This is a genomic window from Variovorax sp. TLI9-5A (assembly GCF_056867935.1).
On record NZ_CP200310.1, the window covers coordinates 3,517,482 to 3,971,223 of the forward strand.

At 67.6% G+C, this 453,742-nt stretch carries 405 protein-coding genes, 2 tRNA genes and 4 pseudogenes (2 of these 411 only partly in view); 194 read left to right on the forward strand and 217 right to left on the reverse strand.

All coding sequences use genetic code 11. The annotated features are described in order from the left end of the window. From ligA to def, 3 genes are all read left to right on the forward strand, one after another. Positions 1–345: the 3' end of an NAD-dependent DNA ligase LigA gene (gene ligA, locus AC1VNX_RS16665; RefSeq protein WP_483157685.1), read on the forward strand. 1,743 nt of this gene lie to the left of the window's left edge; only the last 345 of its 2,088 coding nucleotides appear in the window; the start codon falls outside the window, past its left edge; the stop codon is at positions 343–345. A 131-nt stretch (positions 346–476) separates the two neighbouring features. After that, entirely contained in the window at positions 477–893 is a 417-nt protein-coding gene (locus AC1VNX_RS16670; protein ID WP_483157686.1) for a hypothetical protein, read from the forward strand. Between the two features lie 45 nt (positions 894–938). Next, positions 939–1,478, forward strand: a complete 540-nt coding sequence (gene def / locus AC1VNX_RS16675) for a peptide deformylase (RefSeq protein WP_483157687.1) — start codon at positions 939–941, stop codon at positions 1,476–1,478. Between the two features lie 19 nt (positions 1,479–1,497). On the opposite strand, the gene AC1VNX_RS16680 is transcribed toward def, so the two are convergent. Continuing rightward, entirely contained in the window at positions 1,498–1,893 is a 396-nt protein-coding gene (locus tag AC1VNX_RS16680) for a DoxX family protein (protein WP_093073981.1), read from the reverse strand. A 170-nt stretch (positions 1,894–2,063) separates the two neighbouring features. Between AC1VNX_RS16680 and AC1VNX_RS16685 the strand changes: the two genes are divergently transcribed. From AC1VNX_RS16685 to AC1VNX_RS16700, 4 genes are all read left to right on the forward strand, one after another. After that, the gene (locus AC1VNX_RS16685) at positions 2,064–3,098 is read left to right on the forward strand and encodes an amino acid ABC transporter substrate-binding protein (protein WP_483157688.1); all 1,035 of its coding nucleotides are present in this window, start codon (positions 2,064–2,066) and stop codon (positions 3,096–3,098) included. Then, entirely contained in the window at positions 3,095–4,084 is a 990-nt protein-coding gene (locus AC1VNX_RS16690; protein ID WP_483157689.1) for an amino acid ABC transporter permease, read from the forward strand. The genes AC1VNX_RS16685 and AC1VNX_RS16690 overlap by 4 nt, the downstream gene beginning before the upstream one ends. Then, positions 4,081–5,136 carry an amino acid ABC transporter permease gene (locus tag AC1VNX_RS16695; protein WP_483157690.1) on the forward strand — a complete coding sequence of 352 codons (1,056 nt, stop codon included), beginning with the start codon at positions 4,081–4,083 and terminating at the stop codon, positions 5,134–5,136. Before AC1VNX_RS16690 ends, AC1VNX_RS16695 begins: the two co-directional genes overlap by 4 nt. 271 nt (positions 5,137–5,407) lie before the next feature. Continuing rightward, complete coding sequence (locus tag AC1VNX_RS16700; RefSeq protein ID WP_483157691.1) at positions 5,408–6,769, forward strand: homoserine dehydrogenase; 1,362 nt, start codon at positions 5,408–5,410, stop codon at positions 6,767–6,769. Here the strand turns inward: AC1VNX_RS16700 and AC1VNX_RS16705 are convergent. From AC1VNX_RS16705 to AC1VNX_RS16715, 3 genes are read right to left on the reverse strand one after another with little or no spacing between them, the layout of a single operon-like run. Next, a complete protein-coding gene (locus tag AC1VNX_RS16705) occupies positions 6,735–7,154 on the reverse strand; it encodes a PPC domain-containing DNA-binding protein (RefSeq protein ID WP_483157692.1) in 420 nt (139 codons plus the stop codon). The two genes, AC1VNX_RS16700 and AC1VNX_RS16705, sit on opposite strands and share 35 nt — an antisense overlap. Positions 7,155–7,160: 6 nt before the next feature. Continuing rightward, complete coding sequence (gene pgm / locus AC1VNX_RS16710) at positions 7,161–8,816, reverse strand: phosphoglucomutase (alpha-D-glucose-1,6-bisphosphate-dependent) (RefSeq protein ID WP_483157693.1); 1,656 nt, start codon at positions 8,814–8,816, stop codon at positions 7,161–7,163. Further along, positions 8,813–9,490, reverse strand: coding sequence for an HAD family hydrolase (locus tag AC1VNX_RS16715; protein ID WP_483157694.1), 678 nt, complete (start codon positions 9,488–9,490; stop codon positions 8,813–8,815). Before AC1VNX_RS16715 ends, pgm begins: the two co-directional genes overlap by 4 nt. Before the next feature lie 202 nt (positions 9,491–9,692). On the opposite strand from AC1VNX_RS16715, the gene AC1VNX_RS16720 reads away from it, so the two are divergent. After that, a complete protein-coding gene (locus AC1VNX_RS16720; protein WP_483157695.1) occupies positions 9,693–10,037 on the forward strand; it encodes a hypothetical protein in 345 nt (114 codons plus the stop codon). 145 nt (positions 10,038–10,182) lie between these two features. Further along, positions 10,183–11,553 carry a putative bifunctional diguanylate cyclase/phosphodiesterase gene (locus AC1VNX_RS16725; protein WP_483157696.1) on the forward strand — a complete coding sequence of 457 codons (1,371 nt, stop codon included), beginning with the start codon at positions 10,183–10,185 and terminating at the stop codon, positions 11,551–11,553. On the opposite strand, the gene AC1VNX_RS16730 is transcribed toward AC1VNX_RS16725, so the two are convergent. The 10 genes from AC1VNX_RS16730 to map all read right to left on the reverse strand — a co-directional run bounded on the left by AC1VNX_RS16730 (position 11,535) and on the right by map (position 28,147). Next, complete coding sequence (locus AC1VNX_RS16730; protein ID WP_483157697.1) at positions 11,535–15,923, reverse strand: cellulose biosynthesis protein BcsC; 4,389 nt, start codon at positions 15,921–15,923, stop codon at positions 11,535–11,537. The genes AC1VNX_RS16725 and AC1VNX_RS16730 overlap by 19 nt on opposite strands. Continuing rightward, complete coding sequence (gene bcsZ / locus AC1VNX_RS16735) at positions 15,899–17,161, reverse strand: cellulose synthase complex periplasmic endoglucanase BcsZ (protein ID WP_483157698.1); 1,263 nt, start codon at positions 17,159–17,161, stop codon at positions 15,899–15,901. Before bcsZ ends, AC1VNX_RS16730 begins: the two co-directional genes overlap by 25 nt. 7 nt (positions 17,162–17,168) lie before the next feature. Beyond that, complete coding sequence (bcsB, locus tag AC1VNX_RS16740; protein WP_483157699.1) at positions 17,169–19,514, reverse strand: cellulose biosynthesis cyclic di-GMP-binding regulatory protein BcsB; 2,346 nt, start codon at positions 19,512–19,514, stop codon at positions 17,169–17,171. Continuing rightward, positions 19,511–21,691, reverse strand: a complete 2,181-nt coding sequence (gene bcsA / locus AC1VNX_RS16745) for a UDP-forming cellulose synthase catalytic subunit (protein ID WP_483157700.1) — start codon at positions 21,689–21,691, stop codon at positions 19,511–19,513. The genes bcsB and bcsA overlap by 4 nt, the downstream gene beginning before the upstream one ends. Further along, a complete protein-coding gene (gene bcsQ / locus AC1VNX_RS16750) occupies positions 21,688–22,500 on the reverse strand; it encodes a cellulose biosynthesis protein BcsQ (RefSeq protein WP_483157701.1) in 813 nt (270 codons plus the stop codon). Before bcsQ ends, bcsA begins: the two co-directional genes overlap by 4 nt. A gap of 2 nt (positions 22,501–22,502) precedes the next feature. Continuing rightward, positions 22,503–22,925 (reverse strand): hypothetical protein, encoded by a 423-nt coding sequence (locus AC1VNX_RS16755; protein WP_483157702.1) that lies wholly within the window; start codon positions 22,923–22,925, stop codon positions 22,503–22,505. Continuing rightward, positions 22,922–23,395 (reverse strand): cellulose biosynthesis protein BcsD, encoded by a 474-nt coding sequence (gene bcsD / locus AC1VNX_RS16760; RefSeq protein ID WP_483157703.1) that lies wholly within the window; start codon positions 23,393–23,395, stop codon positions 22,922–22,924. The genes AC1VNX_RS16755 and bcsD overlap by 4 nt, the downstream gene beginning before the upstream one ends. Positions 23,396–23,627: 232 nt before the next feature. Beyond that, the gene (locus AC1VNX_RS16765; RefSeq protein WP_483157704.1) at positions 23,628–24,665 is read right to left on the reverse strand and encodes a sensor domain-containing diguanylate cyclase; all 1,038 of its coding nucleotides are present in this window, start codon (positions 24,663–24,665) and stop codon (positions 23,628–23,630) included. Positions 24,666–24,693: 28 nt separating this feature from the next. Next, positions 24,694–27,300 (reverse strand): [protein-PII] uridylyltransferase, encoded by a 2,607-nt coding sequence (locus tag AC1VNX_RS16770; RefSeq protein WP_483157705.1) that lies wholly within the window; start codon positions 27,298–27,300, stop codon positions 24,694–24,696. Positions 27,301–27,322: 22 nt separating this feature from the next. Continuing rightward, positions 27,323–28,147 (reverse strand): type I methionyl aminopeptidase, encoded by an 825-nt coding sequence (gene map, locus AC1VNX_RS16775; RefSeq protein WP_483157706.1) that lies wholly within the window; start codon positions 28,145–28,147, stop codon positions 27,323–27,325. Positions 28,148–28,302: 155 nt separating this feature from the next. Between map and purL the strand changes: the two genes are divergently transcribed. Further along, positions 28,303–32,271 (forward strand): phosphoribosylformylglycinamidine synthase, encoded by a 3,969-nt coding sequence (gene purL, locus AC1VNX_RS16780; protein WP_483161968.1) that lies wholly within the window; start codon positions 28,303–28,305, stop codon positions 32,269–32,271. Between the two features lie 74 nt (positions 32,272–32,345). Here purL and AC1VNX_RS16785 read toward each other — a convergent pair whose 3' ends face one another. The 6 genes from AC1VNX_RS16785 to AC1VNX_RS16810 form a co-directional block, all read right to left on the reverse strand. Then, a complete protein-coding gene (locus AC1VNX_RS16785) occupies positions 32,346–33,131 on the reverse strand; it encodes a peptidylprolyl isomerase (protein WP_483157707.1) in 786 nt (261 codons plus the stop codon). A gap of 134 nt (positions 33,132–33,265) precedes the next feature. Continuing rightward, positions 33,266–33,544, reverse strand: coding sequence for a BolA family protein (locus AC1VNX_RS16790; RefSeq protein ID WP_483161969.1), 279 nt, complete (start codon positions 33,542–33,544; stop codon positions 33,266–33,268). A gap of 2 nt (positions 33,545–33,546) precedes the next feature. Then, entirely contained in the window at positions 33,547–34,092 is a 546-nt protein-coding gene (locus AC1VNX_RS16795; protein ID WP_483157708.1) for a septation protein A, read from the reverse strand. 21 nt (positions 34,093–34,113) lie between these two features. Next, entirely contained in the window at positions 34,114–34,524 is a 411-nt protein-coding gene (gene msrB, locus AC1VNX_RS16800) for a peptide-methionine (R)-S-oxide reductase MsrB (RefSeq protein ID WP_483157709.1), read from the reverse strand. Continuing rightward, positions 34,521–36,002 (reverse strand): protein adenylyltransferase SelO, encoded by a 1,482-nt coding sequence (locus AC1VNX_RS16805; protein WP_483157710.1) that lies wholly within the window; start codon positions 36,000–36,002, stop codon positions 34,521–34,523. The genes msrB and AC1VNX_RS16805 overlap by 4 nt, the downstream gene beginning before the upstream one ends. Before the next feature lie 63 nt (positions 36,003–36,065). Next, positions 36,066–37,145, reverse strand: a complete 1,080-nt coding sequence (locus tag AC1VNX_RS16810) for an AraC family transcriptional regulator (protein ID WP_301509314.1) — start codon at positions 37,143–37,145, stop codon at positions 36,066–36,068. 235 nt (positions 37,146–37,380) lie between these two features. On the opposite strand from AC1VNX_RS16810, the gene AC1VNX_RS16815 reads away from it, so the two are divergent. From AC1VNX_RS16815 to AC1VNX_RS16910, 20 genes are all read left to right on the forward strand, one after another. Continuing rightward, a complete protein-coding gene (locus AC1VNX_RS16815; RefSeq protein ID WP_483161970.1) occupies positions 37,381–39,138 on the forward strand; it encodes a carboxylesterase/lipase family protein in 1,758 nt (585 codons plus the stop codon). A gap of 114 nt (positions 39,139–39,252) precedes the next feature. Next, the gene (locus tag AC1VNX_RS16820) at positions 39,253–40,896 is read left to right on the forward strand and encodes a 3-(methylthio)propionyl-CoA ligase (protein ID WP_483157711.1); all 1,644 of its coding nucleotides are present in this window, start codon (positions 39,253–39,255) and stop codon (positions 40,894–40,896) included. A gap of 143 nt (positions 40,897–41,039) precedes the next feature. Next, positions 41,040–42,269, forward strand: coding sequence for a branched-chain amino acid ABC transporter substrate-binding protein (locus tag AC1VNX_RS16825; protein WP_483157712.1), 1,230 nt, complete (start codon positions 41,040–41,042; stop codon positions 42,267–42,269). A gap of 199 nt (positions 42,270–42,468) precedes the next feature. Further along, complete coding sequence (locus AC1VNX_RS16830) at positions 42,469–43,710, forward strand: branched-chain amino acid ABC transporter substrate-binding protein (protein ID WP_483157713.1); 1,242 nt, start codon at positions 42,469–42,471, stop codon at positions 43,708–43,710. A 78-nt stretch (positions 43,711–43,788) separates the two neighbouring features. Continuing rightward, the gene (locus AC1VNX_RS16835; RefSeq protein ID WP_483157714.1) at positions 43,789–44,742 is read left to right on the forward strand and encodes a branched-chain amino acid ABC transporter permease; all 954 of its coding nucleotides are present in this window, start codon (positions 43,789–43,791) and stop codon (positions 44,740–44,742) included. A gap of 4 nt (positions 44,743–44,746) precedes the next feature. Continuing rightward, positions 44,747–46,075: a branched-chain amino acid ABC transporter permease gene (locus AC1VNX_RS16840; RefSeq protein ID WP_483157715.1), complete on the forward strand. Its 1,329-nt coding sequence runs from the start codon at positions 44,747–44,749 to the stop codon at positions 46,073–46,075. Continuing rightward, entirely contained in the window at positions 46,072–46,842 is a 771-nt protein-coding gene (locus tag AC1VNX_RS16845; protein ID WP_483157716.1) for an ABC transporter ATP-binding protein, read from the forward strand. The genes AC1VNX_RS16840 and AC1VNX_RS16845 overlap by 4 nt, the downstream gene beginning before the upstream one ends. A 1-nt stretch (position 46,843) precedes the next feature. After that, positions 46,844–47,539 carry an ABC transporter ATP-binding protein gene (locus AC1VNX_RS16850; RefSeq protein ID WP_093056893.1) on the forward strand — a complete coding sequence of 232 codons (696 nt, stop codon included), beginning with the start codon at positions 46,844–46,846 and terminating at the stop codon, positions 47,537–47,539. 149 nt (positions 47,540–47,688) lie between these two features. Continuing rightward, on the forward strand, positions 47,689–49,794 hold the full coding sequence (locus tag AC1VNX_RS16855) for a 3-hydroxyacyl-CoA dehydrogenase NAD-binding domain-containing protein (protein WP_483157717.1): 2,106 nt from the start codon (positions 47,689–47,691) through the stop codon (positions 49,792–49,794). Positions 49,795–49,823: 29 nt separating this feature from the next. After that, the gene (locus AC1VNX_RS16860; protein ID WP_483157718.1) at positions 49,824–51,299 is read left to right on the forward strand and encodes a M20 family peptidase; all 1,476 of its coding nucleotides are present in this window, start codon (positions 49,824–49,826) and stop codon (positions 51,297–51,299) included. A 55-nt stretch (positions 51,300–51,354) separates the two neighbouring features. Beyond that, positions 51,355–52,530, forward strand: a complete 1,176-nt coding sequence (locus AC1VNX_RS16865; RefSeq protein ID WP_483157719.1) for an acetyl-CoA C-acyltransferase — start codon at positions 51,355–51,357, stop codon at positions 52,528–52,530. 170 nt (positions 52,531–52,700) lie between these two features. Beyond that, entirely contained in the window at positions 52,701–54,554 is a 1,854-nt protein-coding gene (locus AC1VNX_RS16870; protein WP_483157720.1) for an acyl-CoA dehydrogenase, read from the forward strand. Then, the gene (locus AC1VNX_RS16875; RefSeq protein ID WP_301509271.1) at positions 54,554–54,817 is read left to right on the forward strand and encodes a hypothetical protein; all 264 of its coding nucleotides are present in this window, start codon (positions 54,554–54,556) and stop codon (positions 54,815–54,817) included. Before AC1VNX_RS16870 ends, AC1VNX_RS16875 begins: the two co-directional genes overlap by 1 nt. An 11-nt stretch (positions 54,818–54,828) precedes the next feature. Then, positions 54,829–55,131, forward strand: a complete 303-nt coding sequence (locus AC1VNX_RS16880) for a Dabb family protein (RefSeq protein ID WP_093306839.1) — start codon at positions 54,829–54,831, stop codon at positions 55,129–55,131. Positions 55,132–55,159: 28 nt separating this feature from the next. Continuing rightward, positions 55,160–55,957 (forward strand): SDR family oxidoreductase, encoded by a 798-nt coding sequence (locus AC1VNX_RS16885; RefSeq protein WP_483157721.1) that lies wholly within the window; start codon positions 55,160–55,162, stop codon positions 55,955–55,957. 1 nt (position 55,958) lies between these two features. Beyond that, complete coding sequence (locus tag AC1VNX_RS16890) at positions 55,959–56,423, forward strand: PaaI family thioesterase (RefSeq protein ID WP_483157722.1); 465 nt, start codon at positions 55,959–55,961, stop codon at positions 56,421–56,423. 20 nt (positions 56,424–56,443) lie between these two features. After that, positions 56,444–57,460 carry an NADP-dependent oxidoreductase gene (locus AC1VNX_RS16895; protein ID WP_483157723.1) on the forward strand — a complete coding sequence of 339 codons (1,017 nt, stop codon included), beginning with the start codon at positions 56,444–56,446 and terminating at the stop codon, positions 57,458–57,460. 31 nt (positions 57,461–57,491) lie between these two features. Next, complete coding sequence (locus AC1VNX_RS16900) at positions 57,492–59,135, forward strand: isovaleryl-CoA dehydrogenase (RefSeq protein ID WP_483157724.1); 1,644 nt, start codon at positions 57,492–57,494, stop codon at positions 59,133–59,135. Between the two features lie 49 nt (positions 59,136–59,184). After that, complete coding sequence (locus AC1VNX_RS16905) at positions 59,185–60,123, forward strand: glutathione S-transferase family protein (protein ID WP_483157725.1); 939 nt, start codon at positions 59,185–59,187, stop codon at positions 60,121–60,123. Between the two features lie 81 nt (positions 60,124–60,204). Then, positions 60,205–61,110 (forward strand): SDR family oxidoreductase, encoded by a 906-nt coding sequence (locus AC1VNX_RS16910; RefSeq protein WP_483157726.1) that lies wholly within the window; start codon positions 60,205–60,207, stop codon positions 61,108–61,110. A gap of 30 nt (positions 61,111–61,140) precedes the next feature. Here AC1VNX_RS16910 and AC1VNX_RS16915 read toward each other — a convergent pair whose 3' ends face one another. Beyond that, positions 61,141–61,809, reverse strand: a complete 669-nt coding sequence (locus AC1VNX_RS16915; protein WP_483157727.1) for an FMN-dependent NADH-azoreductase — start codon at positions 61,807–61,809, stop codon at positions 61,141–61,143. 135 nt (positions 61,810–61,944) lie between these two features. Between AC1VNX_RS16915 and AC1VNX_RS16920 the strand changes: the two genes are divergently transcribed. The 3 genes from AC1VNX_RS16920 (at position 61,945) to AC1VNX_RS16930 (ending at position 63,718) form a co-directional block, all read left to right on the forward strand. Continuing rightward, positions 61,945–62,847, forward strand: coding sequence for a LysR substrate-binding domain-containing protein (locus AC1VNX_RS16920; protein WP_483157728.1), 903 nt, complete (start codon positions 61,945–61,947; stop codon positions 62,845–62,847). A 334-nt stretch (positions 62,848–63,181) separates the two neighbouring features. Next, positions 63,182–63,430 carry a hypothetical protein gene (locus AC1VNX_RS16925; RefSeq protein WP_483157729.1) on the forward strand — a complete coding sequence of 83 codons (249 nt, stop codon included), beginning with the start codon at positions 63,182–63,184 and terminating at the stop codon, positions 63,428–63,430. Between the two features lie 21 nt (positions 63,431–63,451). Beyond that, positions 63,452–63,718: a hypothetical protein gene (locus AC1VNX_RS16930; protein ID WP_483157730.1), complete on the forward strand. Its 267-nt coding sequence runs from the start codon at positions 63,452–63,454 to the stop codon at positions 63,716–63,718. Positions 63,719–63,724: 6 nt separating this feature from the next. Here the strand turns inward: AC1VNX_RS16930 and AC1VNX_RS16935 are convergent, their stop codons facing one another. Next, the gene (locus AC1VNX_RS16935; RefSeq protein ID WP_483157731.1) at positions 63,725–64,438 is read right to left on the reverse strand and encodes a hypothetical protein; all 714 of its coding nucleotides are present in this window, start codon (positions 64,436–64,438) and stop codon (positions 63,725–63,727) included. A 205-nt stretch (positions 64,439–64,643) separates the two neighbouring features. Between AC1VNX_RS16935 and AC1VNX_RS16940 the strand changes: the two genes are divergently transcribed. Further along, positions 64,644–64,808 carry a hypothetical protein gene (locus AC1VNX_RS16940; RefSeq protein WP_483157732.1) on the forward strand — a complete coding sequence of 55 codons (165 nt, stop codon included), beginning with the start codon at positions 64,644–64,646 and terminating at the stop codon, positions 64,806–64,808. A gap of 53 nt (positions 64,809–64,861) precedes the next feature. On the opposite strand, the gene AC1VNX_RS16945 is transcribed toward AC1VNX_RS16940, so the two are convergent. Further along, positions 64,862–66,385, reverse strand: a complete 1,524-nt coding sequence (locus tag AC1VNX_RS16945; protein ID WP_483157733.1) for a serine hydrolase domain-containing protein — start codon at positions 66,383–66,385, stop codon at positions 64,862–64,864. Between the two features lie 132 nt (positions 66,386–66,517). Then, positions 66,518–67,447 carry a LysR substrate-binding domain-containing protein gene (locus tag AC1VNX_RS16950; protein ID WP_483157734.1) on the reverse strand — a complete coding sequence of 310 codons (930 nt, stop codon included), beginning with the start codon at positions 67,445–67,447 and terminating at the stop codon, positions 66,518–66,520. Between the two features lie 99 nt (positions 67,448–67,546). Here AC1VNX_RS16950 and AC1VNX_RS16955 point away from each other — a divergent pair, with 99 nt between their 5' ends. Both AC1VNX_RS16955 and AC1VNX_RS16960 read left to right on the forward strand, forming a co-directional pair. Continuing rightward, positions 67,547–68,260, forward strand: coding sequence for an FMN-dependent NADH-azoreductase (locus AC1VNX_RS16955; RefSeq protein ID WP_483157735.1), 714 nt, complete (start codon positions 67,547–67,549; stop codon positions 68,258–68,260). Between the two features lie 33 nt (positions 68,261–68,293). After that, positions 68,294–68,704, forward strand: coding sequence for a PaaI family thioesterase (locus AC1VNX_RS16960; protein ID WP_483157736.1), 411 nt, complete (start codon positions 68,294–68,296; stop codon positions 68,702–68,704). 9 nt (positions 68,705–68,713) lie between these two features. On the opposite strand, the gene AC1VNX_RS16965 is transcribed toward AC1VNX_RS16960, so the two are convergent. Then, entirely contained in the window at positions 68,714–69,154 is a 441-nt protein-coding gene (locus AC1VNX_RS16965; protein WP_483157737.1) for a carboxymuconolactone decarboxylase family protein, read from the reverse strand. Between the two features lie 109 nt (positions 69,155–69,263). Between AC1VNX_RS16965 and pdxR the strand changes: the two genes are divergently transcribed. Both pdxR and AC1VNX_RS16975 read left to right on the forward strand, forming a co-directional pair. Beyond that, the gene (pdxR, locus tag AC1VNX_RS16970) at positions 69,264–70,697 is read left to right on the forward strand and encodes a MocR-like pyridoxine biosynthesis transcription factor PdxR (RefSeq protein ID WP_483157738.1); all 1,434 of its coding nucleotides are present in this window, start codon (positions 69,264–69,266) and stop codon (positions 70,695–70,697) included. Positions 70,698–70,845: 148 nt separating this feature from the next. Then, positions 70,846–73,608, forward strand: coding sequence for a sensor domain-containing diguanylate cyclase (locus AC1VNX_RS16975; protein ID WP_483157739.1), 2,763 nt, complete (start codon positions 70,846–70,848; stop codon positions 73,606–73,608). Positions 73,609–73,626: 18 nt separating this feature from the next. On the opposite strand, the gene AC1VNX_RS16980 is transcribed toward AC1VNX_RS16975, so the two are convergent. Next, a complete protein-coding gene (locus AC1VNX_RS16980; protein WP_483157740.1) occupies positions 73,627–74,151 on the reverse strand; it encodes a GNAT family N-acetyltransferase in 525 nt (174 codons plus the stop codon). A gap of 42 nt (positions 74,152–74,193) precedes the next feature. Beyond that, complete coding sequence (locus tag AC1VNX_RS16985) at positions 74,194–75,384, reverse strand: MFS transporter (protein ID WP_483157741.1); 1,191 nt, start codon at positions 75,382–75,384, stop codon at positions 74,194–74,196. Positions 75,385–75,478: 94 nt separating this feature from the next. On the opposite strand from AC1VNX_RS16985, the gene AC1VNX_RS16990 reads away from it, so the two are divergent. Then, on the forward strand, positions 75,479–76,441 hold the full coding sequence (locus tag AC1VNX_RS16990) for a LysR family transcriptional regulator (protein ID WP_483157742.1): 963 nt from the start codon (positions 75,479–75,481) through the stop codon (positions 76,439–76,441). Here AC1VNX_RS16990 and AC1VNX_RS16995 read toward each other — a convergent pair. From AC1VNX_RS16995 to AC1VNX_RS17005, 3 genes are read right to left on the reverse strand one after another with little or no spacing between them, the layout of a single operon-like run. After that, entirely contained in the window at positions 76,390–77,160 is a 771-nt protein-coding gene (locus tag AC1VNX_RS16995; RefSeq protein WP_483157743.1) for a fumarylacetoacetate hydrolase family protein, read from the reverse strand. The two genes, AC1VNX_RS16990 and AC1VNX_RS16995, sit on opposite strands and share 52 nt — an antisense overlap. Positions 77,161–77,190: 30 nt before the next feature. Beyond that, positions 77,191–78,168, reverse strand: coding sequence for a Bug family tripartite tricarboxylate transporter substrate binding protein (locus AC1VNX_RS17000; protein WP_483157744.1), 978 nt, complete (start codon positions 78,166–78,168; stop codon positions 77,191–77,193). Positions 78,169–78,226: 58 nt separating this feature from the next. Further along, complete coding sequence (locus tag AC1VNX_RS17005) at positions 78,227–79,468, reverse strand: pyridoxal-phosphate-dependent aminotransferase family protein (RefSeq protein ID WP_483157745.1); 1,242 nt, start codon at positions 79,466–79,468, stop codon at positions 78,227–78,229. 120 nt (positions 79,469–79,588) lie between these two features. On the opposite strand from AC1VNX_RS17005, the gene AC1VNX_RS17010 reads away from it, so the two are divergent. The 4 genes from AC1VNX_RS17010 (at position 79,589) to AC1VNX_RS17025 (ending at position 85,243) form a co-directional block, all read left to right on the forward strand. Next, positions 79,589–80,281, forward strand: coding sequence for a GntR family transcriptional regulator (locus AC1VNX_RS17010; RefSeq protein WP_483157746.1), 693 nt, complete (start codon positions 79,589–79,591; stop codon positions 80,279–80,281). A gap of 35 nt (positions 80,282–80,316) precedes the next feature. After that, complete coding sequence (locus AC1VNX_RS17015) at positions 80,317–83,394, forward strand: FAD-binding and (Fe-S)-binding domain-containing protein (RefSeq protein WP_483157747.1); 3,078 nt, start codon at positions 80,317–80,319, stop codon at positions 83,392–83,394. Between the two features lie 77 nt (positions 83,395–83,471). Beyond that, the gene (locus tag AC1VNX_RS17020; protein WP_483161971.1) at positions 83,472–84,710 is read left to right on the forward strand and encodes a YbfB/YjiJ family MFS transporter; all 1,239 of its coding nucleotides are present in this window, start codon (positions 83,472–83,474) and stop codon (positions 84,708–84,710) included. Beyond that, complete coding sequence (locus AC1VNX_RS17025; RefSeq protein WP_483157748.1) at positions 84,707–85,243, forward strand: methylated-DNA--[protein]-cysteine S-methyltransferase; 537 nt, start codon at positions 84,707–84,709, stop codon at positions 85,241–85,243. The genes AC1VNX_RS17020 and AC1VNX_RS17025 overlap by 4 nt, the downstream gene beginning before the upstream one ends. Here AC1VNX_RS17025 and AC1VNX_RS17030 read toward each other — a convergent pair. Together AC1VNX_RS17030 and AC1VNX_RS17035 are read right to left on the reverse strand one after the other, a co-directional pair. After that, positions 85,240–86,469 carry an MFS transporter gene (locus AC1VNX_RS17030; protein WP_483157749.1) on the reverse strand — a complete coding sequence of 410 codons (1,230 nt, stop codon included), beginning with the start codon at positions 86,467–86,469 and terminating at the stop codon, positions 85,240–85,242. The genes AC1VNX_RS17025 and AC1VNX_RS17030 overlap by 4 nt on opposite strands. Before the next feature lie 57 nt (positions 86,470–86,526). Then, positions 86,527–87,465 carry a LysR family transcriptional regulator gene (locus AC1VNX_RS17035; RefSeq protein WP_483157750.1) on the reverse strand — a complete coding sequence of 313 codons (939 nt, stop codon included), beginning with the start codon at positions 87,463–87,465 and terminating at the stop codon, positions 86,527–86,529. 129 nt (positions 87,466–87,594) lie between these two features. Between AC1VNX_RS17035 and AC1VNX_RS17040 the strand changes: the two genes are divergently transcribed. Then, a complete protein-coding gene (locus AC1VNX_RS17040) occupies positions 87,595–88,461 on the forward strand; it encodes an NmrA family NAD(P)-binding protein (protein WP_483157751.1) in 867 nt (288 codons plus the stop codon). Here AC1VNX_RS17040 and AC1VNX_RS17045 read toward each other — a convergent pair. Further along, the gene (locus AC1VNX_RS17045; protein ID WP_483157752.1) at positions 88,458–89,345 is read right to left on the reverse strand and encodes a LysR substrate-binding domain-containing protein; all 888 of its coding nucleotides are present in this window, start codon (positions 89,343–89,345) and stop codon (positions 88,458–88,460) included. The genes AC1VNX_RS17040 and AC1VNX_RS17045 overlap by 4 nt on opposite strands. A 141-nt stretch (positions 89,346–89,486) precedes the next feature. On the opposite strand from AC1VNX_RS17045, the gene AC1VNX_RS17050 reads away from it, so the two are divergent. Together AC1VNX_RS17050 and AC1VNX_RS17055 are read left to right on the forward strand one after the other, a co-directional pair. Continuing rightward, positions 89,487–90,590: an MFS transporter gene (locus AC1VNX_RS17050; RefSeq protein ID WP_483157753.1), complete on the forward strand. Its 1,104-nt coding sequence runs from the start codon at positions 89,487–89,489 to the stop codon at positions 90,588–90,590. Next, positions 90,587–91,207: a pyridoxamine 5'-phosphate oxidase family protein gene (locus tag AC1VNX_RS17055; RefSeq protein WP_483157754.1), complete on the forward strand. Its 621-nt coding sequence runs from the start codon at positions 90,587–90,589 to the stop codon at positions 91,205–91,207. Before AC1VNX_RS17050 ends, AC1VNX_RS17055 begins: the two co-directional genes overlap by 4 nt. A 69-nt stretch (positions 91,208–91,276) precedes the next feature. Here AC1VNX_RS17055 and AC1VNX_RS17060 read toward each other — a convergent pair whose 3' ends face one another. After that, on the reverse strand, positions 91,277–91,438 hold the full coding sequence (locus AC1VNX_RS17060) for an HHHH-motif protein (RefSeq protein WP_483157755.1): 162 nt from the start codon (positions 91,436–91,438) through the stop codon (positions 91,277–91,279). Positions 91,439–91,642: 204 nt separating this feature from the next. Continuing rightward, positions 91,643–93,490, reverse strand: a complete 1,848-nt coding sequence (locus tag AC1VNX_RS17065; RefSeq protein ID WP_483157756.1) for a M48 family metallopeptidase — start codon at positions 93,488–93,490, stop codon at positions 91,643–91,645. Positions 93,491–93,719: 229 nt separating this feature from the next. On the opposite strand from AC1VNX_RS17065, the gene AC1VNX_RS17070 reads away from it, so the two are divergent. From AC1VNX_RS17070 to AC1VNX_RS17110, 9 genes are all read left to right on the forward strand, one after another. Next, on the forward strand, positions 93,720–94,595 hold the full coding sequence (locus AC1VNX_RS17070) for a CmcJ/NvfI family oxidoreductase (RefSeq protein WP_483157757.1): 876 nt from the start codon (positions 93,720–93,722) through the stop codon (positions 94,593–94,595). Positions 94,596–94,736: 141 nt separating this feature from the next. After that, positions 94,737–95,969: a multidrug effflux MFS transporter gene (locus AC1VNX_RS17075; RefSeq protein ID WP_483157758.1), complete on the forward strand. Its 1,233-nt coding sequence runs from the start codon at positions 94,737–94,739 to the stop codon at positions 95,967–95,969. After that, the gene (locus AC1VNX_RS17080) at positions 95,969–97,438 is read left to right on the forward strand and encodes an MFS transporter (protein WP_483157759.1); all 1,470 of its coding nucleotides are present in this window, start codon (positions 95,969–95,971) and stop codon (positions 97,436–97,438) included. Before AC1VNX_RS17075 ends, AC1VNX_RS17080 begins: the two co-directional genes overlap by 1 nt. A 20-nt stretch (positions 97,439–97,458) precedes the next feature. Beyond that, entirely contained in the window at positions 97,459–98,121 is a 663-nt protein-coding gene (locus AC1VNX_RS17085) for a paraquat-inducible protein A (RefSeq protein ID WP_483157760.1), read from the forward strand. Continuing rightward, a complete protein-coding gene (locus AC1VNX_RS17090) occupies positions 98,118–98,915 on the forward strand; it encodes a paraquat-inducible protein A (protein ID WP_483157761.1) in 798 nt (265 codons plus the stop codon). The genes AC1VNX_RS17085 and AC1VNX_RS17090 overlap by 4 nt, the downstream gene beginning before the upstream one ends. Next, the gene (locus tag AC1VNX_RS17095; RefSeq protein ID WP_483157762.1) at positions 98,912–100,564 is read left to right on the forward strand and encodes a PqiB family protein; all 1,653 of its coding nucleotides are present in this window, start codon (positions 98,912–98,914) and stop codon (positions 100,562–100,564) included. Before AC1VNX_RS17090 ends, AC1VNX_RS17095 begins: the two co-directional genes overlap by 4 nt. Then, positions 100,561–101,202 carry a PqiC family protein gene (locus tag AC1VNX_RS17100; RefSeq protein WP_483157763.1) on the forward strand — a complete coding sequence of 214 codons (642 nt, stop codon included), beginning with the start codon at positions 100,561–100,563 and terminating at the stop codon, positions 101,200–101,202. The genes AC1VNX_RS17095 and AC1VNX_RS17100 overlap by 4 nt, the downstream gene beginning before the upstream one ends. Positions 101,203–101,260: 58 nt before the next feature. After that, positions 101,261–102,886, forward strand: coding sequence for an MFS transporter (locus AC1VNX_RS17105; protein WP_483157764.1), 1,626 nt, complete (start codon positions 101,261–101,263; stop codon positions 102,884–102,886). Between the two features lie 13 nt (positions 102,887–102,899). After that, complete coding sequence (locus AC1VNX_RS17110) at positions 102,900–104,381, forward strand: flavin-containing monooxygenase (protein WP_483157765.1); 1,482 nt, start codon at positions 102,900–102,902, stop codon at positions 104,379–104,381. On the opposite strand, the gene AC1VNX_RS17115 is transcribed toward AC1VNX_RS17110, so the two are convergent. Together AC1VNX_RS17115 and soxR are read right to left on the reverse strand one after the other, a co-directional pair. Continuing rightward, complete coding sequence (locus AC1VNX_RS17115; RefSeq protein WP_483157766.1) at positions 104,378–104,905, reverse strand: HD domain-containing protein; 528 nt, start codon at positions 104,903–104,905, stop codon at positions 104,378–104,380. The two genes, AC1VNX_RS17110 and AC1VNX_RS17115, sit on opposite strands and share 4 nt — an antisense overlap. A gap of 135 nt (positions 104,906–105,040) precedes the next feature. Continuing rightward, entirely contained in the window at positions 105,041–105,514 is a 474-nt protein-coding gene (gene soxR / locus AC1VNX_RS17120; RefSeq protein WP_483157767.1) for a redox-sensitive transcriptional activator SoxR, read from the reverse strand. Positions 105,515–105,614: 100 nt separating this feature from the next. On the opposite strand from soxR, the gene AC1VNX_RS17125 reads away from it, so the two are divergent. Next, a complete protein-coding gene (locus AC1VNX_RS17125) occupies positions 105,615–105,977 on the forward strand; it encodes an antibiotic biosynthesis monooxygenase family protein (RefSeq protein WP_483157768.1) in 363 nt (120 codons plus the stop codon). A 96-nt stretch (positions 105,978–106,073) separates the two neighbouring features. After that, positions 106,074–106,550 (forward strand): VOC family protein, encoded by a 477-nt coding sequence (locus AC1VNX_RS17130; protein ID WP_483157769.1) that lies wholly within the window; start codon positions 106,074–106,076, stop codon positions 106,548–106,550. 19 nt (positions 106,551–106,569) lie between these two features. Here AC1VNX_RS17130 and AC1VNX_RS17135 read toward each other — a convergent pair whose 3' ends face one another. From AC1VNX_RS17135 to AC1VNX_RS17150, 4 genes are all read right to left on the reverse strand, one after another. Next, positions 106,570–108,012 carry an MATE family efflux transporter gene (locus tag AC1VNX_RS17135; protein ID WP_483157770.1) on the reverse strand — a complete coding sequence of 481 codons (1,443 nt, stop codon included), beginning with the start codon at positions 108,010–108,012 and terminating at the stop codon, positions 106,570–106,572. After that, positions 108,009–108,581, reverse strand: coding sequence for a DUF2239 family protein (locus AC1VNX_RS17140; RefSeq protein ID WP_483157771.1), 573 nt, complete (start codon positions 108,579–108,581; stop codon positions 108,009–108,011). Before AC1VNX_RS17140 ends, AC1VNX_RS17135 begins: the two co-directional genes overlap by 4 nt. 108 nt (positions 108,582–108,689) lie before the next feature. Further along, a complete protein-coding gene (locus AC1VNX_RS17145; protein WP_483157772.1) occupies positions 108,690–109,052 on the reverse strand; it encodes a GIY-YIG nuclease family protein in 363 nt (120 codons plus the stop codon). 58 nt (positions 109,053–109,110) lie between these two features. After that, a complete protein-coding gene (locus AC1VNX_RS17150) occupies positions 109,111–109,626 on the reverse strand; it encodes a hypothetical protein (RefSeq protein WP_483157773.1) in 516 nt (171 codons plus the stop codon). A gap of 362 nt (positions 109,627–109,988) precedes the next feature. On the opposite strand from AC1VNX_RS17150, the gene AC1VNX_RS17155 reads away from it, so the two are divergent. The 6 genes from AC1VNX_RS17155 (at position 109,989) to AC1VNX_RS17180 (ending at position 116,018) form a co-directional block, all read left to right on the forward strand. Further along, positions 109,989–110,783: a LuxR C-terminal-related transcriptional regulator gene (locus AC1VNX_RS17155; protein ID WP_483157774.1), complete on the forward strand. Its 795-nt coding sequence runs from the start codon at positions 109,989–109,991 to the stop codon at positions 110,781–110,783. 8 nt (positions 110,784–110,791) lie between these two features. Further along, complete coding sequence (locus AC1VNX_RS17160; protein WP_483157775.1) at positions 110,792–111,748, forward strand: sensor histidine kinase; 957 nt, start codon at positions 110,792–110,794, stop codon at positions 111,746–111,748. 81 nt (positions 111,749–111,829) lie between these two features. Continuing rightward, the gene (locus AC1VNX_RS17165) at positions 111,830–114,205 is read left to right on the forward strand and encodes a Tex family protein (protein ID WP_483157776.1); all 2,376 of its coding nucleotides are present in this window, start codon (positions 111,830–111,832) and stop codon (positions 114,203–114,205) included. A gap of 64 nt (positions 114,206–114,269) precedes the next feature. Further along, on the forward strand, positions 114,270–114,527 hold the full coding sequence (locus AC1VNX_RS17170) for a type II toxin-antitoxin system Phd/YefM family antitoxin (RefSeq protein WP_301511294.1): 258 nt from the start codon (positions 114,270–114,272) through the stop codon (positions 114,525–114,527). Positions 114,528–114,534: 7 nt separating this feature from the next. Then, entirely contained in the window at positions 114,535–114,948 is a 414-nt protein-coding gene (locus tag AC1VNX_RS17175) for a PIN domain-containing protein (protein ID WP_483157777.1), read from the forward strand. Beyond that, the gene (locus tag AC1VNX_RS17180) at positions 114,945–116,018 is read left to right on the forward strand and encodes a phospholipase (protein ID WP_483157778.1); all 1,074 of its coding nucleotides are present in this window, start codon (positions 114,945–114,947) and stop codon (positions 116,016–116,018) included. The genes AC1VNX_RS17175 and AC1VNX_RS17180 overlap by 4 nt, the downstream gene beginning before the upstream one ends. Here AC1VNX_RS17180 and AC1VNX_RS17185 read toward each other — a convergent pair. From AC1VNX_RS17185 to AC1VNX_RS17205, 5 genes are read right to left on the reverse strand one after another with little or no spacing between them, the layout of a single operon-like run. Next, entirely contained in the window at positions 115,982–116,347 is a 366-nt protein-coding gene (locus AC1VNX_RS17185) for a hypothetical protein (protein ID WP_483157779.1), read from the reverse strand. The two genes, AC1VNX_RS17180 and AC1VNX_RS17185, sit on opposite strands and share 37 nt — an antisense overlap. Continuing rightward, positions 116,347–116,727, reverse strand: coding sequence for a RidA family protein (locus AC1VNX_RS17190; protein ID WP_483157780.1), 381 nt, complete (start codon positions 116,725–116,727; stop codon positions 116,347–116,349). The genes AC1VNX_RS17185 and AC1VNX_RS17190 overlap by 1 nt, the downstream gene beginning before the upstream one ends. Then, a complete protein-coding gene (locus AC1VNX_RS17195) occupies positions 116,724–118,229 on the reverse strand; it encodes an efflux transporter outer membrane subunit (RefSeq protein WP_483157781.1) in 1,506 nt (501 codons plus the stop codon). Before AC1VNX_RS17195 ends, AC1VNX_RS17190 begins: the two co-directional genes overlap by 4 nt. 16 nt (positions 118,230–118,245) lie before the next feature. Further along, entirely contained in the window at positions 118,246–121,341 is a 3,096-nt protein-coding gene (locus AC1VNX_RS17200) for an efflux RND transporter permease subunit (protein ID WP_483157782.1), read from the reverse strand. Then, on the reverse strand, positions 121,334–122,488 hold the full coding sequence (locus AC1VNX_RS17205; protein ID WP_483157783.1) for an efflux RND transporter periplasmic adaptor subunit: 1,155 nt from the start codon (positions 122,486–122,488) through the stop codon (positions 121,334–121,336). Before AC1VNX_RS17205 ends, AC1VNX_RS17200 begins: the two co-directional genes overlap by 8 nt. A 197-nt stretch (positions 122,489–122,685) precedes the next feature. Between AC1VNX_RS17205 and AC1VNX_RS17210 the strand changes: the two genes are divergently transcribed. The 4 genes and pseudogenes from AC1VNX_RS17210 to AC1VNX_RS17225 all read left to right on the forward strand — a co-directional run bounded on the left by AC1VNX_RS17210 (position 122,686) and on the right by AC1VNX_RS17225 (position 127,573). Further along, positions 122,686–123,399 carry a response regulator transcription factor gene (locus tag AC1VNX_RS17210; RefSeq protein ID WP_483157784.1) on the forward strand — a complete coding sequence of 238 codons (714 nt, stop codon included), beginning with the start codon at positions 122,686–122,688 and terminating at the stop codon, positions 123,397–123,399. Beyond that, positions 123,392–124,813, forward strand: coding sequence for a sensor histidine kinase (locus AC1VNX_RS17215; RefSeq protein WP_483157785.1), 1,422 nt, complete (start codon positions 123,392–123,394; stop codon positions 124,811–124,813). The genes AC1VNX_RS17210 and AC1VNX_RS17215 overlap by 8 nt, the downstream gene beginning before the upstream one ends. Positions 124,814–124,888: 75 nt before the next feature. Continuing rightward, positions 124,889–125,862: pseudogene (locus AC1VNX_RS17220) on the forward strand (tripartite tricarboxylate transporter substrate binding protein). Between the two features lie 220 nt (positions 125,863–126,082). Further along, positions 126,083–127,573 carry a tannase/feruloyl esterase family alpha/beta hydrolase gene (locus AC1VNX_RS17225; protein WP_483157786.1) on the forward strand — a complete coding sequence of 497 codons (1,491 nt, stop codon included), beginning with the start codon at positions 126,083–126,085 and terminating at the stop codon, positions 127,571–127,573. Between the two features lie 27 nt (positions 127,574–127,600). On the opposite strand, the gene AC1VNX_RS17230 is transcribed toward AC1VNX_RS17225, so the two are convergent. The 7 genes from AC1VNX_RS17230 to AC1VNX_RS17260 form a co-directional block, all read right to left on the reverse strand. Next, positions 127,601–127,987: a DUF4150 domain-containing protein gene (locus AC1VNX_RS17230; protein WP_483157787.1), complete on the reverse strand. Its 387-nt coding sequence runs from the start codon at positions 127,985–127,987 to the stop codon at positions 127,601–127,603. 18 nt (positions 127,988–128,005) lie between these two features. After that, positions 128,006–128,740: a DUF3540 domain-containing protein gene (locus AC1VNX_RS17235; RefSeq protein WP_483157788.1), complete on the reverse strand. Its 735-nt coding sequence runs from the start codon at positions 128,738–128,740 to the stop codon at positions 128,006–128,008. Next, positions 128,737–129,849: a pentapeptide repeat-containing protein gene (locus AC1VNX_RS17240; protein WP_483157789.1), complete on the reverse strand. Its 1,113-nt coding sequence runs from the start codon at positions 129,847–129,849 to the stop codon at positions 128,737–128,739. The genes AC1VNX_RS17235 and AC1VNX_RS17240 overlap by 4 nt, the downstream gene beginning before the upstream one ends. Then, the gene (locus tag AC1VNX_RS17245) at positions 129,846–132,491 is read right to left on the reverse strand and encodes a DUF2169 family type VI secretion system accessory protein (RefSeq protein ID WP_483157790.1); all 2,646 of its coding nucleotides are present in this window, start codon (positions 132,489–132,491) and stop codon (positions 129,846–129,848) included. The genes AC1VNX_RS17240 and AC1VNX_RS17245 overlap by 4 nt, the downstream gene beginning before the upstream one ends. Positions 132,492–132,498: 7 nt before the next feature. Further along, positions 132,499–132,933: a hypothetical protein gene (locus AC1VNX_RS17250; RefSeq protein ID WP_483157791.1), complete on the reverse strand. Its 435-nt coding sequence runs from the start codon at positions 132,931–132,933 to the stop codon at positions 132,499–132,501. Between the two features lie 12 nt (positions 132,934–132,945). Then, on the reverse strand, positions 132,946–135,288 hold the full coding sequence (locus AC1VNX_RS17255) for a type VI secretion system Vgr family protein (protein WP_483157792.1): 2,343 nt from the start codon (positions 135,286–135,288) through the stop codon (positions 132,946–132,948). Between the two features lie 185 nt (positions 135,289–135,473). After that, on the reverse strand, positions 135,474–136,610 hold the full coding sequence (locus tag AC1VNX_RS17260) for an iron-containing alcohol dehydrogenase (RefSeq protein ID WP_483157793.1): 1,137 nt from the start codon (positions 136,608–136,610) through the stop codon (positions 135,474–135,476). Between the two features lie 143 nt (positions 136,611–136,753). On the opposite strand from AC1VNX_RS17260, the gene AC1VNX_RS17265 reads away from it, so the two are divergent. Next, positions 136,754–137,671 carry an alpha/beta hydrolase gene (locus tag AC1VNX_RS17265; RefSeq protein WP_483161972.1) on the forward strand — a complete coding sequence of 306 codons (918 nt, stop codon included), beginning with the start codon at positions 136,754–136,756 and terminating at the stop codon, positions 137,669–137,671. Next, entirely contained in the window at positions 137,668–138,567 is a 900-nt protein-coding gene (locus tag AC1VNX_RS17270) for a YbgC/FadM family acyl-CoA thioesterase (RefSeq protein ID WP_483157794.1), read from the forward strand. The genes AC1VNX_RS17265 and AC1VNX_RS17270 overlap by 4 nt, the downstream gene beginning before the upstream one ends. Here the strand turns inward: AC1VNX_RS17270 and AC1VNX_RS17275 are convergent. Further along, a complete protein-coding gene (locus tag AC1VNX_RS17275) occupies positions 138,561–139,508 on the reverse strand; it encodes a hypothetical protein (RefSeq protein ID WP_483157795.1) in 948 nt (315 codons plus the stop codon). The two genes, AC1VNX_RS17270 and AC1VNX_RS17275, sit on opposite strands and share 7 nt — an antisense overlap. 151 nt (positions 139,509–139,659) lie before the next feature. Next, entirely contained in the window at positions 139,660–140,586 is a 927-nt protein-coding gene (ygfZ, locus tag AC1VNX_RS17280; RefSeq protein WP_483157796.1) for a CAF17-like 4Fe-4S cluster assembly/insertion protein YgfZ, read from the reverse strand. A gap of 137 nt (positions 140,587–140,723) precedes the next feature. Between ygfZ and mltG the strand changes: the two genes are divergently transcribed. From mltG to AC1VNX_RS17310, 6 genes are all read left to right on the forward strand, one after another. Continuing rightward, a complete protein-coding gene (mltG, locus tag AC1VNX_RS17285; protein ID WP_483157797.1) occupies positions 140,724–141,749 on the forward strand; it encodes an endolytic transglycosylase MltG in 1,026 nt (341 codons plus the stop codon). Then, positions 141,746–142,399: a dTMP kinase gene (gene tmk / locus AC1VNX_RS17290; protein ID WP_483157798.1), complete on the forward strand. Its 654-nt coding sequence runs from the start codon at positions 141,746–141,748 to the stop codon at positions 142,397–142,399. The genes mltG and tmk overlap by 4 nt, the downstream gene beginning before the upstream one ends. Further along, entirely contained in the window at positions 142,399–143,415 is a 1,017-nt protein-coding gene (locus AC1VNX_RS17295) for a DNA polymerase III subunit delta' (RefSeq protein ID WP_483157799.1), read from the forward strand. Before tmk ends, AC1VNX_RS17295 begins: the two co-directional genes overlap by 1 nt. Beyond that, entirely contained in the window at positions 143,412–143,798 is a 387-nt protein-coding gene (locus AC1VNX_RS17300) for a PilZ domain-containing protein (protein ID WP_483157800.1), read from the forward strand. The genes AC1VNX_RS17295 and AC1VNX_RS17300 overlap by 4 nt, the downstream gene beginning before the upstream one ends. Positions 143,799–143,895: 97 nt before the next feature. Further along, positions 143,896–144,702, forward strand: coding sequence for a TatD family hydrolase (locus AC1VNX_RS17305; protein ID WP_483157801.1), 807 nt, complete (start codon positions 143,896–143,898; stop codon positions 144,700–144,702). Then, complete coding sequence (locus AC1VNX_RS17310) at positions 144,699–145,379, forward strand: ankyrin repeat domain-containing protein (protein ID WP_483157802.1); 681 nt, start codon at positions 144,699–144,701, stop codon at positions 145,377–145,379. The genes AC1VNX_RS17305 and AC1VNX_RS17310 overlap by 4 nt, the downstream gene beginning before the upstream one ends. A 13-nt stretch (positions 145,380–145,392) precedes the next feature. Here AC1VNX_RS17310 and AC1VNX_RS17315 read toward each other — a convergent pair whose 3' ends face one another. The 10 genes and pseudogenes from AC1VNX_RS17315 to glgB form a co-directional block, all read right to left on the reverse strand. Further along, positions 145,393–145,680 (reverse strand): agmatine deiminase family protein, encoded by a 288-nt coding sequence (locus AC1VNX_RS17315; protein WP_483157803.1) that lies wholly within the window; start codon positions 145,678–145,680, stop codon positions 145,393–145,395. Between the two features lie 756 nt (positions 145,681–146,436). Beyond that, positions 146,437–146,883, reverse strand: coding sequence for a hypothetical protein (locus tag AC1VNX_RS17320; protein ID WP_483157804.1), 447 nt, complete (start codon positions 146,881–146,883; stop codon positions 146,437–146,439). Further along, a complete protein-coding gene (locus tag AC1VNX_RS17325) occupies positions 146,876–147,304 on the reverse strand; it encodes a VC1465 family Xer recombination activation factor (protein WP_483157805.1) in 429 nt (142 codons plus the stop codon). The genes AC1VNX_RS17320 and AC1VNX_RS17325 overlap by 8 nt, the downstream gene beginning before the upstream one ends. 91 nt (positions 147,305–147,395) lie before the next feature. Continuing rightward, entirely contained in the window at positions 147,396–152,507 is a 5,112-nt protein-coding gene (locus AC1VNX_RS17330) for a malto-oligosyltrehalose synthase (protein WP_483157806.1), read from the reverse strand. Next, positions 152,497–154,347: a malto-oligosyltrehalose trehalohydrolase gene (treZ, locus tag AC1VNX_RS17335; protein WP_483157807.1), complete on the reverse strand. Its 1,851-nt coding sequence runs from the start codon at positions 154,345–154,347 to the stop codon at positions 152,497–152,499. The genes AC1VNX_RS17330 and treZ overlap by 11 nt, the downstream gene beginning before the upstream one ends. A 37-nt stretch (positions 154,348–154,384) precedes the next feature. Then, positions 154,385–156,549, reverse strand: a pseudogene (gene glgX / locus AC1VNX_RS17340) (glycogen debranching protein GlgX). Positions 156,550–156,582: 33 nt separating this feature from the next. After that, positions 156,583–157,371, reverse strand: coding sequence for a mechanosensitive ion channel family protein (locus AC1VNX_RS17345; protein WP_483157808.1), 789 nt, complete (start codon positions 157,369–157,371; stop codon positions 156,583–156,585). Between the two features lie 38 nt (positions 157,372–157,409). Next, a complete protein-coding gene (gene treS, locus AC1VNX_RS17350) occupies positions 157,410–160,712 on the reverse strand; it encodes a maltose alpha-D-glucosyltransferase (RefSeq protein WP_483157809.1) in 3,303 nt (1,100 codons plus the stop codon). A 12-nt stretch (positions 160,713–160,724) separates the two neighbouring features. Beyond that, positions 160,725–162,794, reverse strand: a complete 2,070-nt coding sequence (locus AC1VNX_RS17355; RefSeq protein WP_483157810.1) for an alpha-1,4-glucan--maltose-1-phosphate maltosyltransferase — start codon at positions 162,792–162,794, stop codon at positions 160,725–160,727. Then, a complete protein-coding gene (glgB, locus tag AC1VNX_RS17360; protein ID WP_483157811.1) occupies positions 162,791–164,683 on the reverse strand; it encodes a 1,4-alpha-glucan branching protein GlgB in 1,893 nt (630 codons plus the stop codon). Before glgB ends, AC1VNX_RS17355 begins: the two co-directional genes overlap by 4 nt. Positions 164,684–165,072: 389 nt before the next feature. On the opposite strand from glgB, the gene AC1VNX_RS17365 reads away from it, so the two are divergent. The 7 genes from AC1VNX_RS17365 (at position 165,073) to AC1VNX_RS17395 (ending at position 174,792) form a co-directional block, all read left to right on the forward strand. Next, the gene (locus AC1VNX_RS17365; RefSeq protein WP_483157812.1) at positions 165,073–166,281 is read left to right on the forward strand and encodes a glycoside hydrolase 100 family protein; all 1,209 of its coding nucleotides are present in this window, start codon (positions 165,073–165,075) and stop codon (positions 166,279–166,281) included. Between the two features lie 193 nt (positions 166,282–166,474). Further along, a complete protein-coding gene (locus AC1VNX_RS17370; RefSeq protein WP_483161973.1) occupies positions 166,475–168,790 on the forward strand; it encodes a hypothetical protein in 2,316 nt (771 codons plus the stop codon). Between the two features lie 199 nt (positions 168,791–168,989). Next, the gene (locus AC1VNX_RS17375; RefSeq protein WP_483157813.1) at positions 168,990–169,847 is read left to right on the forward strand and encodes a DUF6502 family protein; all 858 of its coding nucleotides are present in this window, start codon (positions 168,990–168,992) and stop codon (positions 169,845–169,847) included. Continuing rightward, positions 169,844–171,256 carry a DUF5666 domain-containing protein gene (locus AC1VNX_RS17380; protein ID WP_483157814.1) on the forward strand — a complete coding sequence of 471 codons (1,413 nt, stop codon included), beginning with the start codon at positions 169,844–169,846 and terminating at the stop codon, positions 171,254–171,256. Before AC1VNX_RS17375 ends, AC1VNX_RS17380 begins: the two co-directional genes overlap by 4 nt. Positions 171,257–171,527: 271 nt before the next feature. Continuing rightward, positions 171,528–172,007 (forward strand): hypothetical protein, encoded by a 480-nt coding sequence (locus AC1VNX_RS17385; protein ID WP_483157815.1) that lies wholly within the window; start codon positions 171,528–171,530, stop codon positions 172,005–172,007. Positions 172,008–172,334: 327 nt separating this feature from the next. Beyond that, positions 172,335–174,023 (forward strand): sensor histidine kinase, encoded by a 1,689-nt coding sequence (locus AC1VNX_RS17390; protein ID WP_483157816.1) that lies wholly within the window; start codon positions 172,335–172,337, stop codon positions 174,021–174,023. Between the two features lie 76 nt (positions 174,024–174,099). Continuing rightward, the gene (locus tag AC1VNX_RS17395) at positions 174,100–174,792 is read left to right on the forward strand and encodes a response regulator (RefSeq protein WP_483157817.1); all 693 of its coding nucleotides are present in this window, start codon (positions 174,100–174,102) and stop codon (positions 174,790–174,792) included. Between the two features lie 83 nt (positions 174,793–174,875). Here AC1VNX_RS17395 and AC1VNX_RS17400 read toward each other — a convergent pair whose 3' ends face one another. The 14 genes from AC1VNX_RS17400 to AC1VNX_RS17465 form a co-directional block, all read right to left on the reverse strand. Further along, positions 174,876–175,790: a type II secretion system F family protein gene (locus tag AC1VNX_RS17400; protein WP_483157818.1), complete on the reverse strand. Its 915-nt coding sequence runs from the start codon at positions 175,788–175,790 to the stop codon at positions 174,876–174,878. A gap of 12 nt (positions 175,791–175,802) precedes the next feature. Next, positions 175,803–176,795, reverse strand: coding sequence for a type II secretion system F family protein (locus tag AC1VNX_RS17405; RefSeq protein ID WP_483157819.1), 993 nt, complete (start codon positions 176,793–176,795; stop codon positions 175,803–175,805). Between the two features lie 29 nt (positions 176,796–176,824). Continuing rightward, the gene (locus AC1VNX_RS17410; RefSeq protein WP_483157820.1) at positions 176,825–178,201 is read right to left on the reverse strand and encodes a TadA family conjugal transfer-associated ATPase; all 1,377 of its coding nucleotides are present in this window, start codon (positions 178,199–178,201) and stop codon (positions 176,825–176,827) included. A gap of 48 nt (positions 178,202–178,249) precedes the next feature. Next, positions 178,250–179,401, reverse strand: coding sequence for a CpaE/TadZ family protein (locus AC1VNX_RS17415; protein ID WP_483157821.1), 1,152 nt, complete (start codon positions 179,399–179,401; stop codon positions 178,250–178,252). Positions 179,402–179,425: 24 nt separating this feature from the next. Next, the gene (locus tag AC1VNX_RS17420; protein ID WP_483157822.1) at positions 179,426–179,860 is read right to left on the reverse strand and encodes a TadE family protein; all 435 of its coding nucleotides are present in this window, start codon (positions 179,858–179,860) and stop codon (positions 179,426–179,428) included. Then, complete coding sequence (locus AC1VNX_RS17425) at positions 179,857–180,318, reverse strand: TadE/TadG family type IV pilus assembly protein (RefSeq protein WP_483157823.1); 462 nt, start codon at positions 180,316–180,318, stop codon at positions 179,857–179,859. Before AC1VNX_RS17425 ends, AC1VNX_RS17420 begins: the two co-directional genes overlap by 4 nt. 29 nt (positions 180,319–180,347) lie before the next feature. Continuing rightward, on the reverse strand, positions 180,348–181,619 hold the full coding sequence (locus AC1VNX_RS17430) for a pilus assembly protein TadG-related protein (RefSeq protein WP_483157824.1): 1,272 nt from the start codon (positions 181,617–181,619) through the stop codon (positions 180,348–180,350). Between the two features lie 41 nt (positions 181,620–181,660). Then, positions 181,661–181,837, reverse strand: a complete 177-nt coding sequence (locus tag AC1VNX_RS17435; RefSeq protein ID WP_483157825.1) for a Flp family type IVb pilin — start codon at positions 181,835–181,837, stop codon at positions 181,661–181,663. Between the two features lie 107 nt (positions 181,838–181,944). Beyond that, complete coding sequence (locus tag AC1VNX_RS17440) at positions 181,945–182,154, reverse strand: Flp family type IVb pilin (RefSeq protein ID WP_483157826.1); 210 nt, start codon at positions 182,152–182,154, stop codon at positions 181,945–181,947. 147 nt (positions 182,155–182,301) lie between these two features. Beyond that, on the reverse strand, positions 182,302–182,598 hold the full coding sequence (locus AC1VNX_RS17445; protein ID WP_483157827.1) for a hypothetical protein: 297 nt from the start codon (positions 182,596–182,598) through the stop codon (positions 182,302–182,304). Positions 182,599–182,609: 11 nt separating this feature from the next. Next, the gene (locus AC1VNX_RS17450) at positions 182,610–184,103 is read right to left on the reverse strand and encodes a type II and III secretion system protein family protein (RefSeq protein WP_483161974.1); all 1,494 of its coding nucleotides are present in this window, start codon (positions 184,101–184,103) and stop codon (positions 182,610–182,612) included. A 98-nt stretch (positions 184,104–184,201) separates the two neighbouring features. Beyond that, a complete protein-coding gene (gene cpaB, locus AC1VNX_RS17455) occupies positions 184,202–185,047 on the reverse strand; it encodes a Flp pilus assembly protein CpaB (protein WP_483157828.1) in 846 nt (281 codons plus the stop codon). A 49-nt stretch (positions 185,048–185,096) separates the two neighbouring features. Continuing rightward, positions 185,097–185,681, reverse strand: coding sequence for an A24 family peptidase (locus AC1VNX_RS17460; RefSeq protein WP_483157829.1), 585 nt, complete (start codon positions 185,679–185,681; stop codon positions 185,097–185,099). Positions 185,682–185,697: 16 nt separating this feature from the next. Then, entirely contained in the window at positions 185,698–185,844 is a 147-nt protein-coding gene (locus AC1VNX_RS17465) for a hypothetical protein (RefSeq protein ID WP_165909544.1), read from the reverse strand. A 615-nt stretch (positions 185,845–186,459) separates the two neighbouring features. On the opposite strand from AC1VNX_RS17465, the gene AC1VNX_RS17470 reads away from it, so the two are divergent. The 3 genes from AC1VNX_RS17470 (at position 186,460) to AC1VNX_RS17480 (ending at position 188,471) form a co-directional block, all read left to right on the forward strand. Next, positions 186,460–187,152, forward strand: coding sequence for a hypothetical protein (locus AC1VNX_RS17470; RefSeq protein ID WP_483157830.1), 693 nt, complete (start codon positions 186,460–186,462; stop codon positions 187,150–187,152). A gap of 84 nt (positions 187,153–187,236) precedes the next feature. Further along, a complete protein-coding gene (locus AC1VNX_RS17475; protein WP_483157831.1) occupies positions 187,237–188,127 on the forward strand; it encodes a hypothetical protein in 891 nt (296 codons plus the stop codon). Between the two features lie 17 nt (positions 188,128–188,144). Continuing rightward, a complete protein-coding gene (locus AC1VNX_RS17480; RefSeq protein ID WP_483157832.1) occupies positions 188,145–188,471 on the forward strand; it encodes a hypothetical protein in 327 nt (108 codons plus the stop codon). 13 nt (positions 188,472–188,484) lie between these two features. On the opposite strand, the gene AC1VNX_RS17485 is transcribed toward AC1VNX_RS17480, so the two are convergent. The 3 genes from AC1VNX_RS17485 to AC1VNX_RS17495 form a co-directional block, all read right to left on the reverse strand. After that, positions 188,485–188,799 carry a hypothetical protein gene (locus AC1VNX_RS17485; RefSeq protein WP_483157833.1) on the reverse strand — a complete coding sequence of 105 codons (315 nt, stop codon included), beginning with the start codon at positions 188,797–188,799 and terminating at the stop codon, positions 188,485–188,487. A 366-nt stretch (positions 188,800–189,165) separates the two neighbouring features. Beyond that, positions 189,166–191,793 carry an AAA family ATPase gene (locus AC1VNX_RS17490; RefSeq protein WP_483157834.1) on the reverse strand — a complete coding sequence of 876 codons (2,628 nt, stop codon included), beginning with the start codon at positions 191,791–191,793 and terminating at the stop codon, positions 189,166–189,168. Then, positions 191,790–192,908 carry a metallophosphoesterase family protein gene (locus AC1VNX_RS17495; protein ID WP_483157835.1) on the reverse strand — a complete coding sequence of 373 codons (1,119 nt, stop codon included), beginning with the start codon at positions 192,906–192,908 and terminating at the stop codon, positions 191,790–191,792. The genes AC1VNX_RS17490 and AC1VNX_RS17495 overlap by 4 nt, the downstream gene beginning before the upstream one ends. 281 nt (positions 192,909–193,189) lie before the next feature. Between AC1VNX_RS17495 and AC1VNX_RS17500 the strand changes: the two genes are divergently transcribed. After that, a complete protein-coding gene (locus tag AC1VNX_RS17500; RefSeq protein ID WP_483157836.1) occupies positions 193,190–193,855 on the forward strand; it encodes a CC0125/CC1285 family lipoprotein in 666 nt (221 codons plus the stop codon). A 34-nt stretch (positions 193,856–193,889) separates the two neighbouring features. Then, positions 193,890–194,906 carry a S1C family serine protease gene (locus AC1VNX_RS17505; RefSeq protein WP_483157837.1) on the forward strand — a complete coding sequence of 339 codons (1,017 nt, stop codon included), beginning with the start codon at positions 193,890–193,892 and terminating at the stop codon, positions 194,904–194,906. A 65-nt stretch (positions 194,907–194,971) separates the two neighbouring features. On the opposite strand, the gene AC1VNX_RS17510 is transcribed toward AC1VNX_RS17505, so the two are convergent. Then, on the reverse strand, positions 194,972–195,154 hold the full coding sequence (locus AC1VNX_RS17510) for a hypothetical protein (protein WP_483157838.1): 183 nt from the start codon (positions 195,152–195,154) through the stop codon (positions 194,972–194,974). 127 nt (positions 195,155–195,281) lie between these two features. Continuing rightward, positions 195,282–196,016, reverse strand: coding sequence for a peptidoglycan DD-metalloendopeptidase family protein (locus tag AC1VNX_RS17515; RefSeq protein ID WP_483157840.1), 735 nt, complete (start codon positions 196,014–196,016; stop codon positions 195,282–195,284). Positions 196,017–196,760: 744 nt separating this feature from the next. Between AC1VNX_RS17515 and AC1VNX_RS17520 the strand changes: the two genes are divergently transcribed. From AC1VNX_RS17520 to AC1VNX_RS17615, 20 genes are all read left to right on the forward strand, one after another. Then, on the forward strand, positions 196,761–197,849 hold the full coding sequence (locus tag AC1VNX_RS17520; RefSeq protein ID WP_483157842.1) for an AMP-binding protein: 1,089 nt from the start codon (positions 196,761–196,763) through the stop codon (positions 197,847–197,849). Then, positions 197,837–204,094, forward strand: coding sequence for an aminotransferase class III-fold pyridoxal phosphate-dependent enzyme (locus AC1VNX_RS17525; protein ID WP_483157843.1), 6,258 nt, complete (start codon positions 197,837–197,839; stop codon positions 204,092–204,094). The genes AC1VNX_RS17520 and AC1VNX_RS17525 overlap by 13 nt, the downstream gene beginning before the upstream one ends. Then, the gene (locus AC1VNX_RS17530) at positions 204,091–209,100 is read left to right on the forward strand and encodes an amino acid adenylation domain-containing protein (protein WP_483157845.1); all 5,010 of its coding nucleotides are present in this window, start codon (positions 204,091–204,093) and stop codon (positions 209,098–209,100) included. The genes AC1VNX_RS17525 and AC1VNX_RS17530 overlap by 4 nt, the downstream gene beginning before the upstream one ends. Positions 209,101–209,105: 5 nt before the next feature. Continuing rightward, on the forward strand, positions 209,106–209,831 hold the full coding sequence (locus tag AC1VNX_RS17535) for a 4'-phosphopantetheinyl transferase family protein (RefSeq protein WP_483157847.1): 726 nt from the start codon (positions 209,106–209,108) through the stop codon (positions 209,829–209,831). Positions 209,832–209,892: 61 nt separating this feature from the next. Continuing rightward, a complete protein-coding gene (locus tag AC1VNX_RS17540; RefSeq protein ID WP_483157848.1) occupies positions 209,893–210,717 on the forward strand; it encodes a serine aminopeptidase domain-containing protein in 825 nt (274 codons plus the stop codon). Further along, positions 210,710–211,663: an alpha/beta hydrolase family protein gene (locus tag AC1VNX_RS17545; RefSeq protein WP_483157849.1), complete on the forward strand. Its 954-nt coding sequence runs from the start codon at positions 210,710–210,712 to the stop codon at positions 211,661–211,663. The genes AC1VNX_RS17540 and AC1VNX_RS17545 overlap by 8 nt, the downstream gene beginning before the upstream one ends. An 80-nt stretch (positions 211,664–211,743) precedes the next feature. Beyond that, positions 211,744–212,964: a polysaccharide biosynthesis/export family protein gene (locus AC1VNX_RS17550; protein ID WP_483157850.1), complete on the forward strand. Its 1,221-nt coding sequence runs from the start codon at positions 211,744–211,746 to the stop codon at positions 212,962–212,964. A gap of 48 nt (positions 212,965–213,012) precedes the next feature. Then, a complete protein-coding gene (locus AC1VNX_RS17555) occupies positions 213,013–215,346 on the forward strand; it encodes a polysaccharide biosynthesis tyrosine autokinase (RefSeq protein WP_483157852.1) in 2,334 nt (777 codons plus the stop codon). Continuing rightward, positions 215,343–216,059, forward strand: coding sequence for a sugar transferase (locus AC1VNX_RS17560; protein WP_483157854.1), 717 nt, complete (start codon positions 215,343–215,345; stop codon positions 216,057–216,059). Before AC1VNX_RS17555 ends, AC1VNX_RS17560 begins: the two co-directional genes overlap by 4 nt. A gap of 29 nt (positions 216,060–216,088) precedes the next feature. Beyond that, on the forward strand, positions 216,089–217,066 hold the full coding sequence (locus AC1VNX_RS17565; protein WP_483157856.1) for a GDP-L-fucose synthase family protein: 978 nt from the start codon (positions 216,089–216,091) through the stop codon (positions 217,064–217,066). After that, positions 217,059–218,183 carry a GDP-mannose 4,6-dehydratase gene (gene gmd, locus AC1VNX_RS17570; RefSeq protein ID WP_483157858.1) on the forward strand — a complete coding sequence of 375 codons (1,125 nt, stop codon included), beginning with the start codon at positions 217,059–217,061 and terminating at the stop codon, positions 218,181–218,183. The genes AC1VNX_RS17565 and gmd overlap by 8 nt, the downstream gene beginning before the upstream one ends. A 39-nt stretch (positions 218,184–218,222) precedes the next feature. Next, positions 218,223–219,548 (forward strand): hypothetical protein, encoded by a 1,326-nt coding sequence (locus tag AC1VNX_RS17575; RefSeq protein ID WP_483157860.1) that lies wholly within the window; start codon positions 218,223–218,225, stop codon positions 219,546–219,548. A 23-nt stretch (positions 219,549–219,571) separates the two neighbouring features. Then, positions 219,572–220,660 (forward strand): glycosyltransferase, encoded by a 1,089-nt coding sequence (locus AC1VNX_RS17580; protein WP_483157862.1) that lies wholly within the window; start codon positions 219,572–219,574, stop codon positions 220,658–220,660. Continuing rightward, positions 220,657–221,604: a hypothetical protein gene (locus AC1VNX_RS17585; protein WP_483157864.1), complete on the forward strand. Its 948-nt coding sequence runs from the start codon at positions 220,657–220,659 to the stop codon at positions 221,602–221,604. The genes AC1VNX_RS17580 and AC1VNX_RS17585 overlap by 4 nt, the downstream gene beginning before the upstream one ends. Positions 221,605–221,648: 44 nt before the next feature. Further along, positions 221,649–222,581, forward strand: a complete 933-nt coding sequence (locus AC1VNX_RS17590; RefSeq protein WP_483157866.1) for a hypothetical protein — start codon at positions 221,649–221,651, stop codon at positions 222,579–222,581. 19 nt (positions 222,582–222,600) lie between these two features. Further along, positions 222,601–223,860 (forward strand): MATE family efflux transporter, encoded by a 1,260-nt coding sequence (locus AC1VNX_RS17595; RefSeq protein ID WP_483157868.1) that lies wholly within the window; start codon positions 222,601–222,603, stop codon positions 223,858–223,860. Continuing rightward, positions 223,857–225,104, forward strand: coding sequence for a WcaI family glycosyltransferase (locus AC1VNX_RS17600; protein ID WP_483157870.1), 1,248 nt, complete (start codon positions 223,857–223,859; stop codon positions 225,102–225,104). Before AC1VNX_RS17595 ends, AC1VNX_RS17600 begins: the two co-directional genes overlap by 4 nt. A gap of 31 nt (positions 225,105–225,135) precedes the next feature. After that, the gene (gene galE, locus AC1VNX_RS17605; protein WP_483157872.1) at positions 225,136–226,248 is read left to right on the forward strand and encodes a UDP-glucose 4-epimerase GalE; all 1,113 of its coding nucleotides are present in this window, start codon (positions 225,136–225,138) and stop codon (positions 226,246–226,248) included. After that, positions 226,241–227,020 carry a LuxR C-terminal-related transcriptional regulator gene (locus tag AC1VNX_RS17610; protein ID WP_483157874.1) on the forward strand — a complete coding sequence of 260 codons (780 nt, stop codon included), beginning with the start codon at positions 226,241–226,243 and terminating at the stop codon, positions 227,018–227,020. Before galE ends, AC1VNX_RS17610 begins: the two co-directional genes overlap by 8 nt. Before the next feature lie 58 nt (positions 227,021–227,078). Next, positions 227,079–228,563 carry a mannose-1-phosphate guanylyltransferase/mannose-6-phosphate isomerase gene (locus AC1VNX_RS17615; protein WP_483157876.1) on the forward strand — a complete coding sequence of 495 codons (1,485 nt, stop codon included), beginning with the start codon at positions 227,079–227,081 and terminating at the stop codon, positions 228,561–228,563. On the opposite strand, the gene AC1VNX_RS17620 is transcribed toward AC1VNX_RS17615, so the two are convergent. After that, positions 228,541–229,143, reverse strand: coding sequence for a DJ-1/PfpI family protein (locus AC1VNX_RS17620; RefSeq protein WP_483157878.1), 603 nt, complete (start codon positions 229,141–229,143; stop codon positions 228,541–228,543). The two genes, AC1VNX_RS17615 and AC1VNX_RS17620, sit on opposite strands and share 23 nt — an antisense overlap. A gap of 92 nt (positions 229,144–229,235) precedes the next feature. On the opposite strand from AC1VNX_RS17620, the gene AC1VNX_RS17625 reads away from it, so the two are divergent. Next, positions 229,236–230,570 carry an aminotransferase-like domain-containing protein gene (locus AC1VNX_RS17625; protein WP_483157880.1) on the forward strand — a complete coding sequence of 445 codons (1,335 nt, stop codon included), beginning with the start codon at positions 229,236–229,238 and terminating at the stop codon, positions 230,568–230,570. A 139-nt stretch (positions 230,571–230,709) separates the two neighbouring features. Here AC1VNX_RS17625 and AC1VNX_RS17630 read toward each other — a convergent pair whose 3' ends face one another. The 5 genes from AC1VNX_RS17630 to AC1VNX_RS17650 form a co-directional block, all read right to left on the reverse strand. Next, complete coding sequence (locus tag AC1VNX_RS17630; RefSeq protein WP_483157882.1) at positions 230,710–231,414, reverse strand: SDR family oxidoreductase; 705 nt, start codon at positions 231,412–231,414, stop codon at positions 230,710–230,712. A gap of 43 nt (positions 231,415–231,457) precedes the next feature. Then, positions 231,458–232,459 (reverse strand): NADP-dependent oxidoreductase, encoded by a 1,002-nt coding sequence (locus AC1VNX_RS17635; protein ID WP_483157884.1) that lies wholly within the window; start codon positions 232,457–232,459, stop codon positions 231,458–231,460. A gap of 97 nt (positions 232,460–232,556) precedes the next feature. Then, the gene (locus AC1VNX_RS17640) at positions 232,557–233,162 is read right to left on the reverse strand and encodes a TetR/AcrR family transcriptional regulator (RefSeq protein WP_483157886.1); all 606 of its coding nucleotides are present in this window, start codon (positions 233,160–233,162) and stop codon (positions 232,557–232,559) included. A gap of 76 nt (positions 233,163–233,238) precedes the next feature. Further along, on the reverse strand, positions 233,239–234,375 hold the full coding sequence (locus AC1VNX_RS17645) for a DSD1 family PLP-dependent enzyme (RefSeq protein ID WP_483157888.1): 1,137 nt from the start codon (positions 234,373–234,375) through the stop codon (positions 233,239–233,241). Between the two features lie 22 nt (positions 234,376–234,397). Further along, positions 234,398–235,042, reverse strand: coding sequence for an HAD family hydrolase (locus tag AC1VNX_RS17650; protein ID WP_483157890.1), 645 nt, complete (start codon positions 235,040–235,042; stop codon positions 234,398–234,400). Between the two features lie 72 nt (positions 235,043–235,114). Here AC1VNX_RS17650 and AC1VNX_RS17655 point away from each other — a divergent pair, with 72 nt between their 5' ends. The 6 genes from AC1VNX_RS17655 to AC1VNX_RS17680 all read left to right on the forward strand — a co-directional run bounded on the left by AC1VNX_RS17655 (position 235,115) and on the right by AC1VNX_RS17680 (position 240,514). Continuing rightward, entirely contained in the window at positions 235,115–236,050 is a 936-nt protein-coding gene (locus tag AC1VNX_RS17655) for a LysR family transcriptional regulator (protein ID WP_483157892.1), read from the forward strand. 99 nt (positions 236,051–236,149) lie between these two features. After that, the gene (locus AC1VNX_RS17660; protein WP_483157894.1) at positions 236,150–237,166 is read left to right on the forward strand and encodes an ABC transporter substrate-binding protein; all 1,017 of its coding nucleotides are present in this window, start codon (positions 236,150–236,152) and stop codon (positions 237,164–237,166) included. Next, positions 237,163–238,227: an ABC transporter permease gene (locus tag AC1VNX_RS17665; protein WP_483157896.1), complete on the forward strand. Its 1,065-nt coding sequence runs from the start codon at positions 237,163–237,165 to the stop codon at positions 238,225–238,227. The genes AC1VNX_RS17660 and AC1VNX_RS17665 overlap by 4 nt, the downstream gene beginning before the upstream one ends. Further along, complete coding sequence (locus AC1VNX_RS17670) at positions 238,221–239,036, forward strand: ABC transporter ATP-binding protein (protein ID WP_483157898.1); 816 nt, start codon at positions 238,221–238,223, stop codon at positions 239,034–239,036. The genes AC1VNX_RS17665 and AC1VNX_RS17670 overlap by 7 nt, the downstream gene beginning before the upstream one ends. 9 nt (positions 239,037–239,045) lie before the next feature. Beyond that, on the forward strand, positions 239,046–240,221 hold the full coding sequence (locus AC1VNX_RS17675) for a c-type cytochrome (RefSeq protein WP_483157900.1): 1,176 nt from the start codon (positions 239,046–239,048) through the stop codon (positions 240,219–240,221). 86 nt (positions 240,222–240,307) lie between these two features. Further along, positions 240,308–240,514 carry a dodecin gene (locus AC1VNX_RS17680; RefSeq protein WP_432731829.1) on the forward strand — a complete coding sequence of 69 codons (207 nt, stop codon included), beginning with the start codon at positions 240,308–240,310 and terminating at the stop codon, positions 240,512–240,514. Between the two features lie 28 nt (positions 240,515–240,542). Here AC1VNX_RS17680 and AC1VNX_RS17685 read toward each other — a convergent pair whose 3' ends face one another. Beyond that, positions 240,543–241,037 (reverse strand): arsenate-mycothiol transferase ArsC, encoded by a 495-nt coding sequence (locus tag AC1VNX_RS17685; RefSeq protein WP_483157902.1) that lies wholly within the window; start codon positions 241,035–241,037, stop codon positions 240,543–240,545. Between the two features lie 102 nt (positions 241,038–241,139). Between AC1VNX_RS17685 and AC1VNX_RS17690 the strand changes: the two genes are divergently transcribed. From AC1VNX_RS17690 to AC1VNX_RS17700, 3 genes are read left to right on the forward strand one after another with little or no spacing between them, the layout of a single operon-like run. Further along, a complete protein-coding gene (locus AC1VNX_RS17690; protein ID WP_483157904.1) occupies positions 241,140–243,848 on the forward strand; it encodes a bifunctional acetate--CoA ligase family protein/GNAT family N-acetyltransferase in 2,709 nt (902 codons plus the stop codon). A 53-nt stretch (positions 243,849–243,901) separates the two neighbouring features. After that, positions 243,902–244,936 (forward strand): Lnb N-terminal periplasmic domain-containing protein, encoded by a 1,035-nt coding sequence (locus tag AC1VNX_RS17695; protein ID WP_483157906.1) that lies wholly within the window; start codon positions 243,902–243,904, stop codon positions 244,934–244,936. Continuing rightward, positions 244,933–246,921, forward strand: a complete 1,989-nt coding sequence (locus AC1VNX_RS17700) for an esterase/lipase family protein (RefSeq protein ID WP_483157908.1) — start codon at positions 244,933–244,935, stop codon at positions 246,919–246,921. The genes AC1VNX_RS17695 and AC1VNX_RS17700 overlap by 4 nt, the downstream gene beginning before the upstream one ends. Before the next feature lie 15 nt (positions 246,922–246,936). Here the strand turns inward: AC1VNX_RS17700 and AC1VNX_RS17705 are convergent, their stop codons facing one another. Continuing rightward, on the reverse strand, positions 246,937–247,737 hold the full coding sequence (locus AC1VNX_RS17705) for a tetratricopeptide repeat protein (RefSeq protein WP_483157910.1): 801 nt from the start codon (positions 247,735–247,737) through the stop codon (positions 246,937–246,939). Between the two features lie 247 nt (positions 247,738–247,984). Between AC1VNX_RS17705 and AC1VNX_RS17710 the strand changes: the two genes are divergently transcribed. Next, on the forward strand, positions 247,985–249,637 hold the full coding sequence (locus AC1VNX_RS17710; RefSeq protein WP_483157912.1) for an ankyrin repeat domain-containing protein: 1,653 nt from the start codon (positions 247,985–247,987) through the stop codon (positions 249,635–249,637). A gap of 125 nt (positions 249,638–249,762) precedes the next feature. On the opposite strand, the gene AC1VNX_RS17715 is transcribed toward AC1VNX_RS17710, so the two are convergent. The 10 genes from AC1VNX_RS17715 to mgrA form a co-directional block, all read right to left on the reverse strand. Beyond that, positions 249,763–250,773, reverse strand: a complete 1,011-nt coding sequence (locus tag AC1VNX_RS17715; RefSeq protein WP_483157914.1) for an LLM class flavin-dependent oxidoreductase — start codon at positions 250,771–250,773, stop codon at positions 249,763–249,765. Then, on the reverse strand, positions 250,770–251,717 hold the full coding sequence (locus AC1VNX_RS17720) for an ABC transporter substrate-binding protein (protein WP_483157916.1): 948 nt from the start codon (positions 251,715–251,717) through the stop codon (positions 250,770–250,772). Before AC1VNX_RS17720 ends, AC1VNX_RS17715 begins: the two co-directional genes overlap by 4 nt. Before the next feature lie 4 nt (positions 251,718–251,721). After that, positions 251,722–252,642, reverse strand: a complete 921-nt coding sequence (locus AC1VNX_RS17725) for an ABC transporter substrate-binding protein (RefSeq protein ID WP_483157918.1) — start codon at positions 252,640–252,642, stop codon at positions 251,722–251,724. Between the two features lie 36 nt (positions 252,643–252,678). Continuing rightward, the gene (locus AC1VNX_RS17730) at positions 252,679–254,508 is read right to left on the reverse strand and encodes an amino acid ABC transporter permease/ATP-binding protein (RefSeq protein WP_483157920.1); all 1,830 of its coding nucleotides are present in this window, start codon (positions 254,506–254,508) and stop codon (positions 252,679–252,681) included. Further along, entirely contained in the window at positions 254,505–255,047 is a 543-nt protein-coding gene (locus tag AC1VNX_RS17735; RefSeq protein ID WP_483157922.1) for a GNAT family N-acetyltransferase, read from the reverse strand. The genes AC1VNX_RS17730 and AC1VNX_RS17735 overlap by 4 nt, the downstream gene beginning before the upstream one ends. Then, positions 255,047–256,384, reverse strand: a complete 1,338-nt coding sequence (locus AC1VNX_RS17740) for an LLM class flavin-dependent oxidoreductase (RefSeq protein ID WP_483157924.1) — start codon at positions 256,382–256,384, stop codon at positions 255,047–255,049. The genes AC1VNX_RS17735 and AC1VNX_RS17740 overlap by 1 nt, the downstream gene beginning before the upstream one ends. A 51-nt stretch (positions 256,385–256,435) precedes the next feature. After that, positions 256,436–257,461, reverse strand: coding sequence for an LLM class flavin-dependent oxidoreductase (locus AC1VNX_RS17745; RefSeq protein ID WP_483157926.1), 1,026 nt, complete (start codon positions 257,459–257,461; stop codon positions 256,436–256,438). Between the two features lie 104 nt (positions 257,462–257,565). Then, positions 257,566–258,066: a P-loop nucleotide/nucleoside kinase family protein gene (locus AC1VNX_RS17750; protein WP_483157928.1), complete on the reverse strand. Its 501-nt coding sequence runs from the start codon at positions 258,064–258,066 to the stop codon at positions 257,566–257,568. A gap of 38 nt (positions 258,067–258,104) precedes the next feature. Beyond that, on the reverse strand, positions 258,105–258,311 hold the full coding sequence (locus AC1VNX_RS17755) for a hypothetical protein (RefSeq protein ID WP_483157930.1): 207 nt from the start codon (positions 258,309–258,311) through the stop codon (positions 258,105–258,107). A 116-nt stretch (positions 258,312–258,427) separates the two neighbouring features. Further along, a complete protein-coding gene (gene mgrA, locus AC1VNX_RS17760; RefSeq protein WP_483157932.1) occupies positions 258,428–259,468 on the reverse strand; it encodes an L-glyceraldehyde 3-phosphate reductase in 1,041 nt (346 codons plus the stop codon). 220 nt (positions 259,469–259,688) lie between these two features. Between mgrA and AC1VNX_RS17765 the strand changes: the two genes are divergently transcribed. Genes AC1VNX_RS17765 through AC1VNX_RS17780 form a run of 4 tightly spaced genes read left to right on the forward strand, consistent with a single transcriptional unit; the run spans position 259,689 to position 263,262 of the window. Then, positions 259,689–260,744, forward strand: a complete 1,056-nt coding sequence (locus AC1VNX_RS17765; protein WP_483157934.1) for an ABC transporter substrate-binding protein — start codon at positions 259,689–259,691, stop codon at positions 260,742–260,744. A 16-nt stretch (positions 260,745–260,760) separates the two neighbouring features. Beyond that, positions 260,761–261,570, forward strand: coding sequence for an ABC transporter ATP-binding protein (locus AC1VNX_RS17770; protein ID WP_483157936.1), 810 nt, complete (start codon positions 260,761–260,763; stop codon positions 261,568–261,570). Then, the gene (locus AC1VNX_RS17775) at positions 261,567–262,394 is read left to right on the forward strand and encodes an ABC transporter permease (RefSeq protein ID WP_483157938.1); all 828 of its coding nucleotides are present in this window, start codon (positions 261,567–261,569) and stop codon (positions 262,392–262,394) included. Before AC1VNX_RS17770 ends, AC1VNX_RS17775 begins: the two co-directional genes overlap by 4 nt. Next, entirely contained in the window at positions 262,387–263,262 is an 876-nt protein-coding gene (locus AC1VNX_RS17780) for a substrate-binding periplasmic protein (protein WP_483157940.1), read from the forward strand. The genes AC1VNX_RS17775 and AC1VNX_RS17780 overlap by 8 nt, the downstream gene beginning before the upstream one ends. A gap of 16 nt (positions 263,263–263,278) precedes the next feature. On the opposite strand, the gene AC1VNX_RS17785 is transcribed toward AC1VNX_RS17780, so the two are convergent. From AC1VNX_RS17785 to AC1VNX_RS17795, 3 genes are read right to left on the reverse strand one after another with little or no spacing between them, the layout of a single operon-like run. Next, positions 263,279–264,271 carry an ABC transporter substrate-binding protein gene (locus AC1VNX_RS17785; protein WP_483157942.1) on the reverse strand — a complete coding sequence of 331 codons (993 nt, stop codon included), beginning with the start codon at positions 264,269–264,271 and terminating at the stop codon, positions 263,279–263,281. A gap of 34 nt (positions 264,272–264,305) precedes the next feature. Then, positions 264,306–264,635: a 4Fe-4S binding protein gene (locus AC1VNX_RS17790; protein WP_483157943.1), complete on the reverse strand. Its 330-nt coding sequence runs from the start codon at positions 264,633–264,635 to the stop codon at positions 264,306–264,308. Then, positions 264,632–266,251, reverse strand: a complete 1,620-nt coding sequence (locus AC1VNX_RS17795; protein ID WP_483157945.1) for an FAD-dependent oxidoreductase — start codon at positions 266,249–266,251, stop codon at positions 264,632–264,634. The genes AC1VNX_RS17790 and AC1VNX_RS17795 overlap by 4 nt, the downstream gene beginning before the upstream one ends. Positions 266,252–266,388: 137 nt before the next feature. Here AC1VNX_RS17795 and AC1VNX_RS17800 point away from each other — a divergent pair, with 137 nt between their 5' ends. Then, entirely contained in the window at positions 266,389–266,946 is a 558-nt protein-coding gene (locus tag AC1VNX_RS17800) for a GNAT family N-acetyltransferase (protein ID WP_483157947.1), read from the forward strand. On the opposite strand, the gene AC1VNX_RS17805 is transcribed toward AC1VNX_RS17800, so the two are convergent. The 3 genes from AC1VNX_RS17805 to AC1VNX_RS17815 all read right to left on the reverse strand — a co-directional run bounded on the left by AC1VNX_RS17805 (position 266,828) and on the right by AC1VNX_RS17815 (position 270,771). Next, positions 266,828–268,321, reverse strand: coding sequence for an MFS transporter (locus tag AC1VNX_RS17805; RefSeq protein ID WP_483157949.1), 1,494 nt, complete (start codon positions 268,319–268,321; stop codon positions 266,828–266,830). The genes AC1VNX_RS17800 and AC1VNX_RS17805 overlap by 119 nt on opposite strands. 74 nt (positions 268,322–268,395) lie before the next feature. Continuing rightward, positions 268,396–269,628 carry a class I SAM-dependent methyltransferase gene (locus AC1VNX_RS17810; protein ID WP_483157951.1) on the reverse strand — a complete coding sequence of 411 codons (1,233 nt, stop codon included), beginning with the start codon at positions 269,626–269,628 and terminating at the stop codon, positions 268,396–268,398. 150 nt (positions 269,629–269,778) lie between these two features. Then, the gene (locus tag AC1VNX_RS17815) at positions 269,779–270,771 is read right to left on the reverse strand and encodes an AraC family transcriptional regulator (RefSeq protein ID WP_483157953.1); all 993 of its coding nucleotides are present in this window, start codon (positions 270,769–270,771) and stop codon (positions 269,779–269,781) included. A 281-nt stretch (positions 270,772–271,052) separates the two neighbouring features. Between AC1VNX_RS17815 and AC1VNX_RS17820 the strand changes: the two genes are divergently transcribed. Next, on the forward strand, positions 271,053–272,105 hold the full coding sequence (locus AC1VNX_RS17820) for an aldo/keto reductase (protein ID WP_483157955.1): 1,053 nt from the start codon (positions 271,053–271,055) through the stop codon (positions 272,103–272,105). Here AC1VNX_RS17820 and bioD read toward each other — a convergent pair. From bioD to AC1VNX_RS17860, 8 genes are all read right to left on the reverse strand, one after another. Next, positions 272,088–272,834 carry a dethiobiotin synthase gene (bioD, locus tag AC1VNX_RS17825; RefSeq protein WP_483157957.1) on the reverse strand — a complete coding sequence of 249 codons (747 nt, stop codon included), beginning with the start codon at positions 272,832–272,834 and terminating at the stop codon, positions 272,088–272,090. The two genes, AC1VNX_RS17820 and bioD, sit on opposite strands and share 18 nt — an antisense overlap. Then, positions 272,831–274,066, reverse strand: coding sequence for an 8-amino-7-oxononanoate synthase (gene bioF, locus AC1VNX_RS17830; protein ID WP_483157959.1), 1,236 nt, complete (start codon positions 274,064–274,066; stop codon positions 272,831–272,833). The genes bioD and bioF overlap by 4 nt, the downstream gene beginning before the upstream one ends. Beyond that, positions 274,050–275,453, reverse strand: coding sequence for an adenosylmethionine--8-amino-7-oxononanoate transaminase (locus AC1VNX_RS17835; RefSeq protein ID WP_483157961.1), 1,404 nt, complete (start codon positions 275,451–275,453; stop codon positions 274,050–274,052). Before AC1VNX_RS17835 ends, bioF begins: the two co-directional genes overlap by 17 nt. Before the next feature lie 306 nt (positions 275,454–275,759). Then, positions 275,760–276,626, reverse strand: a complete 867-nt coding sequence (locus tag AC1VNX_RS17840; protein WP_483157963.1) for an NmrA family NAD(P)-binding protein — start codon at positions 276,624–276,626, stop codon at positions 275,760–275,762. A gap of 17 nt (positions 276,627–276,643) precedes the next feature. Next, the gene (locus AC1VNX_RS17845) at positions 276,644–276,955 is read right to left on the reverse strand and encodes a plasmid stabilization protein (RefSeq protein WP_301508232.1); all 312 of its coding nucleotides are present in this window, start codon (positions 276,953–276,955) and stop codon (positions 276,644–276,646) included. Positions 276,956–277,187: 232 nt separating this feature from the next. After that, positions 277,188–277,823, reverse strand: a complete 636-nt coding sequence (locus tag AC1VNX_RS17850) for an alpha-ketoglutarate-dependent dioxygenase AlkB (RefSeq protein ID WP_483157965.1) — start codon at positions 277,821–277,823, stop codon at positions 277,188–277,190. Position 277,824: 1 nt separating this feature from the next. Next, positions 277,825–278,712: a glycoside hydrolase family 16 protein gene (locus AC1VNX_RS17855; RefSeq protein ID WP_483157967.1), complete on the reverse strand. Its 888-nt coding sequence runs from the start codon at positions 278,710–278,712 to the stop codon at positions 277,825–277,827. A 547-nt stretch (positions 278,713–279,259) separates the two neighbouring features. After that, entirely contained in the window at positions 279,260–281,560 is a 2,301-nt protein-coding gene (locus tag AC1VNX_RS17860; RefSeq protein WP_483157969.1) for an ATP-dependent DNA helicase, read from the reverse strand. 189 nt (positions 281,561–281,749) lie between these two features. Here AC1VNX_RS17860 and AC1VNX_RS17865 point away from each other — a divergent pair, with 189 nt between their 5' ends. Genes AC1VNX_RS17865 through AC1VNX_RS17885 form a run of 5 tightly spaced genes read left to right on the forward strand, consistent with a single transcriptional unit; the run spans position 281,750 to position 288,326 of the window. Then, a complete protein-coding gene (locus AC1VNX_RS17865; protein WP_483157971.1) occupies positions 281,750–285,238 on the forward strand; it encodes a response regulator in 3,489 nt (1,162 codons plus the stop codon). A 35-nt stretch (positions 285,239–285,273) separates the two neighbouring features. Beyond that, a complete protein-coding gene (locus AC1VNX_RS17870; RefSeq protein WP_483161975.1) occupies positions 285,274–286,119 on the forward strand; it encodes a CheR family methyltransferase in 846 nt (281 codons plus the stop codon). Continuing rightward, positions 286,116–286,733 (forward strand): chemotaxis protein CheB, encoded by a 618-nt coding sequence (locus AC1VNX_RS17875; RefSeq protein ID WP_483157972.1) that lies wholly within the window; start codon positions 286,116–286,118, stop codon positions 286,731–286,733. The genes AC1VNX_RS17870 and AC1VNX_RS17875 overlap by 4 nt, the downstream gene beginning before the upstream one ends. Then, positions 286,723–287,970 carry a hybrid sensor histidine kinase/response regulator gene (locus AC1VNX_RS17880; RefSeq protein WP_483157974.1) on the forward strand — a complete coding sequence of 416 codons (1,248 nt, stop codon included), beginning with the start codon at positions 286,723–286,725 and terminating at the stop codon, positions 287,968–287,970. The genes AC1VNX_RS17875 and AC1VNX_RS17880 overlap by 11 nt, the downstream gene beginning before the upstream one ends. Next, positions 287,967–288,326: a response regulator gene (locus tag AC1VNX_RS17885; protein ID WP_483157976.1), complete on the forward strand. Its 360-nt coding sequence runs from the start codon at positions 287,967–287,969 to the stop codon at positions 288,324–288,326. The genes AC1VNX_RS17880 and AC1VNX_RS17885 overlap by 4 nt, the downstream gene beginning before the upstream one ends. Here the strand turns inward: AC1VNX_RS17885 and AC1VNX_RS17890 are convergent. The 5 genes from AC1VNX_RS17890 to AC1VNX_RS17910 form a co-directional block, all read right to left on the reverse strand. Next, positions 288,323–288,712, reverse strand: coding sequence for a hypothetical protein (locus AC1VNX_RS17890; protein ID WP_483157978.1), 390 nt, complete (start codon positions 288,710–288,712; stop codon positions 288,323–288,325). The two genes, AC1VNX_RS17885 and AC1VNX_RS17890, sit on opposite strands and share 4 nt — an antisense overlap. Then, complete coding sequence (locus AC1VNX_RS17895; protein WP_483157980.1) at positions 288,709–290,172, reverse strand: DUF1501 domain-containing protein; 1,464 nt, start codon at positions 290,170–290,172, stop codon at positions 288,709–288,711. The genes AC1VNX_RS17890 and AC1VNX_RS17895 overlap by 4 nt, the downstream gene beginning before the upstream one ends. Before the next feature lie 28 nt (positions 290,173–290,200). Next, positions 290,201–292,033, reverse strand: coding sequence for a DUF1800 domain-containing protein (locus tag AC1VNX_RS17900; protein ID WP_483157982.1), 1,833 nt, complete (start codon positions 292,031–292,033; stop codon positions 290,201–290,203). 204 nt (positions 292,034–292,237) lie between these two features. Continuing rightward, a complete protein-coding gene (locus AC1VNX_RS17905) occupies positions 292,238–292,588 on the reverse strand; it encodes a hypothetical protein (protein WP_483157984.1) in 351 nt (116 codons plus the stop codon). A gap of 129 nt (positions 292,589–292,717) precedes the next feature. Then, positions 292,718–293,665, reverse strand: coding sequence for an adenylate/guanylate cyclase domain-containing protein (locus tag AC1VNX_RS17910; RefSeq protein ID WP_483157986.1), 948 nt, complete (start codon positions 293,663–293,665; stop codon positions 292,718–292,720). Positions 293,666–294,011: 346 nt separating this feature from the next. On the opposite strand from AC1VNX_RS17910, the gene AC1VNX_RS17915 reads away from it, so the two are divergent. After that, positions 294,012–294,347: a hypothetical protein gene (locus AC1VNX_RS17915; protein WP_483157988.1), complete on the forward strand. Its 336-nt coding sequence runs from the start codon at positions 294,012–294,014 to the stop codon at positions 294,345–294,347. Between the two features lie 61 nt (positions 294,348–294,408). Here AC1VNX_RS17915 and AC1VNX_RS17920 read toward each other — a convergent pair whose 3' ends face one another. The 8 genes from AC1VNX_RS17920 to AC1VNX_RS17955 all read right to left on the reverse strand — a co-directional run bounded on the left by AC1VNX_RS17920 (position 294,409) and on the right by AC1VNX_RS17955 (position 300,853). Beyond that, positions 294,409–295,377: an LD-carboxypeptidase gene (locus AC1VNX_RS17920; protein WP_483157990.1), complete on the reverse strand. Its 969-nt coding sequence runs from the start codon at positions 295,375–295,377 to the stop codon at positions 294,409–294,411. Then, positions 295,374–296,483: a tRNA adenosine(34) deaminase TadA gene (gene tadA / locus AC1VNX_RS17925; protein ID WP_483157992.1), complete on the reverse strand. Its 1,110-nt coding sequence runs from the start codon at positions 296,481–296,483 to the stop codon at positions 295,374–295,376. The genes AC1VNX_RS17920 and tadA overlap by 4 nt, the downstream gene beginning before the upstream one ends. Further along, positions 296,473–296,697, reverse strand: coding sequence for a hypothetical protein (locus AC1VNX_RS17930; RefSeq protein WP_483157994.1), 225 nt, complete (start codon positions 296,695–296,697; stop codon positions 296,473–296,475). Before AC1VNX_RS17930 ends, tadA begins: the two co-directional genes overlap by 11 nt. A gap of 1 nt (position 296,698) precedes the next feature. Further along, complete coding sequence (locus AC1VNX_RS17935) at positions 296,699–297,343, reverse strand: FMN-binding negative transcriptional regulator (protein ID WP_483157996.1); 645 nt, start codon at positions 297,341–297,343, stop codon at positions 296,699–296,701. Positions 297,344–297,395: 52 nt separating this feature from the next. Beyond that, positions 297,396–298,094: an ankyrin repeat domain-containing protein gene (locus tag AC1VNX_RS17940; RefSeq protein WP_483157998.1), complete on the reverse strand. Its 699-nt coding sequence runs from the start codon at positions 298,092–298,094 to the stop codon at positions 297,396–297,398. Beyond that, entirely contained in the window at positions 298,094–298,606 is a 513-nt protein-coding gene (locus AC1VNX_RS17945) for a GlcG/HbpS family heme-binding protein (RefSeq protein ID WP_483158000.1), read from the reverse strand. The genes AC1VNX_RS17940 and AC1VNX_RS17945 overlap by 1 nt, the downstream gene beginning before the upstream one ends. 118 nt (positions 298,607–298,724) lie before the next feature. Further along, positions 298,725–299,369, reverse strand: a complete 645-nt coding sequence (locus tag AC1VNX_RS17950) for a response regulator transcription factor (RefSeq protein ID WP_483158002.1) — start codon at positions 299,367–299,369, stop codon at positions 298,725–298,727. Beyond that, entirely contained in the window at positions 299,366–300,853 is a 1,488-nt protein-coding gene (locus tag AC1VNX_RS17955) for a sensor histidine kinase (RefSeq protein ID WP_483158004.1), read from the reverse strand. Before AC1VNX_RS17955 ends, AC1VNX_RS17950 begins: the two co-directional genes overlap by 4 nt. Before the next feature lie 60 nt (positions 300,854–300,913). Here AC1VNX_RS17955 and AC1VNX_RS17960 point away from each other — a divergent pair, with 60 nt between their 5' ends. Continuing rightward, the gene (locus tag AC1VNX_RS17960) at positions 300,914–301,984 is read left to right on the forward strand and encodes a DUF72 domain-containing protein (RefSeq protein ID WP_483158006.1); all 1,071 of its coding nucleotides are present in this window, start codon (positions 300,914–300,916) and stop codon (positions 301,982–301,984) included. On the opposite strand, the gene AC1VNX_RS17965 is transcribed toward AC1VNX_RS17960, so the two are convergent. The 3 genes from AC1VNX_RS17965 to AC1VNX_RS17975 form a co-directional block, all read right to left on the reverse strand. Next, entirely contained in the window at positions 301,981–302,475 is a 495-nt protein-coding gene (locus tag AC1VNX_RS17965; RefSeq protein ID WP_483158008.1) for a RidA family protein, read from the reverse strand. The two genes, AC1VNX_RS17960 and AC1VNX_RS17965, sit on opposite strands and share 4 nt — an antisense overlap. 100 nt (positions 302,476–302,575) lie before the next feature. Continuing rightward, the gene (locus AC1VNX_RS17970) at positions 302,576–303,055 is read right to left on the reverse strand and encodes a 2'-5' RNA ligase family protein (protein ID WP_483158010.1); all 480 of its coding nucleotides are present in this window, start codon (positions 303,053–303,055) and stop codon (positions 302,576–302,578) included. 434 nt (positions 303,056–303,489) lie between these two features. Then, positions 303,490–304,506, reverse strand: coding sequence for an IS110 family RNA-guided transposase (locus AC1VNX_RS17975; protein ID WP_483158012.1), 1,017 nt, complete (start codon positions 304,504–304,506; stop codon positions 303,490–303,492). 199 nt (positions 304,507–304,705) lie between these two features. Here AC1VNX_RS17975 and AC1VNX_RS17980 point away from each other — a divergent pair, with 199 nt between their 5' ends. Next, on the forward strand, positions 304,706–305,317 hold the full coding sequence (locus tag AC1VNX_RS17980; protein ID WP_483158014.1) for a porin family protein: 612 nt from the start codon (positions 304,706–304,708) through the stop codon (positions 305,315–305,317). Positions 305,318–305,374: 57 nt separating this feature from the next. On the opposite strand, the gene AC1VNX_RS17985 is transcribed toward AC1VNX_RS17980, so the two are convergent. Then, a complete protein-coding gene (locus tag AC1VNX_RS17985) occupies positions 305,375–307,357 on the reverse strand; it encodes a YadA family autotransporter adhesin (RefSeq protein WP_483158016.1) in 1,983 nt (660 codons plus the stop codon). Between the two features lie 151 nt (positions 307,358–307,508). On the opposite strand from AC1VNX_RS17985, the gene AC1VNX_RS17990 reads away from it, so the two are divergent. The 4 genes from AC1VNX_RS17990 to AC1VNX_RS18005 all read left to right on the forward strand — a co-directional run bounded on the left by AC1VNX_RS17990 (position 307,509) and on the right by AC1VNX_RS18005 (position 312,028). Continuing rightward, a complete protein-coding gene (locus tag AC1VNX_RS17990) occupies positions 307,509–308,519 on the forward strand; it encodes a helix-turn-helix transcriptional regulator (protein ID WP_483158018.1) in 1,011 nt (336 codons plus the stop codon). A 167-nt stretch (positions 308,520–308,686) separates the two neighbouring features. Next, positions 308,687–309,601 carry a LysR family transcriptional regulator gene (locus AC1VNX_RS17995; protein ID WP_483158020.1) on the forward strand — a complete coding sequence of 305 codons (915 nt, stop codon included), beginning with the start codon at positions 308,687–308,689 and terminating at the stop codon, positions 309,599–309,601. A 78-nt stretch (positions 309,602–309,679) separates the two neighbouring features. Further along, positions 309,680–311,002, forward strand: a complete 1,323-nt coding sequence (locus tag AC1VNX_RS18000) for an arylsulfatase (RefSeq protein ID WP_483158022.1) — start codon at positions 309,680–309,682, stop codon at positions 311,000–311,002. Between the two features lie 114 nt (positions 311,003–311,116). Then, positions 311,117–312,028: a Bug family tripartite tricarboxylate transporter substrate binding protein gene (locus AC1VNX_RS18005; RefSeq protein WP_483158024.1), complete on the forward strand. Its 912-nt coding sequence runs from the start codon at positions 311,117–311,119 to the stop codon at positions 312,026–312,028. A 56-nt stretch (positions 312,029–312,084) separates the two neighbouring features. Here the strand turns inward: AC1VNX_RS18005 and guaA are convergent, their stop codons facing one another. The 4 genes from guaA to guaB form a co-directional block, all read right to left on the reverse strand. Continuing rightward, positions 312,085–313,704: a glutamine-hydrolyzing GMP synthase gene (guaA, locus tag AC1VNX_RS18010; protein WP_483158026.1), complete on the reverse strand. Its 1,620-nt coding sequence runs from the start codon at positions 313,702–313,704 to the stop codon at positions 312,085–312,087. Between the two features lie 11 nt (positions 313,705–313,715). Continuing rightward, a complete protein-coding gene (locus AC1VNX_RS18015; RefSeq protein WP_301510834.1) occupies positions 313,716–314,150 on the reverse strand; it encodes a type II toxin-antitoxin system VapC family toxin in 435 nt (144 codons plus the stop codon). Then, positions 314,147–314,395, reverse strand: coding sequence for a type II toxin-antitoxin system Phd/YefM family antitoxin (locus AC1VNX_RS18020; protein ID WP_483158029.1), 249 nt, complete (start codon positions 314,393–314,395; stop codon positions 314,147–314,149). The genes AC1VNX_RS18015 and AC1VNX_RS18020 overlap by 4 nt, the downstream gene beginning before the upstream one ends. A 77-nt stretch (positions 314,396–314,472) precedes the next feature. Next, complete coding sequence (gene guaB / locus AC1VNX_RS18025; protein WP_483158031.1) at positions 314,473–315,942, reverse strand: IMP dehydrogenase; 1,470 nt, start codon at positions 315,940–315,942, stop codon at positions 314,473–314,475. Positions 315,943–316,070: 128 nt separating this feature from the next. On the opposite strand from guaB, the gene AC1VNX_RS18030 reads away from it, so the two are divergent. Continuing rightward, positions 316,071–316,604, forward strand: coding sequence for a DUF4124 domain-containing protein (locus AC1VNX_RS18030; protein ID WP_483158033.1), 534 nt, complete (start codon positions 316,071–316,073; stop codon positions 316,602–316,604). A gap of 14 nt (positions 316,605–316,618) precedes the next feature. On the opposite strand, the gene AC1VNX_RS18035 is transcribed toward AC1VNX_RS18030, so the two are convergent. Together AC1VNX_RS18035 and AC1VNX_RS18040 are read right to left on the reverse strand one after the other, a co-directional pair. Further along, positions 316,619–316,957, reverse strand: coding sequence for an RnfH family protein (locus tag AC1VNX_RS18035; RefSeq protein WP_483158035.1), 339 nt, complete (start codon positions 316,955–316,957; stop codon positions 316,619–316,621). Between the two features lie 8 nt (positions 316,958–316,965). Continuing rightward, on the reverse strand, positions 316,966–317,412 hold the full coding sequence (locus tag AC1VNX_RS18040) for a type II toxin-antitoxin system RatA family toxin (RefSeq protein WP_483158037.1): 447 nt from the start codon (positions 317,410–317,412) through the stop codon (positions 316,966–316,968). 63 nt (positions 317,413–317,475) lie between these two features. On the opposite strand from AC1VNX_RS18040, the gene smpB reads away from it, so the two are divergent. The 6 genes from smpB (at position 317,476) to AC1VNX_RS18070 (ending at position 321,801) form a co-directional block, all read left to right on the forward strand. Continuing rightward, on the forward strand, positions 317,476–317,952 hold the full coding sequence (smpB, locus tag AC1VNX_RS18045; RefSeq protein ID WP_176663953.1) for an SsrA-binding protein SmpB: 477 nt from the start codon (positions 317,476–317,478) through the stop codon (positions 317,950–317,952). Between the two features lie 96 nt (positions 317,953–318,048). Further along, positions 318,049–318,417: a COG4315 family predicted lipoprotein gene (locus AC1VNX_RS18050; protein ID WP_483158039.1), complete on the forward strand. Its 369-nt coding sequence runs from the start codon at positions 318,049–318,051 to the stop codon at positions 318,415–318,417. A 15-nt stretch (positions 318,418–318,432) separates the two neighbouring features. Further along, positions 318,433–318,948 carry an RNA polymerase sigma factor gene (locus tag AC1VNX_RS18055; protein ID WP_483158041.1) on the forward strand — a complete coding sequence of 172 codons (516 nt, stop codon included), beginning with the start codon at positions 318,433–318,435 and terminating at the stop codon, positions 318,946–318,948. Positions 318,949–318,970: 22 nt separating this feature from the next. Further along, positions 318,971–319,783: an anti-sigma factor family protein gene (locus tag AC1VNX_RS18060; protein ID WP_483158043.1), complete on the forward strand. Its 813-nt coding sequence runs from the start codon at positions 318,971–318,973 to the stop codon at positions 319,781–319,783. A 92-nt stretch (positions 319,784–319,875) separates the two neighbouring features. Further along, the gene (locus tag AC1VNX_RS18065; protein WP_483158045.1) at positions 319,876–320,271 is read left to right on the forward strand and encodes a COG4315 family predicted lipoprotein; all 396 of its coding nucleotides are present in this window, start codon (positions 319,876–319,878) and stop codon (positions 320,269–320,271) included. A gap of 102 nt (positions 320,272–320,373) precedes the next feature. Then, positions 320,374–321,801, forward strand: a complete 1,428-nt coding sequence (locus AC1VNX_RS18070; protein WP_483158047.1) for a hypothetical protein — start codon at positions 320,374–320,376, stop codon at positions 321,799–321,801. Between the two features lie 12 nt (positions 321,802–321,813). Here the strand turns inward: AC1VNX_RS18070 and AC1VNX_RS18075 are convergent, their stop codons facing one another. From AC1VNX_RS18075 to AC1VNX_RS18130, 12 genes are all read right to left on the reverse strand, one after another. Continuing rightward, positions 321,814–322,731: a DMT family transporter gene (locus tag AC1VNX_RS18075; RefSeq protein ID WP_483158049.1), complete on the reverse strand. Its 918-nt coding sequence runs from the start codon at positions 322,729–322,731 to the stop codon at positions 321,814–321,816. A gap of 46 nt (positions 322,732–322,777) precedes the next feature. Further along, entirely contained in the window at positions 322,778–324,616 is a 1,839-nt protein-coding gene (gene typA, locus AC1VNX_RS18080) for a translational GTPase TypA (RefSeq protein ID WP_483158051.1), read from the reverse strand. Continuing rightward, a complete protein-coding gene (truB, locus tag AC1VNX_RS18085; RefSeq protein WP_483158053.1) occupies positions 324,613–325,569 on the reverse strand; it encodes a tRNA pseudouridine(55) synthase TruB in 957 nt (318 codons plus the stop codon). The genes typA and truB overlap by 4 nt, the downstream gene beginning before the upstream one ends. Before the next feature lie 2 nt (positions 325,570–325,571). Continuing rightward, a complete protein-coding gene (rbfA, locus tag AC1VNX_RS18090; RefSeq protein WP_019652808.1) occupies positions 325,572–325,943 on the reverse strand; it encodes a 30S ribosome-binding factor RbfA in 372 nt (123 codons plus the stop codon). A gap of 117 nt (positions 325,944–326,060) precedes the next feature. Continuing rightward, on the reverse strand, positions 326,061–329,036 hold the full coding sequence (gene infB / locus AC1VNX_RS18095; RefSeq protein ID WP_483158055.1) for a translation initiation factor IF-2: 2,976 nt from the start codon (positions 329,034–329,036) through the stop codon (positions 326,061–326,063). Positions 329,037–329,060: 24 nt separating this feature from the next. Then, positions 329,061–330,554 carry a transcription termination factor NusA gene (gene nusA / locus AC1VNX_RS18100; protein WP_483158057.1) on the reverse strand — a complete coding sequence of 498 codons (1,494 nt, stop codon included), beginning with the start codon at positions 330,552–330,554 and terminating at the stop codon, positions 329,061–329,063. A 16-nt stretch (positions 330,555–330,570) separates the two neighbouring features. Then, a complete protein-coding gene (gene rimP, locus AC1VNX_RS18105) occupies positions 330,571–331,215 on the reverse strand; it encodes a ribosome maturation factor RimP (RefSeq protein ID WP_483161976.1) in 645 nt (214 codons plus the stop codon). A 190-nt stretch (positions 331,216–331,405) separates the two neighbouring features. Next, the gene (locus AC1VNX_RS18110) at positions 331,406–332,614 is read right to left on the reverse strand and encodes a YbfB/YjiJ family MFS transporter (protein ID WP_483158060.1); all 1,209 of its coding nucleotides are present in this window, start codon (positions 332,612–332,614) and stop codon (positions 331,406–331,408) included. A 19-nt stretch (positions 332,615–332,633) separates the two neighbouring features. Continuing rightward, positions 332,634–334,292 (reverse strand): ABC transporter ATP-binding protein, encoded by a 1,659-nt coding sequence (locus AC1VNX_RS18115; RefSeq protein ID WP_483158062.1) that lies wholly within the window; start codon positions 334,290–334,292, stop codon positions 332,634–332,636. Beyond that, entirely contained in the window at positions 334,292–335,350 is a 1,059-nt protein-coding gene (locus AC1VNX_RS18120) for an ABC transporter permease (protein ID WP_483158064.1), read from the reverse strand. Before AC1VNX_RS18120 ends, AC1VNX_RS18115 begins: the two co-directional genes overlap by 1 nt. Beyond that, positions 335,343–336,356, reverse strand: a complete 1,014-nt coding sequence (locus AC1VNX_RS18125; RefSeq protein ID WP_483158066.1) for a microcin C ABC transporter permease YejB — start codon at positions 336,354–336,356, stop codon at positions 335,343–335,345. Before AC1VNX_RS18125 ends, AC1VNX_RS18120 begins: the two co-directional genes overlap by 8 nt. Before the next feature lie 46 nt (positions 336,357–336,402). Further along, positions 336,403–338,202, reverse strand: coding sequence for an extracellular solute-binding protein (locus AC1VNX_RS18130; RefSeq protein WP_483158068.1), 1,800 nt, complete (start codon positions 338,200–338,202; stop codon positions 336,403–336,405). Between the two features lie 70 nt (positions 338,203–338,272). Here AC1VNX_RS18130 and fabI point away from each other — a divergent pair, with 70 nt between their 5' ends. Both fabI and AC1VNX_RS18140 read left to right on the forward strand, forming a co-directional pair. Continuing rightward, positions 338,273–339,055 carry an enoyl-ACP reductase FabI gene (gene fabI, locus AC1VNX_RS18135; protein ID WP_483158070.1) on the forward strand — a complete coding sequence of 261 codons (783 nt, stop codon included), beginning with the start codon at positions 338,273–338,275 and terminating at the stop codon, positions 339,053–339,055. A gap of 66 nt (positions 339,056–339,121) precedes the next feature. After that, complete coding sequence (locus tag AC1VNX_RS18140) at positions 339,122–339,964, forward strand: DNA ligase (protein ID WP_483158072.1); 843 nt, start codon at positions 339,122–339,124, stop codon at positions 339,962–339,964. Positions 339,965–339,998: 34 nt separating this feature from the next. Here the strand turns inward: AC1VNX_RS18140 and AC1VNX_RS18145 are convergent, their stop codons facing one another. Then, positions 339,999–342,305, reverse strand: coding sequence for an Orn/Lys/Arg family decarboxylase (locus AC1VNX_RS18145; RefSeq protein WP_483158074.1), 2,307 nt, complete (start codon positions 342,303–342,305; stop codon positions 339,999–340,001). 227 nt (positions 342,306–342,532) lie between these two features. Between AC1VNX_RS18145 and AC1VNX_RS18150 the strand changes: the two genes are divergently transcribed. From AC1VNX_RS18150 to AC1VNX_RS18170, 5 genes are all read left to right on the forward strand, one after another. Then, complete coding sequence (locus AC1VNX_RS18150; RefSeq protein WP_483158076.1) at positions 342,533–342,958, forward strand: NfeD family protein; 426 nt, start codon at positions 342,533–342,535, stop codon at positions 342,956–342,958. A 44-nt stretch (positions 342,959–343,002) separates the two neighbouring features. Continuing rightward, complete coding sequence (locus tag AC1VNX_RS18155; protein ID WP_483158078.1) at positions 343,003–343,947, forward strand: SPFH domain-containing protein; 945 nt, start codon at positions 343,003–343,005, stop codon at positions 343,945–343,947. A 25-nt stretch (positions 343,948–343,972) separates the two neighbouring features. After that, positions 343,973–344,063 (forward strand) — tRNA-Ser (locus AC1VNX_RS18160). A 188-nt stretch (positions 344,064–344,251) separates the two neighbouring features. After that, a complete protein-coding gene (locus tag AC1VNX_RS18165; RefSeq protein WP_483158080.1) occupies positions 344,252–344,608 on the forward strand; it encodes a hypothetical protein in 357 nt (118 codons plus the stop codon). A 90-nt stretch (positions 344,609–344,698) separates the two neighbouring features. Further along, the gene (locus AC1VNX_RS18170) at positions 344,699–345,088 is read left to right on the forward strand and encodes a response regulator (protein WP_483158082.1); all 390 of its coding nucleotides are present in this window, start codon (positions 344,699–344,701) and stop codon (positions 345,086–345,088) included. Between the two features lie 65 nt (positions 345,089–345,153). Here the strand turns inward: AC1VNX_RS18170 and AC1VNX_RS18175 are convergent, their stop codons facing one another. The 4 genes from AC1VNX_RS18175 to AC1VNX_RS18190 all read right to left on the reverse strand — a co-directional run bounded on the left by AC1VNX_RS18175 (position 345,154) and on the right by AC1VNX_RS18190 (position 348,862). Beyond that, positions 345,154–346,368: a branched-chain amino acid ABC transporter substrate-binding protein gene (locus AC1VNX_RS18175; RefSeq protein WP_483158084.1), complete on the reverse strand. Its 1,215-nt coding sequence runs from the start codon at positions 346,366–346,368 to the stop codon at positions 345,154–345,156. A 136-nt stretch (positions 346,369–346,504) separates the two neighbouring features. Continuing rightward, positions 346,505–346,900 carry a hypothetical protein gene (locus tag AC1VNX_RS18180; RefSeq protein WP_483158086.1) on the reverse strand — a complete coding sequence of 132 codons (396 nt, stop codon included), beginning with the start codon at positions 346,898–346,900 and terminating at the stop codon, positions 346,505–346,507. 1 nt (position 346,901) lies between these two features. Beyond that, positions 346,902–347,342, reverse strand: a complete 441-nt coding sequence (locus AC1VNX_RS18185; protein ID WP_483158088.1) for a DNA polymerase III subunit chi — start codon at positions 347,340–347,342, stop codon at positions 346,902–346,904. After that, positions 347,339–348,862 (reverse strand): leucyl aminopeptidase, encoded by a 1,524-nt coding sequence (locus tag AC1VNX_RS18190; protein ID WP_483158090.1) that lies wholly within the window; start codon positions 348,860–348,862, stop codon positions 347,339–347,341. The genes AC1VNX_RS18185 and AC1VNX_RS18190 overlap by 4 nt, the downstream gene beginning before the upstream one ends. A gap of 21 nt (positions 348,863–348,883) precedes the next feature. Here AC1VNX_RS18190 and lptF point away from each other — a divergent pair, with 21 nt between their 5' ends. The 8 genes from lptF to AC1VNX_RS18230 all read left to right on the forward strand — a co-directional run bounded on the left by lptF (position 348,884) and on the right by AC1VNX_RS18230 (position 354,959). Next, positions 348,884–350,014, forward strand: coding sequence for an LPS export ABC transporter permease LptF (gene lptF / locus AC1VNX_RS18195; RefSeq protein WP_483158092.1), 1,131 nt, complete (start codon positions 348,884–348,886; stop codon positions 350,012–350,014). After that, on the forward strand, positions 350,011–351,123 hold the full coding sequence (lptG, locus tag AC1VNX_RS18200) for an LPS export ABC transporter permease LptG (RefSeq protein ID WP_483158094.1): 1,113 nt from the start codon (positions 350,011–350,013) through the stop codon (positions 351,121–351,123). Before lptF ends, lptG begins: the two co-directional genes overlap by 4 nt. Continuing rightward, on the forward strand, positions 351,120–351,488 hold the full coding sequence (locus tag AC1VNX_RS18205) for a sirohydrochlorin chelatase (protein WP_483158096.1): 369 nt from the start codon (positions 351,120–351,122) through the stop codon (positions 351,486–351,488). The genes lptG and AC1VNX_RS18205 overlap by 4 nt, the downstream gene beginning before the upstream one ends. A 63-nt stretch (positions 351,489–351,551) precedes the next feature. Next, positions 351,552–352,493: a CysB family HTH-type transcriptional regulator gene (locus AC1VNX_RS18210; RefSeq protein ID WP_125950822.1), complete on the forward strand. Its 942-nt coding sequence runs from the start codon at positions 351,552–351,554 to the stop codon at positions 352,491–352,493. 160 nt (positions 352,494–352,653) lie between these two features. Continuing rightward, complete coding sequence (locus AC1VNX_RS18215; protein ID WP_483158098.1) at positions 352,654–353,820, forward strand: pyridoxal phosphate-dependent aminotransferase; 1,167 nt, start codon at positions 352,654–352,656, stop codon at positions 353,818–353,820. A gap of 46 nt (positions 353,821–353,866) precedes the next feature. Next, a complete protein-coding gene (locus AC1VNX_RS18220; protein WP_483158100.1) occupies positions 353,867–354,250 on the forward strand; it encodes a rard protein in 384 nt (127 codons plus the stop codon). Next, positions 354,247–354,702 (forward strand): DUF3592 domain-containing protein, encoded by a 456-nt coding sequence (locus tag AC1VNX_RS18225; protein WP_483158102.1) that lies wholly within the window; start codon positions 354,247–354,249, stop codon positions 354,700–354,702. Before AC1VNX_RS18220 ends, AC1VNX_RS18225 begins: the two co-directional genes overlap by 4 nt. 98 nt (positions 354,703–354,800) lie before the next feature. Beyond that, positions 354,801–354,959, forward strand: a complete 159-nt coding sequence (locus AC1VNX_RS18230; protein ID WP_019652835.1) for a DUF3309 family protein — start codon at positions 354,801–354,803, stop codon at positions 354,957–354,959. Between the two features lie 68 nt (positions 354,960–355,027). On the opposite strand, the gene hrpA is transcribed toward AC1VNX_RS18230, so the two are convergent. Further along, positions 355,028–358,810 (reverse strand): ATP-dependent RNA helicase HrpA, encoded by a 3,783-nt coding sequence (gene hrpA / locus AC1VNX_RS18235; RefSeq protein ID WP_483161977.1) that lies wholly within the window; start codon positions 358,808–358,810, stop codon positions 355,028–355,030. 467 nt (positions 358,811–359,277) lie between these two features. Between hrpA and AC1VNX_RS18240 the strand changes: the two genes are divergently transcribed. The 10 genes from AC1VNX_RS18240 (at position 359,278) to AC1VNX_RS18285 (ending at position 371,698) form a co-directional block, all read left to right on the forward strand. Further along, complete coding sequence (locus AC1VNX_RS18240) at positions 359,278–361,287, forward strand: AAA family ATPase (protein WP_483158105.1); 2,010 nt, start codon at positions 359,278–359,280, stop codon at positions 361,285–361,287. A 79-nt stretch (positions 361,288–361,366) separates the two neighbouring features. Next, positions 361,367–362,713 carry an amino-acid N-acetyltransferase gene (gene argA / locus AC1VNX_RS18245; protein WP_483158107.1) on the forward strand — a complete coding sequence of 449 codons (1,347 nt, stop codon included), beginning with the start codon at positions 361,367–361,369 and terminating at the stop codon, positions 362,711–362,713. Positions 362,714–362,749: 36 nt separating this feature from the next. Continuing rightward, entirely contained in the window at positions 362,750–363,388 is a 639-nt protein-coding gene (locus AC1VNX_RS18250; protein ID WP_483158109.1) for a LysE family translocator, read from the forward strand. Between the two features lie 99 nt (positions 363,389–363,487). Then, positions 363,488–364,708: a succinyldiaminopimelate transaminase gene (gene dapC, locus AC1VNX_RS18255; protein WP_483158110.1), complete on the forward strand. Its 1,221-nt coding sequence runs from the start codon at positions 363,488–363,490 to the stop codon at positions 364,706–364,708. Positions 364,709–364,754: 46 nt separating this feature from the next. Further along, entirely contained in the window at positions 364,755–365,588 is an 834-nt protein-coding gene (dapD, locus tag AC1VNX_RS18260; protein WP_483158112.1) for a 2,3,4,5-tetrahydropyridine-2,6-dicarboxylate N-succinyltransferase, read from the forward strand. Positions 365,589–365,666: 78 nt separating this feature from the next. After that, positions 365,667–366,815, forward strand: coding sequence for a PilT/PilU family type 4a pilus ATPase (locus tag AC1VNX_RS18265; RefSeq protein WP_483158114.1), 1,149 nt, complete (start codon positions 365,667–365,669; stop codon positions 366,813–366,815). Positions 366,816–366,937: 122 nt separating this feature from the next. Further along, the gene (gene dapE, locus AC1VNX_RS18270; RefSeq protein ID WP_483158116.1) at positions 366,938–368,116 is read left to right on the forward strand and encodes a succinyl-diaminopimelate desuccinylase; all 1,179 of its coding nucleotides are present in this window, start codon (positions 366,938–366,940) and stop codon (positions 368,114–368,116) included. Next, entirely contained in the window at positions 368,113–368,988 is an 876-nt protein-coding gene (prmB, locus tag AC1VNX_RS18275; RefSeq protein ID WP_483158118.1) for a 50S ribosomal protein L3 N(5)-glutamine methyltransferase, read from the forward strand. Before dapE ends, prmB begins: the two co-directional genes overlap by 4 nt. 171 nt (positions 368,989–369,159) lie before the next feature. Continuing rightward, positions 369,160–371,157 (forward strand): ABC-F family ATP-binding cassette domain-containing protein, encoded by a 1,998-nt coding sequence (locus AC1VNX_RS18280; RefSeq protein ID WP_483158120.1) that lies wholly within the window; start codon positions 369,160–369,162, stop codon positions 371,155–371,157. 37 nt (positions 371,158–371,194) lie between these two features. After that, a complete protein-coding gene (locus AC1VNX_RS18285; RefSeq protein ID WP_483158122.1) occupies positions 371,195–371,698 on the forward strand; it encodes a hypothetical protein in 504 nt (167 codons plus the stop codon). On the opposite strand, the gene AC1VNX_RS18290 is transcribed toward AC1VNX_RS18285, so the two are convergent. Next, positions 371,649–371,882, reverse strand: coding sequence for a hypothetical protein (locus AC1VNX_RS18290; protein WP_483158124.1), 234 nt, complete (start codon positions 371,880–371,882; stop codon positions 371,649–371,651). The two genes, AC1VNX_RS18285 and AC1VNX_RS18290, sit on opposite strands and share 50 nt — an antisense overlap. Positions 371,883–371,889: 7 nt before the next feature. Continuing rightward, positions 371,890–372,135, reverse strand: a complete 246-nt coding sequence (locus tag AC1VNX_RS18295) for a helix-turn-helix domain-containing protein (protein WP_483158126.1) — start codon at positions 372,133–372,135, stop codon at positions 371,890–371,892. A 70-nt stretch (positions 372,136–372,205) separates the two neighbouring features. Between AC1VNX_RS18295 and AC1VNX_RS18300 the strand changes: the two genes are divergently transcribed. Further along, positions 372,206–372,922 carry a helix-turn-helix domain-containing protein gene (locus AC1VNX_RS18300; RefSeq protein WP_483158128.1) on the forward strand — a complete coding sequence of 239 codons (717 nt, stop codon included), beginning with the start codon at positions 372,206–372,208 and terminating at the stop codon, positions 372,920–372,922. A 329-nt stretch (positions 372,923–373,251) separates the two neighbouring features. Here the strand turns inward: AC1VNX_RS18300 and AC1VNX_RS18305 are convergent, their stop codons facing one another. Next, positions 373,252–373,812, reverse strand: coding sequence for a fasciclin domain-containing protein (locus AC1VNX_RS18305; RefSeq protein ID WP_483158130.1), 561 nt, complete (start codon positions 373,810–373,812; stop codon positions 373,252–373,254). A 358-nt stretch (positions 373,813–374,170) separates the two neighbouring features. On the opposite strand from AC1VNX_RS18305, the gene AC1VNX_RS18310 reads away from it, so the two are divergent. The 3 genes from AC1VNX_RS18310 (at position 374,171) to AC1VNX_RS18320 (ending at position 379,975) form a co-directional block, all read left to right on the forward strand. Then, the gene (locus AC1VNX_RS18310) at positions 374,171–375,673 is read left to right on the forward strand and encodes an efflux transporter outer membrane subunit (protein ID WP_483158132.1); all 1,503 of its coding nucleotides are present in this window, start codon (positions 374,171–374,173) and stop codon (positions 375,671–375,673) included. Positions 375,674–375,711: 38 nt separating this feature from the next. Continuing rightward, positions 375,712–376,785, forward strand: a complete 1,074-nt coding sequence (locus tag AC1VNX_RS18315; protein ID WP_483158134.1) for an efflux RND transporter periplasmic adaptor subunit — start codon at positions 375,712–375,714, stop codon at positions 376,783–376,785. A 109-nt stretch (positions 376,786–376,894) separates the two neighbouring features. Beyond that, positions 376,895–379,975, forward strand: coding sequence for an efflux RND transporter permease subunit (locus tag AC1VNX_RS18320; protein ID WP_483158136.1), 3,081 nt, complete (start codon positions 376,895–376,897; stop codon positions 379,973–379,975). Between the two features lie 150 nt (positions 379,976–380,125). Here the strand turns inward: AC1VNX_RS18320 and AC1VNX_RS18325 are convergent. From AC1VNX_RS18325 to tolB, 5 genes are all read right to left on the reverse strand, one after another. Beyond that, positions 380,126–380,201, reverse strand: a tRNA-Lys gene (locus AC1VNX_RS18325). Between the two features lie 49 nt (positions 380,202–380,250). Further along, a complete protein-coding gene (locus AC1VNX_RS18330; protein ID WP_483161978.1) occupies positions 380,251–380,982 on the reverse strand; it encodes a tRNA threonylcarbamoyladenosine dehydratase in 732 nt (243 codons plus the stop codon). 139 nt (positions 380,983–381,121) lie between these two features. Continuing rightward, positions 381,122–381,871 carry a tol-pal system protein YbgF gene (gene ybgF, locus AC1VNX_RS18335; RefSeq protein WP_126019439.1) on the reverse strand — a complete coding sequence of 250 codons (750 nt, stop codon included), beginning with the start codon at positions 381,869–381,871 and terminating at the stop codon, positions 381,122–381,124. After that, positions 381,871–382,386, reverse strand: coding sequence for a peptidoglycan-associated lipoprotein Pal (gene pal / locus AC1VNX_RS18340; protein WP_126019437.1), 516 nt, complete (start codon positions 382,384–382,386; stop codon positions 381,871–381,873). Before pal ends, ybgF begins: the two co-directional genes overlap by 1 nt. Before the next feature lie 28 nt (positions 382,387–382,414). Next, complete coding sequence (gene tolB, locus AC1VNX_RS18345) at positions 382,415–383,641, reverse strand: Tol-Pal system beta propeller repeat protein TolB (RefSeq protein WP_483158139.1); 1,227 nt, start codon at positions 383,639–383,641, stop codon at positions 382,415–382,417. A 253-nt stretch (positions 383,642–383,894) separates the two neighbouring features. Between tolB and msbA the strand changes: the two genes are divergently transcribed. Further along, on the forward strand, positions 383,895–385,679 hold the full coding sequence (gene msbA, locus AC1VNX_RS18350) for a lipid A export permease/ATP-binding protein MsbA (RefSeq protein WP_483158141.1): 1,785 nt from the start codon (positions 383,895–383,897) through the stop codon (positions 385,677–385,679). A gap of 24 nt (positions 385,680–385,703) precedes the next feature. Here the strand turns inward: msbA and rng are convergent, their stop codons facing one another. From rng to AC1VNX_RS18395, 9 genes are all read right to left on the reverse strand, one after another. Next, entirely contained in the window at positions 385,704–387,230 is a 1,527-nt protein-coding gene (gene rng / locus AC1VNX_RS18355; protein WP_483158143.1) for a ribonuclease G, read from the reverse strand. Positions 387,231–387,237: 7 nt separating this feature from the next. Then, positions 387,238–387,840, reverse strand: a complete 603-nt coding sequence (locus AC1VNX_RS18360) for a Maf family protein (protein WP_483158145.1) — start codon at positions 387,838–387,840, stop codon at positions 387,238–387,240. Between the two features lie 23 nt (positions 387,841–387,863). After that, the gene (locus AC1VNX_RS18365; protein ID WP_483158147.1) at positions 387,864–388,547 is read right to left on the reverse strand and encodes a phytanoyl-CoA dioxygenase family protein; all 684 of its coding nucleotides are present in this window, start codon (positions 388,545–388,547) and stop codon (positions 387,864–387,866) included. Then, positions 388,544–389,011 (reverse strand): 23S rRNA (pseudouridine(1915)-N(3))-methyltransferase RlmH, encoded by a 468-nt coding sequence (rlmH, locus tag AC1VNX_RS18370; RefSeq protein WP_070060813.1) that lies wholly within the window; start codon positions 389,009–389,011, stop codon positions 388,544–388,546. Before rlmH ends, AC1VNX_RS18365 begins: the two co-directional genes overlap by 4 nt. Continuing rightward, positions 389,008–389,670 (reverse strand): ribosome silencing factor, encoded by a 663-nt coding sequence (gene rsfS, locus AC1VNX_RS18375; protein WP_483158150.1) that lies wholly within the window; start codon positions 389,668–389,670, stop codon positions 389,008–389,010. The genes rlmH and rsfS overlap by 4 nt, the downstream gene beginning before the upstream one ends. Next, positions 389,670–390,317, reverse strand: coding sequence for a nicotinate-nucleotide adenylyltransferase (nadD, locus tag AC1VNX_RS18380; RefSeq protein WP_483158152.1), 648 nt, complete (start codon positions 390,315–390,317; stop codon positions 389,670–389,672). The genes rsfS and nadD overlap by 1 nt, the downstream gene beginning before the upstream one ends. A gap of 133 nt (positions 390,318–390,450) precedes the next feature. Further along, entirely contained in the window at positions 390,451–391,368 is a 918-nt protein-coding gene (gene hemF / locus AC1VNX_RS18385; RefSeq protein WP_483158154.1) for an oxygen-dependent coproporphyrinogen oxidase, read from the reverse strand. After that, complete coding sequence (gene purD, locus AC1VNX_RS18390) at positions 391,368–392,666, reverse strand: phosphoribosylamine--glycine ligase (protein WP_483158156.1); 1,299 nt, start codon at positions 392,664–392,666, stop codon at positions 391,368–391,370. The genes hemF and purD overlap by 1 nt, the downstream gene beginning before the upstream one ends. Before the next feature lie 55 nt (positions 392,667–392,721). Continuing rightward, positions 392,722–393,447, reverse strand: a complete 726-nt coding sequence (locus tag AC1VNX_RS18395) for a YebC/PmpR family DNA-binding transcriptional regulator (RefSeq protein ID WP_295979864.1) — start codon at positions 393,445–393,447, stop codon at positions 392,722–392,724. A gap of 126 nt (positions 393,448–393,573) precedes the next feature. Here AC1VNX_RS18395 and AC1VNX_RS18400 point away from each other — a divergent pair, with 126 nt between their 5' ends. Genes AC1VNX_RS18400 through AC1VNX_RS18415 form a run of 4 tightly spaced genes read left to right on the forward strand, consistent with a single transcriptional unit; the run spans position 393,574 to position 396,978 of the window. Further along, positions 393,574–394,362: a class I SAM-dependent methyltransferase gene (locus AC1VNX_RS18400; RefSeq protein WP_483158159.1), complete on the forward strand. Its 789-nt coding sequence runs from the start codon at positions 393,574–393,576 to the stop codon at positions 394,360–394,362. 2 nt (positions 394,363–394,364) lie between these two features. Continuing rightward, a complete protein-coding gene (locus tag AC1VNX_RS18405; RefSeq protein WP_483161979.1) occupies positions 394,365–395,399 on the forward strand; it encodes a chorismate transformation FkbO/Hyg5 family protein in 1,035 nt (344 codons plus the stop codon). Positions 395,400–395,437: 38 nt separating this feature from the next. Further along, positions 395,438–396,235, forward strand: a complete 798-nt coding sequence (locus AC1VNX_RS18410; protein WP_483158161.1) for a lysophospholipid acyltransferase family protein — start codon at positions 395,438–395,440, stop codon at positions 396,233–396,235. After that, positions 396,202–396,978, forward strand: a complete 777-nt coding sequence (locus AC1VNX_RS18415; RefSeq protein ID WP_483158163.1) for a glycosyltransferase family 2 protein — start codon at positions 396,202–396,204, stop codon at positions 396,976–396,978. The genes AC1VNX_RS18410 and AC1VNX_RS18415 overlap by 34 nt, the downstream gene beginning before the upstream one ends. 13 nt (positions 396,979–396,991) lie before the next feature. Here the strand turns inward: AC1VNX_RS18415 and AC1VNX_RS18420 are convergent, their stop codons facing one another. The 3 genes from AC1VNX_RS18420 to macA are packed head-to-tail and all read right to left on the reverse strand — an operon-like array spanning position 396,992 to position 401,551. After that, on the reverse strand, positions 396,992–398,389 hold the full coding sequence (locus tag AC1VNX_RS18420) for an efflux transporter outer membrane subunit (RefSeq protein ID WP_483158165.1): 1,398 nt from the start codon (positions 398,387–398,389) through the stop codon (positions 396,992–396,994). Continuing rightward, positions 398,382–400,379 carry a macrolide ABC transporter ATP-binding protein/permease MacB gene (macB, locus tag AC1VNX_RS18425; RefSeq protein WP_483158167.1) on the reverse strand — a complete coding sequence of 666 codons (1,998 nt, stop codon included), beginning with the start codon at positions 400,377–400,379 and terminating at the stop codon, positions 398,382–398,384. Before macB ends, AC1VNX_RS18420 begins: the two co-directional genes overlap by 8 nt. Then, entirely contained in the window at positions 400,376–401,551 is a 1,176-nt protein-coding gene (gene macA / locus AC1VNX_RS18430; RefSeq protein ID WP_483158168.1) for a macrolide transporter subunit MacA, read from the reverse strand. The genes macB and macA overlap by 4 nt, the downstream gene beginning before the upstream one ends. Before the next feature lie 350 nt (positions 401,552–401,901). Here macA and AC1VNX_RS18435 point away from each other — a divergent pair, with 350 nt between their 5' ends. Next, entirely contained in the window at positions 401,902–402,255 is a 354-nt protein-coding gene (locus AC1VNX_RS18435) for a hypothetical protein (protein WP_483158170.1), read from the forward strand. A gap of 80 nt (positions 402,256–402,335) precedes the next feature. On the opposite strand, the gene AC1VNX_RS18440 is transcribed toward AC1VNX_RS18435, so the two are convergent. From AC1VNX_RS18440 to AC1VNX_RS18475, 8 genes and pseudogenes are all read right to left on the reverse strand, one after another. Further along, positions 402,336–402,839 carry a disulfide bond formation protein B gene (locus tag AC1VNX_RS18440; protein WP_483158172.1) on the reverse strand — a complete coding sequence of 168 codons (504 nt, stop codon included), beginning with the start codon at positions 402,837–402,839 and terminating at the stop codon, positions 402,336–402,338. Beyond that, positions 402,836–403,933 (reverse strand): sulfate/molybdate ABC transporter ATP-binding protein, encoded by a 1,098-nt coding sequence (locus AC1VNX_RS18445; protein WP_483161981.1) that lies wholly within the window; start codon positions 403,931–403,933, stop codon positions 402,836–402,838. The genes AC1VNX_RS18440 and AC1VNX_RS18445 overlap by 4 nt, the downstream gene beginning before the upstream one ends. A gap of 15 nt (positions 403,934–403,948) precedes the next feature. Then, positions 403,949–404,854, reverse strand: a pseudogene (cysW, locus tag AC1VNX_RS18450) (sulfate ABC transporter permease subunit CysW); the annotation flags it as partial. A 1-nt stretch (position 404,855) separates the two neighbouring features. Continuing rightward, on the reverse strand, positions 404,856–405,743 hold the full coding sequence (cysT, locus tag AC1VNX_RS18455) for a sulfate ABC transporter permease subunit CysT (protein WP_483158174.1): 888 nt from the start codon (positions 405,741–405,743) through the stop codon (positions 404,856–404,858). Then, positions 405,744–406,760 carry a sulfate ABC transporter substrate-binding protein gene (locus tag AC1VNX_RS18460; RefSeq protein ID WP_483158177.1) on the reverse strand — a complete coding sequence of 339 codons (1,017 nt, stop codon included), beginning with the start codon at positions 406,758–406,760 and terminating at the stop codon, positions 405,744–405,746. After that, the gene (locus AC1VNX_RS18465) at positions 406,757–407,332 is read right to left on the reverse strand and encodes an RBBP9/YdeN family alpha/beta hydrolase (RefSeq protein WP_483158179.1); all 576 of its coding nucleotides are present in this window, start codon (positions 407,330–407,332) and stop codon (positions 406,757–406,759) included. Before AC1VNX_RS18465 ends, AC1VNX_RS18460 begins: the two co-directional genes overlap by 4 nt. 20 nt (positions 407,333–407,352) lie before the next feature. Beyond that, entirely contained in the window at positions 407,353–407,994 is a 642-nt protein-coding gene (locus AC1VNX_RS18470; RefSeq protein WP_483158181.1) for a peroxiredoxin, read from the reverse strand. Positions 407,995–408,125: 131 nt separating this feature from the next. Then, positions 408,126–409,040 carry a LysR family transcriptional regulator gene (locus AC1VNX_RS18475; RefSeq protein ID WP_483158183.1) on the reverse strand — a complete coding sequence of 305 codons (915 nt, stop codon included), beginning with the start codon at positions 409,038–409,040 and terminating at the stop codon, positions 408,126–408,128. A gap of 135 nt (positions 409,041–409,175) precedes the next feature. Here AC1VNX_RS18475 and AC1VNX_RS18480 point away from each other — a divergent pair, with 135 nt between their 5' ends. Continuing rightward, positions 409,176–409,823 (forward strand): FMN-dependent NADH-azoreductase, encoded by a 648-nt coding sequence (locus AC1VNX_RS18480; RefSeq protein ID WP_483158185.1) that lies wholly within the window; start codon positions 409,176–409,178, stop codon positions 409,821–409,823. Positions 409,824–409,893: 70 nt separating this feature from the next. On the opposite strand, the gene AC1VNX_RS18485 is transcribed toward AC1VNX_RS18480, so the two are convergent. Next, a complete protein-coding gene (locus AC1VNX_RS18485; protein WP_483158188.1) occupies positions 409,894–410,448 on the reverse strand; it encodes an NADPH-dependent FMN reductase in 555 nt (184 codons plus the stop codon). 151 nt (positions 410,449–410,599) lie between these two features. Between AC1VNX_RS18485 and solA the strand changes: the two genes are divergently transcribed. From solA to AC1VNX_RS18500, 3 genes are all read left to right on the forward strand, one after another. After that, positions 410,600–411,817: an N-methyl-L-tryptophan oxidase gene (gene solA / locus AC1VNX_RS18490; RefSeq protein ID WP_483158190.1), complete on the forward strand. Its 1,218-nt coding sequence runs from the start codon at positions 410,600–410,602 to the stop codon at positions 411,815–411,817. A 71-nt stretch (positions 411,818–411,888) separates the two neighbouring features. Beyond that, positions 411,889–412,830, forward strand: a complete 942-nt coding sequence (gene panE / locus AC1VNX_RS18495) for a 2-dehydropantoate 2-reductase (protein WP_483158192.1) — start codon at positions 411,889–411,891, stop codon at positions 412,828–412,830. Between the two features lie 7 nt (positions 412,831–412,837). Next, complete coding sequence (locus AC1VNX_RS18500) at positions 412,838–413,506, forward strand: Asp/Glu/hydantoin racemase (protein WP_483158194.1); 669 nt, start codon at positions 412,838–412,840, stop codon at positions 413,504–413,506. On the opposite strand, the gene AC1VNX_RS18505 is transcribed toward AC1VNX_RS18500, so the two are convergent. After that, positions 413,493–414,851: an NAD(P)/FAD-dependent oxidoreductase gene (locus AC1VNX_RS18505; RefSeq protein WP_483158196.1), complete on the reverse strand. Its 1,359-nt coding sequence runs from the start codon at positions 414,849–414,851 to the stop codon at positions 413,493–413,495. The genes AC1VNX_RS18500 and AC1VNX_RS18505 overlap by 14 nt on opposite strands. A gap of 108 nt (positions 414,852–414,959) precedes the next feature. Between AC1VNX_RS18505 and AC1VNX_RS18510 the strand changes: the two genes are divergently transcribed. Further along, positions 414,960–415,772 carry an alpha/beta hydrolase family protein gene (locus AC1VNX_RS18510; protein WP_483158198.1) on the forward strand — a complete coding sequence of 271 codons (813 nt, stop codon included), beginning with the start codon at positions 414,960–414,962 and terminating at the stop codon, positions 415,770–415,772. A gap of 7 nt (positions 415,773–415,779) precedes the next feature. Here the strand turns inward: AC1VNX_RS18510 and AC1VNX_RS18515 are convergent, their stop codons facing one another. From AC1VNX_RS18515 to AC1VNX_RS18610, 20 genes are all read right to left on the reverse strand, one after another. Beyond that, positions 415,780–417,678: a family 2A encapsulin nanocompartment cargo protein cysteine desulfurase gene (locus tag AC1VNX_RS18515; protein WP_483161982.1), complete on the reverse strand. Its 1,899-nt coding sequence runs from the start codon at positions 417,676–417,678 to the stop codon at positions 415,780–415,782. Between the two features lie 66 nt (positions 417,679–417,744). Further along, positions 417,745–418,677, reverse strand: a complete 933-nt coding sequence (locus AC1VNX_RS18520; protein ID WP_106934382.1) for a family 2A encapsulin nanocompartment shell protein — start codon at positions 418,675–418,677, stop codon at positions 417,745–417,747. 64 nt (positions 418,678–418,741) lie between these two features. Next, entirely contained in the window at positions 418,742–419,011 is a 270-nt protein-coding gene (locus tag AC1VNX_RS18525; RefSeq protein WP_418131785.1) for a helix-turn-helix domain-containing protein, read from the reverse strand. Continuing rightward, the gene (gene epsC, locus AC1VNX_RS18530) at positions 419,008–419,922 is read right to left on the reverse strand and encodes a serine O-acetyltransferase EpsC (protein WP_483158201.1); all 915 of its coding nucleotides are present in this window, start codon (positions 419,920–419,922) and stop codon (positions 419,008–419,010) included. Before epsC ends, AC1VNX_RS18525 begins: the two co-directional genes overlap by 4 nt. Before the next feature lie 40 nt (positions 419,923–419,962). Next, the gene (locus AC1VNX_RS18535; protein WP_483158203.1) at positions 419,963–420,448 is read right to left on the reverse strand and encodes a rhodanese-like domain-containing protein; all 486 of its coding nucleotides are present in this window, start codon (positions 420,446–420,448) and stop codon (positions 419,963–419,965) included. A 127-nt stretch (positions 420,449–420,575) separates the two neighbouring features. Beyond that, the gene (locus AC1VNX_RS18540) at positions 420,576–421,538 is read right to left on the reverse strand and encodes a TauD/TfdA dioxygenase family protein (protein WP_483158205.1); all 963 of its coding nucleotides are present in this window, start codon (positions 421,536–421,538) and stop codon (positions 420,576–420,578) included. 174 nt (positions 421,539–421,712) lie between these two features. Continuing rightward, complete coding sequence (locus tag AC1VNX_RS18545) at positions 421,713–422,279, reverse strand: hypothetical protein (RefSeq protein ID WP_483158206.1); 567 nt, start codon at positions 422,277–422,279, stop codon at positions 421,713–421,715. 59 nt (positions 422,280–422,338) lie between these two features. After that, a complete protein-coding gene (locus AC1VNX_RS18550) occupies positions 422,339–422,902 on the reverse strand; it encodes a hypothetical protein (protein ID WP_483158208.1) in 564 nt (187 codons plus the stop codon). Then, the gene (locus tag AC1VNX_RS18555) at positions 422,899–423,564 is read right to left on the reverse strand and encodes a peptidoglycan recognition protein family protein (RefSeq protein ID WP_483158210.1); all 666 of its coding nucleotides are present in this window, start codon (positions 423,562–423,564) and stop codon (positions 422,899–422,901) included. Before AC1VNX_RS18555 ends, AC1VNX_RS18550 begins: the two co-directional genes overlap by 4 nt. Positions 423,565–423,834: 270 nt before the next feature. Then, a complete protein-coding gene (locus AC1VNX_RS18560; protein ID WP_007829250.1) occupies positions 423,835–424,050 on the reverse strand; it encodes a TOBE domain-containing protein in 216 nt (71 codons plus the stop codon). Between the two features lie 64 nt (positions 424,051–424,114). Beyond that, positions 424,115–424,711 carry a malonic semialdehyde reductase gene (locus tag AC1VNX_RS18565; protein ID WP_483158215.1) on the reverse strand — a complete coding sequence of 199 codons (597 nt, stop codon included), beginning with the start codon at positions 424,709–424,711 and terminating at the stop codon, positions 424,115–424,117. Between the two features lie 20 nt (positions 424,712–424,731). After that, on the reverse strand, positions 424,732–426,021 hold the full coding sequence (locus AC1VNX_RS18570) for an O-acetylhomoserine aminocarboxypropyltransferase/cysteine synthase family protein (RefSeq protein ID WP_483158217.1): 1,290 nt from the start codon (positions 426,019–426,021) through the stop codon (positions 424,732–424,734). Positions 426,022–426,061: 40 nt separating this feature from the next. Further along, positions 426,062–426,916: an ATP-binding cassette domain-containing protein gene (locus tag AC1VNX_RS18575; RefSeq protein WP_483158219.1), complete on the reverse strand. Its 855-nt coding sequence runs from the start codon at positions 426,914–426,916 to the stop codon at positions 426,062–426,064. A 7-nt stretch (positions 426,917–426,923) separates the two neighbouring features. Further along, positions 426,924–427,898 (reverse strand): aliphatic sulfonate ABC transporter substrate-binding protein, encoded by a 975-nt coding sequence (locus AC1VNX_RS18580; protein WP_483158221.1) that lies wholly within the window; start codon positions 427,896–427,898, stop codon positions 426,924–426,926. Positions 427,899–427,908: 10 nt separating this feature from the next. Further along, entirely contained in the window at positions 427,909–428,757 is an 849-nt protein-coding gene (gene ssuC, locus AC1VNX_RS18585) for an aliphatic sulfonate ABC transporter permease SsuC (RefSeq protein WP_483158223.1), read from the reverse strand. 9 nt (positions 428,758–428,766) lie between these two features. Further along, positions 428,767–429,936 carry an FMNH2-dependent alkanesulfonate monooxygenase gene (ssuD, locus tag AC1VNX_RS18590; protein WP_483158225.1) on the reverse strand — a complete coding sequence of 390 codons (1,170 nt, stop codon included), beginning with the start codon at positions 429,934–429,936 and terminating at the stop codon, positions 428,767–428,769. Continuing rightward, entirely contained in the window at positions 429,936–430,898 is a 963-nt protein-coding gene (locus tag AC1VNX_RS18595) for a sulfonate ABC transporter substrate-binding protein (RefSeq protein WP_483158227.1), read from the reverse strand. The genes ssuD and AC1VNX_RS18595 overlap by 1 nt, the downstream gene beginning before the upstream one ends. Before the next feature lie 23 nt (positions 430,899–430,921). Beyond that, positions 430,922–431,950 carry a sulfonate ABC transporter substrate-binding protein gene (locus AC1VNX_RS18600; protein WP_483158229.1) on the reverse strand — a complete coding sequence of 343 codons (1,029 nt, stop codon included), beginning with the start codon at positions 431,948–431,950 and terminating at the stop codon, positions 430,922–430,924. A gap of 124 nt (positions 431,951–432,074) precedes the next feature. After that, complete coding sequence (ssuE, locus tag AC1VNX_RS18605) at positions 432,075–432,659, reverse strand: NADPH-dependent FMN reductase (RefSeq protein ID WP_019652906.1); 585 nt, start codon at positions 432,657–432,659, stop codon at positions 432,075–432,077. 129 nt (positions 432,660–432,788) lie between these two features. Next, complete coding sequence (locus tag AC1VNX_RS18610) at positions 432,789–433,838, reverse strand: sulfate ABC transporter substrate-binding protein (protein WP_483158232.1); 1,050 nt, start codon at positions 433,836–433,838, stop codon at positions 432,789–432,791. Positions 433,839–434,023: 185 nt separating this feature from the next. Between AC1VNX_RS18610 and AC1VNX_RS18615 the strand changes: the two are divergent. Together AC1VNX_RS18615 and mnmC are read left to right on the forward strand one after the other, a co-directional pair. Beyond that, positions 434,024–434,287 (forward strand): annotated as a pseudogene (locus tag AC1VNX_RS18615) (oxidative damage protection protein); the annotation flags it as partial. Positions 434,288–434,355: 68 nt separating this feature from the next. After that, positions 434,356–436,245 (forward strand): bifunctional tRNA (5-methylaminomethyl-2-thiouridine)(34)-methyltransferase MnmC2/FAD-dependent 5-carboxymethylaminomethyl-2-thiouridine(34) oxidoreductase MnmC1, encoded by a 1,890-nt coding sequence (gene mnmC, locus AC1VNX_RS18620; protein WP_483158234.1) that lies wholly within the window; start codon positions 434,356–434,358, stop codon positions 436,243–436,245. Between the two features lies 1 nt (position 436,246). Here the strand turns inward: mnmC and AC1VNX_RS18625 are convergent, their stop codons facing one another. After that, a complete protein-coding gene (locus tag AC1VNX_RS18625; protein WP_483158236.1) occupies positions 436,247–437,050 on the reverse strand; it encodes a sulfite exporter TauE/SafE family protein in 804 nt (267 codons plus the stop codon). A gap of 7 nt (positions 437,051–437,057) precedes the next feature. After that, the gene (locus tag AC1VNX_RS18630) at positions 437,058–437,393 is read right to left on the reverse strand and encodes an antibiotic biosynthesis monooxygenase family protein (RefSeq protein WP_483158238.1); all 336 of its coding nucleotides are present in this window, start codon (positions 437,391–437,393) and stop codon (positions 437,058–437,060) included. 112 nt (positions 437,394–437,505) lie between these two features. Here AC1VNX_RS18630 and AC1VNX_RS18635 point away from each other — a divergent pair, with 112 nt between their 5' ends. After that, positions 437,506–438,414 (forward strand): transglutaminase family protein, encoded by a 909-nt coding sequence (locus AC1VNX_RS18635; RefSeq protein ID WP_483158240.1) that lies wholly within the window; start codon positions 437,506–437,508, stop codon positions 438,412–438,414. Between the two features lie 19 nt (positions 438,415–438,433). Here AC1VNX_RS18635 and AC1VNX_RS18640 read toward each other — a convergent pair whose 3' ends face one another. The 4 genes from AC1VNX_RS18640 to AC1VNX_RS18655 form a co-directional block, all read right to left on the reverse strand. Next, positions 438,434–439,654 (reverse strand): glycerophosphodiester phosphodiesterase, encoded by a 1,221-nt coding sequence (locus AC1VNX_RS18640; RefSeq protein ID WP_483158242.1) that lies wholly within the window; start codon positions 439,652–439,654, stop codon positions 438,434–438,436. Between the two features lie 149 nt (positions 439,655–439,803). Then, a complete protein-coding gene (locus AC1VNX_RS18645; RefSeq protein ID WP_483158244.1) occupies positions 439,804–440,736 on the reverse strand; it encodes a crotonase/enoyl-CoA hydratase family protein in 933 nt (310 codons plus the stop codon). A gap of 85 nt (positions 440,737–440,821) precedes the next feature. Further along, complete coding sequence (locus tag AC1VNX_RS18650; RefSeq protein WP_483158246.1) at positions 440,822–442,318, reverse strand: sensor histidine kinase; 1,497 nt, start codon at positions 442,316–442,318, stop codon at positions 440,822–440,824. Then, positions 442,315–443,040, reverse strand: coding sequence for a response regulator transcription factor (locus AC1VNX_RS18655; RefSeq protein ID WP_483158247.1), 726 nt, complete (start codon positions 443,038–443,040; stop codon positions 442,315–442,317). Before AC1VNX_RS18655 ends, AC1VNX_RS18650 begins: the two co-directional genes overlap by 4 nt. Before the next feature lie 99 nt (positions 443,041–443,139). Between AC1VNX_RS18655 and AC1VNX_RS18660 the strand changes: the two genes are divergently transcribed. From AC1VNX_RS18660 to msrA, 4 genes are all read left to right on the forward strand, one after another. Beyond that, positions 443,140–443,784: a cytochrome b/b6 domain-containing protein gene (locus AC1VNX_RS18660; protein WP_483158250.1), complete on the forward strand. Its 645-nt coding sequence runs from the start codon at positions 443,140–443,142 to the stop codon at positions 443,782–443,784. Next, positions 443,781–444,533: a molybdopterin-dependent oxidoreductase gene (locus AC1VNX_RS18665; RefSeq protein WP_483158252.1), complete on the forward strand. Its 753-nt coding sequence runs from the start codon at positions 443,781–443,783 to the stop codon at positions 444,531–444,533. Before AC1VNX_RS18660 ends, AC1VNX_RS18665 begins: the two co-directional genes overlap by 4 nt. Positions 444,534–444,685: 152 nt before the next feature. Further along, positions 444,686–444,937, forward strand: coding sequence for a pentapeptide MXKDX repeat protein (locus AC1VNX_RS18670; RefSeq protein WP_184638273.1), 252 nt, complete (start codon positions 444,686–444,688; stop codon positions 444,935–444,937). A gap of 80 nt (positions 444,938–445,017) precedes the next feature. Next, complete coding sequence (gene msrA / locus AC1VNX_RS18675; protein ID WP_483158254.1) at positions 445,018–445,722, forward strand: peptide-methionine (S)-S-oxide reductase MsrA; 705 nt, start codon at positions 445,018–445,020, stop codon at positions 445,720–445,722. A 16-nt stretch (positions 445,723–445,738) separates the two neighbouring features. Here msrA and AC1VNX_RS18680 read toward each other — a convergent pair whose 3' ends face one another. Both AC1VNX_RS18680 and AC1VNX_RS18685 read right to left on the reverse strand, forming a co-directional pair. Further along, on the reverse strand, positions 445,739–447,037 hold the full coding sequence (locus AC1VNX_RS18680; RefSeq protein WP_483158256.1) for an acetyl-CoA hydrolase/transferase family protein: 1,299 nt from the start codon (positions 447,035–447,037) through the stop codon (positions 445,739–445,741). Then, the gene (locus tag AC1VNX_RS18685; protein WP_483158258.1) at positions 447,034–448,059 is read right to left on the reverse strand and encodes a class I fructose-bisphosphate aldolase; all 1,026 of its coding nucleotides are present in this window, start codon (positions 448,057–448,059) and stop codon (positions 447,034–447,036) included. Before AC1VNX_RS18685 ends, AC1VNX_RS18680 begins: the two co-directional genes overlap by 4 nt. Before the next feature lie 170 nt (positions 448,060–448,229). Between AC1VNX_RS18685 and AC1VNX_RS18690 the strand changes: the two genes are divergently transcribed. Continuing rightward, entirely contained in the window at positions 448,230–448,784 is a 555-nt protein-coding gene (locus tag AC1VNX_RS18690) for a DUF2844 domain-containing protein (RefSeq protein ID WP_483158260.1), read from the forward strand. Between the two features lie 73 nt (positions 448,785–448,857). Then, a complete protein-coding gene (locus tag AC1VNX_RS18695) occupies positions 448,858–450,165 on the forward strand; it encodes a DUF3443 family protein (RefSeq protein ID WP_483158262.1) in 1,308 nt (435 codons plus the stop codon). Between the two features lie 13 nt (positions 450,166–450,178). On the opposite strand, the gene AC1VNX_RS18700 is transcribed toward AC1VNX_RS18695, so the two are convergent. Then, positions 450,179–451,351 carry an NAD(P)/FAD-dependent oxidoreductase gene (locus tag AC1VNX_RS18700; protein WP_483158264.1) on the reverse strand — a complete coding sequence of 391 codons (1,173 nt, stop codon included), beginning with the start codon at positions 451,349–451,351 and terminating at the stop codon, positions 450,179–450,181. A 48-nt stretch (positions 451,352–451,399) separates the two neighbouring features. On the opposite strand from AC1VNX_RS18700, the gene AC1VNX_RS18705 reads away from it, so the two are divergent. Beyond that, complete coding sequence (locus AC1VNX_RS18705) at positions 451,400–452,305, forward strand: LysR substrate-binding domain-containing protein (RefSeq protein WP_483158266.1); 906 nt, start codon at positions 451,400–451,402, stop codon at positions 452,303–452,305. Here AC1VNX_RS18705 and AC1VNX_RS18710 read toward each other — a convergent pair. Next, positions 452,302–453,330 carry an aldo/keto reductase gene (locus AC1VNX_RS18710; RefSeq protein WP_483158268.1) on the reverse strand — a complete coding sequence of 343 codons (1,029 nt, stop codon included), beginning with the start codon at positions 453,328–453,330 and terminating at the stop codon, positions 452,302–452,304. The two genes, AC1VNX_RS18705 and AC1VNX_RS18710, sit on opposite strands and share 4 nt — an antisense overlap. A 270-nt stretch (positions 453,331–453,600) precedes the next feature. On the opposite strand from AC1VNX_RS18710, the gene AC1VNX_RS18715 reads away from it, so the two are divergent. Continuing rightward, positions 453,601–453,742: the start of a peptidoglycan recognition protein family protein gene (locus tag AC1VNX_RS18715; protein ID WP_483158270.1), read on the forward strand. 524 nt of this gene lie beyond the right edge of the window; 142 of the gene's 666 nt are visible here — the first part of the coding sequence; the start codon lies at positions 453,601–453,603; its stop codon lies off the right edge, out of view.

Sequence of the window (453,742 nt, forward strand, 5' to 3'; positions counted from 1 at the left end):
CGCACCTTCTTCGACCAGCCGCACAACCGCGAGGTGGTCGAACAGCTGCGCGCCTGCGGCCTGACCTGGGAAGAGGGCGAGCCGGCAGCCAGGGCGCCGAAGCCGTTGGCGGGGCTGACCTTCGTCATCACCGGCACCCTTCCTACGCTGAGCCGCGACGAAGCGAAGGATAAATTGGAGGCGGCCGGCGCGAAGGTGTCCGGCTCGGTCAGTAAGAAGACCCACTACCTCGTGGCCGGCGAAGAGGCCGGGAGCAAGCTCGACAAGGCGCGCGAGAACGGCGTCGAGATCATCGACGAGGCGCGTATGCTGGAGATCCTCGCCAACGGCGTTCCGGCGGGTTAAGCGGATCGAGGCCAGGCAGAGGCGGTGGCCGGGCCTCTTTACCGGCCGTTACGCTGCTTCATCGCAGCGCAGTCAACAGGGTCTACAACCTGGCGTTGAAAGCTAATTGAAGGCCACAAGGAGAGTCCCTCATGAACAAAATTCGAATTCTCGGTGCCTGTGCTGCAGTCGGCGGCGTCGTGCTGCTGTCGGGCTGCGTGGGCGTGCCCGCCGATCCCTACTACGGCGGAGGCTATGGCGGGGGTTATTCGTCGGGGCCTTACTACAGCGAGCCCGCGCCGGTGGTCGTGCCCGCGCCGGTTTACATCAACGGTGGCGGCTATTACGAGCGGCGTCCGCGCTACTACGACAGGCCCTACTATGACCGGCCGAACTACCCGGCCCGCCCGCCGGTCTGGGGTGGCGGTGGTGGCCGGCCGGTGCCGCCGGTCGTGGTGCCTCCCCGTCCGCCCGTCACGGGTGGTGGCCCGGGCTCCATCCCGACGCCGCCGCGCGGCAATGCCCGCCTGTGGACATCGCCCGACTCCAAAAACCAGACACCTCCCTGATTCCCCTCGGGAGTGGAGATCGGAGGCCATCGCGATAATCCCGCCATGGCCATCCGCGAAATCCTGAAAATGGGCGACCCTCGGCTGCTGCGCATCGCGCAGCCGGTCGCCGCCTTCGATACCGACGAGCTGCACATGCTGGTGCGCGACATGTTCGAGACCATGCATGCTGTCAATGGCGCCGGCCTTGCCGCGCCGCAGATCGGCGTCGACCAGCAGCTCGTGATCTTCGGTACCGACGTCGTGAACCCGCGCTATCCCGACGCGCCTCCGGTGCCGCGCACCGTGCTGCTGAACCCCGTCATCACGCCCTTGGGCGACGAGGAGGAAGAGGGCTGGGAAGGGTGCCTGTCGGTGCCGGGCCTGCGCGGCGTGGTGCCGCGCTTCGCCAGCATCCGCTACACCGGCTTCGATCCGTACGGCGACCCGATCGACCGGGTCGCCACCGGCTTTCATGCGCGCGTGGTGCAGCATGAAGTCGATCACCTGCTGGGCAAGCTGTACCCGATGCGGGTGCGCGATTTCTCGCGATTCGGCTACACCGAGGTCCTGTTTCCGGGCCTCGATGCGGCCGACGACGATTGAGCCAGCCGGCTCAGCTGTCTCAGTTGTATTTGCTGCTGAGAGCGAATCGGCCGCCGCCCATGAAGGCGAGGGCCAGTGCCGCGAACAGGAACATGCCCTGCAGTTCCAGCGCCCAGCCGCCTTGCTTGCCGAGCGAGGTCAGGTCCTTCATATGGACCAGCGCGAATGCCACCAGCATGTTGATGACCACGATCCACGCGGCCGGCCGCGTATAGAGCCCGATGATCAGCAGCACGGGCGCCACCACCTCTCCGATGTAGACCAGGTACGCCAGCGCGCCCGGCAGCCCGTGCTGGGCCAGCATGCCCGAGATGAAGCCGACGCCGCCTTGCAGCTTGGCGATGCCATGCAGGAGGATCAGCACGCCGAGAGAAACGCGCAGGATGAACTTGCCGGTGTCGTCGGATTTGACCATTGTGTGGGTTCCCAGTGAGTGGTTGTTGAAGGGCCGTATGGTAGTGAACCCCGGGCCTGTCGATCCAGTCTTGCGCGGCACATATGCATCCAACCCGGAGTTCTTTGGCAGAGTCAGGCGTCGGCCCGTACACTGCCTTTTGCTTACCGTTGTTGAGGAGAACACCAATGATGAACAAACCATTCCGGCCGGCACTGCTCGCGGGCGCCTGCCTCGCAGCCCTGGCCTTCACCGCTCCGGCTTTCGCCGGCAAGACGCTCGACGCAGTCAAGCAGCGCGGCACCGTCAAGTGCGGTGTGACCAACGGCGTGGCCGGTTTCTCGGCACCCGACACGCAGGGCAACTGGTCGGGCCTGGATGTCGACACCTGCCGCGCCATCGCGGCGGCCGTGCTCGGCGACGGCAAGAAGGTCGACTTCGTGCCCCTCAACTCGCAGCAGCGCTTCTCGGCCCTGCAGGCAGGCGAAATCGACATCCTCGCGCGCAATACCACTTGGACGCTCACGCGCGACGCCTCGCTGGGCTTCAACTTCACCACCATCACCTACTACGACGGCCAGGGCTTCCTGGTGCCCAAGAAGCTCAAGGTGACGAGCGCCAAGCAGCTCAAGAACGCGACCATCTGCACGCAGTCGGGCACCACCAACGAGAAGAACGTTTCCGACTACTTCCGTGCCCAGAACATCCCGGTGAAGACGGTCGTCTTCGAAAGCTTCGAAGCCTCGTTCAAGGCCTTCTTCTCGGGTCGCTGCCAGGCCTTCACGACCGACGCCTCTGCGTTGGCCGGCCTGCGCAACAAGGAAGCGACCAACCCCGACGACTACGTCATCCTGCCCGAGCTGATCTCCAAGGAACCGCTGGCGCCCCTGGTGCGCCGTGGCGACGACGAGTGGTTCGCCATCGCCAAGTGGGTGCCCAACGCGCTCATCGAGGCCGAGGAGTTCGGTGTCACCCAGGCCAACGCCGACGAGCTCAAGGCCAACAGCAAGGACCCGGCGCAGCAGCGCCTGCTTGGCAGCGGTGAAGACCTCGGCAAGCTGCTTGGCCTGGACAAGGATTGGTCGTTCCGAGCCATCAAGGCCGTGGGCAACTACGGCGAGATCTTCGAGCGCAACGTCGGGCCCAAGTCGGTCCTGAAGCTGCCCCGTGGCTCCAACAATCTGTGGAGCAAGGGCGGCCTGATCTACGCACCTCCAGTTCGATGAACGACCGGGCCTCGCGCCGCGGGGTCTGGCTGGCCTGGGCCGTCCAGGCCCTGCTGGTGCTGGCCGTAGTGGCCGGCGCTGTCTGGGTGGTGCATCACGCGCTCGAAGTGCTGCGCGCCAGGGGCGTGCGCTCGGGCTTCGACTTCCTGACCGAGCCCACGGGCTTCTCCATCAGCGAAGGCTGGCTCGACTTCGATGCCAGCCAGCCGTTCTGGCGCGCCTTTCTCGCGGGGCTGATCAACACGGTGCGCGCGGCGGTGCCGGCAGCGATCTTCTCTGTGGTGCTGGGCACGCTGATCGGCATCGGCCGGCTCGCGCCGCATGTGCTGCTGCGCGGCATCTGCACCGCGTATGTCGAGCTGGTGCGTAACGTGCCGCTGCTGGTCCAGCTGCTGATGCTGGCCTTCGCTATGGCCAACCTGCTGCCCGATCCGACCGAGCCCGTGCGGCTGCTGCCGGGCGTGTGGCTGAGCAAGGGCGGGCTCAGCGTTCCGTGGCCGATGATGGGCGAGGGCGGCCTGCACTTCGAGCTTCCCGAGCGCGGTGATTTCGGCGTGAGCGGCGGCGCGGCGCTGAGCCCGGAGTACGTGACCATCGTCGCCGGCCTGAGCCTCTATTCGGCCGCCTTCGTGGCGGAGATCGTGCGCGCGGGCATCCTGTCGGTGCCGCAGGGGCAGGTGCTGGCGGGGCAGGCGCTGGGGCTGTCGCCGGTGCAGCAGTTGCGCATCGTCGTGCTGCCGCAGGCGCTCCGGGTGATCGTGCCTTCGCTCACCAACCAGATCCTGAGCCTGACGAAGAACTCGTCGCTGGCGGTGGCGGTGGGTTATCCGGAACTGGTGTCGGTGGCCAACACCACCATCGGCTCGAACGGCCGGGCCTTCGAGTGCATCGCGATCATCATGGCGGTCTACCTGATGCTGTCGTTGCTGATCTCCTTCGGCATGAACCGCTACAACGCGCGCGTCGCATTGCGAGGCTGGCGATGAGGAGCGTCGCGCAGGGGCCCATCGCATGGCGTAGCGAGCTCTGGGGTTCGCCGTTGCGCGCGCTGGCGACGCTGCTTCTGCTGGCGCTGCTCGCGTGGATCGGCTTCCACGCCGTCGAGTGGGGCATCGTGCATGCGGTGTTCAGGCCCGACGCCGAGGCCTGCCGCGCGGTGCGGCATGGCGCCTGCTGGGGCGTGGTGGCCGAGAAGTGGCGGCCGATGCTGTTCGGGCGCTTTCCGTACGAGGAGCAATGGCGCCCGGCCATCGCGGTGGTCGTGCTGTCGGCGGTGACGATGCTGAGCGCCTGGCCTCGCAGCTGGCGCTGGTGGCTGGTGCCGTTGTGGATCGTCGCGCTGCTGCTCTTCGTGCTGCTGATGCGCGGTGGCGTGCTGGGTTTGAGTTCGGTGCCGACCAGCCGATGGGGCGGCCTGCCGCTGACCATCGGGCTCGCGGTGGTGGGACTGGCGCTGGCATTTCCGCTGGCGCTGCTGCTGGCGCTGGGGCGGCGTTCCGGCTGGCCCGTGGCGCGCACGCTGAGTGCGAGCTACATCGAGCTGGTGCGCGGCGTGCCGCTGATCTCGGTACTGTTCATGGCTTCGTTCCTGCTGCCGCTGCTGTGGCCGGCCGGATGGCAGCCCGACGTGCTGGTGCGGGTGCTCGCGGGGTTAGCTCTCTTCGTGGCCGCCTATCTCGCGGAAATCATCCGCGGCGGCCTGCAGGCCGTGCCGCGCGGGCAGACCGAGGTGGCGATGGCGCTGGGCTTCGGCCGCTGGCCGGTGCAGCGCGACATCGTGCTGCCGCAGGCACTGCGGCTCGTCGTACCCGCGCTGACCAACAACGTGGTCGGCACGCTGAAGGACACCTCGCTGGTCACCGTGGTCGGCCTCTTCGAGCTGACCGGCGCGCTGGGGCTGGCGCTGGGCGGTGACCCGACGTGGCGGCCGTTCTACCTCGAGGGCTATCTCTTCGTCGCGGCGGTGTACTGGGTGCTGTGCTTCGGGCTCTCGCGCTACAGCGTGTGGCTCGAAAAGCGGCTGTCGGCCGCGCCCTGACCGGCGCGCCGCCCGGCTCCTGTACACTCCGGGGCTTCATGTCGAGCCAACGCTTCCCCTTCGTATCCCCCGCAGTCCTCATGGGCCGGATGATGCCGCCTGCCTCCGCGCAGGCGATGGTCGTTGCCCGAATGATTACCACCATTACCACCGCGGCCACCTGAGCACGCGCAGGTGGCCGTTCCGGCAGCCACCTGGTGTATCGCTCTCTCCCCGAACGAATGAACCCAGCTCTGGCAGCTGGGTTTTGTTTTTTCGTCAGGAGTTGTCCATGTACCGCGATCCCGTTGAATCCCTAGAGCCCTTGCACCACCGCCAGGCGGCCATTCGTACCCTGCGCGTGGGGATGATCGGCATCGGCACCGTGGGTTCGGGCACCTTCCGCGTGCTGGCGCGCAACCGCGCCGACATCGCCGCACGGGCGGGCCGGTCCATCGAGCTGGTGATGGTCGCCGCGCGCAACCTGGAGCGCGCCGCCGGCATCGTGGGAGACGGCGTCGCGCTGACGGCCGACGCGATGCAGGTCGCCACGCATCCCGATGTCGACGTGGTGGTCGAAGTGGCCGGCGGCACCGGCCCGGCGCGCGACTGGGTGCTGGCCGCCATAGCGCACGGCAAGCACGTGGTCACGGCCAACAAGGCGCTGCTGGCCGTGCACGGCGCGGAGATCTTCGCGGCCGCGCGCGAGAAGGGCGTGATCGTGGCCTACGAGGGCGCCGTGGCCGTCAGCATCCCCATCATCAAGGCGTTGCGCGAGGGCCTCGCGGCCAACCGCATCGAATGGGTGGCCGGCATCATCAACGGCACCACCAACTTCATCCTGAGCAAGATGCGCGACGAAAGCCTGGACTTCGCCGCCGCGCTCGCGCAGGCGCAGGCGCTGGGCTATGCCGAAGCCGACCCCAGCTTCGACATCGAGGGCATCGACGCCGCCCACAAGCTGACCCTGCTGGCCGCCAACGCCTTCGGCATGCCGCTTCGCTTCGCCGACGCGCAGGTGGAGGGCATCACCGCACTGCAGGGCGTGGACGTGGCCTGCGCCGAGCAGCTCGGCTACCGCATCAAGCTGCTGGGCGTGGCGCGCCGGCAGGTGGCCGGCGTCGAGCTGCGCGTGCAGACTGTGCTCGTGCCAGCCACGCACCTGATGGCGCAGGTGAACGGCTCGATGAACGCCGTCATGGTCAAGAGCGACGCGGCCGGCCTCACGATGTACTACGGCGCCGGAGCGGGCTCGGAGCAGACCGCCTCCGCCGTGATCGCCGACCTGGTCGACGTGGCGCGGCTCGACGGCGTGCATGCCGCGCAGCATGTGCCGCATCTTGGCGTGCATGCGCATGCGACGAACGCGCTCGCCGTGCTGCCTCGCGCAGCCGTCCATACCTCGCACTACCTGCGCGTGCCGGTGCATGCGGTCAACCAGATCCAGGCGGTCGCTGCCAGTCTCTCGGAACAGAAAGTGCCCGTGCGCCAAGTCGCGCTGGCGGCTGAGCGGCCCGGCCTGGGGCCGCAGGTGCTGGTGCTAACCGGACCGGTGGAGCAGGGCACGCTCGACCTCGCCGTGCATGCCTTGCAGGCGCGCGCCGAGGCGGCGGGCGCGGTCACGACCCTGCGCGTGGAGTCGCTGGAAGGCTGAGCGGGCTCAGTTCGGCATAGCCGGTGAGCGGATCGTGCGTTCGCGCGAACTGCCAGTCGGGCAGCACGGCGACGAGGATCTCCGCCGTGGTCCGCACGGCGCACCCCGGCGCAGCATGTCCGCCGAAGACACGGCCCTCGGCGTCCGACACGCTGATGTGCAGATGCGAGCCGTCCGGCGACAGGCTGCCCGCCAGGGTGAGGATTTCCAGGTCGCCCTCGATGCGTGCCGCCGTCGGCGCACCCGCGAACCGGATGTTCGCGCCGCTCAGGCTGCCGATGCCGGCCACGACGAAAGCCGCTTCACTGCCGCTTCGGCCCAGCGCCGAATCGAGCGATGCCCGCAGGTCGTCGCCCGGGTTCAGCCGCAGCACCAGCGTCCGCATGCGGCTTCAGCCCCCGGCGAGCGCGCCGTCCACCACCTGCTGCGCCTCCTCGAGGATGCGCGCGAGATGCTCCTCGCCCTTGAAGCTCTCGCCGTAGATCTTGTAGATGTTCTCCGTGCCCGAGGGCCGCGCGGCGAACCAGCCGTTCGCGGTCACCACCTTCACGCCGCCGATGGCCGCGCCGTTGCCCGGTGCGTGGCTCAGCACCTCGACGATCTTGTCGCCCGCGAGCTCGGTCGAGTGGATCTGCTGCGGCGACAGGCTGGACAGCCGCTTCTTCTGCTCGACCGTGGCCGGCGCGTCCACCCGGTTAGACACCGGCCTGCCCAGCGCCTGCGTCAGCTCGGCATAACGTTCGCCCGGGTCGCGTCCGGTACGGGCGGCGATCTCGGCGGAGAGCAGTGCGGGCACCATGCCGTCCTTGTCGGTGGTCCATACCGAGCCGTCCTTGCGCAGGAAGGTCGCGCCCGCGCTTTCCTCGCCGCCGAAAGCCAGCGAGGCGTCGACCAGCCCGTCGACGAACCACTTGAAGCCCACCGGCACCTCGTGCAGCCTGCGGCCGAGCCGGTTGGCGACGCGGTCGATCATCTGGCTGCTCACCACCGTCTTGCCGATGGCCGCCTGCGCGGGCCAGTTCGGTCTGTGCGTGTAGAGGTAGTCGATCATCACCGCGAGATAGCTGTTGGGCTGCATCAGCCCGGTGCTGCCGGCAACGACGCCATGGCGGTCGTGGTCGGTGTCGCAGGCGAAGGCGATGCCGAAGCGGTCCTTCAGCTCGATCAGCTTGTGCATCGCGTCGGGCGAGGACGGGTCCATGCGGATGCGGCCATCCCAGTCGAGCGACATGAAGCGGAAGGTCGGGTCGACCTCGCGGCTGAGCACGTTCAGGCGCTTGAGCTTGTAGCGCTCGGCGATCGCGGGCCAGTAGCGCACGCCGGCGCCGCCCAAAGGGTCGACGCCTAGGTCGAGGTTCACGTCGCGTATCGCGTCCATGTCGAGCACCTGCGAGAGGTCTTCGACGTAGGTGTTGAGGTAGTCATGGCGGTGCGTGGTGGATGCGCGCAGCGCCTGCGCGAGCGGCATGCGCTTCACGCCCTCGAGCCTGTTCGCCAGCATCCTGTTGGCGGCGGCCTCGACGGCGGAAGTGATGTCGGTGCCGGCCGGTCCGCCGTTGGGCGGGTTGTACTTGAAGCCGCCGCTCTCGGGCGGGTTGTGCGAGGGCGTGATGACGATGCCGTCGGCCAGACCCGTGGTGCGGCCGCGGTTGTAGACCAGGATCGCGTGCGACACGGCTGGGGTCGGCGTGTACTCGTCGTCCTTGGAGATCATCAGCTCCACGCCGTTGGCCGCCAACACCTCGACCGCACTGCCGAAGGCCGGCGTCGAAAGCGCGTGCGTGTCGATGCCCAGGAAGAGCGGCCCGTCGATGCCTTTCTGCCTGCGGTAGTCGCAGATGGCCTGGCTGATCGCGAGCACGTGCCATTCGTTGAAGGCGTCGTCGAAGGAGGAACCCCGGTGCCCCGAGGTGCCGAAGGCCACGCGTTGCGAAGGCATCGCCGGATCGGGCCGGCCGGTGTAGTAGGCCGAGACGAGGCGCGGCACGTCGACCAGCAGTTCGATGGGTGCGGGCTTGCCCGCGAGAGGGTTGCTTGCTTGGCTCATGTGGATGGGAAGTCGAAGTTGATGAGATCCGAGATGCGCTCGACGGTGATGTCGGCGGGTGCGTAGGCCGCGTTGGCCCCGGCGTCGAGCGCATAGTGCCCTTGCCGCACGAAGACGGTTGTAAGACGCGGTCCCCAGATGGCTTTCATGGCCGAGAGGATGCGCAGCTTGTCGTCGACCATCACGTAGTGCCGCGCGGGGTGTTGCTGTTCGACGAGGTCGAGCATCTCCTCCTTGTGCACGTAGATCAGCACTCGGCTTTCGGTGGCCTCCCACAGGCCCGAGCGCTGCACCTTGCGCGGCTGGAAGACCACGTCGCCGTCCGACAGGATCACCGTGGGGCCGTGGCGGCGCAGGTGCTTCAGCGTTTCGAGCGCGCCGGGGTAGAGCCTGTCGGCGAAGGGGTAGTCGATCAGGAATTCCGACATCCGCAGCAGTCGCGGATCGCTCATGCCGCCGCGGCTTGCGCCGGCGCGAAAGCGCTGCAGCGCGCCGAGGTAGTCGACATAGCCAAGCTCGTCGCGCAGCTGCTCGAAGCCCGTCCAGTAGCGGCTGGCTATTTCGGCGCCGAGGGCCTGGTCGAGGCGCTCGTGGAGATCTGCGATGACGCGGTCGTTGTCGAGCAGGGTGTTGTCGACATCGATCAGGAAAACCGTGGCAGGGGTTTGTGTCATGGATATGCGCCCGAAGGGCCTTGACTGCAATGAACCGCGCGCGTTGCTTTCAGCATACCCCTCGGATGCGACGCCGGGCCGCACCCTCGTGATTTAGTTGATGCTTCGCCGCCCGCTGGCTTAACCTGCGCCACAGGACCGTCCCCGGAGTTGAATAAGCTTCCGCACAGCTTGAAGAATGAAGAAAGAAGGAGCAAGAAAGATGCGCATCACGAACGGTCGACACCTGCCCGGCATGGCGGCCCTGGGCCTTTGCCTCGCGCTGGCCGGCTGCCAGTCGCCTCCCGCTGACCGCCCCTTGACCTCCGAAGTGCCCGAACCCCCGAGCTTCGTCACGCCGCCCGAAACCTGCCAAGCACCATCCGTTCGCTTCGGGCTGGGGTTGCGCATTACCCCGCAGCTGCTGGAGGAAATGCGCCAGCGCGCCGGCGCGCGGATGGCGCGCACCGTGCTGGCCACCGAGCCCGCCGATCAGGCGCAGGACATGATGCGGCTCAACGTGCAGGTCGAGCCCACTGGCCGGGTGGTCGGTGCGTACTGTGGCTAGCGAATCCTCGCCGGGCGGCACGTCGCCACGATGTATACGAAGGTGTTGTTACGTAAACACGTACCGGTAACAAATGTTCGCCGCAAAGGGTGCATCGGTATGAATTGGGAGAACAATAGCCCGCGACCTCCGGAGCTCCAGTCTTTTGTCGAACCAGCAACCCATAGTCTCGTTGCCGTCGTACTACGACGGATCGGCCCGCCTCCCGCCGGATGAGGTGCTGCGCCCGCTGATGGCCGACTGGGCGCGCTCCGGCAAGCGGCTGGCTGCCGTCTGCTTCATCGACGTCGACCGCTTTGCCGAGCTGAACGCGCGCCTCGGCATGGTCGCGGGCAACGCGGCCCTGGAGGAAGTGGCCCGCCGCATCAAGGCCGAGCTGCCGCGCGAAAGCGTGATGGCGCGCGTGGGCGGCGACGAGTTCGCGGCCCTGTTCGCCGGCCTCGGAACCTCTCAGTGCGCGCAGGTGCTGGAACGCATCCAGGCAGTGCTCGCCGAACCCTGGGACTGGCGCGGTCAGGTGGTCAGCATCGAAGCGAGCATCGGCGCCATGCTGCTCGACAGCAACGGCCCGCCTCCTGAAACGGCGCTGCGCCAGGCGCAGCACGCCGCCTTCTTCGCCAAGCGCGCCGCCGACGGCAAGGTTCATTACTTCGACGCTCCGCAGGCGCGTGCCGACGAGCAGGTGGTGCGCGAGCGCCAGCGCATACAGGAAGGCCTGCTGCAGGGCGAGTTCTTCCTCGTCTACCAGCCCAAGGTCGACATGCTGCGCGGCGTGGTGGTCGGCGTCGAGGCGCTGATCCGCTGGCAGCACCCCGAACGCGGCCTGATGCCGCCCTCGCAGTTCGTGCCGCTGATCGAAGACGACGCGCTGGTCGAGCAGGTCGGCGACTGGGCCATTGCCACCGCGCTGTGGCAGGCGCACCAGTGGCGCCTCGCGGGCCTGCAGATTTCGGTAAGCGTGAACGTGGCCCCGCGCCACATGATGCGCTGGGACTTCGTCGAGCGCCTCGCACGGCACCTCGCGCAGTTTCCGAAGCAGGGCGAGGGCATGCTGGAACTCGAGATCCTCGAGACCACCGCGATCAGCCAGTTCGCGAACGTCGCCTTGTTCGTCGAAGCCTGCAAGATGCTCGGCGTGGGCGTCACCATCGACGACTTCGGCACCGGGTATTCGTCGCTGACCTACCTGCGCCAGCTGCCGGTGTCGACGGTGAAGATCGACCAGTCCTTCGTTCGCGGCATGCTCGACAACAGCCAGGACCGGGCCATCGTGCAGGGCATCATCGCGCTGCTGCACGCGCTGGGCCTCACGGCCGTGGCCGAGGGCGTCGAGACGGTGAAGCAGGGCGAGGCGCTGCTGGCCATGGGCTGCACGCTGGGCCAGGGCTTCGGCATCAGCAAGCCGATGGCGGCCAAGGACGTTGCCCACTGGGTGGCCCAGTACGAGCGCGCCCCGCTGTGGGGCCGCGACGGGTGGCCCACTTTGGGCCTCCCGGATCAGAGCAGCGGCGTGTAGGGCGAGGTCATCGGGTTCAGCGTGGTGCCGCTTCCGGTGCCATAGCTAGGCACGCCGATGCTGCTGGAGCCGCCGAACACGTAGCGCAGATAGACGCTGCCGGTGAACTGCCGGTAGTTCTGCGCGTTGTTGAAGCCCAGCGCTCCGCCCAGGAACATCTTCGGCGCCAGCTGGTACTCCATCACCGCGGCCAGGTTGTAGGCCAGGCCGGTCTTGGAGCTGCTGGCGTAGGTGTTGTTGTAGGCCGAGCTGCTCAGCCCCAATGCCAGCGCCTGGTAGGCCGCGCTCGACGCGGCCGCATTGCGCGACGGGTCCGTCGGGAAGTACGGCGACGACTTCTGGGTGAACGACTGCACGCCCAGCGAGGCGTTCAGCCGCCACGAGAGCCGGTCGCTGCGACCGCTCCAGTCGACCGGGAAGGCCACGCTCACGAAGCTCTGCGGGCTGAAGTAGCCGCCTTGCCCGTAGGTGTAGTAGCTCAGGTTCTTCTCGTAGCCCATCAGCCCGATGTTCATGCCCAGCGTGAGCTTGGAGTTCGGGCTGTTCAGCAGGTGCAGGTAGGCGCCGCCGCCGGTCTCGACGCGCGAGTTGCTCTGCACGTTTCTGCCGGTGATGCCGTGCGCCGCGAGATAGCTGTACACGCCGTAGGTGCCGTCGTCATAGCCGATGTCGCCGCGCACGCCGGTGGCGACCACGCCGCCCCAGCGTTCGTTGGTGCGCTCGTCCTTGGCGCCCGCGAACGACAGCACGCTGTCGGTCACGGCGCGGCGGGAGATGTCGGCCTTGTAGTTCCACGAGTCGCCGATGCTGCCCTTGAAGGTCACGTTGCCGACCACGTTGGTGGTGGGAAAGCCCAGCGGCGTGGTGCCGATGCCGGCATCGATGTTCTTGCCCTCGTAGCCCACGTTGAGCCCGACGCCGGCCGCGTTCTGCTGGCCGGGGGTGGCGCCGGTGCGCAGCGAGTTCAGCGCGGCGCTGGGGCCGCCGCCGAAGCGGCTGCCGGTGGCGTAGTCGCTGGCGGGCGTGCCGGCATCGAGCACCGTGGGCGTCACGCCCACGACGATCTTGCCTTCGCCCACGGGGAAGCGCGCCTGGATTGGCAGCTGGAAGTCGGAGAGCCGGCTCAGCCCCGCCTCGCCGGCGCGGTTGCGGTAGACGGTGCCCGCCGTAAGGCTTACGGCGCGTTGGGATTCGAGCTCCTGCAGCTCGGCGGCTACCGAACTCGTCGCAGGTGCGGTGCGCGGCGGCGCGTTCCAGCCGGTTTCCGCGCGCGGCGTGTTGGCCTGCGCATAGGCGGCATTCGGCTGCGGATAGCCGGGTGCCGGATAGCCGCCCGGCTGCTGCGCCGGCGGAATGTAGACCGGCGCGACCTGCTGCGTGCCGGGCACCGGGTACTGAGGCAGGGGCTGCTGCATCGGCTGCGCAATGTAGGCCGAGGCCTGCGGTACGTTGTTCGGGTTCGCGGCGGCATTGCGCGCGGTGCGCGTCGATGACCTGGCTGCCGTCGTCGGGCGGCCCTTGGCGTTCGATGCGGGAGCGCCGGCGTTCCAGGGCAGCGCGCCGGTCGGATAAGCGTTCGGCGCACCGGCCACCGGGTAGGCCTGGTTCGCCGCCGGGTAAGCCTGCGCGACCGGATAACCCGCCGGCGCCGGATACGCCTGATAGGAAGCCGGCTGCATGCGCGCCTGTGCGAACGGGTTGCCGCCGGCCTGCGGATAGCTGGCGGGCATGGCCGCACTTGCCGCGCCGCCCGTCATGCCGGCAAAAGGATTGGCCTGGGGCATTGGCGCGGCCACGCCGCCGGGCGCAAAGCCACCCGACGCCACCTGCCGCTCGGCCTCGACCGCCGCGCGCAGGTATTGCTCCGCCTTGCGGCTCTCGCCCGCGTTGCGATAGACGCGGCCGGCCGCCGCGAGCACGCGCGACTGGTCGGGGGCCTGCTTGAGCGCTGCCATCACGTAGTTCTCGGCCGAGCTGTGGTCGCGCTGCGCGCTGGCGCTTGCGGCGGCGGCGAGCAGGGTGTCGAGATCGGTCGGGTTGCGCTGCAGCACGCGCTGGTAGAGCGCCAGCGCCTGGCCTTCGTCGCGCGCCGCCGAGTACAGGCGGGCCAGCGCGGCCAGCGCCTGCGGATCTTCCGGGCGCTCGGCGAGCACGGGCGCCATCGCGTTGTAGGCGGCTTCGAGGTTGCCCGCTTCGCGCAGCGAATCCGTCTGGCGCAGCGCGAAGGCTATGCGCAGGTTGTCGAAGTCGGCGCGCTGGCCGGCCGTCATGTTGGTGGCGGCCAGTTGGCGCAGCACGGCCGACAGCTCGATGTCCTGCTTGGTCTTCAGCAGCACCGACGCGTACAGCAGCCGGTCGCCGGTGCTCGGCGTGGGCGAGCGCGCGAGCAGCTGGCGGCTCATGGCCAGTGCGCGGGGCGCATCGCCGATCTCGGCATAGGCGCCCGCGAGCTGTCCCCAGAGCTCGGCCGGCATGTCGGCGCTGAGCGCCGACTCTGCCTGCGCGAGCACGCCGCGCGCTGCGTCCACCTGGCCCTGGCGGGCCAGCGCCTGGGCGCGCGCCGCCTGCTGCTGCGCCCAGAGGCGGCGCTGCAGTGCCGCCATGTCGCGCGTGCGCGAGCCGGCGGGAATGCGTTCGAGGTACTGGATGCCCACGGCCGAGTCGCCGGTCTCGGAGGCGAGCAGGGCGCTGGCGTAGAGCGCGTCGGGCATGTCGGGCTGCGACATCAGCAGCCCTTCCATCACGCCGCGTGCTTCGGACACCATGCCGCGCTTGCGGTAGAGGTTGGCGAGGTCAAGCCGCACCCAGGGGCTGTCGGGCGCGGCGAGCATCGCGTCTTCGAGCGTGCGCTGCGCGCCGGCCGTGTCGCCGGCATCGGCCTGCTGGCGGGCGCGGTTGCGCGCCTGCTCGACCTGGATGTCGCGCAGTCCGCCCAGCTGCGTGGCCTGCTCGGGCGTGAGGCGGCGCGACAGGGCCAGCGCCTCGTCGGGGCGGCCAGTCTGCCCGTAAACCGAGATCAGCCCGCGCAGCGCCTGCGTGTTCTGCGGACGGCCTTCGAGCACGCGCTTGTAGCCCTGTTCGGCCTGCGCGTAGTCGCCCGCGGCGGCGCGCAGGTCGGCCAGCGCGTTCTGGCCCACGGGCTCGCGCGGATCGATGCGTACTGCGCGCTCGTAGAGCGACTGCGCGCCGCGCAGGTCGTTCTTGCCCTGGGCGGCGCGGGCCTGCCCGACCAGCACCCAGTAGTTGGCGCTCTGCAGCGCCGAATTCCATTTGCTGCCGCCACCGCGCATCGCGCGCTCCAGCAGCTCCTGCGCCTCGCCGAAGCGCTCCTGGCGCAGGCGCACCAGGCCCAGTCCGCCCAGCGCCTCGGTGTCGTCGGCCTTGGTGCGCAGCGCCTGCTGGAAGCGCTGCTCGGCGGTGCTGGCGTCGCCGCGGTCCAGCGCCTTGAAACCTTCGCCCACTGGAACACCGGGCGAGTTGGCGGCGGCGGTCTTGGCGGTGGTGAGGCTTTCCAGCCGCGCGGCCACGGCGGCGTCGGTCTGGTTGTTGCTCAGGTACTCCTGGTAGAGCGGAACGTCGGGCTGGCGCGCGTCCAGCCAGATGAGTGCCTGGCGCCACGCGGCGCGCGCGGCACCGGCCACGGCGGGCTGCTTCGTCAGCTCGACCAGTTCGCGGATGCCCGCGCGTCGCGTCGATTCGCTGTACGTCTTCTGCTGCGCCAGCGCGAGCTTGTAGCTGGTGTTTTCCGGATGGTCCTTCACCAGCTGTTCGAGTCCGCGGCGGCCTTCGTCGGCGCCCTGGGGCGTGCTGGCCAGCACCTGGTAGTACTCCAGCGCCAGCGCCTCGGGCGGCGGGCGATTGTCGAACTGGCTGCGGTACAGCTCCACTGCCTCGGCGGCACGGCCGGCACGCGCGGCGGCGCGGGCGCGCTGCAGCGTGCTCTGCGCGCCGGCGGGCTGCTGCGACTGCTGCTGCAGGCGCGCGAGGCGGCTGTCGTTCGGATTCGCTGTGCGCAGGCGGGCGATCCAGCCGCGCGCGGCCTCGGAGTTGCCGCGCGAGAGCTCGACCTGCGCCATGCCATACATCGCGTCGGTCGACTGGGGCTGCACGCTCAGCAGCTTCTTCCAGCTTTCCTCGGCGAGGTCGGCACGGCCCTGGGCCTGCCAGTAGTTGCCTTGCTCGATCAGCGCCGCGCTGGCGTCGGCCTGCGCATGGGCGGGGTTGGCGGCGCACAGTGCCACGAGCATGCCGAGGCAGGCCGTCCATTGGCGGGATTGCGGCGAAAGCGAAAAAGGGCTCGGGAAAAGACGCGAGCCGGTGGCGACGCCGGGCGAGCGCCGCGGCTTCAGGCCGGTCGATTGGGACGGCATAGCGTTCTCCATGAGGTTTGCAGCTGGCCGTTGAGGCCGAATTCATATCGGCCGTCGAGCCACGCCTGTCCGAAAAGCAACAGGCACTGTTCGTAGTACGGCAAGGGCGCCACGGGCGGCGTGGTCGCGCCGGCGGCAGGGGGCGCCGCACGGCCGCCGGGCACGCGGGCGACCTGGTCGGCCAGCGCGTCGGTGGCGCCTAGCGCCTTGAGGTAGGGCAGCATCGCGCCCGAGAAACCCAGCGGCGCCATGCCGCGGCCCTGGCCAGTGACGGTGTCGACGTACTCGGGCACCGTGTGGGTTTCCGCGATCGACTGGCGCGGGCCGCGCAGGCTCAGCAGCAGCATCTTGCGCGCCGGGTCCCGCTCGGAAAGCATGCCTGCCCAGAGGTAGACGCGGATCGCGTCGTAGCTGCCGGTGACGCCCTTCTGCGGATCGGCCACGAAAGAGCGCGAGTCCTGCGACCAGGCGCACCAGTCGGGCGCGAAGCCCTTGGGCGTGACGGCGCCGAACATGCGCAGCGTGTTGTCGATGACCTCGTTCCACGGAACCGCCGGATCGGCCTGCTGGAAGTAGCGCAGCAGCTGCAGTGGCGCGTAGCTCGGGTTGAGGCGCCAGAGCGGTCCGCTGGCCACCGACTTGGGCCAGGGCAGCAGCATGCGGCCGAGGCCGGGCACGTTGATGATCTCCTCGCGCACCGCCAGCGCCAGCACCTCGCGCCCGAGCGTGCGATAGCCCGCGTCGTTCCAGAGCCGGCCTGCTTCCATCAGCGAATAGGCGATCCACAGGTCGGCGTCCGAGGCAGCGTTGGCGTCGAGCACGCCCCAGCCGCCCTCCGGTTTGCGCCCCCATTGCCAGGCCGGCAGCTGTTTCGAGAGGCTGCCGCCCGCGAGATTGGCCTGGGTCCAGGCCAGCACGCGCGAGAAGGTGGCGCGGTCGTTGTGGATCAGCGAGAAGAACAGGCCGTACGACTGGCCTTCGGATGTCGATTGCTGCTGCTGCGTGTTGAAGTCGATCACCCGGCCGTCGGGCTGGATGTGGCGCGCGGCGAAGGCGGCCCAGTCGGTGGTCGGGTGGCAGGCAGGCGCAGCTGCGGCAGGAGCGGCAGGCGCCGGGGGCGCGGCGGCCGGCGCGGCAGCGGCCAGCCGGGGCAGCGCCAGCGCCAGCCCGGCCGCGCCCAGCAGGGCACGCCGGCTCGCGAGCCGGTCGGATGGGGGCGCCGTGTTCGAGCGTCGCATGAGTTCCTTACTTCCCCTTGGCCTTCACCGCCAGCCGGCGGCGTGCGCGCAGCTGCAGGCCCGCGTACGACACGGCCGCGCCCAGCAGCGCCAGCACGATCACCAGCCCGGCCAGCATCAGCGGGCTGCGCGAGAGATACCACTGCACCCAGGCGATGGGAGGCAGGCGGCCGACGTAGTAGGTGTCCTGGCCCAGCACGCTGTTGACCTGCGTGTCGCGCACGATGGTCATGCTGCCCTGCACGCTCTTGAGCAGGTCGGGCGTCATCAGCGCGTTGAGCAGCGCGTCCTTCGACTCTGCGTTGGCGATGGCGGCGACCACGCTGCGGCCGCTGCGCAGCGGCGACTGGAAGCCTGCCAGCACCCCGTCGCGGCCGTCGGCGCTCACCGAGATCTGCATCGAGCCCGGCAGGTCCTCGCGGGTGCGCGCGCCGATCACGAAGTCGATGGCGTTGTCGATCCAGCTGTTGAGCTTGAGTTCGGGCGCGTTGCCGTTGCGCTTGAGCGGCATCCGGTCGGCCCACTGGGTGAAAAGCGGCTGGTTCTGCAGGTTGCCGATCACCAGCAGGTCCTTGTCGGCCCACTGCGGCGCCTCGCCCGAGCGGCCCACCTTCACGCGCAGCGCGGGGTAGCCGGTGGAGCGGCCGATCTGGCCGAGCAGGCCGAGGAACATTTCGATGTCGCTGCTGCCGGGCTGGTCGGGCAGGATGACGGCGGTGTCCGACAGGTCGGCCATGCGCGAGAACGGGAAGCCGCCGTTGGCGTAGGCGGCCAGCTCGGGCATCGCGATGAAGTGCGGGAAGCCCGAGACGTCGATCGTCGAGGTCGGGTCGATGGCGCCGCGTACGTTGTCCAGCTGCGGCACGCAGCGCCCGCCCACCGGCTCGAAGTAGTAGTGCAGCCGAAGCTGGCTGCGCGGGCCCATGGCCAGCGGCGGCAGGATGATTTCCTTGCGCTCGGCGAGCGTGCCGTCGGGCATCAGCTTGACGGCCAGCGGGTTCCACCAGCGGTCGCCGGCCGGGTTGGCCGAGCGCAGCGGCAGGCCGCCCACGAAGTTCTCGTTGACGTTGACGTTCAGCGTGGACTGGTCGGGCCGCACGCGCGGCGTGTAGCGGTATTGCAGGTCGAGCGGAATGCCGCGGCTGCGCCAGGTGAAGAGGTCGGGCGGCAGCTGCAGGTTCACGCGGACCACGTCGGGGTTGTAGCCAGTCACCGAGAGGTCGGCCGCCGTCGCCAGCTCGCCCAGCTGCAGCGGACGGTCGCTGGGCACCCAGCGCGGCGCGTCGTAGGGCTTGCGCGCGGGCGGCTCCTGGAAGGCGGTGATCGAGGCCGTGGCGCCCGCGAAGGCCTTGGCGTTGAGCGCCAGCGCGGCGGCGGCGGTGCGCAGGTCGGCGGGCGTGCTGCCCATCACCAGCAGCAGCTTCCCGTTGGCGTCGCGCGGGTTGTCCACGATCGCCAGGCCCGGCCCGCGAATCGCCGGCAGCGTGAGGCCCGGAATGCTCGAATCGGGCGTGACGAACACCACCGCGTGGCCCGTGGGCAGGTCGCCGCCGGACACCGGGAAGGTCGCTCCGCGGTAATCGGCCAGCGCGCCGAACCACGACGACACCACGCCCGCGGCCTCCAGCACCGGGCCCGAGGCGGCCGTGCCGAACACGAAGGGAATGCGCGCGCGGCGCACGTCGCGGCGGTCGAAGAAGGGCTGCGGCAGGGCCGCCAGGTCGTTGACCAGCTTCAGCGGGGCCACCGTCAGCTTCAGCGAACTGGAGGCGTCGATGCGCGCCCAGAGGCTGGTGTGCGAAGGGTCTTCGCACTCGCGGGTGTAGTGGCCGATCAGCTCGACGTTGATGCGGTTGAATTCGGTGATCAGGCGCCGGTCGATCGGGATGTCGGCCGTCTGCGGACGGCCCGCGCCGGCGGTGGGCACCGGCAGCGTGGCCACCAGCACGTCGTTCACCGTCACCTTCAGGTGCGAGAGCTCCGGGATCAGCGAGGGCGAATAGGCGTAGTTCAGCCTGAATGACGCGGCCGTCACCAGCTCGTCGGCGCGCACGTTGAACGGAATGCCCACAGTGCCGCTGATGCCGCGCAGCTGCACCGCGTAGTCGATGCCCAGCTGCGTGAGGTTGAGTTCGCGCACCGCGCCGCCGGCGGGTGCCACGGCAGCGATGGGTGCCTGCGGGGCGATTGCCGGGGCCGGCGCGTCGATCGGCGGCCTGGGCTGGGGCTGGGCGAAGGTCGTGCCGGCCGCGGCAAATGCCACCGCAAGCGCCGCGGCGCGTGAAACGAACAAGGGCGAGGCCGCGCGGACAGCGGGCTCGGCGCGGCGATGCGCGCGCTGGGTGGTCGTCACGTGGATTCCTTCGCTTTGACGGGACGCAGCCGCGAGGCGGCCGCACGGTAGTAGTGGCTGAACATGTCTCGGAAACCGGTGCCGCTGATGCTGATGATGTGGCCGAGCACGCGGTGGATCGGCACGCGCGGGTGGTTGCCCCAGCGTGCGGCCCAGATGTCGGCGCGGGCGGTGGTGCACTGGACCAGCGCGCGTTCCTGCGCGAAGCTCATCGGCACGAAGCTCAGGCCCAGGCGCTTGCCGCTGCTGAAGCGCACGGTGGAGGCGAAGCGCGATTCCTGGTCGTTGCGGTACAGCGCCACCTCGACGGGCGTTTCGAGGTCGAGCTTCAGGTCGTGCGGCAGTTCGAGGCCCAGGCCGCCGCTGGAGAAGTCGAAGGTGTTGCAGCGCAGGGAGCGGCCGTCGGCGAAGTACAGCGTGGCCGGCAGGTTGAGTTCCACGCGGTGCGATCCGCGCAGCTGGCGCGACTCGTTGGCCGCAGCCACGCAGGCGCCCAGGATCATCAGGTTGTAGACCGTCCAGGCCAGGTTCAGCCACACGGTGGCGATGTGCTGCGAGTCGACCCAGGTCAGCCGCCATGCCCCCAGGCACACGCCCACGAAGTTCAGCGCGAGCAGCACCAGGCTGGCCTTGGCGATGGTGCTGTCGAAATACTCTTCCTGGATCAGGCCGCCCTTGGCAGTCACGTTGAAGCTGCCGAGCTTCGGGTTGATGAGCGCCACCAGTGTCGGGCGGAAGATGTACCAGGCCAGCACCGCCTCGTAGACCTCGTTCCACAGCAGGTAGCGGAATCGCCCCTGTATGCGGCTGTTGGTCAGGTTGGCGTGCAGGATGTGCGGCAGCGCGAAGGCGAAGATCATCGACGCCGAGGCGTGGATCACGCTCGCGCCGAAGTACAGATACGCCAGCGGCGCCGTCAGGTAGATGAGCCGCGGCAGCCCGTACAGGAAGTGCAGCATCGCGTTCACGTAGCAAAGGCGCTGCGCCCAGTGCAGCCCGCGCCCGAAGAGCGGGTTGTCGATGCGGAAGATCTGCGCCATGCCGCGCGCCCAGCGGATGCGCTGGCCCACGTGGCCCGAAAGGCTTTCGGTGGCCAGGCCCGCGGCCTGAGGCAGCGCGAGATAGGCGGTGTTGTAGCCCAGGCGGTGCATCTTCAGCGCGGTGTGGGCGTCTTCGGTGACGGTCTCGACCGCGATGCCGCCCACTTCTTCCACGATGGTCCGGCGCAGCACCGCGCAGGAGCCGCAGAAGAAGGTGGCGTTCCAGAGATCGTTGCCGTCCTGGATCAGGCCGTAGAAAAGCTCGCCTTCATTGGGCACCGTGCCGAAGGTGTCGAGGTTGCGCTCGAAGGGGTCGGCCGAGAAGAAGTAGTGGGGCAGCTGGACCATGCCCAGCTTGGGGTCGCGCCCGAACCAGCCCATGGCGATCTGCATGAACGAACGCGTGGGGATGTGGTCGCAGTCGAAGATCGCGACGAACTCGCCGGTGGTGTTCTTCAGCGCGGCGTTGATGTTGCCGGCCTTGGCGTGGCGGTTGTTGTCGCGGATGACGTGGGTCACACCGACCTGCTCGCAGAAAACGCGGAATTCCTCGCGCCGGCCGTCGTCGAGCACGAAGATCTTGATCTTGTCGCGCGGCCAGTCGATCAGCTGCGCGGCCAGCACGGTGGAGCGCACCACCGACAGCGACTCGTTGTAGGTCGGAATGAACAGGTCGATGGTCGGCCACTCGGCCGGGTCCTCGGGCAGCGGCACCGGCTTGCGCTCCAGCGGCCAGGCGGTCTGCACGTAGCCCAGCAGCAGAACCACGAAAGCGTAGAGCTCGGCCATCAGCAGGCCCACGCCCAGCACCAGGTCGACCAGGTTGTCCATGAACATGGTCTCGGTCACGCGCCAGTAGGTGTAGCGCGAGGACACGACCACCGACAGGAAGATCAGCACCAGGCTGGCGAAGCGCCCGCGAAAGCGGTTGGCGATGAGCGCGGCCGCGAAGATGCCCACCGACAACACGATCTGCTGCTCGAAGGTCATGGGCGCGATGATCAGCGCGGGCAGCATCGTGAGCGCCACGATCCAGCCGAGGATGCGCACCGGCAGCAGCCGCAGGATGGCGGGGGCGGGCTTGGGCTCCGGTTGCGGCGCCGGCTGTGGCGGGGTGGCGGACTGGGCGTGTTTCATCGGTTCGTTTCCGTGGTCCGCAAGGACGGGAAGGACGCCGCCTCGCGCGCGGTGTCGATGCGTTCGAGCAGGCGCTCGGCACATGAGGCGATGTCCTGCGTCGCCTGGCTCATGGGTGCGTAGCTCTGCACCGGCGCGGCCGAGGCCAGCGCCTCGGGCACCGCCTGATCCATGTGCAGCATGCCCAGCAGTTCGGGGCGCAGCCGCTGGCGCAGCAGCTCGAAGACGTCGTGGTTGAGCCGCTTGCCCGGGTCGATCTGGTTCACCACGTAGCCGGTGCCCAGGTAGGCGGCGCGCGGGCGGGCGTACTTGTCGAGCATGCGCTCGACGATGGGCAGGGTGGCGAAGGAGCCGGCGTCGGCCAGCACCGCGACCACGCCGAAGTCGGCCGCGCGCAGCGCCTGCTGCATGTAGACCGATGGGCCGGGCGGGGTGTCGAGAACCACCAGCGTATCGGCGGGCAGGCCGAAGCGCACCAGCGTGTCGCCGAGCCAGCCTGGAGCACGGGCCAGCTGCTGCTCGAATGCGATCTGGCGCTCGTCGTCGACGTCGCCGAAGGGCAGCAGCATCACGCCGCCGTGCGCGGGGCGGATCGCACGCGCCCACGGCATCAGGCCGGTGGCGGCTTCGACCAGGCCGCTGTCGCAGGCCTGCGGTTCATTTGCGATGTGGAAGCGCAGCGCATTCTGCGGATCGAGATCGATGGCAAGCACCTGCCGGCCACGCTGAGCGAGCGCGGTGCAGAGGTTGGCGGCAATGGTCGTCTTGCCTACGCCGCCCTTGGAGGAAATGATGGGGATGACAACCATCGTCACGTCGGCCTTCGCCAGCGTGACATGGGACCCGGCGCCACGGCCTGCCTCTGCGGCGCGGCCAGACGTGCAAAAAGTTGCTCAAGAGGGGTCGCAGCGGAGGCCGGGTCGACGGCGGTCGACGGCATCGCGGGAGCGACCGGAGCCGGCGAAGGCACGGGCGCGAACGCGGCGGCAGGCTTCGGCGAGGGCGCAAAGACCGGAGCGAGTGAGGGAGCAGGCGCAGGTGAGGGCACAGGTGCGCCGCCGACCGGAACGGATGCCTGCGCGGGCGGATGGGCGATCTTCTCGCCCGACAGCAGCGGCCACACGCGCGGTGCTTCGGCGTCGGGCGCCGCGAATTCCTTGTAGCCATTGCCGTTGCCGCCGAACTTGCCGAACAGGCCGGCGATGTCCTCGGGCAGGTGTTCCTCTGAGCTCATGCGTCCACCTTCGACAGCCGCAGGTCGATGCGCGGCCCCGCCTGGACCTCGGGCAGCAGGGCCTGCACGCGCAGCGAGGAGGGCATGTGCTGCGCCTCGAACCAGGTCTGGTAGGCGCCCTCGAAGAAGCCGACGCTCCAGTCGGTCGACTCGGGTCCGAAGGCGGCGGCGACCGGGCTGCAGGCGTGGGTGATGGCGACGCCGTCGGCCTCTTCGTTCAATTCGGTGAAGCCCCAGTCGATGCCGTCCCAGCGGGCATTGAACTGTTCCTGAAGCTCGCCGAGCGTGCGGCAGGGAGGGATCGGCAGGGCATGCGCAAGACGCTGGCCGATGCGAAAGAAAAGCTGCCGCAGGTCCTCGGGAGGCAATCCGGCGCTCAACTCGGCGGCCATGCCGCGGTTGAATTCCAGCCATTGCGCGCTGCAGGATTTCTTTTCGTAATAGTCAATAAACGTCGCACCGGTTTCCATGCCAAGGCATTCTCTTGGATCAGTTAACCATTGACAATAAATGTGAACTAATTAGTACGAAAGCACTGGGTTTGGGTTGGCCAACTGTCTGAATTCGGTGACGAGTCCATCCCCGAGCCTTCGTCGGGCAACGGGCCAGTACGGCGCGCAGGGGCGACCGGATTCAGTTTTTTGAGAAGGGCGACTTCAGCCCCGGGGCGGCGCCGCCGCTACGGGCGCCCCACGCGAAAGCTCAGTCCGAAACGGCTTCGCCCGCGTGATGGGTCATGTTGCGGCGGTTGTGCTTGACCGCGTACATGGCGGCGTCGGCCTGACGCAGGGCTTCCTCGGCGGAGGTGGTGCGCGGATCAACCGCCACCACGCCGACGCTGGCACCGGCGTAGTCGATCGTCATGTTCCTGAGCCGCAGTTCGCCCTTGGTGTTTTCCGCCAGCCGGTCGCCCAGCGCCATCGCACCGGTGCGCGGCGATTCGCCCAGGCCGGGCCCCAGGCCGATCACCACGAACTCGTCGGAGCCGAAGCGCGCCAGCATGTCGCTCGCGCGTACGCAGTTCGACAACTGCTTCGCCATGGCCGCCAGGAACTCGTCGCCGACCCCGTGGCCGTGCGCGTCGTTGATCTTCTTGAAGTCGTCCATGTCGATGAAGCCGACCAGCACGCTCTGGGCGCTGCGCGCGCCTTGCGCCAGCATGCGCTGCAGCGCGTCGACGAGGGCGCGGCGGTTCGGCAGGCCGGTGAGCACGTCGGTCGCGGCGTTGGCCGAGAGTTCGATGCCGGCCTTGTCGAGCTTGGCGATCATCTGCTCGCGCTCTACCTGCTGGCCGATCAGCTTGGCGAAGAGGTGCAGTACCGGCTCCGTGATGGCCGGCAGCGGCATCTGTTCCGCGCTGGCGGCGCACAGCGCGCCATGGAGGCCGCCGCCGTCGACCCAGACCGGCGCACTCGCGCAGGTCTGAATGCCCAGTTCGCGGGCGGCATCGGCGTCGCCCCAGCAGCCGCCGGCATCGTCGGCATAGATGCGATCTTCTTCCAGCGCATGGCGGCACAGCGTGTCGCCCCAGGGAACGTAGGCCCCTTCGGGGATGGTCAGCTCGCCCGTGTTGTGGGCGAAGAGGATGTGCTGGCGGGCCTTGTCGGGCTCGATGATCGCGAGATAGGCCGACTCCAGGCCGGTTGCCGCCTCGAGCATTTCGAGCATCGGGCGCGCCAGGTCTTCCAGCGTCTTGGCCGAGGAGACGGTTTCGGATAGCTGTTCGATCAAAAATTCCATGGCCGACATTCTGAGGGCTCCCGAGGCTTCAGGATGCCAGTGCTTCCATCAATTCTGTTTCGATGGCCAGCTGTGTTTTCTGGCCCTGGAGTTCGGGGCCGCTGATGAGGAAGGTGTCTTCCACCCGCTCGCCCAGCGTCGTGACCTTGGCGAGCTGCAGGTTCAGGTGATGGCGCGCCAGCACCCGGGCCACCGAGTACAGCAGGCCCGCGCGGTCGCTGGCCGAGATGCTGAGCAGCCAGCGCTGCGCCTTGTCGTCCGGCAGCAGGCTGATGCGCGGCTTGATCGGAAAGCTGCGCACCCGGCGCGACACCCGGCCCATGCTGGGCGGCGGCAGGGCGCCAGCCTCGGTGAGCGTCTGCGCCAGGCCCGACTCGACCATGCTGATCAGGTCGCGGTAGTGGTCCGGCAGGAAGGTGGTCACCACCTGGAAGGTGTCGAGCGCGTAGCCGTTGCTCGTGGTGTGCACCTTGGCGTCCAGGATGCTGAAGGAAGCCTGGTCGAAGTAGCCGCAGATGCGCGCGAACAAATCGGGCTGGTCGGGCGTGTAGACCACCACCTGCAGGCCTTCGCCCACCGGCGACAGGTGTGCGCGCACGATGGGCGGCGCCTTCGGGTCGATCGGCACGTTGGGCGGCGGCACGAAGCGCGAAAGCTGCTTGGCGTGCCAGGCGATCTCGGCGGCGTCGTGGCGCATGAAATAGCCCACATCCAGCGTGTCCCACAGGGCCTTGTGCGCCTCGAAGCGCTGGGCGTGCAGGGCGAGCTGCACCAGCGCCTCGCGCTTGCGCGACTCGACCTCGGCGTCCGGGTCGGGCATGCGGCCGCCCAGCGCGCGCAGGGTGTAGCGGTACAGGTCCTCGAGCAGCTTGCCCTTCCAGGCGTTCCACACGCGCGGCGAGGTGCCCCGGATGTCGGCCACCGTCAGCAGGTAGAGCGCGGTCAGGTAGCGCTCGTTGCCCACGCGCCTGGCGAAGGCGCCGATGACTTCGGGGTCGCTCAGGTCCTGCTTCTGGGCGACCTGGCTCATCACCAGGTGCTCGGCCACCAGGAATTCGATGAGCCTGGCGTCCTCGCGGGCGATGCCGTGCTGCTTGCAGAAGCGCTGCACGTCGCGCGCGCCCAGCGTGGAGTGGTCGCCGCCGCGGCCCTTGGCAATGTCGTGGAACAGGGCGGCCACGTACAGGATCCAGGGCTTGTCCCAGCCGGCCGCGAGTTGCGAGCAGAAGGGGTACTCGTGCGCGTGCTCGGCGATGAAGAAGCGCCGCACGTTGCGCAGCACCATCAGGATGTGCTGGTCCACCGTGTACACGTGGAACAGGTCGTGCTGCATCTGCCCCACGATGCTGCGGAACACCCGCAGGTAGCGCCCCAGCACCGAGGTCTGGTTCATCAGCCTGAAGGCGTGCGTGATGCCGTAGGGCTGCAGCAGGATCCGCATGAAGGTCTGGTGGTTGACCGGGTCGTTGCGGAACTTGCTGTCCATCACGTGGCGCGCGTTGTAGAGCGCGCGCAGCGTGCGCGCCGACAGGCCCTTCACGCCGATGGTCTTCTGGTAGAGCAGGAAGGTCTCGAGCACCGCGTGCGGCTCGCGCTCGTAGAGGTCGTCGCTGGCGATCTCGATCAGCCCGGCGCGCTCGTAGAAGCGCTCGTTGATCGGCGTGTGCTGTTCGTCGCTGGGCTGCAGGCGCTCTGAAATATTGAGCAGCAGGATCTGGTTGAGCTGCGACACCGCCTTGGCGGCCCAGTAGTAACGCCGCATCAGCGCCTCGCTCGACTTGCGCTGCGATTCGCTTTCGTAGCCGAAGCTGGCTGCCACGGCGGTCTGCAGGTCGAACACCAGGCGGTCTTCGCGGCGGTTGGCGATCACGTGCAGCCGGGCGCGGATCAGCGAGAGTAGCGCCTCGTTGCGCTTGATCTGCTGCGCCTCGAAGGAGGTGGCCAGGCCGTTCTTGGCCAGGTCGTCCCAGCGGCTGCCGTAGCCGGCGGCCTTGGTCATCCAGAGAATGGTCTGCAGGTCGCGCAGCCCACCGGGCGATTCCTTGCAGTTGGGCTCGAGCGCGTAGGGCGTGTTGTCGAACTTCTGGTGGCGGTGCCGCATTTCCTGCGACTTGGCCACGAAGAAGGCCTGCGGGTCGATGGCGCGGGTGAAGCGGCGGCGGAAGGCCGTGAAGAGCTTCTTGTCGCCCGCGATCAGGCGGGCCTCGAGCAGCGAGGTCTGGACGGTGACGTCCTTCTCGGCCTCGGCCAGGCATTCTTCGACGGTGCGCACGCTGGAGCCGATCTCCAGGCCGGCGTCCCAGCACTGGCCGATGAAGGCCTCGATGCGCGCCGGCTCGATGTCGCCCGCTTCACCCTCGGGCGGCAGTAACAGCAGCACGTCGACGTCGGAATACGGGAACAGCTCGCCGCGCCCGAAGCCGCCTACGGCCGCCAGCGTGAGCGAGTCGCCGAAGCCGGCTTCGCGCCACAGGGTGCACAGCGTTTCGTCGGCCAGCGCCGAGAGCTGGCGCAGCACCGTGTGGACGCTGCGGGTCGGGGCGCGCGCGAAGCGCAGGGTGTCGAACAGTGCGAGCTTCTTCGCGCGATAGGCTTCGCGCAGCGTCGCCACGTCGATGTTGGCTGCTTCGATCACGGGCGGGGAACGCGTTGCCGCGTCAGGTCTTGGTGGCGGTGACGAAGGAGGGCAGCGGCGGGCTGCCGGCAGACAGCGTCAGCACTTCGTAGCCGGTCTCGGTGACGAGCACGGTGTGCTCCCACTGCGCCGACAGCGAATGGTCGCGCGTGACGATGGTCCAGCCGTCGTACTGGCCGCCCTTGAAGTCTTCCTTCACGTCGCGCTTGCCGGCGTTGATCATCGGCTCGATCGTGAAGATCATGCCGGGCTTGAGCTCTTCCATGGTGCCCGGGCGGCCGTAGTGCAGCACCTGGGGTTCCTCGTGGAAGCGCTGGCCCACGCCGTGGCCGCAGAACTCGCGCACCACCGAGAAGCCCTGGCCTTCGGCGAACTTCTGGATCGCGTGGCCCACGTCGCCCAGGTGGGCGCCGGGGCGCACCTGCAGGATGCCGTGCCACATGGCCTCGAAGGTGATGCTGCACAGCCGCTTGGCGGCGATGGAGGCGTCGCCGATCACGTACATGCGGCTGTTGTCGCCGAACCAGCCGTCCTTGATGACGGTCACGTCGACATTCATGATGTCGCCCTTCTTCAGGGGCTTGTCGTTCGGGATGCCGTGGCACACCACGTGGTTCACCGAGGTGCACAGCGACTTCGGGAACGGGACGCTGCTCGCGCCCATGTAGCCCACCGTGGCGGAGGTGGTGCCCTGCTTGACCATGTATTCGGCGGCCAGCCGGTCGACATCGTTGGTCGTGATGCCGGGCTTGATGAAGGGCGTGAGGTAGTCCAGCACCTCGGAGGCCAGGCGGCAGGCGACCCGCATGGCTTCGATGCCCGCAGCGTCTTTGTAGTTAATGCTCATCCCCGAATTATCCCATCGGCCCGGCTAAAATCCCGGGTTAACGCGGATGACCCCAGTCAGCGGTCATTCGCCTTTATTCCTTGATTCCCAACGCGGCCCCCGAGGCCCCATCGACCGTGACGCAGCCCGCACCTCAAGCCCTTCCTGTCGTAACCATGTTCGAGGGCGGCAGCGCGCTCAGCGACTTCCGCGCACGCCAGCTTCTTCCGAAGCTGCAGGCCATCGAGCCGCGCATCGAGGGCATCTCGGCCCGCTTCGTGCACCTGGTGGTGACCGACTCGGCGCTCGATCCGGCGGGCCATGAGCGCTTCGCCGCGCTGCTGACCTACGGCGAACCGTTCGAGGCGCCGGCCAAGGCGGGCACCTCGGTGGTGGTCACGCCGCGCCTGGGCACCGTGTCGCCCTGGGCTTCCAAGGCCACCGACATCGCCCACAACTGCGGCCTGGCGCTGCGCCGCGTCGAGCGGGTCACCCAATATCACCTGAAGCTCAAGGCGCCGTTGATCGGCAAGGCCCCCGTGCTCGAGGGCGACGCGCTGGCCGCCGTGGCCGGTCCGCTGCACGACCGCATGACCGAATCGGTGCTGGCCTCCGTCGAGCAGGCCGCCAGCCTCTTCAGCGAACTGCCGGCCCAGCCGATGGCACAGGTCGACGTGCAGGGCGGCGGCCGCGCCGCGCTGGTGGCGGCCAACACCGGCTTCGGCCTGGCACTGGCCGAGGACGAGATCGACTACCTGGTCGACGCCTTCACCCGCCTGGGCCGCAACCCCAGCGACGTCGAGCTGATGATGTTCGCGCAGGCCAACAGCGAACACTGCCGCCACAAGATCTTCAACGCGAACTTCACCATCGACGGGCAGGCCCAGCCGCAGAGCCTGTTCTCGATGATCCGCCACACCGAGAAGCAGAACCCGCAGCACACGGTCATCGCTTACGCCGACAACGCCTCGGTGATGGAAGGCGCGACCATCGAGCGCTTCATCCCCGCCAATGGCTCGCAGAGCTATCAAAAAGATAGCGCCCTGAGCCACGTGCTGATGAAGGTCGAGACGCACAACCACCCGACCGCCATTTCGCCTTTCCCGGGCGCTTCCACCGGCGCCGGCGGCGAGATCCGCGACGAGGGCGCCACCGGCCGCGGCTCCAAACCCAAGGCCGGCCTGACCGGCTTCACCGTCTCGAAGCTCTGGCCGGAAGAGGGCAGCTACGGCAAGCCCGAACACATCGCCAGCCCGCTGCAGATCATGACCGAGGGCCCGCTGGGCGGCGCTGCGTTCAACAACGAGTTCGGCCGTCCCAACCTGCTGGGCTACTTCCGCGAGTACGAGCAGACCGTGGCGAGCGACGTCGACACCGTGCAGCGCGGCTATCACAAGCCCATCATGATCGCGGGCGGCCTCGGCAGCATCGACGCGGCGCAGACGAAGAAGATCCAGTTCCCCGCCGGCTCGCTGCTGATCCAGCTCGGCGGCCCCGGCATGCGCATCGGCATGGGCGGCAGCGCCGCCAGCTCGATGGCCACCGGCGCCAACGCGGCCGAGCTCGACTTCGACTCGGTGCAGCGCGGCAACCCCGAAATCGAGCGCCGCGCGCAGGAGGTCATCAACCACTGCTGGCAGCAGGGCGCGGCCAACCCCATCCTCGCGATCCACGACGTGGGCGCGGGCGGCCTGAGCAACGCCTTCCCCGAGCTGACCAACGACGCCGGCCGCGGCGCGCGCTTCGACCTGCGCGCGGTGCCGCTCGAAGAGTCGGGCATGGCGCCCAAGGAAATCTGGTGCAACGAAAGCCAGGAGCGCTACGTGCTGGCAATCGCGCCGGAGTCACTCGACCAGTTCAAGGCCTTCTGCGAGCGCGAGCGCTGCCCTTTCTCCGTGGTCGGCGTGGCGACCGAAGAACGCCAGCTGCTGGTGGCCGACGAGGGCGCACAGGTGCAGCCGGTCGACATGCCGATGGACGTGCTGCTCGGCAAGCCGCCGAAGATGCACCGCGACGTGAAGACCGTGACGCGCAGCTTCAAGCCGCTCGACCTCACGGGCGTCGACCTGCAGAAGGCCGCCATCGACGTGCTCGCGAATCCGACCGTGGCTTCGAAGCGTTTCCTCGTCACCATCGGCGACCGCACCGTGGGCGGCCTGAGTCATCGCGACCAGATGGTCGGACCGTGGCAGGTGCCCGTGGCCGACTGCGCCGTGACGCTGGCCGACTACAAGGGTTTTGCCGGCGAAGCCATGAGCATGGGCGAGCGCACGCCGCTGGCCGCGCTCGACGCGCCGGCCTCGGGCCGAATGGCCGTGGCCGAGGCCATCACCAACCTGCTGGCCGCGCCCATCGAGCTCTCGCGCGTCAAGCTGTCGGCCAACTGGATGGCCGCCTGCGGCGAGCCCGGCGAAGACGCCGCGCTGTACGAGACCGTCAAGGCCGTGGGCTTGGAGCTGTGCCCGGCGCTGGGCGTGTCGATTCCGGTCGGCAAGGATTCCCTGTCGATGCGCACGCAGTGGAAGGACGACGGTGAAGCGAAGAAGGTCACCTCGCCCGTGAGCCTGATCGTGAGCGCCTTCGCCACGCTGGCCGACGTGCGCGGCACGCTCACGCCGCAGCTCGACGCCGAAGAAGCCGACACCACGCTGGTGCTGATCGACCTGGGCCAGGGCAAGCACCGCATGGCCGGCAGCATCCTGGCGCAGACGCTCAACCAGAGCGGCGACGCCGTGCCCGACCTCGACGACCCGGCGCAACTGGTGGCGCTGGTCAATGCGGTGAACGCGCTGCGCGCCGACGGCAAGATCCTCGCGATGCATGACCGCAGCGACGGCGGCCTGTTCGCCACAGCCTGCGAAATGGCCTTTGCCGGCCACGTCGGCGTGGCGCTGAACGTCGACATGCTGGTCACCGAAGGCGACGGCATTTCCGACAGCCGCATGGAAACCGGCGACGCCAAGAACTGGGCGCAGCAGGTCAGCGCGCGGCGCGAGGAGCTCACGCTCAAGGCGCTGTTCAACGAAGAGCTGGGCATGGTGCTGCAGGTGCGCACCGCCGAGCGCAACGACGTCATGCAGGTGCTGCGCGCCCACGGCCTCAGCACGCACAGCCACTTCGTGGGCAAGACCCGCCCCGCCAGCTCGCCCATGGACGCGGGCAAGGGCAAGGTCGAAGTCTGGCGCGATGCCAAGTCGGTGTTCAGCGCGAGCCTGCACGACCTGCAGCAGGTGTGGGACTCGGTCAGCTGGAAGATCGCCCGCGAGCGCGACAACCCCGCCTGCGCCGATGCCGAGCACGCAGCGGCCGGCGATCCTGCCGACCCGGGCATGCACGTGTTCCTGCCGAATGCGCAGCCTGCCGCCCCCGCCATCCTGCAGTCGCGCCCCAAGGTCGCGATCCTGCGCGAGCAGGGCGTCAACTCGCACGTCGAGATGGCCTACGCCTTCACCGAAGCCGGCTTCGAAGCCTTCGACGTCCACATGACCGACCTGCAGACGGGCAGGGCGGACCTCGCCAACTTCAAGGGCGTGGTCGCGTGCGGCGGCTTCAGCTATGGCGACACGCTGGGCGCCGGCATCGGTTGGGCGCGCAGCATCACCTTCAACCCGAAGCTGGCCGAGCAGTTCAAGACCTTCTTCGGCCGTGCCGACACCTTCGGCCTGGGCGTGTGCAACGGCTGCCAGATGTTCGCCGAGCTGGCCGACATCATCCCGGGCGCCGAAGCCTGGCCGCGCTTCACCACCAATCAGAGCGAACGCTTCGAGGCGCGCCTGTCGATGGTCGAAGTGCTCGAGTCGCCCAGCATCTTCTTCGCGGGCATGGCCGGCAGCCGCCTGCCGATCGCGGTGGCGCACGGCGAGGGTTATGCGAACTTCAAGTACCGTGGTGACGCCGACAAGGCCATCGCGGCCATGCGCTTCGTCGACAACCACGGCAAGCCCACCGAGCAGTACCCGTTCAACCCGAACGGCAGCGCCGGCGGCCTGACCTCGGTGACCACGCTCGACGGCCGCTTCACCGCCGTGATGCCGCACCCGGAGCGCGTGTTCCGCAACATCCAGATGAGCTGGACCTCGGGCGACAAGAGCGAGCTGAGCCCCTGGATGCAGATCTGGCGCAACGCGCGCCGGTGGGTGGGCTGAAGCCCGGCTTCGATCGAAGAAGAGACGGCAAAAAAAAGCGGCCTCGAAGGCCGCTTTCTTTTTGCCGATATCGATTACTCGACCTTGGCCTTGGCGCGCAGATCTTCCTGGTACTTCTGCAGGCGCTGCTGCTGCAGCTGCTGCGTGATCTGCGGCTTCACTTCTTCCAGCTTCGGCAGTTGAGCCTGGCGGATGTCGTCGACGCGGATGATGTGCCAGCCGAACTGGGTCTTCACCGGGGCAGGGGTGGTCTCGCCCTTCTTGAGTTTGATCATCGCTTCCGAGAACTCGGGCACGAAGCTCGCGGGATTGGCCCAGTCGAGGTCGCCGCCGTTGGCGCCCGATCCCGGGTCCTTGCTCTGCTTCTTGGCGATGTCCTCGAACTTGGCGCCCTTCTTCAGGTCGGCCATGATCTTCTTGGCCTGGTCCTCGGTCTCGACCAGGATGTGGCGGGCCTTGTATTCCTTGCCGCCATTGGCCGCCACGAACTTGTCGTACTCGGCCTTCACGTCGGCGTCCGAGACCGGGCTGGTCTTGCGGTAGTTCTCGAACAGGGCGCGGATCAGGATGGCCTGGCGGGCGAGTTCGAGCTGGTTCTTGTAGTCCTCGGTGGCGTCCAGGCCCTGCTTCTGGGCTTCCTGCATGAACACTTCGCGAGCCACGATTTCCTCGCGCAGCTGGCCTTGCATCTCCGGCGTCACCGGGCGGCCGGCGGCTGCAAGCTGCTGGGCCAGGACGTCCATGCGGGCCTTGGGCACCGGCTTGCCGTTCACGATGGCTGCGTTCTGCGCCAGGGCCGCCATGGGGATGGCACCGAGCAGCGCTGCGGCCGCGACGGCCTGCAAGATTTGTTTTTTCATGGAATGAATGGTCGAGCTGGGAAGTAAATGCGCGTGTAGGAGTTGCGCGGTAATGAAAGCAGGGGATGGGGAAGAAAGGGAAGGGGCAACGGCCGGTGCGAGACGCGGTACTCGCGATGCGTTGGACGACTGACTCAGAGCACCTCGATGGCGATGGCGTGCAGACCCTGTGCGATAAAAATCTGGAGGGCATCATACACAAGCCGATGCCGCGCCACCCGGGGCTTCCCGTCGAACAGCGGGGACGCGATGCGCACCCGGAAATGCGTGCCCCGGCCCTCGGCGTTGGCGCCCGCGTGGCCCGCATGGGCCGCGCTCTCGTCGACCACTTCGAGCGCGGTGGGCGCAAGCGCCTTGCGCAGTGCCGCCTCGAGGTCGGCGGCGGTGGGCAGCAGTGCAGCGGTGGTGCTCATCGTCATGCCGCCGGCTTGTCTTCTTCGTTCTTCAGGTGCGGCGCGATGTACAGGCCTTGCGCCACCAGGAAGACGATGGGGAACACATAGCCCCAGAGCTTGAAGTTGACCCAGGCTTCGGTCGTGAAGTAGGCCGCCACGTAGCCGTTGATGACGGCCATGAAGACGCAATAGCCGATCCACGCCACGTTGAGCCTGCCCCAGATGCGATCGGGCAGCTCCAGCTGCGAGCCCAGCAGCATCTTCAGGAAGTTCTTCTTCAGCGCCCACAGCGCCACCGCGAGCGCGACGGCCATGGCGCCGTACAGCACCGTCGGCTTCCACTTGATGAAGCGGTCGTCGTGCAGCGCCAGCGTGAGCGTGCCGAACAGCAGGATCAGCACCAGCGTGGCCTTCTGCATCGCCTGCAGCTTGCGCTCCGTGGCGTAGATGATCGCCATCTGCACCACCGTGGCGGCCATCAGCACGCCGGTGGCGGTGTAGATGTTGCCCATCTTGTAGGCAACGAAGAAAAGCAGGATCGGGAAGAAGTCGAGGAGCAGTTTCATTGAGCTGGGTGCCTGTTTCGCTTATTTCTTCTGAAAGTCGAGCGACGCCGAGTTCATGCAGTAGCGCAGGCCGGTTTCGGTGGGGCCGTCGGGGAACACGTGGCCCAGGTGGGCGCCGCAATTGGCGCAGACGTTCTCGGTGCGCACCATGCCGTGCGAGCGGTCGATGATGTTGCGGATGGCGCCGGGCACGGCCTCCTGCGAGAAGCTGGGCCAGCCGCAGCCGGCGTCGAACTTGGTGGCCGACTCGAAGAGCTTGGCGCCGCAGCAGACGCAGTGGTAGGTGCCGTCTTCCCAGTGCGCCTCGTACTTGCCGGTGAAGGGGCGTTCGGTGGCCGCGTGGCGCGTCACCTCGAAGGCCGCGGGCTCGGCGCCTCTCTCAGCGAGCAGGGCTTTCCATTCGGCGTCGGTTTTCTGTACGGGAGTGGTCATGATGAGCAGCTGATTTCGATCGTGGAAGCCCAGTCGGGCGGGAAACCGGCGAATGCGTCGGCGTCGGGATGTTCTTCAAATGGGGTCTCGAGCACGGCCAGCAAGGTTGCCACAGCCGCGTGGTCCTTTTTCCGGCTTGCTTCGATGGCTTGCTGGCCCAGGTGGTTCCGCAGCACGAACTTCGGGTTGGACCGGCGCATCAGTTCGGCGGCCTCGGCGCGGCCGGTGCCGGCATGGCGCTCCGAAAACGATAGCAGCCAGGCGTCGAAGCCCGCGCGGTCCAGGAACAGGTCGCGCACCGGTTCCACGTTGCCGTCGGCCATGTGGTCAGAGAGCCGGCGCCAGAAGATGGTGTAGTCGACCTTGCCCGCGGCCAGCAGCTTGAGCACGCCTTCGATCAGCGCGCGGTCGCCTTCGCCCGCTTCGGACAGGCCCAGCTTGGCGCGCATGCGGCCCTCGAACTCGTTCGGGAACACAGTCTTGTACGACTCCAGCGCGGCCACGGCGATTTCCTGGTCGCCGATCAGCGGCAGCAGCGCCTGCGCCAGGCAGAACAGGTTCCAGTAGGCCACGTTGGGCTGCTGGTTGAAGGCGTAGCGCCCGCTGGTGTCGCTGTGGTTGCAGATGTGGCGCGGGTCGAAGCCGTCGAGGAACTGGAACGGGCCGTAGTCGATGGTGAGCCCGAGGATGCTCATGTTGTCGGTGTTCATCACCCCGTGGCAGAAGCCCACGGCCTGCCATTGGGCGAGCAGGGCTGCGGTGCGCTCGCTCACGGCCTCCAGGAAGGCGGCGTAGGCGTTGCCGTTGAAGCGCTCGGTGGTGCGGCAGGCAGGGTAGTAGCGGTCGATGACGTAGTCGGCCAGTACGCGCAACTCGTCGTCACGCCGGTTGGCCGCAAAGTGCTCGAAGTGGCCGAAGCGCACGAAGCTGGGCGCCACGCGGGCGACGACGGCGGCGCTTTCGATTTCCTCACGGTACACGGGGGCATCGGAGCCGGTCACGCACAGCGCCCGGGTGGTCGGGATGCCAAGGCCGTGCATGGCCTCGCTGCAGAGAAATTCGCGGATGCTGGAGCGCAGCACCGCGCGGCCGTCGCCGCCGCGCGAGTAGGGCGTGCGCCCCGCGCCTTTCAGCTGCACTTCGAGCCCGCCCTCGGTCTCGCCGAGCATGATGGCGCGCCCGTCGCCGAGCTGGCCGGCCCACACGCCGAACTGGTGGCCGCTGTAGACGGTGGCGAAGGGGCTGGTGCCGGCAATCGGCAGGCTGCCGGTCAGCGCCGCCAGGGTGGTGTCCGACTCGTACCAGCCGGCCGGTAGCCCCAGCTCGCGGGCGACTGCTTCGCTTCGGCAGACCCAGTAGGGATCGGGCAGGGGTGTCGGCCGCAGGTCGGTGAGAAACGCCGGGCCCAGGGTGTGGAAACCAGGTTTCCAGTGCAGCCCCAGGTCCGCGGCCTCGGTGTCTTCAGCAAGCAAGCTCATGCCCGGATTGTCCGGCACCGCGCGTAACCCCTGGCCAAGCGGGCCATCGGGACCTGGGTGGGGTCAGGCCGCGAGGGCGGCCGGCGCGTCCCAGATGCGAGCCCGATACTGCGCCGGCGGCACGCCGAACCAGCGCTTGCAGGCGCGAAAGAAGTTGCTGGTGTCGACGAAGCCCAGCATGTCGGCCACGTCGGTCAGCGTATGGCGGTCTTCGGCCAGGTACTGCCTGGCCAGCTCGCGGCGGGTGCGGTCGAGCAGCGACTGGAAAGACACCGACTCCTCCTGCAGCCGCCGCTGCAGCGTGCGTTCGGCCAGCCCGAGGCCCGAGGCCACGTCCTGCCGGCGCGGTTCGCCGTGCTGCAGACGGCGCGCGATCTCGGCGCACACCAGCGTGCTGGTGGTGGTCTGGCCCAGCAGGTCGAGCTGGTCGTCCAGCAGGTGCTCCTGCATTTCGCCGAGCACCTCGTGGAAGGTGGGCAGCGGCGTCGCCATGTCGGCTGAAGACAGCAGCAGGCGGTTGGCCTCGGCGTTGAAGCGCACCTCGCAGCCGAAAGCCTCGCGGTGCAGCCGGTCGTCGGCCGGCGCGGGGTAGATGAACTCCATGGCCAGCGGCTGCAGCTCGCGCCGCGTGAGCCACTGGCACTGCATGAGCACGGTCAGCAGGGCGTACTCGACGCGTTGTCGCGGAATGGGCAGGCTGCCGCCGGTGTGCTTCATCACCATCCAGCAGCCGCGCGGATCGGGGTGCAGCGAGAAGGCGGTCGCATCCGAGATCACGGCCATGTAGCGGGTCAGCCGCACGAGAGCCGACTCGAGGCTGGAGCTGCACGACATCGCATGCCCCACCGTGCCCAGCTTGCTGTGGGTGGAGGCCAGGTCGCGGTGCAGGCCCAGCGTGGGCCGGCCGGCACGGGCCACGGCGAGCTGCCAGAGCACCGAGATCTCGTCGACCGGGATGCGCGTGTTCTGCCGGTGCAGCGAATCGGGGTCGAAGCCGGCCTCGCGCAGCAGCGAGGGCACGTCCAGCCCCTCGGCCTCGAACATCGACAGGACGCCTTCGAGCCACGCGGCCGAGCTGGTGCGCAACTCCGGCTGCGGCATGCAGCCCGCCCGGCGCTGGGTGCCGCGCTGGCGCTGCGGCATGGAGGCTCCTGAAGTCATTCGTTTGGCTTTGTTGCGATAGCGATGAAAACCGTGCCGGTTTCTAGAATTTTTTACGCGTTCGGCGGCCCCGGAGTATGGGCGCGGCGCGTCAGACCAGGAATTCCGATTAACCCGGTGTGGAGACAAAAACATGAAGACAGAGACAAACGCACGAGACCGGCAAGGTCCGGCGGCAGCAAAGAAGACGGGAACGGCCAGGGCCGTCGCCCTGGCGATGGCCGCGGCCGCCCTGGCGGCTCTTTCGGCCTGCGGCGGTGGCGGCTCCGGCTCGTCCGGCTTCGCCTTCCTTCCGAGCCCGCCGCCCGCACCGGCTCCGGCGCCGGCCCCGCCCGCGGCGGATGGTCCCATGGTCCGCCAGACGGTTGCCGGCAAGGTCGAGGGCGTGGACGACAGCGCCAGGACCGGCACCTGGTTCTGGAAAGGCATTCCGTTCGCCAAGCCGCCGGTCGGCGCGCTGCGCTGGCGTGCACCGGCGGCGCTCGAGCCCTGGAGCGGCATCCGCCAGGCCACCAAGTTCGGCAACGCCTGCCTGCAGATCGGCCGCATCTTCAGCCCCGGCGCCAACAACACCTACGACGAGACCATCGGCACCATGCTGGGCAAGCCCAGCGGCAGCGAGGATTGCCTGTTCGTCAACATCTGGCGCCCGGCCACGGACGAGAAGAACCTGCCGGTGCTGCTCTTCATCCACGGCGGCAGCAACATCTCGGGCTACACGGCCGACCCGCTGTACGACGGCGCCGCGCTGGCCAAGGCCGCCAACGCGGTGGTCATCACCGCCAGCTACCGGCTGGGCATCCTGGGCTTCCTGAATGTGCCGCAGCTGCGCCCGGGCGGCAGCGAAGGCGACGATTCGGGCAACTTCGCGCTGCTCGACAACATGGCGGCGCTGCGCTTCATCCGTGACAACGTGGCCAGTTTCGGGGGCGACCCGGGCAATGTCACGCTCTCGGGCGAGTCGGCCGGTGCCACCAACCTGCTGTCGGTGATGACCTCGCCGATGGCCAAGGGCCTGTTCCACAAGGCCTTCGAGATGAGCGGCGGCATCTCGCTGGCGAGCAACCTGCCGCCGGGCACGCTGCCCTCGCTGTCCCCGGCCTCGGCCTCGCTGGCGCAGGGCGAATCCATCCTCGAGAAGCTGCTCGTCGCCGACGGCACCGCAGCCGATGCGACGGCCGCCAAGAACTACATCGCCGGGCGCACGCCGGCACAGATCGCCGAGTACCTGCGCGCGCAGGACGGCGGCAAGATGCTGACCACCGTGGTCGCGGCCGGCCTCGGCGCGGTCGGGCCCATTCCGGATGGCACGGTGCTCCCGACCGACCCCATCGGCGCCATTGCCGCCGACCAGTACGTGAAGGTGCCGATGCTCTCGGGCAACACGCGCGACGAAGGCAAGCTCTTCGCGTCGTTGCTGGGCACCATCGGCTTTCCCAAGCCGGGCTGGATCGTCAACGACGCCCAGCGCTTCTCGATGATGTTCAACTTCGACCCCGACGCGCCGTCCACGCTCACAGTCGCCGACATCATCGACCCGTTCTACCTTCCGGTAGACAAGGCCGGCACCGGCTACAACTCGGCCACCGCGCTCATCACCAAGGGGCTGTTCGAAGCCAACCGCGACAACCTGCTCAACACGATGAAGACTCGCCAGTCGAACATCTGGCACTACCGCCTCGACTGGGCACAGGAGGCCGCTCCCTGGAACGACGTCTACGGCGCCGCGCACGCCTTCGACCTGCCGTTCGTCTTCGGCAATTTCGGCCCCTCGGTGCTGTCGAACGTGATCCGCGGCAAGGCCAACGAGAAGGGGAGGCTGGCGCTGTCGAACGCGGTCATGGCGAGCGTAGGCGCCTTCATGCGCACGGGCGACCCGAACACGCCCGAACTTGGTGCAACCTGGGCGGCATGGCCGTCGCAGCTGCTGCTCGACGCCACCCCCACGGCCACAAAGATCACGCTCATGCAATGAGCCGCTTCGTTCAATCGTGCAGTGCGGGTTTGTGTCATTGTGGAAATGGCTGAAGCTTGCGTGAATCCGTTGTCCCCAAGCTTTCAAGAAGTCATTTCACATAGGAGTCCGTAGATGCTGGGTTTGATGCAAGACCAACCGCTTTTGATCTCGTCGCTGATCGAGTTCGCCGAGCGCCACAACGGTGACGGCGAGATCGTCTCGCGCCGTGTCGAAGGCGATATCCACCGCTGCACATGGGGCGACATCGCATCGCGCGCCAGGCAGGTGGCCAACGCGCTGGACGGCGAGCAGCTGCTGTTCAGCGACCGCATCGCAACCCTGGCCTGGAACGGCTATCGCCACCTGGAGCTGTACTACGGCGTGAGCGGCAGCGGCCGCGTGCTGCACACCATCAACCCGCGCCTGCACCCCGACCAGATCGCGTGGATCGCCAACCATGCCGAAGACCAGATCCTGTGCTTCGACCTCACCTTCCTGCCGCTGGTGCAGGCCGTGCATGCGCGTTGTCCCACGATCCGGAAATGGGTTGCACTGTGTGATGCCGACAAGCTCCCGGCCGACAGCGGCGTGCCCAACCTCGTGAGCTACGAAAGCTGGATGGGCACGCAGTCCACCGAGTACGAGTGGCCCACCTTCGACGAGAACTCCGCTTCGAGCATGTGCTACACGAGCGGCACCACGGGCAACCCCAAGGCTGCGCTCTACAGCCACCGCTCGACGCTGCTGCACGCATACGCGGCGGCGCTGCCCGACGTGATGCACCTGTCGGCGCGCGACTCGGTGTTGCCGGTGGTGCCGATGTTCCACGTCAACGCCTGGGGTATTCCGTATTCGGCGGCGCTGGTGGGCTGCAAGCTGGTGTTCCCGGGCCCGGCGCTCGACGGCAAGTTGGTGTACGAGCTGATCGAGGCCGAAGGCGTGACCTTCGCCGCCGGTGTGCCCACCGTCTGGCAGATGCTGCTGGGCCACATGCAGGCGGGCGGCCTGAAGTTCAGCAAGCTCAACCGCACCGTGATCGGCGGCTCGGCCTGCCCGCCGGCCATGATCAAGGCGTTCCAGGAGCTCTACAACGTAGAGGTGCTGCACGCCTGGGGCATGACCGAGATGAGCCCGCTGGGCACGCTGTGCACGCTGAAGAACAAGCACCTGTCGCTGCCGGCCGACGCGCAGCTGCAGATCCGCATGAAGCAGGGCCGCGCCATCTTCGGCGTCGACATGAAGATCGTCGACGGCGACGGCAAGGAGCTGCCTTGGGACGGCAAGGCCTACGGCGACCTGCTGGTCAAGGGGCCGTGGATCGTCAAGGAGTACTTCAAGGGAGAGGGTGGCGATCCGCTCATTCCGGATGAACGCAACCGCGGCTGGTTCCCCACCGGCGACGTGGCCACCATCGACGCCGAGGGCTACCTGCAGATCACCGACCGCAGCAAGGACGTGATCAAGTCCGGCGGCGAGTGGATCAGCTCCATCGACATCGAGAACATCGCCGTCGCGCACCCGGCGGTGGCCATGGCCGCGTGCATCGGCGTGTTCCACCCGAAGTGGGACGAGCGGCCGATCATCGCGGTGGTGAAGAAGCCCGGCGCCGAGGTCACGCGCGAGGAGCTGCTGAAGTTCTACGAGGGCAAGACCGCCAAGTGGCAGATCCCCGACGACGTGGTGTTCGTCGAGGCCATTCCGATCGGCGCCACCGGAAAGATCCTCAAGACCAGGCTGCGCGAACTGCTAAAGGACTACAAGCTGCCCACGGCATGACCGCCAGGGCCCGCCCGGGCGCCGCGCTGTCGCGTACGCGATAGCAAAGCCACCCCGGCGGCCATCCTTGCGGGCAATCCCTGTGCGGCGGAAAAAGGGCCGCTTGTACGCTGGCGGTCCGCCTTTCACACTGGAGACTCTTCATGCAATTTGCCATCAAGTCTGTAGCTGCCTGTGCAATGTTGGTGAGTGCCACGGCCGTGTTCGCCCAGAAGGGCGAGACCGTCAAGATCGCCTGGCTGGACCCGCTGTCGGGCCTGATGGCGGCGGTGGGCACCAATCAGCTGAAGACCACGCAGTTCCTTGCGGAAGAGTTCAACAAGAAGAACCAGTCGGGCGTGAAGTTCGAGATCATCGCGATCGACAACAAGCTCAGCACGCAGGAGACCACCGCGGCCCTGCGTTCCGCGCAGGACCAGGGCGCGCGCTACATCATGCAGGGCAACGGCTCGGGCCCCGCGCTTGCGATCATCGACGCCATCGAGAAGAACAACGCGCGCAATCCGGGCAAGGAGCTGCTGTACATGAACTACGCGGCCGTCGACCCCGACCTGACCAACAGCAAGTGCAGCTACTGGCACTTCCGGCTCGACGCCGACACCTCCATGAAGATGGAGGCGCTGACCACCTGGATGAAGGACCAGCCCGACATCAAGAAGGTGTACATCCTCGGGCAGAACTACGCGCACGGCGTGCAGGTGTCGAAGTTCGCCAAGGAAGACCTGAAGGTGAAGCGCCCCGACATCCAGATCGTCGGCGACGACCTGCATCCGCTCGCGCAGGTGCGCGATTTCTCTCCCTACATCGCGAAGATCAAGGCATCGGGCGCCGACACTGTCATCACCGGCAACTGGGGTTCCGACCTGTCGCTGCTCATCAAGGCGGCCAACGACTCGGGCCTGAACGTCAAGTTCCTGACCTACTACGCGCCGGGCGCGGGCACGCCCACCGCGATGGGCGCCACCTCCGAAGGCAAGGTCTACACCGTGGCTTATGCCCACTACAACATGGGCGGCGAGATCCAGCAGCTGCTCGCGGGCTACAAGAAGCGCATGAACGACGACCTCACGCAGTCGTCGATCTATCACGTGTTCGCGCTGCTCGACGCCGCCTTCGTCAAGACCAGGTCGACCGACCCGGTGAAGGTGGCGGCGGCCCTGGAGGGCATGAAGATCAAGAGCTTCAACGGCGAGGTCGAGATGCGCAAGTCCGACCACCAGTTGCAGCAGGGCCTTTACATCGCGAGGTGGGAGAAGGCGAGTGCGAAGTACCCGTACGACGCGGAGAACACCGGCTACACCAACGTTCCCGTGAAGTACTTCGAATCGTACGTGGCGAGCACGCCCACGTCGTGCCAGATGAAGCGCCCCTAGGCGTCTTTGTGAACGCGTTTCCTACCCATCGGTAGCAGCTGTCTACCGGCGGGTAGCAAATTGGAGAAACGCGGTGTCGCATGCGCGATAGGAACGGGCCTTTGCGGCACCCCTCTTACGGGCATTCCCTGAGGGGAGGGGCTGCAAACGCTTGTACTCTCGTGCGGCGTTTTGAATCGGTTTGACCAGGAGATATAGATTGAAGTTCGCTCTGAAAATCGCCGCCGCAGCCGTCATCGCTGCCACCGCCACCGGTGCCTTTGCCCAGAAGGGTGAAACCGTCAAGATCGCATGGCTCGACCCGCTGTCGGGCCTCATGGCCGCGGTCGGGACGAACCAGCTGAAGACCTTCCAGTTCTTCGCCGAAGAGTTCAACAAGAAGAACGCGGCGGGCGTGAAGTTCGAGATCATCGGAATCGACAACAAGCTCAGCCCGCAGGAGACCACCAGCGCGCTGCGCTCGGCCCTCGACCAGGGCGCGCGCTACATCGTGCAGGGCAACGGCTCCGGCCCTGCGCTGGCCATCATCGACGCGCTCGAGAAGAACAACGCGCGCAATCCGGGCAAGGAAGCGCTCTACCTGAACTACGCCGCCGTCGACCCCGACCTGACCAACAGCAAGTGCAGCTACTGGCAGTACCGCTTCGACGCCGACACGTCGATGAAGATGGAGGCGCTGACCACCTACATGAAGGACCAGCCGGAGATCAAGAAGGTCTACCTGCTCAACCAGAACTACGCGCACGGCCAGCAGGTTTCCAAGTTCGCCAAGGAAAACCTGAAGAACAAGCGCCCCGACGTGCAGATCGTGGGCGACGACCTGCATCCGCTCGCCCAGGTGCGCGACTTCGCGCCGTACATCGCCAAGATCAAGGCCTCGGGCGCGGACACCGTCATCACCGGCAACTGGGGTTCCGACCTCGCGCTGCTCATCAAGGCGGCCAACGATTCGGGCCTGAACGTCAAGTTCTACACCTACTACGCCGTGACCACCGGCACGCCGACCGCCATGGGCGCGGCTTCCGACGGCAAGGTCTACCAAGTCGGCTACGCCCACTACAACATGGGCGGCGACATGCAGAAGTACGCCGAAGAGTTCAAGAAGAAGTTCAACGACGACCTCTACACCACCGACATCTACACGGTGTTCCAGGCGCTGACCGAGGCCTTCGTGAAGACCAAGTCGACCGACCCCGTGAAGGTGGCGGCCGCCATGGAGGGCATGAAGTTCAAGAGCTTCAATGGCGATATCGAGCTGCGCAAGACCGACCACCAGGCACAGCAGGGCCTGTATATCGCCAAGTGGGAGAAGGCCAGCGCCAAGTACCCGTACAGCCCGGAGAACACCGGCTACACGCTGGCCCCGGTGAAGTACTACGACGCCTACGTGGCGAGCACGCCGACGTCCTGCCAGATGAAGCGGCCCGGCGGCGCCTCCTGATCGCGCTCGCTGCCTGACAGGTCGAGGCCCGACTTCAACACTCGGGCCTTTTTCTTTTTCAACTGACACGAAAGACCGATGAACGTCGAATTCTTCGTCATCTCGCTGCTCAACGGCGTGAGCTACGGCTTGCTGTTGTTCATGCTGAGCTCAGGCCTCACGCTGATTTTCAGCATGATGGGCGTGCTCAACTTCGCGCACGCGAGCTTCTACATGCTGGGCGCCTACTTCGCCTACACGCTGTCGGGCATCGTCGGCTTCTGGCCGGCGCTTTTCATCGCGCCCGTGCTGGTGTTCGCGCTGGGCGCGGCCTTCGAGCGCTACTGCCTGCGCCGCGTCCACAAGTTCGGCCACGTGCCCGAGCTGCTGGTGACCTTCGGTCTTTCGTACCTGATCCTCGAAGTCGTGCAGCTTGTGTGGGGCCGCTCCACGGTGCCCTACGGCCTGCCGGCGGCGCTGCAGGGCCCGCTCTTCACGCTCTACGGCACGCAGTTCCCCAAGTCGCGCTCCTTCATCATGCTGGTGGCGGTGCTGATGCTGGTGTCGGTGTGGCTGCTGCTCACGCGCACGCGCATCGGCCTGGTGATCCAGGCGGCGCTGAAGCATCCCGAGATGGTCGAGGCGCTGGGCCACAACGTGCCGCGCGTCTTCATGCTGGTGTTCGGCGGCGGTGCCGCGCTGGCGGGCCTGGCCGGCGTGGTCGGCGGCAACACCTACGTCACCGAGCCGGCCATGGCTGCCTCGGTGGGCTCCATCATCTTCGTGGTGGTGGTGGTCGGCGGCATGGGCTCGCTGGCGGGGGCCTTCCTGGCCTCGCTGATCATCGGCGTGGTGCAGACCTTCGCCGTGGCCATGGACCAGTCGCTCGCCACCGGCCTGCAGGCCTTCGGCGTGGCGGTGACCGACCAGACCTTCGGCTACGAGCTGCTCAAGCTGACGATCTCGCAGGTCGCGCCGATCCTTCCGTACCTCTTCCTGGTGCTGATCCTCATCTTCAGGCCCAAGGGTCTTCTCGGAACCCGGGAGGACTGACGCGATGAATACCGCAACGACAACCGTTTCGACCTCCACGCCGGTGCGCTACTACCGGTTCAAGCCGCTGAACATCGGCCGCATCCTGATCTGGTCCTTCTTCGCGCTGCTGCTGATCGTGGCGCCGATGATCTTCACCAGCAGCCTGGCACTGACCATGCTGTCGCAGATCGGCTATCTCATCATCATCTGCCTGAGCTACAACATGCTGCTGGGGCAGGGCGGCATGCTCAGCTTCGGGCATGCGGTGTACGTGGGCATGGGCTCTTTCATCGCCATCCACGCGATGAACCTGGCCAGCGCGGGCAAGCTGCCGGTGCCGCTGGTGCTCATTCCGCTGGTGGGCGGGCTGGGCGGCATGTTCTTTGCCGCGCTCTTCGGCTACGTGTCGACCAAGAAGTCGGGCACCACCTTCGCGATGATCACGCTGGGCCTGGGCGAACTGGTCGCCGCCATGGCGCTGATGTTCCCCAGCTTCTTCGGCGGCGAGGGCGGCATCACCACCAACCGCGTGTACGGCGCCTCGTTCTTCGGGCTCAACTTCGGCCCGCAGAACCAGGTGTATTACCTGATCGCCGTCTACTGCTTCATCTGCACCGGGCTGATGTTCGCCTTCACCGGCACGCCGCTCGGGCGCATGCTGAACGCGGTGCGCGACAACCCGGAGCGCGTGGAGTTCATCGGCTACAACACGCAGCGCGTGCGCTACTACGCCTTCATCATCGCGGGCTTCTTCGCGGGAATCGGCGGCGGGCTGGCGGCCATCAACTTCGAGATCGTGAACGCGGCCGACAGCCTCAACGGGCTGCGCTCGGGCAGCTACCTGCTGTTCACCTTCCTCGGTGGCGCGACCTTCTTCTTCGGGCCGATCATCGGCGCGGCGCTGCTGGTGTTCGCGCTGGTGTTGCTGTCGGAGCTCAGCAAGGCCTGGCTGCTGTACGTGGGCCTGGTGTTCCTGCTGATGGTGATGTTCGCGCCCGGCGGCGTGGCCAGCCTGATCATGATGAACGTGCGCGTGGCGCTGTTCGGCAAGATCAAGCGCTTCTACCTGCTGTACGTGGGCCTCTTCGTCGGCGCGGCCATCATGCTCGCGGGCGCGGCGGCCATCGTCGAGATGATCTACCACATGCAGCTCAACGCAGCGCTCGGGCCGGTGGTGCCGTTCGCGGGCCTGCAGCTCGACACCTCCTCGGCGACGAGCTGGGTCGTCGCGGTGGCGCTGTTCGCCGTCGGCCTGGGCGTGTTCGAGGTGGTGCGCCGGCGCTTCGCGAAGGTCTGGGGCCATGCGCAGGAAGAAATCGAAGCCGAGATCAAGCGGCGGGAGACGGCATGACCTATTCACTCGAACTCAAGAACCTGCGCAAGAGCTTCGGCAAGACCGACATCATCCGCGGCGTCGACCTGGCCGTGACGGCCGGCGAGCGCATCGCCATCATCGGGCCGAACGGCGCGGGCAAGTCCACGCTGTTCAACCTGATCAGCGGGCGGCTCACGCCCACCAGCGGCGAGGTGCTGCTCAACGGCCAGCGCATCGACGGCATGAAGCCGTACGAGATCAACCGCATGGGCCTGTCGCGCAGCTTCCAGATCACCAACATCTTTCCGAAGCTCACCGTCTTCGAGAACCTGCGCTGCGGCGTGCTGTGGAGCCTGGGCTACAAGTACACCTTCCTGCGCTTCCTCTCGAACCTCGACGACGCCAACGAGCGCACGGAAGAGCTCATCAAGCAGATCGGCCTGGAGAAGAAGCGCGACGTGCACGCGGTGAACCTCACCTACGCCGAGCAGCGCGCGCTCGAGATCGGCGTGACCATCGCTGGCGGCGCCAGCGTGATCCTGCTGGACGAACCCACGGCCGGCATGAGCAAGACCGAGACTTCGCACTTCATCTCGCTCATCAAGCAGGTCACCGTCGGCAAGACGCTGCTGACGGTGGAGCACGACATGGGCGTGGTCTTCGGGCTGGCCGACAAGATCGCGGTGGTGGTCTATGGCGAGGTCATCGCCTTCGACACGCCCGCCGCCGTTCGCGCCAACGCGCGCGTGCAGGAGGCCTACCTCGGCTCGTCGGTCGCGGATGCACAAGGGGCGGGACACTGACATGCTGAAGCTCAAAGACATCCACGCCTACTACGGCAAGAGCCATGTGCTGCATGGCGTTTCGTTCGACGTGAACCCCGGCGAAATCGTCGCGCTGCTGGGCCGCAACGGCTCTGGCCGCTCGACCACCGCCAAGGCCATCATGGGCCTGGTGCATGCCGAGGGCGGCCTGCACTGGAAGGGGCAGGACATCCTGCGTCGCAAGGCCTACGAGATCGCGCACTTCGGCATCGGTTACGTGCCCGAGAACCGCGACATCTTCCCCAAGCTCACGGTGCACCAGAACCTGCTGCTGGGGCAGAAGGGCTCGGGCAAGGGCAGCCGCTGGTCCTTCGACGACATGTATGGCATGTTCCCGCGCCTGAAGGAGCGCCAGCACACCGAGGCCGGCGTGCTCTCGGGCGGCGAGCAGCAGATGCTCACGCTGTGCCGCACGCTGATGGGCGACCCCGACCTCATCATCATCGACGAGCCCACCGAGGGCCTCGCGCCCAAGATCGTCGAGCTGGTGGGGCAGTACCTGCGCACGCTCAAGGACAAGGGCATCTCGGTGCTGCTGATCGAGCAGAAGCTCACCATTGCCATGCAGATCTCCGACCGCGCGCTCGTCATGGGCCACGGCAGCATCGTGTTCGACGGCACCCCCGACAGTCTCCGCGCGGATGCCACCACTCGCAAAGAGTGGCTGGAGGTTTGATACCCCCAGGGGATCCGGGCCCAGCCCCGGATCCCCTTGTCTCTACAGCGACTGCGTGCCATTGTTTGGCCTCGCGAAACGCCTAGAATCTCTCGAAAAAGAACACTCGTGCTTTTTCTTCTTTTTCTTCACACACCAAGGAACGCAGCATGACGGCTGAATACAAAGTGCTCGGCGATATCGCCGTGATCACAATGACCAACCCTCCGGTCAACGGTCTCGGTTTCTCGACGCGCATCGGCATCACCGATGGCCTGTCGAAGGCCAATGCCGACGACGCCGTCAAGGCCATCGTCATCACCGGCGCCGGCAAGGCGTTCTCGGGTGGCGCGGACATCAAGGAATTCGGCACGCCCAAGGCGCTGCAGGAGCCCAACCTGCTGAGCGTGATCCTCGCGCTCGAAGCCTCTTCCAAGCCCATCGTCGCTGCGATCCATTCGGTGTGCATGGGCGGCGGCCTCGAGCTGGCCCTGGGCTGCCACTACCGCGTGGCTGCTCCCGGCACCAACGTCGCGCTGCCCGAAGTCAAGCTGGGCCTGATCCCCGGCGCGGGTGGCACGCAGCGCCTGCCGCGCGTGATCGGCGTCGAAACCGCGCTGAACATGATCGTCAGCGGCGAGCCGGTCAAGAGCGAACTGCTCGCGAGCCTGCCCGGCCAGAAACTGTTCGACAAGCTGGCCGCCTCGGCCGAGTCCGTGTTCGACGAGGCCGTCGCCTTCGCCAAGAGCGTGGCTGGAAAGACGGGCGAGGATCTGCCCCTCGTGCGCAATCTCCCGTGCAAGCACCCGCAGGGCGATGCCTACTTCCAGTTCGCGAAGAACATGGTTGGCGGCATGTCGAAGAACTATCCCGCGCCGCTGCAGTGTGTCGATGCCGTGCAGGCCGCCACCAAGATGAAGTTCGACGCGGGCATGGCCGAAGAGCGCCGCATCTTCACCTCGCTGATGTTCACGCCGGAATCGCTGGCGCTGCGCCACCTGTTCATGGCCGAGCGCGCCGCCAGCAAGATCCCCGACGTGCCCGAAGACACGCCCAAGCGCGAGATCAAGTCGATCGGCGTGATCGGCGCCGGCACCATGGGTGGCGGCATCTCGATGAACTTCCTGAACGCGGGCATCCCCGTGACCATCCTCGAGATGAAACAGGAGGCGCTCGACCGCGGCATCGCCACCATCAAGAAGAACTATGAAGCCCAAGTCAAGAAGGGCAAGCTCAAGCAGGACAAGTACGAGCAGCGCATGGCGCTGCTGAGCACCACGCTGAGCTACGACGAGCTGAAGAACGCCGACCTCATCATCGAGGCCGTGTTCGAGGAAATCGGCGTGAAAGAAAAAGTGTTCAAGGAACTCGACCGCGTCGCCAAGAAGGGCGCGATCCTGGCATCGAACACCTCCACGCTCGACGTCGACAAGATCGCATCGTTCACCGAGCGTCCGCAGGACGTGGTCGGCATGCACTTCTTCAGCCCCGCCAACGTGATGAAGCTGCTGGAAGTGGTGCGCGGCAAGGCCACCGCCAAGGACGTGCTGGCCACCGTCATGGCCATTGGCAAGAAGATCAAGAAGACGGCCGTTGTCTCGGGCGTGTGCGACGGCTTCATCGGCAACCGCATGATCGAGCAGTACAGCCGCCAGGCCGGCTTCCTGCTGGACGAAGGCGCCACGCCGCAGCAGGTCGACAAGGCCATCGAGAAGTTCGGCTTCGCCATGGGTCCGTTCCGCATGGGCGACCTGGCCGGCAACGACATCGGCTGGGCGATCCGCAAGCGCCGCGCCGTCGAGCGTGCCGACATGAAGTACAGCCGCACGGCCGACAAGCTCTGCGAACTGGGCCGCTTCGGCCAGAAGACCGGGGCAGGGTGGTACGACTACCAGGCCGGCAAGCGCGACGCCATTCCGTCGGAGCTGGTCAACAAGATGATCGAGGACCACCGCAAGGAACTGGGCATCACGCCGCGCAAGATCTCCGACGAGGAGATCGTGCAGCGCCTGGTGTACGCGCTGGTCAACGAAGGCGCGCACATCCTGGAAGATGGCATCGCTTCCAAGTCGGGCGACATCGACATGGTGTACCTGACCGGCTACGGCTTCCCGATCTGGCGCGGCGGCCCGATGCACTATGCGTCGCAGGTCGGCCTGTACAACGTGGCCGAGACGATGAAGCGCTTCGCCAAGAACCCGCGCGACGACGCCGAGTTCTGGCAGCCCGCGCCGCTGATCCAGAAGCTGGTGGCCGAAGGCAAGCAGTTCAGCTGATACGGGCATAGACAGGACACCGACCGCCAATGTTGAAACGCATCTTCCTCGGGCTGCTGCTGGCCATCGTGCTGCTGGTGGCCGCAGTGGCGGTCAAGACCTGGACCACGCCGTCGCAGCAGCTGTCGGTGGCGCCCGCGCCCAAGCTGGACATCGATCTGCAGGCGGCCGCCAAGCGGCTGTCCACCGCGATCACGTTCCGCACGGTGTCGGGCCTCGACGACCCGGCCGCCAACGCGGCCGAGTTCGACAAGCTGCATGCCTACCTGGAGCAGCAGTTCCCGAAGGTGCACGCCACCCTGAAGAAGGAAGTGGTGGGCAACAAGGCGCTGCTCTACACCTGGACCGGTACCGACCCGCAGGCCAAGCCCGTCGCGCTGATGGCGCACCAGGACATGGTGCCCATCGCGCCGGGCACTGAAAAAGCCTGGACGGTCGATCCCTTCTCGGGCGAGATCAAGGACGGCTTCATCTGGGGCCGCGGCACGCTCGACAACAAGAGCAACCTGTTCGCGCAGATGGAAGCCATCGAGCTGCTGATCGGCAGCGGCTTCAAGCCGAGGCAGACCGTGTACCTCGTGATGGGTGACGACGAGGAGGTGAGCGGCCTGCGCGGCGCGCTGCCCATCGCCGAGCTGCTCAAGTCGCGCAACGTGCGCCTGGACTGGGTGCTCGACGAGGGCCTGCTGGTGCTCGACGGCGTGCTGCCGAGCCTCAAGCAGCCGGCGGCGCTCATCGGCCTGGCGGAGAAGGGCTATGCCACTTTCTTCCTGTCGCTCGACACGGTTCCCGGCCATTCGTCGATGCCGCCGCAGCACAGCGCCATCGGCAGCATGAGCGCGGCGCTGGCGCGGCTCGAAGCCAACCCGATGCCCGGCGGCATCAAGGGCGTGGCCGGCCAGATGTTCGGCACGCTCGCGCCCGAAATGAGCGGCGTCAACCGCGTGATGCTGTCGAACCTGTGGCTCACCGAGCCGCTGGTGCGCGGCATCCTCGAGAAGAGCCCGAGCAGCAACGCGATGCTGCGCTCCACCACCGCGCTGACCATCGTGCGCGCGGGCAACAAGGACAACGTGCTGCCCGGCCGCGCCGAGGCCGCTGTCAACTTCCGCATCCTGCCGGGCGACACCATCGCCAGCACCGAGGCGCACCTGCGTAAGGCGCTGGGCAACGACGACATCAAGATCAAGGCCTACCCGGGCAACTCCGAGCCCTCGCCGGTGTCGCCGACCGACAGCACCGGCTACCGCGCGATCCAGCAGGCCGTGCGCCAGAGCTTCCCCGATGCGGTGGTGGCCCCCGGCCTCATGACCGCCGCCACCGACTCGCGCCACTTCAGCATCGTGAGCGACGCCGTCTTTCGCTTCTCGCCGTTTCGCATGAAGAACGAAGACCTGGCGCGCTTCCACGGCAACAACGAACGCCTGGCCATCTCGAACTACGGCGAGATGATCGGCTTCTACCGCCAGCTCCTGAGCAACGCCAACGCTGCTCCGGCGCAATGACGACAACCGCCACAGCAATCTCTTTTTCCTTCCATCTGCTTCAAAGGACCTCACCATGACCAGCGCCGTCATCGTTTCCACTGCCCGCACGCCGCTCGCGAAGAGCTGGAAGGGTGCCTTCAACATGACGCACGGCGCCACGCTCGGCGGCCACGCGGTGCAGCACGCCGTGCAGCGCGCCGGCATCGACCCCGCCACGGTCGATGACGTCATCATGGGCTGCGCCACGCCCGAAGGCGCCACCGGCTCGAACATCGCTCGCCAGATCGCGCTGCGCGCCGGCCTGCCCATCACCACCTCGGGCATGACCATCAACCGCTTCTGCTCCTCGGGACTGCAGACCATCGCCACCGCCGCCCAGCGCATCATCGCGGGCGAGGGCGAGGTGTACGTGGCCGGCGGCGTAGAGAGCATCTCGTGCGTGCAGAACGAAGCCAACAAGCACATGCTGACCGACCCGTGGCTCGTGAAGCACAAGCCCGAGATCTACTGGAACATGCTGCAGACGGCCGAGCAGGTCGCCAAGCGCTACAACATCGGCCGCGACGCCATGGACGAATACGGCGCGCAGAGCCAGCAGCGTGCCACCGCCGCGCTGGAAGCCGGTCTCTTCAAGGCCGAGATCGCTCCCATCACCGTGCTGGCCGGCGTGGCCGACCCCGTGATGGGCCTGCGCACCAAGGAAGTCACCGTCGAGAACGACGAAGGCATCCGTCCCGGCACCACCAAGGAAGGCATTAGCGGCATCCGCCCGGCCATCCCCGGCGGCGTGATCTCGGCCGGCAATGCCAGCCAGTTCTCCGACGGCGGCGGCGCCTGCGTGGTGGTCGACGAAAAGTATGCCGAGCAGAAGGGCCTGAAGCCGCTGGGCCGCTTCCTCGGTTTCGCCGTGGCAGGCTGCGAGCCCGACGAGATGGGCATCGGCCCGGTCTTCGCCATTCCGAAGGTGCTCAAGCGCCTGGGCCTCACGGTCAACGACATCGACCTGTGGGAGCTGAACGAAGCCTTCGCCGTGCAGGTCATCTATTGCCGCGACAAGCTGGGCATTCCGGGCGACCGCCTGAACGTGAACGGCGGCGCCATCGCCGTGGGCCACCCCTACGGCGTGAGCGGCCAGCGCCTCACGGGCCACGCGCTCATCGAAGGCAAGCGCCGCGGCGCGAAGAAGGTCGTGGTCACCATGTGCATCGGCGGCGGCATGGGCGCCGCTGGCGTCTTCGAAGTTCTCTGACTCTCCCCCAGTCTGCGGCGCACTGCGTGTCGCCTTCGCCAACCCCCTTCCGGGGGCAACACCAGCGGCCCGGCTGAGCCGGTTCCGCGGTGTTCCACGAATGGGCCCGGCTTCGCCGGCCGACGAGCGCTGCCGGTGGAAGTCGGCAGTCTCAACATCAAGACCCGACCATGAGCCTGCGTTCCACCCTCGACTTCCTGCTCTACGACTGGCTCGACGCCGAATCGCTCAACCAGCGCGAGCGCTTCGCCGACCATTCGCGCGAGACCTTCGACGCGGTGCTCGACACCTGCGAGCGCATCGCGCGCGAGAAGTACGCGCCGTTCAACCGCACGGTGGACACGCAGGAGCCGCATTTCGACGGCGAGAAGGTCGTGCTGCCGCAGGCCACGCACGATGCGCACAAGGCCTTCGTCGAGTCGGGAATGATGAGCGCGGCGCAGGACTACGACATCGGCGGCATGCAGTTGCCCTACACGTTGCAGGCGGCGGCCAACAGCTTCTTCGCGATGGCCTCGGTGAGCATCGGCTCGAACATGCTCACCAGCGGCAACGCCAACCTGCTGATGGTGCACGGCACCGAGATGCAGAAGGAAGTGTTCGCCAAAAACGAGTTCTCGGGCCGCTGGGCGGGCACCATGTGCCTGTCGGAGCCGCAGGCAGGCTCCTCGCTGAGCGACGTGGCCACGCGCGCCGTGCCTGATGGCGACGACTTCCAGAACGATCCGCTGGGCCCGCGCTACCGCCTCACGGGCAACAAGATGTGGATCTCGTCGGGCGACCACGAGCTGACCGAGAACATCGTGCACATCGTGCTGGCCAAGATTCCCGACGAGAACGGCAAGCTGGTTCCGGGCACGCGCGGCATATCGCTGTTCATCGTGCCCAAGCGCATGGTCGATACGAAAGGGCAGCTCACCGGCCAGCGCAACGACGTGGCGCTCGCGGGCCTCAACCACAAGCTGGGCTGGCGCGGCACCACCAACACGCTGCTGAACTTCGGCGAGGGCAAGTACCCGGTCGACGGCAAGGCCGGCGCGGTGGGCTACCTGGTGGGCGCGCCCGGCAAGGGCCTGCACTGCATGTTCCACATGATGAACGAGGCGCGCATCGGCGTCGGCACGGCCGCCACCATGCTCGGCATGGCCGGCTACCACGCCTCGCTCGAATACGCCAAGAGCCGCCCGCAGGGCCGGCTGGTGAAGAAGCCCGAGGCCGCCGGCACGGCCGTCGCCAAGGATTCGGCCGCGCCGCAGGTGCGCATCATCGAACACGCCGACGTGCGCCGCATGCTGCTGGCCCAGAAGGCGTACTGCGAGGGCGCGCTGGCGCTGGAGCTGTACTGCGCCCGCCTGGTCGACGAGCAGAAGACCGGCGACGCCCAGGCCGCCGACGACGCGCGCCTGCTGCTGGAGGTGCTCACGCCCATCGCCAAGAGCTGGCCGAGCGAGTGGTGCCTGGAGGCGAATTCGCTGGCCATCCAGGTGCACGGCGGCTACGGCTACACGCGCGACTTCCCGGTGGAGCAGTACTGGCGCGACAACCGCCTGAACATGATCCACGAAGGCACCCACGGCATCCAGGCGGCCGACCTGCTGGGACGCAAGGTGCTGATGGAAAAGGGCCGCGGCCTGCAGCTGCTGGCCGCGCGCATGACCGGCACCATCGGCCGTGCCGCCAAGGTGCCGGCGCTGGCGGCCCACGCCAAGGCGCTGGGCGCCGCGCTGCAGCGCATCGGCAGCGCCACCGAGGCCGCCTGGTCCACGGGCGACCCGGCTGACGCGCTGGCCAATGCGGTGCCTTACATGCAGGCCTTCGGCCACACGGTGCTGGCCTGGATCTGGCTGGACGTGGCGGCGCGGGCCCTGGAAACCGATGCGGAAAAGGCGAGGGCGGTAACAGCTGGCAAGATCGGCGCCACGGACTACTTCTTCCACTACGAGCTGCCGAAAATCGGCGCATGGCTCAACGTGGTCGAAACCCGTGATCCGACCTGTACAGCTTTGCCCGAGGACGCCTTTTGATGGCCACTACCGATTCGCCGAACCCCACCCCCAGCAGCAACACCCCCGCCGCCAAGCCGCCGAAGCCGCATGCGCGGCTCGAAAAATGGATCTGGATCCTGATCTACGGCGGCCTGTTCGTCGTGATCCTGGGCATCGCCACCGGCCGCACCGACGCGGCGCTGGGCTGGTCCATCTCTGTGCCCGGCGGCATCGTGGCGCTGGTCGGCTTCGTGCTGATCTACGTGCGCTCGCGCCTTCCCAACACTCCTCCAGGCAAGTAACGAGGCCCGCCATGCTCAAGCACATCGTGATGTGGAAGTTCAAGGAGCACGCCGAGGGCGCCGACAAGGCGACCAACCTGCTCAAGGCCAAGGCGCTGCTCGATGCCTGCGCGAAGCTGTCGCCCGGCACGCTGCGCTTCGAGGTGGCCATCGCCCAGCCCGGGCTGGAAGCCACCTACGACCTGGTCCTGTACTCGGAATTCACCGACGCCGCAGCGCTCGCGGCCTATGCGGACCATCCGCAGCACGTGGCCCTGAAGCCGTTCATCGGCGCAGTCAGAGAAGCCCGTCAATGCATGGACTACGAGATCTGATCCAAAACCCGAACCCCGGAGACAACCCATGACCGCCCGCACCGTCCAGAAACTCTTCGACCTCACCGGCAAGACCGCCCTCATCACTGGCGGCTCGCGCGGCCTGGGCCTGCAGATGGCCCATGCGCTGGGCGAGGCCGGCGCGAAGATCATGCTGAGTTCGCGCAAGGCCGACGACCTGGAGCAGGCAGCCGCCGAGCTGCAGGCCGCCGGCATCGACGCGCGCTGGATTGCCGCCGACTGCTCGAAGGAGGAAGACACCCGCCGCCTGGCCGACGAGACGCTGCAGCGCATGGGCGCGGTCGACATCCTCATCAACAACGCAGGCGCCAGCTGGGGCGCGCCGGCCGAAAGCCACCCGGTCGAGGCCTGGGACAAGGTGATGAACCTCAACGTGCGCGGGTACTTCATCCTGTCGCAGCAGATCGCCAACGGCTACATGATCCCGAAGAAGTCGGGCCGCATCATCAACATCGCCTCCATCGCCGGCCTCAACGGCAACCCGCCCGAGATGCAGACGCTGGCCTACAACACTTCCAAGACCGCGGTCATCGGCTTCACCCGCACGCTGGCTGCCGAATGGGGCAAGTACAACATCAACGTGAACGCCATCTGCCCGGGCTTCTTCATGACGAAGATGGCCGCCGGCCTCATCAAGTCGCTGGGCGAGGAGAAGATGGCCGCGCAGGCGCCGCTGGGCCGCCTGGGCGACGAGGAAGACCTGAAGGGCCTGACGCTGCTGTTCGCGAGCGACGCTGGCAAGCACGTCACCGGCCAGTGGCTGGCGGTGGACGGCGGCGTGAGCGTGGTGCTGGGTGCGGCCTGACATGTCTTCTTCAGACTCCAGCGACATCAACATCCGCTCGTACACGAGCCAGATCCCGTTCGCGCGCCACCTCGGCTTCGAACTGACGAAGTTCGAGGGCGGCGAGTCGGAGATCATCTACACGGCGAAGCCCGAGCACCTGAACACCTTCGACGTGACGCACGGCGGCGCCTGCATGACGCTGCTCGACATCACCATGGCAGCAGCCGCGCGCAGCGTGGCGCCCGAGACGGGCGTGGTCACCATCGAGATGAAGACCAGCTTCATGCAACCTTCGGTCGGCCCGCTGCACGCGCGCGGCACGCTCATTCACAGGACGGCGACGCTGGCTTTCACAGAGGCCAGAATCTACGACGAGCAGGAACGCGTGTGCGCCCACGCCACCGGCACCTTCAAGTACGTGAAGCGCCGGCTGCCGACCGGCCCGGCCAGCGCCAACGAGATGCGTCCGCCGTCGACCGACTGATACTTTTTCCGGAGATATTCATGCCCGCCAACAAACAGATCCACCTCGACAACCGTCCCGACGGCGAGGCGGTGGCCAGCAACTTCAAGCTCGTGTCCGCCGAGACTCCCGAGCTCAAGGACAACCAGGTCCTGGTGCGCCACCACTACATGAGCCTCGACCCGTACATGCGCGGGCGCATGAACGACTCCAAGAGCTACGCGCAGCCGCAACCCCTGGGCCAGACCATGCAGGGCGGCACCGTCGGTGAAGTGGTCGAGAGCAGGCATCCCAAGTACGCCGTGGGCGACAAGGTGGTCGGCTTCGGCGGCTGGCAGGAATACAGCGTGGTCGATGCCTCGCAGCCCGGCGCGCTGAAGAAGGTCGACACCACGCACGTGCCGCTGTCGCACTACCTGGGCGCGGTCGGCATGCCGGGCGTGACGGCCTGGTACGGGCTGGTGAAGATCATTGCGCCCAAGGCCGGTGAAACTGTGGTCATCACCGCAGCCAGCGGCGCGGTGGGCAGCGCCTTCGGGGCGCTGGCCAAGGCGCGCGGCTGCCGTGTGGTCGGCATTGCCGGTGGCCCCGACAAGTGCAAGTATGTGACCGACGAGCTTGGCTTCGACGCCTGCATCGATTACCGCATGCACACCGACGTCAAGTCGATGAGCGCGGCGCTGAAGGAAGCCTGCCCGAACGGCATCGACGGCTACTTCGAGAACGTCGGCGGCTACATCTTCGACGCGGTGCTGCTGCGCGCCAACGCCTTCGCCCGCGTGGCGCTGTGCGGAATGATCGCGGGCTACGACGGCCAGCCGCTGCCGCTGGCGAACCCGGCGTTGATCCTCATCAACCGCATGAAGATCGAAGGTTTCATCGTCAGCGAGCACATGGAAGTGTGGCCCGAGGCGCTGACCGAGCTGGGCACGCTGGTGGCCACGGGCAAGCTCAAGCCGCGCGAGTCGATCGCGCAAGGTATCGAATCGGCGCCCGAGGCTTTCCTCGGCCTGCTCAAGGGCAGGAACTTCGGCAAGCAACTCGTCAAGCTGATCTGAATGAACTGAACGCACGGCAAGGAGGCCGGTAATGGAAACGACGCACGAGGTCTTCAACCAGCCCACGCCGCTGGTGGACTACAACCTCTTCGAGACCAACCGGCCCCTGCGCGATGCGCTGAAATTCAATGCGCCAGCGCTGCAGACCGCGCAGCTGCACGAACTGGGCGCCACCCTCGGCACGGCCGGCATGCAGGCGCATGCGCGGCTGGCCAACATCCACACACCCGAGCTGCACACGCACGACCGCTTCGGGCGGCGCATCGACGAGGTGGAGTTCCATCCGAGCTACCACGCGCTGATGAGCGCCGCCGTGGGCGCCGGGCTGCACGGCACGCCTTGGACGGGCACCTCGGCCTCGCCGCATGTGCTGCGCGCGGCGGGCTTCATGCTCTTCACCGAGCTGGAGCCGTCGATCCTCTGCCCCGTCTCCATGACATACGCCGTCGCGCCCGCGCTGCGCGGCAACGCGGCGGTGCATGCCGACTGGGCGCCGAAGCTCGGCAGCCTCTGGTACGACCCGGCGCTCAAGCCCTTCAGCGACAAGCCCGGCGTGACCATGGGCATGGGCATGACCGAGAAGCAGGGCGGCTCCGACGTGCGGGCCAACACCACCCAGGCCGTGCGCGAGGGCTCCAGCGACGCCTGGGGCGAGCGCTACGCCATCACCGGCCACAAGTGGTTCTTCTCCGCGCCAATGTGCGACGCCTTCCTGGTGCTGGCGCAGGCGCCCGCCGGGCTCTCGTGCTTCTTCCTGCCGCGAGTTCTGCCTGACGGCTCGCGCAACGCCATCCGCATCCAGCGGCTGAAGGACAAGCTGGGCAACAAGGCCAATGCGAGCTCAGAGGTCGAGTTCCACGGGGCCAGCGCATGGCTGGTGGGCGAAGAGGGACGGGGCATCCCGCAGATCCTCGAGATGGGCACGATGACGCGGCTCGACTGCGCGCTGGGTACCAGCGGGCTGATGCGCCAGTCGCTGGCCATCGCGCTCAACCACGCGACCCAGCGCATGGCCTTCGGCAAGGCGCTGATCGACCAGCCGCTGATGAAGAACGTGCTGGCCGACCTTGCGCTGGAAAGCGAGGCCGCCACCGCGCTCGCCATCCGCCTCGCGAGGGCCTTCGACAACCAGGCCGACGAGCACGAGCGCCTGATGGCCCGGCTGCTCACGCCGGTCGCCAAGTTCTGGGTCTGCAAGCGCGGCAGCGCCTTCGCGCAGGAGGCCATGGAATGCCTGGGCGGCAACGGCTACGTGGAAGAGGGCGGTGAAGGCATCATGGCCCGCATCTACCGCGAGATGCCGCTCAACTCCATCTGGGAGGGCGCGGGCAACATCATGGCGCTCGACCTGCTGCGCGGCCTGCGCAAGGGCGATGCGGTGGCTGCGCTGGCGAAGGAACTGGCACCGGCGCGCGGCCAGCACGCCGCGCTCGACCGGCTGGCCGATGCGCTGCCGGCGCGCATCGAGGCGATGGCCTCCGAAGCCGAGGCCCGCCGCCTTGCGCAAGATGTCGCGCTATCCGTGCAGGCCGCGCTGCTGGTGCAGACCGCGCCGCCTGCGGTTGCCGGCGCGTTCTGCGCCTCACGCCTGGGCGGCGACTGGGGCAATGCCTTCGGTACGCTGGGCGCAGGCACCGATTTCGCTTCGATCATCCAGCGCGCGCAACCCCGTTGAAGCGCGCCGGGCCTATCAAACAAGACTCACAAGAAAGAAGATTCCCACCATGGCCGACCTGATCCTCCATCACTACCTCACCTCGCCGTTCTCGGAGAAGGTGCGCCTGATCCTCGGCGCCAAGAAGCTGCCGTGGAAATCGGTGCTGATCCCGCCGATCATGCCCAAGCCCGACGTGGAGGTGCTCACCGGCGGCTATCGCAAGACGCCGTTCCTGCAGATCGGCGCCGACATCTACTGCGACAGCGCGCTCATCGCCGACGTGCTCGAGCACCTGCGGCCCCAGCCCACGCTCTACCCCGAGCCCGAGAAGGGCATGTCGCGCATCCTCGCGCAATGGGCCGACACCACGCTGTTCTGGGCCGCCATGGCCTGGAACCTGCAGCCAAGGGGCGCGGCCGAGGTGTTCGCCAAGGCCCCGCCGGAAGCGGCCAAGGCCTTCGGCGAGGACCGCGGCAAGATGAGCGCCGGCAACATGACCCGCCTGCGCCCCGCCGATGCCACCAGCGCCTACAAGTCGTACCTGCGCCGGCTCTCCGACATGCTCGACGAGAAGCCCTACCTGCTCGGCGAGGTGCCCAGCATCGCCGACTTCTCGACCTACCACCCGCTCTGGTACACGCGGCGCATCGAGTCGGTCCGCACCATCCTCGACCTCACGCCCGCGGTGGTCGACTGGATGGACCGCATGGCCGCCATCGGCCACGACGTACCCGAGAAGTTCACGAGCGCAGAAGCCATCGCCGTGGCCAAGGCCTCGACACCGCACTCGTTGCTGACCGACAGCACCTTCCAGGACGACCATGGCATCCCTCTGGGCAGCGCCGTCACCATCCGCGCCGAGAGCTTCGGCCTCGAGGAGACGCCCGGCACGCTGATCGCCGCCACGCGCACGCACTACACGCTGGAGCGCAGCAACGAGCGCGTGGGGACGGTGCATGTGCACTTTCCGAGGATCGGGTATGTGTTGAAGAAGGCCGAGGGCTGACTCGCGTCACGCGAACGACAGCCGTTCTCCGCCTGAAGCGGTCCAATAGACGGCACAGAGTCAACCAAAGGAAAGCACCCAATGATTCAGGACTTCAAGGGCAAGACCGCCGTTCTCACCGGCGCGGGTTCGGGCTTCGGCCTGGAGTGCGCGCGCATCGGCGCCGCCCGCGGCATGAACCTCGTGCTGGTCGACGTGCAGCAGGATGCGCTCGACAAGGCCCAGGCGGAGATGGAAGCGGCCGGCGTGCAGGTGCTGGCGCGCAAGGTCGACGTGTCGGACGCGGCGCAGATGGAGGCGCTGGCCGCTGCCGTGAAGGAACGCTTCGGTGCGCCGCACTTCGTGTTCAACAACGCGGGCGTGGGCGCCGGCGGCCTGGTGTGGGAGAACACAGTTGCCGACTGGGAGTGGGTGCTGGGCGTGGACCTGTGGGGCGTGATCCATGGCGTGCGCCTGTTCGTGCCGATGATGCTGGAGGCTGCGGCCAAGGACCCCTCCTACCGAGGCCACGTGACCAACACGGCCAGCATGGCCGGCCTGCTCACGCCGCCCAACATGGGCATCTACAACGCCGCAAAGGCTGCGGTGGTGAGCCTCACCGAGACGATGTACCAGGACTTGAACCTCGTCACCGACCAGATCGGCGCGAGCCTGCTGTGCCCGTACTTCGTGCCCACCGGCATCACCAGCAGCGAGCGCAACCGCCCGGACGCGCCGAAGGAAAGCGAGCTCACCAAGAGCCAGATCATCGGCCAGGCCATGAGCAACAAGGCGGTGAGCAGCGGCAAGATCACGGCGGCCGAGGTGGCGGCCAAGGTGTTCGAAGCCATCAGCGACAACCAGTTCTACGTGTTCAGCCATCCGAAGGCGCTGGGCAACGTGCGCAGCCGCATGGAGAACATCGTCTCCATCACCAATCCGGCGGACCCGTTCCTCGAGCGGCCCGAAATCGGGCAGAAGCTGCGCGAGCAGCTTCGCTCGGCCTGAAGAAGCACTGAAGAAAGGCGGGCCGCCGGATCACGCGGCCTGCAGTTCGGCCACGAGCGCTTCGACACGGGCGAGCGCGCTGGCAATGGAGCGGTCGAGCAGATCGCCGTGATCTTCCGCATGTTCGATGGCGACGCTGTGCACTTCGCTCAATCCGAGCAGCGCCAGCGGGCTCGTGATGCCGGGCGTGAGCAGGTCCATGTGCGCCTGGAGTCCACCCGGCCCGTAGCCGCTGCTGCCGCATGAGGTGAGCAGCACCGTGCGGCGGTTGCGCTCGGCCAGCAGCGGCACATACGGGTTCTCGCGAGCGCGATCGAAGTCGAAGGTGGAGCCGATGCGCACGATGTTGTCGATCCACGACTTCAGCGGCGCAGGCATGCCGAAGTTGTACATGGGCACACCGATCACCAGCACGTCGGCGCGGCGGAGCTCGGCGATCAGCGCATCGCTCTCGGCAAGGACCGCGTGCATCCACGGCTCGCGCTGTTCGGCCGGTGTGTAGCCCGACGCGATCCATTCGCCGGTGACATTGCTCGGCGGCGTGGCGCCGATGTCGCGATAGATCACTTCGTCGTCGGGCCGGGCTGCGCGCCAGGTCGACACGAAGTGATGGCTGAGGCGGCGCGAATGCGAGCCGTGAACGTGCGTGCCCGAACGGCCGGGGCGGGCACTGGCGTCGATGTGGAGCAGTGTGGTCATGGTGCGGTCCTCTTTGACATGAAGGGTTGGATGAAGAGAATTCAGCTGTCTGCCTGGCATGGAGAGAAATTTATCGACGCACCGTCAAGGCGACAAACGACGATTTCTTTGCGTTGCTGAAAAATAGATTCATCCATGGCCAACCTTCGCCAACTCCCTCCGCTGGCGGCGCTGCGCGCCTTCGAGGCCGCCGCGCGGCATTGCAGCGCCAAGCTCGCGGCCAACGAGTTGTCGGTGACGCCCACGGCCATCAGTCACCAGGTGCGTCAACTCGAGGATTCGCTGGGCGTGCCACTCTTCATTCGCCAGCCGAGGCAACTGGTGCTCACGCCGCAGGGCAGGGAACTGCAGGCGGTGCTCGGCGAGTCCTTCAATGCGATGGCGAACGCGGTCGCGCGGCTGCGCGCGCCGCCTGAGCGGACCGCCATCACGCTGTCGACCACGCCAGCCGTCGCGGCGCGCTGGCTGCTGCCGCGCGTGAGCACGCTGCGCGCGCTGCATCCGCGGCTCGACTTGCGCATTCATGCATCGCACGACGCTGTGGCGTTGGACGGCGTCACGGCCGACATCGCGATCCGCTACGGGCGTGGGCAGTGGCCGGGCATGGTGTCGGAGAAGCTGTTCGACAACGTCTTCGCACCGGCGTGCAGCCCCGTGCTCAAGCTGCGCCGCCGCAGCGACCTGGCGCGGCACACGCTGCTGCACTTCGCCGTGCCCGGCAGCAAGGGCCAGCCGGGCACATGGGCCGCATGGCAGCAGGAGGCGCAGGTACCGGGACTCGACGTGTCGGCGGGGCCGGTGTTCTCCGACGAGACGCACACCGTTTCCGCCGCGCTGCAGGGGCAGGGCGTCGCGCTGATGAGCCTCGCGCTGATCGCGGACGAACTGCGCGCGGGCAATCTCGTGCAGCCCTTCGGGCCGGAACTGCCGGGGCTGCCGTTCCATCTCGTCTGCCCGGAGGCCCGGCGCGCGGAGCCGGCCGTGGCGGCGGTGTTCGAGTGGGTGAGCTCGTTGCATCCGCCAGGCGCGAGCACCTGACTTCGCGTGCAGTGACTTTCGACACTGGCGGCCATCGGATCGTGTTCCTAGAGTCCGGGCTGTGAGTCGGGCCGTGCTACGCCGGGAATACGAAAGGCGTAGTCGCATTCCGACGCGTTATTTATAGGTCGTTAACTATTGCTCAGGCTCGCGAGCTTTGTTGGCCCGCCCCCTTCTCATGCGCAATGTCCGCGCAGTAATCCCTTAGCCCGGCCGGATGTTTTTCATAACCTTAGGTCACTTTCTTTGATGAAGGTCAGGGAAGGTTTCCAACGCCGCCCGCCTTCCTCAGTCACCCACAGACATGCGACATCTTGCGAAGAGGAGGCCATTCATGCGCACCCCGTTCCTGCGCGAAAGCAGCCCCGACGAACAATCTTCCGCGCCCGGGCGCGGCGCGGCCTTCAGGGCCCTGTTGCCGGTAGTGCTGTGCTTCGTGGCGGCCGTGGGTTTCGTGCTGATGGCAGTCTTCGTCCAGAGCATCGTCGCGGCATCGATGTTCACGACGGCGGCCATCGTGTTCCTGGGAATCGGCCTGATCCTCGGCCTGAGCATGTGGGTCTTTCCGGACCTGCCCCGATAAATGGCTTATCAGGAAGAACAGATGGCCGGCAAGCCCGGCGCCGCCTCGTTCCTTCGCATCGGGAACTGGCGCGTGACCTTCATCGCCGCATCGATCGGGCTGCTGATCGTGCTGGCCATGCTCATGAAGTGGATCGTCGAACTGCAGGTCGAGGCCGCGCGGGAGCGGCGCCTGAGCGAAGCCGTTGCGCGCGAGGCCGTGGCGCGCTGCCACGAGAAGACGCCGCTGCAAGCGGTCAGGGATTGCCTGGGAGAACTCGCCGCAGGCACTCCCTCAACGGGCCGCTGAGCGCGATCAGCCGGCGCTGAGCCACAGGCCGAAGTCCGGGTGCACGACAGCGGGCTTGCCGTTCAACACGAGCGACTCTTCACCGGGCCAGGCCTCGACCGGCGAGACGATGTCGAAATCGATCCGCAGTGCCTTTGCCACGTCGGCATCCTCGATGGGAAGCTCCCAGGTCAGGAAGATCTGGCTGCAATCCTTGCCGTCCGCGAAGCCGGCCGCGTCGAAGCCGCTGCTGCCACGGCGGATCACCGCGTGAGGCTGGCCGGTGTCGAAGATCACCACCGTGCCGCGCCTCAGCGGAATGCGGCGGTCCGCGAAGGGAAAGTGCAGGTCCAGCCCCTTGTCCTCGCTCAAGAACAGATTGCAGAAGGCCGCGAAGCCGTACTGCATGCCGTCGTGGTGGTACTTCGCGCCACGGCAGGCCATGAGGGCGATATCGCTGGAGCCGAGCACGCCGGGCAGGCCCTGCGCATGCGTCCAGTCGGTCGCGGCCTGTACGCATTGCCTGCAATCCGGCCAGCGTGTACGGGCCCGCGCAAGGGGCAGGGCCTCGACGTCTCCGGCTTCCAGGGCGAGCTGCGACGAGATTTCGCGGTCCCAGTCCGCGAGCAGGCGCGCGGGAGGCTGGGGCACGTCCACCGTGCCTGTCAGCACCACCTTGCTCACGCTTCGGCTGCGGAGCTGGTCGCCGCTGCGGAAGAAGGAGATCAGCGTGTCGTTCATCGTGAGGCAGTGTAGTAAGCGCGCTGCACCTCACCGGGCTGTCCGTTTCCTCAAGAAGACGGTCTGAGGAAAATCCGCGCTGTTGGCGCTCGGAAAATACCCTTAGGAATATTTGAGTACCAAAGAGTTAACATTTGAGGCGATATCAAGCAGACGAGGAGGCGCCCCCATGGAGACATATCCGACCCTAAGGCAGGCCACAGGCGTGGCCCGAACCCTGAGCAAGCACTCGTCCTGCACGATGGTGGTCTATCGCGTGACGGAGGAAAAATTCGTGACCGCGCATGCCGCCGACCAGGTCAATGGAATCATCGAGGCCGTCTACCGCGACGGCTACGTGGTGCCGACCCTGCTGAGCAAGACGCGCTGAAGCAGGGCGAGCGCCCGGTAGTGCAGGCCTCCCTCGGGAGGCCTTTCTTCATTTCACGACGATGCCGGCACCGCCTGCATCAGCAGCGTCAGCGCCTTGCGCAGGCTTGCGGCCGAAGAGCTTTCGCCCTTGTCGAAGCCCAGGCGCACCACCACGAGGTCGTGCGAGGGAACGATCAGCACCACCTGCCCGCCGGCTCCCAGCATGTAGTAGGCCGAAGTCGGCACCGGCCATGTGCTCGTTCCGTTGAGCCAGAAGAAGCCGCCGTAGATCGGGCGCTTGTCGGCCGCCCACGTCGGTGCGAGCGTGCTCACGAACTTGACGAAGCCCTCGGGCAGGATGCGCTCGCCGTTCCATACGCCGTCCTGCAGGTACAGGTTGGCCAGGCGCGACCAGTCGCGCGCCGACATGAAGTCGTAGCCCTGTCCCATGAAGTTGCCGTAGGGATCGGTCTCCAGCGTCATCGTGCGGATGCCGATCTTGTCGAACAGGTTTCTCTGCGGGAACGACAGGTATTCCTCGCCGCGCTTTTCCACGGCCAGCCGGATCAGGTAGTTCGCCAGCACGGGGTCGGTGTTGCGATAGCGGCCGATGGTGTTGGGCGGCCATTGCTGCGGCCGCGTGGCCGCATAGTTGAAGATGTTGATGCGGCCCGTGTAGAAGTAGACGTGGTCGGGGTAGGTGCCGTTGGGGTCGAAGTCCGGGTCATCCGGCGCCTTGATGCGCAGGCCGCTCGACATGTGGAGGATGTCGGAGATCCTGATTTCCTTGCGCTTGTCGTCCGCGCCTTGCCATTCAGGAATGGGGGCGCGCTGGTCGAGCTGGTATTCGCCCTGTCTCATCAGCACGCCCATCATGGTCGCGGTCACGCTCTTGCCCATCGACCACGACTCCAGCGGCGTGCTCGGGCTGATGCCGTTCATGTAGCGCTCGCCGACGATGCGCCCCTTGTGCGTGACCACGAAAGCCGCCGTGTAGGCCTCGGGCAGCTCGAAGGCCGCGTCGACCGCCTGGCTCACCTTCGCGGTGTCGATGCCGGGCGGGGTGCCGCCGGGCATGACGTCGCCCATGGGCCATGCCTGGGTCGAGGGATCGGGCAGGGCGCTCTTGATGGCCACCGGCGTGAAGAACACGTCGTCCCGGCCAGGCGGCAGCGTGATGCAGCCCTGCGAGCCGTAATAGCGGGCCGTCAGCGTCGGGCCGTTGGGAATGGTGATGCGGACTTCCTTCTTCGTGCGGTCGACCACCGGCGTGCCGACCTTCTTGCGCTGGGCGTAAGGGCCGGTGAAATAGCCCACGCTCTCGGCCGCGACGGCGGGGTCGAGCCCGGTGATGAAGGCCGCCGAGCACATCGTCTTCGCGAAGCCCGAGGTGTTGTGCTCCAGCGGATCGCCTGGCGGCGGCACGTACGGCGTGTTGAGTTCGTAGCTCCTGGCACGGGCGATGAGGGCTTCGCGCGCCGGCAGTTCGGGTGTGTTCGTGGTCGGCGGCGTGGTGCCGCCGGTGCCCAGTCCTATGCCAATTCCTCCGCCTCCGCCGCCGCCCCCACCGCCGCCTCCGCATGAGGTCAAAACCATTACAAGAAGCGCGCCTGTCGCAATGGCAACGGGCACGCCGGAAAACCTATTCATAGGGGGCTCCTCGCTTGGTTGTTGCCGGAGTCTCCGCGAAACCGGTAACAGGTTGCAAGCCCGGTCTTCAGATTCCGCTCAGCCTGCTGCCGGTGCCTGCGATGCGATCCACTCCCACACCGCGCGTATCGCCGGCTCGTCCTCCCTGCCGTTCGCAACGGCCAGAAAGTAGCTGCCCGTATCCAGCGCGGGCCCGAAGGGCTGCACCAGCGCGCCGCTGCGAAGCTCCTCGGCAGAAAGGGTGAGGCTCAGCAGTGCCACGCCGTGCCCGGCGAGCGCTGCGAGCATGGCGTGCGTCTCGTCGGAGAACGACAGGCCCGATGCCTTCATCGCGCGTCCCCTCGGCGGCGCGATGCCGGCTTCGCGGAACCAGCGCGGCCATACGGCGGGGGCGAGCGCCTGCGGCTGCCAGTCGCAGTGGATGAGACGGTGCTTCGGCAGATCCGCCGCGTCCTTCAGGCCGAGCATGGGGCTGCACAACGGCGCGTAGCGCTCGGGCATCAGCGCGCGCGACACCAGCCCGGGCCAGTTGCCGTTGCCGGAGCGAACGGCGATGTCGGCCTCGCCGCGCGCGAGGTCGACCAGCGCGTCGCTCGCATGCAGCCGCAGTTCCACACCGGGGCAAGCCTTGCGGAAGGCATCCATGCGCGGAAGCACCCACCGCGCGGCGAAGGCGGTGTTGGTGCTCAGGGTCACGGCCTGCGAGGCGGAAGGGCGGCGCAGCCTGTCGACGCCGACCTCCAGCAGGTCGAAGCCCGTGCGCAGGTCGTCGAAAAGCCGCTGGCCCGCGGGCGTCAGCGCGAGCTGGCGCGTGAGCCGGCGAAAGAGCGGCTGGCCCAGCGACTCCTCGAGCGCGCGCACCTGGTGGCTGATGGCCGATGGCGTCACCGAAAGCTCCTGCGCGGCCCGCTGGAAGCTCAGGTGTGCGGCCGCGGCTTCGAAGGCGCGCAGCGAGAGCAGCGGCGGCAGCCGGCGCGGCATGCGTACAGATGAGCTAATCTCGTTCATGCGTGGAGAAATGATCGTTTGTGAAGCCGGCCTGTGAATCCTAGATTCAAGGCCTGCGCTCCATTCTGGCAGTGCAACACGAAAGAAGGAAACTCATCCATGACGAATGCGACCATGAACATCCTCCACATCGACGCCAGCGCCCGGCCGGGCCGTTCCGACACCGACCTGCACGGCTCGCACACCCGCCGCCTTTCCGCGCGCTTCGTCGAGCGCTGGCTCGGGGCGCGGCCCGGCGACCGCGTCGACTACCTCGACGTGGGCCAGCAGCCACCCGCGCACGTCAACGGGCGATGGATTCACGCGGCCTTCACGCCCCCGGCCGCGCGCGAGCCGTGGATGGCCGAGGTGCTCGCCGAGAGCGACCGGCTGGTCGACCAGCTTGTCGCGGCCGACCTGATCGTGGTCGGGCTGCCGATGTACAACTTCAGCGTGCCCGCGCAGTTCAAGGCGTGGATCGACAACATCGTGCGCGTGGGCCGCACCTTCGGCTTCGACCGCTCGCGCGGCGCGGTGCCGTACTGGCCGATGCTGGCGGACGCGGGCAAGCGCGTGGTGCTGCTGGGCGCGCGCGGCGACCACGGCTACGACGCGGGCGGCCGCATCGCGCACCTCAACCACACCGAGAACAGCGTGCGCTCGGCCCTCGGCTACATCGGCGTCACGGAGGTGTACGAGGCGGCGGTGGAGTCCGACGAGTTCGGCGGCGAGCAGCTCGCGCAGTCGATCCGGCGCGCGGAGCAGCGGGTGGATGCGTTGGTGGATGAACTCCTGGAGCCTGCTGACACCACGCTGTCAGCAGCCACTGCCTAGGATTTTTCGCTCCACTTCCGGAGCGAAAGAAAAATGACGATCGACGACCCCTGGCTGGAGCGGTTCCCCCGTCCACCCACCGCCGAACTCTTCAGCCAGCGCGTGCTGGCGTTCGACAGAGCCAAGGGCTCGATCCGCCTGAGCTTCGTCGCCACCGATGCCTTCCTCAACCCCGCGGGCGCGGTGCAGGGCGGCATCCTGGTCGCGATGCTCGACGACACGATGGGGCCGGCGCTGTGGGTGCTGAACGGCGAGGAGACTTACTCCGTCACCATCGACCTCAGCGTTTCCTTCCTGGCCGCCGCGAAGCCCGGCCTGCTGTATGGCGAGGGCCGCGTCGTGCAGCGGGGCAGGACGATCGCTTTTCTCGAAGCACAGCTGAGCGATGCCGATGGCCGCATCGTGGCGCGCTCCACGGCCAGTGCGCGCATCGTCAGGGCCTGATCCGTCCGATCAGTCCGCCAGCTGCTTGCGGAAGCCGATCGACAGCCGGTTCCAGCTGTTGATGGCGTTGATCGCCATCGTCAGGTTGACCCGTTCCGCCTCGCTGAACTCGGCGGCGAGCGCTTCGTAGGCCTCGTCGGGCGCGTGCGTGAGCGACACCTGCGTCAGCGCTTCGGCCCAGGCCAGCGCGGCGCGCTCGCGTTCGGTGAACAAGGGCGTTTCGTGCCACACGCTCAGCGTGGCCAGCCGGCGTTCGGTTTCGCCGGCCTTGCGCAGGTCGGCCGAGTGCAGGTCGATGCAGTACGCGCAGCCGTTGATCTGCGAGGCGCGCAGCTTGACCAGGTCGAGCAGCTTCGGCTCCAGGCCGAGTTTGCCGATGGCCGCTTCGAAGCCGATCATCGCCTTGAGTGCGTCGGGAGAAGCCTTGTAGAAGTCGAGGCGGGATTGCATGGCGCGGGTTCCTTCGTCGGTGTTGAGTGGTTCAATGCAGCCTCGATGCTAGGAGCGAGGGGTGTCGCCGCAGGCGGCCAATCCGGGGCATTCGCAGGAGACCAATCCCATGGAGTTGCACGTCGTCATCGAAGGCGACAAGGACCTGGCCGGCCAGCTGTACCGGCAGTTGAAGGAGGCCATCCGCAGCGGCCGGCTCGCCGCGGGCGAGAAGCTGCCGCCGTCGCGGCTGTTCGCCCTGCAGCTGGGGCTGTCGCGCAAGACGGTGTCGCAGGCATATGCCCGCCTGAGCTTCGAAAAGCTGCTCACGGGCCGTGTCGGCAGCGGCACCTTCGTGGCCGAGGACGCCGCGCGCAAGCCGGGCGCTGCAGCCACGCGGGCGCTTGCCGGGGGCGCCATGGTCGAGCACTGGCGCGGCATGAGCACGCCTCTGCGGCATCCCGCGCCGGCCGGGAGCGCACGCTACGAATACATCGGCGGGGCGCCGGCACGCGATCTCTTCCCGCATGCGGACTGGCGCCGCTGCATGCTTCATGCACTACGCCAGGGCGCCCGCTCGCGCGGGCTGTACGGCCAGGCCGAGGGCTTGCCGGAGCTGCGCGACGCCATCGCGCGGCACGCGAGCTTTGCCAGGGGCGTGCGCTGCACCGCGGCCGACGTCCTGGTGACCAACGGCGCGCAGCAGGCGCTGGACCTGATCGCGCGGGTGCTGGTCGAGCCGGGGAGCACGGTCGCGATGGAGGAGCCGGGCTATCCGCCGGCACGGCTGCTGCTGGCCGGGCAGGGCGCGAAGGTGGTGGGCGTGCCGGTCGACGGCGAAGGACTGGTGGTCGAGCGCATTCCCGACGGCACGCGGCTGATCTACGTGACGCCCGCGCACCAGTTCCCGCTGGGCATGCCGATGAGCGAGCGGCGCCGCAAGGCCCTGCTGAAGCGGGCCGACGAGCTGGGCGCCATCGTGATCGAGGACGACTACGACAGCGAATTCCGCTATGAAGGCCGCCCGGCCGATTCGCTGCAGAGCATGGACGGCAACGGCCGCGTGGTCTTCGCCGGCACTTTTTCGAAGACGCTGGCGCCCGACTTGCGGCTGGGCTACCTGATCGCGCCGCCCGACGTGCTGGAGGCCGCCGCCACGGCCAGGTACCTGAGCGACTGCCACACCGCGACGCCGGCGCAATGGGCGCTGGCGAAATTCATTGCCGACGGCGAGCTCAACAGGCACATCCGCCGCTGCCACGCGGCCTACGCTCAGCGGCGCGAACGCATCGTGCGGCGCTTCGCGGAGGATCTTTCCCCCTGGTTCGAGCTGGTGCCGATCACGGCCGGAATCCACATGGCGGCGCTTTGCAGGCGAGAAACCGACATCGACCAGCTCGTGCGGCTGGCGCGCCGCGTCGACGTGGGGCTGTATCCGTTGTCGCCGTTTTTCCACTTTTCGCCCCCCCGCCAGGGGCTGATGCTGGGTTTCGGCGCCATCGACGAGGCGGACATCGACCCCTCGCTGGACCGGGTACGGGATGTGCTGGTGCAGCTGGACTGAATCCGGCGGCGCCCGCGCTGCGTAAACCCGGCATCTTCCGCCGCAACCCGAACGCACCGATACTCAGGTGGGGAAAAATCCCGCCGGCAACGTACCGGCTCGAGCAAGTTCAATGAATCAAACAGGTCCCTCGAAATTCCGGTTCGGATTGCACACGCGCCTGAGCCTGGGCGTGGCGGCGGTGGTTCTGATGGCCACCTTCGCGATCGCCACCTTTGCCCTCCACCTGGTCAAGAGCAACATGCGCGCCTCGATCGCGGCCGAGGAATTCGCGCGCGTGGACGCCATCGCCGACGCGATCGACCAGAAATTCGGCAGCCGCCGCATCCTGCTGCAGACCTTCAGCGGCAGCGTGGAGGCGCAGGACTTGCAGGGTTCCGCGGCGCTGCAGGCCTTCGTCGAGCGCCACGCCTCGCTGCGCCAGGCCTTCGACAACGTCGCCTTCCTCGACATGGAAGGCAACCTGGTGGCCAACCTGAACGGCGCGCAGGCGATCGGCAAGGTGAACGTCAAGGACCGGCCCTATTTCCAGCAGACGGTCGCCTCCAGGACCGGCCTGGTGTCCGAGCCGTACCGCAACCGGCTCAACGGGCTGGCGCAGGTGGCCATCACCGAGCCGGTGTTCGACAGCGCCGGGCAGGTGCGCTTCGTGATATCCGGCGCCATCAACCTGAAGGACCGCAGCGTGCTGGGCACGCTTGCGGACGTGAAGTTCGGCAAGACCGGCTACCTGTTCGTGACCACGGTGGATGGCATCGTGGTCGACCATCCGAACGCCTCGCGCATCCTGAACCACGTTCAGGCGAACGGCAGCGGTGGCGACGCCCAGATCCTTCGCGCGATGGCCGGCTTCCAGGGCTCCAGCGAGGGCGTCAACGAAGCCGGCGTGCCCAGCCTCTACGCCTTCGACCGCATGGTGCAGGCGAACTGGATCGTCGGCGCCATGTATCCGCGCAGCGAGGCCTTCGCGAGCATCAATGCCATCGAGCGCGGAGCGTGGTTCGGAGCCTTCGCACTCGCGCTGTGCGCCGGCGCGCTGACGCTCGCCGTGTTGCGCCGTCAGCTGACCCCGCTGGCGGAGCTGCACCGGCACATGCAGTTCACCCAGCAGGCGCCCTCCGAGGTCGACGAGGAGGCCCCCGTGGCGCAGCGCCGCTACGCCGCCGACGAGATCGGCGATCTCGCGCGCACCTTCGACGAGCTGATGGAGCAGCGGCGCGCCATCGAGCGCAGCCTGGCGCACAGCGAGGCGCAGGTGCGCATCATCGCGGACAGCATTCCGGCGATGGTGTCGCATGTCGACGCGTCGCTGCGCTACACCTTCGTCAATGCGCATGTGCGGGCGCTGCACAGCAGCGGCCAGCTCGTCGGCCGGCTGATGCCGGAAGTGCGCGGCCCGGCCGATTTCGCGTTCGTGGAGCCGCACTTCATGCGCGCGCTGGCCGGCGAGACGGTGATCCTCGAGAAATCCGGCGACCCGGCGCTGGGCATCGGCGACCGCACCTTCAAGGCGCACTACATCCCCGACCTCGACGCCGAGGGCAAGGTGTGCGGCGTGTTCTCGATGACTTTCGACATCACGGAGGAAGTCAACATCCGCCGCGCCCTGAGCGAACAGGAAACGCGCCTGCGCGACGTGACCGACAGCATTCCGGCGCTGGTCGGCTACTTCGACCGCCAGCAGAACTGCCTGTTCGCCAACATTCGGGCGCGGCAGATGGCGGGCCTCGGCGAGCAGGCGCCGCTGCTGGGCACGACGCTGCGCTCGGCCCTCGGCCGGACGATCTATTCCCAGCTCAAACCGTACCTTCCGGTCATGTTCTCGGGCAAGAAGGTGCGCTTTCCGGTGCGCTCGCCTCTGCACGGCCGCCAGGGCTACTTCCAGGTCAACCTGATTCCCGACAAGAACCTGCGCGGCGAGGTGGTGGGCTTCTACCTGATGTCCTTCAACATCACCGCGCTGAAGGAAGCCGAGCTGCGCCAGGCCGAGAGCGAGCTGCGCCTGCGCGCCATCACCGACAACATGCCGGCGCTCATCACCTACATCGACCGCGACGAGAAGATCACCTTCGCCAACGCCACCAGCCGCGAATGGCTCGGGCTCGACCCGGCCCAGGTGCTGGGGCGCCACGTGCAGGAGGTGTCGGGCCGCGAGGTGTACGTGTCGCGCCAGCCGATGCTCGCGCGCGCACTGGCCGGCGAGCGCGTGGAGTTCGAGGCGCGCATGCAGCGCGCGGGCGGCGAGCGCGTCACCCAGGTCATCTACGTGCCCGACGTGCGCACCGACGGCCTGACACACGGCATCTTCTCGCTGGCGCTGGACATCACGGCGCTGAAGGTGGTGGAGCACAAGCTCATCGAGCTGGCGCGGCTGGACACGCTCACCGGCCTGCCCAACCGGCTGGCCTTCAACGAATACCTGCCCGACGCGGTGCTGCGCAGCCAGCTCACCGGCCACGCGATGGCGCTGATGTTCCTCGACATCGACCACTTCAAGGCGATCAACGACACCATGGGCCACGCGGTGGGCGACGCGGTGCTCTCCGAATACGCGCAGCGGCTGCGGGGCTGCGTTCGCGGTACCGACATGGTCGCGCGGCTGGCCGGCGACGAATTCGTGCTGGTGCTGGAAGGGCTGGGCACGCCGGAGGCGGCGGCCGTGGTCGCGGAAAAGATCGTGGACCGCGTCCACACGCCGCCCTTCGTGGTGGACGGCCAGCGTGTCGACGTCACGACCAGCATCGGCATCACCTTCCATCGCGCGACCGGCTCGTCGGCCACGGCCGAGGAGCTGCTGGCGCGCGCGGACGTCGCGCTCTACAACGCCAAGGCGGCGGGGCGCGACAGGTTCGCGTTCTTCATGCAGTCGGGCGACTCGCACAGCGGTTCGCCGACGCGGCTGGAGCACTGATCCGGCAGGCCCGGGTATTCAGCAGACGCCCAGCACGTGGTTCTCGTGGCGGCCGTCTCCCAGCGCGAACCAGGCCGTGCCCTTGCGGGTGAAGCCGTGCTTTTCGTAGAAGGCGCATGCGCGCCGGTTCCGGACGTTGACGGTGAGCCAGAGGGCGTCGTTGCCCGTGCGGGCATGTACCGTGGCTCGGGCTTCGTGCAAGAGGGCGGAGCCCACGCCCGATCGGGTGAAGGGCTCCTGCACGTAGAGCGTGCGCAGCTCGGTGCTGGCGGCGGGAAACAGCTCCTGCGGAGCACCGAAGTGCAGGCGGGCGTAGCCGGCGAGATGGCCATCGGTCTCGGCGACGAGCAGGGCGGTGGCCGAGTCATTCATCAACGAAACGAACGCGGCGGGCGTGAACTCGTCTAGCACGTAGCGCGCGAGCAGCTCGTTGACGCCTTCGGTCGCATAGGTGCCTAGCCAGACCTGGATGGACAACGCCGCCAGCGCGGGAGCGTCGGCGGCGATGGCGGGGCGGATCTGAAGGGAAGTGCTGCGGGGCATGGGGCCGCGCGATTGTGCTCTCGCGCTCCCCAAAAGAAGAACTCAGGCCTGGGCCGAGGCGCAATCGGCCAGCGCGTTGCGCGGCTCGCGCCTGTCGAGCGCGCGGCTCCACAGCGCGATGGCCAGCCCCACCAGCGTGAGCAGCGCGGCCACCCAGCCCAGTGCGCGCAGGCCGGGGCCGTGGTCGATCACCACGCCGCCGACCCAGGCGCCGAGCGCGTTGCCCAGGTTGAACGCCGCGATGTTCAGGCTCGAAGCCAGGTTCTGGCCGGCTCCGGACGCCTTCTCCAACACCCGCAGCTGCATCGGCGCAACGGTGGCGAAGGAAGCCACGCCCAGCAGGCCGACGAACACCACTGCGGTGAAGGGCGTGCCGATGGTGAACTGCATCGCGCCGAGCACCACCGCCAGCGCCACCAGCGTGCCGAACACGGCCGCCATCGGCGCGCGGTCGGCCAGCTTGCCGCCGAGCAGGTTGCCGACCGCGAGGCCGCCGCCGAACACCAGCAGGATCGGCGACACCGCCGATTCCGACAGGCCGGTGACTTGGGTGAGCAGCGGCTGGATGTAGGTGTAGACCACGAACACGCCGGCAAAGCCGAGCACCGTCATCGCCAGGCCGAGCAGCACCTGCGGACGCGCCAGCACGCCCAGTTCCTCGCGCAGCGGCACGGCCTTGGCCACGTCCTTGACGCGGGGAACGAACACCGAGAGCACCGCGAAGGCCAGCACGCCGATCGCCGTCACGGCCCAGAAGGTCGAGCGCCAGCCGAAATGCAGGCCCAGCCATGCGCCGGCCGGCACGCCGAGCAGCGTGGCGGCGGTCAGGCCGGTGAACATGATCGCGATGGCCGAGGCGCGGCGTTCCGGTGGCACCAGCCCGGTGGCGACCACCGAGCCGACGCCGAAGAAGGTGCCGTGCGCCAGCGAGGTGACGACGCGCGCGGCCATCAGCATTTCGTAGTTGGGCGCGAGGGCACAGGCGAGATTGCCGAGCGTGAAGATCGCCATCAGCGCGAGCAGCACCGTCTTGCGCGGCAGTTTGCGGGTGGCGATGGTGAGCACCGGCGCGCCCACCGCCACCCCGAGCGCATAGCCCGAGATCAGCAGGCCGGCGGCCGTGATGGAGACGTGAAGATCCGTCGAGACCTGCATCAGCAGGCCCATGATGACGAACTCGGTGGTGCCTATTCCGAAGGCACCGGCGGTGAGGGCGAGTAGAGCGATTGGCATGATGCCCTGTACTGTGAGGACGAATGCCATCGATGACTAGAATGCCACGGCTACATAGACTTGTGATTTGAAGTCACAGAACGGAGAAGGAGCCATGCCACGCATCGAGGTCAACCGCTCCGGCGAAATGGAAGCCTTCGTGCAGGTGGTGGAGTCGGGCGGTTTCTCGTCCGCCGCGCGCCTGCTGGGCATGACACCCTCGGCCGTGAGCAAGCTTGTGGCGCGGCTGGAGCTGCGCCTGGGCATCCAGCTGGTCCACCGCTCGACACGCAAGCTGCAACTCACGCCCGAGGGCACCGAGTTCTACGAGCGCAGCCTGCGCGTGCTGGCCGACATGGACGAGGCCGAGCGCTGCGCCGCCGCCGGCGCCGCGCCGCGCGGGCGGGTGGGCATCAACGCCAGCGTCTCGTTCGGCCACCACAAGCTGGTGCCTCTGGTGCCGCGCCTGCTGGAGATGCATCCGGAGATCACGCTGGACATCGCGCTGACCGACCGCATCGTCGACCTGATGGACGAGCGCGCCGATATCGCGATCCGCTGGGGGCAACTGCCGGCCTCCGATCTCGTGGCGCGCCGGCTGGGCGAGACCAGCCAGTCCATCGTCGCCGCGCCGGACTACCTCGCCAAGTACGGCACGCCGCGCACGCCGCAGGAGCTCGAGGCCCACAACCGTCTCGGCTGGAGCTACCGCCGCAACACGCCCGACTGGCCGCTGCGCGTGGACGGCCGCATGCAGTGGCTGCCCGTTGCCGGGCCGGTGCGCGCGGGCGATGGCGAAACGCTGCGGCAGCTGGCCATCGCAGGGGCGGGCGTGGCGCGGCTGTCGCTGTATCACATACAGCACGACATCGATGCTGGCCGGCTGGTGCCGCTGCTGGAGGAATTCAATCCGGCCGAGGTGGAGCCGATCCACGCGGTCTACATCGGCAAGGCTGGCACGCTGCCCGCGCGGGTGCGGGCGGTGCTCGACTTCCTGGTGGCTTGTTCAGGCGTGGGAGGCGGACGCTACACGCTCAAGCGCACGGCGCCGATGCCGGGAAACTCGGCCGTCACCTGATCGCCGCGCCGGCAGGGCAGCACACCCACCCATGAGCCGGTGGTGACGACGGTGCCGGCCGGCGCCGTCTGCCCGTTGCGCGTGATGTGGCGCAGCCAGATCGGCAGCAGCCATGCCGGATCGGCCAGCGGATGCGTGCCTTCGCGCACCACGACCTCGCCATTGCCGATCTTCGTTTCGCAGCGTTGCGAGGCCCAGTCGACGGCGGCAAAAGGCTTCCACTCGCCGATCACGAGCGCGCCGTGCACCTGCGAGTCGGCCAGGCGCAGCAGGGCGGGCGTGGAGGGGAGGTCCTGCCAGCGTGCATCGACGATTTCCACGGAGACGGCCATGGCGTCGATCAGCGCCGCCGAGTTCTCATGATCGAGCTTCGCGGCTTGCGCGGGCGTCACGTCCTGACCGAGCCGCAGCGCGATCTCGGCCTCGATGCCGGGCGTGTGGAAAGCCAGATCGCCGAAATCCGCCGGGCTCTGCCGCACACCGGCCGGCGGCAGCGGCGCATGCGTGAGCGTCGCGCTGCGCGATCCGCCGCCGGACTTCCATGCGCGGGGCACGGGCTGGCTGTCGAACCAGCCGAGCGCTGCCGCGACGGCGTCCTGCACTTCATAGGCCTGCGCAGCGGTTTCGAGGGTGTCGAGCCAGGGCGTGGCGTCGAGGGTGCGGTTGCCGCGGCGCGCTGCCACGAGCGCGTCGGTGAGGGCGGTCTGGGATGAATTCATCTTCCGGATCTTCTCAGCAAAGCAGGCTCTTCAGGTCTCGACGTGCACGTTGCCGTCCTTCACCACCTTCGCCCACTTTGCGATCTCCGTGCTGATGAACTGCCTGAACTTGTCCTGCGAGCCGCCGCCGTCTTCCGCTCCGTAGGTGTCCAGCCGCTCCTGCACGTCGGGCATCGCCAGCACGGTGTTCACGTCGCGGTTCACCTTCTGCGCGATGGAGGCGGGCAGCTTGCCCGGGCCGGCCAGGCCGTACCAGGTGGTGGCCTCGAAGCCCTGGAAGCCTTGTTCCTGCATGGTCGGCACGTTGGGATGGCCCTTGGCGCGCTTGGTGCGCGTTTGCGCCACCGCGAGCACGCGGCCGTTCTTCACGTGCGGCGTGGCGGCCGTCATGGTTTCGAAGCTGTACTGGATCTGCCCGCCCATCAGGTCGGCCAGCAGCGGGCCGCTGCCCTTGTAGGGCACGTGCAGCGCATCGACGCCGCCCTGAAGCTTGAACATTTCCAGCGCCAGGTGCTGCGCCGAGCCCGCGCCGGCCGAGCCGAAGCTCAGCGTGCCGGGCGCGGCCTTGCAGGCGGCGACGATGTCCTTCACCGTGAGCGCCTTCTGCGCCGGGTTGGCGATCAGCAGGTTGGGCGTGACGCCCACCAGCACGATCGGCACGAAGTCGCGCTCGACGTTGTAGCGCAGCTTGGGCTGCAGGCTGGGCGCTAGCGCGTGGCTGTTGATGTGCGCCATCAGCAGCGTGCTGCCGTCGCTGGGCTGCTGCGCCACGTAGTCGGCCGCGAGCACGCCGGCCACGCCGCCCTTGTTCTCGACGATCACCTGCTGGCCCCACATGGTGGTGAGCTTCTGCGCGACCACGCGGGCCAGCGCGTCGGTGCCGCCGCCAGGCGGGAAGCCGACCACGATGCGCACCGGCCCGGTGGGCCATTCCTGCGCGAAGAGCCGGGGCACGCCCAGCGTGGCGGCCGCGGCGCCCGCGGCCTGGATCAACGAACGTCTCTGCATCTTCTCTGTCTCCGTCGTGGTGGAAATCCGATGCGCGCCGTCCGCGCTGCAAGCCTGTCTAAGCGGCTTTGCGCAGCGCGGCCGGGGCCGTGTGGCTCGAGAAATGGTCCATGGCGGCCTGCACGCCGCTGCCTGCCAGCTTGATGCCCGCGAGCTTCATGCCCATCTCGACGCCGGCGACCATGGCCACCAGCGTCAGGTCGTTGCTGTCGCCCAGGTGGCCCATGCGGAACATGCGGCCCTTGAGCTTGCCCAGGCCGGTGCCCAGCGAGAGGTCGAAGCGCTGGTGGATCAGGCGGCGCAGCGCGTCGGCGTCCACGCCCTCGGGCGTGATCACGCCGGTGAGCACCGGCGAGTACACCGCCGGGTCGGCGCACTGGATCGGCAAGCCCCAGGCGTTGACCGCGGCGCGCACGCCGGCGGCCCAGCGCTGGTGGCGCGCGAAGACGTTGTCCAGCCCTTCGCCGAGGATCATGTCCAGCGACTCCGAGAGGCCATAGAGCAGGTTGGTGTTGGGCGTATAGGGCCAGTAGCCGTCCTTGTTCATCTCGACGATCTCGTCCCAGGCCCAGAAGGCCTTGGGCAGCTTCGCGGTCTTCGAGACTTCGAGGGCGCGCGGCGAGAGCGCGTTGAAGCTGATGCCCGGCGGCAGCATCAGGCCCTTCTGCGAGCCGCTGACGCACACGTCCACGCCCCATTCGTCATGGCGGTAGTCGGCGCTGGCCAGGCCCGAGATGCTGTCGACCATCAGCAGGGCGGGGTGGCCCGCCGCGTCGATGGCCTTGCGCACCGAGGCGATGTCGGAGGTGACGCCGGTGGAGGTCTCGTTGTGCACCACGCACACGGCCTTGATCTTCCTCTCGGTGTCCTTGCGCAGGCGTGCCTCGATGAGATCGGCCTGCACGCCGCGGCGCCAGCTGGGCGCGTTCGGCAGTTGCGCGTCGGGGCCTTGCCAGGCGAGGAATTCGGTGGAAAGGCCCAGGCGCGTGGCCATCTTCTGCCACAGCGAGGCGAAGTGGCCGGTCTCGTACATCAGCACGTGATCGCCCGGGCTCAGCGTGTTGGCGAGCGCGGCTTCCCAGGCACCGGTGCCCGAGGCAGGGTAGATCGCGACCGGGTGCTTCGTCTTGAAGATCTGCCGGATGCCGCCCAGCACCTTCAGACCCAGTGTGCCGAACTCGGGCCCGCGATGGTCGATGGTGGGGAGGCTCATGGCCCGCAGGATGCGGTCGGGCACAGGGCTGGGACCGGGAATCTGGAGAAAGTGGCGGCCGGTGGGGTGGATGTCGAGTTGCAGCATGAACTCTCCTTTCGCATTCAGTTTTGCATTCAAAATTCATTTTTGCTTGATGGTTTACCCTGATATTCCAAGGTTGTGAGTCTTGTTTTTTGCATTCAAAATGCATTCAAGGGAAAAATCATGACAGCCGAAATCATCGAGATCTCCAGGCTCGCGCTGCACGACCAGGTGGCCGCGCGCCTGCGCACCATGCTGGTCGAAGGGCTCATCGCGCCCGGCGCCAAGCTCAACGAACGCGAGCTTTGCCTGCAGCTGAACGTGTCGCGCACGCCGCTGCGCGAAGCCATCAAGCTGCTCGCGGCCGAAGGGCTGGTCGACCTGCTGCCCAACCGCGGCGCGGTGGCGGTGAAGCTCACCGAGGCAGACGTGCTCGACACCTTCGAGGTGCTGTCCATGCTCGAGGGCATGTCGGGCGAGTTGGCCGCAAGGCGCATCACCGACGAGGAACTGTCCGAGGTGCGCGCGCTGCACTACGAGATGCTGGCCTGCTTCGCGCGGCGCGATCTCTCGGGCTACTACAGGCTCAATGCGCGCATCCACACCGCGATCAACGAGGCGGCGGCGAACCCGGTGCTGTCGAACACCTACCGCTCCATCAATGCCCGTGTGCAGTCGCTGCGCTTTCGCACCAACCAGAACGAGGCGAAGTGGAAGCACGCCGTCGAGGAGCACGAGCAGATGATCGACGCGCTCGCAAGGCGCGACGCCGAGGCCATGCGCAAGGTGCTCGTGTCGCACGTGCTGCGCAAGCGCGACACCGTGCTGGAGCTGCTTCGCGCCGGCGAGATCTATCCATCGGCCAAATCGAACTGAATCGAGCTCAGCCGGGCTTCACCCACGAAAACACCATGCGCATCGATCCCGCCAGCCACATGCAGCCAGCCGGAACAGTTCTTCCACCCAACGAGACCTGCGAGCTGCTTGCGCGCCGCCTGCGCGCCGAGACGCAAGGCGAGGTGCTCTTCGACGACGCCTCGCGCGGCCGCTACGCCACCGACGCGTCGATCTACCAGATCACGCCCGTCGGCGCCTTCGTGCCCACGAACGAGCGCGACATCGCCACCGCCATCGACGTCGCCCGCGACCTGAAGGTGCCCGTGCTCGCGCGCGGCGGCGGCACCAGCCAGTGCGGCCAGACCACCGGTGCGGCGCTTGTGATCGACAACAGCAAGCACTTTCGCCGCGTGCTCGACGTGAACGTGGAGCAGGGCACGGCCACCGTCGAACCCGGCCTGGTGCTCGACCACCTCAACGCGCAACTGAAGCAACATGGGCTGTGGTACCCGGTGGACGTGTCGACCAGCGCGCAGGCCACGCTGGGCGGCATGGCGGGCAACAACTCCTGCGGCTCGCGATCTATCGCCTACGGAAACATGGTGCACAACGTGCTCGGCGCGAGCGCGTGGCTGTCGAACGGCGAGCTGGTCGACTTCGGCCCGGTCGGCTCGCTGGGCGTGCGCGCGGCGGGCATCGCACAGTTCGTGCGCAGCCTCGCGCGGCAGCACCGCGAGGCGATGGCGGAGAACTGGCCCAAGGTCATGCGCCGCGTGGCGGGCTACAACCTCGACATCTTCGACAACCAGAGCGAGCGGCCCTACACGGCCGACGGCAGCGTGAACCTGGCGCACCTGCTGATCGGCTCCGAAGGCACGCTGGCCTACACCCGGAGCCTGAAGCTCAAGCTCGCGCCGCTGCCGCGCGCCAAGGTGCTGGGCATCGTCAACTTCCCGACCTTCCATGCCGCGATGGATTCGGCCCAGCACATCGTCAAGCTCGGCCCCACGGCGGTGGAGCTGGTCGACCGCACGATGATCGAGCTGAGCCTGACCAATCCGGCCTTCAAGCCGACGGTCGAGACCGCGCTGATCGGCAAGCCGGCGGCCATCCTGCTGGTGGAGTTCTCCGGTGCCGACAAGGCCTCGCTGCTGCCGCAGCTGAAGCAGCTCGTCGAGCTGATGGGCGACCTGGGCCTGCCCGGCAGCGTGGTCGAGATGCCCGACGAGGCGCGGCAGAAGAACCTGTGGGAGGTGCGCAAGGCCGGCCTCAACATCATGATGAGCCTCAAGGGCGACGGAAAGCCCGTGAGCTTCATCGAAGACTGCGCCGTGCCGCTGGAGCACCTCGCCGAATACACCGACGCGCTGACCGAGGTTTTCGCGAAGCATGGCAGCCGCGGCACCTGGTACGCCCATGCTTCGGTCGGCACGCTGCACGTGCGGCCGATCCTCGACATGCGCACCGACGGCGCCGCCAAGATGCGCGCCATCGCCGAAGAGGCGAGCGAGCTGGTGCGCAAGTACAAGGGCGCGTTCAGCGGCGAGCACGGCGACGGCCTGTGCCGCGGCGAATGGATCGAATGGCAGTTCGGCCCGGCCATCAACGAGGCCTTCCGCGCGATCAAGCGCAAGCTCGACCCCATCGACCTTTTCAACCCCGGCAAGATCATCGACCCGCCGCGCATGGACGACGGCGCGCTGTTCCGCTTCGCGCCGCCCACCGCGCCCAAGCCCTATCGCCGCATCGAGCTCAAGCCCGTGCTCGACTGGTCGGCCTGGAACGTCAACGCCGACCCGGTGACCGAAGTGACCACCGCTCCCGGCACTGGCGGCGACAGCACCGGCGGCCTCGCCAAGGCCGTGGAGATGTGCAACAACAACGGCCACTGCCGAAAGTTCGACGCCGGCACCATGTGCCCCAGCTACCGCGTGACGCGCGACGAGCAGCACCTCACGCGAGGCCGCGCCAACACGCTGCGGCTGGCGCTGTCGGGCCAGCTCGGCCCCGACGCCTTCACGAGCGAGGCCATGCACGAGACCATGGACCTGTGCGTGGGCTGCAAGGGCTGCAAGCGCGACTGCCCGACCGGCGTGGACATGGCGAAGATGAAGGTCGAGTTTCTCGATCACTACAAGAAGCGTCACGGCCACACGCTGAAAGACAGGCTGGTGGCGAACCTGCCCGACTACGCACACAAGGCCAGCCGCTTTCCGTGGCTGCTGAACCTGCGCAACAGCGTGCCCGGCGCCGCATGGCTGGGCGAGAAGCTGCTGGGCTTCTCGGCGAAGCGCTCGCTGCCCGAGTGGCGCGGCGACACCTTCTGGCGCGGCAAGGCGAACGAGCCGGGCCTGTTCGTCGAACGCGACGTGGCGCTGTCGATCGCGCGGCGCGGCGGCAAGGCTGCGGTGCTATTCGTCGACACCTTCAACGGCACCTTCGAGAGCGAGAACGCCTTCGCCGCCGCGCGCGTGCTGCAGGCTGCGGGCTACGTGCTGCACACGGTCGAGAAGAGCGGAGGGCATCACTGCTGCGGCCGCACCTTCCTGGCCAGCGGCATGGTCGAGGAGGCGAAGAAGAAGGCAGAGGCGCTGATCGACGCGCTGGTGCCGCTGGCGCGCGCGGGCGTGCCCATCGTCGGACTGGAGCCCTCGTGCCTGCTCACGCTGCGCGACGAGGCGCTGGTGATGGGCTTCGGCGAGAAGGCCGAGCTGGTGGCCAGGCATGCGCTGCTGTTCGAGGAATTCATCGCCCGCGAGCTGAAGCAGAACCGCTTCGAGCTGCCGCTGAAGCCCGCCGAGGCGCCCATCCTGCTGCACGGCCATTGCCACCAGAAAGCCTTCGGCGCGGTGAGCCCGGTGATGGAAGTGCTCAAGCTCATTCCCGGCGCACAGCCCGAGCTCATCGAAAGCTCCTGCTGCGGCATGGCCGGCAGCTTCGGCTACGAGGCCAGCCATTTCGAGGTGTCGATGAAGATGGCCGAGGCCAGCCTGCTGCCCGCCATCCGCGCGAAGCCCGGCGCCATCGTGGTGGCCGATGGCACCAGCTGCCGCCACCAGATCGGCGACGGCGCGCAGCGCGAGGCGGTGCACGTGGCGGTGCTGCTGGAGCGCCACCTGCTGCATACAGACCCGGTGCCCGAAGCGGGTTGAGCGGCCGGCGCCTGCAGGCCTGCGGCGGCTGCCGCAGAATGATCGGCAAACAGGCCCGCCTGCCGCCCGCCACAGCAATGCCGACGACGCTCGCTTCTCCACCCCCCATCTCCGTGCAGCCCACGCTGCGGCTCGCGTTCGCGCTCTCGATGGGCGCGGCTGTGTCGCTCGGCATCACGCGTTTCGCGTACGCGCTGCTGCTGCCGCCGATGCGCGCGGACCTGGGCTGGAGCTATGCGCTGGCTGGCGGCATGAACACGGCCAACGCGGTCGGCTATCTGGTGGGCGCACTCGGCACACCGGCGCTGATGCGGCGCTTCGGCGCGACTCGGCTTCTTGTATTCGGCGCGGTGCTGGCCAGCGTGTTCATGGCGGGCAGCGGTTTCGTCACCGATGCGTCGGCCTTGCTGCTGCAACGCCTGCTGGCGGGAGTGGCCAGCGCATGGGTGTTCGTGGCGGGCGGGCTGCTCGCGGCCCGGCTCAGCGAGGCGGGGTCCGCGCGTGGCGGCCTGTTGCTCGGCATCTACTACGGCGGCACCGGCTTCGGCATCCTGCTGTCGGCGCTGCTCGTGCCGCAGGTGCTGCGCGCGGCGGCCGGCGTGCCTCATGGCTGGGCCTGGGCGTGGTGGGCGCTGGCGGTGGCGAGCGCGGCTGCCACCTGCCTGCTGGCCTGGGCGGGACGCGCGATGCCGGATCGGCAAGCTGCGGCGCCCGCAGCGTCTGCCGCCTCATCGAGTTCGGCGCCGCCCGTCGCGCTGCACCGCTTCGGCTGGGCGCTCGCCGGCTATGCCTTGTTCGGCATGGGCTACATCGGCTACATGACCTTCGTGATCGCGCTGCTGCGCGAGCAGGGTGCCAGCGCCGGCTTCGTCACGCTGTTCTATGCCTTGCTGGGCATTGCCTGCGTGGCTTCCTCCAGGCTGTGGGCCGGGCTGCTCGACCGGTACCACGGCGGGCAGCCGCAGGCGCTGCTCAACGGGCTGCTGGGTGTGGCGACGCTGCTGCCGGTGCTGAGCTCGTCGGCGCCGGTAGCGCTGATCTCTGGCGTGCTCTTCGGCGCGGTGTTCCTGTCGGTGGTGGCCTCGACCACCGCGCTGGTGCGCCACAACCTGCCGCCATCGCACTGGGCTCATGGCATCAGCGCGTTCACCATCATCTTCGCGCTGGGGCAGATCGTCGGGCCCACGGTGACCGGCTGGATTTCCGATGGCCCGGGTGGTCTGGCGCGCGGGCTCGTGGCTTCGGCAACGGCCCTGTGGCTCGGCGCAGTGCTCGCATCGCGCCAGCATTCGCTGCAACGGGAGACATCGCGATGAGCGGCTTTGCCTTGTTCGAAACTTCCATCGGCATGTGCGCGCTGGCATGGGGCCCGCACGGGCTGGTCGGCGTGCAGCTGCCCGCCGACAACGGCGAGCCCGCCACGCGTGCGCGCATGCGGCAGCGCTTTCCCGATCTGCAGGAATGCCCGCCGAACGAGATGGCGCAGCGCGCCATCGAGGCCATCCAGGGCCTGCTGCGCGGCGTGCATGACGACCTGAGCCACATCGAGCTGGACATGAGCGGCGTGTCCGAATTCCACCAGCGCATCTACGCGATCGCGCGGCGCATTCCGCCAGGCCAGACGCGCACCTACGGCGAGATCGCCGAGGAATTGGGTGACAAGGGCCTGTCGCGCGCTGTGGGCCAGGCCATGGGCCACAACCCCTTCGCGCCCGTGGTGCCGTGCCATCGCGTGCTGGCGGCGGGCAACAAGCCGGGCGGCTTCTCGGCCGGCGGCGGCGCGTTGACCAAGCTGCGCATGCTCGACATCGAGGATGCGCGGCCGAACGGGATGGCTTCGCTCTTCTAGACAGCAGGCACCGGCAGCCGGTGCAGCGTCGCGATGCGTGACGCGAAGATGATCGCCGCCTGCAGCCCGAAGCCCGCGAGCGCCAGCAGCAGGCAGGCCGGCTCGCCCCATACGGCACCGACCATGCCGCCCAGCGCCGCGCCGATCGGCCGCGCGCCCGCATTGATGGTGAGGAACACGGCAGACACCCGGCCCAGCATCGTGGCCGCCGTCACGCTCTGGCGCAGCGTGGTCGACGTGATGACCCAGACCATCGGACCCGCGCCGAAGAGGAAGAACGAAAGCGCCGCGAGCGTTGCAGTCGGCACGACGAGCGTGGCTGCCATTGCCGCTGCGGCCAGCACCGCGACCGAGGGGCCGACCTGTATCGCGCGGCCGAAGGGCAGGCGCGCCACCACGCGAGGCGTCAACAGCGCACCGACGACCATGCCCGCGCCATACATGGCCAGCGTGAAGCCCACCGCCTGCGCGCCGAGGCCGAGCACCCGCACGGCGTAGGGCACGTAGCCCGCCTGCAGCACGAACCACGAGATGTTGAAGACCGCGCCGGTCAGCAGCATCGGGCGCAGCATCTCGTGCTGCCAGACGAAACGAGCGCCGTCGCGTACTTCGAGCAGCGGATGCCGGCCGGCGGAGGGCTCGCGCGGCGCTTCGCTCAATCGAAGCAGCAGGGCGACAGCTGCCGCCGACAGCACAGCGGCAAGCACGAACGCGGCTGATGCTCCGGCCCAAGCCACGAGGGCGCCCGCAAGCGCGGGCCCGGCGGTGAAGGCCGCGCTGCGCGCCAGCTCCAGCCGCCCGTTGGCCGTGGCCAGCGCTTCGCGCGGCACGAGCGCGGGCACCAACGCAGGCGCCGCGACGCTGAAGCCCACGGTGCCGACAGCGCCCAGAAACCCCAGCACTGCCAGCCACCCGATGCTCAGCTTCGACGCGAACACCATCGCCAGCAGCACGATCAGCGACACCGCCCGCAGCCCCTCGGCCCAGACCATCAGCCGTCGCCGCGACATGCGGTCCGCGAGCAGGCCCATGGGCATCGAGACCAGCAGGAAGGGCAGCGTCTGCACGGCCGCGAGAAAGCCGATCTCGCCGGGCCCGGCGCCGAGCGCCAGTACCGCAACCAGCGGAACGGCTGCGAGGCTCAGCTGCTCGGCGGACTGCGCGGCGAGGTTGGACCAGGCGAGATTCCGGAAGGAACGGGGGAGGAGGGGTGTTATTCGAGTCATGCCCTCATCGTGCGGGCGGCGGGCCTTTGCGGCTGGCCGTTTCCGGACGCGCGAGCGTCAGCGCCGTGGCTTTGGCTTCGGCATCGGTTTCGCTTCCGGCGAAACCACCTCCAGCACGAAGTCGATGAAGGCGCGCACCTTCGCCGCCGGCAGGTGGCGCGACGGATAGAGCGCGTGAAGCGGGAGCCGCTCGTCGGGCCAGTCGGGAAACAGGTCGACCAGTTCGCCGCTGTCGAGCTGCGGCTGGATGCCCACCGCCTTGATCTGCGCCACGCAGATGCCGGAAAGGACTGTCTCCAGCACGGTGCCTGGATCGGTGAGCAGCAGCCGCCCCGTGGTCGGCACTTCGACGAGCTTGCGTCCGCGATGGAACTCCCACGTGTACGGCTGCCCCGTGGCCGGGTTGCGCACCTGAAGGCAGGCGTGGCCGGCGAGGTCGACAGGCTTCGCTGGACGGCCGTGCCGCGCGATGTAAGCCGGCGTGGCCACGGTGACCACGCGCGAATCCATCAGCTTGCGGGAAACGAGCGACGACGAAGGCGGTTCGCCGAAGCGCACCGCGATGTCGAAGCCCTCGACCACCAGGTCGCCGAGCTGGTCGCGTGCGATGAGTTCCAGCGTGAGTTCGGGGTACTGCGCGAGAAAGCGCGGAAGGTGCCGCGCCAGCAGCAGTCGCGAAGTGAAGGCGTCGGTATTGACGCGCAGGCGCCCGCGCACCGCGCCCGATGCGCCAGCGGCGATCGTCACCGCGTCCTCGATGCCGATCACCAGCGGATTGATGTTGGCGTAGAGCTGGCGGCCCTCGTCGGTGAGGCTCAGCGAGCGGGTCGTGCGGTCGAACAGCCGTATGCCTATGCGGCCCTCGAGGCGGGCGATGGCTCGGCTGACGCCGGATGGGGTGAGGCCCAGTGCGTTGGCGGCGCTGGCGAAGCTGCCGCCTTCGACCACGGCGGCAAGCACGCTGACGTTGGAGAGGAGGCGTCCGTCGAGGGGCATTTTCTATTCGTGATCAGGTGTCATGAATGATATGCCGTGCGGTCGCTTTACTCAAAGATGAGCCGTTCCTACGATTCGTCCCGTCGCATGCGTCACCTCATCGAATCAACTCAGGAACAAGGAACTCTCATGTACGCAATCACCGGAATCACGGGGCAGGTCGGCGGCGCAGTCGCGCGTGCCTTGCTAGCCGGAGGGCAGCCGGTTCGCGCGGTCGTCCGCGATGAAGGCAAGGGCCGCCCCTGGGCCGCACTCGGCTGCGAGGTCGCCGTCGCCGAGATGGACGATGCAGAGGCGCTGACGCGTGCTTTCTCGGACGCGGCCGGCGTATTCGTCTTGCCGCCGCCCAACTTCGACCCCGAGCCCGGCTTTCCCGAAGTGAAGGCGGAGAACGCCGCGCTGCGCCAGGCGCTGGATGCAGCTCGGCCGGCGCGGGTGGTGTGCCTGTCTACGGTCGGCGCGCAGGCGGCCCAGCCCAATCTGCTGAGCCAGCGCACGTTGATGGAAGAGGCGCTGCGCACGTTGCCTTTCGCGATCACGTTCCTGCGGCCCGCCTGGTTCCTGGAGAACCTGCGCTGGGACATCGCGCAGGCCCGCGAACATGGCGTGTTGTCCAGCTATCTCCAGCCGCTCGACCGCGCGGTGCCGATGGTGGCCACGGCGGACGTGGGCCGCCTCGCCGCCGAGCTCCTGCTGCACGAGGGCGAACTGCCGCGCGTCGTCGAGCTCGAAGGACCGCAGCGGCTGACGCAGCACGACATTGCCGCGGCGCTCTCGCAAGTGTTGGGCCGCGCAGTGCGGGCCGAGGCGGTCCCGCGCGAGAACTGGGGCGCGATCTTCCGCGCGCAGGGTATGCGCGACCCGGTGCCGCGCATCCAGATGCTCGACGGCTTCAATGAAGGATGGATCCACTTCGAGGCCGACGATGCGAGCGTACGCAAGGGCAGTGTGGGCGTCGCGGAGGTGATCCGCTCGCTGATCGGCCAAGCCTGCTAGGCGCCTCGGGCCTGCATCTGCTCGAACCACTCGGCCACGTAGGAAGCCTCAGGTGCGGCATCGGGCGCCAGACCGTAGTAGTAGCGCTCCAGCGTCATGCGCAGGGCAGGCAGCGGCGACTGCAGGCGGCCCGAGGCGAGGTCGTGCGACACCAGCGAGGTTGGCGCCAGCGCGATGCCCAGTCCGTCGACCGCCGCCTGCAGCACGAAGTGCAGATGGTCGAACTGCAGCCGGCCCGCCGGCCTGGCGCGCGGCGCGCCGACCTGCTTCTTCCAGGCGTCCCAGTCGTCCTTGCGGGTGCGGGCCGAGAGCAGCACGTGCGAGGCGAGTGCGCGCAGGTCGGGCAGCGGGTGGGTCTTGAAGAGCGCGGGCGCGCCGACCACCATCACCTCGTCTTCGAGAAAGGGCTGCACCTCCATCGACGAGGGCCAGCCTTCGAGGCCCCGCCGCACGGCGATGTCGAAGCTGCCGACGGCTTCCTCGGGCATGACGGTGCTGGTGACCACCTGCGGCTCGATCTCCGGAAAGCGCTCGACGAAGGATGGCAGGCGCGGAATGAGCCAGCGCACCGCGAAGGAGGGCCGCACGTTGATGCGCACCGCGCGCGCCGGCCCCTGCGACTGCAGCGCCCGCGCGGCGGCGTTGATCTGCGCGAGCGCGGGCTGTACTTCGGCGAAGAACTGCTGGCCCTCGGCGGTGAGCGCGACCTGCCGGATGCGCCGCTCGAACAACGCGACGCCGAGGAATTCCTCGAGGCTCTTGATCTGCCGGCTCACCGCGCTGTGCGTGACGTGCAGTTCGAGCGCCGCGCGCGTGAAGCTGAGGTGGCGTGCCGCGGCGGCGAAGGCGCGCACGGCGTTCAAGGGAGGCTCTCGAAGCGGCATGCGTGCGATTTTCTCACGCATGACGGTCGTTAATGTCGTTTGTCGGCAAGGCGGGTGCCGTCGCACCATCGAGGCTCGATGCCACGCCCTTCACCCGATCCCCAAACATCCCCCACCGACCTGAATTCCCGCCATGCGGCGATGGCCCTCGGCCTTTCGCTGCCGGCCGACGTGGTGCTCTACCTGCTGCTGCCGATGTACGCGAGCCAGTTCGGCGTGACGCTCGCCGAGGCCGGCATGCTGCTCGCGGCCAACCGGCTGGTGCGCATTGCCGGTTACGGCTTCGTGGCCCGCTTCTACGCCCGCAGCGGCGACCGGCTGACCTGCACCATCGCGGTCGTGGCGGCTGCGGTGTGCGGGCTGGGCTACGCGACGCTCTCGGGCTTCTGGGCGCTGCTGCCGCTGCGGCTGATGTGGGGCCTGTGCTTCGCGGCGCTGAACCTGTCGACGCAGGCACTGGCCACGGCCGACCCGGTGGGCGCGGCGCGGCGCAACGGGCGTTCGCGTGCCTTCATCGCGCTGGGGCCTGTGCTCGCGCTGCCGCTGGGTGCGCTGCTGGCGCACTGGACAGGGCCGCGCGCGATCTTCGGCATCCTCGCGGTGTTCTCGCTGCTCGCATGGTTCGTCACGCGGCGGCTTCCGGCAGCGCCGCATCCCGTGAGCAAGCCGGCGAGGCGCTTCAAGCTGCCCAACAACCTGGACAGCTGGTCGTTCATGGAAGGGCTGGCGCTCGACGGGCTCTTCATCGTCGGCCTCTCCTATCTGGGCAAGGACCTGCTGCCCGGCGGCGCCGTGATCGTGGCCGGCGTGTTGATGGCACTGCGCTATCTCGCGGAGATCTTGCTGAGCCCAGTCGGCGGGCGCATGGCCGAGCACTTCGGCGCCGAGCGCCTGCTGGTGAGCCTGTCGCTCGTCACCGCCATCGCGCTCGTGGGCTTCGGCTTCGGCTGGCTGTGGAGCTGCGCGGCGCTGATCGTGGTGCTGCGCGCACTGCAACTGCCGCTGTTGCCGCCCATTGTGGCCCGCCGCACACCTGGGCCGGAACGCGTGCAGGCGCTGGCGGCGCGCTCGGTATGGCGCGACATCGGCGCCGGTGCCGGACCTCTGATCGCGGGCCTGCTGCTGCCGGTCGCGTCGCCGCCGTGGATCTACGGCGTGGCCGCCTTGCTGCTCGCGATGGCGGCACTGGCCTGCGGCTGGAGCGCGTCGCCACAATCCACCAACATCCAGCAGGAAAGCACATGACGACCTCTCACACGATCGAAACCGTTGCCCAGCTCGAAGCCCTTTTCGGAGTGCCCGGCGAGGCCTCGCTGAAGAAGGAGGTGCCTTACCTGCACCCGAGCTACCAGGCGCTGATCGCCGCCTCGCCCTTCGCGGTGCTGGCCACCATCGGCCCGGGCGGGCTGGACGCTTCTCCGCGCGGCGACCCGCCGGGCTTTGTCGCGGTGCAGGACGAGAAGACGCTGCTCATGCCCGAGCGGCGAGGCAACAACCGCATCGACAGCCTGCGCAACATCGTGGCCGATCCGCGCGTGGCGCTGCTGTTCCTGATTCCGGGTGTGGGCGAGACGCTGCGGGTGAACGGCAGGGCGCAGCTCACGGTCGAGCCGGCGCTGCTGGAGCGCTTCGCCATGGAGGGCAAGCAGCCGCAATGCGTGATCCGCGTGACGGTGGAGACGGTGTTCTTCCAGTGCGCCCGGGCGATCCAGCGTTCGAAGCTGTGGGCGCCGCTGCCGGCGGATGCGAAGCGCGAGGTGCCGACGCCCGGGGCCATCCTGTCGGCGATGACCGAAGCGGCCTTCGATGGCGAGGCCTACGACCGGGAGCTGCCGGCGCGGCAGCGGGCGACGCTGTACTGAGCTGGTCCAAAACGTAGAAAGCCCGCGTAAGCGGGCTTTCTACTGCGGTCCGTGGACCGAGAGGCCGGATCAGCGCACCCAGTGGCAGACGCGGTGGTGATGGCGCGCATCCCACTTGCACACCTTGTGCTTCTTGGGATGGTGGTAGGGCGCGGCCGAGGCGGCCGGTGCCAGCACGGCGAGGCCGGCGAAAGCGAGGATGCTGGAGATGATGAAATGCTTGGTCTTCATGGCGTTCTTTCTAGGCAATGACATCGATGGACTGGAATGCGTCGTTGAATGGGCGCCCTTCCAGAACGGCTGTGGGCAACATTCAGATGACGTTTGTGACCGCGAGGAACGTGAAAAACCGCACCAATCGCGGCACATGGAATGGCGCCCGGACGGCCCCGATCGCACCCGCCGAAGACCGAAAAGCGGCCGTGGTCACCGATTTCACGGCTGTTGCCGAGCCCTCATGATCTGGTGGCGCCGCCAGTAGTGGCCGACGACGCCCTTGAAGTTTTCCTTCTGCTTGCCGAGGCCCGCGAGCTTCACCTTGGTGGTTCGCGCGCCCAGCATGCCCTTGTCGTGGTGGGTGACGATGAGGGTGTCGCCGAAGCTGCTGTCCTTGTAGGTCAGGCTCTTGACCTCGTCCCACGGGATGGTCGAAGCCCCGTCGGCACTGGGGTGCATGCCCTCGTAGCTGATGTCGATGCGCTCGCCGTTCTTCAGCGCGAAGCCCACCGGCGGAAAATGGCGCAGCACCACGATGCGCTCTTCCTCGGTCGCCGGCTCGTAGCGGTAGGCCAGGCTCAGCTCGTGGTTCTGCACGAAGCGCTGCTCGTATTCGCTCCACAGGCGCTGCTCGATGGCGCCGGCGGTCTCGATCTCGTCGGCCCACGAGGCCTGGGGTGCGGTCGCGACGATGCCGCCGTAGGCGTTCTCGGGCACGTGGTGGCCGACGTTGCGCATGCGATCAAGCAGCGGCGGGTGGCTGTCGTAGGGGTGCGGCACGCCGGCCGTCTTCATCGCCTCGATGAAGGCTTCGGAGTTGGCGTAGGGCGGCAGCCCGTCGGCCACGAAGCGGGCGATGCCCAGCGCACCGTCATGCTCGCGGTCCTGCTCGAAGAGCTTCCGCTCCACGTCGTTGCGGTAGCTCGCGTAGGCCGAGATCTTGATGAGCGACTGCACGATGGCGTGCGGCGCCGTGAGGCCGGCGGCCACGCGGTCGGCCTTGTATTCGCGCTCGCGGCTGTCGCGGGCCAGCGCGAAGGCGAAGATCATGCGGTACAGCCGCAGCAGGTAGTGCGCCACGATGGTGAGGCCGCCGCTTCGCATCTTCCAGGTGTACTGGTCGAACTGCAGCAGCTTGGGGCCCAGCGCTGCGCTGCTGCGGGTGTCGCCGCCGCCCAGGTGGGCGAGTTCGTGCGCGAGCACAGCGTCGGCTTCGGTCTGGTCGAGCACGCGCAACAGCGGCAGGCTCACGAAGAGCGTGCGGCCCTGCAGGGGGCGCCCCTTGACCTCGCAAGGGGCCTCGGTCACGAAGAAGTTGGTGTCGATGCCGGCCACGACCTGGTCTGGCGGCGCCGTCTTCACGCGGCCGGCGAGCTGGCGGATGCGCTCCCACAGGCGCGGCGCGTCGGCCTGCGACACCAGCTCGCCCTCGATCTCGTTGCCCGAGGGCAGTTTCTTGAACAGGGTGTAGATCGCATAGAACACCGCCGCGCCGGCCGCGATGCCCGCCAGCGCGATGAGCTTGACGTAGTAGCTGTGCCAGAAATACGCGGTGAGCCAGAACGACAGCCACACCAGCATCGCGCTCTGCAGCACGACTTCGACCGCGCTCGACACCGTCATGAGCCGCCAGCCCGCGACGAAGCTGGCGTAGCGCAGGCCCCGGTTGGCGAAGGCCAGCGCGCCGAGCACCAGCGCCGCGGCGAGCAGCGCGGCACCGAGCACGATGGTCCAGATGGCGGCGCGGTCGGCCCAGTGGAACTGCCACTGCATCGAATAGGGGCTGCACACCTTGTCATGGAAATTCCGGTCTTCGGGCGCGGTCGCGTCGCAGGCCCTGGAGAGCTGGTGGCTGCGGTAGAAGCCGGTTGCCTCGGCCTTGTCGGCGGGTGTGAGGCGGCTGTCGTTGGCGATGCGCTTTTCCATCGCCTGCAGGAATTCGGCGTCCTGCGAACGCAGCGCGTATTCGGTGAAGGCAAGCGTGGCCGCCGGAATGGCGAACAGCGATACGAGCGTGAGAACGAACACGCGCAAGAGGTCGGCGTGAACCGTGCGGGCGAGGGCCATGGGCGATCTTCTCCTGGATGACGAATGCTGCGAGTTGTTATGAACGGTCCTGGAAGCCGATAGCGTAGCGGGCACGGCGCATGCAGTGAAGCCGGGTGCTGCGTCAAGCGCGGCAGGGCACCACCTGCCGCTGAATATGGTTATCGCCTTTGCGTCGTTCCGCGCGCCGGGGCGCGGGTATAGCCTCTGTGCCCATTCGTCGAGGAACCGTTTCGAGGAGTCACATCGCATGAGCGCTGGGTCCAATGGACAGATGCTGGCCGCCAACCTGCCTTCGGTGGAGGCCGAGCTCAACTACCTGAAGGCGGGCCAGGGCCGGCCCGTGAGCTACACATTCGAGCCGCCGCCCGGCACGCCCTGGGTGACCGGTGAACTGGAGCCGCGCCGCGTGACCATCCGCGACGGCCGGCCACTGGTGGCGCTGAACGAGCTGACGCTCGACCGCAGCGGCTTCACGCAGATCTCGCACCGCAGTGCGCTCGCCGACTTCTCGCATGACGCGACGATCCGCGACGTCTACTACCGCGAGTCCGAAGCGCTGCTGCGCGACGTGACCGGCGCTGAGAAGGTCGTCGTGTTCGACCACACGCTGCGCGACAGCGCGCAGGGCTCGCGCCGCACGGCCGAGCTGCGCGAGCCGGTGCGCCGCGTGCACAACGACCAGACCTTCGTTTCCGCGCCGCGCCGCGTGCACGCGCACCTGCCGCCGGAAGAGGCCGAGGAGCGCCTGAAGAGCCGCTTCGCGATCATCAACCTGTGGCGACCGCTGGCCACGGTGGAGCGCCTGCCGCTCGCGCTGTGCGATGCGCGCTCCATTTCGCCGAAGGACCTGGTGCCCAGCGATCTGGTCTATCCCGACAAGGTGGGCGAGACTTACTCCTTCACCTGGAATCCGGAGCACCAGTGGTACTGGTTCCCGAGGCTTCGGCCCGACGAGGCGCTGCTGCTGAAGATCTACGACTCGCTCGAGCAGGGTGTGGCGCGCTACACCGCGCACACCGCCTTCGAGAACCCGACGGGCTCGCAGGAGGCGCCGCCGCGGCGCAGCATCGAGCTGCGCGCGCTGGTGTTCTGGCCCGCGAGCAAGTCGCCGCAGGGCAAGTAGTAAGACGAAACAGCTCATCCGGGCGCAGTTCCACAGCGCCGCACCCGCGCGATTCTTTGCCAGGAATTAGCGAGGGGAGGGCACCGAGGGTCGCAGACCCCACGCCAGCAGCGAGTGCCGCGCTTCGCGACAATCGCTGGAATGCGTTCTTCTCCGTTCTTCAAGATGGCCCTTCTGCTGGGCCTGCTCTCGGCCATCGGGCCATTCGCCATCGACATGTACCTGCCGGCGCTGCCCGCCATCGGACAGAGCCTGCATGCCGACATCGGCGCGGTGCAGATGAGCCTCACGGCCTTCTTCCTTTCGCTCGGCGCGGGTCAGTTGATCTACGGGCCTATCTCCGACATGGTGGGCCGCAAGCCGCCGCTGTACGCGGGGCTGCTGCTGTTCGCACTCGCCAGCATCGGCTGCGCGCTGGCGACCGACATCCAGACGCTGATCGTGCTGCGTTTCATCCAGGGCCTGGGCGCCGCCGCCGGCATGGCGATTCCGCGCGCGGTGGTGCGCGACCTGCACACGGGCACCGACGCCGCGCGGCTGATGTCGCTGCTGATGCTGGTGTTCAGCGTGTCGCCGATCCTCGCGCCGCTCGCGGGCAGCGCCGTCATCGCTTTTTCCGGCTGGCGCGGCGTGTTCTGGGCCGTGACCGTCGCAGCCGTGGCGGGCCTCGCCATGATGGTGAAGCTGCTCGGCGAAACGCGTCCGGCATCGGAGCGCGTCGAAAGCAGCCTGGGCAGTGCGCTCTCGGCCTACTGGCTGCTGCTGCGCGACTCGCACTACCTTGGGCTGGTGTTCATCGGCAGCTTCGCGATGGCGGGCTTCTTCACCTACCTCGCGAACTCCTCGTTCGTGATGATCGACCACTACGGCCTTTCGCCCGCGCTCTACAGCGTGGCCTTCGGCGTGAACGCGGCCGCCTTCATCGGCGCCTCGCAGTTCACCGGCGTGCTGGGCGAGCGCTACGGGCTGGTCAACCTCGTGAAGTTCGGCGTGGTGTGTTGCGGCGCCGCGATGATCGCGATGTTCGTCTACTTCGCGATGGGCGGCGACAGCATCTGGGTGCTCATCGTCCTGTACTTCATCGCCTCGGGCTTCATGGGCCTGGTGATTCCGACCACCGGCGTGCTCGCGCTCGAGATGCACGGCGCGATCGCAGGCACCGCCTCGGCGCTGCTGGGCACGCTGCAGATGCTCACGGGTGCGCTGGCGATGGCGGTGGTGGGCCTCTTCACCGATGGCAGGCCGCTGCCGATGGTGGCCGGCATGGCCGGCGGCGCGCTCATCGCGCTGGTGCTGACCTGGCTCACGCTGGGCGGCGTGCGATCCGAACCCACGGGTAAGGCAGGAAAGACAGGAAGGACACAGCAAGCCTGATGAACACGGTACGCGCAGGCGCCGCGCTCCCGGCCGCCGAAGACAACGACAACGGCGGCAACGCTGGGCCCCGGCCCATCGACGGGCTGGCACAGCCGGAGCGCGGCTGGGCGATGCTGGTCATCATCCTCGGGCTGATCGTGGCGGTGCTCGACGGCACCATCGTCAACCTGGCGCTGCCGGGCATCGCGCACAAGCTCAATGCCAGTCCCTCGCAGTCGATCTGGGTGGTCAACGCGTACCAGATCGCCACGCTGGTGATGCTGCTGCCGCTGGCCTCGCTGGGCGACCTCGTGGGCTACCGCCGCGTGTACCTGGTGGGCATGGCGGTGTTCACGCTGTCATCGCTGGCCGCAACCTTCGCCAACTCGCTGGGCACGCTGATCGCGGCACGCGCGTTCCAGGGCCTGGGCGCGGCGGGCATCATGAGCGTGAACGCGGCGCTGGTGCGACTCACGTACCCGTCGTCGCAACTGGGCAAGGGCATGGCGATCAACTCGCTGGTGGTGGCCACCTCGTCGGTGGCGGGGCCATCGGTGGCGGCGGCCATCCTGTCGGTGGCTTCCTGGCCCTGGCTCTTCGCCATCAACGTGCCGCTGGGCCTCGTCACCTTCGCGCTGGGCATGAAGGCGCTGCCTTTCAACCGCGTGCCGCCGGCCGCGGGCCTGCGCTTCTCGCCGGTGGATGTGGCGCTCAACGTACTGATGTTCTCGCTGGTGTTCCTGGGCGTGGACCGGCTCGGCGTGCGCGAGGGCTCGGTGCAGGACGGCGGCTCGCAGGCTTCGGCATGGGCGATCCTGCTGGCCGGGCTGGTGGTCGGCTTCGTCTACCTGCGTCGCCAGCGCAAGGAAGCGGTGCCGCTCTTTCCCATCGACCTGCTGCGCATTCCGGTGTTCGCGCTGTCGATGAGCACGTCGGTGGCGGCGTTCTGCGCGCAGATGCTGGCCTACATCGCGCTGCCTTTCCTGCTGCTGGATGTGTACGGCCGCAGCCACATCGAGGCAGGCTTGCTCATCACGGCGTGGCCGCTGGCCATCGTGGTGATGGCACCCATCGCGGGGCGGCTGATCGGCCGCTACCCCGACGGGCTGCTGGGCGGCATCGGGCTGGGCCTGCTGGCCGCGGGCCTGGCGCTGCTGGCGGCGCTGCCGGCGCATCCGGGCAATGCCGACATCGCCTGGCGCATGGCGCTGTGCGGGCTGGGCTTCGGCCTGTTCCAGTCGCCGAACAACCACACCATCGTGACCTCGCCGCCGGCGCACCGCAGTGGTGCGGCCAGCGGCATGCTGGGCACGGCCCGGCTTACCGGACAGACGCTGGGCGCCGTGGTGCTGGCGGGCGTCTTCAGCATCTGGAGCCCGCACGGGGGCCACGGGCCGGTGGTGGCGCTGGTGCTGGCGGCCAGTTTTGCCGCGGTGGCGGCGGTTTTCAGCAGCCTGCGGCTCAAGACGACAAGCCACGGCGGCTGAATGAGTTAGGGTACTCACCCATGACGGAAGTACCTGAAACCGTGGTTTGCCCGGGTTGCGATGCGGTCTACGGCCGCACGCCCCTGCGCCCTCGAGACGTGGCGCACTGTCCGCGCTGTGGCACCGAGCTCGACCGGCATCCGGGCCAGCAGGAGCGCCGGATCCTCCCGCTGACGGTGGCCTGCCTCATCATGTTCGCCATCGCGAACCTGTTTCCCATCGTCGAGATCGAGCTGCAGGGCCTGCGCAGCCAGACCACGCTGGCCGGCGCGGTGGTGGCGCTGAGCGCCGAGGGCATGTCGGTGGTGGCACTGCTGGTGCTGGCCACGACCATCCTCTTTCCCTTTCTTCAGCTGTGCATCCTGGCGTACCTGCTGGTTCCGTTGAGCCGCGAGCATCGGCCCGTGGGTTTCGCGCTGCTGGTGCGGGCGATGCAGTCGCTGCGGCCCTGGGGAATGATCGAAGTCTTCCTGCTCGGCGTGCTGGTCGCCATCGTCAAGCTCTCCAGCATGGCGACCGTGGTGCCGGGGCCGGCGCTGTGGGCCTTCGTGGCGCTCACGGTGATGCTGACGGCGGTGCTGTCCTTCGACCCGGGCGCGTTCTGGGAGATGGCGTTCCGGCCGAAGGGCGCAGATGTTGGTGAAGGGGCCGCTGAAGAAGAGAAGGGCGGGGCATCTGCATGAAGCCGCAGGGCCGCCTCCGGCAGCGCCTCGGGAGCCTCGCGGCTTACGGCGAGCGCTACCACCACGAACATGAAGCGGATGCGCGGGTTCCCACCGCCGCCTCGATGGGCTACATGGCCTGCCGCCATTGCGGCGCCGTCTGGAAAGATGCCGAGGAGGGCGACGCCTGCGGCCGCTGCGGCACGCACCTGCACACGCGCAAGCCGCAGAGCCTGAAGCTCACCTGGGCCTTCCTGATCGCGGCCTGCATGATGTATATCCCGGCCAACCTGCTGCCGGTGATGATCACGCGCACGCTGTTCGGCACGCAGAACGACACCATCCTGAGCGGGGTGATCTACTTCTGGGTGTCCGGTGCCTACGGGCTGGCGGCCATCGTCTTCATCGCGAGCTTCCTGGTGCCACTGTTCAAGCTGGCGGTGCTGCTGCTGCTCGTGGTGCTGGCGCAGCGCGGCAGCACCTGGCGGCGGCGCGAGCGGGCGAAGCTCTATCACATCATCGAGATCATCGGCCGCTGGTCGATGCTCGACGTGTTCGTGGTGTCGCTGCTGACGGGGCTGGTGCAGATCCAGGGCTTCGCGGTCATCACCGCGGGCGTGGGCATTGCGGCTTTCGGCTCGGTGGTGGTGCTGACGATGCTGGCCTCGCTGAGCTTCGACCCGAAGCTCACCTGGGACAGCAGGGAAGATCAGGCCATCCTGCAGGACAACGAAGAAGGCGCGCTGCGCGAGGAGCGTGAGCACCGTGAGCACTGTGTACAGGGACATGAAAACAGGGACGAGAAACCAGCATGAGTGAAGAAGACCGACCCCAGGACAAACCAGAGCCATCCGGCCAGCCTCCGCTGCCTAGGCCGCGCGTGGTGCGCCGGCGCGAATGGCTGCCGTCGCTGATCTGGCTGATTCCCATCGTGGCCGCGCTGGTGGGCATCACGCTGGTGGCCCGCATCATCATGGAGCGCGGCCCGGAGGTGGTGCTGACCTTCAAGACCGCCGAGGGCCTGGAGGCCGGCAAGACCGCCGTGAAGTACAAGGACGTGCAGATCGGCCTGGTCACCAGCCTGCGGCTGGCGCGCGACCGCTCTCATGTGCGCGTGCTGGTGCAGTTCAACAAGGATGCGCAGAGCTTCACCGCCTCCGACTCGCGCTTCTGGGTGGTGCGCCCACGGCTGGACACCTCGGGCATCTCGGGTCTGAACACGCTGCTGTCGGGGGCCTACATCGGCGCCGACGCGGGTGTGTCGCAGGAAACGGCGGGCGAGTTCACCGGCCTCGAAACCCCGCCCACCGTCACGCGCGACGACTCGGGCAAGCAGTTTCTTCTGCGCGCCAACGACGTGGGCTCACTCGACGTGGGCTCGCCCGTGTACTTCCGGCGCATCAAGGTCGGTCAGGTGGCGGCCTACGAGCTCGACGGCGACGGCCGCGGCGTGACGCTGCGTGTCTTCGTCAATGCACCGTACGACAAGTTCGTGGGCATGAACACGCGCTTCTGGCAGGCCAGCGGCATCGACGCACAGCTCAGCGCCAGCGGCTTCACGCTGCGCACGCAGTCGCTCGCGACCATCCTGCTCGGCGGCATCGCCTTCCAGGCGCCCGACGACGCGATGGGGCCGGTAGCCAAGGAGAACGCCTCCTTCACGCTGGCGCAGGACGAGTCCGCGGCCATGAAGGAGCCCGACGGGCCTTCGCAGACGCTGCTGATGTACTTCAACCAGTCGCTGCGCGGCCTGACGCCGGGTGCGCCGGTCGACTTCCGCGGCGTGGTGATCGGCGAGGTGAAGTCGATCGGCGTGGAGTTCGACCGCGCCGAGCGCGAGTTCCGCATGCCGGTGCTGGTGCAGGTCTACCCCGATCGCCTGCGCCGCCGCGCGGGCGAGAGCGGCACCGAGTCCCGCTCCACGCAGCAGGAGCGGCTGCGTTTCCTGGCGGAGAAGGGCCTGCGCGCCCAGCTGCGCAACGGCAACCTGCTGACCGGGCAGGTCTACGTGGCGCTCGACTTCTTCCCGAAGGCGCTGCCCGCGAAGATCGACCTGGCGAAGAACCCGATCGAGCTGCCCACGGTGCCCAACAGCCTCGACGAGATCCAGTCGCAGGTGCAGGAGATCGCGACCAAGCTCAACAAGGTGCCGTACGAGCAGATCGCGGGCGACCTGCGCACCACGCTCGCCTCGCTCAACAAGACGCTCACGGCCACCGAGGAAACGGTCAAGCGCATCAACAACGACGTCACGCCCGAACTGGCCGCGGCCATGAAGGACGTGCGCAAAACCGTGAACACGGCCGAACGCACCCTGGCCGACGACTCGCCGCTGCAGCAGGACATGCGCCAGACGCTGCAGGAGCTCACGCGCGCCGCCGGCTCGGTGCGCGTGCTGACCGACTACCTCGAGCGCCATCCCGAATCGCTGCTGCGCGGCAAACCGGACGACAACAAAAAATGAAAAAGAACCACCTCTCATCCGTGGCCGCGATGGCGACGGCCGCAGCAGCGCTGGCGGTGCTCGCGGGCTGCGCGAGCAAGCCCGACAACTACTACACGCTGGCAAGCCCGGTGGCCGTGGCCGATGCCGCGCCTTCGACGCTCGGCAGCGCCGCGCCGCTCTACATCGAGCTCGCGCCCGTGGCCGTGCCCGAGCGCTTCGCGCGGCCGCAGATGGTCGTGCGCCAGCCCAACGGCAGCGTGCAGGTCGAGGTGCTGGAGCAGCACCGCTGGGCCTCGTCCTTCGAGAACGAACTGCGCGACGCGCTGGCCAGCGGCATCGCTGGCCGGCTCGGCGCGCTCGACGTGACCAAGGGCGGGCGACAGAGTTCTCAGCCGGTATGGCGCATCGCGGTGCAGCTGCGGCAGTTCGATGCGGTCGACGGCGGCCGCGTGGACGCGAATTTCAGCTGGACGCTGCGGCGCTCGGACGAGGCGCGCACTATCGTTTGCCAACTGAGCCTGGGCGAGGCGGTAGGCAACGGAATGGATGCGGTGGCGCAAGGTGCACAGCGCGTGACCTCGGCGGCCGCTGCCGCGATGGCACGCAGCGTGAGCGCGGCACGGGCGAATCCGTCGGCGACCGCCTGCGCGACCTGAGTTTTCTTTTCCCCTGAGGGGACAGTGCGAGACCGGAATCCCATGAAAAGGAGACCCCATGGCACAGATCGGCAAGGCGCCCTGCGACGAGACGCTGATTCTTCATGGCCTTCATGGCTCCCACGCGGGAGAGGGCGACGGGACCGGCTGTCCTGAAGCCGCCAGGCCGTGGGTGCTGGCGGCGGCCATCGTGGGGTCGAGCATGGCCTTCATCGACGGCACGGTGGTCAACGTGGCGCTTCCGGCCATCCAGGCCGACCTGCACGCCACGGCCTTCCAAGCGCAATGGGTGGTCGAGTCGTACGCCTTGCTGCTGGCGGCGCTGCTGCTGGTAGGCGGTGCGCTGGGCGATCACTACGGCCGGCGGCGCATCTTCGCGATAGGCGTGGGCATCTTCGCGCTGTCGTCGGTGGCCTGCGCGCTCGCGGCCAACGTGCAGCAGCTCATCGCGGCGCGGGCAGTGCAGGGCGTCGGCGGCGCGCTGCTCGTGCCGGGCAGCCTGGCGCTCATCAGCGCGGCCTATCCGGAGAAGGAACGCGGCAAGGCCATCGGCACCTGGTCGGGCTTCAGCGGCATCACGGCGGCGGTGGGGCCCGTGCTGGGCGGCTTCCTGGTCGATCATTTCTCGTGGACCTGGGCCTTTCTCATCAATGTGCCGATGGCGCTGCTGGTGCTGTGGATCGTGTGGCGCCATGTGCCCGAAAGCCGCGGCGCCTCCGCCAGCGGCGGCCTCGACCTGTGGGGCGCGCTGCTGGCGACAGCCGGGCTCGGCGGCATCGTCTACGCCTTCATCGAGGCACCGACGCAGGGCTGGGGTTCGGCGGCGGTGCTTTCGGCGCTGGCCATCGGCGTGCTGGGAAGCGTCGCCTTCTTCGTCGCCGAGCGCAAGGCGCGCACGCCGATGCTGCCGCTGGAGCTGCTGCGCATCGGCAACTTCAGCGGCGCCAACCTGCTGACGCTGCTGCTCTACGCGGCGCTGGGCGGGGGGCTGTATTTCTTTCCGCTCAACCTGATCCAGGTGCAGGGCTACTCGGCCACCGTGGCGGGCGCGGCGCTGCTGCCATTCATCTTCATCATGTTCGCGCTCTCGGGCTGGGCCGGGCAACTGGTCGACCGCTTCGGGCCGCGCATGCCGCTGGTGATCGGACCAGCCATCGCCGCCGTGGGTTTCGCGTTGTTCGCGCTGCCGGGCGTGGGTGCGAGCTACTGGAGCGGCTTCCTGCCGGCCGTGGTGGTGCTTGGCTTCGGCATGACGGTGACGGTCGCGCCGCTGACGACCACGGTGATGAACGCGGTCGGCGCCGAGCTGGCGGGCGTGGCCTCGGGCGTGAACAACGCGGTGTCGCGCGCGGCGGCGGTGTTGGCGATCGCGGTGTTCGGCGCGATCATGGCCTGGGCCTTCGACACGGCGCTGGCCGGCCATCTGCGCGAGATGGGCGCGTCGGCGCAACTGGCGGCGTTTCTCGAAGGCGAGCGCAGCAAGCTGGCGGGCGCGGCGATTCCTCCGGGGGCGGACGCGGCCACCGCTGCGGCGGTGAAGCGGGCGGTGGCCGAATCCTTCGTCGCGGGCTTTCGCTGGGTGATGCTGTCGAGCGCGGCGCTGGCCGTGCTCAGTGCATTGAGCGCGTGGCTGATGATCCAGAGCACTCCACCGGCGGCAGGAGGCACGGACGGCAAGAAATGAAAGGAGACAACCGATGCGGGAAGAGAGCGAGGAACAGCAGCACTTCGACGTGCTGGTCGTCGGCGCCGGGCTCTCCGGCATCGGTGCCGGCTACCACCTGCAGAAGCACTGCCCGGGCCGCAGCTACGCGATCCTCGAAGGGCGCGAGCGCAGCGGCGGCACCTGGGACCTGTTCCGTTATCCGGGCGTGCGTTCGGACTCCGACATGTACACGCTGGGCTACTCGTTCCGGCCGTGGACGCAGGCGAAATCCATCGCGGACGGGCCGTCGATCCTGAACTACCTGCGTGAGACGGCGGCGCAGCACGGCATCGACCGCAAGATCCGCTTCAACCACCGCGTGGTGCGCGCCTCGTGGTCGACGCCCGATGCCTGCTGGAGCGTGGACGTGGAGCGCGGACCCGAGCGCCTTCCGCTGCGCCTGCGCTGCAACTTTCTCTTCCTGTGCAGCGGCTACTACAGATACGACGCGGGCTACACGCCCGACTTCGCGGGCATCGCCGACTACACGGGCCGCGTCGTTCATCCGCAGCACTGGCCCGAGGACCTGGACTACAGCGGAAAGCGCGTGGTCGTCATCGGCAGCGGCGCGACGGCGATGACGCTGGTGCCCGCGATGGCGAAGACCGCCGGCCACGTGACGCTGCTGCAGCGCTCGCCCACGTACGTCGTCGCGCGCCCGGCGCAGGACCCGATCGCCCGCAGGCTGCGCCGCATCTTCCCGGCCGGGCTGGCCTATGGGCTCACGCGCTGGAAGAACGTGCTGCTGTCGATGTACTTCTTCCGCCTCGCGCGGCGCAAGCCCGACTACGCGAAGAAGATGATCCTCGGCGGCGTGCGGCAGGCGCTGGGCCCCGACTACGACGTCGCCACCCATTTCACGCCGCGCTACAACCCGTGGGACCAGCGCCTGTGCCTGGTGCCCGACGGCGACCTGTTTGCGGCCATCAACGCGGGGCGGGCCTCGATGGTCACTGATCATGTCGAAAGCTTCACGCCGCGCGGCATCAGGCTGAAGTCGGGCACGGAGCTGGAGGCCGACATCGTCGTCACCGCCACCGGGCTCGAGCTGGAAGTGCTCGGCGGCGTGCAGGTGGAGGTGGACGGCCGCCGCCTTGAGCCGGCCGCAACCTTCAACTACAAGGGCCTGATGTTCAGCGACGTGCCCAACCTGGCTTCGTCCTTCGGCTACACGAACGCCTCGTGGACGCTCCGGAGCGACCTGACCTGCGCCTACGTCTGCCGCGTGCTCAACCACATGGAGAAGCACGGCTGGAGCCAATGCACGCCGCGCAACGCCGACCCGGCGCTGGCGCCCGAGCCCTGGCTCGATTTCTCCTCGGGCTACGTGCAGCGCTCGATCGGCAAGTTTCCGAAGCAGGGCTCGCACGCGCCGTGGCGGGTGTACCAGAACTACGCGCGCGATCTGCTGAGCCTGCGCTTCGGCTCGGTGGCGGACGGGGTAATGGAGTTCTCGAACCGGCGTGCCCGCTAGCTGGCGAGAGGCGCGTGCGCGGGAGAGAGCAGGGTGTCGAGCTCCGCCCACAGCGGATCGCATTGCCCGGCCCTGAACGCGGCGGCCCTGAAGGTCGGATGCTCGCCGTGGTACGTGTCCCAAAGCGCGCGATGGCCGTCGGCCACGCAGGCGCGCACGTTGGCCAGCCGGTCGGCGGCCTTCACCAGCAGGGCCAGTTCCTCGTCTCCCTTGACCTGCGCGAGCGCGGCGTAGGTCTTGGCCTTGCGCTCCTTGCGGTTGGCGCCGGGCGCGTCGGTCAGCAGCACGACACAGGCGGCGACGAGTTCGCCGAAGCGCGAGCGCACGTCGGCCACGGTGGCGGCCGTGTCCTCGACCACGTCGTGCAGGTAGCCGACCACGCGTGCCCGGTCGCCGTAGGGCTGGAGCAGGGCGGCGACGGCGTCCAGGTGGTGCACGTAGGGATGCGTGCCGTATTTCTGGTCGCCATGCATCTCGACGGCGTAGGCGCGGGCGGCCTCGGGTGTGGATGAAGTACTCGTCATTCGGTGTCCTTTGTTTTTCCATTCTGCCTTCGTGGCGGCGCGCCATCATTGGCACCGGCGGCCGCCGGAAAGCGCGGTCAATGCGCCCGAGGCCCGTCGATGGCGGAATGTTTTCGGCGCGGGCGCCTGAGCTTCTCAGGCGCGTCGTTTCACCAGCAGCCGCTGCGGCCCCTGGCCTTCGGCGCCAAGCCGGTCGAGCGGGTTGCGCAACTTGCAGCGGTCGATCGACAGGCAGCCGCAGCCGATGCAGTCGTCGAGGGTGTCGCGCAGCTTCTGCAACTGCGTCATGCGTTCGTCCAGCTCTGCGCGCCACGAGGCCGAGAGCCGGGCCCAGTCCTCGCGGCTCGGCGCGGCGGATTCGGGGAGGGTCGCCAGGGCAGCGCCTATCTCGGCAAGCGAGATACCCACCCTCTGGGCTACCCGCACGAAGGCCACGCGCCGCAGCACCGTGCGCGGATAGCGTCGCTGGTTGCCCGCGGTGCGGGTACTGGCGATCAGGCCCTGCGCCTCGTAGAAATGCAGCGTGGACACGGTCACGCCGCTGCGGCGGGCGACCTCGCCGACCGTGAGCGTGGGGGAGATGCCGGCTCGTTGAAGTGCGTCGTTCATGGAAGAGAAAAACCTCTTGACCTCAGCTTTACTTGAGGTTTGAGAATAACTTCCAGCGCGCGGGTCCCGTGCGCATCTTTTTCCACAAGGAATCCGCTTCATGTCGCACGACACCATCGCTCCATCCTCGCCTTCGTCCTCGCTCTCCGCTTCCGGTCCTGTTTTCCGGGTCGACAAGTTCGCGGTGCCAGCCGAAGCACGGCCGGCTTTCATCGCGCAGATGCAGCGTATCCAGCAGACGCTGCGCAACCTGCCGGGCTGCCTGCGCGCGCATGTGCTGGACCAGACCGGCGGAGCCAGCGAGTTCAACGTCCTGACGCTGGTCGAATGGACCAGCGAGCAGGCCGTGGGCTCGGCCACCGAGTTCGTCAAGAAGAAGTTCGCGCAAGAGGGCTTCGATCCGGTCGAGTTCACGAAGAAGGCGGGCGTGCGCTCCGAACAGGGCTTCTATCGCATCGCCTGACAACTTCCCACTGACAGGCATCGCACGGGTTGACAGGCACCCGCGCACGCTTCGATACTGAACCTCAAGGTTCATCATCACATCAAGGAGACCCCTATGCAGAAGATCGTTCCCTGTCTCTGGTTCGACACCAACGGAGAAGAGGCGCTGAATTTCTACAGCGGCATCTTTCCGAACTCGCGCGTCACCGACACGCTGCTGTGGGGCGACGCCAACCCCGAGCGCAAGGGCTCGCTGCTGACCGCGACCTTCGAGCTCGACGGGCAGGAGTTCATGATTCTCAACGGCGGCCCGCAGTACAAGTTCAACCCGGCCATCTCGATGTTCGTGCCCTGCGAGACGCAGGCCGACGTCGACTACTACTGGGACAGGCTGCTCGAAGGCGGCGGCGAGCCGGTGCAGTGCGGCTGGCTCACCGACCGCTACGGCGTGTCGTGGCAGGTTGCGCCCAAGGCCATGATCCGCATGTTCCAGGACAAGGACCAGGCCAAGGCCAACCGCGCGATGCAGGCCATGATGAAGATGGTCAAGCTCGACCTCGCCGAGGTGCAGCGGGCCTTCGACGGCAAGTAGAAGGCCGAACGCACAGCGGCTACACCAGCCGGTGGATCGCCTTCTTGCGCCACACCAGCTGGTAGTACGCGGTCTGCAGCAGCAGCATCGCGCCGAAGGTCACGGGGTAGGCCACCCAGATCCCGTCGAGCCCGATGCGGTGGCTCATGGCCCAGGCCACCGGCACTTCCACGCCCAGGATGCAGAAGATGGAGATCAGCGTGGGCACCAGCACCGAGCCGCTGGCGCGCATGATCCCCGACAGCGCCGAAGCCATGCCGAAGACCACGAGGCTCCACAGCATGATGTGCAGCAGCGTCTGGGCGATCTCGATCACCGGCGCGCTGGTGATGAAGAAGCCCATCAGCGGACGCGAGAACAGGTAGCCCAGCAGCACCAGCCCGCCGGTCAGCACCAGGTTCATCAGCAGCGCCGTCTTCGCGATGGCGCCGAGCCGGTTGGCGCGGCCCGCGCCGATGGCCTGCGCGCCGAGGATCGACGTGGTGATCGCGATCGAGATGGCGGGGAATTGCACGTAGGCCACCACCTGGTTCACCGCGCCGTAGGCCGCCGTGGCGTTGGAGCCGAAGCCGTTGACCATCGACAGCAGCACCACTTCGGCCAGCGCCACCACGATCATCTGCACGCCCGTGGGCACGCCGATGCGCAGCACGGCCTTCAGCAGGTGCGGCTGGATGCGCAGGCTGCGCAAGAACGCCGCATCGGGCGCAAGCGGACTCTTCTGCTGGCGCAGCCGAAAGCCGAGCCAGGTGGTCGCCACGATGAAAGACAGCACCGACGCCCACGCGCCGCTCGCCACGCCGAGTTGTGGAAAGCCGCCCCAGCCACGGATGAGCGCGGGCGTGACCACCAGGCCGATCAGCGTGGAGATCAGCAGCGTGAAGAGCGGCGTGACGGTATCGCCCACGCCGCGCAGCATCGCGGTGGCCAACAGGAACAGGAACACGCCGGGCATCGCGATCAGCATGATGCGGGCATAGCGCGTGGAGTCGGCCAGCACGTCGGGCGGCGTGCCCAGCGCGGCCAGCATCGGCGTGGTGAACGCGCCGCCGAACACGGCGATCACCAGTCCCATCAGCACGCCGACGGTGAGCGTGGTACCCGCCACTGCCTTGGCCTTGGCGACGTCGCGCGCGCCCCATGCCTGGCCGATGAGCACCGAGGCGCCGGCGCCCAGGCCGATGATGAAGGCGATGAAGAAGAACATCACCGGGAAGAAGCTCGACACCGCCGCGAGCGCGCCGACACCGAGCATCTGGCCCACGTACACGTTGTTGAGCGTGCCGGAGAGCGACTGGAGGATGTTGCTGAGCAACATCGGCGCGAGGAAGAAGAGAAAGACCTTCCACAGGGGCCGCGGCGCGTTCACCGGTGCCACGGGCACGCCCTGCAGGCCGCTTTGGCCGCCACCGGGGCTGCTGCTGCCGGTGCCGGTGGCGGTCGTCTCTGTTGTCGTTCTCATTGACGGTTCCAGCCGGCGGCCGCGAGTTTCTGCAGATGGGCGCGCACGTCGGCGGGCCAGGGTTCGGTCAGGTTGGCAAAGCGCTGCTCCTCGCCGGCGAAGAGCGCGCGGGTGGCTTCCTCGAAGCCGGGCAGGTTGCCCGCGATGGCGGTCATGAAACGGTAGGCGGCTTCTTGCGCGGCGCGCACGGTGTCGCGCTCGGCGTTCACGCGGCGCGCGTCTTCCACCAGCTTGCGCAGCGCGACCGATGCGCCGCCGGGCTGGCGTCCCAGCCAGTCCCAGTGACGCGGCAGCAGCGTGACTTCGCGCGCGACCACGCCGAGCTTGGGGCGGCCCACGCCGCGCGGCGCATCGTCGCGATGCGGCTCAGCCTCGGGGTAGCGCAACTCGGGCGGAAGCTCGCGCATGTCGAGATCGAGCTGCGTGCCGGTCTGGTCGTCGAACACGAGATACGGACCGGGGTCGTCGCGGCGACGCAGTTGCTCGAGCACTTCGGCCTTGCTGCCCTGTGCGACGCGCTGGAAGCCGAAGAACACGGTCAGGGTGGTTGTCGGGGTGTCGGAAGACATTCGGATGTTTGTTTGTTCCTGGGGGGTACCAAGCGAAACGAGGTGCGTAATCTACTCGCTGCCGCGCTTCGGTGCGCGTCATCTCGTCGCCATGTGTCGCGCATGCGCTCAGGGTGTGTTGTAGCCGTTCGCGCCGAAGCATTGAAGCTCTTCCTGCCATAGCGAAAGAAGCTTCTCGAGTTCGGCCTTGCGATCGAAGCCGGGGTCCTCGCGCTCCTTGACGCGGTCGACCACCTCGAAGCTGAAATACTCGGCGCCGTGCGCGATCCAGTCCTGCCCGAGCGTCTTGCTGCGGTGGGAGCGCATGTTCAGCTCGAAGCGTGCGCGGTTCATGGCGCCTTCGACGTCGAGGCTGCCGGCCACGTAGACGCGGCCGCTGATCTTGTTGCGGATCGCGTAAACGCCGGCGGGGCGCGGGGTTTCCTTGTATTGCCGGATGAGGGCGCGGCGGTTTTCCGTGGACAGGTTCATGTTTCAAATATTACCCGGGTTAAATTAAAGCAGCAATACATCCGGGTAAAAACAAGACTCAGCCTTCCCTTAACCGCCGCCAGCCGCGAACCACACGCCGGTTCAGTGCCCGCACTACGCGCCAGGGACGGCTTTGTCGAACGAAGTCAAGCACGCGGTCCTTCCAGGCCTTCCAACGCGGATACCAGCGGGCGAACCACGGAATGCGCATCAGCGGCCCTTCGACCAGCTGGAAGATCCGCGCCACGATGGCCGTGCCCACCAGCTTGGCCAGCACCAGCACCGCAAGGGCGGTCGCTGCATGACCACGGCTGAAGAGAAAGAGCGCCAGCACCTTCACCGGCAGCAGCAACAGCACAGGAATGAAGAAGGCCAGCAGCGCGCCCCACGGTGGAAGCCGGCGCAGCCTTGCCTCGAGCGCGGCCCAGAGGGGAAGGCGGGACAGCCGCGCGGCAAGTGCCGCCAGCGGTTCCCAGCCCCACTCCTCGAAGAGCAGCAGGGGAACGATGAGCGCGGTGCCGACGGCGCGGAGCAGGGCACGCAGTACGCGCAACAGGCGCGCGAGGATTGTCATCGCGCAAGGGTAAGGCAAGGCGAGCACCCGGCCATCAGCTGACGGGCAGTGGCGCGGATTCGAATGGCCGCGTGCCCCCCCGGAAACACTGTTCCAGCGCGCAGGAAGCCAGTGGAAAAGGCCCCGACTGGGTAGAGCGAGGCTATGGCAAAAGACATGTCAAGCGGTGTCCTCGAGGCTCCTGCGCGCGGGCATTACATGCGATGCTCAAAGGGAGAATTACTACTTTTGCTTGACACGAATAGTCAATCGCAACAGGATGCAACCAAAGTAATCAAAAAAGTTGAAGCTCAAAATCTGAGTAGAAATGAATTAACTTTTGGAAACGAACAAGATGAGCTAGTTGTCAAAAAGGGGCTGAAATGGAAAGCGATCTCGACATTTCGTTGACAGATTCAAACAACTCCGCTAGGAAATACAACAACCCTGGCCAGTTCGGCGGACTACTTTCACCGTCCGCGGATACCCTCCCGTGGCCCGATTTTCTGACCGGGCAACAGACCAAGCCCGTGCGCGTTCTTCTGGTCGATGACGACCCCTTCGTGCGTCGCGTCATCGCTCAGGAATTGCTTGGCGATCTGCGCATCCAGCTCGAAGGGCAGGCCGGCACGCTGCGCGAAGGACGGCGGCTTCTGATGCAGCACGAGTTCGACGTGCTCATGGTCGACATCCGCCTCGGAGACGGCAGCGGTTTCGAGCTGATCGAGGAGGCCAAGCGCCATCGCAGCGCGGCCGAGATCATCGTCATTTCCGCCCTCGAAGACGAGCCCCAGGTGCTGCACGCCTTCGAGCTCGGCGCCTCCGGCTACCTGGTCAAGAACGCGTGGTTCCAGAGCTATGCGCAGGCCGTGCTGCAGGTGGTCAATGGCGGTGCCGCCATCACCCCGCGGCTGGCCCGCAGGCTGCTCGTGCACCTCGACCACAAGCGCTCCAACGTGAACCCGGTGCGCCCGCCGGACAGCAAGGCGACGTTATCCGCCAGGGAGCGCGAAGTGTTGCGACTTGTAGCGACGGGCTATGTAACCGAAGAGATCGCATTGCAGCTGACCATCAGTGCCCAGACGGTTAACGCACACGTCAAGAACATCTACCGCAAGCTGCACGCCCACACCCGCGCGCAGGCCGTGAGCTTCGCCTCCCACCGGGGACTTCTGTAGGCCATGCCATGCTCGCGCCGCAGGTCCTTCAGCTTCCGCATCTTCTGGAAGACCAGTTCGTGTGGTTGTCGATCGGCTCCTGGTGCGTGCTGCTCGTCTGGCTGCGCCAATATGTCTCGCGCCGGCGGCTGCTGGCATGGGCCGCGCTAGCAGGCGCGCTGCACCTGACGCCGGTCGCCGCGCAGGCCATCAGGGCAGGTTCCGCCGTCACCGTCATGGCCGGCGACGTGCCATTCGCCTTCTGGGCACTGCAGGCGGTCAACGTGCTGGTGCTGGGAATGATCCTGGGCATCTGGTACGTCTCGCAGCGGCGCGCCGTGCGGTTTCGCCAGGCCGAGGCCGTGATGGCCGAGCGCCGCCGCATCGCTAATGACCTGCACGACGGCGTTGGCTCGAGGCTGGTGGCGTTGCTCGCCAGCCAGGACCCGAAATCGGGCGGCCCCGACAGCCTCTCGATGGCGCTGCAGGCCTGCCTGCTCGAACTGCAGATGACGGTGGACGACCTCGACGACCAGGGCGACAGCACCGTCGTCGAGCGCCTGGGCCACCTGCGCTACCGGCTGCGGCCCGCGTTCGAGCGCATGGGCGTCGCATTCGAATGGAGCGTCTCCGCCGAATCCGAGACTTTCCCGATGCCGGCGGAAACCGCGTCGCAGGTCTGCCGCGTGGCGCAGGAAGCCTTGTCGAACGCCTTGCGCCACTCCCGCGCGAGCCGCGTCGAGCTGCGCGTCGCGCCGCACGCCCATGGTCGCGCGATGGTGCTGGAAGTGCGCGACAACGGCAGGGGGCTGGGCGCGCCGCCCGTGTCCGGCAGCCTGGGCAAGGGACTGCGCAGCATGCATTCACGAGCCGGGGCAATCGGCGCCGAGCTCGACATCAGCCCCGTCGCGCCGCACGGCCTGTGCGTGCGCCTCGTGGTGCCGTGCGAGGCGGAGGCAAGGCTGGAATTCGAAAGCAAGCTGTAACACGCCCGCCGGGTTACCCGGACCTGATGCCGCCTTCGCCTATGGCAAACTCCCGCGCTTTGCCAGGGACGCGCTCAAGACATGCAGAAAATCATTCGCCAGCTCGCCGTCGAGATCAAGGTCGGCGAGAACCAGGTGAAGGCCGCCGTCGAACTGCTCGACGGGGGCGCCACGGTTCCATTCATCGCCCGCTACCGCAAGGAAGCCACCGATGGCCTCGACGACACCCAGCTGCGCGAACTTGAAGCGCGTCTTTCCTACCTGCGCGAGCTCGAGGACCGCCGCGTTGCCGTGCTCAAGGCCATCGACGAGCAGGGCAAGCTGACCCCCGAGTTGCGCGCCGCCATCGAGCTGGCGCCCACCAAGCAGGAGCTGGAAGACCTCTACCTGCCGTTCAAGCAGAAGCGCCGCACCAAGGGCCAGATCGCCCGCGAGTTCGGCATCGAGCCGCTGGCCGACAAGCTGCTGGCCGACCCCACGCTCGACCCCGCCGCCGAAGCCAAGGCCTTCCTGCAGCCCGCCACCACGCTGGACGACGGCAAGCCGGGCCCCGATTTCTCCACCGTGCCGCTCGTGCTCGACGGCGTGCGCGACATCCTCTCCGAGCGCTGGGCCGAAGACGCCGCGCTGGTGCAGAGCCTGCGCGAATGGCTCTGGAGCGAAGGCCTGCTGCGTTCCAGCCTCATGGCCGGCAAGGACGAGAACAACGCCGACGTCGCCAAGTTCCGCGACTACTTCGAGTACGACGAGCCCATCGGCCGCGTGCCCTCGCACCGCGCGCTGGCCGTGTTCCGCGGTCGCGCGCTCGAGATCCTGGACGCCAAGCTGGTGCTGCCCGTGGAGCCCGAGCCGGGCAAGCCCAGCATCGCCGAAGGCCGCATCGCGCTTCACCTGGGCTGGAGCCATTCGGGCCGCCCGGCCGACGACCTGATCCGCAAGTGCGTGGCCTGGACCTGGCGCGTGAAGCTGGCGCTGTCCACCGAGCGCGACCTGTTCACCCGCCTGCGCGAAGACGCCGAGAAGGTCGCCATCAAGGTCTTCGCCGACAACCTGCGCGACCTGCTGCTGGCCGCGCCCGCCGGCCCGCGCGTGGTGATGGGCCTGGACCCCGGCATCCGCACCGGCGTGAAGGTGGCCGTGGTCGACTCCACCGGCAAGCTGGTCGAGACCGCCACCGTGTTCCCGCACGAGCCGCGCAAGGACTGGGAAGGCTCCCTGCACACGCTGGGCAAGCTGTGCGCCAAGCACGGCGTGAACCTGATCGCCATCGGCAACGGCACCGCCAGCCGCGAAACCGACAAGCTGGCCGCCGACCTCATCAAGCTGCTGGCCAAGATGGCCGCGCAGGCTGGCGCGCCCGAGCTGAAGGTCGACAAGGTGGTTGTGAGCGAGGCCGGTGCCTCGGTGTACTCCGCCAGCGAATTCGCCTCGCAGGAAATGCCCGACGTGGACGTGAGCCTGCGCGGCGCAGCCTCCATCGCGCGCCGCCTGCAGGACCCGCTGGCCGAGCTCGTGAAGATCGACCCCAAGAGCATCGGCGTGGGCCAGTACCAGCACGACGTGAACCAGAGCGAGCTCGCCCGCACCCTGCAGGCCGTGGTGGAAGACTGCGTGAACTCGGTGGGCGTAGACCTCAACACCGCCAGCGTGCCGCTGCTCAGCCGTGTGTCGGGCCTGTCTTCGAGCGTGGCGAAGGCGGTGGTGCGCTGGCGCGAAGCCAACGGCGCCTTCTCCACCCGCAAGCAGCTGCTCGACGTGACCGGCTTCGGCCCCAAGGCTTTCGAACAAAGCGCGGGCTTCCTGCGCATCCGCGGCGGCGCCGACCCGCTGGACATCACCGGCGTGCACCCCGAAACCTACCCGTTGGTCGAGCAGATCATCGTCAAGACCGGCAAGCCCATCGCCGAGCTGATGGGCCGTGCCGACATGCTCAAGACGCTGAAGCCCGAGCTCTTCGCCAACGAGAAGTTCGGCGTCATCACCGTCAAGGACATCCTGGGCGAACTCGAGAAGCCCGGCCGCGACCCGCGCCCCGACTTCAAGGTGGCGCGCTTCAACGACGGCGTGGAAGACATCGCCGACCTGAAGGAGGGCATGGTGCTCGAAGGCACCGTGAGCAACGTGGCTCAGTTCGGCGCCTTCGTCGACCTCGGAGTGCACCAGGACGGCCTGGTCCATGTGAGCCAGCTGAGCCACAAGTTCGTGAACGACGCGCGCGAGGTCGTGAAGACCGGCGACATCGTCAAGGTCAAGGTGATGGAAGTGGACGTGGCGCGCAAGCGCATCGGCCTGTCGATGAAGCTCGACGCCGCCCCGGCCCGCCGAGACGGCCCGCGAGACAACCGCTTCGAGGGCGCAGGACGCGGCCAGCAGCAGCACGGGCGCCGCGACAACTCGCCGCAGCCGTCCGGCCAGATGGCCAATGCCTTTGCCAAGCTGCAGGGGCTTCGCAAGTAGGGCCTGCCAAGCGGTCGCCCACCCATTAAACTAGTCATCTAACTAGTTGAATGGGTGGTCTGCCATGAAAACCTGGCCAGTACAGGACGCCAAGGCGCGTTTCAGCGAATTTCTCGAGGCTTGTCTGGTCGACGGGCCACAGATGGTGACAAAGCGCGGCGCCGAAGCTGCCGTGCTCGTTCCGGCTGCGGAATGGCGGCGCCTGCACGCCACCGCCAAGCCCTCGCTCAAGGATCTGTTGCTTTCGGCAGAAGCCCGCACCGAATTCCTGGTTCCGCAGCGCGGCAACGCGCGCAGGCGCCGCATCGCGCCAATGCGCTGAGGCCGGCATGTACCTGCTGGACACGAACGTTATTTCCGAACTCCGCAGACCCCGCCCGCATGGCGCGGTGCTCGCGTGGATCGCCCCCATCCCAGACAGCGACCTGCATCTTTCCGCGGTGACGCTCGGAGAGATCCAGGCCGGCATCGAACTCACGCGCGAGCAGGACGCAGCCAAGGCCGACGAGATCGAGCAATGGGCGGCAATGGTTGCCGCGTCGTACAACGTGCTGCCGATGGATGCGGAAACCTTCAGGCTCTGGGCGAAGCTGATGCATCGCAGTTCGGACACGCTGTACGAGGACGCGATGATCGCGGCTACCGCCAGGCAGCACGCGCTGACCGTGGTGACCCGCAACGTCAGCGACTTCGCAGGGTTCGGTGTCGAGGTGCTGAACCCATTCGAGCAGGCGAAAGCATGAAAGCCCTGCGCATCTACGCCGGCCCCGCGGCCCGCAAGCACATCGAGCAGCACGGCCTGCGCCCGCAGGACGTGCGCACCATTCCCGGTGCGGCCGGCGGGCCGAAGGGGCTGATCCTGGGGCCGCTGGACCGGTTCATCTTCGGGCGCTGGCTGCCGCAGTCGAGCCAGCAGGTGCACCTGGTGGGCGCGTCGATCGGCGCGTGGCGGCTGTCGACGGCCTGCCTGTCGGGCTCCGACGCCGCCTTCGAGCGCTTCGAGCACGACTACGTGCACCAGCAGTTCGAGGTGCCGCCGGGACAGAAGAAGCTCAGCCCGCGCCAGCTCAGCGAGCGTTTCGCCGAGAGCCTCGAAGCCTTCTACGGCGGGCGCATCGGTGAGGTGCTGAGCCATCCGCGATACCGGCTGCATGTGGTGACATCGCGCGGGCGCCACATCCTCGGGCGCGAGGGCAGGGCGCGCACGCCGGTGGGCTACCTCGGCGCCTTCGCCACCAACAGCCTGCGTCGCAAGAGCCTGGGCGCGTGGCTGGAGCGCTGCGTGTTCTCCACGCCGGGCGCGGCCCTGCCGTTTGCCACGCGCGATTTCCGCACGCGCCAGCACGCGCTGAGCGAGGCCAACTTCAACATGGTGCTGCAGGCCTCGTGCTCCATTCCGTTCCTGCTGGCGGCGGTGCACGACATTCCCGGCGCGCCGCGCGGCGCCTACTGGGACGGCGGCATCACCGACTACCACCTGCACCTGGACTACCAGCCCGCCGACGAGGGCATCGTGCTGTACCCGCACTTCCAGCAGGCGGTGGTGCCGGGCTGGCTCGACAAGGGCCTGCGTTGGCGCCACAAGGCCAGCGGTTTTCTCGACCGCATGGTGGTGCTCGCGCCCGACCCGGAATGGGTCCGCACGCTGCCCAACGGCAAGCTGCCCGATCGCAAGGACTTCATTCACTTCGCGAACGACGCCCAGGCGCGCATCGCCGCATGGGGCCATGCCACGCGCGAGGCGCGGCGGCTGTCGGACGAGTTCGAAGGCTGGCTTCAGCGCGACGGCGTGCCCGAGCTGCTGCCGCTCTGACCCACCGGCGCCGCCAGCGCCAGGGGCGCCGCGCAGTCGAGGATGTTCACTTCCACCGCGTCGCCGACCTTGAGTTCGGCGCCCGCGGGCCATCGCCCCGTGCCGATCGAGCGCGAATGCACGCCGCCGTTGCGGTAGCGCACCACGGCATAGGGTGCGGCGGCACCGCCATCCGCGCCGCAATCGCGATCGGCCGTGGCGACCAGATCGCTCGCGTGCCCGACGCTGACGACCTGCGCGGCCCGCCAGCCTGCTGAGCGGTCGAAGGAATGCGCGTCGAAGGCCGAGCAGCCGCCCAGCATCAGCGCCCAGAGGAGGACTGCGCGCATCACGGCACCTTTCCTGTCGCAGCGATCACCGCCGTGGCCTGGATCTCGACGCGGTATTCGGAGTCGATCAGCTTCGCCCCCACCGTGGCGCGCGCCGGCGTGTGGCCGGCGGGTACCCATTCGTCCCACACCGAGTTCATCGCGGCGTAGTCGCCCACGGTGCGCAGGTAGATCGTCACGCTCACCAGGTCCTGCTTGGTCGCGCCCTGCGTGGCGAGCAGGCGGTCGATGTGGCGAAGGATCTCCCGCATCTGCCCGGTGATGTCGAGCGAGGGGTTCTCGGCCACCTGGCCCGAGAGGTACAGCAGGCGCGCGGCGCCCAGGTCGACGGTCACCATCTCGCTGAAGCGGGGGCCCATGTCGTGGCGGATGATGTTCATGGCGATGCGGGAGAAATGGAAGAAGACGAGACGATGGCAGGTTGCGGCGCATTCCACCAGCCGCCGCCCAGCGCCTGGAAGAGGGCGGCCGCGTCGGTCAGCCGCAGCGCGCGGGCCTGCACGAGATTCAGCAGTGCCTGCTGCTGGGCCTGCTGGGCAATGCGCAGCGAGAGCGCGCTGGCATCGCCCAGCCGCACCTGCGCCTGCGTGCGCGCCAGGCTCTGCGAAGCCGTGCGCTCGGCCTTCACCGCCGCCTGCAGCGCGCGGGTGTCGGCATCGATGGCTTCCAGCGTATTGGCCACGTCCTGGAAGGCGGCGAGCACCGTCGCGCGGTACTGCGCGGCTGCCTGGTCGAAGGAGGCACGCGCGGCTGCCTCGCGGTGCTTGAGCGCGCCGCCGTCGAAGATGGGCTGCGTCACGCTCGCGGCCACTGTCCAGAAGAGCGATGACGACTTGAACAGGTCCGCCAGCCTGTAGGCCGACGAGCCGTACGAGTTCACGCCCAGCGTCACGTTCGGCAGCCGCGCCGCGACCGCCACGCCGATGGCGGCGCTGGCTGCCTGCAACTGCGCTTCGGCAGCACGCACGTCGGGGCGGTGTTCGACCAGGCTGGAAGGAAGGGTCAGCGGCAGTTCCGTCGGCAGCTGCAGCGCATCCAGATCAAACCGCGCCTCCACGCCCTGGCTCGGGAAGCGGCCCGCCAGCGTGGCCAGCAGGTTGCGCTGCTGCGCCAGTTGCCGGTCCAGCGGCGGCAGCGTGGCCTCGGTGGCGGCCAGCGCGGCTTCCTGTGCGTCGACGTCGGCCGGCGCAACCTGGCCCAGCGTCAGTTGCTTGCGATAGGCCTGCAGCACCTCCTTCTGGCTCGCGATGATGGTCAGCGTGGCGCGTTGCTGCGCACGCAGCGAGGCTTCGGTGATCGCGGCGGTCACCACGTTGCTGCTGAGCGTGAGCTTCGCGGCCAGGTTCTGGAAGCGCTGCAGCTCGGTTCCGGCCTCTGCTCCTTCCACCTGCCTGCGGGTGCCGCCGAACACGTCGGGCGTGTACGACACCGTCACCTGCGCCGTGTGCAGCGTGTACAGGCTCGCGTTGGACGACACCGGGCTCGCCACCGCGCTGGCCACGCGCTGCCGCGTGGGCGAGTAGCCCAGCGCCACGCTGGGCCAGAAGGCGGCACGATCGGCGGCTTCGTTCTCCTGCGCCGCGCGCAGGGCGGCGTCGGCCGCCTCGATGGTCGGGTTGCCGGCAAGGCTCAGCGTGACCAGCGCGTTCAGCGGCTCGCTGCGGAAGGCCTGCCACCATTGGGCCGGCACGTCGAGTTCGGGCGAGAGGCGCGGCAGCGGCACGCCTTCGGCTTCCTTGCTTGCAGGTGGCGCGGGCGTGTATTGCTCGGGCAGGTTCAGCTGCGGGCGGGCGTAGTCGGGGCCGACCGCGCAGCCGGCCAGCAGCATCGCCGCGATGCCGGCCGCCACGGGCGTCGCCAGGTTTGTCTTCTTCGTCGTCATTGCTTGTTCTGCTTTCCTAACGGTCGCGCCGCGAGCGCGTGCCCCAGCCCTTGCGTTCGAACACGCGTTCCATCGCGAAATACAGCGTGGGCAGGATGAAGAGCGTCAGCAGCGTCGACACCACCAGCCCGCCGACCACCACCGTGGCCAGCCCGCGCTGCACGTCGGTGCCCACGCCGGTGGCAAGTGCGGCGGGCAGCATTCCCACCGACGCCACCGTGGCCGTCATCAGCACCGGCCGCAGCCGCTCGGTCGCGCCTTCGAGCACCGAGGCCTGCAGCTCCAGGCCTTCGCCGCGCACGCGGCGGAAGTTCGCGACCATGATGATCCCGTTCTGTATCGAGACACCGAAGAGCGCGATGAAGCCCACGGCCGTTGCCACGTTGAGCGTTTCACCCGCCACGTGCACCGCGATCAGCCCGCCCAGCGTGGCCATAGGCACCACGCCGAGGATCAGCGCCACCTGCCGGATCTTCCCGAACTGGAAGAACAGCAGCACCGCCATGATGCTCACCACGATGGCCAGCGACACGCTCAGCCGGGCCTGCGCGCGCTGCTGGTTCTCGAACTGGCCAGCCCATTGCAGGCGGAACTTCGTGGGGTCGAACTTCACTTCCTTCGCGATGCGCTCGCGTGCCTCGTCGAGGTAGGAGGCGAGATCGCGGTCGCGGTTGTCCACGCGCACCGTGATCTGGCGCTCGTTCATCTCGTGCGAGATCGTGCTTTCGCCGGTCTGCAGGCGGATGTCGGCCACCTGCGCGAGCGGCACCTTGGCCCCGCTGGAGCTGTTGAGCAGCAGCGAACCGATGGCCTCGGTATTGCCCTTGGCGCTCCTGGGCATCTTCACCGACACGTTGTAGGTGCGGTTGCCCGAGTACACGGTGATGACGGGCGCGCCGCCGATGCCGGTCTGGATCAGGCTGGCCACGTCGTTCGCGTTCACGCCGAAGCGCGCCGCCGCCTCGCGGTTGAGCTGGATCACCACTTGCGGAATCGGCGGCTCCTGGAACAGCGACGCCGAGGCCGTGCCGCGCACCGTTTCGAGCAAGTCGACGATCTGGTTGCCGATGCGCCGGCTTTCCTTCAGGTCGTCGCCGTAGATGCGCAGCACCAGCGGGCTGTGCGCGCCGCCCACGGCGTCGTTCACGCCGTCGATGATGGGCTGGCTGATGCCCACGTCGAAGCCCGGCATGCGCGCGAAGCGCTCGGTCAGGGTGCGCACGAAGTCGGCCTTCTTCACCCCGGCCGGCCACTCGCCATAAGGCTTTAGGCCCACCGGAACCTCCATGTGAGAGGGCGTCCACGGGTCGGTGCCGTCGTCGTTGCGGCCCAGCTGCGTCACCACGTACGAGACTTCCGGGTATTCGAGCAGCACGTGCCGCAGCTCGGTCGCCATCTCGCTGGCCTTGTCCAGCGACAGGCCCGAGGGCAGCTGCACCTGCAGCCACAACGCCCCTTCGTCGATGTCGGGCAAAAATTCGCGCCCGGCCGTGGCACCCAGCACCACCACCGCGGCCAGCGCCGCCACGCTCAGCCCGTAGGCGATGGCCGGCACCTCCAGCAGCCGCGCCAGCACCCGCCGGTACGCACCGGTGAGCCACACCAGCGGCTTGTTGACGAAGGGCTTGCTCGGCTTGCGCAGCGCCACGTAGGCCAGGCTCGGAATGAGCGTCAACGCGCAGAGCAGGGCACCCACCAGCGCGTAGCCGACCGTGAAGGCCATCGGCTTGAACAGCTTGCCCTCGGCCCGCTCGAAGGCGAAGAGCGGGAAGTAGGCCGTGATGATGATCAGCGTCGCGAAGAAGATCGGCCCCGACACATGGCTCACCGTCTCGAGGATGTTGCCCTCGGTGAGCGTGGCGTGCGGTTCTTCTTCCCGGCGCCGCAGGATGGCCTCCATCACCACGATGGCGCCGTCCACGATGATGCCGAAGTCGATCGCGCCCAGCGAGAACAGGTTGGCCGGCATGCGGGTGAAGTGCATCACGATGAACACCGTCACCAGCGACATCGGAATGGCCACGGCAGCCACCACCGCGCTGCGCGGGCTGCCCAGGAAAAGAATGAGCACGAAGCACACCAGCGCCATGCCTTCGAGCACCGTGTGCGTCACCTTGTCGACGGTGAGCTTCACCAGGTCGTCGCGGTCGATGTAGGGCACGATCTTCACGCCCATGGGCGCGAGCTCGGCCTGCAGCTCGTCGATCTTCTTGTGCACACCCTCCAGCACGCGCGAGGGGTTCTCGTACTTGAGCATCAGCACGATGCCCTCGATGGTGTCCGGATTGGTGTCTTTGCCCAGGATGCCGCCGCGCTCCTGGTGACCGAACTGCAGCCGCCCCAGGTCGCGCACCTGCACCGGCGAGCCGTTGCTCTGCGCCACCACCACCGTGCCCAGGTCGTCCAGCGTGCGGATCTGGCCGATGCCGCGCACCACGTAGCTCTGGTCGCCGCGCGCGATGCGCCCGCCGCCGGCGTTGGCGCTGTTGTTGTTGATGGCCGTGACCACGTCGTTGAGCACCAGCCCGTACTTCTGCAGGCGCGCCGGGTCGAGCTCCAGCTGGAACTCGCGGGTGAAGCCGCCGAAGTTGTTGATGTCGACCACGCCCGCCACCTGCTTGAGCGCGGGAATCACCTTCCAGCGCTGCAGCTCCGACAGTTCCATCAGGTTCTTCGTGTCCGACTCCAGCGTGTAGCGGTAGATCTCGCCGGCCGGCCCCGCCACCGGCCCCAGGCCGGGCTGCGCGCCCGAGGGCAGGCTGACCTGCCCGATGCGCTCGGTCACGCGCTGGCGCGCGAAGTAGTCGTCGGTGCCGTCCTTGAAGGTCAGCGTGATCAGCGACAGCCCGAAGGTGCTGCTCGAGCGGATCGAGGCCAGCCCCGGCGTGTTGCTCAGCGCGCGCTCCAGCGGCGTGGTGATCTGCTGCTCGATCTCCTCGGCGGCCAGGCCGTTGACCTGCGTGGTCACCTGCACGTTCACGTCGCCGAGGTCGGGGTAGGCCTCCACCGTCATCTGCGTCCATGACCACGCGCCGAAGAGCACGAGCGCCACCGACATCGCCCAGGCCAGGTGCCTGCGGCGGAAGAACTGGGTGATGATGAGATTAATCATTCAGCAGCACACCGCCACGGACCACCACGCGCTCGCCGGCGGCCAGGCCGCTGCGGATGCGAACCTTGTCGCCGTCTTCCCGGCCCAGCTCCACCGTGCGGCGCACGAAGGTCCAGGGCTCGGCCTCGACGAAGACGCTCACGCTGTCGTTGTTCATCAGCAGCGCCGATGCCGGCACCTGCGGCTGCGCGCCCTGCGGCACGCCCAGCACGGCCGTCGCGTACATGTTGGGCTTGAAGATGCCTTCGGGGTTGGCGAACACGATGCGCGCGCGGGCGCGGCGCGTGTCCGCGTCGAGCACCGCGCTCACGAAGGCCACCTTGCCGCTGAAGCTGCGCCCCGGGTAGGCCGCCAGCGTGACCACCACGTTCTGCCCAGGCGCGACCGTGCCGACCACGCCCTCGGGCACGTTGACCGTGACCCAGACCGAATCCAGGTTCGACACCGTCATCAGCACCGCGTTGGCGTCGTTCAGGCTGGAGCCGGCGGCCGCGTTCAGCGCCGTGACCGTGCCGGACGTCGGCGCGACGATCTTCAGCACCTGGCCGGCCTGGGCGCCGCTCGCGTCCGCGCCCAGGCTGCGCAGGCGCGCTTCGCTGCGCTGGAGCTCGGCCTTCTGCTGGGCGACGCTGCTGCTGGCGGCTTCAACGTCCTTCGCGGCGTTGGAGCCTGCCTCGTTCACGCCGCGCGCGCGCACCAGCGCGCGCTGCGCGAGGTCGAGTGCGTCGCGAGCCTTCTGCGCGTCGGCCACGGCCTGCGCGAGGTCGGGCGAGCTCATCGTCGCAAGCACCTGGCCGCGCTTGACGGTGTCGCCCAGGCGCACCTTCAGCTCGAGCAGCCGGCCGGTCAGCGGCGGCAGGATGTTGGCGGTATTGGCCGGATTGGCTTCCACCGTGGCGGGCAGGCTCACCTCGTGCGGCAGCGTGTCCTGGCCGACCGTGGCGACCAGCAGGCGATCGCGCAGCGGCGAGCCGGCGGGCACGCTCAGGCGGTTGCCCTGGCGCACAAGCATCGGCGCAGGAGCGGCGGCCACCGGGGTGGCTGCATGGGCGGTGCTGTCGAAGGAATCGACGCACAGGGCCGCGCAGGTCATCACGCCGAAGACGATGCGCGCGGGGGTGATCTGGTAGAGGGATTTCTTCTTCATCACGATACGGATCTCGCGGGACGGGCGCGCCGTGCACGGGACGCCTTCCCATGCCCTCGATCCGCTCCCGTCTCCTGCCGGGGAGCGTAAGAAATGGCGCCTGAAGAAGCCCCCAAGAAATCCTGAAGAAATCTTCAGGATCGGCCTTCGGCGGCCCCGATGGCCGGAAGTCAGGAACACGCGGCATGATCCGCGCCATGAGAATTCTGCTGATCGAAGACGACCGCAAGGCCGCGCGGCTGCTGGCCCGGGGCCTGCAGGAAGAGGGCTTCGTGGTCGACGTGGTGCACACGGCGGAGGAGGGCGACGAGGAGGCGTTCGTCGTCGCCTACGACCTGATCGTGCTCGACTGGATGCTGCCCGGAAAGGACGGCCTCACCCTGTGCCGCGACCTGCGCCAGCGCGGCTGCAAGACGCCCGTGCTCATGCTCACCGCCCGTGATGCGCTGAGCGACCGCGTGGCCGGCCTCAACACCGGCGCCGACGACTACCTGACCAAGCCCTTCGCCTTCGACGAACTGCTGGCACGCGTGCGCGCGCTGCTGCGCCGCTCCGAGCTCGTGCGCCCGATGGTGCTTGCGCTGGCCGACCTGAGCCTAGATCCGATGAGCCAGCGCGTGCTGCGCGGCGGCATGGTGCTGGAGCTGACCCACAAGGAGTTCGCGATCCTGCAGATCCTGCTGCGCCACGCTGGCGAGGTGGTCAGCCGCTCGCGCCTGGCCGAGCAGGTGTGGAAGGACGACCTGATCGCCATCGACAACCTGATCGACGTGCACATCAGCAACCTGCGCCGCAAGGTCGATGCGCCGCCGGCCGCGCCGCTGATCCAGACCGTGCGCGGGCGCGGCTTCAGGCTGGCGCTGGCGGACGACGGCAGCGCCAACGGCGGCGGAAGCGTCGCGCATGCTTAGTTTTCGCAAGCGGCTGGCGCTGGCGCACGTCAGCGTGATCGTGGTGGTGATGGCGGTCGCCGCCTTCGGCTCGTACCTCGTGTTCTCGCGCAACGTGCACCGCGAACTCGACGCCGCACTGCTCGCGCTGGCCGAGACCGAAATGGGCATGCTGCTGTCGGCCGGCGAGGGCGACACCGTCATCGTCCACGAGGCCCCGCCAGGCCCTGGCGCCCCCTCGTTCGTGCGGCTCGACCGGCTGGTGCAGATCGTCGATGCCGATGGCCGCGTGCTCGCGCGCAGCAGCAACCTCGGCGAGGCGCAACTGCCCATTCCGGCCGCGCTGCGCGAACGGCTCGCGGCGGGCGAGACCGTGTTCGAGACGCTCGACGGCTACGGCGAGGAACCCACGCGCATGGTCTCGGTGCCCGTGCCGGGCCGCGCCTCGCTGCTCGCGGTGCAGGTAGCCGGCTCGCTGGACGACGTGAACCGCACCGTGGCCATGGCCAGCGCGCTGTTCATCATCCTCGGCGGAGCGCTGCTGCTGGCGCTGGGCGCAGCGGGCGCGCTCATCACCCGGCGTGCCTTCGGCGCCATCGACGACGTGGTGCGGCAGGCTCACCGCATCGGCGACGCGAACCTCGGCGAAAGGCTGCCGCACCCCGGCACGCGCGACGAGATCGGCCGGCTGGTGGACACGCTCAACGACATGCTGGCGCGCATCGAGCAGGGCATGGAAGCGCAGCGGCGCTTCACGTCGGATGCCTCGCACGAGCTGCGCTCGCCGCTGTCGCGCCTGCGCACCGAACTCGAGCTGGCACTGCGCAGGCCGCGCGAACCGGCCGCATACGTGGAAACGCTGCGCTCCTCGCTGGAGGAGGTCGAGTCGCTCACGCTGCTGGTCGAAGAACTGCTGGTGCTGGCCCGGCTCGACGCCGGCCAGGAGCGCGACGCGGTGGAAACGGTGTCGCTGAACCAGCTCGCCGAAGAGGCCCTGAGGCGCCTCGAACCGCTGGCGCGCGAGCGGCGCCTTGCCCTGTCGCTGGCCCCCGCGCCGCCCGTGGCTGCGCGTTTCGCCCGTGGCGCGGCCAGCCTCGCGCTGGCCAACCTGCTCGACAACGCCCTGAAGTTCTCGCCGCCCGACACCACCGTTCGCGTGAGCCTGCGCGCAGATGCGGAGGCGAACGAGGCCGTCATCACCGTGGCCGACAGCGGCCCCGGCATACGCGGGGATGAAATGCCGCACCTGTTCGAGCGCTTCTACCGGGGCGCGACGGCACGCTCGGACGAGAAGACACCGGGCCTGGGCCTCGGGCTGGCGCTTTCGCAGGCCGTGGTGCACGCGCATGGCGGGCGGATCGAGGCGGCGAACGAGAGCGGGGGAGGGGCGCGGTTCGATATGAGGTTGCCGCTGGCGGTGCCGGGCAAACCCTGACCGGATGGGCGGATGGCGCTTCGAGAATGGCCCGGTCCATTCCCGAAACGACGCAACGAAAGAGCCTTCGCCGCCATGTCCCAAGCCACGCTGTCCCGCCGCCGCTTCACGCTCGCCACCGCCGCCGCAAGCCTCGCCTTGCCGTCCTTCGCGCAGACCGCATGGCCCACCAAGCCGATCCGCGTGATCGTTCCGTACACGCCCGGCGGCTTCACCGACCAGATGGCGCGGCTGGTGCAGGTCGGGCTGCAGACGAAGCTGGGACAGCATGTGCTGGTCGACAACAAGCCGGGCGCCAACAGCCTGATCGGCGTCGATGCGATCGCCAAGGCGGTACCGGACGGCACGACATTCGGCGTCGTCATCGCGGCCTATGCGGCGAACACCACGCTGTACCCCAAGCTGCCCTACGACCCGCGCAAGGACCTGACGGGCGTTTCACTGATGGGCGTGTCGCCGCTGCTGGCGGCCGTGAACGTCGATGCGCCTTTCAAGACTGCGCGCGAGCTCATCGACTATGCGCGCGCCAATCCGGGCAAGGTGAGCTTCGGCTCCTCGGGCAACGGCTCGGCCGCGCACCTGACCACCGAGCTGTGGAAGTCGTTGACGCAGACCTACATGATCCATATCCCGTATCGCGGAGCGGTGCCTGCGCTGACGGACCTGATGGGCGGGCAGATCCAGCTTTTGCGCCGACGGGCCTCATCAACCAGGCCAAGGCCGGAAAGGTTCGGCTGATCGGCGTGGCGGGCGACAAGCGGCTGGCGGCGGCGCCCGATGTGCCGACCTTCATCGAGCAGGGTTTCGCGGGCTTCACCGGCAGCACCTGGGCCGGCATGCTGGCGCCGGCGGGCACGCCGCGCGACATCGTCAAGCGCATGTCGGAAGAGGTGGCGCGCATCATCAGGAGCGACGACACGCGCGCCAAGCTGGATGCGATGGGCACCATTGCGGCGGGCAGCACGCCGGAGGAATTCGATGCGTTCATTACCTCCGAAACGGCGAAATGGGGAAAGGTGATCCGCACCGCGGGCGTGAAAGCCGAATAGCAGGCGCAGCAGCGCTTTCACGGTAATCCGGTCTTTCAAGAAGGCTTTCGAGGTCCGGAAGGTCATTCGGATGGCGCTGCACGGATAGTGCGGCCCACTGCAGGGCAATCGAGAATTTCACTGCCTCAAAAGAAGGCACGGGTCCATCCGCGCTGAATCAGCAACAAGAAGCGGCAGCGGTGGGTTTGTGAAATCCAAATCGATACCCTGGAGACAAATCTTGAACAAGACGAAGATTTCCGGCTTTCATGGAGCAACACGGTGGTCGCGGCGGCTGCTTCGGCCATTCCTCCTGGCAATGGCGTGCGGAGCGTTCATTTCGTCGGCACACGCGGCCAACGATATTTCCGGCACGCTCATCAGGACCTGCTCCAACCAGCTGAATGGCTCCCGATATGCCGATGCGGTGCTGGACGATTTCCGCGGCACCCGCTTTCCTTCGCCCCGGACGGGCGGCTTCACGGTCACGTCCGTCGAGCAGGTCTGGCTCGCGCTGCCGGCCTATTGCCTGGTCAAGGGAACGATCCAGCCGACTTCTCCGGGCGGCGTCGATCCGGCGGTGAAGGACCCGAGCTACCGCGTGCCAGACATCAATTTCCAGATCTATGTCCCGTCGCAATGGAACGGCAAATTCGTGCAGCTCGGCGGCGGCGGATTCGCCTGGAAGAGCGATGTGGTCGCCAACGGCATTCAGACCAATCTGCAGTATTCGCCCTCGCTGCAGGGAATTGCGCTGTCGAATTACGCGGTGATCCTCGCTGACGCAGGCGTCGGCGATTCGGGCAAATCCTTCGACCCCGAATTCGTGCAGGCCGGCAGGAAGCTCAGCGACGTGGCGAAGCAGGAAATGGTGAAGAACTTCGGGCAAGACTCCATCAAGAAATCGCTGGACGTCGGGCTTTATCTATTGAAGAAGCTCACGGGCAGCAAGCCGGCAGACACCTATTTCGTCGGCATTTCCACCGGTGGCCGGCAGGCGTTGAAGGCCATGGCGAACTGGCCCGACGCCTACGACGGCATCGTCGCCGGAGCGCCGCCCGTGGACGAGACCAATCTGCTCAAGACGATTGAAGTGCCCGCGGTGGTCAACGACTGGGTGGTCAACTGGAGCAGCGCCTCGGCGATGATCACCAGCCTCTTCGGCCAGCAGGTATCGCAGCAGACACTGAGCGACGGGCTGGGTGCGGTCTCGCGGCATCTGGCGGACGTGGCGATCGAGTCCGGCGCGGACTATGACGGCTACAACAGGCTGCTCGACGAGCTCGCGCCCGTCTGGAACGTGCAGCCGCGCGAACTCCTTGCGTTCTTCGACGAGGCCGCAAGCCAGAGGAAGGCGGGCGGCAAGGGCAAGAAAATCATCATCTACCAGGGCACGTCGGACTTCCTGGTGCCTTGCACCCAGGCCGGCGAGTTCGTCAGCAAGCTGGCGGCCTTGCCCTCGGGCGGCAAGGTGACGGCGGGCGACATCAAGGGCTCGGTGCGCGCCTATTTCATCGAGGACTACAGCCACGGCTTCTACAACACCAACTCCCTGCTCAAGCGGCTGGGACTGACGCCGCTGCAACTGGCCTGGAATGCCGTTGCGGACCTCGACAACTGGGTGCATGACGACCAGGCCCGCCACGGTTCGCCGTCGCTCGCGAGAAACGCGACGGGAGAAATTCCGGCGAATCAGTCGCTGAGCGCCTGGAAGTGCATCGCGACTCCCTGATTCGGCGAGCGCCGCCGGCGCTCAGGATCAGGCCGCCAGCACCAGCACCTTGAACTGGCTGGGCACGATCCGCATGCCGACGATGTTGCAGCGGTTCTGCACCGACAGGCTGGTCATGCGCGTGCACGGCGTGCCTTTCAGCAGCACGGTGAAGGCGCCGGTGATGTGGCGCGAAGGCCCCATCACCGTCTGCGACACCACGCCCATCAGCACGCCGGCGTTGTCGCCGTTGGTGATGGGCGTCACGGTCGCCAGGTTGTGCGCGGGCGTGCCGCCGTAGAGGATGTTCCAGGCGTTGGGGATGGCGGTCGGTCCCAGCGCGAAGTTGGGATAGGGAATCGGCAGCGCCGGCGGCGTCTTGCAGACATCGGGAAAGGCGAGATCGACGCCCATCATCTGTGCATTGGCGAACATGGCAACGGCTCCTTCGGGTCAACCCATGTGGATCTGCTCGGCATCGACCTTGACCAGCCCCTTGCTGGTCAGCAGCGTGTTCTTCGAATGCAGGCGCAGTGTCTGCTCGGCCTGGATGTCGAGCTGGCCGGCACGCACCTGTTCGACCTCTTCGGTCAGGCGGAAGCTCGAGCGGGTGAGCAGGTTGAGGCGATCCAGCACCACCTCGCAGGCGCGCCCGACGAAGCGCGACACCAGCACGCTGAAGCGGATGCGGGAGCCCCGGTAGTCCATCTCACCGATCTCGCAATGGGCCTGCCGGGCCTGGGCGCGCCACTCGGGCGACTGCATGGCGATCGAGGTGTCCGACTCCAGCGCCATGGGGCCGGCGCTATGTGCGCGGATACCGCCCGAGCGCGACACCAGCGTCAGGTCGCCGTCCACGGCGAGCGTCGCCTGCCGCGGGTCGGCCTGGACGACCACCGCGATGACGAAGCTCTCGCCCTGGCGGGTCGAGGTGATCAGCACCGTATCGCCCGGCGCAGGCAGCAGCAGGCAGCTGGCAACGCGTCGGCAGCGCAGCGATCCCTGGCCGTCGTCGAGGCCGACCTCGAACCAGAGGTCGCCATCGCCGGCGATCACCGTCGCGGTCCGCGTGCCGGAGTCCGCGCGCGCCGCATTGGAAGGGCGCTGCATCAGCGGATCCAGCACACCTTGCGTTGCATGGTGTGCTGCGGCGAACGTGTCGCCGGCGGTGGTCCGGGTGGAGGTCATGGGTTGTCTTTCTTGGGGCGGCGGCCATGGACGTCGCGGTCCAGGCGGGATGCGCGCTCGGGCTGCTCCAACGTCACCTTCTCGGCTTCGTGCAGCGCAGGGTCGCGGTCCAGCGTACCCAGGCGGGTGCTGAACCTGGTGCCGTCCAGGTCGGCGCGATGGAACACGGTGCGCAGGAAAGCGGCGTCGCGGAAGTCGGCCTGCACCAGCGAGGCGTAGGAAAAATCGGCGTAGTCCAGGCGGCTGCCGGCGAATGAGGCCTGCCCGCAGTGCGCGCGATGGAAGACGCCTTGCTCAAGCTGCGCCTGCGAGAAGTCCACGCCGTCGAGGTGGGCGTCGACCCAGATGCTGTTCTGGAAGTGGCCACGCCGCGCATCGGCGCCGCGCAGGTCGGCCTCGGGAAACAGGCACTGCATGGCCTGCGCCCCTGCCAGCACCGCGTTGCGCAGGTCGGCGCCCTTGAAGTTGCACTGCGTGAGGCGAGCATCGCGGAACCGGCACGCCGTCAGCACCGCATCGATGAACTGGCAGAGGTGGAACTGCTGGCCGGAGAAGTCCTGACCCGCAAGATCCGCTTCGCTGAAGATCGCGTTCGTGAAACTGGCTCCGGCATAGCGCGTGCCCGTCAGCGTTGCGCGAAAGAAGATGGTCGACGAGAAGGCCACCCCATTGAAGGACGCGCCCGTCAGGTCGCACTCGGAGAACACGGCCTTTTCGAGGCTGACATGGTCCAGGCAGGCGTTGTGCAGCTTGCTCTGGTGGAAGTTCGCCTGGTCCATGAAGGCCTCTTCCAGCCGAACGCCCGACAGCGTGCAGCCGCTGAAAACCGAATGCGGCATGGAGGCCGAATCCAGCACCGCGCCCTGCAGGCTGCACTCGTGGAAGGCGGCGCGCGTCAGCTCTGCCGCCGGCAGCCGCGACTGGTCGAAGCGGCATTTCTCGAAGATGGATTCGCCCAGCTGCGCGGCATCGGCCTGAATGCCCCGGAAGCTGCATTCGCTGAACACGCCGCCGCGCAGGTCGATGCCCCTCATGTCCATGTCGCTGAAGTCCTTCTCGCGGATCGGCTCACCATTGCGGACCTGGGCTGCCAGCGTCTCGGCGTTCACGCTCTGCCCGCCTCGGGGCGCCGGGGCAGTGTCTTCATCTGGTCGATGTGGGCGCCCAGGGTGAGCGTGCCGGGGCTGATGAGGACCTGGGCGACATCGGTACGGAACAGGTTGGCCTCGCCCAGGTCGGCATCGACCAGGCAGGCCTTCTGGAGGTTGGCATTCATGAGATTGGCGAGCCGCAGGGAGGCACGCGTGAAATCGGCGCGGATGAACAGGCTGTCGGGCGCCGCGGCCGCGCGCAGGTCCGCGCCCTTGAGCGACGCGGAGGAGAAATCGCAGGTGTCGAGCGTGGCCCGCCTGAAGTTCGCACCATCGAGCGGCAGCTCGCGCAAGGTGCAATGGACCAGCGTGGCGTCTTCGAAGTCGGCCTCGCGAAGATCGGTGGTGCCGACGAAGCTGGTGGTCTTGAGCAGGGCTTGCCTGAACCGGATGCCCTTGTGCAGCGGCGTGTGGGCCCAGCTGCAGGCTTCGATGGCAGCGCCGGAAAAATCCACCGACTCGAATTCGGCCTGCACGAACAGCACCTTTTCCAGGCGTGCCTCGCCGAAGTCGCAGCGCGCCAGCCGGCAGCGTTCGGCCATGCTCAAGTAGCTCAGGTCGGCGCGCCGCAGGCTGCAATCGACCAGCTCGATTCCCTGCAGCAGCAGATGGCTCCACGTCGCTTCGTCGAGACAGCAGCCGTCGAGGCGCAGCTTTTCCATCTGCGTGCGCTCGAAGCGGGCCTTCGCGAAGTTGGTGTTCTCGCAGCGGGCGAGGCTGAGGTTGGCGCGCTCTAGGTTGCAGCCCGTCAACGAGGCCTGGCGCAGGTCGGCGCGCACCAGCACCGCTTGGCTCAGGTCGGCGCCATCCAGGCGGGTGCCCTGGAGGAGGGCGGCTTCGAGCAAGGTCTGGTGCATGCGGGCGCCTCGCAGATCGAGGCCCGACAGGTCGCAGCCCGTCAGATCCATGGCGGACAGATCGCGGTCCGAGGCCATGGCGGCGAGCACGCGTTCGCGCGCCTGCGCATTCTGTTCGGCGGCCATCGGGTCGGCGGCGGCCTGGTGGTGGGCCCCCATGCGGTACAGCGCCAGCATGTCCTTCTGGCCCCGCTGTCCGAGGGCCTGCAGCTCGGCATGCTCGGCGGCGCTCATGGCAGGGGTGCCCGTGGCCGCGGCGATGCCGCCCAGCCCCTTGACGATGGTTTCGGCCTCGAATTTCGGTGGGCCCTTGAGCTGCGCGTTCTGGCTTTCTTCGATGATCCGGCTGCTGTCGAAGCCCGCCTTGCGCGATTCGGATGCGTTGTCGCGGGCCGCCTTCGCGACTTCCTGCCTGGCTTCCTCCAGCTTGCGTTCCTGTTCGCGCTGGTAGGCGCGCGTTTTCTCGATGAATTCGGGCAGCTCGGCCAGCGTGGGCATCTTGTCGAAAGGCTTCGGCAGGGGGCGTTCCCGGAAATGGCGCGGCTTGTGGCCGGCCTCCAGGCCGCGCGCCGTCAGTTCGGCGCGCAGGCGCTCGCCCTTTTCCTTTATGTTCCTTGCCAGGATCGATTCGCGCGCGTCGATCTGGTCCAGCCAGGGGCCGATGGCCGAGGCCGGCAGCAGTTCCTCGTCGAGGAGCGCATGGATCGCGCCTTTCTCGAGGTTGCAGCGGTTCTCGAAGACCTTCCCGTAGTGGGAGAGGGGGCGCGGCGGGCTGTCTGCCGCCTCCATCGCCGGCATGACGTGCGTGATGTCCGCGGCATCGTCTTCGGCGATGAGCGTCTCGCCGTGATGGATCAGCATGACCTGCGCCACATGCGGGAAGAACCAGGCGGTGGTCAGCCGCAGCGGTACTTCTTCCAGCGCCAGTGGCTGCGCGGACTTTCTTGCCACGAAGCCGCGTGCGCGCAGGTCCGGAAGCCGTCCGCGCAGCACCGCATGCTCCGGGTGCATGTTCCAGATCTCGTAGGGCGCGGCCGCGGGGATGGACAGTTCGTCGCTCCAGCGTTGTTCCGGAGCCGCTGCGTTGAAGAACTGCCAGTCCATGTCGCGCGCGAAGCCGGGATAGAGCGTCTCGCGCCACTGGTCGCCGTAGTCCGTTCCCAGCAGCTTCATGCGCTCGGGCAGATCGACGTCCATCGCACCCGGGCAGGCCGGGGCCGGACGCCGGTCGGGGCGGTCCATGCCATGGCCCGGGCGCTCGACGTTGGGAAGCCGCTGCACCAGCAGGCCGTTGACCATCTCGGGTGCGTAACCGATGCCCGCGGGGTTGGCGGCAAAGCCGGGGCCGCCGAACGCGTGCTGCCAGTCGAGGCGCATGGTGTCGAAGGCCTGCGGCTCGGTGGCGCGGCCGTCCAGCCAGTAGCGGTCGCCCGAAACGAGGAACTGGCGCCGCAAGCCGCCAACGCGCAGGTCGACCGCGCAGCGTGTCTTGTCCTGCTGGTGGCAGGTGTAGGCCTGGCCGCTCACCAGGAACTCGGGCCGCAGCTTGGGAATGCCGAGATCGATCGCGGACTGGTTTCCCACTTCGGCGGAGACGGTCTTCCAGAGCTCCGTCTCCGGCAGCAGCACGCCCCCTTCGCCGAGGGTGTGCATGCCGATCACGGTGATCGCCAAACGCTGGCTTTGCCCGCGCAGGAAGGGCCGCGTCAGGACGCTCAGGCGCAGGGGTTTGATGGTCTTCACGGCTGGATCAGCGCCTTGCGCCGCGGATTACCAGCGGTGTGCGCGTGCGGTCGATGGCTAGCCGTGACGGGTCTCGTGGGTCCTGCAGCAGATGAATGTCGGGCCGGCCCGCGGAGAAGTGGGCCAGCAGGTCCTCGTCGATGAGCGTGCGCAAGGTGGTCTGCTGCTCGATGCCTGCGGCATCGGTGTAGGCGACGCCCAGCTGCACGGCCGTCATCCGCTGTCCGACGGGACCGCGCCGGGAATAGCCGCTGGGCGAGCGCAGCACGGAAACCGCGACGCCCTGCAGCGGGCGCCCGTCGGCCTGCAACTGCTGCCACAGCCGGCCTTCCTCGGCATAGGCGCGATGGCTCATCAGCGATATCGAAAGCACGATCCCGGCGAGCGCGATCACGCCCAGGCTGACGATGCCGAACACTCCCCACAGAACGATCTCGAGCACGCTTTCCACGCCTCAGAGCAGGACCTTGAGCGCCTGGATGCCGGCGCGCAGGCCGCCCGTCTTGATCTCCGTACCCACCAGCTGGATGAGCGCACCGGCATCCCCCAGCGACATGGCCTTGTTCTTCCACTCCGCGCCGACGGCCTCCATCTTCACGCCGATGGCCTGCGCCTGCACGCCCATGGCAGCCGTACGCACGGCCAGCACGCTCATCGAGACGCCCGAGACGTCCATGTTCAGGCCGATGCCGCCCAGGCGGAACCACCTCCAGTCACTGCTCTTCGAGTAGTTGTTGGTGTAGGTGGCGGAGTTGTTGGTGTAGTTGACCGTCAGGTTGTTGTACGTGTTCGACGTCGTGTTGTAGACGTTGGTGTTGATGACGTGCTGCGTCGTGTTGTGGATGTGGTTGGTCGTGTTGAAGGTCACGTCCGGCGAGGTATGCACCGTGGGGCCGGTCACCGTGGTGGTGGAGGGGCCGTTGACCAGCACGTCGTTCGACGTGTTGATGGTGTCGTTGCGGCCGTCGCTGACGAAGCGGATTTCCTTGCCGTCGATGGTGCCGTGGAAACCGCCGGTGATGGCCAGCTTTACGCCGCCGGTGATGGTGTCGTTCAGGCCGCCGCTGAGCATGCGCGTCTTGCCGCCCGAGATGGTCTGGTTCACGCCGCCGGTCACGGTTTCGGTGAAGCCGCCAGTCACGCTGCGGGTGTCGCCGCCGGTGATGGTTTCCCTGGCGCCGGCGGTGATGTCGCGCGTCTCGCCGTTCTGGTAGGTGGCCGACTCGTGGTCCTTGATGAGCGTGGTGCGGGTGCCGTCGGTGGTGTGGGTTTCGTCGGCTTCCACTTCGACGTCGAGGTTGCGCTCGGCATGCAGCAGGATCTGCTCGGCCCCCGTGCGGTCCTCGAAGCGCAGCATGTTGGCCTGGTTGGCCGCGCCGCCGGTGCTGGAGCGCGTGAGGATGCCGCTGGCCGTGGCGTTGGCGGGCAGCTCCCACGGCGGCATCTGGTCGCTGTTGTAGACGCGGCCGGTGATGATGGGGCGGTCGGGCTCGCCGCCGATGAAATCGACGATCACTTCCTGGCCCACGCGCGGCATGTGCATGGTGCCGTAGTTGGCGCCGGCCCAGCTGCTGGACACGCGCACCCAGCAGGAGCTGTTCTCGTTCGACTGGCCGTAGCGGTCCCAGCGGAACTGCAGCTTCACGCGGCCGAAGCGGTCGGTCCAGATTTCCTCGGGGCCGACCACGGTGGCGGTCTGTGGGCCGTTGGTGCGTGGGCGCGGCGTCTTGCGCGCGGGGCGGTAGGGCACGGAGGAGGGCAGCACGGTGAAGTCGAACTCGCACACCGATTCGCTGCTGCCGCCGGTCGAGTACTCGGGCTCCTGCAGGTCGTAGCGGGTCTCGGTGACGAGGTACTCGCGGTTGTCCGATTCGCGCGGGCAGTGCGTCATCTCGAACAGATAGCCAGGCGCCATGCCCACCACGTTGGTGTGGCCCGAGGCCAGCTCGTGCGCGCACTGCAGCTCCTGCAGGCGGATCTTGGCGTATGCATCGCCCTGCTGGTGCTCGGTGTAGCCGCCGAGCCATTCATAGACCTCGTAGGTCGAGTGCTCGTGAGGCTTGGGGTCCTGCTGCACGCTTTGCAGCGAGGCGCGCGACTTCCTGAAGTCGAAGTCGTCGAGCATCACGCGGCCGGAGGTGATCTGCTCGGTCACGCGCCACTGGTCGATGCAGGGCTCCAGCGCGTTGACGACGCGGTCGCGCGGGCGGAATGTGATGCTGGCGTGGCCCGGCAGCGGCTTGTAGCTGCCCGAGTCGTCGGCCAGCACCAGAAGGTGCGAGCCGTTGCTGTGCTCGAAGTGGTAGGCGATGCCTTCGTGCTCCATGAGGCGGCTCACGAAGGCGAAGTCGCTTTCCTGGTACTGCACGCAGTATTCCCAGTTCGGGTAGCTGCCCGTGAGGCGCTTCTCGAACTGGAAGCCGTACTTGCCCAGCACTTCGTCGAGCACCTCGGGCACGCTCTTGTTCTGGAAGATGCGGCAGTCGGTGGTGCGCGTGAGGTACCACAGCCATGGCTGCACCAGCGCGCGGTAGATGTAGTGGCGGCCGGTTTCGTTGGCGCGGCCCACGAGCTCGAAGCGCACCACGGTGCCGTTGAGGAAGCGCGGACCGCCTTCGTCGGCCAGCTCCAGCGTGAGCGAAGTGCCGAGCAACTGCTTCAGATCGAGGCTGAAGCTGCTGCTGACCATGTCCACCTCGAACTCGAAGAGCTGGGAGAGTCCTTCCTGTCCCCGCATCGAGCGGAACTTGAGCTGCTCTGTGCTCAGGACAGTGTGAACTTGGACGGTACGCTGCATTCGGAACTTCCCCTGACCCTTGGATTTCTGCGGTTGAGAAACCTTCGGTGACAGTCTAGAAATCCCTTATGTCACATAAATGACGTGAGGGGCGTCAAACAGCGTCTTTTCCCTCTGAAACACCGTCTGAAACGGTCACTGAAACAATGTGTAGAAGAAGCCCTTACAGGCCTCTTACGCGAGCCTTACATCGAGGCTTCGAGCATGGCCCTGTAGTCGCCGCGAGTGGCCAGGCGCGGGTTGGTCTTGTGGCAATGGTCGGCCATGGCGCCGTCGATGATCTGCTCGAACATCGCGGGCGTCACGCCCACCTCGGCCAGGCCCCTGGGCAGGCCCAGGCGCGAGTTCATGTCGCGGATCGCATCGCCGAGATCGCCGGCCGAATCGAGGTGCATGGCCTGCGCCATGCGCTGCAGGCGCTGTTCCTTCTGCACTGACTCGGCACCTGAATTGAAGTGGATCACCGCGGGCAGGAAGAGGGCGTTGAGCGTGCCGTGATGCAGTCGCGGATCGACGCCGCCCAGGCTGTGGCTCAGCGAATGCACGCAGCCCAGGCCCTTCTGGAACGCCATCGCGCCCTGCATCGAGGCGCTCATGAGGTTCAGGCGCGCCTCGCGGTCGCTGCCGTCCTTCGTCGCGCGTTCGATGTGGCCCCAGGCGCGCTCCAGTCCGTCAAGGCCGATGCCGTCGGCTGGAGGATTGAACGCGGCCGACATGAAGGTCTCCATGCAGTGCGCGATGGCGTCCATGCCGGTGGCGGCCGTGAGCTTGGGCGGCAGGCCCAGCGTGAGCTCGGGGTCGCAGATCGCGGCCTTGGGCATCAGGAACCAGCTGTGGAAGCCGAGCTTGCGGTGGTCGTCGACGATGACGATCGCGCCGCGCGCCACTTCGCTGCCCGTGCCGCTGGTGGTGGGCACCGCGATCAGCGGCACAACGCGCTCGGTGATGCGCGGCGAGCCGCCTTCGATGGTGGCGTAGGTCTTGAGCGGCCCCTCGTGCGTGGCCGCGATGGCGACGCCCTTGGCGCAGTCGATGGCGGAGCCGCCGCCCACGGCGATCAGGCCATCGCAGCGGCCGCTGCGATAGAGCTCCACTGCCGCACGCACCGCGGCTTCGGTGGGGTTGGAGGGCGTCTGGTCGAAGACCGAGGCTTCGAGGTCGGCGATGGCGTCGAGCGCCTTCTGCAGCACGCCTGCCGCGCGCACGCCGGCGTCGGTCACGATCAGCGGACGGTTGATGCCGATGCGCGCGCATTCGCTGGACAGCAGCTTGATCGCGCCGAATTCGAACTGGATCTGGGTGAGGTATTGGATGAGGGCCATGGATGTGGGGATGTCCCGGTAGGCACGGGGCAGTACGATTGCCGACCAGCCAAATCTAACAAGAGCGAACCGTCTTGCACACGAAAGAAACCCTTGCCGCTGTCGCGCCCGGAACACTGAGCGGCACCCGGCTCACGCCGAAGATGGCCAGCGTCGTCGAACGCATGGCCCGCGCCGGCCACCCGCCGCTCGACAGGCAGACGCCCGAAGAAGCCAAGGCCTCCTACGAGAAAGGCGCCGGCGTGCTCGAAGTGCCGAAGCCCGAACTGGCGCGCATCGAAGACTTCGCCATCGCGGCACGCGACGGCCATGCGATTCCCGCGCGGCTCTACGCGCCTTCATCGGCGGTACTGCCGGTGCTGATCTACTTCCACGGCGGCGGCTTCACCGTCGGCAACATCCGCACGCACGACACGCTGTGCCGGGTGCTGAGCATCAAGAGCGGCTGCGCGGTGATCTCCGTGGACTACCGGCTCGCCCCCGCGCACAAGTTCCCGACCGCGTCGAACGACGCATGGGACGCCTTCCAGTTCATCGCGAAGGAGGGCGCGAGCCTGGGCCTCGACCCGTCGAAACTTGCGGTGGGTGGCGACAGCGCCGGCGGCACGCTCGCGGCCGTCTGTGCCATCCTCGCGCGCGACGCGGGCCTGCCGCTCTCGCTGCAGATGCTGATCTACCCCGGCACCACCGCGCACCAGGACACGGCCTCGCACCGGCGCCACGTCGACGGCCCGCTGCTGACCAAGGCGATGATCGATTTCTTCTTCGCACAGTACGTCAACACGCCGGCCGACCGTGACGACTGGCGCTTCGCGCCGCTGCTGGCCGATGACGTCGACGGCGTGGCGCCGGCCTGGATCGGTTTGGCCGAGTGCGATCCGGTGGTCGACGAAGGCATCGCCTACGCCGACAAGCTGCGCGCGGCGGGCGTGCCGGTCGATCTGGAGATCTACCGGGGCGTGATCCACGAATTCATCAAGATGGGCCGGACGATTCCGGAGGCGCTGCAGGCGCAGGACGATGCGGCCCGGGCAATCAAGGAGGCACTACTGACACCATGAGCAACACGACAACAGCTACCGAACGCAAGGACTTCCGCTTCTTCCACCGCCTGCGCGTACGCTGGGCCGAAGTCGACATGCAGAAGATCGTCTTCAATGCCCACTACCTGATGTACTTCGACACCGCCATCGCCGACTACTGGCGCGCGCTGGCGCTGCCGTACGAGGAGTCGATGCATGCGATGGGCGGCGACCTGTACGTGCGCAAGGCGACGGTCGATTTCCGGGCTTCGGCGCGCATCGACGACGTGCTCGACGTGGGCATGCGCTGCGTGCGCATCGGCAATTCGTCGATGGTGTTCGAGGGCGGGCTGTTCCGGCAGGACCAGTTCCTCGTCGGCTGCGAACTGGTCTATGTGTTCGCCGATCCGGCGACGCAGACTTCGAAGCCGGTGCCGCCGGCGCTGCGCGAGGTGCTGCTGGGCTATGAAGCCGGCGAGGCCATGCGCACGATCGAGACGGGTGACTGGGCCACGCTGGGCGAAGGCGCGGGCGCGCTGCGGCGCGCGGTCTTCATCGAGGAGCAGAACATTCCCGAGGCGATGGAGTGGGACGAGCAGGATGCCGTCGTGCTGCATGCGGTGGCGCGCAACCGGCTGGGGCAGGTCATCGCCACGGCCAGGCTGCTGCCGGCCGAGAACGGCATCTCGCACATCGGCCGCGTTGCGGTGCACCGCAACCTGCGCAGCGGCGGCCATGGCGCGGCGGTGATGCAGGCGCTGGAAGACGTCGCCAGGGAGCGCGGCGCCAGCGTGGTCGCGCTGAACGCGCAACGCAGTGCGGAGCGCTTCTATGCGCGGCTGGGCTATGTGCCGCACGGGGACGGTTTCGAGGAGGCCGGCATTCCCCATATCGAGATGCGCCGGCCGCTTCGGTCCTCTTCTTCCTCTCAGTAGCGGCTCGGAGGATCGGGCACGTAGCCCGGGTCCGAGCCGGGGAACGGCGACGGACCCGCAGGACGCGGCCAGCGCGGCGGGGGCGGCACCGGGATCACGCCCGCAGCCACGAGGTTCTCGCGGCTGTCGTAGCGGATGCGGACCACCTCGTCGGGCGACGGCTGGGCGCGCTCGAAAGTCGTCTTGCCAACGTACGAGGTTTCGCGGCGGCCGTGAGCGGTGCCCAGGCTCGGGCTGGGCGCGGATTGGCGTGCCAGGCTGCCGGAAGATTCGGCGGCCGCAGCGGGAGCGGCGTTGTCGGCTGCGCCTGCCTTGGCCCGCGCGTCGCCCTGGTACGACGACGATTCGCTGCGGCGCTCGCGCTCGGGGCCATATCCTCCGTATCCACCGTAGTCGTCGCGGCGCGGGAATGGCGTGACCGGCGGAGGCGGCAGCTCGGGCATGCGCTCGCGGAACATCGCGACGCCGATCACACCCACATCGTCGGGCCGGCCGGTGCGGCTTGCATAGGAATTTCCGGCCGCGGCGAACTCGAAGGCGGCGATCTGCGAATCGCTCTTGCGCCACCCGGTGATGTCGCTGCGCTCGCGGGCGCTGAAGACGTAGCCGTTCTGCCCGACGCCAGCGGTTTCGCCCGTGACCACGTTGACGCCGTCCACGGACATCACGGCCATGATGCGTTCACCCATCGCGTTGCGTGCGCGGATGGCGTAGCGCGCGCCGGGGCGGCCGGCCACCCAGTATTCGCCGCGATGGCGGTAGATCGGCAGTTCGGCGCCGGTGCCGCGATCGACCACGCTGATCTGCATCAGCGAGCCGATGCGGCTGGACGGGGTGGAGGGAACATAAGGTCGTTCCGAGGTCTGCGCGCAGGCCGAGAACGAGGCCACGGCGGTCATGGCTGTCACGGCCAGGGCGGTGGAAAAGAGTCTGCGCTTCATGATGTGTCTTCCTTGCCGGAGTTGATCGGTGAAGGCTTGCACGGGCCGGCAGCGACAACGGGGTTAAAAGACGCGCAAAAAAATGGCGCCATCTGTTCGATAGCGCCAAACGCCCGCTTTCAGGGGCGTTGGGGGTAAGGGGAACGCAGGCTCAGATGTCTTCGAGCAGCGGATAAGGCAGTGGCTCGACCGTGAGCGCCGGGCCGTCGGCCGCACCCGCGCGCAGGCCACCGGCCTCCAGCGCGGCGATCTGCATGGAGATCAGCGCGGACCAGCCGCCATCGGGCGCCGGCGCGGCCTGCGCCACGGTGCCGACAGGCTGTTCGGCGTCGCCGGCGGCGAACACTTCCTGCCCCACGGACACCGGCGCATCGGCCTGGACGAGATAGGTGCGCCGCTTCAGCGTGCCGCGGAACTGGCTTCGCGCGACCACTTCCTGGCCGGGATAGCAGCCCTTCTTGAAGTTCACGCCGCCCACGGATTCGTAGTTGATCATCTGCGGCACGAAGGCATCGATGACCGGGGTGGTCAGCGTCACGATGCCGCTGCGTACCTCGCTCCACTGCCAGAGGTTGTCGTCCAGGGCCGGGCCCGCGGGCGCCGCGTGGCCGGCCGGGGCGATCCACAGCGCGCGCGGAACGCCGTCGGCGGGGTAGAGCGATACCGCGCTGACTTCGTCGCCGACGGCCGTGCGCTTGCCGGGCTGGGCAGCCCCATCGAGCCCGTTGGCGGTGAGCGCGGTGCCGGCCAGGCCGTAGAGGGCGACCTGCTCGGTCGCGTCGGTCAGCTTGACCTTGGCGCGCAGCACGTACATCGACAGCCGCTTGAGCGTGGCGGCGAGGATGTCGCGGCTGCACACCAGCAGGATCAGCTCCGGTTGCGGCTTGATGCCGATGAAACTCGCGATCACACGGCCCTTGGCGGTGCACAGGGCGGCCAGGCGGGCGTCGGAGGCGCCTAGCAGGGAAAAGTCCTGTGTGAGCTGGCCGTGGAGGAAACTGGCGGCGTCCGGACCTTCGGCACGGATCACGCCGAGATGGGAGAGGGCGGTCACCCCGTTGAGAACGACAGTGGTCATCGCTGAATTATCATGGCCGGGCCTGTTCCTTCGGGACGGCAGGGGCTCCAGCCCTGCGGTTCGCAAGGGCACCGATTTTTCGCCTGCAGCCGCCCACTTTTTTCTCCTTTTTTCCTCCGTCACCCCACATCGGATCCGTGCGCAGCTTCTTCCTCACGCTTTTCCTGCTCGTCGCCCTGGCAGCACTCGCGCTCGGCGGTGCCGGCCTCTGGTGGGTGCACCAGCCGCTCAGGCTGCCCGCGCCCAGCGTCGACCTGTCGGTCGAGCCCGGCACCACGCCGCGCGGCATCGCCCAGGCGGTGGCCGACACCGGCGTCGACGTTCAGCCGCAGTTGCTCTACCTGTGGTTCCGCGTCTCCGGGCAAGACCGCCAGATGCGCGCCGGCAGCTACGAGCTGGAGCGCGGCGTCACGCCCAAGCTGCTGCTCAACATCCTGGTGCGCGGCGAGGAGGCCACGCGCAGCGTGGTGCTGGTGGAAGGCTGGAACATCCGCCAGGTGCGCGCCGCGCTCGCCAAGGCCGACCAGCTCAAGCCCGAGAGCGTGGGCATGACCGACGATGCGCTGATGGCCAAGCTCGGCAAGCCGGGCCTGCACCCCGAAGGCCGCTTCTTCCCGGACACATATACCTATTCGAAGGGCTCGACCGACATCGCCCTGCTGCAGCGCGCGATGCGCGCCATGGACAAGAAGCTGGAAGCCGCCTGGGCCGCTCGCGCCTCCGACTTGCCGCTGAAATCGGCCGATGAGGCGCTTATTCTGGCCAGTATTGTCGAAAAGGAGACAGGCAAGGCCAACGACCGCGCGGAAATCGCGGCCGTGTTCGCCAACCGCCTGCGCATCGGCATGCCGCTGCAGACCGATCCGACCGTGATCTACGGCATGGGTGCTGCCTTCGACGGCAACCTGCGCAAGAAGGATCTTCAGACCGACTCCCCCTGGAACACCTACACGCGCGGTGGCCTGCCGCCCACGCCGATTTCCATGCCGGGCAAGGCGGCGCTGCTGGCTGCGGTGCAGCCGGCGCAAAGCAAATCGCTGTATTTCGTGTCGCGCGGCGACGGCACCAGCCAGTTCAGCAGTTCGCTCGACGACCACAACCGCGCGGTCAATCGTTACCAGCGCAGCGGCGGCGATTCCAAACCGAAGGCGACGACTCAATGAGTGACCAAGGCCTGTTTCTGACGCTGGAAGGCATCGACGGTGCGGGCAAGTCGAGCCATCTCGATGCGCTGGAGGCGCTGTTCAAGGCGCAGGGCCGCACGGTCGTCCGCACCCGCGAGCCCGGCGGCACGCCGCTGGCCGAAACGCTGCGCGGGCTGATCCTCGAAAAGCCGATGGACCCGCTGACCGAATCGCTGCTGGTGTTCGCAGCGCGGCGCGATCACATCGCGCAGGTCGTCGAGCCCGCACTGGTACGCGGCGACGTGGTGCTGTGCGACCGTTTCACCGACGCCACCTTCGCCTACCAGGGCGCGGGGCGCGGTTTCGACAACGCCGTGCTGTCGACCCTGGAGCAGTGGGTTCAGGCGCAGGCCGGTAGCCCAAAGCTGCTGCAGCCGCAAATCACGCTGTGGTTTGACCTGGCTCCCGAGATCGCCGCGCAGCGGCTGGCCGGCGCCCGCGTGCCCGACAAATTCGAAGCCCAGCCGGTCGAGTTCTTCCGCCGCGTCGCGCAGGGCTATGCGGACCGCGCGAGCGCCGATGCGCCGCGCTTCGTGCGCATCGACGCAAGCCAGACGCGCGAGCAGGTCTGGCAGCAGATCGAGTCCGAGCTGACGGCGCGCGGCGTGCTGGCCGGAGGTCGAGCCTGATGAGCGCCGAGGCACTGTCTCCCTGGCTGCGCCGGCCGCTGACCGAGCTGCTGCGCCAGCGCGGCCACGCCTGGCTGCTGCAAGGCCCGTCCGGCATCGGCCAGTACGAACTGGCGCTGGCCCTGGCTTCCGCCTGGCTGTGCGAGCAGCCGACGGAGGAGGGCACCGCCTGCGGCAATTGCCCGAGCTGCCATGCCATCGAGGTCCGCACGCATGCCGACCTCTGCTTGTTGATGCCCGAGGTGGCGATGCAGGAGCTCGGCTGGCCGCTCGACGAAAAGGCGCAGGCGGACATCGACGACAAGAAGCGCAAGCCCAGCCGCGAGATCCGCGTCGAGGCGATGCGCGACGCGGTCGGCTTTGCCCAGCGCACCAGCGCTCGCGGACGTGGCAAGGTGGTGCTGGTGTATCCGGCGGAGCGCATGAACACTATCACCGCCAATGCGCTGCTGAAAACGCTCGAAGAGCCGGTCGGCGACGTGCGTTTCGTGCTCGCCAGCGAGGCCGCCTGGCAGCTGCTGCCGACCATCCGCAGCCGCTGCCTGGGTTTCACGCTGCCCTGGCCGGAAACCGCCGAGGCCGAGGCCTGGCTTGCCGCGCAGGATGTGCCCGCTGCCGACGCAGTCGCCTTGCTGCGCGCCGCCGGTGGCCGGCCCAACGATGCGCTGCGGCTAGCTCGCTCGGGGCAGTCGCCCAAGGCGTGGGCGCTGCTGCCCAAGGCAATGGTGCGCGGTGACGTCGGGGCGCTGGCCGATCATGCGCCCGCGCAGGCTGTCGGCGCGCTGCAGAAGCTCTGCCATGACCTGATGGCTGTCGGCAACGGCGCCACACCCCGCTTCTTCGAAGCCGCCGACCTGCCGGCGGCACCGTCCCGGCTGGCGCTCGCGCGCTGGTCGAAGTCGCTTGCAAGCGCCGCCAGAACCGCGGAACACCCGTTCAATGCGGGCCTCATGCTCGAAGCGCTTGTGAGCGAAGCGCGAACCACCCTAAACTCTGCCGCTCGTCGCCGACCATGAACCAACCTGCCGCATCCGCTGCACCCGCAGCCAACCCCACACCCGCCCGGCCGAGCGTCATCCAGCTCGCTATCAAGGAAAAGGGCGCGCTGTACGCGGCCTACATCCCGCTGTTCGCCGAGGGCGGCATCTTCATTCCGACCACGCGCGAGTACCGGCTTGGCGACGACGTCTACGTGCTGCTGACCCTGCCGGAAGACCCGCAGCGCTATCCGGTGGCCGGCAAGGTGGCCTGGATCACGCCGTCGCGAGCCGCAGGCAACCGGGCTCCGGGCGTGGGCATCCGTTTTCCTTCCGACGAGAAATCGCGCCAGTTGAAGGCGCGCATCGAGGCGGCGCTCGGCGGCTCGATGGCCTCCGACCGCCCCACGCAAACCATCTGAGTTTTCCGCCCCGTCCTCGTGACGCGGAACTCGGTCGACGGCGCAACCTCCCATAGAGGCCCGAGAAGGGCATGCGCCGCGCACTCCATCATTTCCGATGTTCACAGACTCCCACTGCCACCTCACGTTTCCCGAATTCGCGGGCCAGATGCCGCAGATCCGCGCCGCCATGGCCGCGGCTCAGGTCGACCGGGCACTCTGCATCTGCACAAAGCTCGAGGAATTCGACGAAGTGCAGGCCCTTGCCGCCAGCTACGACAACTTCTGGGCGAGCGTGGGCGTGCACCCCGACAACGAGGACATCGCCGAGCCTTCGGTCGAGGACCTGGTTCGCCTTTCGGCGCGGCCGCGCGTGGTGGCAATCGGCGAAACCGGCCTCGACTACTATCAGATGGAAGAGCGCAAGGGCGGCCGCAGCATCTCTGATCTGGAGTGGCAGCGCGACCGGTTCCGCGTGCACATCCGCGCCGCCCGCCAGACCCGCAAGCCGCTGATCATCCACACCCGCGAGGCCTCGGCGGACACGCTGGCGATCCTGAAGGAAGAGGGCGAGGACGCCTCGCCCGGCGCGGCCGGCGGCGTCTTCCACTGCTTCACCGAGACCGCCGAGGTGGCCCGCGCCGCGCTCGACCTCGGTTTCTACATCTCGTTCTCCGGCATCCTGACCTTCAAGAAGGCGCAGGACCTGCGCGACGTGGCCGCCTTCGTGCCGCTGGACCGCATGCTGATCGAAACCGACAGCCCGTATCTCGCGCCGGTGCCGTACCGCGGCAAGACCAACAACCCGTCTTACGTGCCCTACGTGGCGCAGCAGATCGCGGAGCTCAGGCAGATGCCCGTAGAGGCCGTCGCCAAGGCCACGAGCGACAATTTCGAAGCATTGTTCAGGGAAGTGAAATCATGAAAAACTACTTCAAGAAATCGATTTATCTCGTTGTCATTGCTGCATCTTTTGCAGCGCACGCCGGCTCGTTTGAAGACTTTTTCCGGGCCGTGCGCGGCGACAACGCCAGCGGCGTCAGCAACCTGATCCAGCGCGGTTTCGACCCCAACACGCGCGACGAGCATGGCCAGACCGGCCTGCTGATCGCGCTGCGCGAGCCCTCGCCGAAGGTGATCAAGGTGCTGATCGAGGCGCCGCAGACCGATGTGGACATCGCCAGTCCCAAGGACGAAACCCCGCTGATGCTGGCCGCGATCAAGGGCCAGCAGGACATCGTCGCCCAGCTTCTCAAGCGCGACGCAGCCGTCAACAAGACCGGCTGGACGCCGCTGCACTACGCAGCCACCAGCGGCCAGATCGCGATCATGAAGACGCTGCTCGAGAACTTCGCCTTCATCGATGCGCAATCGCCCAACGGCACCACTCCGTTGATGATGGCCGCCATGTACGGCTCCAACGACGCCGTCAAGCTGCTGCTGGAAGAGGGCGCCGACACGACCATGAAGAACCAGCTGGGCATGACCGCCGTCGACTTCGCCAACAAGGCGAACCGCTCGGAAGCCGCCTCGATGATCGCCGCTGCTGCCAATGCGAAGGCCAGCGCGGCCAAGGCCGTTCCCAAGGACGGCAAGTGGTGAACTTCGTTCTTCTTCAGCGCGGCGGCTGCTGAGTCGTGCGGTGGATGCCGCCGCCGCCCGCGGCGATGGCGTCGATGTCGAGCGAATCGCTGAACTGCGGCGCGATCACCGCGCCGTTGCACACGTAGAAGTTTATGTAGCCGGCGGCGAACTTGGGCGTTTCGAGCTTGGGCGCACCGAATCCAGCCTCTTGAGCACCTCCACGCGCAGCCGCTGGCCACGGGCTCTCGGTGGGTGGCTTCTTTCGTAGCTGCTGCTTTATTTGACACAATGTGCAGCGTTTTGACCTTAGCTTTTTCATTGAATTTATTTCAATTGCCGACGTAATTAAACACCGAATTAATACCGCTTAGCAATACGCGATTTCTGTCTGCACAGAAACAAGCAATGAGCCACGCGGCGAGCAGCCATGGAAGGCCACCATCGCTCAATTCGGGCTCCGCTTTGCAGGGGCGCTTCGCCCCCTCCCTACGCTTCGCTCCGGCCCCAGAACATCCCCAGATCGGGGAGGGTGACCAGGTCGACGTAACTGCATGGCATCCCTCAGCCAAGCTTCGCGCGCGGCCTCGGTTGCATCCCCGCAGGCGGGGCCCCTTCCCGAGGCCGCGCGCTGCACGCCGAGCTGGGCGAGCCAGTCGCGGTACACACGATCCGTGAACGCGCTCACGAGCTGGCCTGGCTGGCGGGTTTCGTGGCATAGCTACCGGTCTCGACGCCAGCAGCCCGAAGGGCACGTTCGTAACCCTCGACGGCCACCACGAGCCGCCCAAGTGCACCACCCAACAACACGTCCCAAGTGCCATCCCCCAAGGACGACCCCTCGAGCAAGATGCCGAACGCCTGCGCTTCAGCTTGCGCACCCATCAAGCTGCAATAAGCGGCACGCACACCGCTAGACTCAACATCAGCCATTTCAACGCTCCTATCGTTGACTTGGTCAGGTGCCGGTACGTGGCCCACCCACGCACCGGTGCCGACTACTCACACGGCCCTGAAGTGCGCCCACCGCACCCCATAAGCCAACGCCCGACGTTTCCCAACGGTGAGGCGCAGACACTCAATCGGATCGATCACCTCCCTTCCCATGACGACGGCGCTCATGGCGCGCCAGACGAGCTACAAGGCCCGGATCTTCAGGAGGCAGGGGGAGGGTGCCACCATCCCTCGCAAGCACAGCCACAGGCTTCAAACCCATCGCACGCAGGCCCTCATCGGAGACACTGTGCTGGACCAGACCATCAGCGCCGACAGTCAGACGAGAGCCATCAGGAAGATCGACGGAGTGCCCATGGTCAAAGGCATCAGGCTCAAGCGCAGCACGTGCCTGAACGACGTGCGGACCGAGATGGCGGATGGCATCGCCCAAGGCCACGGAGAGCCGCTGGAACGCTCCAGGAACCTCGGCCGAATCGAACTGAGAGGGCATGGTGCGACACACCACAGCAGCTGCACGGAGCACCGCCTCGGCATCGACCAAGAAACGATCCGTCGACGTATCAGCCATGGGCCACCCCCGTCGCCGAACTCTCCCCGTGATTACCATCGGGGACCCTCATGGTTTCGCCATGCGAAACCCGGCGCACCTCTGACAGCTCGGCGTAGACCACCCGGAAGGACCGGGCCTGACGCACGAGCAGCGACCACCACGCGCCATCCTGAGGCTCGAACCCGAAGCCCTCAGGCGTCCAGAGTTTGCCGCTATGCATGTGCCAGCCCGCCCAAGCATCGCCGGGCAGCTCGAAGCGATTCATGATCCGCACGAGCTTGTAGGCCGCAAAAGGTACCACCGTTTTGCCGGAAAACCAGTACCGCACGGTGCGCGTGGTGACGTGAAGAATTTGCGCCACTTGTTCGATCGACAGGCCCGCATCAACACAGGCGACCTTAAAGCGAGCGCAAAGGGTGGCCCTATAGGCAGGGTCCAATTTCAGCTTCCGAATTACGTTACCGGGACGCTTCTTTGGAGAACACAATGTGCATTATGTTAAATATTGATAACAGATGATTTGCTCTTGATCAGGGCGTGGCGTCAGGAGCCAATGCTGCCCATGGCATCGAGTTGAATGCATCGGTCAGCTCCAGCCGTTCTTTGAGGGAAACGACCTCCCCGGTCAGCAGGTTGCGGAACGAGCGTCCACCGAGTCCTTCCGGCAGGCGGATCGTGGTGCCGTTCCATTTCGTCGGCTCCGGCAGCATCGGCGTCGCGGCATCGCCGGAACAGGACGCGAACAGGCGGGCCGCCAGAATCAGCATTGTTTGGTCGGCATGCCGCCGGGCGAACGCGACTACGTGCCCCGCCAGCGGGCCCTCGACCTCCAGCGGCTCGTAGCTGCCTTCGTCAAACAGCAGCGGCTGTACCCGGCGCAAGGACAGCAGGCGCCAGATGAACCAGAGCTTCGCCCGTCCGTCGTGCGGAGACTCGGCCATCGCGCAAACCCGCCGGGCGAGCCCATCCTCTTCAGCCATCCCGTCCAGTTCCTCGAGCAGCCGCTGACGCAGCGCATAGTCCACCGGCCGCCGGTTGTCTGGATCCACGAGGCTCAGCGCGATCAGTTCGCTGCCTTGGTAGAGATCCGGCACGCCCGGCGAGGCGTACTTCAGCAACGTCAACGTGAGGCTGTTCCATGCACCGATCGTCGCGAGCCGGTCCGACAGCAGCCGGATGTCGTGCAGGCACTCGCCCTCCTCCCCGTTTTCAGCCGGAGCCAGGATTTCCCGCACGAAGTGCTCCAGCGCGGCTTCGTAGTCTTCGTCCGGCTGGGTCCAGCGTGTGCGCAGCTTGGCTTCGCGCGCGGCCTTGCGCATGTACTGGCAGATTCGCTGCGTGTAGTCCGGCAATGCATCCGCATCGAGCCCGCCCGGCGGCAGGGTGCCCAGCAGCGTCTGGTAGAGCAGGTATTCGTCGGCGCGCGACGGGGCCTCGCCGCCCGGCAGATTCGCGCGCGTGCCGCGGCACTTGCCGTGCCAGCGCGCCAGCGCGCGCATCCAGTCGTCGGGAATTTCCGACAGCACGTCGATCCGGTTGCGGACGTCCTCCGAGCGCTTGTTGTCGTGCGTCGATGTCGCGAGCATGGTGTGCGGCCAACGAAGTGCGCGATCAGCGGACAGCGCGTGGAACTGCCCGATCTCGATGCCGAAAAGATCCGGCTCGCCTCCCACCTCGTTGAGCGAGCTCAGCGGAAAGTAGCGATAGAAGGCCGTGTCTTCCACTCCCTTGGCCGCCACCGGCGCGCTGAACTGCTGGAAGCGCATCGCGAAGCGGCGCACCCGTTCAGCCAGCGCAGGTGATGCTCCGGTGGCTGCCTCGCCTCGCAGCGCTCCGCGCACGAACTCGAACACAGACAGATCGGCATCGCCACTGCGCCGCGCGGCTTCGACCACGGCCTCGTCGATGAAGCGCCGGTCCTGCCCGGACGGCTCGTCGACGATGTAGGTGCGATAGACGGTCATGCAGGCGCAGACGCCGGACAAGGCACGGCGCAGCGCATTGAGCGTGTAGTCGCGCGTGCCCCGGTCGGCCCGGGCAATGCGAAGCAACTCGCCAGACAGCACATTCAGCTCGGACGACAGCGCATTGCGCATCACCTCCCGCCGCCCGTCGCGGCAGATCGAGGCGAAGTCTTCCACCACGCCGGTGAAGCGCTGCCAGGCATGCAGCACGCGATCCCTGCCGGCGGTATCGACCAGCACGCCGTTGGCCACGTTCGCGAACCGGTAGCCGGTGGTGCCGTGCACATGCCAGCTGTCGGGCACGTCCTCGTGCGCCGCCGCGATCTTCTCGGCCACCACGTAGAGCGGCCGCGCGGGCCGGCCTTGCGCGTCGTGCGTCGGCAGCACCAGTCCGGCGCGGCGTGCATAGCCTTCCTGGAGCTTGCGGAAATAGCCCGCCGGGTCGTAGAGCCCGTCCGGATGATCGATCCGCAGCCCGTCCACCACGCCCGAAGCCGCCAGGTCGAGAGCGAACGACTGAGTCGCCTCGAACACCTCGTCGCGCTCCATGCGCACGCCCGCGAGATCGTTGATGTCGAAGAAGCGCCGGTAGTTGATCTCGTCGGCCGCCACCCGCCAGTGCGCGAGCCTGTAGGCCTGCGCCTCGATCAGCCGATGCAGCGCGTCGCGGGCTTCCGCCGAGGCCAGGTTGAACTCCGCCACCGCTGCAGCAAGCGCATGGGCCACCGACGGTTGGCTCTGCACCAGATCCGCGAGGCGCGCCTTGAACAGTTCCTTGTCGCGAACTCGCTCGGCCTGCTCATGCGGCGATGCCAGGTCACGCCCAGGAAGGCGTCCGAAGGACGTCGACAGGCTCGCAAGCCGGTCCGACGCATCGGCATCGCCGAGCCGCTCGAGCGCGCGCTCCAGCACCACCGGATACGTCTCGGGCGCCAGCGGAAAACGATGCTCGAAGTAGCGCATGGCGAAGCTGCCGGCGCCTTCTTCGAAGGACAGGACGAGTTCCCCGCCATCCAGCGTCTCGCCGTAGTGCCCACCCAGCACCGGCAGCAGCACCTTGCCGGCCAGCTCGGGGTTCAGCGGCTGCCAGTCGATGTCGAAGTGCTGCGCGAAGAGCGAGACAGGGCCGTTTTCCAGCACATCCATCCACCATGCGTTGTCGGCGCCGAACACCCCCATGTGGTTGGGCACCATGTCCAGCAGCTGGCCGAGGCCGTTGGCCTTGAGCGCATCGACGAAGCGCGCGAAGCCTTCCACGCCGCCCAGCTCGGGGTTGATCTCCGTATGCGCGACCACGTCGTAGCCGTGCATGCTGCCCGGGCGGGCACGCTGTATCGGCGAGCAGTAGACATGGCTCACGCCCAGCTTCGCGAGGTATGGCAGCACGCGGATCGCGTCGTCGAAGCCGAAATCCTTGTGGAACTGCAGCCTGTAGGTGGCGCGTGGAATGCGCGCCTGCAGGCCGGCGGGCGTTTCGCCTTGCACCTGCCGCGGCCGCGCTTCGCGCAGCAATCGGGCCAGCCCGTGCATGCGATCGCCCTGCACCAGCGCCGCGACCGGCTGCGCCAGCTTGCGGCGCCAGTTGGGGTGTTCGTCGACAGTGCCCGGCATATTGGCCTGCTCGACAGTGCCGGCCACATCCTCCAGCTGCACCATCATCAGCCCCGACGGCGTGCTGGCGAGGAATGCATGCGCCGCCTCCACCAGGCGCTGCGAGGGCATCGCGAGGCCGGCCGCCTCCGCCATTTCCTCGCGCGACAGCAGGCCCGCATGCTGCAGCGACTGCATCAGCTCGACGCGTTCGCGCATGCGGTCCGCCAGCTGCCTGTCGAAGACCGCTGGATCGGGGAACAGGCCCAGCGCAAGCCGCTCGCGCAGATCGGCGGCCGCCCACCAGCCCGCGAAGGTCGCCAGATCGTGCGTGCTGATCGCGACCAGCGCGGCCGGCGGGTAGTCGGCAGGGGTCTTGAAGCCGCCGCCCTGCCGCTGCTCGAAATAGAGCAGCCGGTAAGAGAGCACGTCCGCGCGCGAGAGCCCTTCCCGCACCGCGTCCTCGACCGTGCCGAGATCTTCGCCCACCGCCATGCAGCGCTGCCGGTGGCTTTCGATCGCGACGATGGCGAGCATCTCCTCCAGCGGGTAGTAGACGTAGGCGCCCTCGCCCGCGCCGCACCCCGGCGGAATCCAGAACAGCCGCATCAGTCCCATCGCATGGTCGATGCGCAGGGCGCCCGCGCCGCGCATGCTGGCGCGCAGCGTCTCGATGAAGAAACGATAGCCGTCGGCGCGCAGGCTGCCCGGCTTCAGCGGAGGCAGGCCCCAGCGCTGGCCGGCCGGGTTGAACTCGTCCGGCGGCGCGCCGATGCTGGCGTTTTCGGCAAAGCCGTGCTGGAAAGACCAGGCGTCGGAGCCCGCTCGATCGACCGAGACGGCCAGGTCCGTGTAGAGACCCACGCCCATGCCGAGCGCGCGGCAACGTGCAGCGACCTGCGAGAGTTGCCGGTCGGCCACCCATTGCAGGTACTGGTGAAAGCGCACTCGCTCCGCATGCACCCGCGCGAACGCGGCGACCTCGGCGGAATCCGGGTCGCGCCATGCGGCCGGCCATGAATGCCAGTCCCCCGAACCGTTGTCGGTGGAAAGGAAGTGAGCCCGCAGGGCCTCGAATACCGCATGCCGCCGCAAGGCCTCGCCACGCCGGGCGATGAAGTCCAGGAATGCTCTTCCCTGTTCATCGGGCTCGCCGTCCTGCGGCAGGTGGCGCTCGCAGAAATGCGCGAACAGCACCTCCAGTACTTCGAACTTCGCCGCGGCCACGCCGGCGTAGTCGACGAGCGGCGCGGCGCGCAACATGGCCAGGCGCTGCTGGAAGTCCGGCGAGCCGACCTTTTCCCGCACGGCCTCGCAGTCCGAGAAGCCATCGACCGCCTCAACGTCGATGTAGAACACGTTGAGTTGCTGCCGTGAAGAGGGGCTGTACGGGCTGGCATGTTCCGGCGTGCCCGCGAACAGCGCATGCAGCGGGTTGAGCCCGATGAGATCGGCGCCCTGCCCGGCCACCCGCACCGCCAGATCCTCCAGATCGCCGAAGTCGCCGATGCCCCAGTTGCGCGGCGAGCGCAGGCCGTAGAGCTGGACGGCCACGCCCCACACGCGGCCTGCGTCCTGCACTGCCGGCGGGCGGTAGCAACGGCCCGGCGTGGCCAGCACCAGCGCCTCGCCGGGCAGACCTTCGACACGCAGGCGGTAGTAGCCGGCTTCGAGCGCGACGGGCATCTGCAGGATGCGCCCGCCCGGCACCGCTTCTTCGGCACCCACGTCGCCCTCGCCTTCCAGCACGGTCCCGCGCTCGCCGGTGATCTGCCAGTGCACCCGCTTGATCGAGGGCGCAAGCCGCAGGCGCACCGGCCATCCGGTCGTCGGCACCTGTACGACCACTGCCGGCGGGAGTGCCTCGGCCCGGTCAGCACGTTGAGCCGCCTCCAGCGCGGGCCCGGCATCCGCCGCATCGCCGAGCCGCACGCCGAACTCGGCAAGCAGCGAGATCAGGCTGCGCGCGCTGGCCTCGCGGCGCCGTCCGAATGCGTCGAAGTAGCCTGTGGCGATGCCGTGGTGCTCGCACAGGCGCGCAAGCTCATCGGTAACGGCGGCCTGTGGCTGGCGCGTTTCATCCGACACCCTGCGAGTCCTCCAGCGTCACGTGCACGGCGCCGCGTTCGAGGCGCATTGCGCCCTCATGAACGGTGGCGCCCTCGCTGTGGATCGCCTTGCCGGGCGGTACAGCCACGCCCGCGGCGGGCCCATCGCCGAAATGCGCCAGCAGGTGCAGCCTGGCCTCGGGCGACCCGAGATCCCACGTCACCTGCAGCGTCCCGTTCTCGCAGCGGTAGACGCCGGCAGCCGTCGTCCCCGCAAGCCGGGGCACGATCAGGCGATGCCGAACCTCCAGCAGTTGCCGCACCTCGCAAAGCCGCTCGAAATGCGTGCGCGTGCCACGCTCGCGCCAGCGCAGCTTCGATTCGAGAAAGGTAGATTCGGCGTTCGGATCGGGAATGCGCGCTCGCGCCGCCTCGTCGGCGAAGGCAGCGAAGCCGCCGAACTCCGCGCGCCGCCCCTCGGCAACGGCGGTCGCAAGCTCGGGGCCGAAGTCGCAGAAGTACAGGAACGGCGTGGAGGCCGCGAACTCGTCTCCCATGAAGAACATGGGCACATGCGGCGACAGCAGCAGGCAGGCCATCGCGGCGCGCACCAGCACCGGATCGCCGAGCGCGTGGATGCGTTCGCCCAAGGCGCGGTTGCCGACCTGGTCGTGCGTCTGCAGGAAGGAAACGAAGGCCTGCGACGGAAGCCGGGTGCTCGGCTCTCCCCGGCGCTCGCCATGCCGGAAGGCCGAAGGCTGACCTTGGTAGACGAAGCCCTCCGCCAGTGCGCAGGCGAAGCTGGAGACCGGGTCGCCGGCATAGTCGGCGTAGTAGCCGTCGCGCTCGCCGGTGGCCAGCACATGCGCGGCGTGGTGCAGGTCGTCGTTCCACTGCGCGGTGCCCGCCACCGGAATGCCCCGGCCGTCGCGCATCAGCATCGATGCCTGGTTGGCGTCGTTCTCCAGCACCAGGTGCACGTGGCGCCCGCGGGCGGGTCCGGCATCGAGCGCCTGGCGGATCTCCTGCACGATGTGCGGCCGCGTCTCGTCGTGGATGGCGTGGATCGCATCCATGCGCAGGCCGTCGAAGCGGAATTCCTCGATCCAGTAGCAGGCGTTGTGAATGAAGAAGTCGCGCACCGTGCGCGATGTCGGACCGTCGAAATTGATGGCCGGGCCCCAGGGCGTCCGATGGCCCGGGTTGAAGAACTCGGGGCAATAGGCATGTAGGTAGTTGCCCTCCGGCCCGAAGTGGTTGTAGACCACGTCGAGCAGCACCATCAGGCCCGTCGAATGCGCCGCGTCGACCAGCGCCTTGAGGTCGTCGGGCGTGCCGTACGAGGCATCGGGCGCGAACGGCAGCACGCCGTCGTAGCCCCAGTTGCGGCGCCCCGGAAAGTCGGCGAGCGGCATCAGCTCGATGGCGGTGATGCCGAGATCAACCAGCTCCTCCAGCCGCTGCCGCGCGGCCTGGAACGTGCCTTCGTCGGTGAATGTGCCCACGTGCAGTTCGTAGACCACCGCTTCCTCCCACGGGCGGCCGCGCCATGCGTCGTCGGTCCATTCGAAGCGGCGCGGGTCGATCACCAAGCTCGGGCCATGCACGTCTTCGGGATTGAAGCGCGAGGCCGGGTCGGGCACGCAAGTGCCGTCGGGCAGGCGGAAACCGTAGCTGTCGCCCTGTCCTGCCTGAGGCACCGTCAGTCGGTGCCAGCCGTGCGCGTCGCGTTCCATCGGCAGCGAGACTGCGGCGGAGCCGCCTGCCGCGGCGCTGTGCTCCAGCACCACGGCTTCGGCCGAGGGTGCCCAGAGGGCGAAATCCACGCCCTGTGCCTGCACGGTGGCGCCGAAGGGCATGGTGTGTACGTGGGTGCTCATCGGGTCCCCTCCGCCCTGATGCGGTGCTGTTTCATGGTCATGGCCGCACGTCCGGCCGGCTCAACACCACGAGCGAGCGGCATTGCAGCGGATAGGCGGGCTCGCTCCATGCCGGCGCACGCGCGGCCGCGTCCTCGGTGGTCAGCGGCGGCGCGGTGTTCGCGGTGTCGACCAGCAACCGCCACGCGCCGTGCGGCGCCGCCGGCAGTGTGAAGGCGATCTCGTCGTGGTGGGCGTTGAACAGCACGATGAAGTCGTCGTCGTGCTGCGCCTCGCCGCGCGGGCCCCGGTCGACGATGCCGCCACCGGGGATGTACATCGCGATGCAGCGTGCGTTGGCGTCGTTCCAGTCCTCGGGCCGCATCTCGGCGCCGTCGGGCCTGAGCCAGTGCACGTCGGTCACCGTCTCCACCTCCGCCGGCCGGCCCGCGAAGAAGCTGCGGCGCCGGAACGAGGGATGCGCGCGGCGCAGCGCAACCATCCGCTCGACGAAGGTCACGAGCGCCAGCCGCTCGGGCGTGGGCGTCCAGTCGAGCCAGCCGAGTTCGTTGTCCTGGCAGTAGACGTTGTTGTTGCCTTGCTGCGTGTGGCCGCGCTCGTCGCCCGCCAGCAGCATGGGCACGCCCTGCGACAGCAGCAGCGTGGCCAGCAGGTTGCGCTTCTGGCGCTCGCGCAGGGCCAACACCTCCGGGTCTTCGGTGGGGCCTTCCGCCCCGCAGTTCCAGGAGATGTTGTTGCTGCTGCCGTCGCGGTTGTCTTCGCCGTTGGCCTCGTTGTGCTTGTCGTTGTACGACACCAGGTCGTGCAGGGTGAAGCCGTCGTGCGCGGTCACGAAGTTGATGCTGGCGGTAGGCCGCTTGCCCGACCAGCCATAGAGATCCTCCGAGCCGGTGACGCGCCGGGCCAGCTCGCCGACGAGGCCGCCGTCGCCCTTCCAGAAGCCTCGCAGGCCGTCGCGATAGCGGTCGTTCCATTCGGCCCAGCCGGGGGAAAGTTGCCGACCTGGTAGCCGCCATGCCCCAGGTCCCAGGGCTCGGCGATGAGCTTCACGCGGTTGAGCGTCGGGTCCTGGCCGATGGCGTCGAAGAAGCCGCCGAGGTTCTCCACCTTGCCCGACTCGCGCGCCAGCGCCGAGGCCAGGTCGAAGCGGAAGCCGTCCACGTGCATTTCCTCGGTCCAGTAGCGCAGCGAATCCATCACCAGCTGAAGCGCGTGCGGATGCTCCAGGTTGACGGTGTTGCCGCAGCCGGTGAAGTCGTCGTAGTAGCGCCGGTTGTCGCCATTGACGATGTAGTACGAGGCGTTGTCCACGCCGCGCATCGAGAGCGTGGGCCCGAGCTGGTTGCCTTCGCAGGTGTGGTTGTAGACCACGTCGAGGATCACCTCGATGCCCGCCGAGTGCAGCGTCTTCACCATGGTCTTGAACTCCTTCACCTTGCCCGAGGCGCTGTAGCGCATTTCGGGCGCGAAGAAGGCCAGCGTGTTGTAGCCCCAGTAGTTGCGCAGGCCGCGCTCCGACAGGTGGCGGTCGTTGAGGAAGCCGTGCACCGGCAGCAGCTCGACGGTGGTGACGCCCAGGCGCCTGAGGTAGTCGACCACCGGCGCGCAGCCCAGTGCCGCGTAGGTGCCGCGCAGCGCGGGCGGCACGTCGGGGTGCGTCATGGTGAAGCCGCGCACATGCATCTCGCAGATCACCATGTCCTGCCACGGGATCATCGGGCGGCGGTCGTCGCCCCAGGTGAAGGCGGTTTCGAGCACCCGGCCCTTGGGCATGAGCGGCGCGCTGTCGCGGCGGTCGAACGACAGGTCTTCGCGCTTGCCGCCGACTGTGTAGCCGTAGAGCGCGTCGCCCCAGCGCAGCTCGCCCACCAGGTCTTTCGCGTACGGATCGAGCAGCAGCTTGTGAGGATTGAAGCGATGGCCCTCCTCGGGCTTGTAGGGGCCGTGCACACGGTAGCCGTAGGCCTGGCCGGGGCGCGCCTCGGGCAGGTAGCAGTGCCATACGCCGTCGGTGCGGTCGCGCAGCGCAATGCGCTGCAGTTCCTGGCGGCCGCGGTCGTCGAAGAGGCACAGCTCGACCTTCTCGGCGTGCTGCGAGAAGAGCGCGAAGTTGACGCCCTCCCCGTCCCAGGTGGCGCCGCGCGGGTAAGGCTGGCCGGGCCAGACGGCGGTGATTACGGGGTTGGCGTTCTTTGATGTCATCCGATGGCAGTGGGTTGGAACGAGATGCCGCGTTCAGCGCGGTGGACGGTCGCTGTCGTGGCGCGGGTGCGGTCCCGTGCCGGCGACGACGGAAGAAGGATGCGGCGACGGCGGAGGCGGTGGAGGCGATATCGGCGGCGCCGGCCTGCCCTCCCTGGCCTCGCGCGGCCACCAGCGCTCGATGCATGATTTCGCCCAGTCCTTGCCCGCGAGCCCGAAAGCCAGTGCCAGCGCGAAGACCGCGCCCGCGAGGATCACCAGGAAGCTCTCGCGCACGATGTCGCCGCCCACCTTCACCTGGTCGAGCGCGATCAGGATCACGAAGGCCATCACTGCGTACTGCGCGGCCTTGGCGAAGAGCGCGGCGTCCTGCATCTTCACGCCCCGGAAGTAGCTGGCCACCGCGTCGCCCACGAAGCGCGCGAAATACGAGCCGAAGGCCAGCACCAGCAGCGCCACGAACACGTTGGGCACGAACCACACGATGCGCCCCAGCAGGTCGGCGATGTAGCTCAGCCCCATGCCGTTGAAGGCGATCAGCAGCGACGCCAGGATCACCAGCCAGTACGCCAGCACGCCGAACAGGCTGCTGGTGTCGCCCGCCAGTCCGCCTTGGCGCAGGAAGTTGTCGAGGCCGGCGCGCTCGGTCAGCACGTTGAAGTTGACGGCGCGCAGCGCCTTCGTCACGGCGAAGCGCACCGCCTTGGCCACGAGCCAGCCGACGAACACGACCACCAGCGCAACCAGCAGCCGGGGAATGAAGGCGCCGACCTGGTAGAGGATGGCGCGCAGCGGCTCCAGGTGAATGCCGAAGTTTTCCATGGTGGAGTTCCCTTGATTTCGCCAGGTTGGCCCCGGGTTCAGCTGCGTCCCGGCCGCACCAGCCCGAGCACGCCGTGCAGGGGCACCTGCACCCAGTCGAGACGGTTGCCGAGTTCGTAGCGCAGTTCGTAGAGCGCCTTTTCCAGCTCGAAGAGAGCAAGAAGCTCGCCATCCAGCGCCAGGCCGTAGCCGGCCAGGAAGGCATCGCGCGTGGCCTGCTCCCAGGCGATGGCCGGGCCGGCGAGGCGTTCGGCCTCCTGCGGGCTCTGGGCCACGCGGCGCAGCGCCGACCAGCGCGCGTAGTTGAAGGAACGCAGCATGCCCGCCACGTCGCGCAACGGCGAGCCCTTCATGCGGCGCTCCTCGAAGCTGCGCGCGGGCTCGCCCTCGAAGTCGATGATGACGAAGTCGTTGTCTTTCACCAGCACCTGGCCGAGGTGGTAGTCGCCGTGGTAGCGGCTGCGGATGCCGCCGCCTTCGGCCGGGCGCCTGGCCTCGATGCTGGCGCGCAGCGTGGCGCCGGCATCCAGCAGCGTGCGCGCATCGGTCTGCGCGGCGGGCGGCAGCAGCTCGAAGCGTTCGCGCAGAAGTTCCAGCGTGGCGGCCGCGTCGGCCATGGCCCGTGCCTTGAAGCCGGTGGCATCGGCGGCCGTCAGCGGCTCCGGGTCGAAGGCCGCCGAGCCGGTGCGGGCGGCCAGCGCCTCGTGCAGCTCGGCGGTGCGACGGCCCAGCGTGGCCATCAGTGCGAGAAAACCGCCGTGCACTGCCGCCACCTCCGGCGCCTCGCCGTCCGATGTGGCCACGTCGCGCAGGAAGCGCTCCAGGTAGCCGAGCGTGTAGTCCCAGCCGTCGCCCTGGTTGGCCACGTAGCTCTGCACCATCGCGAGCGTCATCGTGCGGCCGTCGGCTGCCATGTACTCGAGCGCGCCGAGCACCGGCACGCAGTGCGGGTAGCGCGCCACCTCGGTGAGGAAGCGGCCCATTTCCAGCTCTGGGTTGATGCCCTCGTGCAGGTGGCGGTAGCCCTTGAGGAAGAGCGTCTCGCCGAGCGTCACCACCGTGTTGCTGCTCACGCCGCTCGGACGCCCGACGGGCAGCGCGTCGATGTCCGCCATGGTCTCGGCGAAAGCGGCCGTAGGCCTGAAGACCAGCCTGCCGCTCGCCGTAGGCAGCTCCCCTCCCCGGCCGATGCCGCGCACCAGCTCGCGGCAGAAGGCCTCGTCGTAGAAGGCATCGCCCATCAGGCCGACCTGCGCCTGCTGGCGCACCTTGGCGAGCGCGGCCTGCGCGACGCCGGCCATGCGCTCCTCGTCGCGCTCCTCCCAGGCGAGTGCGAGCGGCATGAAATAAGTGGCGCCGCCGGGCGGACCATCGAGTTCGAGCAGCGGCATCAGCCAGCTCAGGCCGTTCACTTCCCACACGGCGTGGTCGGCCAGCCGCGCGCGCTGGATGGTCGTGCCCTTGGAGGCGTACCAGCGCTGGATCTCGATGTGGCGCGGCAGCGTCTCCAGCTCGAACTGGTTGCGCATGCGCTCCGACATGCCGATGCGCCACGGCATCACGCGGTCGCGGAAGAAGCTGGTCCAGCCGTCGAACAGCACCAGCGTGGGCCATTCCTGCAGCGCCACGCCTTCCTGGTGCCAACTGGGCGCATCGGCCTCGGCCGTGAGCTTGAACCAGTAGAAGCCGTACGAGGCCAGCGTGAGCAGGTACGGCAGCTCGCCGATGGGCGGGAACGGCGAGCGCCCCAGCATCTCGATGGGCACGAAGCCCTTGAACTCCGACAGGTCCAGCTCCACCGGCTGCGCCGCGCGCGAGAGGTTGAACACGGTGAGGATCACGTCGGTGTCGTACTCGCTCAGGTACGCCAGGATCTTGCGATTGCCGGGCTTGAGGAAGCGGCGCCGGCCCCGGCCGAAAGCGTGGCTGGTCTTGCGCACGGCGAGCATGCGCTTGGTCCAGTTCAGCAGCGAACTGCTGTCGCGCGCCTGCGTCTCCACATTGAGCGCCTCGTAGCCGTACAGCGGGTCCATGATCGGCTGCAGGTACAGGCGCTGCGGGTCGGCGCGCGAGAAGCCGGCGTTGCGGTCGGGGTTCCACTGCATCGGCGTGCGCACGCCGTTGCGGTCGCCCACGAACACGTTGTCACCCATGCCGATCTCGTCGCCGTAGTAGATGATGGGCGAGCCCGGCATCGACAGCAGCATGCCGTTCATGAGCTTCACGCGGTCGAGGTCGTTCTCCATCAGCGGCGCGAGGCGTCGGCGGATGCCCAGGTTGATGCGCGCGCGCATGTCGGCCGCGTACATGGTGTACATGTAGTCGCGCTCCTTGCTGGTGACCATCTCCAGCGTGAGCTCGTCGTGGTTGCGCAGGAAGATGGCCCACTGGCAGCCCTCGGGAATGTCAGGCGTCTGCGCCATGATCTCGACGATCGGGTGGCGGTCCTCCTGCGCGATGGCCATGTACATGCGCGGCATCAGCGGGAAGTGATAGGCCATGTGGCACTCGTCGCCGTCGCCGAAGTACTCCCGCACATCCTCGGGCCACATGTTGGCCTCGGCCAGCAGGAAGCGGTTCTTGTACTGCGCGTCGATGGCCGCACGCAGCCGCTTGATCACCGCGTGCGTCTCGGGCAGGTTCTCGTTGCTGGTGCCGTCGCGTTCCACCAAGTAAGGGATGGCGTCGAGCCGGAAGCCGTCCACGCCCATGTCGAGCCAGAAGCGCATGGTCCTGAAGATGGCCTCCATCACCGCCGGGTTGTCGAAGTTCAGGTCGGGCTGGTGGCTGAAGAAGCGGTGCCAGTAGTACTGCTTGGCTATCGGATCCCAGGTCCAGTTGGAGGTCTCGGTGTCGGTGAAGATGATCCGCGTGCCCTGGTAGATCTGGTCGGTGTCGCTCCACACGTAGAAATTGCGCTCGGGCGAGCCCGGCGGCGCGAGCCGCGCGGCCTTGAACCAGGGATGGTCGCTGGAGGTGTGGTTGATGACCAGCTCCGTGATCACCCGCAGGCCGCGCTTGTGCGCCTCGGCCAGCATCTCGCGGAAGTCGTCCAGCGTGCCGTACTGCGGGTGCACGTCCTCGTACTCGGAGATGTCGTAGCCATCGTCGCGCAGCGGCGATGGGTAGAAGGGCATCAGCCAGATGGTGTTGACGCCCAGCTCCTTCACGTAGTCGAGCTTGGCGGTGACGCCCTTGAAGTCGCCCATGCCGTCGTTGTTGGAGTCGAAGAAGGCCTTGACGTTGAGCTGGTAGATCACCGCGTCGCGATACCACAGCGGGTCGTCGCTGTTGTCGATCTCTACGGTCTCGAGCGCGATGTGGGAGACGGGTGCGTTCATGTGCGGGCGGCCTCACAGGAAGTAGTCGAAGTCGCGCTCGTCGCCATGGCGCCTGCGGACCACGAAGATGTGGGCGGGCACGCTGCGCGGATCCAGCCGCACGTAGTGCCAGTCGCCCTGCCATAGAAAGCGCTGCCCACTGAGCAGGTCGTGCATCTGGAAGGCGCGCGAGGGCGGGTTCACGCCCACGCTGGCGGGCTCCAGGCCCACCCAGCCTTCCTGCACGTTGTGCGGATCGAGGTTGACCACCGTCACCACCACGTTGGCGCCGTCGGCCGAGCTCTTGGCGTAGGCCATGAGCTGCGGGTTGTCGATGTGCAGGAAGCGCAGCGTGCGGTCCCACTGCAGGGCCGGGTTCTCGCGGCGGATGCGGTTCACCCGCGCGATGAAGGGCGCGAGGCTGGCGGGGTCGTCGTGGTTCCAGTGGCGCAGCTGGTATTTCTCGGAATCCAGGTATTCCTCGCTGCCGTGGCTGCGCGGCAGGTGCTCGCGAAGCTCGTAGGCCGGCCCGTAGATGCCGTAGTTGGCCGCCAGCGTGGCGGCCAGCACCAGCCGCGACATATACACGGCCGGCTCGCCAGTCTGCAGTTGCTCGTGCAGGATGTCGGGCGTGTTGGGCCACACGTTGGGGCGGAAGTAGTCGATGCCCGGCTCGGTCGACAGCTCCGTGAAGTAGTCCTGCAGTTCCTCCTTCGTGGTGCGCCAGGTGAAGTAGGTGTACGACTGCGAGAAGCCCAGCTTCGCGAGCCGGTGCATCACCTTCGGCCGCGTGAAGGCCTCGGCGAGGAAGATGGCATCGGGGTGCTCGCGCCTGACCTCGCCGATGGCCCATTCCCAGAACGGGAAGGCCTTGGTGTGCGGGTTGTCCACGCGGAAGATGCGCACGCCCTGCCGTATCCAGTGGTCGATCACGCTCTTGAGTTCGGCCCACAGCGCTCGCCAGCCCTCGCACTCGAAGTTGAAGGGATAGATGTCCTGGTACTTCTTCGGCGGGTTCTCGGCGTACTGCACCGTGCCGTCGGGCCGCCAGCGGAACCAGTCGGGGTGCGCCTTCACGTAGGGGTGGTCGGGCGCGCACTGGAAGGCGATGTCCAGGGCGATCTCCAGCCCGTGCTCCGCCGCGCGCGCCAGCAGCCGCCGGAAGTCCTCCTCGGTGCCGAGCGCCGGCAGGATCGACTTGTGCCCGCCCTCCTCCGCGCCGATGGCCCAGGGGCTGCCCACGTCGCCGGGGCCGGCCTCCAGCGAGTTGTTGGGGCCCTTGCGCTGGATGCGGCCGATGGGGTGGATCGGCGGAAAGTACAGCACGTCGAATCCCATTTCGGCGATGGCTGGCAGGCGCGCCTCCACGTCCGCGAAGGTGCCGTGCACGCCGGGCTCGGTACCCGCCGAGCGCGGGAAGAGTTCATACCAGGTGCTGAAGCGCGCCCGCTCGCGCTCCGCCACCAGCGGCAGCTCCACCGCGTGGCGCGCCTCATGGCGGCGGTCGGGATGGCGCCGCGCCAGCACGGCGTATTCCTCGTCCAGCGCGAGCGCTTTCAGCGCGGCGATGTCCGCGCCGGGGTTGGCCGCCGTCGCGTCGAGCTCCGTGGCCCAGCGCTGCAGCGCGGTGCGATCTTCGCCCTCGGCCCGTGTGGCGGCGGTGGCGATCTCCAGCGCGCCGACCTGCGCCGCGACGCGGATGTCGGCCAGTTCCACGCGCCGCGTCATCTCGTGACGCCAGGAATCGAAGGGATCGACCCATGCCACGACGGTGTAGACGTAGCGGCCCGCAGACGGCGGCGAGAAGCCGGCCTCCCACACGTCGTTGCCCAGCGGCTTCATGGGCACCTCGCGAAACTCGGGCTGTTCGTGCGCGCGCCAGCACAGCTGCACGCGCAGCACGTCATGGCCGTCAGTGAAGCAATGGGCGCGCACCGTCACGCGTTCGCCCGCCACGCACTTGGTGGCGAAGCGGCCGTTGTCGATGGCGGGGAGCACCGCGTCGATGACCGCCCGGACATCGCCGTGCCCCATGTCCGCCTCGGGGCTGCTGCTCGCAGTAGCGGCAGTCGCGGCGTGCCTGGTCGAGAAAATGTTCTTCATGAGGGCCGGTGCTCCAGGATCAGCGTGGACAGCGGCGGCAGGGTGAGGCACACCGATTGCCTGCGTCCATGGGAACCCACGGGCGCCGCCTCGACGCCCCCGAAATTGCCCCAGCCCGAGCCGCCGAACTCGGTGGCGTCGGTGTTGATCACCTCGCACCAGCGCCCGCCCAGCGGCACGCCCAGCATGTAGTTGGTGCGCGGCACCGGGGTCATGTTGCTCACCGCCAGGAGCGGCGGGCTGCCGTCGCCCGCCTTGCGCAGGAAGGCGAACACGCTCAGGTCGGCCTCGTCGGCCGCCAGCCATTCGAAGCCGGCGGACGAGAAATCAAGCCGGTGCAGCGCGGGCGACGCGCGATAGACGCGGTTGAGTTGCGACACCAGCCGCTGCAGCCCCGCGTGGCCTTCGAGCCCGCTCACCCACCATTCGAGCTCGCCGTCGTGCGTCCACTCGCGGCGCTGGCCGAATTCGCTGCCCATGAACAGCAGCTTCTTGCCCGGGTGCGCCCACATGAAGCCGTACAGCGCGCGCAGGTTGGCGAACTGCTGCCAGTTGTCGCCTGGCATCTTGCCCAGCAGCGAGCCCTTGCCGTGCACCACTTCGTCGTGCGAGAACGGCAGCACGAAGTTCTCGTGGAAGGCGTAGACCAGCGAGAAGGTCAGCCTGTGGTGGTGGTACTTGCGATGCACCGGCTCTTCCTTCATGTAGGCGAGCGTGTCGTGCATCCAGCCCATGTTCCATTTCTCGCCGAAGCCCAGGCCGTCCATGTCGGTGGGGCGCGATACGCGCGGCCAGGCGGTCGATTCCTCGGCCACGGTGAGCGTGTCGGGGTGCTCGCGGTAGACGGCTCGGTTCAGCGTCCGCAGGAAGTCGATGGCCTCCAGGTTCTCGCGCCCGCCGTGCCGGTTGGGCACCCAGCCGCCATGGCCGCGCGCGTAGTCGAGGTAGAGCATCGACGCCACCGCGTCCACCCGCAGGCCGTCGACGTGGTACAGGTCGAGCCAGAAAAGGCCGGACGACACGAGAAAGCTGCGCACCTCCGGCCGGCCGTAGTTGAAGATGCTCGAGTTCCACTCCGGGTGGAAGCCCTGGCGCGGATCGGCATGCTCGTACAGATGCGTGCCGTCGAAATACGCGAGCCCGTGCTCGTCTGTCGGGAAGTGCGAAGGAACCCAGTCGAGCAGCACGCCGATGCCCTGCTGGTGCAGGTGGTCGACGAGGTACATGAAGTCCTGCGGCGAACCGAAGCGCGCGGTGGGCGCGAAGTAGCCGGTGGTCTGGTAGCCCCAGGAGCCATAGAACGGATGCTCGGTCACCGGCATCAGCTCGACGTGAGTGAAGCCCATTTCGAGCACATAGGCCGCGAGCCGGTGCGCGATCTCGCGGTAACCCAGAAAGTGGCCGTCATCGCGGCGCCAGGAGCCCAGGTGCACTTCGTAGACCGACATCGGTGCATCGAGCGCGTTGCGCCTGGCGCGATCGGCCATCCATTCCGCATCGCCCCATTGGTACGAAAGCTCGCAGATGCGCGAGGCGGTGGCGGGCGGCAACTCGGCGGCGAAGGCGACCGGGTCGGCCTTGTCGACCGTGTACCCGCCGTGGCGCGAGCGGATGCGGTACTTGTAGGTCTGGCCCATCGCGGCATTGGGAACGTGGCCGCTCCAGATGCCGGTGCCGTCGTGGTCGGGCTGCAAGGGATCGGCATCGCCGGACCAGTAGTTCCAGTCGCCGACCACCGAGACCGACTCCGCGTTCGGCGCCCACACAGCGAAGCTTGCGCCGCCACCCGCATCTGGATGGCAGCCCAGCAGGTCGTACAGCCGGGAATGGGTTCCCTCGCGGAAAAGGTAGGCGTCTTGCCCGTTCTGGCGTGTTTGATTCGACGGCACCAGCGCTCCTTCGTTGAAGACCAGCGAAAGGGCTCATCGAGGATCGACCTCGGCTGACCGTTCTCGCCTGACCCGATTCAATTTGCAGGCGCACGCAAGGGTGTGGTTAAGGTCTGTGCCGACTCACCATGTCGGAGAGCTGCCCGTCCGATCGCGTACTGGACGCGGTAGAACTACTACCTCGTCGATGGCCAGAAGTGCCTGCGGCCGGGAAAGTCCGTCATGCCTGTCTCCATTTGTCTGTTTGCCGTTTTCTCGGAGATTTCGCACGCGCGGATGCACCCGGCAATGGAATTTGCCGCCAGTTCGGGCAGGACCTTGCCTACACCCGCGTCCGCGCGCGAACCGGTGGTTGATTAAAAAAGTGAGCCAAGCCACGATATGAATTCATGACCGCCCTGGACAAGACCCTTGACGACGCCCTCGACGACACCGGGCGCTCGCTGATCGAAAGCTGTTCGCAAGCGTCCCTGGCGCTTCTGGAGCGCAACCTGACGCCGCACGGCATCCTGGCGGCCGAACGGACCGAGGCTGCCGTGGCGCGGCGCTACACGCGCATCTTCGGACGCGACGCCGCGATCTGCGTGATGGCCATGTGCGGCAGCGGCGTGCCCGCGCTGGAACAAGGCGCCGTGGCCAGCCTTGATGCGCTCGCGGCGCAGCAGGCGGCCAACGGGCAGATTCCCAAGTACGTGGACCCGGAAGGCCGCGACGCCGACTTCTGGTATCTGGGCTGCATCGACGCCACGTTGTGGTGGCTGATCGGCGTGGACCATGTGCGTCGCCACGGCAGGGTCGGCGCCTCGCGCTGGGAAGAGGAAGCAGCCCGCGCAATTGGCTGGCTGCTGGCGCAGGAGCACCAGCACTTCAGGCTGCTGCAGCAGAACGAGGCCAGCGACTGGGCCGACATCATGCCGCGCTCGGGCTATGTGCTCTACACCAACGCGCTCTGGTACGAGGTCAAGCGCCGCTTTGCGCTGGACCACGCGGAGGCGACGCAGCACCACTTCAACCATCTGTTCAATCCGTTCCAGCGCGACCTGCCCGAGTACCACCGGGCGCGGCTGCTGCGCCACTACGCGCGCCGCGGCCGGCGCGATCCGGGGCTGTACCTGAGCTTCGTGAACCTGGCCGTGGTCGGCGACGAGGGAGACGTGTTCGGCAACGTGCTGGCCATACAGAGCGGACTTGCCGATTCGGCCATGGCGCGCCGCATCGTCGACACCATCGACCGGGCGCATGCGGGCGAACCCTGGCCGGTGCGGGTGGTGCTGCATCCGCTGCCGCGCCAGCACGCCCTGTGGCGGGCCTACATGGGGCGCCACAGGCAGAACATCGTGCACCAGTACCACAACGGCGGCATCTGGCCCTTCGTCGGCGGCTTCTGGGTGATGGCGCTCGCGAAGCTGGGCGAGCACGAAGCGGCCTGGTCCGGGCTCGCAAGGCTGGCGCAGGCGAATGCGCTGGACGACTGGCGCTTCACCGAGTGGTTTCATGGCCGCACGCTGGCGCCCATGGGCATGGCCGGCCAGAGCTGGAACGCGGCGACTTTCCTGCTTGCACGGCGCGCGCTGCTGGGAGGCGAGGCGGGCTGGTGACCTGGCAGGCCCCGGCTCGCGCGGGGGTACCGCGCGCTTCAGGCGCTTCAGGCGCTTCAGGCGCCGCGCGATGTCGATGGATGTCGGCATAGACCGACATGGCTGCGCGCCCTCTGTCCTCAGGCCTCGCGGGCCACGCGATCTAGCCTGCTGTCCAGACGAAGAAATCGCGTGCGTGCCTGCCCTTGCCTGCATGCATGCACGCGCATCAAGCCGCAGGAATTCCAGCCAAGTGACGACCGCCACCATCACCCACACCCACACAGTCCCCGCCGGCGTCCCCGGCACCAGCACGCCATCCGCCACATCGACTACGCACCGATGGCTCTTCATCCGGGCCGGCGGTCTCGACCAGGTGGTGTTTCGCAGCGGCGAGGACATCGAGCACATCGCCGAGCTCGACCAGAAACTCTGGGTCGCGCTCGCCTGCCCCACGCGCGGCATCGATTTCGACGCTCGCACGCTCGACCTGATCGACACCGACGGCGATGGTCGCGTGCGGCCGCCGGAGGTCATCGCGGCCTGCCAGTGGGCCTGTGAACGCTTGCGCAGCGCCGACGCGCTGCTTGCGGGTGGCGGCACGCTGTCGCTGGACGATCTCGACGACGGGAGCGCCGCAGGCGCCGATCTGGCGAAGGAAGGCCGGCGCATCCTCGACCTGCTCGGCAAGAAGGACTCGAACACGCTGACGCTCGCCGACATTTCGGACCGCAGCGAGTGGCTGGCGGCCATGCGCTTCAACGGCGACGGGGTTGTCACGCCCGACACCGCCACCGACGACACGCTGCGTTCGACCATCGAGGAAGCGATGCGCACCCACGGCAGTACGCCCGACCGCCACGAGAACAAGCCTGGACTCGATCGCGCACGCGCCGAAGCCTTCATGGCCGATGCGAAGGCCGTGCGCGACTGGTACGCGCATGCCGAGGGCGGCGGCGAAGTACTGCTGCCGCTGGGCGATCGCACGCTGGCTGCCGCCGAGGCTCTGCGCGCGGTCGCGGCCAAGATCGACGACTTCTTCGCACGCTGCCGCATCGCTGCCTATGACGTGCAGGCTGTGGCGGCACTGAACCCATCGCCTGAGGCCTACGACGCACTATCGAGTCACACGCTGGACGTGGGCGCGCAGCCCATTGCCGAGTTGCCGCTGGCGCCGGTCACGCCAAGCCGGTCGCTGCCGTTGCGCGGGACGAGCCTGAACCCGGCCTGGACCGAAGCGATGGCCGTGTTCGCGCACGACACGGTGACGCCTCTGCTCGGCGAACACGGCGACGCGCTGGAAGAAGAGCAATGGCAGTCGCTGCGCCGCCAGCTCGCGCCCTGCGAAGCATGGATCGCCTCACGCCCCGCCAACCCGCTCGCCAACCTCTCGCGCGAGCGCATCGATGCCCTTCTCGCGACGCAAGACGCCCTCCTCTCGCTCATTGCCGAAGACGAGGCGGCCGAGCACCACAACCGGCTTCTGGTCGACCTCGAGAAGCTGCTGCGCCTGCAGCGCGACCTGCTGGTGCTGCTGCACAACTTCGTGTCGTTCAAGGCCTTCTACCAGCGCGAGGGCGCCATCTTCCAGGCCGGCACGCTCTACCTCGACGGGCGCAGCTGCGAGCTCACAGTGCAGGTGCAGGACACCGCCCGGCACGCGACGCTGGCCGGCCTGGCCAAGACCTGCCTTGCCTACTGCGACTGCACGCGCCAGGGGCAGAAGATGAGCATCGTCGCGGCCTTCACCGCGGGCGACGTCGACTTTCTGTTCGTCGGGCGCAACGGCGTGTTCTACGACCGCCAGGGCCGCGACTGGGACGCCACCATCACCAAGCTGATCGAGAACCCCACCAGCGTCGCGCAAGCCTTCTTCGCGCCCTACAAGAAGTTTGTGCGCCTGATCGAGGAGCAGGTGGCCAAGCGGGCGGCGGCGAGCGAGGCCGGTTCGCAGGGCGCTTTGCAATCGCTGGCGGGCCGGGTCGCCACGGCGGACCAGGCGGCGAGCGCCGATGCTTCATCGAAGCCCCCTGCCCGTCCGGGCGTGCCGCCGGTCGGCAGCCGGATCGACGTAGGCACCGTGGCCGCGATCGGTGTGGCGCTGGGCAGCATCAGTGCCGTGCTGGTCGGCATCTTCGGCAAGTTCATCGACCTGGGGCAGTGGATACCGGTGGCGCTCGCCGGCATCGTGATCGCGATCTCGGGGCCCAGCATGCTGATCGCCTGGCTGAAGCTGCGCCAGCGCAGCCTGGGGCCGATCCTCGACGCGAGCGGATGGGCCATCAACGGCCGCATGAAGGTCAGCGTACGGCTTGGGGGCATGCTGTCGCAGACCGCGCGCGTGCCGCCGGGTGCGAAGCGCATCGCGGCCGATCCGTACCGCGAACGGCATGGTCTTGCGGGTGCGGTGGCTGCGGCCTGCATCGTCGGCGCGGTGGCGCTGCTGGCCTGGCGCATGGACTGGCTCGACGGCCGGCTGCCGCCACGGCTGCAGCACGATCCGGCGGCCGTGACGGCCCCGGGGGCCTGAGCGGGAACTCGGCGCAAAGGCATACCGGGAGAAGCCGCCGTAGGGCGTGTTGCTTCTTTACACCCGCCGATCGGCCAGTGGTAGTCCAAAGCATTCACATACATACTGTTGCGCTGGACAATTGCAAACAGATCGCAACTGGCGACCTGTGCCGCCAACCCCTCTTTGAACCGCAGTTTCGGGAATATCGCTCGACTCCATGGAACATCGGCTGGACTGGACCCTTGCTGCCTGCGCCCGGATTCTCCGGCCGGTGGTCAGGCTTGCGCTCGCGATGGGGGTCAAGCATCCGCACCTCGAGGAGCTCCTGCGCGACCTGCTGATCGAGGAGGCCCAGCGCAGTTGGCGCAACCAGGGCGTGCCGAACCCGAACTTGAGCCAGCTTTCGGTGACGACCGGCCTCAACCGCAAGGCGGTCACCGCCAAGGTAAGGGCAACCACTGATCCCCTGCCCCATACCGAACTGTCGGCAGCGGCCAAGACTTTCACGTTGTGGTTGCAGATGCTTACTAAAGATGACACGTACCGGCGCCTGCCCATCACGGCGGGCCACGACGCGCCCTCCTTCGAGGCCGTCGCGCGCCTGAGCAGCCGCGGCAACGTGCATCACCGCACCATCCTCGACGAGTTGGTGCGCCTGAACATGGTGAGCGAGGACGAGGACAAGGGTGTGGTCGAGCTCACCACGGACGGTTTCGTGCCGGTGGAAGACCTGCAGTCGATGCTGGCCTTCCTGGGCGACAACGGCCGCGACCATCTGCTGGCGGCCGTCGCCAACACCCTGGGCGAGGAGCCCAGGATGCTCGAGCGCGCGGTGTATGCGCGCGGGCTCACGCTTGCGGAATGCGAGCAGATCCAGCGGCTCGTGCGCGAGCGCTGGACGCAGCTGCATCACGAACTGGCGCAGGAGATGTCACGGGCGGTCGACGAGGCCCCCGGCGGTGCGAAGGGACGCATCCGGGTCGGCATCTACACCTACTACGAAGACGAGCGAGCCGAGCGGGCGCCAGCGGCGCCGCCGCCGCCCCCATCAGAAGAAAGAGAGCCCAGGCCATGAGCACGATGAAGACACCTCGCAGGCTCCTGCTCGGACTCTTGTCCGCCTGCTTCATGGCGCTGCTGCTTTCGTGCGGCGGGGGCGGAGGCGGCGGAAGCAGTGGCGGCTCCGTCGTGGGCCTCGGGGCCGGCACGGGCGGCACGCCCGCGGCGACGGGCACCGGGGGCGATTCCACCGGAACGGGCTCCGGAACAGGTACGGGAGGAGCCGGAACCGGCGCCACGGGGGATTCCGGCGGGACGGGCGGCACAGGCAGCACGGGCAGCACGAGTGGCGATGCCAACGGAGGCACGAGCACAGCCGGCAACAGCAACACCGACGGCTCCGGCGTGGGGTCCGGCGGCACCGGGGTAACCGCGGATGCCGCAGGCATCGGCGCGGCGGACGGCCTGGGCAGCATCATCCTCAATGGGCTGCGCTACGACACCGACAGCGCCACCTTCACGATCGAAGACGCAACCGAGCTGCAGATCGGCATGAGCGCGCGCGTCGCGGGCAAGGTCGACGCCAACTTCACCAGCGGCATTGCAAACCAGGTCGTGTCGGCGGCCGAGCTGCGGGGAACGGTCTCGAACATCGACATCCCGGGCGGCACCTTCCTCGTGATGGGCATCAGCGTCAGCATCGACTCGGCCACGGTCTGGGGTGACGCGAATGGCCTGTCGGACGTCAAGGCGGGCAACACCGTCCAGGTCTGGGGGCTGCCGGGTGCGCCTGGCACGCTGCGGGCTACGCGCATCCAGGTCTCGCCCACCCTGACCGATCCGCTGGTCACAGGCGCGGTGCAGAACCTTGTCAAGGCGAGCAAGACCTTCATGCTTGGCCAGCTGACGGTGAACTACAGCACAGCCGTCTTCACTGGGCTGGATGAATCGTCGCTCGCCAATGGCGTCGTCGTGCGAGCCCGGGGCGCCACGGCGCCGGTCGGCGGCGTGCTCACTGCCACGAAGGTCCAGGGGTGGTACGCCATTCCGATGGCCGATGGCGTGGCAGTTCAGCTCGCGGGCGTCATCACCGACTTCGTCTCGCGCGGCTCGTTCAAGGTGCTGGGCACGCCGGTCGATGCGACCAACGCGCAGATCACCGGCGGCCCCGTGGGCTCGCTCGGCAACGGCGTGAAGGTCGAGGTCGACGGGTTCATGTCGGGCGGCGTGCTGGTGGTGAAGAAGCTGCGCATCCGCAATGTGCCGGGCACGGGCGGGCCGGCCTCTTTCACCCTGATCGGCGCCATCGGCGGGTTCACTCCCCCCGCCAGCTTCAGGGTCCGTGGCCAGCCGGTGGATGCCGACGGGGCTGTCTTCGAGAACGGAACCAAGTCCGACCTGCGCAACGGCCGGAAGGTGACGGTCGTGGGCGACCGGGTGATCGACGGCGTGCTGATCGCTCAGCACGTGACCTTCGCGCCCTGAAACCGAGAAATCCTTCACGAAACAATCTCTCGACAAGGTCGAGCGGCAGGAGTACAACGAAATGACTAAAGTGAAAAAATCACATTTAAAGCGTTTATGTCCCTGTGGCCCCTTGACGATCGGAAATTGTGTGCCTGCGGCGTTCTGCCCGCGGTAACGCTGTTACACGTCCTGAGGCGGCATCCGGGATCAGCGCTGCGATGCGGGCATCCGCCCGCAGCTCTTTCCCATTGCTCGATGTGCACCAACGACGGTGCAGACGGGAGCATGTATGCCGCTCACTCTCCTCCTCCGGCTTCTGCACGAGAAGTTTCCGGTCACGCTCACGGCTGAACCCGACATCAGGCACGCCTCGGTCCTGATGGCCACCGGGCTTGTCGAAGCCGAGTTCCATCTGGACCACTTCGGATACCAGCAATACGAGAGCGCGGTGGTGTTCGACATCACGGAAGAGGGACACGCGGAAATCGCCAGCCTGAACGCCGGCGGCGCCGCAACTGCGCTCGAGGACCAGGCGTGGCCCGTCATGCCCCTGGACTACCTGCGCAAGATCGGACAGTCGGCCTTCCCGCTGCGCATCGATGACCCGGCGGAGATCAACTCCGTCGCGGTGCTGAACGCGGCGGGCATGGTGGAAGCAACCCTGCCCCCTCCCTGCCGCAGCAGGCAGAACCCCCAGAAATTCAGGCAGGCGGTTGTGCTGCGGGTCACTCCGCTGGGGCGAACCGCGCTGGTCCAGCGCCGGGCCTGAATCCTGGAACACGGTTTCGCCATTCGCACTGAACGGGTACCTGCAAATAACGCACTCCTCGCCGGCCGGCTGGCCCGCCCTCCTCGACCGCCAGCCGAAAACACGTCGGCCAGACATGAATGAAACCGAATGCAACAAACGTCACAAACCGGCGTTACACCTCCAGCCCCATTGTTTTCGACTACCAAAGTAGTAATGTGAAACCTTCACATACATCCCTTTCAGGTGTGAGGAGCGAATTCCAAAATGACACCGTGCCGCTTCGCCAGCAGCCACCCCTTTGCGGCCCGCGTCGCCTGATCCACCTCGTGCCGGGAATCGCTCTCCATGCTGGCCCATACCACTGCTACCCCCGACGCCGGCACCAGCGTCGCCGCGGATGCGCTCATGGTCTCGCGCATGCGGCTGGTGCTCTCGGTCTCGGCGCTGCTGGCGGTGGTGGTTGATGCCGGCGACCATAAGAATCATGTCAACGGCGCCGTCTGGCTGGCCTTCTGCGGCTACGTCTTGCACAGCCTGCTGGTGTACGCATGCACTCGGATGGGCCGCCCTTACTTCCAGGGCAAGGTCATCCACTGGTCCGACGTGCTGTGGTTCACGCTCATCATCTTCGTGACCGACGGCGTACAGAGCCTCTTCTTCCTTTTCTACTTCTTCGCGATCCTCACCTCCGCCTTCCGCTGGGGCTTCGAGGAAGGCGCCCGCGTCACGGTGGCGTCGGTCGCCTCCTTCGCCGCCTGCGGCCTCGCGACCAGCACCGGCTACGACGCACCCCAGCTGCTGATGCGCAGCACCTTCCTGCTGGCGCTCGGCCACATGATCGTGCACTGGGGCGGCTCCAAGCTGGGCCTGCAGCGCCGCCTGGCGCTCCTGGGCGACGTCAGCCAGCTCTCCAACCCACGCTTCGGCGCCGGCCGAACCATTGCCCGCACGATGGAACGCACACTGGCCTTCTTCAGGGCCAGCCATTGCATCCTGCTGACGCATGACACCGCCACCGGCAACTGGGTACTGCGCACCCTGCGCAAGAACGACGCCTGCGAGCACGTCAGCGTCGAAACCATCGGCCGCATCGCCGACTCCCCGCTCATGGCGCTGCCGGCTGATCACACCGTGCTCAGCAACCGGCTGCCCTGGCCCCTGAACCGGCTGTACGCCCAGAGCCACGTCTTCGAGGCGGGCGCCGCAGACGGCTGGCGCGTCGAGGACGATGAAGGCGCCCAGCGCTGCGAAGCCGTCACGGCAATGCTGGAGGCCCGCGCCTTCATCAGCGCTCCGCTGCCGATGCGGCTGGGCGAAGGCCGTGTCTTCGTGTCGTCGCGCGACGGCCTCTTCAACAAGTCCGACGCCCTCTTCCTCACGCACCTCATGGAGCAGATTTTCCCGATCATCGAAACCATCGAGGTGCTCGACCGCATGGCCTCCGAAGCCGCCACGACGGAGCGCCTGAAGTTCGCGCTGAACCTGCACGACACCGCAGTGCAGCCCTACATCGGCCTGCGCATGGGGCTGTGCGCCCTGCGCAAGAAGGCCACCGCCGACAACCCGCTGAGCGAAGACCTCGAAAAGCTCGCCGACGTGGCCGACGGCGTCATCGCCGACCTGCGCCGCTATGCCGGCGAGGTCAGGCAAGGCGCCAACAGCCCCGGCGGCCTCGTGCTGCCGCAACTGCACCGCCAGGCCGCGCGGATCAAGGGCCTCTACGGCATCGACATCGCCATCGCCATCGACGGCCCCCTCCACCTGGACGACCGGATGACCGCGGAAGTGTTGCAGATGGTCGGCGAAGGCCTCAACAACATCTGCAAGCACACCCAGGCTCGCCACGGCAGCGTGCGCCTGGCCTGCCGCAACGGCCGGCTGCACGTGCGCATCGAGAACGAAGCCGGCGAAGAGAGCTTCACCTGCTTCAGGCCCCACTCCATCACCGAACGCGCAGCGGCCCTCGGCGGGCGCGCGCAGGTCCGCCAGTGCGAGAGCGGCGCCACCGCCGTGCTGGTGGAAATCCCGATCTGAGCAAGAACGACGAATCCCCGGCAGCAAGCGCTGCACCGACCAAGAAACAAGCCGAAGCCAAGTCAAGGAGCCCGCCATGCAACCAGCTGCCACCAACCCCATCAGCGTCCTGCTCGTGGACGACCACCAGACCATGCTGTGGGGCCTGTCCAGGCTGATCGATGGGGAGCATCCGCGCATGAAGGTGGTTGGCACCGCCTCTTGCTGCGAAGACGCCGTGACCACCTCGGAAAACCTCACGCCCGACGTCATCGTGCTCGACCTGGACCTCGACGGCCACAGCGCTCTCGAGATCCTGCCCAAACTGGTGGCGAACGCGGTATCGCGCGTCATGGTGCTCACGGCGGAGCGCGAGCAGCGCACGCTCGACCTCGCGGTGCTGAACGGCGCACGCGGCGTGATGTGCAAGGACGCTCCGGCGCAGCAGGTGATCGACGCCATCGAGCGCGTCCACAACGGCGAGCTCTGCGTCGATCCGCAATCCATCGGCCGCGTCTTCTACGAACTGACCTCGGTGAAGAAGCAGCAGCCCAAGGCTGACCCGGAAGCCGCCAGGCAGTCCTGCCTGACGCACAAGGAGCGAGAAATCATCCAGACCGTCGTGACAGGCAGCGGCGCCTCGAACAAGGCACTTGCCGCGAAGCTCTTCGTCACCGAGCACACGCTGCGCAACCACCTCACCTCGATCTACCAGAAGCTCGGCGTGACCAACCGCCTCGAGCTGTACATCTACGCGGTCAAGCACCAGCTCGACGCTGCCCCGCACTGAAGAAAAGACGGAAAAAGAGCAAAGCCAAAAGCCCTGCGCGCCGGCAACCGGCGCGCAGGGCTTTGTTCAATTGGCGAAAGCGCTCAGGTTCCATTGAGCATCGGCATGATCATCCGGATGATGCGGATCACCGCCGGTGTGAGGATCACCAGCGAGATGCACGGGAAGATGCACAGCACCAGCGGCAGCAGCATCTTGGTCGGCACCTTGGCCGCCTGTTCCTCGGCGCGCACATGGCGCTTGTGGCGCAGGTCCTCCGAGAACACCCGCAGCGATTCGCCGATGCTGGTGCCGAAGCGGTCCGCCTGGGTCAGCATGGTCGCGAAGGTTCCGATCTCCTCCACGCCCGTGCGCAGCGCCAGGTTGCGCAGCGACTTCTCGCGCGTGGCGCCGGCGCGCATCTCCAGGTTGGTCCAGTGCAGCTCCTGCGCCAGTGCCGCGCTCTTGACCTGGATTTCCTCCGTCACCTTGACCAGCCCCGCATCGAGTCCGAGCCCGGCTTCGACGCAGACGAGCATCAGGTCGGCGGCGTCGGGAAAGTTCTCGAAGATCTCGCGGCGGCGCGAGCGGATCATCAGGCGCAGCACCAGGTTGGGCAGGTAGCAGCCGGCCAGCGCCGCCACCGCGAGCCACAGCAGCATCACCGTGCTGTCGTCCGCCGCACCTGTCGCACGCAGGCTGACGAAGGCAAGCGCCGCAAAACCCAGCGGCAGCAGCGTCTTCATGCCGAAGTACACGAGGTAGGCATCCGGGTAGCGGATGCCCGCGTTCAGGAAGCGCACGCGCAGCGGCGACAGCGCTGCGTCGCTGGTGGGCGAAGAAAGCTGCGCGAACGGCCCGACGATCTTGACGGCCTTCTCGGTCCAGGCCGACTTGCCCGCCGGCATCGCCACCGCCTGCAGGCGCTGCTCGGTGCGCGTGGGAGAAAACCAGAACGCCAGTCCGATGACCGCCATCGACACGGCCAGGAAGACGAGGATGGGAAACAGCATGGTCATGGCCCTTCTCCTTCAGACGCGAATCTTCACGATCTTGCGCAGCAGCACGACGCCCACGAGCATCACCACCAGCATGTACTTGAGCACTGTCTGGCCGATCGGGTCGGTCCACAGCGGCGACATGAATTCGGGGTTGAACACGTTCATGAGCGCCGCCAGCGCGAACGGCATCAGCCCGAGAATCCATGCCGACAGCCGTCCTTCCGAGGACAGCACCCGCACCCGCGCGAGCAGCTTGAGCCGGTCGCGGATCAGCCGGCTGAGGTTGCCCAGCACCTCCGTCAGGTTGCCGCCCGAATCGCGCTGGATCAGCACCGACACCACGAAGTAGCGCAGGTCGGTGAGCGGCACGCGCTCGCTGAGGTTGGTCAGGGCCTGCTGCAGCGAGACGCCGAAGTTCACCTCGTCGGCAACCATGCGGAACTCGCCGGCGATCGGCTCGGCCATTTCGTCGCCGATCATCTGTACGCCGCTGGCAAACGAATGCCCCGCGCGCAGCGCGCGCGTCACCAGGTCCAGTGCCTCGGGAAGCTGTTTCTCCATGCGGGTCAGCCGCCGGCTGCGCTGGCGCTGCAGATAGAGCAGCGGCAGTACCGCCAGGCAGCCTCCCACCACCAGCGCCACGAGGAGCGACTGGTGCACCATCACCATCACGGCGAAGAAGCCGAGCACGCCCAGCACGCAGGAAATCAGCAGGAAGCTGGAAACCGTCCAGTCCAGCCCGGCCTGCAGGATGAAGCGGTCCAGCCGGTGCGCCCGCGGCAGCGTCAGCAGCAGGCGCTGCATCCAGGGCACCTCGCTGAGCATGCGCTCCTTGGCCAGATGGGCCTGCGGCGTGCGGTCGACCGCGGCCGAGAACGCCTGCAGCCTCTTCTCGATCTTGCGTGCCTCCGGCCCCTTGTAGGAGCGCCACAGCATGTAGAGCCCTTCGAGCATGAGCAGCACGGTCACGAACACCAGCACGGTGACGGTGATGAGGGTGTTGCCCCCCAGGTTGTTGAGCATGATGGCCTCCTGTTCCTTGCCTGGTCCGGTTATTCGTAGTGCTTGCCGGGGTCGAACATCGTGTCGGGCAGTTCCACGCCGTACGCATGCAGCCGCTCCGCGAACTTCGGCCTGACGCCCGTCGCATGGAAGTGCCCGCGCACCTGGCCGTCGGGCCCCATGCCGGTCTGGTGGAAGTTGAAGATCTCCTGCATCGTGACCACCTCGCCTTCCATGCCGGTGATCTCCTGGATGCTCGTGACCTTGCGCCGCCCGTCCACCAGCCGCAGCACCTGCACGATCACCGTGATGGCCGATGCGATCTGCTGGCGCACCGTGCGGTGCGGCAGGTTCAGGTTGGCCATGCCGATCATGTTCTCCAGCCGCGCCAGCGCGTCGCGCGGCGTGTTGGCGTGGATGGTGGTGAGCGAGCCCTCGTGGCCGGTGTTCATGGCCTGCAGCATGTCGACCGCCTCGGCGCCGCGCACCTCGCCGATCACGATGCGGTCGGGCCGCATGCGCAGTGCGTTGCGCACCAGCGCGCGCTGCGTGATCTCGCCCTTGCCCTCGATGTTCATCGGCCGCGTCTCCATGCGCGCCACGTGCGGCTGCTGCAGCTGGAGCTCGGCAGCGTCCTCGATGGTGATGATCCGCTCGGTCGGAGGAATGAAGCCCGAGAGGATGTTCAGCAGCGTGGTCTTGCCCGCGCCCGTGCCGCCGGAGATGAGCATGTTGACCTTCGCCTGCGCCAGCCCTTCGAGCATCTGCGCCATCTGCGGCGTCAGCGTCTTCAGGTCGTTCACCAGGTTCTCCATGCGCAGCGGAATCTTCGCGAAACGCCGGATCGACATCATCGGCCCGTCCAGCGCCACCGGCGCGATGACCGCATTGACACGCGAGCCGTCGGGCAGCCGCGCGTCGACCATCGGGCTCGACTCGTCGATGCGCCGCCCCACCAGCGAGACGATCTTGTCGATGATACGCAGCAGGTGCTTCTCGTCGGTGAAGCTGACGTTGGTCAGCTCCAGGCGGCCCCGGCGCTCCACGTAGATCTTCTCGTGCGAGTTGACCAGGATGTCGGAGACCGACGGGTCGGCCATCAGCAGCTCGATCGGCCCGAAGCCCAGCATCTCGTGCTGGATGTCGCGGATCAGCATGCGCCGCTCGATGTCGTTGAGCGCCTCGGGCTCCTCCTGCAGCAGCCGCGTGGTCATGGTCGAGATTTCCTGGCGCAGCACGTCCGGCTTCAGGGTTTCGAGCGCCGCCAGGTCGAAGCGCTCCAGCAACCTCAGGTGCATGCGCTCCTTCAGCAACTTGTAGGCGTCCGACGCAAAGGGCGACACGACCTGCTCGGCTGCATGCCCCGCCGGCCGTGCGGCTGTATCTGCATCGGTTTCGACGGCATTGAGCTGTTCTCTGAATGACATGGGGACCTGCCTTGCTGTTGAATGAAACGACTGGCTGCCAGGCACCGCTCACGCGCGGCGGAAGAGCCGCCCGATGAAGCCGGGCTCCGCCTCCTGCCGGGGGCTGAGCGTGTGCGCGATGTCCATCAGCTTTCTTGCGAGTGCGCTGCCTCGCGCCATCTCCGCCAGCGGCACACCGCGGTTGATGGACGCCTCTACCTCCTTGCCGCCGTCGGGCACCACCGTGAGCGTCGCGCCCACCAGCGAGCGACGCATGTCGGAAAGGCCGATCTCTCCGCCGCCGGCGCTGCGGTTCACCAGCAGCTCGACCTTGCCGGGTGGGTAGCCCAGCGACTTGAAGACATGCATCAGCCGCGTCACGTTGCGGATGTGCGGAAGGCTGGGCTGCAGCACCGGGAAGATGCGGTCGGCGCGGTCCAGCACGCGAATGGAGAGCGTGTCGATGCGCGGCCCCAGGTCGAACAGCACGAAGTCGTACATGCCCAGCGCGACCTGCAGGATCGCGTCGATGTGCTCGGCCTTCACGTCCATCGCGCGCGAAATGTCGTCGGGCGCCGGCAGGATGCTGAAGGTCGGCGACACCTTCGCCACGCTCGCCGCGAGCAGCGAGGCGTCGAGCCGGCCGATGTCGCGGGCCACGTCGGCCATGGTGGACGTGGCACGCAGGTCGCTCACGTACGAAAGCGCATCGCCGAACTGCAGGTTCAGGTCGACCAGCAGCACCGAGCGCTCCTTCGAGAGCTGGTGCGCGATGTTGGTCGCCAGGAAGGTCGACCCGCTGCCGCCCTTGCAGGGCATGAAGGCCACGACCTGTCCCGGTGCGCGTGCCTGCTTGCCAGCCATCTTTTGCGCAATGCGCTCCACGGCGGCCTCCAGCGCAGCCGTGTCCGCCGGTGAAGGCAGCACCTCGCGCACGCCCGCGCGCATGGCGTGGATCAGGAATTCCGGCGTCTGCATCGCGCACAGCAGCACCACCGAGATAGCCGGATGCTGCAGCGTGAGCTTTTCGACCAGGTTGAGCTCCTGCGTGTCGCAGCACATGCCGTCGACCAGCAGCAGCTCCGGTGCCGTCTTCTCGACGACCCACTGCATCCGGCTCTTGCCGCCTTCGAACAGCGACACCGTGTGCGAGCGCGCCTCCAGCACCTTGCGCATGTCCTGCAGGTGGTTGGCGTTGGGGGAAATGATGGAGATCTTCATGGTCGTGTCCGTTGCGTTGAATGGCTAGGAGCAGATGGCCGCGCTGTTCGGGTCCTTGCGCATCACCTCGCGCGGCAGGTAGGTCGAAAAGCCCGGCATCGGGATCAGCGGCGCGGTCGCGCTCGCAATCGGCGAAATCCACTGGTAGTTGAGCCCGGTGATGCTCACTGTCACGCCTTCGCAGGTCGTGGCCGTGCAGCCAGAGGGCAGCCACGCCACCGACACGGTGCTGATCTGCGGCAGCAGCGCCTTCATGCGCGCCAGCACCAGGGCCTGCTGGGCCGTGTCGTCGCACACCACCGCGTACCGGGCCCCGGCGCGCGTGGCCTCCTGGGCGGCGTTCCAGGTGAACAGCATGCGCGCGAAGTCCACGATGCCCAGCGTGAACATGAGGAAGATGATGAGGCCCAGGGCGAACTCGACCGTGGTCGCGCCGCTGTTGCGGTTGCTTCTTCTCATGATGGCGCCCTCATGCTGGCGGTGATGTCGCTGAAGGCGATGTTCCCGCTGGAGTTGGCGAAGACCACGCCCATCACCGAGGGGAAGAGCGAGTGGAAGGTGTAGCCGGTGACCCGCACCGTGACCGTCGTGATGATCGGGCTCGAACCGGCCGACTGCCAGGTGCAGCAGCTGCCGGCAGGCACGTTCGAAAGGCTCAGCCCGCGCGCCAGCGGCGAGCCGGTGCCGGCCGTGTTTCCGTACACCATCAGGTTGCGGGCCTCGGTGATCTTCGTGCCCGGCGTCTGCACCGACAGGTAGCGCACCGCGTCGCGCGTCGACTTGACCACCGCGTTGTACTCGTACATCGCGCGGCCGAACTCCGTGGTGATGAAGGTCAGCAGCAGCAGCAGCGGGATGATCAGCGCCAGCTCGACCAGCGCCACGCCTTGCTGAGTGCGACGGGATTGCTGCTTCATGGCATGTGCCCCTTTCTGCTCGTCTCTTCTCATCTCACGAGGACCGGAACCAGCGGTCCCGCAGTCCCGCCCGCCAGCCCGCTGGTGGTGCAGGGGCTGCCGGTGGCGCCTGCGTTGCCGAGGAATTCCAGCTGCGTGTCGGTCATCGGAATGCTCAGCGGCTGCAGCATCAGCATGCAGAGGTAGTCGACCACGTGGTTGCCGCCATCGATGACCGGCACTGTCACGATGCGCCGGTCGAGGCCGTACTGCATGTGGCCTCCAGCGACATTGCCCGGGTTGGCCAGCTTCTGGAAGCTGTTGAGCGACAGTCCGGTGATCGACTCGCAGCTGTTGGCGCCATTCACTTTCGTGCCGGTGTCGGCGCACGACGCGAAAGCTGCGCGCTTGGTCACGAAGTTCTGGGCGCTCACGGGAGCTCCAGTGCCGGGCGCGCCGTTGTAGGCATTGAACTTCGCAGGCCAGTTGAGCGCGGTGTAGGCGTAGCCGGTGTAGTCGGGCCGTGCCGTGCTCGGGTCGCTGCTGTTCTTGTAGACGCCGAAGCGCTGGTTCCACACGTCGGCCACCGAGGTCTGCACGCCTGGTGTGCCGACCGTGTCGCCCACCTTGGCACCGCATCGGCCGTTGAGTTCGGCCTCGGTTTCGGATGCACTGTTGCTGCCGTCGAGGTTGGCCCAGCCGATCTGGCCGCCCGTGGCGGCGTTCTGCGCCATGATGAGCGTTACCCACTCACCGACGGCGAAACCATAGTTCGGCGCCGTGCCGCCGGTCTTGGGCTTCGCAGCCACGGGAATGGGGCATGCGCTCTGCGCGCTGGCCCGGGTGGCGACGGCGCTCGCCGTGACGCTGCGGGTGGCCGGATTGTTGGCGGTGTCGCCCGAGAAGGCACCCATCGCCTTCATGAGCCAGATGTTGATGTTGGGCTGCGTGTGCACGCACTGGGCGTAGCGCGCCAGGGCGGGCGTTGTGGTGACGGCGTAGGACGCGTCGCGGAAGCTGATGTCGGCCGCGACGATCTGGCCCTGCCCACTCCAGGTACTCGATTGCATGTTCACGCGGTTGGCATTGCCGGCGGTCTGGCCGGCGCTCCTTGCGCGATCGATCGCCGTGCCCTGCCCGTCGAGCTCGCGCGCGGCGGACAGGGCGCAGCTGTCGACAGCTGTCTGCAGCTCGGTCTTGACCACGAACAGATGCCCGAAGTCCAGGGCGATGCCCATGAACCCCATCAGGAACAGCAAGAGCAGCGCGGCAGTGACGATCATTGCGCCGCGCTGGCGGCGGTGATGGCGGCAGGTGGACATGGTCGGCTCCCTGATCGAGTGGGCAACGCGGGCCGGCCGGGTCAGGTGCAGCTCGTGCCGCCGAGACAGGCCGTGACGCGGTCGATGAGAGCGCCCAGTGCGGTACCGCCGGTCAGCGCTTGCAAGGCAACCACCAGTGCGATGGAAACCACGGCGATGATCAGTGCGTACTCGACCACTTGCGCACCGCTCTCGTCTGTCAGAAATGACTTGAACATGATGATGAACCCCGGTTCGTTGTTGACGATGAAGGCGTGGGAGCGAGCGGGAAGGTCGAACGAAGCGGACCATGCGACATGGATCCGCTTCCCTCCCGAAAGACCGCCTACTGGCAGTTCGTCCCGGTCAGGCAGGTCGTGACGCGAGTGATGAAGCTCGTGAACCCGCCGTTGTTGGCCGTGAGGCCCTTCAGTGCGACGACCAGGGCGATCGAGACGACCGCGATGATCAGTGCGTACTCGACGACCTGTGCGCCTTCTTCTTCGCGCAGGAAGCCTTGGGTCGATTGGCCAATGGCCTTGAGAAAGTTTTTCATGGTTCGTTCCTTTCGAGGTTGAACGGTTGGAAATCGGTTTCGAGGAAGATCGTTGGAGGAAGACGGTTCATTGCTATTCGTGGCGCTCTCCTTTCCAAAAAGACTCGAGTGAGGTGAATCTGTGGATGCGCAAGCCCGGTGTGCGCGTCACTTCGACGCGCCGGCACCCTGGCCGCCGATCTGGCCGCCGATGTTGATGACGTTGACCGCCGGCGGCGGCGTCTTGTACGACTCGTGGTACTGGTTCATCGCCTCGCGCGCGGCGCGGCCGTCCATGCCGGTGACGGGGTCGTTTCTCTTGCCCGCCTCGGGGTTGATCGTCATCTTCCTTTTTGCGTCGCGCACCGCGTCGCCGAAGCGCGCGTCGTAGTTGGGCGTGACGGTCGAGCAGCCGGCGCCAAGGAGGCAGACGAGCGCGACGGTGGTCGTTCTGATGATGAACATGGCGGGGCTCCTCACTTGGTTTCGCTGGCCGGTGCAACCGGGGCCGGGGTGGAGCTCTCGAGGGCTCCGTTGAGATAGACCTCGGCGCGGCTGGGAACGACGTGGTTGTCCGTCGGCACCCTCGGCGATTCGGTCAGCGGACGCACCAGGCGCGGCGTGATGACGAACATCAGCTCGGTCTGCTCGTTCTGGAACTCGGTGCTGCGGAACAGCGCCCCCATCACGGGCACTTCGCCCAGCCCGGGATAGCGCTTGACCGTCTCCGTCACGTTGGCCTTGATGAGGCCGGCGATGACGAAGCTCTGCCCGTCGTTGAGCTGCACGGTGGTGTCGGCGCGCCGCACCGTGAGCGATGGCAGCACGGCAGTGACGCCCGAGACGGTTGTGAAAGGAGAGCCCGTCTGCGACAGGTCCGACACCTCGGACACCATCTTCAGGTTGACCCGGTCCCCGTTGAGCACCGTGGGCGTGAACTTGACCCCGATGCCGAACTCCTTCTCTTCCAGCGTGATGTTCGTTCCGCCGCCGCTGGCCGCGTTCTGCGCCACGGGAATGAAGATCTTGCCGCCCGACAGGAAGCTGGCCTGCTGCCCGCTGATGGCCATGATGTTGGGCTCCGCGAGGATGCGCACCAGCCCGTCGTCCTTCTGCCCGTCGATGGTCAGCGAGGTGCGGCCGATGCGCAGCGCCTGGGCCAGGCCGCCGCCGCTGCTCAGGAAATTGGAGATCAGCGAGTAGTTGTTCAGCCCGCCGTTGCCAGTGCGCGCAATGCCCACGCGCGAACCCAGCCGGTCGAGCAGCGTCTTGCTGACCTCGGCGATCTTCACTTCCAGCATCACCTGCTGCGGCGTTGCCACGCGCAGCAGGTTCACCACCTTCTTGCCATCGGCGCCGTAGGCCGAGGCCAGGCTCATCACGTCGTCGAGCTTGAGCGCGTCGCTGATCTCGCCGGTGAGCACGATGGATTTTTCGGCGCTGCGCACCTGGATGCGGCGCTCCTCGGGCATCAGCTCGCTCAGCTTGGCCTGCAGCGCCATCGGATCGATGGTGACGATCACGTCCTTGATGTAGCAGGTGCCGTCGGCGCTTTGCAGCACCACGTTCATCGAGCCCGCCTGGCGGCCCCGGAAGAACAGGTCGGTCGGGCTCAGCAGCGTCACGTCGACGTCCGCGACGCCGTCGCCGGTGTTCGCGTTGGCGGCCGGGGCGGCAGGCTGCATTCCCGCGGGCACCGCTGCCGCCGCGGCGGCGGGCACGGGTGCGCGGCTCTGCGGCTGGCCGCTGACCACGATGCGCACCACGCGCGCCTTCAGTGGAATGACCACCGACTTGCCCAGCACGGCCTGGGTCGGCTGGTCGTCGGGAATGATGGCAGTGCATCGGCGGCTGCCATTGGCGGCGGCGGAGGCGCTGCTGCTGCTTGCCGCCGCGGCTTGCGTGGCGGCGGTGGATGCGGCGGGCATGGCGCCCGCGGCTGAGGCGGTTGCCGCGACCTCGGCGCCCATGGCGGGAGCCGCCAGTGTCGCGAAGGCAGCCAGCAGGCTGGCGAGTGTTGTGGGGATATGGCGCACTTGGTGTTCCTCCTGTCGAATGTCGAACTGGTTCAGAAACAGGTCAGCGAACTGCCCGCGTGCTGGATGATTTCCACGCACTGGGAAGCCGGCGTCGCGGCGGGGCCCGGGCGATGGGCACGCGGCCGGGCCGGTGCCGGAGCAGGCGCGGTTGCCGCGACCTGCACGAGTTCCTTGGCGCCGAAGAGCTGGCCCTTGGTGATGCCGTCGGTGGCCACCGTGGTCTTGTCCATCTGGTTGCGAAGCACCAGGGACAGGGTGCCCACGCTGCGGGCCAGGTCGAGCTTCTCGGAGTCTTCCAGCGAGAGCTCGAGCGTCACGGCGCTCACCACCTTCGGCTTGGTGTCGTCGCGGTTGGCTTCCTGCGCCACCGCCAGCACCAGCACCTTCTCGAGCACGGTCTTGCTGATCTGCAGCGCCTCTTCGCCTCGGCCCTTGTCCTGCTGGGCGTTGACCATCACGTCGACGTAGTTGCCAGGCAGCGCGAAGCCCGCCACGCCCACCACGTCGTTGACGCGCACCGTCATCGCCCGCTTGCCGCTGGCGATCACCGCCGAGAGCCCACCCTGGGTGCCCACCGGCGCCAGCTTGCCCTCGATGAGCGCCTCGCCGCGCAGCACGCCGACCTTCACCACGCGCTCGTCCAGCGCCTTGATATCGGTGAACGCGCCGTTGGGCACCGAGCCGGAGGGCCAGTCGACCGTGGTGAGCATTTGCGGGTTGACGCGGCTGCCCAGTTCGATGTCGACCGCCGCCACCACGACCTTGTTGGACGCGATGCCGCCTTGCTTGGAGATCCACCCCGCCGCGTAGACGGCAGCCGCCAGCCCCGTGAGCAGGGCCAGAAGGATCAGCCCGATCGCCTTGATGTTCTTCATGTGAACCTCCGTCGCAGATGAGATGAAAAGAGAAGAGACCTTGAAGGGGCTAGACGTAGCCCAGCTGGTGCGCGAGCACTTCGATCACCGTGCCCGCCGCGATGCAGATGCCGTAGGGCAGCTTTCCGATGGACAGGCTGGCGTCGATGCGTCCCGAGGGGCGCATGCCGGCCATGCCCGAGAACATCACGCCCTGGGCGGCGTCCTTCACGTTGGCCAGCATGTGGCCCACGCGGCGCCGGTGGATCGCGAAGGCCATGGCCGCCACGCCGCCGGCAATGAAGGTGAAGAGCACCGCCATCAGCGTCTGCTCGGGTCCGATGAAGGCGCCGGCCATGGCCATCAGCTTCACGTCGCCGGCGCCCATGATCCCGATCACGTAGAACGGCACCATCGCCGCGAAGCCGATGCCCAGCCCGCCGAATGCGCTGGCGGCGCCAGCGGCGGGCGTGCGCGCGGCCAGCGTTCCGTAGACCAGCGCGAAGAGCGCGCCGCCGAAGGTCAGCCAGTTGGGAATGCGATAGGAGCGCCAGTCGCTGACGGCGGCCGTGGCGAGCAGCGCCAGCAGCACGAGCATGCGAAGGTCGGTGGCCAGCATCGCCAGCAGTTCGAGAACGGCGTCGAGTTCCTGCATGTCGGTCTCCGTGGGTTCAGGCAGTGCGCCGGATGGCGAGCAGCAGGAGCAGGCACACGACCATCACCAGCGCTCCGATGAGCGCGAACTCCATGAACGACATGCCGGCGTCTTCGCGCAGCAGGTTCATGAAGGTCGTCGGCAGCAGTGCGAGCAGTTCCATGCGTATCCCCTGGTTGTTGTGACCGGCCTGGACCGCCTCTTGCCCGGGTTGGGCTTTGGCGTTCGGCCATGGGGATGAATGTAGAAATCGGCCCGCTTTCGCACATGAGCGGAGCGCCCTTTTGTGGGGGAGTCAAAACCCCCGGCCGCGCGGCCCCGGAAGCAGGACAAAGCGCCCGGGTGTGGCGTGACAACGGACAGATGGCCGAACGGGGGGTCTGACGGCCCCGCCGCCGTCGTCCGGCGCGGCCGCGGTAGCCTGCTGCGCGGAGGCTGTTGCGAGCGTGGACACCGGGGACACCCGAAGAGCGGCCGCAGATTCGATTACTTCGATTGCATCTGGTTTCTGGCGGCCTCGATGCCTCCCCGACTACCGCGATTCCGCTTCCCGCCATCGTGTGGCGGCAGCGTTTTTCCGTCTTGCCGCAAAGGTTCGCGGCCATGCCTTTCGCCATAGCCTCGCACTACCCAGCACAGGGCATTTTTCATTGCTTCCCCGACGCAGAAACTGCACTCCGGTCGTCACGCAAGCCACTCCACACCGCGTCACAGACCGTCAGCTGATGGCCGGGTGGTCCGGCGATCGGGTTTGTTCCACATCACTCGAGGAAGCATCATGAAGAAGACTCTCATCGCCATCGCCGTGGTCCTGGTCGGCAGCGTCGCTTCGGCAACGGTCGGCAGCACCGCGGTCGCCGCAACATCCACCACGACCGGCTCCTCCAGCTCCGCTGGATCGACTGCCGCCAGCTCCGGCACGGGCAGCGCGCTGAGCTACAACTCGGCCATGTCGGGCTCGTCGGCCAACGCCAACGCCTCGGGCGGCGCGTTCGCGGTTCCGGGCTTCGCCGTCGGCGGTGCGACGGCAGGCGGCTCGGCAACGACCACCGGCCGCGTGACCAGCATGGCCGCGACAACCGGCAACGGCGTGGCCATCGGCGGTGCCAACGCTTCCGCCAATGCGACCTCGGCAGGCAACGCCAACTACTCCGCCGGCGGCGCCACGCACGTGAGCGGCAGCGCAGGCGGTGCAGCCTCTTCCACGACCAACAACACGGCAGCGACGGCAGCAGGCCCCGGCGGCGGTCTCGCCGTGGTGACCCGCACCTCGACCACGACCTCGGGCTACAACGCCTCGTCGGGCGCCATCAACGGCCCGATCAACGGCACGAGCACTTCGGCGACGGCCGGCTCCACCGGCGGCTCCTTCGGCGTCACCAACTTCGCCTTCGGCAATGCCGGCGGCTTCACCAACGGTGGCGGCACCGGCGGCACGGCTGCAGCGGGCTCGACCGCATCGGCTCCCTGAGCCTTGCGCAAACCGGTTGCTGAAACTGGAAATGGGGAGAGCGGCAAGAAACGCCCTCTCCCCGGTTCTCAAAGGAGTCGAAAAATGAAAAGACTGTTTTTCCTCGCGTTGCTGACCGTGTCCGCGGCAGCTGTTGCTCAACAGACCAACACCAACACCGGTGCGAACAACGGGTCTTCGAGTTCGGCCACGACGTCTGCCCAGGGCAACAACCAGGCGGTGACGTTTTCGAACCCGGCGAGCGTGACCACCCAGTCGACGATGACCAGCAACCAGAACGTCAACAACACTGGCGCGACGACGAACACCGTCGACTACCGCGGCAGCTACACGATCAAGAACGTGCCGTCGGTCAACGGCCCCAACCTGACGACCAGCAACGACACCTGCATGGGCAGCAGCAGTGCCAGCGCGAACGGCCCTGGCGTCGGCCTGAGCTTCGGCACCACCTGGACGGACGAGCACTGCAAGCGCCTGAAGATGAGCCGCGAGCTCTGGAACAAAGGCATGAAGGCAGCGTCTCTGGCCATGGACTGCATGGACCCGGCGGCCATGGCCGCGCTGGAGATGACCGGCACCAAGTGCCCGCAGTCGATGACGGCGGACGAGCGCGTAACGGCCTATGGCCCGCAGGCATCGGCCAGCGGGGCACCCGCCGCGCCGCCGCGTCCGGTGGCCGCAGCAACGCCTGCTCCCGCGCCCACGCCGGTGGCCGCCATTCCTCCGGCCGCCCCGCTGCCGCCGCCACCCGCGCCCATAGCGGAAGCCGTGCCTGCTCCGCAACCACAGCCGCAACAGCAGGCTGCGGCAGCGCCGGAAGAGTCCGTCGCCGTGGTCACGATGCCCGTCGTCAGCGCCACGGTGACGCCGATGGACCCGGGCGAGGTTGCTTCCATCCGCGCCGCGTCACGCATGCTGGACCAGCGGGTCGACGACATCGCGACCGCACCGCGCTCGACCCCCGCCGCGCAATGACCCGCACGGAGCGCCAAATGACCAGGACCGTACTCCTCCTCTGGCTGGCGGCCTGCTGCGCGGCAACCTCGGCGGCGCCTGCCGCCGTGCAGTCCACGCTGCGCGTCGAGCGGATGAACATGGGCAGCGGCCTGCAGAACGCGCGCGGCACCGAGAACGCGCTGCCGGTCGGCGCCCTTGGCGTGTGGCACGTGCCGCAGTACCTGCCGGGCTACCCCACGGCCGCGACCATCTGGCCGCGCGTGATCGTCATCCAGTGCACGGAAGACCTGTGCGCGGGCTACACGATCACGCCCGAGCTGGGGCGCGGCGAATATCTTTTCTTCGTGCCGGCGGGCAAGTAGCCGGCGAGCATGTTCACTGCGTGCCGCCTTTTCCAAGGCCGGCGCGCAGCGATTGCGCGGTGGCGTCCGCCGCGTCGATTCGCCGTTGCAGCTCCTCGTTGACCACACCCACCAGCGCTGCGAGTTCGGCGCGGCTCGGGTAGACCTCCTGCGTGTCGCCCACCCCTTGCTGGACGATGAGCTTTTCGAGGCACGCATATGCGCGCTGCATCGACTGAAGACCGCCGATGTCGTCGCACAGCTGCAGCGCAAGCAGCTCGGCGCTCTGTGAGGCGGAAGATTCGGAAGGGGAAGAGACGCGCGCGGAAGCGCGAGCGGATGCAGCCATGAGAGGCCTCTAAGGGTTTCGTGTTTCTGAAACCGACGCACCCGAGTCCAAGCGGGGCGGCGGCTCGACGGGTTGGACTACCGGGAAACCACTTGCGTGAAACCGGCCGGGCTCGCGCCCGCCCGTCGAGCCGCCAAAACTGGAAGCACGAACGACGAAGCCGCAGACCCTGCGGGGTGACTGCGGCTTGCGTCGCAGTAGTTTCAACGGGAGTCCAAGCCCGATCGCGCCTCTGTTTGACGCGACCGGCGCAGTATAGCCACGCCCAAACGGGGCGGCGGCTCGACGAGTTGGACTACCGGGCAACCACTGGAAACCGGCCGGGCTTGCGCCCGCACGTCGAGCCGCCAAAACTGGAAAGCAGCCTCAGGGAATGCTTCGCGCCACAACGCCCAGATCGCGCCATGCCTCGGGATGGCAGCTGAAGATCAGTATCTGGTGCCGCTGCGCGGCGTCGTACAGCACGCGCTTCATCTGCCGCAGGCGCTCCTCGTCGGTGTTCACCAGCGCGTCGTCGAGGATCAGCAGCGTCGGCTTGTTCGCTTCCTTCAGCAGGTCCGCGTAGGCCAGCCGGGCGACCACGCCCATCTGCTCGCGCGCGCCCACGCTGAGCTCCTCGAACTCGCCGCTCTGGGCGCCGCGCAGGCCCTGGCGCGTGATGCGGCCGGGCGAGAGATCGTCGCCGACCTCGATCTGCGCGCCGGGGAAAAGAATCTGCAGATAGTGGTCGAGATGCTTCTGCAGCGGCGCGCGCAGGCGCCGCGCCAGGGCCGAGCGCTTCTCGCGCAGCAGCTTCAGCAGATGGTCGAGCGCCCTCGCCCGCCGTTCGAGTTCGGCGCAGCGGCGCGTGGCGTGTTCGAGTTCGCGCTGCTTCTCCGAGGCGGCTTCTTCCTGGCCGAGCGCGCCCTTGGTTTCCAGCTCGACTTCGAGCCGGGTGATTTCGGTGGCCCGCTGGCTGTGCGCGGCCTCGGATTGCCTTGCGCTGCGCTCCAGCCGCTCCACGTCCTGCGCGAGCACCGGCAGGTTGACGGTCTGAAGGCGCTGGGCCAGTTCCGCGAGCTTGTCCTGCATCGCCGACTGCTGCGCCAGTGCGTCGGTCAACGCGCCGCCGGCTTCGGTCTTCCTGCCGGCGCGTGCGGGGTCGTTGAGGGTGGCCTTGACGGCGGCGAGTTCGTCTTCGGCGGCTTTCACCTGTTCGCGTGCGTTGCCGGCCGCCACCTTGGCGTCGTTGAGGGCAGCGGAGGCAGCCTCCAGCGCGGCGCGTGCGGCGGCTTCTTCCGACTCGGCCGAAGGCACGGCGACGCCTGCAGCCGGCGTGGATGGCATCGCCTGCAGCACCTGCCGAGCTTCCGCGAGGCGGGCTTCGCGCGTCGCCACGTCGGCGGCGAGCGTGCCGAGGCCCTTGGGGGCCAGCGCGGCCAGCACGGCTTCCGCGGCGCCGGCTTCGCCCTTGCGCAGCACCTGCTGGCGCGCGCGCTCCTCGACCGCCGCCACGCTTTCCGCGCGCAGGCCCTGCAGCAGCGCCGCGAGTTCGTCACGCGCGCGGTCGCGCTCGATGGCGAGGCTTTCGAGGTCCGCGCCGCCCGGCAGCACGCTGATTCGGCCTATGCCTTCGATCTCGATGTCAGTGCGGGCGATGACGGTCTGGCGCTGCGAGCCCGACAGCTCCGCGCCCGCGACGCGGAGCTTGGCGCCGGGCTGCAGTTCGAACTCCAGGGCCGTGGCCACCGCGTCGAGCTTCGCCTGCGCCGTGCGAAGCGCGTCCGCCCAGTGGCGCAGCCGCTTGAGTTCGCTATCCGGCACCGCGAGCGCCTGGGCCTCGGCCTGCAGGCGGGTGACTTTTTCCTGCTCGGCCTTCGCTTTCTCGTGACTCTGCGAGAGCGCGGCGAGCTGCTCGGCCAGGCTTTCGACCGTTTTCTCCTGCGCGATGCGCGAGGCAGCCTGCCGCGCCAGACGGAGGTTTTCACGCGCCTCGGCATCGGCCTTCGTCGCGGCCGCATGGCGAGGCTCCCAGGCCTGCAGTTCGCCGAGGGCCTTGGCCAGGCCGTCCTGTGTTGCCAGCAGGTTCTTCTCCCGCAGGGCGAGCGAGCCTTCCTCGCGCTCCATCGCCTGCAGCTGGGTGCGCCACAAGTTCACCTGCGCGGCGATCTGCCTGAGCGCGGCTTCCTGGGCGGTTCTTTTCTCGTCCAGGCCCCGGGCTTCGTCGAGCCGCTGCTGCGCGACGACGAGCTGTTCACGCAATGCGGCCCACGGCCGCGCGGCATCGTCGCGTTGATGGTCGCGCCGCAGATTGGAGAGGCGGTCGACGCCTGATTGATACGACTCGATGTCGGCGTGCAGCCGCTCGAGTTCGGCTTCGAGTTCCGTGCGCAGCTTGAGCGCATCGGCGTAGGCGCCGCGCGGCGTGCCGGCTGCGGGTGTCAGCAGTTCGTTGCGCTCGGTCTCCACCGCCTTGAGCACCGCGTCGCCGTTGCTGGAGGCCAGTTCGCCCAGCGATTCGCCGAGCGCGTTGCGCAGATGATCGCTGGCGAAGCCCACCGCGCTGGCGATGTCGTGCGAGGTGCCCTGCTTGATCCACAGCAGCCCCGGAATGCCCATGTGCTCGGGCGTGCTGGCGCCCTTGCCTGGAAAGCGGAAGCCCAGCAGGGCCGCCAGGTGGTCTTCGGCCACCGCGCCGTCCATGGCGCGGCCGTCGATCACGAGCTCGCAGCGCTTCTTTCCGAGGAAGGCCTTGGTGAGCCGGTAGCGCTTGCCATCGAGTTCGAAATCGACCTCGACCATCGGCGTCGCCGAGCTTTCGCCCCAGGGCCGCAGATGCTCGACCGCACTGGAGCGATGGCGCTCGAAGAATGCAGCGCGTATCGCCTCTGCGACGGTCGATTTGCCTGACTCGTTCGGCGCGGCGAAAAGATTGAGCCCGTCCGTCAGCCCGTCGATTTCGAGCGGCGCGCGGAAAAGCTTGAAGTTCTCGATGCGAAGGCGCTGCAGCTTCATGCGGCGGCTCCCGGCTGCGTACCGAGGATTCGCGCGAGCGTGAGCAGCGCGTCGCGCGCCAGTTCGGCATCGGTGCCGCCCTGCTGCTCGCGCAATGCCTGCAGCGCCTCGCCGACGAAGCCGTCGGCATGCAGTGCCTGGATGTCGTCTTCGGTCGGCTCCAGCCGCAGCGCTTCGCCTTCCCACACCAGCGCGCGGGCGCGGGCCCGGGCGGCATCGAGGGCTGCGTTCAGCCGGTTGTGCCCGGCGAGGTCGCAGCTGCCCTGGGCGCGCAACTGCAGCACGTCGCCGCTGCCGATCTGCTCGAGCTTGTGCACCAGCTCGTCGATGTCGGAAGGCACGGCCAGCCGTGGCTCCCATTGCTGCCAGTCGAACTGGCCCGTGCGAATGGGCTCGACCACCGGCAGCGCGCCGGCACCGGCGATGCCGACCAGCAGCGCCTGGCCGGAGTCGTTGGCCCTGAACCGGTCGGTCTCCGGCGTGCCGGCATACCAGGTGCGCTCGTCGATCTGCCGCGTGCCGTGCCAGTCGCCGAGCGCGAGGTAGTCGAGGCCAGCCTGCACAGCGCGGCCGGCGGCGATGGGGTTGGTCGAGTCGATGTCTTCCGAGAGGATGCCCTGCACGCTGCCGTGCGCGAGGCCGATGCGGGGCAGGCTTTCATCTTCCGGCTCGGCGGTCGCGAACCACTCGGTGAGGTCGCCATAGGTGTGGCGCTGCGTGAGCGGCGCGGGCAGCAGCGTGAACTTGCCGGCCACGGTGTGCGGCCTGGGCTCCAGGCAGCAGACGACGTTCGGCGCGATCGCGCCCAGCCGCTGAGCGCGGCTCCAGACCGATTCGCTCAGCGCGGAATCGTGGTTGCCCGGAATCAGCAGCCAAGGCCCGGTGAAGCCCTGCATGGCGTTGAACATGCGGCGGATGGTCTTGTCCGAGACCGTCTGCAGGTCGAACACATCGCCCGCGACCAGCACGGCGTCGACCTTGCGCTCGGCGGCGATGGCTGCCAGCCGCTCGACGACCTTGAAGCGCGCTTCGAAGAGTGCCGAGGCGTCGTCGGGCTCGAATTGCGAGAACACGCGGCCGATCTGCCAGTCCGCGGTGTGGAGCAAAGAAATCATGCGTCGTGGCCCTCCCTTTGCCTACCGCGTCTGCATCGTTCGTGTCATTTCTGAACAGCGAGCATCTTAGAGCGAGTGACCGAGCGGCCACGGAGCCGACCAGCGATGTAGCGCCCATGCACGGGTTTGCCGGTGGTCGCATGGCGCAGCGGTCAGCTTCCGGTAAGCAGGTCAATCATATTTTCGAACGTGACTCCGTGATGGTTGGGCCTGCGCTCCAACTGCGATCACTGGGGCGTCATATCAAATCGAGGGGAGGCCACTTCATGCGGGGAGGAATCATGCGCGCGGTGTTCCGGTGCGCGAGCCTGGCGGTCCTGTCGCTAGTCCTCGCGACGGGCTGCACGACGCCCTATGGACCAAGGGGCTTTGCCGGTGGATATGTAGAGACGCGGCTGGCCGATGACACCTACGTCGTGGCGTTCCACGGCAACGGAAATACGTCTGGCGACATGGTCTGGCGCTACTGGATCTACCGCTGCGCCGAACTGACCCTGCAACGGGGCTACGAGTTTTTCACCGTCGCTACCGCGAAGACAGCGACCTCTCCCGCAGGAAATACCCCGAAGCTCATGGCGCTCGACGAACTGGAAGACGACGCGCCGCCCCCTCCCGATACGTTCAAAGGTGGAGGCGGTGGCGGCAGCCACTCCGTTTACATCCCCGGCACCAGCGGAGGCACTGTCACGACCTGGCATGCGAGCGCGACGGTCCGGATGTTCCGCAACACGAACGAAGTCGGCGCAACCTACGCGTTGCGAGCTCGAGCCGTCGTGGAGATCCTCAAGCCCTACGTCGTCAACCAGGGGCGCGGCAGTGCTCTTTCGAAAGAGGAATTGATCGAGCGCACCATAGCCACGCCGCCCCCAGAAGCGGCGGCGTCGGCAGCCGCACGACGACGCGAGCCAGTCCAGATGAAGGATCTCGACGGCCTCATTCACCAATGAAGCGAGCCCAATGCAAATGCAGCGACGAGGCCCTATGAACTTCTTGCGATATCGGGCCGCATTCGGCTTGAGTGTCCTGTCCATCCTGCCCGTGTTTGCCCATGCGATGCCGGCCGATGAACTCTTCCGGCGTCTCGCGCCGTCGGTCTGGGTAGTACGTCCGCTGGATGCGCAGGGCAAGTCGCTGGGAACGGGAAGCGGTGTGGTGATCGAGCCCGGGCGTCTTGTCACCAACTGCCACGTGCTCGCGAAAGCGTCGACTATCCTGGTGAAACACGAGAACGTGAGCTTCCAGGCGGAGCTGGAGTTTCCCGATGTCGAACGCGACCTTTGCTCGATCAAGGTGGCGAACTTCAATGCTCCCGCTGCGCAGGTCGCACCGCTCGATACGCTGAAAGTCGGGCAAAAAATCTACACCATCGGTACGCCGTACGGCCTTGAACAGACCTTGAGCGACGGGCTGGTTTCCGCACTGCGTCGGGGCCGTGACGGAGCGGTCGAGAACATCCAGATTTCCGCCCCTATATCTCCGGGATCGAGCGGGGGCGGATTGTTCGACGAGCAGGGGCGCCTGGTCGGCATCACGACCTCCGGGCTCTCGGCCGCCGCCGGAGCGGCGCCCGCGCAGAATCTCAATTTCGCCCGGCCCGCGCAATGGATCCTTGATCTGCCCGAGCGCGGTCGCCTCGCTCTGGCGGCCCACGGAAAGCCGGCGACTACGGCGGATGCATCGAGAAGTACCCCTGCGGTCGTTGCCGCGAGGCAGCATCTCGACGCCTCAATGCTCGTCAGCAAGACCTGGAGCTATCCGCATCCGCGTGACGCTGCGACCTTCGGCAACGTGGAGCTGACGTTTTCGAGCACCCGCGTATACGCAAAGAACGCCAGATCGAGCGCGGACGGCACATGGGGAATCCGTGACGACACCATGTGCGCGAACCTGGATTCGCCCAGTTGGGGGCGCTTGTGCTTCTACCTCGTGAAGGATGGAGAAGATACGCAGTTGGTGAACGCCGTCAGCGGTCTCCGTTCGAAACTCACTGTGCGCTAAGCAGCGCCTCGCCCCAAGATAGCCAGGGCCCCGCGAGGCTGCCTGGGCGCACGCATCACTTCGCGCTAGGCCGTGGAGTCGGCGGCAGCCGAGCACTCCTGCAGCAGCGCGGCCGACTGGGTGACCTGCTCGGCGATCTGCTCGCGCAGCGGACGCCACTCGAGGCTGAACGGGGCAAGCAGAACCCACTGCATGGTCAGAGCCAGCGCGATGCCAAGAATGACGAACACCCAATGCACGAGTTCCATTGCCGCCCCTTTTCGAAGAATCAGGGCCGGAGTCTGAGCACTTCGCGGGCGTCGCGATATCGCCAATTCGGGGGATGCCGTTCGCCAGAGAGGGCCAGGGACGGCGAGAGACTGCCCCCGTGCGTACTTACCTTGCAGGCAGGTACTGGCGCGGATCGACGGCGTTGCCCCGGTAGCGGATCTCGAAGTGCAGCCTTGCGCGCGCGCCGTCGGCGCTGCCGATCTCGGCGAGCTTCTGGCCCTGCTTCACCTGCTGGCCCTGCTTGACCTGCACGGCGCGCAGGTTGGTGTAGACCGACATATATGAACCGCCGTGGTCGACCATCACCACGCTGCCGTAGCCGCGCAGCGTTTCGGTGACCGCCACCTTGCCCGCGCCGATGGATGCCACCGGGTCACCGAGGCTGCCGCCGATGTCGATGCCCTTGCTGCTGGTGCCGTTGAAGCCGGTGATCACCTGGCCCGGCGCGGGCCAGGCCCAGTCGCTGCGCCGCGATGCGGGCGGCGCGACCGGCTCCGGTGTCGAAGCCTTTGGTGGCCTGGGGCGCTCCGCGCGTTCAGGGCGCTCGGGTCGTTCGCGGCTTGGCGGCGGTGGCTCCGACGAAGCGCCGCCGCCCGGCGGAACCACGCGCAGCACCTGCCCGGCTTCGAGCTTGTCGGGGTCCTGCAGGTTGTTCCAGCGCGCGATGTCGCCCGGCGAACGCCCGGCCTTCGACGCGATGCGATAGAGCGTGTCGCCCGGCTGGACGACATATTCGCCCGGCCCCGCCACTGGCGCCTTGGGAGACGTGGAGCACGCCGCCACCATCAATGCCGCGGCAAGCACAACGCCCGCGCGCCAGTTCCTTCCTGTCACAACCACCACCGGATTCCTTCCTGGACAACCTGAATCTCGCGCTCCCGGGTGCCCCGGGGGCGCGCTCGAAGAATCCGGGAAGGCTAACAGCAGTCGCCGGGCGTTCTCCCAACTTCAGGTTTATCAGCCACGGGTAGACGGCCTGCCGGCCGCGCTCTGCAATGCGGCCGAATTGCCCGGAAGAATTCATTCGAGACGGCAATCACGGCGTATTCGAACTACATCGGGTAATAGGATGTCGCCCGATTTTTTACACTTTTCCGAAATCATATTCGGCGACTCGGTTGCACTCCTCTTGCTTTTTTCGATTTTCAGATTTTGTTTGAATATCGTTTATACGGTTACAGGCCCTGCCAATTAAATACAGTCGGCCTTGAGAGGATGTTTCATTTTTCGACGAATCTTCCGGTGCGGTTTCCGCATGGTTCAAAGGTGCGCCGGCAGCCGTAGGCCGGACCACCCGTGGAGCTGCTGCAAAGGCGCTTCTTCCCCCTGGTTCCCTCTGAATCTCCCCTTGAGTACCCCGCTTCTACCGGGCTTCGCGAGCATCCGGAGCGGGCTGTTCGACGCCCTTTTCACCGCAAACGACGCATCAGTTACCTCGTCCGGGACGATTCGGGTAGTACGTTTTAGAAATAACTTTATCCAGTTGTAACTTGAGCCTTAAGTGCACACATCGCACATGGCAAACACCCTAGGATGAAGACACCAAAAAAGCACAGGCCATCTCCTGTTCTTTCAATTAGGCGAATGTATTTTCCATTCGCCCGTTTGCTTTCGCTGTATTTCTTTTGGGATATTTACGTGGAAATTCAAACTGTTTCGCAGGCAGGTCAAGGCGCTCCGGAGCTCGCTCTGGAAGACCTGTTCGTGCCGCGATCCAATTCGAAAGGCCTCGCCGGCCGCCACGCAGGTTCGGCGATGCTCGCCCCCGGCTTCGCCCAGCGCTGCACCCACTGGCTCGCCGCCAGCGGCCAGCTGCCCGACACCCTCTTCGCGGCCGCATGGCTGCTGCTGCAGTCGCGCTGGCTCGGCAACCCGCGGCCGGTGCTGCACGAAGCGGGCCGCAGCCCTGTCGCTGTTGCGTTTGACGCGGCCAAGGCCGTCGGAGACTGGCTCGCTGAACTCGATTGCAGCCGCCGCTCGGCCTCGCAGGCTGCACATGACGCACCCGTGAGCCTGCGCTTCGATGCTGCTTCCGCGTCCCTTCATATGGATGCGGCCGCGAGCCTGATGGACCCGGCGGCGATCGACCAGCTGCTCGCCGCCCTCATCGACACCGCCCAGGATCTTCTCGAGCGCCCGGACGCATCCTTGGGCGACATCCGCACGCTGCCTCACACCCAGCGCACCGATCAACTCGACGCCTGGAACACCGCCCTCGCACCGGTGGACCCGACCCTCACCGTGCCCGCCATGTTCGCCCGCCAGGCAGCGACGTCACCAGACGCCATCGCCCTCGCGCAAGGCGACGCGCAGATGAGCTACGGCGAACTCGACCGCCGCTCCAGCAACCTCGCCCAGCACCTCCAGAGCCTTGACGTCCAGGCCGGCGACAGCGTCGGCATGCTGCTCGACCGCTCGATGGCAGCCATCGTCGCCCAGCTTGCCATCCTCAAGGCCGGCGGCGCCTACGTGCCGGTGCCCACGGACTACCCGCCCGAACGCATCGCCTACATGCTCGCGGAGGCCGGCGCGCATCAGGTGCTCACGACGCAGGAACACCGCCACCTGGTCCCCCCCATCACAGCGTTTTTCTGGTCGACGAAAACCAAGACAACGAAAACCGCAGTTCATGGAATCAGCCAGTCATCGACGCCGAATCGGTGGCCTATGTGATGTACACCTCGGGCTCCACGGGCACGCCCAAGGGCATCGAGATCTGCCATCGCTCGATCCTGCGGCTGGTCGTCGGCGTGGACTACGTCGACCTTGCCCCGGGCCTCGCCATGCTGCACGCGGCACCGCTGGGCTTCGACGCGGCCACGCTCGAAATCTGGGGCCCGCTGCTCAACGGCGGCTGCTGCGTCATCCACGACGAGCGCGTGCCCACCGGTGCCGGCCTTGCCCGCACCATCGAGCGCCACGGCGTGCACACCGCCTGGCTCACGGCCGCGCTCTTCAACGCGGTGATCGACGACGACCCGGCGCATCTCGCCGGCCTGCGGCATCTGTTCACCGGCGGCGAAGCGCTCTCGGTGCCGCATGTGCGGCGCGCGCTCGCAGCCCTGCCCGGGCTCGCGCTGAGCAACGGCTACGGCCCGACCGAATGCACCACCTTCGCGGCCACGCACCGCATCGCCGCGCCGCTGTCCGACGACCTGCGCTCGATTCCGCTCGGCCGCCCCATCAAGAGCACCGTGCTGCGCGTGCTGAGCCCGTCGATGGCGCTGCTGCCGACCGGCTTCGTGGGCGAGCTCTGCATCGGCGGCCATGGCCTGGCGCGCGGCTACCTGCGCCAGCCCGAGCTCAGCGCCGAGCGCTTCGTGCCCGATCCCTTCGGCGCCCCGGGCGACCGCCTCTATCGCACCGGCGACCTCGCGCGCTGGCTGCCCGACGGCACCATCGAATTCATCGGCCGCCGCGACGGCCAGGTGAAGATCCACGGCCACCGCATCGAGACCGGCGAAGTGGAAGCCGCGATCCTCGCGCACCCAGGCGTGCAGTCCTGCGCCGTGGTCGCGCGGCCCGATGAAAACGGGCAGCTGCGTCTTGTCGCCTATCTGGTTTCGCGCTCTGCGCAAGAGCAGCTCTCGTGGGAGGCCCTGCGCGCCCATCTCGCCGGGCGCCTGCCCTCCGCGATGCTGCCGTCGGCGCAAGTCTGGCTCGCTCAGTTGCCCGTCACGCCCAACGGCAAGCTCGACCGCAAGGCGTTGCCCGATCCGGCCGGCGAGCGCCCCGAGCTCGCCCAGCCCTTCGAGGAAGCGCGCAACGCCGTCGAACAGCGCGTATGCGACGCCTTCGCGCGCGCGCTGCGCATCTCGAAGGTTGGGCGCGACGACAACTTCTTCGACCTCGGCGGCGACTCGCTGCTGGTGCTGCAGGTGCTGGCCGACCTGCGGCAGGACTCGGCGGTGCCGCTGTCGGCCAATCTTTTCTTTCGCAATCCCACGCCAAAAGCGATGGGTGCGCGGATGCAGCCGGCGGACGAACAGTCCGCCACGGCCGCTGCGGCCGGTTCCAAGGATCGACCGACCGCAGCGGCCACCCATCTTCATGACGCCGTCGCGCTGATCGCCACCGCCGGGCGCTTCCCCGGCGCGGCCGACGTGGAGCAGTTCTGGGACAACCTCGTCGCCGGGCGCGACACCATCAGCTTCTTCGACGACGCCACGCTCGACGCGGGCGTCTCGCAAGCCCTGCGCCGCGACCCGGCCTACGTGCGCGCCCGTGGCGTGATCGACGGCATCGAGGACTTCGACGCCGCCTTCTTCGGCATCGGCCCGAAGGAAGCGCAGCTCATGGACCCGCAGCAGCGCGTGTTCCTCGAAATCTGCTGGGAGGCCCTGGAACGCGCCGGCTACGTGCCCGACGCGGCACCCGGCCCGGTCGGGGTGTACGCCGGCATGTACAACGCCACCTACTTCCAGCGCCACGTGAGCACGCGGCCCGACCTGGTGGAGCCGGTAGGCGAGTTCCAGGTGATGCTGGCCAACGAGAAGGACTACATCACCACGCGGGTGGCGAACCGGCTGAACCTCACAGGCCCGGCCGTCAGCGTGCACACCGCCTGCTCGACCTCGCTGGTGGCGGTGGCCCATGCCTTCCACGCGCTGCGCACGGGCCAGTGCTACATGGCGCTGGCGGGCGGCGCCTCGGTCACCTGCCCGCCGCGCAGTGGCTATCTCTACAACGAAGGCTCGATGCTCTCGCCCGACGGCCGCACGCGCAGCTTCGACGCGCAGGCTCGGGGCACGGTCTTCAGCGACGGCGCGGCCGTGGTGCTGCTCAAGCGGCTGGCCGACGCGCAGGCCGACGGCGACACCATCTACGCCGTGCTGCGCAGCGCCTGCGTGAACAACGACGGCGGTGCCAAGGCCAGCTTCACCGCGCCCAGCGTCGACGGCCAGGCGGCCGTCATCCGCGCCGCGCTCGCGGCAGCCGAGGTGGATGCACGCAGCATCTCCTATGTCGAGGCGCATGGCACGGCCACGCCGATGGGCGACCCGGTGGAAGTCGAGGCGCTGGCCTGCGCCTTCGCCGAGCACACCGACGCGCTCGGCTACTGCACGCTCGGCTCGCTCAAGAGCAACGTCGGCCACATGGTCACGGCAGCGGGCGCGGCGGGCCTCATCAAGACGGCGCTGGCGCTGCACCACGAGCAGATTCCGCCGACCGTGCACTTCAGCGCGCCGAACCTGGCGATCGACTTCGCGCGCACGCCCTTCCACGTCACGGCGAGCCTGCAGGCGTGGCCGCGCGACGGGCAGCCGCGCCGCGCGGGCGTCAGCTCCTTCGGCGTGGGCGGCACCAACGCGCACGTCATCGTCGAGGAAGCGCCGCTGCGCCCAGCCTCGCCACCGGCCGTGGGCGACCAGGTGCTGCTGCTGTCGGCACGCTCCGAAGCCGCGCTTGGCGTGGCCGCGAACCAGCTCGCCGTGCATCTCGAAGCGCATTCCGAACAGCCGCTCGCCGACGTGGCCTACACCCTCGCGGTCGGCCGCAAGGCCCACGCCTTCCGCCGCGCGGTGGTGGCTGGCAGCACGGCGGAAGCCGTCGCCGCGCTGCGCGATGCCGGCTCGCCCAGCGGCACCAGCGGCCGCGCCGCCTCGCGAGCGCAGCAGCTCGTGCTGATGTTCCCCGGACAGGGCGCGCAGTACGCCGCCATGGGCCGCAACCTCCATGCGAACGACCCCGTATTCGCCGCAGCCTTCGACGACTGCATGGCCGCCTTCGCCGGCGCGACGGACTTCGACCTGCGCGAGCGCATGTTCAGCGACGACCCGCAGGCACTGGCGCCCACCGCCGCCACGCAGCCCGCGATCTTCACGCTCGAATACGCGCTGGCCCGCCGGCTGCTTGCACTGGGCGCACGGCCGCATGCGCTGATCGGCCACAGCGTCGGCGAGTTCGTCGCAGCCGTGATCGCCGGCGTGATGCGGCTGGAAGACGCCGCACGGCTGGTCGCCCGCCGTGGCGCGCTCATGCAGGCACAGCCCGCGGGCGCGATGCTGTCGGTGCGCATGGGCGCCGCCGATCTCGCCGGCCGGCTCGGTCCGAACCTTTCGCTCGCCGCCGAGAACGGCCCCACCGCCTGTGTCGCCGCCGGCCCCTTCGAGGACATCGCCGCGTTGCAGGCCGCGCTGGAAGCCGACGGCATCCCGAGCCGCCCGCTGCAGACCTCGCACGCCTTCCACTCGGCCATGATGGACCCGGCCGTCGCGCCCTTCGAGGCGCTGGTGGCCAAGGTGGCGCTGCGCGCGCCGCAGATTCCGATCTTCTCGACGCTCACCGGCCAGCCGCTCGAGGACGCCGAAGCCACCAGCCCGGCCTACTGGGCCCGGCACCTGCGCGGCACCGTGCGCTTCTCGCCGGCCGTGCGCAGCGCGATGGCACAGGCGCAGAACCCGCTCTTCGTCGAGGCCGGCCCGCGCAACATGCTCGCAACGCTGGTGCGCCAGCACGGCGCGGGCAGCGTGGGGTCGCTGCTGCACGTGGAACCGGGCAGCGGCGCCGACGAGGCCCGCACCCTGCGCCTGGCGCTGGCCCGCCTGTGGACCTGCGGCACCGAGGTCGAGCTCTCGCGCCTGACCGCCCGTGCCGGCGCGCAGCGCGTGCGCCTGCCCACCACGCCTTTCGAGCGCAAGCGCTGCTGGGTCGACATCGCCCCGGCCATGCCCTCTTCGTCTTCCGTCACCCCACCTGTCGCGGCTGCGCCCGTCGCCGCCGCAGTCGTCGTCCCACCCATTGCCCTGGAGCCGATCGTGACCGCTGCCATGCCCGCGCCTCTTCCTCCACCAACCGCGTCGCCCATCGACTCGCGCCTGCGCGCCCTGTTCGAGGACATCTCCGGCCTCGACATGGCGCAGGCCGAGGGACAGGCGCCCTTCAGCGAACTTGGCCTCGACTCGCTCACGCTGACGCAGGCCGCCACGCAGATCAAGAAGCACTTCAAGGTCGCCGTCAGCTTCCGCCAGCTGATGGAGAGCTACCGCAGCTTCGACGCGCTCTCGGCCTTCCTGCGCGAAAGCCTGCCGCCCGAGGCTGCGCCCGCGCCGGTTGCAGCTCCGGTGGCGGCGCCAGCCGAAAGCGCGGTCTCCGTATCGCGGGCGGCGCCACAGCAACCCGTGCCGATGCCGGTCTACATGCCGATGCAAGGCAGCATCGTCATGGGCGAGGCCCAGTTGCCCCAGCTGATTTCGCAACAGATGGAATTGATGCGCCAGCAGCTCGCGCTGCTGTCGGGCGCGGTTCCCGCCGCGCCGCTGGTGACGCTGCAGCCGGCGATGTCCGCACAGGTTGCACCCGTGGTTGCGGCACCGGCAACACCCGTCGCTACCACCGAAGAGCCCGCCCAGCAGCCCGTGCGCTACGACGTGAGCAAGGCCTTCGGCGCCATCGCCCGCATCCACACGCAGCGCACCGCCGAGCCCAGCGGCCGGCAGAAGGCGCGGCTCGCGGCCTTCATCCGCCGCTATGTGGAACGCACGCGCAAGAGCAAGGAATTCACCGAAAGCAACCGGGCGCACATGGCCGATCCGCGCGTGGTCAACGGCTTCAGGCCGATCACGAAGGAGATCACCTACCAGATCGTCATCGAGCGCTCCAAGGGCTCGAAGATGTGGGACCTCGACGGCAACGAGTACGTCGACACGCTCAACGGCTTCGGCATGAACATGTTCGGCTGGCAGCCCGACTTCGTGCAGGAAGCCGTGCGCCGCCAGCTCGACGCCGGCTACGAGATCGGCCCGCAGCATCCGCTGGCCGCCGAGGTGACGGCGCTGGTGTGCGAGCTCACCGGCAACGACCGCGCGGGCCTGTGCAACACCGGTTCCGAGGCCGTAATGGCGGCGCTGCGCATCGCGCGCACCGTCACCGGCCGCAGCACGGTGGTGGTGTTCACCGGCTCCTACCACGGCACCTTCGACGAGGTGCTGGTGCGCGCCGGCAAGGGCGGCAAGGGCCTGTCGGCCGCGCCGGGCGTGATGAGCGGCATGTTCGGCGACATCCGCGTGCTCGACTACGGCACGCCCGAGGCGCTGGAGTTCATCCGCGAGAACGCGGGCGACCTCGCCGCGGTGCTGGCCGAGCCGGTGCAGAGCCGCCGGCCCGACTTCCAGCCGCGCGAGTTCCTGCACCAGCTGCGCGAGATCACGGCGCAGAACGGCTGCTGCCTGATCTTCGACGAGGTCATCACGGGTTTCCGCACCGCGCTGGGCGGCGCGCAGGAGTTCTTCGGCGTGCGCGCCGACCTCGCCACCTACGGCAAGGTGATCGGCGGCGGTTTCCCGGTGGGCGTGATCGCGGGCAAGCGCGAGTTCATGGACGCACTCGACGGCGGCGCCTGGCGGTACGGCGACGACTCCATTCCCGGCGTGGGCGTGACCTACTTCGCCGGCACCTTCGTGCGCCATCCGCTCGCGCTCGCGGCGGCGAAGGCTTCGCTCACGCACCTGAAGGAAGCCGGGCCCTCGCTGCAATCCGGGCTCAACGCCAGCACCACCGCCATGGCCGCCGAGCTCTCGAGCTGGTGCAAGGAAGTCGGTGCGCCGATCGAGATCCGCCATTTCGCGTCGCTCTGGCGCGTGAGCTGGCTCGAAGACCATCCGCTGCAGGACCTGCTCTTCGCCATGATGCGCAGCCGCGGGGTCCACATCCTGGACAACTTCCCCTGCTTCCTCACCAGCGCGCACAGCGCCGGGGACATCGCCTTCATCCAGCACGCCTTCAAGGAATCGGTCGCCGAGATGCAGGAGTCCGGCTTCCTGCCGCGCCGCGCCGTGCCCGTGACCGGTTTCGATCTTCACAAGCCGGCCGACGAAGGCTCCGTGCTGGCCCGCGACATCGACGGCCAGCCCTTCTGGTACGTGCCCGACGCGGCCTCCGCCAGCCAACAACACGTCAACGGAAAGGTCGCAGCATGAACGCCGTTCTCAAGCCCGCCGCGAGCGGTGGCGTCGTCGAGTGCATCATTCCGACCACGGAATCGCAGCGCGAAGTCTGGCTCGGCGCAACGCTGGGCACCGAGGCCTCCATGGCCTACAACGAATCGGTGGTGCTGCGCCTGCGCGGCGACCTGGATCGCCCGGCCCTCGCGCGCGCCATGGGCCGGCTGCTGGAGCGCCACCAGGCGCTGCGCTCCACCATCTCGCCCGACGGCAGCTGCATGCTGGTCAGCCATGCGGGCGGCAACCCGATGGCCGAGCACGACCTGGCCGGCCTGGAGCCCGAGGCCCGCGCGCAGGCATTGCGCGACGCGCACGACGAGGCCGTGTGCACGCCCTTCTCGCTGGAGCACGGCCCGCTCTTCCGCGCCGCGCTCTACCGCCTCGACGAGGCCGAGCACGAGCTGGTGATGTCGGCGCACCACGTGGTGTGCGACGGCTGGTCGTGGGCAGTCATCACCGAACAGCTGGGCCATCTCTATGTCGAGGAAACCGGCATCGGGCTCAAGCTCAAGGCCGCGCCGCTCTTTTCCGACTTCGCCGCCGAGGAGGCCGCGGCCGCCGCGCATCCGGACATGCAGGCGCACGTCGACTACTGGCTGGGCCGCTTTCCCGGCAGCCCGCTGCCGGTGCTGGACCTGCCGCTGGACCGCCCGCGCCCGGCCGCCCGCACCTTCAATTCGCGCCGCGCCGAACGCCTGCTCGACAAGCGCCTGGTACTGGCGGTGCGCGCGGCCAGCACCAAGGCCGGCGTCAGCCTGTTCACCGGCCTTCTCAGCGGCTTCGTCGCGACGCTGCACCGCCTCTCGGGCCAGGACGACATCGTGGTCGGCATTCCGGCTTCGGGCCAGCTCGCGCACGACATGCCGGGCCTGGTCGGCCACTGCGTGAACCTGCTGCCGCTGCGCATGGCCGCGCACGCCGGCATGCGCTTCGACGCGCTGATGGACGAGTGCAACACCGCGGTGCTCGATGCCTTCGACCACCAGGCGCTCACCTATGGCGCGCTGCTGGGCCAGCTCTCGCTGGAGCGCGACCCGAGCCGGCTGCCGCTGGTGAGCGTGGCCTTCAACGTCGACCCCGACGTGGCCAGCAGCGCGCAGGCCTTCACCACGCTCCACGTGGTGCAGGACACCATCGCACGCCGCTACGAGAACTTCGAACTCTTCGTCAACCTGCGCCCGCTCGACGGCGGCCTGATGGTCGAAGCCCAGTACAACACCGACCTCTTCGACGAGGTGAGCGTGCAGCGCTGGCTCGACATGTTCGAGTGCGTGCTGCAGTCGGCTTCGCACAAGCCCGACCAGGCCGTCGGGCGGCTCGATGTGCTGTCGGCCGATGCTGCACATGCCCTGCACGCGCTGCAGCCGGCGCGCGTTCCGCTCGTCGGCGCACCGCTGGCGCATGCCGGTTTCGTGGCGCGCGTGCCGATGCAGCCCGACAGCCCCGCGGTGCGCGACGGCGCCAGAAGCTGCAGCTACGGCGAGCTCGAAGCGCTTTCCAACAAGCTGGCGCGCGCCCTGCGCGAACGCGGCGTGGGCCGCGGCCAGCGCGTGGGCCTGTGCCTGGAGCGCAGCCTCGAAATGGTGGTCGCGATGCTGGGCGTGCTCAAGGCAGGCGCTTCCTACGTGCCGCTGGACACCGCCTTCCCGCAGGCCCGGCTGGACCACTACGCCACCGACGCCAGCCTCAGCCTGATGCTGACCTCGTCGGACATCGCTGTGGCACCGCGCGACTGGCGCGCCGACGCGGGCGCGCGCATCTTCGAGATCGACCGCGACAACTGGCGCCATCTCTCCGGCGAGCCGCTTCCGCCGAGCGCGGACGACCCCGGCCCCGACGACGCGTCTTACATCATCTACACCTCGGGTTCGACCGGCCTGCCCAAGGGCGTGATCGCCCATCACCGGGGCGTGGCGCACCTGCTGCAGTGGATGCAGCGCGAATCCAACGTCGGGCCGCACGACCGCATCGCCGCCGTCACCACGCTCTCCTTCGACATGGCCGTGCCCGACCTGCTGCTGCCGCTGGCCGCCGGCGCCGAGCTGGTGATGGTGAAGCGCGAGGTCGCAATGGACGGCACGCGCCTGTCGCGCACGCTCGACGAAGAGCAGATCACCCTGCTGCAGGCCACGCCCGGCATGTGGCAGCTGCTGCTCGACGCCCAGTGGGCCGGCGGCGCGCCGGGCTTCCGTGGCTGGACCGGCGGCGAAGCGCTGCGCCCGAGCATGGCGCTGGCGCTGTGCGAGCGCATGGAGGGCCTGTGGAACGGCTACGGGCCGACCGAGACCACCGTGTACTCCACCGCCTGGCATGTGCGCCCCGAGGAAATCGCCTCGCGCGGCGTGTCCATCGGCAGGCCGGTGGACAACACCGAGATCTGGATCCTCGACGCCGACCTTCAGCCCTGCCCCATCGGTGTGCCGGGCGAGATCTGCATCGCGGGCGAAGGCGTGTCGCTGGGCTACCTCGACCGCCCCGAGCTCACCGCCGAGCGCTTCGTCACCGTGCGCATCTTCGGCGTGCCCAAGAAGATGTACCGCTCCGGCGACCGTGGCCGCTGGCGCAACGACGGCTTGCTCGACCACCTCGGGCGGCTGGACTTCCAGGTGAAGGTGCGCGGCTACCGCATCGAGCCGGGCGAGATCGAGGTGCGCTGCTGCGAAGTGGCTGGCGTATCGCGCGCCGTGGTGGTGGCCCGCGAGGACAACCCCGGCGACGTGCGCCTGGTGGCCTATCTCGCGCTCAAGCAGGACGCCGGCTTCGACCTCGAGACGCTGATGGTGCATCTGCGCAAGCACCTGCCGGCCTTCATGCTGCCGCAGCACGTGGTGACGATGGATGTGCTGCCGAAGCTGGCCAACGGCAAGATCGACCGCGTCTCGCTGCCGCCTCCGCAGGCGGTGGCGCGCGACGAAGTGCGCCGCGGCGCCGGCCCGCGCAACGAGCACGAGCGCAAGGTGCTCGCGCTGATGGAGAAGGTGCTGAGCTTGCCCGGGCTGGACATGCACGACGACTTCTTCACCATGGGCGGCCATTCGCTGCTGGCAGCGCGGCTCACCACGCTGCTGAGCCGCGAGTTCCAGGTGACGGTGCCGCTGCGCACCCTGTTCGAGTCGCCCACGGCCGAGAAGCTGGCGGCGTCCATCCAGGCGCTGCAGGGCGCGGGCGTGGGGCTGCAGGCGCCCATCGGCCGCAGCATCGGGCGCACCACCGCGCCGCTGACGATGGCGCAGGAGCGCATCCGCTTCATGGAGCAGCTGCATCCGGGCCGTTCGGTCTACAACGCGCCCTCGGCGCAGCGGCTCACCGGGCAGCTCGACGCGGCGCGCTTCGAGAACGTGTGGCGCGAGATCATCCGCCGCCAGCCCTCGCTGCGCACCCACATCGGCATCGACGCCGAAAGCGGCAAGCCGGTGCAGGTAATTTCGGAGTCAGCGGAATTCTCGCTGCCGCTGGTGGACCTGCGCGGCCTGCCCGCCGACCAGCGCGAGGCCGAGCTGGCCGAGCGCATGCAGGAGCTGGCGGACCGGCCCATCGACATCCACAGCGCGCCGATGATGCACGCGACGCTGTTCCGGCTCGACGAGGACGAGCACGTCTTCCTTTTCGTTCCGCACCATCTGATCTGGGACGGCTGGTCCTTCGACCTGATGCAGCGCGAGATGTCGGCGCTCTACGACGCGGCCGAGCGCGGCCGCCCGCACAACCTGCCCGCGCTCTTCACCACCCAGGGCGACTACGCCGAGTGGCTGGAGAAGTGGCTGACCGGGCCGGCCTGCGAGGAGCAGCTCGCCTTCTGGCGCGGCCGTCTCGAAGGCGCCAGGGCCGTGCGCCCGCCGGTGACCGACATGCCCCGGCGCGCCGGCAAGAGCGGCCAGGGCGGCGCGCACTGGATCCACATCGACCTGCAGAGCACGCAGCGGCTGCGCGAGATCGCGCGCGACATGGACGTGACGCTGAGCATGCTGACCTTCGGCGTGTACGCGCTGACCATGGCCCAGGTCACCGGCAACGACGCCATCGTCATCGCCAACCCGGTGCGCGGGCGCCAGCAGGCCGAGACCGAAGACGTGATGGGCTTCTTCAACAACGTGCTGCCGGTTTCGCTCACCATCGACCGCTCGCTCACGCTGCCGGCCTTCATGCGCTACGTGAAGCAGGAACTGCTGTCGATGATGAACAACCAGCAGGTGCCCTTCGAGCGCCTGATGGCCGAGCCGGGCTACGCGGGGCAGATCAAGACCTCCGGGCCCTACCAGTCGATGTTCTCGTTCCAGGACGCCCGCGAGCGCGCCCGCTCGGTCGGCAGCCTGCAGACCCGCCAGGTGCACGTGATGCAGCACGGCGCCACCGACGACATCGGCGTATGGCTGATGGACAAGCCGCACGGCCTGGAAGGCGCGCTGATCTACAACGCCGACGTCTACCTGCGCGAGACCGGCGCCCAGCTGCGCGAGCGCTATCTCGAAGTGCTGCGCCGCGTGGCCGACGAACCCGGCGCCACGCTGGAGCGGATCGCCGACCCCGAAACCTCGACCAGCGCGGCCTATCTGCGCAAGATGGCTGCCGCCGACCCGGGCAAGGCCGTCGCCACGAACGGCGCCCTCGACGGCAACGGCAGCGCGGCCAAGGCGAAGCAGAGCCAGCTCGATCCCGACCAGGCGCAGCTCGCCAGCATCTGGGCCGATGTGATCGGCATCGACGTGGCGGAGATCCGCGCCGGCGACAACTTCTTCGACCTCGGCGGCGACTCGCTGCTGGTGCTGCGCGCCGTGCAGCAGGCGGCGCAGACGCTGGGCCACCGCGTGGAGCCGCGTCGCTACCTGTTCGAGAACCTCGGGCAGATCGCCTCGTCGTCGCGTGGCGCGGCCGACGGTGTGCCCTCCGACCTCGCCGAACTGGCCGCCGGCACGGCCGCGCATGCGCAGCAGCATCGCGGCGGGCTGCTCGGCGCCCTCGGCGGCTGGCTGCGCAAGGGGTGATGAGCATGAACGGCAATTCCCCCCAGCCGCTTTCCATCGACGTGCCGCTGTGCCTGTACGTCGACCTGGACAGGTTCGCCGGTCTTCCCTCGGAGCAGGTTCTGTCGGAAGAGGAGCGCGAGCGCGCCGAAAGTTTCCGCTCGCCGCTGGACCGTCAGCGCTACGTGGCCTCGCACCTCGCGCTGCGGCAGGCGCTGAGCGAGTACACCGGCCTGCAGCACGCCGAGCTGCACCTTTCCAAGGGCTCCTTCGGCAAGCCTTCTCTCACGGGCCATGCGCGCACGCAGTTCTCGCTGAGCCACAGCCAGGGGCTGGCGCTGATCGCCATTGGCGGGCGCGGTCCCTTGGGCGCCGACGTCGAGCTGCTGCGCCCGGTGCCCGATGCGGCGGTGCTCGCGGCCGAACACTTCACGCGCCGCGAGCAGGAGGCGCTGGCCGCCCTGCCCGCGCACGAGCGCGACCGCGCCTTCCTGACCTGCTGGACCCGCAAGGAGGCCTGCCTGAAGGCCATCGGCGTGGGCCTGCTGCTGTCGTCGCAGAGCTTCGAAGTGGGCCTGGAGCCGGACTGCCGCAGCGTGGAGCTTTCGGTGGCGGGCCGCATCCTGTGGCTGCTGCTCGCGCCGGCACCCGAGCGCATGGACTGCGTGGGCTCCATCGCCGAATGGCGCCAGACCGAGGCCCGGGCCACCCATGCCGGCCACTCGGGGCGGCTGCTGGAGGCACACGCATGAGCGCCGCGCCGGGCCGCTCCAAGCAAGCGCGCACCGCAGTGCGAAGCGCGAAGGTACGCCAATGAGCCACATGAAGCCGCTCATGTTCGGGCCGGCCTCGCGGCAGGTCTTCGGCGTGTTCCATCCCGCCGAGGAAGACCGCGCCGGCGGCGACACCGCCGTGCTGCTGTGCCCGCCCTTCGGGCAGGAGGGCCTGCGCACCCATCGCTTCTTCAAGGTGCTGGCCGAGCGTCTCTCGCGCGCGGGCATCGCCACGCTGCGCTTCGACTTCTACGGCTCGGGCGACTCGCCGGGCGAGGAGATCGAGGGCGAGCTCGACGGCTGGCGCCGCGACCTGTGTTCGGCGCATGAGGAGCTGCGGCGCCGCGCGCCCGGCACCTCCATCGTGTGGATAGGCGCTCGGCTCGGCGCCACCGTGGCCGTGCTGGCGGCACGCGGCGGGCGCTGCGACCCGGTGCGGCTGGTGCTGTGGGAGCCGGTGATCGACGGGCGCAGCTATGCGCGGCTCCTGCGCGAGGAGCATGTGGCGGCCATCGACACCACCTTCTGCATTCCCGACCTGGCCTGGCGCCGCAGCCTGCTGCAGGAGCCCGAGGCGATGCCGCAGGAGGCACTGGGCACCGTGATCTCGCCCGCGCTGCGCGCGCAGCTGGCGGCGCTGGTGCCCGAGTCGCTGCCGCTCACCGCCCTGCACGACACGCTGGTGCTGGCCGAGCCCGACGACGAGCGCACCGCCCAGTGGGCCGCCGACCAGCAGTCGCGCCACATGCCGGTTCGCCTCGCGTACTTCAGCCACCAGCTCGACTGGACTTCCGACCCTTATCCCAACAGCGCGATGGTTCCGGCCGATGCGCTCAACCGCCTGCAGGGTGCTCTTCATGAATGACCCGACGACAACGCTGCCGCGCACCATCACCCAGGCTCCGCTGCAGTTCGGCCCCGGCGACGCGCTGATGGGCATGCTCACGATGCCCGCGCGCCCGGCGCCAGGCGGCGCCGCCTGCCTCATGTTCAACATGGGCGCCAACCACCGGGTGGGGCCGCGCCGCATCAACGTGAAGCTGGCGCACCTGCTGGCCGCGCGCGGCGTGGGCAGCCTGCGCTTCGACCTGGGCGGCATCGGCGACAGCGACGCGCTGGCCACCTCGCCCGACCTGCACGTGCGCGCGGTGCACAGCCTGAAAGCGGCCATGGACGTCGCACAGCGCACGCTGGGCGTGAACCAGTTCGTGATCGTGGGCATGTGCTCGGGCGTGGAGCACGCCATGTCGGCCGCGCTGGCCGACCGGCGCGTGGTGGCGCTGTCATTGTTCGACGGCTTCGCCTTTCCGGAACTGCGCGCGCGGCTGGAGCGCAACCTGCGCCGCGCGCTGGCAGCGCCCGCGCATCCGTCTTTTCCGGGCAAAGCCAGGCGCTGGCTGCAGCGGCACTTCTTGCGCAGCCATTCGACCACGCCCATGCCGGGCTTCTTCGCGGAAAGGCGCGCGCCTGAGGTGAACGAGGCCTGGTTCGGCGCGGCGCTGCAGCGTCTTGCCGAACGCAAGGTGGCGATGCAGCTGCTGTATTCGGGCTCGCTGCACGTCTGCGATCGCGGCCGCGACCAGCTCGGCGCCTTTGCCCGCAAGCCCTTCGCGCAGGGACTCCAGTACGAATTCATCGGCGAGGTCGACCACACCGTCTGCACCGAAAGAGGCCAGCAGCTGTTCCTGCGCAGCGTGGGCGACTGGGTCGCCGAGCGCTGCCTGGCCGGCGGCACCGAGCGGCGCAGCCCAGGCATCGACCGGGCGCCGGCCGGCGCGGAGCCGGCCATGACCACCTGGGCCGCGCTCTGACAAGGGCCCTCGCCTTCTTCACCTTCTTCGTCCATTCACGCCTTGCACCACCGTCACAACCAGCCGTCAAGGAGATCACCATGCAACGCCACGACCCAGCGATACAAGCACGTGGAACGCAACCGTCCGCAGTGCCGGCCAAGGCTCAGCCACTGCAGGCGGAGGCCCGCCTGCGATGGCTGGGCCTGGCCATGCTGGTGTCCATCGGGCTGGTGATGCTCGCGGGCTGCGCGCCGGGCTTCGGCACCGTGGCGCCGCTGGGCTTCACCCGCACCAACGGCGATAGCACGGCCTCGGGCAGCACCGGGCAGATCATCGCGATCACGCCCGACCTGATCCGCACGCAGATCGCGCAGAGGCCCAAGGACGTTCCCGAAAACGTGAAGCGCCTGTTCACGGCGGCGCCGGTCTACACCATCGGGCCGGGCGACGTGGTCGGCATCATCGTGTACGACCACCCCGAGCTGCTGCCCAACGCCGGCGCGGTGATCGCGCAGCAGTCGGACCCGACGGGCGTGACCGTGGCGCCCGGCTTCATCGTCGACACCAAGGGCGAGATCTTCTTTCCCTACATCGGGCGCACCAAGGTGCAGGGCCTGACCGAGAGCGGCGCGTCGGAGCTGATCGCGCGGCGCATCAAGGCCTTCATCAAGGACCCGCAGGTGACGGTGCGCATCCAGTCGTTCCGCAGCCAGCGCGCCTACGTGCAGGGCGAGGTGCGCACGCCGGGCCTGCAGATCTTCACCGACGTGCCGATGACGCTGTCGGAGGCCATCAGCCGCGCCGGCAGCTTCACACAGGCCGGCGACCGCGCCAGCGTCACGCTCACGCGCGGCGGCGTGTCGACGCTCATCAACCTGCCGATGCTGCAGGCGCTGGGCGCCGACCCCAACAGCATTCCGCTGCGCAACGGCGACATCGTGAACGTCGGCACCCGCGAGGACAACCGCGTCTACGTGATGGGCGAGGTGCGCGCGCCGTCGGCGCTGCAGATGCGCAACAACGGCCGGCTGAGCCTGAACGAGGCGCTGGGCGACGCGGGCGGCCCCGACCTGGCGACCTCCGACCCGGGACAGATCTACGTGGTGCGCAACTCGCCCGACAACCTCGACGTGCAGCAGATCTTCAACCTCAACGCGAAGAACCCGGTGGCGCTCGCGCTGGCCGACCGCTTCGAGCTGCAGCCGCGCGACGTGGTGTACGTCGACCGCGTGCCGCTGGTGAGCTGGAGCCGCGTGTTCAGCCTGATCCTGCCGGCCGCCCAGGTCGTCAACCTCGCCCGCGACACCGCCCGCCGCTAGGCGCAGCGCCCATCCGGAACCGGAAAGCAACAGGAAAAGGTGATCCCCATGAACGCCCGCTGGCAACCTACGCTTCCCGCCCCCGCGGCGGCTCCCGTGACGGTGATCGAGACCACTGCCTGGGCCCGGGAATCCCGGTTCCACGAGTACCTGGACATCCTGATCGACAGCCGCTGGCTGATTGCCGCCATCGCCTCGCTGGCGCTGCTCGTGGGCGTGGCCTATGCGCTGTTCGGCACCCGCGTGTACGAGGCCAACATCCTGATCCAGGTGGAAGACCCCGACCGCTCGGGCGGCAATTTTCCGGGCGACGCCAACGGCGGAGGCGGCATCAGCGTGAAGACGCCGACCGCCGGCGAAACCGAGATCCTGCGCTCGCGCATGGTGCTGGGCCAGGCGATGGAGAACACCCTGCTCTTCATCGACGCGAAGCCGCGCTACATACCGGTGGTGGGCGAGTTCCTGGCGCGGCATTCGAGCCAGCTTTCCACGCCCGGCATCTTCGGGTGGGGCAACTACGTCTCGGGCACCGAGCAGATCGCCGTCGCGCAGATGGACGTGCCTTCCGCCCTGGAGGGCAAGAAGTTCACGCTGATCGCCGGCACCGACGGCAACTACACGCTGACCAGCCCCGAGCTCGCATCGCCGCTGCACGGCACCGTCGGCACGCCGCTGGACGCCAGCGTGCCCGGCGGCAACCTGCACCTGCTGGTGGGCTCCTTCGAGGCCCGCCCCGGTGGCGCCTTCGAGCTGGTGCGCCATTCGAAGCAGCTGATGCTGCTGGGCCTGCAGCGGGACCTGCGCGTGGTCGAGAAAGGCAAGCAGTCGGGCGTGATGGACATCAGCCTGCAGGCCGAGAACCGCAACCAGCTCGCCGGCGTGCTCAACGAGATCGCCGGGCTGTACGTGCGCCAGAACATCGAGCAGAAGACGGTGCAGGCCGAGCGCGCGCTGGCCTTCCTGGGCACCGAGCTGCCCAAGTTCAAGCAGCAGCTGGAGCAGTCCGAGGACGCCTACAACCAGTACCGCAACCAGAACGGCACCATCAGCCTGGACGACGAAGCCCGCAACGCGCTGACGCAGAACGTGGACCTGCAGGCCAAGCTCCTCGACGCCAAGCAGAAGCGGCTGGACCTGGTGGGCCGCTTCACCGCCCAGCACCCGATGGTGCAGACCCTGGACGCGCAGATTGCCTCGCTGAAGAAGGAACTGGGCTCGGTCGACGGCCGCATCCGCCGCATGCCCATGCTGCAGCAGAACACGGTGCGCATGCAGCGCGACATCAAGGTCAACACCGAGCTCTACGCGGCGCTGCTGAACAGCTCGCTGCAGATGCGGCTGGCCAAGGAAGGCAAGGTGGCCAACGTGCGCGTGCTCGACCAGGCGCTGGTGGCCGAGAAGCCGGTGCGGCCGAAGTCGATCATCGTGGTCGCGCTGGCGCTGGCCGGTGGCCTCTTCGCCGGCGGCGCGGCGGCGCTGGCGCGCAAGAACCTCAAACGCTCCATCGGCAGCCCCGACCACATCGAGGCCGTCACCGGGCTGAGCGTGTACACCAGCATTCCGCTGAGCACGCAGCAGCGCGTGCTCGACCGCGCGATGCGCAAGGGCACGCCCGGCATCAAGGTGCTCGCGGCGCTGCACGTGGAAGACCCGGCCCTCGAAGGCCTGCGCCGGCTGCGTACCGCGCTGAAGTTCGTGATGATGGGCGCGCCCAACAACCGGGTGCTGATCTCCAGCGCCACGGCCGGGGCGGGCAAGACCTTCGTGTCGTCGAACTTCGCCACGCTGCTGGCCGCCTCCGGCAAGCGCGTGCTGCTGATCGACGGCGACCTGCGCCGCGGCACCCTGAGCGAGGAGTTCGGGCTGCAGCGCAAGAACGGCCTCGCCGACGCCATCGCCGGCGGCGTGCCGCTGGAGCAGGCGATCCACCACCAAGTGCTTCCCTGCCTGGACGTGATGTCAGCCGGCACGCCGCACCCGGACCCCGCAGGCCTGATGACCAGCGACACCTTCGCGCACGCGCTGGGAATGCTCTCGGCGCGCTACGACGTGGTGGTGATCGACGCGCCCCCCACCCTGCTGGCCTCCGAGACCGCCGCGATGGCGCCGAGCATGGGCACCCTGCTGCTGGTGGCCCGCGCCGACAACAGCGAGATGGGCGAGCTGCTGGAAAGCAGCAAGCGCCTGGCCCACGTGGGCGCGGCATTCCACGGGGTGGTGTTCAACGCGGTCGATACCTCGCAGCGCCACAACCGCAACTACAGCTATGGCTACTACGGCTATGGAGCCGCTCCCGCGCCCCGCCGCGAACCCGCCTATGCGCTGGACACGGCCGACACCGTGATGCCCAGGCGCATCGAACCGGAGCATGCCGGATCATGAACACGCTGCGATCCACCTCCTCCACCGGGCACGGCCCGGGCAATCCCGGCATCGGCGCCGCCGCCAACACGGCCCCCTACATGCCGCTGGACGGCGCACCCTGGTTGCGCCGCGCCAAGCGCGCGGCCGACATCCTGATGGCCGGCTCCTTCTTCGTCTTCTTCGGCTGGGCCTACGCGCTCATCTGGCTCGGAGTGCTCTACACATCGGGTGGCCCGGCCATCTACATGCAGCCGCGCTACGGCAAGGGCGGGCGCGTCTTCAAGTTCTACAAGTTCCGCTCGATGGTGGCCGACGCCGACGCGGTGCTGGCGCGCCACCTGCGCCAGAACGAGGCCGCGCGCCGCGAATGGGCCGTCTACCAGAAGCTGCAGCACGACCCGCGCATCACCCGCTTCGGTGCCTTCCTGCGCAAGTACAGCATCGACGAGTTTCCTCAGTTCTGGAACGTGCTCAAGGGCGACATGAGCATGGTCGGCCCGCGCCCCTGCATGTTCGCGCAGAAGGACCTGTACGGCGACTACTGGGACCACTACTGCGCAGTGCGCCCCGGCATCACCGGCCTGTGGCAGATCAGCGGGCGCAACGAGATCAGCTACCGCCGCCGCGCCGCGATGGACGCGGAGTACGTCGCCCACCTGTCGCTGTGGCGGGACTTCGTGATCCTGCTGAAGACCTTCGGGGTGGTGACGGGGGCGCGCGGGTCGCGCTAGCAGGCTGCGAATTCCTACCGAAAGAACATATGCGGATCTTTGTTGCGGGACATCGTGGAATGGTCGGGCAGGCCCTGGCGAGCCACCTGCGTGGGCTCGGTCACGAGGTCGTCTGCCGGCAGCGCGCGGAACTCGACCTTCTGGACCAGCGAGCCGTCGGGCGCTTCTTCGCGGACGAGCCGATCGATCAGGTCTACCTGGCGGCCGCCCGGGTCGGCGGCATCCAGGCCAACACGAGCTATCCCGCGCAGTTCATCTACGAGAACCTGATGATCGCGGCGAACGTCACGCATCAGGCGTTCCTTGCGGGCATCAGGCGGATTCTTTTCCTCGGTTCGAGCTGTATCTACCCACGCCTGGCCGGACAACCCATCCGCGAGGAATACCTGCTCGACGGCAAGCTGGAACCGAGCAACGAGCCTTACGCGATCGCGAAGATCGCCGGGCTCAAGCTTTGCGAGAGCTACAACCGGCAGTACGGGACGACCCACGGCATCGACTACCGCAGCGTGATGCCGACCAATCTGTACGGGCCCGGCGACAACTATCACCCCGAGAACAGCCATGTGGTCCCGGCGCTGATCAGACGGTTTCACCAGGCGAAGCTGGACGATGCGCCAAGCGTGCCGATCTGGGGCAGCGGCCAGGCAAGACGCGAGTTCCTCCATGTCGATGACATGGCCGCAGGATGCATTGCCGTGATGGACCTGCCCCGAGCGGCCTACGAGCGGCAGACGGATCCGATGCGCAGCCACATCAACCTCGGCACCGGTGAAGACGTGTCGATTGCGGAGCTCGCAGAGCTCATCCGCGACGTCGTCGGCTACCGGGGTGACATCCGCTACGACCTCGCGAGGCCCGAGGGCACGCCCCGCAAATTGCTGGACGTGTCCCGCGCCGCGGCCATCGGCTGGAAGGCCCGCGTGCCGCTTGCCGAGGGACTTCGCCACACCTATTCCGCCTATCAGGCATCCACCCGCCTCACCGAGGAGATCGAACATGTCTAAGCGCGCTCTGATCACCGGCATCACCGGCCAGGACGGCTCCTATCTCGCCGAGTTGCTGATCGAAAAAGGCTACGAGGTGCATGGCATCAAGCGGCGGACCTCCCAGTTCAACACGGGGCGCATCGACCATCTCTATTCGGATGTCCATTCGAAGGCACAGCGCCATCTGTACCTGCACCACGGCGACTTGTCCGACGGCAGCAATCTCACCCGGATCATGCAGGAGGTGCAGCCCGACGAGGTCTACAACCTGGGTGCGCAAAGCCATGTGGCCGTCAGCTTCGAAAGTCCCGAGTACACGGCCGACATCAATGGCCTGGGCGCGCTGCGCCTGCTCGAGGCCATCCGGCTTCTGGGCCTTCAATCGAAGACCCGTTTCTACCAGGCCAGCACGAGCGAGCTTTACGGACAGGTGCAGGAGCCTCGCCAGAGCGAGATGACGCCCTTCTATCCGCGCAGCCCGTATGGCGCGGCAAAGCTCTTTGCCTACTGGATCACCAAGAACTACCGCGAAGCCTACGGCTTCTACGCGTGCAACGGGATCCTCTTCAATCACGAGAGTCCCCGGCGCGGCGAGACCTTCGTGACCCGCAAGGTCACGCGGGGTCTGGCCAACGTGGCACAGGGCCTGGAACAGTGCCTTTTCCTCGGGAACATGAACGCGCTGCGCGATTGGGGCCACGCCAAGGACTACGTGCGGATGCAGTGGCTGATGCTCCAGCAACCCACGGCCGTCGACTACGTGATCGCGACCGGAGCGCAATACAGCATCAGGGACTTCGTGACCCGCGCCGCGCGGCAGCTCGGCATCTCGCTGGTCTTCGAGGGCGAAGGCATCGACGAGGTCGCGATCGCCGCCAGTGTTACCGGTGACGATGCACCGGCCGTCTGTCCGGGCGATGTTCTGGTTCGCGTTGACCCTCGCTATTTCCGCCCTTCGGAAGTCGAGACCCTGTGCGGCAATCCATCGAAGGCGGCGGACGAACTCGGCTGGGTGCCCGAGATATCCCTCGACCAGATGATCGCCGAGATGGTTGCCAGCGACCTCGAGCTGGCCAAGCGCCGCGCACTGCTGCAGCGCCACGGCTATCACACGCCTCAAAGCATCGAGGCCTGAGAACGGTTCGACTCTCACATCCACTCAGCAGGCCCCACCATGCGCGCCCTCACCTTCTGGTCCGGCATCGTCTGCGCCATGCTGTGCGGCCTGGTCGATCCGGCGTGGGGCTACGCGGCGGTGTTCGTGCTGTCGCTGGTGCAGCTCGCGCTGCTGGGCGGCTCTGGCGGCAGCGTGTTCCTGCTGATCCACTACGCGACGATCCTCACCTACTTCTCGCTCGCGCCGGCGATGCAGATCTCGCACGACGTGGAGTTCTGGGACGCGGGCGTGATGCGCGCGGCCTCGCACACGCAGGCGCTGATGCTGCTGGTGCTGTACATGGCGGGCGTGGAGGCCGCCCGGCTGGGCGTGCCCGATGCGCCGCAGCACCGGCCGGGCCACCACGACAGGCACCTGGTCGGCGTGGCCCATCCGCTGCTCCTGCTGCTGAGCTGCTCGCTGGGCGCCTTCGCCACGCTCTTCGTCAAGCCGGAGCTCAACTTCGTGGCACGCGGCATCGTGGGCATGTCCTCCGCCGAGGACAGCATGCCGATCGACGGCATCTTCTTCTCTACCCTGCCCAAGCTGGTGGTGCTGATGTGCTTCGTGGCACTGGTCATCCACGCGGTGCGCCGGCGCACGCTGTGGTCATGGCTGGCCGCGGGCCTGGCGCTCGGCCTCGCGGCGATCGCGGCCAACCCGGTGAACACGGCGCGGCAGATATTGCTGATCGGGCTGCTGCCGCTGCTCATCCACGCGCTGGGGCGCAGCCGCCGCTGGCTGCTCGGCGGCCTGGTCTTCGGCTCCATCGCGGGGCTGGGGCCGGTGCTGAACCTGGTCTCGCGCGGCAGCATCTGGGGCGAGGAGCTGCGGACCTTTCCCTTCAGCCAGGACTTCGACGCGATGTTCGTGGTCGCGGGCATCCTGGAGCGCGCGCCCATTCCGGAGCTGGGCTGGGGCCGCTACCTGCTCTCGGCCTTCTCCTTCTTCCTGCCGCGCAGCCTGAAGATGTTTCCCGACTTCGACCCGCTCGGCTGGTCGGCCATCCTCGGCAACTTCTCGCAGAGCAATCTCTCGCTGCCGCCTTTCACCACCGCGTATTTCGACTTCGGCATGGCGGGGCCGGCGCTCTTCGGCTTCGCGATCTCGGCCGGGTTCCGGATGGTGGACCGCGCCATCGATCCGGAGCGCCCGGTGTCGGGCTCGTACCTGTCGGCGCTGGTGCTGCTGGCCGCCTACGTGCCGTTCATGCGCGGTCCGATCCTGGGCTGGGGGCCGTTCGCGGTTTCGGGGCTGATTGCCGCCGTCGTCGCAGGTGCGCTGAGCGCCCGCGCCCGCCGCATGGTGACGCGCGTGGTGCGGCACCGCCTGCCGAGCGCCTGAGAAAAGAAGAAAGAAAAGAACCCATGGCCGCCTATCTCTACTACGACACCGTGCGCCTCAACAAGAGAGCGGGCGGCGTGCTCAACGTGTCGGAGGTGCTGCTGCGCCACATGCGGCTCGCGCCCGACGACCGGGTTGAGCCGGTGAGCGAGCGGCATCCGCGCCTCTTTGCACTGGCGCGGCGGCTGAAGATCAGCCGCTTCGTGCTCGACACGCTGCTCTACAACTTCCACCGGCTGCGCGCGCTGATCACCGGCGAGCAGCTGTTCTCGGTGTTCCCCAACTACTACCTGCCGCTCACGCTGCTGGGGCGGCATCGCGACTCGGTGGTCGTCGTCCACGACCTGCAATACAAGTCCTATCCGCAGTATTTCGGGCGCGGCAAACGGCTCTTCCTCGACTGGAACCTGTGGCGCGCGGCGCACAGCGCGGCGGACGTGGTCTTCATCAGCCGCAGCAGCCAGCGCGACTTCGAGCGCCACTTCGGCCGCTGCGCCCGTTCGAGCGTCATCTTCAATCCGGTGGATGCGCCGCGCGTCGCACCGGCCGCCGTCGCTGTGCCCGGCGAGCGCTACCTGATCGCGGCCTACCACTACTACCCGCACAAGAACTTCGCCGGCATCCTCGCGCTCTTCGAGCGCATGAAGACCGCCGGGCTGGTCGACTTCCTCGACATCACCGGCAATGGCGCGGCCGAGGTCCAGCGCATGGTGTCGGTGCTGGCGCCCGGGGTGCGCGACTGCGTGCGGCACCGGGGACTGGTGCCGCGCGACGAACTGCTGCGGCTGTACCAGGGCGCGACCGCGTTCATCTCGCTCTCGACCTTCGAAGGCTTCAACCTCTCGGCGGCCGAGGCGGCGACGCTGGGCGTGCCGCTGCTGCTGTCGGACATTCCGGTGCACCGCGAGCTGTTCGCGGACTACGCCTTCTTCGTGGACAGCGACGGCAACGATCCGGAGCAGCCTGTGCAACACCTAGCGCACTACCTCGCGCACCACGAGCACGTGCGTCCGGCATGGGTGCATGCTGCCACCTGCGCGCCCGCCAACGTCGCGAGGCGCTACCTGATGCTCAAGCGCGGCACGCTGTCGCTTGCGGGGGCCATGCCATGACCGGGTATGCAGTCCCCGTCGTACGCTTCATTGCGAAGCTGCTGCTAGCGGCATTGCCGCTCGCAGGCCACGCACAGCCCGCGTCCGCGCCAGTGCCGGGCTTCGGCGTGATGGTGCACTACCTGCCCGACAAGCAATCGATCGGCGAGATCAGGCGCTTCGACGTCGAGGCCTTCGCTGCGACGCTGGCCGAGATGCGCGCCTCGCACCTGATCCTGACGCTGGGGCAGAACAGCGGCCAGTACATCGCGCCCAACGCCGCGCTCGAGGCGCTCTGCCCGGCCAGCGCCGCCAACCGGCCGCCGCGCGACCTGCCGCTGGAAATCGGCCGGGCACTGCGCGGCCGGGGCATCGCACTGATCCTGTACCTGCCGTTCCGCGCTCCGCAGGCCGACCGCGCGCTGATGGATTGCCTGGGCGACGTGTCGGAGCAGGAACCGCCGCCCGCGCGCTTCATCGCCGCGTGGTCCAGCGTGATCCGCGACTGGTCGGAGCGCTACGGCGCCCTGGCCAGCGGCTGGTGGTTCGATGGCACCTACAACACCAAGGGCATCACGCCCGCCGGCTGGGAAATGCTGTGCAGCGCCGCGCGCGCCGGCGCGACCAACCGCTGGCTGGCCTTCAATGCGGGTGAAGGCGCGGAGCGCTTCAGCGCCAAGTCGGCCCCATGCCAGAACCTGATGGCCGGTGAATACATGCAGCCGCCCGCGCACCTGACGGGGCCGCCCTCGGAGCTGGCGCTGCACGTGCTGACGCCGCTCACCGCCTCGTGGGGCCGCGAGGCGCCGGCGCGCTTTACCGCCGCGCAGCTTCGCGGCTGGATCGCCGAGGCCGTCGCCGCGCGGGGCCTCTTCACGCTGGACATGCCCATCGACGCAGCCGGCCGCTTCGTTCCCGCGCACGTCGCGCTCATCAAGAGCGTCACGGCCACTGCCAGGCCCTGAATCCATTCATCGCTGTCACACCTCATCAACCCCACCTGAGCACCATGAACCCGCCCCTGCCCTTCATCGTCGTGGAAGACCGACAGAACAAGACCCTGGCGCTGTGCCGCGAATCGGCGGCGCTGGCCGGCGAAGCGCTGCTCGTGCTTTCGGAAACGGACGCGGGCCCGGCCTACGAGCGCTTCTGCCGCTCGTACGTCCACCTGTCGAGCAACTCGCCGGAGTTCGAGAAGATCTGTTTTCGGCGCTACTTTCTCCTTGCGCGGTTTCTGGAATCCAACCCCGATGTGCGCGATTTCGTGCTGATCGACAGCGATGTGCTGCTGTTCCAGGGTGCGGGGCCGCACATCAGGCGGCTGGCGGGCAAGGCCGATTTCTCGGGCTCCAGCATGCAGTCGCCCGACGGCTGGAACCCCTGCCAGATCTCGCCGCACGTGAGCTACTGGACGTCGAACGGCCTGCGCCGCTTCGTGGCCTGGGTGCTCGACACCTACGCCACGCCCTCCGGCCGCAGGAAGCTGCGCGAAATCTCGGCGCGCTTCGCCGCGCGGGGCATTCGCGGCGGCGTGTCGGACATGACGCTGCTCTACCTCTGGGCGCACGCCACCGGCAACGACGAGCCGATCAACCGGGTGCTCGAAGGCACGGTGGTCGACCACAACATCAACGGCATGCACAACCTGCATCGCGGGGAGTTCAAGGTGCTGGGCGGCGCCAAGCGCATCGCCTACCGCGAGGGCAAGGCCTGGCTGACCAGCGCCTCGGGCGAGCTCACGCGCGTGGTGGCGCTGCATTTCCAGGGCAGCGCCAAGATGGCCATGCCCTATGCGCTGCGCGGCCACATGCTGACCGTGGCGGCCGTGACCTACGCGCTGCAGATGGCCCGGCGCGCCAAGAACAACACCTTCCGCGCGGGCGCGTTCGCGCGCCGGCTCTTCGACACGCGCCGGGTGCACCGCGTGCCGGCCGGCAAATGAGCATGGAGCGAGCCGACCCATGAAGCACTCCAGCCTGCCACTCCCGCTGCCCGGTGCGCGCATGGCATGGCTGTCGGGGTTGAGCGCGCTCGCTTCGCGGCTCTATGTGTACCTGTCGGGCTTTCTCGCCATCTTCCTGATGGCGGCGAGCGTGTCGCCGGCGCGCTTCGGCGAGTACTCGGTCTATCAGTCGGTGCTCGAAGTGGCGCTGGTGGTGGCCACGCTGGGCAGCTCGCTGCTGTTCTCGCGCAACGCGGCCTCGGTGCCGCCGGGGGTGACGCGCGGCGACGTGGTGCGCACGCTGGCCATCGGCCTGCCGCTGGCGACGGTGCTGGCAATCGTGATCCTCACCGTGCAGCGCCTGCCGGTGGGCGACGCGCCCTTCGCGATCCTGGTGGTCACGCTGGCGGTGTTCGCGTTCAACAGCCTGCGCCTTTCCTTCAGCCGGGGCCTCGGCCATGCGGGGCTGCTGAACCTGGAGGCCGGCATCCGCGCGACCATCCTGGTCGCGGGCGTGGGCGTTTGCGCCGCGGTGCGCTTCGACCTGGGCGTGGCGCACCTGCTGCTCATCAACCTGATCGCAGTCGTGGTGGTGTGCCTGGCGGTGGGCCTGCCGGCCAACGGCGCCGCACCGCCGGTGGGCCGGGCCGCGCTCGGGCTGGCCTCGCAGGCTGGAGCGACGGTGTATTCGCTGCTCATGTTCCTGCTGCGCAAGTCGGACCTGCTCATCGTGGCGTCCTTCATGCCGCTGAGCTACGTGGGCGCCTTCAAGATCGCCTTCCTGCTGGCCGAGGCGCCCTCGCAGTTCGTACAGGCCTTCCTGGTCACAAAAACTCCCGCGATGCTGGAGACCGATACCGGCAACTTCACGGCGGCCAAGCTGCGGCTCGCGCGGCATTCCTTCCTGCTGGGCTGCGGGCTCTTCGTCGGGCTGGCCGCGCTCATCTCGGTGGCGGCGCCACTGCTGAAGCTGGGCAACGAGGCGCGCTCCATCTTCCTTTGCATCGCGCCCTACTTCCTGCTGCGCACCTACACGATCCACCACGAGATGGTGCTGTCGCTGAAGACCTCGATGGGCTCGCTCGGCCAGTGGGCGCTGCTGGAGGTCGCGCTGCGGCTGGCGTCCTACGTGGTGGTGGCGGCGCTCTTCCCGGGCAAGCCGCATTACGTGTTCTTCATTGCCTGCCTGAGCGATTTCGCGCTGTACGAAACACGCATGCGCCTTCACTTCGGCTTCTTCCCCATCGTGCGCCTGCTGGCGCGGAGGCCGGCATCGTGAAGATCCTCCTCTACTCGATGAACTTCGCGCCCGAGCTGGCCGGCATCGGCAAGTACTCGGGCGAGATGGCCGAGTGGCTGCAGGCGCGCGGACACGAGGTGCGGGTGATCGCGTCGCCGCCCTTCTTTCCGCAGTGGTCGGTGTTCGAGGGCTACTCGGCCTGGATGTACAGCAAGTCCCGCTGGAACGGCGTGACGGTCTGGCGCGCCCCCACCTGGGTGCCGTCGCAGCCGCGCGCGCTGGGGCGCATCGGGCATCTGCTGTCGTTCACGCTGTCGAGCATTCCGCTGCTGCTGGCGCAGATGTTCTGGCGGCCGGACGTGGTGTTCGTGGTGGAGCCGCCCGTGTCCTGCGCGCCGGCCGCGCTGTGCCTGGCCAAGCTGCTGCGCGCCAGGTCGTGGCTGCACATCCAGGACTACGAGGTGGACGCCGCCTTCGGCCTGGGCTGGCTGCGCGGCGAGCGGGTGCGGCGCTTCGCGCTGGCCGCCGAGCGCTGGCTGATGCGCCGGTTCGACCGGGTATCGACCATCTCCACCGCGATGCGCTCCAAGGCCCAGGAAAAGGGCGTGGACGAATCCCGGCTGGTGCTGTTTCCGAACTGGGTGGACGTGGAGGCCATCCGGCCCGTCGCGCGGCCGTCGCTGGCCAGCGGTGCTTCCGCACAGGGATACCGGGCCGAGCTGGGCATTCCGGCCGATGCGGTGGTGGTGCTCTACGCCGGCAGCCTCGGCAGCAAGCAGGGTATCGCGCTGCTGGCCGAGGCGGCGCGGTTGCTGGTGTGCTCGCACAACATCCATTTCGTGTTCTGCGGCAACGGGCCGAGCCGCTCTTCGCTGATGAACGCCTGCGTGCGGCTGGGCAACGTGCACTTTCTCGACCTGCAGCCCACCGAGCGCTTCAACGAGCTGCTGGGCATGGCCGACCTCCATGTGCTGCCGCAGCGCGCCGATGCCGCCGACCTGGTCATGCCCTCGAAGCTGGGCGGCATGCTGGCCAGCGGCCGCGCGGTGATCGTGACCGCGCATGCCGGCACCGCGCTCAGCGAGGCGGTGTGGGGCCGTGGCGTGGTGGTCGAGCCCGGCGACGCCGCCGCGCTGGCCGACGCCATCGAGCAGCTTTCGATGTCGCCCGCCACGCGCGAACTGATGGGTTCGATCGGCCGGCGCTTCGCCGAGGCCGAGCTCGACCGCAACGTGATCCTGCAGCGCCTCGAAGAGGAACTGCAGCGCTGCATCACCGCCTGACGCGACGACTGCCAGCCCAGGGAACACGACCATGCCCGCACCCAGAATCCTCGTGACAGGCGGCGCAGGCTTCATCGGCAGCCACACCTGCGTGGCGCTGATCGCGGCGGGCTACCAGCCGGTGGTGCTCGACACGCTGGTCAACAGCGACGCACGCTCGCTGAAGCGGGTGGAGTGCATCACGGGCATCGAGCCGGTGCTGGTGCGTGCCGACGTGCGCGACGCGGCGGCACTCGAGCGCACCTTCGCCACGCACGACATCCAGGCGGTGGTGCATCTGGCGGGGCTGAAGGCGGTCGGCGAATCGGTGGCCGATCCGCTGGGCTACTACGACGTCAACCTGGCCGGCAGCCTGGCGCTGGCGCGGGCCATGGACCGCGCGGGTGTGCGCACGCTGGTGTTCTCGTCGTCGGCCACGGTGTACGGCGACTCACAGCCCTCGCCCATCGCCGAGGCCGCGCCGCATGGCCCCGTCAACCCCTACGGCCGCACCAAGTCGATGGTGGAGAGCATGCTGGCAGACCTTTCGCGGGCCGACCCGCGCTGGGGTATCGCCTGCCTGCGCTACTTCAACCCCGTGGGTGCGCACGAGAGCGGCCTGCTCGGCGAGCTGCCCAACGGCCCGCCCAACAACCTGATGCCCTACATCAGCCAGGTCGCGGCCGGCGAGCGCGCTTTCCTGCTGGTGCACGGCGCCGACTACGACACCGCCGACGGCACCGGCGTGCGCGACTACGTGCACGTGATGGACGTGGCCGAGGGCCATGTGGCGGCGCTGCGCCATGCGGCGCGCAGGACGGGCATCCTGATGACCAACCTCGGCACGGGCCGTGGCGCCTCGGTGCTTGAAGTGGTTTCTGCCTTCGAGCGCGCGAGCGGCAGGCGCATCGCGCTGCGCATCGGGCCGCGCCGCCCCGGCGATGCACCGGCCTACTGGGCGGACGCGCGCGGCGCCTGGCGCACGCTCGGCTGGCGCGCGCACCGCGATCTCGACCAGATGTGCGCCGACAGCTGGCGCTGGCAATGCGCCAACCCCCACGGCTTCGACGACCCGGCGCCCGCCCTCGGCCCCGGCGCCGTGCTCTTCCAGAACAACAACACAGGCATCAACATCCACTCCAACCGGGGGCACACCCATGTCTGAAAACGCTTCACCCCCAGCCGCCGAGCAGGGCACCGGCCAATCGGGCCATCCGCCGGGAGTCTGCGCGCCCGCCACGCCACTGTGGCCCGGCTTCCTCACAGGGCAGGAAGACGCCCCGGTGCGCGTGCTGCTTGTGGACGACGACGAGTTCATGCGCCGCGTGATCGCGCAGGAGCTGCTGTCGGACCTGCGCATACAGCTCGAAGGCCAGGCCGGCAACCTGCGCGACGGCCGGCGGCTGGTGGCCACGCACGAGTTCGACGTGCTGATGGTCGACCTGCGGCTGGGCGACGGCTCCGGCTTCGACCTGATCCAGGAAGCGCGCGAGCACCATCGCTCGGCCGAGATCATCGTGATCACCGTGCTGGAGGACGAGGCGCATGTGCTGCACGCCTTCGAGCTGGGCGCCACCGGCTACCTGCTGAAGGACGCCTGGCTGCAGAGCTTCGCGCAGGCGGTGCTGCAGGTGGTCAACGGCGGCGCGGCCATCACGCCGCGGCTGGCGCGCAGGCTTCTTTCACGGCTGAGCCACCGGCCGCTGGGTGCGCTGCCGCCTGTTTCGGAGCCCCTGCCGCGCGAGACGACGCTGACGGCGCGCGAATGCGAAATCCTGCGCTTCGTGGCGCGCGGCCACGTCACCGAGGAAATCGGCAACAGGCTGGGCATCTCGGGGCAGACCGTCAATGCCCACATCAAGAACATCTACAAGAAATTGCACGTGCATTCGCGCGCGCAGGCCGTGAGCTATGCCGCGTATTCCGGGCTGATCTGAAGCTGAGGCGGCCCTCGTCATCCACCGACAGAAACAACACCAACGCTGGCGACCGATCATGAAAACCGCTCTTTCCACCCATCCCATCCATCCCGTGGTCCTGTGCGGCGGCAGCGGCACGCGGCTGTGGCCGCTGTCGCGCAAGGCCCTGCCCAAGCAGTTCGCGCCGCTGGTCGGCGGAAAGAGCCTGCTGCAGCTCACGCTGGAGCGGCTGGCGCTGCTGAACGCGGACATCACCTGCGTCGCCTCGGAAGACCACCGATTCCTGGTGAAGGAGACGGTGGAGAACGCCGGCGCCACGGGCCGGCAGATCCTGGAGCCGGTGGCACGCAACACCGCGGCAGCGATGGCATCGGCCGCGCTGATGGCCGAGCCGGACGATCTGCTTCTGTTCGCGCCCTCCGATCACCACATCCCCGACAGCGCCCTGTTCGAGCGCACCGTGCGCACCGGCATCGATGCCGCGCTGGCCGGAAAGATCGTCACCTTCGGCGTGGTGCCCAGCTTCCCGAGCACGGCCTATGGCTACATCGAGGCCGGCGAACCGTTGGCCGACGGGCACAGCCAGGCCGTTGTCCGCTTCGTCGAGAAGCCGACGGCGGCGGTGGCGGAAATGCTGATCCTGCAGGGGGGCTACAGCTGGAACGCCGGCATCTTCCTCGTGCAGGCACGCACGCTGATCGCCGCGCTGCGCGAGCATGCGGCCGACATCCTGCAGGCCTGCGAGAGTGCCACCGCCAACGCGACGCGCGACGGCAGCTTCCTGCGGCTGGACCGCGCCGCCTTCGAGCAATGCCGCGCCGACAGCATCGACTACGCCGTGCTCGAGAAGCACAGGCAGATCGCGGTCGTGAAGTTCGGGGGGTTGTGGAGCGACGTCGGCAGCTGGAACGCGGTCGCCAACCTGCACCCGGCGGACGACGCCGGCAACCGGCTCAGCGGCAAGGCCAGCGCGCTGAACTCGCGCAACACCTTCGTGCATGCGCCGCACCGGCCGGTGGTCGCGCTGGGCACGCAAGACCTCATCATCGTGGACACGCCCGACGCCGTGCTGGTGGCCGGCATGGGCTGCGCCGAACAGGTGGCGGACGTGGTGCGCAAGCTCTCGCTGGAAGGCTGCGCCGAGGCCACCGAGCACCGCCGCGTGGTGCGGCCATGGGGCGCCTACGACAGCATCGACCTGGGCGAGCGCTTCCAGGTCAAGCGCCTGACGGTGAAGCCCGGCGCCCGGCTGTCGCTGCAGATGCACCACCACCGCTCCGAGCACTGGGTGGTGGTGAAGGGCACGGCGCGAGCGACCTGCGACGGCGAGGTCAGGCTGGTGCACGAGAACGAGTCGATCTACCTGCCCTCGGGCGCCATCCACCGGCTGGAGAACCCCGGCAAGACGGTGCTCGAGGTGATAGAGGTGCAGACCGGCGGCTACCTGGGCGAGGACGACATCGTGCGCTTCGACGACACCTACGGGCGCTGCGCGGCGCAGTCGGCAACGGCAGCGACAGCGACAGCGGCAACGGACCTCATCGCGGCAGATACGGCGTGATGTTCTTCAGCGCGTTGGCCACGTAGGCCTCTTTTTCGCCCACCGGCGCCACGTAGTGCAGCGCCGCCTCGGCGGCCTCGATGCCCTCGGTGCGCGCGATGACCCAGCCGGCCAGATACGGCGAGGCGAAGCAGCCGCCCGCGGTGGCGACGTTGCCGCGCGCGAAGAAGGGCTGGTTCAGCACCTCCACGCCGGCTTCCTGCACCCAGGGCTTGGTCGTCAGGTCGGTGCAGGCCGGAACGCCCTCGACGAGGCCGAGCCTGGCCAGGACGAGCGTGCCGGAGCATTGCGCCGCGATCAGCTGCCGTGCCGGGTCGAGCGACAGGCGCCCCATCAGCTCCGGGCTGGCAACCACCTCCCGCGTCTTCACCCCGCTGCCGACGACCACCGCGTCGGCCGAGCGAGCGTCTTCCAGCAGCGACTGCGCGCGAATTGCCACGCCGTTCATCGACGTGACCTCCGGTGTGGGGCAGCAGATGCTCACGCGCCAGTCCGGCTTCTTGATGCGGTTGAGCACGCCCAGCGCGATGAGCGAGTCGAGTTCGTTGAAGCCGTCGAAGGTGAGGATGGCGATGTGCATGGCGTTGCGCTCGTGGGGAGATGGGACAAGGCCCATCGTAGGAGAGACGATCAATACAATCAAAAAATTGTCATGGATACATCGAGCCGACGATGGCAGAAGCCCGCTACAAGCAACTGGTCGACGAACTCGCCGCCGAGATCCGCGTCGGCAGCCTGCCACCCGGCACCCGCCTGCCCACGCACCGGAAGCTGGCCGAGCGCCACGGGCTGGCGCTGGTCACCGCGTCGCGCGTCTACGCAGAGCTGGAGGCCATGGGCCTCGTCAGCGGCGAGGTCGGCCGCGGCACCTTCGTGCGCGAAGCATCGTTGCGCGTGGGCCCCGGCGCCGAGCAGCGCGCCCTCCCGGCGGACCTGGTCGACCTGAACTTCAACTACCCCGCGCTGCCCGGTCAGGCCGAGCTGCTGCGCGGCGCGCTGCGCCAGCTCGCGGCCGGCGGCGAACTCGATGCGATGCTGCGCTACGCACCCCACGGCGGACGGATGCACGAGCGCGCATGCTTCGCCCGACACCTCGCGTCGCGGGGGCTGGACGTAGAGCCATCGAACGTGCTGATCGTCGACGGCGCGCAGCACGGACTGGCCGTGACCGCAATGGCACTGCTGCAACCCGGAGACGTGGTCGCGGTGGACGCCCTCACCTACCCCGGCTTCAAGGTGCTGGCCGAGGCGCACAGGCTGGAACTCGCGCCCCTGCCCGCCTCCGGCCAGGGCCCCGACCTCGACGCGCTGGAGCGCCTGTGCGCGCGGCGCCGGGTAAGGGCGATCTACGTGATGCCGACCATGCACAACCCGCTGGGCTGGGTGATGAGCGCGAGCCGGCGCAAGCGCCTCGTGGCCGTCGCGCGGCGGCATGGGCTGCTCGTCATCGAGGACGCGGCCTATGCCTTTCTGGCCGGCGATCCGCCGCCACCGCTGGCCGCGCTCGCGCCGGAGACGACGGTGTATATCTCGGGCCTCTCGAAGAACGTCGCGACCGGCCTGCGCGTGGGATTCATCGCCGCGCCCGATGCATGGGTGCCGAAGCTGGAACGCGCGATCCGGGCAACGACGTGGTGTACACCGGGCGTGACCACCGCTATCGCATGCACGTGGCTGGAGGACGGCACGGTCGGGCGGCTCGAAGCCAAAAAACGGCAGGACGCAGCGGCGCGCCAGGCCATCGTCGGCGAAGTGCTGGACGGGTTGCGGTGCGTACGGCATCCGTCGTCGTACTTCGCGTGGCTGCCATTGCAGGAGGAGACTCGCGCTGATCTGGTCGCTGCGGCGCTGATGCGTGAAGGGGTTTCAGTGTCCACGGCAGAGCCTTTCGCCACTTCGAAGCATGTACCGCATGCGCTGCGGCTGGCGCTTGGTTCGGTCGGGCTGGATGGTTTGCGCAGCGCGTTGCAGACGGTGCGGCGGGTGGTTGGCGAACATTCGTTCTGAGCCGTCAGTTCCCCCGGTTGACGATCAGGCCGGCCGTGCGCGCTGGTCGTAGTATTCGGCCATCAGGGCATCGGGTGTGTTGGCATTTCTGGACGAGGCTGGTTGGCGAACGGATGGTTCGGCTGTCGGGCAGTCCGGGTCAGGACAACTGCGGCAGGTAGCCCGGCCTGGCAGCCGTCATTGCGCTCTTGACCTGCAGGGTGAGGTCGTCGGCCAGCACCTCGTCGAGGCCCGCTTCGAGTCCGTCGAGTGCGCGCCGGACGATCTCCTCGGGACTGGACTTCGGCACCTCGAACCCGCGCGTCAGGTCGGTATCTACATAGGCCATGTGCAGCCCAAGCACCTGCGTCTTCTGCGCCAGCAGTTCGCTGCGCAGGGCGTTGGTGAGCGACCAGGCGGCAGACTTGCTGGCCGAATAGGCCGCGAGTTCTCCGCCGTTCACCCACGAGGCGACCGACAGCACGTTGAGCAATGCGCCGCCGCCGTTCGCCTTCAGGATCGGCGCGAAAGCCTTGCTCATGCGCAGCACGGCGAAGAAGTTGGTCTCGAAGATGCGTCGAGCGACCTCTTCGCTGTCCGGTGCGAGAAAGCCTCCTGGCTGGGCAATACCGGCGTTGTTGATCACGAGCGTGACGTCCGACGCCAGCGCGGCCGCGGCCGCCACGTCTTCCGGCTTGTTGACGTCGAGCTGCAGCGGCTCGACGCCGGCTTGCGTGACGGTGACAGGGTTGCGCGCACCGGCGTAGACCTTGCGGGCTCCGCGGGCGAGCAGCTCGCGTGCGAAAGCCAGGCCTATGCCGCGATTGGCCCCCGTGACGAGGGCGACAGCGTTTTCGATCTTCATATGGAGCTCCAGAAAAGAACAGTCTGTTGGTTGGGATCCGGATTCACTTGACCTTGATGACGACCTTGCCCTTCGCGCGGCCCGCCTCGACATAGGCCAGGGCCTCGTTGGTGGCTTCGAATGGAAAGACCCGGTCGATCACGGGACGGATCGCTTCGGCCTCGACGAGCCGCGTGATCTCGCGCAGTTGGCTTCCATTCGCCTTCATGAAGAGGAACGAATAGCCGATGCCTCGGCCGCGCGCCTTTTGCCTGACGCCTGCGCTCAGCAGCCGCATGACCAGTCTCACGAAACCGGGAGCCGCGATTTCCTTGCCGAACTCCGGGTCCGGCGGCCCGGAAATGGAGATGAGCTTGCCGCCGCGCTTGAGCACGCGAAGAGACTTGTCGAGGGTCTTGCCGTCCTGGCTGTTGAGCACCACGTCGTAGTCGTGCAGGAGCTCCTCGAAGTCCTGCGATTTGTAGTCGATGACCACATCCGCGCCGAGGCTCTTCACCAGTGCGACGTTGGCTGTGCTCGTCGTCGTGGCGACGGTTGCACCCAGGCGCTTTGCCAGCTGGATGGCGAAGGTGCCGACGCCGCCGGAGCCTGCCTGAATGAAGACCTTCTGTCCCTTCTTCAGCTTCGCCTTCTCGACCAGGGCCTGCCACGCCGTCAGCCCCACGAGGGGAAGGGAAGCCGCCTCGACCATCGAGACCCCCTTGGGCTTGAGCGCAAGCGATGCTTCCTTGACCGCGACGAATTCGGCGAAGGTGCCGATCCGGAAATCGTCCGGCCGCGCGTAGACCTCGTCACCCGGCCTGAATTGCTGCACGCGCCGCCCTACCCTGACGACGACACCGGCCACGTCGTGACCCAGGACCAGAGGCAAGCGGTAAGGCAAGATGAGCTTGAATTCCCCGTCCCTGATCTTGGTGTCCAGCAGGTTCACGCCGGCGGCATGGACCTCGACCAGTACCTCGTCGTCGCGCAGTTCCGGCTCCGGCATTTCCGTCGACTTCAGCTCGCGCTTCTTTCCGTAGCGCTCCAGCACAAATGCTTTCATGACTGTTCCTTTCCTCCGCTGGTGGATCTCTTATTTGGCATGATGATCGTCATATGTAAAGGCAAAAAAAAGCAGCATCCAACCCTTTTTGAAGGACTCAGCTGCCGGAAGAGGTCAGGTGCCTGAGCGCGGCCTCGCGCAAGCCGTCCGACAGCGCCGGGTCATCGACAGCGCGCGCCAGCAGCAAGGCCCCCACCATCGTCGAGATCGTCACGAGCGCCCGCTCATGGGCGCCGGGTTGTCCCCAATCGGGCAACTGCCGGGCGACGAGATCGATCATTTCCTTGACGTGCCGGGTAGCCACCCGCCGCACTTCGGAAACCTGGCGCGAGGTTTCAGAGCCCAGCGCGGCCAGAGGGCATCCTATGTCGACGCCTTCGAGATGCTCCTTGGAGAGGTAAACGCCCAGCATGGATTCGAGCGTCTTTTCCGGCGGGGTGTTGGCCACGACCTCGGCCGCGGCGGCAGCGGATTCCGCGCAGGCTCTTCCCGCCGCTTCGGCCAGCATGGCCTCCCGCGACGCGAAATGGGCATAGAAAGCGCCATGCGTCAGGCCGGCCTCTTTCATGATGTCCGCGACGCCCGTGCCGTCGTAGCCGCTGCGACGGATCGCACGCGCGGCCACGGACACGATGCGCTCGTGGGTGGCATCCTTGGCTGCAGCTCTTGCACCGGCTTTCATTTTTCGCATGACACTCATCATACAAACATTCCGGATTACGCGCATCGCCACACCCGGGAGAAGGTCAATCACCGGGCTGCGACCTGCTCGGCCGGGTTCACCAGCCGTGGAACCGCCCCCAGGTCTGCAGCGAACCGTCTTCCCACAGCGCGTGGTACTCCGGAAACTGCGCCCCGGTCGCACACGCATGATTCGGCAGGATTCGCAGCCGTGTCCCGATGGGAAAGCGCGCCTCGATATCCATGTCCGGCTCGCCCTCCCGCGAAAGAATGCCGTGCTCCTGGTTCGCTCCACCGAGCACATAGCCATGGAGCACCTGGCCCTGCGCGTCGCAGACCTGTCCGTACCCGAAGTCCCGCTTCTGCTTCTGCGTACCCCGGTCGCGGCTCATCGCCATCCAGCCTGCGTCGACGATGGCCCAGCCCTTGTCGGCCTGGTGGCCGATCACGGTGGTGAGCACGCTCAGGGCGATATCAGCCTCGGTGCACACGCCAACGTTGCACATCACGAGATCGAAGAACACGTACACGCCGGCTCGCACTTCGGTCACGCCGTCGAGCGCATCCGCAGCCAACGCCGTGGGTGTCGAGCCCACGCTGACCACCGGGCACGGCAGGCCAGCCTCACGCAACCGCTGCGCCGCGCGCACGCAGCCTGAGCGCTCCTGCTCGGCCATCGCCTTCAGCGCCTCTGGCGTATCGAGTTCGTAGCTGGAGCCCGCATGGGTCATCACACCGCCCAGACGCATGCCGCCCTGATGAAGCACGCGGCCCACTTCGATCAGCGCGTCTTCCTCTGGCTTGATGCCGCTGCGATGGCCATCGGTATCGACTTCGATCAGCACATCGAACGCCTCGCCATTCTCGCGGCCGAACTCGGCGATCGTCTTGGCCGAAGCCACGCTGTCGGTCAGGATGCCCAGCGCGCAGCCGCGCCGGCGCAGCTCCAGCGCATGCGGCAGCCGGTGCGGAGCCATTCCGACGGCGTAGAGGATGTCGGTGAAGCCTTCCGCAAAGAACTGCTCGGCTTCCTTCAGCGTGGAGACGGTGATGCCCTGCGCACCCGCCTCGCGTTGCGCCTTCGCGACTTCGATGCACTTGCTGGTCTTCAAATGCGGGCGGAAGCGCACGCCCAGCTCGTTCATGTGCTGCTGCATGCGTTCGATGTTGCGCTGCATGCGCGTGCGCTCGATGAGGGCGGCAGGCGTGTCGATGGCGGCGAGGGTGTCGTTCATGGATGGGTCTTCTTTCATTCACTTATTTGCCGAAGGATCGGAGCCACGGCAGCGCGGCATCGAGCGTCGGGGCCTGCAGTTCGGGCGACGGCGCTCCTTGCGGCAGTGCAAGGCCGACGCGGTTGTGCCAGTAGGTGCGCAGGCCCACCGCCGAGGTGCCGAACATGTCGTAGCCCGAGCCGGCGACGAAGGCGGCCTCTTCCGCCTTCACGACCAGCCGGTCGAGCGCGATGCGGTACGGGCGCGCATCGGGCTTGTAGAAGCCGGCCTCCTCGGATGTGACAACCACGTCCCAGTCGATGCCCAGCCGCGCCGCCGCGCGATGGCCCAGCCGCTTGGAGCAGTTGGTGACCACGGCGAGGCGGCAGTGCGGCTTCAGCGCCAGCAGAAGCTCGCGCGCGCCGTCCCATGCGGGCAGCGTGTCCCATTGCGCTTCGAGCGCGTCGGGGGCGGAGTCGGCCATGCCGGTGTTGCGGGCGGCCTCCTTCACGAGCTGTTCGTAGGGCACGTAGGCGCCGCAGCCGTAGGTGAGCCGAAGGTACTCGGCGCGCCAAGCACGGCCTTTTTCTTCGGAGCCGGCGGCGGCGTTCCAGATGGTCCAGGAGTCGAGCAGCGCGGTGAGCAGGTCGAAGAGCACTGCGCGCGGATAGGCGTTGGAGGGGTTCATGGCCTGCGACTGTACGTTTCGAGGCCATGCTTGTGCTTCAATGCTGAGTCATCAATCGTTAAGCACAAGTTAATGACGACGATCCAGATCGAGGACATGCAGCTCGCCGCCGCCCTGCTGCGCGAGCCGTCGCTGAGCGCGGCGGCGCGGGCGCTGGACGTCACGCCGCCGGCCCTCTCGATGCGGCTGCGCAAGCTGGAAGCCGCGCTGGGCCTGTCGCTGGCCACCCGCACCGCGCGCAAGCTGAGCCTCACGCCCGAGGGCGAGCGCTTCGCGCGCGAGGCGGCCGTGCTGCTCGGGCAGATCGAGGGGCTGCGCGAATCGATGCAGCGCGACGACCAGCGCCTCACCGGCACGCTGCGCATCGCCGCGCCATTCGGCTACGGCCGCCAATACATCGCGCCGATGCTCGCCCGCTTCGCCAGGCTGCACCCGGGGCTGGGCGTGCAGCTGGACCTGCGCGAAACCCCGTGGCCCGACCGGCACGACGCCGACGCGGTGATCCACATCGGCACGGTGCGCGATTCGTCGTGGGTGGCCCGCACGCTGAGCGCCAACGAGCGCTGGCTGTGCGCCAGCCCCGGCTACCTGCGCCAGCGCGGCCTGCCCCGCGCGCCGCGCGACATTTCGGCGCACGACTGCATCTGCATCCGCGAGAACGACGAGGACGTGACGCTGTGGCATCTGCGCCCCGCCGGCCGAAAGGCGCAGGCGGCCAAGGGCAAGCGCGAGACGCTGCGCATCTCTCCCGCTTACGTCACCAACGACGGCGGCGTGGCCCGCCAGTGGGCCGAACAGGGGCTGGGACTGGTTCTGCGCTCCGAATGGGACGCGGCCGATGCCGTGGCGCGCGGCACGCTGGTGCGCGTGCTGGCCGACTGGCAGTTCGACAGCGCGCCAGTCACGCTGCTGGTGCCCACGCGCAAGGGGCGCACGGCGCGGGTGCAGGCGGTCTTCGAGTTCCTCGCCGAGAGCTTCGGTACGGGCGAAGGCAAGAAGGACAGATAAGCCGCTGCGCGCATATCCATAGCCGCATTCCTTCGTTGGCGGCGCCGGCATGGCGCGCCAACACTCGCAGCTTCCTGTTTTCCGGAGGAGAAGCCTGCGATGACCTTTGCTCTCGATCACTTGCCGCCATCGCGCCGCAGCGTGCTGCAGGCCGGCGCGGCCGCGGCCGTGGTGGGCTCCAGCGGCCTTTTCGCCACCGTGGCGAGTTCGCAGCCGCGCAAGCTCACCTTTGCATGGAGCCAGGCCGGCTTCTGCCTCGCGCCGGTGCCTGTGGCGCTGGAGCGCGGCTTCTTCGAGAAGAACGGGCTCGACGTCGAGTTGCTCAACTGGGCCGGCTCCTCCGACCAGATGCTGGAAGCCTTGGCCACCGGCAAGGCCGATCTGGGCGTGGGCCTGATCCACCGCTGGGTGAAACCGCTCGAGGCGGGCTTCGACGTGAAAGTGGTGGGCAGCGTGCACGGCGGCTGCCTGCGGCTGGTGGGCGCCAAGGCCTCGGGCGTCACGACCGAGCTGGCGAGCCTGAAGGGCAAGACCATCGGCGTGTCGGACCAGAACAGCCCCGCCCGGCAGTTCTACGCCATCCACCTCGCCAAGAAGGGCATCGACATCGAGAAGGACGTCGACTGGCGCGTCTACCCGGCGGACCTGCTCGACGTGGCTGTGAACAAAGGCGAGATCCAGGCGATCGCCGATGGCGACCCGAACGTGTTCCTCATCGAGAAGCGCAACCCGGGCGTCTTCACCGAAATCGCCAACAGCGCCAAGGGCGAATACGCCGAGCGGCTGTGCTGCATCGTCGGCGCGCGCGGCGAACTGGCGCGCAACGACAAGCCGCGCGCCGCGGCCGTGGTGCGCGCACTGGCGCAGGCCTCCGACTACGTTTCGGAAAACCCGAACGAGGCCGCGCGCATCTACTCGAAGTACGCGCCAAAGGTGCCGCTGGAAGACCTGCAGAAGCTGCTGGCCGAGCTCACCTACAGGCATCACCCGGCCGGCAAGGCGCTGCGCAACGAGGTCGAGGCCTTCGCCACCGATTTCCGCAACGCCGGCATCCTGAAGAAGAGCACGGACGTGGTCCGCTTCGCCAACCACGTGTCGCTGGACGTTCTCGCATGAGCACCGCTGAACAGATCCTCGACGCGCCGCTTGGGCTGCAAGGCGGTGCACCGCGCTCGATCAAGGCGCAATCACAGGCGGAGCCGCAACGCCCTGCCGCCCCCACCGGCATCTGGCCCGCAGGCCTGCTCGCCGCCGTCGCATGGACGGGGCTGGGCCTGCTCACGCTGCTGTGGCCCAACAAGGAAGCCGGCTTCAGCGACTGGGCCTTCACGCAGGAGTTCGGCATCGCGACGCTGGTGGTCGCCGTGCTGCTGCTGGCGATCGCGCTGCTGGGCGGGCGCACCGGGCGGGTTATCCGCACGCTGCGGCCTGCCGGGCAATGGCTGGTGGCGCTTGCCGTGGGTCTCGCGCTGTGGGAGGTGTCCACCGCCAAGCTCGGCGTGCTGCCCTCGCCCTTCTTCGCGCCGCCGCAGAGCCTGATCGACGTGGTGCACGAAGACTGGCGACGGCTGGGCCTGTCGACCGCGCATTCGCTGCGACTGCTGGCCAACGGCTTCGTGCTGGGGGCGCTGGTGGGCTTCGGCACCGGCGTGGCTGTCGGCTGGTCGCGCATCGCGGGGTACTGGGTGCATCCGCTGCTGCGCTTCCTCGGGCCGGTGCCCGCATCGGCGCTGCTGCCGCTGGCCTTCTTCTTCGCGCCTTCGAGCTATTCGGCGGCCGTGTTCCTCGTGGGCCTGGCCACTTTCTTCCCGGTAGCGGTGCTCACCTGGTCGGGCGTGGCCTCGGTGCACAAGAGTTATTACGACGTGGCGCGCACGCTGGGCGCATCGGAGCGCTTCCTGGTGCTTCGCGTCGCGATTCCGGCTGCCCTGCCGCAGGTGTTCGTGGGCCTCTTCATGGGCCTGGGCGCCTCGTTCTCCGTGCTCATCACCGCGGAGATGATGGGCGTGAAGGCCGGGCTGGGCTGGTATCTGCAATGGGCCCAGGGCTGGGCCGCCTACGCGAACATGTACGCGGCGCTGCTGGTGATGGCGGCGCTGTGCTCGGGCCTCATCACGCTGCTGTTCAAGGTTCGCGACCGCGTGCTGTCGTGGCAGAAAGGAACCGTGAAATGGTGACCGAGACGACCCCGAACGCGGTGCTTCCGCCCGCTCCCGCACCGACCACGGGCACCGGTGCCCATATTGACATACGCGGCGTCAGCCACTGGTTCGAAGTGTCCGGCGGCGTGCTGCAGGTGCTCGACGGCATCGACCTGCAGGTGCGCCCCGGCGAGTTCGTCGCGCTGCTGGGGCCCAGCGGCTGCGGCAAGTCGACGCTGCTGCGGCTGGTGGCCGGGCTGGAGCCCGCGACCACCGGCGCCATCACGCAGAACGGCGAGCCCATCTCGCGGCCCGATCCGTCGCGCATCGTCGTCTTCCAGGACCCGACGCTCTACCCCTGGCGCAGCGTGTGGGACAACGTGGCGCTGGGCCTGCAGGCGCGCGGCGTGCTGAAAGAGCAGCGCGCCCGTGTCGACGAAGCGCTCAAGCTCGTGGGGCTGACAGAGTTCGCGAAGGCCTTTCCGCACCATCTTTCCGGCGGCATGGCGCAGCGCGTGGCGCTGGCGCGCGCGCTGGTCAACGATCCGCAGCTGCTGGTGCTCGACGAGCCGCTGGGCAAGCTCGATTCGCTCACGCGCATCGCGATGCAGAGCGAGCTGGTCAACCTCTGGCAGCGGGCAGGCTTCTCGGCGCTGCTGGTGACGCACGACGTGGAAGAGGCGCTTTTCCTCGCCAACCGCGTGATCGTGCTGAGCGACCGGCCCGCGCGCATCGCGGCGGAACTGGTGGTCGACCTGCCCTACCCGCGCCATCGCGGCGATCCGAAGCTGGCCGAACTGCGGCACGAGGCGCTCAGGCATCTGGGACTCGACGCGACGTGGTGAGCTGAGGAGATGAGTGGTCCGCCCGAGGCCGGCTGGCTCAACCTGCTGATCGGCCTGCTGCAGGGCGCGCAGCTCTGGCTTCTTCGCCTGCTTGATGCGCTGGGGCTGTCCGGGCAATCGCACGGGCAGCCGGCATGGCCGTGGGCGCATCGGCTCTCGGGCGAGAACCTGCTGATCGACCTCGGACAGGCGCGGCGGCTCGGCCTCACGCTGGCGGTGCTGGCCGTGGCGCTGCTGGTCTTGCTGCTTGCCCTGCTCTGGCGCCGGCGCCGCATATGGCTCGCCGCCGGGGCTGCGCTGCTGGCGGCATTGGCGCCATGGCCAGAAGCCAACGTGGTGCTCGTGCCCGCGTATCCGACCAGCTTCCACGCATCGCCCACCGGCTTCACCGCCGACAGCATCGAGCGCGGCCGCACGCTGTACGCGGCACAGTGCGCAGCCTGCCACGGCACCGATGGCCGGGGCCATGGGCCGCTGGCTTCAGTGCAGGCCGTGTGGCCGCCCGACCTGGGTGGTCCGCTGCTGTGGCGGCGCGCCGATGGCGACGTGCTGTGGCACGTGATGAACGGCATGCGCGACCGCCAGGGCACCAGGACCATGCCCGGCTTCGGCACCGCGCTGAGCGATGCGGACGCGTGGGCGCTGATCGACTTCATGAAGGCCCAGGGTGCCGGCGAGAGCCTGCGCGCGGCCGGGTTGTGGACCCAGCCCATCGCGCCGCCCGACGTTACGGTTCAATGCGGGAACAAGCCGCCACGCAGCCTTTCGAGTTGGCGCGGCCAGCGCCTGCGCATCATCGCGTCGGACTTCGGCTCCGGCACATCGCCGCCTTCCGACGATCCGCGCCTCGTCACCGTGCTGCTCGCACCACAGGCGACAGAAGCTGCGCCGCAGTCCGGCGACTGCATCGCCACATCTCCCGCCGCATGGGCAGCCTTCTCGCTCGTCGGCGCGACAACGAAACTGGCGGGCACGCAGTTCATCGTCGACCGCGACGGCTGGCTGCGTGCACGCGGCGAACCCGGCAAGAGCGCCTGGAGCGACGACGATCTTCTTTGCCGCACCGAGCAGCAGCCCTCCGCGAAGCCCGGAGAACGCCCGCTGCCACCCGACGGCCTGGGCGCCCTCATCGCGCGCATGGACGCCGAACCGGTGCGCTTCGTCAAGGGCGGGTACGTCCACTGACACCTGTGTCCGCAACGGGACTACGATGTTTTTCGGGCCTCTTGCCAACAATCGACCCAGCCCATCAACCCAGAAGGAGACAGCCCATGTCCAGCCACGTCTACAAAACGCTAGAACTCACCGGCTCCTCGCCAACCGGCATCGAGGACGCGGTGCAGACCGCCATCGCCAAGGCGCACGAGACGGTGCGCAACATCCAGTGGTTCAACGTCACCGAGACGCGCGGGCACGTGGTCGACGGGAAGGTGGCGCACTGGCAGGTGACGTTGAAGATCGGGTTCACGCTGGAGTGAGCCCGCCGGTCCGGGTCGACCGGGGCTGCTAGCGCATGTACCCCAGGTCCCGCACATCCGACCGCACGGCCGACCGGTCCGCCCCCTGCATCGGCAGGCTCACCAGCAGCTCCAGCCGGCGGCGCAGCGAGAACAGCATGTGGACCGCGTCGTGTGCGATCCTGTCGGGGTCTCGGCCATCGAGCACGTCGGGGTAGGCCCACAGCGCCGCGTCGGGCTGGCCGGGCCATGAGGGCTGGCGCGGCTCGGTGGATTCGTCGAGCGTGATGACGAAATCCGCGACGTGGGCATTCGCGCGCGCAAGCTCGTCCCAGCCGCGCGGCTGCCGGTCTGGCAAGGGGATGCTCGCGCTCTTTAGCGCGGCGATGGCGGCAGGATGGAATTCGCGGGCGACCTGCCCGGGTTGACCGCAGGAAGAGGCCGAGAACCGCTTCGGGTCCAGGTGCGTGAGGCACGCTTCGGCCAGGATGCTGCGCAATGAATTTCGTCGCGAGACGAATATCACGCCGATACGTTTTTGCATGGAAACCTGACTATAGCCGCGCGTTCTTAACCCGTCCTGACCATTTGCCGACCAGTGCCGCCATGCTGCACAGCAGCGTCCGAACGGTGCAGACTCGGGGGCATGGACAAGCATTTCCTGACACCGCTTTTCGCGCCCGCCTCCATCGTCGCCTTCGTCGGCAATGCCGACGGCCCGGGCGGGCAAACGCCGGCCGGCCACACGCTGCGCGAGGCCTTCCGCGCCCAGCGCTTCGGCGGCACGCTGCGCTTTCTCGACGTGCGCACCAAGGGCACGCTCGAAGAGCTGGCGCAGACCCATGCCGACCTCGCGCTGATCGCGCTTGCGCCGGGCGACGTGGCGGCCGCGCTGGAGATCGCGGGGCGCATCGGCTGCAAGGCGGCGGTGGTTCTTTCGAGCGGCATCGGCGCCGAGCAGGCCTCGCAGTGGCGCAAGATCGCGCGCCGCGAGGGCGTGCACCTGCTGGGGCCGAACTCGCTGGGCTTCCAGCGTCCGCTGCTGCATCTCAATGCCAGCGTCGCCGGCCCGCTGGCCGCCAGCGGGCCGCTCGCGCTGGTGGCGCAGTCGGGCGCGCTCACGGCCTCGATGCTCGACTGGGCACGGCAGAACGGGGTGGGCTTTTCCAGCGTGGTGTCGCTGGGCCCGCACACCTCGGTCGACATTCCGCAGGTGCTCGACTTCCTGGCCAACGACCAGGCCACGCACAGCATCATCGTGTACCTCGAAGGCATTGCCGACGCGCGCCGCTTCATGAGCGCGCTGCGCTCGGCCTCGCATGCCAAGCCGGTGGTGGTGCTCAAGGCCGGGCGCAAGCCGGCGGGCAACGAGGCCGCACAGACGCACAGTGCGGCCATCGTGGGTAGCGATGACGTGTTCGACGCCGCGCTGCGCCGCGCCGGCGCGGTGCGCGTGCGCTCCTTCGTCGAGCTGTTCTCGGCCGCCAAGTGCCTGGCCTCGCGCTACCGCCCTGTCGGCAAGCGCCTGGCCGTGGTCACCAACGGCGGCGGGCCCGGCGTGCTGGCGGCCGACTGGATCAACGAGATCGGGCTGGACCTCGGCAAGCTCTCCGCTCCCGCGCAGAAGCTGCTGCAGCCCGCCCTGCCCCCGCTCGCCTCGCTGGCCGACCTGATCGACCTCTCGGAAGAAGCGCAGCCCGCGCACTACCGCGCCGCCATCGACGCGGCTTCGGCCGACAGCCAGGTCGACGGCGTGCTCGCCATCTTCTCGCCGAAGGCCGGCATCGACGCTGCCGCCACCGCAAAGGCGCTGGCCGACATTCCGCGGCCGATGAACAAGCCGCTGCTGGCCTGCTGGATGGGCGACTCGTCGGTGGGCAAGGCGCGCTCAGTGCTGGCCGATGCGACCATTCCGAGCTTTCGCACGCCCGAGGCGGCCGTGGGCGCGTTCGGCAACATCGCGGCCTTCTACCAGAACCAGCAGCTGCTGCAGCAGACGCCGCCGCCTCTGTCGGCGCTGGCCAAGCCCGACATCGAGGGCGCGCGGCTGCTCATCGAGAGCGTGCTGGCCGAGCGCCGCCATGTGCTCACGGAAATGGAGTCGAAGTCGCTGCTGTCGTCCTTCCACATTCCGATCACGCGCACGCTGCTGGCGCGCAGCCCCAGCGAGGCGATGATGATCGCGACGCAGCTGGGTTTTCCGGTGGCGCTGAAGATCGACTCGCCCGACATCCCGCACAAGTCCGACGTGGAAGGCGTGGCGCTCAACGTGCTCAACGGCACCGGCGCGCGCGACACCTACATCGAGATGATGGAGCGCGTGGCCCGCCTCGCGCCCGAAGCGCGCATCAACGGCGTGACGGTGCAGAAGATGGTGCGTGCGCGGCGCGGTCGCGAGATCTACGTGGGCATGGTCACCGACGAGCCCTTCGGCCCCGTCATCGTGTTCGGCGCGGGCGGCACCATGATCGAGCTGCTGAACGACCGCGCAATGGAGCTGCCGCCGCTCAACCAGTTTCTTGCGCACCGGCTCATCGAGCGCTCGCGCGTGGCCGAGACGCTGGGCGAATGGCGCGGCGCCCATGCGGTGGACATGGAAGCGCTCGAAGACCTGCTGCTGCGCGTCTCGGAAATGGTGTGCGAGCTGCCCGAGCTGCGCGAGATGGACATCAACCCCATCATCGTGGACGAGAACGGCGCCATCTCGGTCGATGCGCGCATCGTGGTCGGCAGCAGTTCGCAGGCGGTGGCGGCCCACGTGGGCAACGCGGTCAACGGCTACCAGCACCTGGCGATCATGCCGTACCCCGCGCGCTACCGGCGCGAATGGCCGCTGGCCGGCACGGGCGGCGGCACCTACATCGTGCGGCCCGTCCACCCCAACGACGCGCAGATGCTGCAGGCGCTGGTGCAGGGCCTGTCGCCCGAAAGCCGCTGGTTCCGCTTCGTCTCGCGCTTCCACGAGCTGCCGCCGACGATGCTCTCGCGCTTCACCCTGATCGACTACGACCGCGAAATGGCGCTGGTGGCGGTGATCCTGGAGCGCAGCGTGTCGCCCGAAGGCACCGTGCTCGAGAGCGAGCGCATCGTGGGCGTGTCGCGCTACGTGACCAACCCCGACCAGACCAGCTGCGAGTTCTCGCTGGTGGTGGCCGACGAGTTCAGCGGCAAGGGCATTGGCTCGCGGCTGATGGAAAGCATCATCGACGTGGCTCGCGACAAGGGCCTCGCCGAGATGGACGGGCTGGTGCTGGCCAACAACCCCGACATGCTGAAGCTGGTGCGCCGGCTGGGCTTCACGGTGAAGCCCTTTCCGGAGGACCCGGACTTCAAGCTCGTGACCTACCTGCTGTAGCCACAGGTGGCCGTCGTAAGCTCGGCGGTTCCGCTTTTCTGGTTTTGCCTTTCATGATCCGAACGCTCCTGCGTCTCATCGGCCGCATCCTGCTGTCGCTCACCGTGCTTTCGACTTCGCTGTGGGCCTGCCTCGCGCTCTGGTACCAGTTCCCCGGACCGGCCGCCGTGAAGATCGGCGCGGGCGTGCTGTGGGCCGCCTTCGGCCTCGCGGCCATCGCGCTGACGTGGCGCAGACGCGCGGCGCGCGCCCTGCTCTCCTATGCGGTCGGCTTCGCGCTGCTGCTGGGCTGGTGGAGCACCATCCTGCCGTCGCAGAACCGCGTGTGGGCGGACGATGTTTCGCGCCAGCTGCACTCGCACATCGACGGCAGCGTGGTCACGCTGGACAACGTGCGCAACTTCGAATGGCGCAGCGACACCGACTACACCCAGCGCTGGGAAACGCGGCAGTACGACCTCGAGCGCCTGCGCACGGTCGACGTGTCGCTTTCCTACTGGACCGGCCCGGCCATCGCGCACACGCTGGTGTCCTTCGGCTTCGACGACGGCCGGTTCGTCACCTTCTCCATCGAGATCCGCAAGGAGCGCGGCGAGGCCTTTTCGTCCATCGGCGGCTTCTTCAGGCAGTTCGAGAACAGCCTGATCGCGGCCGACGAGCACGACATCCTGCGCGTGCGGACCAACGTGCGTGGCGAGGACGTCTACATGTACCGCGTGCGCCTGCCGCAGCCCGAGATGCGATCGCTCTTCCTCGCCTACCTCGGCGAAGGCGCCGCGCTGGTGCGCGAGCCCAGCTTCTACAACACGCTCACCGCCAACTGCACCACCATCGTGTACGCGCTGGCCAAGCGCATCGTGCCCGGCCTGCCGATGGACTGGCGTCTGCTGGCCTCTGGCTACCTGCCCGACTATCTCTTCGACGTGGGCGGCCTCACGCCCGGCTACAGCATGGAAGCCCTGCGCGCGGCGGGCCGCATCACGGACCGTGCCATCGCGACGGACAAGACACAGGGCACCGATTTCTCCCGGGCGATCCGCCAGGGCCTGCCCGGCGTCGCGCCAGCCGGCACCGGAGCAACGCAATGAAGCGCGCGCGTCGCCTGCTCGCTGGGTTGCCCGCGCTCGCCTGCGCCGCCGCGCTGCTGGCCGGCTGCGCGGGCGTGACGGTAGGCTCGATCTCGCCGTCCGACTACCTCGCGCAGCGCCGAGGCGACGTGCTCACCACCGGCCGCCTCAGCACCTCCGCGCAGGAAGTGCTGCGCGTGATCGGCTCCGACGCCGACCTGTGCCGCAAGGACGGACAGGCCTGCCGCAACGCGCTGGCCGACTCCTCGGGCCTGAGCGACGAGCAGCGTCTCTCGGCGCTCTCCGAGGTCTGGCTGCAGGTGGCGCTCGCGGCGGAGAAAGGCGGCGGCGCCACCGATGCCGCCGCCATCGAAGCCTGGTTCGAGACCGCGCGCCATGCGTATGCCTACCTGTTCTTCACCGCCCGCAAGCCGCGCGACCGCGCCTTCGAAGACCGGCAGACGCAGGTGCGCGACTACTACAACTACGCAGTGCAGCAGGCCATCACCGGGCTCTACCAGGACATCCAGCGCAAGAGCTCGCGAGGCGACGCGCAGACCGAAATGCCGAAGGTGGGCGACTGGCGCATAGAGACCGACGTGTCGGGCCTGCGCCTGCCTTCCGACACGCCGCTTCCCGATGAGCTGATTCCCGCCGCCTCGCTGACCTTCTCCGGCCTGCGCAACACCTACCGGCGCGACGGTTTCGGCGCTGAACTGGTGGCGGCGAGCAACAAGCGAACGGACGACGAGGCGCCAAGACAGAACGTCGATCCTGCGCAGAAGCAGAAGCAGAAGCAGAAGCAGAAGCAGAAGCAGAAGCAGAAGCAGAAGCCCCGTCCGCCCTACCGCGAGATGCCCTTCCCCGCCGTCACCGCGCTGCTGCTCTTCGACGGCGCCAGCCTCGGCGAGGTGCTCGGCACGCGCACGCTGCGCATCGCCGCCTACGACCCGTACCGCACCGCCAACGTGCAGCTCGCAGGGCAGGAAGTGCCACTGGCCGCCAACTTCACCTCCGGCTACGGCCTGTGGCTCGCGCGCTCCGACTTCGCGCTGCAGGCGCTGCGCAGCCTCTTCGGCGGCCGCGAGGGGCTCACGCAGCCGCGCATCTACCTGATGCAGCCCTACGACCCGAACCGCCGCACGGTCATCATGCTGCACGGCCTGGCGAGCAGCCCCGAGGCGTGGATCAACGTGGCCAACGAGGTGCTGGGCGACGAGACGCTGCGCCGCCGCTACCAGATCTGGCAGGTCTACTACCCCACCAACGCGCCGCTGCCGATCAACAACTTCGCGATCCGCGAAGCCGTCACGCAGACGCTCGCGCACTTCGACCCGACGGGCAAGGCGGTCGCTTCGAACAACATCACGCTGATCGGCCACAGCATGGGCGGCGTGCTGTCGCGCCTCATGGTGTCGTCGTCGGAAGACAAGCTCTGGGACGCGCTGCTCGCCAGCTACCCGATGCAGGGCGCGCAGCAGCAACGCATGGAGGAAAAGCTCGCGCCCTACCTGCGCTTCGAGCCGCTGCCGCAGGTGAGCGACGCGATCTTCATCGCCTCGCCGCATCGCGGCACCGACTTCGCCAACAACCGCATCTCGCGCTGGGTGGCCAACCTCATCACGCTGCCGGTGGCGATGCTCGGGCAGTTGGGCGACATCTCGCGCGAGCTGATCCGCATCGCGCCCGCGCGGCAGGACCAGGGCACGCTGCGCATTCCCAACAGCATCGACAACCTCAGCGACCGCGATCCCTTCGTGCGGCTGTCGTCGGGCCTGCCGATGAATCCGCGCGTGCGCTTCCACTCGATCATCGGCAACGACACGCCCGGCGTGACGCAGGCGCTGTCGAGCGACGGCATCGTGCCCTACGCCAGCGCGCACCTGGACGGCGCGGCCTCGGAACTGGTGATTCCTTCGGCGCACAGCGTGCAGGAGAACCCGCTGGCGATCCTTGAGATACGGCGCATCCTCAGGGAGCAGTTGCGTCCCGAGGCCGCGCGCTAGGCGACAGCCTTCTTGCTACTTGTTCCCCGAGCGCTGCTGCGCCCGCACGCGCCCCAGGAACTCGCCGAAGAGCGCCTTCTTCCCCGGAAAGCGCTCCTTGCCCTCAACAAAGATGGCCTCCGCGGCCGCCAGCTCGCCCAGCCGCATGAGGCATTCGCCCTTCGAGAAGAAGGCGGCCTCTCCATCGGGATTCACCTGCAGCGACTGCTCGAAATCGTCGAGCGCCTCCTGGAAGTTGCCGAGCTCCATGCGCGTGAAGGCCCGGTTGTCGATGGCCTCGAAGAAGAGCGGAAAGAGCTCCACGGCCGCGTCGTACTCGGCGATGCCCTCTTCCTTGCGGCCCTGTTCGCAGAGCTCGTTCCCGCGCAGATAGTGCGCATTGGCCTGTCGCACGATCTCCTGGCCGTCCTGGCCCATCAGCTCCAGATACCTCGGGAAGTCGGTGAGCTTCAGGTACTCGGCGAAGCCGATCAGGTCGTCCTCGGCGGGCTGCCTGTTGCCGATGAGTTCGCTGCCCTGGCTCACGCCGTCGGCGTCGATGGGCGAATGCCATATCAACACTTCGGCCTGCTTCAGGGATTCGATCGTGGGTCGCTGATCAAGCGGCTGGTAGCTAAGGCAATGGGCCACCGATGTTCCATCGGGCCATGGATCGACTTCCAGAACCCAGACGGCCCGCCATGCATTCCCGTCCTGATAGGCGAGCACGTCGCCCTTCTTCAATGTCGATGCCGGTGCCGTCTTCGCTGGTCGCTCAGGTGTGGGCGCCGAGCCGGTAAGGAGCGCGGCAAGCCGCTGGAGAAATCTGGGCAGCATGGTGTCGGGTGTCCGTCCGGAGATTGGATGTGCCATGGCAGGCAACAGCGTGCCACTTTAGCCGCAGTGCTCTGGCCGTTCCGCTCATTGACCTTCATGCGCCTCGTGCCCTAACATCACCGCCGCGGTGCAAGCCGCGCCCGGGCCCGCGGGAAGGGTTGAACCCACTTGCCTTCATTTGCCGATCCACACGCCTTTTGTGCAGCCGGATTTGCGGGCCGACGGCGTCTGATGCACGGAGGTTCGAATGAAGCGCATGCCCGCCCGGCCCGACCTGGGCCATCTGAAGAAGCAAGCCAAAGAGCTGCTTGCTCTCTGCCGAAGCAACGATCCCGCCGCCACCACCCGTTTCCGCGAAGCCCTGCCGGCCGCAGCCGGCAAGAGCGATTCCGTCATAGCGGCCCTCGGCTTGCGCCTGCACGACGCGCAGTCGTGCATCGCGCGTGAATACGGATTCCTGTCGTGGGCCGACCTGCAAGGCTTCGTTCTTGCGCGCCGCTCGCAGGCGGACGATCCTGCGAAGGCCGTGCTGCAATGGCTGCGGCTCGTCTATGCGGGCGACATCGCCGGAGGCACGAACCGCGCGAGGCCTGCACTGGCCCTGCGCCTGCTCGAAGAAAGCCCGGGCCTGCTGGGCGACGACCCCATCCTCGCCTGCGCGGTCGGTAACGAAGCCCTAATCCGACAAGCCATCGAGCGCGACCCTGGCTGGGTGAACCGTGCAGGCGGCCCGCTCGCGCTTCCGCCGCTTCTGGCGCTCACTCATTCCGGCCTGTTGCAGATACCGGACCACAAGGAGCGCCTGCGCCACTGCGCGAAGCTGCTGCTCGATGCAGGCGCGGACCCGAATCAATCGGCAGGCAACCGCTGGCCGCCGGCATCGCTTGCCGCGCCCGACGAAACCGAGCGCCTCTCCGCGCTCTACGGCGCCGCCGGCCAGAACCGCGATGCCGCGCTCACCAGGCTGCTGCTGGACGCGGGCGCCGATCCCAACGACGGCGAATCTCTCTACCACTCGCTTGAAACCCCGGCCTGCACAAAGCTGCTGCTCGAAGCCGGAGCACGCGTCGCAGGCACGAACGCGCTCTACCGCGTACTCGACCTCGACGACGTGCAGACCCTACGCCTGCTGCTCGCGCACGGCGGCAACGCGAACGAGCCGCCCATGGGCCCGCCCACCAGCGACTGGGGTTCGCTGCTGCTGTGGGCCATCCGCCGTCGCAGGTCGCCCGCGCACATCGAAGCGCTCCTGGCGGCAGGCGCCGACCCCTCGGCCACCACATCCGACGGCACGAGCGCCTACACAGCCGCCCTGCGCTTCGGATTGCCCGAAGTCGCCAGCCTCCTTCAGAAAGCCGGAGGCGCCGCCCCGATCCCCGTGGACGAAGCCTTCATCGCCGCCTGCGCACAAGGCGACGAAGCCGCAGCCCGCGGCATCCAGTCGGCGCACCCCGGCATCGTCAGCACTCTCTCAGAAGCCCAGCTGCGCCTGCTACCTGAACTTGCAGCCCAAGGCTGTGCCGACGCGGTGAAGCTGATGGTCAAGCTAGGCTGGCCCATCGCCACCCGCGGCGGCGACTGGGACCCCTCGGCGCTGAACAAGGCCGTGTTCCGCGGTGACGCCGGTCTCGTGCGCTTCCTGCTGGAGCACGGCGCCAGTTGGGAGGAGCGGCACGGCTTCGGCGACAACGCCTGCGGCGGCCTTTCATGGGCTTCGTGCAACGAGCCGGAAGGCGAAGGCGACTGGTTGGGCTGCGCCGAAGCTCTGGTCGCACACGGCATGCCCACCGCACGGCCCGACCCCGAGAGCCCGGACAGCGTGCTCGTCGGCGGGCAGCGCTATGTGTTCTCGGATGAGGTCACCGATTTCCTGCTCGGTGCATCCGCGACCAGAAGCTGAAGAAAAAAGCGGGCCCAAGGGCCCGCCCAAAGCCGTCCGTCGAATCACGCGAAACGCAACCCGACTCCGACTCACCTCGAACTCAACTCCTGCCTACTCTTGCTTCCCCGTTTTCCTCCTCGAACTCAAAGCGCGCGCCAACCGAGTTCCGGCGCGATGCGGCGGGACAGGTCGGTCAATATCTGTTCGTAGTCTTCGCTGCCGAAGTTGTAGGGCAGCTCCACCCGCAGTTCGCTCACCAGCGGCAGCACCGGGTCACGGCGCAGGCGCTCCAGGATTTCGTCGGAGCTGCCGACGAGATCGCTCGCGAACAGCGTGCGCCGCTCGCCCTGCGGTGCCCGCGTGCGTTCGACGCGTCCTGCCGCGAATTCGCGGTAGCGCTTGCGGGTGGCGGCATCGGCGCCGTCCAGCGGCACGATCACGCGGCCCAGCGCCACCCTGCCCTTGCCGGCATCCGCTTCGCTGGCTTTGTAGCGTTCGACGAGGCCGAGCTGCGCCTGCAGGAAGTCGTCGGTGTTCTCGCCCGTGAGCACGTTGCCCAGCAGCAGGTTGAAGCCGTTGCGCCCTGCCCATTCGACCGAGCGCAGCGACCCGCCGCCGTACCAGAGGCGCCCCGTCAGGCCCGGCGCATACGGCTGCACGCGCGGCCGCACACGTCCGCCGGCCGACTCCACGAAGGTTTCTTCGTCGCCCTGCAGCGTGTCTTCGAGGTTGGCCTTGAGCCTCCCCACGCGCTTGTGGCTGTAGTCGACTGTGTTCGGTGCCACGTCGTGGAAGCGGTTGCCCAGCAAGGTGCCATGCAGCGGCGCGCCCGCGCTCAGGCCCACCTGCAGCCTGCCGCGCGAGAGCACGTCGACCGTGGCCAGGTCTTCGGCGAGGCGGAACGGGTTCTCGTAGCCCATCTGGATCACCGCCGCGCCCAGTTCGATGCGGCGGGTGCGCTGCGTGGCGGCGGCCAGGAAGGTCGCGGCCGACGACACGCCGCGCTCCAGGTGGCGCTGGCGCACCCAGGCACTGTTGAAACCGTGCTTCTCGCCGAACTCGAAGAGCTTCAGCGCGGCTTCGAGGCCGGCGAGTGGGTCGGCCTCGGCGTAGTTGCCCGGCGTCAGGAAGGCGAGATGGCGGATGCTGCTCACGGCGCGAACTTCGGCAGGCCGGGCGGATTGGTTTCCGACTTCGGCAGGGCTTCCTCCGCCAGGCTCCAGCGCGCGAGCGCCTTGCCATAGGTACCGTTGCGGATCAGGTTGTTGGTCGCGGTGGTCAGCGCCACCGCGAGCCCGCTGCCCTTGCGCGTGGCGACGGCGACGTCCGACTTCAGCGGCCAGCCCGCGTTGACGGTGCCCACCAGCCTGATCTGCCCGTTCTTCGCGGCCTCGTAGGCCTGCGGCGCGTTGGGATTGAAATTGGCGTCCACCCGCTTGGTGACCACCGCCAGCGTGCGCGTCACATCGTCGTCGTAGTACTGGATCTCGACCGGCTTCAGGCCCGCCGCGACGTTCTGCCGGTTCCACTCCAGCAGGATGCGCTCCTGGTTGGTGCCGGCGCCAGTCGTCAGCTTGAGGCCCGCGACGTCCTTCGGCTCCCTGATCGACTTGATGGCGCTGTCGGTCTTCACATAGAAGCCGTGCAGGCCGAGGCGGTAGGTGGAGAAGTCGAACTTCTCCTTGCGCTGCTCGGTCACGCCCACGTTGGAGATCACGGCGTCGTACTTGCCTGAGCTCAGGCCCAGCGGCCAGTCGGCCCAGGCAATGGGCTGCAGGTCGAGCTTGAGGCCCAATGCGTCGGCGATGAGAAGCGCGAAGTCGGGGTCGAAGCCGACGACGGTCTTCGCGTCCGATGCATAGGTCGAGATCGGCGCCGCGAACGGCGCGATGCCGATGGTCAGCACGCCCGCCTTCACGAACTTGAAGTTCGGCGGAATCGCGTTGACCGCCTCGGCGTCTTTCTGGCCGCGCAGGCGGTCCTTCTGCTCGGGGCTGAAGTCGAACTTGTCGGCGGCATGGGCAGCACCGGCCACGAATGCCAATGCAACAACGAGACCGCGGGCGATGGACGTGGGCTTGAAGAGCGTCATGGCCATCACATCAGTTCTTCGGCAGGCCCGGCGGATTGGTGCGCGACACCGCGATGGCCTCCGACTCCAGGCTCCATCGCGACAGCGCCTTGGCGTAGTTGCCATTCTTGATCTGCGTGTTCAGCGCCAGCGTGACGGCCTCTGCAATGCCCGAGCCCTTGCGCGAGGTGACGGCGATTTCAGCGGTCTGCGGCCAGCCGCCCGAGAACACGCCCGCGAGCTTCGTCTTGCCGTCGCGCGCCTCGTAGGCCGCGATGGCGTTCGGGCCCACGTAGGCATCGGCGCGGCCCGACTGGATCGCCAGGCGCTGCACCACATCGTCGTCGTAGTACTGGATCTCGACCGGCTTCAGGCCGGCCGCCAGGTTCTGCTTGTTCCAGCGCAGAAGAATCTGCTCCTGGTTGGTGCTGGCCGACACGATCACCTTCAGGCCCGCGATGTCCTTGGGCTCCTTGATGGCGCCGAGCTTGCTGTCCGACTTCACGTAGATGCCGATCTGGTCGTTGCGGTAGGTGGAGAAATCGAATTTCTCCTTGCGCTCCTCCGTCACCGTCACGTTCGACACCACCACGTCGAACTTGCCCGACTGCAGGCCCAGCGGCCAGTCGGCCCAGGCGGTGGACACCAGCTCCAGCTTGCGGCCGAGGCTGTCGGCCACGAGCTGGGCGATGTCGGGTGCGTTGCCCACCGGCGTCTTCGTGTCGGTCGCATAGGCGGCGAACGGCAGCCGGCCGGTGGTGGTGCCGACGACGAGCACGCCTTCCTTCTGGAACTTGAAGTCCTTCGCGAGCCGGACGGCCTCGTCGATCTTCTGCGCGCGCGGGCGGCCGGGCTGCTCGGGGCTCAGGTCAGGGGCGGGCTGGGCCGTGGCGGCCAGCGGTGCCAGCAGCGCGGCAACAAGAACGGACAGGATGTTTCGTCGATGGGTCATGAAGGTCTGTGCGGTGAGAGAAGAGAGAAAGTCGGTTCAGAGAACCTTGGCCAGGAACTCGGCCGTGCGCGGATGCTCCGGCGCGTTGAACACCTTGTCGGGCGAACCGGTCTCCAGGATGCGGCCGCGCTCCATGAAGACGATGGTGTCGGCCACTTCGCGGGCGAAGCCGATCTCGTGCGTGACGATGAGCAGCGTGGTGCCCGAGCGCGCCAGCTCCTTGATGACGGCCAGCACCTCCCCCACCAGCTCGGGGTCGAGCGCCGAAGTGGGCTCGTCGAACAGCAGCACCTTGGGCTTGAGCGCCAGCGCGCGGGCGATGGCCACGCGCTGCTGCTGGCCGCCGGAGAGCTGCCTCGGATAGGCATGCGTCTTGTCGCCCAGGCCCACGCGCACCAGCAGCTCGGAAGCGAGTGCCTCGGCTTCAGGCCGCGAGAGGCCGCGCACGGAGATCGGTGCCTCGACGATGTTCTCCAGCACCGTGAGGTGCGGGAACAGGTTGAAGTTCTGGAACACCATGCCAACGTCGACGCGACGCTTCAGGATGTCGCGCTCGTGCAGCTCGTAGAGCGTGTCTTCGTCGCGCCGGTAGCCGATGAGCTCGCCGTCGATGGAGATGAAGCCGTCGTCCACCCTCTCCAGGTGGTTGATGGCGCGCAGCAGCGTCGACTTGCCCGAGCCCGACTGGCCGAGGATCACGGTCACGCTGCCCCGCCCCACGGTCAGCGTCACGTCGTCGAGCACCTTGAGTGCGCCGAAGCTCTTCGACACGCCGTGGATCCTGACCTCGCCGCCCTGCGTGAGCGGGTCGGTCCAGCGCGGTACGACCTGCGCGGACGCATCGGTGGCAGGCCCGTCGACCACGAGTGCCGGCCGCGAAACCTTCGAACGCCACAGGCTGCTCACTACCCGGCCCAGCCGCGAGCTTGGCGGATTGCGCAGCGCCCCGCGCGAGAAATGCCGCTCCACATAGTGCTGCACCACCGACAGCCCCGTGAGGATGATGAGGTACCACACGGTGGCCACCATCAGCAGCGGAATCACTTCCAGGTTGCGCCTGTAGATGATCTGGATCGTGTAGAACAGCTCCGGCAACGCCAGGATGTAAAGGTTCGAGGTGCCCTTGGCCAGCCCGATGATGTCGTTGAAGGCCGTGGGCAGAATGGTCCGCATCGCCTGCGGCAGCACGATGCGGAACGACTGCCGCCCGCGCGACAGGCCCAGCGCCGCAGCCGCCTCCAGCTGCCCCTGCTCCACCGAAAGAATGCCGCCTCGCACGATCTCCGAGGCGAAGGCCGCCTGGTTCAGCGTAAGGCCCAGCAGCGCCGCCACGAAGGGGCTGATGAGCTGCGTGGTCGGGTACGAGAAGAAGGTCACGTCGGTGCCCGGTATGCCCAGAGTCACCGTCTCGTACAGATAGCCCAGGTTGTTGATGATCAGCAGCAGCACGATCACCGGCACCGAGCGGAAGATCCAGGTGAAGACCCACGCCAGCCGCGCAAGCAGCGGCGAGCGCGACACCCGTGCCAGCGCCAGCGCGGTGCCGAAGAAGAAGCCCAGCAGCGCGCCCAGCGCCGTCAGCAGCAGTGTGCGGCCCAGCCCCTGCAGCACCGGCTCGGCGAAGAACCACTGGGCGAACACGCCCCAGCCCCAGCGCGGGTTGGTGAGCGTCGAATGCAGCACGATGCCGATGACCAGCACCGCGAAGATGGTGCCGGCCGTGCGCGCCGGGTAGCGGGCCGGGACGACGCGGAAGTGCGAATAGTCGCCGTTGGCCGGGGGTGCGGAAGAACGCTGCGGCTGCGGCGCGCGCACCGGCGTGGGGTTCATCGGCTCGGCGGCCGCGTCGAGGACGGTGGTGTTCATCGCTGCGCCGCTCCGACCAGTTGCCCAGAAGCCGAAGGGGCGTGCTGCCGCCCGGTGTCCAGGTATTTCTCGAAAGGCAGCTTTCGCGGCGTCTCCGGATCGATGGGCGGACCGAAGAGCGCCGTGTAGCCATGGCCCAGGTACAGGCCCACGGCCTCGGGCTGGCGGAAGCCGGTCGTCAGATAGATGCGCTCGTAGCCCTGCCGAAGCACCTCCGCCTCCAGTTCGGCGAGCACCTTGCTGGCCAGTCCCTGTCGGCGCAGATCGGCATGCGTCCACACGCGCTTGAGTTCGGCGGTGCGCTCGTCGTGGCGCATGAAGGCGCCGCCGCCGATGGCCACACCGTCGCGCAGCAGCAGCACGAAGTTGCCGCCATGCACGGGCGTGAACACCTCGGCGGGGTAGCGCTCCATCTCGCGCGGCTGGCCCGGCTCGCGCATCACGTCGCCATAGCGGCTGTCGTACTCGAAGGTCAGTCCTTCGATCAGCGGCTTCGCGCGCGGATCGAGCGGCGTGGTGTAGAGAAACTGTTCGCTCATCACGCAGCCTTCCGCACGGCGGGCACGACTTCATGTGCCGCGTGACGGCTCTCCTTGCGCGGCAGGCCCAGGTGGTCGCGCAGCGTCTGCCCGGGCAGTTCGCGCTGGTAGCGCCCGCGCGCCTCCAGCACCGGTATCACGAACTCGATGAAATCATCCAGGCCCTGCCCCAGCACCGGAAAGCCGAGGATGAAGCCATCGGCCGCGCCCTCGTCCACCCAGCGGATGATCTCGTCGGCGATGCGCTCGCCCGTGCCCACGAACTGCGTGCGCGGCGTCGCCACTTCCAGCGCCACTTCGCGCAGCGTCTGGCCCTTGGCCTTCGCGTTGGCCTTGATGCGGTCGGTGGTCGAGCGGAAGCTGTTGCGGCCCAGTTCGCCCAGCTCGGGGAAAGGCGCGTCCAGCGGGTACTGACTGAAGTCATGGTGGTCGAAGAAGCGGCCGAGATAGGCCAGCGCCTCCTCCACCGTCAGCAGTTCGCGGATGGCGCGGTACTTGGCCTCGGCCTCTTCCTCGGTGGCCGCGACCACGGGGCCGATGCCGGGGAAGATCTTCACGTCGTCGGCCTGCCGGCCCTGCGCGACGGCGCTGGCCTTCACCTGCCGCAGGAAGGAGCGCGTGTCCTCCAGCGAAGGCGAGTGCGTGAACACCGCGTCGGCGTACTTGCCCGCGAGCCCGATGCCCGCGTCCGACGAGCCGGCCTGGAAGATCACGGGCTGGCCCTGCAGCGAGCGCTGGATGTTCAGCGGGCCCGACACTTCGAAGAAGCGGCCCTTGTGGTCCAGCGTGTGCAGCTTGTCGCGCTCGAAGAAGCGGCCGCTCTCGCGGTCGCGCACGAAGGCGTCGTCGTCCCAGCTGTCCCACAGGCCCTGCGTCACGGCCAGGTACTCGTCGGCGATCTCGTAGCGCAGCGCGTGCTCCGGGTGGGCGCGGCTGTAGTTCTTCGCGCTGCCTTCCAGCGGCGTCGTCACCACATTCCAGCCTGCGCGTCCGCCGCTGATGAGGTCGAGCGAGGCGAACTGGCGCGCCACCGTGAACGGGTCGCTGTACGAGCTGGAGACGGTGCCGGCGAGGCCGATCTTCGAAGTCACCGTGGCGAGCGCCGACAGGATCGAGATCGGCTCGAAGCGGTTGAGAAAGTGCGGTATCGACTTCTCGTTGATGTAGAGCCCGTCCGCCACGAACGCGAAGGCGATGCCCGCCGCTTCTGCCTTCTGCGCGGTGCGCACGTAGAAGCCGAGGTTGACGCTGGCGTCGGCCGGCCCGCCCGGATGCTTCCAGGAGTTCATGTGGCTGCCGGCCCCTTGCAGCATGACGCCGAACCTGATGTTGCTCATGACGATCGCTCTCTTCTCGTTGTCGTTTTCGGGAAAAAGGAAATGGAAGCCTCAGGCCGGCACGGGCGCCTGTTCTCGCGCCTGTTCGCGCTCCTTGGCGAGCAGCTCGACCGACGCGCGCCGCTCTGCGAAGGCGGCCACCGGGATGTCGATGACGAACTCCTCGATGCCGTGGCGCTCGCTGAGCGCGTCGAGCGCATCGCGCACCTCTTCGCCGGTGCCGGCGATCACATGCGGGCGGCGTTCCTCGGTGCGGTAGTCGCTCACGCCTGCCTGCCGCGCGAACTCGGCGGCGGCTTCGAGGCTGGGCAGGTTCACGCTCTGGCCGGTGGGCAGGTGCACGCGAAAGCTGCGCAGTGCGCCCACGAGTTCGGCGGCCTTCTCGCTCGTCTCGGCTGCGAAAGCGAAGAGCGCGAGCAGCGGCGCGCGCCCCGTCTCCGCGCGGTAGGCATCGACCGATTGCGCGAGGTTCACCGGATCGCCATTGAAGTGCCCCGCATAGGCGAACTGCCAGCCCAGTCGCGCGGCGAGCACCGCGCTTTCAGGGCTGCCGCCGAGCAGCACGCGCTGCGGCAGCTGCGGTGGATTGGGCGTGGCGACCGCGCCGGCCAGCGCGTGGCCGGAGGCGATGCCGTCGTGCAGGAAGGCATCTAGCTCGGACAGCCGCACGCCGAAATCCTCGCTCCTGGTCTTCGCCGGATCGTGCAGCCATTGCAGCGCCTTGCTCGTCAGCGGCAGCCCGCCTGGAGCCTTGCCGATGCCGATGTCCACGCGGCCCGGTGCCAGCGAGGCCAGCACGCGGAAAGTCTCGGCCACCTTGAACGGGCTGTAGTGCTGCAGCATGACGCCGCCCGTGCCCACGCGGATGCGTGAAGTCTTCGCGAGCACGTGCGCTGCCAGCACCTCGGGCGCGGAGCCCGCGTAGTTCCTGTTGCCATGGTGCTCGGCGAGCCAGTAGCGCCGGTAGCCCAGCCGCTCCGCCGTCTGCGCGAGCGCGATGGTGTGCTGGAACGCCTGTGCGGCGTCGGCGCCTTCCGGGATCAGGCTCTTGTCGAGCAGGGACAGCGAATAGGACACGGTATGCGGTGGCTGACGCCCCTTGATGAAGAATTGCTGCGAATTCTCTTGGGCATTGCGCGCACCGTTTGCGCTGAATTCCTATATCGATATCTGCTGAATGCTCAGTTGTGCGTGCGGGAAAGAATGATCTGCGCGGCCTCTCGCGCGCTCACGGTCGCGGTGTCGATGACGAGGTGCGGCTCGGTCCATGGCTCGTAGTCGTGCCGCTGCACGGACTCCCATGTGGGCCGCTCGAGGCCGGGTATGTCGATGCTTCGCCGCTCGACGCGGCGCCGATGCTCGGCAGCATCCGAACAAACGATCTCGACTTCGACGATGTGTGAAGAGGCATCCGCCGCGACGGCCCGCCAGGCCTCGCGCGTGACGGGCAAAGGGTTCACGCAGTCGGCCAGCACCGTTTGCCCCAGCGAAAGATTGGAACGCGCCAGCCCGTAGGCCACGACGTAGCCAGCCGGCCCGATCTCACCAGCGGGAACACCGGCAGAGCGCAGTGCCTGCTCGATGGTGTCGATGCGCAGGTATGCGCAAGGCAGCTGCGCGGCGATCTCCCGCGCAATGGTGGTCTTGCCGCTGCCCGGCAGGCCACCCAGAACGATCAGCATGCCCGGTCATCTCCAGGTTCGATGTCCTGGCGCCGAGTTCACCACGAATGCGGCAGCAGGCTCAACATGGCGGCCGCGTGCAGCCGCCGAAGCGCCCGCACCGGCACGTAGCCATGCGGTGCGCGGCGAGCCAACGCATGCGGCGAAGCCGGCGGAATGCGCCAGGCCTTCGCGGTGAGGGCCAGGACATGGCGCGCCTGGGCTGCCGGGGAGACGTGGTGGGTGTAATGCGTGCGCAGTTGCATGGCAATGAATCGGATGAATGCTTGCGCCGATTCTGCAAAGCGCACCCGCCTTTGCCAAAGACGGATTCCAAGTTACCTGATGCGATCCGTGATGAGCAAATGGCTGGCGGCCGGGCTCAGGCGAAGTCCGTCGAGGGCTTCTCCCAGAGGTTCACGCCGCCTTCCACCGCGTACTTGTCGATCTCGGCCAGTTCCTCCGCGCTCAGCGGCGCATGCGACAGCGCTGCCACGTTGTCGACGATCTGCTCCGGCCGGCTCGCGCCGATCAGCGCCGAGCTCACGCGCGGATCGCGCAGCGTCCATGTCAGCGCGAGCTGGGCCAGCGACTGGCCGCGGCGGCGCGCGATCTTGTTGAGTTCGCGGGCCCGCTCGATGTTGGCGTCCGACAGGTGCTCCTGCTTCAGCGAGCCGCCGCCGGGCCGGTTGATGCGCGCATCGGCCGGAATGCCGCTCAGGTACTTGTCGGTCAGCAGGCCCTGCGCCAGCGGCGTGAAGGCGATGACGCCAGCGCCGAGTTCATCGGTGGCGTTCAGCAGGTCCTTCTCGATCCAGCGGTTGAACAGGTTGTAGGCCGGCTGGTGGATCAAGAGCGGCACCTTCCACTCTCGCAGCAGCGCCGCGATCTCGCGCGTCTTGCCGGCGGAGTAGGAAGAAATGCCGATGTACAGCGCCTTGCCCTGCTGCACGGCCTGGGCCAATGCCGAGGCGGTTTCCTCCAGCGGCGTTTCGGGGTCGAAGCGGTGCGAATAGAAGATGTCGACGTAGTCCAGGCCCAGGCGCTGCAGGCTCTGGTCGAGGCTGGCGAGCACGTATTTGCGCGAACCGCCGCCCTTGCCGTAGGGGCCGGGCCACATGTCCCAGCCAGCCTTGCTGGAGATGATGAGTTCGTCGCGGTAGGGCTTGAAGTCTTCGCGCAGCAGCCGGCCGAAGTTGGTCTCGGCGCTGCCGTAGGGCGGGCCGTAGTTGTTGGCCAGGTCGAAGTGGTTGATGCCCAGGTCGAAGGCGGTGCGCAGCAGCTGGCGCTGCGTGGCGATGGAGGTGGTGTCCCCGAAGTTGTGCCAGAGCCCGAGCGAGATGGCGGGCAGCACGAGTCCGCTGCGGCCGACACGGCGGTAGGGAATGGCGTCGTAGCGCTTGGAGTCGGCGTGGTAGGTCATGGGTATTTCTGGTCCTGACGGTGGATGAGGAAAGGAGATCGGGAGAAGCCTTCGAGAATGCCCCCGCACCTCGCGCGGGGCAAGCATTTCCACGCGGCTGTCGCACTTATCCCTCGCCGCATATGCATGTGCGGTTTTCTTCGTTGGACCGGCGCGCGCCGCTTCCTAGCATCGGCGCCTAGCCAACTCCCAGACCGCCCCCGCGCCGGGGCGCGCCGCCATGTCCATCGCGTCCACTCCCGCCCTTCCCTCGCGCCGCCGCGCGCTCAAGACCTTCGCCTCGCTGACCGCCGCCGGCGGCCTCGGTGGCCTGCTGCTCGCTGGCTGCTCGCGTGACGAGGGCAAGACAGCATCTGCCGGCGCCGCCCCGGCCGTGGTGAAGAAGACCGGCGACAAGGTCGCGTTCAAGTACCCGAACAACCCCTCCTTCGACCTGATCTACCTGGCCGACGAGCTCGGCTACTTCGAGGGCACCAACACCCGCCCCGACTACGTCGGCAAGATCGCCGCGCCGCAGATCATTCCTCTGGTGGGCACGGGCGAGATCGACTTCGGCAGCCGCATGGTGCCGCTGGTGATATCGGCCATTGCATCGGGTGCCGACCTCAAGGTGGTGGCCGCAGGCGGCAAGACGCTGCAGGAAGCGCCGCACATGAAGTATTTCGTCCGCAAGGACTCGGGCATCCGCGCGCCGAAGGACCTGGAGGGCAAGACCATCGGCTTCAACAGCTTCGGCGCCTGCGCGGAGTTCGTCACCAAGAAGTACCTGCGCCAGCACGGCGTGGACGTGAACAAGATCAACTTCGTCGTCATCCCCGACGAGCAGGCCGAGCAGACGCTGGTGACGGGCAACACCGACCTGGCGATCATCCACGCGCCCTTCTCCGGCCGCGCCGACAACGCCGACTCGCTGGTGCGCCTGTGGAGCGACTTCGACCTCGATGGTGGCCTGGGCGGCATGGCGCCCTACAGCGCGCACGGCCAGTTCATTCGCCAGCACCCCGAGGCGGTGCGCGACGTGGTGACCGCGCTGGCCAAGGCCGGCAACTGGGTCAACGCCAACACCGAGGAAGCCCGCAAGCTGGTGGCCAAGCGCATCAACATGGAGCTGAAGAACGTCGACCGCTACGCCTACGTCGACGACCTGGTGGTGACCGAGCCGCCGATCCAGTACTACATCGACATCCTGCAGTCCGAGGGCAAGCTCGCCACCGGCAAGGTGTCGGTGAAGGACGTGTACACGAACGATTTCAACCCCTTCGCCACGAAGACCTGAGCGGGGCACGACGGCGATGAGCATCAAGATCTCCGCCCGCGACGTGCGGATGGACTACGCGGCGCGCGGCGCCAGCGACCGGGTGCGCGTGCTCGAGGGCTTCGACCTCGACGTGCGCGAGGGCGAGTTCCTTTCCGTGCTCGGCCCCTCGGGCTGCGGCAAGTCGACCTTCCTCGGCATCCTGGCCGGGCTCACCGAACGCACCGGCGGGCGCATCGCCATCGATGGCCAGCCGCTTGCGGGCATCAACCGCAACCAGGGCGTGGTGTTCCAGGGCTATGCGCTCTTTCCGTGGCTCACGGTGCTCGACAACATCGCGGTGGGCCTGGACATCCGCGGCGTGGCGAAGGCCGCGCGCCGCCGCACGGCGCAGCAATACCTGGAGCTCGTCGGCCTGCACGGCTTCGGCGAACGCTATCCGCACGAGATTTCCGGAGGCATGAAGCAGCGCGTGGCCATCGCTCGCTCGCTGGCTTACGAGCCCGACGTGCTGCTGATGGACGAACCCTTCGCCGCGCTCGATGCGCAGACGCGCGAGGTACTGCAGGGCGAGCTTCTGCGCATCTGGGAGCAGCACCGCAAGACCATCGTGTTCATCACGCACAGCCTGGAGGAAGCCGTGTACCTCTCCGACCGCGTGGCGGTGATGACGCAGCGGCCCGGCCGCATCAAGGACATCATCGACATCCCGCTCGCGCGTCCGCGCTCGGCGGAGCTGCGTCATTCGGGCGAGTTCGCCGCACTGCGCCAGCGCGCCTGGGAAGTGCTGAAGGACGAAGTGCACCTGGGCCTGCGGCCCCGGTCGCTCGAAGGAGCGGTGTCGTGAGCGCGGTGCTCGACGCGCCGGTGGTCCGCCCGCCCAGCCGGCTCTTCAGGCTCGCGCGCAGCCTCGGCCGGGTGGCCGAGCGCGGCATCGGCATCGTGCTCTTCCTCGCGCTGTGGGAAGCGCTGCCGCGCCTGGGCATCGTGAGCGACGCCTACCTGAGCCCGCCTTCGGCCGTGCTCGCGAGCATCGTGCAGCTGCTGGAAAACGGCCAGCTCTGGAAGCATGTCGCCGCAAGCCTGCAGCGCTCGCTCTGGGGACTGGTGCTCGCCAGCGTCGCGGGCGTGGTGCTGGGCCTGCTCGTGGGCGGGTTCAGGAGGCTCGCGGCCATCATCGATCCGGTGCTGCAGCTGTTCCGCCAGACATCGGCCTTCGCGCTGTTTCCCGTGTTCATCCTGTTCCTGGGCATCGGCGAGCTGTCGAAGGTGGCGATCATCTTCTGGGCCTCGTTCTGGCCGGTGCTGCTGAGCACGGTAAGCGGCGTGAAGCAGGTCGACCGGCTGCTGGTGAACTCGGCCCTGTCGATGGGCGCCTCGCGCCGCTTCGTCTTCTTCAAGGTCGTGCTGCCGGCCTCGCTGCCTTCGATCTTCACCGGCGTGCGACTGGCGGGTGCGTACAGCATCACGGCGCTGGTGGCGGCCGAGATGATCGGTGCGCATTCGGGGCTGGGCTTTCTCACGCTGAACTCGCAGGAGACCTTCCAGATACCGACCATGTACGCGGGCATCCTGCTGCTGGCGACTCTGGGGCTGCTGCTCAACTACCTTCTTGCGCTGCTGGAGCGGCGGCTGCTGCGCTGGCGGCGGGTGCTGAGCCTCGATGAGTGAAGCCGTTTCTTCGCGCTCTCGCAGGTTCGCATTGGCCGGCGCCTCGCTCGCCGCGGCCGCCGCGCTGGCGGGCCTGGGCGCTTCATGGGCCTCGGGCAGCCGGCTGAGCGAACTGCCCAAGGGCCCGGTGCTCGCCAGGGCCATCGAGCGCGGCACGCTCGTCGTCGGCGTGCGCCGCTATCCCCGCCCTGCCCCTCCCGAAGCACCCACGCCACCCGAGCCCGACGGATTCGACGCCACGCTGGCGCGCGAACTCGCACGTTCGCTCGGCGTGAAGCTCGAACTGGTCGGGCTCGACACCGCCACCCAGGAGGCGGCCTTGCGCGAAGGCCGCGTCGACCTGCTGGTGGCAGGCGTACCGGCCACGGCTGCGCCCAAGGGCATCGACGCGGCCCCCGGCAGCTACGACACCGGCAGCGGCCTCGTGGTCGCGCTGCGCAAGGGCCGCGTGCAAGAGGCCGAAGCGCTGCGTGGCGCTTCGGTCTGCGTGGGGGAAGGCTCGGGCTATGCCGGCGCGGTCTCGCTGCGCTATGGCGCGCAGCCGCGCAGCTACCCATCGTCGGTGCATGCGGTGTCGGCCTTCATGGCCGGCGAATGCACGGCGCTGGCGGAAGACGCGCAAGTGCTGGAACGGCTGCTGAAGAACGAGGAATGGCGCTTCTACAAGCCGCTGGCCAGCGGCCTGCGCCCGCCTTCCGACGCCGCCATCCGCCTGCCCCAGGGCGACGAGGCCTCTCGCGACTACCTGGCCGCCGCGCTGCGCCAGTGGCGCGCCGACGGCACGCTGGCGCAGGCGCGCGGCGCACGCGCGGGCAACCTGCAGTTCGAGATCACGCTGCTCAAGGACGGCTTCGTCTGCCATTCCTGAGCAGGCGCCGCGCGCTTCAGGCTTGTTGCGAAGCGCGCCATTCGGCCAAGGCGAAATCGCGGCTCACGAGGTTCTCGGCGAGCAGGAACTTCTTGACCTCGTCGAGCAGCGCCAGTCCCTCGGCCGGGTATGCCGCCTCTGGAAAGTGCGACAGCGGATGCGAGACCTTCACGATCTCCAGCGGAAAGCCGCTCACCTCCGAATGGAAGGCGTAGTAGTCGGCGCTGTTGCGGTGGATCTCCTGCAGCGCGGTGCGCCGTGCGCGCGTCCATGCGGCGGGCAGGCCCGGCGCAGCGGCCAGCACCTTGCCCGATGCGACGATCACTGAAGTGCCGCGCAGCGTCGGATGCTTCTCTGCCTCGTCTATCACCGGATAGCCGCGCGAGGCCAGAAGCGGCCCCACGTCGATCTGCGCCGCGAAGGCGGCGATCGAGCCCTGGTCGAGCGCAGCCTCGCCGTCGCGCGGAAACATGTGGATCACCTTCACCGACTTCTGCAGCCCGTTCTCCTTCAGCAGGCCCAGCACGTAGCGGTGCATGTAGGAGCCGCGCGCCACGCCGATGGAACGGCCTTCGAGCTCCTTCACGCTGCGCACGCCATTGCGCGGCGTCAGCAGCCACACGTTCATGCCCACCGCGTCGAAGCCGATGAGCTGGCCGTCGAGACCACGCGAGCGCGCCACCACGGCGGGCGTGTCGCCGTAGATGCCGACGTCGAGCGCGCCCGAGAGGAATGCCTCGTTGAGGTCGGGGCCGTTCGGAAAATTGCGTGTCGTGATTTCCTTGAAGCCCAGCGGCGCCAGCTCGCGCAGCAGGTGCCCCTGTCGCAGTGCCCAGCCGGTGGCGTTGGCGGGTTTCTTGCCGGGGCCGATGTAGCCCAGGCGCAGCACCTGGCTGCCGATGCCCTGCTGCTGGGCGATGGAGAAGACGGGCAACGCGCTCGCGGCGGCTGCGGCAGTTGCGGCGACGGCACCGCGCAGCAACCGGCGGCGGCTTGGAAGATCGGACATCGAGAAACCCAGTCGAGAAGAAAGGAAAGGCGGCTCAGTGCGCGCGCCGCAGCAGCTCGAAGCTCGCATCGGCCGAAGCGGTCGATTGCCGCCCGCGGCCCCAGCCGATGGCGCTGCGGTAGCTGCCCATGAGGGCCGCCGCCGCGGCATCGCGCTCCTCGGCGGTGGCGCTGCGGTCCGCGATCGGCGCGACGTAGAGCGCGTCTTCCGGGCAGTACAGCTCGCACATGAAGCAGGTCTGGCAGTCGTCCTGCCGGGCGATGCGCGGCGCCGCGCCCGGCACGGCCTCGAACACGTTCGTCGGGCAGGCGTTCACGCAGATGTTGCAGGCGGTGCAGCGCTCGGCGCTGATGACTTCGATCATGCGTCCACCCCTTCATTCACTGCGTGCTTCTGCACCCAGACCTCGTCGAGCCCGCCGCTGAGCAGCCGGTGTCGCTGCGACGGATCGAGCGTGCCGTGCTCGCGCCGGCGGTGCATGCCGCGCGTCTCGGTGCGCTGCAGGGCGCTGCGGTACATCCAGCGCGAGGTGGCGAGCATGGCCGCGGCCTCTCGTGCGCGCACCGCCTCGGTGGCCGTGGCAGCGGGCGCGCTGGTGCGCAGGCGCTCCCACAGGGCATCGAGCCGCGAGAGCGAGTCGCGCAGCGCATCGCCTTCACGGAACCAGTTGCGCTCGTACGGAAAGACTTCGGCCTGCACCGCGCGAACGACCTCCTGGCTGTCGAAGGCCGTCGCACCGCGCGTCGAAAGCGCCACGCCGCCCGCGCGCAGTGCGGTGCGCTGCGACCTGGCCCGTGCATCGCGCCCGAAGGCCGCCGCCCCCGCGCCGGCCCAGAAACCGGAAGACAGCGCCCAGGCCGCGTTGTGGCTGCCGCCGCCGGTGAAGCCGCCGCAGATCAGTTCGCGCGTCGCCGCATCGCCCGCCGCGTAGAGCCCGGGCACCGAGGTCGCGCAGCTGTCGTCCACCAGGTGCAGGCCGCCGGTGCCGCGCACCGTGCCTTCGAGCCGCAGCGTCACGGGAAAGTGCTGCGTGAAGGGGTCGATGTCCTGCCGGTCGAAGGAAACGAAGAAGTTGGGCTGCGCGGTGCGCATCCACGCGCGGATCTGCGCATCGGCGCGGTCGAGGCATGCGAAGACCGGCTGCGACTGAAGCGTCTGCGCGATCACGCCGCGCCCCTTCGAGGAGCCTGCGCCCTCGATGGCCACGCCATCGGCCGTGTAGAAGGTCGCCCAGTTGTAGAACAGCGACTTGGTGACCGAGGAGAACGCCGGCCCGAGCCCGTAGGCATTCGAGAACTCCATGCCCGAGAGCGCCGCGCCCACTTCCGCCGCCATCAGCTGGCCGTCACCCGTGAGCACATTGCAGCCGAGCGCGCGGCTCAGGAAGGCGCAGCCGCCGGTGGCGATGACCACCGCGCCGGTGCGCGCCACCCAGCTCTCGCCCGTCTGGCGGTTCACGCCAGTGGCGCCGCAGACGGTGCCGTGCTCGTCCACCAGCAGTTCGAGCGCCGGGCTGTGGTCAAGGATGCGCGCGCCGGATTCCTTCACCCGCTTGCGCATCAGCCGCATGTATTCGGGGCCCTGCAGCGAGGTGCAGCGCAGCGCGCCCTGGTCGTCGGAGGGAAAGGGGTAGCCCCAGTCCTTTAGCCGCTCGACGTTCTCCCAGGTCTGCTCCAGCACGCGGTCCATCCAGGCGTGTTCGGCCAGATGGCCGCCCATCGCCAGCCGGCTGGCCTTGGCTTCCTCGCGCGCCGTGCCTTCGGGCGACACGTGCCAGAGCCCCGTGCCCGAAGGCGCGGTGGCACCCGAGGTGCCGCAGAAGCCCTTGTCGGCCAGCAGCACGCGCGCGCCCTGCGCGGCCGCGCTCACCGCTGCCCATGCGCCAGCCGGGCCGCCACCGATCACCAGGACGTCGGCCTCGTGCCGCACGGAGCCGTCCGCTCCGGAAAGAAGATGTCGCTCGAAATCCCTCGCGCCCATGGTCGATCGCCTCGCAATGCAAAGAGCGAGACCGTATCAACGGCTGGCGCAGCGCACAAAGAAGGAAAGCGCGGATCGATATGCGGTTCGCGCGTGCGGGCAGAATGCCGCCTCCCCAGGATCGAGGCAGCACCAGCATGAACGTCGCCCTGTCGCCCCCTACCGAGGAACAGCTTCGCTCCGGCGAACTGGGCCTCAAGCTGCGCCACTACAACTACGGCTTCGTCGGCGAGTACCCGAAGCAGGAATACATCCGGCTCGATGCAAGGGACGACAGCGGCCGCCTGCTCGGCGGGCTGCGCGGCTTCGTGTTCCTGTACTGGCTCGATGTCGAAGTGCTCTTCGTGGAGGAAGATGCCCGGGGCGCAGGCCTCGGCAGCCGCCTCCTGGCCGAAGCCGAGCGGCAGGCCATCGCGCTCGGCGCCTGCCACTCGAAGCTGTCCACCTTCGAGTGGCAGGCGCAGCTTCTACCTGAAGCAGGGCTACGAGGAATACGCCCGCATCGACAACTACACGCCCGGTTTCTATCTCGCGTACATGAGGAAATCGCTGCAGGGGGCCTGAAGCCGGCGGCCGCTACTTCGGAGCGGCCTCCCCGGCCGCGATCGCTCGGCTCTCCACCAGCCCTTCCCTGGGCAGCAGCAGGGCCAGCGCGATCACACCCAGGCTCACGACCAGCATCATCACGAAGGTGAGGTGCAGCGATCCGCCCAGCGCGAGGCGGATGCCCGTGTCGCCTGCGACGGAGCCGTGCATGCCCTGCAGCAGCATGCGCAGCTGCTCGTCGGAGAACATCGGGCGGCCGTCGCCGTGGGTGAGCCCGAAGTTGAAGACCGCGCCGAAGAAGGCCGCGCCCAGCGCGCTGCCGAGGTTGCGCGAGAACACGTTCGAGGCGGTGGCCACGCCGCGCTGCGCGAGATCGACACCCTCCTGGATGAGGATGAGCGAGCTCAGGCTCATCACACCCATGCCCAGGCCGATGATGAAGGAGCCGACCGCCGGCAGCACCGGCGAGCTGCCCGTGCCCAGCAGCACGAAGGTCGAGCTGCCCACCGGGATCAGCGCCGCGCCGGTCACCACCATGCGCCACAGGCCGATGCGATGGAAGGTGCGCGAGGTCAGCGTGGCGCCGATGGGCCAGCCCAGCATCACCATCGTGAGCGCGAGGCCGGCAGTGACGGAGGAGCGCTCGAGCACCACCTGCACGTAAATCGGCAGGAAGGTGGTGATGCCGATCAGCACCATGCCGGCGAGCATGGCCGCGCCGTTGACGGTGGCGATCATGCGCCCGCCCCACAGGCGCAGCGACACCATCGGGTCGGCCGCGCGGCGCTCCTGCGCGATGAAGAGCGCCAGCGTGACCACGAAGAGCCCGGCCCACGCGAGCGCCACGCCCGAATTGCCCACGCCGAATTCGGTGAGCGCGATCATCAGCGACGCGATGCCGGCGGTGAAGAGCACCGCGCCCACGATGTCGATGGAAGAGCGCCGCACGGTGGGCGCCTCGTGCAGGAAGAGCCAGAAGCCAGCGGCGGCCGCCAGGCCGATGGGCACGTTGACCCAGAAAATCCACGCCCACGAGAGCTTCTGCACGATGAGCGCGCCGATCATCGGCCCCACCACCGCCGACACGGCCCACACGCTCGCGAGCCAGCCCTGCACCTTGCCGCGCTCGCGTACCGGGTAGAGGTCGCCCACGATGGTGAGCGACACCGGCTGGATCGCGCCCGCGCCGATGCCCTGGATCAGGCGGAAGCAGATCATGGCCGGCATCGACCACGAGAAGCCCGCGAGCACCGAGCCGATGACGAAGATGGCGATGCCCACGAACATGATGGGCTTGCGGCCGTAGAGGTCGGAGAGCTTGCCGAACACCACCGTCATCGCGGTCTGCGCCAGCAGGAAGGAGGCGAATACCCAGCTGTAGAGATGCAGGCCGCCCAGCTCGGAGGCGATCTGCGGCATCACGGTGGAGACGATGGTGGCTTCTATGGCCACCATCGCCATGGAGGCCATGATGGAGGCGATGACCAGTGGGCGGCTTGTTGTTCTGTGGGGCGTGGAGGTCATGAGCCGTGCATGCTATAGACGGCGTGAGCCCCTGTCGCCGGCTCGGGCTCTCGGACGCCCGAGCCCGTGCGCTCTCACGCGGCGTTCAGCGCCGAAGTACCGTCGTAGATGTAGCGGCGCGACCAGGGCAGCGTCTTCGCGGCCCTGCCCGCCTTGAGCCCGACGATCTGGTAGATCGCCACGTCGTCGTTCTCGAAGGCATAGGCGCAGCCCGCGAGGTACACGCGCCAGATGCGGAACTTCTCCTCGTCGACCAGCGCGCGAGCCTTCTCGCTGTTGGCCTCGTAGGCGTCGCTCCAGAAGCGCAGCGTCTGCGCGTAGTGGCGGCGCAGGTTCTCCACGTCGAAGGCTTCGAGCCCGCCTTGCTGCATGGCCTGCAGCGCAAGGCTGATGTGCGGCAGCTCGCCGTTGGGGAACACGTAGCGGTCGATGAAGTCGCCACCGCCGTACGAAACGCCGCCGCCTTCCGGGTCGGACGAGGTGATGCCGTGGTTCATCACCACGCCGTCGTCGGCCAGCAGCTGCTGCACGCGCTTGAAGTAGTCGGGCAGGTTCTTGCGGCCCACGTGCTCGAACATGCCGACGCTGGTGATGCGGTCGAACTGGCCGGTCACGTCGCGGTAGTCCTGCAGGCGGATCTCGATGCGGTCCTCCAGGCCCGCGGCCTTCACGCGCTCGGTTGCCAGGTCGAACTGGTTCTGCGACAGCGTCACGCCCACGCAGCGCGCGCCGAACTTCTGCGCCGCGCGGATCACCAGCGCGCCCCAGCCGCAGCCGATGTCCAGCAGGGTCTGGCCCGGCTTGAGTTCGATCTTGGTGAGGATGTGGTCGATCTTCTTGAGCTGCGCGGTGGCGAGGTCTTCGTCGCCATTCTCGAAGTAGGCGCACGAATACACCATCTTCGGATCGAGCCAGAGCTTGTAGAACTCGTTCGAGACGTCGTAGTGGTATTGAATGGACTTCTTGTCCGACGACTTGGTGTGCGTGAAGTAGCGCGCCATGTTCTGCAGCGCGCCACCGGGCTTGTCGATGGAGGTCTTCGCAAGGCCGTAGGCAATGTCGATCACGTCGCTGAGCTTGCCCTCGATGTCGATCTTGCTCTTGACATAGGCCTCGCCCAGGTTGTCGAGCGTGGGCTGCAGCATCAGCGAGAGCGCCGCCGGCGACTTCACGTGCAGCGTGACGGCGGGCCCGCTGAAGGTGCCGAAGTCATAGGACTGGCCGTCCCACAGGGTGAGCCGCGCCGGCAGGTTGGCGCGTGCGCGGACCGCGGCGCACCACTGCGCCAGCTTCTTTTCCCAAAGCATGCATTTCTCCGTGTTGTTGAGTTCTCCCGCCCGGGCGGGCGTGTTGCTGCAGCGGGCAAAACAATAACGAAGTTCCGCGGAACGTGCATGGTCACGTCAGCGCAAGAAATCGCAGCAAGTGCTAGAAGGCGGCTGGTGCGCGCCGGCGCTTCAGGCCGCTTCCATCGAGGCCGCGCCCATCGCGTCGTTGCCCGCCTCGCCCAGCCAGCGGCGCTTGTCGCGCAGCGGCGGCGCGCCGAACATGCGGCCGTACTCGCGCGCGAACTGCGATGTGCTCTCGTAGCCCACGCTGTGCGCCGCGCTCGCCACGTCGGCGCCGGCGATCAGCATCTGGCGGCGCGCCTCCTGCAGGCGCAGCTGCTTCTGGTACTGCAGCGGGCTCATCGCCGTCACGGCCTTGAAATGATGGTGGAACGAAGACACGCTCATGTGCACCGCGCGCGCCATGTCCTCCACCCGCAGCGACTGCGCGTAGTTCATGCGCAGCGCGCTGATGGCCTTGGTGATGCGCTGCGTGTGGCTGTCCTGCAGCGCGATCTGGCGCAACCGCGCGCCTTCGCCGTTGACCAGCAGGCGGTACATGATCTCGCGCTTGATGAGCGGCGCCACGATGGGCACGTCTTCCGGCGTGTCCAGCAGCCGCAGCAGGCGCAGCACCGGCTCCAGCACCGGCATGGCGATGCGGTTGACGTACATGCCGCGCGAGGCCGGCGCGTTGGCCTTGGCGGGCAGCTTCTCGTCGCCGATGAGGTCGCCGATCTCGTCCAGGGCCAGTTCCAGCCGCACGCCCAGGTAGGGCTCCTGCTCGCTGGTCACGCAGACCTGGCCGCACACCGGCAGGTCGACGGATGTGACGAGGTAGTGCATCGGGTCGTACACATAGATGTCGTCGCCCACGATGATGCGCTTGGAGCCCTGCGCGATCAGCCCCAGCGCGGGGGACGCGAAGCCGTGCTTGGGCCCTTCGGGCTTGCGGATGCAGAACACCTGCAGGCCGGGCACGGCGGTGACGACCGTGCCTTCCTGTCCCTGCGTGATGTGCTCGATGAGCGCCACCAGTTCCTTGCGGGCTGCGTCGAGTTCGGGTTCCAGCGGCATCGGCTGGGCGATGGCTGCTGCGATTTCGGGTGTTTCGTCGGACATGTTCGGGCACCTTGTCACGATGGAGGAGCCGGCGAGAACCGGCATACAGGGGGCCAGATGGGCGAATCGCCCCCAAAAGCCCCTGGAGTAATGAGCGGATCGGAGCTTAGCGCTCCTCTCCCCGGTTCGCACGCGCCGGCGGGGAGGTCTGGAGAATCAGGCAAATACTTTGCAGGAACGCGCTCGCCGCGGGCCGGACGGCGACGCGATACTTTTTTCCGGCAGATCCCGTTCCCCTTCCTCCCCTCCTTTCTCCTGCCTCCCTGCAAAGGAACCTCTCCATGCAATACCGCAAATTCGGCCGCACCGGCCTTTTCGTTTCCGAACTCTGCCTGGGCACCATGACCTTCGGCGGCTCCTCCGGCATCTGGGGCCAGATCGGCAACCTGCAGCAGTCCGAGGCCGAAGGGCTGATCGGCCGCTCGCTGGACGCCGGCATCAACTTCATCGACACGGCCGACGTGTATTCCGAAGGCCAGTCCGAAGTCATCACCGGCCAGGCGCTGAAGAACCTCAAGGTGCCGCGCGACAGCTTCGTGCTGGCCACCAAGGTGCTGGGCGAAACCGGCAGCAAGGGCGTCAACTCGGCCGGCGCCTCGCGCTTCCACATCATGGACGGCGTGAAGGCCAGCCTGCAGCGCCTGCAGCTGGACCACATCGACCTCTACCAGATCCACGGCTTCGACCCGGTCACGCCCATCGAGGAAACCGTGCACGCGCTCGACAACCTGGTGCGCCAGGGCCATGTGCGCTACGTGGGCGTGTCGAACTGGGCCGCCTGGCAGATCGCCAAGGCGCTGGGCATCGCCGAGCGCGACCGGCTGGCGCGCTTCGAGTCGCTGCAGGCCTACTACACCATCGCCGGGCGCGACCTTGAGCGCGAGCTGGCGCCGCTGCTGCGCAGCGAGAACGTCGGCCTGATGGTGTGGAGCCCGCTGGCGGGTGGCCTGCTCAGCGGCAAGTACGGCCGCAACACCGAAGCGGAGAAAGGCGCCCGCCGCACCAGCTTCGACTTTCCGCCGGTGAACGTCGAACGCGCCTACGACTGCATCGACGTGATGCGCCAGCTCGCCGAGGCGCGCGGCGTGTCGGTGGCGCAGATCGCGCTGGCGTGGCTGCTGCACCAGCAGGTGGTGACCAGCGTGATCATCGGCGCCAAGCGCGTGGAGCAGCTGGACGACAACATCGCGGCCACGGCCATCAAGCTCACGGCCGACGAGCTCGCCACGCTGGACAAGGTGAGCGCCCTGCCGGCCGAGTACCCCGGCTGGATGCTGGAGCGCCAGGGCGGCGTTCGCGGCAAGCGGCTGGAAGAATCAGGCCGCCGCGGCTGAAGCCGCCTGCAGCGATGCATGGCGACGCGCCGCATGCGCCGCCGTCGCCCGCAGCGCGCGCAGGTCGATGTGGCGGGCCGCGCTGGCCGCATCGGGCTTCTCCAGGTGCGGCACGATGCCCAGCAAGGGCGCGCCGAGCCGCGCGCGCAGCGTCTGCAGATTGGCCTGCGGCGCGAGCATCGACGGATCGACCATGCTCGCCACCCAGCCCGCCAGCACCAGGCCGCGCGCGCGGATCGCCTCGGCGCTCAGCAGCGCGTGGTTGAGGCAGCCCAGCCGCAGGCCTACGACGAGGATCACCGGCAGGCCCAGCGCCACGGCCAGGCCGGCACTGTCGAGGTCGTCGCCGAAGGGCACGCAGAAGCCGCCCACGCCCTCGACCACCACCGCGTCGGCATGCGCCGAGAGCTGTTCGAAGGCCGACAGCAGCGGCTGCAGCGCGATGTGCACGCCCTCCTGCCTTGCCGCGAGGTGCGGCGACATCGGCGTGCGCAGCAGATAGGGGCAGCGCAGTTCCAGCGGTGCGTCGACGTTGCCGGCGGCATGCAGTTGCTCCACGTCCTCGTTGCGCCAGACACCGTCGACCTCTTCGAGGCCCGCCGCCACCGGCTTCATGCCGACCGCGCGCAGGCCCGATCCGGCCAGCAGGCTCAGCATGGCACTGCTCACGAGCGTCTTGCCGATGCCGGTGTCGGTGCCGGTGACGAACCAGCGGCGCTGTTGCGTCATGCCGCCTCCTTCAGCTGCTGGCTTGCAAGGGCCTCGCCCAGCGCATCGACCAGCCGCGCGACGTCGGCTTCCGTGTGGCTGGCCGACAGCGCGATGCGCATCCGTGCCGTCCCGGCCGGCACCGTGGGCGGACGGATCGCCCCGACGCGCAACCCATGTGCATCGAGCTGCGCCATGGTCAGCATCGCGCGCGCGTTGTCGCCCACGATCAGCGGCTGGATCGCGGTTGGCGACTCCGGCAGCCACGCGCTGCCGCCCGCCGGAAGCACTGCCTCCGCCCCCAGGCGCAGTTGAGATATGCGCTCCTTCAGCTGCGCACGGCGTTGCGCGCCCTCCTCGCCTTCGATCAACGCCAGGCTCGCAAGCAACGCATGCGCCACGGCCGGTGGCGCGGCCGTGGTGAAGATGTACGGCCGCGCCCGTTGCACCAGGTAGTCGATGACGGTGCGGTGCGCCGCCACGAAGGCACCCGACACGCCCGCCGCCTTGCCCAGTGTGCCGACCAGCACCAGCCGCTGCGAATTCAGGCCCGACGCTTCTGGTACGCCGCGCCCCGTTTCGCCGAGCACGCCGAAGCCGTGCGCATCGTCGATCACCAGCCAGGCATCGTGCTTCTCGGCCAGCGCGAGCAGCGCGGCCACTGGCGCGATGTTGCCGTCCATGCTGAACACCGCGTCGCTCACGATGAGCTTCACCGGCGCGTCGCAGGCGGCAAGCTGCGCATCGAGCGCCGCCACGTCGCAATGCGCGTAGCGCTCCACACGCGCCTTGGCCAGTCGCGCCCCGTCGATCAGCGAGGCGTGGTTGAGCGACTCCGAGAAGATGACCGCGTCCGCCCCGCCGAGCGCCGACAGCACCGCGAGGTTGGCCATGTAGCCGGTGCAGAAGAACAGGCTGCGCGCCTCGGGAATGAAGGGCGACATCCAGCCGGCCAGTGTTTCCTCGAGCTGCGCGTGCGCGCGCGAGTGCCCGAGGATCAGGTGCGACCCGCCGCTGCCCGTGCCGTACAGCGCGGCGCCTTCGGCCCACGCCTTCGCCAGCGCGGGATGGGCCGCGAGGCCGAGGTAGTCGTTGCTGCTGAAGCAGAGCATAGTGCGCGGTACGGTGCTGCCGGCCAGCGTCAGCGTCTGCAGCGGGGCGCAGGCGGTTTCGGCGATCTGCCTTCGGCGGCGCAGCGACTGGGCGTCGAGCGTGTCGATCTCGCCCTGCAGGCGGTCAAGCAAGCGCGGCATCGCGGGCTCCTTCCTTCTTCGGGTTCTGCGGGTTCTGCGGGTCCGTGGCCACGACGGCATCCAGCGTGGCGAGCGTGCCGTCGACCAGCAGGTCGATCTCGTCGTCGCCAATGGCGTATGGCGGCATCAGGTACACGGTGTTGCCGATGGGCCGCATCAGCAGCCCCTGCGCGCGCGCCGCGAGATGGAAGCGCTCGGCGAAGCGGGCGCCGGGCTCGCGCACGTCGAAGGCGGTGATCATTCCGCGCTGCCGCAGATGGTCGGCCGCGCGGCCTTCGAGCCCGTCGCCCAGGCGCCGCAGCAGGCGCGCCGCCCTGTCCCGGTTGTGCTGCAGCGCGTCTTCGGCTTCGAACAGATCCAGCGTCGCCAGCGCCGCGCGGCAGGCCAGCGCATTGCCGGTGTATGAGTGCGAATGCAGGAAGCTGCGCGCCGCATCGTCGTCGATGAAGGCGTCGTGGATGGCATCGCGCGCCATCACCAGCGCCAGCGGCAGGTAGCCGCCGCTGATGCCTTTCGAGAGGCAGAGAAAGTCGGGCCAGATGCCGGCCTGCTCGCAGGCGAAGAAGCTGCCGGTACGCCCGCAGCCCACCGCGATCTCGTCAGCGATGAGGTGCACGCCATGCCGATCGCACAGCGCACGCACTCGGCGCAGGTATTCGGGGTCGTGCATCGCCATGCCGGTGGCGCATTGCACCAGCGGCTCGACGATCACTGCGGCGATGGTGTCGTGCTGCTCGGCCAGCAGCACTTCGAGTTCTGCGGCTGCGCGGCGGGCCATGTCGGCTGCGCTCTCGCCGGGAGCGGCATTGCGCGCGTCGGGCGAGGCGACCAGATGCGCGTTCGCGAGCAAGGGCGCATAGGCGTCGCGGAACACTGGCACGTCGGTCACGTGCAGCGCGCCCAGCGTCTCGCCGTGGTAGCCGTGCTTCAGCGCGACGAAGCGCCGCTTGTCGCTGCGACCGGCGTTGCGCCAGAAATGAAAGCTCATCTTCAGCGCGATCTCCACCGCCGAAGCGCCATCGGACGCATAGAAGCAATGCCCGAGCGCGCCCCCTGTGAGCGCAGACAGCCGCTGCGCCAGCTCAACCGCGGGCGCATGCGTGCAGCCGGCGAGCATCACGTGCGAGAGCGTGTCGAGCTGGTCCTTCAGCGCCGCGTTGATCGCCGGATGCGCATGACCGAACAGGTTGACCCACCACGAACTGGTGGCGTCCATATAGCGCCGCCCTTCCTGGTCGAAGAGCCACACGCCCTCGCCGCGCGCGATGGGCAGCGGCGGCACTGCCTCGAGGCGAATGCTCTGCGTGCACGGATGCCACACATGGCGCCGGCTGCGCTGCTGCAGGTCGGCATTGGAAGATGAGGAAGAAGCAGTTGTCGCAGGCACCCGCGCAGTCCTTTCGTGAGGGCAAGGCGCGGGATCGTATCGACGCGTTCAGGGGGCGGCAAACCGCTGTTCGGCGCGTGAGATGACGGGCTGTTCAGCGATGTTTGATGGCGTAGCGCTCGCGTTCGGAGCAACGTCGCGGAACAAGCCGGCTTCTCGCTCTCGAGGGCGCGTGGCCGGAAAACGCAAGTTGTCCGGCTGGCGGCAGAAACAGGCCATGAATGTCCGATTTGCGGGGGCCGGCGGCGCAGCGCGCGAATTTCGGACATGCGTCGTGGCCTGTTTCAGCAGCCCTGGCGGGCCGCCTCAGCCCGAGTTCCTGTTCACCAGCCCGGCGATGTACTCGCGCAGCGAGATCGCCCCACGCACCGGCTTGCCGGCCGGCTCGTAGTGCTGGTCCATCGTGGCGCGCGTCATCGCGGCGTACGACTTCGCGGCGGCGTCGGAGAAGCCCAGCCTCCCGAACGCCTGCTCCAGCTGCTCGCGCGGCGTCTCCACGACTGCGACCGGCTTTCCGAGCGCCTCGGAGAAAGCCCGCGCCACGTCGCCCGGCGAATAGCGCTCCGGCCCTTCGACATGGTGCGGCCCCGACGATTCGGCCGGGCCCAGCATCAGCTTCGCAGCGTACTGGCCGAGGTCGTGCGGCGCCACCATGGGCAGCGTGAAGTCGGCGGGGAACATGCTGTAGACCTTGCCTTCCTTGCGCGCGGTTTCCAGCGAGGCGTCCCAGTTGCTCATGTAGTAGGCGGCGCGAAGAGCGCTGAACGGCGCCGGGCCGGCGGCGAGCGCCTGTTCCAGGTCGTACAGCACGCTGAGGTCGCCGATGCCTTCGCCGGGCTGCGCGCCGTAGGCCGACTCGGCCACGATCTTCTCGAGCGTGCAGCCTTCGAGCGCCGAAACGATGGCGCGCACGCTCCTGATCTCCTCGGCCACCGTGTCGGAAGACGGCGGTGCGGGCGGATTCAGCACGAAGACTCGCTTTCCGCCCATGAACACGCGGTGCAGCGCGTGGGTGTCGAATACGTCGACCTGTGCCACGTGCGCGCCCTTGGTGCGCAGGGCCTGGGCCTTGTGCGCGTCGCGCGTGACCACCGTGACCGCCTCGCTGCGTTCGAGCAATGCTTGCGCCAGCGCCGAGCCGACGTGGCCGGTCGCTCCCAGGATGATGTGCATGGGCCGCTCCCTTGCGCTCATCCGCGCTTCTCGGCGTTGCGCTTGCGCGTGGCGGCGGCCTTCTTCGCCGAGGCCGATCGCTCGGCTGCCGTGCGATGCGCCGCGGCGGCACCGCCCAGCCTTCCGCCCTTGCGCGAAGGCCCGTGGTTCTCGGTCTTGCCCCGGCCTGAACCGCTCTTCTTGCCACCCCCGGTCTCGGCGTTCACCGTGGCCCAGGCGCGGCGCTCGGCCTCGCCCTTGCCGACGCCGCGATGCTCGTAGCCTTTCTCGATGTGCTCGGCCTGTCGCTTCTGCTTGTCCGTATAGGACGACTTGTCGCCTCTTGGCATGCCTTGCTCCTGCAGTTGGTTAAGGAGCTTTCATGCTGGGCGCGGCATGTGCGCCGCGAGTAAGAAGACCGTCATGCCGGGCGTCGGCGTTGTCCGTCGTCGCGCTGTCAATTGCGTGTCAGGAGCCCGGCTTCATGCGCCGCAGGTGCGCCAGCATCTCCTCGCGGACCACGCCGGCGATGTGGCTGCGCCGCCCGTTCTCCAGCATGGCGGCTGAGGCCGACCGTTCGGTTCAGGTCGCCGCGCGGCCGGTGGCCTCGAGGCGTCGTGTGCGCAGGGTGATGGAGTAGCGCAGCGCCTCGGTCGGCGCGATCGCATGCTGCCAGGCCCACCGCGCCGGCCCGCGCAGCAGGTACACGGAGCGCGGCTCGATCAGGAATTCGAGCGCGGCCGGCCCCGAAGCAGGAGCGCCCGGCGCGTAGGGCCTGAACTGCATCACCGCGTCGTTGTTCAGCGAGACACCGATGATCTCTTCGAAATCGGGCACATCGCGGTGCCAGCCCAGCGGGGTGCCGGGCCGGTACTCGGCGATCAGCATGTGGGTGAGTTCTTCAGGTGCGATGCCGGCCCAGGCTGCCGCCTTGTCCCGCAGCGGATGCAGCGCCTCGGGCAGCGCCGCGCCGGGCTTCAGGCGATTGGTGTCGAAGTCGTAGCTGCCGCCGAAGCTGGTGCCCCGGCGGCGCGCGGTGTATTCCTTGTAGCGCATCTCCTTGAGCGGGAGGGTCTGCACGATCTGCAGCAGGCCGGCTTCCTCCTCGAGCGACAGGAACCCGCTTTCGTAGCGCAGTCCTTCAATCGCGGCCACGGGCGCCTCGCCGAACAGGTCTGGCTGTGCGGCGTGCTCGAGGCGTCTGGTGGCGCGCGTCATCTCAGGTTGCCTGCCAGACACGGACCCAGTCGACTTCCATCGTCGCATTCGTGCCGGCGCCGAACGGGCCATAGCCCCCGGAAGGAATGCGGCCGGCCCAGGAGTTGTCTCGGATCTCGCAGGTGAGCTTGATGTATTGATTGCTCAGCGACACGCCTTCCTTGATGGTCACGTAGGGCGTCGCCGCGCCATCGAGGTAGAACTCGTAGCCCTCCGGGGTCCACAGCAGGCCCAGGGTGTGCCACTCGGAGAACGACTGGCCCGCCGGCAGTTTCTGCTGGCCGCTGCTGCGGCTGATGGTCTTGCCTTCCTCATAGCCATTCCAGTGCACTGCGCTCGAGAACTGGTTGCTGATGTCGGACACGCTGCCGGCCGGGACCGCCCGGTGCTCGATGATGTCCACTTCCACGCCGGCAGCGGGATCGGGCGGCGTGGCCGCCCTGTTCGCGTTGGACATCAGCCAGAACGCGCCCCACTGGCCAGGCTTCGATGCGAAACGCACGCGCGCCTCGATGTAGCCGAAGCAGAACTCGTAGCGCCCGGCCGTGCGCAGGAAGCCGGTGTGATGGCTGCCGGTCGAAGGATCGGTGTAGGTCGAGATCTTCAGGACGCTGCCCGCCACCGTGACCGCTTCGTCCGTCTGGACCGCGTTGGCGCGCACGCCGGTGACCGCGGCCCACCTGGTGCGGTCCAGCGTGCTGCCCTCGAAATCGTCGTGCCACGCGAGCCGATAGTCTCTGGCCGCCTCGGGCACCAGCGCCACTTCGAACTTGCTGCCCGATCTGGCCTCGCCGCCGGCCGTGCGGACAAAGATTTCCGCGTCCTTCGCCGAATCGGGCACGAAAACCGAAATCTGGCTCGGGGAATCGACGCTGAGCCTGGTCGCCACGACCTCTCCGAAACGGACGGACGTACTCGAATCGAATTCGGCACCGCTGATGACAATTACCTTGCCTCGCATTGCCAAGGCCGGAGAAAAAGAATGGATGACGGGGATTTTTGTCGGGGATGGCATTGTGGTCGCCGGAGGTGTAGCCGAGTATTCCGGTGACGTTCCGCTTGCAGGATCTGCGGAGGGAAGCGGCAGATTTCCAAAATTGGGGCCACTGCCTGCTCCGCTGCCCCCTCCACCTCCGCAAGCGCCAATGACTGACGCCCCCACGAGCGCCGTCGCTGCTTGCGCTCCCTTTTGCAGGAACTGCCTGCGTGATTTTTCAGAAATAGTTGCTTGTTCGATCGGGCGATCTGATTGCACGGAATTTCCTCCTCGTTGAATTTCCTTTTTAATTTTAAATTCGCCCGAAAATTTACAATTCAACTTGGCAATTGAATTGAATTCTCCTCTGAGGTGATTTTCAATTGAGAGCACGCAAGGGCTCAATAGTTTGCAATTGCGCTCGACTCGAAGCAGATTCCGCCGGCCGGTGCACATCGTGTCAGCCCCTCACCATCCGCATGTCCCACCAGCGCGGCAGCAACTCGCGGATCTCGGCGCGCGCGAACCGGTCGTCCAGCAGATGCAGCACGCCCCGGTCTTCCTCGGTGCGGATCACGCGGCCGGCCGCCTGCACCACCTTCTGCAGGCCCGGGTAGAGATACGTGTACTCGTAGCCCTTGCCGAAGCGAGCCTGCATGCGCTCGCGCGTGATTTCGTTGAGTTCGTTGTATTGCGGCAGGCCCAGGCTGGCCACGAAGGCGCCGATCAGCCGGCTGCCGGGCAGGTCGATGCCCTCGCCGAAGGCGCCGCCCAGCACCGCGAAGCCGATGCCCTGCCCGCCCTCCTCGAAGCGCGCGACGAAGCCCTGGCGGTCGGCCTCGCGCATGCCGCGGGTCTGGCTCCACACGGGTACGCCGGGGTGCCGCAGGGAAAAGGCGGCGCAGGCCTTCTCCAGGTAGTCGAAGCTGCTGAAGAAGGCCAGATAGTTGCCGGGCAGGCGCTCGAACTGCGCGCCGATGATGTCCGCCACGTTGCGCAGCGACCCCGCGCGGTCGCGAAAGCGCGTCGACACGTGCATCGCCACCTCGACGCGCAGCTGCGCGCTGTGGAATGGCGAGGCCACGTCGAGCAACGCGGCGTCCTCGGGCATGCCGAGCGCGTCGCGGTAGAACTCGAAGGGCGAGAGCGTGCCCGAGAAGCAGGTGACCGAAGCCGCCTCCGCGAAGCGACTCTGCAGGAACGGCGCCGGCACGAGGTTGCGGATGGCCAGGCGGCGCGCCTGTTGCGAGGCACCCAGCGTGCGCTCGAACACCGAGTGGTCGCCGAAGGCCTCGGCCAGTCGCGCGAAGTGCAGCGCGTCGAAGAAGAAGCGCTGCAGCGGCCCCTGCGAAGCCTCGGGCGTGGCCGCGAAATGCTCGGCCATGGCGGTATTGGCGGCCTGCAGGGTGCGCAGGAAGCGCTCGGGAATCTCGTCGGCGGTTTCGTAGCCGGCCTGTTGCGACTGCTGCACCGTGTCCCATTCGCGGAACACCCGCGCGAGCGGGCCGCGCAGCGCGGCGGGCGCCGCGTGGTGGGCCTCCTCGAGCGCACCGCCGTCGAGCTCGGCCGTGTACATGCCGCGCGCGCGTTCGAGCAGGTTGTGGGCTTCGTCGACCAGCACGGCGGCACGCCAGTCGGCCTCGCGCATGGTGGCGTAGAGAAAGGCGCTGCTGTCGAAGTAGTAGTTGTAGTCGCCGACGACCGCGTCGGCCCAGTGCGCCATTTCCTGCGCCAGGAAATAGGGACAGACCTCGTGCGCGAGGCCGATGTCGCGCAGCGCCTCGCGGTCCAGCCACGCCACCTGCGCTGCCTGCTCGCGCGCGGCGGGCAAGCGGTCGTAGAAGCCCCGCGCGAGCGGGCATGCGTCGCCGTGGCAGGCGCGGTCGGGGTATTCGCAGACTTTCTCGCGCGCCGCGAGTTCGAGCACGCGCAGCCTGCCCTGCCCCCGGCCCTTGTCGAGCGCGCGCAGCGCATCGAGTGCCACGGGCCGGCCCGAGGTCTTGGCCGTGAGGAAGAAAAGCTTGTCGATCCTGTCGGCGGCACGCGCCTTCAGCAGCGGGAAGATGGTGGCCAGCGTCTTGCCGATGCCAGTGGGCGCCTGCGCCATGAGGCAGTGCCCGTTCGCACCCGCGCGGTAGACGGCCTCGGCCAGTTCGCGCTGGCCGGCGCGGAATCTGCCGTACGGAAACGCCAGCGCGGCCAGCATGCCGTCGAGCGCGGCGCGGTGCGCGGCTTCGCTCTCGGCCCAGGCGGCGTAGCGGCCGCACAGAAGCTCGAAGTGCTCGCGCAGGGCCTCGCTGGTGTGGTGCTCCTCAAGCACGGTCTCGTCGCCGGTGGCGAGGTCGAGGTAGACAAGCGCCACCACCATCTCGTCGTGGCCGTCGCGCTCGCACAGCATCCAGCCATAGGTGCGGGCCTGCGCCCAGTGCAGCGCGCGGTGGTTGCCGCGGATGGCGTCGAAGTCGCCGCGAAAGGTCTTGATCTCCTCCACCCGCGCCCGGTGGAATTCATAGCCGTCGGCACGGCCGCGCACACGCACCGCGCCGCAGCTGGCTTCGAGGGCGACCTCGCATTCGTACTCGCCGCCGCGCCGGTGCTGCACCAGCGCATGCCCGGCCATGCCTTCGAGCGCGCTGGGCGCGGGCACGAAGCGCAGGTCGAGGTCGCCCGCCTTCGCGCCGAAGGCGCACAGGGCCTTGACGGAGATGATGTGCGCGGCAACGGGGGCCGGGCTGGGCGGATCGAGGGGTTCGGTGCTCATTGCAGGGCGGCTGGGCGGAAACGGGGCTCCCGGCTCCAGCAGCCGCAAGAATACTGTATGAATGTACAGATTTCAGCAGCAGGGCCTGCTCGCCGCCACGGCAAAAGATGCCCGTGACGAGGTTTTTTCCGACAGGGTCATGCGCATTTATCGGCCAGACTTCACAAGTTTTGCTTACAAATAGCACCGATGACGAAAACCCCCAACGCGATTGACCCTGACGACTTCGAGCGGCTGCTGAGCCGCAACATCAAGCTTCCCCTGATCGGTGGTCTGTTCGGCGCCGTGGTGTTCGTCGGGCTGATCCTGTTCCTGCTGTCGACCATCGGCTGGGTCGAGCACACCGACCGCGTCACCCGGGCCGCCAGCGAGCTGCAGCGCCAGAGCATCGACATGGAAACCGGCATGCGCGGCTTCCTGATCACCAGCGACGAGAGCTTCCTGGAGCCCTACCAGAACGCCCTGCCCCGCGTCAAAGCCGATACGGCGGCGCTTCGCGAGCTGGTGTCGGACAACCGCCAGCAGGTGGAGCGCGTCGACCGCATCGCCGCCATCCAGGCCAGCTGGAACGAGTACGCCGCCGACCTGATCGCATCACACCGCAACGGCCAGGACACCCAGATGCAGGTGCGCCTGGGCCGGGGCAAGCGGCTGACCGACAGCATGCGCGCCGAGTTCACCGCATTCATGGAAACCGAGCAGAGCCTGCGCTTCCAGCGCAACAACGAGGCCAACCGCACCGCGTGGTGGGTGGTCGGGCTGTTCCTGCTGTTCACGCTGGGCTTCACCGGACTGGTGGCCTACTTCGGGCGCAGGCAGCTGGTGCGGCTGTCCGAGAGTTACGACGTGGTGCTCAAGGAACAGGCAGACCACGCCGACCGGCTGGTGCACGAGGCCTGGCTGCGCGGAGCGCAGACCGAGCTGGTTGGAGATCTGGTGGGCGAACTCAGCGCGCCGGACATGGGCCGCAAGATACTCTCGTTCTTCTCGCGCCACCTGGGCGCTTCGGTCGGCGCCATCTACGTGCGCGAGCGCCACGGCCCGCTGCGCCGCGCGGCGAGCTACGGTTTCTCCAGCGCCTCGGAGGCCACGCCGCAGGTCTTCTCCCCCACCGAAAGCCTGGTCGGCCAGGCCGCCGCCGAGAACCGGCGCATGCTGATCGACCCGATCGACGCCGACTACCTGAAGGTCAATTCGGGCCTGGGCGAGATGGCACCGAAGGCCGTGCTGCTGGTGCCGGTGGCGAGCAGCGGCATGGTCAACGGCGTGGTCGAGCTCGGCCTGCCCGCCGCGCTGGACGAGCGCGGCAGCCAGCTGGTGGAGATCGTGTCCGACGACATCGGTACCTCGCTGGCGGCGGCGCGCTACCGCGAGCAGCTGCAGGACGTGCTGGCCGAGACCCAGCAGCTCAACGAGGAACTGCAGGTGCAGCAGGAAGAGCTGCGCACCGCCAACGAGGAGCTGGAAGAACAGTCGCGCGCCCTGCGTGCCTCGCAGGCCATGCTGGAGAACCAGCAGGCCGAGCTGGAGCAGACCAACAGCCAGCTCTCCGAGCGCACCGAGGCGCTCGACCAGCGCAACACCGCGCTGCGCCGGGTGCAGCGCGACCTGGAAGACCGCGCCGACGAACTGCAGCGCGCCAGCCGCTACAAGTCGGAATTCCTCGCCAACATGTCGCACGAGCTGCGCACGCCGCTCAACAGCGCGCTCATCCTCGCCAAGCTGCTGGGCGACAACCCGCAGGGCAACCTGACGAGCGAGCAGGTGAAGTTCGCCGAGTCGATCTATTCCTCGGGCAACGACCTGCTGGTGCTGATCAACGACATCCTCGACATCGCGAAGGTCGAGGCCGGCAAGCTCGAGGTGGTGCCCGAAGACGTGCCCCTGGCCAAGCTGGCCCACAGCCTGGAGAGCACCTTCGGCCCGCTGGCCAAGCAGAAGAACCTGGGCTTCAGGCTCGAATTGCGGCCCGACGCGCCGGTCTCGCTGCTCACCGACCGGCAGCGGGTGGAGCAGATCCTGAAGAACCTGCTGTCGAACGCGATCAAGTTCACCGACAGCGGCGAAGTGAAGCTGGTCATCTCGCCGGCGGCAGATGGCGGCGCGGCCTTCGCGGTGTCCGATTCGGGCATCGGCATCGACCCGCAGCAGCACGAGCTGATCTTCGAAGCCTTCCGCCAGGCCGACGGCACCACCAGCCGGCGCTACGGCGGCACCGGGCTGGGCCTGTCGATCTCGCGCGACCTCACGCAGCTGCTGGGCGGCACGCTCGCCGTGGAGAGCACGCCGGGCCAGGGCAGCACCTTCGTGCTCGAGCTGCCGGCCAAGGCGCCGCAGGCCTCGCCGGATCATCAGCAGAAACCGCCGGCCGTCTACACACCCAAGCCCGCGCACTCACAAGCTCACGCCCAGCCCGCGCTGGCGCCCAAGGCCCCTGCCCCGGTGCCGGCGCCGCAGTTCGCCGACGACCGCAGCCTGCCGCGCGACCAGGTGCGCCGCGTGCTGGTGGTCGAGGACGAGCCGCAGTTCGCGCACATTCTGTACGACCTGGCGCACGAACTGGGCTACCGCTGCCTGGTGGCGCACGGCGCGGCCGACGGCTTCGAGCTGGCCTCGCAGTTCCTGCCCGACGCGATCCTGCTGGACATGCGCCTGCCCGACAGCACCGGCCTCGACTTGCTGCAGCGGCTGAAGGATTCGCCGCACACGCGCCACATTCCGATCCACGTGGTCTCGGCCGCCGAAAGCGCGCAAGGCGCCGCGCTGCAGATGGGCGCCATCGGCTACGCGCTGAAGCCGGCCACGCGCGACGAGCTGATGAAGGTGTTCGGCCGGCTGGAAGAAAAGCTCACGCAGAAAGTCAAGGTCGTGCTGCTGGTGGAAGACGACGAGCTGCAGCGCGAGAGCGTCATCAAGCTGATAGGAGACGACGACATCGAGATCGTCGCCGTCGGCTCCGGCGAGGAGGCGCTGGAGCTGCTTCGCACCCGCGTGTTCGACTGCATGATCACCGACCTGAAGCTGCCCGACATGCAGGGCAGCGAGCTGCTCAAGGCCATGGCGGCGGAAGAAATCGTCTCGTTCCCGCCGGTCATCGTCTACACCGGGCGCAACCTCACGCGCGACGAAGAGACGGAGCTGCAGCGCTACTCGCGCTCGATCATCATCAAGGGCGCGCGCTCGCCCGAGCGCCTGCTCGACGAGGTGACGCTCTTCCTGCACAAGGTGGAGGCGGAACTTTCGAGCGAGCGCCAGGGCATGCTGAAGACGGCGCGCGGGCGCGACCGCATCTTCGAGGGCCGAACCATCCTGCTGGTGGACGACGACGTGCGCAACATCTTCGCGCTGACCAGCGCGCTGGAACAGCGCGGCGCCATCGTCGAGATCGGCCGCAACGGCCGCGAGGCGCTCGAACGGCTCGACCAGGTCAGCGAGATCGACCTGGTGCTGATGGACGTGATGATGCCGGAGATGGACGGGCTGGAAGCCACGCGCCGCCTGCGCGGCGACCCGCGCTTCGAGAAGATGCCGGTGATCGCCATCACCGCCAAGGCCACCAAGGACGACCGCGAGCAATGCCTGGCCGCCGGCGCCAACGACTACCTCGCCAAGCCGGTGGACCTGGAGCGCCTGTTCTCGCTGCTGCGGGTGTGGATGCCCAAGATGGAGCGGCTGTGACCTCGCGGCAGGGCAATCCGAAGAACGGCAACGGCCTGACGCCGCTGCTGCCGCTGCAGCCGCTGAGCGATACCGAGATCGAGCTGCGCCTGCTGATGGAGGCGATCTATCTCAAGTACAGCTACGACTTCCGCAACTACACCGTGGCTTCGCAGAAGCGCCGCGTGCTGCACGCGCTCGACCAGCTCGGGCTGCCGAGCATCTCGGCGCTGCAGGAGCGCGTGCTGCGCGACCCGGCCCTCTTCGGCCGGCTGCTGCAGTTCCTGACGATCCCGGTGAGCGAGATGTTCCGCGACCCGTCGTACTTCCTGGCGCTGCGGCAGCACGTGGTGCCGATCCTGCACACCTACCCTTCCGTCAAAGTGTGGGTGGCGGGCTGCAGCACGGGCGAGGAAGTGTTCTCGCTGGCCATCCTGCTGCGCGAGGAAGGCCTGCTCGCGCGCACGCAGATCTACGCCACCGACATCAATCCGGCTTCGCTCGAGAAGGCCAGACAGGGCATCTTCCCGCTGGAGGCCATCCGCGGCTACACCACCAACTACCAACGCGCGGGCGGGCGCAGCGAGTTCTCCGACTACTACACCGCCGCCTACGAGGCCGCGCGCTTCGACCCCTCGCTGTGCGCAGACGTGATCTTCGCCGACCACAGCCTGGCGACCGACAGCGTGTTCGCCGAGACGCAGCTGGTGTCGTGCCGCAACGTGCTGATCTACTTCAACCGCGAGCTGCAGGACCGCGCGCTGGGCCTGTTCCACGAGTCGCTGTCGCATCGCGGCTTTCTCGGGCTGGGCTCGAAGGAGAGCATCGACTTCTCGGGCTACTCCGATCGCTTCGACACGCACGCGCGCGCCGAACGCATCTACCGCAAGAAGGCCGCATGACGGGCCAGATGAAGCGCCAGCTGCGCTCCACCGTCCGCAAGCGCGTGGGCGCCGTGGTGCTCGGCGCCTCGGCGGGCGGCATCGAGGCGCTCTACACGCTGCTGCAGGACCTGCCCGCCGGCTGGCAGATTCCGATGGCGGTGGTGCTGCACCTGCCCGAGGAGCACGAGAGCCATCTGGCCGAGATCTTCGCGCAGCGCCTGCCGATTCCGGTGCACGAGGCCAACGACAAGATGCCGCTCTCGGCCGGCTGCCTGTACTTCGCGCCGCCGGGCTATCACCTGTCGATCGAGCGCGAGCGTGCCTTCTCGCTGAGCTGCGAGCCGCCGGTGCTGTTCTCGCGCCCGTCCATCGACGTGCTGATGAGCTCCGCCGCCGACGCCTACGGCCCCGCCCTCGCCGGCTTCCTGCTGACCGGCGCGAACGACGACGGTGCCGAAGGCCTGCACCGCATCCATCTGGCCGGCGGGCTCACCGCCGTGCAGGAACCGAAGGAAGCCCAGATTCCCACCATGCCCCAGGCTGCCATCGCGCGGCATATCCCCGACTACGTGCTACCCCTGCGCGAACTGCGCAACCTGCTGCTCCAACTGGAGGCCGTCCATGAACATTGATATCGAAAGCAAGCTGCTGCTCGTGGACGACCTGCCGGAAAACCTGCTCGCGCTGGAGGCGCTGATCCGCGCGCCGGGCCGCATCGCCTACCGCGCGGGATCGGCCGACGCCGCGCTGGCGCTGCTGCTGGAGCACGAATTCGCGCTCGCCATCGTCGACGTGCAGATGCCCGGCATGAACGGCTTCGAGCTGGCCGAGCTGATGCGCGGCACCGAACGCACGCGGCACATTCCCATCATCTTCGTGAGCGCCGCGGGGCGAGAGCTGAACTACGCCTTCCAGGGCTACGAGAGCGGCGCGGTCGACTTCCTGCACAAGCCGCTGGACCCGCATGCAGTGGTCAGCAAGGTGAACGTGTTCGTCGACCTCTACCAGCACCGCAAGGCGCTGCGCCACGAGATGGATTTGCTCGCCGCAGCCAACAAGAAGCAGGAAGAGCTGGTGCAGCAGCTGCAGCAGACGCAGCACGAGCTGGAGCACGCAGTGCGCATGCGCGACGACTTCATGTCGATGGTGTCGCACGAGCTGCGCACGCCGCTGAACACGCTCTACCTCGAGGCGCAGCTGCGGCAGCTGCATCTGGCGAAGGGCAACCTCGCGAGTTTCTCGCCCGAGCGGCTGCCCGCCATGATCGAGCGCGACCAGCGGCAGATCCGCAACATGGTGCGGCTGATCGACGACATGCTCGACGTCACGCGCATGCGGCGCGACGCGCTCTCCATCAAGCCCCAGCCGACCGACCTCGCGGCGCTCGCGCACGCGGTGGTGGAAAACCTGCGCCAGCAGGCCGAGGCCGCGGGCGCAGTCATCACGCTGGCGGCGCCGGCCGAGCTGCACGGCGCGTGGGACGAGTTCCGCATCGAACAGGTGCTGACCAACCTGCTGACCAACGCGCTGCGCTACGGCGACGGCAAGCCGGTCGAGATGGTCGTGCAGCAGCTCGGAAACTCGGCCCAGGTGAGCGTGCGCGACCAGGGCATCGGCATCGCGCCGGAGGACCAGGCCCGCATCTTCGAGCAGTTCGAGCGCACCGACAGCAGCCGCAAGCACGCGGCGGGCCTGGGCCTCGGCCTCTTCATCACCCGCAAGATCGTGGACCTGCACGGCGGGCGCATCGGCGTGGAAAGCGCGCCGGGCGAAGGGTCGCGTTTCACGGTCGAACTGCCCCTGCAGGCGCCCGCCATACTCCCCGATCAATCTGAAGCCCAACCCGACGGAAGGAAGAACCCCCAGTGAACGTGCTGATCGTCGACGACAACCAGGCCTCGGCCGACCTGCTGCAGGAGCTGCTGAGCCTGTACGACCACACCGCGCAATGCACCTACACGGCGCGGCAGGCGCTGGACGCGGCCGCCGCCGGGAGCTTCGACGCCGCGCTGATCGACCTCAGCCTCCCCGACCTGCCCGGCACCGAGGTGGCGCGGCGGCTGCGCGAGAGCGCCGGCGAAGGCACGCCGAAGCTGCTGATCGCGATCTCGGGCTTCTCGGCGCAAGATTCCAACGGCCACGCCTCCGAAGGGCTCTTCGACCACCATCTGCAGAAGCCGGTCGACATCGCCAGGCTCGAGCAGATCCTCGCAACCGGCGGTTAGGGCCTTTTCTTCCTGCTTCTGCGCGAACAGCGCATCGCCTCGTAGCGATAGACGCGAAAGCCCTCGCGCTGCATGAAGCTCACCGGCTCCCAGCCGCGCGCCAATGCGCAATCCGTGATCTGCGCCATCTGCACGCCGAGGTAGTCCTGCAGGCTGTCGGCCACCGCGAGCTCGAATTTCTTGAGATCGCGGTCCAGCGATTCCACCGCCGCGATGGCGGCATCGACACTGGTGAAGGGCCGCACATGCGTCACGCCCTTGTTGCGCAAGGGGGCAGGTGCCTGCCCGGGCAGGTCGGCGCTGAAGTTCACGCTGGCGCCGCCCTCCATGCCGTTGAGGCCGCCGATGGCGCTCATGCTGGCCATGCTGCTCATCGCTGTGTTCATGTCATGAACCCCATGTCGCGCGGGTAGCTGATGCCGCTCGGCGCTGTGATGTTGTTGAAATTCTTCAGGTTCGGCAGGATGCCGTTGAGGTCCGAATCGGGCACGCCGAACCACTTGGCCAGCGTCGCCGCGTACTGGTCGACCGAGGTGGTGGGCAGCAGCCGGCCCTGGCCGACGTGCCATTGGTCGTCGTCGGCCGAGGTGTTGCCCACGCTCACCGGTGGCGGCGTGCCGTAGAAAGCCTTGCCCTTCACCGCGCCGCCCACCACGAAGTGATGGCTGCCCCAGCCGTGGTCGGAACCGTTGCCGTTGCTCGACAGGGTGCGGCCGAAGTCGGAGGCGGTGAAAGCCACGACCTTGTCGGCGATCTGGAGGGCTTCCATCTGCTGCTGGAAGGCGACCATGGCGTCGGACAGCCGCTGCATCAGCGGCCCCTGCTTGGTGTCGAGGTCGTCGTGCAGGTCGTAGCCGCCCATGGAGACAAAGAACACCTGGCGCTTCACGCCCAGCGAGGCGCGCCCGCGGATCAGGCGAGCGACCATCTTGAGCTGGGCGGCCAGGTTGTTGCCGGTGGTGGGGAAGGTGACGTCCATGACGTCGGACTGGATGGCCGAGGTGATCTTTGCTTCCGCCTCCACCGCGCGCAGCGTGACCTTGTTGTATTCGTTCTCCAGCGTGTGGCCGCGCGCCTGCTGCGCGATCTGCTGCATGGCGGCCTTGACCGCCGATGACCCGTACACGCTGCCGGTGGCCGGGCTCACGCTGTTGATGCGCACCGCGCCGCCCGTGCCGACCTGGTACTGCAGCGCCTCGTCGCCCGAGAGGAACACCGCGTTGCCCGCCACCGAGACGCAGGTGAACAGCGATGCATTGCGCTGCCCGCCCAGCATGAGGTCGCCGAGGTTGCCGCCCCAGCCGATGGTCGAGCCCTCGGGCGAGGACGACTGCCAGATCGACTGCTGGTCGTTGTGCGAGAAGAGCTTGGGCGGGATCGGGAAATCCCGACGGTTCGTGCTGTTGAACTGCGCGCGCGTGAGCGGCTTGACGAGCGGGCCGACGTTGAGCTGCACGGCCATCTTGCCTTGATCGAAGAGCGTGGCGAGGCCGCCCATCTTCGGGTTCAGCGCGTACTTGCGGCCGCTGGCGAGCGCCACGGCCGGTTTGAGCTCGGTCTTTGCGAGATCCGCGTCGTATGGCAGCGCGATGCCGCCGCGGATGGTGCTGTACTTGTTGTAGCTGTCGGTGTCGAAATTGACGAGCGTGTTGGCGTAGTCGTTGCCGCCGAAGAGGAAGACGCAGACCAGCGCCTTGTAGTCGTCGCCCGGCGCGGCCTGGGCTGCGGCCTCGCCCATGGCGGCGAGATTGAGCGCGAACGGCAGCGCGGTGCCGGCCATCGCGAGTTGGCCCGAGCGGCGCAGGAAGGCGCGGCGCGTGTGGCGGGCAGGATCGATCAGGTACATGTTCGGTTCGCTCCGGCTTCTTTCTTCTTCATTTCTGCACGAGGTACTCGGGCGAGCCCATCACCAGCAGCACGCCGGCGCAGATGAGGTCGAGCCTGCGGGCGTCAGTGCTCGGGTTGACCAGCGGCGCCTTGCTCAGTGCGTCGGTGATCAGCGCGACCGTGGCGGCCGAGAGCTGGTTGCCCGTGAGCAGCAGGTTGAGCCTGCGCACCAGCGCGGCGGGGTCGTTCACCAGTGCCTTCTCGGCCGTGTAGGTGGCGATCACGTCCTTGTTGTCGAAGCCGTTCTGCAGCTTGCCTTGCAGGAAGTTGAGATAGCCGCCCACGCTGGTCTCGTTGACCAGCTGGAACTCGGGCGCGACCATCTTGTTGCTGGCGATCGCGGTCGAGGGCGGCACATAGCCGGGCCGGAAGAAGTTGAACACCGATGGCGAGCGCAGCGGGCACTGGCCCAGGCTCGAGCTGGCGTCGAAGGTATTGCCGATGTTCCAGGCGTCCGTCGCCGAGCCGATGCCGAAGGTGCGGCCCCATTGCACGAGCCGCAGCATCGGTTCGCGCAGGTGGCCGAAGTTGGGGTCCGAAAGACCGGCCGGGCCGCGCGCCTCGTCGTCGAGCAGCACGGCGGCGAACACGCTCTTCATGTCGCCGCGCACGCCCGCACCGTTGTTGGCGAAGATGCCGGCCACGCGCTTCACGTAGGCCGGGCTGGGGTTGCTGGTGACCAGCCGCTGGATCAGCTGCCGGCCGATGAAGGGGCCGACGTTCGGGTGGTTGAAGAGCGTGTCGAGCGCGATCTTCAGCGCCGCCGGGCCGTCGGTGCCCGCGGGCACCGTGGCACCGAGAAAGCGCGCCTCAAGCGTCGAGTGATTGGAGGCCTTGTAGGCCATGGGACGCGTGGTCCACTCGTTGGTCTCGATCGTGTAGCCGGCTCCGGGCGGAGTGAAGGCACTGCGCTCGGACGAGCGGATGTCGAGGTCGTAGCCGGTGAAGACGCGCGCGAGATTGGTCACGTCGTTCTGCACGTACGTCTCGATAGGCTGGCCGTCGGCGCCGGTCTTCACGGTGCCGTCGGCTTCGAGCTGGTAAAGGCCGATGGTCATGAGCTGCATGACCTCGCGCGCGTAGTTCTCGTCGGGCTGCCGGCCGGAGTTGTCTTCCTTCCTGTTGCCGCGGGTGTTGAGATAGAAGCCCATCGCCGGGTTCAGCGTCACGTCTTCCAGCAGCTGGCGGAAGTTGCTCGTGACGCCGTTGGCGAGCATGTCCCAGTACTGGGCCATCATGGCCGTGGGCCAGCTCGAGCCGATCTCGGTGCCCGAGACCACGAAGATCTCGCTGAGCGCCAGCGCCATGCGCTTGCGCATCGGGTCGGCTGCCGTCATGAGCTGGCGCCAGATCATGGCGTCGGCATTGACTGTCTCGTAGGGCTTGCTGTTGACCCACTCCCAGGCCGAGGGCTGGCGTGCCGCGCCGAGCTGCTCGCTGAGCCACGGCAGGTAGCCCTTGGCGCGCACGGCGGCGATCTCGTCGTCGGAGGCCGAGAACTGGGCCTGCAGCAGGAAGCGCGCGGCTTCGGCGTCGTTCTGGGCCTGGGGGTAGTGATAGGGGCCGGTGTCGGGCGTCGTGCCAGGGTTGGCGCCGGGTGTGCCACCGCCGACGGGGAAGCCGAAGCCTCCGGCACCGCCGCCCCCTCCTCCGCCGCCACCGCATGCGGCCAGTGCCGCCGCAATGGAGAACGCGGCCGCGGCCTTCAGGGAGCGGGAGCCGTCGGGCATCGACTTGTCCTCCGAGATGGCCGCTGTCTCCGCGACATACACAACCTCGTCGGCCGGTCTTGCGCGCCCGGCCTCCAACTGTTCCACCATGATCCTCGCTCCTGCGGCGTATCGACGCCTGTTGGAGCCATCAAGGCAAGCGGCATGCCCTATAAAAAACCGGCAAGGCAAGTGGCCAGGTTGGTCAGGTCACCACAAAAATGTGTGTCAATGTGACTTTTTAGTCACCCCTTGAAACAAAATTGGCATGCCATAGGGCATGCCAATGCTTCAGGAAACATTCAGGTGACAGTGTCAGTCGCGCTCGTCGTCCCAGTCGTTCGGCGGGCGGTAGGGATAGCCGGGCCCGTAGTAGATGCGGCCGGGCGGCGGTGTGTAGATGGGCGCCGGGCGGTAATACACCGGAGGCGGCGGCCGGTAGTAGGCCGGCGGCGGCGGTGCGTAATAGATGGGTGCCGGGTAGCTGTAGACCGGCGGCGGCGCGTAGTACGGCGCCGGGTAGCCGCCGACCACGTAGCCGGGGGTGCCGATCTGCACCGACCAGCTTCCGCGCGCGTTCGCGGCTCCCGCCGCCAGCAGCGCGCCGGCGATGACGGCACCGATGGCCGCCAGCTTGAAAACAGAAGATTGAGGTTTGAAGTTCACAGTGGCTCCAGGCCTGGGGCGAACAACGCCCGAGTGGATACGCAACGCCCGACGCATGCTCGCGGTGCACCCGATTGCACGCAGGCATGGTAGCCAAACGTCACCGCCGTGGGCGGCATGCACCGATGCTCAGCGCGCGATTTCGCGCCGCGACAGCATCACGTCGCCGCTGCCTGTGTTGAAGGCGATGGTCGGCGCACTGAAGTCGCTGAGCGGCGCGCCCAGGCCGATCTCGCCACGACCGTGCAGCACGCACTCTTCGCGCCGCAGGGCGATCTCGGTGCTGGGCCCGTCGTTGCCGTGGAAACGCACCCAGGTCCCATAGGTGCTGACGTCGATCAGCACGCAGCTGCCCTGCCGCAGTTCGATGCGCGCATGCAGCCGCGAGACCCGTGGGTCGTTGACCACGAACTGCGCGTCGTCGACGCGGCCCAGGTGAATCGGGAGTTCCTCCGTGCGGAACATCGAGCGCACGTCGAGCCATGCCAGCTCGATCTGGCCGAACGAGGAATCGGGCATGCGCAAGGGAGCCAGCGCGGCGGGCACGGTGAGGAAAGTCGTCACATCCTCCTGCCAGTCGATGCGATGCACGACCGACATCTCGCTGCGCCCGCGGATGTTGATGAGGCCCAGGTCGCGATGCTGCACCGAGCCTTCGCGCAGCTGGGAGATGACCGCTGCAGTCACCCAGATCTGGCCCGGGCCGGCCAGATCGCTCAGCCGCGAGGCGAGATTGACGGCATCGCCGTAGCAATCGCCCTCGACCTCGACCACCTCGCCGCTGGCCACGCCGATCTGCAGCGCCATGCGCAGGGGCGCCGGCCATGCGAGCAGCCGCTTCTGGTGATAGCGCTGCAGCTCGATCACCGCATGCGTGGCGGCCGCGCCGCTGGTGAAGATGGCGAACACGCCATCTCCCAGCGACTTCACGACGCGGCCGCCGTGCGCCTGGCACACGCCGCCGATCCACTGCGTCAGGCGGGTCACCGTCTCCGTGGCCCGTGCGTTCCCCATGGCCTCGAAGACCCTCGTGCTCCCCGTCAAGTCCGCGAATACGACTGTGGAATTGACACCCATACTGTTTTGCTCTTCTCGATTTCTACCGATGGTTGCGAATGCCCTTGGTTCCCTGTATTCCCGTGCCACCGGAGTCGCGTACATGCGCCCCTTCACGCGTGGAATATGCAGCTTGCGTGCCCTTCTTGTTGTCCCCTCGGGTATACGCCGCTGCCGACAGGGCAGATGAAAACGGAGTCATTCATTGGCTTGTAGTACTTTAGAAAACAAAATTCAATGGCTGATGAAAACGATAAGTAAAGCGTGTTGTTTGCAAACAAGAAACAACGTTTCAGATCTTGTGAAATGGTTAACTCAGGCTTAAGGTAGTGGCCGTTCCAGGTTCCGGCAACACACTTCCCGTCTCATGTTCTTTCGCCGCCTTCTTCGTCTGCTGAACGTACCCGGCTCCGGATCCCGTCAAGCGACGGAGAACCAGCTGGGGCGCATCCGTACCGCGATGCTGTCGGTGCTCCAGGACCATGGCGGTCATTCGGTCCAGCGCGTCAGTCAACGCGTGCGCTTCGCGGCCGATGTCGAGGCACTCTGGTATCTGCGGCAGGACGTGATGATCGCGCTGAGTGCCATCGACGGTGAAACCGCGGCGCGCCGGCAGATGAAAACCATCAACAGCATGTTCAAAGGCGGATTGCCTGGCTCGATGGGGCCTCGCGCGCATCAACGCTTTACCAAGAACAATTGAATCTGCAACGGCCCCTCGGGGCCGTTTTCACTTTTAACGTTTTATTCTCTTTGTGTCCCAATCAATGGGCGTGATGATGGTCATGTCCATGGTGGTCGTCATGACCATGTGCATGTCGATGCCCCCAAACGAGAAAAATATCACGCCCTTCCGCGGCCATCGACACCTTCGCCCCCACGGGCAATAGCACCTTCGTCTGCACGTGGCCGAACGGCAGGCCAGCGAGCACAGGCACCTTGAGCGATGCTCGCAGCCGGTCGATCACGGTGTTCAGGCCGAATCCGCGGTCGTAGCCCGGCACCGGCCGGATGCCGGTGAACTGCCCGAACACGATGGCACGCTGACGCGCCAGCACGCCGGCCATCTTCAGCTGGTCGAGCATGCGTTCGATGCGGTACGGGTGCTCGTTCACGTCTTCAATGAAAAGCACGCCCTTCTCCACCGTGGGGAAGTACGGCGTGCCGAGCAGGCTGCTGAGCACGCAGAGATTGCCGCCCCACAGCACCGCGTCCTGCACGGGCTTGAACTTCAGGTCGACATCGCGCGCCGGCATGCGCCAGCCGGTGCCTTCGCCCTGTCCCGTGAGCAGGTCGTCGAAGCAGGCTTCCATGATGTCGTCGGGGCCGGCCTCGGCACCGAAGTCCTCGCCGACGGCTGGGCCCGACCAGGTCACGGCGCCGGTCTTGACGAGCAGTGCGTTCTGCAGCGCGGTGAAGTCGCTGCAGCCGACGAACTCCGTGCCCTTCTCGATCGCCTTGGCAATTGCCTTGTACGGAACCGCATCGAGGATGCGCGTGAGCCCGTAGCCGCCGCGCGCGATGAGCGCCACGTCCGCGCCGCTGGCGGCTGCGCGCGAGATCGCGGCGAGCCGCGTCGCGTCGTCGCCCGCGAAGCGCTGATGCACCGAGAGCGCCGCGTCGTCGACTTCGACTTCATGACCCAGCGCCTTGAGCCGCTTCACGCCGCGCCGGAAAGCGGCCTTGTCCCGGACCGCGCTGGAGGGAGAGTAGATATAGATGTGTTTGGTCACGCGTTCGAGTATCCCATTGCGTTTCGCACTTGCAGCACGACCGTTCGGGCCTGCTCCGGCGTCGGCCCCGACGAAGTGGCAAGAGGGCCCAGTGCGCGCAGCGCTGCTTCGTATCCTCGGTCGGGGAACGGCGCGCGCCATGCGTCGTCGATGTGCTCGTGCCCTTCCGGTGCGACCAGTGCCGCCACGAATCTACCGGGCGCTGCGGTCTGGAGAAGCGCGGCAAGTTCGGAGGCGGCCTCGCTGTGCACGAGCGCCACCGGATCGACTCCCACTCGCGCCATCCATTCGAGCAGCACGTCGCGATGCCATTCCAGACGATGCGCCGCCTCGCGCTTGGGCTTGTCGCTCTTGCCGAGGCCGATCAGGTCGGGCACCAGCGTGCGCAGTCCGGGCAAGCCCGCGAGATGCCTGAAGAAGTAGCCCCATTCGCCGGGACCGTGCAGGCAGAGGCAACAGGCTGCATCCTGCGCACCTTCATCGACGTAGTGCATCCGCCAGCCTTGCAGGCCCGGCAGGTCCTGCACGTAGTGCGGCGCGAAGTCATAGCCGGCCAACGCCTCGAAGCGCTCGGGCGACGTGCGCAGCGCGTCGTCGCGCAGGGGCTCGGCAGTCGCGCGCGCAGCGTTCCGGCGCTGCTGGAAAAAAGCCTGCAGGACCGCGCTGCACTCCTGCGCCAACACCCCGCCCTGCACCAGCGTGCGGTGGTTCAGCCGTGGCTCCGCAAAGAGATCGAGCACCGAGCCGGCAGCGCCGGTCTTCGGATCGGCCGCGCCGTACACCACGCGCGCAAGGCGCGAATGCAGCATCGCCCCGGAACACATCGCGCATGGTTCGAGTGTGACGAACAGTTCGCAGCCATCGAGCCTGTAGTTGCCAAGCGCCAAGGCCCCTGCCCGCAATGCGTTGATCTCGGCATGTGCGCTCGGATCGTTCTGCGCGACCGGCGTATTGCGCCCCGTCGCGACCAGCCGGCCATCCTTCACCAGCACCGCGCCCACGGGCACCTCGCCCGCTTCGGCGGCAAGCCGCGCCTCGGCGAGCGCGAGCGCCATCCAGTGCGCGTCGTCATGCACGTCCGGCGACGGAATCGGCTCAGTTGTCATCAGGCATCTGGCGTGTCTTGACTGCAGCGTCCAGCGCTTCCTTGACCTGCTGCTGCACCTGCTGCGGATTCATGCGCGCATCGCCCGCTGCGGGCGCGGCGACGCCGGGCACGGCTGGCTGCGCGGAAGAAGCCATGCTGGCCATCTGCTTCTTCGCGACCAGCCCGACGATCACCAGCACGAGCACGAGGCCGATCAAACCCAGCCCACGCATCTCAGCCGCCCTCCGCCACGGAAGCCTCGGCGGTCATGCCCAAGCGGCCCATCCACTCGGCGAGCGCCCGCTCGTCCGGCGTGCCCGCGCTGTAGACGGCGTGCATCGCGGCATGCGATTCGCGGCGGTGCTGGTTGAGCTTGATCTTGCATTGCAGGGCCGTCACGCGCAGCTCGAAGCCCACGATGCCGGCCAGCATCTTGAGCTGGAACTCCTCGCCCAGGTCGCGCCATTGCTGTGCGTAGGCAGGTTCGTGGTCGTGAATGAGCTTCTTGAGCAACGCGTCCTTGTCGACGGGCTCCTCGATCAGCCTCGCCTCGACGGTGCAATGCACCGCCAGGTAATTCCACGTCGGCACGCGGGCCAGATCGGGGTAGACGGAGGGAGACAGGTACGAATGCGGCCCAAGAAAGGTGGCCACCGCCTTGGGCCTGGCCTGCAGATAGCGCCAGTGCGGATTGGGCTTGGCGCAATGACCCCACAGCACCAGCTCGTCGCCCGCGCGCTGCTCGGCGACCAGCGGCAGGTGCGTGACGTACGGCAGCCCGTCTTCGTCGTTCGAGATCAGGCTCGCGAAGGGATGCGAACGCATCAGTTCCAGCGCGATGACCGGGTCCTTGGCATTGAACTGCGGGGGCATGTACATGGGGCGATTTCCTCGTGCTCGTCGTGGCGAGACCCCATTCTCCCCGAGCCGCCTACTTTGCGCGCGGTGTCTCCAGCAGCTTCACCATCGCGGTGTAGCCGCGCGCCTTCGCGAGCTGCAGCGGCGTGTTGCCCTGGCGGTCGGTCAGCTTGAGGTTGGCGCCAGCATCGACCAGCGCTGCCAGCGTGCGCTGGTGGCGCGGGCCGCCGTCGCCGAGCACGATGGATTCGATCACCGCCGTCCAGTGCAGGTTGTTGACGTGGTCCAGCGGAGCGCCCGCGGCGATCAGCCTGCGCACCACCTCGTCGTGACCGAGATGCGCCGCCGCGATGAGCGCCGTGCCGTCGTAGCGGCTCGTGGTCTGCCCGGCCTTGGCGCCAAGCGAGAGCAGCACCGAGAGCGTCGCGGCATCGTCGGCCACCGAGGCGATGGTGACGGCGTCGTAGCGGTCGTCTTCGAGCAGGTCAAGGTCGGCTCCGGCCTTGGCCAGCAGCTTGATCGCGTCGCGCTGCCGGGCGAAGGTCGCAACGTGCAGCGGCGTGCGCCCGCGCGCGTCGCGTGCATTGAGGTTCGCACCCGAGGCGACCAGCGCCTTCAGCTTCTGCAGGTCGCCATGCCAGGCGGCCTGGTGCAGCCCGTCGAAGGCCAGCACCTCGGCCGCCAGCGGCGGCACCTGGGCGAGCGCACCCAGCGGCACGCCCAGCCCGAGCGCTACCGCCAGCAGGCCCGGCCAGATACCGCGCGCCATCATCAGAGCAGGCCCTTGACCTTTTCGAGCGCCGCGTTGGCGCACTGCTCGTCGAGGTGGCCGCCGGGCGCGCCGCCCACGCCGACCGCGCCGATCACTTCATTGCCCGACTTGACCGGCACGCCGCCGCCCAGCAGCAGGAAGCCCGGCAGGTACACCAGGTTGGCGGCGCCGGGGTTCTTCTGCGCGCCTTCCATCATGGCCTGCGTGGGGCTCTTGGCCGAAGCCGAGGTCCAGGCCTTGCGCTCGCTCGAGGCCAGCGTGTGCGGGCCGGCGTTGTCGGCGCGCTGCACGGCACGCACGGTACCGGCGCGGTCGACCACGGTGGCGGCCACGTTGTAGCCGTTGGCGGCGCAGGCGGCCACGGCTTCGGCGGCGATCTGGTTGGCCAGGGCGAGCGAGATGTTCTTCTCGGTGCGCACGGCCGGTGCGGGCGTCTGGGCCTGAGCTTGTACCTGGGTGAAGGAGGCTGCGAGCAGGACGGCGACGCCGCCAAGGCGGATGATGGATTGCATTGTTCGTTATCTCCAGTGGATGCGGGTTGTTGCGCCGGCTGTTGCCGACGGCTGCGCCACTGTAGAAAACGCCGCCCGCGCGTGCCATTCGTACGGCTACGCCCGGCGCTCCGTAGTTCTACGGAGCGCCCTCCCCGTCCACCAGCACCGCATAGCGCCGGATCAGCTGCGCGAGCGAATCGCAGTCGAGCTTGGCGAACAGGTTGGCGCGGTGCGTCTCGACCGTGCGCGGCGACAGCGCCAGCGTGCGCGCGATCTCCTTGTTGGTGAGCCCCTGCACGATGAAGGCCAGCACCTCGCGCTCGCGCTCCGACAGCTGCGCCACCCGCTCGCGCGCGGCGTTGTCGGCCTGCGACCGCTCGCGCGAGCGCACATGCTGGCGCACCGCCTGCTGCAGCGCCTCGAGCAACTGCTCGTCGTCCACCGGCTTCTCGAGGAACTCGGCCGCCCCGGCCTTGAAGGCACGGCGGCACATCTCGACGGTGCCGTGGCCCGTGAGCATGATCACCGGCTGGTCCACGCCCTGCGCCGCCAGCCGGTCGAGCACCGTGAGCCCGCTGATGCCGGGCATGCGCACGTCGAGCACGATGGCGCCCACGCTCGCGCGGTCGAAGCCGTCGATGAAGGCCTGCGGATCGGCCCAGGCCTGCACGCGCAGCCCGACCGTGCCGATCAGCAGCGAGAGGCCGTCGCGCACCGCCTGGTCGTCGTCGATCAGGTGGACGAGCGGGGACTGCGGCGGATGGGTGTTCGAGGTATTCACGGCGATGGCGCGACGAGTGGCAGCAACAGCGTGAAGCGTGCGCCGCGCGGCGAGACGTTGCCCGCGCTCAGGCTGCCGCCCATGCCGCCGGCCAGCGTCTCGCTGAGGCTCAGGCCGAGGCCCAGCCCGCCCTCGCGCGTGCTGAAGAAGGGTTCGAAAAGGCGCGGCAGGGCTTCGGGGGCTATGCCGCGCCCGTTGTCGGTCACGGTCAGCACGCCCTCCTGGCCGTTGCGGCCGACCGAGACGACAAGACGCCGCTCGGCCGCCGGCACGAGTTCAAGGGCCTGCAGCGCGTTCATCAGCAGGTTGTGCACGATCTGCTCCAGCGCCACAGCCTCGGCCTGCACGCGCACCGGCGCCTGCGCGCTGGCATCGAACTGCGCGGCGACATCGTGCCTTGCGAACTCGGGCGCCAGCAGGTGCATGGCGCTGCGCACCACTTCCTGCAGCACCAGCGGCTTGGTGTCTCCACCGGCTTCGGGCCGTTCGATCACCCGGCGCAGGCGCCCCACCACGCCGGCCGCGCGGCGTGCCTGCTCGACCGCCTGCCCCATCGCGTCGCGCGCGGTGGCCAGGTCGGGCGGCTCGTCGTCGAGCAGGCGGCGTGCGGCCTGGGCATTGGCGAGCACCGCCGTCAGTGGCTGGTTGAGCTCGTGCGCAAGGCCGGCCGACAGCTCGCCCAGCGCGTTGAGCCGCGCGACCTGCCCGAGCCGCAGCAGCTCCTCGGCGCGCCGCCGCTCGACACGCTGGCGCTGAGCGGCCCACAGGCCCGCCAGCAGCACCGCCATCGCCAGGGCCCAGCCTGCGATGGCGCGCCACGGCAACTCTCCCCAGCCTATCTGCCGCTCGGCCACCAGATCGAAGGGCTGGCTCGGCGAGGCCAGCGCCTTGCTCAGGCCGAAGCGCCATCCGCGTTCCCGGCTCGTCGACACAGTACCGGGCTGCAGCACCAGCCGCTGGCCGTCGCGCTGCAGGCTCAGCCGCACCGGGCTGCGCTGCGGGTTCATCGGCCAGTCGCGCCAGGGCACGGAGCCGGCAAGGTCGATGTCGAGCGCATAGCTGAACGGGCTGGCGCCGATCACCAGCGTGTAGCGGCCGTGGGCCAGATCGAGCGTGGCCAGCTCGGCGCGCTGAAGGCTGCGCGAGCGCGCCTCGGCCGCGTCCAGTGCGCCGGCTCGTGCGCTGTCCGGCCAGGGCTGGTCGCGGTCGCGCCGCTGCACGCGCAGGATCGACGAGTACACGGAAGGCAGGCGCTGCTCCGGGTGGTCCGCACCGGTGCTGGGCTCCAGCAGCGCGAGCGTGGCCAGCACGGCGTCGTATTGCACCATCTGCTGGCTCATGAGGCGGTGCGCGATGCGCACGTCGGTCTCGAAGTCCTGCTGCATCTGCGCGAGCTCGGTGCGCACGATCCACACAGCGCCCACGGCGGTGAGGGCCAGCCATGCCAGCCACCAACCACCTTGCGCGCGCAACCACTGTTTCATGGCGCGGATTGTGCCCGGCGCGGCGAAGTCATCCGCTTGGCCGAAAATGCGGCACCAGCCATGGCCGACGTACAGGACTCCCTCTTTCCCGATCTTCCGCGTCCCGAGGACGCACCTTCGGCCGCGCCGCCGCCCGCCGAACCAGCCGAGAAGAAGAAGCCGCGCACGGCGACTGTCGAGCCCGCGCCCACCGATCCGGAACTCGTGGAACTGGCCGCCGCATTGCCGCCCACGCTGCGGCTCGGCACCTCCTCGTGGAGCTACCCCGGCTGGGCCAACCTTGTCTGGGACGGCGAATACGCCGAGACCGTGCTCTCGAAGAACGGCCTCTGCGCACTCGCGAAGCACCCGCTGTTCCGCACCGTGAGCGTGGACCGCAACTTCTACCGCGCCCTCACCGCCAGCCAGTACGCACGCTACGCAGCCATGGTGCCGGACGACTTCCGCTTCATGGTGAAGGCGCCCAGCCTCGTGACCGATGCCACCGTGCGCGACGAAAGCGGCCGCGGCATGCAGGCCAACCCGGTATTCCTCAGCAGCGAGATCGCGCGGCAGGAGTTCGTGCAACCCGCCCTCGAGGGCCTGGGCCATCGCATCGGCGTGCTGGTGTTCCAGCTGAGCCCGATTCCGGGACACATCCTGGCCGACCAGCCCGCGCTGCTGGCGCGCATCGCGGCAATGCTCGAATCGCTGCCCGATATTTCGTCGACCGCGCCCGATGCGGTGATCGCCGTCGAGGTGCGCGACCCGCAGCTGCTGAACCCCGCCTTTGCCGAAATGCTGCGCAGCGTGGGCGCCACCTTCTGCATGGGCCTGCACGCCAAGATGCCACCCATCGAAGAGCAGCTGCCGATGCTGCGCGCCATGTGGCCCGGTCCGCTGGTGTGCCGCTGGAACCTGCACCGGCGCCACGGCCGCTTCGGCTACGAAGACGCGGAAAAGCTCTATGGTCCCTTCGACAAGATCGTCGACCCCGACCCGGAAACCCGCGCCGCGCTCGCCAAGGTGATCGCGGGCACCACCCGCGCGGGCCAGAACGCCTTCGTCACCGTGAGCAACAACGCCGAAGGCTGCGCGCCGCTGACGATCGCGCAGCTGGCGCGCGACATCCTGGCCTTAGCGCCGCGCTAGCCGATGTTCTGCTTCGCGGCGACCGTCATCTCCACCTCTACCGTCGCGTTCTTCGGCAGCGCGTAGACGCCGACCGCCGTGCGCACATGCACGCCGGCCTCGCCGAAAACGCGGTGCAGCAGGTCGGAGGCGGCGTCGGCCACTTCACTCTGCTGGGTGAAATCGGCCGTGCACTGCACGAACACGCCGACGCGCAGGACCTTTTCCACCGCATCGAGCGAGCCAAGCGCGCGCCGCAGCAGCGCGAGGCTGCGCAATGCGCAGATCTGCGCGCCCTCGCGCGCCTTGTCCAGCGACACCGCATCGCCCACACGGCCCGTGACCACCACCGTGGTGCCCACGCGCGGCACCTGGCCGCTGAGATAGATGGTTCGGCCGTCGCGCACCAGCGGCACGTAGTGGCCGCCGGCAATGATCTCGCCCTCGAAGCTGTGGCCCAGCTCGGCGGCAATCTGGTCGGCGATCTGATCCCGGGTCTTTTCTGCTGTCATTTCGATTCCGTGAAAGGGAGTGCCATTGTCGTCAGCGCCTGCGAGACGAAACAGATACAGAAGGCGCCGATGCGAGGCAGAACAGAAGGCGAAGGCCCCTTCAAGCCGCCTCGGGCCACCGGCCCAACACTTCGTGCACGCCCTCGCCCACGTGGCTGTCGATCAGCACCAGCGAGCCTGCGGACCACCGGACCGGTGTTTCGAGCGCGTGCCTTTCCAGCTTGCGCCGCGCGTAGGCCAGCGTCATGTGCGGCGTGAAGGAGCGCGCGGGCTTCAGGCCCGCATCGGCGAGTGCTTCGCCCAGGCGCTGCCTGAAAGCCTTGAGCGCTCCGACGCCCTCCTCGTCGTCGGAGCACAGCGCGAGCGCGCCCTTGGCGAAGCTCATCGCCTTCTCGAAGACGATGTCGAATGCGGGAGGCGGCACCGAGGCGGCCGCCTTCGAGGCCTGCTCGACCTTGTCGGCCGGCACCTCCTCGTACTCGCCCAGGTCGAAGAGCGTGACGTGCAGGCGGGGCTTCGCCACCAGTGTTCCTTTCAGTGCGTGCTGCGAGTTCATGCGCTCGCCGAGCGCGGCGATCAAGGCGGCGTCCTGCCGGCCAGGAAGAATTGCGAAGAAGAGAGAGTGCCCGGGTGCCGCAGCCTTGTCGCGACGCACCTTGCTCCGAGGGCGTGGCAGGGGTTTGGGCGGAGGCTCGATACCGGGAAGAAGAAGCTGATCTGACATGCCTCGATCATCGCCCATGGCATGCGCTCTTCATCTGCTCTTATATGGACGCCTCCCAAGTTGCAAGCGCTCGGTGTTTCGGCTGCATCGGTCGAGCTGCAGTCTTATATCCGGCCTGTTCGCGCAGGCTCTTATTCGCCCGCTGGCCCTGATGGGATTCGCTGAGAGGTGCCTTTTCTTCTGAACGAGCTTCGAGCTCCAGAGCAGATTCAGGCTTCGCCTCTCCCGGTCCAACCTATTCAGCCATCACACCATTTCGCGCCGCCTAACCATCGTCCAGAGCCACAGCGTCATGCTGCCGCTTGCCGGGGTTCCGGGATGTAATGTCTGCCATGCGCGAGCAATGCCCAGATCGTGCGCGCGAGCTTGTTGGCCAGCGCGACGACTGCAACATTCCATGGGCGCTCGCGCATCAATCTCTGCAGCCAGGGTGACTGCTCCTTCTGACGCGCCATGACCGCTCGGGCACAGTGAATCACCATGGTGCGAAGGTAGGAATTTCCTTGCTTGCTGATATTCAGGATGCGCACATGCCCCCCAGTGCCGCTGTGCCGGGGTACTACCCCGAGCCAAGCGGCGAACTCTCGACCTGAGCGAAACTCCTTTGCGTCGCCAACGGCAGCGACTATCGAGGTCGCGGTCAGCAGTCCGACCCCAGGCACTTCGATCAGCCGCTCGCACCGCTCGTCCGAACGCCTGAAGGCATCGAGTTTGCGCTCTATCGCCTCAACCCGTTCGGAGAGCCGCACGATCAGCTGGTACTGGTCGTGAAACGCGTCTATCACCATGGCCGGAATCTTGTTCTCCAGGCCAGCAAAGGCTTCCGGCAAGCGCTTCACGCACCAGTGTCTGCCTTCCGGAAGATCGATCCCCAATTCATAGAACGCCGCTCGCAGTTGATGCAGTTGTGCAGTTCTGGCTTTGACCAAGCCATCTCTCATCGTGTGCAATGCCAAGATCGCCTGCTGCGCCTCGGTCTTCACCGGCACAAAGCGCATCTCAGGGCGTTGCGCTGCCTCCCAGATTGCGCGAGCATCGGCAGCATCGTTCTTGTTCCCCTTGACGAAGGGCTTCACAAACTTCGTGGCGATGAGCCGCACTTCGTGACCAAGACTGCGCAGTTGGCGCGCCCAGTGATGCGAGCTCCCACATGCTTCTATCGCCACAACGCTGCGCTGACGGTTGGCAAAGAAAGGAAGCATCTCGGCTCGCTTGAGCTTCAGCTTCGTGATCTCGCCGGTCTCGGGGTCGACCGAGTGCAATTGAAAGAAGCGCTTGGCAATGTCCAGTCCAATGACAGCGAGCATGGCGGTCTCCATGGTTGGGTTGAACCTCCATCGTCATCGAAAAAGACCTGGGAGGCGTCCATGCCATCCTCAGCAAGCGACAAGCACTCCTTCAGGCTGCGTTTCGAGAATCGACTCACGCTGGCGGCACTGCGGCAATCAACGCACGGCACCCGCCTGTCGATCGATCTCAATCAACCATCCAACCAGGAATTTCATCTTGACGAAAACGCAAGCCTGCACCGCCCTCGCAACAGCCTTTCTGCTCTGCACCGCCTCCATGGCCGCGAGCGCCGCCGGCCCCAACCAGGACAGCGGAATCTATGTGGGCGGTGCCATCGGCCGCTCGAGCTACAGCCTCTCGTCGTCCAACCGCGTGCCCGTGCCGTGGGGCGGCGAAAAGAGCAGCAAGGCCGGCACCGCCTACAAGCTGTACGGCGGCTATCGCCTGACGGAAACCTTCGGCGTGGAAGCTGGCTACGCGCGCCTAGGCCGCGTGAGCCAGTGGAGCTCGAACGGCGCCTACTCCCGCCTTCAGGCCGGCACCGGCCAGGTCTTCTACGCGGCCGCCACCGCCCGCCTGCCGCTGGGCGAATCCTTCGCCCTCAACGGCCGCCTGGGCATCGCGCGCGGACGCATCTCCGGCGACAACAACTGGGTGCTGCCCGGCCAGCGCATCTCGGGCAGCTCGACCGGCATGATGGTCGGCTTCGGCGCCGAATACCGGATGACGCAGAACCTGTCGATCACCGCGGACTACGACTACTTCGGCAAGCTGTCGAAGCAGGCGAAGGGCGGGATGGTGACGGTGGGTTTGAAGGCGAGCTTCTGAGTCTCGGCTTCGTGCTGCATCGGCGCATCGTGCAGACCCGGCGCCGATTCGCGCCGGCTACCACTGGTAGCCGGCCTGCACCCTTGCGCCGACCTGCGCGCCGGAACCGGTGGCGACCGAGAGCCCGCCTCCCAACTGCCAGCGGTCGTCGAGCTGGTACGCGAAGCCCACGCCGAGCGCGCTCTGGCCCGCATAGTGGGCTGCCGCGGCACCGACCCAGCGGCGGCCGGCCTGCAGCGTCGGCACCGAAGGCATCGCCATCGCCTGGGCGATGCCGCGCGCCGCGAAGTCGCGCACACCCTGCACCTGCGCGCCGAGCTGCGCGTTCGCGCGCTCCAACTGCGAGAGATTGACCGCGTCGGTGGGCAAGGTGCCCGGTGCCACGTTGACGATCTGGCGCGGCGCCGTCGCGCTGCCCACGCTCACCGTGGAAGCGCGGTCGGCCACCGAGCCCTGCCCCAGGGCCACCGATTCGGGTGCCAAGGCCCTGGCGTTCGCACCCAATGCCACCGCATTGACACCGCTGGCCAGCGAGGCCGCACCGATGGCCGTGGTCGGGTCGGCCAGCGCGCGTGCGCCGTCGCCGATGGCGAGCGAGCCCGCATGGAGCGCCTGCGCATCGCGGCCGATGGCCTGTGCGCCGTCGCCCTGCGCCGAGGCGCCGATGCCCACTGCGACGGCCCCCATGCCGCTGGCGCTGGCCGCCGCCTGCCCGGGAACCGAGCAGCGCAGCGCCCCGCCGTTCACCGTGCACACGCCGAGCTGGCCGTTGACCACGGCCTGCAGCTGCACCGACTGCTCCTGGATCTGCGTCGTGTGCGTCTGAAGCTGCTGGGTCATGTCGATCACCTGCGCGCCCTGGTTGGTCGCGAGGGTCAGGGCCTGCTCGGCGGTGGTGCGCACGCCGAACAGCTGCGCCCCGTTGACGGCATCGGTCGATGTGGCGCTGACGTCTCCGGCAACGACGCCGCTGATCCGCCCGGCATTGACGATGCCTGCCCCGCGGTTGTCGATGCCGCCGTGCGTGACCAGCCGGCCGCCCACCGCCGCATCTCCACCGACGGACAAGGCGCCGGCACTGACCTGGCCGCTGGCCTCGATGCCCGCGACATTGGTCAGCGTGCGCTGGTTGCCCGGGGAACCGAAGGACACCACGTTGCTGCGCCCTCCATCGTTGCTCTGGGCGCCGATGGCCACCGAGTTCTGGCCGCTGGCGGTGCTCAGCACGCCCAAGGCCATGGAACGCACGCCGCTGGCCCATGCGTTGCGTCCCAGCGCCAGTGCGCCATCGGCGCTGGCCAGGCTGGCATAGCCCAGCGCCATCGCACCGTCGCCGGAAGCGCGCGAGGCCGAACCCAATGCCACGCTGCCGTAGCCACCCGCATCGCTGTCGGCACCAACGGCGGTGCTGCGCTCGTCGCGCGCCTTGCTGTTGACGCCGAAGGCGCTGGAGCGCACGCCGCTCGCCTGGCTGTCATTGCCCACCGCGACAGCGCGCTCCTCGCTGGCGGCGCTGTCCGCACCGATCGAGACCGCCTCCACGGCCGAGGCCGCGCTGCGGTAGCCAAGCGCGACCGACGACTCCCCGCTCGCCTTGGCGACATTGCCCACGGCGAGGGCCGAGCCTGCGCTTGCTTCTGTGAATGAGCCGATCGCGGTGGCCGAATTCGCGCTCGCGTTGCTGCGCAGGCCGATCGCGGTCGCGCCGTTGCCCGCGGCCTGTGCCCGGATGCCGTAGGCCGACGCATTGCTTCCGGAGGCCGTTGCCGAGCGCCCGATGGCCGTATTGCCTGAAGTGAGGTCGATCCCGGCCTGCGACTCGGCACCGCCGGCGATGTTGCTCTGGCAGTCGGCCTGCACCACATCGCGCGCCGTGCTGAAGCCGGAATAGGCACCTTCGTCTCGGCTGCTGTAGAGCGTGCCGCCAGGGCACACGTTGGGATTGAGCACCTGCGCCTGAACGGCAGGGGCCGCGCAGATGCCCAGGGCGCAGAGCAACCGCACTGCCGGCATCAGGCGCTGTGATGGATGGGGTTTCATGGTCTGTTCTCCTCGCTCTCGCGGCGCTGGAGGCCGCCCGGGCGATGCTGCCGGTGCAGCGCGCCCGGCCCGTACCATGCTTTGTGGTAGCCTGCGGCGCCCCGGCCGGCAAGCCCCGCCCGGCCCGCCCTCCGATCGCGACCCGCGTGCCATGCCCTCCCGGACACCACCCTCCGATCCCGACGCCCTCCCCACCCGCTCCGCCGGCGGAACCGAGCCGCTGTCGCTGCTGCGCCTGGCCCGCACCACCGGCAGCGAACGCTTCCAGCACGAGTTGCTGCGCCGCCTGCTCGGCGAATTCCGCGCCGACCACGGCGCCATCAACACCTGGCATCCGCGCAGCTTCGTCTCGTCGGTGGGCATCGGCTACGACCTGGATGCGATGAGCGAGCAGTGGAACCGGATCAACGGCGCCGAGCTGGACTTCATCACCTTCGCCATGCGCGCACAGCCCGAGCAGGCCGCATTCGCCAACGACGACGACCCGCGCTGGAAGAAGACGCCGCCGGCCTGGCGCGAATTCCTGTCGAGCCATGGCATCGTTCACCAGATGGGCGTGGCGATTCCCTTCGAAGGCAGCGAGACCTTCGTGCACCTGTATCTCAACCGAGGACCCGGGTCGCCGCTGCACACCGAGCGCGACGCGCGCGCGCTGACCGCCCTCGCACCGCAGATCCGCGAGTCGCTTCTGGTCAATCGCCTCTACGCCCACGCTCGCCAGGGCCTGGACGAGGAGTCGCGGCCGCTGGCTCTCACCGATGCGCAGGGCTGGGTGTTGTTCGCCAACCGCTCCTTCTGCGCCGCGTGGCCGGCGCTCGCCACGCTGGCGGGGGCGACCTCCCCGCGCCTGCCGCAGGCCTGGCTTTCAGGCCAGCGCGCGGCACTGCGGCAGCTGGAGGCTGGCGGGTGGTCGATCGAGGTCGCAAAGGACGAAAGCGGCCTGCGCGTCGCACTGAGCCGCCGCACGGCGCGCGACGGCATCGCCGCGTTGACCCCACGGCAGGCCGAGATCGCGCGGCTCTACTGCATGGGACATTCGGGCAAGGACATCGGGCTTCGACTCGGCCTGTCCCCGGCCACGGTGCGGGTGCACCTGCGCAACGCCTACAGCCGCGCTGGCGTCGGCAGTCGGGCCGCGCTGCGGGCCTGGCTGGGCCTCTGAGGCGGAGGGACACGAGGGTTCGAGATGCCGACCCGGTCGTCGGATGGCTCGCCGCGACAAGGTGATGATGCGGCAGCCACCGGCACCGGTAGAAGGGGCACGGCTCAAGGCCATGCAGAGCGCAACTCGATAATGCCGGCACTACTCCCAGCGCACTCCTTAACAGCATGAATCTCTCCGTCGCAGACCTCACGGCGTTCATAGAAATCGTGCGCAGCGGGAGCATCAGCCGTGCTGCGCAGCATCTGGGCGTCACCCAGCCCTCGGTGTCCAAGGCGATACGCCGGCTCGAAGACGAGGTGGGCGTGCAGTTGCTCGAACGGGGGCTGCACGGTGCACGTTTGACGGCCGAGGGCGAAATGTTCCTGGAAGCCGCTCGACGTTTCGAGCTGCAGCGCTTCGATCTCACGCGCGCCGCCTCCGAACTTCGCGCGCGACATGCCGGTCTGCTGCGCCTCGGCATCACCAGCCCGGCAGCCGACAGCGTCGCGGTGATGGCCGCCGCCGAGATGGTGCGCAAACGCCCCGGCATGAGGCTGCGCCTTCGCATCGGCAAGTCCGACGCGCTCGATGCGGCAGTCGACGACGGCGAGATCGATCTGGCGGTCGTGCCCTCCTACAAGGGCCAGTCGTTGCAGAGCACGCAGCTCCAGCTCGGCGAGGACCACATTCGCGTGGTGGTGCGGCTGGGGCATCCGCTGACGAAGAAGCCGGTCGTCGGCTTGAACGACCTCACGCCCTATGCGTGGGTGATGGCGCCCCCGCAAAGTGCGGCGCGCAGGCACTTCTTTGCCATCTTCGAACGCAACGGCGTGCCCCTGCCGAGCGTGGCAGTCGAGACCGAATACACCTCCGAGGCGGCAATGGGGATCCTCGCTTCAACCGACCTCCTGAGCATCGTGCCCGACTCGGTGCTGCGCAGCTGGCTGGGCAAGGCAGTGCCGCTGAACATTCCCGAACTCGTTGTGAACCGGACGCTGGTGCTTCTGTCGCGCCCGGGCGCAAGATGGTCGCCGCTGATGACGGACTTTCGCGAGCTGGTGTCGTCGTACCGTCCGAAGGGCCATTCCCCCGACGAATGAAACTGTGCGCGTGACGGACTGATTCTGGCGTGGATCTGGCAGTGCAATGGGAGTCTTCCAATTGCAAAGAAGCCATCCATGTCATTGCCAAACATCATCCTGATCGTCGCCGACAACCTGGGTTGGGGCGAACTCGGCTGCTACGGCGGCGGCGCGTTGCGCGGCGCACCCACGCCACGCATCGACCAGCTGGCCCGCGAGGGCCTGCTGCTTCAGAACTTCAACGTCGAGAGCGACTGCGTGCCCACGCGCTCGGCGCTGATGACCGGGCGCCATCCCATCCGCACCGGGTGCCTGCAGTCCGTTCCACCGGGCATGCCGCAGGGGCTCACGCGGCGCGAGATCACGCTCGCGCAGCTGCTGTCGTCGCGCGGCTATGCCACCGCGCACTACGGCAAATGGCATCTCGGCGACATCGAAGGCCGCTACCCCTCGGACCGCGGCTTCGACGAGTGGTACGGCATTCCGCGCACCACGGACGAGAGCCAGTTCACTTCCACCACCGGCTTCGACCCGAGCGTCGTCGACCTGCCCTACATCATGGAAGGCCGCTGCGGCGAGCCCTCGCGCCAGGTCAAGGTCTACGACCTCGAATCGCGCCGCGCCATCGACGAAGAACTCGTTGCGCGCTCATGCGATTTCATGCGCCGGCACGGCGAGGCCGGCCGGCCGTTCTTCCTGTACCTGCCCATGGTGCACCTGCACTTCCCCACGCTGCCGCACCGCGACTTTGCCGGTCGCACGGGCAATAGCGACTTCGCCGACTCCATGGCCGAGATGGATCACCGTGTCGGCCAGGTCATCGACGAGGTCGAGCGCCTGGGGCTGGCGGACGACACGCTGTTCATCTTCTGCAGCGACAACGGCCCCGAGTTCCGCGCGCCCTATCGCGGCACGGCCGGCCCATGGCGCGGCACGTACCACACGGCCATGGAAGGCAGCCTGCGCGTGCCCTTCATTGCGCGCTGGCCAGGGCGGATCGAGCCAGGCCGCATCAGCAACGAGATCGTGCATGTGACGGATGTATTCGCAACGCTGGCGAAGGTCGCGGGCGCCGAGATTCCTGCGGACCGTCCGATCGATGGCCTCGATCAATTGCCCTTCCTGCGTGGAGAGCAGGCCAAATCGGCGCGCGAGGGCTTCCCCTTCTTCATCAAGAACGAGTTGCGCGCACTGAAATGGCGCGACTGGAAGCTGCATTTCTATTGGGAGCCCGAAGTCAACGAGGGCAAAGGCAAGCTCGAGTCGCCCTACCTGTTCAACATCATTCGCGACCCCAAGGAGGAAACCGATGTGCTGGTCTTCAACACCTGGGTGATGGGGCCGATGCTGCGAATGCTGAAGGCCTTCAACGACAGCTGCCTGCAGTTTCCGAACACACCGCCAGGTGCCGCCGACTGAGCGCGCCACTTCCTTCCCTCTTTCACGCACATCGTTCCAACTGGAGAGTTGCTCATGCCCTCGCACATTTCACGCCGTCTTCTCGTCGTTGCTGGCCTTGCCAGTTGCTTGTACTTGCACCCAGCCCTGGCACAGGAAAAGCCCTGGCCGACGGCGAAGCCCATCACGTGGATGGTGGGCTTCGTGCCCGGAGGCTCGGTCGACGTGATCACGCGCGTGATCGCCAAGGCCGTGTCCGAGAAGATCGGGCAGTCCATCGTCATCGAAAACCGGCCCGGTGCGTCGGGCGCGTTGGCGCTGCAGGCAGTGGCTCGTGCACCCAGGGACGGCTACATGCTCGTGACCATTCCCGGCCCGGTGCTCTACGGCCAGCGCCAGCCGGAAATCGGCAAGGAGCTCTCTGCTGTCGCGTTGATGTCGCAGGGCCCGATCGTGCTGGTCGGCAAGAAGGAAGGAGCGCCGGGCAACCTCTCCGAACTGATTCAAGCCATGAAGAAGACGCCTTCGCAATGGAACTTCGCGAGCTCGGGGACCGGCACCGGCCAACACCTGGCGGGCGAACTGTTCAACAGCATGGCAGGCACCGAGATGGTCCACATCCCCTACAAGGGCGGCGGCCAGGCGGTGACGGACATCATCGGCGGCCAGACCAGCCTGGGCATGCTGGGCGTGACTCCCGTGCTCGCGCACATCAAGTCGGGCCAGCTCAAGGCCTACGCGGTGACGACGACCTTCCGCATACCCAGCCTGCCCGATGTGCCGACGATGGAAGAGGCCGGCCTCAAGGGCTATGAAGCGACGCAGTACTTCGTCGCGGCGGTCCCTTCAGGTGTCGATGCGCGCATCGTCTCGCGGCTCAATGCCGCCATCGAGGAGTCCAGCCGCACACCCGAGGTGGTGGCTGCGCTGGACGCAGGCGGTCAGGTGGCCGGCAAGCTTTCTCCTGCGGAGACACAGAAATTCGTCGTGAAGAGCCTCGCGAAATTCGACGCGGTGGCGAAGAAGGCCAACATCACGCTCAATTGAGGCTGGTCGGCGACGCGCCCAGCACACGCCGGTTCCGCCAAACCTCACGGAACCCTTCACTCCCACTCGATCGTCGCCGGCGGCTTGCTCGACACGTCGTAGGTCACTCGGTTGATGCCGCGCACCTCGTTGATGATGCGGCCCGACACCTTCTTGAGCAGCGCGTACGGCAGCTCGGCCCAGTCGGCGGTCATGAAGTCGCTGGTCTGCACGGCGCGCAGCGCGACCACGTAGTCGTAGGTGCGGCCGTCGCCCATCACGCCCACGCTCTTGACGGGCAGGAACACGGTGAAGGCCTGGCTCGTGAGGTCGTACCAGGTCTTGCCGGTGGCTTCGTCGGTGAAGTTGCGCAGCTCCTCGATGAAGATCGCGTCGGCGCGGCGCAGCAGGTCGGCGTATTCCTTCTTCACTTCGCCGAGGATGCGCACGCCCAGGCCGGGGCCGGGGAACGGGTGGCGATACACCATCTCGGGCGGCAGGCCGAGGGCCACGCCGAGTTCGCGCACTTCGTCCTTGAACAGGTCGCGCAGCGGCTCGAGCAGCTTGAGGCCCAGCTGTTCGGGCAGACCGCCCACGTTGTGATGGCTCTTGATGGTGACGGCCTTCTTGCTCTTGGCGCCGCCCGACTCGATGACGTCGGGGTAGATGGTGCCCTGCGCCAGGAAGGTCGCGCCCTTGTGACCTCCGTCGCCGGCCTTGAGCTTGGCTGCTTCCTGCTTGAACACGGTGACGAACTCTCCGCCGATGATCTTGCGCTTGGCTTCGGGATCGCTCACGCCCGCGAGCTTGCCGAGGAAGAGATCGCTGGCGTCGACGCGGATCACCTTCGCGTGCAGCTTGCCTTCGAACATCTCCATGACCATGTCGCCCTCGTTCAGGCGCAACAGGCCGTGGTCGACGAACACGCAGGTCAGCTGGTCGCCGATGGCGCGGTGGATGAGCGCGGCGGCCACGCTCGAATCGACGCCGCCCGAGAGGCCGAGGATGACTTCCTCATCGCCCACCTGCTCGCGGATCTTCTCGACGGCTTCGGCAATGTGGTCGCGCATGACCCAATCGGGCTTGGCGCCGCAGATGCCGAGCACGAAGCGCTCGAGGATCGCCTTGCCCTGCATGGTGTGCGTCACTTCGGGGTGGAACTGCAGCGCGTAGTAGCGGCGCGCCTCGTCGGCCATGCCGGCGATGGGGCAGCTGTCGGTGCTGGCCATGAGCTTGAAGCCCGGCGGCAGCTCGGTGACCTTGTCGCCGTGGCTCATCCACACGTTGAGCATGCCGTGGCCTTCGGGCGTGGTGAAGTCGGCGATGTCCTTCAGCAGCGCGGTGTGGCCGTGGGCGCGCACGGCCGCGAAGCCGAACTCGCGCTTGTGGCCGCCCTCGACCTTGCCGCCGAGCTGATGCGCCATGGTCTGCATGCCGTAGCAGATGCCGAGCACGGGCACGCCCAGGTCGAACACGGCCTGCGGGGCCTTGTCGGTGGTTTCCTCGTACACGCTGGCATGGCTGCCGGAGAGGATCACGCCCTTGAGGTGGCCGTCAGCGGCGTATTCGCGCACCCATTCGTCGGTGACGTCGCAGGGATGTACTTCGCTCAGCACGTGTGCTTCGCGCACGCGGCGTGCGATGAGCTGCGTGACCTGCGAGCCGAAATCGAGGATGAGGATCTTGTCGTGTTGCATGGCGAAAGGACTCAGAGCGTTGAAATGTCGAGCAGCTTCACTCCCGCCTGGGGAGCAGCCTGGATGAGTTGCTCGTCGAAGGTGGCGAGCGGCAGATTGAGGGACTTGGCGAGCCAGAGATAGCCCGCGTCGTAGAGCGAGATGCCGGCGTCGATGGCCACTGCGAGCACGGCCTTGTGCTGGGCCGGCGCGAGTTCGTGCAGCTCGACGCGGTGGCGGATGGCATCGAGCACGCTCCACAGCCCTTCGACGGCGTACGAGGGAATGCGGCCGCTGCGCACGCCGTTGGCGAGGATGTTGGCGCACTCCCATTGCCAGGCGTTGGGCGCCTGCGGCTCGACCTCGTCGCGGCGGATGGCGGCGTAGAGCCTGCGGGTATGTTCGCTGGCCATGTCGGGCAGCAGCCAGGCGGCTGTGACCGAGGCGTCCATGACGAAGGCCGTCATTGCTGGCGCCCTTCGTCGAGCAGGGCACGCGGCAGCGGGCCTGGTTGGATGGTGGCGTGGAGCGCGTCGATCTGGCCCAGCTCGCGCTCGATCTGCTCGTCGGTGATGACCGGCTTGCGGCGCACCGGCAGCATGCGCACGACTTCCTTGCCGTGGCGGGTGATGCGAACCTCCTCGCCCCTTTCGACCGAGTCGATCAGGGCCGAGAAGTTGTTCTTGGCTTCAGCGATGCCGATGGATTGCATTTGGGCCAGAAATCTTGAATCTGGCCCAAATTTTAATCCTGATCTGGCCTGACTTTCAAGGTCTGGCCAGATTGGGCTTACTCCGCCCTGTAGTTTGGTGCTTCCTTCGTGATCTGCACGTCGTGGACGTGGCTCTCACGAATGCCGGCCGTGGTGATCTCGACGAACTCGGCCTTGTTCTTCATGTCCTCGATGGTCGCGCAGCCGCAGTAGCCCATGCTGGCGCGCACGCCGCCGGCCATCTGGTAGACGATGGAGACGATCGAGCCCTTGTAGGGCACGCGGCCTTCGATGCCCTCGGGCACCAGCTTGTCGGTGTTGGGGTTGCCGGTGGTCGATTCCTGGAAGTACCGGTCGGCGCTGCCCTGCTGCATCGCGCCGATGGAGCCCATGCCGCGGTAGCTCTTGTAGCTGCGGCCCTGGTACAGCACGATTTCACCCGGCGCCTCTTCGGTGCCGGCGAACATGCTGCCCATCATGACGGTGCTGGCGCCGGCCGCGATGGCCTTGGCGATGTCGCCCGAGTAGCGCACGCCGCCGTCCGAGATCAGCGGAATGCCCGTGCCCTGCAGCGCGGTGGCGACGCTGTCGACCGCCATGATCTGCGGCACGCCCACGCCGGCCACGATGCGGGTGGTGCAGATGGAACCGGGGCCGATGCCGACCTTGACCGCATCGGCGCCGGCCTCTGCCAGCGCACGGGCGGCATCGCCGGTGGCGATGTTGCCGCCGATCACGTCGACCTGCGGATAGTTCTTCTTGACCCAGCGCACGCGCTCGATCACGCCGGCGCTGTGGCCGTGGGCGGTATCGACCACGATGGCGTCGACGCCTGCCTTCACCAGCGCCTCGACGCGTTCCTCGGTACCGTCACCCACGCCGACCGCCGCGCCCACGCGCAGGCGGCCGTTGGCGTCGCGCGCGGCGTTGGGGAAGCTGGTCTGCTTGGTGATGTCCTTGACGGTGATGAGGCCCTTGAGCTCCCAGTCGCCGTTGATGACGAGCAGGCGCTCGAGCTTGTGCTTGTTAAGCAGCGCCTTGGCTTCGGCGAGCGTGGTGCCGTCGGGCACGGTGATCAGCTTTTCGCGGCGCGTCATGATCTCGCTGACGGGCACGTCGTAGCGGCTCTCGAAGCGCAGGTCGCGGCCGGTGACGATGCCGACCACCTTGCCGGCGTCGACCACCGGGAAGCCCGAGATGCCGAGCTGGTCCGACAGCGCCATCACCTGGCGCACCGAGTGCGTCGGCGTGATCACCACCGGATCGCGCAGAACGCCCGACTCGTAGCGCTTCACCCGGGCCACTTCTGCGGCCTGCTGCTGAGCGGTGAGGTTCTTGTGCACGATCCCGATGCCGCCTTCCTGCGCGATGGCGATCGCGAGGCGGGCTTCGGTCACGGTGTCCATGGCCGCAGAGACGAGCGGCAGGTTCAGCGTGATGTTGCGGGAGAGTTTGGTCGCGAGGGAGGTGTCCTTGGGCAGGACCTGGGAGAACGCTGGCACCAACAACACGTCGTCGAAGGTGAGCGCTTTGCCGAGAAGGCGCATGGGTGAAGCTCCAAAAGACGGATTGTAACGAGGCCGCCAATGGGTTTGCCGGCGCAGGCAATTAACGATCGTTGCAAAACCACCCAACCCGGATGTTGCAAAAAGTAAGGCCCGGCTAAACTTCAGGGATGAAATTCGTGCACTGGCTGGTACTGGGATGTGTCGTTGCGCTACCGCTTTCGGCGAGCGCCCAATGGCAATGGCTCGACAAGAACGGCAAGAAGGTCTTCAGCGATCAGGCGCCACCGCCCGATGTGCCCGAGAAGAACATCCTGCGCCGCGTCGGGCCGCCCCCGACGGCGCGCTCCACCGCCAACCCGAACGTCGACGCACCGCCCCCGGCGGAAGGTGTCGCCGACACCCCTGCCGCCGCGCCGAAGGCCGCGACCGCACCCAAGCCCGCTGGCGTCGACAAGGAACTCGAGGAAAAGACCAAGAAGGCCGAAGCCGAGCAGAAGGCCAAGCAGGCTGCGGAAGAAGCCAAGGTCGCGAAGGCCAAGGCCGACAACTGCGCCCTCGCCCGCCAGAGCAAGGCCACGGTCGACAGCGGCATCCGCCTCGCGAAGGTCAATGCCAAGGGCGAGCGCGAGATCATGGATGACACCGCCCGCGCCGCCGAGCAGAAGCGCATTCAGGACTTGATCAACAGCGACTGCAAGTAGCCGCAGTCACGCCGTCAGTAACCGGCCTTGCCGCCCTTTCGGCGGTTGGCGAACAGGCCGGTTCCCCGCGCGCCCTGGCGCTGGAAGCGCTCCCGGCGCGCCACCTTCGGATCGACCGTGAGCGGACGGCACAGCTCGACGCGGTCGCCGTCCTTCAGCGCCTGGTCCCACTCGACCGCCTTGCCCCAGATGCCCGGCGTCAAGGCGTGACGCCAATCGAGATCTGGAAAGCGCAGGGACAGATCACTGGCCTTCACCGCATCGACCAGTGTCGCCCCGGACGGCAGGCTCAACACCTGCTCGAACACCTCGCGCGGCGCGGGCGAGCAGCTCAGCGTGACCTCGATCGTCATCGCAGGGGTCAAGACGAGCCGTAGACCTGCTCGGCGCGCTTGACGAAGGCCTCGACCAGGCTGGAGGCGATGGTGTCGAACACGGGGCCCACGAGCGCCTGCAGGGCGAAGTTGCTGAAGCCGTAGCTCAGGTGCAGCTCGACGCGGCAGGCGCGCTCTCCCTGCTCGCCCACGGGCGTGAATTTCCACTTGCCGTCGAGGTTGGAGAACGGGCCGTCGACCAGCTTCAGCTGCACCTCGCGCCCCGGAACATGGGTGTTGCGGGTGGTGAAGCTCTGGTGCAGGCCGGCGAACGCCAGGCCGACTTCGGCCGTCATGCCGGCCTCGTCTTCCTCGATGACGCGCGACTTGTCGCACCACGGAAGGAACTGCGGATACTTGGCCACGTCGGTGACGAGCGCATACAACTCTTCGGCGCTGTACCAGATGAGGACGGACTTGTTGACTGTTTTCATAGAATCGGCACAGCGTGCGCGACGGATTGTATTGAAGCCATGCAGCCCCCATATTCCCGAGTCATGGCCACCAAAAAACAAGATACCTCCTCCCGCATCGCCGACAACAAGAAGGCCGCGTACAACTATTTCTTCGAAGAGCGCTTCGAGGCCGGCATGGTCCTGGAAGGCTGGGAAGTCAAGTCCCTGCGCGAAGGCAAGGTGCAGCTCACCGACGGCTACGTCGTGATCCGCAACGGCGAACTCTTCGTTCTGGGCTGCCAGATCAACCCGCTCAAGAGCGCTTCCACCCACGTGAACCCGGATTCGGTGCGCACCAAGAAGCTGCTGCTGAAGAAGGACGAAATCCGCCGCCTCATCGGCAAAGTCGAGCAAAAGGGCTACACGCTGGTGCCGCTCAACCTGCACTGGAAGGCCGGCAAGGTGAAGTGCGAGATTGCGCTGGCCAAGGGCAAGGCCGAGCACGACAAGCGCGACACCATCAAGGACCGCGAAGGCAAGCGCGAGGTCGAGCGCGCGATGAAGAGCCGCAACCGCTGAACTTTTTTTGCGGGGCGACGGAATAAAAGTCCGGCTGCGGGCGTTTGTGCGGTTGTCACCGGAATACCGGTGTCGCCAAACACAAGGAGTTTTTCCATGTCGCCTTTCCGTGCATCTTCCGCCGTTCTGCTCAGCGCCGCTCTCGCGCTCCCGGCCTTCGCCCAGCCCAAGCCCGCCGACGGCGCGCTCGTCGGCCCCAGCGGCATGACGCTCTACACCTTCGACAAGGACACAGCCGGCAGCGGCAAGTCGGTGTGCAACGGCGGCTGCGCCACCAACTGGCCGCCCTTCATGGCGGCCGATGGCGACAAGCCCAGCGGCGACTTCAGCATCGTCACGCGCGACGACGGCAAGAAGCAGTGGGCTGCCAAGGGCTGGCCGCTGTACTACTGGGCCAAGGACACGAAGCCCGGCGACAAGACCGGCGACGGCGTCAACGGCACCTGGAAGACCGCCAAGCCCTGACCAGCCAGCCACCCCATGGACGCCCGCCTGCTCGTAGAGCACATCCCGAGCCTGCGCCGCTACGCGCGGGCGCTCACGGGCAATGCCTGGGCGGCCGACGACCTGGTACAGGACACGCTGGAGCGCGCCTGCGGCAAATGGCGGCTGTGGGTGGTGGGCAGCGACCTGCGCGCCTGGCTCTTCACAGTCATGCACAACATCTTCGCGAGCCAGGTGCGTCGCACGCCGCCACCGCATGCCGTGGTGCCGCTCGACGACGTGGCGCACGAGGTGCAGGGCCTTTCCGATCCGGGCCGCGACCAGGGCACCGGCCTGGACCTGCAGCGCTGCCTGATGCAGTTGCCCGAAGAGCAGCGCGCCGTGCTGCTGCTGGTGACGCTCGAAGACCTGTCGTACGCCGAAGTCGCCAAGGTGCTGGGCGTTCCGGTCGGCACGGTGATGTCGCGCCTCTCGCGCGCCCGCGTCCGGCTGCAGGAGCTGATGGACGGCGCTTCGGCCCCGGCACGCCCCGGCCTGCGCCGTCTCAAGTGAACCAACCCGCCGCCGCAAGATCATGAACCGCCCCGCCCCGCCCCCTACCGACGACGAGCTGCACGCCTGGGTCGACGGCCAGTTGCCGCCGGACCGCCGCGATGCGGTCGAGGAAGCGATTGCGCGCGATCCCGCAGTGGCTGCCAGGGTCGCGGCATGGCATGCGCAGCGCGATGCACTACGCCGGCTGCACGGCGAACTGCTCGACGCGCCGATCCCAGCGCCGCTGATGGGCGCGCTCGATCGCAGCCAGGGCGGCTCGTGGACGCGCTGGGGCGGCCTGGCCGCCGGCCTGCTGGTGGCCTTCGCCGCCGGCTGGATCGGGAATGCGCAATGGGCCCAGTGGTCCGTGCCGCGCGCCGGCGCACAGCTGGCCCGCGCCCCCGCCCTGCGTGAATTCGTGCACGACGCCTCGGTGGCCCACGCCGTCTACGCACCCGAGAAACGGCACCCCGTCGAGGTGACCGCATCCGAGCAGCAGCACCTCGTCCAGTGGCTCTCAAGACGCCTCGACCGGCCGCTGAAGGTGCCCGACCTTTCCAGCCAGGGCTACACGCTGGTCGGTGGTCGCCTGCTGCCGGGCGAGACCGGCGCGCGCGCCCAGTTCATGTTCGAGGACGCCGCAGGCGAACGCGTGACGCTCTACGTCGGCACCCTCGACGCGCGTATTGCGGGCAACCCCGCCGCCAGCGAAACCGCCTTCCGCTTCGCCTCCGAGGGCCCCGTGCCGAGCTTCTACTGGGTCGACCAGGGCTTCGGCTACGCCATCGCCGGCAAGCTGCCACGCGACCTTTTGCTCAAACTTGCGACCCTCGCCTACCGCGATTTGTCTTGACGACCGCATAAACTGCCGGGTCGCGCAACCATCCTGCCGGCGCTTCGTCACCGGCTTCGTTTTCGCGATTTTTCAACCGAAGGAGAAACTGCATGAAATTGCTCAGCGCCTCGATCCTCGCGGCGGCCCTGCTTGCCGGCTGCGGCAGCATGTCCAACAAGACCGCAAGCGCACCCGACACGCCCACCCGCACCGCCGACGGCGTGCTGGTCGGACCGAACGGAATGACGCTGTACACCTTCACCAAGGACACCGCCGGTGCCGGCACCTCCGCCTGCAACGGCCAATGCGCCACCAACTGGCCTCCGCTGGGCGTGGCCGACGCCGCCAAGCCCATCGGCGGCTACACCATCATCATTCGCGAAGACGGCAAGCGCCAGTGGGCCTACAAGGGCTGGCCGCTGTACTACTGGGCCAAGGACGCCAAGCCCGGCGACAAGACCGGTGACGGCTTCGCGAACGGCTCCTGGAAGATCGCCCGTCCCTGATCGTCTTCGGACGACCTGACGCAGAAACGCCGGCTTTTGCCGGCGTTTTTCTTGCCGGTTTCCCCGGTACGGGGCCGGTGCCACTCACGGCAGAATGCCCGCATGACTCCCGATGCCAATCCGGACGCGTTCCGCGCCCTGCTGAACCAGGGCCTGATCAGTGACGCGCAGCACGACGCCGTGCTCACCCATCCCGAGACCGCCGCCCTCCCTCCGCTGCCGAGCCCGGCCCATGCGCTGGCCTGGATGCGCGTTCGCGGACTGCTCACCGAGGAAGAACAGAACGCCGCGCTGGACCGGATCGAGGACGACGCTCCTCATGCCGACGACGCTGCCGACACAGCCATCGACGCCGACGACCTCATCGAACTCGCGGAACAGGGCATCACGCGCGAGGCCATCGAGTCGCTCTACAGGGACGCCCTGATCGACGCCGAGACGCGCGACATGGCCCTGGTCGAAACGCCCGTCGTCGGCACGGTGCCCGCTTCTCCCGTCGCCACGCTGGCATGGCTCGCCACCGAAGGCCCGCTCGAGAGAGAGCGCTTCGACGCCCTGCGCGCCCAGGTCGCGGCAGAGCCGGCCTTCGCCACGGCCGTCGAGCGCGCACGCATCGTGGCCGGGGCGCAGGCTCTCATCGAGGCCGACGAGCAGGCCGTCAAGGCGTGGCAGGCGCGCACCAAACGCAGCAGCCGCATCGGCGCGCTGAAATTCGCCCTCGCTGTGGCCGTGATCGGCGGCGGGCTCGGCTGGTATGCCTTCGCCCCGGCCAGCGTGCCCGCCTGCGATGCCGCGTCCACACGCAAGACGCTCGACAGCCTCATGCGCCGCGTGAGCATGGACGTGCGCATGCGCCACCTCGATCCCAACGCCGGCACCGTGATCGAGACACCCACCGTCGGCAGCATGCGCGAAGTCGGCTATCGCAAGCCGGAGCGCATCCGCGGCTGCATGGCGGTCATGACGCAGGGCGACAGCAAGGAGCCGATGGCCTACACCATCGGCCCCGCGGAACCGAAGAGCGACGACATGGTCGTGCGCGGCGCGGACGTGGCCATCGTCGAGGCCCGCTTCGGGAATCTCGACGCCGATGGCAGGCCGCTCTACAACGCCGAGCCCATCGGCCGCGAGGCGATGGAAAAGGCCTTTCGAGAAGGCGCGGCGCCACTGGGCTCGGCGCGGATGGCCTCGGCCGCACGCATGCGCCCGCGCACCGATCCGGGCCTGGTGCGCAAAGACCCGAACCGCTCGCGCGAGATCGCCGAGATCGAACCGACCGGCCCCTGTCGCAAGCTGGAAGACGGTGCTGGCCACGCCTGCCCGCTGGTCGTCGAATACAACGACAGCCTGATGAGCGCTTTTTCCGGCGGCGACAGCTCGCTGCCGGTCAGGGGCGAATTCACCTTCGTGGAAGACGACGGCGGCGGCTGGCGCGTGGGCGACGACTTCGCACAGACCTTCATGCGCAAGGTGCTCGAAGCGCGCATGGGCAGCATGGGCGTTCCCGGCAGCCCCAGCCTGCAGCAATAGGCAGCGGAAAAGTCAGTGCGCGCCCGGCACCGCGGTGTCGGCGACCGTGGTGCGCCGTCCGCGCAGCGCCAGCAGTTCGTTGAAGACAAGAGCGCCGATCACCAGCACACCGCCAGCCAGCACGCTCGGAGCTGGCTCTTCGCCGGCGCCGATCCAGGCCAGCGCGATGCCGAAGATCACCTCCAGCAAGGCCAGCAGCGCGACCTCGGGCGCCTTCAGCACCTGGGCGCACAGCACCGAGAGCACGCACGGAATGGCGAGCTGGAACACGCCGAGGAAGGCCAGCAGCCCGAGATCGTGCGCGCTCGCACGGAACGGCCATGCCAATGGCAGCGTGAAGAGTGCCGTGATCACCGCGCCGATGAGCACCGCCGGCACGAGATCGATCTTGTGACCCTTCGCCTGCGCGTGCTGCACGACGGTCCAGTTCGCCGCGCCGGCCAATGGCACGCAGAGTGCGAGCAGCGTGCCGGCCAGCGAGCCGCCGCCCCCGTCCATCAACTGCGTGCCGTACATCCAGCCGATGCCCGCCCCTGCGACCACGATGGCCAGCCAGGTGCGCGCCGGCAGCCGGTGCCCGATGAAGAAGCGCGCCGCCAGCGCGGTGAAGAGCGGTCCGAGCGACATGGTGACGAGCACGCTGGCCGTAGAAGCCAGCGTCAGCGCGACCATGAAGGCCGTGAACATCACTGCCCAGCACACGCCGGAGATCCAGATTTCACGCCCGCCGCGGCGCAATTGGGAGAACACGGCGCGTCCGCGCCAGAGCGGCAGGATCACCAGCAGCGCCAGCGTCGTGAAAAGGCTGCGCCAGAAGGTGATCTCGAAGCTGTGCGCCTGCGCCAGATGCCGCGTGACGACGCCCGCCGTGCCCCACATCAGGGTCACGACGACCATCAGCCAGACGGCGCCGCCGTGCGTCAGGCGCATGGAGAGAGGAGAAAAGGAACGGGGTGCTCTGCGAGCGCCCGTTCGATCAGCTCTGCATCAGGTCGCGGCTGGCGCGCTTGCGCTCGTGCTCCTTCAAGAAGCGCTTGCGCAGGCGCACGCTCTTGGGCGTGATCTCGACCAGCTCGTCGTCCTCGATGAATTCCACGCCGTATTCGAGCGTGAGTTCGATCGGGGGCGTGATCTTGATCGCGTCTTCCTTGCCCGAGACGCGGAAGTTGGTCAGCTGCTTGGTGCGGGTGGCGTTCACCACCAGGTCGTTGTCGCGGCTGTGGATGCCGACGATCATGCCTTCGTAAACCGGGTCGTTCGCCTTCACGAACATGCGGCCGCGGTCGTCCAGCTTGCCCAGCGCGTAGGTGAAGATTTCACCGTCGTCCATCGAGATCAGCACGCCGTTCTTGCGGCCGCCGATGTCGCCCTTGTGCGGCTCGTAGCTGTCGAAGATGTTGCTGATGAGACCCGAGCCGCGCGTCAGGTTCAGGAACTCGTTCGTGAAGCCGATCAGGCCACGCGCCGGAATACGGTATTCGAGGCGCACGCGGCCACGGCCGTCCGGTTCCATGTTGACGAGTTCGCCCTTGCGCTCGCCCAGTGCCTGCATCACGCCGCCCTGGTGGCCTTCCTCGATGTCGGCCGTCACCAGCTCGATCGGCTCGTGGCGCTCGCCGTTGATTTCGCGGAACACCACGCGCGGCTTGGACACGGCCATTTCGTAGCCTTCACGGCGCATGTTCTCCAGCAGGATGGTCAGGTGCAGTTCGCCGCGGCCCATCACTTCGAACACGCCTTCCTCGCTGGTCTCGTTCACGCGCAGCGCGACGTTGTGCTGCAGTTCCTTCTGCAGGCGGTCCCAGATCTGGCGGCTGGTGACGAACTTGCCTTCGCGGCCGGCCAGCGGGCTGGTGTTGACGCAGAAGTTCATCGTGAGCGTCGGCTCGTCGACCTTCAGCATCGGCAGCGGCGCCGGATTGGTGGGGTCGGTGACGGTGACGCCGATGCCGATGTCGGCAATGCCGTTGATCAGCACGATCTCGCCCGGGCCGGCTTCGGTGGCCTGCACGCGGTCCAGGCCCTGGAAAGTCAGCACCTGGTTGACGCGGCCCTTGATGGTCTTGCCGTCCGGACCTTCCATGACCAGCACGTCCATCATGGGCTTGAGCGTGCCCTGGCTGATGCGGCCCACGCCGATGCGGCCGACGAAGGTCGAGAAGTCGAGCGCGGAAATCTGCAGCTGCAGCGGCGCGGCCGGGTCGCCCTTCTGCGAAGGCACGTGCTTCAGAATGGTGTCGAACAGGGCCGACATGTCGGGGCCCCACTGCTCGCCCTGCGCGCCCTCTTCCATCGAGGACCAGCCGTTGATGCCCGAGGCGTACACCACCGGGAAGTCGAGCTGCTCGTCGGTCGCGCCGAGCTTGTCGAACAGGTCGAAGGCGGCGTTGACCACCTTGTCGGGGTTGGCGCCCGGCTTGTCGACCTTGTTCACCACCACGATGGGCTTCAGGCCCAGCGCCAGCGCCTTCTTGGTCACGAAGCGGGTCTGCGGCATCGGGCCTTCCTGGGCGTCGATGAGCAGCAGCACGCCGTCGACCATCGAGAGAGCGCGCTCCACCTCGCCGCCGAAGTCCGCGTGGCCGGGGGTGTCGACGATGTTGATGTGCGTGCCCTTCCAGCTCACGGCGCAGTTCTTGGCCAGGATGGTGATGCCGCGTTCCTTTTCGATCGCGTTGTTGTCCATCACGGTGTCGACCACTTTCTCGTGCTCGGCGAAGGTGCCCGACTGGCGCAGCAACTGGTCGACCATCGTGGTCTTGCCATGGTCAACGTGGGCAATGATGGCGATATTGCGGATTTGCTTGGTACTCATGGTGTCGCTTCGGTCTGTTGTGCGTTCAAAAGAATTTGCTGGATTTCGATGGGGTTCAGCAAGCGCCCCGGTATCAGTTCGCCGGCCGTCACATGGGCCGTGCCCAAAAACGCCTGCGGATTGGAGCCGAACACGGCCACCTCGTCGGCATCGGCCCAGTCGCCACGGCGGCGCAGGCCCGAAAGAAAGCGTGCTGCATCTTCCGTGCCCAGCGTGACGCGGCTGTGGCCGTCCACGAGCGCCTCGGCCGGCAGGAGCTGCGCCAGGCGCTCTTCCTCGTCCATGGCCTCCAGCGCCTCGATGGTGACGCACTGGGCCTCGACGAAACCTCCGGTGGCGACGCGGCGCAGCGAAGTCAGGTGCGCGCCGCAGCCGAGCGCCTCGCCGATGTCTTCACCGAGGGTGCGGATGTAGGTGCCCTTGCTGACGGACGCGAGGATGCGGACGGTGTCGTCGCTGATCGAACGGAGCTCGAGCTTGTGGATGACCACGTCGCGCGGAGCCCGTTCGACCTCCACGCCTTCGCGGGCGTACTCGTACAGCGCCTTGCCGTCCTTCTTGAGCGCGCTGTGCATCGGCGGCACCTGGCGGATCGGACCGGTGAACTGCGCCTGGACGCGCGCCAGGTCTTCAGGCCGGACCTGAACCGGCCGTTCGGCGATCACCTCGCCCTCGGCGTCGCCGGTGGACGTCCTGACGCCCAGGCGGGCCGTGGCCACGTAGGTCTTGTCTGCGTCCAGGTGCAGCTGGCTGAACTTGGTGGCGGCGCCGAAGCACAGCGGCAGAACGCCGGTCGCCAACGGATCGAGCGTGCCGGTATGGCCCGCCTTTTCGGCGCGCAGCAACCATTTGGCCTTCTGCAAGGCCTGGTTGCTGGAGAACCCCAGCGGCTTGTCGAGCAACAACACCCCATGCACAGGGCGCCGCTGCACCCGTGTGCGTGGCGCGTTCATGGCTAGTCGTCTTTCGAGCGCGAAGCGACGGCTTGTGCGATGAGCGCGTTCATGTCGGCCGCACGCTCGGTGGTGCGGTCGAACACGAAGTGCAGCGTGGGCACGGTGTGGATGTGCAGGCGCTTGAACAGGCCGTTGCGCAGGAAGCCCGCGGCCTGGTTCAGCGCTTCGGTCGTCTCGGCCACGTCGCCCGTGAGCAGGCTGAAGAAGACCTTCGCATGCGCATAGTCGGGCGTGACCTCGACGGCTTGAAGCGTGACCATGCCCACGCGCGGGTCCTTCAACTCGCGCGCGATCAACTCCGTCAGATCGCGCTGGATCTGATCGGCGACCTTGAAGGCGCGGTTGGGAGCGGCTGCTTTTTTCTTAGGCATTTGATCAATCACTAGCGTCGCGAGATCGGGCTCAGTGCAAGGCGCGCCGTCGCAGACAGTACTTCAGTACGGCAAGACGGCTGCAACGCGGCAATGAGCCCGATATCGTGGCGCGCTTTACAGCGTACGCGCGATTTCCTTGATCTCGAAGAACTCGAGCTGATCGCCCTCTTTGATGTCGTTGAAGTTCTTGAGCTTGATACCGCACTCGAAACCTTCGCGGACTTCGCGCACATCGTCCTTCAGGCGCTTGAGCGAGTCGATCTCGCCGGTGTAGATCACCACGTTGTCGCGCAGCAGGCGGAAATGCGCGCTGCGGTTGACCGAACCGGAGGTGATGTACGAACCCGCGACCGTACCGATCTTCGAGGCCACGAACACCGTGCGGATCTCGGCCGAGCCGATGATTTCCTCGCGGCGCTCCGGCGCCAGCATGCCCGACATCGCGACCTTGATCTCGTCCACGGCGTCGTAAATGATGCTGTAGTAGTTCAGCTGCACGCCGTTGCCTTCGGCCAGCTTGCGCGCACCGGCATCGGCACGCACGTTGAAGCCGATCACGACCGCCTTCGAGGCGATGGCGAGGTTGATGTCGCTCTCGCTGATGCCGCCCACGCCGGCGTACACCACCTGCACCTTGACCTCGTCCGTCGCCAGCTTGAGCAGCGATTGGGCCAGCGCTTCCTGCGAGCCCTGCACGTCGGCCTTGATGATGATGCGCAGCGTCTGCACTTCGCCCGCCGACAGGTCGGTGAACATGTTCTGCAGGTTCGCGGCCTGGGCCTTCGCCAGCTTGGTGTTGCGGAACTTGCCGGCACGGTAGGTGGCGATTTCGCGCGCACGGCGCTCGTCGCTCATCACCATGAACTCGTCGCCGGCCTGCGGCACTTCGGTCAGGCCCTGGATCTCGACCGGGATCGAAGGACCAGCCGACTTGGTCGCGCGGCCGTCCTCGTCCAGCATGGCGCGCACGCGGCCATAGGTCGAGCCGGCCAGCACCACGTCGCCGGTCTTGAGCGTGCCGGACTGGACCAGCACGGTCGCGACCGGGCCGCGGCCCTTGTCGAGCTGGGCTTCGATGACCAGGCCCTTGGCGGCGGCATCCACCGGCGCCTTGAGTTCCAGCACTTCGGCCTGCAGCAGCACCTGTTCGAGCAGGTCGTCGATGCCCTGGCCGGTCTTGGCCGACACGCCGACGAACGGAACGTCGCCGCCGTACTCTTCGGGCACGACTTCCTCGGCCACCAGTTCCTGCTTCACACGGTCCAGGTTGGCGTCGGGCTTGTCGATCTTGTTGATCGCAACCACGATCGGCACACCAGCCGCCTTCGCGTGCTTGATGGCTTCCTTGGTCTGGGGCATGACGCCGTCATCGGCCGCCACCACCAGGATCACGATGTCGGTGGCCTGCGCACCGCGGGCACGCATGGCCGTGAAGGCCTCGTGACCCGGGGTGTCGAGGAAGGACACCATGCCGCGCTCGGTTTCCACGTGGTAGGCACCGATGTGCTGGGTGATGCCGCCGGCTTCGCCCGCGGCGACCTTGGCGCGGCGGATGTAGTCCAGCAGCGAGGTCTTGCCGTGGTCGACGTGACCCATGACGGTCACGACCGGGGCGCGCGGCAGGGCTTCGGCGATCTGCGCCGACACGTCCTCGTCGGTGAAGGCTTCCGGGTCGTCCAGCGCGGCAACCACCGCGTTGTGGCCCATTTCCTCCACCAGGATCATCGCGGTGTCCTGGTCGAGCGACTGGTTGATGGTCGCCATCTGGCCCAGCTTCATCAGTTGCTTGATGACTTCCTGCGCCTTGACAGCCATCTTGTGCGCCAGTTCGGCCACGGTGATGGTTTCGGGCACATGCACCTCGAGCACGCGTGCCTCGACCGGTGCGGCCGGCACGTGCTGCTCTTCATGGCCTCCCCGGTCGTTGCCACGGCGGCCGCGCGGACCACCGCGCCAGTTGCCGCGGCCGACACCGCCGCTCGCATCGCCGCGGGTCTTGATTTCCTTCTTCTTGGCAGGATCGCCAGCCCAGCTCGAAGAAAGCTTCGCGGACTTGACTTCCTTGCCGGCACCAGCGGCACCGGCAGCGCCGGGTGCTGCTGCGGCGCCTGGTGCGGCAGGTGCGCCTGCACGCGCGGCGGGAGCCGTCGGCTTGTGCAGGGTGCCCTTGACGCCGGCCTTCTCGGGCTGCGGCTTCTCGGGCGCCTTGTGCGGCACCAGCACGCGGGCCGGTGCGTTCATCATGGCGCGGATGGCTTCGGCTTCGGCCAGGGCCTTGCGGCGGCGCTCGTCCAGGTCGCGTGCACGCGCGGCTTCCTCATCGGCGCGAGCCTTCGATTCGGCGGCGGCCTTGGCCTTCGCGTCTTCCTTGGCCTGCGCAGCGGCAGCCTGGGCGGCGAGCTTGCTGTCCTCTGCAGCCTTCTGCTCAGCCGCCTTCTGTTCGGCAACGGCGGCCACGGCAGGCGCGGGAGCTGCAGCAGCCGGCTTCGCGGCAGCAGCAGCGGCTGCCGCGGCAGCCTTTTTCTCGGCTGCTTCGGCGGCGGCGCGCGCGGCTTCCTGCTCGGCCTTTTCGGCCTTCTCCGCCTGCTCGCGTTCGCGGGCTTCGGTTTCCTCGCGCTGGCGGCGCTTCTCGGCCAGCTCTTCTTCCTGGCGGCGGATCAGCTCGGCCTGGCGGCGCGCCTCTTCCTCGCGGCGGGCCAGTTCGGCTTCGTCGATGCGAGGTGCGGCGGGCGCGGCAGCGGGCGCTTCAGCGACGTGCTGCACGGTCTCCGGCGTGGCGACGTGGCCGTCGTCGCGCTGGATGAAGGTGCGCTTCTTGCGCACCTCGACCTGGATGGTACGGGCGCGACCAGTGGAGTCGGCCTGCTTGATCTCGCTGGTCGACTTCTTGGTCAGCGTGATCTTCTTGCGCTCGGGCTCCACAGTGCCGTGACTGGCCTTCAGATGGCCGAGCAGGCGCTGCTTGTCGGCCTCGGTGAGCGCGTCGGTGACGGCCGCCTTGGGCACGCCTGCGCTCTTGAGCTGGTCAAGCAAGGTTTCGGGAGTCTTCTTGAGCTCGTTCGCGAACTCGGCGACAGTGGTACTGGACATATTGGTTTCGTGCCTCCATGACCATCACTCTTGGCCGGCGAACCAGTGTTCGCGGGCTTTCAAGATGAGGGCTTTGGCGTCATCGGCGCTCTGGCCGGTGATCTCGGTGAGTTCATCGACCGCGAGGTCGGCAAGGTCGTCACGGGTATTCACGCCCGCTTCGTGCAACTTGGGAATCAGCTCGGGGTCGAGGCCCTCGAGGTCGCGCAGGTCCTGCGACACCGCGGACTGCGGCTCGACGCCCTCTTCCTTGGCGATTTCCATGGTCAGCAGCGCATCCTTGGCGCGCGCGCGCAGCTCGTTGATGGTGTCTTCGTCGAAAGCCTCGATCTCCAGCATTTCGGAGATCGGCACGTAGGCCACTTCCTCGAGGCTGTTGAAGCCTTCCGAAATGAGGATGTCGGCGATTTCCTCGTCGACGTCGAGCTTTTCCATGAACAGCTTGCGGCTGGCGTCGGTTTCGCTCGCCTGCTTCTGGGCCGACTCGTTGGCGTCCATGATGTTGATCTTCCAGCCGGTGAGGTCGGAAGCCAGGCGCACGTTCTGGCCGCCGCGGCCGATGGCGATGGCGAGGTTCTCCTCGTCGACCACCACGTCCATGGCGTGCTTTTCCTCGTCGACCACGATCGACGAGACGTTGGCCGGAGCCAACGCGCCGATCACGAACTGGGCGGGGTCTTCGCTCCATAGAACGATGTCCACGCGCTCGCCGGCGAGCTCGTTGGTCACGGCGTTGACGCGCGTGCCGCGCACGCCGACGCAGGTGCCGATCGGGTCGACGCGCTTATCGTGCGAAAGCACGGCGATCTTGGCGCGCGAACCGGGGTCGCGGGCGCAGCTCTTGATTTCGAGCAGGCCTTGTTCGATTTCAGGCACTTCCTGGCGGAACAGCTCGATCATGAACTCGGGCGCCGAGCGCGACAGGATGATCGGCGCGCCGCGCAGCGTCAGGTCGACTTCCATGATCATGGCGCGCACGCGGTCGCCATTGCGCAGGTTTTCCTTGGCGATCATCTCGCTGCGGCGCAGGCGGCCTTCGACGCGGCCGGCCTCGACGATGATGTCGCCCTTGTCCAGGCGCTTGACGGTGCCCACGAAAATCTTGTCGCCGCGCGACATGAAGTCGTTGAGCAGCATCTCGCGCTCGGCGTCGCGGATCTTCTGCAGGATGACCTGCTTGGCGGCCATGGCGCCGATACGGCCGATGGGCACCGAGTCGACAGCCTCTTCGATGTACTCGCCGACCTCGATGTCGGGCATTTCTTCCTTGGCTTCGAACAGCAGGATTTCCTGGTCGGGCAGCTGCAGGCCGGCCTCGTCGGGCACGACGTGCCAACGGCGGAAGGTTTCGTAATCGCCGCTGTCGCGATCGACCGAGACGCGGATGTCCACATCGCCCTGATGGAGCTTCTTGGTGGCCTGCGCCAGCGCGGACTCGACCGCGCCGAAGACAACGTCGCGCTCGACGTTCTTCTCGCGCGAGATCGCATCCACCAACATCAACATTTCGCGATTCATGCCACCACTCCTCTGGTCAGTCCGGAACCTGCGTTCCGTCGTCAATATCCGAAAAACCCGGTTGGGTTCTGGCCTTGCGGCCCTTGAAATCCACAATTGGCGCGAGCCGCGCCTCGCGCAGTTCGTCCAGCGCAAAGCCGAGCGCCTGCAGCGTTGCGGGCGCGCGCTTCTTGCTCACTTTTTGACCCGGCTTGGGCTCGGGCGCGTCGCTCCAGACGATCTGCCAGCCCGGGGCGCCGGCGCCCTCTACCTGTGCGGCCCGCTCCAGCGTGCCGCGAAATTTCTTGCGGTTGGCGGCCACCTGGCCAGCCGCCGCGGCGCCCATTGGCGCCTTGAGCGTGATGTCGATCACCTCGCCCACGAAACGCTCGAAATCCTGCTCATTGCGCAGCGGGCGGTCAATACCCGGCGAGGAAACCTCGAGCCGCTTGTAATCCACGCCGTCGACCTCGAGCGCGAATTGCAACTGGCGCGTCACCTTTTCGCAGTCTTCGACAGTAACGAAAGGTTCCGACAGGCCGGCGGCCGCAGCTTCGGAGGTGGGGGCTTCCCAGGGCAAATCAATCGTCACGCGCAGCAATCCCCCGGCCGAACGTTCGATCTCGACCAGGTCGTAGCCGAGGCCGGCCACGGTTTGTTCCACTATTTGCTGCAATGCCACGTGTTCGAAAGCGCCTTTTAATTGCCCGGCCCTGCCATCCGCCCGCCACGGATGCCAGATAGCCATGAATGAATGCCTGGAATGGATGGACCAAAAAAAACGGGCGGTTGGTACCCGCCCGTTTGGTCGTGAGCCTCGAATTATATGCTATTTGTGCAATTAATGAAGGGCCTTTGGGCGCCTAGGCGCCCTAATGCGGAGTTGCCGCGGCGGCGCGGCGCGATTTGAGCCAGACGAACGCAAACAGTGCCGCCCCGAGTGCCAATGCCGCCGCCGCGACCAGCAACGGCAACTGGAAAGATCCGGTCCGCTGTGCCAGCGGCGCGGCGAACAGCGGGCCGACGATCTGCCCTACGCCATAGGAAGCCGTCGCGTAACCGATCAGCCCGGCTGCCGCGTTGCCGCGCAGCCGACGCGCATCCCGCATCGCAAAAAGAGTGATGGCGGTGAACGGCATGCCCAGCAGCAGGCTGCCGAGCGCGAATCCGACGATGCTCGGCCACGCCACCGACAGCACCACGCCCAGCGCCTGCAGCGCGTAGGCCACGGCCAGCAGCAGCCGGTTGTCCCAGTGCGTCGGAGCCCTGGCCCCGATCAGCGCGCCCGGGATGATGGCCACCCCGAACAGCGGCCAGAAGAAATCCGGCCAGGACGATCCTGGCAGCGCCTGCCGGGCGATCACCGGCAGGAACGTGGCGGTGATGATGTAGCCGAAGCCGGCCAGCCCATAGAGCGCGACCAGCCAGATCGCGTCGCTGCGGTCGTCCGGCCCCGCGACACGGACCGGCGCAGCAGGCGTCGCGGCCGCTGTGCCACCGGCCTGCACCACTTCGCCATCGTCGAACACCCGCCAGATCACCGCGATCAGCACCACCGCGAGGATGCCCAGCCCGATCCAGCCCGCCTCGGAGCCCCATCGCCCCAGCGCGCCACCCAACAGCCCCGTCATCGCGATGCCGATCCCCGGCCCGGTGTAGATCACCCCGGCCAGCGTCGGCGCATTGGTCTCGGCCAGCCGGCGCAGCCCCCAGCCCGAGGCAAAGACGAAGACCCATGCGCTCATCACGCCCGCCGCCGTGCGCAGCACGCCCCAGCTCGTGAAGCTGTGCAGCAGCCCCATGCCAACCAGCAACGCAGCGGTAGCCACCAGTCCGCCCCGCACCATGCTCGACGCCTTGATGCCGATCGCCGCACAGCTCACCGCTCCCAGGAAGTAGCCCAGATAGTTGAGCGATGCCAGCACCCCGCCGGCAGCCAGCTCCAGCTTTCCCTCGTGCAGCATGATGGGCAGCATGGGCGTGAAGGCGAATCGCCCCAGGCCCATCGCTACCGCGAGGGTGACCATGCAGGCCAGCGCCGCGCGCCACGCACCGCGCCGGTCGCGTCCGATTTCCGACATCTTTCTTCTCGTCTCCGTCTTATTCCAGCAGCGCGGCAGCCACCAGCTTCTTCGTATATGGATGCTCGGGCGCATCGAGCACGCGCTCGACCGGCCCTGTTTCGAGGATGGCCCCGTCCTTCATCACGATGACCTTGTGCGCCATCGCGCGGATCACCTCCACGTCGTGCGTGATGAGCAGGTAGCTCAACCCCCGCTCGCGCTGCAGCCGCTGCAGCAGGCCCAGCACCTGCTTCTGGATAGTGACGTCGAGCGCGCTGGTGGGCTCGTCGAGCACCAGCAGCCGCGGATCGACGATCAGCGCGCGGGCGATCGCCAGCCGCTGCCGCTGCCCGCCCGAGAACTCGTGCGGATAGCGATCGAGCAGCGACGGAAACTGCGTCTCCGTCAGCCCGACGTCGGCCAGCGCGGCCAGCGCGCGCGTGCGGCGCGCCTCGACGCCCAGCTCCGGCGCATGCACCCGCAGCCCCTCGCCCACGATCTGCTCCACCGTCATGCGCGGCGAAAGCGACGAGAACGGGTCCTGGAAAACCACCTGCATCACCCGGCGCAGACCGAGATCGGAGGCGCGATCGACCGCCCACCCTTTGCCTGCGACCGTCAACGCGCCCTGGTGCTTCAACAGCCCCAGCGCCGCCAGCGCCAGCGTCGACTTGCCCGAGCCCGATTCGCCGACCACGCCCAGTGTCTCGCCGGGTGCGATGTGGAAGTCGGCGCCCTGCACCGCCACGAACTCGCCCTTGCTGAACCAGCCGGCAAAACCAGGCTTCGGCACCGGATAGCTCACGCGCAGCGCCTTGGCCTCGATCAGCGGCACCGCGCCCGCATCCGCCGCCACGGCCGCCACGTCGCGTTCCGGATGGCTGTCGATCAGTTTGCGCGTATAGGGATGCTGCGGCGCCTCGAACACCGACGCCACCGCGCCATGCTCGACGATGTGGCCGCTCTCCATGACCACCACGCGGTCGGCAAAACGCCGGACCAGGTTCAGATCGTGCGTGATGAGCAGCACCGCCATGCCGTACTTGTGCTGAAGATCGGCCAGCAGGTCCAGGATCTGCGCGCGCACCGTCACATCGAGCGCGGTGGTCGGCTCGTCGGCCAGCAGCAGGCGCGGCTTGCAGGCGAGCGCCATGGCGATCATCGCGCGCTGGCGCTGCCCGCCCGAGAGCTGGTGCGGAAACGCCCTCGCCCGCCGCGCCGGCTCGGGAATGCCGGTGTCGGCCAGCAACTGGACGGCGGCCTCGTGCGCGGCGCGCGCCGACAGCCCCTCGTGCAGCTCGAGCACCTCGGCGATCTGGTCGCCGACCGTGTAAAGCGCGTTCAGTGCGGTCATCGGCTCCTGGAAGATCATCGCGATCTCCTTGCCCCGTATGCCACGCAGCTCACGCTCGGGAATGGCCAGCAGGTCGCGCGGGCCTTGTTGTTTCTGCTCCTTCTGCCCGTTGCCAAAAAGCCGGGCCGCGCCGGAAAGATCGGCGTTCTGCACCAGACGCAGCAGCGACAGCGCGGTGACCGTCTTGCCCGAGCCGGACTCGCCGACGAGCGCAAGCTTCTCGCCGGCGGCCATCCGGAAGTCGATGCCGTGCACGACTTCCTTGCCGCCGAAGGCGACACGCAGCCCCTCCACTTCGAGCAAAGGCAGACGGCCCGTGGTTTGTTGTGCGTCGCTGCTCATCACTTGTCGGCCTTCCGCGGATCGAGCGCGTCGCGCAGGGCGTCGCCCATGAAGGTCAGCAGCATGAGCGTGACGACCAGCACGACGAAGGTGGACAACGAAATCCACCACGCGTCGATGTTGCCCTTGCCCTGGCTCAGCAGTTCGCCCAGCGACGGTGTGCCGGGCGGCACGCCGAGCCCGAGAAAGTCGAGCGAGGTCAACGCAAGAATCGCCGCACTCATGCGAAACGGCAGGAATGTGACGACCGGCACCATGCTGTTGGGCAGGATGTGGCGCCACATGATCTGCAGGTTGCCCACGCCGAGCGCCCTCGCCGCGCGCACGTAGTCCATCTGCCGGTTGCGCAGGAACTCGGCGCGAACGTAGTCGGACAGCCCCATCCAGCCGAACAGGCTCAGCAATATCAGCAGCAGCGCCACGCTGGGCGTGAAGATCGCGCTGAAGATGATCAGCAGGTACAGCTCCGGCATCGCGCTCCAGATCTCGATCAGGCGCTGGAAGGTCAGATCGATCTTGCCGCCGAAGAAGCCCTGCACCGCACCGGTCGCGACACCCAGTACAACGCCGATCACCGTGAGCGCCAGCGCGAACAGCACGCTCACGCGAAAGCCGTAGATCAGCTGCGCCAGCAGGTCGCGCCCTCGCTCGTCCGTGCCGAGCAGGTTCTCACCCGAGGGGGCCGCCGGGTTCGGCGGCTTCGAGAAGTAGTTGAGCGTGCCCGGGCCATAGCGATTGGGCGCGTAGATCGCCCAGTTGCCGCCCTGAGTGATGCGCTGCTCGATGAACGGGTCGAGGTAGTCGGCCGGCGTCTCGAAATCGCCGCCGAAGGTTTTCTCTGAATAGTCCCGCAGCACCGGGAAATAGGTCTGCCCCTCGTAGCGCACGATGAGTGGCTTGTCGGTGGACAGCACGTCGGCGAAAAGGCTCAGCACCACCAGCGCCGAGAAGATCACCAGGCTCCAGAACCCGAGCGGATTGCGGCGGAAGCGGCGCCAGGCACGGCGGCCCGGGCTCACGGACACCACGGCGGGCGCTTCGTTCTTCTTGTCAGTCAAACTTCACCCTCGGATCGACCCAGACATAGCAGAGATCGGAGATGAGCTTGGTCACCAGTCCGATCAGCGTGAACAGATAGAGCGTGCCCAGGAACACGGGGTAGTCGCGCCGCAGCACGCTCTCGTAGCTCAGCAGACCCATGCCGTCGAGCGAGAACAGCGTCTCGATCAGCAGCGCGCCCGAGAAGAACGCACCGATGAACGCCGCCGGAAAGCCCGTGATGATCGGGATCAGCGCATTGCGCAGCACATGCTTCCAGAGCACCTGCCGCTCGGCCAGCCCCTTTGCGCGCGCCGTCAACACGTACTGCTTGCGGATTTCCTCCAGGAAGGAGTTCTTGGTGAGCATCGCGGTGATAGCGAAGCTGCCGAGCACCATGGCGGTGACCGGCAGGGTGATGTGCCAGAGGTAGTCGACGATGCGCGCCCCCCAGCTCAGCGACTCCCAGTTCGGCGAAGTCAGCCCGCGCAGCGGAAACCACTGGAGCTGGCCGCCGAAGATCACCAGCAGCGCCACGCCCAGCACGAAGCCCGGAATGGCGTAGCCGACGAGCACCAGCAGCGTGGTCAGGAAGTCGAAGCGCGAGCCGGCGCGCACGGCCTTCGCAACACCGAGCGGCACCGCTATCAGGTAGCTGATGAAGAAGGTCCAGAGCCCGAGGCTGATGGAGACCGGCAGCTTCTCCTTGATCAGCTGCCACACGTCCTTGCTCTGGAAGAAGCTCTTGCCCAGGTCGAAGCGGGCGAACTGCTTGAGCATCTGCCAGAAACGCTCCGGAGCCGGCTTGTCGAAGCCGTACAGAGCCTTGATTTCCGCCACCTGCCTGGCGTCGAGGGCGCGCCCGGTGGGGCCGCCGGAGATGCGGTTCTCCTTGTTCGTCAGCTGCGACAGCAGTTGCTCGGCCGGTCCGCCCGGAACGAACTGGACGATGATGAAGTTGATCAGCAGCACACCGAACAGCGTGGGAATGATCAGCAGAAGGCGTCTGAGCAGGTAGGCGGCCATGCGGTCTGGTCTGTCCGTGTCTCTGTTTGGTTGTCAGTCAGTCTGTCTACTTCGCGGCGGGGTCGATCCACCACATCGTCAGCATCGCCGAGCCAGCGAGCAGGCGTTGCGGCAGCGCAGCCTCCGGTCGACGCAGCTTGCGCTTGTGGGCGATGAAGTACTGCTTGCCGTAGTACATCGGGATCACGTAGTTCTGGTGGAGCAAGTAACGGTCCAGCAGTCGCGCGCCAGCCGCGAGCGACTTGCGGTCGGGTGCATTGACGATCACTTCGAGGATCTCGTCGATCACCGGATCGCTGATGCCGCTGAGGTTCTGGCTCCCCTTCTCGTTGGCCGATTTGGAGCCGAAATCGTCGAAGAGCTCGTTGCCCGGGCTCGACGAGCCACCGGCGATGTTGATGGCCATGTCGAATTCGAGATCATCCTGTTTCTTCTTGATCAGGCTGGGATCGCGCAAGCGGTAGTCGAGCTTGATTCCCAGCTTGGCGAGGTTCCGGGCATAGGGTGCGAGCACCACGCCCGAACTGCGGTCCGGGATGTCGAAATTGATGACGAAGGGCGTGCCGTCCTTGTCGCGCAACGCACCGTCCTTGTAGTTCCAGCCCGCCTCCCGCAGCAGCTCCTGCGCGCGGACGAGATTGCGCCGAAGGCCCTCGGCGGTGTCCCCCGTGGTGGCTGGCCGCGGCAATTCACCCTTGGTGTTGTCGATGTAGCGCTGCTTGTTCTTCAGGTTCTCGATCAGCGCCAGCTCTTCCGGGCTCACCTCGGGCTGGGCCATCAGGTCGTCGCTGTTCTGGAAGTAGCTCGTGGTGCGCGCCCTGCGCCCGTAGAAGAGATGCTGGTTGAGCCAGTCGAAGTCGAATGCCAGCGCCAACGCCTGCCGCACGCGCATGTCCTGGAAGCGCGGCTGCCGGAGATTGGGCGCCAGGCCCTGCATGCCGGTGAAGCGGCGGTGCGAGATCTCTTCCTTGATCAACTCGCCGGAGTCGAAGCGGCGCCCCTTGTAGCGGCGCACCCAGGCGATGATCGAGCCCTCTTCCATCGCGTCGAGCGAGCCGGCCTTGAGCGACTCTTCCTCGCCCAGCTTGTCCTTGAAGTACTGGTACGACACCGAGCCGAAGTTGAACATGCCCTTTCGCACGGGCAAATCGGCGGCCCAATAGTCCGGCCGCCGTCGGTAGGAGATGTATTTGCCGAAATCGACCTTGTCCACCACGTACGGCCCGCTGGCGATCGGCGGCTCACTCACGATCTGGTCGAGGGGCTTGCCCTTGCCCCATGCGCTGGAGAACACCGGAAGCTGGCCGATGATCATGTGCAGCTCGGAGTTCTGGCGCTTGAAGTCGAAGCGGACCGTGCGCTCCCCGACTACCACGGCGCCTTTGATGTCCACCCAATAGGAACGGAAGGTCGGCCCGGCCTGCTTGCTCATCAGGGTGTCGAAGGAGTACTTCACGTCCTTAGCGAGCACCGGGGAGCCATCGGAGAACTTCGCCTTCGGGTTCAGGCGGAAGGTGACGCTGAGGCGGTCGGGCGCGAGCTGCACGTCTTCGGCAAGCAGGCCGTAGTTGGAGAAGGGCTCGTCCTCGCTGGGCGTCATCAGCGAGTCGAAGACCAGGCCGTACTCGGAGAACACGAAGCCGTTGGCGCTATAGCCCATGCCCACCGGCGGCACGCCCCTGAGCGTGAACGGATTGAGCTTGTCGAAGGTGCCGCTGGCCGACAGGATCAACTCGCCTCCCTTCGGGGCGTCGGGGTTCACATAGTCGAAATTCTTGAAGGACGCCGGGTACTTGGGCTCGTAGCCCATGCCCAGACCATGTGCCGCCCACGAGGCGGGCGCCAAGAGAGCCAATGTCAGAAGCAGCCAACCTCGCATGCGAGAATTCTGCCCAAGATTTTCACAAGGCAACCTCATGGGCTTTCTTTCGGGCAAGAAACTGCTGATCACCGGTGTACTGAGCAATCGCTCCATTGCTTATGGCATTGCCAAGGCCTGTCATGAACAGGGCGCGGAGCTCGCCTTCAGCTATGTCGGCGAGCGATTCAAGGACCGTATCACCGAATATGCCGCAGACTTCGGCTCGAAGCTCATTTTCGACTGCGATGTGAGCGACGATGCGCAGATCGACAAGCTCTTCGCCGACCTCGCCCAGGCCTGGCCCAAATTCGACGGCTTCGTGCACAGCATCGGCTTCGCGCCGCGCGAGTCCATCGCGGGCGACTTCCTCGATGGGCTCTCGCGCGAGGGCTTCAAGGTCGCGCACGACATCAGTGCATACAGCTTCCCGGCCATGGCCAAGGCTGCCCTGCCCTACCTCAACGACAAGTCGGCCCTGCTCACGCTGACCTACCTGGGCGCCGAGCGCGCGCTGCCCAACTACAACACCATGGGCCTGGCCAAGGCTTCGCTCGAAGCCTCGGTGCGCTACACCGCGGCCTCGCTGGGCCCGAAGGGCATGCGCGTCAATGGCATCAGCGCGGGCCCGATCAAGACGCTGGCGGCCAGCGGCATCAAGGGCTTCGGCAAGATGCTGGCCGCCGTGGCCGATGCATCGCCGATCCGCCGCAACGTGACCATCGAGGAGGTCGGCAACGTCGCCGCCTTCCTGCTGAGCGACCTTGCCAGCGGCGTGACCGCCGAGATCACCTACGTGGACGGCGGCTTCAGCAACGTGGTCGGAGGCATGGCCGAGTAACCCGCCCGACGCCCACCGAGACGGGCCGCGCAAGCGGCCTTACTTTTTTGCTCTCCATTTCATAGCATGCTGAACCGCCGCTCCCTGCTGCTCGCCGCTTTCGGCCTGGCCGTCGCGCCGGCCGTGCTCGCGCGCGAGCCCGCGCCGTCGCTGATGCTGGCCGAGACCTACCGCCCCGGCATGTCGCTGGCGGACTACTGGGTCAGCGAGAAGTACGACGGCGTGCGCGCCTACTGGGACGGCAAGCAGCTCTGGACGCGCGGCGGCGAGCGGATCGTCGCCCCCGCGTGGTTCACCACCCCGCTGCCGAAGCAACCGCTCGACGGCGAACTCTGGGCGGGCCGGGGCCGCTTCGCGCACGCAGTGTCGACGGCGCGAAGCCAGACACCCAACGACATCGCGTGGCACGAGATGCGCTTCATGGTGTTCGACCTGCCCACCCAGCCCGGCGACTTCACGACGCGGCTGAGCGCCCTGCGCAAGCTGCTGCCCATCACCGGCGCACCGTGGGTGGTGCCAGTGCCGCAGGAGCGCGCTACCACGCACGACGCGCTTCAGGCGCTGCTCGACAAGACGGTGAAGATGGGCGGCGAGGGCCTGATGCTGCATCGCGGCGCCTCGAGCTACCGTGGCGAGCGCAGCAACGACCTGCTGAAGGTCAAGCCGTATGAAGACGCCGAAGCCCGTGTGATCGAGCAGGTGCCCGGCAAGGGCAGGCACAGCGCCAGGCTTGGCGCGCTGCTGGTCGAGACACCCGACGGCAAGCGCTTCAAGCTGGGCGCGGGCTTCAGCGACGCCGAGCGGGAGAGTCCGCCTCCTGTCGGCAGCTGGGTGACCTACCGCTACAACGGCACTACCGCCAAGGGCCTGCCCCGCTTCGCACGCTTCATGCGAGTGCGCGAGGGCTAAGACGGCCCGAGCCGCTCAGCCTTCTTCTTTCTGCTTATTTCGCTTCCCTGACGCAGTCCGCGTAGTAGCGCTTCTTGCCCGTCTCATCGACGCGCGCCACCAGGCCGTGGATGTCGGTCTCGAAGCCCGGGCACTGCGTGTTGAACTCGCGCGAGAACTTGAGGTAGTCGACGATCTTCTTGTTGAACACCTCGCCCGGAATCAGGAGCGGAATGCCCGGCGGGTACGGCGTGATCAGGCTGGTGGTGATGCGGCCTTCGAGGTCGTCGATTTCCACCCGCTCGGTCTTGCGGTGCGCGATGTGGGCGAAGGCATCGCTGGGCTTCATGGCCGGCGTCAGGTCGCTCAGGTACATCTCGGTCGTGAGGCGGGCCACGTCGTAGCGCGCGTACAGCTGGTGGATGTGCTGGCACAGGTCACGCAGGCCTAGGCGCTCGTAGCCGGGGTGCTGCTGGCAGAACTCCGGCAGGATGCGCCACATCGGCTGGTTGCGTGCGTAGTCGTCCTTGAATTGCTGCAGCGCCGTCAGCAGCGTGTTCCAACGGCCCTTGGTGATGCCGATGGTGAACATGATGAAGAAGCTGTAGAGGCCGGTCTTCTCGACGATCACACCGTGCTCGGCGAGGAACTTGGTCACCACGCTGGCCGGGATGCCGGTTTCGGCGAAGTTGCCTTCGAGGTCGAGGCCCGGCGTGACGATGGTCGACTTGATCGGGTCGAGCATGTTGAAGCCGTCGGCCAGCTCGCCGAAGCCGTGCCAGTTGCGCTGCGAGTTCTTGCCCTTGCCGGTCTTGGGCTGTCCATTCTTCTCGCCATGCATGATCCAGTCGTCGGCACGGCCGATGCCCTCTTCGACGAGCTTCTCGGGGCCCCAGACCTTGAACCACCACTCGTCCTTGCCGAATTCCTCTTCGACCTTGCGCATGGCGCGGCGGAAGTCCAGCGCCTCGAGGATGCTCTCCTCCACCAGCGCCGTGCCGCCGGGCGGCTCCATCATGGCGGCGGCCACGTCGCAGCTCGCGATGATCGCGTACTGCGGGCTGGTCGACGAATGCATCAGGTAGGCCTCGTTGAAGAGGTCGCGGTCGAGCTGGCGGTTCTGCGAGTCTTGTACGAGCACGTGGCTGGCCTGGCTGATGCCGGCCAGCAGCTTGTGCGTCGACTGCGTGGCGAACACCAGCGATTCCTTCGGGCGCACGCGGCGCTTGCCCATCGCGTGATAGGCGCCGTAGAACGGATGGAAGGCGGCGTGCGGCAGCCATGCCTCGTCGAAGTGCAGCGTGTCGACGTAGCCGTCGAGCATGTTCTTGATGGTCTCGGTGTTGTAGATCACGCCGTCGTAGGTCGACTGCGTGAGCGTCATCACGCGCGGCTTGACCTTGTCGGCGTCCACGTCGGCCAGCAGCGGGTTGGCCTTGATCTTCGCCTTGATGGCGCTCTGCTCGAACTCGCTCTTCGGAATGGGGCCGATGATGCCGAAGTGGTTGCGCGTGGGCTTCATGAACACGGGAATCGCGCCGGTCATGATGATCGCGTGCAGGATCGACTTGTGGCAGTTGCGGTCGACCACCACCACGTCGCCCGGCGCCACCGTGTGGTGCCACACCATCTTGTTGCTGGTGCTGGTGCCGTTGGTCACGAAGAAGCAGTGGTCGGCGTTGAAGATGCGCGCCGCGTTGCGCTCGCTGGCCGCCACCGGGCCGGTGTGGTCGAGCAGTTGCCCCAGCTCTTCGACTGCGTTGCAGACGTCGGCGCGCAGCATGTTCTCGCCGAAGAACTGATGGAACATCTGGCCCACCGGGCTCTTCAGGAACGCCACGCCGCCCGAGTGGCCCGGGCAGTGCCACGAATAGGAGCCGTCTTCCGCGTAGTCGATCAGCGCCTTGAAGAACGGCGGCTGCACGCTCTCGAGGTAGCTCTTGGCCTCGCGGATGATGTGGCGCGCCACGAATTCGGGGGTGTCCTCGAACATGTGGATGAAGCCGTGCAGTTCGCGCAGGATGTCGTTGGGCAGGTGGCGCGAGGTCTTGGTCTCGCCGTAGATGTAGAGCGGCACGTCGGCGTTCTTGCGCCGCACTTCGCCGATGAAGGTGCGCAGGTTCAGCACGGCCGGGTCGAGATCGGGGCCGATGGTGAACTCCTCGTCGTCGATCGAGAGGATGAAGGCGCTGGCACGGCTTTGCTGCTGGGCGAACTGGCTCAGGTCGCCGTAGCTGGTGACGCCCAGCACCTCGAAGCCTTCCGTCTCGATGGCCTGCGCGAGCGCGCGGATGCCGAGGCCCGAAGTGTTTTCGGAGCGGAAGTCCTCGTCGATGATGACGATGGGAAAGCGGAATTTCATGAGCGGGGCTCCGGACAGTCTGGCTGGGAAGGACACACAGGCAATGTGGCGAGGCGCGAAGTGTACGGAATTCGGATGACGGATCCGGTCAGCTTCGTGCAAGCCATCCGGTGCTGTCGGACAAGGCTGCTTTTGCCCTGCCCGGCGCAGTATCCCTACGCAGGGCAAGCGCTTGGAGTGGATGCCTCAGAATGGCGCGCATCGAACAAGCAAAAAGAGGAGTCGACATGGCAAATTCCACTGTCTGGTGGCTGATCGCGGGGGCGGCCATCGTGGTAGAGCTGCTCTCGGGCACCGTCTATCTCCTGCTGCTGGCGGCCGGCTTCGCGGCTGCGGCAATCTCGGCGCACCTGGGCTTCGGCACCGTCACCCAGCTGATCGTGGCGGCCGTCATCGGCGTGGGGGCCGTGCTGGTCTGGTACACGATCCAGCGCAAGCGCCCTCCTGCTCCTCCCACCGAAGCCAACCGCGACGTGAATCTCGACATCGGCGAAAGCGTGCACGTCGACGCCTGGAACGCGGACGGCACGGCGACCGTGCGCTACCGGGGCGCGCAGTGGACGGTCGTCCAGCGCGCGGGCCGCACGCCCTCCACCGGCGAGCACCGCGTGGTCGAGGTGGTCGGCAGCCGGCTGGTGGTCGACAAGGTTTAGTCAGTCAGTCTGTCGTAGGTAGAACTCAGAAAAGGAAGCGCACCATGGAATTCTCGGTACCTCTCATCATCCTGGTCATCGCGATCATCTTCATCAGCCAGTCGGTCAAGTTCGTGCCGCAGCAGAATGCCTGGATCCGCGAGCGGCTGGGCAAGTACCACGGCACGATGACGCCCGGCCCCAACTTCCTGATCCCGTTCATCGACCGGGTGGCCTACAAGCACAGCCTGAAGGAAATCCCGCTCGACGTGCCGAGTCAGATCTGCATCACGCGCGACAACACGCAGCTGCAGGTCGATGGCATCCTGTACTTCCAGGTGACCGACCCGATGCGCGCCAGCTACGGCTCGTCGAACTACATCGTGGCCGTGACCCAGCTCGCCCAGACCTCGCTGCGCAGCGTGATCGGCAAGCTGGAGCTCGACAAGACCTTCGAGGAACGCGACGTCATCAACGCCCAGGTGGTCGCCGCCATCGACGAAGCCGCGCTCAACTGGGGCGTGAAAGTGCTGCGCTACGAAATCAAGGACCTGACGCCGCCGAAGGACATCCTGCTGGCCATGCAGGCGCAGATCACCGCCGAGCGCGGCAAGCGCGCGCTGATCGCGGCCTCCGAAGGCCGCCGCCAGGAGCAGATCAACATCGCCACCGGTGAGCGCGAGGCCTTCATTGCACGCTCCGAGGGCGAGAAGCAGGCGCAGATCAACAACGCCCAGGGCGAGGCGGCGGCCATCACCGCGGTGGCCACGGCAACGGCGGACGCCATCGAGCGCGTGGCAGCCGCCATCCGCCAGCCCGGCGGCGAACAGGCCGTGCAGCTCAAGGTGGCCGAGCGCGCCGTCGACGCTTACGGCAAGGTGGCGGCCGACTCCAAGACCACGCTGATCGTGCCGAGCAACATGACCGAAACCGCCGCGCTCATCGCTTCGGCAATGCGGATGGTGCAGGCCGGCAAGTCATCGGCAACAGGTCAGGGAAATCAGGGCTGATCTGACTGCTACAATCGTGGGCTCAGGAGCGGTGGATGAGCGGTTTAAGTCGCACGCCTGGAAAGCGTGTGAGGGTTAATAGCCCTCCGCGGGTTCGAATCCCGCCTGCTCCGCCAGAGAAACAAGAAGCCCAGGTTGCCACAAGCACCTGGGCTTTTCTGTTTCCGGCGTCCGCGCCGCCTTCGCTTCGACTTGAAAGGCAATGCGTTGCTTTGCAACAACCGGGACACGGCCCTCCCCGGGCCCTCGCGTCTGGCGCTACGATCCAAAGGTTCTACTTCCAAGTCCCCCAAAAGGAACTCCGATGGCCGGAAAACCGAAAAGCCCGCCCCGTGGCACGACAACGCTGGATCACACCCTCGAAAAGAGCGAGCAGGTAGCTGCCGATGTGCAGCGGGCATCGGACAACCTCGCCGTGGTCAACACGGTGCTCGAACAGGAACTGCCCGAGGAAGTGCAGGTCGGCGAGGTGGCACAGGCCATCGAGCACACCAGCCAGCTGGAGGAAAAGCTGGCCAAGTCCGCCGAGAAGCTCGCCGAGGTGAATGCCGCGCTGAGCGAGGAAATCGAGAAGCGGCTCGAGGTGACGGCCGAGCGCGACGAAAGCCAGGCTCTGGCCGAAAAGCTCAAGGCGAAGATCCGCTCCGAAGGCTCGGACTGACCGGGCTGCGCACTCCGTCCGTATCCCTTCTCCTACGCGGGGGCAGCGTCAGGCACGCTACGCTATTCGTTCTCAAAGCGAAACCACGGCATGGCCCTCATCACGTTCCTCGTCGAGGACAACAAGACCATCAGGGACAACCTGGTCCCGGCACTCGAGGATTTGGTCAATGGCCGTGTGGTCGGCTTCGCCGAGACCGAGACGGACGCCCTCGCCTGGCTCGCCGCGCATCCTGACGGCTGGCAGTTGCTCATCGTCGACCTGTTCCTGAAGGAAGGCTCCGGCCTCGGCGTGCTCGGCGGCTGCAAGGAGCGCAAGCCCAGCCAGCGGGTGGTGGTGCTTAGCAACTACGTGACGGCGGACATCCGGGCACGCTGCACGGCCCTCGGCGCCGACGCGGTGTTCGACAAGTCGCGCGACCTCGACGCCTTCATCGAGTACTGCAACGCCAATCGCCCGTCAGGTCTCTCGCCGCTCTGACCCTGCGCATGGAGCAGGCATGAAAAAAGGGCCCGAAGGCCCTTTTCTCTTTTGGCTGAAGCGAATCAGCGCACCACGGCGATCTGGGTACGCGCACCACCCTTGTAGGTGTACAGCGTCAGGGCACCGTTCTTGATGTCACCCTTCTCGTCGAAGGCGATCGGGCCAGTCACGCCCTTGTACTGCACCTTGCCGACTTCGGGCAGGTACTTGGCGGGGTCGGACGAACCGGCCTTCACCATGGCTTCGGCCAGCACGTTGACCGCGTCGTACACGTACGGTGCATAGATCTGCACTTCGACGCCGTTCTTGGTCTTGAACTTGGCCTTGAAGTCTTCCAGCGGCTGCTTGAAGTCGCCGTCGACGCCGCCGGCTTCCGCGCACACCACCATGTCTTCGCCGATGGCATCGCCAGCCAGCTTCGGCAGTTCGCTGGTGCACAGGCCGTCGCCGCCCATGAACTTGACGTTCAGGCCGAGTTGCTTGACCTGCTTGAGCATCGGGCCGCCCACGGCGTCCATGCCGCCGAAGAACAGCACGTCAGGCTTGGAGGCCTTCAGCTTGGTCAGGATGGCGTTGAAGTCGGTCGACTTGTCGGTGGTGAACTCGTGGCCCACGATGGTGGCGCCAGCGGCCTTGGCCGACTTCTCGAACTCTTCGGCAACGCCTTGGCCGTAGGCGGTACGGTCGTCGATCACGGCAATGTTCTTGCCCTTGAGCGTTTCGACTGCGTACTTGCCCAGCGTGCCGCCGAGTTGCGTGTCGTCAGCCACCACGCGGAACGTGGTCTTGAAGCCTTGACGCGTGTACTTCGGGTTGGTGGCCGAAGGCGAGATCTGCGGAATGCCGGCGTCGCTGTAGAGCTTCGAGGCGGGGATGGTGGTGCCCGAGTTCAGGTGACCGACCACGCCGTTGACCTTTTCGTCCACGAGCTTCTGGGCAACGGCCGTGCCCTGCTTCGGATCGCCTGCGTCGTCTTCGGCGATCAGTTCGAACTTGGCAACCTTGTCGCCGATCTTGAGGCCCTTTGCATTCAGGTCTTCGATGGCCATCTTGGCGCCGAACTCGTTGTCCTTGCCGAGGTGGGCGATGGCACCGCTGGTCGGTCCCACGTGACCGATCTTGACGACCAGGGTTTCTCCGGCAGGTGCGGGTGCAGGTGCAGCCGGGGCCGCAGCCGTTGGCGCGGGCGCTGCAGCGGGAGCAGCAGCTTCTTCCTTCTTGCCGCAAGCCACGAGCGTGATTGCAGCCAGTGCGACCGCAGTCCATTTCAATTGCATGAGAACCTCCAGAACTTGGATGAAAAGAATAAAAAACCGGTCGTGTGATCCGGGCGCGCAGACCTCGCAAGTTTCGCGCCGCGGACCAGCGGCACCCTCACGCCCTTCCGACCTGCGGCGCAGTTTAGCCCAGTATTCAGGGTCCGGAAGCTGGCGTAGACCCGGTGTTTTCGCTGAGTTCCGCGGCCATTGCCTCGATGACGAGCGCACGCAAAACGGCCTCTATTTCATTGCGCAAACGCGGCACCATCGCATCGAGTTGATGCTGAACGGCAGCTGACACGGTGTCGCTCAAACGCTCTTCCAGAGACAGGTCGACACGCTGCAGAACGCGGTGCAGCAACTGCTCTTCGAGACTGACGATTTCCGCCTGCGAGAACTGCGCCGCCGGCGGCAGCGCCATGGAACTCGCGGGGTCGGGCTGGGGCGCCGGCGCAGCCTGCGGCTCGGGACTCGTGGGCTCCGAGGGAACGTCGAGCACCGTGGTCAGCGTGGGAACGAACCGGGGCGGTGTGCGCAGCGTGCTGGCCATGTCAGGAACTCTTTGCGAAGTCGTGCGGCTGGATGGTGTAGCCACGATCGGCATAGTGGCGCCAGCGCGAACGGCCGACCTGCCGGTCGTTGGCCTCGTCGCTCACGATGTCGATCATGCGTTCGTAGCGCTCGAAACCCGCGGGCACTTCGAGGCCCAGGTTCACCAGCATCTCGCGGTGCGGCAGCGAGGCCGCGTCGGCGCCCTGCGCCGAAAGCACCACGGCCGAGCGCGCGACTACGTGGGCCGGCGCGTCGTCGCGGCAGTGCGCGACGAAGTCCACCGGCGACAGTTGCCAGAGCGCCGCATCCACCGCATCGAGCGAGCGCGCATCGCCCACCACCACCACGCGCAGGCCGCGCGTGTTCACGGCCTTGCGAACCAGCCTGCAGGCGTAGTTCAACTTGTCGCGCGCGTTGTAGTGAAAGCCGATTTCCGTCACTTCTCGGTCCGGGTCTTTCCAGCAGGAGCCGCGGCGGCCTTGGCCTTCTTGCCGGACTTGGCCTTGCCCGACGTATCGGCGCTGCCCGCGCGGGTCATGAGATAGGACACCAGCAGGCCCACCGGCCGGCCGGTCGAGCCCTTGGCCGCTCCGCTCTTCCATGCGGTGCCGGCGATGTCCAGGTGAGCCCATGCGAAGTCGCTAGTGAAGCGCTGCAGGAATTTGGCGGCGGTGATGGCGCCACCGGCGCGGCCGGCGATGTTGGCCACGTCGGCGAAGTTGCTCTTCAGGCCCTCGGCGTAATCGTCGTCCAGCGGCATGCGCCAGCAGCGGTCCTGCGAGGCTTCACCGGCGGCTTCGAGCGCGGCTGCCAGCGTGTCGTCGCTGGCGAACAGCCCGCTGCGCACGCCGCCCAGGGCGATCACGCAGGCGCCCGTCAGCGTGGCGATGTCGATCACGGCAGCAGGCTCGAAGCGCTTGGCGTAGGTCAGCGCGTCGCACAGGATGAGCCGGCCTTCGGCATCGGTGTTGAGCACCTCGATGGTCTGGCCGCTCATGCTGGTGACAACGTCGCCCGGCTTCACGGCACGGCCGTCGTTCATGTTCTCGCACGAAGGGATGAGGCCGACGACGTTGATGGCGGGCTGGATGTCGCCCAGCGCGCGGAAGGTGCCGAGCACGCTGGCGGCGCCGCACATGTCGAACTTCATCTCGTCCATCTCGGCCGCCGGCTTGAGCGAGACGCCACCGGTGTCGAAGGTGATGCCCTTGCCGACCAGCACGACCGGTGCCTGGCTCTTGGGGGCGCCGTTGTAGCGCAGCACGATGAAGCGCAGCGGTTCCGCCGAGCCCTGCGCCACGGCGGCGAAGGAGCCCATGCCGAGCTTCTCGACCTCCTTCGGCCCCAGGACCTCGCACTTGATGTTCGGCAGCTTCGCCAGCTCCTTTGCGGCCTCGCCCAGCAGCGTGGGCGTGGCGTGGTTGGCGGGCCGGTTGCCCCATTCCTTGGCCAGCTCGATGCCCCGGACGGTGGCGCGGGCCTCTTCGAAGGCGGCGGAGACTGCCCCGGCATCGGCCACGCCGATGGTCAGCTGGCGGATGCTGCGGGGTTCGGCCTTCGACTTGGTGGTGGTGTAGACATAGCTGGCGTCGGCCGCCGCGGTGACGGCTGCGGCCACCGCAGCGCCGTCGGCGGGCTGGGCGAACGCCAGGGTCACGCGCTTGGGAGCCTGCGCCTTGGCGGCATTGACCGCCGCCACGACCCCGGTGCGCACCGAGGCTGGCTTGCCGTCGCCAATGGCGGCGAGCACCACGCGACCCGCCACGACGTCTTCAGGACGGTAAAGCCCCAGCAGCTTGCCGGCCTTGTCGGGCAGGTCGCCGGCTTTGCGGGCGCTGGCGGCCAGCACGGAAAGCGGGTCCTTGGAGGTGATGGGAGCGCTGCCGACGAGCACGATCAGGACATCGGATTTCTCGGCTGCGGCCTGGGCGACGGTGAGGGTCTTGAGTTGAAAGTCCATAATCCTTTTTTTCCTCGAACGATGTTATTCCATTCTTCCCTACGCAAGGAGCTGTCCCGCAGCTTCGGAGCGACCCTCGTGGTACTGGTCACCATCGTGATGACCATGATGCTCATCCGCACCCTCGGGCTCGCGTCCAAGGGCAGTGTGAACCCGCAGGAGGTGTTCCTGGTGATGACCTACACGGTGCTCGGCTACATGCCGACCATCCTGAGTCTGAGCCTGTTCATCGCCATCGTCGGCACCCTGTCGCGCATGTACCGCGACAGCGAAATGGTCATCTGGTTCTCCAGCGGGCGCGGCATGGCCGACTTCGTCAAGCCGCTGTTCCGCTTCGCCTGGCCGGTGCTTATCCTGATCGCCGTGATGGCGCTGGTGGGCTGGCCGTGGGCCAACTCGCAGACCATCGGCATGCGCAAGCAGTACGAGCAGCGCAGCGACATCGAGCGGGTGGCGCCCGGTGAATTCCGCGAATCCGCCGGCCGGGTGCGCGTGTTCTTCATCGACAAGGAGACGCCGGACAACTCCAAGGCCACCAACGTCTTCATCTGGTCGATCGAGCGCAACATGCAGATCACGACCTCGGCGCGCAGCGGCAGCATCGAGAACATCGGCGATTCGCGCTACCTGCTGCTCAACAGCGGCCAGCGGCTCGAGCAGCCCATGACCAACACCGGCCTGAAGATCAGCGAATTCAAGACCTACGGCACGCGCGCCGGCGGAAGTTCCGGCCTCACGGGCGACGCGACGCCGCCCCGCGCGCGCACCACGCTGTCGCTGCTGACCGACGCGAGCGATGCGAGCCGGGGCGAGCTGGCCTGGCGCATCGGCATGCTGCTGGCGGCCATTAACTTCGTGCTGCTGGCGCTGAATGTGTCCAGCGGCAACCCGCGCGTGGGCCGCAGCGGCAACCTGCTGCTCGCGCTCTTCGCCTTCGTCGTCTACTACAACATGCTCAACCTTGGCCAGAGCTGGATCAGCTCGGGCAAGTACGGCATGGGCGGCTTCATGCTGCTGCTGCACGGCGGCGTGCTGCTGATCAACCTGGCATGGCTGGGCGCGCGCCAGAACAACTGGGGCCGCCGGATCAGGCCGAGCCCGCCTTCCGTCGCCGCCGTCGTGCCTTCCGCACCCAGGATCGAACCCACGTGAAAACGATAAGACGCCTGATCTACGTCGAGGTGCTGAAGGCCGTCGCGTTCGTGACGCTCGGCTTCCTGAGCCTCTTCTTCTTCTTCGACTTCGTCGACGAGCTGCAGTCCATCGGCAAGCCCGACAGCCTGAACTACGGCCCCGCGCAGGCATTGCTCTACGTGATGCTGCTGATCCCGAGCCATCTGTACGAACTGCTGCCGATCACGGTGCTGATCGGCTCGATCTTCGTCATGGCCCGGCTGGCGCAGAGCTCCGAATACACCATCCTGCGCACCAGCGGGCTGGGCCCCTGGCGCGCCCTGCGAACCCTGCTGCTCATGGGCATCGGCTTCGTCGTGCTGACCTTCGCCGTGGGCGACTATGTCGCGCCGATCTCCGAGCGCACGGGCCAGTTGCTCAAGGCCAAGTACCAGGGCACCTACTCGCTGGCCGGCAACACCGGCGCCTGGCTCAAGGAGAAGCGCGACAACGTCTCCTACGCGGTGAACGTGCTGGCCATCGACCGCAAGGGCGCGCTGAAGAGCCCGCGCATCTTCGAGTTCGACGAGAACGGCTACATCAAGACCCAGATCACTGCGGCCTCGGCCGCCATCGGCAGCGACGGCCACTGGATACTCACCGGCGTGGAAGAGCAGAAGTACGACACCCGCAGCTCGGCCGAGCAGGCACACATCGTCACCACCAAGATCCCGCAGCTGAACTGGCCGACCTCGCTGACCGCCGAAATGGTGTCGGTCGCCCTGCTGCGACCCGACCGGATGAGCACGATCGACCTGTTCGACTACATCCGCCACCTCGACGCCAACGGCCAGACCGCCCAGCGCTACGAGATCGAGTTCTGGCGCAAGGTGTTCTATCCGCTGTCGTGCCTGGTGATGGTGGTGCTCGCCCTGCCCTTCGCCTACCTGCACTTCCGCCAATCGGGCATCACCACCTACGTGTTCGGCGGCGTGATGATCGGCATCAGCTTCTTCCTGCTGAACAACGTGTTCGGCTATCTGGGCAACCTCAGCAACTGGTCGCCATGGCTCACGGCGGCGGCGCCAGGATTGATCTACTCGGTGATGTCGCTCACGGCCTTCAGCTGGCTGGTGCTGCGACGATGACGACCGCCCAGGGCATCGTCCTGCTGGCACACGGCTCTCGCGACGAGCGCTGGCGCCAGCCCATCGAGGCCGTTGCCGAACGGGTGCGCGCCGGCGATCCCGATGCCCGTGTGGCCTGCGCCTACATGGAACTGGCCACGCCCGACCTGCCCACCGCCACCGAGGCGCTGATTGCCGGCGGCGCCACCGCCATCCGCGTCGTTCCGCTCTTCCTCGGCATGGGCAAGCACGCCCGCGAAGACCTGCCGCTGCAGGTCGAGGCGCTGCGCCAGCGCTGGCCCGCAGTGGGCTTCTCGCTGGCCCGCATCGTGGGCGAAGAGCCCGAACTGGTCGATCTCCTGGCCAGGATTGCGGTCAAATCGTGAACATCCGGAAATTTCGATAGATTCCGAAGGCATAATGAATTCCGCAATAAGACGGAATTTGATATGAATCTGCATCAGTTCAAGTTTGTTCAGGAAGCCGTGCGGCGCAACCTGAACCTCACCGAGGCGGCCAAGGCGCTACACACCTCCCAGCCCGGCGTTTCCAAGGCCATCATCGAACTCGAGGAAGAACTGGGCGTCGAGATCTTCGCGCGCCACGGCAAGCGGCTGAAGCGCGTCACCGAGCCGGGCCAGCACGTCATCGCCAGCATCGAACTCATCATGCGCGAGGTGGGCAACCTCAAGCGCATCGGCGAGCAGTTCAGCGCACAGGACAGCGGCACCCTCTCCATCGCCACCACCCACACCCAGGCGCGCTACGTGCTGCCCGTGCCCGTGGCCAACCTGCGCGAGGCGTACCCCAAGGTCAACGTCAGCCTGCACCAGGGCTCGCCCGACCAGGTGGCTCGCATGGTGATCGACGAGATTGCCGAGATCGGCATCGCCACCGAGTCGCTCGACGGCTACGCCGAGCTGGTGACGCTGCCCTGCTACGAATGGCAGCACGTGCTGGTGCTGCCCAAGGACCACCCGCTGGCCTCCAAGGAGCGCGTCTCGCTCGAAGACCTGGCGAGCGAGCCGATCATCACCTACCACCCCTCGTTCACCGGCCGCACGCGCATCGACCATGCGTTCGCGCAGAAGAAGCTCACGCCGCGCATCGCGCTGGAGGCCATCGACTCCGACGTGATCAAGACCTACGTGCGCCTCGGGCTGGGCGTGGGCATCGTGGCCGAAATGGCGGTGCGCGACGAGTCGAACGCCGACCTCGTGGTGCGCCCGATGGGCCATGTGTTCGGCCAGAATATTGCGCGGGTCGCGTTCAAGCGCAGCGCCTACCTGCGCAACTTCGTGTTCAAGTTCGCCGAGCTGCTGTCCGACCGCCTCGACCGCAACCTCATCGCGAAGGCCTTGAGCGGCCACCAACAAGACTACGAACTGTAAACAGGATCACCCCCAGGCTTCGCGCACTTCGTGTCGCTTCGCCACCCCCTTGCAGGGGGCAACACCTGCGGCCCGGCAAAGCCGGTTCCGCGGTGTTCCTGGAAGGGGCGGCGACGAGCAAGTGGCATGTGGAACAACAGTTGAAGAAATCACGAACATCATGAGCACGTCCCCACGCACGCCCGACATCGTCACCAAGCTGCCGGCCGTCGGCACCACCATCTTCACCGTGATGTCGGCGCTGGCTGCCGAGAAGAACGCGGTCAACCTGGGCCAGGGCTTCCCTGACTTCAACTGCGACCCGAAGCTGCTCGAAGACGTGACGGCCGCCATGGCCGCGGGCCACAACCAGTACCCGCCGATGCCCGGCATTCCGGCACTGCGCGATGCCATCGCCGCCAAGATCTCGGCCCAGTACGGCCACAGCTACAGCGCGGCCACGGAAATCACCGTCACCGCCGGCGCCACGCAGGCCATCATCACGGCCATCCTCGCGGTGGTGCGTCCGGGCGACGAAGTGATCGTGCTCGAGCCCTGCTACGACAGCTACGTGCCCAACATCGAGCTGGCCGGCGGCAGCGTGGTGCGCGTGCCGCTGGTGCCCGGCACGTTCCGCCCCGACTTCGACAAGATCGCCGCCGCGCTCACGCCGCGCACGCGCGCCATCATCATCAACACGCCGCACAACCCGAGCGCCACGGTCTGGACCGAGGCCGAGATGCGCCAGCTCGAGGAGCTGCTCGCGCCCACCGACGTTTTCGTCATCAGCGACGAGGTCTACGAGCACATGGTGTTCGACGGCGCCCGCCACGAGAGCGTGGCGCGCTTTCCGGGACTGGCCGCGCGCAGCTTCATCGTCAGCAGCTTCGGCAAGACCTACCACGTCACCGGCTGGAAGGTCGGCTACGTGGCGGCGCCTGCCCCGCTGATGGCCGAGTTCCGCAAGGTGCACCAGTTCAACGTGTTCACCGTTAACACGCCGATGCAGCACGCGCTCGCGCAGTACATGGCCGAGCCGAAGCCATATCTCGAACTGCCGGCCTTCTACCAGCGCAAGCGCGACCTGTTCGCCGCCGGCCTGGCCGAGAAGACCCGCTTCAGGCTGCTGCGCAGCGAGGGCAGCTACTTCCAGTGCGTCGACATCTCGGCGGTGAGCGACCTCTCGGAAGCCGAGTTCTGCCTGTGGCTGACGCGCGAGATCGGCGTGGCCGCCATTCCGCTGTCGGCCTTCTACGGCGACGGCTTCGACCAGCGTGTGGTGCGTTTCTGCTTCGCCAAGAAGGACGAGACGCTGCTCGCGGCGCTGGAGCGCCTCGCGCGCCTCTGATCCCGGTTCGATAACGGCAGACAGCCCGCACCCGATGGCCATCACGATGAACAGGCCGCGACGGGTGCTTCTTGCACTGGCGCTCTCGTTCGTCGTGGCGGGCGTGCTCTCGCCCATCGTGCCGGAGGTGGCGGGCAAGTCTTACTCGGTGGTCGACGTGGTCCACAGCCTGCTCATCGGCGCCCTGTGCTACACGTGGTGCAGGGCCGACGGGCTCTGGCGCGGCGTGCTGCCGCCCGGGCGCTCTGCGCTGGTGGCAGGCATCTTCCCGCTGCTGGGCGTGCCGCTGTACTTCTTGCGGACCCGGCCTTTCCCGAGGGCAGTCGTCGCGACGCTTGGCGCCACCGCTTTCCTGGTGGCGTGCATCGGGCTGTCCGGTCTCTGCGCCATCGCGACCGCGACGCTGCTCGGAAAGCCGCTGCCCGAATGAAGAACAACCCCGTCGCGATCCTGAGGCTCGTTTTCGGTGCGGTCGCCGTGGTGCTGTGCGCCGTCGCATGGCTGCTGCACCACAACACGGCGTCCTTCATCGCGTCGGCCAGCCGCACCCAGGGCGAAGTGATGCGGCTTCTCTACGTCGAGAGCTCGAAGCGCAACGAGTCGGGCACCTGGAAGCCGCTGGTGCGCTTCAAGGCGCCGTCGGGCGAGATCATCGAGTTCGCGCCATCGAGCAGCAGCAGCCCGCCGGGCTACAAGGTCGGCGAGAAGGTGGATGTGTTCTTCGACCCGAACGACCCGCAGGACGCCATGCTCGACGGCTTTTTCTCGCTGTGGGGCGGCGCGCTCATCACGGGTGGGCTGGGCCTGGTTTTCCTGCTGGTGACGGCGGCGCTGCTCTTCGTGCCTGCAACCGGCCCGGCAAGGCGCCGACGCCCCCGGTAGGACGCAGGCTGACCACCGGAGGCGCTGCCTTCCGGCGACATGCGCGACACGGCAGGGCGAGCATGAAGGCTCATTGCAACAACGCCCTGGAGACCTCTATGTCGCTCTCGTTCATTCTGCTGATCATCCTGATCCTGCTACTGATCGGCGCACTGCCGAGTTGGGGCTACAGCCGCTCCTGGGGCTACGGACCCAGCGGCGGCCTCGGCCTGGTCGTCGTGATCGTCGTGATCCTGGTTCTCATGGGACGCATATAGGCCTCGCAGCCATCGCGTCCCGGCCCAAGCGGCCATGAAAAAGCCCGCTCGCGCGGGCTTTTCGCGTTTCAGGCCTGCAGCTGCGCCCAGGCCTTGTCCAGCCGCTTCACGCTCACCGGCTGTGGCGTACGCAGCTCCTGCGCGAAGAAGCTCACGCGCAGTTCCTCCAACAACCAGCGGAATTCGAGCATGCGCTCGTCCACCACGCCCTTGCGCTCGGCCACCAGGCGCCAGTAGCGCTGATCCTGCGGCTTCAGCTCTGCGAGCTTGCTCGCGTCGCGCGCGGGATCGGTACGCAGCTTGTCGAGACGCAGCACGATCGCCTTGAGATAGCGCGCGAAGTGCTGCAGCTGGGTCCATGGCGCATCGGCGATGAAGCGCTTGCCGACAAGGCGCTGTAGCTGCTGCGCGGCGTCCTGCACCGCATCGGGCTGAATCTTGGTGTCCTTGATCTTGCGCGCGGCCGCCGCGTACTCGACGAGGACAGTGCCGGCCAGCCGCGCCACCTCGTTGGCGATCAGCGTGAGGCGGCCACGGCCCTCCTCCAGCCGGCGCTTGAAGGCGAACTCGTCGGTCGGCAGCGGCTCCTGCAGGAAGGCGCGGTCGATCGCCACGTCGATGATCTGCGCGCGCAGCTCCTCCGAAGTGCCCAGCGGCATGTAGGCCACCGACATCTTCTGCAGGTCGGGGATGTTCTTCTCCAGGTACTTGAGCGCGTCCTTGAGCTGCAGCGCGAACAGGCGGCGCAGGCCGGCGCGGTGCTTGGCGGCGGCCACCGCCGGCTCGTCGAACACTTCGATGGTCACGGCGTCACCCTCGTCGCGCAGCGCCGGAAAGCCGATCAGCGATTGCGAGCCGCGCCGCACCTCCATCAGCTCGGGCAGTTCGCCGAAGGTCCAGGCCGTGTAGCGCTGGCCGGCCGGCAGCGCGGCGGGCGCGTCCGCGGCCTTGGCAGACGGCTTCGACCGACCTTCCGGCGCGGCTGCCGCGGCCTTCTTCTCCGGCGACGCCTTGACGTTCAACCCCGCCAATGCCTGGAAGGCGCCGCGCGCCTGCGCGCCCAGCTCGGCCTTCAGCGCACCGAGGTTGCGCCCCATGCCCAGCTGCCGGCCATGCTCGTCGACCACGCGCAGGTTCATGAACAGGTGCGGCGCCAGCATGTCGAGCTTGAAGTCGGCGCGCTTGACGTCGATGCTGGTCATGTCGCGCACGCGCTTGAGCAGCACGTCGGTCAGCGAGCCGGTGCCGAACAGTTCGGGCACCGAGAGTTCTTCCGCCAGCTTCGAGGCCGACTCGGGCAGCGGCACCAGCCGCGAGCGCGGGCGCTGCGGCAGGCTCTTGAGCAGCGCCTGGATCTTGTCCTTGAGCATGCCGGTCACCAGCCACTCGCAGCGCTCCTCGCTCACCTGATTGAGCACGAAAAGCGGCACGCTGACGGTGAGGCCGTCCTTCGCGTCGCCCGGCTCGTGCAGATAAGTCGCGGCGCAATCGACACCGCCCAGCCGCAGCGTCGGCGGGAAGGACTGCGTGGTGATGCCCGCCGCCTGGTGGCGCATGAGTTCGTCGCGCGTCAGGTACAGCAGGCGCGGCTGCTCCTTCGAGGCCTGGCGATACCAGTTCTCGAAGCTGGTGCCGCTGGCCACGTCGGCGGGCAGTTGCGCGTCGTAGAAGGCGAAGATCAGCTCGTCGTCGACCAGCACGTCCTGCCGGCGCGACTTGTGCTCCAGCCCCTCGACCTCGCGCACCAGCTTGCGGTTGGCCTGCAGGAACGGGAACCTGGTTTCCCACTGGCCACTCACCAGCGCCTCGCGGATGAAGATCTCGCGCGCCGCCACCGGATCGACCCGCGTGAAGTCGACGCGCCGGCCGCTGTACACCACCAGCCCATAGAGCGTCGCGCGCTCCAGCGCCGACACCTGCGCGCCCTTCTTCTCCCAGTGCGGGTCGAGCAGTTGCTTCTTCAGCAGGTGCCCCGCCACCTGCTCGAGCCACTGCGGCTCGATGTTGGCGATGCCGCGACCGAAGAGCCGCGTGGTCTCGACCAACTCGGCCGCGACGATCCAGCGGCCGGGCTTCTTCTTCAGGTGCGCACCGGGGTGCCGGTAGAACTTGATGCCGCGCGCGCCGAGGTAGGCCTCGTCGTCCTCCAGCTTCCAGCCGATGTTGCCCAAGAGGCCCGACAGCATCGACATGTGCAGCGCCTCGTAGCCCGCCGGCTCGGCGTTGATGCGCCACTTGTGCTCGGTGACCACCGTGAGCAGCTGCGAATGGATGTCGCGCCACTCGCGCACGCGGCGGATGTTGATGAAGTTCTGGCGCAGCAGCTGCTCGTACTGCCGGTTGCTGAGCTTGTGGGTGTCGCCGTGGCCGCCGCGCGCGTCGGCGATCCATTTCCACAGCCTCAGATAGCCGCTGAACTCGCTCTTCTCGTCGTCGAACTTGGAATGCGCCTGGTCGGCCTGCTGCTGCGCGTCCATCGGGCGGTCGCGCACGTCCTGCACGCTGAGGGCCGAGGCGATGACCAGCACTTCTTCCAGCGCGCTGCGCGAGCGGGCCTCCAGGATCATGCGGCCCACGCGCGGGTCCAGCGGCAGCTTCGACAGCTCGGCGCCGGTGTGGGTCAGCTCGTTGGCGTCGTCGACCGCGCCCAGTTCGTTGAGCAGCTGGTAGCCGTCGGCGATCGCGCGCGGCGACGGCGCCTCCAGGAACGGGAAGCGCGCCACGTCACCCAGGCGCAGCGATTTCATCCGCAGGATCACGCCGGCCAGCGACGAACGCAGGATTTCCGGATCGGTGAAGCGCGGGCGGCCTTCGAAGTCTTTCTCGTCGTAGAGCCGGATGCAGATGCCGTTCGCCACGCGCCCGCACCGACCCGCGCGCTGGTTGGCCGCCGCCTGGCTGATCGGCTCGACCAGCAACTGCTCGACCTTGCTGCGGAAGCTGTAGCGCTTGACGCGCGCGGTGCCGGTGTCGATCACGTAGCGGATGCCCGGCACGGTGAGCGAGGTTTCGGCCACATTGGTGGCCAGCACGATGCGGCGGCCCGTGTGGCCGTCGAAGATGCGGTCCTGCTCGGGGCCCGAGAGCCGCGCGAACAGCGGCAGCACTTCGGCGCTGCGCAGCAGCGGCTGGTGGCTCAGGTGGCGGCGCAGGTGGTCGGCCGCCTCGCGGATCTCGCGCTCGCCGGGCAGGAATACGAGGATGTCGCCAGCGTTGTGCGGATCGCGCCAGAGCTCGTCGACCGCGTCTGCGATGGCGTCGTTCAGGTCGTGCTCGCGCGATTCCTCGAAAGGCCGGTAGCGCTGCTCCACCGGATAGGTGCGGCCCGATACGAAGATGGTGGGCGCCGGCCCCTTCGCCGAGGCGAAATGCTGCGCAAAACGGTCGGCATCGATGGTGGCCGAGGTGACGATGACCTTCAGGTCGGGCCGGCGCGGCAGGATCTCGCGCAGATAGCCCAGCAGGAAGTCGATGTTCAGCGAGCGCTCATGGGCCTCGTCGATGATGAGCGTGTCATAGGCCTTCAGCAGAGGATCGGTCTGCGTCTCGGCCAGCAGGATGCCGTCGGTCATCAGCTTGACGGAGGCGTCTCGCGAGAGGCGGTCCTGGAAGCGCACCTTGAAGCCGACCACGTCGCCCAGCGGCGTATTCAGCTCCTCTGCGATGCGCTTGGCCACCGAGCTCGCGGCGATGCGGCGCGGCTGCGTGTGGCCTATGAGCCGGCCCTTGCCCGGCTCGGCGTTGAGCTTGCCGCGGCCCAACGCGAGGGCGATCTTCGGCAGCTGCGTGGTCTTGCCCGAGCCCGTCTCGCCGCAGACGATCACGACCTGGTGCGCCGAGATGGCGTCCATGATCTCCTCGCGCCTGCTGGAGACAGGAAGCGATTCGGGGAATTCGATGCGAAGGGGTGTGGTGGTCGTCAAGGGAAAACAGTCGTCGGGCCGGCGCGGCAGGCAAACCGTCGATTATCGGCGCGCACAGCCGCTGTTGCATGGCATCCACAGCGCGCGGCCTGGTTGCAACACGATCCGTAAATAGTCTTTACTCAATTGCAAACCGCCACTACGATCGCGTCCATGTCCTATCGCCTTGCCCTCACCACCTTGCGCCGTCGCTGCGCAAGCCGTGCGCCCCGCGCGCACGGAAGGGTCAAGTTGCCTCGCCCGGCCTGAAGCCGCGCCCTCGACACAGTCGGCGCGCTTCCCAGACAGAAGCGCCGCAACCGACACCCACAGCGTCACGCCTGCCGCCCGCCGATTCCTTCATGGTGAAGGAGCGGCCGCATTCCTGTTCCAGCCAGATATCCAAGAAGAAAAACATGTCCAAAGACATCCGTACCCAACTGCATGCCGAGCTCGCAGAACGCACTCGCCATCTGCAGACCATTTCCGAAGCCCTGAAGACCGAGCTCTTCGGCATCGACGACATCATCGATCGCGTGATCGATTCGCTTCGCGCCTGGTATGTGCTGCCGCAGCTCATCAGCCGCCCCGTCATCGTCTGCCTCTGGGGCCTCACCGGCACCGGCAAGACGCAGCTGGTGCGCAAGCTGGCCCAGCACCTTGGCTTCTACGACCGCTTCATCGAAGTGCAGATGGACGGCTTCAGCCATGGCTCGGGCCATCACAGCCGCGGCTCCATCTCGGCCATGCTGGCCGAGTCGGGCATCGCCGAGGGCATGCCCGGCATCCTGGTGCTGGACGAGTTCCAGCGCTTCCGCACGGTCGACAACGGCGGCAACGACGCCAAGGTCGAGCGCTACCAGGACGTGTGGGCGCTGCTGTCCGACGGCCGCCTGCCGCCGGCTCTGTCGATGCTCGGCGAGATCGAGTCGTCGCTGGCCTACGCCGAGTACACGCAGGACCGCGACGGCACCGACAAGAACAAGAAGTACGACAAGAAGCGCAAGCTGCATCTGTCGCCCTGGGAGGCGCGCGAGGTGAAGCGCTGCCTGAAGCTGTCGGAAACGCTGCTGCAGATCATGGCCTGGAAGCCCGCCGAGGTGCATGCGCGCCTGCGCGCCTTCCGCGACACGCAGCAGAGCTGGGAGACCGACTACAGCAAGCTGCTGGTGTTCGTCTCGGGCAACCTCGACGAGATGTACGCCGAGACGGCGCAGCGCGTCGAAGACTGCGACACCGACGCCGACATCTTCCACGAGCTGACGAAGAAGCTTTCCGTCATCGACGTTAAGAAGGCGCTGGCCGAGCGCTTCCGCCCCGAGCAGATCGCGCGCCTTGGCAACAACCACGTGATCTACCCCTCGTTCAACCGCGCGACCTACGTGCGCCTGATCCTGTCGATCTGCGACCGCTACGTGGCCGAGATCCAGGAAAGCTCCGGCGTGCGCTTCGTGCTCGACGCGAGCGTGTACGAGCAGATCTACGCCAATGCCGTGTTCCCGGCACAGGGCACGCGACCGCTGTTCTCGTCGATCCATGCGATCCTGAGCGCCACGCTGGTCAACGCCGCGCTGTGGGCGCTGGAGCAAGGCGCCAACGGCGGCGAGCCGGTGTGGCTCTCGCTGGACGCGGGCGTTTCCTGCATCACGGCCAAGTACCGCAAGGCGCGCCGCCAGTTTCCGGTGGCGCTGGAGCTGAATCGCCTCAAGCAGCGCTCGAGCGAGGACTTCCGCGCCCTGCTCGCGGTGCACGAGGCCGGCCACGGCGTGGTGTACGGCCTGCTCTTCGGCCGCGCGCCGCAGGAGATCAAGATCAACGTGGCCTCGTTCGAGGGCGGCTACAACAGCTACGAGCAGCGCAAGGCCTGGTCGAAGGAGAACCTGCGCGACCGCATCTGCGTGAGCCTTGCGGGCCGCGCCGCCGAGCAGATGGTGTTCGGCGAGCAGGCCTGCACTTCGGGTGCCACTCAGGACTTCATGCAGGCGACGGCCAATGCGGCGCAGTACGTCCGCCACTTCGCCTTCGGCACGCGCCTGAGCCGCACCGACGTCGCGAACGACCCGGGCGACAACGTCAACACCGACATCGCGGCCACCAACCCCGAGATCGAGGCACTGCTGGCGCAGGAGCAAGAGCGCGCGCTGACGCTGCTCGAGGCCCACACGCCGGCACTGATGACGGTGGTCGACGCGCTGCTGCGCGATGGCTCCATCGCGCCGGCCCAACTGGCCGCGATGCAGGATCTGCCCAGCCCGGCATCGGCGGCAGCCAATGCGGCCACCGACGCCTACGCGGCCCTGCTGGCGGGCTTCCGCGCCCGGCACGAGGGACTGCCGCTGCCGCCGCCACCCTCCGGGGGCAGCAGCAGTGGCGGTGGCGGCTCGGTTCCTGCCAGCGCGGCCCGCGTGCTGCGCGCGATCGCCTGATTCGCCCGACCCGGCCTGGGTCAGGCCGGGTCGGGCGGCGTCAGGCAAATGCCTCTTCATGAATGCACAATCACGCCCCATGTCCACCGTCTTCAATTTCACCTTCGTGCCCTGGTTCCGCTCGGTCGCGCCCTACATTCACACGCACCGCGGTAAGACTTTCGTGGTCGGGCTCGCGGGCGAGGCGATCGCGGCGGGCAAGCTGCAGAACATCGCGCAAGACCTGGCGCTGATCCAGAGCATGGGCGTGAAGATCGTGCTGGTGCACGGCTTCCGGCCGCAGGTCAACGAACAGCTGGCGGCCAAGGGGCACGAGGCGAAGTATTCGCACGGCATCCGCATCACCGACGAAGTGGCGCTCGACTCCGCGCAGGAAGCCGCCGGCCAGCTGCGCTACGAGATCGAGGCCGCCTTCAGCCAGGGCCTGCCCAACACGCCGATGGCGGGCTCCACGGTTCGGGTGATTTCGGGCAACTTCATCACCGCGCGCCCGGTGGGCGTGGTCGACGGAGTGGACTTCAAGCATTCGGGCCTGGTGCGCAAGGTGGACGCCGCCGGCATCCGCCGCACGCTGGACTTCGGCGCCATGGTGCTCATGTCGCCCTTCGGCTTTTCGCCCACGGGCGAAGCCTTCAACCTGACGATGGAAGAAGTCGCCACCAGCGTGGCCATCTCGCTGCAGGCCGACAAGCTGATCTTCCTGACCGAGATTCCCGGCATCCGCATCGACAGCGAGCTGCCCGAGAGCGAGGACAACCCCATCGACACCGAGCTGCCGCTGGACGCCGCCGAGAAGCTGCTGGCCTCGCTGCCCCCACCGCAGAAGCCCACCGACACCGCCTTCTACCTGCAGCACTGCGTGAAGGCCTGCAAGGCGGGCGTGGAGCGCAACCATATCCTGCCCTTCGCCCTCGACGGCTCGCTGCTCTTGGAGGTGTACGTGCACGACGGCGTCGGCACCATGGTGATCGACGAGAAGCTCGAAAGCCTGCGCGAGGCCTCGGTGGACGACATCGGCGGCATCCTGCAGCTGATCGAGCCCTTCGAGCGCGACGGCACGCTGGTCAAGCGCGACCGCACGGAGATCGAGCGCGACATTCACCAGTACACGGTGGTCGAGCACGACGGCGTGATCTTCGGCTGCGCGGCGCTCTACCCCTACCCCGAGGCGCTTACCGCCGAGATGGCGGCGCTCACGGTGTCGCCGCAGTCGCAGTCGCAAGGCGACGGCGAACGCATCCTCAAGCACATCGAGCACCGCGCCAAGGCCATCGGCCTGGAGAGCATCTTCGTGCTCACCACGCGCACCATGCACTGGTTCCTCAAGCGCGGCTTCCAGCAGGTCAACCCCGACTGGCTGCCCGAAGCCCGCAAACGCAAGTACAACTGGGACCGCAAGAGCCAGGTGCTGGTCAAGAAGATCTAGCCCGGCCGCCAAGAACTCACCAAGGAGACTGCCCCGATGACGCTCGCCACCGCCCTGCTCTTCGCCATCGTGGCCTTCGCCGCCATCGCCACGCCCGGGCCCACGGTGCTGCTGGCGCTCAGCAACGGCTCGCGCCACGGCGTGCGCCGCGCGCTGCCGGGCATGCTCGGGGCAGTGCTGTCCGACTTCGTGCTGGTCGGTGCGGTGGCGCTGGGCCTGGGCGCACTGCTGGCCGCGTCGGAGTTCTGGTTCTCGATGCTGAAATGGGTGGGCGCGATCTACCTGGCCTGGCTGGGCCTGCGCATGCTGCGCTCCAGGGGCGGCTTCCACCTGCCGGCCGCCGATGCGGCGCCCTCGGCCACGGCGGGCGAGAGCCGGCGCATCTTCCTCAAGTCCTTCCTGGTGGCGGTGACCAACCCCAAGGGCTACATCTTCTGCTCGGCGCTGCTGCCGCAGTTCATCGACCCGTCGGCGGCCCAGGCGCCCCAGTACATCGTCATCGCGCTGATCTTCGCGGGCCTGGACATGGCGGTGATGCTGGCCTATGCCTTCGTCGGCGCCCGGGCGATCCGGCTGCTGACCATCTCTGCCACGCGTTGGATCGACCGCGCCTGCGGCGGCATGCTGCTGGCGCTGGCCGGCTCGCTGGCCTTCTACCGGCGCAGCACCGTCTGAAAACACCTGGCTGCGCCTGAAAACGCCTGCGGCGCCGGCTGCCTTCGGGAGTAGCCGCTTCGCCGGGAGCGTTAACGCCTGTCACCGATAATCCCGGCCATGAACCCCCTGCTTTCCCGGTTGCAACCCTACCCCTTCGAGCGGCTGAAGCAGCTGTTCGCGGGCGTCACGCCCAACCCCGAGTTCCCGGCCATCAGCCTGGGCATCGGCGAACCCAAGCACGCCACGCCGGGCTTCATCAAGGACGCGCTGAGCGCCAGCCTCGGCGCGCTGGCCGCCTACCCCGCCACCGCCGGCGACCTGAAGCTGCGCACCGCCTTCACCGACTGGCTCAAGACCCGCTACAGCCTCTCCCTCGACCCGGCCACGCAGGTGCTGCCGGTCAACGGCTCGCGCGAGGCGCTGTTCTCGCTGGCCCAGACAGTGGTCGACCCGACGGCCTCGCCGCAGCCGGTGGTGATGTCGCCCAACCCGTTCTATCAGATCTACGAAGGCGCGGCCCTGCTGGCCGGCGCCGAGCCTTACTACGTGCCCAGCGTGCCGGAGCGCAATTTCGCGGTCGACTGGGACAGCGTGCCCGGGGAGGTCTGGGCCCGCACCCAGCTGGTGTTCGTCTGCTCGCCGGGCAACCCCACCGGCGCGGTGATGGCGCTGGACGAGTGGAAGAAGCTCTTCGCGCTTTCCGATCGCCACGGCTTCGTGATCGCGGCCGACGAGTGCTACAGCGAGATCTACTTCCGCGACGAGCCCCCGCTCAGTGGCCTCGAGGCCTCGCTGAAGCTGGGCCGGCCCGACTTCCGCAACCTGATCGCGCTGACCTCGCTGTCCAAGCGCAGCAACGTGCCCGGCCTGCGCAGCGGCTTCGTGGCGGGCGACGCGGCCATCATCAAGAAGTTTCTGCTCTACCGCACCTACCACGGCAGCGCCATGAGCGGCACCGTGGCCGCGGCCAGCATCGCGGCCTGGGGCGACGAATCGCACGTGGTCGACAACCGCGCCCAGTACCGCGCCAAGTTCGCGGCCGTCACCCCGCTGCTGGAGCCGGTGCTCGACGTGCGGCTGCCCGACGCCAGTTTCTACCTGTGGGCCGGCGTGCCCGAAGTGTGGGCTGGCGACGACGAAGCCTTCGCCCGGGCGCTTTACGCTCAATACAATGTGACCGTTCTGCCGGGGAGCTATCTGGCGCGCCAGACCACCTACGGCGCGCACAGCGTCAACCCCGGCCGGGGCCGCATCCGCATGGCGCTTGTGGCCGAAACGGCCGAATGCGTGGAGGCCGCACAGCGCATCGTGCGCTTCTGCAAGGAAGCCCGCCGCTGATCCGCCTTGCCTGGCCCCTGCTCCCATTTTTCACCCGAGACTCTCCATGACCCAGCAACTGCAACAAATCATCGACGCCGCGTGGGAAGACCGCGCCAACATCTCGGTCGCCTCGTCGCCGGCCGAAGTGCGCGACGCCGTCGAGCACGTCATCACCGAACTCAACAACGGCAAGCTGCGCGTGGCCACCCGCGAAGGCGTGGGCAAGTGGACCGTGCACCAGTGGGTCAAGAAGGCCGTGCTGCTGTCGTTCCGCCTGAAGGACAACGAGCAGATGCAGGCCGGCTCGCTCGGCTTCTACGACAAGGTGCCCACCAAGTTCTCGCACCTGTCGGCCAACGAGCTGAAGGAATCGGGCGTGCGCATCGTGCCGCCGGCCGTGGCCCGCCGCGGCAGCTTCATCGCCAAGGGCGCGATCCTGATGCCTTCCTACGTGAACATCGGCGCCTATGTGGGCGAAGGCTCCATGGTCGACACCTGGGCCACCGTGGGCTCGTGCGCGCAGGTCGGCGCCAACGTGCACCTGTCGGGCGGCGTGGGCCTGGGCGGCGTGCTGGAGCCGCTGCAGGCCAACCCGACCATCATCGAGGACAACTGCTTCATCGGCGCGCGCTCCGAAGTCGTGGAAGGCGTGATCGTCGAAGAGAACTCCGTGCTCGGCATGGGCGTGTACATCGGCCAGAGCACCCCGATCTTCAACCGCGACACCGGCGAAATCTCGTACGGCCGCGTGCCGTCGGGCAGCGTGGTCATCAGCGGCAACCTGCCCAAGAAGACCAAGTCGGGCCAGGACTACAGCACCTACGCCGCGATCATCGTGAAGACGGTCGACGCGCAGACGCGCTCCAAGACGAGCCTGAACGACCTGCTGCGCGACTGATCACTCCCCCGGCCCCTTGCAGGGCCGGTTTTCCTTCAGAGCCCCTGAGAAAACAACAGCACCCGAGGAGAGAGACCGATGAACATGATGGAACGGCTTCTTCGTCTGATGGCCGAACGCAAGGCCTCCGACATCTATCTCTCGGCCCACTCGCCGGTGCTGATCCGCATCAACGGCATCTGCCTGCCGGTCAACGCGCAGGTGCTGCCGCCCACGGCGCCGCTCACGCTGCTGTCCGAGGTGGTGCCCGCGGGGCGCATCCAGGAGCTGGAAAGCTCGGGCGAGCTCAACATGGCGGTGCACATCGAAGGCGCCGGCAACTACCGCATCAGCGCCATGCGCCAGCGCGGCACCTACGCGGTGGTGGTGCGGCACATCGCCTCCACCATCCCGAGCTTCGACGAGCTGAACCTGCCCGACATCCTGAAGACGCTCATCATGGAGCGGCGCGGGCTGATCCTGATGGTCGGCGCCACCGGCGCGGGCAAGACCACCACGCTGGCCTCGATGCTCGACTACCGCAACGAGCACGCCAGCGGCCACATCCTCACGGTCGAGGAGCCGATCGAGTTCACCTACACCAACAAGAAGTCGGTGGTGAACCAGCGCGACGTGGGCAGCGACACCACCTCGCTGCAGACGGCGCTGAAGAACGCGCTGCGCCAGGCGCCCGACGTGATCCAGATCGGGGAGATCCGCGACCGCGACACCATGTCCGCCGCCATCGCCTATGCGCAGTCGGGCCACCTGTGCGTGGCCACGCTGCACGCCAACAACAGCTACCGCGCGCTGAACCGCATCCTGAGCTTCTACCCCGTCGAGGTGCGCCCCACGCTGCTGGGCGACCTGGGCGGCGCGCTGCGCGCCATCGTGTCGCAGCGCCTGCTGCGCACGCCGACCGGCGGCCGCGTGCCAGCGCTCGAAGTCATGCTCAACACCGCGCTGGTGGCCGAGCTGATCGAGAAGGGCGACTTCTCCGGCGTGAAGGAGGCCATGGAAAAGTCGATGGCCGAAGGCTCGCAGACCTTCGAGGAAGACATCGCCCGCCTCATCGTCGAGGAGCGCGTCACCCGCGAAGAGGGCCTGTCGCAGGCCGACTCGCCCACCAACCTCATGTGGCGCCTGCAGAACCGCGCGGCGCCCAAGCAGCAGGTCGACGACCGCAACCTGACCGACCAAGTCGACGAACCCACCTTTACCGACATCACGCTAGACGTCAAATTCTGACTCTCCCCCAGGCTGCGCGCACTTCGTGTCGCTTCGCCAACCCCCTCGCAGGGGCAACACCAGCGGCCCGGCAAAGCCGGTTCCGCGGTGTTCCTGGAAGAGTCCCGCTCCATTCCTGTGCCATGTCCCGAACTCTCCAGCTAGCCGAACAACTCATCTCGCGCCCTTCCGTCACCCCCGACGACGCGGGCTGCCAGCAGATCCTCGGCGAGCGGCTGGCGCGGCTGGGCTTCACGCTGGAGACCATCGAGAGCGGCCCGGCCGACTTCCGGGTGACCAACCTGTGGGCGGTGCGCCGTCCCGCGAACGCCAAGGCCGCCACGAAGACGCTGGTGTTCGCCGGCCACACCGACGTGGTGCCCACCGGCCCCGTCGAGCAGTGGACCAGCCACCCTTTCACGCCCACGCACCGCGACGGCAAGCTCTACGGCCGCGGCGCCTGCGACATGAAGACCTCGGTCGCGGCCTTCGTGACCTCCATCGAAGACTTTTTGCAGGCCGTGCCCGATCCGCGGCTCACGCTGGCCCTGCTGCTCACCAGCGATGAGGAAGGCCCCGGCGTCGACGGCACCGTCGTCGTCTGCAATGCGCTGGCCGCGCGCGGCGAGACCATCGACTACTGCATCGTCGGCGAACCCACGGCCGTGGAACGCTGCGGCGACATGATCAAGAACGGCCGACGCGGCACCATGAGCGGCAAGCTCTCGGTCAAGGGTGTGCAGGGCCACATCGCCTACCCGCACCTGGCGAAGAACCCGGTGCATGCGGTCGCGCCCGCGCTGGCCGAACTGGTGGCCATCAACGCCGCCGGCGGCTGGGATGCCGGCAACGCGTATTTCCAGCCGACCAGCTGGCAGATCAGCAACTTCCACGCGGGCACCGGCGCGAGCAACGTGATCCCGGGCAACGCGGTGATCGACTTCAACTTCCGCTTCTCGACCGAGTCCACGCCCGAGTCGCTGCAGCAGCGCGTGCATGCCGTACTCGACGCGCACAAGGTCGACTACACCCTGGCCTGGACCGTCGGCGGCCTGCCCTTCCTCACCACGCCCGGCGAGCTGGTGGAAGCCGTGCAAGGCGCCATCCGCGACGAGACCGGCATCGAGACCGAACTGTCGACCAGCGGCGGGACCAGCGACGCACGCTTCATCGCCAAGATCTGCAGGCAGGTGGTCGAGCTGGGCCCGGTGAACGCCAGCATCCACAAGATCGACGAGCACATCGACGTGGCCGAGATCGAGACGCTGAAGAACATCTACCTGCGCACCCTGAAGCGGCTGGACGCCGCGCTCGCCGGATGAGCACCGTCATCGGACTCATCGAGGCGGCCGCAAAGCGGCTGGAAGAAGCCGGCGTCGCCTTCGGCCACGGAACCGCCAACGCCTTTGACGAAGCCGCCTGGCTGGTGCTGTGGCGCCTGAAGCTGCCGCTGGACGACCTCGACGGCGTGGCCGACAGGCCCGTGTCGCCTGCCGACGCGGGCAAGGTGGCGGCGCTCATCGACGAACGCATCTCCACCCGCAAGCCTGCTGCCTACCTCACGAAGGAAGCCTGGCTGCAGGGCGTGCCCTTCTACGTGGACGAGCGCGCCATCGTGCCGCGCAGCTTCATCGCCGAGCTGATCGCCGACGGGACCATCGACTACTGGCTGGGCGAACACACGCAACGCGTACTTGACCTGTGCACCGGCAACGGCAGCCTCGCGGTGCTGGCGGCGCTCACGTATCCGGAGGTGACGGTGGACGCAGGCGACCTCTCGGTGCAGGCTCTCGAAGTGGCGGCCATCAACGTCACCCGCCACGCGCTGGACGCCCGAGTCAGGCTGATCGAGTCGGACGGGCTGAAGAACCTGCCCGGCCCCTACGACCTGGTGCTGTGCAACCCGCCCTACGTGAACAGCGCCAGCATGGCCGCCCTGCCCGCCGAATACCGCGCCGAGCCCGAACTGGCGCTGGCTGGCGGCACCGACGGCATGGATTTCGTGCGCCAGCTGTTCGCCGATGCGCCTTCGCGCATGAGCGAGCGTGCGGTGCTGGTGCTGGAGATCGGCAACGAGCGCGAGTACTTCGAGGCAGCCTTCCCGCAGCTCGAAGTCTTCTGGCTCGAAACCTCGGCGGGCGAAGACCAGGTTCTGCTGGTGACACGCGATGCCCTGGTGGCCGGCGCGCGTTAGCTGCGCCAGCCTGAGCCCCCTTCAGCCGCTTTCTCGCAGCAATTGGCTGCGAAACCCCATTCACCGGGCCATCTTCCCGCGCCTTTCCCTGCGTCATTTCCCCGTGCCTTTGCCCCCTTTTTCCGGGCGCGAAGGGCCGGGCGGGATAATCGCCCCTACGGTTCCTCTTTCATGATCACTCTCAAGAACGTCATTCTTCGCCGCAGCGCCAAGGTCCTGCTCGACGGCGCCACGGTAACCCTCAACCCCGGCGAGAAGGTCGGGCTTGTGGGCCGCAACGGCGCCGGCAAGTCGACCCTGTTCGCCCTGCTCAACGGCACGCTGCACGAAGACGGCGGCGATTTCTCCATTCCGAAGCAGTGGCGCATGGCCCAGGTGGCGCAGAACATGCCCGAGACCGAGGAGTCGGCCACCGACTTCGTGGTGGGCGGCGACACCCGCCTGACCGAACTGCGCCAGGCCCTGGCCGCCATCGAGGCCGCCTACGCCGAGAACCCCGACGACGCCGACATCGGCATGGAGCTCGCCCACGCCTACACCGACCTGGCCGACGCCGGCGAGCACGACGCCGTGCCGCGCGCGCAGGCGCTGATCCTCGGGCTGGGCTTCAAGACGCACGAGCTCGATGCCCCCGTCAACAGCTTCTCCGGCGGCTGGCGCATGCGCCTTCAGCTGGCGCGCGCGCTGATGTGCCCGAGCGACCTGCTGCTGCTCGACGAACCCACCAACCACCTGGACCTGGACGCGCTGGTCTGGCTCGAAGCCTGGCTGCAGAAGTATCCAGGCACCATGATCGTCATCAGCCACGACCGCGAGTTCCTCGATGCCGTGACCGACGTCACCCTGCACATCGCCAACGCCCAGCTCACGCGCTACGGCGGCAACTACAGCAAGTTCGAGGACATGCGCGCGCTGCAGATGGAGCAGCAGCAGCAGGCCTTCGCCAAGCAGCAGGACAAGATCGCCCACCTGCAGAAGTTCATCGACCGCTTCAAGGCCAAGGCCAGCAAGGCCAAGCAGGCGCAGAGCCGGGTCAAGGCGCTGGAGCGCATGGAACGGGTGGCACCGTTGCTGGCGGAGGCCGACTTCAGCTTCGAGTTCAAGGAGCCGGGCAACATCCCCAACCCGATGCTGTCGATCAGCAACGCGAGCTTCGGCTACGTGGTGGAGAACGAGGAGCCCAAGACCATCCTGCGCGGCGTCAACCGCTCGGTGCTGGCGGGCCAGCGCATCGGCATCCTGGGCGCCAACGGCCAGGGCAAGTCGACGCTGGTGAAGACCATCGCGCGCGAAATGGGCGCGCTGGCGGGCCAGGTCACCGAAGGCAAGGGCCTGAACATCGGCTACTTCGCGCAGCAGGAGCTCGACGTGCTGCACCCCGAGAGCAACCCGCTGGAGCACATGGTGCGCCTGGCACGCGAACTCGGCGGCAATGCCAAGGAGCCCTCGGGCGAGCAGGCGCTGCGCGGCTACCTGGGCAGCTTCAACTTCAGCGGCGACATGGTCAAGCAGCCCGTGGGCACCATGAGCGGCGGCGAAAAGGCCCGCCTCGTGCTCGCGATGATGGTGTGGCAGCGCCCCAACCTGCTGTTGCTGGACGAACCGACCAACCACCTGGACCTGGCCACCCGCGAGGCGCTGGCCGTGGCGCTCAACGAGTTCGAAGGCACGCTGATGCTGGTGAGCCACGACCGCGCGCTGCTGCGCTCGGTATGCGACGAGTTCTGGCTGGTGGGCCGCGGCGTGGTCGGCGACTTCGATGGCGACCTCGACGACTACCAGCGCTACCTGCTCGACGAGTCCAAGCGCCTGCGCGAGGAAGCCAAGGTGGCGGTGCGCCAGGCCGAGACCGCGGCAGCCGCTGCCGCCGTGTCGGCGGCCACACCCGCACCCGCCGCCGCCCCGCAGCAGCGCAAGCAGGACGCCCAGGAGCGCCAGCAGCGCAGCGACCAGGCCAAGCCGATCAAGCGCGAGATCGCCCAGATCGACGAGCGCCTGGCCAAGGCCGGCACCGAGCGAGCCGAACTCGAAGCGCGGCTGGCCCAGCCGCTGCCCTCCGGCGAGATCGCCGAGGCCGGCAAGCGGCTGAAGGCGCTCAACGATGAAATCGGCCGCCTCGAAGAGCGCTGGCTGGCCCTCTCGGACCAGCTGGAAGCCCTGGCGGCCTGAGCCACAGCAAGCAACCAACAAGCAAGGGAGTCGCCGGATGCCGTCAGCCATCGACCTGGCCCGGGGTGACGAAAAGCTCATCGCCGCCATCCACCGCAGCCGCCGCCTCATCAGCCGCAAGGCGCTGATGGCGGCAGCGGCCAGCGCGGTTCCCCTGCCCGGCCTCGACTGGATGGCCGACGCCGCGCTGCTCTCGCGGCTGGTGCCGCAGATCAGCGCGGAGTTCGGCCTGTCGGTCACGCAGGTCGAAAAGCTCGCGCCGCACCAGCGCGAGCGCATCCAGAAGGCCGCGACCACCGTGGGCGCGCTGCTGGTCGGAAGGCTGGTCACACGTGACCTGCTGCTGCGCCTGGCCAAGCATGCCGGCGTGCGCCTCACGGCCAAGCAGGCGACCAAGTACGTGCCCATCGCCGGGCAGGTGGTGTCGGCCGCGCTCGGCTATGCGGCGCTGCGGGCACTGGGCGAGCAGCACATCAAGGACTGCGTGCGCGTCAGTACCACCCTCGCTCTCGCGCCGCCCGAAGCGCACGCGAGCGCCTGAGCGCCTCGTCGTCGAAGAGCACCTGCGCCGCCCACGCCGCGCACACCAGCCCGAAACAGCCGCTGCCCGCGATGGCTGGGCGCGCCTCGATCAGCCCGAAGACCAGCCCCGCGATGGACAGCAGCGCCAGCAGCACGCACAGCGTGCGATCGAACCACAGGCCCGAAGGCGATAGTCGGCGCACCGTACGCTCATCGTTGCCGTTGCTCTTTCTTCGCCGGCTGGCGAAAAGCCTCCGGCCCCGGCTTCAGGGCCTCTTCCTTCACCCGCTGCTCGTAGGCCGCGACCAGCGCGACGTAGTGGCGCGACATCACGTCGGCCACCCGCCCCAGCCCGATCTTGCTGACCGTCGGCTGCGGAATGCCTGTTCTCTGTTCGATCTGCTTCTGCGTGAGCCCCATGGCCCTCAGCGCCAGAACCAACTCCCGTGGCTTCATGGCAATCCTCCCTTTTCTTACTATTCTAGAGTTTGAGAAGAATATTCGTTTGGGCTTAAATCCCCAGCCGATGGACAGCATTGCCAAACGCGCCCTGGCCGCGCGCAAATTCGCCAAGATGACGCAGAAGCAGGCCGAGGTGGTCTCTGGCGTCAAACAGTCCAGCATTTCCAAGATCGAACGAGGCGACGTCAGCCGCTCCATGAGCGTGCTCGCGCTGGCCCGCGCGTACCGCGCCGATCCGAACTGGCTGGACACAGGCGACGGCCCCGCCCCCTGGGACGAAGACCAGATCAGACAGGCCCGCGACCGGGCCAACGAGCCGCCGGGGCCCTACCGGGTGGCGCACATCCCGCCTTCGATCCCGAGCTTCAACCCGCGCACGCCCGGCACCGTGCCGCTCATTTCCTGGGCCGACGCCGCCAACTGGGACAGCCACGAGATCTCGCAGCAGCCGCGCGCCGAGCGCTGGATTCCCTGCATCGCCCACCACAGCCTCCAGAGTTATGCGCTGCGCGTGCGCGGCGACAGCATGACCTCGCCCAGCGGCCAGCTGAAGAGCTACCCGGCCGGCTCGATCGTGTTCGTCGACACCTCGCTGCGCAAGCCCGACGACGGCGAACGCGTCATCGCGAAGCTGGATGACAGCGACGAGGTCACCTTCAAGGTGTTCAAGGAAGACGACGGCCGCCGCTGGCTGCTGCCGTTGAATCCGAAGCACGAGCCGGTGCGCACGCCCTTCACCGTGCTGGGCACGGTGGTCGGCAAGTGGGAAGACGAGGACTGAATCGCCCCCCGGCGTCCGGCGTCCGGCGTCCGGCGAAGAATGAGCCGGGAATTAGCCTGGAACGGGATTCCAGCGAGGTCAGGTTGCGTGCAGGTTCAGAGGCGATATTCATGTCTCTCCCTGTGGCCTGCATCCTCTGATCCTCCCTCCTCCAGCAGGTCACCTTCAAGCCCGCCTTGTGCGGGCTTTTTTTTAAAAAATTTTGCTCGCCCCCAGGCTGCGCGGCACTGCGTGCCGCTTCGCCAACCCCCTACCGGGGGCAACACCTGCGGCCCGGCGAAGCCGGTTCCGCGGTGTTTCTGGAAGGGGCCGGAATCGGCCCTTGGGGCTTACTTGGGCAGCAGGACCTTGTTGACCACGTGGATCACGCCGTTCGACTGGTAGACGTTGGGGATCGTCACGGTGGCGGTGCCGCCCTTTTCGTCGGTGATCATGATCTTTCCGCCCTTTTCCTTGGCGACGAGCATGCCGCCGGCCACGGTCTTCAGTTCGGCCGAGCCCTTGCCGGCCTTGATTTGCTTCTTCAGCGCGGCGGCGTCGAGCTTGCCGGCCACGACGTGGTAGGTCAGCACGCCGGTCAGGGCGTCCTTGCTCTCGGGCTTGAGAAGGGTGTCGACGGTGCCGGCCGGCAGCGCGGCGAAGGCTTCGTTGGTCGGCGCGAACACGGTGAACGGGCCCGGGCCCTTGAGGGTATCGACGAGGCCGGCCGCCTTGACGGCCGCGACCAGGGTAGTGTGGTCCTTGGAGTTGACCGCGTTGTCGATGATGTCCTTGGTCGGCAGCATCGGCGCGCCACCCACCATGACAGAGGCCGCGAGGGCCGAGACCGCGCCGGCAGACAGTGCAATGGCAAGGGAGAACGCGGCGAGGCTGTGAAATTTGCGTTGCATGTGGATGCTCCTGATTGAATGATCGACCGCTGCGAAATGGCGGCGGCTGTCTTCAGTACGGGTGCCCGCAGGCAACGGATTCGATGGCGGCGAAAGAAAGAAGACCGCCCCACGCACAGTCGCGCTTCGCGCCGTGCCCATGCATTTCGCGCTGTGTAATACCAATTTCGTCGCAGCGGCCTCGCAGCGTGGGGCGGCGGCTACGAGACTTCGGGAAAGTCAGGCAGCCCGGGCGTTCCGGGTGTACAACCGCTGCCCCATGCCAAATCAAGAAAACAATGCGTTGGAGGATCACCCCGGTTCGTTGTTGCGCGCTGCGCCTGCGCGCTCGCGGCCGGGGTGGCCCGTTCAGGGCGCCGTGCTTGGCGCCGTCCTGCTGCTGTTGAGCGGCTGCGCGGTCGGACCGGACTTCAGGACGCCCGACCTGCCCGCCGCAGCCAGCGGTGCCGACTACACCCCCGCGCCGATGCCGGCGCGCACCGTTAAGTCCGACGTGCCCGCGGGCCAGTCGCAGGAGCTGCTGCCGGGCCGCGACATTCCCGGCCAGTGGTGGGAAGTGTTCCGCTCCGAGCCGCTCGACAGGCTGATCCGCGCCTCGCTGGCCCAGAGCCCCACGCTGGCTTCCGCGCAGGCGGCGCTGCGGCAGGCCGAAGCCACCTACGACGCGAAGTCGGGCAACCTGCTGTGGCCGCAGGTCACGGCGCAACTGGGCGCGCAGCGCGAGCGCGCATCGGAGGTCAGCACGCAGGTGCCTGGCGGCCAGTTGCTCACGCTGTACAACGCCTCGGTCAACGTCAGCTACAACCTCGACGTGTTCGGCGGCTCGCGCCGGCAGATCGAGGGTGCGCAGGCCGCCGTGCAAGCACAGCGCTACCAGGTGGAGGCGACCTACCTCACGCTCACTTCGAACCTCGTCACCACCGCGATCCGCGAAGCCGCGCTGCGCGGCCAGCTGCAGGCCACGCGCGAGGTGCTGCAGGCGCAGCGCGAGCAGCTGGGCGTGATCGAAAAGCAGTTCGACACCGGCGCGATCCCGAAATCGATCGTGCTGCAGCAGCGCACGCAGGTCGCGCAGACCCAAGCGGCGATTCCGCCCCTGGAGAAATCGCTCGCGCAGACGCGCCACCAGCTCGCGGTGTTCGCGGGCCGCCTGCCCTCCGAGCAGGGCCTGCCCGAGTTCGATCTCGCCAGCCTTTCGCTGCCGCAGGAGCTGCCGCTGTCGCTGCCATCGGAGCTGGCGCGCCAGCGGCCCGACGTGCGCGCCAGCGAGGCGCAACTGCACCAGGCCAGCGCGGCGGTCGGCGTGGCCACGGCGAATCTCTATCCGCAGATCCAGCTCAGCGCGAGCTACGGCAACACCTCCTTGCGCGCACGCGACCTGTTCACCGGGCCGACCACGCTGTGGAACATCGGCGCCGGGCTCACGCAGCCGATCTTCAACGGCGGCGCCCTTCGCGCGCAGCAGCGCGCCGCCGTCGCTGCCTACGACTCGGCGGCGGCGCAATACCGTAACACCGTGCTCGGCGCCTTCCAGAACGTGGCCGATGCATTGCGCGCGCTCGAGCTCGACGCCGCCGCGCTGCAAAACCAGGCCACGGCCGAATCGCTCGCGAAGCAGTCGCTCGAACTCTCGACCGCGCAGTTCCGCGCCGGCGCGGTGAGCTACGTGACGCTGCTGACCGCCCAGCAGGCCTGGCTGCAGACGCACACCGCGCTGGCGCAGGCGCAGGCCGCGCGCTATGCCGACACGGCCGCCCTCTTCCAGGCGCTGGGCGGCGGCTGGTGGAACCGCGGCGCGCTGGCCGACGCGGCGATCGCGCCGGGACAGCCTGCACCGCAAGCAACAGCACCGCAGAACTGAGCGGCCCCGAACACTCCAAAACTCCAAGAAAACAATCTATGACCCGAAGAATGATCATCATGATCGGCTGCGTACTGCTGCTGGTCGCCGTGCTCGCGTTCGGCAAGTTCATGCAGATCCGCGCGCTGATCGCTGCCGTGCCCAAGCCGGCGCCGCAGACGGTGTCGACGGCCGAGGTACAGAAGCTGCAATGGCAGTCGCAGTTCACCGCGGTCGGCACGCTGAATCCGGTGCGCGGCGCCGACCTCAGCACCGAAGTGGCCGGGCTGGTGCGCGCGGTGCACTTCAAGTCGGGGCAGGACGTGAAGGCCGGCACGCTGCTGGTCGAGCTCAATGCGGATTCCGACGTCGCCCTGCTGCACTCGGCCGAGGCCGCCGCCGCGCAGGCCGCCATCGTGCTCAAGCGCGACCAGGCGCAGCTCGCGGTGCAGGCCGTGAGCCAGGCGCAGATCGACGCCGACACCAACGACCTGAAGGCCAAGCGCGCGCAGGTCGAGCAGCAGGCCGCGGTGGTGGCGAAGAAGTCGATCCGCGCGCCCTTCTCGGGCCGCCTGGGCATCACCACGCTGAACCCCGGACAGTACGTGAACGCCGGCGACAAGCTGGTCACGCTGCAGACGCTGGACCCGATCTACGTCGATTTCGCGCTGCCGCAGCAGCAGCTCGCGGGCCTGGCGGTGGGCCAGGTGGTGAACCTGTCGGTCGACACTTTCCCGGGCCAGGCCTTCAGCGGCAAGATCAACGCGATCAGCCCCAAGGTGGACGCCGCCACGCGCAACGTGCAGGTCGAGGCGACCGTCTCCAATCCGAAGCAGCTCCTGCTGCCCGGCATGTTCGCCAACGTGAAGATCGACGTGGGCGGCGTGCAGGAGCAGCTCACGCTGCCATCCACCGCTGTGACCTACAACCCGTACGGCTCGACCGTGTACGTGGTGAAGGAAGCCGAGCCGCCCAAGGAAGGTGTGGCCAGTGCCGGGGGGCTCCCGCCCAGCCCGCCAATCCATCGGGCGCGAAGCAGCTCGTCGCGCAGCAGGTCTTCATCGAGACCGGTCCGACGCGCGGCGACCAGATCGCCATCGTCAAGGGCCTCGCGGCCGGCCAGGTGGTGGTGAGCAGCGGACAGAACAAGCTGAAGAACGGCACGCCGGTGGTGGTGGACAACAGCGTCCAGCCCGCCAACAACCCGGCGCCGACGCCGCAGGAAAAGTGAGGGCCTAGCGCATGAACTTCACGGACATCTTCATCCGCCGGCCGGTGCTGGCGATGGTGGTGAGCATGCTGATCGTGGTGCTCGGGCTGCGGGCGCTGGCCGGCCTGCCGGTCAACCAGTACCCGAAGACCGAGAACGGCGTGGTCACCATCGCCACCGCCTATTACGGCGCCGACGCGGCCACGGTCGCGGGCTTCATCACGCAGCCGCTCGAAGCCGCCGTGTCGCAGGCGCAGGGCATCGACTACCTCTCGTCGTCGAGCAGCCTGGGCGTCTCGACCATCACCGCCACGCTGCGGCTGAACTACGACTCCAACCGCGCGCTGACCGAGATCAACACGCAGGTGAACTCGGTGCGCAACCAGCTGCCGCCGCAGGCGCAGCAGCCGGTGCTGACGGTGGCCACGGGCCAGACCACCGACGCGATGTACATCGGCTTCTACAGCGACACGCTGCCCAACAACAACGTCACCGACTTCCTGGTGCGCGTGGTGCAGCCCAAGCTCAACGCCATTCCCGGCGTGCAGACCGCCGAAATCCTCGGTGCGCGAACCTTCGCGCTGCGGGCCTGGCTCGACGCGCAGAAGATGGCCGCCTACGGCGTGACCGCCACCGACGTGAGCGCGGCGCTGGCCGCCAACAACTACCTCGCGGCCGTGGGCCAGAGCAAGGGCCAGATGGTGAGCGTACCTCTCACGGCCGGCACCTCTCTGCACAGCGTGGACGAGTTCAAGCAGCTGTCGGTGAAGAGCTCCAACGGTGCCATCGTGCGGCTGCAGGACGTGGCCAACGTGACGCTGGGCTCGGAGAACTACGACTTCAACGTGGCCTTCAACGGCGTGCGCTCGGTGTTCATCGGCATCAAGGTCGCGCCCGAGGCCAACATCCTCGACGTGGCCAAGCAGGTGCGCACCGTGTTCCCGGACATCCAGTCCCAGCTGCCCACGGGCCTGACGGGCAAGATCGTCTACGACTCGACCGACTTCATCAACACGTCCATCAGCGAAGTGATCAAGACGCTGGTGGAAGCGCTGATCATCGTGACGGTGGTGATCTACCTGTTCCTGGGCAGCCTGCGCGCGGTGGTGGTGCCTGTGATCGCGATGCCGCTGTCGCTGATCGGCACCTTCTTCATCATGCTGGCGCTGGGCTACTCCATCAACCTGCTCACGCTGCTGGCGCTGGTGCTGGCGATCGGGCTGGTGGTGGACGACGCGATCATCGTGGTGGAGAACGTCGACCGGCACATGCGCGAGGGCAAGTCGCCCATGCAGGCCTCGCTGCTCGCGGCGCGCGAGCTGGGCGGGCCCATCCTGGCCATGACGGTGGTGCTGGTGGCGGTGTACGTGCCCATCGGCTTCCAGGGCGGGCTCACCGGCTCGCTCTTCACCGAGTTCGCCTTCACGCTCGCGGGCTCGGTGGTGGTGTCGGGCATCGTGGCGCTCACGCTGTCGCCGATGATGTGCTCGCGCTTCTTCAAGCCCGAGCAGGATACCGGCAAGTTCGCGATGAAGATCGAGCACGTCTTCGAGCGCGTGCACCACCGCTACCAGCTGATATTGCGCGGCGTGCTCAAGACCTGGCCGGTGATGATCGTCATGGGCGCGATCCTGGTGGCGCTGTTGTTCGTGATGTTCAAGATGTCGAAGTCGGAACTCGCGCCCGAGGAAGACCAGGGCATCGTGCTGTCGCAGGTGGTGGGCGCGCCCACGGCCACCATCAACCAGATGCAGAACTACGCGGACCAGATCTTCAAGGTCGCGCACGACACGCCCGAATACGCGCAGCTCTTCCAACTCACCGGCGTGCCCAGCACCAACGCGGGCATTGCGGGTGTGCTGCTCAAGCCCTGGGACCAGCGCACGCGCAGCGCGCACGACATCCAGACCGACCTGCAGAAGCGCTGGAACGGCATTGCCGGCGCGAAGGTGGTGGCCTTCCAGTTTCCGGCGCTGCCGGGCGCCTCGGGCCTGCCGGTGCAGTTCGTCATCAAGACGACAGAGCCCTTCGAGAACCTGAACGCCCTCGCCCAGCAGATCATGGACAAGGCGCGCGCCGACGGAAAGTTCTACTACATCGACGCCGACCTGAAGATCGACCTGCCGCAGGCCTCCGTGGTGGTCGACCGCGACAAGATCGCCACGCTGGGCATCACGCAGCAGGACGTGGGCAACGCGATGGGCGCGGCGCTGGGCGGCGCCTACGTCAACTACTTCTCCATTTCGGGCCGCTCGTACAAGGTGATCCCGCAGGTGCAGCAGGTCGACCGGCTGAACCCGCCGGACGTGCTGAACTTCTACATCAAGACGCCCAACGGCGTGGTGCCGGCCAGCACGGTGGCGAGCCTGAAGTACAGCGTGCAGCCGGAGACGGTGAACCACTTCCAGCAGCTCAACTCCGTGACCATCCAGGGCGTGCCCAGCGGCACGCAGGGCGAGACTCTGGAGTACCTGCGCGGCGTGGTGCAGCAGCTGGCGCCCAGCGGCTACACGGTGGACTACTCGGGCCAGTCGCGCCAGTTCGTGCAGGAGTCGGGCAACTTCGCCATCACCTTCGTCTTCGCGCTGATCATCGTGTTCCTGGCGCTGGCGGCGCAATTCGAGAGCTTCCGCGATCCGGTTGTGATCCTGGTGTCGGTGCCGCTGGCCCTGTTCGGCGCGATGATCTTCATCTTCTGGGGCTTCGCTTCGATGAACATCTACACGCAGGTGGGCCTGGTGACGCTGATGGGCCTCATCAGCAAGCACGGCATCCTGATCGTCGAGGTGGCCAACCGCCTGCAGAAGCAGGGCCTGAGCAAGCTCGACGCCATCGTGGAAGCCGCCGGCACACGTCTGCGCCCCATCCTGATGACGACCGCCGCCATGGTCTTCGGCGTGCTGCCGCTGGTGATCGCCTCGGGCGCCGGCGCGGCGGGCCGCAAGGCGATGGGCATCGTGATCTTCAGCGGGCTTTCCATCGGCACGCTGTTCACGCTCTTCGTGGTGCCGGCGATGTACCTCTTCATCGCGGCGCGGCATCAGAAAACAGAGAGCGCGGAGAACCCGCCGGAACAGCCGGCGCTGCCCGGAGCGGTGGCGCCAGAGGCCTGAGCCGCATCGCGCTGCCGGCCGATCGGGCCCGCTGCTGGAAAGCAGCGGGCTTTTTAATTCTTGATGGCTGCAGGACTGAACCTGCGTCGAAGGCCGAGGCGAAAAAAATCCCCGCGTGCAAGGCAGGCGAGGATTCTTGAAGAAAAGGCTTGGTAGGACGTACTGGATTCGAACCAGTGACCAACGGATTAAAAGTCCGCTGCTCTACCAACTGAGCTAACGTCCCGAACCATTTTTCTGTTCTTTGCCGAAGTGATATCCGGCAAAGCCAAAGATTATAGCGCGACGTTGGACGCGATTTTGTCCAGAACCCAACCTGCCGCGCATTGACCGAAAGTCGCGGTCACGCTGACCACCGATCCGTAGCCGTGGCAGTTGAGCGTGCCGTCGCCGCTTTCGATGGCGCACGAGGCGTCCGGCGGGGCCACGCTTTCGCGGCTGAAGACGCAGGCGACACCGATCTTGCGGCCTTCGCGCGGAGCGCCGTGCTCCTTGCGCAGGCGCTGGCGGAGTTGGGCCAGCAGCGGGTCGTGCGTGACCAGCGACAAATCTTCGATGTCGACCTTGTGCGCCTGCCGCTTGCCGCCTGCAGCGCCCACGGTGATGAACGCTGTGCGCGATGCACGCGCCCAGGCCGCCATCGCCACCTTGGCCTTCACTTGGTCGCAGGCGTCGATGACCGCCGTCGCCGGCCCGTTCGCGGCCTGTGCCCCATCGAGAAGCGCAAGCCAGTTGCCGGGCTCGACGAAATCGTCGATGGCCTGCACCCTGCACTGAGGGTTGATCTGCGCGATGCGCTCGCGCATGGCCTCGACCTTGGCCTGCCCGACGGTCGCGTCGAGTGCGTGGATCTGGCGGTTGATGTTCGACTCCGACACGTGGTCGAGGTCGATCATGGTCAAGCGCCCCACTCCGCTGCGCGCCAGCGCCTCGACGGCCCACGAGCCGACGCCGCCGATGCCGACGACCAGCACGTGCGCATTGCGGATGCGCGCGGCGCCGGCCACGCCATAGAGCCGCTCGAGGCCGCCGAAGCGGCGCGCAAAGTCAGGCGCCGCGGTGTCGGTGGCGACATCCGCGGCGGCTGCGGGAAGAGTGGGAGATGCAGTGGCGATGATGGCGCTCAAGCGGAATGCTCCGCCCGCATCAGCGCAGGCGCGAGAGACGTTCGCGGCCGGCCTGCGCGGCTTCGGACTGCGGGTAGGCCTTGGTCAGGTCTTCCAGCGTGCGGCGCGCGGCGCGCGTGTCCTTCAGCTCGATCTGGCAGTTCGCGATCGACAGCACGGCCTCGGGGGCCTTGGCGTGGTCGGGCGCGAGCGAGAGCATGGAGCGGAAGTTCGCGATGGCCTCGTTGTAGTTGCGCGTGGCGTACTGCGCATTGCCCAGCCAGAACAGCGCCGAGGCGTTGTAGCCGCTTTGCGGGTAGCGCTTGACGAATTCGGCGAACGCGGTCTGCGCCTGCGCGAACTGGCCCGAGCGGAACACGCCGAGGGCAGCCTCGAAATCGGCCTTTTCCTTGGGATCGGCGGTGAACTCGCGGCCGTCCACCGACACCTTCGAAGGCTCGCTCTGCTTGAGCTTGTCGTCGATGGTGGTCTGGCGCGACTGCATTTCGCTCAGCGTGCGCGTGAGCTGCTCGTTCTGGCCGGTCATGCGGGCCAGGTCGCCGCGCATCTGCTCGATCTGGTTCTGCAGGTCGAGCAGGCTGCGGCGCAGCTGGCCGTTTTCGTCGGTGAGCCGCTGGTCGGTCTGCTGGCGCATGGCCTCGACACGCTGGCGCAGGTCGAGGATGGCGCGGCGAGCCTCGTCATCCTCGAACAGCGCGGCCTGCGATGCCGCCGAGACGCAAAGCAAGGCGGCGGCCAGCGCCGCGCCTCGCAGTAGGGCGCGTGGCATCACCGGGTGTAGCGGATTTCGGCGCGGCGGTTCTGCGCCCAGACTTCCTCACCCGAGCCGGTGACAGCCGGCTTTTCCTTGCCGAAGCTCACGGCTTCGATCTGGTTGTCGTTCACGCCCAGCAGGGTCAGCGCGCGACGCACGGCTTCGGAGCGCTTCTGACCGAGGGCCAGGTTGTACTCGCGGCCGCCGCGCTCGTCGGTGTGGCCTTCGATCGAGATGCGGCGCTGCGGGTTGGCCTTGAGGAAGCGGGCATGGCCGTCGATCAGCGACTGGAACTCTGGCTTGACCGTGTAGCTGTCGTAGTCGAAGTAGACGATGCGCTCGACGCCCACCGGACCTTGCGCGGTGCCCGCGGTCGGGTCGATGGTGACAGGTGCCACGGTGCTGGCGCCCTGCTGGCCGCCAGCCGTGCCCGAGCGGTCGGTCACCGGCGTTTCGTTGAGCTTGGTGCCCGACGAGCAACCGGCGATGAGAGCCACGATGGCCAGCGAATAGAGCGTACGTTTCAACATTTTTTCAAACTCCTCAAATAAACCTTGGTCATTGCTTCTGGAACGGACCCCAGTCCGGTTCCCTGATGTCTCCCGCCTGCCCCGCCAGTCGTGCCTTTATTTTTCCATCGAGCGTGGTCGTCATCAGGGCTTCGCGGCCCTGCAGCTGCGTGGCATAGACGATCAGCTTGCTGTTCGGTGCAAAACTCGGACTTTCGTCCGCGGAGGTGTCGGTGATCGCGCTGACGTTGCCGGTTGCCAACTCCATCACATGGAGTTTGAAGGCGCCGCCCACTCGCGAGATGTAGGCCAACCACCGGCCATCGCCGCTGACAGACGGAGAGATGTTGTAGGTGCCGCTGAAGGTCACCCGCGTCGGGCTGCCGCCGCTGGCGCTCATCTTGTAGATCTGGGGAGCGCCGCCGCGGTCGCTCACGAAGTAGATCGTGCCGCCGTCGGCCGAGTACACCGGCTCGGTGTCGATGCTGGAACTCTGGGTCAGGCGGCGTGGTTCGCCGCCGCTGGCCGGAATGGAGAAAAGCTGCGAACCGCCGTCGCGGCTGAGCGTGACGGCCAGCGAATTGCCGTCGGGCGCCCAGGCTGGAGCGCTGTTGGAGCCCTTGAAGTTGGCAAGCAGGCGGCGCTGGCCGGTGGCCACGTTGTGCACGTACACGACGGGCTTGCGCGACTCGAAGGAAACGTACGCGAGCTGCTGGCCGTTGGACGACCAGCACGGCGAGATGATCGGCTCGGGGCTGGCGAGCGCAGCCTGCGCGTTCTCCCCATCGGCGTCGGCCACCCACAGCGAGTAGCGGCTGCCGCCCTTGGTGACGTAGGCGATGCGGGTCGAGAAGATACCTTTCTCGCCCGTCAGCTTCTCGTACACGTAGTCGGCGATGCGGTGCGATGCCAGGCGCAGATCGCCCTGGGGAACGGTGTAGCTCTGGCCACCGAGATCCTGGCCCTTCACCACGTCCCACAGGCGGAAGCGCACGTCGAAGCGGCCGTCGGCCAGACGGGTGACGCTGCCCGCCACGAGCGAGTCGGCGGTGCGCTGGCGCCACAGCGAAAGATCGGGGCGCGATGCCTCGTCGAGGGCCTGTCCCGAAGCATCGACGCCGCGGAACTGGCCGCTGCGTTCCAGGTCAGCCTGGACGATGTCGGAGATCTTCTGCGGGGAGGATTCCTGTCCCTTGAATGGAACGAGCGCGATCGGCAACTGCGTGAGCCCCACACCGGAAACCTCGACCCGGAACTGGGCCAGAGCAGGAATCATGGGGGTGGCAGCAAGGGCCGCAATGACGGTGCGGCGTGCAAATAGCGATGAAGAAGGAGTTGGAATTTGGGCTGGCAACGGCTTGTTCATGCGGTTCGGAGAGGTTTCGGGGTGAAAAGTTCTCCCCGGCTTCAACGGGCCACATGTTACACACTGGTTCGAGGGGGCCGTCACAAAACGTTTATCCATCGGCGCGGTCCTACAGCCGCGACTGCGGCAGGCCCGCACGGGCCCGCCCGTAAAATCCGCCGCCATGCAAGCATCCCCCGGCGCCGAGAGCGCGCGCCCTCCCCTGACGCGCCGTCTGGCGCGACTCATGACCTGGTTTGGCGGCTCCCGTCAATGGTGGGCCCTCGGACTCGTCGGGGCGCTGCTCGCTGCCGTCACCGAGCCGTTGATGGCGGCGCTGCTGAAGCCCCTGCTCGACCGGGGCTTCACGCGCGGCGAAATGCCGCTGTGGTTCGTGCCCGCCGCCGTGCTGCTGCTGTTCGCGGTGCGCGGCATTGCCCAGTTCATTTCCCAGTACGCGCTCTCGCGCATCGCCAACGAAGGCATGCAGAAGCTGCGGCGGGTGCTGTTCGAGCGTCTGCTCGGCGCCGAGCTCGCACTGTTCGCCCGCCAGTCGGCCAGCGCGCTTTCGAACACGGTCGTCTATGAAGTGCAGACCGGCGCGATGCTGCTGGTGCAGGCGCTGCTCGGGCTCACGCGCGACGGTTTCACGCTGATCGCGCTGCTGGGCTATCTGGTCTACCTGAACTGGAAGCTCACCCTCATCGTCGCCTTCCTGGTACCCAGCATCTCCTGGATCATGAAGGTGTTCTCCAAGCGGCTCTACCGCCTGACCCAGCAGGGCCAGCAGGCCACCGACGAGCTGGCCTACGTGGTCGAGGAAAACGTGCTTGCCCACCGCGTGGTGCGCCTGCACGGCGCCGAAGGCGCGCAGGGCCGCCGCTTCGAGCAGTTGAGCCAGCGGCTGAACCGGCTGGCCGTGAAGTCGACCATCGCACAGGCCGCCACCACGCCGCTCACGCAGATGATGGCGTCGCTGGCGCTTTCAGTGGTGGTGATGATCGCGCTGTGGCAAAGCGGCAAGCAGGGCTTCACCGTGGGCGGCTTCGTGGCCTACATCACGGCCATGCTGATGCTGATCGCGCCGATCCGCCGCCTTGCCGAAGTGGCCGGGCCGATCACGCGCGGCCTCGCCGCGCTGGAGCGCGGGCTGATCCTCATCGACGAAGTGGCCCCGGAATCGCAGGGCAGCTTCAGCCTCGAGCATGCCCAGGGCCGCATCGAACTGCGCAACGTGCGGGTCAGCTACCGCGGTGACGACGAGCAGCGCGCGCTCGACGGCGTGAACCTTGTCATCGAGCCCGGCCAGGTGGTGGCCTTCGTCGGCCCCTCGGGCTCGGGCAAGACCACGCTGGTCAACCTGCTGCCGCGCTTCGTGCAGCCCAGCAGCGGCCAGGTGCTGCTCGACGGGCACGACACCAGCGAATGGCAGCTCAAGAGCCTGCGCGCCCAGTTCGCGATGGTGAGCCAGGACGTCGTGATGCTCAACGACACGCTGGCCGCCAACGTGGCGCTGGGCGCCGAGGTCGACCGCGAGCGCGTGCTGCAGTGCATAGAGGCCGCCAACCTGAGCGCGCACGTCGAGATCCTGCCCCAAGGCATCGACACCGTGCTGGGCCACAACGCCACGCAGCTCTCGGGCGGCCAGCGCCAGCGGCTCGCCATTGCCCGCGCGCTCTACAAGAATGCGCCCGTGCTGCTGCTCGACGAGGCCACGTCTGCCCTCGACACCGAATCCGAACGCCTGGTGCAGGACGCCCTTCAGCGCCTGATGCAGAACCGCACCACGCTGATCGTGGCGCACCGCCTCTCGACCATCCAGCACGCCGACCGGATCATCGTGATGGAGCAAGGCCGCATCGCCGAGCAAGGCAGCCACGAGCAACTCATGGCGCTCGACGGGCTCTATGCGCGGCTGCAGACGCTGGCCGTGCGCAGTGCGCCGCCGGGGCAGGACCCGACGCTCTGATTCCGCCCAGCCGGTGCGGCAGGGTCAGAGCAGCACGATGTCGTACTGCCCCTGCCCGATCGCCGGCTCGGCCTGCAGCGAAATCGGCTTGCCGATGAAGTCGCTCAAACCCGCCAGGTGCTGGCTTTCCTCGTCGAGGAACAACTCGATCACCTGCGGCGACGACACGATGCGGAACTCGCGCGGCGTGAACTGCCGCGCCTCGCGCAAGATCTCGCGCATCACGTCATAGGCCACGCTGCGCGCGGTCTTCACGATGCCCTGGCCGCCGCAGGCGATGCAGGGCTCGCACAGCATGTGCGCCAGCGATTCGCGCGTACGCTTGCGCGTCATTTCCACCAGCCCCAGTTGCGAGAAGCCGCCCGCCGTGGTCTTCACGCGGTCGCGCGCGAGCTGCTTGCGGAACTCGGCCAGCACCTGCTCACGGTGGTCGTCGCGGCCCATGTCGATGAAGTCGACGATGATGATCCCGCCCAGGTTGCGCAGCCGCAGCTGCCGCGCGATGGCCTGCGCGGCCTCTAGATTCGTCTTGAAGATGGTGTCGTCGAAGTTGCGTGCGCCGACGAAGCCGCCCGTGTTCACGTCCACCGTGGTCAGCGCCTCGGTCTGGTCGACCACGAGGTAGCCTCCCGACTTCAGGTCGACCCGCCGGCCCAGTGCCTTGGCGATTTCCTCGTCGACCGAATACAGGTCGAAGATCGGCCGCTCGCCCTTGTAGTGCTGCAGCTTGCCGGCCGCCTTGGGCATGAATTCGAGGCCGAACTTCAGCAGCAGCTCGAACTGCTCGCGCGAATCGATGCGGATGGTCTGCGTGTCTTCGCCCGTCATGTCGCGCAGCACGCGCTGCAGCAGGCTCAGGTCCTGATGCAGCAGCGACATCGGCGGCATGCGCATCGAGGCTTCGCGGATGCGCGACCAGGTCTTGCGCAGGTAGGCGATGTCCTCGGCCAGCTCAGCATCGCTGGAATCTTCGCCATTGGTGCGCAGGATGAAGCCGCCCGTGTTGGCCGGCACCACGCCGCCGCTGTCGGCCGCCGCGGCAGCCTCGATGAGTGCCAGCATGCGGTTGCGCAGCGACTCGCGCTGCTCCGCGGGGATCTTCTGCGACACGCCGATGTGGTTGTCCTGTGGCAGGAACACCAGCAGCCGCCCGGCGATGCTGATCTGCGTCGAGAGTCGCGCGCCCTTGGTGCCGATGGGGTCCTTGATGACCTGCACCAGCAGCGACTGGCCCTCGAACACCTGCTTCTCGATGGGCACCATCGGCCCTCCGTTGCGGTGGTCGCGCTCGGGCGCCGGCGCGCTGGGGCGCGAGCCCGGCGTGAAGGGCGCCACGATGTCGGCCACGTGCAGGAAGGCAGTGCGTTCCAGGCCGATGTCGATGAAGGCCGACTGCATGCCCGGCAGCACGCGCGACACCTTGCCCAGGTAGATGTTGCCGACCAGCCCGCGCTCAAGCGTGCGTTCGACGTGCAGTTCCTGCACCGCACCGTGCTCGATCAGCGCCACGCGGGTCTCTTGAGGAGACCAGTTGATCAATATGTCCTGCATGTAGTTCTCAGGTTTTGAATCCGGCGGCTCGAAGCAGCCCTGCCGTCTCGAACATGGGGAGGCCCATGATGCCCGAATAGGACCCGCTGATGTGCTCGATGAACGCGGCTGCCGCACCCTGGATGGCGTACGCGCCGGCCTTGCCCAGCGGCTCGCCGCTTTCGGCATAGCGCGCGATCTGCGGCTTCGTGATGTCGGCGAAGCGCACGCGCGACACGCTGAGCGCGGCATGGCTCTTCTTGCCATGGTGCAACGCCACGGCAGTGAGCACACGGTGCGTGGTGCCGGAAAGCATCCGCAGCATCCGCGCAGCGTCCTTTTCGTCTTCGGGCTTGCCGAGGATGGCGCGGCCGAGCGCGACCGTGGTGTCGGCGCAGAGCACCGGCGCGTCCGGCAGGCCACGCTTGCGCATCCGGGCCACGGCGGCGTCGAGCTTCAGTCCGGTGACGCGCTGCACGTAGGTGGCCGGGGCCTCGTTGGGCAGCACGGCTTCCAGCGATTCGGCATCCTCGTCGGCGTCGGCCAGCAGCAGTTCATGGCGAACGCCGAGCTGGCCGAGCAACTGGGCGCGGCGCGGGCTCTGCGAGGCGAGGTAGATGAAATCCGGCAAGGTTCAAATCTCCTGTGACCTGGCTATGCGCCGGCCACCGTGTGGTTCCAGGCCAGCCCGTGCGGCAGTCCCGGAGGTCCGAAAAGAAAGTGAAGGACGCGGCGGCGCGCCGGCGACTTCGCGCGCGACGAGGCGTGCAGCAGCAAGGGGTGCATCAGCAAGGCGTCGCCTTGTGCCGCCGTGCAGACCGTTTCGCCATGGGCGGCTCGCAAGGCCTGGGCTTCCTCGCCGTCCAGCCGTCCCGCGCGATGGCTGCCCGAGACGACACGCAGCGGCCCCGCATCGGCGCCGCAGTCGTCCAGATGCACGCGCACGGCGAGCAGTGACTGCAGCAGGTCGATCGGGGGCTGCACATACGGCTCGCCCTCCTTGATGACGGTGGGCATGCCGGCACCCGAGGCGGGGATCGATGTGTCCTGGTGCAGCGCGACCAGCCAGTTCTTGTCAGGCGTCTTGTCGAAGAGCGTGCATTGCACGGCCACCGACTGCGCATCGAGCAGCCCCATACCGGACAGCCGCGCTTTCAGATGGACAGCCATGTCGCTGCAAGGCCGGCGGGCCAGGAGATTGCGGCTGCCCGCCGCCTGCCCCAGCCAATCGTCGAGCGACTGCGCGGCTGCATCCAGCAGCTCGGGTGGCAGCAACGCGGGCACCAGCACATGGCCCCTTGCCTCGAGCAACGCAACCTGCCCGGCGGCGTTCGTCATTCGCGGTGGTAAGGATGGCCCGCGTTGACCGACCACGCACGGTACAGCTGCTCGACCAGCAGCACGCGCGCCATCGCATGCGGCAGCGTGAGGTCGGACAGCCGGATGCGTTCGTGGGCCGCGGCCTTGAAGGCCGGGTCGAGCCCGTCGGGCCCGCCGATGACCAGGGCGACGTCATCGCCCTCGCCCTGCCAGGTCTGCAGGCGCGCGGCGAGGGCCTTGGTGGTCAGCGCCGTGCCGCGCTCGTCGAGCACCACGATGCGCATGCCGCGCGCGATGGCGCCTTCGATGCGCTCGCGCTCGGCCGCATAGAGCGTTTCCAGCGTCTTGGAGCCGCGCGGCTCGGTCTTGACCGCGCGCAGTTCGAGCTTGAGCTCGGGCGGGAAGCGCTTGGCGTAGTCGTCCCAGGCAGTCTGAGCCCAATCGGGCATGCGCTGCCCGACGGCGACCACCAGCAGCTTCATGCGCGGCGGGCTGGCGCCTTCCTGGCGGCCGTCGTCTTCTTTGCCGCCGGCTTCTTGGCAGCGGGCTTGCCCACGACCTTGACCGGCACGCGCGCGGTGGTGGTCTTCCTGGCGGGAGCCTTCTTCGCGGCCGTCTTCTTGGCTGCTGGCGCTTTCGCGGCTTTGGCTTCCTGCTCGGCCGCACGGATCGCGGTCTTGGCGGCGCTCGAACGGCGCAGCGTCGGGGCCTTGGCGGCGGCCTTCTTCTCTTCGGTGACGACCTTCGAGGCAGTCGCCACCGCAGGCTTGGTGCCGCCGAGCTTGGCGCGCACCGGCTTGTCGCCCCAGATCTCTTCCAGGTGGTAGTACTGGCGGATGGCGGGCTGCATGATGTGCGCCACGGCCGAGCCGCAGTCCACGATGATCCACTCGCCGTTGTCCTCGCCCTCGATGCGCGGCTTGCCGAAACCGGCTTCGCGCACCGCGTCGCGCACGCTGGCGGCCAGCGCCTTGGTCTGGCGGTTGGAGGTGCCCGAGGCGACGATCACGCGCTCGAACAGCGGCGAGAGATGCTCGGTGTCGAATACCTTGATGTCCTGCGCCTTGACGTCTTCGAGACCATCGATGATGGCTCGCTGGAGTTTCTGGGTGTCTTTCTTTGCGGCGGCTTCAGTGGTCATCAGGCAGAGCGGTAGAGGTGGTGTTGGTCAATATAGCGTGCAACCGTGGGCGGAACCAGCGAGGAAATGTCCACGCCGAGCGCCGCGCGCCGCCGGATCTCGGTGGCGCTGATGTCCATGGGAGGCAGTTCGAGCGCCTCGAAACGCGCGCCGGGCGGAAGGCCGGGCAGTGATTTCGGATCAAAACGGGCAGTGTCACCCGTCGATAGTGCGCGATACGCTACAGAAACAATAGCAATGCCGAGTATATCCTGCCAGCCATGCCAGGTCGGCAGCGCGCTGGCCTGGTCGGCGCCCATGATCAGCACCAGCTGCGCGCCGGGCTGCTCGCGCTGCAGTTCGTGCAGGGTGTCGAGGGTGTAGGTGGGGCCGTCGCGCAGCACTTCGCGGCTGTCGACCACGACGGTGCCCTTCAGATCGCCGAAGGCCAGCCGGGTCATGGCGAGGCGGTCTTCCTTCGGGGTGAGCGCCCTGCTCTTGTGCCAGGCCTGGCCGGTGGGAATCACGTGCAGCTCGTCGAGATCGAGCTGCGCCATCGCGGCTTCGGCAAGGGCCACATGGGCGTTGTGCGGCGGATCGAACGCGCCGCCGAAAACGCCGATGCGCTGTGCCTTCATCAGCCGCACGCGGGAACTCGACGGCAGCATCGCGAAACTCGAGATGCCTGGCGGATGCGCAGCAACATTCCAGGGATACCGCAGAACCGGCTTTGCCGGGCCGCTGGTATCGCCCCCTGGAAGGGTGTGGGCGAAGCGACACGAAGTGCGCGAAGCCTGGGGGTCATACCCAATCTCGTCGGACGATGAAGTCGCTGTACAGCGCGGCTTCGGGGCTGCCAGGCTCGGGCTGCTGCTGGTAGGCCCAGCTCGCCAACGGCGGCATCGACAGCAGGATCGACTCCGTGCGCCCGCCCGATTGCAGGCCGAAGTGCGTGCCACGGTCCCACACGAGGTTGAATTCCACGTACCGCCCGCGCCGGTAGAGCTGGAAGTTGCGCTCGCGCTCCGTGTACGCCGTGGCGCGGCGGCGCTCGACGATGGGCAGGTAGGCTGGCAGGAAGCCGTCGCCCACCGAGCGGATCATCGCGAAGCCGTTCTCGAAGCCGCCTTCGGAGAAATCGTCGAAGAAGATGCCGCCGATGCCGCGCTGCTCGTTGCGGTGCTTGAGGAAGAAATACTCGTCGCACCAGGTCTTGAAGCGCGGGTACTTGTCGTCGCCGAAGGCGGCAAGCGAATCGCGGCACACGGTGTGGAAGTGCACCGCGTCTTCCTCGAAGCCGTAGCACGGCGTGAGGTCCATGCCGCCGCCGAACCAGCAGACCGGCTCCTTGCCCTCGGGGAGCGCGGCAAGCATGCGCACGTTCATGTGCACGATCGGCACGTACGGGTTGCGCGGATGGAAAACCAGCGACACGCCCATCGCCTCGAAAGGCGCACCCGTCAGCTCAGGACGGTTCTGCGTGGCCGAGGGCGGCAGCTTCGGCCCGCGCACCTGCGAGAAGCCGCAGCCCGCGCGCTCGAAGAGCTCGCCGCCTTCGAGGATGCAGGTCAGGCCGTTGCCCTGCAGCGGCTCGCCGGGCGCCTTCTGCCAGGCGTCGCGCAGGCAGGTGCCGCCGTCGGCCTTCTCGACCGCCGCGATGATCGACTGCTGCAGTCCGCGCAGGTATTCGCCGACCGCCGCCGGATTGGTCTGCTGCATCAGGCGCCGTGGGGGTTGCGCGCGTGCACCGCGCGGAATCCGATGTCCTTGCGGTACTGCGCGCCATCGAAGCTGACGCGCGCCGCGACCTCGTAGGCCCGCTGCTGCGCCTGCTTCACGCTGTCGGCCAGCACGGTCACGCAGAGCACGCGGCCGCCGCTGGTCTTGAGCTCGCCGTTGTCCAGCGTGGTGCCCGCATGGAACACCACAGCATCGGGCGCCTCGGCCGGAATGCCGGTGATGCGGTCGCCCTTGCGCGGCGACAGCGGATAGCCGTGCGCGGCCATGACCACGCCCAGCGCCACGCGGCGGTCCCACTGCAGCTCGACCTGGTCGAGCGTGCCGTCGGTGGCATGCCAGAAGACTTCGAACAGGTCGGACTTGAGCCGCATCATGATCGGCTGCGTCTCGGGGTCGCCCATGCGGCAGTTGAACTCGAGCGTCTTGGGGTGGCCCGTCGCGTCGATCATCAGGCCGGCGTAGAGGAAGCCGGTGTACGGAATGCCGTCCTTTTCCATGCCGCGGATGGTCGGCAGGATGATCTCGCGCATGGCGCGTGCATGCACCTCGGCAGTGACCACCGGCGCGGGCGAATACGCGCCCATGCCGCCGGTGTTGGGGCCTTCGTCGTTGTCGAGCAGGCGCTTGTGGTCCTGGCTGGTGGCCAGTGCGGTCACGTTCTTGCCGTCGCACAGCACGATGAAGCTGGCTTCCTCGCCCTGCAGGAACTCCTCGATGACGACGCGCGCGCCGCCTTCGTTGTGCGACACGCCGAACTTGTTGTCGACCAGCATGAAATCGACGGCCTCGTGCGCTTCCTGCGCCGTCATGGCCACCACCACGCCCTTGCCTGCCGCCAGGCCGTCGGCCTTGACGACGATCGGAGCGCCCTTGGCGTCGATGTAGGCGTGCGCGGCGGCGGCGTCGGTGAAGGCCTCGTACTCGGCCGTCGGGATCTTGTGGCGCTTCATGAAGGCCTTCGAGAAGGCCTTCGAGCTTTCGAGCTGCGCCGCGGCCTGAGTCGGGCCGAAGATGCGCAGGCCGTGCGCGCGGAACTCGTCGACCACGCCGGCGGCCAGCGGAGCCTCGGGGCCCACCACGGTCAGCGCGATCTTTTCCTTGATGGCCCACTCGCGCAGCGCGGCGGGCTCGGTGATGTCGATGCAGTCGTAGCGCTCGTCGCCCGCGGTGCCGCCGTTGCCCGGCGCCACGTACACGCGGCTCACCCGGGCAGCCTGCGCCAGGCGCCATGCCAGAGCGTGTTCGCGGCCCCCTCCCCCAATTACCAGTACCTTCATTCGCGGGCCTTCATTTCTCGCTGTGTTTCAACAAATTTGCATCCGGCGCTCGTGTTCACTCGGACAGCGAAGCGTTGTGATAAACGTCCTGCACGTCGTCGAGGTCTTCGAGCACGTCGAGCAGCTTCTGCATTCTTGCGGCGTCCTCGCCGGTCACGTCCACGGTGTTTTCGGCACGCATCGTGACTTCGGCGGCATCGGGCTTAAGCCCGGCGGCTTCGAGCGCGTTCTTCACGGCCTCGAAGTCGGCCACGGAGGTGATGACCTCGATGGCGCCGTCGTCGTCGGTGACGACGTCCTCGGCGCCCGCCTCGAGCGCCACTTCCATCACCTTGTCCTCGCTGGTGCCGGGCGCGAAGATGATCTGGCCGCAGTGCTTGAACTGGAAGGCCACGGAGCCTTCGGTGCCCATGTTGCCGCCGTGCTTGGAGAAGGCGTGGCGCACTTCGGCCACGGTGCGCACGCGGTTGTCGGTCATGGTGTCGACGATGATCGCCGCGCCGCCGATGCCGTACCCTTCGTAACGAATTTCTTCGTAATTGACGCCTTCGAGGTTGCCCGTGGCCTTGTCGATGTTGCGCTTGATGGTGTCGATGGGCAGGTTGACGGCCTTGGCCTTTTCAACCGCCAGCCGCAGCCGGGGATTGGCGCCCAGATCGGCGCCGCCGGCCCGGGCGGCCACCGTGATTTCGCGAATTGCCCGGGTCCAGAGCTTGCCCCGCTTTTCGTCCTGGCGGCCCTTCCGGTGCTGAATGTTCGCCCACTTGCTATGTCCGGCCATGGCTTTCTATCTCGCTGTCCTGTGTTTCTGTGTCAATCCGAGCAGCCCCGAGTTTACTGTCCGGCGCACACAACGCCGGTCCTGCAGGCCGGATTTCAGGTCTGGGCTTTTGGTGATAATTGTTCGATGACGCCATCGCCTTCCGTCGGGCCCGGGAATCCCGACACCCTGCCGCCACACGCGCCCTTGCCGCTGTACTACAGCAACGAGGCGGAGCACCAGGCGTTCCTGCGGCGCATCTTCGACAGCACCGCGGCCGACTACGACCGCATCGAAAGCGTGCTGGCGCTGGGCACCGGCCCCTCGTACCGCCGTGCGGTGCTGCAGCAGGCAGGGCTCGCGACGGGCATGCAGGTGCTCGACGTGGGCATCGGCACCGGGCTGGTGGCGCGCGAGGCGCTGAAGCTGATCGGCCCCACCGGGCACCTCGTCGGCATCGACCCCAGCCCCGGCATGCTGGGCCAGGTCAGGCTGCCCGGCGTCGAGCTGGTGCGCGGCGTGGCCGAAGCCCTGCCCCGACCCGACGCGAGCTGCGATTTCGTCAGCATGGGCTACGCCATGCGCCACATCAGCGACGTGGCCGCCGCCTTCGCCGAGTTCCATCGCGTGCTGCGCCCCGCCGGGCGCGTGGCGGTTCTCGAGATCACCAAGCCCGAGGGGCGCATCGCAACGGCGCTGCTCAAGGGCTACATGCGCGCCGTGGTGCCGCTGATCGCCCGCGTGATCGGCCGCCAGCGCAATACATCCGAACTGTGGCGCTACTACTGGGACACGATCGAGGCCTGCATTCCGCCCGAACGGGTGATGCAGGCGCTGGCCACCGCGGGTTTGCGCGACGTGCGCCGGCACGCGAGCCTCGGCGTCTTCTCGGTCTACACCGCCACCAAACCAGAAAACACCGCAGAGGCCAGTTGACAGTGCGAGCCCAGGACGAAACCTCTACCTCCCATCTGCGCGTCGAACGCCTTTCGCTGGCCGCCAGCCTGGCACTCGCCGGCGGCGGCAAGGCCCCCTTCGCCGCGCTGGGCTACGGCACGCCGCACGGCGTGGCCTGGATGCCGACGGTCAATGCGCGCGTGCTCTCGCCCGACGGCGCGATGGCCGACGTGTGGCACGCGGGCGGCGCGCAGATCAAGTCGGGCACCACCGGCATCGCGCGCTGGCGCACCGACGGGCACTGGCTGCTCGGCGCCATCGACCTCGACGAGAACGCCGAGAAACAGGGCCTGGCCGAACTGGCGCACCGCGCCTACAGAGACCTGTTCAAGACGCTCGACCAGGCCGGCACGCCGCACCTGCAGCGCATCTGGAACTACCTGCCGCAGATCAACGCCGACGGCGGCGGCCTGGAGCGCTACCGCCAGTTCAACCTGGGCCGGCAGGAAGCGTTTCTCGAAGCCGGCCGCGCCGCCTTCGAAGGCGCGCCGGCGGCCTGCGCGCTGGGCATCCACCAGGGCGCGCTGTCGATCCGCTTCCTGGCCGGGCAGCAGGCGCCGCTGCCTGTAGAGAACCCGCGGCAGGTCTCGGCCTACCGCTATCCCGAAACCTACGGCCCCCGCTCGCCGACTTTTTCCCGCGCCGCGCTGGCGGACATCGGCGACGGCAACGTCGCCCTCTTCATCTCCGGTACCGCGAGCATCGTCGGCCACGAGACCGTGCACCACGGCGACGTGCAGGAACAGACGCGCGAAACGCTGCGCAACCTGCAGGCGGTGATAACCGCCGCCAACGAGCGCTGCAGCGCGACGTTCTCGCTGGCCGCGCTCGACTGCGTGGTCTACGTGCGGCATCCGTCGGACACCGGCACCGTGCGCGCCATCATCGAGCAAGCGCTGGGCGCCGACGCACCGATGTCGCGCCACGCCGTGTACCTCGAAGCGGACATCTGCCGCAGCGACCTGCTGGTCGAGATCGAGGCCCACGCCGTCGCCGCGGGGCAGTTGCGGGCCTGACCGGCTTCTGCCCGGCCGCCCCCCGATTGACCTATTCAATGACTCGCGTGCTGCGATTTCTCACGTCGATTCCGCTCGCGTTGATGCTCTACGCGCTGCTGCTGTTCCTTGGCCTGATTTCCCTGGTCTGGAACGTCTTCGCCATGCTCATCCATCCGGTGATGCCGGCGGCGCCCGCCCGTGCGCTGGGCCGCATGACCATCGCCTTCGCCTACCGCATGTTCTGGTGGCTGGCCTCGGTGACCGGCATGATGCGCATCGACGCCAGTTGCCTCGACCCGATGAGCAAGGAGCCCGGCGTGATCTTCGTGGCCAACCACCCGACCATGCTCGACGCGCTGCTGCTGGTGGCGCGGCTGCCGCGCAGCGCCTGCATCATGAAGGCCGACCTGATGGGCAACATCTTCCTGGGCGCGGGCGCCAGGCTGGCGCGCTACATCAGCAACAAGTCGGCGCGCACCATGGTGCGGCTGGCGGTGAACGACCTGCGCAATGGCGGGCAGCTGGTGATCTTCCCTGAAGGCACGCGCACGGTGACGCCGCCGCTCAACCCGTTCCGCCCGGGCACCACGCTGATCGCCAAGCTGGCGCAGGCGCCGATCCAGACGGTGTTCATCGACACCGACTCGCCCTACCTCGCCAAGGGCTGGCCGCTGTGGCGCGTGCCGCCGCTGCCCATCGTCTTCAGGCTGCGGCTGGGCAAGCGCTTTTCGCCCACGCAGGACAGCGACGTGCTGCAGGCCGAACTCGAACAATATTTCCGACAAAACATGGAGCAGCGCGCCACCGACGCGTCCCCCGAATGCCAGACGCCTCGCGCACACACCTTGTCCTGATCCCGAGCTACAACACGGGCGAGCGCCTGTTCTCCACGGTCGCCGCCGCGCGCGCTCAGTGGAACCCTGTGTGGGTGGTGGTCGACGGCAGCGACGACGGCACCGGCGAGCGGCTGCAGCAGTTGGCCGAGGGCGATCCGGGCCTGCGCGTGTGGGTGCTGCCGCAGAACCAGGGCAAGGGCTCCGCCGTGCTGCACGGCCTGCGCGCCGCGAAGGAGGCCGGCTTCACCCACGCGCTGACGATGGACTCCGACGGCCAGCATCCGGCCGACCTGATCCCCGCCTTCATGCAAGCCTCGCTGCAGCGCCCCGAGACCATGGTGCTCGGCCGCCCGGTGTTCGACGCCAGCGCGCCGCTGCTGCGCGTGCGCGGACGGCGCGTGTCGAACGGGTGGACCCAGCTCGAGACCCTGTTCGCGGGCGTCGGCGACTCGCTCTACGGCTTTCGCGTGTATCCGGTGGCCGACCTGATCGCGGTGATGGCACGCCAGCCATGGATGCGCCGCTTCGACTTCGACACCGAGGCCGTCGTGCGGCTGGCGTGGCGCGGAGTGAAGCCGGTGAACATCGACGCGCCGGTGAAGTACCTGACCGCCGAGGAAGGCGGCGTCTCGCACTTCCGCTATGGCCGCGACAACGTGCTGCTCACCTGGATGCATGCGCGGCTGATGGTCGAGTTCGTGCTCCGCCTGCCCTTGCTGCTGTTGCGCAAGCTGGCGAAGAAGCCGCCGTTCCAGGACTGAGAAAGCCGTCCGGCTACGACACGACGGCGGCCCCGCCCAGCGCCTTGTAGAGCGTCATCGTCGCGTTGAGCTGGTTCAGCCTGTTCTGCGCCAGCGACACCTCGGCCGCGCGGCGCCTGTCCTTGGCGTCGAGCACCGGCTGCAGCGCGGTCGCCCCGGCGCGGTAGCGCACTTCCGACAGGCGCTCCGCGCGCTGCGCCTCCTGCAGGGCCAGCACCAGGCTCTCGCTTTCGGCGCGCAACTGCGTGCGTGACGACAGAGCGTTCTCCACCTCCGACAGCGCCGTGTACAGCGACTGCCTGAAGCCCACCACCGCCTCTTCGTACTGCGTCTGCGACACCGCCACGGTCAGCCGCGCAGTGTTCCATTGCAGGAAAGGCAGCGTCAGCCCCGCACCCAGCGTGCCCACGGGGTTCTTCAGCAGTTCGCCGAGCGCGGTGCTCGACGTGCCCAGCGTGCCCGTCAGGCTCAGCGTGGGATAGAAGCCGGTGCGCGTGGCATCGACGTTCGCCAGCGCTCCGCGCAGGCGCTGCTCGGCGGCACGGAGGTCTGGGCGGCGGCCCAGCAGGCTCGCGGGCACGCCGGCATCGATGGCCGGCAACGCGATGTCGGGCAACTGCGCGGGCTCGGCGGACATCGGCTCCGGCGGCTGGTCGAACAGGATCGCCAGCGCGTTGCGCGCCTCCACGCGCTGCTGCAGCAGCTGGGTATGGGCCGCTTCCTGCGTGGCGAGACTCTGGCCGGCCTGCGCCACGTCCAGCCCCGACACGGCGCCGGCCGCGTACTTCACGCGCGCAAGCGCAAGGATGCGGCGGCCGTCTTCCATGCCCGCCTCGCTCAGCGCGATGCGCTGGTTCAGGTAGCCGGTCTGCCAGTAGAGCCCCGCCGTGGTGCCGACCAGCGACAGCGCTGCCGCCTGCCGGTCGGACTCGGTGGCCTTCAGCTCCCAGTCGGCGGCGCTGCGCAGTGCCGAGAGCCGGCCCCAGAGGTCGAGCTCGTAGCTCAGTGCCACCGACGCGTTCGACGCAGAGCTGGCCACACCGCCGCGCTTCAGGTCGTAGCTGCGGCTGGTGTTGGCCTGCCCGAGCACGCCGGGCGTGAGATTCGTGTTCGCCAGCCCGGCCTGCAGCTGCGCGCGCTGCACGCGGATGCCGGCCACCGCCAGGTTGTTGTTGGTGTGGAGCGCGTTGTCGATCAGCCGGTCGAGCTGCGGATCGTTGAAGGCCGTCCACCAGTTGGTGGACAGCGCCACCGCGGTGCCGGTGGTCGCAGGCGGAGCCGACTGCTGCCAGCGCTGCGGAACATCGAGCGGCCGCTGCGTGCGCTGCTCCGGCTGAAACAGCGTGCAGCCGCTCAGGGCGAGCACCGCAGCGGCCACCGAGGCCGGGGAAAGAATACGCGCCCTACTCACGAGCCAGCGCCTCGATGGGGTCCAGCCGCGCCGCGTTGCGCGCCGGCAGGTAGCCGAACAGCACGCCGATCAGCGACGCGCAGAGAAACGCCGACACCACGGCGCCCATTGAAAAGATCATTTGCCATTGCTTGACGAGAAGCGAGAACAGGAAGCTGATGCCATACGAGAGCGTCACGCCGATCAGCCCGCCCACCAGGCACACCAGCACCGCCTCGGTCAGGAACTGCTGCAGCACGTCGCTCTGGCGCGCACCCACGGCCATGCGGATGCCGATCTCGCGCGTGCGCTCGGTCACCGACACCAGCATGATGTTCATCACGCCGATGCCACCCACCACCAGCGAGATCACGGCGATGAGCGACAGCAGCAGCGTCAGCGACTGGCTGGTGCGCTCGGCCGTCTTGACGATGCTGTCCATGTTGAAAGTGAAGAAATCCTTGGTGCCGTGGCGCAGCGTGAGCAGCTTGACGATGCTGTCCTCGGCCGCCTTGGTCGGCTGGTCGTCGCGGATGCGCACCGTGATGTTGTCGAAGTGCTGCTGCCCGAAGAGCCGGCTCGCGCCCGTGCTGTAGGGCAGCCAGAGGTTGAGCGACTTGTTGCCGTCGCCGAACACCGTCTTCTTCTCCTGCGCCACGCCGATCACTGTGCACGGCAGGCTGCCCACGAGGATGATCTTGCCCACCGGCTCGGTGCCGTCGGGAAAGAGCTTGCGCCGCGTGTTCTGGTCGATCACCACCACCTGCGACTGGTGGCGCACGTCGGAGGCGGTGAAGGCCGCGCCGCTGGCCATCTGCATGTCGCGCACGCGGAAGAAACTGTCGCTCACACCGCTGACCGTGCCGTTGATGTCCACGCTGCGGTAGCGAAGCCGCAGGCTGCGCGAGGTCACCGGCGTGACGCTGTGCACGTAGGGCTGCGCCACGATGGCGTCGAGATCGGAAGGTATCAGCGTGCGGATGCTCGTCGCCTTGTCGTCGCCGAAGTCGCGGCCCGGATACACGTCGAGCGTGTTGGTGCCGATGGCGCGGATGTCCGACAGCACGTAGCGCTTGGCGCCCTCTCCGATGGCCACGATCGACACCACCGAGGTGACGCCGATGATGATGCCCAGCATGGTGAGCGCCGTGCGCATGCGGTGCGCCATCATCGAGCGCCAGGCCATGCGGAAGGCTTCGGCGAAGCGGGCCCAGCCGGTGTTGAAGCGGGCGATGCGGAGTCCGGGCTTCGTCATCGCAGCCGGAGGTTCGGCTTCGGCCTGCGAAGCCTGCTGCGCCGGCACCGCCGCGGCCGGCACGCTCGGCAAGTTCGGCCGGTCGCCCACGATCACGCCGTCGGCGATCTCGATGATGCGTTCGGTGCAGCTCGCCACCTGCATGTCGTGCGTCACGATGATGATCGTGTGGCCCTGCGCATGCAGCTCGCGCAGGATGCCGATCACCTCCTGGCCGCTGCGGCTGTCGAGCGCGCCGGTCGGCTCGTCGGCCAGGATCACCTGCCCGCCGTTCATGAGCGCGCGCGCGATGCTCACGCGCTGCTGCTGGCCGCCCGACAGCTGGCTGGGCCGGTGCTCGGTACGGTCGCCCAGGCCCAGCCGCGCGAGCAGCTGGCGCGCACGCGAGTCGCGCGTCTGGCCGTCGGTTCCGGCGTACACGGCGGGCACTTCGACATTGCCGGTGGCCGTGAGGTGCTGCATCAGGTGGTAGCGCTGGAAGATGAAGCCGAAGTGCTCCCGCCGCAGCTCGGCCAGCGCGTCGCTGTCGAGCGCGCCTACGTCCTGGCCCGAGACGGTGTAGGTGCCCGTGCTCGGCCGGTCGAGGCAGCCGAGGATGTTCATCAGCGTCGACTTGCCCGAGCCCGAGGCACCGACGATGGCCAGCATTTCGCCGCTGCCGATGTCGAGGTTGACGTCCTTAAGCACCTGCACTTCCTGCTCGCCCGAGGGAAAGCTGCGGCCGATGCCGCGCAGGGTGAGCAGCGGCTGCGTCATTGAGGCTTGCCCCGCCCGCCGCCGCCATCGCCGTTGCTGCCTGACTCGCCGCGCTCCATCACCGCCGAGGCATCGCCGGTGATGACGCTGTCGCCCTCCTTCAGACCTTCGAGCACCTGCGCCTGGAAGTTGTTGGAGATGCCGACGCGCACCTTGCGCGTCTCGACGGAGTGATCGGCCTTGAGCACGCGCACTTCCTGGCGGCCGTCCTTGTCGCGCGCACCCAGCGCGGTCAGCGGCACGGTCAGCGCCTGTTTGGCCTCGCCCAGCAGGATGGCGACCTGCGCCGTCATGTCCACGCGCAGCGTGCGGTCGGGGTTGGGCACGTCGAAGAGCGCATTGAAGAACACGGCGTTGTTGATCTTCTCGGGCGAAGGCTGCACCGCGCGCAGGGTGCCGTGATAGCGCTTGTCGGGGTCGCCGAGGATGGTGAAGTACACGGGCTGTCCAGGCTTCACGCGCACCACGTCGGCCTCGGAGACCTGCGCCTTCACGGTCATGGTCGACAGGTCGGCCAGCTTCATCAGCGTGGGCACCTGGAAGGCGGCAACCACGGTCTGGCCCTCGAGCGTGTTGATGGAGACCACGTCGCCGTCGATGGGCGCGACGATGCGCGTGTACGAGAGGTTCTGCTGCGCCGACGCCACGGCCAGCTTCTGCTGGCGGATCTGCGCTTCGAGCGACACCGCGTCGGCACGCAGCGCGCGCAGTTCGGCGTCGGCGCTTTCCATGTCCTGCCGGGCGGCCGCGTCCTGCGCGAGCATTTCCTGCTGGCGCGTCCAGGTGAGCTGGGCCTGCTTGACGCGCACTTCCTTCGCGAGCTTCTGCGCCTGCAGGTTGTCGAGCCTGGCCAGCTCCTGCGCGAAGGTGTTCTGCGAAATGACCGGATCGATCTCGGCTAGCCAGTCGCCCTTCTTCACCGTCTGCCCCAGCACCACCTTGAGCGACTTGAGCTGGCCGCTCACCTGCGCGCCCACTTCGACCTGCTTGAGCGCCTGCAGCACGCCGGTGGCGAGCACCGCATTTTCGAGGTCGGTGCGCTGCACCGTGGCGGTGAGGTATTCGTTCTTCTTCGCCGGACTCAGCCAGGCGGAGGCAATGACGGCCAGCACGATGAAGACGGCAATGCCGATCAGGTATTTGCGCGATCGCCGGGGTGGGTTATTGGGCATGCAAAGGAAAAGGAATGAAAGGCGCTGGAGAGGACTGCTTTTCTTGAAGAATTCAGCGCCGGAAAAGAAGTTCCGCGGGTATTCGCGCAATCCTAGCTGCGTTTGCTGAAGAGCTTTTAAAGACCCGCGCGGTGCATTGACACCATCCTCTTACAAGAGAGCGCCGGGCGGATCGCGCCTCGACCGGGTCGTGACTTTAGGCACTGTGTGCGCGCGAATTGCACTCCTACATTCGCAATTGGGCAGCGCATTGCAAGCCGCCCGCCACAGCAGATGCCAATGGCCTGCGAATATCTTTTTCGCGGCCGGGGGCATCTCTTTTCCGACGTATTCAATTAAGGGAAACGACCATGAAATTCAAACAGTCGAACACGCTGCTGCGCAATGCAGCCCTGGCCGGTGCAATTGCGACGCTGCTGGCTTTCAGCGGTACCGCGGGCGCAGCCCATACGCCCCAGGACAGCGACGCGCTGCAGACGACGGGCGTCATCGCCAGCGTTGGCGCGCCCGCTTCGAAGATCAAGACGGAAGAAGTGTCGGCCCAGCAAGACCTGCTGAGCCTTGTCGCGCCGGCTGCCAAGCCCGAGATGCTTCAGCCCGCTGTGAACACCGCCATCGTCGACAGCTGCGCCAGCCGCTGGTACTGGCGCAGCCTGCTGGAAGAAATGGCTTGTGGCTTCTCGGGCCAGGGCTGGTTCAACTGAGGCGAACCCGCCCCGCTCCCGTCAAAACGCCGCTCATCCGGGCGGCGTTTTGCTTGGTGTCAGGCTGCTTTTCTTGCCGATCAGCGCGTGCGGCGCGAGCGCACGAGCAGCGTGATCAGCAGCAGCGAGAGCACCACGAACGCGACGAACGACCAGTTCGCCAGCGTCAGGCCGAACAGCGACCAGTCGACCTTCGAGCAGTCGCCGCCGCCGCGAAAGATCATCGGCAGCGCACGCTTCAGCGGAAAGGTCTCGATCATCCCGTAGAGGTCGCGCCCGCAGGTGACGACTTCGGGCGGATACCACTGCAGCCAGCTCTGCGAGGCCGCCGTGTAGGCGCCACCGAAAGCGGCCAGCAGCGCCAGCACGCCGCTCACCGCACGCAGGCCCACGTTGCGGAACACGCCGGCCAGCCCGGTGAACAGCGCCACCAGCACCAGCGCGTAGCGCTGCACGATGCACATGGGACAGGGTTCGAGCCCGACCACGTGCTGCAGGTAGAGCCCGAAGGCCAGCATCAGGACACAGGCCAGGCAGATCAGCCCGAACGCGCGGCGCGGCGCGCCGAAGTACCAATCGATCAAGGAGATACCCAATCTTCTTCTACGAACACTCTGGCCTTGCGCGGATTGGCGACGACGGTGTCGCCCTCCTTCAAGCCCAGATCGCGGAACTGTTGCGCAGGGAGTTGCGCTTCGATGATGGTTCCGGAGCCCGGATTATCCGGATTCGATTCCGTGGGCTCAAGTTCCAGCCGCGCGATGGGTCCGACGACGATCGCGCGCGACAGCGTGGCGACGATGCCCGAGGCACCGCTCACATAGCGTGTCACGTCGATGTCATGCGGACGCACGTAGGCACGCGCCTTCGCGTCGCGCGCGCCGCTGTGCTCGGGAGATTCGAGGCGCATGCCGTCCAGTTGCACCGCGCCGTTGTCGGCACGGCCGTGGAACAGGTTCACGTCGCCCAGGAAGCCGTAGACGAAGGGGCTGGCGGGCTGGTCCCACACTTCCTGCGGCGAGCCGACCTGTTCGATCTGGCCCTTGTTGATGACCACCACGCGGTCGGCCACCTCCAGCGCTTCCTCCTGGTCGTGCGTGACGAAGATGGACGTGACGTGCAGCTCGTCATGCAGCCGGCGCAGCCAGCGGCGCAATTCCTTGCGCACCTTGGCGTCGAGCGCGCCGAAGGGTTCGTCCAGCAGCAGCACCTTGGGCTCCACCGCCAGCGCGCGGGCCAGCGCGATGCGCTGGCGCTGGCCGCCGGAGAGCTGCGAGGGATAGCGGTCGGCCAGCCAGTCGAGCTGCACCAGCTTGAGCAGGTCGGTCACCTTCTGCCTGATCTGCGCGTCGCTCGGGCGCTCCTTGCGCGGCTTCACGCGCAGGCCGAAGGCCACGTTCTCGAACACGGTCATGTGGCGGAACAGCGCGTAGTGCTGGAACACGAAGCCCACCTGCCGCTCGCGCACGTGCACGTCGGTGGTGTCCTCGCCCGAGAAAAGAATGCTGCCGGTATCGGCCGTCTCCAGTCCCGCGATGATGCGCAGCAGCGTGGTCTTGCCGCAGCCCGAGGGGCCGAGCAGCGCGACCAGTTCGCCCGAATCGACGTCGAGGCTCACGTCGCGCAGTGCGCGGAAGTCGCCGAACTGCTTGCTGATGTTGCGGATTTCGATGCTCATGATTTCTTCTCTCTCAGGCTCAGGCCGCCGTGGTTTCAGGGGGCCGTTCCGGGGCAGCTCGGCAATGGCTTTCATCTCGCGCTCGTGGCGCCATTCGATCACCGACTTGATCACCAGCGTGACCAGCGCCAGAATCGCCAGCAGCGAGGCCACGGCGAAGGCGGCCACCGACTGGTATTCGTTGTAGAGCACTTCCACGTGCAGCGGCATGGTGTTGGTCTGTCCCCGGATGTGGCCCGACACCACCGACACCGCGCCGAACTCGCCCATGGCACGCGCGTTGCACAGGATCACGCCGTACAGCAGGCCCCACTTGATGTTGGGCAGCGTCACGCGCCAGAAAGTCTGCCAGCCGGTCGCACCGAGCACGATGGCGGCCTGCTCCTCGTCGGTGCCCTGAGCCTGCATCAGCGGCACGAGCTCGCGCGCGATGAACGGGAAGGTCACGAACACGGTCGCCAGCACGATGCCCGGCACCGCGAAGATGATCTTGATGTCGTGCTCCGCGAGCCACGGGCCCAGCCAGCCCTGCGCGCCGAATACCAGCACATAGATCAGGCCCGCCACCACGGGCGACACCGCGAACGGCAGGTCGACCAGCGTGGTGAGCAGCGCCTTGCCGCGGAACTCGAACTTGGCGATGGCCCAGGCCCCGGCCACGCCGAACACCAGGTTCATCGGCACCGCAATGGCGGCCGTGATCAGCGTGAGGCGGATGGCGCTCCAGGCATCGGGCTCCCGCAGCGCCTCAAGGTAGGCACCGACGCCCTTGCGCAGCGCTTCGGTCGCCACCGCCGCCAGCGGCAGCACGAGGAACAGGAACATGAATCCGAGCGCGAGGCCGATCAGCAGCCAGCGCACCCAGGCGGCTTCGGTGGTGCCGGCCTGTGCGCGGCGTACGACTTTGGAGGGGGCACTCATGTCAGCTCCCCGAACGGCGGCGTTGCCATGCCTGCAGACCGTTGATGACCAGCAGCAGCACGAAGGAAATGACCAGCATCACCAGCGCGACAGCGGTGGCGCCCGCGTAGTCGTACTGCTCCAGCTTGCCGATGATGATGAGCGGCGTGATCTCCGAGATCATCGGCATGTTGCCCGCGATGAAGATCACCGAGCCGTATTCACCGATCGCTCGGGCGAAAGCCATGGCAAAGCCCGTCAGCAGCGCCGGCGCGATGGACGGGAAGATCACCCTGGTGAAGGTCTGCAGACGCGTCGCACCCAACGAGGTGGCGGCTTCTTCCAGTTCCTTCTCGGCGTCTTCCAGCACCGGCTGCACCGTGCGCACCACGAAGGGCAGCCCGATGAAGATCAGCGCGATCACAACGCCCGCCGGCGTGAACGCCAGCTTGATGCCGTGCGGCTCCAGCAGCTGGCCGATCCAGCCGTTGCCCGCGAGCAGCGCGGTCAGCGAGATACCGGCAACGGCCGTGGGCAGCGCGAAAGGCAGGTCGACCAGCGCATCGACGATGCGCTTGCCCGGAAACTTGTAGCGCACCAGCACCCAGGCCACCAGCAGACCGAACACCGCGTTCACGATGGCGGCGATCAGCGATGCGCCGAAGGTCAGCCGGTAGGAAGCCATCACGCGTGGCGCGGTCACGGCAACCCAGAATTGCTCCCAGCTCAGCGTGAAGGTCTTGAAGACCAGCGCCGACAGCGGGATCAGCACGATCAGGCTCAGATAAAGAATCGAGAAGCCCAGCGTGATGTGGAAACCGGGCAGCACGCGCTTGGCGCCGCCTGCCCGGTTGGCACGAGAAAAAGGCGCTCCCGCCGACGGGAGCGCCGAAGTCACAGCGCCGCTCATTTACTTCGCGCCGGGCGTGTAGAGCTTGTCGAACTGGCCGCCGTCGTTGAAGTGCACCTTCTGCGCTTCGCCGAGGCTGCCGAAGAGTTCCTGCACCGTGAAGAGCTGCAGCGGCTTGAAGGTCGAGGCGTACTTCTTGAGCACCGTCTGCGAGCGCGGACGCAGCGCGTGCTTGGCGGCGATTTCCTGGGCTTCCTCGGAATACAACCAGTCGAGGTACGCCTTGGCGAGTTCGCCGGTGCCCTTCTTGTTGACGGTGCGCTCGACCACGGCCACCGGGTTCTCGGCCACGATGCTGATCGACGGGTAGACCGAGTCGACCTTGCCGGTGCCGAATTCGCGGTCGATGGAGACCACTTCCGACTCGAAGGTGATCAACGCGTCGCCGATGTTGCGCTGCAGGAAGGCGGTGGTCGCATCGCGGCCGCCGCGCGCCAGCACCGGCACGTTCTTGAACAGCTTGCCGACGAACTCGGCGGCCTGGGCGTCGGTGCCGCCCTTCTTCTTGATGTAGCCCCAGGCTGCCAGGTAGGCGTAGCGGCCGTTGCCGCCGGTCTTGGGGTTGACGATCACGACCTGCACGCCGGGCTTGACCAGGTCGTCCCAGTCCTTGATGCCCTTGGGGTTGCCGTTGCGCACCAGGAACAGCATGGTCGACGTGGTCGGCGATGCGTTCTCGGGGAATTTCTTGTTCCAGTCCTTCGCGACCACGCCGGCGTTGGCGAGGAAGTCGATGTCGGTGGAGGTGTTCATCGTCACCACGTCGGCATCGAGGCCGTCGGCCACCGCGCGGGCCTGCGCGCTGGAGCCGCCGTGCGACTGGTCGATCTTCACGTCCTTGCCGGTGGCCTTCTTGTAGTGCGCCACGAAGGCCGCGTTGTAGTCCTTGTAGAACTCGCGCGCCACGTCGTAGGAGGCGTTCAGCAGCCCGGTGCCCTGGGCGAAGGCGGTGCTGCCGGCGAGTGCGGAGGACGCCAGCGCGAGCACGGCGACGAAGGTCTTGATTCTGGAAGTCATGTGGTTGCCAGGTTTTCTGAAAATTCACGGCCCGCCGACCAGGCGGCGGGCTCGTCGGTCAGCGACTGGAGCAAGGCAAGGCCCAGCGGCCAGTCCCCATGCCCCGAATCGATGTTGATGTGGCCCGCATTCTGCATCCGCACGAACTCGCTGCCCCAGGCGCGCGAATAGGCGCCCGCAAGGCGGATCGGACAGTACGGATCGTTGCTGCTGGCCACCACGATGCTGCGGTACGGCAGCGCGGCATAAGGCACGGGCGCGAAATCGGAGAGAACGGCGCGGCGCTCGGGGTCGGCCGGCGCCACCAGCAGCGCGCCGCGGATGCGGGCAGCCGCCTCGGCCGGCAGGTGCGCCGTGGCGATGCAGCCCAGGCTGTGCGCGGCGATCACCACCGGGCCGGGTTGTTCGAGCACCAGCTTCGCGAGCGCCGGCACCCAGGCTTCGCGCTTGGGCGAGGCCCAGTCGTCCTGCACCACGCGTGCTGCGCCCGGAATGCGCTCTTCCCACAGGCTCTGCCAATGGCCAGGGCCGGAGTCGCGCCAACCAGGCACGATGACGACGCGCGTCTGCATGACTGAGCTGCCCTGCCCGCTTACTTGTTCGGCTGCGGCGTGATGCGCAGGTACGGGCGCACGGCCTTGAAGCCCTTAGGGAAGCGCTCGGCGAGCTCGGCCGGGTCTTGAATGGCCGGGATGATGACCACGTCGTCTCCGTCCTTCCAGTTCACCGGCGTGGCGACCTTGTGGCTGTCGGTGAGCTGCAGCGAGTCGATGACGCGCAGGATCTCGTCGAAGTTGCGGCCGGTGGACGCCGGGTAGGTGATGGTGGTGCGGACGATCTTCTTCGGGTCGATGATGAACACGCTGCGAACGGTGGCCGTGGCCGATGCGTTCGGGTGGATCAGGTCGTACAGGTCGGCCACCTTGCGGTCCGCGTCCGCGATGATGGGGAAGTTGACCGTGGTGTTCTGCGTGTCGTTGATGTCCCCGATCCATTCCTTGTGCTTGGTGGCCGGGTCCACGCTCAGCGCGATGGGCTTCACGCCGCGCTTGGCGAATTCGCCCGACAGCGCCGCGGTCTTGCCCAGTTCGGTGGTGCACACGGGCGTGAAGTCGGCGGGGTGCGAGAAGAACACGACCCACGAATCGCCGGCCCACTGGTAGAAGTCGATGGGGCCTTCGCTGGAATCCTGGGTGAAATTGGGGGCGGTGTCGCCTAGACGCAGAGTAGCCATGGTCGCTCCTGGATGGGATGGGAGTCGTGGATTGTGCGAATCCTTGCTTCAATGCCAAACGAATATCTGCTTGTTTGGATATGACGTTTTCCGCATAACGAAGGCAATCCGACCCCGAATCCGCCCCTGACCTAGAACATCCGCATGTCCTCGTTCTGCAGGTGTTCCATCAGGTAATCGATCAGCTTGCGCACCGCCGGCACCAGCGCCCGCCGCGCCGGAAACACCATGTGCGCGACCACCGGCGGCGGCCCCCAGCCCGGCAGCAACCGCACCAGGCGGCCCGCTTCCACATCGGCACGGCACATATAGTCAGGCAGCATGGTCGCGCCGATGCCGCCCAGCGCGCCGAACTGCAGCGTGGCGAGATCGTCGGCCACGTACTGGGGCGTGTGCGAATGGACAAGGCTCTCGCCGTTCGGGCCTTCCAGCCGCCAGTCGCTGCGCCCTTCCCCGTTGACCGACATGGCCGCCGTCGGCAGCTTGCCCAGGTCGGCCACCGTTTGCACCGGCCCGTGCCGGGCCAGCAGCGCCGGGCTTGCCACCAGCACGCCGCGGCTGTAGCCGAAGGTCTTGGCCACCAGCACAGTGCTGTCTTCGATGACGGGGCGCACGCGCAGCGCGATGTCGATGCCCTCCTCGATCAGGTCGACTGGCCGGTTGATCACCTTCATGTCGATGCGCACCGCCGGATAGCGCTCCATGAACACCGGCATGAGCTGCGCCAGCCCGCTGTGCGCGATGGTGACCGGGCAGCTCAGCCGAACCAGCCCGCTGGGCTCCGTCTGCACCTGCGCCACCGCCTCGGCCGCCGCCTGCGCCGCGTCGCGCATGGCAGAGGCGTGCCGCAGGTAGATCTCGCCGGCCGGCGTGAGCGACAGACGCCGGGTGCTGCGCTGCATGAGCTGCACTCCGAGCCGGTCCTCGAGCTCCGCCACGCGGCGCGAGAGGCGCGACTTGGGAATGCCCAGCGCCCGGCTGGCGGCCGCGAAGCCGCCGCGCTCGGCCACTTCGGCGAAGAAAACCATGTCGTTGAGGTCCTGCATGGCGGCCATTGTCCTGCAATCAGAACAATCTATGTAATTTTTGGCTACTTATCGGTAACTCGACCCAAAAATAGAATTACACCATCGCCGGCCGATTTGAGTGCCGACAGCCAACACGGAAAGTGATTGATTGAAATGAAGCTGCTCCACATCGACTCCAGCATCCTCGGCACCAACTCGACCTCGCGCCTGCTCTCGGCCGAGATCGTGACCGCATGGCGTGCCGCCCATCCCGACACCACCGTCGAGTACCTCGACCTGGCCGTGGATGCCCCCTCGCACTTCGGTGCCGACGCGCTGGGCATCAAGATCGGTGTGCAGGCCCAGCCCACCGAAGCCCAGGTGCGCGAGAACGCCCTGTCCGAAAAGCTCGTGAGCCAGTTCCTGGCCTCGGACGTGGTCGTCATCGGCACGCCGTTCTACAACTTCTCGATCCCGACGCAGCTCAAGGCCTGGATCGACCGCCTGGGACAGGTCGGCCGCACCTTCAAGTACACCGACAAGGGCCCCGTGGGCCTGGCCGGCGGCAAGACCATCATCGTGGCCTCCAGCCGCGGCGGCGTCTATTCGACCAGCGAAGGCGGCCAGGCCATGGAACACCAGGAAAGCTACCTCAAGGCAATCTTCGGCTTCTTCGGCATCACCGACGTGCGCATCGTGCGCGCCGAGGGCGTGGCGATGGGCGACGAAGCCCGCAACAGCGCCCTGGCGGCCGCCCGCGCCGACATCCTGGTGGCGACGGCGGAAGCCGCGAACCAGAAGAACGTCGCGCAGGCTGCCTGAGCACGTTTCGCATCGCACCATGAAAAAACCGCCCGATGGGCGGTTTTTTCGTTCCGGCTGGCGCGGAATCTCAGGCCGCGTGGCTCTTCACCCACGCCACGTACTTGTCCATCCAGCCCTGCAGGAATTTCTTCGAGCCTTCGTTGCCGATGTGGCCCTTGTCGTCGAACAGGTCGTCCTTGGCCTGCAGGAACACTTCGGGCGCGCCCAGCGTAGGTACGTCGAGGTAGGCCAGGATGTTGCGCAGGTGCTGCTGCGCCAGCGCGGTGCCGATGGCGCCGACCGAGACGCCGACCACGCCGGCCGGCTTGCCGGCCCAGGCGCTCTGGCCATAGGGGCGCGAGGCCTGGTCGATGGCGTTCTTCAGCACGCCGGGAATCGAGCGGTTGTATTCGGGCGTGACGAACAGCAGGCCGTCGGCCGCCGCGATCTCGGTCTTCAGGCGCTTCACCGGCGCGGACTGGTTGCCATCGTCGTCCTGGTTGTACAACGGCAGGTCGTCGATGCGCAGGGTTTCGAAGGTGAAGTCCGAGGGCGCGAGGTGCGCCAGCGCGAGGGCCAGCTTGTGGTTGAACGAATCCTTGCGCAGGCTGCCGACGATGACGGCGATGCGGGTCTGGGCCATGGGTGAAGCTCCTTGTTTGAGGGGGTCGGAATGACGAACGCGATTATGCGAAGCGTCCAAGACCTTTTCTGGAAAAGTTCATGCGATGCCGGGCGAACGGCGGCAAGATGATGCGCTCCCTTCCAAACCCATCGAAGCGCAGGACGCATCAGTGACCCAGTCATCCTCTCACTACGACGTCATCGTCGTCGGCCTCGGCGCGCTCGGCGCCGCCACGCTCTACCAGCTCTCGCAGCGCGGCGCCCGCGTGCTGGGCATCGACCAGTTCGCGCCGCCCCATGACCAGGGCTCCTCGCACGGCGACTCCCGCATCACCCGGCTGGCCGTGGGCGAAGGCGACGAATACGTGCCTTTCGTGCAGCGCTCGCACGCCATCTGGCGCGAGCTCGAAGCACGCACCGGCAAGCCGCTGATGACCACCACCGGCGGCCTGATCCTCGCGCCGCGCGACCGCGTGGCCGAGCACCACGGCAAGTCCGACTTCGTGCGCCGCACGATCGCCTGCGCCGAGCGCTTCGGCATCGCGCATGAAGTGCTCGACGCGGCAGGCATCCGCGCGCGCTTTCCGCAGTTCAACCTGCAGGGCAATGAGATCGGCTACTTCGAGCACGAGTCCGGCTTCGTTCGGCCCGAGGACGCCATCGGCGCCCAGCTCGGCGTGGCCCGCGCCTCGGGCGCCGAAACACGCACCGGCGAACGCGTGGAAGCCGTCGAGCCCGTGGGCAACGGCGACATCCTGCGCGTACGCACAGCCACCGCAAGCTTCACGGCCGACCGCGTCGTGGTCGCTGCCGGCGCGTGGCTGCCCGCCTTCCTCGGCGCACAGGCGCGCGCCGACTGGCAGGCCGATTTCTCCGTGCACCGCCAGGTGATGCACTGGTTCGACACCGGCAGCGCCGCCGCCGACTTCGCGCCGGGGCGCTTTCCCATCTTCATCTGGATGTTCGGCGACGGGCCCGAAGACTACATGTACGGCTTCCCCGCCTCCGACCCCGCGCAGCCCGCGCTCAAGGTGGCGACCGAGCAGTACGTGGCCGCCACCACGCCCGGGACCATTGACCGCAGCGTGAGCGCCGAGGAAAGCGCCGCCATGTACCGCGAGCGCGTGGCCGGCCGCTTCCCGCAGATCGACGGCCGCGCCGTCAAGGCGCGCGCCTGCATGTACACGGTGACGCCCGACCGCCGCTTCGTGATCGACGCGCTCGACGGCATGCCCAGCCTGCTCGTCGTCTCGGCCTGCTCGGGCCACGGCTTCAAGCACTCGGCCGGGCTGGGCGACGCCATCGCGGATCATGTGCTGGGCCGCCCGGGCGCGCTCGACCTCTCGCCCTTTGCCCGCCGCCGGCTGCTGGAGAAGGCGCCGGCCTGAAGCAGGCTCCGGCGATCCCGGGCATCATCGCGGCCGGTCTTTTTCTCTATCGGATACAGGAGCGAAGCGCGATGAGATTTCTGGTGGTGGGTGCCGGCGCACTCGGTGGTTATTTCGGCGGCCGTCTGCTGGAGGCGGGACGCGACGTCACCTTCCTGCTGCGCCCGCGCCGCGCGGCACAGCTCGCGAAGACCGGGCTGGTGGTGCAGAGCCCCTTCGGCAACCTGCAGCTGCCCTCGCCGAAACACGTGCTGGCCGATGGCATCGACGGCCCCTACGACGTGATCGTGGTCGGCAGCAAGGCCTACGACCTCGACTCGACCATGGACTCCTTCGCGCCGGCAGTCGGCCCTGACACCGTGATCCTCCCCCTGCTCAACGGCATGAGCCACATTGACCAGCTGGCCGAACGCTTCGGCAGCGAGCGCGTGCTGGGCGGCCTGTGCATGATCTCCGCCACCCTCGACGACGAAGGCCGCGTGCTGCACCTCAACGACATGCACGGCCTGAGCTTCGGCGAGCGTGCGGGCGGCCGCTCGGCGCGGGTCGACGCCATCGCGGCGCAGTTCGCCGGCGCGAAGTTCGATGCCACGGCCAGCGAGAACATCTCGCAGGACATGTGGGAAAAGTGGGTCTTCATCGCCTCGGCCGCCGGCCTCACCAGCCTGATGCACGCCTCCATCGGCGACATCGTGGCCGCCGGCGGGCAGGACGTGGCGCTGTCGATCTTCGACGAGTGCTGCGCCATCGCCACCCACAATGGCTTCGCGCCACGCCCCGCCGCCGTGCAGCGCGGCCGAACCATCATCACGGCCGCCGGCTCGCCGATGACGGCGTCAATGTACAAGGACATGGCGCGCGGCGCAGCCGTGGAAGCCGATCACATCGTCGGCGACCTGCTGAGCCGCGCTGCGCCCGGCAATGCGACGGTGCCCACCGTGCTGCGCACCGCTTACGTGCACCTCAAGGCCTACGAGGCACGTCGCGCCCGCGAGGCTGCTGCTGCAGCCTGACGGGCTCATGAGAGAAGCACTGGCCTTCCTTCACACGGCGCAGGTACATGTGCCGACCTTCGAGCGGCTGGTGCGCGAGAACGCGCCCGGGCTGCGCGCGCGGCACCTGGTGCGCGAAGAGTTGCTGGCCGACGCGCGCATCACCGGCGTCGACGACGCCGGGCTCATTGCCCGTGTCCACGAGGCCATGCACGAAGCCGCCTCGGGCGGTGCGAAGGTCGTGGTGTGCACCTGCTCGACCATCGGCGCCATCGCGGAACGCACGCCGACCGGCGATGCGTTCAGGGCCTTGCGCATCGACCGGGCCATGGCCGACCAGGCAGTGCGCACCGGACCTCGTGTGCTGATCGCGGCGGCGCTCGAAAGCACGCTGGCGCCGACGCAGGCGCTGGTTCTTTCCGCAGCGGAGGAAGCTGGTGTCGCGGTGCGACCGGCCTTGCTGTTCGTAGAGGACGCGTGGCCGCATTTCGAAGCCGGAGACAACGCGCGCTACATCGGGACGCTGGCCTCCTCGATCCGGGCGGCATCTGCCGAAGCCGACGTCATCGTGCTCGCCCAGGCCTCGATGGCCCCGGTGGCCGACGCGCTCGCCGACCTCCCCATCGACGTGCTCAGCAGCCCCGCGCCGGGCACCGCGCATGCGGTGGCACTGGCCCTGTCGCTCAGTCCGACTTGAGGATCGTCTCGCCCTTCAGCATCCCCATGTCGCGGATGTTGAAGCGGTGGCGCTTCCAGCCTTCCCAGGTGCGGCGCATGTTGCCGATCGAGATCAGGTAGTACAGCACCTTGAACATGCCGACGGGGCCGCGCATCGGCGTGCCTCGGTAGATGTCGCCGGCCAGCAGCGTCATCAGGCCTTCCTTCACGCGGAAGGGGTTGCCCGGGTGCATGAACATGTCGCGGATGGTCGGGTTGGTCACGCGATAGATGAACCACGAGTACTCGCGCGGGCCCTTGCGCATCATCGCCTCGAAGCCCTTGCGCGCCGCGGCCAGCCGCTGCGGCTTGTCGAGCGCCGTCGCCACCAGCTCGGCGCCGTCGAAGGCGCTGTGCATGGCGAGATACACGCCCGAGGAGAACATCGGGTCGATGAAGGTGAAGGCATCGCCCAGCATCAGGTAGCGCTCGCCCGTGGCGTGTGTGCTGGAGTACGAGAAATTGCCCGTGGCATGCACCGCGTCGTCGACCAGCGTGGCGTTCTTCAGCCGGTCCACCAAGACCGGGCAGGTGGCGATGGTGTCGTAGAAGAATTCCTTCAGCGGCTTGTCGCGCGTCTTCAGGTAGTACGGCCAGCAGACCGCGCCCACGCTGGTGGTGCCGTCGGCCAGCGGAATGAACCAGAACCAGCCGTGCGGGAACCAGCAGATGCTGATGTTGCCTTCCTTCTTGCCCTCCAGCCGCTCGGCGTTGGTGAAGTGGCCGAAGAGCGCGGTGCTGTTGTGGTCGGGGTTCTTTTCCTTGCAGCGGAATTTGTTGGCCAGCAGCGTGTCGCGGCCGGTGGCGTCGACCACGAAGCGGGCGCGCCAGCTGCGGCCTGCGCCATCGTCCATCTCGGCCTTGACCGTGGCGCCTTCTGCGTCGAAGGCCACGTCGCGCACCTTGCAGCCCTCGATGGCCTGCGCGCCGCAGGTGGCGGCGTTGCGGAACAGCAGCTCGTCGAGCTCCGAACGGCGCACCTGCCAGGCCGAGTCGAGCGACTTGTCCAGCCCCTCGCCGAATTCCACATAGCTGCGGTGCTCGTGCTCGGGCGAGACGAACTCGATGCCGAACTTCGGCATGCCGATCTTCGCGACCTGGTCACGCACGCCGAGCTTGTCGAACAGCTCCACGTTCGCGGGCAGCAGCGATTCGCCGATGTGAAAGCGCGGGTGGTGCGCCTTCTCCAGCAGCACCACCTTGCGGCCCTGCCGCGCCAGCAGTGCGGCGATGGTCGATCCGGCGGGACCGCCGCCGACGACCAGCACGTCGCAGGATTCGTCGGCCGCCTGAGACACGGAAGAAGAAGCTTGGGACAGGGACATGCGAAGGCAAGCAACAGTGTTTGACAGCCGCAGAGCATAGCGCGCCAGCCTGCGAAGACCGCAAAGTCTGCTAAGCAGCCTGTGCCGGGCCGCCGCACACTGCGGGGGATGCGCCTCCTCCATCTTCTCCGCCCCCTCTGCCTCGCCGCCGCGTGCCTCTCGGCGGCGCTCGCCCAGGCCGCCGGCTTCAGCACCATCGAGATCCCGGCCGACCGGGAGGGCCCGGCGATGCAGGGCGCCGTGTGGACGCCTTGCGCCGCGCCTGCCACCGAGATCAGGCTCGGCCGCAACACGATCCAGGGCGTGCGGGACTGCCCCCTCCCGCCGGGCACCGCCCGGCTGCCGCTCGTCGTGATCTCGCACGGCTACGGCGGGTCCTTCCTCGGTCACCACGACACGGCGCAGGCGCTCGCCGACGCGGGCTTCATCGTCGCGGCCATCAGCCATTCGGACTTCGAACGGCTGCCGCCACTGCCCTCATCCCCGTGCGCAACGCAGCCCGAAGGCAAGGCGTGCGAATGGATGAAGCAGGGCTTCCAGGAACTGCTCGCCACGCCGCTGACGCGCGACACCCGCATCAAGGCGGCCGTGATCGCCGATCCACTCGGCATGCTCTTCGATGCCCGGGGCCTGAAGAACGTGACGATTCCGATCGAGCTTTGGGCTTCCACCTACGGCGGCGACGGAGTCACCCCAGAGAGCGTGGCAGCCGTTCGCAGCAATCTGCCCGTGGCGCCCGAATGGCATGTGGCCGACAAGGCCGGGCACTTCGGTTTTCTCGCGCCGTGCTCGCAGGCGCAGCTCGACGCCAAGGTCGAAATCTGCCGCGACGCGCCCGGCTTCGACCGAACCGCCTTTCACAAGGCATTCAACGCCGAGGTAGCGGCTTTCTTCGACCGCCACCTCGCGCCGCAGCACTGACCCAGCCTCAGCCCGCGCGCCGCTGCGACGCCAGCCGCCGCACCACCGCCACCAGCCGGTCGATCTCGTCGAAGGTGTTGTAGAAGGCCAGCGAGGGCCGCACCGTCGTCTCCACGCCGAAGCGGCGCAGGATGGGCTGCGCGCAATGGTGGCCGGTGCGCACCGCGATGCCCTCCTCGTTCAGCGCCTGCCCCACCTCCTCGGTGGTGTAGCCGTCGAGCACGAAGGACATCACGCTGGCCTTGTCGGCCGCCGTGCCGATCAGCCGCACGCCCGGAATCGCACCGAGCTGCGCCATGCCGTACACCAGCAGGTCGTGCTCGTAGCGCGCGATGTTCTCGATGCCGATCTTGTTGACGTAATCGATGGCGGCGCCCAGCCCCACGGCGTCGGCGATGTTGCCGGTGCCGGCCTCGAACTTGTTCGGGATCGGCTGGAACACAGTCTTCTCGAAGGTCACGTCGGCAATCATGTTGCCGCCGCCCTGCCACGGGGGCATGTCCTCCAGCACTTCGCGCTTGCCCCACACCACGCCGATGCCGGTCGGGCCGAACACTTTGTGGCCGGAGAAGACGAAGAAGTCGGCGCCGATGTCCTGCACGTCCACGCGCATGTGCGAGACCGACTGCGCGCCGTCGACCAGCGCCTTCGCGCCCGCACGGTGCGCCAGCTCGACGATCTCCTTCACCGGCACCACCGTGCCCAGCGCATTCGAGACCTGCGTGACGGCGACGATCTTCGTGCGGTCATTCAGCAGCTTGCGGTATTCATCGAGCAGCACCTGGCCCGAATCGTCCACCGGAATAACGCGCAGCTTCGCGCCCTTGGCGGCGGCAAGCTGCTGCCACGGCACGATGTTGGCGTGGTGCTCGAGGTTCGAGACGACGATCTCGTCGCCCTCGCCCACGTGCTGCCCGCCCCAGCTCTTGGCCACGAGGTTGATGGCCTCGGTGGTGCCGCGCACGAAGATCACCTCTTCCACCTCGGGCGCGTTGATGAACCTGCGCACGCGCTCGCGCGCGCCTTCGTAGGCGTCGGTCGCGCGTGCGGCCAGCTCGTGCGCCGCGCGGTGGATGTTGGAGTTCTCGTGCTCGTAGAAATACGAGATGCGGTCGATGACCGACTGCGGCTTGTGCGTGGTGGCCGCGTTGTCGAACCACACCAGCTGCTTGCCGTTCACCCGCTCCTGCAGGATCGGGAAGTCGCGCCGCACGGCCTGGATGTCGAAGGGCGGATGCTGTCCGCTGCCGGCCAGCGGCACGGCGCCGGGGCCGCGCGGGTCGGGCTTGGCCGGCGTGACGAAGCCGCTGGGCAGGCGCACCGCGTCGACGAAGTAGAACTGCGGCTCGCTCCCTCGCCCCTCCGGGGAGAGGGTTGGGGTGAGGGGCAACCCTGCACCTTGCGTCGTCCGCTGCCCCTCACCCCAGCCCTCTCCCGCAAGCGGGAGAGGGGGCAAGACCACGGGGGTCGCACCGGCCGAAGGATGGCCGTAGCCGTTGTCCAGGAAGTAGAACGACGAGGCTGTTGCTTGCGGTGTCACGGGCGCATTCGCCTGTGGCACGCCCTGCACCGTGCCACCCGAGCGCGGCTCGAAGGCCGGCGCCACCGAGAGCACGCTGTCCGGCACGCCGTTGCCCGCCAACGCGTGCGGCACCAGCGCCGGAGCGCGGTTCGCGAGCGAAGGCACCTGCGTGGGCGATGCCGGCACCAGGTTGGCGCCCGGGATCTGCCCTTGTGGAATCGGCGTGCCCGGCACGCTGGGCCCGAAGCCGGCCGGGCTCGCCAGCGGTGAACCCGCGGGCGCGACGTTGGCCGGAAACTGCGCTCCCGGCACCAGCCCGTTCGCCACGCCGGGCACCGAGTCGGGCGGCGTGCCCGGCAGTGCGGAGAACATGGCGCTGGCCATGCGCGCGAGAACAGCCGGGTCGAACGGCGCCTCGCCCGGTATCGATGGAATGCTGCTCACAGCGGCTTACTTGTAGGTGTCGGGATAGTCGTGGTACTTGCCGATCTCGACGTCATCGAGCACCGCCAGCGCGTCGGTGGTCAGCACCGCGAGCGAGCAGTACAGCGAGATCAGGTACGACGCGATCGCGTGGTTGTTGATGCCCATGAAGCGCACCGACAGCCCCGGGCCCTGCTCGCCCGACAGCCCCGGCTGGAAGAGGCCCACCACACCCTGGCGCTTGTCGCCCACGCGCAGCAGCAGGATCTTGCTCTTGCCGTCGGCCACCGGCACCTTGTTCGACGGAATCAGCGGGATGCCGCGCCAGGTGATGAACTGCGAGCCGAAGAGGCTCACCGTGGGCGGTGGCGTGCCGCGGCGCGTGGCCTCGCGGCCGAAGGCTGCAATGGCCAGCGGGTGCGTGAGGAAGAAGGCGGGTTCCTTCCACACCTTGGTCAGCAGCTCGTCGAGGTCGTCGGGCGTGGGCGCGCCGGTCAGCGGGAAGATGCGCTGCTCTTCCGTCACCTGGGCCAGCAGGCCATAGTCGGGGTTGTTGATGAGCTCGCTCTCCTGGTTCTCCTTGATCGTCTCGATCGTCAGGCGCAGCTGCTCCTTGATCTGGTCGTGCGGGCTGCTGTAGAGGTCGGAGATGCGGGTGTGCACGTCGAGCACGGTGCTCACGGCATTGAGGTAATGCTCGCGCGGGTTCTCCTCGTAGTCGACGAAGGTGCGCGGCAGCTGGTTCTCTTCTTCGCGCGAGGTGCAGGTGACCTTGATCGACTCCGGGTTCTTGACCTTGTTGACGCGGTAGATGCCCGCCTCCACCGGCACCCATTGCAGCAGGTGCGTCAGCCAGCGCGGGCTGATGGTCTCGAGTTGGGGAACGGTCTTGGTGGCATTGGCTAGCTGTCTTGCGGCGTTGTCGCCAAGGGCGGTCGTACCACCAACTGTTGCGCTCATGGATCAGGGCTCCGTGGGTTGAGGAAAAAGTGGACGCCAGTGTCCGGCGGCCACGGGTTTTCCCTCAACAGGCTATAGCCGCCAAGTTGATCCTTCGCGCAAGGCGCGACTGCTCCAGCTGCTCGCAGCGCATGAGCAGGCCGACCATGTTGATGCCCAGCGCGGTGGCCAGCTTCTGCGCGGTGACGATCGACGGGATGACGCGGCCGCGCTCGATCTCTCCCACGTAGGAGCGGTTCAGATCGGATCGCTCGGCCAGCTCCTCCTGCGACCAGCCCTTGTCCTCGCGCAGCTGGCGGATGGTCACGCCGAAGTCTTCGACGAATGCCTTCATACGCCACCTGCCTTCGGTGCGTTCTGCAGGCTGGCCTGCGTGACGCTCGCGCCCGGCGGCACGTCGTCGGTGATCCACACGTTGCCGCCGATGACGGCGCCCTTGCCGAGCGTCACGCGCCCGAGGATGGTCGCGCCGGCGTAGATGACCACGTCGTCCTCCACCACCGGATGGCGCGGCAGGCCCTTCTGCAGGTTGCCTTCGGTGTCGGTCGGGAAGCGCTTGGCGCCGAGCGTGACGGCCTGGTACAGCCGCACGCGTTTGCCGATGACGGCCGTCTCGCCGATCACGACGCCCGTGCCGTGATCGATGAAGAAGCCTGCGTCGATCTTCGCGCCCGGGTGGATGTCGATGCCCGTCTGCGCATGCGCCAGCTCGGCCACGATGCGCGCCAGAAGCGGCAGCCCGAGCCCGTAGAGCTCGTGCGCGAGGCGGTGGTGGATCATCGCGAGCACGCCCGGATAGCACAGCAGCACCTCGTCGACGCTGCGCGCGGCCGGGTCGCCCTGGTAGGCGGCGAGCACGTCGCTGTCGAGCAGGCGGCGCAGGCCCGGCAGCGCATTCGCGAAGCGGCGCACGGCATCGGTGGCGGTGTCGTCGATCTCGCTCGCGGAGCGCGGCTCGTGGCGCGCGTTGAAATTCAGCTCCAGCCGTGCCTGCACCAGCAGTGCCTGCAATGCGGCATCGAGCGTATGGCCGACGTAGAAGTCCTCGCTCTCGTGGCGCAGGTCCGGCGGGCCGAGCCGCATCGGAAAGAGCGCGCCCTTGAGCGACTCCACGATCTGCGCGAGCGCATCTCGCGACGGAAATTCGCGAGCGCCGGGCTCGCGCGAGCGCCGCTGCGAATCGCGCCACTCGTCGCGCACGCCATGCAGTGCGCGCACGATGTCGCTCACCTCGAAATGGGCCATCTATGGTTCCTCCCGGAGAAATATCGTGTGGGGTGCGGGCTCAGTCCTGCACCCAGGGCAGCTTGTGGAAGCGCCAGCCGTCGGAACCGCCGCGATGCTGCTGCGCATCGATCTCGCCTTCGAAGCCTTCGAGCACGTTGAAGACGTTCGTGAAGCCGGCCTTTGCCGCAGCCTCGGCCGCGAGCGCGGAACGCTTGCCGCTGCGGCACAGCAGCAGCACGACGGCTTCCTTGCCGCCGTCCTTCGCCAGCTTGGCCTCGAGTTCGCGCACGAAGCGCGGATTGCGCGTGAGCGCCGTGCCCGTGGCCCAGGCCACGTGCTGGCTGCCGGGAACGTGGCCGACGAACTTGCGCTCCTCGCCGGAGCGTACGTCGACCAACACGGCCTGGCCGCTCTGGACCAGCTCCCAGGCCTCCTGCGGCGCGACGCCCCCCGCATAGGGCAGATTGCCCTCGGCGGCCCTGGCGCGCGCCTGTTCGAGTGCTTCGGGCAAGGCGATGACTTCTTCTTCAACTTCCACTGACATGCTGTGAGGCTCCTGTTGTGCGTTGGATACGCCTTGGTGGCGATAACCACCACTGTAGGAGCCGGGCGCCGAAGCTCAAACAACCGAAAAGTCGATTTCTAACAACCAGCCGTTGTAAAGGATCGATTCAGGCGCGATCAGGCGGCAGCTCGTGCAGCTTCGGCCGCAGCACAGCCGGGGCCGTGAGGTCCACGCTCCTCCCGCCGTCCACGCCATACGGCACGTCGCCCGCGATGGTCACCCGGCGCACCACGCGATGCTGGTCGCCGTAGTCGTTGATCGCGTAGTGCTGCGTCGCCCGGTTGTCCCAGATGGCGACATCGCCCTGCGTCCAACGCCAGCGCACCGTGTTCTCCAGCCGGTGCACATGGCTCTGGAGCACGCTCAGCAGGTGGCCGGAATCGTGCGTCGAATGACCGGCCAGCCGCTTCACGAAGTGGCCGAGCACGAGGCTGCGCTCCCCGGTCTCGGGGTGCACGCGCACTACCGGATGTTCGGCCTCGAGCAGGCGGCGGGTGAAGACGTCGCGGTAGCGCCTCGTGCCCTCCTCGTCCAGATCGGCCGGCGAGCGGGCGGCGGCATAGTCGTAGTCGTTACCGTGGATGGCACGCAGCCGGTCGGCCAGCGCCTTGAGATCGTCAGGCAGGCTCTGGTAGGCCGCCACTGTGTTGGCCCAGACCGTGTCGCCGCCATAGGCCGGGATCACCACCGCCCGCAGGATCGAAACCTGCGGGTAGGCGACCTCGAAGGTCACGTCCGTGTGCCACGAATTGGCGCGGCCACCATGGCGCGAGTCGAGCTCCAGCAGTTGAGTGCCATCCCGCGAAGGTACGGTGGGGTGCGGCACCAGCTCGCCCCACAGGCGTCCGAAGGCCTCCTGCTGCGCATCGTCCAGATGCTGCTGGCCGCGGAAGAAGAGCACCTTGTGCTTCAGCAGCGCGGCCTTGATGGCGCGGAACACCTCGGGCCGGAGCGAGCCCGACAGACGCACTCCGCGCACCTCCGCGCCGATGTGGCCGGCCTGGCGGACGATGTCGAGTTCGTGGGCCTGCGCGGCTTGCGCAGGGGTGGTGGAAAGAATGGCGCTCATCGCAGGTCCTTTTTTGCGGATCCGGAAGATTCTGCGAGGCGCCTGGTGGGGGTGGAAGGAAGGTGTTTGCAGTTTCTAATGCGTGGGGCGATTAAGAGGGTCTCCGGCTGAGAGCTGGCAAAAGAAAACCCGCCGTAGCGGGTTGTCGAGGTAGGCAATGCCTTGGTCGATATGTCAGGGCTTGTCGCGCCGGGCTCGCACCCAATTCAACCGACGGTCCGCTTCGCTGGCGGAGAGCTGTCCCTCCGCCACCAGCCTCTTGAGCCTTCGCTCGTCTGCGCGGTTCAGCGCATCTTTCAAGAGGGCCATCTTGCGTTCCCGGCAAGGGCTGCACTCATAGAAGCTCGTGGACCCCGAAACAATATCTGCCTTTCGGTCGTATTCCGCCGCACTGATTCGCCCAGTAGGCTCGATGCCCATGGCGAGCACCCGCCCATTCTTGAACGTAACGAGCGCCTCGCCCTCGCATCCCGTGGCGTCCACCACTTTTTCCGGGTCATAGCCTTTCCACAAAACTCTCCGCATATGCCGCAAGGCATAGCGAACATCCTCCTCCGTCAATACAACGTCATCGCAATTCAGGAAGTCCTTGTTCTCCCATGCGATGTTCCGGCGCGTAGGCTCCGTAATCTCCACTTTCTGCACATAAGCGATCGGGTATCGCTTGTCGGCGGCATTCGCTGAAACTCCCACAGCGAGGAGCAGAGCCGCTGCGGTCATCAAATTGATGGTCTTTTTCATAGTGTTGGTGCGATCTGCCCACCGCAGCGGGCTATCAGAAAAACCGAGTTGACAGGACCTCAGGGCTTGTCGCGTTCAGCCTTGCTCCTCTTCAGCCGGACTTCCGCTTCGCCGGGAGGAATTCTTCCTTCCGCCTCAAGTCGCTTGAGGCGCCGCTCGTCCGCGCGATGCAGAGCATCTTTTAGAAGCGCCATCTTGCGCTGCCTGCACGGGTCGCATTCGTAGAAGCTCGGTGGATTCGCTGTGGGCTTCATCTTTGCGTCGAATTCCCCGGTGCTGATTCGGCCGGTCGGCTCAATGCCCATTGCAAGGATTTTCCCGTTCTTGAACGTGACGAGCGTTTTTCCTTCACACCCAGTGGTGTCCGTTTTTTCCGGGTCGTAGGATTTCCATGAAATTCTGCGCATGTGCCGCAAGGCGTAGAAAACATCCTCTTCGGTCAAAACAACGTCGTCGCAGTCCAGAAAGTCTTTGTTCTCCCACGCGCTTCGATGCGAAGGGTGTGTGATTTCCACCTTCTTCACATAAGTGACCGGATAGCGCACGTCGGCGGCATGTACCGAAAATGCGACTGTCGCCACGGCTAACGTAGCGACGTTTATTGAGTTCTTCGTCTTGTTCATGGCTTGGGGGTGGACAGGGTCCAGTTCGCGCCTTGCGACTCCGTCAGATTCTTCCTGCTGACCACGGGATGGCGGAATACCTCATCCGCAGCGATCTGCATCGACCCCTGGAGTGCGCTGACAAGCCACGAAAGGGATTGATTCTGAGCCGCGGTCGGCGTTTCAAATACTCCGTACTTGCCTCGTATCTTGTCGAGCGACCATGTTGCTTCTTCACCGAGCGCTTTGAACCCTGCGGGCAACTTGGCTCTTCCGACCAGCTCGATCCCGATAGCCTCCATATTGCTCGGATATCGATCGGCAGGCGCCTTGAGCATTTCAATACGATGCATCTCGGCTGCGCCTACCTTCGCAGGGAAATCTCGCGGCTTGCACTTTTGTATCGCCAGGCACCTCGCCTGCAATGGCCCCACATGATTCGTCCTCTGATAAATCGCCGCCGTCTGATAGATCGTCCCATCCTTGTCGATGAGAAAGTGCGCTCCGTTCGCCTTCGGCCGCTTGTAACTGTTCAACGAAGACGCCGAAGTATCTGCATCCGTCTGATGCACAACAATCCCGGTAATCGCCCCAGCCCTCTTCCCTCTTTCGATCTGCGGACTCCGGGCATGCCTCACCCGCGCGTGGCTGATCATTCCATGTTCGTCAATCTCAACGAGCATGCGGTTTCTCCCTGAATATCTTTGATTGGTTAACGACTCTTCACGAGGCGTTTTCATGCATCGAAAAACGACACCGACCGCACCTCGCGGCGCGCATGCTATGGCGATGCCTTCAAAGAAAATTCAGGTCACGGAAAGATCATGATGAATTCAGAAATTCAGCACGCCCGGTCGATCCACACTCGGTAAACCGCTGAAAACACGAACCCCACAAACGAAAAAACCCGGCGCCAGTCCGGCGCCGGGTCGTCGCAGATGCCCGAGGGTCCGTCAGAGCTTCGCGATCGAAACCTCGGTGGACTTCACGAGGGCAACCACGTCGGAGCCCACCTTCAGCTGCAGCTCGTCGACCGAGCGCGTGGTGATGACCGAGGTGACGATGCCCCAGGCGGTTTCGACGTCGACTTCGGAGACGACGTCGCCGCGGATGATTTCGCGGACCTTGCCCTTGAACTGGTTGCGGACGTTGATGGCCTGGATGGACATGATGGGTTCTCTTTCAGGTTGATGAGGGAATTCGTTGAGGAAAAGCACGGCGGACTGACGACGCTCAGACGATCTCGGCCACGTCGTCGAACGCCAGCCGCGGCCCGCGCTCGAAGGTGCCTGCGTGGTCGGCCACGCCGAGGTTGACGAGAAAGTTCGCGCGGTAGCGGCCGTCCGGGAAGAAGGCCTTGTCGACCAGGTCGGCGTTGAAGCCCGACTGGGGCCCCGCGTCGAGTCCTAGCGCACGAGCGGCCAGGATCAGGTAGGCGCCCTGCAGGCTGCTGTTGCGGAAGGCCGTGGCCTGCGCGGCCTCGGCGCTCTTCTCGAAGAGCGGCTTGGCGTCGTAGGCCGGGAACTGGCTGGGCAGGTGCTCGTAGAAGCGCGTGTCCTGCGCCACGATCACCGTGACGCCTGCGGCCAGCGTCTGTGCGGTGTTGCCTGCCGACACGGCAGGCTTCAGCTTCGCCTTGGCTTCCTCGCTGCGCACGAACACGTAGCGTGCCGGCTGGGCATTGAAGGCGGTCGGGCCCCATTTGAGGAGGTCGTAGAGCTTGTGGATGAGCTCGTCGGTCACGGGCACGGGCTTGAAGGCGTGCACGGTGCGGGCCTTGCGGAACAGCTGGTCCAGCGCGGCTTCGGGAATGGCTTGCAGTGTGGTCATCGCTTCAAATGAAGTGTTTTTCAGTTCGATGCCGCGCCGAGTGCCTGATCGAGGTCGGCGATCAGGTCGTCGATGTGCTCGATGCCGACCGACAGGCGCACCGTGTCCTCGGTCACGCCGGCCCTGGCCAGCTCCTCGGGTGAGAGCTGGCGGTGCGTGGTGGATGCGGGATGCGTGGCCAGCGAGCGCACGTCGCCGATGTTGACCAGGCGCGTGAAGAGCTTCAGCGCGTCGAGGAACTTCGCGCCGCCCTCGCGTCCCGAGCCGATGCCGAAGGTCAGCACGCCGCTGGCCTTGCCGCCGAGGTACTTCTTCGCGAGCGCATGGTCGGGGTGGTCTTCGAGCGCCGCGTAGTTGACCCACTTCACGGCCTTGTGCGTCTTCAGGTGCTGCGCCACGCGCAGCGCGTTGTCGCTGATGCGGTCCACGCGCAGCGCCAGTGTCTCGATGCCCTGCAGGATCAGGAAGGCGTTGAACGGCGAGATGGCCGCGCCCGTGTTGCGCAGCGGCACCACGCGCGCACGGCCGATGTAGGCAGCGGGGCCCAGCGCGTCGGTGTAGACCACGCCGTGGTAGCTCACGTCGGGCTCGTTCAGGCGCTTGAAGCGCTGCTTGTGCTCGGCCCACGGGAACTTGCCCGAATCGACGATGGCACCGCCGATGCTGGTGCCGTGGCCGCCCAGGTACTTGGTGAGCGAATGCACCACGATGTCGGCGCCGTGCTCGATGGGCCGGCTCAGGTACGGCGACGGCACCGTGTTGTCGACGATCAGCGGCACGCCGTTGCGGTGCGCGATCTCGGCGATGGCCGCGATGTCCGTCACATTGCCCGCCGGATTGCCGAGCGATTCGACGAACACGGCCTTGGTCCGCTCGTCGAAGAGCTTCTCGAAGCTGGCCGGATCGCGGTGGTCGGCGAAGCGCGTGGTGATGCCGAACTGCGGCAGCGTGTGGGCGAACAGGTTGTAGGTGCCGCCATACAGCGCGGTGCTGCTGACGATGTTGTCGCCGGCCTCGGCGATGGTCTGGATCGCGTAGGTCACGGCCGCCTGCCCCGAGGCCAGCGCGAGCGCGGCGATGCCGCCTTCGAGCGCCGCCACGCGCTGCTCCAGCACGTCCTGCGTCGGGTTGTTGATGCGGGTGTAGATGTTGCCCGGCACCTTCAGGTCGAACAGGTCTGCGCCGTGCTGGGCGCTGTCGAAGGCGTAGGCCACCGTCTGGTAGATGGGCGGCGCCACGGCGCGGGTGGTCGGATCGGGCGAATAGCCGGCGTGGACCGACAGGGTTTCGAATTTCCAGTTCTGCGACATGCGACTGCCTTTCAGTTTGGCGGTTGGATGAGAAGGCTCGTCAGATCGCCCAGCGCAATGCATGCGCCGGGGTTGCGAGCCAGCTGGCGTCGGTGCTCTCGGCTTCGGTCTCTTCGGACTTCTGCAGCACCCTGTCGAGGATTCGTTTTTCAATTGCCGCGAAGGCCGGGTCACCCTGTGAGCGCGGACGGGCCAGCGCAATGTTCTCGTCGAGCGCGATGCGGCCGTCCTCGATGAGGATCACGCGGTCTGCCAGCGCCACGGCTTCCTGCACGTCGTGCGTCACCAGCAGCGCGGTGAAGCGGTGGCGCTGCCACAGGTTCTCGATGAGGCGGTGCATCTCGATGCGAGTGAGCGCGTCGAGCGCGCCCAGCGGCTCGTCGAGCAGCAGCAGCCGCGGGTGGTGCACCAGCGCGCGCGCCAGGGCCACGCGCTGGCGCTGGCCGCCCGAAAGGCGCGCCGGCCATTCGTTCTCGCGGTCGGCCAGGCCGACCTGCGCCAGAACCTCCTTGCCGCGCGCCTTGGCATCGTTCGGCAGGCCCAGCGTCACGTTGTCGAGCACGCGCCGCCACGGCAGAAGGCGCGCCTCCTGGAACATGATGCGCGTGTCGTCGTGCAGGCCGTTCACCGCCTTGCCGTCGGTGTAGAGGCCGCCGGCGCTCGGCTCCTCCAGGCCCGCGATCAGCCGCAGCAGCGTGCTCTTGCCGCAGCCGCTGCGCCCGACGATGGCGATGAACTGGCCCGGCTCGATGGTCAGGCGCGTGTTGCGCAGCACTTCGCGCGCGCCATAGCGCTTGTGCAGGCCGCGCGCTTCCAGGCGCACGCCGCCGGCGATGGCCTGCGACTGCTCCAGCGAGTGGTCCAGGGGTTTGATGTCTTTCAGTACGGCACTCATGATTCGGTCAGGCTCCGGGCTTGAACAGCGCCACGTTCAGCGCATCGATCTTTCTGGGAAGCAGCTTCTCGGCGAGGAAGGCATCGGCAATGCGCTGCTGCTCGCCCAGCACTTCGGGCACCACCGGGCGCACCGCGTAGCTGCGGCGGGCGTTGGCCTGCTCGATGGTCGCGACGTCGAGGCCCCACACCGGCGACAGCAGCGCGGCCGCCTCCTTCGGGTTCTGCTTCACCCACCTGCCGGTCTTCTCCAGCTCGGCGTAGACCACGCGCAGCACGTCGGGCCGCGCCTTCGCGAACTTGCTGCTCGCGAGGTAGTAGCGCTGGTACGAGGCGATGCCCGCTCCATCGGCCAGCACGCGCACCTTCGACTGGCGCTGTGCCGCGGCGAGAAACGGGTCCCATACCACCCAGGCGTCGATCGCGCCCTTCTCGAAGGCGGCGCGGCCGTCGGCCGGCGTGAGGTAGGCGGGCTCGATGTCCTTGAACGAGAGGCCGGCCTTGTCGAGCGCGGCGATCAGCAGGTAGTGCGCGCCGGCCGCCTTCGCGAAACCGACCTTCCTGCCCTTCAGGTCGGCCACGGTCTTCAGCGGCGAGTCTTCGCGCACCACGATGGCCTGTGCGGCGGGCGACGGCGCCTCCTGCGCGATGAAGGTCAGGTCGGCGCCGGCCGCCTGCGCGAACACCGGTACGGTGTCGGCCACGTCGGCGCTGATGTCGAGGTTGTCGAGGTTCAGCGCCTCCAGCAGCGGCAGGCCGCTGGTGAACTCGTGCCAGCTGAGTGCGGCGTTGAGCGGTGCGAGCTGCTTCTCGAGCGTGCCCTGTGCCTTGAGCACGGCGATGAGCGTCGACGACTTCTGGTAGCCCAGGCGCACGGTGGCGGGCCGGGCGGCCACGCCCTGCGCGAACACGGCGCCCGAGCCGAGCGCTGCAATTGCCGCGACGGCGGTGCGGCGGGAGATGAAGGCTGATGAATGCGTCATTCCCCGGCCCTCACTTCGCCTTCTTCTGGTAGCCGGGATGCCAGCGCAGCCACCATTGCTCCAGTCCGCGCGCGAACAGGTCGGCCAGCTTGCCGAGCAGCGCGTACAGCAGGATGCCCACCAGCACGATGTCGGTCTGCAGGAACTCGCGGGCGTTCATCGTGAGGTAGCCGATGCCGGCCTGCGCCGAGATGGTCTCGGCCACGATCAGGATCACCCACATCAGGCCCAGCGAGAAGCGCAGCCCCACGAGGATCGACGACAGCGCTCCCGGCAGGATCACCTCGCGGTACAGCTGCCAGCGCGAGAGGCCGTAGGTGCGCCCCATCTCGATGAGCTGCGGATCGACGTTGCGGATGCCGTGGAAGGTGTTCAGGTAGATCGGGAAGAACACCGACACCGAGATGAGAAACAGCTTGGCCGACTCGTCGATGCCGAACCACAGGATCACCAGCGGAATCAGCGCCAGCGCCGGGATGTTGCGCACCATCTGGATGGTGGAGTCGAGCAGCGTCTCGGCGAACTTCACCGAGCCCGTGAGAAGCCCCAGCGCCAGCCCCGCGCCGCCGCCGATGGCCAGCCCCGCGAGCGCCCGGCCCGCGCTGACCTTCACGTGCGTCCACAGCTCGCCCGACACCGTGAGGTTCCACGCGGCCTTCACCACGTCGACCGGCGCCGGCAGCACGCGGGTGCTGAGCCAGCCCAGCGACGACGCGATCTGCCAGAAGACGATGAGCCCCACCGGCACCAGCCACGGCACCAGCCGCTTCGCGACGTTGACGGCGAAAGCCTTGAATGCGTTGTTGCCCGCGCTCTCGGCGGGCGCCACCGCCGGCAGTTCCTGAACCTGTTCGGTCATGGCAGTCCTTTAGCTTTGGGAAACGAGGCGCGACGGCGCATCGAGATTGGCGACGACTTCACCGAACGGGCCGCTCAACGAACCGCCAGCCAGCTGCGTCTTCGCCTTGCGCGACAGCAGCGGGAACACCAGCTCGGCGAATCGGTAGGCCTCCTCAAGATGCGGGTAGCCCGACAGGATGAACTTGTCCAGGCCCAGTGCCGCGTATTCCTCGATGCGCGCCGCGACCGTCTTCGGATCGCCCACCAGCGCCGTACCGGCACCGCCGCGCACCAGGCCCACGCCGGCCCACAGGTTGGGCGCGATCTCCAGTTCGGCGCGCGAGCGCTTCGCGCCGCCCGCGTGCAGCGCGGCCATGCGGCGCTGCCCTTCCGAATCCATGCGCGCGAAGGCGGCCTGCGCGCGGATCACCGTCTCGTCGTCCACGCGGCTGATGAGCTCCTCGGCGGCCTTCCAGGCGGCGTCTTCCGTCTCGCGCACGATCACATGCAGCCGGATGCCGAACTCGACCTTGCGGCCCTTGCGCTCGGCGCGCGCCCGCACGTCGGCAATCTTCTTCGCGACTTCGGCGGGCGGTTCGCCCCAGGTGAGGTAGGCGTCGACCTGCTCCGCCGCCAGCTCATGCGCGGGCGCGGAGGAGCCACCGAACCACACGGGCGGATACGGCTTCTGCACCGGCGGGTAGAGCAGCTTCGCGCCCTTCACGCTCAGGTGCCTGCCCTCGTAGTCGAAAGCCTGCCCGTCGTGGCTGCGCGCGATGATCTCGCGCCAGATGCGGATGAACTCGGCCGACTGCTCGTAGCGCGAGGCATGGTCAAGGTACACGCCGTCGCCTTCGAGTTCGGCCTGGTCGCCGCCCGTCACGAGGTTGACGAGCAGGCGCCCGCCCGAAAGCCGGTCGAAGGTCGCGGCCATGCGCGCAGCCAGGCTGGGCTGGTGCAGCCCGGGGCGTACCGCCACAAGGAACTTGAGCTTCTTCGTCGCGCCGATCAGGCTGGAGGCGATGACCCACGGGTCTTCGCACGAGCGGCCCGTTGGAATGAGCACGCCTTCATAGCCGAGGTTGTCGGCCGCGCCGGCGATCTGCTGCAGGTAGGCCAGGTCGATGGGGCGCGCGCCCTCGCTGGTGCCGAGGTAGCGGGCGTCGCCGTGCGTGGGGAGGAACCAGAAGATCTGCATCACGCGACTCCCGCGCCGGCAGCTTCGAGCACGTTGATCCTTTTCGGGATCAGCTTCAGCTCAAAGAACGTGTCGGCGATCTTCTGCTGCTCGGCCAGGATGGCCTTGGTGATCGGTGCCGTGCCGTAGGCCGAGCGGTTCACCGACAGTTCCGCCACCGGCTTCGGCAGGCCCCAGAGCGCGGCCAGTTCGCCGGCCAGCGCGCCCTTGTTGGCGGCGCCCCATGCGTCGACCTTGTTGAGCTCTTCGATCGCGATGGACAGCACGTCGGCGTTCTTCGCCACATAGTCCAGCGACGAGAAGTAGTAGGCGCGGTTGCCGACCACGCCCGTGGCATCGGCCAGCACGCGCGCCTCCAGCGACTTCTCGGCGGCGGCCAGGAACGGGTCCCAGATCACCCAGGCGTCGACCGAACCTTTCTCGAAGGCGGCGCGCGCATCGGCCGGCGGCAGGTAGACCAGGTTCAGGTCGGCGAAGGCCAGGCCGTGCTTCTCGAACAGCTTGACGATGAAGTAGTGGACGTTCGAGCCCTTGTTGAGCGCGATCTTCTTGCCCTTGAGCTGCGCGACCGTCTTGATGGCCGAGCCCTTGGGCACCAGCACCGCCTCCGACTGCGGGCGCGGCACGGTCGCGCCCACGTAGGCCAGCGGCGCGCCGGCGGCCTGCGCGAAGATGGGCGGTGCCTCGCCCACGTCGCCGAAGTCGATGGAGCCGACGTTCAGCGCCTCGAGCTGCACGGGGCCGGCGGTGAACTCGGTCCACTTCACGCTCACGCCCAGGGGCGCGAGGCGCTTCTCGAGCGTGCCGCGGCCCTTGAGCAGCGTGAGGTAGCCCTTCTGGTGGCCGATGCGGAACTGGCGCGCGGGCGCCTGCTGCGCCAGCGCGGCGAAGGAGGAAGGCAGCGCGATGGCCGCTGCCGCGCCCTGGATCAGGCGACGGCGGGGAATGGAGATGCGTGTCATGGTTGTGCGGGAACTTGGGTGCCTCAGGGCTGCGCCGTGACCACGGCGTCGTTGACCTTGATGGGCTTGGGAATGAGCTTCAGCGCGAAGAAGGTGTCGGCAATCTTTTGCTGGTCGGCAGCGACGGCCGGCGTGATCGGCTTCACGTTGAACTCGTAGCGGCGCAGCGCCAGTTCGACCACGTCGACCGGCAGGCCCTGCAGCGGAGCGATCAGCTCGGCCGCCTGGCGCAGGTTCTTCTTGAGCCAGATGCCCTGCTCGACCGAGTCGGCGAACAGCGCGTCGATGACCTTCGGGTTGTTCTTCACGAAGCCGCGCTCGCCCAGGTAGTACTGGTAGTTGTTGACCACCTCGGGCGTGCCGTCGGCCAGCACGCGCGCGCCGGTGGCCTTCTCGGCGGCGGCCTGGAACGGGTCCCAGATCACCCAGGCATCGACGTTCCTGCTCTCGAAGGCGGCGCGGCCGTCGGCGGGCGCGAGGTACACGGGCTGGATGTCGGAGAGCTTCAGGCCGCTCTTCTCGAGCTGCTTCACGAGCAGGTAGTGCACGTTGCTGCCCTTGTTGAGCGCGACCTTCCTGCCCTTCAGGTCGGCGACCGACTTGATGGGCGAATCCTTCGTGACCAGGATGGCCTCGGCGCGCGGCGCCGCCGGGTCGTAGCCGAAGTAGACGAACTTCGCGCCGGCGGCCTGCGCGAAGATGGGCGGCGCCTCGCCGACGTAGCCGACGTCGACCGCGCCCACGTTCAGGCCTTCGAGCAGTTGCGGGCCGGCCGGGAACTCGACCCACTTCACGCCGAAGCCCAGCGGAGCGAGCTTCTTCTCCAGCGTGCCCTGCGCCTTCTGCAGCACGAACAGGCTGGCCGACTTCTGGTAGCCGATGCGCAGTTCGCCCTTGGTGCCTTGGGCGTGCGCCGAGGCGGCGGAAATGAAGCTGACGATCAGCGCGATGGCGCTGACCACGACGGCGCTGATCAGCAGATCGCGCAGGCCGCGCCAGAAGGAGCGCGGCGGCACTTCGAGCACGGAGTCTTCGGTGGCGACGGGGTTCATGCGTGGATTCCTTGGTCTGCAAAAACTTCAGGCAAAGCTGCCCCCTCGCCGCAAACAGGCGACTTCAGAAAAGGGGACGGTGATGGGTCTGGCGGGGAGCCGGGCTCGATGACGAGCCCGCTCGTCAGACGCTACATCGCACGCGGGAAAACGGCACCGGCTCGAAGCCGTGTGTGGCAGGCAGCTTCAGGCCCTCGGTGGCCAGTACCTCGACGGCTTCGTTGAGTCGTTCGGCCAGGTCGTTGTGCACCTGGTAGGCGTTCTCGGGCGTCAGCGCGATCTGCGATTCGCTGGCGTACACGCCCGGGAGGATGTGACGCGCCGACAGCGACTGCAGCACGGGCCGCAGCGCGTAGTCGAGCGCCAGCATGTGGTGCGGGCTCCCGCCGGTGGCCAGCGGCAGCACCGTCTTGCCCTTGAGCGCGTTCTGCGAGAGCAGGTCGAGAAAGACCTTGAGCAGGCCGCTGTAGGCCGCCTTGTAGACCGGCGTGGCCACCACGATCACGCGCGCCGCCGCCACCTGGGCGATGGCGCGCTCGATGGCCGGATGGTTCCACTCGGCCAAAAGCAGCGCCTGCGCCGGCAGTTCGCGAACGGCGAGCCGCTCGATCCGCGCGTGGCGCTGGGCCAGCCGCTCGCCCACCGCGTCGAGCAAGGCGGTGGAGCGGGAAGGGGCCGTGGGGCTGCCGGCAATCAGGAGAACGGACACAAGAAACCTTCGTTCGAGAGAAAAGGAGCGCGAATTCGTGGGGCCGCCGCGCACGGCCGCCCGAAGCGGCCGGCCCGCCCCCGGCAGGGGGGTGGGCGAAGCGACACGTAGTGCGCGCAGCCTGGGGGGTTACTTTTGTTTCGCGGTGTAGATCTGGTCGAAGGAGCCGCCGTCGGCGAAGTGCTCCTTGTCGGCCTTCGCCCAGCCGCCGAAGGCCTGGTCGATGGTCACCAGCGTGAGCTTGGGAAACTGCTTGTCGTACTTGGCCTTGGCCTTCTCGGAGGTCGGGCGGTAGAAGTTGCGGCCGGCGATGTCCTGGCCTTCGTCCGAGTACAGGTACTTCAGATACTCCTCGGCCACGGCGCGCGTGCCCTTCTTGTCGACGACCTTGTCGACCACCGACACGCTGGGTTCGGCCAGGATGGAGATCGACGGCACCACGATCTCGAACTTCTCGGGGCCGAATTCCTTCAGCGCCAGGAAGGCTTCGTTCTCCCAGGCCAGCAGCACGTCGCCGACGCCGCGCTGCACGAAGGTGATGGTCGAGCCGCGCGCGCCGGTGTCGAGCACGGGCACGTTCTTGAACAGGTTGCCGATGTATTCCTTGGCCTTTGCATCGCCGCCGTACTTGCGCTTGGCGAATTCCCACGCGGCCAGGTAGTTCCAGCGGGCGCCGCCCGAGGTCTTGGGGTTGGGTGTGATCACCTGCACGCCGGGCTTGACCAGGTCGTCCCAGTCCTTCAGGCCCTTGGGGTTGCCCTTCTTCACCAGGAACACGATGGTCGAGGTGTAGGGCGCGGAGTTGTGCGGCAGGCGCTTCTGCCAGTCGGCCTTGACCAGGCCGCCATGCGAGACCAGCGCGTCGATGTCGCCGCCGAGCGCCAGCGTGGCCACGTCGGCGTCGATGCCGTCGATGATCGAGCGGGCCTGCTTGCCCGAGCCGCCGTGCGACTGCTTGACCGTCACGTCCTGTCCGGTCTTGCCCTTCCAGTACTTGGCGAAGGCCTGGTTGTAGTCCACGTAGAGCTCGCGCGTCGGGTCGTAGGACACATTCAGCAGCGTCACGGGGCCCTTGGCGGCCGCGCCGCCTTGGGCGAACGTCGGCAACGCCGACAGGGCCATGGCACCGGCCACGCCGGCACCCAGGGAAAGCTTGATAAAGTCGCGGCGAAGGCTCATGGTGTCTTGCTCTGAAAAGGCATATCGATGAAGCTGCGTATTCTCAATACGACATATAGAAACTGGAACGACCAAGTTTTCAGTTCTAAATAGCCAAAACAACTAAGCAGCCAATCACCGCCTGCCTCAGCGCTTTTTCCCTTTTTCTCCCGTATCCCCACTTTCCCGTTAAGAAGGCAACAGAAATGGCACGCATGGTTCAGTGCATCAAGCTCGGCAAAGAGGCCGAAGGTCTCGACTTCCCGCCCTATCCAGGCGAACTGGGCAAGCGCCTGTGGGAAAACGTCAGCAAGGAAGCCTGGGCCGCCTGGCTCAAGCAGCAGACCATGCTGGTCAACGAAAACCGGCTGAACCTGGCCGATCTGCGCGCCCGCCAGTACCTGGCGCGGCAGATGGAAAAGCACTTCTTCGGCGAAGGCGCAGACGTAGCCCAGGGCTACGTCCCCCCTCGGCCCCCTGACGGCCGCCACCGCCATTGCCACCCACCTCTTCTTCGGGAAACACCGCGGAACCGGCTTTGCCGGGCTGCAGGTGTTGCCCCCTCGAAGGGGGTTGGCAAAGCGACACGAAGTGCGCAAAGCCTGGGGGTGAGCCTGTTGCCTGGCGCGCCGACGGCGTTCCGCGAAGCGAACGCTTCGACGACATCTATCACACCGAAACCGGCGCACTGGCTCAGTCGCGCCACGTTTTCCTGGGCGGCTGCGGCCTGCCCGAGGCCTGGGGCGGACAGCCCCAATGGCGGATTCTCGAAACCGGCTTCGGCCTGGGCCTCAATTTCCTGACAACCTGGCAGGCGTGGCGCGCCGATCCGGCGCGGCCGCGGCTGCTGCACTTCGTCTCGGTCGAGGCCCATCCGGTCTCGGCCGGCGATCTGGTGCGCGCGGCCGGGGCGTATCCCGAACTCGCTTCGCTGGCCGGTGAGCTGGCCGCGCAATGGAACGGCCTGCTGCCCGGCTTCCACCGGCTGGCCTTCGACGAGGGCCGGGTGCTGCTCACGCTGTGCGTCGGCGACGTGCAGCCGATGCTGCGCGCCCAGCGCTTCGAGGCCGACGGCATCTTCCTGGACGGCTTCAGCCCGCAGCAGAACCCGGAAATGTGGTCTGCAGACACGCTCAAGGCGGTGTCGCGCTTCGCCCGCCAGGGCACGCGCATCGCCACCTGGACCATCGCGCGGGCGATCCGCGATGCGCTCGCGCAGCAGGGCTTCGTCGTGGAGAAGCGCCCCGGCCTGCCGCCCAAGCGCGACTGCCTGCGCGGCACCTTCGCGCCTGCCTGGACCGTGCGCCGCCGCGAACCCGCGCCGGAGCGCGTCGAGGCGCCGGGCCGCTGTGCCGTCATCGGGGCTGGCCTCGCGGGCGCGGCCGTGGCGGCCAGCCTTGCGCGGCGCGGCTGGCAGGTGACGGTGCTCGACGCGGCCGACTGGCCCGCCTCCGGCGCATCGGGGCTGCCGGTGGGCATGCTGGCGCCGCATGTGTCGCCCGACGATGCACTGCTCTCCCGGCTCACGCGCGCCGGCATCCGGGCGACCTGGACTGAACTGGGGCGGTTGCTCGAGGAAGGCCGGGACTGGCGCGCAAGCGGCGTGCTGGAGCGCCGGCCTGATGGCGATGTCCGCGTGCCCGCCGGCTGGAGCAGCCTGGGGCCGAACGAATCGTGGCCCGCCAGTGCCGATCAGCTGGCAGCGGCCGGCTTGCCCGCCGATGTTCCCGCGATCTGGCATGCCCGCGCGGCCTGGGTGAAGCCGCAACGCTTGATCGCCGCCTGGCTGCGCCAGCCGGGCGTCGAGTTCCGTGGCGGTTGCCGGGTGGCGCGGCTGGAGCGCCATGAAGGCGGCTGGGAGCTGTTCGATCCGTCTGGCGAGCTGCTGATAGAGGCAGATCGCGTCGTCATCTGCGCCGGCTTCGAATCGGGCCGCTTCGCCCCCGCACTCCCCCTTCAGCCAGTACGCGGACAGGTCGCCTGGGGCCCGGTGCCCGACGACAGCACCCTGCTGCCCGCCACGCCAGTCAACGGCGACGGCCATCTGATCGCCCACGTCCCCGGCGAGCACGGCGAGGCCCCGATGTGGCTCGCTGGCGCCACCTTCGATCGCGACAGCACCAGCCTCGAGCCAACCGAGGCGGACAGCGCCGCGAACCGCGAGCGCCTCGCGCGCCTGCACCCGGCCGCCGCCGGGGCGCTGACCGATGGCGAGAGCCACACATGGGTCGGCGTTCGATGCGCTTCGGGCGACCGGCGTCCCCTTGTAGGCCCTGTCGATGCCGGCCTATGGGCCTGCACAGCCCTGGGTTCGCGCGGCCTGAGCTTCGCGGCCCTGTGCGCCGAACTGCTGGCCGCGCAATGGCACGCCGAGCCACTGCCCCTGCCGGCCACGCTGGCCAAGGCGCTCGGCACGCAGCGGCTCTGAATCAGCCCGCCGCGCTCGACGCGCGGTACGCCATCAACAGCGCCATGCAGATCACCAGCACCAGGAAGTATTTGCGCAGCGCCCGCTCGCTCAGCCGCGTTGCGAGCCGCGCCCCTGCGGCCGTGCCGATCCACAGCCCCAGCACGACGCACCCCAGCAAGACCCAGGGCAGCCCGTTCGCCACGCTCGCATAGACGAACACCGCCGGCAGGGCGAGCGGCAAGGCATTCACCGCCAGGCTTACGGCCTGCGCCCGGTGCTGCGAGTAGTGAAGCGCCACCGCCAGCAGCGCGGTCATGGCCAGCCCGCCGCCGATGCCGAGCAGGCCCGACGATGCGCCCGCGACAACGCCCACCGCCGCCAGAGCCACGGCCGTGCCGCGCGGCTCCTGCGCCAGCTCCACGACGCCATCGGCCCTCGCGGGCGACTTCAGCACGACCAGCGTCGCCAGCACAAGCAGGTAGCCGACGAACATCCAGCGCAGCGCCGCATCGGCCACGTGGTGCGCCCCTTGCGCGCCCAGCCAGGCTCCGGCCAGGAAGCCGAGCGAAATCCAGGTCACCGTGCGCCACGACGCGCCGTGCCCCGAGACCCGGTAGCGCAGAAAGCCCGCAAGGCTGGTCGGCACCAGCTGCGCCGCGAGCGACACGGCCTGCGCCTCGTGCTGGCCCAGCCCGGGCATCAATGCCAGCGCGGGCACCAGCGCCCCGCCGGGGCTCACACCCAGCAGGCCGCCCATGGCGCCCGAGAAGACGCCGATCGCCAGCCCGCCGAGCACCTGGACGAGGCCAAACGCTTCGGGCATCGCTTGCCTACCCGGCGCTCTGCACCGAGGGCGCCAGCATGTGGTCGATGCGGCTGTCGCCGTAGGTGCGCAGCACCTCGGAGATCACCACTTTGTAGCCGTCGAGCCAGTTCGCCTGCACCGCCTTGGCCTGCTGGTGCACGGGATGGCGGATCAGCGCCTGCAGGCTGTCGAGCGAGTCCCAGTAGTAGACGTTCGACACCAGGCCGTTGCCGGGGTTTTCCCACGTTTCCTCGCCCAGGTAGCCGGGCAGCGACTTGGCGGCCGCGGCGATGGTCTGGTCGAGGCGGTGGAACTCGTCGTCGAACTGCTTCCTGGCGAAGATGAAGGTGGCGGAGTACATGGCGGGCCGGAATCTCCTGGACAGACGGGCGGGCGCCGATTCTGCGGCATGGGCGCGCGCCGTTCCACGGCTTTACCTCGCTTTGCCGCGCGAAGGCACGAGAATGCGGCGCATGGCCATCCAGTACGACATCAGGCACACCACCGTCTACCGCTACAACCAGCCGGTCAGCTTCGGCCTGCACCGGGTGATGTTCCGCCCGCGCGACAGCCACGACCTGCGCGTGCTGGCCACCGACCTGCAGGTGAGCCCGGAGGCGAACACGCGGCTCATCCAGGACCCGTACTCCAACTCCGTCGCGCTGGTGCAGCCGCTGGGCGAAGCCACCGAGCTGCGCATCGTGTGCTCCTTCACCATCGAGCACGTGCCTCCCTCGCAGCGCGACCTGTTCACGCTGGACCCCTCCGCCGAGTTCCTGCCTTTTGCCTACTCGGTGCAGGAGCGCCTCGACCTGGAGCACTACCTGCGCCCGCATCACAACGACGACGGACAGGGCACGCTGATCCGCTGGGCCCATCAGTTCCTGCAGACCGACAAGCCCAACAGCACGCGCGAGGTGCTCACGCGCATGAACGCGCACATCGGCCAGAGCTTCGAATACAAGGCGCGCGACGAGGAAGGCACGCAGACACCGCTGGAAACGCTGGCGCTGGGCAGCGGCAGCTGCCGCGACTACGCGCTGCTGATGATGGAAGCCACGCGCCGCCTGGGCATCGCGACGCGCTTCGTTTCGGGCTATCTCTACGACGCGGCACTCGACGCCGCCGCGCAGGCGCAGGGCCAGGCCGACTCGATGACCGGCGCCGGCACCACGCACGCCTGGCTGCAGGCCTACCTGCCGGGCGTCGGCTGGCTGGCCTTCGACCCCACCAACAACCTCATGGGCAGCGGCCAGCTGATCCGCGTCGGCGTGGCGCGCGACCCCGCGCTGGCGGCGCCGATCTCGGGCAGTTGGTTCGGCGACCCCGAGGCCTACGAGGGCCTCGAGGCCACGGTGATCGTCACGCGCCGCGAGAGCTGACGGCGCGCCGCCAGCCGCGTTATTTCGCGCGCGCCGCGCGGTAGGCCTTCACCGCCGGCACCGCCGTCGCGGGGCTGTCGGCGAAGAGACCATCGATGCCCGCGTCGAGGAACGCCTTGATCTCGCCGGCCGTGTCGCCGTATGCGATCGGATCGGTCTTCGGCTCCTTCTTGAGGCTGTCGGGCAAGAAGTTGTTCTCGGGCCTGACGGTCCAGATGTGGACCTGCAGCTTCTTGTCATGCGCGTCCTTCACGAGCGTGGTCGGCGCGCCGAGCTTGCCGTCGACCACCGGGATCACGCGTGCCTTTGCCGTACCGATGCCCTGCGCATAGGTCGCGATCTCGGCCAGGCCCTCGGGCGTCGCCAGATCGGCATAGGTGCGCTTGTCGCGCAGCGCCGCGAGGTCATAGGGGGCGCCCTGCCCGTCGATGAGCTGGACGATCTTCACCGGGCTCTTCAGGCGGATGTCCTTGAGGTTGCCGGTCTCGAAGGACTGCACGAACACCGGCGCGTCGGCCTTGTTCAGGTCGTGCTTCTGCAGCGTGTCGATCAGCTTCTGCTCCAGGGGCAGGCCGATGGAGCGGAAGTAGGTCGGGTGCTTGGTCTCGGGGTAGACGCCGATCACGCGGCCCTTGGCCACGGTCTGCGACTTGGCCAGCTGGATCACCTCGTCGAGCGTGGGCACCTGGAACTGGTCGTTGTACGAGACGTTGGCCGGGCGCAGCTTCGGAATGCGCTCGCGGGCCTTCAGTTCCTTGAGTTCGGCCAGCGTGAAGTCCTCGGTGAACCAGCCGGTGATCGAGACGCCGTCGACCACCTTGGTCTTCATGCGGCTGCCGAACTTCGGCACGTCGGCCACGTTGGTGGTGGCCTCGACCAGGTTGCCGTCCTTGACGATGGCGATGGCGTTCTCGTGGCGGGCTACGAGTTCGCCGTCCTTCGTGGCCACGAGGTCGGGCTCGATGAAGTCGGCCCCGTCGTCGATGGCCTGCTGGTAGGCCGCCAGCGTGTGCTCGGGACGCGAAGCCGAAGCGCCGCGATGGCCGATGACCAGGACCGGCCCGGCCGGAGTCGGAGTCGGAGTCGGAGCCGGTGCCGGGGTCGCGGCTGGCGCCGGTGCTGGCGCTGGGGCCGCGACGGGCAACAGCGGCGTGCCGCCATCGCTGCTGCCGCCGCAGGCGGCGATGAACGCGCAGGCGCAAGCCGCCAGCGTCGTCCTGGAAAAGATGAACGATTGCATTGAGATTCCTCCCTCTTGTCTGTCGATGCGAATGCACCCGCCCGCTGTGTCTTGGTGTTGTGGTCGGCCGGACGATGGGCGCGCCGGATCATCGAAGGAGGACATGTCGGTCGCATGACATGCGGCCGACATGAAAGCGGCAACAGCGTTCAGCCGCGCGCGGCCAGCTTCGCCTCCAGCTCGGCGATGCGCGCCCTCGCCTCGTCGCCTTCCGGAATCGGCCGGCCGCTGTCGCGCCACTGCACCGCGCTCTTGAAGCCCTCGGCTTCCGCCTGGCGCCTGAACCACATGCCCTCGGGGTTGTGGCGCGTGATACCGTCGAACACGGTGGCGAACATCTGGCTCTGCTCCAGCCCCATCGAATGCCAGACCTGGTTGACGACCAGCTTGTGCATCATGAGGTGCGAACCCGGTACGCCCGCGACGCGCTGCGCGAGCTGCATGGTGGCCTCCTCGAGCCGCTCGGCCGGCACCGAGAAATTGGCCAGCCCCCATTCGGCCGCTTGCGTGCCGGTGATGGTGTCGCCGGTGAACATGAGCTGCTTGGCGCGCATGGCGCCGAGGCGGTAGGTCCACATCGCGGTGGTCGGGCAGCCCCACACACGCGTCGGCATGTAGCCGATGCGTGCATCGTCGGCCATGGTCAGCAGGTCGCAGCACAGCGCGATGTCGCTGCCGCCGGCCACCGCGTAGCCGTGCACCTTGGCGATGGTGGGCTTGCGGCTGCGCCACAGGGCCATGAAGTCGTCGGTGTTGCGCTTCATGGCGGCGTAGTCGAGCATCGGGTCCCAGGGCGTCTTCTCCTGCCGGCAGGGATGGTCGCCCGGTCCGCCGTCGCCGTTGCGGACATGGCCTTCGGCGTAGTCGCCGAGGTCATAGCCGGCGCAGAAGGCGCGGCCCGCGCCTTCGACCACGATCACATGCACCTCGTCGTCGGCCTCTGCCCATTCAACCGCGCGGCGTATCTCGGCGGGCGTGGTCTCGGCGATGGCGTTGAGCTTGTCGGGCCGGTTGAGCACAAGGCGCGCGATGCGCGGGTGCTGCGGGTCCTTGTCGATCAGGACGGTTTCGAAGGCTGGCATGGCGGGCTGTCTCCTTGTGTTGGGGGTCGATCGCGCCGCTTTTTTAGCATCGACCGCCACGCACGCCCAGCCCCGGGAAAAGTCTTCAGCCCGCTGTTGACCCGCCCAGCTGGAAGCGGAACACCGCGCCCTTGTCGGCCTGCTGCACCAGCCGTATGTCGCTGCCGTGCAGCTGCAGGATGCGCTTGACGATCACCAGCCCCAGCCCGCCGCTGCTCGCCGTACCGTCGGAACGCGAGCCGCTCATGAACACCGGGCGCGTGAAGATCGCCTTCTGCAGCTCGCCCGGAATGCCCGGCCCCGTGTCGCTCACCTGCACCGTCACGCCTGCGTTCTCGGCGCGCAGCTGCACCACGATCTCCCCGCCCTCGGGCGTGTGGCGGATGGCGTTGTCCAGCAGGTTGGTGAGCACGCGCTCGATCATGCCGAGATCGGCCGACACCACCGGCAGGCCCGGCGCGATGTCGGGCTTCAGGCGCTGGTGCCTGGCCTCCGCCGCCAGCTCGAACTTCTGGAACACGTCCTGCACCAGGTCGGCCAGCGCGAAGCTTTCCTTCTCGGGCTTGACCACACCGTATTCGAGCCGCGCCAATTCGAAGGCCTCCTGCGCCAGCCGGCCCACCTTGCGGCTCTGGCCCAGCGCGATTTCGAGGTAGCGCCGCCGCTCCGCCTCATCGAGCGTGCCGGCCTTGAGCAGCAGCGTTTCGAGGTAGCCGTGCAGCGATGTGAGCGGCGTGCGCAGGTCGTGCGAGATGTTGGCGAAGAGTTCGCGGCGCTGCTGGTCCTGCAGGGTCAGCTCGCGCCATTGCTCGGCGATGCGCTTCGTCATCTGCGCGAAGGCCTGGCCCAGCTGCGCGATCTCGTCGCTGCCGCGCGAAAGCCGCTCCAGCGTGGGCGCCTCGCCTTCGAGCGAGGCGATGCCTTCGGTCTCGAAGCGCTTCACCGCCGCCGTGAGTTCGCGCAGCGGCCGCGTGATGAGGCGGAATGCCGCCAGCCCCGCCAGCAGCCCGAGCAGCGCCACCAGCCCCATCGCCCACAGCGTGGTGCGCAGCACGTTGTCGGCCGCCACGTTGGCGACCAGCGCGTCGTGGTCCTCGCCCTGCAGCACCACGTAGACATAGCCCGCGTCGCGCCCACCCATCTGCAGTGGCGCGGCGCTGAACACCTTGGCCCCGTTCGGGCTGCGCGGATCGTCCCCCACTATCGGCAGCGAGGCGCCCGAAAGCAGCTTGCGAATGGGCGCCAGGTCGACCCGGTCGCGCTTCAGGTGCCCCGGCGGCGCAGCCTGCGCCGCGATACGGCCGTCCAGCCCGAGCAAGTAGACCTCCACGCTGGGGTTGACGGCCATCAGCTTGTCGAACAGGTCCTTCACCGCCGCCTGGTCGAGCCCGCCGGGCTTCATGAGTTCGGAGTTTTCGGCGATATGCGCCGCCAGTCCGAGCGACAGGCGCTGGACGACCTCCTGCTCGTGCATGCCGTTGGAGCGCACCTGCAGCCACACCGACGCGCCGCAACACACCAGCAGCAGCACCGCGAACACGGCCGAAAGCCGCCGCGAGAGCGTGGCCCAGGCCATCGTCATGCGGCCTCCTCCGCGCTGCCGGTGGCGGAGAGCTTGTAGCCGCGCCCCCACACGGTGAGGATGCGCCGGGGCTGCGTGGGGTCGGCCTCCACCTTGGTGCGCAGCCGGTTGATGTGGGTGTTGACGGTGTGCTCGTAGCCGTCGTGCTGGTAGCCCCAGACCTGGTTGAGCAGGTCGAGCCGCGAGAACACCTTGCCGGGGTTGCGCGCGAAGAAGTACAGCAGGTCGAACTCGCGCGGCGTGAGCTCCACCGGCTTGCCGTCCACCCGCACCTCGCGCGCCAGCGGCTCGATGTCGAGGTTGCCCAGCGTGAGGCTGCCCGACTCCATGCGGGCGTTGCGCGCCATCGCGTCGGTGCGCCGCAGCAGCGCCTTCACGCGCGCCACCAGCTCCAGCACCGAGAAGGGCTTGGCCAGGTAGTCGTCGGCCCCCAGCTCCAGGCCGAGGATGCGGTGCACCTCGCTGGAACGGGCGCTGATGATGATGATCGGCGTGTAGCGCGCCATCGCGCGGGCGCGGCGGCAGATCTCGAGACCGTCGATGCCGGGCAGCATCAGGTCGAGCACCAGCGCATCCCAGTTGCCGCGCTCCAGCTCGCGCAGGCCGGCATGGCCGTCGGCGGCGTGCTCGATGGCATAGCCCTCGTCGCGCAGGTGCATGCGCAGCAGCTCGGCAATGTGGGCGTCGTCCTCGACGATCAGCACGCGCTTGGGAGTGTCCATGGTGGCGACATTGTCCCGCGATACGGATTCCGGAGTTATCACGATTAATTGAACTTTGCGTGATGAATCGGCCATGGGGCGCGCCCAACAATCCGCCCCATGAACAGCACGACAGCCATCGCCCCTCCCGCCGCACCGGCCAAGGCCGGCCCGGTACACCCGCTGTGGATGCGCATCTCGCACTGGCTCAACGCGCTGGCCGTGGTGATCCTGGTGACCAGCGGCTGGCGCATCTACGACGCCTCGCCCTTCTTCCCCTTCACCATTCCCACCGTGGTCACGCTGGGCGGCTGGCTCGGCGGTGCCCTGCAGTGGCACTTCGCCGCGATGTGGCTGCTGGTGGCCAATGGCCTGTTCTACCTGTTCATGAACATCGCCACCGGCCGGCTTGCCGCCAAGTTCTTCCCGCTGACGCCGGCCGGCGTCTGGCACGACGCGCTGGCGGCGCTCAAGGGCCAGCTCTCGCACGCCGACCCGCGCCGCTACAACAGCGTGCAGAAGCTGGCCTACCTGTTCGTGATGCTCGACCTGATCGTGATCGTGCTCTCGGGCCTGGTGCTGTGGAAGTCGGTGCAGTTCCCGGTGCTGCGCGAGCTGATGGGCGGCTACGAGTCGGCCCGCCGCGTCCACTTCTTCTGCATGGCCGCCATCGTCGCTTTCATCGTCGTGCACCTCGTGATGGTGGCCCTGGTGCCCCGCACCCTCCTCACCATGATCCGCGGCGGCAAGCCCGAAGCCCGATGAAAATCTTCAAAGCCCCCACCCTGAACAGCATCGACGGAGACGCCGTGCTGCGCGAAGCCCGCACGCTGATCGCGAAGAAGCTCGACGAGCCCTCGCGCCGCGTGTTCCTGCGTCGCTCGCTCACGCTCGGCGGCCTGTCCCTGCTCACCGGCTGCAGCATCAGCGACAACGCGCAGGTGGAAGCCGCGCTCACGAAGATCTCGCGCTTCAACGACAAGGTGCAGGGCCTGATCTTCAGCCCCACGCAGCTCGCACCCACGTACACCGAGGCCGAGATCACGCGCCCCTTCCCCTTCAACGCCTACTACGGCGAGGACGAGGTGCGCGAGGTCGACGAAGCCAGCTATCGGCTCGAGGTGACCGGTATGGTCGCCGACAGGCACGCCTGGACGCTGGCTGAGCTGCGCGCCATGCCGCAGCAGGAGCAGATCACGCGGCATATCTGCGTGGAAGGCTGGAGCGCCATCGGCCGGTGGGGCGGCGTGCGCTTCGCCGACTTCCTGCGCCACATCGGCGCCGACCTGACGGCCAAGTACGTGGGCTTCAAGTGCGCAGACGACTACTACACCAGCATCGACATGCCCACCGCCCTGCATCCGCAGACGCTGCTGGCACTGAGCTACGACGGGCAGCCCTTGCCACCCAAGTACGGCTTTCCGATGAAGCTGCGCATGCCCACCAAGCTTGGCTACAAGAACCCGAAGCACATCAAGGCGATGTTCGTCACCAACACCTATTCCGGTGGCTAATGGGAAGACCAGGGCTACAACTGGTTCGGAGGGAGCTGAGGGGCCGTTCAAGCCGCTCGACTGCCGAAGAAAGCGCGAGGCCACGTCCCACGGGAGCAGGCCGATTTTCAGAAAACTCGATCAACCAACCTCAACTCAGGAAGATACGTCAAATGAACAAGCTCACCGCAACCCTGCTCGCCACCTGCATGGCCTTCGCCGGCGCCTCGGCCTTCGCCGCCGACGAGATGGCGAAGGACGGCATGGCCAAGGACTCGATGTCCAAGGACGGCATGAAGAAGGATTCGATGGCCAAGGACTCCATGTCGAAGGACGCGATGAAGAAGGACTCGATGGCCAAGGACTCCATGTCCAAGGACGGCATGAAGAAGGACGCCATGGGCAAGGACGAGATGAAGAAGTAAGCGCCCCTCCGCGCTGCCGCATCACCATTGACGCCGGAGCGATTCGGCGTCAATGTCACCTCCCCCAAGGAATCCGCACCATGAAGAAATCCTTCGCACTCACCGCCGGCACGCTGGCTGCCGCTGTCCTCGTCTGGCAGGCGGCGCCCTCATTCGCCGAGACCGCCCGCCGTGTACCCGCCCCCGCCGCCGACCTGGCCGCGGCACCGGGCGCGAAGACCGAAACCGCCGTGTTCGCCGGCGGCTGTTTCTGGGGCGTGCAGGGCGTGTTCCAGCGCGTCAAGGGCGTGAGCAACGCCGTTTCGGGCTATGCCGGCGGCGAGGCGAAGACTGCCCGCTACGACGAAGTCGGCTCGGGCCGCACGGGCCATGCCGAGTCGGTGCGCATCACCTACGACCCGCAGCAGGTCAGCTATGGCAAGCTGCTGCAGATCTACTTCTCGGTGGCGCACGACCCCACCGAACTCAACCGCCAGGGTCCGGACACCGGCACGCAATACCGCTCCACCGTGTTCGCCGAGAACGCCGAGCAGGCCCGCATCGCCACCGCCTACATCGCACAACTCAACCAGGCGAAGACCTTCGGCAAGCCGCTGGCCACCACCGTCGAGATGTCCAAGCCCTTCTACGCGGCCGAGGACTACCACCAGGACTACCTGACGCTGCACCCGAGCCAGCCCTACATCGCGATCAACGACATGCCGAAGATCGACGACCTGAAGAAGCTGTTTCCGGAGAGCTACAAGGCAACGCCTTCGCTGGTGAAGGCGGCCAAGGCCGGCTGATCGCCAACCCGCAGGTCTACAGCAGCTTCAGCCGCCTGGCCTGCTCGGTCAGCTCCGCCCGGAAGGCCGGATGCGCGATGCCGATGAGTTCGCGCGCCCGCTGCTTCGCCGACTTACCTCGCAACTGGGCCACGCCGTATTCGGTGACCACGTAGTTGATGTCGTTCTTGCTCGTGCTCACATGCGTGCCCGGCGACAGCGAGGGCACGATGCGCGAGATGGTGTCGCCCTTGGCCGTCGAGGGCAGCACGATGAAAGCCTTGCCACCGCGCGAGCGATTGGCGGCACGCACGAAGTCCGACTGCCCGCCCGTGCCCGAGTACGGCGCGTGGCCCAGGCTCTCCGAGCCGCACTGACCCAGCAGGTCGATCTGCATCGTCGCGTTGATTGCGATGAGGTTGTCGTTGAGCCCTGCCAGCGCCGGGTCGTTGGTGAAGTTCACCGGATGCATCTCGATCGCCGGGTTGCGGTCCATGAAGCGATAGAGCTTGCAGGAGCCCAGCGCGAAGGTCGCGATCGACTTGCCCGGCAGGTAGTTCTTGCGGCGGTTGGTGACCGCCCCGCTCTCCAGCAGCTTGAGGATGCCGTCGCCGATCATCTCGGTGTGGATGCCAAGGTCGTGCTTGTGCGTGAGCTGCATCACCACCGCGTCGGGGATGCCGCCGTAGCCGATCTGCAAGGTCGAGCCGTCGCCGATGAGCTCAGCCACCTGCCGGCCGATGGCCTCCTGCACCGGGCCGATCTTCGGCAGGCCGACCTCCATCACCGGCGCGTCGCTCTCCACCAGCGCCGCCACCTGCGAGACGTGCACGTGGCAGGCGCCGTAAGCGAAGGGCACGTTCGAATTCACCTCCAGCACCACCGCGCGCGCCTTGGCGACCGCCGCCATGGTGTAGTCTGCGCCCAGGCTCAGGGCGAAGTAGCCGTGCGCATCCATCGGCGAGGCCATGCTGAAGACCACCTCCGCCGGGATCTGCCCGCGCTCGATCTGCGCCGGGATCTCCGAGAAGTAGTTCGGAAGGAAGTCGATCCAGCCTTCCTGCCCGCCCGCGCGGGTGGCGCCGCCGAAGAACAGCGCGACGTGCCGCACGTGCTCGACGGTCTCGGGGTCGATGTAGGCGTACTTGCGCATCGCGAGGATCTGCGCGACCTTCACGTCGCGGAAATCGCGCCGCTGCTCCGACAGCGCCGTGAGCAGCGAGGGCGGCTCGCCCACGCCGGTCGGCACGATGATCATGTCGCCATTGCGCACATGGCGCACGGCATCGGAGGGGGATGCCAGCTTCTGGCGGTACAGGTCCTGTGGAGTCGTCATGCCCGGTTCCATGCCTCTTCCTTGTATTCGCCGCGGCGCGCGGCCCGGTTGGCAGCGGTGCGCTGCACCAGCGCCTTCTGCGCGACGGCCACGTTGGCCGCGTCGCCCTTCCATGCATCGAGCGCGGGCTGCTGCACCGCGCGAGAGAACGAGAAGGTCAGCGCCCATGGCAGGCGCGACCTGTAGCGAGTGTTCATTTCATTGAGCCGGGCCGAAGCCAGCCGCGCCGGCTGCCCGCCCGAGAGAAAGGCCACGCCGGGCACCACGGCCGGCACGGTGCGCAGCAGGCACTGAACCGTCGCTTCGGCCACCGCCTCGACGGAATCCTGCACCGCAGCCTTCAGCCCCGGCAGCACCATGTTCGGCTTCAGCAGCATGCCTTCGAGCTGCACGCCCTGCGCGCGCAGTTCGGCGAAGGTGCGGTGCAGAACCTCCTCGGTGACCTCGGCGCAGCGTGCGAGCGAATGGCCGCCGTCCATCAGCACCTCGGGCTCGACGATGGGCACCAGCCCGGCTTCCTGGCACAGCGCCGCATAGCGCGCCAGTGCGTGTGCGTTGACGCGGATGCAGGCACGGCTCGGCAACCCGTCGCCGATGGCGATCACGCCGCGCCACTTGGCGAAGCGCGCGCCCATCGTCGCGTATTCGGCAAGGCGCTCGCGCAGGCCGTCCAGCCCCTCGGTGACGGTCTCGCCCGCGTGCCCCGCCAGCGGCTTCGCGCCCGTGTCGACCTTGATGCCGGGGATGATGCCCACGTCGACCAGCGCCTTCGCGAAGGGCTTGCCCGCATTGGTCTGCTGGCGGATCGTCTCGTCGAACAGGATCGCGCCGCTGATGCTGTCGGCCAGGCCCGGCGAGGTGACGATCAGCTCGCGCCAGTCGCGCCGCGCCGCCTCGATCTGCGGTATGCCGAGCGCGGCGAAGCGCTTGTTGCAGGTGGCGTTGCTCTCGTCCATCGCGAGCAGGCCCTTGTCGCCAGCGACGAGCGCACGGGCGGTTTCGATCAGTGTTCGTTCGGTCATGGCTGGCACCTCTCTGGCGGGCATCGTACGCCCTCCCCGGCCACCCGTTAACACCGCCAACCTGATCGCTGGCCGACTTGGCGGCACAGCCTGTGCGGCCGGCTGGGTCTTTATCGAGCCGCAGCGTGCGGGCAGTAACCTCCTCGCGGTCGGGACGGAAAGGAAACTGAATGGAACGCGGATCACGAGAGCGCCATGCGCGCAGCACCGGAAAACCATCGATGCGGGCAGCCCTGGCGCTGGCCACTTCCGTCTTGGCAACACCGTTCGCGTTCGCGGAACTGGGCGGTACCCCCACGCTGGCGCCGAGCCAGCGTGTCGATGCCGTGTCGCGCAAGGCGGCCGGTGCCGAGGCGACCGGTGCCGCAGCCAGGACGGAATCCACCGCCAGCTGGAGCACGCGGGAAACCACGTCCGACGATGGCCTGGTCCAGCGCGAGTACCTGACGGTCGACGGCACGGTATTCGCCGTGGCATGGCGCGGCCCGCGCCGGCCGGAACTCTCGGTACTGTTGGGCACGCGCTACGCCAGGCAGATGTCCGAGAACGCGCGAGCGCAGCGTCAGTTGGGCAGAGGCTCACACGCCACGACCTCGCAGATGGACGAGACCTTCGCAGTCCACGCCTCCTCGCACCAGCGGCTGTCGGCCGGCGTCGCCTGGTTGCCGCGGATACTGCCCGCGGGCGTCGACCCTGACTCGCTGGCCATCGCGCAAGGCTCCTGATCGTTTCAACTCATCTTCGCCCTTCGTGCCCATGGACTCACCACAAGCAGGCAACCGGCGCACAGCCGCTGCCATGAACCTCCTTCGCGCTGTAGCTTGTGCCGCAAGCCTGCTGGGCCTCGCCGCCTGCGGCGGTGGTAGCGGAGGTGGTGGTGGCGCCGCGCTGCCGATCGGGCTCCTGCCCACCTCGACCACCCCCGCGGTCAGCGCTGCTCCGGCTTCGGGCACGACGCCCTCCTTCTCCACGGCGAGCTCGCAGAACTCGATGCCGCTCACCGTGTCCACCGGCACGGATTCGAGTCGCATCAACCTTCCGCAGGTCAGCATCCAACTTTGCGCGCCGGGAACCAGCACATGCCAGACCATCGACCACATGCTGGTCGACACTGGCTCCACGGGCATACGCATCGCCGCCGATGCACTCAGCTCAGCGATGAAAGCCGCCTTGCCGCAGGAAACGGTGAACGGCGCGCCGTTGAACGCATGCGCACTATTTCTCGATGGCTATACGTGGGGAACCATGCGCGTCGCGGACGTCACGCTGGGGCAGAAGTCCGCAGCCTCGCAGCCGTTGCAGATCGCTGGAGACACCGGCTCAGGCAGCGTGCCCAGCGCATGCTCGGACAACAACACGGTGCTGCCGGAGAACACGCCTGCCGACCTGGGAACGAACGGCATCATCGGCGTCGCCGCGGCGCTTCATGACTGCGGCACCGCGTGCGCACAAAGGGCCATACCGGCCACCTACTACACCTGCGCCGCCGGCGCGTCGTGCCAGGGCACGGCCGTTCCGCTCGCGATGCAGGCCCAGAACGTGGTCGCCAGTTTCGCGCAGGACAACAACGGCGTCGTGCTCGACCTGCCGGCGATCTCCTCGGCGGGCCAGGGCGTGACCGTCGGCACGCTCTATTTCGGCGTGGCGACGCAGAGCAACAACGCCATGACCGGAGCGACGGTGCTGAAAACCGACTCGCGCACGCTCAGCGTTTCGGTCAGCTACAAGAACGCCAGCTTTCCCGACAGCTTCCTGGACAGCGGATCGAACTTCTTCTTCCTCAACGATTCGACGATCGCCCAGTGCGCGAGCAACGGCACCTTCAAGGGCTTCTACTGCCCTCCGGGCACGCTGGCACTCAGCGCCAGCTTCACCGCGGCGACGGGCCCGGCCCTGAGCCAGAGCTTCGCGGTGGCGAGCGCGCAGTCGCTCTTCACCAGCAATCCGGGCGTGGTGGCGGTCGACAACATCGCGGCAGCGAGCACGGGAAGCAGCGCGATCGACTTCGGCCTTCCGTTCTTCTACGGCAGGCTGGTGGCGGTGCTCAACGAGGGACAGTCCGCTCTGGGCCAGCAAGGACCTTTCACCGCGCTTGCAACGCCCTGAAGAAAATCCCGGCCTAGATCACGTTCTTTTCCAGCAACGGACTGCTCTCGAGGATCCGCTCGAAGGACACCGGCGACAGATCAAGGCTGCGGTACTCGCCGAAGCGGATCAGCTCCGCCACGCCGCGTCCCGCCGCCGGGCACTGCTGCAGGCCATGGCCCGAGAAGCCGTTGGCGAAGTAGAGGTTGTCGCAGTCCGGGTGCAGGCCGAGGATGGCGTTGTGGTCGAACACGTTCATCTCGTAGTAGCCGGCCCAGGCACCGGTCATGCGGATGGCCTCGAAGGCGGGCACGCGCTCGGCCAACGCGGGCCAGATGAAGCTGTCGAAGGCTTCGTACTCGACTTCGAGCGGCGCGTCGTCCGGGTCCTGGTCTTCCGGCGGCGCGAAGCCGCAGATGAACTGGCGACCCTCGGGGCGCAGCCAGATGCCTGAGGTGTCGATCACCAGTGGGCAGCCGGGAAGCGTCTCGGGGCAGGAGAAGCTGAACACGCTGCGGCGACGGCCACGCACCGGCAGGTCGATGCCGGCCCATTGCGCGACCTTGGCGGCCCACGCGCCAGCGGCGTTGACGACGATGTCGGCTTGCAGCGTCTCGCCGCTGTCAAGCTGCACGCCGGTCACGGTGCGGCCGTTGCGGCGCAGCCCCGTCGCATGGGCCTGCACGTAGCTCACGCCCAGCGACACCGCTTTCTTGCGAAAGGCCTGCAGCAGGCTGTAGCCGTCGTACCAGCCCTCGCCCGACAGGCCGAGCGAGGCGAGTTCAACGCCTTCCGTCGATATCCACGGAAAGCGCGCCCTCAGTTCGTCGGGCGTGAGAAGCGCCACGTCCACCGCGTGCGCCTTCTGCATCGCGTGGTTCTCGCGCAGCACGTCTACGCCGGCCTGCGAGGCCAGGTACAGGTAGCCGGGTTCGACGAGGCCGATGTCGGGCACCTCGTCGCCCACGCGCAGGGTCTCGCCGAGATTGCGGAAGAAGTCGATGCCGTAGAGCGACATCCGGATGTTGATGGCGGTGGAGAACTGCTGGCGGATGGAGCTGGCAGACAGCGCGGACGATGCCTGCCTGTACGAGAAGTCGCGCTCGACCACCGTGACCTCGAAGCGCTCTCCATCGGGGTCGCGAGTCAGGAAGTAGGCGATGGCGGAGCCGATGGCCCCGCCGCCGATGATCACCACACGGCGCATGACTTGCCTTTCTTTGTTGCTCGACCGCACGCACGCAGAATAGCGCCGATGAGAAAAGACATTCCCAACCTCGGCGCGCTGCAGGCCTTCGAGGCCTCGGCGCGGCTGGGCAGCTTCACCCGCGCGGCGAGCGAACTGGCGCTCACGCAAAGCGCCGTCGGCCGGCAGGTGGCCATGCTGGAGCAGCGCCTGGGCGTGCCGCTGTTCTCGCGCGTGCGGCGCCGCCTCACGCTCACCGACACGGGACGCGAATACGCGGCGCGCATCCGCCGCCACCTCGACCAGATCCGCCGCGACACGCTGGAAATCAGCGCCGGCCACGAGATGGGCTTCGTGCTGGAGCTCGCGGTGGTGCCCACCTTCGCCACGCAATGGCTCATACCGCGGCTGCCGGAGTTCAGCCGGCTGCATCCGAACATCACGGTGAACCTGTCGGCGCGCTCGCAGCCCTTCTCCTTCCAGGAGAACGCCTACGACGCGGCCATCTACTTCGGCGACCAGTTCTGGCCGAACACGCGCGGCGGGCTGATTTTTTCCGAGGGCGAGATGGTGCCCATCTGCAGCCCCGCCTTCCGCGACGCGCACGGGCCATGGGACGAAGCCGGCTTCGAACGCTGCCGCCACGTGCACCTGAGCACCCGCGCCCATGCGTGGCGCGACTGGTACGCGCAGCAGGGCTGGGAGTACACGGTGCATGCCTCGCGCGGGCCGCGCTACGAGCTCTTCACCATGGTGGTGGCGGCAACTGCCGCCGGCATGGGCGTAGGCCTGGCGCCGCGCATCCTGATCGAGCACGAGCTGCGCACGGGCGAACTCGTGATTCCTGTAGACCGGCACCTCGACGTGCCCCAGGGCTACTACTTCGCGTATCCCGAAGGCCGGCCGGCCTCCGGGGCGCTGGAAGACTTCAAGCGCTGGGTGCTGGGGCTGACACCCGGCCAGAAAAGACGCTAGACCGGGTTCGGGTTGCGCTCGAGGAAGCCCTGCTGGTGCCAGTAGGGATAGGCCCGCGTCGTCGCGCTGGCCGCATCGAGCTCGGCGACCTGCCCGGGCGTGAGGTTCCAGCCCACCGCGCCGAGGTTCTGCCTCAGCTGCGCCTCGTCGCGCGCACCGACCACCACGCTGGACACCGTCGGGCGTTGCAGCAGCCAGTTGAGCGCCACCTGCGGCACCGTCTTGCCGACTTCGGCGCCGATCTTTTCCAGCGCATCGACCACGCGGTACAGCAGCTCGTCAGGCACGGGAGGGCCCATGTCGGCAGTCACGTGCAGCCGGCTGTTGGCGGGCAGCGGCTGGCCGCGGCGGATCTTGCCCGTGAGCCGGCCCCAGCCCAGCGGGCTCCACACCACGGCACCTATGCCCTGGTCGATGCCCAGTGGCATCAGCTCCCACTCGTAGTCGCGGCCGACCAGCGAATAGTAGGTCTGGTTCGCGACGTAGCGCGCGAGGCCGTGGCGCTCCGACACGGCCAGCGACTTCATCAGGTGCCAGCCCGAGAAGTTCGACACGCCGATATAGCGCAGCTTGCCCGCGCGCACCAGGTCGTCGAGCGTGGAGAGCGTTTCTTCCATCGGCGTGCTCGCGTCGAAGCCGTGCAGCTGGAACAGGTCGATGTAGTCGGTGCCAAGGCGCTTGAGCGAACCATCGACGGCCTGCACGAGATGATGGCGTGACGAGCCCACATCGTTCGGGCCCTCGCCGCTGCGGAAAGTGGCCTTGGTGGAAATCAAAAGACTGTCGCGCGGCCGCCCCTTGATCGCCTCGCCGAGCACAGACTCGGCCGCGCCGGACGAATAGATGTCGGCGCTGTCGAACATGTTCACGCCGGCCTCGAGACAGATGTCGATGAGCTTGCGCGCCTCGGCCACGTCGGTGCTGCCCCATGCGCTGAAGAACTCGCCCTTGCCCCCGAAGGTGCCGGTGCCAAAACTCAACACGGGAACCTTGAGGCCGGATTTGCCCAGATGACGGTATTCCAAAGTGATGCTCCTTGGTGCTTGAGGAATTCGGGATGAAGAAGGTCCGGCAGGCCAGTCGGCCTGCCGCGCGGCCATTGTTGGATGGCGCGCTCAACCTTGCGCCCGGATGGGGTTTGCGCAACGGGCCACAAATGGTTGACGAAGTCATCACCCAGTTCACTTTTTAAGCCTTTAGCATGCGCCGCGAGGTCGCGGGCTCGCGCTCATCCGTTGCGCGAGAACCGGCTTCTGCACAGCCGATAAACAACGAATCTTCAGGGAGGAAAACCCATGCTTGTCGAAATCGACAAACACGGAATGATCAGTCACGCGCGCGTGCGGCATGCGCGCAGTCCGCAGATCGAACGAGGGAAACGTACCGCCGCCATCACCGGCATCGTCGTGCACCAGACCGACGCCGATACGCTGGAGT

Coding starts and splice junctions, on each gene's coding strand:
- epsC (WP_483158201.1), bottom strand. CDS start 419,922: ATGGCCCATTTCGAGGTGAGCGACATCGTGCGCGCACTGCATGGCGTG.
- AC1VNX_RS16875 (WP_301509271.1), top strand. CDS start 54,554: ATGGCCACTACCGATTCGCCGAACCCCACCCCCAGCAGCAACACCCCC.
- AC1VNX_RS16900 (WP_483157724.1), top strand. CDS start 57,492: ATGGAAACGACGCACGAGGTCTTCAACCAGCCCACGCCGCTGGTGGAC.
- AC1VNX_RS18595 (WP_483158227.1), bottom strand. CDS start 430,898: ATGACACGCATCTCCATTCCCCGCCGTCGCCTGATCCAGGGCGCGGCA.
- AC1VNX_RS17900 (WP_483157982.1), bottom strand. CDS start 292,033: ATGGTGGAACAGTTGGAGGCCGGGCGCGCAAGACCGGCCGACGAGGTT.
- AC1VNX_RS17550 (WP_483157850.1), top strand. CDS start 211,744: ATGCAACGCCACGACCCAGCGATACAAGCACGTGGAACGCAACCGTCC.
- AC1VNX_RS18075 (WP_483158049.1), bottom strand. CDS start 322,731: ATGCGCCTGACGCACGGCGGCGCCGTCTGGCTGATGGTCGTCGTGACC.
- AC1VNX_RS17540 (WP_483157848.1), top strand. CDS start 209,893: ATGAGCCACATGAAGCCGCTCATGTTCGGGCCGGCCTCGCGGCAGGTC.
- AC1VNX_RS17000 (WP_483157744.1), bottom strand. CDS start 78,168: ATGCAGAGACGTTCGTTGATCCAGGCCGCGGGCGCCGCGGCCGCCACG.
- AC1VNX_RS17490 (WP_483157834.1), bottom strand. CDS start 191,793: ATGAAGCTGCAGCGCCTTCGCATCGAGAACTTCAAGCTTTTCCGCGCG.
- AC1VNX_RS18050 (WP_483158039.1), top strand. CDS start 318,049: ATGTCGCCTTTCCGTGCATCTTCCGCCGTTCTGCTCAGCGCCGCTCTC.
- AC1VNX_RS17215 (WP_483157785.1), top strand. CDS start 123,392: ATGCTTAGTTTTCGCAAGCGGCTGGCGCTGGCGCACGTCAGCGTGATC.
- AC1VNX_RS17705 (WP_483157910.1), bottom strand. CDS start 247,737: ATGCTGCCCAGATTTCTCCAGCGGCTTGCCGCGCTCCTTACCGGCTCG.
- AC1VNX_RS17505 (WP_483157837.1), top strand. CDS start 193,890: ATGAACTTCTTGCGATATCGGGCCGCATTCGGCTTGAGTGTCCTGTCC.
- AC1VNX_RS17015 (WP_483157747.1), top strand. CDS start 80,317: ATGCGCATCGATCCCGCCAGCCACATGCAGCCAGCCGGAACAGTTCTT.
- AC1VNX_RS18155 (WP_483158078.1), top strand. CDS start 343,003: ATGGAATTCTCGGTACCTCTCATCATCCTGGTCATCGCGATCATCTTC.
- panE (WP_483158192.1), top strand. CDS start 411,889: ATGAGATTTCTGGTGGTGGGTGCCGGCGCACTCGGTGGTTATTTCGGC.
- AC1VNX_RS17810 (WP_483157951.1), bottom strand. CDS start 269,628: ATGCTTTGGGAAAAGAAGCTGGCGCAGTGGTGCGCCGCGGTCCGCGCA.
- AC1VNX_RS18475 (WP_483158183.1), bottom strand. CDS start 409,040: ATGCAGGACCTCAACGACATGGTTTTCTTCGCCGAAGTGGCCGAGCGC.
- AC1VNX_RS17200 (WP_483157782.1), bottom strand. CDS start 121,341: ATGATTAATCTCATCATCACCCAGTTCTTCCGCCGCAGGCACCTGGCC.
- AC1VNX_RS18305 (WP_483158130.1), bottom strand. CDS start 373,812: ATGCAACGCAAATTTCACAGCCTCGCCGCGTTCTCCCTTGCCATTGCA.
- AC1VNX_RS17185 (WP_483157779.1), bottom strand. CDS start 116,347: ATGCGCGCAGTCCTCCTCTGGGCGCTGATGCTGGGCGGCTGCTCGGCC.
- AC1VNX_RS17035 (WP_483157750.1), bottom strand. CDS start 87,465: ATGCCCCTCGACGGACGCCTCCTCTCCAACGTCAGCGTGCTTGCCGCC.
- AC1VNX_RS18650 (WP_483158246.1), bottom strand. CDS start 442,318: ATGACGATGGCCTGGGCCACGCTCTCGCGGCGGCTTTCGGCCGTGTTC.
- AC1VNX_RS18035 (WP_483158035.1), bottom strand. CDS start 316,957: ATGACGATCGAGGTCACGCTGAGCTGCTCGCCCGCGCCGCGCGAGGTG.
- AC1VNX_RS18560 (WP_007829250.1), bottom strand. CDS start 424,050: ATGTCCATCCAGGCCATCAACGTCCGCAACCAGTTCAAGGGCAAGGTC.
- AC1VNX_RS17235 (WP_483157788.1), bottom strand. CDS start 128,740: ATGACCTCCACCCGGACCACCGCCGGCGACACGTTCGCCGCAGCACAC.
- AC1VNX_RS18365 (WP_483158147.1), bottom strand. CDS start 388,547: ATGACGAACGCCGCCGGGCAGGTTGCGTTGCTCGAGGCAAGGGGCCAT.
- AC1VNX_RS17675 (WP_483157900.1), top strand. CDS start 239,046: ATGAGTGGTCCGCCCGAGGCCGGCTGGCTCAACCTGCTGATCGGCCTG.
- tolB (WP_483158139.1), bottom strand. CDS start 383,641: ATGATTCCTGCTCTGGCCCAGTTCCGGGTCGAGGTTTCCGGTGTGGGG.
- AC1VNX_RS16840 (WP_483157715.1), top strand. CDS start 44,747: ATGAATACCGCAACGACAACCGTTTCGACCTCCACGCCGGTGCGCTAC.
- AC1VNX_RS17195 (WP_483157781.1), bottom strand. CDS start 118,229: ATGACGACGAAGAAGACAAACCTGGCGACGCCCGTGGCGGCCGGCATC.
- AC1VNX_RS18500 (WP_483158194.1), top strand. CDS start 412,838: ATGAGAGAAGCACTGGCCTTCCTTCACACGGCGCAGGTACATGTGCCG.
- AC1VNX_RS17820 (WP_483157955.1), top strand. CDS start 271,053: ATGCAATACCGCAAATTCGGCCGCACCGGCCTTTTCGTTTCCGAACTC.
- AC1VNX_RS17735 (WP_483157922.1), bottom strand. CDS start 255,047: ATGAGCGAACAGTTTCTCTACACCACGCCGCTCGATCCGCGCGCGAAG.
- AC1VNX_RS16910 (WP_483157726.1), top strand. CDS start 60,205: ATGATTCAGGACTTCAAGGGCAAGACCGCCGTTCTCACCGGCGCGGGT.
- AC1VNX_RS17665 (WP_483157896.1), top strand. CDS start 237,163: ATGAGCACCGCTGAACAGATCCTCGACGCGCCGCTTGGGCTGCAAGGC.
- AC1VNX_RS18180 (WP_483158086.1), bottom strand. CDS start 346,900: ATGGCCAGCACGCTGCGCACACCGCCCCGGTTCGTTCCCACGCTGACC.
- AC1VNX_RS16825 (WP_483157712.1), top strand. CDS start 41,040: ATGCAATTTGCCATCAAGTCTGTAGCTGCCTGTGCAATGTTGGTGAGT.
- AC1VNX_RS16930 (WP_483157730.1), top strand. CDS start 63,452: ATGGCCGGCAAGCCCGGCGCCGCCTCGTTCCTTCGCATCGGGAACTGG.
- AC1VNX_RS18600 (WP_483158229.1), bottom strand. CDS start 431,950: ATGAACCCCGTCGCCACCGAAGACTCCGTGCTCGAAGTGCCGCCGCGC.
- AC1VNX_RS17495 (WP_483157835.1), bottom strand. CDS start 192,908: ATGATTTCTTTGCTCCACACCGCGGACTGGCAGATCGGCCGCGTGTTC.
- rbfA (WP_019652808.1), bottom strand. CDS start 325,943: ATGCCTAAGAAAAAAGCAGCCGCTCCCAACCGCGCCTTCAAGGTCGCC.
- lptF (WP_483158092.1), top strand. CDS start 348,884: ATGTTATTCCATTCTTCCCTACGCAAGGAGCTGTCCCGCAGCTTCGGA.
- soxR (WP_483157767.1), bottom strand. CDS start 105,514: ATGAACGACGCACTTCAACGAGCCGGCATCTCCCCCACGCTCACGGTC.
- AC1VNX_RS17085 (WP_483157760.1), top strand. CDS start 97,459: ATGACGGAAGTACCTGAAACCGTGGTTTGCCCGGGTTGCGATGCGGTC.
- AC1VNX_RS18170 (WP_483158082.1), top strand. CDS start 344,699: ATGGCCCTCATCACGTTCCTCGTCGAGGACAACAAGACCATCAGGGAC.
- AC1VNX_RS18435 (WP_483158170.1), top strand. CDS start 401,902: ATGAAATTCAAACAGTCGAACACGCTGCTGCGCAATGCAGCCCTGGCC.
- AC1VNX_RS17400 (WP_483157818.1), bottom strand. CDS start 175,790: ATGACCATGCTGTTTCCCATCCTCGTCTTCCTGGCCGTGTCGATGGCG.
- AC1VNX_RS17275 (WP_483157795.1), bottom strand. CDS start 139,508: ATGAAGCGCAGACTCTTTTCCACCGCCCTGGCCGTGACAGCCATGACC.
- AC1VNX_RS18705 (WP_483158266.1), top strand. CDS start 451,400: ATGAGAAAAGACATTCCCAACCTCGGCGCGCTGCAGGCCTTCGAGGCC.
- AC1VNX_RS17985 (WP_483158016.1), bottom strand. CDS start 307,357: ATGAAACCCCATCCATCACAGCGCCTGATGCCGGCAGTGCGGTTGCTC.
- AC1VNX_RS16920 (WP_483157728.1), top strand. CDS start 61,945: ATGGCCAACCTTCGCCAACTCCCTCCGCTGGCGGCGCTGCGCGCCTTC.
- AC1VNX_RS18410 (WP_483158161.1), top strand. CDS start 395,438: ATGACTCGCGTGCTGCGATTTCTCACGTCGATTCCGCTCGCGTTGATG.
- AC1VNX_RS17460 (WP_483157829.1), bottom strand. CDS start 185,681: ATGCAGGAACTCGACGCCGTTCTCGAACTGCTGGCGATGCTGGCCACC.
- AC1VNX_RS17310 (WP_483157802.1), top strand. CDS start 144,699: ATGAAAAACTACTTCAAGAAATCGATTTATCTCGTTGTCATTGCTGCA.
- AC1VNX_RS18400 (WP_483158159.1), top strand. CDS start 393,574: ATGACGCCATCGCCTTCCGTCGGGCCCGGGAATCCCGACACCCTGCCG.
- AC1VNX_RS18690 (WP_483158260.1), top strand. CDS start 448,230: ATGGAACGCGGATCACGAGAGCGCCATGCGCGCAGCACCGGAAAACCA.
- AC1VNX_RS17860 (WP_483157969.1), bottom strand. CDS start 281,560: ATGAGCACCGAACCCCTCGATCCGCCCAGCCCGGCCCCCGTTGCCGCG.
- AC1VNX_RS18165 (WP_483158080.1), top strand. CDS start 344,252: ATGGCCGGAAAACCGAAAAGCCCGCCCCGTGGCACGACAACGCTGGAT.
- AC1VNX_RS17630 (WP_483157882.1), bottom strand. CDS start 231,414: ATGAAGATCGAAAACGCTGTCGCCCTCGTCACGGGGGCCAATCGCGGC.
- AC1VNX_RS18565 (WP_483158215.1), bottom strand. CDS start 424,711: ATGACCACACTGCAAGCCATTCCCGAAGCCGCGCTGGACCAGCTGTTC.
- AC1VNX_RS16985 (WP_483157741.1), bottom strand. CDS start 75,384: ATGCCAATCGCTCTACTCGCCCTCACCGCCGGTGCCTTCGGAATAGGC.
- AC1VNX_RS17580 (WP_483157862.1), top strand. CDS start 219,572: ATGGCCGCCTATCTCTACTACGACACCGTGCGCCTCAACAAGAGAGCG.
- AC1VNX_RS18190 (WP_483158090.1), bottom strand. CDS start 348,862: ATGGACTTTCAACTCAAGACCCTCACCGTCGCCCAGGCCGCAGCCGAG.
- AC1VNX_RS17500 (WP_483157836.1), top strand. CDS start 193,190: ATGCGCGCGGTGTTCCGGTGCGCGAGCCTGGCGGTCCTGTCGCTAGTC.
- AC1VNX_RS16905 (WP_483157725.1), top strand. CDS start 59,185: ATGGCCGACCTGATCCTCCATCACTACCTCACCTCGCCGTTCTCGGAG.
- AC1VNX_RS17165 (WP_483157776.1), top strand. CDS start 111,830: ATGCAGAAAATCATTCGCCAGCTCGCCGTCGAGATCAAGGTCGGCGAG.
- AC1VNX_RS17895 (WP_483157980.1), bottom strand. CDS start 290,172: ATGTACCTGATCGATCCTGCCCGCCACACGCGCCGCGCCTTCCTGCGC.
- AC1VNX_RS17005 (WP_483157745.1), bottom strand. CDS start 79,468: ATGCTGCAACTCGACATCCACCCCACCGGCCGCCACTTTCTCCAGATT.
- AC1VNX_RS18670 (WP_184638273.1), top strand. CDS start 444,686: ATGAACAAGCTCACCGCAACCCTGCTCGCCACCTGCATGGCCTTCGCC.
- AC1VNX_RS18575 (WP_483158219.1), bottom strand. CDS start 426,916: ATGAGTGCCGTACTGAAAGACATCAAACCCCTGGACCACTCGCTGGAG.
- AC1VNX_RS17520 (WP_483157842.1), top strand. CDS start 196,761: ATGTATTTTCCATTCGCCCGTTTGCTTTCGCTGTATTTCTTTTGGGAT.
- argA (WP_483158107.1), top strand. CDS start 361,367: ATGTCCACCGTCTTCAATTTCACCTTCGTGCCCTGGTTCCGCTCGGTC.
- AC1VNX_RS17890 (WP_483157978.1), bottom strand. CDS start 288,712: ATGAACACAGCGATGAGCAGCATGGCCAGCATGAGCGCCATCGGCGGC.
- AC1VNX_RS18470 (WP_483158181.1), bottom strand. CDS start 407,994: ATGGCTACTCTGCGTCTAGGCGACACCGCCCCCAATTTCACCCAGGAT.
- AC1VNX_RS18065 (WP_483158045.1), top strand. CDS start 319,876: ATGAAATTGCTCAGCGCCTCGATCCTCGCGGCGGCCCTGCTTGCCGGC.
- AC1VNX_RS18505 (WP_483158196.1), bottom strand. CDS start 414,851: ATGTCCCTGTCCCAAGCTTCTTCTTCCGTGTCTCAGGCGGCCGACGAA.
- AC1VNX_RS18680 (WP_483158256.1), bottom strand. CDS start 447,037: ATGACGACTCCACAGGACCTGTACCGCCAGAAGCTGGCATCCCCCTCC.
- AC1VNX_RS17875 (WP_483157972.1), top strand. CDS start 286,116: ATGACGGGCCAGATGAAGCGCCAGCTGCGCTCCACCGTCCGCAAGCGC.
- AC1VNX_RS17710 (WP_483157912.1), top strand. CDS start 247,985: ATGAAGCGCATGCCCGCCCGGCCCGACCTGGGCCATCTGAAGAAGCAA.
- AC1VNX_RS17270 (WP_483157794.1), top strand. CDS start 137,668: ATGAGCAACACGACAACAGCTACCGAACGCAAGGACTTCCGCTTCTTC.
- AC1VNX_RS16820 (WP_483157711.1), top strand. CDS start 39,253: ATGCTGGGTTTGATGCAAGACCAACCGCTTTTGATCTCGTCGCTGATC.
- AC1VNX_RS18140 (WP_483158072.1), top strand. CDS start 339,122: ATGCTGAACCGCCGCTCCCTGCTGCTCGCCGCTTTCGGCCTGGCCGTC.
- AC1VNX_RS17865 (WP_483157971.1), top strand. CDS start 281,750: ATGACGAAAACCCCCAACGCGATTGACCCTGACGACTTCGAGCGGCTG.
- AC1VNX_RS17410 (WP_483157820.1), bottom strand. CDS start 178,201: ATGTCATTCAGAGAACAGCTCAATGCCGTCGAAACCGATGCAGATACA.
- AC1VNX_RS18210 (WP_125950822.1), top strand. CDS start 351,552: ATGAATCTGCATCAGTTCAAGTTTGTTCAGGAAGCCGTGCGGCGCAAC.
- AC1VNX_RS17445 (WP_483157827.1), bottom strand. CDS start 182,598: ATGTTCATCATCAGAACGACCACCGTCGCGCTCGTCTGCCTCCTTGGC.
- AC1VNX_RS16850 (WP_093056893.1), top strand. CDS start 46,844: ATGCTGAAGCTCAAAGACATCCACGCCTACTACGGCAAGAGCCATGTG.
- AC1VNX_RS16925 (WP_483157729.1), top strand. CDS start 63,182: ATGCGCACCCCGTTCCTGCGCGAAAGCAGCCCCGACGAACAATCTTCC.
- AC1VNX_RS17695 (WP_483157906.1), top strand. CDS start 243,902: ATGATCCGAACGCTCCTGCGTCTCATCGGCCGCATCCTGCTGTCGCTC.
- rsfS (WP_483158150.1), bottom strand. CDS start 389,670: ATGACCACTGAAGCCGCCGCAAAGAAAGACACCCAGAAACTCCAGCGA.
- AC1VNX_RS17055 (WP_483157754.1), top strand. CDS start 90,587: ATGACGACCTCTCACACGATCGAAACCGTTGCCCAGCTCGAAGCCCTT.
- AC1VNX_RS17450 (WP_483161974.1), bottom strand. CDS start 184,103: ATGGGCGCCGAGGTCGCGGCAACCGCCTCAGCCGCGGGCGCCATGCCC.
- AC1VNX_RS18265 (WP_483158114.1), top strand. CDS start 365,667: ATGAACATGATGGAACGGCTTCTTCGTCTGATGGCCGAACGCAAGGCC.
- AC1VNX_RS17030 (WP_483157749.1), bottom strand. CDS start 86,469: ATGACTCGAATAACACCCCTCCTCCCCCGTTCCTTCCGGAATCTCGCC.
- AC1VNX_RS17730 (WP_483157920.1), bottom strand. CDS start 254,508: ATGAACACCACCGTCCTCGACGCGGCCGCCGAGCCGATGAACCCCACG.
- AC1VNX_RS18000 (WP_483158022.1), top strand. CDS start 309,680: ATGTCATTGCCAAACATCATCCTGATCGTCGCCGACAACCTGGGTTGG.
- AC1VNX_RS17530 (WP_483157845.1), top strand. CDS start 204,091: ATGAACGCCGTTCTCAAGCCCGCCGCGAGCGGTGGCGTCGTCGAGTGC.
- AC1VNX_RS17660 (WP_483157894.1), top strand. CDS start 236,150: ATGACCTTTGCTCTCGATCACTTGCCGCCATCGCGCCGCAGCGTGCTG.
- mgrA (WP_483157932.1), bottom strand. CDS start 259,468: ATGACCTACCACGCCGACTCCAAGCGCTACGACGCCATTCCCTACCGC.
- guaA (WP_483158026.1), bottom strand. CDS start 313,704: ATGCAACACGACAAGATCCTCATCCTCGATTTCGGCTCGCAGGTCACG.
- AC1VNX_RS17990 (WP_483158018.1), top strand. CDS start 307,509: ATGCCCTCCCGGACACCACCCTCCGATCCCGACGCCCTCCCCACCCGC.
- bcsD (WP_483157703.1), bottom strand. CDS start 23,395: ATGGAAACCGGTGCGACGTTTATTGACTATTACGAAAAGAAATCCTGC.
- AC1VNX_RS17260 (WP_483157793.1), bottom strand. CDS start 136,610: ATGGCCCTCATCCAATACCTCACCCAGATCCAGTTCGAATTCGGCGCG.
- AC1VNX_RS16915 (WP_483157727.1), bottom strand. CDS start 61,809: ATGACCACACTGCTCCACATCGACGCCAGTGCCCGCCCCGGCCGTTCG.
- AC1VNX_RS18695 (WP_483158262.1), top strand. CDS start 448,858: ATGAACCTCCTTCGCGCTGTAGCTTGTGCCGCAAGCCTGCTGGGCCTC.
- dapE (WP_483158116.1), top strand. CDS start 366,938: ATGTCCCGAACTCTCCAGCTAGCCGAACAACTCATCTCGCGCCCTTCC.
- AC1VNX_RS18175 (WP_483158084.1), bottom strand. CDS start 346,368: ATGCAATTGAAATGGACTGCGGTCGCACTGGCTGCAATCACGCTCGTG.
- AC1VNX_RS16690 (WP_483157689.1), top strand. CDS start 3,095: ATGAACGACCGGGCCTCGCGCCGCGGGGTCTGGCTGGCCTGGGCCGTC.
- AC1VNX_RS17305 (WP_483157801.1), top strand. CDS start 143,896: ATGTTCACAGACTCCCACTGCCACCTCACGTTTCCCGAATTCGCGGGC.
- AC1VNX_RS16980 (WP_483157740.1), bottom strand. CDS start 74,151: ATGCCCCGCAGCACTTCCCTTCAGATCCGCCCCGCCATCGCCGCCGAC.
- AC1VNX_RS17615 (WP_483157876.1), top strand. CDS start 227,079: ATGAAAACCGCTCTTTCCACCCATCCCATCCATCCCGTGGTCCTGTGC.
- bioF (WP_483157959.1), bottom strand. CDS start 274,066: ATGCCGCGCTTGCTTGACCGCCTGCAGGGCGAGATCGACACGCTCGAC.
- AC1VNX_RS17940 (WP_483157998.1), bottom strand. CDS start 298,094: ATGATGGCGCGCGGTATCTGGCCGGGCCTGCTGGCGGTAGCGCTCGGG.
- AC1VNX_RS17090 (WP_483157761.1), top strand. CDS start 98,118: ATGAAGCCGCAGGGCCGCCTCCGGCAGCGCCTCGGGAGCCTCGCGGCT.
- AC1VNX_RS17315 (WP_483157803.1), bottom strand. CDS start 145,680: ATGAAAAAGCTAAGGTCAAAACGCTGCACATTGTGTCAAATAAAGCAG.
- AC1VNX_RS17375 (WP_483157813.1), top strand. CDS start 168,990: ATGGAACATCGGCTGGACTGGACCCTTGCTGCCTGCGCCCGGATTCTC.
- AC1VNX_RS18540 (WP_483158205.1), bottom strand. CDS start 421,538: ATGAGCGCCATTCTTTCCACCACCCCTGCGCAAGCCGCGCAGGCCCAC.
- AC1VNX_RS17110 (WP_483157765.1), top strand. CDS start 102,900: ATGCGGGAAGAGAGCGAGGAACAGCAGCACTTCGACGTGCTGGTCGTC.
- AC1VNX_RS18525 (WP_418131785.1), bottom strand. CDS start 419,011: ATGAAGGCATTCGTCGAAGACTTCGGCGTGACCATCCGCCAGCTGCGC.
- typA (WP_483158051.1), bottom strand. CDS start 324,616: ATGAGTACCAAGCAAATCCGCAATATCGCCATCATTGCCCACGTTGAC.
- AC1VNX_RS17420 (WP_483157822.1), bottom strand. CDS start 179,860: ATGAGAAGAAGCAACCGCAACAGCGGCGCGACCACGGTCGAGTTCGCC.
- AC1VNX_RS17785 (WP_483157942.1), bottom strand. CDS start 264,271: ATGTCCGATCTTCCAAGCCGCCGCCGGTTGCTGCGCGGTGCCGTCGCC.
- AC1VNX_RS18150 (WP_483158076.1), top strand. CDS start 342,533: ATGGCAAATTCCACTGTCTGGTGGCTGATCGCGGGGGCGGCCATCGTG.
- AC1VNX_RS17190 (WP_483157780.1), bottom strand. CDS start 116,727: ATGAACATCATCCGCCACGACATGGGCCCCCGCTTCAGCGAGATGGTG.
- AC1VNX_RS17045 (WP_483157752.1), bottom strand. CDS start 89,345: ATGCCGCTTCGAGAGCCTCCCTTGAACGCCGTGCGCGCCTTCGCCGCC.
- AC1VNX_RS16705 (WP_483157692.1), bottom strand. CDS start 7,154: ATGCGGACGCTGGTGCTGCGGCTGAACCCGGGCGACGACCTGCGGGCA.
- AC1VNX_RS17960 (WP_483158006.1), top strand. CDS start 300,914: ATGGCCGACGTACAGGACTCCCTCTTTCCCGATCTTCCGCGTCCCGAG.
- AC1VNX_RS17435 (WP_483157825.1), bottom strand. CDS start 181,837: ATGTTCAAGTCATTTCTGACAGACGAGAGCGGTGCGCAAGTGGTCGAG.
- AC1VNX_RS17915 (WP_483157988.1), top strand. CDS start 294,012: ATGTTCTTTCGCCGCCTTCTTCGTCTGCTGAACGTACCCGGCTCCGGA.
- map (WP_483157706.1), bottom strand. CDS start 28,147: ATGAGCATTAACTACAAAGACGCTGCGGGCATCGAAGCCATGCGGGTC.
- AC1VNX_RS17655 (WP_483157892.1), top strand. CDS start 235,115: ATGACGACGATCCAGATCGAGGACATGCAGCTCGCCGCCGCCCTGCTG.
- AC1VNX_RS17845 (WP_301508232.1), bottom strand. CDS start 276,955: ATGCCAAGAGGCGACAAGTCGTCCTATACGGACAAGCAGAAGCGACAG.
- AC1VNX_RS18215 (WP_483158098.1), top strand. CDS start 352,654: ATGAGCACGTCCCCACGCACGCCCGACATCGTCACCAAGCTGCCGGCC.
- AC1VNX_RS18020 (WP_483158029.1), bottom strand. CDS start 314,395: ATGCAATCCATCGGCATCGCTGAAGCCAAGAACAACTTCTCGGCCCTG.
- treS (WP_483157809.1), bottom strand. CDS start 160,712: ATGAACGCACCCGTCTCCCACATCGCGCTCGAGACCGTAGAGATCGAC.
- hrpA (WP_483161977.1), bottom strand. CDS start 358,810: ATGGACGCCATCTCGGCGCACCAGGTCGTGATCGTCTGCGGCGAGACG.
- AC1VNX_RS18115 (WP_483158062.1), bottom strand. CDS start 334,292: ATGAGCAGCGACGCACAACAAACCACGGGCCGTCTGCCTTTGCTCGAA.
- cysT (WP_483158174.1), bottom strand. CDS start 405,743: ATGAGCGGCGCTGTGACTTCGGCGCTCCCGTCGGCGGGAGCGCCTTTT.
- AC1VNX_RS17805 (WP_483157949.1), bottom strand. CDS start 268,321: ATGACCTCCACGCCCCACAGAACAACAAGCCGCCCACTGGTCATCGCC.
- AC1VNX_RS17300 (WP_483157800.1), top strand. CDS start 143,412: ATGAACCAACCTGCCGCATCCGCTGCACCCGCAGCCAACCCCACACCC.
- AC1VNX_RS17965 (WP_483158008.1), bottom strand. CDS start 302,475: ATGACAGCAGAAAAGACCCGGGATCAGATCGCCGACCAGATTGCCGCC.
- AC1VNX_RS18665 (WP_483158252.1), top strand. CDS start 443,781: ATGAAAATCTTCAAAGCCCCCACCCTGAACAGCATCGACGGAGACGCC.
- AC1VNX_RS17780 (WP_483157940.1), top strand. CDS start 262,387: ATGAGTGAAGCCGTTTCTTCGCGCTCTCGCAGGTTCGCATTGGCCGGC.
- fabI (WP_483158070.1), top strand. CDS start 338,273: ATGGGCTTTCTTTCGGGCAAGAAACTGCTGATCACCGGTGTACTGAGC.
- AC1VNX_RS17475 (WP_483157831.1), top strand. CDS start 187,237: ATGAAAAGACTGTTTTTCCTCGCGTTGCTGACCGTGTCCGCGGCAGCT.
- AC1VNX_RS17255 (WP_483157792.1), bottom strand. CDS start 135,288: ATGCAGCGTACCGTCCAAGTTCACACTGTCCTGAGCACAGAGCAGCTC.
- AC1VNX_RS16815 (WP_483161970.1), top strand. CDS start 37,381: ATGGCCGCGGCCGCCCTGGCGGCTCTTTCGGCCTGCGGCGGTGGCGGC.
- AC1VNX_RS17720 (WP_483157916.1), bottom strand. CDS start 251,717: ATGGCCATGACGCTCTTCAAGCCCACGTCCATCGCCCGCGGTCTCGTT.
- AC1VNX_RS18445 (WP_483161981.1), bottom strand. CDS start 403,933: ATGAGCATCGAAATCCGCAACATCAGCAAGCAGTTCGGCGACTTCCGC.
- AC1VNX_RS17385 (WP_483157815.1), top strand. CDS start 171,528: ATGCCGCTCACTCTCCTCCTCCGGCTTCTGCACGAGAAGTTTCCGGTC.
- AC1VNX_RS17175 (WP_483157777.1), top strand. CDS start 114,535: ATGTACCTGCTGGACACGAACGTTATTTCCGAACTCCGCAGACCCCGC.
- dapD (WP_483158112.1), top strand. CDS start 364,755: ATGACCCAGCAACTGCAACAAATCATCGACGCCGCGTGGGAAGACCGC.
- AC1VNX_RS17010 (WP_483157746.1), top strand. CDS start 79,589: ATGACAGCCGAAATCATCGAGATCTCCAGGCTCGCGCTGCACGACCAG.
- AC1VNX_RS16885 (WP_483157721.1), top strand. CDS start 55,160: ATGACCGCCCGCACCGTCCAGAAACTCTTCGACCTCACCGGCAAGACC.
- nadD (WP_483158152.1), bottom strand. CDS start 390,317: ATGCTGCCGTCGAGTTCCCGCGTGCGGCTGATGAAGGCACAGCGCATC.
- AC1VNX_RS18110 (WP_483158060.1), bottom strand. CDS start 332,614: ATGTCGGAAATCGGACGCGACCGGCGCGGTGCGTGGCGCGCGGCGCTG.
- AC1VNX_RS17395 (WP_483157817.1), top strand. CDS start 174,100: ATGCAACCAGCTGCCACCAACCCCATCAGCGTCCTGCTCGTGGACGAC.
- AC1VNX_RS17365 (WP_483157812.1), top strand. CDS start 165,073: ATGACCGCCCTGGACAAGACCCTTGACGACGCCCTCGACGACACCGGG.
- AC1VNX_RS16755 (WP_483157702.1), bottom strand. CDS start 22,925: ATGAGCTCAGAGGAACACCTGCCCGAGGACATCGCCGGCCTGTTCGGC.
- guaB (WP_483158031.1), bottom strand. CDS start 315,942: ATGCGCCTTCTCGGCAAAGCGCTCACCTTCGACGACGTGTTGTTGGTG.
- AC1VNX_RS17910 (WP_483157986.1), bottom strand. CDS start 293,665: ATGGGTGTCAATTCCACAGTCGTATTCGCGGACTTGACGGGGAGCACG.
- ssuC (WP_483158223.1), bottom strand. CDS start 428,757: ATGACCGAACAGGTTCAGGAACTGCCGGCGGTGGCGCCCGCCGAGAGC.
- AC1VNX_RS17230 (WP_483157787.1), bottom strand. CDS start 127,987: ATGTTCGCCAATGCACAGATGATGGGCGTCGATCTCGCCTTTCCCGAT.
- AC1VNX_RS17155 (WP_483157774.1), top strand. CDS start 109,989: ATGGAAAGCGATCTCGACATTTCGTTGACAGATTCAAACAACTCCGCT.
- bcsA (WP_483157700.1), bottom strand. CDS start 21,691: ATGAAACACGCCCAGTCCGCCACCCCGCCACAGCCGGCGCCGCAACCG.
- AC1VNX_RS18645 (WP_483158244.1), bottom strand. CDS start 440,736: ATGCCAGCCTTCGAAACCGTCCTGATCGACAAGGACCCGCAGCACCCG.
- AC1VNX_RS17430 (WP_483157824.1), bottom strand. CDS start 181,619: ATGTCCACCTGCCGCCATCACCGCCGCCAGCGCGGCGCAATGATCGTC.
- smpB (WP_176663953.1), top strand. CDS start 317,476: ATGGCCACCAAAAAACAAGATACCTCCTCCCGCATCGCCGACAACAAG.
- AC1VNX_RS18030 (WP_483158033.1), top strand. CDS start 316,071: ATGAAATTCGTGCACTGGCTGGTACTGGGATGTGTCGTTGCGCTACCG.
- AC1VNX_RS17770 (WP_483157936.1), top strand. CDS start 260,761: ATGAGCATCAAGATCTCCGCCCGCGACGTGCGGATGGACTACGCGGCG.
- AC1VNX_RS18570 (WP_483158217.1), bottom strand. CDS start 426,021: ATGTCGCAGAACTGGAAATTCGAAACCCTGTCGGTCCACGCCGGCTAT.
- AC1VNX_RS17975 (WP_483158012.1), bottom strand. CDS start 304,506: ATGCTCGCTGTCATTGGACTGGACATTGCCAAGCGCTTCTTTCAATTG.
- AC1VNX_RS18295 (WP_483158126.1), bottom strand. CDS start 372,135: ATGAAGCCACGGGAGTTGGTTCTGGCGCTGAGGGCCATGGGGCTCACG.
- AC1VNX_RS17510 (WP_483157838.1), bottom strand. CDS start 195,154: ATGGAACTCGTGCATTGGGTGTTCGTCATTCTTGGCATCGCGCTGGCT.
- AC1VNX_RS17040 (WP_483157751.1), top strand. CDS start 87,595: ATGTACGCAATCACCGGAATCACGGGGCAGGTCGGCGGCGCAGTCGCG.
- AC1VNX_RS18630 (WP_483158238.1), bottom strand. CDS start 437,393: ATGTACTCCGCCACCTTCATCTTCGCCAGGAAGCAGTTCGACGACGAG.
- AC1VNX_RS18145 (WP_483158074.1), bottom strand. CDS start 342,305: ATGAAATTCCGCTTTCCCATCGTCATCATCGACGAGGACTTCCGCTCC.
- AC1VNX_RS18545 (WP_483158206.1), bottom strand. CDS start 422,279: ATGAAAAAGACCATCAATTTGATGACCGCAGCGGCTCTGCTCCTCGCT.
- AC1VNX_RS18535 (WP_483158203.1), bottom strand. CDS start 420,448: ATGTCAGTGGAAGTTGAAGAAGAAGTCATCGCCTTGCCCGAAGCACTC.
- AC1VNX_RS16765 (WP_483157704.1), bottom strand. CDS start 24,665: ATGGAATTTTTGATCGAACAGCTATCCGAAACCGTCTCCTCGGCCAAG.
- AC1VNX_RS17815 (WP_483157953.1), bottom strand. CDS start 270,771: ATGTCCGACGAAACACCCGAAATCGCAGCAGCCATCGCCCAGCCGATG.
- AC1VNX_RS17050 (WP_483157753.1), top strand. CDS start 89,487: ATGGCCCTCGGCCTTTCGCTGCCGGCCGACGTGGTGCTCTACCTGCTG.
- AC1VNX_RS17320 (WP_483157804.1), bottom strand. CDS start 146,883: ATGGCTGATACGTCGACGGATCGTTTCTTGGTCGATGCCGAGGCGGTG.
- AC1VNX_RS18285 (WP_483158122.1), top strand. CDS start 371,195: ATGCCGTCAGCCATCGACCTGGCCCGGGGTGACGAAAAGCTCATCGCC.
- AC1VNX_RS17160 (WP_483157775.1), top strand. CDS start 110,792: ATGCTCGCGCCGCAGGTCCTTCAGCTTCCGCATCTTCTGGAAGACCAG.
- AC1VNX_RS17095 (WP_483157762.1), top strand. CDS start 98,912: ATGAGTGAAGAAGACCGACCCCAGGACAAACCAGAGCCATCCGGCCAG.
- prmB (WP_483158118.1), top strand. CDS start 368,113: ATGAGCACCGTCATCGGACTCATCGAGGCGGCCGCAAAGCGGCTGGAA.
- AC1VNX_RS17355 (WP_483157810.1), bottom strand. CDS start 162,794: ATGAAGAACATTTTCTCGACCAGGCACGCCGCGACTGCCGCTACTGCG.
- AC1VNX_RS18460 (WP_483158177.1), bottom strand. CDS start 406,760: ATGACTTCCAGAATCAAGACCTTCGTCGCCGTGCTCGCGCTGGCGTCC.
- purL (WP_483161968.1), top strand. CDS start 28,303: ATGTTCGAGGGCGGCAGCGCGCTCAGCGACTTCCGCGCACGCCAGCTT.
- AC1VNX_RS18070 (WP_483158047.1), top strand. CDS start 320,374: ATGACTCCCGATGCCAATCCGGACGCGTTCCGCGCCCTGCTGAACCAG.
- AC1VNX_RS17840 (WP_483157963.1), bottom strand. CDS start 276,626: ATGCACATCATCCTGGGAGCGACCGGCCACGTCGGCTCGGCGCTGGCG.
- AC1VNX_RS17370 (WP_483161973.1), top strand. CDS start 166,475: ATGCATGCACGCGCATCAAGCCGCAGGAATTCCAGCCAAGTGACGACC.
- AC1VNX_RS17560 (WP_483157854.1), top strand. CDS start 215,343: ATGAACACGCTGCGATCCACCTCCTCCACCGGGCACGGCCCGGGCAAT.
- AC1VNX_RS16965 (WP_483157737.1), bottom strand. CDS start 69,154: ATGCAATCCCGCCTCGACTTCTACAAGGCTTCTCCCGACGCACTCAAG.
- AC1VNX_RS17535 (WP_483157847.1), top strand. CDS start 209,106: ATGAACGGCAATTCCCCCCAGCCGCTTTCCATCGACGTGCCGCTGTGC.
- AC1VNX_RS17100 (WP_483157763.1), top strand. CDS start 100,561: ATGAAAAAGAACCACCTCTCATCCGTGGCCGCGATGGCGACGGCCGCA.
- ybgF (WP_126019439.1), bottom strand. CDS start 381,871: ATGCCACGCGCCCTACTGCGAGGCGCGGCGCTGGCCGCCGCCTTGCTT.
- AC1VNX_RS17390 (WP_483157816.1), top strand. CDS start 172,335: ATGCTGGCCCATACCACTGCTACCCCCGACGCCGGCACCAGCGTCGCC.
- AC1VNX_RS17485 (WP_483157833.1), bottom strand. CDS start 188,799: ATGGCTGCATCCGCTCGCGCTTCCGCGCGCGTCTCTTCCCCTTCCGAA.
- AC1VNX_RS17725 (WP_483157918.1), bottom strand. CDS start 252,642: ATGACCCATCGACGAAACATCCTGTCCGTTCTTGTTGCCGCGCTGCTG.
- AC1VNX_RS17070 (WP_483157757.1), top strand. CDS start 93,720: ATGAGCGCTGGGTCCAATGGACAGATGCTGGCCGCCAACCTGCCTTCG.
- AC1VNX_RS16935 (WP_483157731.1), bottom strand. CDS start 64,438: ATGAACGACACGCTGATCTCCTTCTTCCGCAGCGGCGACCAGCTCCGC.
- AC1VNX_RS18300 (WP_483158128.1), top strand. CDS start 372,206: ATGGACAGCATTGCCAAACGCGCCCTGGCCGCGCGCAAATTCGCCAAG.
- msrA (WP_483158254.1), top strand. CDS start 445,018: ATGAAGAAATCCTTCGCACTCACCGCCGGCACGCTGGCTGCCGCTGTC.
- AC1VNX_RS18415 (WP_483158163.1), top strand. CDS start 396,202: ATGCCAGACGCCTCGCGCACACACCTTGTCCTGATCCCGAGCTACAAC.
- AC1VNX_RS18240 (WP_483158105.1), top strand. CDS start 359,278: ATGTCCAAAGACATCCGTACCCAACTGCATGCCGAGCTCGCAGAACGC.
- AC1VNX_RS16700 (WP_483157691.1), top strand. CDS start 5,408: ATGTACCGCGATCCCGTTGAATCCCTAGAGCCCTTGCACCACCGCCAG.
- AC1VNX_RS16835 (WP_483157714.1), top strand. CDS start 43,789: ATGAACGTCGAATTCTTCGTCATCTCGCTGCTCAACGGCGTGAGCTAC.
- pgm (WP_483157693.1), bottom strand. CDS start 8,816: ATGAGCCAAGCAAGCAACCCTCTCGCGGGCAAGCCCGCACCCATCGAA.
- AC1VNX_RS17635 (WP_483157884.1), bottom strand. CDS start 232,459: ATGAAAGCATTTGTGCTGGAGCGCTACGGAAAGAAGCGCGAGCTGAAG.
- AC1VNX_RS18555 (WP_483158210.1), bottom strand. CDS start 423,564: ATGCTCGTTGAGATTGACGAACATGGAATGATCAGCCACGCGCGGGTG.
- bcsZ (WP_483157698.1), bottom strand. CDS start 17,161: ATGCGACGCTCGAACACGGCGCCCCCATCCGACCGGCTCGCGAGCCGG.
- AC1VNX_RS18250 (WP_483158109.1), top strand. CDS start 362,750: ATGACGCTCGCCACCGCCCTGCTCTTCGCCATCGTGGCCTTCGCCGCC.
- AC1VNX_RS17025 (WP_483157748.1), top strand. CDS start 84,707: ATGAGCGGCTTTGCCTTGTTCGAAACTTCCATCGGCATGTGCGCGCTG.
- AC1VNX_RS16670 (WP_483157686.1), top strand. CDS start 477: ATGAACAAAATTCGAATTCTCGGTGCCTGTGCTGCAGTCGGCGGCGTC.
- AC1VNX_RS17685 (WP_483157902.1), bottom strand. CDS start 241,037: ATGCAAAAACGTATCGGCGTGATATTCGTCTCGCGACGAAATTCATTG.
- AC1VNX_RS16845 (WP_483157716.1), top strand. CDS start 46,072: ATGACCTATTCACTCGAACTCAAGAACCTGCGCAAGAGCTTCGGCAAG.
- AC1VNX_RS18640 (WP_483158242.1), bottom strand. CDS start 439,654: ATGCAATCGTTCATCTTTTCCAGGACGACGCTGGCGGCTTGCGCCTGC.
- AC1VNX_RS17415 (WP_483157821.1), bottom strand. CDS start 179,401: ATGAAGATCTCCATCATTTCCCCCAACGCCAACCACCTGCAGGACATG.
- AC1VNX_RS16805 (WP_483157710.1), bottom strand. CDS start 36,002: ATGAGCTTGCTTGCTGAAGACACCGAGGCCGCGGACCTGGGGCTGCAC.
- rng (WP_483158143.1), bottom strand. CDS start 387,230: ATGCAGGACATATTGATCAACTGGTCTCCTCAAGAGACCCGCGTGGCG.
- AC1VNX_RS17645 (WP_483157888.1), bottom strand. CDS start 234,375: ATGAACGACACCCTCGCCGCCATCGACACGCCTGCCGCCCTCATCGAG.
- AC1VNX_RS18510 (WP_483158198.1), top strand. CDS start 414,960: ATGCGCCTCCTCCATCTTCTCCGCCCCCTCTGCCTCGCCGCCGCGTGC.
- AC1VNX_RS18060 (WP_483158043.1), top strand. CDS start 318,971: ATGAACCGCCCCGCCCCGCCCCCTACCGACGACGAGCTGCACGCCTGG.
- AC1VNX_RS17210 (WP_483157784.1), top strand. CDS start 122,686: ATGAGAATTCTGCTGATCGAAGACGACCGCAAGGCCGCGCGGCTGCTG.
- purD (WP_483158156.1), bottom strand. CDS start 392,666: ATGAAGGTACTGGTAATTGGGGGAGGGGGCCGCGAACACGCTCTGGCA.
- AC1VNX_RS16795 (WP_483157708.1), bottom strand. CDS start 34,092: ATGAAACTGCTCCTCGACTTCTTCCCGATCCTGCTTTTCTTCGTTGCC.
- AC1VNX_RS17850 (WP_483157965.1), bottom strand. CDS start 277,823: ATGACGCGCGCCACCAGACGCCTCGAGCACGCCGCACAGCCAGACCTG.
- dapC (WP_483158110.1), top strand. CDS start 363,488: ATGAACCCCCTGCTTTCCCGGTTGCAACCCTACCCCTTCGAGCGGCTG.
- AC1VNX_RS17295 (WP_483157799.1), top strand. CDS start 142,399: ATGAGCGCCGAGGCACTGTCTCCCTGGCTGCGCCGGCCGCTGACCGAG.
- AC1VNX_RS18685 (WP_483158258.1), bottom strand. CDS start 448,059: ATGACCGAACGAACACTGATCGAAACCGCCCGTGCGCTCGTCGCTGGC.
- AC1VNX_RS17405 (WP_483157819.1), bottom strand. CDS start 176,795: ATGCTCAACAACCTGGGGGGCAACACCCTCATCACCGTCACCGTGCTG.
- AC1VNX_RS18205 (WP_483158096.1), top strand. CDS start 351,120: ATGACGACCGCCCAGGGCATCGTCCTGCTGGCACACGGCTCTCGCGAC.
- AC1VNX_RS18520 (WP_106934382.1), bottom strand. CDS start 418,677: ATGAGCGCAACAGTTGGTGGTACGACCGCCCTTGGCGACAACGCCGCA.
- AC1VNX_RS17075 (WP_483157758.1), top strand. CDS start 94,737: ATGCGTTCTTCTCCGTTCTTCAAGATGGCCCTTCTGCTGGGCCTGCTC.
- AC1VNX_RS18660 (WP_483158250.1), top strand. CDS start 443,140: ATGAACAGCACGACAGCCATCGCCCCTCCCGCCGCACCGGCCAAGGCC.
- nusA (WP_483158057.1), bottom strand. CDS start 330,554: ATGAATCGCGAAATGTTGATGTTGGTGGATGCGATCTCGCGCGAGAAG.
- AC1VNX_RS17795 (WP_483157945.1), bottom strand. CDS start 266,251: ATGGGCGCGAGGGATTTCGAGCGACATCTTCTTTCCGGAGCGGACGGC.
- AC1VNX_RS16855 (WP_483157717.1), top strand. CDS start 47,689: ATGACGGCTGAATACAAAGTGCTCGGCGATATCGCCGTGATCACAATG.
- AC1VNX_RS18485 (WP_483158188.1), bottom strand. CDS start 410,448: ATGGCCCAGACCCGCATCGCCGTCATCGTCGGCAGCCTGCGCAAGGAT.
- AC1VNX_RS18635 (WP_483158240.1), top strand. CDS start 437,506: ATGGCCATCCAGTACGACATCAGGCACACCACCGTCTACCGCTACAAC.
- tmk (WP_483157798.1), top strand. CDS start 141,746: ATGAGTGACCAAGGCCTGTTTCTGACGCTGGAAGGCATCGACGGTGCG.
- AC1VNX_RS16870 (WP_483157720.1), top strand. CDS start 52,701: ATGAGCCTGCGTTCCACCCTCGACTTCCTGCTCTACGACTGGCTCGAC.
- AC1VNX_RS16785 (WP_483157707.1), bottom strand. CDS start 33,131: ATGAAAAAACAAATCTTGCAGGCCGTCGCGGCCGCAGCGCTGCTCGGT.
- AC1VNX_RS17130 (WP_483157769.1), top strand. CDS start 106,074: ATGCAGAAGATCGTTCCCTGTCTCTGGTTCGACACCAACGGAGAAGAG.
- msrB (WP_483157709.1), bottom strand. CDS start 34,524: ATGACCACTCCCGTACAGAAAACCGACGCCGAATGGAAAGCCCTGCTC.
- AC1VNX_RS17595 (WP_483157868.1), top strand. CDS start 222,601: ATGAAGCACTCCAGCCTGCCACTCCCGCTGCCCGGTGCGCGCATGGCA.
- tadA (WP_483157992.1), bottom strand. CDS start 296,483: ATGACAACTGAGCCGATTCCGTCGCCGGACGTGCATGACGACGCGCAC.
- AC1VNX_RS17115 (WP_483157766.1), bottom strand. CDS start 104,905: ATGACGAGTACTTCATCCACACCCGAGGCCGCCCGCGCCTACGCCGTC.
- AC1VNX_RS17140 (WP_483157771.1), bottom strand. CDS start 108,581: ATGTCTTCCGACACCCCGACAACCACCCTGACCGTGTTCTTCGGCTTC.
- AC1VNX_RS17180 (WP_483157778.1), top strand. CDS start 114,945: ATGAAAGCCCTGCGCATCTACGCCGGCCCCGCGGCCCGCAAGCACATC.
- def (WP_483157687.1), top strand. CDS start 939: ATGGCCATCCGCGAAATCCTGAAAATGGGCGACCCTCGGCTGCTGCGC.
- AC1VNX_RS17150 (WP_483157773.1), bottom strand. CDS start 109,626: ATGACAATCCTCGCGCGCCTGTTGCGCGTACTGCGTGCCCTGCTCCGC.
- AC1VNX_RS17765 (WP_483157934.1), top strand. CDS start 259,689: ATGTCCATCGCGTCCACTCCCGCCCTTCCCTCGCGCCGCCGCGCGCTC.
- AC1VNX_RS18055 (WP_483158041.1), top strand. CDS start 318,433: ATGGACGCCCGCCTGCTCGTAGAGCACATCCCGAGCCTGCGCCGCTAC.
- AC1VNX_RS17145 (WP_483157772.1), bottom strand. CDS start 109,052: ATGAACCTGTCCACGGAAAACCGCCGCGCCCTCATCCGGCAATACAAG.
- pdxR (WP_483157738.1), top strand. CDS start 69,264: ATGGAGTTGCACGTCGTCATCGAAGGCGACAAGGACCTGGCCGGCCAG.
- AC1VNX_RS17935 (WP_483157996.1), bottom strand. CDS start 297,343: ATGTACATGCCCCCGCAGTTCAATGCCAAGGACCCGGTCATCGCGCTG.
- AC1VNX_RS16730 (WP_483157697.1), bottom strand. CDS start 15,923: ATGCCGTCCCAATCGACCGGCCTGAAGCCGCGGCGCTCGCCCGGCGTC.
- treZ (WP_483157807.1), bottom strand. CDS start 154,347: ATGAGCACCCACGTACACACCATGCCCTTCGGCGCCACCGTGCAGGCA.
- AC1VNX_RS18700 (WP_483158264.1), bottom strand. CDS start 451,351: ATGCGCCGTGTGGTGATCATCGGCGGCGGGGCCATCGGCTCCGCCATC.
- AC1VNX_RS17800 (WP_483157947.1), top strand. CDS start 266,389: ATGAACGTCGCCCTGTCGCCCCCTACCGAGGAACAGCTTCGCTCCGGC.
- AC1VNX_RS17020 (WP_483161971.1), top strand. CDS start 83,472: ATGCCGACGACGCTCGCTTCTCCACCCCCCATCTCCGTGCAGCCCACG.
- AC1VNX_RS17755 (WP_483157930.1), bottom strand. CDS start 258,311: ATGCAACTGCGCACGCATTACACCCACCACGTCTCCCCGGCAGCCCAG.
- hemF (WP_483158154.1), bottom strand. CDS start 391,368: ATGCAGCAGACCAATCCGGCGGCGGTCGGCGAATACCTGCGCGGACTG.
- AC1VNX_RS17995 (WP_483158020.1), top strand. CDS start 308,687: ATGAATCTCTCCGTCGCAGACCTCACGGCGTTCATAGAAATCGTGCGC.
- AC1VNX_RS17135 (WP_483157770.1), bottom strand. CDS start 108,012: ATGAGAACGACAACAGAGACGACCGCCACCGGCACCGGCAGCAGCAGC.
- AC1VNX_RS17125 (WP_483157768.1), top strand. CDS start 105,615: ATGTCGCACGACACCATCGCTCCATCCTCGCCTTCGTCCTCGCTCTCC.
- galE (WP_483157872.1), top strand. CDS start 225,136: ATGCCCGCACCCAGAATCCTCGTGACAGGCGGCGCAGGCTTCATCGGC.
- AC1VNX_RS16680 (WP_093073981.1), bottom strand. CDS start 1,893: ATGGTCAAATCCGACGACACCGGCAAGTTCATCCTGCGCGTTTCTCTC.
- AC1VNX_RS17930 (WP_483157994.1), bottom strand. CDS start 296,697: ATGCGTGGGCTGGGTTTGATCGGCCTCGTGCTCGTGCTGGTGATCGTC.
- AC1VNX_RS17690 (WP_483157904.1), top strand. CDS start 241,140: ATGGACAAGCATTTCCTGACACCGCTTTTCGCGCCCGCCTCCATCGTC.
- AC1VNX_RS16695 (WP_483157690.1), top strand. CDS start 4,081: ATGAGGAGCGTCGCGCAGGGGCCCATCGCATGGCGTAGCGAGCTCTGG.
- AC1VNX_RS16715 (WP_483157694.1), bottom strand. CDS start 9,490: ATGACACAAACCCCTGCCACGGTTTTCCTGATCGATGTCGACAACACC.
- AC1VNX_RS16895 (WP_483157723.1), top strand. CDS start 56,444: ATGCCCGCCAACAAACAGATCCACCTCGACAACCGTCCCGACGGCGAG.
- AC1VNX_RS17575 (WP_483157860.1), top strand. CDS start 218,223: ATGCGCGCCCTCACCTTCTGGTCCGGCATCGTCTGCGCCATGCTGTGC.
- AC1VNX_RS18465 (WP_483158179.1), bottom strand. CDS start 407,332: ATGCAGACGCGCGTCGTCATCGTGCCTGGTTGGCGCGACTCCGGCCCT.
- cpaB (WP_483157828.1), bottom strand. CDS start 185,047: ATGAAGAACATCAAGGCGATCGGGCTGATCCTTCTGGCCCTGCTCACG.
- AC1VNX_RS18515 (WP_483161982.1), bottom strand. CDS start 417,678: ATGGCCAGCGCCATGTTCTCCGCACTGCCGGGCACGCCGCCCGACTCG.
- AC1VNX_RS18315 (WP_483158134.1), top strand. CDS start 375,712: ATGACCCGAAGAATGATCATCATGATCGGCTGCGTACTGCTGCTGGTC.
- AC1VNX_RS17170 (WP_301511294.1), top strand. CDS start 114,270: ATGAAAACCTGGCCAGTACAGGACGCCAAGGCGCGTTTCAGCGAATTT.
- ygfZ (WP_483157796.1), bottom strand. CDS start 140,586: ATGACCACTGTCGTTCTCAACGGGGTGACCGCCCTCTCCCATCTCGGC.
- AC1VNX_RS18480 (WP_483158185.1), top strand. CDS start 409,176: ATGAAGCTGCTCCACATCGACTCCAGCATCCTCGGCACCAACTCGACC.
- AC1VNX_RS18125 (WP_483158066.1), bottom strand. CDS start 336,356: ATGGCCGCCTACCTGCTCAGACGCCTTCTGCTGATCATTCCCACGCTG.
- AC1VNX_RS18220 (WP_483158100.1), top strand. CDS start 353,867: ATGAACAGGCCGCGACGGGTGCTTCTTGCACTGGCGCTCTCGTTCGTC.
- AC1VNX_RS18625 (WP_483158236.1), bottom strand. CDS start 437,050: ATGCCCGAAGCGTTTGGCCTCGTCCAGGTGCTCGGCGGGCTGGCGATC.
- AC1VNX_RS16865 (WP_483157719.1), top strand. CDS start 51,355: ATGACCAGCGCCGTCATCGTTTCCACTGCCCGCACGCCGCTCGCGAAG.
- AC1VNX_RS17590 (WP_483157866.1), top strand. CDS start 221,649: ATGAACCCGCCCCTGCCCTTCATCGTCGTGGAAGACCGACAGAACAAG.
- AC1VNX_RS17680 (WP_432731829.1), top strand. CDS start 240,308: ATGTCCAGCCACGTCTACAAAACGCTAGAACTCACCGGCTCCTCGCCA.
- AC1VNX_RS17105 (WP_483157764.1), top strand. CDS start 101,261: ATGGCACAGATCGGCAAGGCGCCCTGCGACGAGACGCTGATTCTTCAT.
- AC1VNX_RS16685 (WP_483157688.1), top strand. CDS start 2,064: ATGAACAAACCATTCCGGCCGGCACTGCTCGCGGGCGCCTGCCTCGCA.
- AC1VNX_RS18550 (WP_483158208.1), bottom strand. CDS start 422,902: ATGAACAAGACGAAGAACTCAATAAACGTCGCTACGTTAGCCGTGGCG.
- AC1VNX_RS16950 (WP_483157734.1), bottom strand. CDS start 67,447: ATGAACGAGATTAGCTCATCTGTACGCATGCCGCGCCGGCTGCCGCCG.
- AC1VNX_RS17620 (WP_483157878.1), bottom strand. CDS start 229,143: ATGCACATCGCCATCCTCACCTTCGACGGCTTCAACGAACTCGACTCG.
- AC1VNX_RS17565 (WP_483157856.1), top strand. CDS start 216,089: ATGCGGATCTTTGTTGCGGGACATCGTGGAATGGTCGGGCAGGCCCTG.
- AC1VNX_RS16960 (WP_483157736.1), top strand. CDS start 68,294: ATGACGATCGACGACCCCTGGCTGGAGCGGTTCCCCCGTCCACCCACC.
- AC1VNX_RS17640 (WP_483157886.1), bottom strand. CDS start 233,162: ATGATGAGTGTCATGCGAAAAATGAAAGCCGGTGCAAGAGCTGCAGCC.
- AC1VNX_RS16955 (WP_483157735.1), top strand. CDS start 67,547: ATGACGAATGCGACCATGAACATCCTCCACATCGACGCCAGCGCCCGG.
- AC1VNX_RS18320 (WP_483158136.1), top strand. CDS start 376,895: ATGAACTTCACGGACATCTTCATCCGCCGGCCGGTGCTGGCGATGGTG.
- AC1VNX_RS17380 (WP_483157814.1), top strand. CDS start 169,844: ATGAGCACGATGAAGACACCTCGCAGGCTCCTGCTCGGACTCTTGTCC.
- AC1VNX_RS18395 (WP_295979864.1), bottom strand. CDS start 393,447: ATGGCCGGACATAGCAAGTGGGCGAACATTCAGCACCGGAAGGGCCGC.
- AC1VNX_RS16790 (WP_483161969.1), bottom strand. CDS start 33,544: ATGAGCACCACCGCTGCACTGCTGCCCACCGCCGCCGACCTCGAGGCG.
- AC1VNX_RS17945 (WP_483158000.1), bottom strand. CDS start 298,606: ATGCAATCCATCATCCGCCTTGGCGGCGTCGCCGTCCTGCTCGCAGCC.
- bcsQ (WP_483157701.1), bottom strand. CDS start 22,500: ATGGTTGTCATCCCCATCATTTCCTCCAAGGGCGGCGTAGGCAAGACG.
- AC1VNX_RS16990 (WP_483157742.1), top strand. CDS start 75,479: ATGCCACGCATCGAGGTCAACCGCTCCGGCGAAATGGAAGCCTTCGTG.
- AC1VNX_RS17470 (WP_483157830.1), top strand. CDS start 186,460: ATGAAGAAGACTCTCATCGCCATCGCCGTGGTCCTGGTCGGCAGCGTC.
- AC1VNX_RS17740 (WP_483157924.1), bottom strand. CDS start 256,384: ATGAGCAACATCAGGTTCGGCGTCATGCTGCAAGGGGCCGGCAGCCAC.
- AC1VNX_RS17955 (WP_483158004.1), bottom strand. CDS start 300,853: ATGAAACAGTGGTTGCGCGCGCAAGGTGGTTGGTGGCTGGCATGGCTG.
- AC1VNX_RS18580 (WP_483158221.1), bottom strand. CDS start 427,898: ATGACGCATTCATCAGCCTTCATCTCCCGCCGCACCGCCGTCGCGGCA.
- AC1VNX_RS17545 (WP_483157849.1), top strand. CDS start 210,710: ATGAATGACCCGACGACAACGCTGCCGCGCACCATCACCCAGGCTCCG.
- AC1VNX_RS16945 (WP_483157733.1), bottom strand. CDS start 66,385: ATGGTTTTGACCTCATGCGGAGGCGGCGGTGGGGGCGGCGGCGGAGGC.
- AC1VNX_RS17205 (WP_483157783.1), bottom strand. CDS start 122,488: ATGAAGAAGAAATCCCTCTACCAGATCACCCCCGCGCGCATCGTCTTC.
- infB (WP_483158055.1), bottom strand. CDS start 329,036: ATGTCCAGTACCACTGTCGCCGAGTTCGCGAACGAGCTCAAGAAGACT.
- AC1VNX_RS17480 (WP_483157832.1), top strand. CDS start 188,145: ATGACCAGGACCGTACTCCTCCTCTGGCTGGCGGCCTGCTGCGCGGCA.
- truB (WP_483158053.1), bottom strand. CDS start 325,569: ATGAACGCGCCACGCACACGGGTGCAGCGGCGCCCTGTGCATGGGGTG.
- AC1VNX_RS17585 (WP_483157864.1), top strand. CDS start 220,657: ATGACCGGGTATGCAGTCCCCGTCGTACGCTTCATTGCGAAGCTGCTG.
- AC1VNX_RS17610 (WP_483157874.1), top strand. CDS start 226,241: ATGTCTGAAAACGCTTCACCCCCAGCCGCCGAGCAGGGCACCGGCCAA.
- AC1VNX_RS16860 (WP_483157718.1), top strand. CDS start 49,824: ATGTTGAAACGCATCTTCCTCGGGCTGCTGCTGGCCATCGTGCTGCTG.
- rlmH (WP_070060813.1), bottom strand. CDS start 389,011: ATGAAGCTGCTGGTGGTCGCCGTCGGGCAGCGCATGCCCGATTGGGCT.
- macA (WP_483158168.1), bottom strand. CDS start 401,551: ATGCCCAATAACCCACCCCGGCGATCGCGCAAATACCTGATCGGCATT.
- AC1VNX_RS17065 (WP_483157756.1), bottom strand. CDS start 93,490: ATGGCCCTCGCCCGCACGGTTCACGCCGACCTCTTGCGCGTGTTCGTT.
- AC1VNX_RS16720 (WP_483157695.1), top strand. CDS start 9,693: ATGCGCATCACGAACGGTCGACACCTGCCCGGCATGGCGGCCCTGGGC.
- AC1VNX_RS17440 (WP_483157826.1), bottom strand. CDS start 182,154: ATGAAAAACTTTCTCAAGGCCATTGGCCAATCGACCCAAGGCTTCCTG.
- AC1VNX_RS17555 (WP_483157852.1), top strand. CDS start 213,013: ATGAACGCCCGCTGGCAACCTACGCTTCCCGCCCCCGCGGCGGCTCCC.
- AC1VNX_RS17880 (WP_483157974.1), top strand. CDS start 286,723: ATGAACATTGATATCGAAAGCAAGCTGCTGCTCGTGGACGACCTGCCG.
- AC1VNX_RS17425 (WP_483157823.1), bottom strand. CDS start 180,318: ATGAAGCAGCAATCCCGTCGCACTCAGCAAGGCGTGGCGCTGGTCGAG.
- AC1VNX_RS18230 (WP_019652835.1), top strand. CDS start 354,801: ATGTCGCTCTCGTTCATTCTGCTGATCATCCTGATCCTGCTACTGATC.
- AC1VNX_RS17670 (WP_483157898.1), top strand. CDS start 238,221: ATGGTGACCGAGACGACCCCGAACGCGGTGCTTCCGCCCGCTCCCGCA.
- ssuD (WP_483158225.1), bottom strand. CDS start 429,936: ATGCAGATCTTCTGGTTCCTCCCCACGCACGGCGACGCCCGCTACCTC.
- AC1VNX_RS18225 (WP_483158102.1), top strand. CDS start 354,247: ATGAAGAACAACCCCGTCGCGATCCTGAGGCTCGTTTTCGGTGCGGTC.
- AC1VNX_RS18610 (WP_483158232.1), bottom strand. CDS start 433,838: ATGAGCCTTCGCCGCGACTTTATCAAGCTTTCCCTGGGTGCCGGCGTG.
- AC1VNX_RS18280 (WP_483158120.1), top strand. CDS start 369,160: ATGATCACTCTCAAGAACGTCATTCTTCGCCGCAGCGCCAAGGTCCTG.
- AC1VNX_RS18040 (WP_483158037.1), bottom strand. CDS start 317,412: ATGAAAACAGTCAACAAGTCCGTCCTCATCTGGTACAGCGCCGAAGAG.
- AC1VNX_RS17080 (WP_483157759.1), top strand. CDS start 95,969: ATGAACACGGTACGCGCAGGCGCCGCGCTCCCGGCCGCCGAAGACAAC.
- AC1VNX_RS16995 (WP_483157743.1), bottom strand. CDS start 77,160: ATGAATTCATCCCAGACCGCCCTCACCGACGCGCTCGTGGCAGCGCGC.
- AC1VNX_RS17700 (WP_483157908.1), top strand. CDS start 244,933: ATGAAGCGCGCGCGTCGCCTGCTCGCTGGGTTGCCCGCGCTCGCCTGC.
- AC1VNX_RS16890 (WP_483157722.1), top strand. CDS start 55,959: ATGTCTTCTTCAGACTCCAGCGACATCAACATCCGCTCGTACACGAGC.
- macB (WP_483158167.1), bottom strand. CDS start 400,379: ATGACGCAGCCGCTGCTCACCCTGCGCGGCATCGGCCGCAGCTTTCCC.
- pal (WP_126019437.1), bottom strand. CDS start 382,386: ATGTTGAAACGTACGCTCTATTCGCTGGCCATCGTGGCTCTCATCGCC.
- gmd (WP_483157858.1), top strand. CDS start 217,059: ATGTCTAAGCGCGCTCTGATCACCGGCATCACCGGCCAGGACGGCTCC.
- bioD (WP_483157957.1), bottom strand. CDS start 272,834: ATGACGCAACAGCGCCGCTGGTTCGTCACCGGCACCGACACCGGCATC.
- AC1VNX_RS17465 (WP_165909544.1), bottom strand. CDS start 185,844: ATGGAACTGCTCGCACTGCTGCCGACGACCTTCATGAACCTGCTGCGC.
- AC1VNX_RS17790 (WP_483157943.1), bottom strand. CDS start 264,635: ATGATCGAAGTCATCAGCGCCGAGCGCTGCACCGCCTGCAACATCTGC.
- AC1VNX_RS16810 (WP_301509314.1), bottom strand. CDS start 37,145: ATGCCGCAGCGCCAGCGCGGCACCCAGCGCCGGGCGGGCTGCATGCCG.
- AC1VNX_RS17650 (WP_483157890.1), bottom strand. CDS start 235,042: ATGAACCCCTCCAACGCCTATCCGCGCGCAGTGCTCTTCGACCTGCTC.
- AC1VNX_RS16880 (WP_093306839.1), top strand. CDS start 54,829: ATGCTCAAGCACATCGTGATGTGGAAGTTCAAGGAGCACGCCGAGGGC.
- AC1VNX_RS17345 (WP_483157808.1), bottom strand. CDS start 157,371: ATGGAAAACTTCGGCATTCACCTGGAGCCGCTGCGCGCCATCCTCTAC.
- AC1VNX_RS18015 (WP_301510834.1), bottom strand. CDS start 314,150: ATGACGGCCTTCGTCATGGACGCCTCGGTCACAGCCGCCTGGCTGCTG.
- AC1VNX_RS18655 (WP_483158247.1), bottom strand. CDS start 443,040: ATGGACACTCCCAAGCGCGTGCTGATCGTCGAGGACGACGCCCACATT.
- AC1VNX_RS17750 (WP_483157928.1), bottom strand. CDS start 258,066: ATGCTGATCGTTCTGGGTGGCCTGCCGGGCAGCGGCAAGACCACCATT.
- AC1VNX_RS17625 (WP_483157880.1), top strand. CDS start 229,236: ATGGCAGAAGCCCGCTACAAGCAACTGGTCGACGAACTCGCCGCCGAG.
- AC1VNX_RS17060 (WP_483157755.1), bottom strand. CDS start 91,438: ATGAAGACCAAGCATTTCATCATCTCCAGCATCCTCGCTTTCGCCGGC.
- AC1VNX_RS17265 (WP_483161972.1), top strand. CDS start 136,754: ATGGCCAGCGTCGTCGAACGCATGGCCCGCGCCGGCCACCCGCCGCTC.
- msbA (WP_483158141.1), top strand. CDS start 383,895: ATGCAAGCATCCCCCGGCGCCGAGAGCGCGCGCCCTCCCCTGACGCGC.